Source organism: Spiribacter vilamensis (assembly GCF_004217415.1).
Lineage (GTDB): Bacteria > Pseudomonadota > Gammaproteobacteria > Nitrococcales > Nitrococcaceae > Spiribacter > Spiribacter vilamensis.
In genome coordinates this window covers 1,526,702-1,983,512 of sequence record NZ_SHLI01000001.1, presented here as the reverse complement: position 1 = coordinate 1,983,512, position 456,811 = coordinate 1,526,702, and the positions used below count along the sequence as shown (strand labels likewise).

Here is a 456,811-nt window from a genome sequence, read left to right as displayed (position 1 = left end):
GATGACCATCCTGCCATTCGACGACGAGGCCGAGGTCATCCGCCGCGCCAACGACACACCCTACGGCCTCGCCGGCGGCGTGTTCACCAACGATCTGCGGCGTGCCCACCGGGTCGCCGCGGCGGTGAAGGCGGGGGTCATCTGGGTTAACCACTACAACCTGACCCCCATCGAGATGCCGTTCGGCGGCATGCGCCAGTCGGGGATCGGCCGCGAGAACAGCCGCCACGCCCTCGATCACTACAGCCAGCTGAAAAGCGTGTTCGTCGCCACCACCGGCGTCGATGCCCCCTACTGAGAACGGAAACCGCGTATGCAGACCGAAACCTTCGACTACATCATCATCGGTGCCGGATCGGCCGGCGCCGTGCTCGCCAGCCGCCTTACGGAGGATCCCGACTGCCGGGTCCTGCTGCTCGAGGCCGGACCCATGGATTACAGCCTGTGGATCCACATGCCATCGGCCTTCGACAAGCCCATGGGCAGCAAGCGCTACAACTGGGGCTATGCCACCGAGCCCGAACCGAGCATGGACAACCGCCGCATGGACTGCCCGCGCGGCCATGTCCTCGGGGGCTCGTCGTCCATCAACGGCATGGCCTACGTGCGCGGCAACGCGCTGGACTACGAGGGCTGGGCCGATGATTTCGGTCTCGAGGAATGGCGCTACTCGAAGGTACTGCCCTACTTCCGCCGCGCCGAGGCGTTCGACCAGGGCGGTAACGCCTATCACGGCGGCGACGGACCACTGCACGTCACCACCGGGGCCATGCGCAACCCGCTCTACCGGGCCTTCGTGGATGCCGGCGTGGCGGCGGGCTACCCCGAGACCGAGGACATGAACGGCTACCAGCAGGAAGGCTTCGGACCCATGTTCATGACCACGCACAATGGTGTGCGCTGGTCGACGGCCAACGCCTATCTGCGCCCCGCCATGCGGCGCGCCAACCTGACCGTGCGCACCCGGGCACTGACCGAGATCCTGTTGCTGGACGGTGATCGCGCCACCGGCGTGCGCTACCGCTATCGCGGCGAGACGCGCGAGGCCCGCACCGATCAGGAGGTCCTGCTCTGCGCGGGGGCGATCAATTCACCGCAGATCCTGATGCGCTCGGGGATCGGTCCCGCCACGACGCTGCAGGAGCTGGGCCTCGACGTCCGGCAGGATCTGCCTGGCGTGGGCGACAACCTCCAGGACCACCTCGAGGTCTACGTGCAGTATGCCTGTCGCGAGCCGATCACCCTGTTCAGTGCCCTCAAGCCCTGGAACCAGGCGCGGATCGGCATACAGTGGCTGACCACGCGCGGCGGACTGGGCGCCACCAACCATTTCGAATCGGGCGGCTTCATCCGCAGCGAGGCGGGCATCCCCTACCCCAACCTGCAGTACCACTTCATGCCCATCGCGCTCAGCTATGACGGGAGCGTCTCCGCCGACTGCCACGGCTTCCAGGCCCATGTCGGCCCCATGCGCCCGGAAAGCCGCGGCCGTGTCACCCTGGACAGCGCCGATCCGACCGCCGCTCCGCGGATCGTGTTCAACTACATGGCCACCGAGCGGGATCGCCGCGAGATGCGCGATGCCGTTCGCCTCACCCGCGAGGTGATCGAGCAGTCGCCCATGGACCGGTTCCGCGACCGGCCGCTGTCGCCCGGTCCCGAGGTACAGAGCGATGCGGATATCGATGCCTGGGTCCGCGCCCATGGCGAGAGCGCCTATCACCCCAGCGGCACCTGCCGCATGGGCAAAAGCGATGACGCCGAGGCGGTGGTTGACGGTGACGGCCGGGTGCATGGGGTTGCCGCCCTGCGGGTGATCGACGCATCGATCATGCCGCGGATCACCACCGGCAATCTGAACGCGCCCACGATCATGATCGCCGAGAAGCTCGCCGACCGTATCCGCGGCCGGGACAGCGAGTACGACCCCCAGCCCTGGTACGAGGCGGCGAACTGGCAGACGCACCAGCGCTGACTGCGACGTCCCCGAGTGGTCGGCCATGCCTGTCGGCCACATCGGGTAGTCCACTCAGTCACAACGGTCCGGTCTTCCTGCGTTACAATGTTGCTGTGCAACATGATCGCAGCAGGAGTATCACCCGATGACTGTCCGTAACCTCGACGCCCTCTTCAAGCCCCGCTCCATTGCCATTGTCGGCGCCAGCCGACGGCCCGGGTCCGTGGGTGCGGTGCTGGCACGCAACCTGTTCAACGGGGGCTTCGACGGGCCGATCATGCCGGTCAATCCCAAGCACCAGTCCATCGAGGGCGTGCTCAGCTACAAGGACATTGCCGATCTGCCCGTGACGCCGGACCTGGCGGTGGTCTGCACGCCGCCCAAGACGGTGCCGGACGTGGTCCGCCAGCTCGCCGAGCGCGGAACCCGTGGCGTCGTGGTGATCACCGCGGGCTTTGGCGAGGGCGATGACGCCGAGGGCATGGAACTGCGACAGCAGGCGCTGGATGCGGCGCGGCCATACCTGACGCGCATTATCGGCCCCAACTGCCTGGGCATCCTGGTGCCCGGCTTCGGCCTCAACGCGAGCTTCGCCCACCTGGCACCGCCCAAGGGGCGGCTCGCCTTCGTCACCCAGTCCGGCGCCATTGTCACCTCCGTGCTCGACTGGGCGGAGCGCCGCGGGATCGGCTTTTCGCACATGATCTCGCTCGGCGACATGGCCGATGTCGACTTTGGCGATACCATCGACTACCTCGCGAACGATCCCGACACCAAGGCCATCCTGCTCTACGCGGAGGCCATTACCGATGCCCGCAAGTTCATGTCGGCGGCCCGGGCGGCGGCGCGCATGAAACCCGTGATCGTGGTTAAGTCGGGCCGTCACGCGGCGAGCGCCCAGGCCGCGGCCTCGCACACCGGTGCCCTCGCGGGTTCGGACAAGGTCTACGATGCCGCCTTCCGGCGTGCCGGCATGCTGCGGGTGGACACCCTCGGCGAGTTGTTCGCGGCGGTGGAGACACTCGCCACCACCGGCACCCCGAATGGCGACCGGCTTGCGATCCTCACCAACGGTGGCGGGATCGGCGTGCTCGCCACCGATGCCCTGATCGGTCACGGCGGCGAACTGGCAACCCTGTCGGACGAGACGGTACAAGCCCTCAACGAGATACTGCCGCCGACCTGGTCGCACGGCAACCCAGTGGACATCATCGGCGACGCCCCCGGCAAGCGCTATGCCGATGCCCTGTCGATCATGGCGGACAGCGATGCGGCCGATGCCGTCCTCGTGCTGAACTGCCCCACCGCCATCTCCGACAGCATCGACGCCGCCGAGGCCGTCATCGCCGAGCAGGACCGGCAACAGACACGCCGGAGCCGCCGGGACAAGCAGCCAAAACTGCTCACCTGCTGGGTCGGTGAGCATACCGCGCAGCATGCCCGGCGGCGTTTCTCGGAGGCGGCGATTCCCAGCTACAACACCCCCGAGGCGGCCGTGCGCGCGTTCATGCACATGGTCGAGTACCGGCGTAACCAGGATCAGCTGCTGCAGACGCCACCCTCGGTGCCGGAGCTGTTCACACCGGATTACGAGACCGCCAATCGCCTGGTTGAACAGGCGGCCGCGGAAGACCGCGAGATACTGAGTGAGCCGGAGGCCAAGCAGCTGCTCGCCGCGTTCGGCATCGAGATCGTCTCCACCGAGGTCGCCGAGTCGCCGGCAGCGGCGGCGGCCGCCGCCGATCGACTGGGTTATCCGGCGGCGATCAAGATCCTCTCCAGGGACATCACGCACAAGAGCGATGTCGGTGGCGTGGCGCTCGATCTCGACGATGCCGACGCGGTTCACCGCGCCGCGGAGGCCATGCAGCGCCGGGTCGCGGAGACCTATCCCAACGCCGATCTACAGGGTTTCAGCGTCCAGCCCATGGTCAAGCGGGCCGGGGCCTGGGAGCTGATCGCCGGGTTTACCGAGGATGCCCAGTTCGGGCCGGTGGTGCTGTTCGGTCAGGGGGGCACCGCCGTCGAGGTGATCCAGGACCAGTCCCTCGCCCTGCCGCCGCTCAACATGAAGCTCGCCAGCGACATGATCACCCGCACCCGGGTCTATCGCCAGCTCCAGGGCTATCGCGACCGCAAGCCCGCGGATATGGAGGCAATCGCCCTGACCCTGACCCGCATCGCGCAGATCGCCGCGGACATCTCGCGGATCAAGGAACTCGACATCAATCCGCTGCTGGCCTCCGCGGATGGCGTCGTGGCCCTTGATGCACGGATCCGGATCGGCGAGAACGGCACCGGGACCCGGCGGCTGGCCATCCGGCCCTATCCGCGCAAGCTGGAGAAAACGGTGGTCGCCGATGATGGCGTCGAGTACCTGCTCCGGCCGATCGTTCCCGAGGACGAGCCGGCACTGCACCGCGCCTTCGCCCATCTCACCCCGGAGCAGATCCGGCTGCGGTTTTTCGCGCCGATGAAGCAGATGAGCCACATGGCCGCGGCCCGGTTCACGCAGATCGACTACAACCGCGAGATGGCGCTGATCATCACCGACTCCGACAAGGTGCCGGGCGAAGCGGAGCTCTACGGCGCGGTGCACATCCACGCCGATCCGGACGACGAGAAGGCGGAGTACTCCATCATCGTGCGCCATGACCTGACCCGCCAGGGCCTCGGCCGGCTGTTGATGGAGCATGTCATCGACTATGCCCGCGATCGCGGCATTGGCGAGATCGAGGGCGATGTCCTGCGCGAGAACCAGGCCATGCTCACGCTCTGCAAAAACCTGGGCTTCAGTCAGCACACCGATGCCGACGATCGCGACATCATGCGGGTCACCCTGCCGCTTCAATCCGGCGCCGTTAGCGGTACTTCATGATCTCCATGAGCTCATCGACGATGACGTCGGCATCACCGCGCTCGCGGGCGCTGGTGACGTGATGGTGGAGGTGGCTGCGCAGGACTGTATCGCCCACCTTCTCCAGCGCGCCGTCGACCGCCTTCAGCTGCCGTAGCACGTCCACGCAGTAGACATCCTCGCGCTCGAGCATGCGCACGATTCCCTCCACGTGGCCACGGATCGAGGCCAGTCGCTGGCGGGCCGCATCGCGGACCGCCGGGTCCAGGGCAAGATGGCAGTCTTCGGTGGAGTCGCTCATAATCCGGTCTCCGTTACCGCTGGCGATGGCTGGAACCGCCGCAGGCGCAGTGAATTGGTCAGTACGAACAGGCTCGACAGGCTCATCGCCGCGGCCGCCGCCATGGGGTTGAGCAGCCAGCCGGTCAGCGGGAACAACAGCCCCGCCGCCACCGGGATCAGCAGCACGTTGTAGCCATAGGCCCAGATAAAGTTGCCCTTGATCGTGCGATGGGTCCGGCGCGCCAGCGCCACCGCGTTGAGCAGGCCATTGAGGTCGGCACGCATCAGCACCACATCGCCGGCCTCGATGGCCACGTCGGTGCCGGTACCGATGGCCATGCCCACATCCGCCCGGGCCAGGGCGGGGGCATCGTTGATGCCATCACCAACAAACGCCACTCGACGGCCCTCGCCCTGCAGGCGCTCGACCTCGCGGGCCTTGCCATCCGGGAGCACCCCGGCCATCACCTCGTCGATGCCCAGCTGTTTCGCCAGCGCATTGGCGGTCGCGGCCTCGTCACCGGTCACCATGGCCACGCGCAGGCCCTGACCGCGGAGTGCCGCGATCACGGCCCGGCTCTCCGGGCGCGGCGGATCGGCAACCGCCGCCACACCCAGCAGCTGGCCGTCGACGGCAGCAAAGATCGGCGTTTTCGCCGCCTGCATCAACTGCGCCGCCTCGGCCTGCACGGGGCCGGTCGCAACACCCAGCCACTCCATGTAATGGGCGGCACCGATGTGGACGTAACGCCCATCGACCATGGCGTGAACACCATACCCGGTGACCGCCTCGAAGTCGGTGGCCGTCGGCACGGCAAGCCCGCGTGACTCGGCGGCCGCGACCAGGGCCTGCCCCAGCGGATGCTCGCTGTGGGCCTCCACCGCGGCCATCAGCGCCAGTGCCTCGTCCTCGCCACCGGTCGGCACCACGAGGTCGGTGAGCTGCGGGCTGCCCAGGGTGAGGGTACCGGTCTTGTCCAGCACGATGGTGTCGGCCTGGGCCAGCGACTCCAGGGCGGCGCCGCGGCGCAGCAACAGGCCGTTTTCGGCCCCCTTGCCGGTCGCGACCATCACCGCCGTGGGCGTCGCGAGCCCCATCGCGCAGGGGCAGGCGATCAGCAGGACACTCACCGTGGCGACGAAGGCGTAGGAGAGCACCGGCTCAGGCCCGACCGTCAGCCAGATAGCAGCGGTCAGCAGGGCAATGACGAGCACCACCGGGACGAACACGCCGGCGATGCGATCCGCCATCTGCTGGATCGGCGGTTTCTCGGCCTGCGCCTTCTCGACCATGCCGATGATCTGCGCGAGGACCGTATCACCGCCCACCTCGGTCACGCTGGCGGTCAGCGAGCCCTGGCCGTTGACCGTCCCGGCCACGAGCCGATCCCCCGCCGCCTTGGCTACCGGGACCGGCTCGCCGGTGATCATCGACTCGTCCACCCGGGACTGGCCCTCGGTGATGGTGGCGTCCACCGGAATGCGCTCGCCCGGACGGACCATCACCGTCTCGCCCCACTCGACGCGGTCGATATCGACCTCGACGGCGCCCCCGTCACGGAGGACACGGGCGGTACGGGCCTGCATGCCGAGCAGGCGCTTGATGGCCATCGAGGTCCGGCCGCGGGCGATCTGCTCGAGATAGCGGCCGAGCAGGATCAGGGTGACGATTACACCGGCCGCCTCGAAGTAGCTACCCGCCGTGCCCGCCGGGAAGATCCCCGGCACGAACAGTGCCAGCAACGAATAGCCGTAGGCGGAACCCGCCCCGATCATCACGAGGCTGCTCATCGCCGGCGCACGATGGCGCATTTCCTTTACGCCCTTGCGAAAGAAATCCAGCCCGGCCCAGAACACGATGGGGGTGGCGAGCAGCCACTCCACGGCGATCCAGGCACGCTCCGGCAGCCACTGCCCGAACCAGGCGGCGCCGCCGGGTACATGTCGGCCCATGGCGATCACCACCAGGGGCAGCGCGAACGCCGCGGCGATGCCCACCCGCCGGCGCAGCTTCGCCTGTTCACGAGTGGCGGCATCATTACCGTCGTCCGCGGCAGCGGCGCCGTCATCCACCGTCTCGGCACCATAGCCCGCCGCCTCCACGGCGGCGATCATGTCACTCGCCGACACCGCGCCCGGCAGATAGTCCACCTGCGCGGTACTCATGCTCAGGTTGGCGGTGGCCTCGCGAACCCCCGGCAGGGCGTTGAGGGCGTTTTCGATATTGCGGATACAGCCCCCGCAGGTCACCCCGCTGAGTGCCAGTGTGAGCTCCTCATGTCGCGGCGGATAACCGGCATCATCGAGCTGGCTGCCGATCTGCGTCAGCCCCGCCGCCGGATCACTGCCCTCATCGAAGGTCACCTGTGCCTTCGCCGTCGACAGGTTGACGCTCGCGGTCTGCACCCCGGTCACCGACTGGATGGCCCGCTCGGCCCGGTTAACACAGGCCCCGCAGTTCAGCCCGGTCACTTCGAAATCGAATGCCTGTGCGGTCATGGGAACCTCGGTTGATCAGCTTGAATAACTCGAGAGTACCCCTCCCCCTAGGGGGGCGGTCAAATCGATAAGCCGGGCGCATCCCATAGCACTAACCAAAAAAAAGGGGCCCGAAGGCCCCTTTTACGTCATCCGACTCGGTGTCGAGCGGACTTACATACTCTCACGCCAGCTGGCGACGAGGTCGTCGTAGGGCACGGTCTCGCCCTGCGGCTTCTCGTTGTCCAGCGGGGGCTTCGGCGCACCCGGCTGGTCGAACCAGTACTCGGCGCTCCGCTCCTCGTTCAGGCGCGGTCCGCAGCGATCCTGCACACCGGCCCGCTCGAGGCGCTCCATGACCCGATCCTGCTCGGAAGCGAGGTTGTCCATGGCGCCCTGCGGCGTCGTCTCACCCGTTACCGCCGCGGCTACGTTGGACCACCACAGCTGCGCCAGGCGCGGATAGTCGGGCACGTTCGTCCCCGTATCCGTCCAGAGCTCACGCTCGGGGCTGCGATAGAACTCGACGAGACCGCCGAGCTCCGGCGCCCGCTCCGTCATCGACTCATGCATGATGTCCGAATCGCGGATCGGCGTCAGACCCTCGTGGGTCTTTTTCAGCGACACGACCTTGGAGGTCACGAACTGGGCATACAGCCATGCGGCCTTGCGGCGCTCGGGGTCGGCATGCTCGAAGAACGTCCAGGAACCGATGTCCTGGTAACCGACCTTCATGCCCTCTTCCCAGTACGGGCCATGGGGCGAAGGTGCCATGCGCCACTTCGGCGTACCGTCCTCGTTCACCACCGGCAGGCCGTCCTCGACCATGGAGGCGGTAAAGGCGGTGTACCAGAAGATCTGCTGCGCGATCTGACCCTGCGCCGGGACGGGACCCGCTTCGGAGAAGGTCATGCCGGACGCGGACGGCGGTGCATAGTCACCCAGCCAGTCGATGTACTTGGTCAATGCATAGACGGCGGCCGGGCCGTTGACGGCACCACCGCGGGTCACGTCGGAGCCCACCGGGTGGCAGTCCTCGACACGAATGCCCCACTCGTCGACCGGCAGGCCGTTGGGCAGTCCCTTGTCACCGGCACCTGCCATGGACAGCCAGGCGTCAGTGAAGCGCCAGCCGAGGGACGGATCCTTCTTGCCGTAGTCCATGTGACCATAGACCTCGCGGCCATCCAGCTCGTCGACGTTCTCGGTAAAGAACTCGGCGATGTCCTCGTAGGCCGACCAGTTCACCGGCACACCCAGCTCGTAGCCGTAGATGTCCTCGAACTGCGCCTGGAGATCCTCGCGCTGGAACCAGTCATAGCGGAACCAGTAGACGTTGGCGAACTGCTGGTCCGGCAGCTGGTACATCTTGCCATCGGGGGCAGTGACCGCATCGAGACCGATGAAATCATCGAGGTCGAGATAGGGCGACGTCACGTCGCTGCCCTCACCCTCCATGTAATCCGACAGCGGGATGACCTGGCCGTACCGATAGTGCGTACCGATCAGATCGGCGTCATTGATATAGCCATCGTAGATGCTCTCGCCGGACTGCATTTCGGTCTGCAGCGCCTCGATCACGTCACCCTCACCGATCAGGTTGTGGTTCAAGTTGATGCCCGTAATCTCGGAAAAGGCCTCGGCCAGAACGTTCGACTCGTACTCATGGGTGGCGATGGTCTCCGAGACCACGTCGACGTCCATGCCCCGGAAGGGTTCCGCCGCGTCGATGAACCACTCGAGCTGCTCGAGCTGCTCCTCGCGGGTCAGTGTCGACGGCTGGAACTCGTCAAGGTACTGCTCGGCGACGGCCATCTGCTCATCGGTGGCCGCCTGGGCACTGCCCAGACCGCCGACACCGAGGGCAGCAGCTACCGCCAGCGCAGTCAAAGGCCGCATGGCGTTTTTCTGCTCTGTCATGCTTTTCTCCTCCTGGAAGGGATTGATTCCCCTGTTACTCAAGGACATTGGCACAGGACTATCCCGTGCTTGTCCGCTTCGTGCGCCACGCCCCTGTCGGGGCGGTGGCGCTTTAGCCCCAGCGTAGCATCACCGCTGCATAAACAACCGAGATGCCTGAGGCGAACAAAAGGCTCGCGTCCGAAAACGCCAGCCAGATGAGATGGATAAAGGCGGAACCCAGCAGGCTCATGAACAGCCGGTCGCCGCGGGTGGTCGGCACGGGCAGAAAGCCCCGCCGCTCATAAGTCGGCATCACGAACTGCAGCACGCCAAACACCACCAGCATCAACGCGATAGCGATGAAGAAAATGGCGACCGGCTGTGTCCAGGCCATCCACGCCAGACTGAAACCCGATTCTTCGCTCATCATATCGTTGTCACTCCAAATCTAGACGCGGCCGAGCGCGAATCCACGCGCGATGTGCTTGCGTACGAACCAGATCACCAGCGCACCCGGCACCAGCGTCAGAATACCGGCGGTCGCCAGCAGGCCCCAGTCCAGGCCCGAGGCGCTCACCGTTCGCGTCATGGTGACGGCGATCGGCTTGGCCTCGGTGGCGGTCAGGGTCCGGGCGAACAGCAGCTCGACCCACGAGAACATGAAGCAGAAGAATGCGGTCACGCCGACACCGGAGCGGATGAGTGGCAGGAAGATCGTGATGAAGAACCGCGGCCAGCTATAGCCGTCGAGGTAGGCGGTCTCGTCGATTTCCTTCGGGACGCCGGACATGAACCCCTCGAGGATCCAGACCGCCAGCGGCACCGTGAACAGCGTATGCGCCAGCGCCACGGCGATGGGCGTGTCATAAAGCCCAACGCTCTGGTAGAGCTCGAAGAACGGCAGCAGGAACACCGCCGGCGGTGCCATGATGTTGGTCAGCAGCCAGAAGAACAGGTGCTTGTCACCCAGGAAATTGTAGCGGCTGAACGCATAGGCGGCGGGCAGCGCCACTGTCAGCGAGATAACCACGTTCATCGCCACGTAGAGCGTGGAGTTGATGTACCCCGAATACCAGCTCGGATCGGTGAAGATCTTGACGTAGTTCGCCACCGTCAGATTGTCGGGCCAGAGGTTGAAGGTCGACAGGATCTCCTGGTTGGTCTTCAGCGACATCATCAGCAGCCAGTAGATCGGCAGCATCAGGAAGACCAGCCAGGCGGCCAGGAAGATATAGCGTCGTTTCGAACCCACGGCTCAGCCCTCCCGGTCCATGTTGAGGATGGTCAGATAGAACACGTAGCTGAACAGCAGAATGATCAGGAAGTAGACCAGGGAGAACGCTGCCGCCGGTCCCAGGTCGAACTGACCCACCGCCATCGTGGCGAGGCTCTGACTCAGGAACGTGGTGGAGTTACCCGGTCCGCCCCCCGTCAACACGAACGGCTCGGCGTAGATCCGGAAGCTGAAGATGAAGCGCAGCAGCACCGCGATCAGGAGCACGCCCTTGAGCTTCGGCAACTCGATGAAGCGGAATACCGCCCAGCGCGATGCCCCGTCGATGCGCGCCGCCTGGTAGAACGCGTCCGGGATCGCTTGCAGGCCTGCATAGCAGAGCAGGATCACCAGCGACGTCCAGTGCCAGACGTCCATGACCAGCACCGTCAGCCAGGCGTCCAGCGAATCGCCGGTATAGTTATAGTCGAAGCCGATGCTGTTGAGCAGCACGCCGGCGAAGCCGACGTCGGGCCGGGCAAACACCTGCCAGATCGTACCCACCACGTTCCACGGCACCAGCAGCGGGAGCGCCAGGAGCACCAGCGACACCGACACCCAGGGTCCCTTTTTGGGCATGCAGAGCGCCAGGCCCACGCCCAGCGGGATCTGGATGAGCAGCACCGCGGTCGAGAATATGAATTGCCGGACCAGCGCCCCCTGCAGCGCCGGGTCTCGCAGCACCTCGGTAAACCAGTCGGTCCCCACGAAGAAACGGGAATTCGGGCCGAAGATGTCCTGCAGCGAGTAGTTGACGACGGTCATGAGCGGCATGATGGCGCTGAACGCGACCACCAGCACCACTGGCAGGACCATCAGCCATGCCCATTGGTATTCACGCTTTTCCACGTTTCCTCCCCTTAGCCGACGAGCCTGTCGTCGGAATACAGCAGCACGTTATCGACGGGGAACACCACCCGCAGACCGTCGCTATCGATTTTTGTGGTTTCATCCAGCCGCACATGGACTTCATGGCCGCCGAAATGCCCGGTCACCAGCTCGTAGTCACCCAGGTCCTCGATCTTGTCGACCTTGACCCGGTGCCCGGTCTCGTCCGCGCCGGCGGGCCGGATGAGCCCCGGCCGGATGCCGAGCTGCAGTCGACCGCCGGCGTTGCGAGCCGCCTCGGCCATGGCCGGATCAACCTGGACGCGTTCTTCGCCCACGAGGGCTTCGTTGCCATCCACTTCGCAGTCGAAGAAGTTCATGCCGGGGCTGCCGATGAAATAGCCCACGAAGGTGTGCTCGGGACGCTCGAAGAGCGCCTGGGGTGTCCCCACCTGCAACACCTGGCCGGCGAGCATGACCACCACCTTGTCGGCGAAGGTCAGCGCCTCGGTCTGGTCATGGGTGACATAGACCAGGGTAAGGTTGAGCTGCTCGTGGATTTCCCGCAGCTTGCGTCGCAGCTGCCATTTCAGATGCGGGTCGATCACGGTCAGCGGCTCGTCGAAAAGCACCGCGCCGACGTCTTCGCGCACCAGGCCGCGCCCGAGCGAGATCTTCTGCTTGGCATCGGCGGTGAGGTTGTTGGCGCGCCGCTTGAGCACGTCCTCCAGCCCCAGCATCCCGGCGATATGGTTCACCCGACCGTGGATATAGGTCTCGTCCATGCCGCGATTGCGCAGCGGGAAGGCGAGGTTATCGTAGACGGTCATCGTGTCGTAGATCACCGGAAACTGGAAAACCTGGCCGATATTGCGGCGCTCGGGGGAGAGAGTCGTCACATCCTGCTCGCCGAACATGACCTTGCCCTCGGAGGGCTGGACCAGTCCGGAGATGATGTTCAGCAGCGTTGTCTTGCCGCAGCCGGAGGGGCCGAGGAGCGCGTAGGCGCCGCCGTCCTCCCAGACATGCTGCATGGGCTGCAGGGCGTACTCCCCCCCGGGTGCGTACTGATGCGCCAGGTTATTGAGTTCTATTCGCGCCATTGTTTTTATCCGCGTTACTGCTTTGGCGCGGCCACCAACTGGTCCGCGCTGTCGAATACATAGGCCCGGTTGAGGTCGGCGTGGATATCGAAACTCTCGCCGGGATGAACCGTGTGCACTCCCCGCTCATCCACGACCCAGTCGTGGCCGTTGACCTCGAGATGGATATAGGTCACCGAGCCGGCCACCTCGGCCACCTCGACCGTTCCGTGGATCACCACCCGATCATCGGCGGGTGTCACGAACAGATGGTGCGGGCGAATGCCCATGGTGTATTCGGCGGGGGCCAGGTCGGTCATATGCACGGGCAGCGGCTGATCGAACAGCCCCTCGACCTTGATCCGGCCATCGTCGATTCGCACCGGCATGAGGTTCATCGGCGGGTCAGCAAACACCTGGGTGACGGTGGTAGTGGCCGGATGCCGGTAGCACTGCGCAGTCGGACCATGCTGGATAATCCGCCCTTCATGGAGCACGGTGGTCTTGCCGCCGAGCACCAGCGCCTCTTCCGGCTCGGTGGTCGCATAGACCACCACCGTGTCGCGGTCGGCAAAGAGATTGCGCAACTCCGAACGCAGCCCCTCGCGAAGCTTGTAATCGAGGTTGACCAGCGGCTCGTCGAGCAGTACCAGCTTGGCGTCGCGCACCAGCGCCCGCGCCATGGCGCAGCGCTGCTGCTGCCCCCCGGACAGCTCGGAGGGCAGCCGGTCGATGAGATGATCGATACCCAGCCGCTCGGCCTCGGTCCGCACGCGCCGCTCGATTTCCTGGTCGGAGAGCTTGGCCAGCTTCAGCGGCGAGGCGATGTTGTCGTAGACCGTCAGTGACGGATAGTTGATGAACTGCTGGTAGACCATGCCCACGGAGCGCTTGCGCACCGGCACCCGGGTCATGTTCTGGCCATCCTCCATGACGCGGCCGGTATTCGGACGATCGAGCCCCGCCATGATCCGCATCATTGTTGTTTTGCCGGCCTCGGTGAGGCCGAGCAGTACGTTGAATTCGCCGCGCTGGAAAGTGAGGTTCACATCCTGCAGATGCGCCTCGTTGCCAACGGTGCGATTAACCCCCTCCAGGACGAGACTCATTACGCGGTTGCCCTCTTTTTCTCTTGTCCCGTATACCAGGCGTTCACCCGCTCGCGCTGCTCGGCATCCAGCATCAGGCCCAGCTTGCTGCGCCGCCAGATGGCATCGTCGGCGGTCATCGCCCACTCATGCTCCGCCAGGTAGCGGAGCTCGGCTTCATAACAATCGGATCCGAAATGCTCGCCCAGGTCGTCGAGCGACCGGGCGCCCCCCAGCATGGTCTCGATCCGCGTGCCGTAGTTGCGCACCAGCCGCCAGGCCATCGCCTCCGGCAGCCAGGGCCGCTCGCGGCGCAGCTGCGCCAGATAGCTCTCGAAGTCGCCGTCGGGAATGTCGCCGCCCGGCAGCGCCTCGTTACCCGTCCAGTCGGCAATACTAGCACCGAGCAGCGGCGCGATCTGATCGACCGCCTGGCGGGCGAGGGTGCGATAGGTGGTGATCTTGCCGCCGAACACGGACAGCAGCGGTGCCGCCTTGTCGTCGAGATCGAGGCTGTAGTCACGGCTGACCGCGGAGACGTCGGACTCGTCCGATTCGTCGTACAGCGCCCGAACCCCAGAGTAGGTCCAAACCACGTCCTTCGGGGTGGTTTCCTGCTCGAAATAGCGATTCACGGCGTCGCAGAGATACTGGATCTCGTCGTGGCTCGCAGTGGCCTCGGCCGGATTGCCCTCGTAGGCGACATCGGTGGTCCCGATCAGGGTGAAATCCTGCTCGTAGGGGATGGCGAAGATGACGCGGCCGTCGGTGTTCTGAAAGAGGTAGGAGTCTTCGTGATCGAACATCTTCGGCACGACGATGTGGCTGCCCTTGACCAGGTGCACATCCTTCTTGTTATCGACCTCGGTCGCACTGCCCAGGAACTTCGCCACCCAGGGTCCGGCGGCGTTCACAACCGAACGCGAACGAACATTGTGAACATTACCGCTCACCGTGTCGGTGAGCTGCACGCTCCACTCGTCATTACCGCGCTCGGCACCGGTGCAGCGGGTCCGCGGCATCACCTTGCCGCCGCGCTGCTCGACATCCATGCAGTTCAGCACCACGAGCCGGGAGTCCTGCACCCAGCAGTCCGAGTACATGAAGCCTTTCTTGAGGCCGTCCTTCAGCGGCGCGCCGGCGTAATGCGTCTGCAGGTCGAGGCCCTTGGAGCCGGGCAACTTCTTGCGGCCGCCAAGGTTGTCGTAGAGGAACAGGCCCATGCGGATCATCCACGCGGGCCGAAGCTCTTTCACATGCGGCATGACGAAGTTGAGCGGCCAGATAATGTGCGGGGCGATGCCCATCAGCACTTCGCGCTCCTTGAGCGCTTTGCGGACCAGCTTGAATTCGTACTGTTCAAGGTAGCGGAGCCCGCCGTGGACAAGCTTGGTGCTGGCGGAAGATGTGTAGTTGGCGAGATCGCCCTGCTCGACGAGCAGCGTGCGCAGTCCGCGACCTGCTGCGTCGCGGGCGATGCCTGCCCCGTTGATGCCGCCGCCGACGACCACCAGGTCGTAGCGATCAGTCTGCTGATCTACAGAAGCCACAGGCCCCTCTCCTCCATTTCCAATGTCGGCGGCTATACTGCCGCCTTCTAATGTTCGCTTTCAAACATACCACCGCGTCCGGAGGCGTCAAGTGCGCCGGCTGCATGACTATCGGCGTTGGTCACAACCAGCCGGCCACCGTTCTCCGCCATGGCGCGGCGCACAAAAGCGGGCGGTTCGGCATCGGTGTAGAGCTCGTTAATGGCGCTGATGTCCGCCACACGCACCATCGCGTTGCGGCCGAACTTGCTGTGATCGGCACCGAGCAGCGTCGAGCGTGCATTACGCAGGATGGCCTGTATGACCCGGACCTCGTGGTAATCGAAATCGAGCAGGGTGCCATCGGCCTCGATCCCGGAAATGCCCAGAACCGCATAGTCGACCTTGAACTGATTGACGAAATCGATCGTCGCCTCGCCGGTGATGCCGCGATCTCGCTGACGAACCACGCCACCGGCCACGATGACCTCGCAGCCGGGGCTGTCGGCCAGAACGGTGGCGACGTTGAGATTGTTGGTAATGACCCGCAGCCCCTCGTGCTCGCGCAGCGCCATCGCCACCGCCTCGGTGGTCGTGCCGAGGGTAATGAACACCGAGGCCTTATCGGGGATGCGCGCGGCCATCGCCTTGCCGATCCGCGCCTTGGCTTCGGGCAGGAGGATGCGTCGCGCCTGGTAGTTCACGTTCTCGACGCTGGAGGGCAGGCCGGCGCCGCCATGGTAGCGTCGCAGCAGCCCCGCACCGCACAGGGCATTGATATCGCGCCGAATGGTCTGGCTGGTCACGGCGAAATGCTGCGCCAGCGCCTCCACCGAGACAAACCCCTGTGCCTGGACCAGATCGAGCATCGCCTGCTGGCGACGATTAAGCCCGGTCGGCCGATCCTGCGACTCGAACACGCCACTCCTCCTGCGTTCGGTTGTGAGCACCGAACTTGACATTTTTCGTTTGGCTTCGATCATACCGACATACAACAAGGGCGCAATCACACCGGAGGAGAGCAGCAGCATGGCGGATAACAAAGGCATCCTGGCCATCGATCAGGGGACGACGAGCTCCCGGGCGATCGTCTTCGATCTCGAAGGCAACATCGTCGCCACCGCGCAGGAGGAGTTCCCCCAGCATTACCCCCACAGCGGCTGGGTGGAGCACGAGCCCCAGGACCTCTTCCACACCACGGTCGACACCGCCCGGCGTGCCATCAAGGCCGCCAAGGCGGCCGGTGTCCACGCCCGCACCATCGGCATCACCAACCAGCGCGAGACCACCATTGTCTGGGACCGGCGCACCGGCGAACCCGTCCACAACGCCATCGTCTGGCAGGATCGTCGCACCGCGGAGCGCTGCGCCGCGCTCAAGTCCGCCGGCCACGAGGCGATGGTGGCCGAGCGCACCGGTCTGCTGCTCGACCCGTATTTCGCCGCCACCAAGATCGCCTGGATCCTCGACAATGTCCGCGGCACCCGCGAGCGGGCCCGGAAGGGCGAACTCGCCTTCGGCACCGTCGACACCTGGTTGCTGTGGAAGCTCACCGGCGGACGCAGCCATGCCACCGACGCCACCAACGCCAGCCGCACCCTGCTGTTCAACATCCATCGCCAGGCCTGGGATGACGATCTGCTGAAGCTCTTCAACATCCCGGCCGGGATCCTCCCCGAGGTCCTCGACAGTGCCGACGATTTCGGCACGACCGAGGCGGACATCCTCGGTACCGAGCTGCCCATCGAGGGCATCGCCGGCGACCAGCACGCCGCCGTTGTCGGCCAGTGCTGCTTCCGACCCGGCATGATCAAGAGCACTTACGGCACCGGCTGTTTCGCGCTGATGAACACCGGCGATCAGGCGGTGCCCTCCAAAAACCGCATGCTCACCACCACGGCCTACCGCATCAATGGCCAACCGACTTACGCGCTGGAGGGAGCGATCTTCATCGCCGGCGCGGCCATCCAGTGGCTGCGCGACGAGCTGGGGATCATCGCCCACGCCTCGCAGAGTGAGGGGCTTGCCAACGATGCCGACGCCGAAGGCCTCTACATGGTCCCGGCGTTCACCGGCCTCGGCGCCCCGTGGTGGGACCCCAACGCCCGCGGGGCGATCTTCGGGCTGACGCGCAACACGGGCGTGGCCGAATTCGTCCACGCGGCGCTGGATTCGGTCTGCCTGCAGACCGGTGACCTGCTCGAGGCCATGGCCGATGACTCCCGGACCCAGCAGGCAACGCTACGGGTCGATGGCGGCATGGTGGCCAACAGCTGGCTGTTGCAGCGGCTCGCCGATCTGACCGGGCTCGACGTCGAGCGGCCCCGGATTATCGAGACCACCGCCCTGGGCGCGGCCTACCTGGCCGGACTGCAGCACGGGCTCTACGAATCGCTGGAGAGCCTCGAATCGCAATGGTCGCTGGATGCCCGCTTCAAGCCGACGATCACCCATCAGTCGCGGGAGCATATCGTCGAGGGCTGGCACGACGCCGTCCGCCGGACCCTGACCAACGGGCACTGAAAACGCTATGATCGCAGTGACACACGAATTCCCCGGAGGCTGAATGCAGTACCTGCACACGATGGTTCGAATCAGTGATATCGATGAATCCCTCAAGTTCTACTGCGGTTTGCTGGGCATGGAGGAGATCAACCGCCACGACAGCGAGAAGGGCCGGTTCACGCTGATCTTCCTGGCCGCGCCGGCGGACGGCGACCGGGCCCGGTCGAGCGATCGCGCACCGATGCTCGAGCTGACCTACAACTGGGACCCGGAGACCTATAACGGCGGCCGCAACTTCGGGCACCTGGCCTATCGCGTCGACGATATCTACGGCCTCTGCCAGCACCTGATGGACAACGGCGTCACCATCAACCGCCCCCCGCGGGACGGCCACATGGCCTTCGTCAAGTCGCCGGACGGTATCTCCGTCGAGCTGCTGCAATCCGGCGATCCGCTCCCCGCACAGGAACCCTGGGCGTCGATGGCCAACACGGGGAGCTGGTAATGGCCGCCGGTGGCGACCGGCCCATGGATAACCGGCGTCGCGACCGATGGGGACTGGCCGGCTGGACACTGCTGGTGGTGATCGCCGCCATGGGCGGTGTCCTCAGCCCGCCCGGCGACTGGTACGCGGCGCTCGAGAAGCCGCCGCTGACCCCGCCGGATCTGCTCTTCCCGATTGCCTGGACGGCGCTCTACGTCCTGATGATCGCCGCGGCCTGGCAGGTGTGGCGGCGTATCGGCCTGGTCGCCGGACTGGCGGTGCTCGTGCCCTTCATCGCCCAGCTCGGCGCCAACGGCCTGTGGAGTATTCTGTTTTTCCAGTGGCACCGCCCCGATCTGGCGCTGGTGGACCTGGTGGTGCTGTGGGCGCTCATCGCGCTGACCATGCTGCGGTTCCGACGCGTCCATCCGCCGGCCGCGTGGCTGCTCGCTCCTTACCTGGTCTGGGTGAGCTATGCCGGCTACCTGAACATCGCCATTATCCTGCTCAACGGGCCGGCGCCGCCGGCCTGATCAGCCCCGCTCGATCCGCTCCCGCCACTCGGCCTCGGTAAACTCGACCCCTTCCCGCTCCCAGGGCGGGACCGGGGTGAACACCTCGACGAGAAAGTCCACGAACGCCCGGACCTTGCGCGACAGGTGACGGCGATGGGGGTAGAGCAGGAAGTACGCCGAGCGCTCGTGGGGATACTGAGGCAGCACCGGCACCAGGTCGCCACGCCGGATCGCCGGCATCACCAGCCAGGTGGACAGCCGCGCCAGCCCGACACCTGCCAGGGCGGCCTCGTAGAGCGCGTCGGCGGTATTGGCCCGGAAGTTGCCTTTGACATGGAGTGTGCGATGCCCCTGCGCCGGATCCTCGAACGCCCAGTCGTTGAACTGGGAGACCTCGTAGAGCGTGAGGCAGTTGTGCGAGAGGAGCTCCTCGGGGGTCGCGGGGGCCCCGTGACGGGCGATGTAATCCGGTGAGGCACAGATGATCCGCCGATTGACGCACAGCCGCCGGGCGACGAGCGAGGGATCGTCCATCTGCTCGCGCCACTGGATGGCGACATCGATCCCCTCCTCGATCAGATCCACCTGGCGGTCGGTGAGCTCGAACTCGATATTGAGCTCGGGATAACGCTCGAGGAATTCCTGGATCCGCGGCAGCACCTCGACCCGGCCGAATGCCACCGTCGCCGCCACGCGCAGCGTGCCACGGGGGTTTTCATTGAGCGCGGTGACCGCCTCCTCGGCCTCCTGGATCTCCTGGATGATCCGCGAGCAGCGCTCGTAATAGGCCGATCCGACCTCGGTCAGGCTCACGCGCCGGGTCGTTCGGTTGAAAAGACGCACCCCGAGCCGATCCTCGAGCCGGCGGATCTGTTTACTGACCGCCGAAGGCGTGAGATCGAGATCGCGGGCGGCCGAGGAGAAGCTCCCGCGGTCCACCGCCCGGACGAACATCTGCATTTCCGCCGCCTGATCCATGCGCTCACCTACCCGTTGCTGTCTCCATGATATGCCATTGCCATCGGCTTCGCGTCCATCAGGCGGGGAGGAGCGCCCGCAGGCCCCAGAGCGCGATCATGCCGATAATCATCGTCGGCAGGATCGACCGCGTTCGCCAGGCCACCCAGCCGGCCAGCGCACCGGCCAGCAGCCGGGCCGCGTCCACCGTCCCGTCCGCCTGCCACTGGACAAGCCCGGGCAATACCAGGGCGGCAAAAACCGCCGGCGGGACGTAGTTGAGGCCACGGCGTACCAGATCGGGCATCTGCAGGCCGTGACCGAACACCAGAAACGCCCCGCGCCAGGCGAATGTGCCCGCACCGATCACCACGGTAATGCCCCAGAGCGGATCAATCACGCCGCCACTCCTCCACGATGACACCCGCGGCGATCCCGACCAGCGAGGCCAGGATCAGCCCCAGCCCGGCGGGCAGATCACGGCCCAGCACCGACAGCGACCCGGCCACCAGCGCCGCGATGACGCCGGGGCGGCTGTTGATCGACATCATCAGCAGCGACAGAAAGATCAGCGGGACAATGAACCCCAGCTCCCAGGACGGCGGCATCGCGGTGCCGGCCCAGTAGCCGAACGCGGTCGCCAGCTGCCAGACGCCCCAGAGGGGCAGCGCCACGCCGAGGTAGAACCAGTGACTGTAGCGCTCACCGCCCTCGCTCATCACCCGCGAAATGGTCAGGGCATAAGCCTGGTCGGTGAGGATATAGGCCATCAACGAGCGCCAGCCCAGGGTCAGGTGATGGAAATGCGGTGCCAGGTGGGCGCTGTACATGAGCATGCGCAGGTTGATGATCAGCGCCGTAATCACCACCAGCGGCACCGCGGCACCGGCATCGATGAGCTGGATGCTCGCGATCTGCGAGGCACCGGCGAAGACGATCAGCGACATCCCCATCGTCAACGCCGCGCCAAGCCCGGCGTCGAGCCCCGCCACCCCGGCGGTCATACCGAATGGCACAATCGCGGCGACCATGGGCCCGACGGCCTTCAGGCCATCGGCAAACGCCTGTCGGCGGGCGGATTCCACGGGACGGACGGGTCAGGCGTCCGGCGGCGTCGTCGCCGCGAACGACATCCGCCCGAGGAGCTGATCGAGCCAGTCGCCCACCGCTGGCTGCCGATCACGCCACGGGACCTCCGCGCCGAAGCGGAACCGCACCCAGTCGAGGGCCAGTGCCGCGGCCAGGTCACCGAGGTCCGGGTCCTGCGCCGAGGCACCCGGATCGACGTCATCGGCCACGCTGTCGGTGGCACGCCGGAGCGCCTCGAAGCGCCGCCGGGCGAGCGGCGTATCGGGGTCGCCATAGCGACGCTCGGTGATCACGCCGACCCCGGCATCGACACAGCCGAGGGCCTGTCCGAGCCGCGCATGCACTCGTTCGACGGCATCGCGCGGCATCAGCCGCGGTTCCGGATAGCGCCGCTCCAGGAAAAGCACGATGACGCCGGCCTCGGTCAGCACCTGGCCGCTCGGCATGACCAGCGTCGGCACCCGGCAGTTGGTGTTGACCGCAAGCAGTTCCGCCGGCGACGCCCACGGATCGACGAAGCGATAATCGACGCGATCCTGGAGATGCTTTTCGATCAGCGTGACCCGTACCAGGCGCGCATAAGGCGACGTTGGCGATGTGAAAAGCTTCATGCCCCTGTTCCCCCCGTTTTCCGGCGCGTCAGCGCCTGGTGCATATTATGCCCGAGCATCAGCAGACAGGGCGTGAGCACCAGCGTGAGCACCGTCGCAAAGCCAAGGCCGCCGGCGATGGTCGCCGAAAGCTGCGCCCACCACTGGGTGGAGGGTGCATTGAACTCGACGCTTCGGCCCAGCAGATCAACATTCAGCTTGAGCACCATGGGCATTAGCCCCAGCACCGTGGTTACCGACGTAAGCAGCACCGGGCGCAGGCGCTGGGCGGCGGTCCGCAGAATCGCCTCGGCGATCGGCTGGCCCTCGGCACGCAGGCCGTTATAGGTGTCGATCAGCACGATGTTGTTATTCACCACGATGCCCGCCAGCGCGATCATGCCAACCCCGCCCATGACAATGCTGAACGGTCGCTGCGTGATCATGAGCCCGAGCAGCACGCCGCCGGTGGACAGCACGATGGCGGAGAGCACCAGCAATGTCTGCCAGACGCTGTTGAACTGCGTCAGCAGGATAATACACATCAGGGCAATCGCCACCCCGAAGGCCAGGGTCAGGAACGACTGCGCTTCGCGCTGATCCTCGTCCTCACCCTTGAACTGGACGCTCACGCCCTCGGGCAGGGGATCGTCGGCGATCGATTCCCGCAACGCCTGCACCCGCTCGTCCACCAGCCGACCGGACTCGACATCGGCGTTGATGGTCAGCACCCGCTCGCCGTTGACCCGCTCCAGCGTCCCGGTCTTCGGCGACGGCTCGAAGGCGACGAAATGACTCACCGGCACCTGCCCGTGACGGGTCGGGACCCGCAGTTGGCCCAGGCGATCGAGACTGCGATCCGCCAGCGGATAGCGCACCCGGATATCCACCTCGTCATCGGCGCTATCCGGCCGGTAATCGGCGATCAGCACGCCGGTCGTGACAAGCTGGACGGCATTGCCCACGCCCTGGACATCGGCGTCGTAACGGGCCGCCTTTTCCCGGTCCACCTGCAGCGCCCACTCGATGCCCGGCAGTGGCCGGTTGTCCTCGACATCGGCGAAGCCGCCCAGCCGGTCCATCCGTGAGCGCAGGACCTCGACCCCCGTTGCCAGGCGATCCGGCTGCCCGGAGACCCGGAGCTCGACCGGTTTGGCCTGTCCCGGTCCCTGGCTCTGCTCGGCAATCTGGATCCGGATGCCGGGGATATCCGCCAGAGCGGCACGGATATCCTCGATGATCACCGCCGCCTGCCGACGCTGCGTCCAGTCGACGAAATCGAGCTGCACCACGCCGATGGCATCCCGGGCCAGCGACTGCCCACCAGTGCGGGTCGGATCGGCGAAGGTCCGGGCATAGGCGAAATCAACTTCGTCGAAGCCCTCGAGGCGGGATTCCACCGCCCGGACCAGCGTGTCTTTCTCGTGAATGGACAGATCACCCCGTGCCTGGACCTGGACCCGGGCGTAATCGGGCTCGGTGGAGGGGAAGAACTCCACCCCTGCCCCGAAGCGGGCATAGAGCATGTAGGTCGCCACCACCGTGGCCACGACCACCACCAGCACCGTGCCGGGCATCCGCAGCGCGCCGCGCAGCAGCCGTACATAGCCACCACTGAATCCATCAAGGGTCTCCAGGTCGCCATCCTCGGCGATGCGCACGCGGCGATGGTGGCTGCCGCGGGCACGCTCCCGACGGCCGAAACGACCGCCCAGCACCGGTATGAACACCAGCGCCATGGCGAGCGAGGCCGTCAGCGTGACGATCACCGTGATCGGCAGGTACTTCATGAACTGGCCGACCACGCCGCCCCAGAACAGCAGCGGCACGAAGACCGATAGCGTGGTGATGGTGGCCGCGATGATCGGCCAGCTCATGCGCCAGGCGCCATAGCGATAGGCCTCGAGGGCCGACTCGCCGTCCGTGAGGCGACGCTCGGCGAGTTCAACCACCACGATGGCGGCGTCGACAAGCATGCCCACCACCAGGATAAGACTGAACAGCACGACGATATTCATCGTGTAGCCCATCGCGTGGATGGCGAGAATCCCGGCCAGGAACGAGCCCGGAATGGCGAGCCCCACCAGCAGCGCCGGACGCCAGCCCATGGCCGCTACCACCACGATCATGACCAGCACCACCGCGGTCAGAACGTTGTTCTGCAGGTCCCGAAGCATGGTCCGGATGTCCTCGGAGCGGTCCTGGAGATAGGTCACATCGAGGGAGGCCGGCCACTCCGCACGGCTGGCCTCCACGATCCGGCGGACCTGGTTGTTGACCTCGATGATGTTGGCGCCGACGCGCTTGGAGATCTCCAGCGTCACCGCCGGCTCGCCATTGACCCGGGCGAACTCGCTGGCGTCCTTGAACGTACGGCGTACGTCGGCGACATCACCGAAGGTGACCACCCGGTCGTCGACAACCTTCACCGGCAGACCGAGGACATCGTTCATGTCTTCGATAACGCCGGGGACCTTGACCGACAAGCGCCCCGCACCGGTATCCAGCGCCCCGGCGGCGATCAGGCGATTGTTGCGGTCAACCCGATTGAACAGATCGGCGTAGGAGATATCGTAGGTCTGCATGACCCGGTCATCGACGATGACCTCGAGCAGCTCCTCGCGATTACCGCCGATATCCGCCTCGAGCACGCCGGGCAGGGCTTCGGCCTCATCCTGCAACCGCCTCGCGGTGTCGATCAGCGTGCGCTCCGGCACAGCACCTGACAGGGCCACGGTGAGCACCGGGAAGAGCGCCACGTTGACCTCGTTCACCCGTGGCTCTTCGGCGCCCCGGGGCAGTTCCGAGCGGGCGATATCCACCCCCTCGCGCACATCATCCAGCGCCTGGTCGGCATCGAATCCGGCGTCGAACTCGAGCAACACCGAGGCGAAACCCTCGGTGGCAGTGCCCTTGATCTCGTTCAGGCCCTCAATGCTCGAGAGCTCGCGCTCCATGGGCCGGACGAGCAGGCGCTCGGCGTCCTCCGGCGAGATTCCCTCGTAGCCCATGGAGACATAGATCACCGGGATATTGACGTCGGGCTCCGCCTCCTTGGGGATGTTCTGATAGGCCACAGATCCCATAATGAGGATCAGCACCAGCACCAGCGTCACGGAACGGCTGCGGCTGAAAACGGCGTCGATCAGCGCACGCACGGGGTCAACCGTCGCTGACGGAGGCGTCGACCGGCACCGGATTCACCGTGTCGCCCGCGCGGACAAAGCCCTGTCCCACCGTGATCAGCCGAACCGGGTCGGCCAGTCCGGTGACCCACACGCCATCACGCTGAGTGCGAACGATGTCCACCGGCTCAAAGACCACACGATTGTCCGCATCCACCGTCTTGACACCGACCTCGCCGGATTCCGCCAGCGCCAGCCAGGCGGGACTCAGGAAGTGGGCCCGGGCGGGGTCGAGGGGAATGCGGATGGTGGCGCTGACACCCACCGGCAGTGCATCGGGATTGGCGGCCGCCACCTCGACGCGAAACGTCCGCGATCCCGGCTCCGCCGCACCGCCGATATTGCGCACCGTGCCGGTCAGTGTGTCGCCGGTGGCAAGACTCACGCGCGCCTCGCGGCCGGTCTCGATACGGCGGATCTCCTGCTGGGCGACGTGGGCGGTGGCGATGAGCGGATCGATGTCGAGTATCCGCGCCACACGCTCGCCGGCGGCGAGGTAGTCTCCCTTGTCCACGGAGAGGGTCTCAACCCGACCGGCTATGGGCGCGGTAATGGTCGTGTTGGCGATCTCTTCTTCGATGGTCGCGAGCTGCGCCCGGGCCGCTTCCAGCGCGGCGCGGGCCTCGCGCAAGGCGATCTCCGACTGGAAACCGTCGCCGGAAAGACGTCGGGCGGCGCTGAAATCCGCCTCGCGCTGGCTCACCCGGGCCCGGGCCTCGGCACGGCGCGCCTCGCGATCCCCCATCGCGATCCGCAGGATCGGATCCCCCGCCGCCACGGCATCGCCCTCAGCGGCCTGCACCGCCACCACCTGGCCCGATGTCTCGGCGCGCAACTCGATATCGCGCTCGGCCTCGGTTTCGCCCTGGCTCTCCAGGAATCGCTCCACCGACTCCGCCTCGAGCGTGGTCACCTCGACATCCATGACGACCGGTTGGGCGGGTGACTGGTCCTCCCCTGGCCGGGCATCATCGCTATCCAGCCGGCCACTCAGCATCCACGCCACCAGCACCAGCGCCACGGACAGGGCGATGAGATAGGATTTAAGGTTCACGCCTCGTCAGTCCCACCGTCGGGCGCGTCCAGATGGTGCCCGAATTTCGCCGCCTTGGTCTCGAGATAGGCGTGGTTGTGATGATTGCGCCCGGCCAGCAGCGACAGGCGCTCCACCACGCGCACGCCGGTGGCCTCCAGGCCGTCGACCTTGGCCGGATTATTGGTCATCAGGCGCACCCGCGAGACCCCGAGCGATCCCAGCATCGAGGCGGCCACGCCGTAGTCACGACCGTCGGCGGCGAACCCCAGCGCCTCGTTGGCCTCGACGGTGTCGGCGCCTTCCTCGTCCTGCAGCCCGTAGGCGCGGATCTTGTTGAGCAGGCCGATGCCGCGCCCTTCCTGGCGCAGGTAGACGATGATCCCCTCGCCGGTCTCGCCAATCCGCTTCATGGCCGCCTCAAGCTGGGGGCCGCAGTCGCAGCGCTGGCTGAACAGGGCATCCCCGGTCAGGCACTCCGAGTGCACCCGCACCAGCGGGGCATCGGCGGCGGCCGGATCACCCATGACCAGGGCGACATGCTCGCCGCCGTTATCGGCCTCGAAGCCGTGAATGCGGAAGGTCCCCCAGCGCGTGGGCAGCCGGGCCTGGCCGGTCTCGCGGGCGATGGACGGATTATCGAGGGGCGAATCGGTCATGGAATAACTCGGCTGAATCAGATGCCGCGGCCGTGCGGAGCGGTCAGTTCGAGGACCGGGCCGGCGGGGATCACGCCGGTCGGATTGATCATCGGGTGACTGGTGTAATAGTGACGCTTGATGTGATCGATGCTCACCGTTTCGGCGATGCCGGGCTGTTGATAGAGATCACGCAGATAGCCGCCGAGGTTGGGATAGTCGGCGATCCGGCGCAGGTTGCACTTGAAATGGCCGACATAGACCGGATCGAAGCGCACCAGCGTGGTAAAAAGCCGCCAGTCGGCCTCGGTAATGGCGTCACCGGTGAGATAGCGATGATCGCCGAGCCGTGCCTCCAGCTCGTCGAGCGCGGTGAAGAGCTCGCCGACGGCCTCCTCGTAGGCGGCCTGGGCAGTGGCGAAACCGGCCTTGTAAACGCCGTTGTTGACGGCGTGATAGATCCGCTCGTTCAACGCATCGATGCTCGCCGCGCGATCGGCAGGGTAGAGATCGAGCCGGGTGTCGACACCCGGCAGATCATCGAACGCAACATTGAACATGCGCACCAGGTCGGCCGACTCGTTGCTCACCAGCGTACCGCGGACCTTGTCCCACAGCGCGGGGACCGTCACCCGGCCGGTGTAGTGGGGATCGGCGCGCTGGTAGACCGCATGCAGGTAGTCGAGCCCGAACAGGTCGTCCGCCGTGGCACCGGGGTAGCTGGCATCGAAATGCCAGCCGCCACTGCCCATGTAGGGGTGCACCACCGAGACGCCGATATGCGCCTCGAGCCCCTTCAGGCGCCGGACGATCAGCGCCCGGTGCGCCCAGGGACAGGCCAGCGAGACGTAGAGGTGATAGCGCCCGGAGACCGGCGGGTGATCGCCATCGGGGGTGATCCAGTTCCGGAACACGGTCTCCGGACGCTCGAAGCGCCCGCCGGTGGACTCGGTGTCATACCACTGGTCGTGCCAGACCCCGTCGATTAGCAATCCCATCTGCCGTTCTCACTGCGTTGTTCAAAGAAACCCGTCGGAGCCGGTGTCCGGCCCCAGCGCCTTGCCGGCGGCCCGCGCCATGCCGCGGAGCACCGCCCATTCCGCCTGTACGCCGCGCAGATTGCGCTGCCAGGCCTCGCGCGCCGCCTCCCGAACCGGCGCCGGCCGGCCGTGGCGCTCGGCGCAGCGCGCCGCGTAGAGCGCCAGCGCCCGGTCAACACAGTTCAAGAGCGAGTACGCCGCGGCCGTCTCCGCCAGCGCCTGTCGCAGCCGATCGCGGGCCGCGCCGGTCAGCGTCGCCCAGTCGAGCAGCGCCCGGGCAAAGGCCGCCTGATCGGTATCCGCGGCCAACAACGCGCCATTATCACCGTTCACCACCTCCCGTGCACCCGCGGCATCCAGCGCCACCACGGGCACCCCGGCGGTCATGGCCTCGGCGAGCACCAGGCCCTGGGTTTCAGTAAACGACGCGAAGGCGAATACATCCATGGCGGCGTAGGCATCCGCCAGCGCGGGCAGCGCCAGCGCGCCGGGACGGACCAGTCGATCGGCCAGACCCGCCTCGGCAAAGGCGGTGTCGATGGCCTCGCCCGCCGGGCCGTCGCCCACCACCAGGCAGACCACGGCGGGATCCTGCCGCGCCGCCGCCACCAGCGCCCCGGCGAGATAGCCGAGGTTCTTCTCCTCGGCCAGCCGGCCGACATGTCCCATCACCCGCGCCCCGGCATCAATCCCCAGCCACTGCCGGGCGGCGGCACCGTCACCGCCACCGAAGGCCGCCCGATCGATCCCCGTGGGGACGACGGCCGTCGGCGAGACCACGCCGCGCTCGTGGAGGAGCTCGGCGATGCTCTCGCTGGGGGCGAAGACCTGGTCGGCGCTGTTGGCATAGCTGGTGGACAGCGCCACCACGAAGCGCTTGAGCGCCGTGGAATCTCCCGGCACATAGTGGGTGTAGGCCTCGTAGAGGGTGTGGTGGGTAAAGACCAGCGGGCACCCGCGTCGGGCGGCCACGCGCAGGGCGGTGGAGCCGATCAGGAACGGGTGATGGGCATGGATGACATCGGGCTCGAAGGCGTCCAGCGCCTCATCGAGCTGCCCCGGGACCGGCAGCACCACCGAGAAATCGCTGCCGTTGAAGTTCTGGATCGCCGGGATGCGCACCACGTCGGGCTCATCCGCCGGCATGTCCGGAAAGACCGGGGCCACGACCAGTACCCGGTGACCGCGGTCGCGCAGGCCCTCGGTCATGGCCGACACGGATCGCGCCACCCCGCCGACATGCGGGGTGTAGGTGTTGGTCATCATAACGATGTTCACGCGTCGGCCTCCGGCAGCACGGCCTCGCCGGTCTCGAGCGCGCAGTCCACCGTCGGCTGGCCCGGCACCGCGAGCCGGATCCACGCCGGCCCGGCGCCATCCCCCTCGATCGTCCAGCGGACCCGGTGTCCGCCCCCGTCCATCGGCTCGAATCGCACGCTCACCGCACCGAATATCGTGGGCGTGGGACCGAAGCCGAAGCCGGTCCGCGCCGCCAGCCAGCGCGGCTGGACACCGGCGCCGAGCACCAGCCCGTCGCCCTCCTCGCGGCAGAAGGCATTGCGCATCATCGACACCCACTCGGCCGCCGCCCAGACGTGCTGGCCGTCGCCCATGCAGCCGCCGCCGGTGCGCGGGTGGATGGCCTCCGGCCACTGGCCGGTGGGACTGGCGAGGTGCGCCACCGCGTCGATCAGTGCCAGGCCGTCGTCGTCTCCCGCCCGCAGCAGCACCTGCGCCAGGTGCAGGGTGAGATAGGCATTGACGCCGGAGTGGATCATTTCCTGGAAAAAGCCGCCGTTCACCCGATGCGCACCGAGCAGGTAGCGCACCGTCCCCAGCAGCCGCTTGTCATCGGCGGCCATCGTCTGCAGCGGGAAGCCCGCGGCGATGGAACCGATCGCCCCGGCATCCATCCGCCGCCGGGGCGAGGCCGGCATCATGGCGCCGCCGAGGCGCGACCGGTCGGCGGCATACGCGCGCTCGAGACTGCCGCCGAGATCATCGGCCTCGCGATCGATCCACTCGGCGAGGGTCGCCTCACCCTCGGCTCGCATCAGCGCTGTCGCGGCCCGCAGCCCGCCGAAGGCCCACTGATCGTCCCAGTAGTAATAGTCATTGGGGCCGAGGTGCTCGGCGCTAAAGCCGGCCGGCAACAGCCCCGCCTCGGGCCGGTCGCTGTGCGTCGGCAGGCGCTTGCGCGCCACCCACTGGACACCGCGACGGATCACCCGCTGCCACTCGTCGCGATCGGCGCCGGGCGGCCATTCGCCGGTCAGCGCGTAATGCCGGGCGATAATCCACAGCGCCTGACCGTTGGAGTCCCACTCGCCCTCCTGGCTATGGAAATAGCCCGTGGCGCGGGTCTGACGGCTCGGGAACCGCGCCAGCGCGCGACGTCCCCGCTCGATCAGCCCGGCGTTGAACAGCCCGTGGATAATGAACGCGGCATCCCGGAACCAGAAGCGCTTGTAGGTATAGGGCCCCGGGTAGATGTCCTCCACCGAGTGCATCAGCAGCGTGCGAAGGGCCTGGTCGTAGAGGCGCTGATAGGCGCTGTCGGGCACATCCAGCTGCGCCGCCGGTGCCAGTGCCTCCGCCCACGAGGCCGCCGGGGGCGTCTCGCTCGGCGCCGGCAGCGGCACGGACAGCGTCACGGTGCGGGATTCACCCGGGGCCAGGTCGAACTGCGCCGCCGCGGTAATCAACCCGGTGTCACAGTCGGTGCGCCGGGCGGCCACCGCCTCGCCCGGCGCGGCCAGTCGATTGGCGACATCGCCGGTCTCGTAATCGGACTGGTCGATGCGATCGGGCCGGGTATCGAAATCCAGCGCCGCGGGGTGGGCGACATGCTGCTCGTCGTACATCCGCCAGTGCCAGGCCGGTGCGCCGTCGCCCGCGCCTTCGCCGGGCATCTGGTCGAGCCGGTGGATAAAACTGATGCCCTCGGGATTGTAGGGCCGCAGGGCCACGGCGAGGCGGCCGCCATCGGGGGCGCTGGCGGTGTAGCGGCACTCGAGCCGATGGCCGTCGCCGATGCCGATCACCCGGGCGCGACCGGTCAGCCGAAGACCCTCGGACTCGGCGTCGGTCACCACGCAGAGATCGTCGTCCGCCAGCTCGAGGCGCTGATCGACCGTCGCCAGGCGCGAGGGGATGAGCGAAGTGCCGTCGCTGCCCCGCACCCAGGCATCCACCGAGCCACTGTCGGTGAGCGGTGTCACCAGTCCGCGCGGATCGACGATCGGCAGGGCCGCGCAGTCGGGCCGGCCCACCGCGGTCCAGTTGCGATGGGTGAGGTTGACGTGGGTGATGCTGAACGCCCGCGGCAGAAACGCCGGACTCTCCGGATCGAACTGCTGCTCGATCCAGTAGGGCCAGATCCAGTCGAGGTTGTGCTGGATAACGCGGGTGTTGATCAGGCCCCGGGCATGGAAGATCATGCCGGCGCGCAGCAGCTCGATGGGCTCGGCCACCTCCGAGGGCTGGCCGAACCGACGCAGCCGCGCCATCACCGCGAGCGGGTCCATAAAGCCCTGGGAACGGGCCGCCCGACGCACCACCCAGCGCCAGGGCAGCCAGCGCATCATTGCCATCCATCGCATCGTTGCGTGCCCCTTCGGTCGAAATCCTGAAACAACTGTGTAAAAGTTCTGTCCGACCTGCGGTGCGTAACCCCAACCTTTCAGTCGAACGGAGATCGCTGATGAATCCCGATCTGGACCATCATTTCGAACAAATCATCACTGGCCTGGGTGAAGACACCCGCCGTGGTGGCCTCGAGAAAACGCCCTACCGCGCCGCCCGGGCCATGGAATACCTCACCCAGGGATATCATCAGTCCCTCGAAGAACTGGTCAACGGCGCGATGTTCGAATCCGACAACGACGAAATGGTCATTGTCCGAGACGTGGAATTCTACTCCCTGTGTGAACACCACGTCCTGCCCTTCTTCGGCCATGCCCAGGTGGGCTACATCCCCAATGGCCGGGTCATCGGCCTGTCGAAGATCGCCCGCATCGTCGATATGTACGCGCGCCGCCTGCAGATCCAGGAGAACCTCGCCCGCGAGGTGGCCGAGGCCATACAGCACGTCACCGACGCCAGGGGTGTCGCCGTGCAGATGGATGCCCGGCACATGTGCATGATGATGCGCGGCGTCAGCAAGCAGAACGCCGAGATGAGCTCGTCGGTCATGCTCGGCACATTCCGCGAGTCGGTCTCGTCGCGCAACGAATTCCTCCAGCTCATCCGCCGGCGGCCGGCATGAGCGGGACCGGCACGCAGCGCCCGCTGTCGCGTATCCGCGTCAAGGATCTGCGACTGCGCACGTTCGTCGGCTTCAACGACGAGGAGCAGCGTAAGCGCCAGGACGTGGTCGTCAACATCCACATCGACTATGACGCCCTGTCCGCCGCCCGCGGTGACGCGGTGGACGAGGCGCTGGATTACAAGACCATCACCAAGCAGGTCATCGCCCATGTCGAGGACAACCGGTTTCTGCTGCTCGAGAAACTGGTCAACGACCTGGTGGAGCTGGTCATGGCCCATGGCGCCGTACAGCACACCGAGGTCGAGGTCGACAAGCCCCACGCCCTGCGCTTTGCCGACTCGGTCTCGCTGACCATGGCCGCAAGCCGCGGGTAGCGGCCGGACCGGCTCTCCGCCGCCATGACACTCACCACCTGGCTGTCACTGACCGCGGTTTGTCTGCTCGGGGCCATGTCGCCCGGCCCCAGCCTGGCGCTGGTGATGCGCAACACCGTCAACCACGGCCGGGCCGCCGGGCTCGTCACCGCGATCAGCCACGGCGTTGGCGTCGGGATCTACGCCCTGGCGACGGCGCTGGGGCTGGCCGCGATCATTGCCGCGCAGCAGGCACTCTTCACCACGATCACGCTGGCGGGGGCGGGCTATCTGCTGTGGCTGGGTGCCAGTGCGATGCGCGCGGCGTCGCCAGATGGGCTCGAAACGCCTTCGGACCCCGCCGAGTCGGCCGAACCCGCCGCCGGTAATGAGGGGCATGGCAGCCGGGCGGCGATCCGCGACGGGCTCGCCATGGCGCTGCTCAACCCCAAGATCGCGGTGTTCTTCCTGGCGCTGTTCAGCCAGTTCGTTTCCGCCGATGCCGATGCCGGGACGGTGGCGATCCTCGCCGGGACCGCGGCCACGGTGGACGCCGCCTGGTATGCACTGGTCGCCACCGGCCTCGCAGCGAGCGGCGGTGCCGCCTGGCTGCGGCGCCGGCGGGTCTGGATCGAACGCCTGACCGGCGCGGTGCTGGTGTTCCTCGCCCTCAGCACCGCCGCCACCGTCATCGGCTAGGCACGCCCGCGCGGTTCAGTGCGAGAGCAGCACCGGCAGCGTCATCTCGCTGAGGATCCGCCGGGTCGTGCCGCCCATCACCATCTCGCGAAAGCGCGAACGGCCGTAGGCCCCCATCACCAGCAGATCGGCATCGGCATCCGCCGCCGCCGAGAGCAGCGCGTCCGCCACCGGGATGTCGACACTGCCCTGGTGGGTCGCGGTGACGCGGATGTCATGACGGGCCAGGTGGGCCGCGATGTCCGCCCCCGGCAGATCGCCATGGGGACCGGTCAGCCCGCGCGGACCGGTGCCGATCACGGCGATCTGCACCTCGTCGGCGCGGCGCAGCAGGGGCAGGGCATCGCTGACGGCCCGGGCCGACTCCCGGCCGCCGTCCCAGGCGATGATTACCCGGTGGCCGATGGCCCGGCGCTTCCACGCGTAGGGGATCGCCAGCACCGGCCGGCCGGCGAGCACCGCCGCCTGTCCGGGCAGATCCGAGGGCACCAGGTCGGCGGGGCGGTCGGGATCGATCTGGCCGACCATCAACAGATCGGAATAGCGGGCCTGCTGGGCGATGACATCCAGCGTGCTGCGATCGACGCGCAGATCCTCCACCGATCGCCACTCGGTGCGAAGCGCATAGTGCGATACGCCCTCGTTGAACACGGTCTCGAGCCCGGCATTGTGGATCTGCCAGGCATCGCGATAGCGGTCCAGCGCCTCCGGGGGCAGATACTCGGCATGCGCGGCCAGCGGCTCGGCCACGGCCAGCCCGGTGAGATGCGCGCCGTGGGCGGTCGCCAGATCGGCCGCGGCGGCGACGTGATCGGCCTCGTGGCCGTCCTTGTGCAGATAAAGCAGGATTGAGCGAATCATGACCCCTCTCCCTCAATAACGGTCACTGATACAGTAACAACTTTATCGTCACGGGACTGTCCGACAGCGAAACCCGCTGCCACGCGCTTCCCGATTGCCAGGAACGGAACTCGACCCATGAAAGTATTCATTCGCCTTCTGATCGCCCTGCTCCTGCTGGGCGGGATCTTCGGCGGTATTTTCGGCTATAAGTATTTCGTACAGATGCAGGCCGGTGGCCCCGGTGGTGGCCCCCGCCCCGCCAACATCACCGCCACCGCGGTCGCGTCGGAGCAGTGGCAGGGCAAGCGCGAGAGCGTCGGCAGCCTCACCGCCGTGGATCGCGTAGCGGTCAGCACCGAGGTCGCCGGGACCATCGACACGCTCGATTTCGACTCCGGCGACCAGGTCGAGATCGGGGATCGGCTCGCCGGGCTCGATACCGATGTCGATCAGGCGGAGCTCCGCGGGCTCGAGGCCGAGGCGGAGCTCGCCCGGATCGAGTTCAACCGCGCCCAGGACCTGCTGCCCCAGCGCGCCATCTCGCAGTCGCAGTTCGACGAGGCACGGGCCCGGCTCGACAGCGCCAATGCCGCGGTCAACACCCAGCAGGCGCGACTCGACCAGAAGACCATCCGCGCCCCGTTCACCGGCGTCCTCGGCCTGCGCCAGGTCAGCGTCGGTCAGTACCTGGCGCCGGGCAGCGATATCGTCGAGCTCCAGCGGCTCGATCCGATCTATGCCGATTTCACCCTGCCGGAGCGGTTTCTGACCGACGTCGAGCGGGGCCAGACCATCGAAATGCGCACCAGCGCACTCGACGAGGTCTTCCGCGGCGAGATCACCGCCATCGACAGCGCCATTACCGAGAACACCCGGTCGGTATCGCTTCGCGCGACTCTGGACAACCCCGACGGCCGGCTGCGGCCCGGCATGTTCGCGCGGGTCACCGTGCTCGAGCCGCTCGAGCGATCCGTGCTGACGATCCCGCGCACCGCGGTGAGCTTCAATACCTACGGCGATTTCGTGCTGCGCATTAACGAGACCGACAATGGCCTGGTCTCCGAGCGGGTGCAGATCGAGACCGGCGAGGTCCGGGACGGCCGCATCGAGGTCACCGACGGCCTCGCCGAGGGTGAGCGTTTGGTCGCCGCCGGCCTGGTCAAGGTGCGGCCCGGCCAGCCGGTGACGATCGATGAGACCGTGGGCCTGGATCCGGCCGAGGTGAGCGGCCGATGAAATTCACCGACATCTTCATCAACCGGCCGGTCCTCGCGACGGTGGTGAGCCTGCTGATCCTGCTGGCCGGCCTGCGCTCGCTGGATCTGCTGGAGGTCCGCCAGTATCCCTCCACCGAGAACACGGTGGTGACGGTGACCACCGCCTTCCCCGGCGCCGACAGCGAACTGGTGCAGGGCTTTATCACCCAGCCGCTGCAGCAGGCCATCGCCGAGGCCAACGGCATCGACTACATCACCTCCGAGAGCCGGCAGGGCCAGTCCACCATTGAAGTGAACATGGCGCTCAACTACGACGCCAATGCCGCCGTCTCGGAGATCCAGGCCAAGGTGGCGAGCCAGCGCAACGTCCTGCCAGCGGACGCCCAGGACCCGGTGATCGAGTCGAGCACCGGCGATCAGACGGCGCTGATGTACCTCGCCATCTACAGCGAGTCGGTGAAAATCCCCGAGATCACCGACTTCGTGAATCGCGTCATCCAGCCCCAGGTCCAGGCGCTCGAGGGCGTGGCGAAGGCGCGCGTGTTCGGTCGCTCGCCGGCGATGCGAATCTGGCTCGATCCGGAGCGGATGGCGGCGCTGAACGTCACGGCCAGCGAGGTCCGCGAGGTCCTGCAGGCCAACAACTACCAGGCCGGCATCGGCAACACCAAGGGCCCGTATACGCGCATCAACCTCTCGGTGGACACCGATATCAGCGATCCGCGTGCCTTCGACCGGCTCGTCGTCCGCGAGCAGGACGGCACGGTGGTGCGGATCGAGGACGTCGCCGCGACCGACTTCGGCTCCGAGACCTATTCCTCGGCGGCCTGGTACAAGGGCCAGCCCGGCGTGTTCATCGCCGTCGAGCAGGCCCCCGGTTCCAACCCGCTGGATGTCGCCGGTGCCGTCCGCAGCGAAATGCCCAACCTGCGCGATCAGCTCCCGCAGGGCATCCAGCTGGCACTGCCCTACGACGCCAGCGAGTTCATCCAGAGCTCCATCGACGAGGTCTTCAAGACCATCGCAGAGGCGGTGCTGATCGTGCTGCTGGTGATCTTCCTGACCATTGGCTCGATCCGCGCGGCGATCGTGCCCTCGCTCGCCGTGCCGCTGTCGCTGGTGGGGGCCGCGACCATCATGATCGCCCTCGGCTACTCGCTGAACCTGCTCACGCTGCTATCGCTGGTGCTGGCCATCGGCCTCGTGGTGGACGACGCCATCATCGTGGTGGAGAACATCCACCGGCATATCGAGGAGGGCTATTCCAACTTCGATGCGGCCATCACGGGGGCCCGCGAACTGGCGGTGCCCATTATCGCGATGACCACCACGCTGCTCGCCGTCTACGCGCCCATCGGCTTCATGGGCGGCCTGGTGGGCACGCTGTTCACCGAGTTCGCCTTCACGCTGGCCGGTGCGGTGCTGATCTCGGGCATCGTGGCGCTGACGTTCTCGCCGATGATCTCCGCCGCCGTGCTCAAGCCGGGCGGCCAGTCGGGCCGGTTCGAGGCCTTCGTCGAGCGGGCCTTCAACGGCCTGTCCGCGGCCTATAAGCGCAGCCTGCACAGCCTGCTCGATACCAAGAGCGTGCTGATCGTCTTCGGCGTGATCGTGCTCGGCTCGAACTACTTCATGTTCACCATGAGCCAGAACGAGCTCGCCCCCACCGAGGACCAGGGCATCCTGTTCTTCCAGGGTACGGCACCGCGCACGGCGACCTACGATTACCTCGCCGAGTTCGCGGAGCGCTACCAGACCCAGGCCGAGAGCATCCCCGAGTACAGCGAGACGTTCATGATCCTCGGTGGCCTGTCACCGGATACCGTGTTCGGCGGCGTCAAGGTCGTCCCCACCAGCGAGCGGGAGCGCGGCCAGGACGCCATCCAGCAGGAGGTCACCGCCAAGTTCACCCCCAACCCGGGACTCGATACCGCGGTATTCCCGCTGCCCAGCCTGCCCGGGTCCGGGGGCGGTCTGCCGGTCCAGTTCGTGCTCAACACCTCGGCCAGCTACGAGGCGCTCGACAGCGTGGCCGACGACCTCATCGGCCAGGCCATGGGCAGCGGCAATTTCCTGTTCCTGAAAAAGTCCGTCGAGTTCGACCGCCCCCTGACCACGGTCCGGGTCGATCGCGACAAGGCGGCGGACATGGGCATCAGCATGGCCAACCTCGGCAGCAGCCTGTCGGGGATGCTGGGCGGGGGCTACGTCAACCGCTTCAACCTCGATGGCCGCAGCTACAAGGTCATTCCCCAGGTCGACCGGCCGTTCCGCGCCACCGCGGAGAAGCTCAAGGACTATTACATCGAGACGCCCGAGGGCGAGTCCGTCCCGCTGTCGAGCCTGGTGACGCTGGAGGAGTCCGTGGTGCCGAGCTCGCGCAACCAGTTCCAGCAGCTCAACTCCGTCACCCTGGAGGGCATTCCGGCGCCGGGCGTGCCCCTGGGCGACGCGCTGGGATACCTGGAGACCACCGCCGATCAGGTTCTGCCGGCCAACTACAACATCGACTACACCGGCCAGTCGCGGCAGTTCGCCGGCCAGGGCGGCGCACTGGTGCTGACCTTCTTCCTGTCGATCGTGGTGATCTACTTGGTGCTCGCCGCGCAGTTCGAGAGCTGGCGTGATCCGGCGATCATCCTCGTCTCGGTGCCGCTGAGTATCGCCGGGGCGCTCGCGTTCATCACCCTCGGCTTCGCGACGGTGAACATCTACACCCAGGTGGGGCTGATCACGCTGATCGGCGTGGTGGCCAAGAACGGCATCCTGATCGTGGAGTTCGCCAACAACCTGCAGATCCACAAGGGACTGGGCAAGCGCGCCGCCGTCGAGGAGGCGTCCGCCATCCGGCTGCGGCCGATCATCATGACCTCGCTGGCGCTGATCATGGCCATGGTGCCGCTGCTCATCGCCACCGGGCCGGGCGCGGTCAGCCGCTTCCATATCGGTCTGACCATCGCGACGGGGCTTGGCATCGGCACGGTCTTTACCCTGTTCGTGCTGCCGGCGTTCTATCTGCTGCTGGCGCGGGACCATAACGCCGGCCGGTCCGACGAGGTGACGGCATAATGGCGGATGCAGCGGTAACGGCCCGCGGGCTGACGCGGATCTATGGCGACACGACGGTGGTGGACGGGATCGACCTGACCGTCGAGGCGGGCGAGTGCTTCGCCCTGCTGGGGCCGAACGGCGCCGGCAAGACCACGACGCTGCGCATGCTGCTGGGGCTGACGCCGCCGAGCAGCGGCGAGATCACCGTCCTCGGCGAGCCCATTCCGCGCCGGGCCCGGGCGATGCGCGAGCGGGCCGGGATCGTGCCGCAGTTCGACAACCTCGACCCGGATTTCAGCGTGCGCGAGAACCTGATCACCTACGGCGCCTACTACGGGGCGCGGCGGAAACAGGTGGAGGCGCGCATGGACTCGCTACTCGCCTTCGCCGAGCTCACCGATCGTGCCGATGACCCGATCACGGGCCTGTCCGGCGGCATGAAGCGGCGCCTGACCCTGGCCCGGGCGCTGGTGAACGATCCCGAGCTGCTGGCGCTCGATGAGCCCAGTACGGGGCTCGATCCCCAGGCCCGTCAGCACATCTGGGAGCGTATGCACACGCTGCGCCGCCAGGGCCGGACATTGCTGCTGACCACACATTACATGGAGGAGGCCGAGCGCCTCTGCGACCGGGCGGCGATCATCGATCACGGCCGGATCGTTGCCTGCGACAGCCCCGCGGCCCTGATCGCCGCGCATATCGAGCCCCACGTGGTGGAGTTGCGCGGCGACCTGGCCATGCGCTGGATGGGCCGGTTGAACGATGCGGGGGATATCGATCCCGATGTCAGGGCGGATGTCGAGAGTCACGTTGGCGGGCCGCTGGCGCCGCTGGCCGACGCCGGCTTCCGCATCGAGCCGGTGGGCGAGACGGTGCTGATCTACGGCCAGGATCGCGAGGCGCTGATCCGGCAGGTGGAGGCCCTGGTCGGTCCGGGCTACCTGTACCGGCCGGCGAGCCTCGAGGATGTCTTTTTGCGCCTGACCGGACGGGAGCTGCGCGACTGATGACGGCAAGTGTTTCCGATCACCTGAAAACCGCGCCGCAGCTCAGCCTGCGGTTCATCGCCGTGTGGCTGCGCAACCTGCGGGTCTGGCGCAAGCTCATGCTGCCCTCGCTGCTCGGCAACTTCGGCGAGCCGGTGCTGTACCTGCTCGCACTCGGGTACGGCCTCGGCCAGTTCGTGGGCGAGGTCGAGGGCATGCGCTACATGGTGTTCCTGGCGAGTGGCATCGTCTGCTCGGCGGCGATGACCGGCGCCACGTTCGAGGCCCTGTATTCGGCCTTCACGCGGCTTACCCAGCAGCAGACCTGGGCGGCCATGCTCGCCGCGCCCATGAACGTCGACGACGTGGTGCTGGGCGAGATCGCCTGGGCGGCCACCAAGGCGCTCATCAACGCCAGTGCCATCGTGCTGGTGGCGGCGGTGCTGGGGCTGGTCGCCGGCCCCGAGGCGTTGCTGGTGCTGCCGGTGATTCTGCTGGCGGGGTTCGCGTTCGCCGGCCTCGCCATGATCGTCACCGCGATCTCGCCGAGCTACGACTTCTTCCTGTACTACTTCACGCTGGTGATGACGCCGATGCTGCTGCTCTCGGGCGTGTTTTTCCCGCTCTCCGGGCTACCGGATGCGGTGGGCATCGGCGCCCAGTTCCTGCCGCTCGCGCACGTGGTGATGCTGGTCCGACCGCTGATGACCGGCACCGCCGTCGACGCGCCGGTGCTGCATCTGGCGGTGATCCTCGTCTATGCCGTCGGCACCTACTGGATCAGCGCCGCCCTGGCGAGGAAGCGACTGATCCGTTAGGGGGTGTTCTGGTATCAGACGCGGACGATGGCGTTTACCGGGGCGTCGATCATATGCTCGCGGGCGTTGAGGAAACTCAGCTCGATAACGAAGCTGTAGCCGAGCATTTCCGCGCCGAGCCGCCGCAGCAGATCGCCGGTGGCGCGGGCGGTCCCGCCGGTCGCGAGCAGGTCGTCGACGATCAGCGTGCGGGCGCCCTGGCTCAGGGCGTCGCGGTGGACTTCCAGCGCGTCGGTGCCGTATTCGAGCTTGTACTCACAGGCATAGACGTCGGAAGGCAGTTTGCCCGGCTTGCGCACGGGAATGAAGCCGGCACCGATGTGGTAGGCCAGCGCCGCGCCAAAGATGAAGCCGCGCGATTCGGTGCCGACGATGTAATCCGGCATCGGGCCCTCGATGCTGTCCGCAAGCAGATCTACCGCGGTCCGGAAGCCGGCGGCGTCCCCCAGCAGCGGGGTGATGTCCTTGAAGATAATCCCCGGCTTGGGGAAGTCGGGAATGTCCCGGATCAGGCCCTCGACTTGGGCCACGGCGGCGTCTCGATCCTCGTTCATCATGGCGGTCACGGATAGCGTCTCCTCAGTTTTCCTGCCGTCGCATGATATCAAGCATCGGTGGCCGGGTCGCTGAATGCATCCGCGGCCAGCCAGCCGCCATTGGCGGCTTCGCGATCGAGGCGATCCATGATGGCGATACGCTTGTCCTCGGGGTAATCCCGCCACTCGACAATTTCGGTTTCGGTACGTCCACAGCCGATGCAACGGCCGTCCTCGACCTCGCAGATGCTGATGCAGGGTGATGATGCGCTCATGCTTGCTCCACTAGATGTTGTGGGGAGGTTTTACCAGAAACGCAAGTTAAAGGACAACTTGGGGCGATGCGGGACGGAAAGGGTGGCACCGGCGGGACGCTGGTCGCGGGTCGCGGGGGGCCTCGCCGGGCAGAGCGCTGTCAGCTCTGTCCTACCCCTCGCACACTGCGGATACACATTGATGGATGTGTATAGAGGATGTGCAAGGGGTCGGGAAGAGGAAACAACACCGGCACTGGCCGCGAAGAGCCCCGCCAGGCAGAGCGCCGTCAGCTCTGTCCTACCCTGCGCACACTGCGGATACACATTGATGGATATGTATAGAGGATGTGCAAGGGGTCGGGAAGAGGCAACAACACCGGCACTGGCCGCGAAGAGCCCCGCCAGGCAGAGCGCTGTCAGCTCTGTCCTACCCTTCGCACACTGCGGATACATATTGATGGATGTGTATAGAGGATGTGCAAGGGGTCGGGAAGAGGAAACAACACCGGCACTGGCCGCGAAAAGCCCCGCCAGGCAGAGCGCTGTCAGCTCTGTCCTACCCTGCGCACACTGCGGATACACATTGATGGATGTGTATAGAGGATGTGCAAGGGGTCGGGAAGAGGCAACAACATTGGCGCTGGTCGCGAAAAGCCTCACCAGACAAAGCGCTGTCAGCGTTTTCCAACTCCTCACACACTGCGAATACACACCGGTGGATGTGTATAAGGGGTGTGCAAGGAGTCGGGAAGAGGCAACGACACGGGCACTGGCCGCAAAAAAACCCCACCAGGCAAATCGGTCTCGTCGCCACGCCGTCCGTGATACCGTTCTTGGCTATGAACGACGACGAAATCGATATCCCCCACTTTCGCCAGCGGCTGCACGAACTGCGGGCCGAGATCGAGGGACAGACCCAATCCCGCGATGACGCGCGGGCAACCGTGGAGCTTGACCAGACCCGGGTCGGGCGGCTCTCGCGAATGGATGCGCTCCAGCAGCAGGCCATGGCGCAGGCCACCAACCAGCGCGCCCAGCTCACGCTCACGCGCATCACCTCGGCGCTAAAGCGCTGCGACGATGGCAGCTACGGCGAATGCCTGCGCTGCGGCGAACTGATCAATCCGCGACGGCTCGAGGTCGACCCGGCCGCCACGCTCTGCATCGACTGCGCCGAGCAATAACGCACGATCAAGCCCCGCCAGGCACCCGATGGGCCGTCACTGGCACGGCCCCAGCCCCGACACCGACACCGACACCGACACCGACCCGGACTCTCGGCAATACCGCTTAGCTCAGGAACAGCGCATACGCCGGGTTATCCGACTCGTTCCGATACGGATAACCGAGCTTGTCCAGGCTCTCCTCGAACTTCGCCCGCTGATCCGGCGGCACCTGAATGCCCACCAGCACCCGACCGTAATCCGCACCATGGTTGCGGTAGTGGAACAACGAGATATTCCAGCGCCGACCCAACCGCTTGAGGAAATTCAGCAGCGCACCGGGACGCTCGGGGAAGCGCACCTGGTAGAGCACCTCGTGATCCACGTTATGCCCGCGGCCGCCCACCATGTGGCGGACATGCACCTTCGACATCTCGTCATCGGTGAGATCAAGCACCGGATAGCCCTTCGCCGAGAGCGCCTCGACCACCTCGTCACGCTCCGCCAGGCCGTCATTCAGACCGATCCCGGCGAACACATGCGCCTCGTCGGCATGGGCGAACCGGTAGTTGAACTCGGTGATCGCCCGGTTACCGATGGTCTCGCAGAACTCGCGGAAACTCCCTGGCCGCTCCGGGATGGTCACTGCCAGCACCGCCTCGCGATGCTCGCCCAGCTCCGCCCGCTCGGCAACATGGCCCAGGCGGGAGAAATTCATGTTGGCGCCGCAGTTGATACCGATCAGCGTCTCGCCGGTGGCGCCGGTCCGCTCGACATACTTCTTGATCCCCGCCACCGCCAGCGCGCCGGCGGGCTCCATTACCGTGCGGGTGTCCTCGAAGATATCCTTGATGCCGGCACAGATCTCGTCCGTGCTCACCAGCATGCACTCGTCCACCAGCTCGCGAGCGATCCGGAACGGCTCCTCACCGATCTGGCGAACGGCGACCCCATCAGCAAAGATCCCCACCTCGTCCAGCGTCACCCGCTCGCCGGCGGCCATGGCCCGCTCCAGCGTCGGCGCGTCCTCGGGCTCGACGGCGATGATGCGGATATCCGGGCGCAGCTGCTTGATGTACGCCGCGATGCCGGCGATCAGTCCACCGCCGCCGACCGGGACGAACACCGCGTCGATGGGACGCGGGTGCTGGCTGAGGATCTCCATACCCACCGTGCCCTGCCCGGCGATCACATCCGGATCGTCATAGGGCGGGATAAAGGTAAGCCCGCGTTCCTCGATGAGCTTGGCGGCATGCGCCTTCGCGGCGTCGTAGTTATCGCCGTGGAGCACCACCCGACCGCCGAAGTTGCGCACCGCATCCACCTTGATGCTCGGTGTCGTCCGCGGCATCACGATGGTTGCCTTGATGCCCAGCTTGCGCGCCGAGATCGCCACGCCCTGGGCGTGGTTGCCGGCGGACGAGCAGATCACGCCCTTGTCGCGCTGCGCCTGGGTGAGATTCGCGATCTTGTTGTACGCCCCGCGGATCTTGAACGAGAACACCGGCTGCATGTCCTCGCGCTTTAACAGGATCTCGTTATCGAGGCGGCGCGAGAGGTTAGTGGCACGGGTCAGCGGCGTCTGGTCAGCGACATCGTAGACGCTCGCTGTCAGAATGCGTTGTAGATAGGATTGCATGCCCAACCGGGAATTTGCCCCAAAGGGCATTAGTGTACAGGAGACACCCATTCATGAGCGCCCAGGCCCAGAAACAGGCCGCCGCCGAGGCGGCCATCGCCAAAATCCAGTCCGGCAGCGTCATCGGCGTCGGCAGTGGTTCCACCGTTGATTGCTTCGTCGATGCGCTCGCCGCCTCCGATGTCGAGATCGAGGCCGCCGTCCCCGCCTCGGAGGCCACCGCCGAACGCCTCCGACATCACGGCATTGAGGTCCGCGATGCCAACGGCGCCGGCGAGCTGGCGGTCTACGTGGATGGCGCCGACGAGATCACCCGCCACCTGCAGATGATCAAGGGCGGTGGCGGCGCACTGACCCGCGAGAAGGTCATCGCCGCCATCGCGCGCCGCTTTGTCTGCATCGTCGACGAGAGCAAGTGGGTGACCGCACTCGGCGACTTCCCGCTGCCCGTGGAGGTCATTCCCATGGCGCGGTCCTACGTCGGCCGCGAGCTCCTCAAGCTGGGCGGCCGGCCCGAGCTTCGCGAGCACTTCACCACGGATAACGGCAACGTCATCCTCGATGTCCGCAGCCTCGACTGCTCCGAGCCCATCGCCCTGGAGCGCCGGCTGAACAATATCGCCGGCGTGGTCACCAACGGGTTGTTCGCGGTGCGGCCCGCCGATGAGCTGCTGGTGGGCACGGATACGGGCGTGCAGCGGTTCACCGCCGCCTGAACCAGACGGTGACGCACGAGGGCTGAGCATCCATGCAAAAAGGCCTGGTCACCATCGGCATCGTGATCCTGGTCATCGGCCTGCTCTGGCCGGTGATCAGCAAGCTAGGCCTGGGCCGACTGCCGGGCGACATCCTCATTCGCCGGGAAGGCTTTACCTTCTACTTCCCGCTCGCCACCTCAATCATCGTCAGCGTCGTCGTCTCGCTGATCATCTGGTGGTTCCGCAAATAAGCTACCGCCCGCGCATCCACGCCCACAGTCGCCCGAGATACTCGTGCCAGGCGGCTTCGGTGGTGCGCAGGTCATCGGCGCTGGGTGCGAGGTCGGTGGGCAGGTCAAAGTAGCGCGGATGGGCACGATGCGCCGTGGGGGCGGGCAACGGATCCAGCCCCTCGCCGCGGAAATAGCGGATTGCCCGGGGCAGATGGCTCGCCGAGCTGACGACAACGGGCGCATCCAGTCCCGGCCGCTCACCCGCCGCTGCCACGTCCCGGGCATAGGCAGCGGCCTCCTCCTCGGTATTACGGGCCTCGGACAGCCGACGGATGCGGTCCGCCGGCACGCCCAAGTCGATCGCGAGATCGGCGGCGATGGCCGCCTGTGACCGACCCCGCGACAACGCCCCACTGGTAACCAGTAGTGCTTCCGGATGCTCCCGCCACAGCCGGATCCCCTCGATCAGGCGCTGCAGCGACGTCGCGGACACCTGCGCGGTGAGTGGCAACGCGGGATCATCCACGGCGCCACCGCCGAGCACCACGATCGCCCCCGGCTCCTGGTCGAGCGTCGCCACGGGCGGGTACTGACGCTCGAGCGGCGCGATCAGCGTGTTGGCCACCGGCCAGAGACTGATGGCCCCCAGCCCGAGCGTCGCGAGTGCGATCACCGTTAGCCCGCTGCGCCGACAACGCGTCACCGCCGTCAGCAAAAGCCCCAGCAGCAGGGCGGCGATGATCAGGCTAAGAGGCTTTAACAGCGCGCCGGCGAGTTTGGTGAGAAAGAACATGCGGCTCAGCCTCGATCATGCACTTGGTAAGGCACGCGGACATCCGGCAACTCCGCCGGGAAAGCCCTCTGGTCGCGGGTGACCAGCAAGGCATATTCACGCCGGGCAGTCGCCCAAATGATGGCACTGGACAGTTTGATCCCGTGCTCACGCCGAATGGCCACGGTCGTCTCCATCACGGCCTCATCCACCGCCACCACTCGAAATTGCCTGAGAAAGGCGCGCAGCGTGTCCTCTTCGGCCGGTTTGGCGCCAGCCATGACCTCCATCCAGGTGATGGCACTGATCAATGCCACATCATGGCGGGCGATTTCGTCGCGCGCCCCATCGACCCCCGATAAATAGTCAATTAGGACATTGGTATCGAAAAGCGCCTTCACCGCTCATCCCACTCCGCGCGCATCTCCCGCTGATAAGCGAGGCCGCCGGTGTTGGCCTGCGGACGATCGCGCCATAGTCCAAAAGCGGCATCATCGCCGATTGCCGGCTGATGGGCGTCGACATAGGCGGCAACGGCGCGACGAATGAGCTCGGCACGAGACGCCTGCTCACGCTCACCGAGCTCGCGCAAGGCCACGATTTGAGCATCCGGCAAATCAATGATGGTGCGCATGCTTCGCCTCCTGGTGGCCATTCGTCTTCTGATGACGTCATATGATATCAAGCAGTTGCTAATTGTGCGAAATGCGGAGCTTCAGTGACAGGCTGCTCCAGCCCGCCCTTTCTCCGCCGCTACAACAACTGTTCGATCGCGCGTTTGAGCTTAGCCGAGCCCGGTCGGGTCATTGCACCGAACGCCTCGACCACCTCGCCCTCGGGGCTCACCAGGTACTTGTTGAAGTTCCAGCGCGGCGCACGGGACTGGCGGGCGAGCTCGGCAAAGATGGGATGGGCGTTGCCGCCGCGCACCGGCACCGTCGCCATCATGTCGAAGCTGACTCCGAAGTTGACGAAACAGGTCTCCGCGGCGGCCGCCTCGTCGTCGGCCTCCTGGTTGAAGGAATCGGACGAGAATCCGATAACCTTCAGGCCGCGATCGGCATAGGCCTGATGCAGCGTCTCCAGTCCCTCGAACTGCCCGGTGAAACCGCAATGACTGGCGGTATTGACCAGCAGCACCGCCGGGGCGTCGGCGGCGAGCGCCTTGATGTTGACCGTCTCGCTCGAGTGCAGGCGTCGCATGTCGTGGTCGAGCCAGTCATTGGCGGAGGCGGTAGCGGCCATCGCGGACCCTCCCAGAATCAGTGTTATCAACAGGGCGGCAAGGGTGACGGGTTTCATGGTGAAGTCCTTGGTACGGGTGCCTTGTTTAATAGTGATACCGCAGCTGTGCGATCACCAGCGTGCCATCGACAATCTTGTAGACCATGCGGTGTTCGTAATCGATTCGCCTCGACCAGTAGCCTGCAAGCCCGTGTCGCAGCGGCTCGGGTTTTGCCGGCCCATCAAAGGGCTCTCGCAGCGTCGCCTTGATTAGCTGATCGACCCGCTTCAGCGTCCGACGGTCCGTTTTCTGCCAGAACAGGTAGTCGTCCCGGGCGTTGCTTGAAAAACAAACACTCATTCAGCGAGCGGATGCTCTTCACCACCCCACGCTTCGAGCTCAGCGACCGATTCGAGCAGCCGCCGGGCATTGGCGGGCGAGCGCAATAGCCACGCCGTTTCCTGCAGTGATTCGTAGTCTTCCAGCGACATCATGACCACCGACGATGAACGACCCCGCGTGATCGTCACGGGCGCGTGGTCCTCGCATACCTGCTCCATCGTGCCCGCCAGGTTCGCCCGTGCTTTTGTATAACTGATGGCGTCCATATTCCCTCCTGGTCTGTACGCGATAATGTACTTGAGGGTTCAGTCCCTGGCGATCGATGCGGTGTTGAAAACGGGGCGGCAAGGTTGACGGGTTTTACAGTAAGGGCTTTTTGCTTTTGCTAGATCAATCTAGTAAAAATAATAGATAGAGCTAGTAAAATACCAAGCCATGAAAACAGATTTCCAACGCGCCTTTGTTCCCTTCCTCGACAAGCGGCTCGACGAAGAGGCACCGCTCATACAGGTGCTCGTCGGGCCAAGACAGGTTGGGAAGACAACCGGCGTCAAGCAACTGATCGCGCAACGCGACTCGCCGACCCACTATGCGAGCGCCGACGATGTACTCACCAGCGACCGTACCTGGCTGCTCGAACAGTGGCAGCAGGCGCTGTTGCTAGGACAACGGGCCATCCTCGTCATCGATGAAATCCAGAAGGTGCCCAACTGGCCGGAGACGATCAAAGGTCTCTGGGACCGCCAGGCGAGTCGGTCCCCGGATGATCGTCTGCGCGTCATCCTGCTCGGGTCGAGCGCGCTGCAGATCCAGGACGGCGTGACCGAGAGCCTGGCGGGCCGCTTCGAGTTGACCCGGATTCATCACTGGGGCTTTCACGAACTCCAGCAGGCATTCGACTACGATCTTGATCGTTACCTGGCATTCGGCGGTTATCCGGGCGCCGTCGCCCTCGAGCATGATCCCGATCGCTGGTATGCGTACCTGAAGGAGTCGATTGTCGAGACGGTGATTGGCCGCGATATCCTCCAGTTCCATCGGATAGGCAAGCCTGCCCTGTTCCGCCAGGCCTTCGAGATCCTGTGTCACTACCCCGCGCAGGAGATCAGTTACACCAAACTGCTCGGACAGCTCCAGGACCAGGGTAATACCGATCTGATCAAGCACTACATCGCGCTCTACGAGAGCGCTTTCATGCTCAACGCCCTCGAGAAATACTCTGCCAAGGCCTGGCGCCGACGCGGCTCCAGCCCGAAAATCCTGCCAGGCTGCCCGGCGTTGTACCGGATGAATGCGGGCCAGCCCGCCATCGACAACGCCGAGGAGCGCGGACGCGTATTCGAACTGGCGGTTGGTGCCGAGCTTGCTCGCCTGCCCGGCAAGCTTTTCTACTGGCGTGAAGGCAATGCGGAGGTGGACTTTATCTACCAGCATCGAGGCAAGCTGTACGCGATCGAAGTCAAGTCAGGGCCGCGGAAATCCCGGAAAGGGCTGGATGCGTTTTGCGCGCAGGTTCCCAACGCCACCCCGATCATCGTCACGCCTGAGCACTTCGCCCAGTTCTCGGCCGATCCGGCAGACTATCTAAGCCGTCTCGAACATTAATCGCGAAGTTCGCGATCCGCGTAGTTGGCCTCGATCCACTCGCGGTAGGCGCCGCTCTGGACGCGCTGCACCCACTCGGGATGGTCGATGTACCACTGAATGGTCTCGCGCAGCCCGGCCTCGAAGCTATGCGCCGGCCGCCAGCCGAGCTCGTGCTGAATGCGGCGGCTGTCGATGGCGTAGCGGCGATCATGGCCCGGGCGGTCGGTGACGAACCGGATCAGGTCGCGATAGCCGTTCCCGCCGCCACCGGGACCATTCGGGCGCAGCGCCGCCAGGGCATCGCAAAGGGCTTCGACGACCTGCAGGTTGGTGCGCTCGGCATCGCCGCCGATCGCGTAGGTACCGCCGATCTCACCGCGCTGCAAAACGGCCCAGAGCGCCTCGGCGTGGTCATCGACATGCAGCCAGTCGCGGATCTGGCCGCCATCGCCGTAGACCGGCAGGGGCTTGCCGGCCAAGGCGTTCAGGATCATCAGCGGGATCAGCTTTTCGGGGAACTGGTAGGGACCGTAGTTGTTCGAGCAGTTGGTGATCACCACGGGCAGACCGTAGGTGCGATGCCAGGCGCGCACCAGGTGGTCGCTGGCGGCCTTGCTGGCGGCATAGGGTGAGCTGGGCGCGTAGGGCGTCGACTCGTTGAACGCGGGGGCGTCCAGCGGCAGGTCGCCGAACACCTCGTCGGTGGAGATGTGATGGAAGCGAAAGCGCTCGCGCGCGCTGAGCCCACTCGAGTCGGGCCGGTCGTCGAGGCCTTCCCAGAAGTCGCGGGCCACGTCGAGCAGGACCTGCGTGCCCACCACGTTGGTGTCAACGAACACCCCCGGACCCAGGATCGAGCGGTCGACATGGCTTTCGGCGGCGAGGTGCATCACGGCATCGGGGCGGTGGTCGCGGAAGACCCGCTCAAGCGCGTCTCGATCACGGATATCGACCCGCTCGAAGCGATACCCCGGATCGTCGTCCAGCCCGGGGAGGGATTCCGGGTTGCCGGCATAGGTCAGGGCATCGACGTTGACGATCTCGGCGCGCTGTCCGGCGCGCAGTTGCCGGATCAGCGCCGAACCAATAAAGCCGGCACCGCCGGTCACAAGTATTTTCATCGCTGAAACTCTAGCAAAACGGGCGACACACAATCACACCGAGCTTTCAGTGTTTTCAGTAGCGCTCGGTCTTTCGCGCCCGACGCATCAACAAACCCGCATCCTCATCGGCCACCGGCATTTGATCAGTCAACGCACGCAGCCTTGCCGCATCAATAGGAGTTCTCTTTTGGGTGTCGGTCATCATGCTTTCGATAATACCCTTGTTCCGGAAAAGTTACGCACCCCTGAAAGGATCGATCATGGACAACGCCTGCCGGACCGACATTGAGCAGGGCATCGCCAATGCATTGGGATCGACGCCCGTCGCCCTGCAATGGACGCCGATCGGCGGCGGCGATATCAATGCCGCCTATCGACTGGAGGGTGGCGCGGCGGCGTGGTTCGTCAAGCTCAACCGGGTCGATCGGCTGGCCATGTTCGAGGCGGAGGCCGAGGGATTGCAGGCGATGGCGGCGGCGGACGGCCCGCGGGTGCCCTCGCCGCTCACCTGGGGCGTTGCCGGTGAGCGCAGTTACCTGGTGATGGAGTGGATCGAGCTGCAGTCACGCGGCGACGCCGCGGCGCTGGGGGCGCAGCTGGCGGGGCTGCACGGCACGACCGCCGAGCGCCACGGCTGGCATCGCGACAACACCATCGGCGCCACCGATCAGCTCAACCCGCCGGATCACGACTGGGTACGCTTCTACCGCGATCAGCGGCTGCGATTCCAGCTTGCCCTGGCGCGGCGGAACGGCCTGGGCGATCGGCTACAAAGCCGCGGCGAGGCGCTGGCCGATCGGATGGCAGGGTTTTTCGAGGGTTACACCCCGGTCCCGTCGCTACTGCACGGCGATCTGTGGGGTGGCAACGTCGCGTTCGACGGGCGTGGCCAGCCGGTGCTCTACGACCCGGCGGTGTACTTCGGCGACCGGGAGAGCGACATCGCCATGTCCGAGCTCTTCGGACGACTCCCGACGGCGGCCTACGACGCCTACAATGCCGCCTATCCGCTGGATGCCGGCTATCCCGTGCGCCGCGATCTCTACCAGCTCTATCACGTACTCAACCACGCCAACCTCTTTGGCGGGCCGTATGCGCGGGAAGCGGAGTCGCTGATCGATCGGTTGCTGGCGCAGGTTTGAGTGGCGCGGGCCGGGCACGGGCCGGGCGCGAGTCGAGCGCGAGTCGGGTGCGGTGGCAAGCGTGGAGAATGTGATGGGTGTTCGGAAGCGCGTGCACACGGGCAATACGTATCGACCAATACACATTCGCCGTGTGCAAAGGGTCGCGAACCCCTAACAAAAGTCAGCCCTGAAAATCCGTCATATGCAGCCGGCACAGTTCCGGATCGGCATGAACCAATTCCTTGTACCGATGCGCCGCCTGGCGTAGTTCGCCTCGCGGCTCGCATTGATGCGCGTCGCTCGCTCTGTCACTTCATAAGCTCCTCTTGTGTACCCGCAGCCATAACAGCACCTCTAATGTGATCGACATGCCTGCCCGTAGAGCAGATAAATCACGGTTCATCGCCATCCAACCACGGGTTGATCAACGCAACGCCAGTCGGCTCGAAGTCAACCACATTACGCGTCACGACGCTCATACCGTGCACGAGCGCCGTTGCCGCAATCAGCGCGTCGCACTCGCTGCGTCGATCAGGCACATGCAACCGGGCGCGGCGAAGAGCGACGGCAGTGTCCACGGGTAATACCCGGTCGGCGAATTCGGGTAGCACATGCGACTCGAGCCAGATCCGTAACATCGAGCCCTGCGCCTCATCACGGCGCTCGGCCGCTGTTACTCCGAGCTCAATCTCCATCAGAGTGATCGCCGAGAGGTACAAGGTAGTTGCGTCGACGCTCGCCGCCCATGCGGCGACGTTCGGATCCGCTTTGCCGGCTCGGACCTTGCGCAGCTCCGACACCACGTTGGTGTCGAGGATAACCATCACGACAGATCAGCAGTCCGGGGTTCAAGGTTGATGCGCGGCGGGTCGAACTCGATGTCGGCGACTCCCGGCATGGCGAGCGCATCCGCGATATTGCGTTTACCGCCCGTCAATCGCTGGTATTCCTCCATACTCAACAGCACATGCGCCGGCTTACCGCGGTCGGTGATAAAAACCGGACCGAGTTCCGCGGCTTTTTTCGCGCGACTCACATCCTAGTCCAGTTCACGACTTGAGAGCCTTGTTATCTTCATGCTTCAGACCTTCCGATATCGCCCCGTAGCTAAATCGTAGCAACATTTCCACAAATGACCTATCGGTTAACAAACACTCGCCGTGTGCCCGAGGTTACAAACGATCGAGGCCATCTCACACGCACCAGAGCACATGAAGTAGCCGATCATATGGGCGAAAAATTGATTATGTCGCGCATATGAAGTACTTTCGCTGTACATGCGTAGCCGGAGAACGAGATGAATACGCTTAGCGCCTTAACGCAGGACCGGCGTAACGATATGGCCGGCGCCGGGCTGAGGACATATATCAATATCGCAAAAGCCTGGAATCTTTCCGGGGCCGATGCGGCACGACTGCTCGGTACCTACCCGAGCACGTATCGCCGGTGGCGCAAGAACGACAAACCGAACATGGATGCCAGCCAGCTCGAGCGCCTCAGTCTCATCCTCGGGATCTACAAGGCGTTGCAGATCCTCCTCCCTCGTCAAGATGCGGCAGACAGCTGGGTGAATCGCACGAACCAGCATCCGTTATTTGCTGGCGAACCCCCGATCCAGCGAATGAAAGGCGGCCAGGTCAGCGACCTGTTCGTCGTGCGCAGTTACCTTGACGCTGAGCGGGGCGGCTAGCTGGTGCGGCTGGAGGATGCGCCGCAGCGGCATGAACACTGGACGCCGGCCTATCGCGTGGTCTCCTCGCGGTTCCCGCCGGTCACGCTTTTCGACCGGGTGACCGACCCCGCGGATCTTGAGGCCGTGCAGGATCTCGAGGGGCTAACGAACCCTCGGCTACGCGACGAGATCGGCGACATCACGCTTGTGCCACAGAGCGAGCGTGTCGTCGGACACGGGAGTACGCCAATTATGGCGGCGTTCACGCACCGGCCGGCCGATGGATCGCGATTCACGGACGGGTCATTCGGCGTTTACTACTGCGCCACGTCCACCGCCACGGCGATCCGTGAGACGGTCTACCACCGCGAGCGCTTCATGAGACGGTCCGACGAACCGCCGCAGATGCTCGAGATGCGTCTGTACGAGGCGGAACTCATCGCTGATCTGATTGATATCGAGGGCGCACCGGATGTTGCGGCGCTGTGCGACCCCCACAGCTATACGGCCGCCCAGGCCTTCGGTCTCGAGGCCCGTCAGAGCGGCGAGGATGGAATCCGTTACCCGAGCGTGCGGGATCCCGAGGGCGTCTGTGCGGCAGTATTCCGTCCCCGGTGTCTCGTCCCGCCGGCGATCCAGACGCAGCACTACGGCTATCATTGGGACGGCCAGACGATCACCGATGTCATCAAGTTATCCGAAAGCGGTGTTCAACCGCACCCAGGCGACGGATAGGCCCTTAGACCAGCGACAGACTCAGCCGACGCGGTTCGCATCCAATCACGAACCCGCAGCTCGAGGGAGAGTTCGTGTTCGTCCATGGCATCGAGAAAAACGGACGGAAATGCCATCTGAACATGATCGCTCGTAGGCGGTAATTGAAAGTAACGCACGAACAGTCCGCCATCGCCTCTTTTCGTTACGATTGCACTTCGTCCGTCACTTCCGGTTCCGTTTCCGTATTAGCGCCCTCGCCATCCGGACGAGTGTTATCAACGTCTACGCTAGCGGGTAAGCGTTCGCCGAGGCGGGCAAGGTTGTTAAGCGAAACAAGGTGAGCATAGATCCACCCCATGTAGCCCTCTCGCACGAGCTCACCGACCTTGCCATCGGCGAGGGTACGAAGCCGCTCTTCATCCACTACGCGGAAACCTCGCAGGGAGAAGCGTTCCCCGTTGCGGGTGGTGATCTCAAGGTCTCGCTGAATAAGCAGATCAAGCGCGTTCAAACGCTCAACAAGCGCTGTTGTCTGCAGCATTTCAGCGCGGTATTGCTGCAAAAAGTCGATAATACGGTTGAGGAATACGGTGTATTTACCGTTTTCCTCAAACAGAGCCTCGCCTTCGTTACTATTGAAAGCGGGATAACTCTCGTCGAAGCAGACGGTAAAGTTGTCACCCTCGTCACCTTTAGCGAGCACAAACGGATAACGACGCACAAACGCCGGCACATAGGTGTTGGCAGCCCAGTCGCCATTCTTGCCACTGAACAGATTCTCATTCTCCCGCAGCCCGAGCAGCGCCACAGGGCCACCGTCCGTGTCACCAGCGAAGATCAGCGGATAATCGCGACTCGCCTGAAAGAACTCAGTTGCGGCCACCGGCACGTAATGGGTTTTGGCGGCAAAGGCGGTATCGCCATCCGCCGAATTAAGGCGTAGACGACGATGTTTGTCTTTATTCAGGGGGATAATCTGGTTGTACAACAGCATGAAGACCTCTTGGTATTTTAATTGCTTGTCATCCACCACTCCAGTTCGCGGAGATAGTGGCCTGGATTAGATAGGCGTCCTGATCGGCCTCGACATCGCGTAGCGGAACGCCTATCGCGACTTCAGCGCTCAACCAGGACGGGCCTTGCCAGCCCATGCCAACCCCAAGACTAAATGCAGACTCGCTGTCAGGGCTGGTGTCGTTGATATAGCCGTAGTCGAAGAATGCGAGCGGAACCAGTCGTTGGAGACCCTGGTAACGGGCCTCTATATTCGCGTAGTAACCCCGGGCGCCAGCGAGTGCACCCTGCGAATAGCCGCGCACACTGCTAGGCCCACCTGCCTGAAACAGCAGCGGCGAGGGCACCGCGTCATCGCGACTCCACTGCCAGGAACCACGTAGCGTTAGCAGGATGTCTTCGGTGGTTATAGCGTTGAAGCTGCCTGCACCTTCGAGAAACCAGTAGTTACGCCCGGTACCCAATACGTCTTCGATCTGCGCGTACTCAAAGCCTTGGCGAAACGTCCACTGTTTGTCTGGCAAGAAGCCAGTGAAACGTAATCCGGCGCTAATGCGGTCAGTCGTGAACTCGCTCAGCGACTGCCCCACTATCGTGGTTTCGGAATCACTGCGGCTCGCGCTCAAGGTGAAATCGCGCCATAAAGAATCGGTTCGCAACAAAGGCTGATCGAACTTCACCTGCGAGGTGCTGGATTCGCCTTCGACACTCAGATCGCTGAAAGGCCCCTCGATGATCTCTATACTCCCCTGGGTCTGTCGGACTTCCAGTCGTCCGGCGCGGCGGTTGACTGGGAATTGATAAGCGATCGAGGCGTTACGAGCACCTCCAGAGCTAAGAGCCAAGAGCGTGAGGCGATCGCCAAAACCGAACGGGCTGAACATCCCTAAATTGACACCGACACGCTGATCGCCCGTGCTCCCCGAGCCATGGTTATCAGCGAATACTGAAGCTGTGTAACGGGGAGGCTCCTGCACCTGCAGGCGAATATCAGTCTCTCCCGGCTCTTCACCTGCCCTCAACGATGCGCCGGCGCGGAGCTCTTCAGTGCGGTTGAGTCGGGTGATGGACTCACGTAAGGCGATCACGTCGAGGACCTCCCCACCCTCCAACGAAGTAATACGGCTGCGCACGTACTCCCCGCTGACGTGCTGCTGGCCAGATATCTCCACCTCACCGACTCGACCCTCTACGAGTTGGACGCGAAGAACACCGTCCTGGATACGCTGAGGCGGAATAATGGCACGGGCGGTAACGATTCCCTCGGTGGCATAGAGGTCGTTTACTCTCCCAATCATCCGATTGAGAGCGGCGAAACTCACCCGCCGATCAACATATGTACTGGCGATGCGCTGTAAGCGCTCCTCGGAGAGAAAATAGGAATCATTGAATTCGATGGCATTCAGCACGAAAAAATCGTTCGTCTCCGGCAGCTTGCCATCGCCGCTTGGATCGGCCCCGTCGATTACCGGACCATCCTCCAGGCGCTCACGCTCAAGCCGCTGTTCATCGCGTCGATTCAGCTCTTGTTGCAGGCCTTCCTGGAGAAAACCAGCATCAGGCGGAGAGGGATTCTGTTGAGCGAAAACCGGTGCAGCAACACCGATTACAACAGCCAGGATCCCAAGCGAGGTAACCAGAGAGGTCCGTAGATGCCTCCATTGCACGGGAAGATCCATTAATTCCCGCCCACAACCTGCCCCGCGTCGGAGAAGTCGAGATCGATCGACGAGGTATCCGCTGTCTCGCCAGCACCACTCCGGCGTAGACCGTTGTTATCCGAAACAGTCCTCAAATCGCCCATATTCAGAGCGGTCGTGTTCGGGTCTTCAGCCTGAACCGCATCCGCCGTAGCCACCGTGGGCACCATGCCAGTAGAGATCACCTCGTCGGTTATCACAGCGCCTAGCATGCGACTGATATCGCGATTGGCATCGCTCTCGACGCTGCGGCCATCCACGTTACGGTTAACGGCACGGTTATCGCTAAGATTGGGCGAAGTAACCGCAAATCCGGGACGGAAGTAGTTCACGTAAGCATCCGTGAAGGCCCAGGAGTCAGAGACCACGAGGCGGAAATCGTTGCCCGGCTCGTAGAGTTGCACATCGACCGGCTGGATCCGCGGCGAGACGTTATTCATCATCAAAGCCATTTCGGCCGTCTCAATCTCGAGGGTTTCGCCGATTCGGCCTCGATCGAACTGAAGGTATCTACTAGCGGTATCAACGCTTGCGCGCTTGGCACGGAACTGGTCGCCTACCAGTCTCGCGTCACTGTTGATGCCCAGGTCGACGTCCCGAGCCAGCGTATTGTTAGGCCCGACCACGTTGAAAACCATGATGTCGGCACCGCTCTGATTGATATCGGCGAATATGTCACGGCCCGTAAACCGAATCTCGGCCTCGACATCGATGAGAATCGCTCCGTCATCGTTGTTCAGGAGGTCTTCTCCAGCACGCAGGTCTGCGGTGTTTGCCCTCACCTCGTCCACACGCACATCTGCGCCGACAAGGGTGCGTGAAGAATTCGATAGACCGGCAAACAGTGTGAGAGCGTCGCCTGCGGTGATTTCTGTACCATTGATGTCATCGGTGGCACGCGCATCGATGCTGTCGCCGGCATTCAGGGCCGTAAAGTCCAACGCGCCGCGGGTTTCGATGAGCTGATTGCCGACGGCGACCACGTTGACCACATGGATGTCATCAAGCGCATCCAGACCGACGTCGCTGGCCACGTTGATGTCTTCCAGATCAAGCGTCCCAGTCGCGGCAAGGTAACTGTCACCACCCGCCGTCACGTTGCGCCCGGCAAGAGAACCCCCAGCATCAAGAGATATGCCCTCGCCTGCGGTGATATTCCCGCCGAAGGTCATCATGCCGCCGGACACGGCATTGACGCGGCCACCCGCCTCAATATCCTCCTCGATGGTGATGGACTCATCAGCTTCGAGCGTGACAATACCGCCTGCTTTCACAGAGGTCAGATCAATAACGCCCCCCGAGAAGAGTTCAGCGTTATTGCCCGCGACAATCCGCTCCAGGTCGAGATCGTCACCGGTCCGCACGAAGATGTTTCGGCCGGCTTTCATGGAGAGCTCGCCACCGAAGTCGGTGGATTCCAGCAGCAGGGAACCACCAGCCGCCACAGTGATATCTCGCTTGGAAACGGCGCGCTGACCAGTAACGTCTTCAACGGCCTGGAGCTCGACGTCGCGAGTCCGAGCCTCTACACGGTCAAACACCACATCTTGCCCCAGAAGGACGACATCGACTTCCGCTTCCGCGGATCCACCACGAACATTCCAACCCGAGAATACGTGCACGCTATCCGTCATGCTGACGAGTTGATCGAATCCGATGGTGGCCCCGTTGTGGTCCGCCCAGGTATCCGGATCCCGCGACTGTGTATTCGTCGGATCAACAGTGGTGTCGATCCGTAGACGACCCCGGACCTTGCCATCCCCCACAGAAGCGCCATTGGCGAGCACATCGAGGCTGCCCTGCAGCGCTCGAACCCGTTCCATCGCGGCGTGATTGTCGGCGATCACAGTGACGTCGGCGGTGGTGCTGCTGACGGTACCCAGATCTGTGTCTACACCGGCATCAATAGCGACCGCTTTGTCGAAGGTCAGCGCGCCGCGGGTGACCGCGGCATTTGCATCAACGACATCGGCGGTCACCGTGCCGGCCACACCCATAGCCAACTCGCCATTCCCAGTGAGCTTCCTGTAGGTAATATCGCCGGTGGCGGTCGTCTCGAGCTCCATCTGACCGTTGGTGTGCACGCTGCCGTAGAGCTGATCGCTCGTGGTGGTAGCGATAAGATCGTGACCTACCGTGCCCTGCTCGAGACTGAGTGACCATGCGTTCAGATTCGCACCTGCCGCGGCATCGAGCCGCTCTATGCCGGCATGATTGCCGGCGGTCATACTGACGCCCTCGCTGGCGCTGCTAACGGAGCCCAGCAACATATCTACGCCGGTGTTGATGTCGATGGCTTTGTCGAAGTTTAGGGTGCCGCGGGTAACCGGAGCATTTGCATCGACAACATTGGCAGTAATCGCACCGGCCACGTCCATAGCCAACTCACCATTCCCAGTGAGCTTCGTGTAGAGCACATCGCCGGTGCCAGTGGTCTCAAGCTCCATCCGGCCATCGGTGTGAACGCTGCCGTAGAGCTGATTACCCGAGGTAATAGCGGTAAGATCGCCGCCTACCAAGCCGTTCTCGAGACTGAGTGTCTGTGCGGTCAGAGTGGCGTTAGCGCCCGCATCAAGATCCTCTATCGCTACATTATCGGCGTCAGTCACGACCACGTTCGAATCAGTGCTAGTGACATCACCAAGCAGGATGTCTTCCCCGGCTTCGAGGGTGATAGCTTTATCGAACTCAAGAAGGCCGCGAGTAACCTCATCATTCGGCTTCACCACGTTCGCGCGGACCGAGCCTGCGACCTCCATGCTCAGCACGTCATCGCCAGTGAGCTGGTTATAGGCCACGGTACCGGTATCGGTGGTCTCGAGCTCCATCTGACCGTTGGTGTGAACGCTGCCGTAGACCTGATCAGCCGCGGTTGTAGCAGTAAGATCGCCGCCTACTGTGCCCTCCTCAACACTAAGTGACCGTGCGTCCAAAGTGGTATCAGCCGCCGCATCGAGAAGTTCTATGCCGGCACGATCGCCGGCGGTCACGATCACATTTTCTTCATCACTGCGGATGGTGCCGAGATTGGTATCGAGACCGACGTCAATAGCGATGGATTCACCAAAGGCCAGGGTGCCGCGGGTAACCGGGGCAGTTGCATCAACAACATCGGCAGTGAGCGTGCCGGCCACGTCCGTAGCCAACTCACCATTCCCAGTGAGCTCAGTATAGGTCACATCGCCGGTGCCGGTGGTCTCAAGCTCCATCTGACCGTTGGTATGCACGCTGCCGTATACCTGATCGCTCGTAGTAGTGGCGATAAGATCGTCACCTACCATGCCCTGCTCGAGACTGAGTGACCGTGCGTTCAGACTCGCACCAGCCGCGGCATTGAGGCGCTCTATGCCGGCATGCTTGCCGGCGGTCAACCTGACATCCTCACTGGCGCTACTAATAGCGCCCAACAACATATCTACGCCGGTATTGATATCGATGGCTCTGTCGAAGGCTAGAGTGCCGCGGGTAACACCGGCCTGAGCATCAATGAGCTCGGCCGTGACCTTTCCGTTAGCATCCATGGACAACCGGCTATCGCCAGTGAGCCGGGTATAGGTCACGTCCCCGTCACTGGTGGTCGTGAGATCCATGTCGCCTTCGGTTTGCACCATTCCATAGACCTGATCACCGGTTGTGGTGGCGATAAGATTGCCACCTACCAGGCCGTTCTCAAGACTAAGTGTCTGAGCGTTCAGAGTAGCGTTAGCGCCCGCATCAAGATCCTCTATCGCTACATTATCGGCGTCAGTCACGACCACGTTCGAATCAGCGCTAATAACATCGCCGAGTAGCATGTCTTCGCCGGCGTCGAGGGTGATGGCTTTGTCGAAGGCCAGAGTGCCCCGGGTAACCGGGGCAGTTGCATCAACAACATCGGCAGTGACCGTGCCGGCCACGTCCATAGCCAACCCACCATTCCCGGTGAGCTGGGTATAGGTCACGTCCCCGCCACCGGTGGTCCTGAGATCGATGTCGCCTTCGGTGTGCACAGTCCCATAGACCTGGTCACCGGTGGTGGCAGCGATAAGATCGCCGCCTACCAAGCCGTTCTCAAGACTGAGTGACCGTGCGTTCAGAGTGGCAGTGTCAGTGATATCAAGTCGGTTTAGATCGAGAGTGGCGGCCGAATTCAGATAACCGCCCCCTTGCGTGGACGTTACAACCCCCAGGTCTGCATCACCGCCCGCATTCATGTTGATATCGCCGGTAGCGATGATGCCATCAAGTCGAATACCAGCACCGGCATCCGTGAGGTCAACCGCGCCATTATTGGCCCTCACATCACCACCCTCGCCGGCGCGGAGCAGTTGCAGGTAGATAGCGCCGTCGTCAGCACCGGCATCAATGCGCTCAGCGTCCACCCGCACGGCTTGATCGGCAGCGCCGATACCCTTCTCTGCCCCCAGGACAACGGTAGCGTTGTCAGAGCGCAAACGGCTGTTGTTGGCCGCGGCGTGAATGTTGCCTCCAGCGGTCGCCGTGATAGCCGGATCAGTGACATCGTCACGCGAGCCAATTACGTCGGCGATCACCATATCGCCGGTTGTCACCAGACTCACCGCACGGCTGGCGTCGATGACAGCGCCACGGTCCATGAGCAGGAAAGAACTCAGGAGGTTGATGTTTCCATCTTCGGCCTTTAAGGCACCGTCATTGCCAAAACTCACTTCACCATTAGCAGTGACATTGATGTCATTCGAAACATTCGTGGCGGCCGTGAAGCGAATGCCACCGAGATCGGAATCGGCGCTCAGAGCACCACCGACGGTTAGCTCCCCAAACCGAATGCCGCCACTGGTCGCCTTCAAACTGACGTCGCCTGTAACACCCCCGGTTAGCGTACCGTTGTCGCCCATCTGCAACCGAAGTGCTCGACCGCCACCGTCTGCGTCGCCCTTAACGACGAAATCCAGAGAGCCGGTGTTGATATCGAATTCATCCAGCCCGCCAGCCGCATTATCCACAGCATTCACGCCATGATCGCTAATAAGACGAGTCAGGCCGCCGGCATTAATCTGTCCAATGCTCAAGCCTTCGTCCGACGTATCTTCAAGCAGGACATCGCCACCTGCCGAGGCGAGCCTCACGGCGCCGTGGCGAGCGTCTACGCCCAGGGCACCATTCTGCGCACCAGCGATTCGACCGGAGCCAGCGGAAAGGAAAATATCTCTACCGGCGCGTACCGTGGCTTCGTCGCTATTACCCAGCAGACTGCTATTCGTTAGCAGGCGCACATCTCTTTCATGCGATCGGACTTCATGAATGGGCAAATCGCCATCGGCACCAATGTAGACATTACCCTGTGCCATCGCATCGAAAGATTCCAGTACATTGACCTGCAGGAGGTCGCGACGACTCACGTCCAGCGCCTCAATGGCGCCCCCTGCGTCGAGGACTTCCTTCACATCGCCAGGCCCGGCAGTAATCAGTAATGCCCGTTCGTCGTCATTGAGATTACCGCCAAGCGCAATCCGGCGGCTCTCGATGTTCTGGCCGATTTCATTTCCGGCCGTCAGGCTCACGCTGCGTCCGTTGATATTGGGATCATCGCGCAGGGTTACCTCGGGCGCAGACACCAGTGCCGAGGCATTGATCGCGTTGCGCAACCGCTGTTCCGACCAGCCGTCAGCACCCGCCGTGAGATGGTCACGCTCGGCCTCCGTGGCGGTATAGCCCCAACCGCTCTCGAAGTCATTGGTCAGCAGAGTATCGGCATCCACGCCGTCTGCATCACCCAGCCGAGCAGTGATGTCCTGAATGCGGAAAGCCGCATAGGCATCCACCCCGGCGTCGGTAATACCTACTCCCGCCACTTCCGATGCGCGCTGCTCGATGGTGGCCTGCTGAGCCTGCGTATAGGCGACGCGGCCGTTCTCGACTGCCATCTGCTGGGTCAGCCAGAAGTCACCGGCACGCTGACGAAGAACGGCCCTGCCTGCCTCATCGAGCGTCAGGTTATCCAGATCAGTGGCATCGCCAGCGAGCTGGACGAGCTGGAAGTACTCGTTGTACCAGCGCTCCACCCTGGTCTCATACGCCTGCACGGTCCGATCGGCCGATGCCTGTGCGCCGTCGCCGAACAGGCCAATGGACTCCCACAACGCCTCAAGTTCGTCGCTGTCTACACTGGCAGCCAGCTCCTCGGTAGAGGCGTTATAAATGCCATCGGCCTCCAGAGTGACATCGCCGCCGGCATTGATCCGACCGATGAAAAGATCACCATCAGGAGCGGACACGTGAACATCATCGGCCGCGGAGACATCCAGGTGACCGCGCTCGCCCGGCGTTGCCGTGGTTGTGGCGCCATCGAGCTGTACCGCCAGTCGCTGATCGGCATCACCAACCCTGCCGCTGGTGCTTTCCAGCGAAATTGACCGGCCGCGGACAACCGGACCGGTGCCCGCACCATCGATGGCGACGATCGCCCCCGCCGCACTGAGGTCGACATCGCGCCCCTGTCCGGCATGGAGCCGTTTCAGCTCGACATCGGCGCCCTGCAGATCAGCGCGGATATCACCGCTTTGCGACGCCATTTCCACAATGCCGCCGCCCTCCAGCGTGGCATTGATACCGCGCGCTTCGGAGCCAATATCGCTATCGGCCAGGAGTGTGAGGTCACGAGTACGAATGGACGCCTGCTCCGCCCGGGTGATGCCACCGCCAACCTCCAGCCGGGTTTCGCCGCTGATGTTGCGCAGGCTGCCGGCCAGGCGCACATCGCCCGCGGATTCGATCCGAATGTTGCCCGCATCGTTACCCGAGAACTGGATATCGATCGGGTTATCGGCGCTGACGCTGCTGGTGGAGGTAAGCGTCCCGCCACGAATGACTCGGTACTGCCAGTTAAGGGCATCACCATCACTGTCCTCGCCCTGACCGTAGTCACGTCCATGGCTGACATTGAGGTTTTTACGGCTTATTCCGCTACCAGTCACCCTCTGTTCGAATCTGGGCGTATTGCTACTGTTGCCGGTAGTCACGCGCTCGGAGATAACCGACCACGGGTTGTCCTGCTCCGTGTTGCCGTTGCTGTCCACGAATCGCCAGTTGGTGACCCCGTAATCCCACCAGCTATCCCCGCTGATAACACTCCGCTCAACCCGGGCCCTGCGTTTCCATTCATAGCGCATGCCGTTTTCCGGGTTGTAGCCCCAGTGATCGTCCCGAGAGCCAGTCGTAACAAGGTTTGCGCTGTCCCACTCGCCACCCGTTCCATACCCGCGACGCACCTCCACATCGCCACCAAGCTCGTAGCGATACCAGGTCGTCTGGTTCCTTTGCCGATCCTCGATACGGATGTTGGCGACCTGATCATCGCCTGTATCGATATTGTTGATCACCAGATTCGCATCTGAATCATTGCGGACGTCCACATCGAGGTAGCCGTTATTCACCTCGATGGCTCCGTGGGTGCTGGTGCTCATAATCCGGCCCTTGAGGACCACGTTGGCACCGCTCGGCCGCGAGACGTTGTAGAGGGTGATCTCGTCGTCAGCAGCGTCGTACTGCGCGAGCATCGGCCTGCGACCATCCGGGCCGGAGACGCTCTCCAGTTCTGCATCCAGATTATTCTTATCGAGAATACGCCCCCCGGCGAAGACAGCCGTTTCGTTGGGGTTCAGGCCGCGCAGGGTCGCAACATTATCCTCGGTGAGGTGGATCCCGAGCTGATCCCGCCGCTCACCACTGACAATGCGGCCGTTGACGTCAATGTATTCAGCCTCGACAAAAATGGAGCCGCCCGCCGCGATTGGGTCGGCGTTGGCATTGGCAACATCGCCACTTCTACTGCTGTAAGTCGGGCGACTGTTGACGCGCCGCACACGCAGGTAACTCCCCCCGTCATGCAGCATCTGGTAATGCCCGTCGCTGAAATGGTTTGTGGTGGCCTCTTCCTCGCTGTACTCGTTCGGGTTGTAGTCGTTGCTGAGGTTGAAGAAGTGAACGGAACGGCCGGCGCCATAGGTGCCATTCTGACTGCGCAGCTCTGAATTATCGCCGCTGATGTTGTATTGAGTACTCGCCAACAGGTAGACGGCATACCTCTCCCCGCTCGGCAGGTATTCCTCGGACCGCCAGATCGCCGCGGGCGAGCCCTGCGACTGCCACGTCCCGCCGAGCTCAGAGATGATGAATGAGCCCTGCGGAACGTTGGCGCTGATCTCCCGGGCCGTTACATCCGCTCCCTGGATGTAGTCACCCGACACGTTGGTGATATCCACCCGTCCCAGGGGATTGGAGATAGCCCCGGTAACAACGATGTCAGGCGAAGCGTCGCCCGCTCCTGGCGCGGAGGCATCAAACGTGTTCTCCAGCACCACTTGCGGCTCCACCCCGGCATCGATAGCGTTGACGTCGAGGCCACTAAGACCATCCAGGTTGCCCCGCCCCGTAGCGCGGACATCACCTCCGGTACGGTCAGCGATCTCAATGCCCTCGATAACGATGCTCTGCTCCGAGGCGTTGCTAACACGAACCTCGGGTCCGCCACGCGCAGTGAGATCAGCGCTCCCGTCGATGCCGATCTGGTCGCCGTGGACAATCACGCTGCCGGCCGCCGCGAAAATGGGCATGATCTGGAGCCCGTCGGTCTCCTCGTCACTGGCGAGCTTCGAGCCTTCTTCCGATTCGATGATATCCGAGGGCACAAACCGGTAATCACGGAATATCAAGCCGTCATCACTCGCGCTGACATCGCCGCTTGCACTGATGTCGAGGCTGCGCTTCGCAAGGAATCCCGCCTCCACATTGCCGGAGAGGGTGACGCTGGTATCACCGTTAACATCGGTACTGGAATTGCCGCTAACAATGCTTAGCGCATCCAGGTAGGGGTTGTGGGCGCGGCCTGAAGCGGTCACCCGGCGCGCGCCATCGTAGGCTGCCAGTCGCACGTCACGGGCGCTGGTCAGGTCGCTGCCCTGACCGATGTTGACAGCGCCGCTATGTTTAAGCCGGGCCAACGCGTTGGCGCTGGTGTCAAGCGGCAGCGCATTGTAGTTATAGACGTTGGTTCGGGAGTTGAGCTCGAAGCGGCTGTCCTGCCGACCCTGCGGGCTCTCGCCGGTGGTCAGGTTAATGACCCCGAAGGAACTCATGCTGGTGTCACGGCCGAGAGCGATCGCCTCGTCCACCATCATGTAAACGTTGCTCGTACCACCGACGATACTTACGCCGCCGTAGGTCTTCGCCTGCGAGCGCATGCGTGTCAGATACCGACCCCACGCGGCCGCCTCGATACGATCGTCTGCGTGCCATGTGGTGCCGTCGCCAACCGTGACGTCCGTTGCCATCTGGCCGACCAGCACGGTTTCCGCCGACGCACCGCTGATACCGCCGCCGGTATCAAGCAGGACATCATCCCGGATGGTGACGGCGTTGTGGGCATTCAGCTCTACCTGGCCGCTACCATCCTCGCCGCCCGCCTCGGCCAGCACTGCAACGCCGTCACCAACCCGCACTCGGGTGTTACTGCTGCCAAGACCGTCACTGCCGGTAATCGCGAGCCCGTGGGACACGGCGGAACCTGCGGCCACGCCCCCGGAGCCCGCCTGCACACTATTGCCGTCGCCGATTTGCTGGATAACGTTGTGCGCATCCATGGTCAGGTTATTGGCTTGAATCTGAACGCCATCCCCGAGCCCGGATTCCACCGAGCTGCCCAGACGCGTGGTTGCGGCTGCTCCGCTCATACCGGCCACGGCCGCCTGGAAGGCATCTACGGAGGCGGCAAAGCGATCTTCATGTTTGGCTAAAACCCGCACATCACCGGCATCAAGCCGCGGCTGCTGACCGCCCTGACCGCTACCGAGTGTGGCCCGGGTGGTTGTACCTGTCGTAATCTCGCTGGTAGCGGCCTGGGCAGAGGCGACACCCCCACTGCCCGCCAGCACATCCGTGACGTTCACGTCCTGACCATCGGCACGCACGGTGACATCGCCCGTACGGTCTGCGTTTGTCCAGGCGTTCCGGCCCAGCTCGGCAACAGTTGCACCACCGGATTGCGCATAGGCCAGGTTGGCGCCAGCCGCAACGATACCGGCGCTAACTCCGGTGACCCCGACTTCCTGAGCACTTGACCGCGTAGCGTCTACGGTGACGTCGCCGTCCGGGAGCAACACGCCGTCGCCTATGCTTGCCGTCACGTCGGCATTGGTATTAACCGTTGCTACCGTGGCATTCGCGCCCGCAATAATGCCGCCACCAGCGGCAATGGACTCGGCGCGTACGTTGGGACTGTCGCCGCGGCTGTCGCGCTGGGCACCCAGGCGCGCCGTGACATCGAGATCACCGTAGGTGGTGATATCGGCGCTGTCACCGATTTCACTGATGACGTCGGCGCCAAGTGTCGCCGAGGCCACCGAAACACCGATACCCACGCCACCCGCGACGGCTATCCCTTCGGCTTTCGTCGACACCTCGGTATCAGATACCGCATCCACGGCAATAGTATCGTCGGCGGTAACATCACTGCCTGCGCCAATGCGTGCGTTGACCGTGCCTTGATCCTCGGCAACGACACCCACACCGACACCCGAACCAACGATACCGCCGGCGGCGGCGAGACCGTCTACACCCACTCCGCCGCCACTGAGCGCATCAATATTGACTGCGCGTGCCTGCAACATCGAACCACCGCCGACGGCAGAAATAACATCGGTGTTACGACCGCCATAGCCGACTACGACGCCTGCCGCACCGAGGCCACCAATCGTCACACCGTCCGCTTCCACGGACAGACTGGAAAGGTCACGGGCGCCAAGATCAATCGCATCCGCAGCGGTGATATCACCGTTAATCTGGGCGGCGACCTGGTTATTCAGCTGGGCAACGGCAACGGCGGCACCCAGGCCGAGGCCGACGGCCCCCTGACCGGTCAGGACTTCCTGCTCGACACTGTCATTTTCGTTCTCGAACGAGCCGGTGGCGGCGTCAACAGCCACCGCATCGCCGGCGTTCACCGTCGACTGGCCGTCGATACTCGCACCAACGTTGGCATAGGAGAAAAGCATGCCGGCGGCGCCGCCAACCGCCGCCGTATTGGCGACAGCGACGGCGCCGGTGAACTGCGCCGTGTGCAGGCGCTCGTCGGCCTTTACGGCCACATCACCGAAGGTATCGACACGACTGCTGCGAATACGGGCGGTGGTTTTGTGGCCGCCGCCATTATCAAGGTCAGCGCTGGAGCTCTGATTGGTCTGGCCATTCAGTCCCTGTTGCTCGGACTCATCAAGGATGGGGTCACCCTGGCCCGCCACGTCGCCGAAAAGATCAACGCGTTCGGTATCACCGGTTTCCGAATCGGTGATATCAAACTGGAAACGATGACTGGCATCTTTCTCGTCGCTGTCGTCGCTGGCGAGGGTATCGGCGGAGAGAACATCGTCGAACAGACTCAGGGTGCCGTCATCCCCGTAATCGAGATCTTCGCCGGGGTCATAGGTGTTCCCGTCCTCGTCGACATAGACCGTATTACCGCTACCCAGGACCGCTAACGCCAGGCCGCCGGTCAGCGCCGTATCGCCAACGGCGCCCGCGGCGGCGATCTGCCGTGCGCGTACCCCGCGCCGGGCCGCCACGCCGACATCGCCGTTCGCAATAACATCAGAATCGGCGAGTTCAGCGCTGAGATTACTCTGCATCACCAGCACATTGACTGAACCGGCGCCCGCAATGAGGCCGGCCGAGGCGGACCCAGCGATGGTGCTTGCGCCGACGGTTTCAGAGGCGTCGATCGCGAGCGATCCGATGCGGCTGTCCTGATCACCGAGATTCGCCCCCTGAACCCGCGCACGGGTGGCGTTATTGACGACATTCAGCGCGGCCGCACCCGAGATGGCACCGGCGCCCGCACCAGCGCCAAGAACATTGTTGAACAGCGTGGTATCCGTCTCGGCGTTAACGCGCACATCACCGCCGTTCGTATCGATGTCGGTACTGCCGTTGCCGTCACCCTCGATAAAGGCGTCCACAGCGCCATCCACCAGGCTGAACGTGAACGAGCCACTTAACCCAACGGCGCCGATGGAGATGGCCCCGGAGTGTAGATTGACGGCGCGGTCATTGCGGGCATCCACGTTGATGGCGTTAACGTCTGCGGTGACATTGCGAACGCCGGCACTCGTCTCGCCGAGCAGGGTCACGGCGGCAAAGGTCCCTCCCGCACCGACACCACCCAGCGCGGCTGCCAGCGAAACGCTGGTTCCCTCCTGCGTGGCATTGGCAAAGATATCCAGATTATTGGCGTTGCCTATATTCGCGTTATAAAGACCGGCCTGGGTGTCACGGGAGATGACCGATGCGGCAAGCACGCCCGCCCCGGCGAAGGTCGAGGCAGCACCGGAAAGCGCGTAGTCCACGGTGAGGCTATGGCTGGAGGCACCGACACTAACGTCTTGCGCCGCACGATTACCGGCGTCGTTATCGTTGATCGTCGCCCCGTCCACGACTGCGCTTGTACGGCCATCCACCACGTTTGTGCCCGCCAGCACAGCACCGGCGAAGCCGGCAATACCAAAGGTAGAGATATCGGGAATGGCCGCGGCCAGCGCCGATGACACGGTACCGACCTGCTGTGTGGAGCTCGCGTGTACCGCCAGACCGGTCACTTCCTCAGTCTCTTCGGCGAGGTCAGCCGCCGGATTGAACTCGAGATCTCCGAGTCCAGCGAAAGCCGACGCCTCGTCATCGCTGCCGGTGAAAAAGCCGTCGGGGTTATCGGCCAGCTCCTCGTCATCGCCAGGACCGATCTGCGGATCGCCCTCGAGGTTGCCCGCGCTAACCTCGAGCGTGTCATTGGGATCGAGGGCCAGGGCGTTAACCCGCGTAGTGCCGCCATCGATTCCGGCATGCGTGCGGCTGTTGACGAGGTTGACGATCGCGCCGGCACTACCCGCCCCGCCCTGAGTGGCAAAAGAAGCAGCACCAGCCGCAACGCGCACAATGTCATTGCTGGTGGCAGTCACACCGACATTGTTGCGGGCTTCTACATCGGGATCGCCGGCAGCGTCATGACCATGGCGGCCGATCCGCGCGGTGGTCTCGGTGCGCATGATATTGACCGCCGCCGAGCCGGCCAGGGCGGCACGATTGGCACCCGAGGCACCCAGCGCCACGGTCTGAATGGCCGCGTTGCTCTGAGCGTCCACCAGCATATTAGTGCTTCGGTAGTTCGCACTGTCGCCGCCCTCGACGAAGGCGTCAACGCTATTACCCAGATAGTTAACGGCACCGGTACCGCCAACGGCGGCGGTCTCCGCTACCTGCACCTGACCGGCAACCGAGTCGATACTGCCGTTCTCCTGCGCCTGCACGGTGATATTGCGCGTGGTCGCCCAGTCGGAAACGTCGGTGTTGATGTGCGAAGCGCGCAGACCGGCACTTAGCTGCGATTCGAGCACGTTGACCGTCAGCGCACCGCCCACAGCTGCTGTGCCGGCGGCACCGCCACTGGTTGCGAGGGTCTGAATGCTGCCATTGTTCGCGGTTAGCACGTCCAGATCACCGCTCAGCGTCAGGTCACTACCGGTCACCAGGGCCTGGCGTCGGTTGAGCATGACATTGACGCTTGATGCCCCGCCGACGGCCGCCGTACCGGCGAAGCTGGCGTTACCCGACGCCGTGCGGATAGCCATGTCACCCGTATTGCTCAGTTTCACCGAGGCTGCAGAGACCGCGGCATCTTGGAGGATGACATCCTCGGCCCCGTCGATAGTGGACAGTGCGAGCGATCCGGTGACGGCGGCCGTACCTGCACCGGCAGCAGAGGCGGCAATGGAGTCGATCGTGGCCGTCCCGCCCGAGGCAAGGCTGACGCTCCCGGCGATGTCCAGGGATCCACCGTGCACCAGCGCTTCCCGCACGCCAGAGAGGGTATTGGTAACGTTCGCGCCACCGACGGCCGCCGTCCCCGCACCACCCACATTGCCGGAGATACTGCGAATAATGCGCTTGCCATCGTTGGCGCGCACCGACAGATCGCCCGCCGTGGAGGTGATGTCGCTATTACCAGTGATGCTGGCGGTTTCGCTCCCCACCACCGTGTTGATGGTCGCTGACCCCAACACGGCCGCAGTACCGGCACCACCGCCGGCGCCCGAACCGGTATTAATCTCGGTGTCGGCACCGGCGAGGACATTGATGTCGTTATTCGCCATCACCGTGACGCCATCCAGGCCGGCCTGGCGATCCGTCGCAAATGTGTTGACCGTCAGTGCGCCACCCACCGCTGCGGTGCCCGCCCCCTGGGCATTACCGGCGGCGGAGATGATTCGGAGGCTGTCACCAGCGGCGGTGACATCAACCCCTCCGGCGGTAATCGTGCCGCCTTGAATACGAGATCGACTGTGGCCGGCGATCGTTGCGGTAACCAGCGAACCGCCAACCGCTACCGTACCCGCGCCGCCGCCACCGACCGCCATATTGATGATGTCGGCATCGTAGACAGAGCCCACCTGCGCACTGTTGGCCACGGTAATGTCGCTGTCACGCACCAGGGCATCGCGCTGAGATTCAATGGTGCTGATGGTGAATGATCCGCCGATGGCCGCCTTACCGGCGCCACCGAACTGGCCCGAGCCGGCAAAGATTTCGCCAGCATTGAGTGCGTCATCCCCCGTTTCCACCGTCAGGCTGCTAGCGTTCAGCGTGCTATCGACGAGCTCGGCGCGGGTGCGATCGACGTGGGTGTTGAGGTTGAGCGAGCCGCCGAGGGAAACCTTGCCCGCGCCCTCGCCACTGATGGAAGCAGACAGAATCCGACTCTGGCGCGCACCACGCACGGCGGCGCCGCCGGTCAGCATGACGTCGGCATTATCAACTCGAGCGATCGTCTGCGACGCTAGCGCGTCGCTAACCTGATCTTCGTCACCGAGCCCCCCGGTATGATTGATCGCCGCCGCGGCGCCCCCCGCCGCCTTGGCGGAGCCGGAGATGTTGCCTGCGAAGGAGAGGATGTTGGCGCTGCTCACACCACTGACGCGCAGGTTGTCGGCCCCGAGCGTGCCACCCTCAAGCGCCGCCTCGGTACGTCCGGCAATGACGTTGCCGCTAAGCGAACCCATACCGGCATAGTCACCGCTGGTCACCGCGGCGCCGATGCTGACGCCCAGGATAGCGCCGGTGTCGCGAGCATCGACGCTCACATCACCACCGGCGTCCACGTCGGCCTGATCGATGCGCGCTGTGTACTCGTTGGAGATCGTATTCAGGGCGATTGAGGCGCCGACATTATCGGAGCGACCGGCCTGAAGCGTGCCAGCTATCCCGACAATGGCACTGCCACTGCTGGCGACGTCAGCCGCGTTTTGAGGTAATTCGTACTCGTAATCGGGCTTGAAATTATCATCGCTAGGGTCGGCATCGCCGCCATCCGGAATGGCTACATCAAGCCCGTTGAGGGCAAAGTCGACGTCATCCTCATCAGGACTGGCGTTAAGATCGTTGAGGTGCGCCAACCCCTCCTCAACATCTTCATCCAGATCGGCCGCCGTGACACGCACCTCGCCGGTGGTAATCACCGAGCTGTCACGTCCGTCACTGCTCTCGATGGAAGCGTCCACGGTATTGTTGATGAGATTAAAGACCAGCGTGCCGGCGAGGCTGACCGAATCCTCCTGATCCGAGAATGCACCCACCGCGCCAGCGCCAAGAATGCGATTACGCGTGAGCGCACGCACACCCAGTGCACCCATATCAACGTCCACACCCGCGACGGTCGCGTCCGTGGTGTTACCGATATTCGACAAAGTGAACGCCGCACCCACGCCGGCAGAGCCACCGGAGACCAATGAACCACCACCCGTGGCAATGCGCGTGCGGTCGTAGGCGAGCACGCTCATGGCAGCGTCGTTGCCATCGACATCACCCGCCTGAGCAATATCACTGTCGCGCACCGACGCCTCAGTACTGTTAGCGGTCCAGTTGACGGAGGCGGAGCCAGCGGCAGAAAAGCTCGTATCCGAGGTGTCTCCCCCAGAGAGGTTCATCGCCAGTCCCAGACCAAGGGCGACCTGATCGCCTGCACTCATGGACTCGACACGGGTATCGCCGGCGTCCTGGAGCATCACGTCATCAAGGGTCGCGACCGTCTCGTTCTGCAGGATGTTCAGTGACACTGCGCCGGCAAGCGCGGTCTGGAACGAGGAATCGTCACCACCAGCCTTGATCACCGATCCGGCGCCGGCTGTCCCCAGCATAAGCGTGTCGTTGACCGCCTGGATATCGGTGGCTACGGCCACGTCCTCGTCTCGCGCCGCAATCGTGCCGCCTTCAACGCTGGCACGAGTTTCCTGACGGGTGAGATTGACACCCACGCTGCCGGACGCGGCGATATCAGGGCTTGAGCCCTTGCTCTGATTACCGGCCGTACTGGAGGTGTCCGTCGAACCGGCCGACGCGCTGCCGTTGATTTCGTTGCCCTCCGCAGGGGTTTCCCTGTTGGCGTCCTGCTTGCCACGGATTTCGTCGGTAGCGGCGTTCAAAAGCGGGATGTTTTCTGCCAGATCGCCCGCCTTGTCACGAACCTGGCCAACACGAGACGTGATAGCGCCCTTGCCCTGTTGCATGAGGCTGGCGTTGTCGCTTCCACCGCCGCCACTGGCATCGTTATTGCTGCTGTCATCATCGCTATCCACCGCGGCGGCACCCGCCACGGCAAAGACGCCGGCCTGACCGGCGGTGATGGCCTCGACGGTGAGCTCATTCACGCGCAAATAACCACCCGCAGGCGCACCCGCGACGGTCAGACTGTCCGGATCTGCGAGGAACGGGCTGTCACGACGGTTATCGCCAACGTATGCCAGACTTTGCGTGGCGATGTCGTTAACGGCCACACCGGCACCGATACCGATGTTCTCGCTCACCGCTACCGCGCCAGCAGCGGTCCAGACAGAGATCGTCTCGTCAGCATCAATGGTCAGCCGATCGGCCGTGACGTCGGCGGACGCAGCCATCGACGCTCGAGTGCCCGTATCCATTCGCGAGATAGCAAAGGTGCCATTGAGCGCGGCCTGGTCGGCCTTGCCGGCGCTCGGGGCGAGCGAGACGATCTGGTGGAACGCCTCGGCCTCAACGCTGATAGCCTCTGCCTCGATAAGAGCCCCATCACCGATACCGGCAATGGTATCGCCGGTGTACTGGGTCCAGTTGAAGGCACCGCCGAGAGCCGTGCCGTCCTCATCATCGGTATCTCCGGTGCCGAAGAAATCCAGCCAGCCGAAATTCCCGGCGACATTGATACTGATAACGCGCTTGCGTGCATCCACGGCGAGTGGCCCGGACCAGCTCCATTGCTGATCCTCACCAAGGTCGGTCGTCCAGGTTGCATCGGCTGCCGCGACCTTGATGTCGGCGCCATCACCGATCCAGGCAGTGCTGGTCTGATCGGCATTGAATACGTTCACTGACCCGGCAAGCCCGACCTTCTCAGCACTACCCGTGCTGTTCGCCGTGCTATTGAATAGATGTCCGGCCAGATCGCGGGATTCGTTGAGGTCCTTGAACCACGAAAAGACATCAGTGACATCCCAGAAACTGTCCATCGAGGTGAATACGTTCTCCGCATCAACAACGTTCTGCAGCTCATCACTGAGGTTGAGGGGGATATCGACCTCGCTCCCCACTCCGAGACGTTCCGCGCGGATAAAGCCGTTGTCGCCAACCGTTGCGGTGGCGCCGTGGTGGTGATCGGCCCAGTTCACCGCGGCACTGGTCGTAACACTCGCATTGCCGTCCTCGGTAGCAGCCGCCACAGCGCTCTGCGCGCTGTTACGAATGCCGCTGTCGGAGACGCGTGCCAGCACGGTAACGTCGCCATCGGCGCGGATTTCGGTGCCATTGGCGATACTGGCGTGGCTGTCCTGGCTGGTGTCAGCGATCGAAAGCGCCCCGCTCAGACGGAACTTATCGGCAATCTGGCTGGCGACGCTCTCCGTATCCTGTCTGTTCTGTTCGGGTTCTCCCGTGTTGCTGGAAGTGGTGATGCTGTCACCAAGACCGGGAATCTTCGACGCCAGCGTCGTACCGAGGGAAGCGGCCTGATCGGTCACCGCCTCCTTGGCGTTATCAGAGACCTTTTCCTTGATTTTGTCCCAGGTGCCGGGCTGGTCCTTGATCGTGCCGCTAGCCGTCGTGGTGTTGGCAGTCGTTTCGGTGTTCGCCAGCACACTGATATCGCGGACACCCGTCAGACCGGTGCCAAGGCTCGCGTTCGCCTCGGTATTCACCAGAGAAAGCGCGAAACTCACACCCGCGACGCCCTCATCACCATCCACCTCGACTTTGGAGGTGGTGGTAAACGCATTCTGATTGTCGGCCTCTACCGCCACGTCCCGGGCGGTAATACTCGCGCCGCTTTCGATCACCGCTTCCGTGGTGACATCGGCATAACTGACAGCGATGCCCGCCACAGCGGCGTTTTGATCGCCATCTTCGGGCTTGGGCTCCGCCGCATTGAGCAGGCTATTCTCACTTGCCGCACGCACGGCGACATCGCCGCTAGCGTCGATACTGGCACCGTCACGAACAATAACGCTGGTCTCGCCAAGCTGGACAGCCGCAGCGATGCCAAGGCCGAGCTGCTCCACGGCGCTCCCGGTACGGGGCCGATTGATGGTACGCGTTGCGTTGGCATCTACATCCACATCACCGCTGGCCGTCACATCGGCGCCCTGCACCAGTTCAACGCGGGCGTCGCCATCGGTCACGGCGGCGGAGCCGAACAACTCAATGGCGCCATCCAGCAAAAGCTCTCCGGGACGCTGGGTAGCCAGATCCTCCATGAAAGCGGTGACCCCACTGAATCGTTCAGCCACCGTGCTGTCGGCAAGCTCATCAGGTCCGCTCTCCAGATCGGCGACAACGTTGGTCTCGGCAACCAGCCGAACATCGTCACCCGTGATCGCACCGCCCACGGTGACGTCGCTGCTGCCGCCGGCAACACCCACGGCCAAATGGTGGGAGGTGCGGGCGCTTACCACGATATCGCCATCTGCGTGCACGCTACCGGTATCAGCGATATTGACGCTGGTGTCCGCACCAAGCTCATGGCGGGCACCGATAACGATGTCGCCACCGTCAGCCGATGCGAAATCCGCGGCCTCAAGGCCATCCGTGTTAACGCTCGCTTCAAAAAGCGCCGCCTGTGCGCCTGGAGTAGCCGCGTGCATTTCGCCGGAGACCTCGATATTCACGCCCTCAAGGTGAATATCGGCACTGGTGTTAATCCGTCCTCCCACCAGAACACTTGCCGTGGGGTTCTGCGGAGCCTGACCGTCGAGCAGACGCTGAACCGCATTCGCGTTGATCGCGTGATTACCCGGATCGATCAGGTCATCCATGAATGATGCGGTTGGCGTGGTCAGCAACAGGCTGCCCACATTCAAGGTGCCGGAGGCGCCAACAACAATGCCGTGAGGGTCGGCGAAAACAACGTGACCACCCACCGCTCCCTCGATCAGGCTATTGACCGTGCCATCGATAACCGCCTTTGAATCGTGCACCAGGTTGACGAGATTGCTGGTGCCGTTGGGTAAATGCAGATCGACGGTGTCGCCGGTAACGACTCGGAAGTGCTTAAAGGAATTGAATGCGCTGTTGCCCTGGGTCGTATTCGTCGTAACCGACGTCCGACCGGCATCGGTGGTAACTGTTGTGGCGGTACGCCCATCAATCTCGAGGTTGGTCTGGAGCTGTTCGGCCGTTGCTCGAGTGGCATAACCGCATGCACTCATGGCCGCGAGTATGGCAATGGTCGGCCGATCAAGGGGAAAGCCAGTCACATCAGTATGACTTGCCGTTCCGGCAAGCCGTGTCGTCTTCTGCATTGGGCGTCCTGTATTGGAGGCTCCGCCGACATTGGCGGTACTCCGAGTGTTATCTCCAGAGTTGACGCTATACCGCGGGGGTGGGCTGTCCAAGCGACAGGAGTTAACGCAGTGTTAACAGCGAGTCACATTTCAATCGGCCATTAGTGGCGGTTGATGCGATAGCCAACGCCGTGGACAGTCTGGATGCGAAAGGGGCGGGCGGGGTCGTCTTCCGTTTTACGCCGCAGGCGTCGTACCAGCGTATCGACCGTGCGCTCACTGATATCTTCGATGTCACGATTGCTGATAACGCTCAGCAGCGCGTCACGGCCGACCGGTTCACCGTCAGCATCCAGCAATGCAGCCAGGAGACTGAACTCGCCCGTGGTCAACTGTACTGGCTGGCCGCCGGCGTCAATAAGGCTTCGGCGGATCAGATCCAGACGATATCCGGCGAACTCGAACACCGAGCTTCCCTGATGCGCCTCGGGGGTATAGCGGCGCCTGAGCACACTGCGCACTCGCGCCAGCAGCTCTCGCAGATCAACCGGCTTGATGAGGTAGTCATCGCCGCCAAGCTCCAGTGCCGCAACCCGATCGAACTGGCTATTGCGCACAGTCACGAAAATGATGCCCGCACTGCAGCGCTCCCGTGTCTCAAGCGCCAGCGTCAAGCCGTCCACATCCGGCAGGCCGATATCCAGCAAAACGAGAGCCGGTGCGGCGTTCGCAAGCAGTTCCCGGTACGCCTCCCCACTTTCCGCCCGCAATACCCCATAACCCTCGCGCTCCAGATAGGTGGCGATCAACTCACGGTTCTCACGCGCATCGTCAACCACAATCACTGTTTCCCCGTGGTGCAAAAAGGCCCCTCTTTTCTTAACTGGATGGTTCGGATAACCGCCGATCGAGTGCTATCAGTTCGGCATTAACAGTGGTGACAAGCTCGGAAGCCAAATTGATTGATTCGCTGTCGTCGTGATGGTTCACGACGCTCGCCTGTGCTTCAATCTTATGCAACGCGTAATTGGCGGCGCTTCCCTGGATCCGGTGCGCGATCTCCCGACAGCGGGCAGCATCGCTCCTCGTCACTGCCGTTTCGAGTTCCGCACGCATGTCGCAGAGACTGTCCCGGAGTATGTCGAGGAGACGCGCCAGCGTAGCGGTGCCGACGCGATCCGCCAGTTCGCTCCAGCGGTCATCAACCGCTCCAGGTGACCGTTCGGTGACACTGACACCCGCTAGCAGCCGATAAAAGGCATCCAGTTCCAACGGTTTGGTTAGCACAGCGCTACCACCGGCTTGCAGAAACGCACTGCGTCGTTCGGCCGTGTCATCTGCGGTGAAGGCTACCACGGGTATTTTGCGACCTTGTCGCCGCACTGCAAGCTGCTCCATGACGCTCACACCGTCCATGCCCGGCAAGCGCAGATCCAGCAGGATCATATCGAACTCGTTGCCGGCAGCGATCAACTCCAGTGTCTCGGCCGCCGTCGCCACGGCGGTAACTTTCTGCCCCTCGGCCTGAAGGATCTCCTGTACCGCGGCGCGGTTAGCTGGTTCGTCCTCCACCAGCAAGACCCGGACTCCAAGAGTACGAGGTACTGACGGTATTTCGGCAGTATTGCACGGCTTAGCGGCGTCGAGGGGCAGATCAAGGAAAATCCGCGATCCGCTTCCCGGTGCGGATTCCGCCTGTACCTGTCCACCCAGCAGGCGCGTCAGACGACCCACAATATAGAGCCCGAGACCGGCTCCGGGCACATCGGTTGAATGATAGAACGCATCAAATATCCGCTCGGTTTCATCCTCCGCCATGCCTCGGCCCGGATCCGTCGCGACGAGTCGGTACCACCCGTCCCCTGTTCGCTCCATTGTCAGGGCAATCTCGCCAGCGTCCGTAAACTTGATCGCGTTATCGAGGAGATTCAGGAGAATCTGACGCAGTTTGGGCGCATCGCCGAGCAACTCATCGGGCACGCTCTCACATACACGTCCGGTTATGGCTAACTGCGAGGACTCGACGCGTGGCTGCACGAGCTCGACGACATGCGCCAGCAACTCTCGCGGCGAGAAGGGCTCCTGGCGCACAAGCTGTCGACCCGCTTCAACGCCGGACATCGCGACGATGTCCTCCAGCAGAGTGACCGTCTCGTGCCCGGTGCGCCGGGCGAGGGCGAGACGGGGCTCGGCCGCCGTCGGCATCTCGGGCTCGCGCTGCAGCAAATCGAGCTGGCCAAGCATACCGTGCAACGGCGTGCGGATTTCGTGGCTGAGAACCGCCAGTAGCCGGCCTTTTTCAACAGCGTCGTGCCGGGCCTCATCACGTGCTCGCTCAAGCGACTGCCGCGCCTCCACGAGGGCCTGTATGTCGCTCTGTGCCGCCACAAGACGGATGGGCTCCCCGTTACGATCCCGAACCAGGCAGGCTCTGACCAGTATCCACAGCCATTCACCACTGCGCTGACGCACGCGCAGCTCTCTCGCGACGACCCGGCCCGGGCTGCGGAAGACTTCATTCAGAGCTCCCCTAGCCGTGCCTCGATCCTCGGGGTGTGCGAGATCGATGATGTCGTTGACACTATCGATGTGCGATCGGCGCATGCGTCGCGGATCGTAACCGAGCGAGTACCAGTAGCGCGCCGAACCCTGGAATCGGCGTCTGATCAAGTCCCACTCCCAGGTGCCAACCGCACCGCCCTGCGGTCCGGTTTCGGAAAGACGACGCGCAGTGACATCGATGAACGTACACACCCAGCCACCATCATTGCGGCGATGGGCGCTCACCTCGACAACTTCGCCCCCGGGCAATGTCACCCGTTGCGCATGGGCACCGGCGAAGCCGTCGAACGGAATGACGCCGTTCAAAGAGGCAACCGATCCCAGACTGTCCCTTAAACCTGCGATCAGGACGTCGCGGCGACGGCTGTTCAACACGGCGTCTTCCACACGGAAGAGGGCCGCGAACGCGGTATTCCACGCCTGCGGATCGCCATGACTCGTTGTTGCAAGTACGGCAGGCGCCATGCTTTCGAGCGCACCATCAAGCAACGCGGATTTCTGGTGCAGCGCTGCCGTGCGGTCTGTTACCTGGGTTTCCAGCGAGTGGGTGAGGTGTCGTAGCGAGTCCGATAGCCGACGGTTTTCCTCCATCGTGTCGAATACCCGGCCGCCGACAGCAACGCCATGCATGGCGAGGAATCCCAGCGTGCCCGGCACGATCAGATTGCTTGATTCGAGCAGTCGGACAGCAACCAGGGCGTCGTTGACCGCGGTAGCACTTAACAGCGCGGCGCCGGCAAGGACCAGCCGCGCACCCGGTCGTCTGTTACGGACAGCGCGCAGAAGCGACAACGCTAGAAAAAGCACCGTCGCGATGACAAATACCGCAGTCGGGTCACGTAGCGAAGTAAACACGCTAGGCGGCATTAAGACGGTGGCACCAAGCAGCGTAGACACCCCTACAATGCCCCATCTTACGGGCCGCCAAAGATCGTCCGGAAACAGGCTGCCGAGCAACAGTGCATAAGCACCCGGCAGCAGGAATGCCGGCAGGTAATCTGCACGGATGATCATTCCCGGTGTCAGCCACGGCAGCTCGTAGAGCACACCGCTTACCGCGGCAAATCGCGTGGCGGCAATCAGCAGCAGCGCGACAAACAGCGCGCCTGGTAGTGAAATCTGTCGCCATGCACCAAGGGCCAGGAGGTAAACAGCGAGGCCGCCCATCCCGCCAATGCCAAGCAGGCTCCAGGTATCGTCGATCCGCGCCTTACTCTCCATGGCACGTTGATCGCCGATATAGACCGATCGATCAATACCACCTTCGAAGTGAAAGTGATTGGAGAGCTGAATACGCAGTTCCGCCGTGCCGCGGTCGGGAAGGGGCACGAGCATCCCGCTGAGGTCCGCTTGCTCGGAGGCGCTGTCCGTCCCCGGCCTGCCTCGCTCAGCCACCTTCTCGCCATCGAGGAACACCTGTGATGCGGACTTGATGTTGTTGATTCGGAGTGCGAGCGGCGTATCCGTTCGGGGTAATAATAGCCGTGCGCGGAGCGTCGCATTCCCCTCGCCATCGCGGCGAACGCCGGCAATCACACGACCATTCCATACGCCCGGCATGACATAAGGCTCAACCTCATCACGGTCCGCCCAGGCAATCAGCCAGTCGCCATCCAGTGCAATTGGGGTATCGGAGGGCTGCCAGTGGCGTAAATCCAGAACGCCCGGCGCCGGATTCGCCAGGTCCGCGGCCGCAGGCATGCTTAGCAGCCCCACAAGGATGGCAAGCAGCTCGACAGCCCACACTCGGATCCTGCGCTGTCGCCATCCAGCCATGTCGAGTGCATCCCTTCTTGCCGCATTATCGACAATGCAGCCTATTCGAATTGAGGAGGATCACAAGGTCTTGCGTGCGTGTGCACGCGGTTGCAAACAACTGACATCGGTCGAAACGGCCGACATCATCCCTCGTAGTGCCCACCGAGCGCGTAGATGTAGATCGCGGTCTCGTCAAAGCGGTAGATAATGCGATCCCGGGCGGAAAGCCGCCGCGACCAGAGGCCCGAAAGGCTGTGTCGCAGTGGCTCCGGCTTTCCCGTACCGATGGCGGGGTCATCACACCGAATGAGTTCGCGAATCACCCGGCGTGTTGCCTCATGAAGCTTACGATCGCGCCGGCGAATCTCCTCGTAGGCGTCCCGGGTTCGACCCTCGAAAACCACCGCCCTCATTCAGCGTTAATTTCCTCAAACTCGTCGGCCGTCGGGCGGTAGCCCCCGCGCTCGCCGTGTGTCCTGATCGACTCGGCGATCTGCTCCATCAAACGACTGTTTTGCAAGACGTAGAGCGTCTCCTGCTCCCGCTCCCAGTCCTCCGCGCTCATGACCACGAAGTCCTCGCCGGAACGGCGGGTAACCCGCAGCGGTTCGTGCTCGCTCAGGCAGCGCTCGACAAAGGCCTTCAGATTGTCGCGAAACTGATTCACGCTCACGGTCGCCATCGCATTACCTCGAGTTGTACGGTACTCCAGTACAGAATAGAAAGTATAAGCGAGCGGAGCAAGGCGCTATTCCAGAGAGCACCGATCGGGATGTCAGATGTAGCAGGTCTTCGCCAGGCCGTGCACACGGGCAATACGTATCGATCAATACACACTCACCGTGTGCAAGGGTCCGCCAACAACTAACAGAAGGCGCGGACGACCAATACGCTAATCGCCGGTAAACGGATTACGAGCAGAAACATCAGAGCTGGATATCCCGGGGCTCCCCCCCCCGGCGCGTCACCCACTGCGCTTCGCCGGCCCTGGCGGCCCCCACCACCGCCAAAAACAAAAGGGGCCGGCAACCGAAGCCGCCAGCCCTTACACGGTCATCCGCGTTGCGCGCAGACGTTACAACCGCCCATCCACCTCATCGGCACCAAAGGCGTACTTCACGTCGTACAGATAACCATCCGGTTTCAACCAGCCCCGAATCCCGGCCGGGCCGGCCTCGAGAAACGGCCGGTGGGCGACGGCGAGGATGGCGGCATCGAAGGCCTGGCCGCCCTCGCCCTCCAGCGCCTCCGCGCCCAGCAGCGCCACCCCGAACTCATCCCGCGCCTCCTCGGCATCCACCACCGGGTCGTGGACCTCGACGGTGGCGCCGTAGTCCTGCAGCTCATGGACGATATCGATGACGCGGGTGTTGCGCAGGTCGGGGGTGTTTTCCTTGAACGCCAGGCCCAGCACCAGCACGCGGGCCTGGGGGATGCAGGTACCGCGCTTGATCAGGCCCTTCACCACCTCGTGGGCGACATGCGCGCCCATGCCGTCGTTGAGCCGCCGGCCAGCGAGGATCATCTCGGGGTGGTGCCCCACCGCCTGAGCCTTGTGGGTGAGGTAGTAGGGATCGACGCCAATACAGTGCCCGCCGACCAGGCCGGGGCGGAACGGCAGGAAATTCCACTTGGTCCCGGCCGCTTCCAGAACGGCCTGGGTATCGAGCTCGAGCCGGTTGAACAGCAGCGCCAGCTCGTTGACCAGCGCGATATTGACGTCGCGCTGGGTGTTCTCGATGACCTTCGCCGCCTCGGCGACGGCGATGCTTGGCGCCTTGTGGGTGCCGGCGGTGATGACCCGGGCGTAGAGCCCGTCCACGAACTCCGCCACCTCGGCGGTCGAGCCGCTGGTGACCTTGACGATATCGGTGACGCGATGGGCTTTGTCCCCGGGGTTGATGCGCTCGGGGCTGTAGCCGGCGAAAAAGCCCTCGCCATAGGTCAGGCCCGAGGCCCGCTCGATCACCGGAATGCAGTCTTCCTCCGTGGCGCCGGGGTAGACCGTGGACTCGAAGATCACCACGGCACCGGGCTTAATCGCCTGGCCGACGGTCTCGCTCGCCTTGAGCAGGGGCCCCAGGTCGGGCCGGCGGTAGGCGTCGATGGGCGTGGGCACGGTGACGATCAGGACATCGCAGTCGGCGAGGGCCGATGGGTCACTGGCATAGCGGATGCCGTGGGTGGCGGCCGTCGCCAGCTCGGCCGCGCTCAGCTCATCGGTGCGATCGTGCCCGGCCTCGAGCTCGGCGATGCGGCGGGTGTCGATATCGAAGCCGGTGACGGCGTAGGCCTCGGCGAAGGCCGCCGCCAGGGGCAGGCCGACGTAGCCAAGGCCGATGACGGCGATGCGAGGGTCGGTGGGCAAGTTCATATCAGTAGTGGATTCCGTTGAATGGATTCAGTGGGTGGATCGTGGCGGATCGGGGACGACGCGCAGTTCCGGCACCGCCGCCGGGCCATCGTCAGTCTCGACAAGCGCAGTGCTCGCCTCGCCCCCCGGCCGCTCGAACCCCGCCACGCACTGCGTCAGGATCTGTTCCGCCCGCGGGGCATCCTGCGCGCGACTGGCGTCATCCAGCTCGTCGAGGCGCGCCATCATCGCCGGGAACGCCAGAAACTCTTCGCGGGCCTGCTGGATCATCGGGTGATGGGTGCCCGCGCAGTTCTCGCCGAGCAGCAGTTCCTCGTAGAGCTTCTCGCCGGGGCGCAGGCCGATGTACTCGATGGCGATATCGCCGTCGGGGTTGCGGTGATCGCGCACGCTGTAGCCGCTCAGCTGGATCAGGCGGCGGGCCAGGTCCGTAATCCGCACCGGCTCGCCCATATCCAGCACGAACACCTCGCCGCCCTCGGCCATGGAACCGGCCTGAATGACGAGGCTCGCCGCCTCGGGGATCGTCATGAAATACCGCGTCACCTCCGAATGGGTCACCGTCACCGGCCCGCCGGCGCGGATCTGCTGGCGGAACAGCGGCACCACCGACCCCGAGGAATTAAGCACATTGCCAAAGCGCACCATCGAAAACGTCGTCTGGCCGTTGGCGGGCGGCAGCCGGTTGGCCAGCGCCTGCGCATCCGCCGCGGCGAGGGCCTGGAGCAGGAGTTCGGCGAGGCGCTTGGTCGCGCCCATGACGTTGGTAGGGCGAACGGCCTTGTCGGTGGAGACCAGCACGAAGTGCTCGACGCCGGTGGCACGGGCGGCCAGCGCGGCCCGCCAGGTGCCGAAGCTGTTGTTGCGCAGGCCTTCGAGGGGATTGGCTTCGACGAGCGGGACATGCTTGTAAGCGGCGGCGTGGTAGACGGTGTGCACCGCGTAGTCCCGCATCACGGCTTCGAGGCGACTCTGATGACTCACCGACCCCATGCAGGCGATGAGCTCTACGTCTGCGTTCTCGTTCGCCGCCAGCAGGCCCCGGAGTTCGCGTTCGATGTGATAGAGCGCGGGTTCCGAGCGCTCGAAGAGGATGAGTCGGCGGGGCTGGAGGGCGATGATCTGGCGGCAGAGTTCGGCGCCGATGGAGCCGCCAGCGCCCGTCACCATCACGGATCGATCGGTGATGCAGCGGCGCAACAGGCGGTCATCCGGTGTGACGGGGTCTCGGCCGAGGATGTCCTCGATATCCACCTCGCGGATGTCCTCGATGCGGGCGGTGCCGCCCACCAGTGCCCCCATGGCGGGGATGGAGCGCACATGCACGGGTTGGTTTTCGAGGGACTCGACGATGGCCCGGCGCCGGGCGCGGGTGGCCGAGGGCATGGCCAGCAGGACGTGCTTGAGGTGCTCGTCGCGGATCAGTTCGGGGAGTGTTTCGGGCGAGCAGACCTCGACCCCCTGGATGACGGTGCCAATCAGGCCGTGATTGTCATCAAGAAAGGCGACCGGCTCGTACTCGCGGGTGGAGAGCAGGGACAGGGCCAGTTGCCGGCCGGCGGCGCCGGCGCCGTATATCGCCACCGGCTCACGCGGGGAATATTGCTTGATATAGGCCTGGTAGCGGGCGCGCACCAGGAACCGCGATCCGCCGATAAGCAGCAGGCCTATCAGCCAATAGATGGTGATGGTGGTGCGCGGTATCGCCTGGGGGCCCAGCGCCAGGTACATGCCGACAAACACCAGCGTCGAGGCGGTCACTCCGCGGATGACGGCCCACACCTCCACCGGTCCCATGAATCGAACCATGGCGTTATAGAGCCCGACCAGATAGAAGATCGGTAGACTAACGGCGGGCAGTAGCAGGGCCAAATACCAGTGCCCCGTAAACTGACTGGAGAGCCCGTCCCCTAACCGCAAAGCGAACGCCGCCCAAACCACAATGGCCATCAGCAGGAAGTCCGCCACCAGCATGATGGCCTGCTTGTACGGGCGTTTCAGGCCTACAAGCTTTGAGAACATCCTGTAAGAAGCCATTAAGCCCTCCTGGCAATGACCGGGTTAGGAACTAAGAGGTCGTTGCCTGCTGCATGACGGAGGTTACCACTTTGGCGATGCGGTTCATGTCTTAGCCAGCAGGCTTTTAATCTGGTAGCCCGGCACGGTAGCGAAGACAGCCCAGCAAAAGTGGCGTCCATGCCAGCAGCAGCAGCACGATCCCCCACTCCGGCAGATAAGCAGCAGTGAACGCCAGCGGTGTCAGCCAGAGGAGATTAATCACACCAATGGCAATCGTCACCGGGAGGTGGCGATTGTAATATCGCGATGCATGCTGGTACGCATGGCTGCGGTGCGCTTCGTAGAATTTCTCACCCCGCACCGCCCGCCGAACCAGCGTGATGGTCGCATCGACGATGAACACGCCCAGCAGAATCAGCCACGCCCAGATCGAGAGCCCCGCATCCGCCCAGGTCAGTACGGCCAGCGCGGCAAGCATGAAACCAATGAATCCGCTCCCGGCATCGCCCATGAAGATTTTCGCCGGCGGCCAGTTCCAGGCCAGAAAACCGAGCGTCGCCGAAGCCATCAACGCCGCTACTGAGGCCCACTCCAATGCACCCAACCACCACAGCATCGCGGCGGCGGGACCCGCCACGGTGATTGCCTCGACTCCAGCAATCCCGTCGATGCCGTCCATGAAGTTGTAGAGGTTCAGCATCCAGCCGATGAATAAAACCAGAACAACCGCACCGAACCAACCCCACTCCCAACTCACTCCGGGCAGCGCCAGCGGCGGCGCGCCTCTGGCCAATACGACAACCCAGGCGGCGGCTACCAGGTGCACCAGCAGGCGCCAACGGGCCGGGACATCCCTGTGATCATCGAGCCAGCCAATCCCTGCAACCACCGCTCCTCCAAGGCCCAAAGCGAGCAATGCTGTTATCGGCATCGCGGCCGACAAACCCAACCCAACCAGGCCGACCAGAGATACGACCACGATGGCCACGCCACCACCTCGGGGCGTCGGTACCTCGTGGGAGCTGCGGTCGTTGGGGATGTCCATCAGGTCTGTGCGTAGGGCGTAGCGGCGCAATATACCCGTCAACAAAAACGCGACCATCAGAGCCGCTGAAAGCGAAAACATTACTGTCATGAGAGCCTGAATCTATGCACTCACCCTGTCGAGTTGCGGAAAGCCCAGCCTACGTCTCGAAAAGCGTCGGCCAATGGACGCGGAGTTTGCCAACCAAGACGCTGGCGAGCGTGGGCCGCGTCAACACGCAAATCGCCGTATAGCTTATCGTACAGTCGGCCCTGCCCCACCAACCGGGCGGCACCACGAAGAAATGAGTTCGGGAGCCTAATGCAACGCATATGGCGACCAGCTCCCTCCCCAATCCACTCAATAACTTCCCGTGTAGACGGCCAATCACACTCCGCAGCCGCAAACGTTTCACCGGCGGCTTCCGGTCGCTCCGCACAGCGGATCAGCAGATCGACAAGATGATCAAGCTCGACGAATGACCGGGCATTGTCCACACGCGGCACCGGTACCGGCAGACCACGCCGGACGAGTCTCGCAAGTCGGTTGAGGTTGCCAGGGGCAGCTGGGCCGACAACAAGGGCAGGTCTGACGACCGCCACTTCCAGGTTGGTATCATCTTCAACCCGTCGGAGTCTTTGCTCCGCCTCCCACTTTGAAACCGCATAGGGTTCAAGCGGATCAATCACCGACGATTCGGAAACAGGCGCCCCATCGGCCAGCGAGCTGCCGTGGACACCAATGGAACTGGCAAACACGAACCTCTGGATACCAACCCGTGCGGCAAGCGCAGCGAGGCGTTCGGTCGCCTCGGCATTCGCCCGCTGAAACACAGGCACCGTGTCACTACCCCGCTCATTCAGCACATGCGCCCGACCAGCAAGATGAATAATTGCATCCACTGTACCTAGCGACTCACGTGGCGGTGTGGATTCGCAAAGGTCACACTGAACCCACTCAACACGATCGCCATGACTTGCTCTGTGCTGACGGGTCCGGGCAATAGCCGTCACATAATCACCCCGTGACACCAGCTTCTGAACCACGGCCTTGCCCACGAAGCCACTGGCGCCAGTCACGCAGAAGTGCACACACCCGTCCTCTGCCCGGCGCAATCAACCTGTCTCGTCAGGCCCCACGCACAACTCAAGGGTTCGTTACCTCTTCAACAACATCCAGGTATTTTGCAGCTAACTTGCCGTATTCATGATTCTCTAACACCCAATCGTAACCACGCTCGCCTTTTTCCTTTAATAGTTCGGATGATGCAAAAATAAAATCTCGAATAGATTCTTCGAGTCTTGAAGGATCTTCAGCTTCCACACTCCAGCCGCACTGTGACTCAGCTACCGGATCATTACTCGCCGTTACAGCATGAATAATCGGAAGCTTAGCAAGCATGTAGTCATAGATCTTGTTTGCGCTTATCCCGTACTCGTAGAGCTTCTTCCGATGCCATACGATCACGCCTGCATCTACTAGGGAGAATATCGTCCAGATTTGAGCCTTCGGAACCTGGGGGGACCACAACACCTGCACGCCGATATTCTCCCCCAGCTCCTTCAAGCGTTCTTTCTCAGTACCGTCCCCAACCATGACTAATACTAAGCTTTCTTTCGTCTCATCATCCAATTTTTCCAAAGCAGCAAAGATATACTCGCACGCATTTGGTTTGCCGATTCCTCCAGCGTAAGCGAGCATTCGCTTACCACTGGCTTTTGCCTCATGCAAACTGGCTAAAAACTTTTCATCGATTTCTGCAGGCTCTTCTATTTCCTCTAACGAAACTCCGTTGGGAATATAGTACCATCGTGCCGCATCTCCGCCTCTCTCTTCACAATGAGCCCGCGTATTCGGTAAAAGGGAGACAATCGCATCAGCTCGCTTATACCATCGCCGTTCGAGCCATCCCAAATAAACCGCCATGGGATTGACTCGTTTCATTCCGACCAACTGGTGTAGCGATAACGGCCATAAATCCCGTACTTCAGCAATTTGCGGAACCGCCAGGTCTTTACACAGCCGATTCACAGCCGGAACCGCAAACAAATGAGGCGACGAGTATATTATGACCGATGGATGCGGAATCATTTCATTGCATCGCAAATCCAGCAAGGACCGTCCAAACTGAAGCATGTTACGCAATCGAGACAAGCCGTTGCCTGTGTAAGGAGGAACCTGCATAAAGTGGTAACTCACGCCATCAACTGTCATGTCGGTTCTCACGGATTCACTTGAATCCATCAGATGATGGTTCTCAGCGGCAATAACGTGGACATCCCACCCGTAATCCAGCCATTTCTTTCCGAGGTGATATCCACGATGGTATCGACCAACCCCGGGCCCACCAGCGTAATGCTGGATATACCAAATCACTTTCCGTCTAGCGCTCATTAACGATACCCTTTCGGAGTTTGGTTATCGCTCTGGTGGCTCGAAGAGAAGCCAGAAAGGACCACCCTAAATCCGATCGAAAAATTAAAAATCGTATAGCGATAAAATTCTAATTAATTATCTAGAGTACACCTGTGCCGTCCAACCTACCCATGGCACTCCCTATCCCTCTGCACCTGTCCAACCGTACAACGTACAGACTCAGCAACATCAGCATTTCCCGTCGGTCCTCGCTCGTTCAATCCGATCTCTACCAGCTCTACTCATCTTATCTCGTACCGCCCGGTTACGCGGGGGACTCAGTGAACATGCACTCCGTATTGCACCGGGACACGGCCAGCTCCAAACTGCGTCGCCGAGGTTTAGCACAACCATATAAAGATAGCCGATTGAACCGAAGAGTTGAATATACTGGAATTCAAGCCTTCCCAAAAAAGTGCAACACTAATTAGCACCTACCGAAACAGAATCATCAGCTTCCCCTGCGCAACGGCCATCAGCCCTATGAGTCAACGTAGTTGTCGCCTCAACGCAACTAGCAGGTGACAACCATGAAGCACTACTCGACAGAGCGTAAGGAATCGGTCCTGCGCAAGCTCGCACCCCCGATGAATCGAACAGTCCCCGAAGTCGCACAGGTAGAAGGGATCTCCATGGCGACCTTGTACAATTGGCGCAAACAGGCCCGCGAGGGAGGACAGGTTTTGCCATCACGAGGATCGACTCCGGAGGGCTGGAGCAGCGAGGAGAAATTCCGCGTCGTGCTCGAGACCGCGCCGATGAGCGAGGCGGAGTTCAGCGCCTACTGCCGTGAATAGGGGCTCTATCCCGAGCAGGTCGAGGCCTGGCGGGAGAGCTGCATGCACGCCAACGCCAATGCCGCCGAACAGTACAAGCGCTCACGCCAGGAACACAAGGCCGAGCAAAAGCGCATGAAGCAGCTCCAGCGCGAGCTCAGGCGTAAGGACAGGGCCCTGGCAGAAACGGCAGCGTTGCTGACGTTATCAAAAAAAGCCGGGGCGATCTGGGGCCGCAACGACGAGGACGAATGACCAGCCTCCCAGATCGCCAAAACACCGTCGCCCTGGTCGAACAGGCCCAGCGTGACGGTGCTCGGCTGGCCAGGGCCTGCGACATCGTGGGCGTGAGCGTAAGGACCTATCAGCGTTGGAGCACGCCGCAGGGGACGTGCGCCGATGCCCGTCCCGATGCCAGGCGCCCAGTGCCGCATAATAAACTCTCTGAAGTAGAGCGTGCTGTGATCATCACTCTGTGCAACCAGCCCCATTACCGCAGCCGACCACCGGCGTACATCGTTGCCGATCAGGCCGACGAGGGCTGCTATATCGCCTCGGAATCGACGTTCTACCGCGTGCTGCGCGACCACGACCAGAACCATCACCGTGGCCGCGACAAGGCGCCTGAAGGCCGACGGGCGCCCACAACCCACCGGGCGGATGCACCCAACCAGCTTTGGTCCTGGGACGTGTCATGGCTCCCCGGGCCGATCTGCGGTGCCTGGTGGTACCTGTACCTGATCGTCGATGTGTTCAGCCGCAAGATCGTCGGCCATGAGGTCTATGCGGCCGAGACTGGGGAGCTTGCCAGCGAACTCGTCGAAAAAGCCCACTGGCGTGAGCATCTGGCTTTGAGAGACAAGCCGCTGATCCTGCACTCCGATAACGGCAGTCCCATGAAGGCGGCGACCTTCCTGCAAAAGCTCTATGACCTCGGGATCACGCCGTCGCGCAGCCGGCCTCGCGTGAGCAACGACAACGCCTACTCCGAGGCGCTGTTCCGAACGCTGAAGTACCGCCCCGGGTTCCCGGCCAAGGGCTTCGCGAACCTCGAGCAGGCGCGCGAATGGGTGCTCGGCTTTGTCCACTGGTACAACACCGAGCATCGCCACAGCGCGCTCAACTACGTCACACCCGACCAGCGCCACAGCGGCGAGGCAACGTCGATCCTGGCCAATCGCCGGGCAACGTACGAGCAGGCGCGTAACGCTCACCCTGAACGCTGGCCCGGTGCCATCCGCAACTTCGGGCTACCCGACGCCGTGGATCTAAACCCGGAGAAAGCGTCTCACTGTTAAAGAACTCGTGATCTTTTTTAGCGACATCTACCTTGAAAGACAGCGTCAGTCCTCCGATGATACCGGACCGACACTGAAAGCTGCCGCTCCCATCTTGATCGCAACGTTTTTGGTTTCCTTCTACGGTTTAGAAGGCACATCGGGAAACTTAGCTGCCACTACATAACGCATTCAGATTGGAGCCTTCCACCTGTAAGTCATATAGCAGTGGAAGCAGAGACAGCCAAATTGAAGACCACAACATATAGAAAATAAGCATACGTGTCTTACGTTTTCGTTCCAGACATGCTATTCTTTAGTTCACATCAAGAATAGATTGAGTTTTTTCCCAATCTCTTCCGCACTTAGCATATACAAAATCAATCGAACTTTGATCAAGATCGATTGATCTTCCCTGGTTGACTTTACGATATGCAGAAGAAACACCGATCTTCTTGGATGCATTTATCAACCAGGGCGCGCTATATTTCACTGACGAGAAAATTTTTCTACGTAATTTTTCTAGACAATAGAAACGAGGGTTAACACCGGCGCTTACAACGTTTTCGGCGTCACCAACAATCACATCACTTGAAACCCCTAAGAATCGCCATAACTTCGACAGAACCTCAGAGGTTTTTTTTTCGCAGGCAGCTTGAGAAACCACATAGACCGAGCTTGCCCCGAATGCAGAACGATAAGAAGCCAGCCCTTCGAAGTAAAAAGAATTTGAAATAACTTTTGGATGCTTATCTACGATCTGTTTGAGTTTGCTTTCATCTATCACCCCTTCCATAGGTGGTAAGTCTCCATCCCTGATTAGGTGCTTAATATGACTAAGCACCCTCCCCGCCGGCTCCCTGACTACCGCTATGATCTTGACCTCACCCAGAGCTTCCCTGATTTTGGCCGCACTTTCTGGGAAGTAAATGTAGTTTGATGCAAACTCTCCGCGGCATTGGTAACCTCCGGCATTATCAAAAAAACTCAAATACCAAGCGATCCCTTTCTTCTCGTGATCTACAAAATAGCGCAGCTCCTTAGGTGAGCTCATAAAGACATTAGGATGTGAACGTAGACATTCTGACAACCAAGTACTCGCGCATTTTTGCCCGCCTATTCCGACAAAATTGGGCTTTACAGTCATAATATTCACATCCGATATCGAATATATTTACGGACTCTGTCAAAAGCCCACATCAAGTTCCTTGATAAACGATACCAATAGCCTGCCTTTCCCCGTCCTTCTTGCGCTTGTAAGTAATCCAACAACTCGCCACAAGGAACAAACCAACCTCCCCTCGAAGACAAGTCATCAATCCTGCGTTTAAACTCTGGATCTAAACGGCCGCAATCGTCGACGAACCCACTTGCAAAGTGCGTGTAAATGATGCATGCACCGCCTTCGTTTTCTAACCTGTCCAGGTTACCTGGAACTAAAAGATCGTTAAATAGATTAACATTATGCCCATCCGATGAGCTAAACCAGAAGTTTACATAAGGCTTGCTTGGGTCGCCCCAAGGCATTCGGGGATCACAGGCTAGCGTGTTTATTTGGCAAAAGGTTAGATTGCGTACATATTTTAACTTCTTTTTCGCAACGTCTCCCCAAAAAAGTTTAGATGTTGGATTATCTCCACCTGCGGGAACCGGAGATCTCTTCTTTAGCCAATACGCAACTCTATATAACGCGCTAATAGGCCAGACGAAACGCCGATCCCACCAATATAAGTTGTCAGGATTTGAAACATGGTTACAATGGATTTTTGGAGCAGTACCGATTTTTTGCTCAAATTCCTTCAAGCCACGAATAATCTCATCTCTCGTGAAAGCTCCATCACCCACATTGTGAAGCCCAATCTCAAACCCTTGACTTTGGAGGTTCTTCACCCATTTCAGGTAATCAGTTTCTTGCAGGGACTGGCCTCCATAATCACCTCTGGGAGGGAAACACCAAACTGATTTTGTAGTAAATATACTCTTTTCGTATAAATAATCGTATACAGGCTTAGTGTTAGTGACAGTAGAGTTGTCAGTGTCGTCAAAAATCGTAAAGGCAAACTTGGCGCCCGCAGGCCAATTGATACTCCTACTCATCTAATACTCCTCAGACAGGGTGGAAGTTATGTGGGTAGAAGTTTCCCCTTCACCGTAAATATTACGCTTATCTCGATTCTCTTTTCTTCCTATGTCACGCTCCACAACATTCCGAAGGAGCAGGGCAATATCAGCACTCCCCGGCGGCGCCAGCTCGTTCCAGCCCATCTCGACCAGCTCTACCCACTCCGTCTCGTCCCGCAACGTCACGCACGGCACCCCATGGAAATAAGCCTCTTTCTGTACGCCGCCGGAGTCAGTGGCGATGACCGCGGCATTGCTCTCCAAGGCCACCATGTCGAGATAGCCGACCGGCTCGATGAGTCGGATATGCTGGGGCTCGAACCCTTCCCGAGCCATGGCAGCGCGGGTCCGCGGATGCAGGGGTAGAACCACCGGCCGTTCCTGCGCGGCGGCTTCCAGTCCCGTCATGATAGCGCCCAGGCGTTCCGGATCGTCGGTGTTCTCAGCCCGATGAATAGTGGCCAGGACGTATTCCCCTTTGTTCAGGCCATGCTCGTTCAGGATGGCGCTGCGCTCGGCCGCCCGCTCGGCGTAGAAGAGCGCGGCATCGAACATGACGTCCCCCACTTGGGCGATGCGGCTTTCGGACACGCCCTCCCGGCGCAGGTTATCGCTCGCGGTGTCCGTGGGAGTGAACAGGATATCCGCGAGCTGATCCGTGAGGATCCGGTTCAGCTCCTCTGGCATGCGCCGGTTGAACGATCGCAGCCCGGCCTCGACATGGGCCACCGGGATATGCAGCTTGGCCGCAGCGAGGGCTCCAGCCAGGGTGGAGTTGGTATCGCCGTAGACCAGCACCCAGTCCGGGGCTTCCTTCTCGAGGAGTTCCTCCAGCCGCTCCAGCATGCGCCCGGTCATGGCGCCGTGACCGCCACCACTCACGCCCAGGTGATAATCCGGGGCCGGAATGCCCAGCTCGTCGAAGAAGACATCCGACATGTTGGCGTCGAAGTGCTGACCTGTATGGACCAGGACTTCGGCAAGGCCCTCTTTTGCGTGGATAGCGCGGGAGACAGAGGCAGCCTTGATGAATTGCGGGCGGGCACCTATAACAGTCAATATCCGTTGCATCCTACCTCTCGTACCCCTCAATGGTGGCCTTGTAGACCCCTTGCATCGTTTCAATGCAGGCGGGCCAGCTATAATTTTGATTAACGTGCGTTTGGGCAGCGGCCCCCATACGGGTACGTAGTTCCGGATACTGCACCAACCGCAAAATTGCCTCTGCTGCGGCGCCAGGATCTTCTCGCGGGACCACGAACCCTGTTTTCCCTTCCAGCGTCACCTCGGGCAGTCCTCCGGCATCAGACACCACTACGGGAAGGCCGGCAGCGCCTGCTTCAATGATCGCTACGCCAAAGCTCTCCATCCGGCTTAGGGCCACATAGACATCCAATTTTTCCAGCTCTTGTGGTACCTCCCCATGCGGTACCCGCCCCACAAATGTCGTTGCCGCAGCGATCCCAAGGCCCTTTGCAAGGACCTGAAGTTCCTCGGCCTGAGGACCGTCACCCACAAGACGAAGCCGTAAACGGTCAGCCAGGGCGCTGCCTTCCGACTGCAGCCGTTCCCGCACCGCTGCAAAGGCCCGTAGCAACGTATCGATGCCGTATTTCGGCGCCATGGACTTGACCGTCCCCACAATCACCTCTTGGCCTTCCCCACTTTCGTCACCTTTCCTCGGGGAAACACTCAGAAACGCCTCCCTATCCACACCAAACGGCGTGATCGCGATCTCGCCAAGATCGCGTGCCAGAAAACGGGTCCGCTCGGCCATGCAATGGCTAGTAGACGCAACAGCATCCGCTGCGCGGAGATTTTGCCGAACCAGCCAGCGATGCAACGGGGTTTTGTCCGGAAAGTCGTAAACGTCACTTCCCCATACGGACAATAACCAAGGACGATAGCCAACTAGACGGGCAGTCGTCCCGTAACCACTCGCATAGTGGGCATTAACAAGGTCCGGCTGGATCTCGCGAAGGAGCCTTCTTACTCCCGGGACCATCGTGCAATAACCCGGTACACCCCGAGCAGGGAATTCGTGAACGTGCACGGACGCGCCAACCGGCTCAAGCAATGGATGCTGCGTAATGAGATGCACCTCAACACCGGCTTCGTCCAGGCCGTTCGCCCAGCGAATGGTGTGAATGGATGACCCGCCTGCAAGGAGAGCGACTTTCATCCTGCCAACTCATCAATGACCTGTCGCGCTCGCACTTGCCAGGTATGGTCCTCTGCAATGGAACTAGCCCTCCGCGCCACTTTCTCAATTCTTTCAGGCTGGGTTAGCAGATTTTCTAACAGGTTTTGCAAAGCGTTATCTTCGTAGGGAATCGTCCATCCAACAGCATTCTCCTCGACGAATCGACCGGCGAGCGTGCCTTGAGAGGCGATTATGGGTTTCCGGTGGCCAAGGTATTCATACAACTTAACGGGCGCGGCAAATTCCCGATACTCTTGTGGACGCACGAAGAGAACCGCCAGATCGGCCGCTCGCAGATAGCCCTCCATCGCCTCACCGGATTCGTGAATTATCTGGATATTTGCAGGTAAAGGAGGGTATTCGTTGCCCACTGCTTGCCACTCGGCCTCGCGCGTACACACGGTCAATTCGACCCCAGCGATCCGAGAAACAACCTCGAAGAGCACGTGCATCTGGTAGTGGCTCGACATGCCGCCAACGTAGAATAGCCGCAAGGGACCTTCGCCAGACAACCGCTCCGAAACGTCTAATTCGTTCGAACTTGAAATACTACCGTGGCCCGGCGGTAGCGCCGTAAACCGATCCGGGTTTACAAGGGGAACATACTTCCCCATCTCTACTGAAGGTAAGTAAAGCCGAGCCACCGTTTTCTGATAAGCGTATAGATCGACCCAGTAAAAGGCTCTTGCCATCAGAATTTTGAGGGCGTTAACCCCCTCACCATAGTTATCAAACCGCCAGTATATATCACGGTAAAACAAGCCTATTGGAATGCCATGACGCCTGCAGAAGGAAAGAAACGCGAAATCCATGAACGGCCGCAGCGGCAGGTGGTGGCGATCCGTGAGTGCCGTCGGCATGGTTGAGCTTTCCGAATACACCAGGTCATACTGAGTGCCCGCCCTAACGTTTTTTTTAATTTCCTTGATTGTACGGCTTCGCTCCGTGCTGTAACCGGTCACCAAATCAACCTGATAGCCAGAATCGCGGAATGCTTTAAGCATGCAGAGGGGGCGGATTCCGCTGGCTGACTTCGCCTGCTCGTTCAGTGGAAGTGGATGATGGAACAATATTCTCATAAATTACGCATCATTCTGCGTTTGTGGCCAAACTGATTCCCCGTAATCCTTGACACCCATGGCATAACAAACACTCAAAACCCTCCGAACAGATTCAGTGTCCAAGTCTTTTCGCCATCTGCCTATCTTGCTTTCCAAATCATCAAGCGTTGACCACGCGTGAGTGGTAGAACTTGGTCGCCCCAGTATCTGTTCCAGATTTTCAGGTGGCTTTGTCCAACCCCATGACTCAAAGGCTGGAGCCAAGGCCTCAGAACCCTTCAAAACCACATCTTCGTAGAAGACGATATTGACCCGGGAACTATTAGCCTTCGCGGCAACAACATCAGCTGCCCAGGTCATTGCCAGCCTCTCCTCCAAGGGAGCTTTGCTATCCACTACATCCGATAAATGTGGGTATTTCAAAACAAGATTATCATCAATATGTGGATGATCTTCCCAAGATCCCATATGCATCTGTGACGAAATTACTGCACAGGGGTGCCGTATTATAATAAGAGGCTTAGGTAACTCAAACTTCTCAGAAATTAATGCAACAACTCCATTCCCTCGAACAAATTTTATGATTAAGCGTCCGTTCGTGAACAAATGAAAAATATTTGAAGGTTTTTCACGAAGCCTTAGCAGATGACTGTTAGCCTGTTGTGCATTTACTAACGTATGAAAGAAATTTTTTTGATCAGAAGTTACGGAATTGTCGTCCAGAAAAGGGCGTTTCGAGAATCCCAAGTTTAGTTTTGAGATATTTCCTCCTTGCAAAGGCTCCCACAAACTTCTATATCTTCCAATAGCATTCCCTATGCTTTCAGCTATCCACGTCGTCCCCCCCCGTGGAGAACCACTTATTAGCAAAGCATTCTCATTCCTATACGGGTAAATTCGATTACCTATGCAAGACGCCATTTGCAAGAGAGGGGCCGTCGTTCGTTTTAATATTGTCATTCGTTGGCGTTCTCCGCTCGGCAGACTTGCTTGGGACTCTAACAAATTAATTTATTTCAGAAGTATGCTTTTGCTCGCGATTCCACGATATCTAAAGAATACGGCTTGAAAAATTACCTTGTACACATACACGTATTGCGTCAGACACTGTTCGAAAATATTCACAAAACCCAAAACAACAAGGAAAAAAGAGCTTAAATTTGTAAAATGGCTTTAGTGCTCATTAGTTGTCGGGTACCGGATGATTCTATAGCCCCAAGGAGCTATCTTTTGTCGGTGGCACGAGAGGTGCTGACCACACTGGCACAGGTGCGAATGAATGAACATCCGGCTGCACGCGAACGCGACGACAACACCGAAGACCCGGGCCTACATCCAGGCCTCGTCCAAGGGCATCCAGGAGCTGGCAAACGAGCTTCGGATCTCGGTGAACACGGTTCACCATTGGCGCGGCCGTGACGATGTCCATGATCGCTCGCACACGCGAAAGAACCTGCTCGCGAGCCTCTCTGAAGCCCAGGAGGCGATTGTGGTTGAGCTGCGACGGACGCTGCGGCGCCCGCTTGATGATCTGCTGGCGGTGACGCGCGAGTTCATCCACCCCGCGCTCAGTCGCTCGGCGCTGGATCGCTGTCTGCGTCGCAACGGCGTCGCTCGACTGGCCGATCTCGCGCCCGCCGAGCCCTGCGAGGCGGTGAAGGCAAAGCCGTTCAAGGCCTACGAGCCCGGCTACATTCATATCGACTACAAGTACCTCCCGCAGATGCCCGATGAGTCCGGGCGCCGGTATCTATTCGTGGCCATCGATCGCGCCACGCGTTGGGTGTACGTGGAGATTAAAGCGCACAAGGATGCCCGGTCGGCCACGGCATTTCTCAAGGCTGTCCGCGCCCGGGCGCCGTTCCGGATCCGCAAGCTGCTTACGGACAACGACAAGGCCTTCACCGATCGGCTCCATCACAAGCGCCGGCAGCCAACCCAGCGGCATGTCTTTGACCGGCTGTGCGAGCGCGAGGGCATCGAGCATCGCCTCTCACCGGTGCGCCATCCGCAGACCAACGGCATGGTCGAGCGATTCAACGGCCGAATCAGCGAAGTGCTCGCCACCCACCGCTTTGACTCCCGAGACGATCTGGGGACCACGATCAAGCGCTACAGCCATCTGTATAACCACCACATACCGCAGAAAGCGCTGGGGCAACGAACGCCCATTCAGGCGATGAAGGACTGGCAACAGAGCCACCCTCAGCTATTCACGAGACAAGTTAGAAATCATGCGGGACCTGACACTTAGATCGCATCATGTAAGCTGTAAGCGATAAAACTTTTAGTAATAGGTAACGGTTTTTCCAGCGAATCAAAGGAAAGCTGCGCGAATCTCAGGCACCGACCATGCCGGCCAACCACTGCATCGCCGATGCAAGCGGCTCTCGATACAGCCAGACCATCACTGCCACAGCAGTCACAAGCGGCAACAGACTGAGCCAATAGAAGCCCCGAAGCCAACGGCGGAGACGCTGTTCATCGCCGTCGAGACGCGTGTTCATCCGTTCGACTTCTTCGCGCAGCTCGTCGGGAAAGCCATCGCGCTAGCCTCTAATTGCATCCAGCGTCAGCGCTTTTGCATGAGTGACCCGTTCCAGCTGGGCCTGCTGACTGCGAACAGCCCCGGCCAGCAGGAAAGAGCCAACGCCAACCCCGACAAGCAGCAGCAGCCGCTCAGCCAGCCCTGGCGTTTTCACCAGAGCAACCACCGCGATCATGGAAATGGGAACGTTTAGTATCTTGCCAGCGATATTTGTTATGACCGCGGAGAGCCGCGCGGCGATATCCAGCTCGGCGTTGGAGACCTCCCGCCGCGCCTTGTGGAAGTCAAAGCCGCTGAGGTAGGTAACCAGATCCTGCTGGTAGGCCCGCGTGAAGACGTCCCAGTCCCGAACCAGCCGCCCGAATGCGCGCTCTGGCGGGCATCCCCAAGGTTGCGCAGTGTGAGTGTGCCCTGCTCGTGGTCGTAACGGACCTGAGCAGCCGGGTCTGTTCCCAGTGCACCGCGCTCCAGGGCCAGCTTCCAGGACGGGCTCTCGCCGGTGATGGGTGTATGGCGCTTCAGTGTCGGCCCATGAACGGGAAACTCCGGTGGGACCTGGACCTCCTCGCTATTAAGGCGCGTGACGAACCGCTCCACGATCTCGTCGGCTGAGTCCGCCATCGCCGTGGGAATATGCTGCTGGACGAGGTGCGCCACCTCCGAAACCCTTACCGGCCCCTGGTCATCACGCTTGTCGTGCAGATAGTCCAAAAGCCTCTGCTCGAAGGCATCCCGGTTCGGCGTGAGTTGTGGTGTCTCCCGAAAGAGCTTCTTACTCCCCCGTAGCAGGTTGTCTGTGGAGCGGCTCGCCGCCGTGCCTGCCGTGCAGCCCAGCGCCGATACGAAGTAGCCTGCCGTTTCCCTGGCCGTACGGAGGCTGACAAAGCTGAGGTAGCGGATCTCCTGGCGCTCGTCCGCCTCGGCCGCCTGGTAGTCGGCGAACTTGGCGAAATTGATCCGCGCCCCTTGGTGAACCCGGTCGAGGTCGAGGGCCATCAGCTCCTCCGGCTGGGGCGCCTCGGTCAGAGTCAGCCCGGGCCGCGCCTTGACCATTGCCACCAGGAATTGACGTCCTCCCGAGCCCTTGTAGTCGGCGAAGACCATGTAGCCGCCACTAGCCGAGGACAGCTGGCTGGCCTGCTGATACAGGCGGTCCATGGCGGCACGGGAGAGTGCAAGGAACTCGTCTGCATCCGGTATCGCCTGTTCGGCGTAATGCTGGAAGGCGTCGGGGAAGGTGCCGCGCCCAGAGCCTTCGTCGAAAACACCATACTGCGCAGTGTTGTAGCGCGTTCCGTAGACGGCGAGCAGGCTGTCGATTAGCTTCTGGACGTACTCATTGCCTCGGTCGAGCACCGCATCCCGCATCTGAGATGGCTGGATCGGTTGGTGCTGCTCCTTGACCAGGCGATGGACAACAACGTTGTGGCTTGTGACTGGCATTCGTTCCCTGTCAGGCGATCAGGCGACGAGCCGTCGATAGAAGCGTTTGTCCGCCGCTGAATCCAGGTGCGAGTTATGCCAGAGCAGCGAAAAGTCTCCCCCAAACTGGTAGCAGATCTCTCGATACCGCTCCATCAGCGCCAAAGCCTCGTTGCTATAACCCAGCGCCATGTACCGATCGGCAATCACCGAGCACTCCATGACGATCAAGGGCCGCTCCCGTAGCCGGAGCCCACGCCTTTCCTCCAGGTCGTAGAGTGGATATTCGCGGCAGGTACCACAGCGAAAGCCCGGGCGGTCGGCATAGCTCAGAGTGCTGTCGTAGTCGAGGCTGTTCTCGTCCCACAGGCGCGCCGTGGTCGGTGTCTCCCAGCGTAGGAAGTGCTGACGTCCCCCGATCTGCGCCTGCTCGATACCTTCATCGGCCATCACTCGGCGAAGCGTCTCGACCGACTGGGCCATGGCCTCCGGATGCCGATAGGTGTTGTACCCCGGGTGCAGGCCGATCTCGTGGCCCCGCGCATGGATCTCCCGAAACAGCGAGCGTATGCGCGGGTCGTCGAGGCTGACCGGCTTGTCGAACCGGGGATCAGTCTTCTCGGCGATGAAGTAGAAGCCAACCGACCGGCCCACCTGCTCGTTCACATCCATGATGAACTCAAGACCGTTGCGGTGCGGGTCCAGGCGGTGATCGCCCCTCCGCGCGAGCCAGGAACCGACCACCGTCCGCGCTGCACCGCCCGGCGAGCCTCGCTTCAACAGATCGCCGCCAGCCCGGCGGACCATCCTCCGCACCGACCCATCGAAGCAGAAAGGACTATCCACATCGCAGGTGACCCGGGTACGGGGCTCCCGTTTCGAGCGCCCTAGGTCGGGCCAGAGAGTGCGCATCGCCTCCCAAAGGATCTCCACGTACTCATCGACGATGGGTCGCTCCAGGAACCCCTCCTGATAAGCCAGCGAAGCCCACGCCGGGAAACGGTCGTGCTCGTCCGGGTCCTGCACCACCAGCTCTTCATAGCGGCTCAGCATGAAGAAAGCGGAACCGAAAATGTCGATGGGAAGCCGTAGGTTGTTCTGGGATCGCTGGATGCCGGGCTGAGCCTCCCCGTAGATGACCGGGACAATTTGCTCCACAACCGTCACCGCCTCTCCCAGCTGCCTCACATCCCATCGCGGAAGGGGCCGAGACGGCAGGGAGCCGATCGTCAGCCAGGCCTCCTCCGAAGTGTTGAGGAGAGTATCGGGGAGAAGCAGCTCCCCTTGCTGGCCCGCGACGGTAATTCGGACATCCCGCCGCTCCGCGGACTTTCGGGTCCAGAACTGCCCCAGGAACTCCCCCAACAGGACGTTTAGGATGTAGTCCCGCTCGGGGACATGGGTATCCGGGGTCTCGACGATCAGCATCAGCAACCCTTGCGAAGTAGATTTCGGCCGCACTCGGCCAGGCGCAGGATCCGGGAATCCGTTCGCTGGACGCGGAAGTACGGGGTCTGGGCCGCCCCAAAGGCGCGAAAGAAGCGCTCCACTGGTTCCAGCATGGAGCCCTCAAAGTCATAACGGCCAACGTGCTCAGCCGCCTTTTGAATAGCGGACCAGACACACAAACTCCCGGCCCCGCTTTGCCGAAGCTCCGGATCGTAGCCATTCAGAAGCTGGTAGGCCCTGTTGCCTTCCCAGACGATATAGGTCCCGGCATGCAGCTGACCCTCGCCGTCTTCCCCAAGCACAATAGCCCTTTTACCCTGTTCTGAAGCAACCCGATCAACGCGATACAGGAACTCTTCTGCAAACGGGAGCTGTTTTCCCTGACGATCAAAGGTCTTTCGAAGAACCGGAAACAGTTCGCCAATATCGTCCGCAAAACGGACCTGAACTCCAAACCGATTGGATGCTTTTCGAATATTCCCCCGTATATCCTTCTGTACACCCTGCCAAAGTGCATCGGGATCAGAAATATCTGGAAGAACATAAGTATAACGCGTCGTTTGCTCGAAACCCTTCCAGTAAAACGGTAACCAGTTCGTCCGCGCCCAATCCCAGTTCTGTCTATAAAGGGCAAATTCCGGCAGCCCATCCGCAAGAGCGCCGAGAACATCCTTCTCCATCGCCAAAGCCTTGGCGTACTTGGCCTCGCTGGTTCGCATCCATGGTCCAAGGGTCTGGGTCAACGGAGGTTGGGTAAAAAATGTCATACCCCAGCGAGAGTTGCAAAAGTACGGAAGGGCCCCGACCACCTCCTCGCCCCGCAACGCGAGGACCACGCTCCATTGCTCCGGGCCAACTACCGCATCCAGCCACCATGCTTGGGAAAACAGTGGAATCGTTGGCTGCTCCTCACAAAGAACACGGTACCGATCTGTCGACTCCACGATACTGATATTCACCAAAACTCCAATATTTTTTGCTATGCCGCTAATCAAGAAGCCAAACCCAAATTTAAAGATTGGAATACATCAAGGGAGCGACGCACACCAATCTCTATTCTAGAAGTAGCGTTTAACTAGTGAAACAACACTTCTAATTTCTTCACTACTCATTCTTTGGTGTATCGGAACATCCATCCAACACGTAGTTACTTCTTCTGCATTTGGGCATGATTGGTGAGTTGCACCTTCTATCAACTTTGGCCAGTTAAAGTTGCCTGCCCGAACCCCTTGCAATTTCAATTCGCTAGATATCATAGCCAATTTTTCTGAGCTGGGAACAAACATCTTTTGTTTAAGCCAAGCTGGGTGAACAACAGAACTCCCAACTGACCAAGTTGGTTGAGGACAAAGAGACGCGAAAAGGCACGCGTTATTATTGCGGATTGAACGAACGTCCGAATAACTCTCAAGGCACAAGGACCCAAGCTCGGCCTGAATGCGACCAAATGAATTTTGATTTTTAGAAACTGGCAGTCGGGTCATTTTATTTAAAAGCCGCGAGAAATCACGGGAGACCTTGTTTTTGCCCTGTGGAATGGACGAGCGTCTCGCCTCCATAGTTTTGACAAACTTATCAAGCGAGGAAATCTCGACGTCAAGGTCTGGAGGAACATGCTCATCAACTAGAAAGTCTTCACAACGAAACCTGCCTAGAGAATTTACCACACCTAAACCACCCCAACCGAGGGAGATCGGCTTATCATAGTTGAAACTAAATATCGCTGCATCACCCCAAGTTCCAACTTGATGCTCCCCTACATAGCCTCCTAGGGTATGGGCACAATCCTCAATTAATATTATTTCTCTTTCTCTGCAGAAGTCACGAATTTCCCTTAAATCGACCGGTACACCATAATAGTGTGTAACGATGATAACCCCAATTTCCGGTGTGACAGCCTCTTCGACGGCTTGCCAATCAAAAGATCCCGGCTCAGGGGAAAAGTCATACGTCTTAAGTGTGCAACCGGATTCCTCCACTGCATCCTGTACCCGTCTGCAGTTGAAGGCCGGAGCCATAACTCCAGTTGTATTATCTTTTCTCGTGACCAGCAGCGTTTCTAACGCCGAATGTCCACTAGGGAAACAACGGGCAATGCTTTCCGGCGTGCCAAGGAATCCCAAAAATTCTTCTAAAAACCGCACGATTGATTTTTCGTTAGCGTTTTTCTGCGCTCTACGGATCGTATCCCATGACCAAAATTCTTCCACGGTATCAATGTTTTTCGGCATATTTTTTGACCTCGGCATAGAGCTCCGCATCTATCGTTATGGAATTGCGACGAGGAAAGGGCTTTGGCGGCGGATTGAGCCTCTCAATTTGACACTCATTATCTTTAAAGAACTGTTCGAGCCTATCCATCTCTTTCGCTGGGTCGTCACAAAGATCTTCGTACTTGAGAAAAAAGCACTTCGACGGCTTTACATCACTCAAGCTTAGATCTTGATTAATCGTCGCGTAAATTCGTCTTACTTGCTCTACAACTTGCTCTGGAGCAGGTAGCTTCTCAAGCTGTTCGATTGAAGGTGGTTCCATTGACCACCACTTGCCATAATCCTTATGAACCTTTTGCCTAACGTCTAGTAAAGAATGCGCATTATCAATTTCATCCCGATGGACAACTATATAAAGAGATTCCGGTATAAACTTTTCAATGGGCTGGATTCGCAACGCCGCGTGTGGATTTTTAAACACAACAGGACGCTCGAATGCATCTATTAATGATTTAACCGACCTCCGAAAACGATGCATTTTACGTTTATTTGCGCCTTTTAAATCTACGTACCTAGGATGGCGTCGAAAGAATCTATACCACCATTGGCCGCACTCCGCAGGTTCGTACGCCGAATTTGTTCGCCCGTGAATCGAATGAAAACCTGACCGTGGCCGTTCGGCCGTAGGGTGGAAAAATTTCTCCGCTATCGCTGGGGCACCGAAATACTTACAGTGCTGATTGCTTATATACCCAACGTCAAAAACATCAGTTATGACCTGCATAGCTAAAGTGGTACCAGATCTTGGAGCGCCGAGAAAAAATACTGGCGGAAATAAAAGAGAATCTTGATACTTCCAAAAAAGAACACTTTCCAGCGGCGAGAGAACCCCCCGCCCAAATAATTGCAACGTCTTGGTTTTGGCTTTTTTAAAAACCCGCATTTTCCACCTTCTACTCCATCAAGAATCACAACCCCGTGCTTCAATCATCTTACGCTTACCCTATTTATAATAGGACACTGCGTTCCGCTTAAAATTTCTTAATATTCGACGAAAAGAGAGTGGATATCGATCGTCTTCTCGATCTCGTAATAGAGATGCTGTTCCCAACAGCTCTTTATCATTCCATAACAACTCCGCATATCCCCGAGTCGAACTTTGTGTTTTATTGGACTCTTGCATAGGAAATTCTAGACCGTTCGTCTGAACAAATTCTGACCACCTTGCCCAACATACCGCTCGCCGTTCGTTGTATTTATCGAAATCAGCATTAAGGACAGCAGAGCGGGCCCCATCGTTGCTAATTGTATCGCTAGAGGTAACAGGCATACAAAAGTAATCAACAATCTCTCTCGATCTTATGTCCCACGGAACAAGAACGGTTGGCACTCCTTGCGTTAAGCCACAGATTGCCCCATGCAACCTTCCTGATAACAAAGCCGTCTGCGCCCCAAGCGCCTCATACCATTTATCGTATTTCTCAGGAAAATAGGAATTTTTTGAGATGGCGGCTCTTAATTTTTCGCGAATCTCTCTTTTTGAACCCCCTATGTTGCGATGAATGTTATTTGTTATTCGTTGTCCGTTACCGCCCAGAAATAACTCCTCATCTATGGAATCCTGACCAATCAAAAAATGATCGCTTAACTCGTTTATAAGATTTGCCGCGATCTTCCAATGAAAAGGAACTGCGATGTCGGTTGCCCCTTCGATTCTTGGTGTTTGTATTTCGCTTGAAAAACGCGAATACATTGTTGGGCAACCGACAGGAACCACGTTGTTAAAGCCTTGGCGATGTAAGTACAGCGCAGACGCTGCTCCCCTCACTCCTATCCACTGATTATCTGCTGAACATAAATCAAGAAGGTCAATTAGACTTTTATGAATTTTTTGTGCGCCCGTCGCACCGGCGTCAAGACCGCCGGATAAAAACACTGTTTTTAGATCTAATTGTTTCAGAAAGCCCACTAATTTGCTGACATCGCGAGAAGGACCGAGATGACTGGCTAGTGAAACAACGCATACGTCATACTTATTTTGAAGTTCTGAGATATCGACATCCAACATGAAGTCAATATATTCCGCGTTAAACATGGACACAATTGAACGTGTTATAAATGATGCGCCCATGTTTGTAGAACGCATAGCTGCCCGGTGAGCAGTCACAGCTGTAGACACAGGCGATGAGTAATAATCCGGCGTTAAGCCTACTACTAAAACGTTCATTGGTAGCGCTGACCTCTGATTTAACGAAACAGCATCTTGATCTTGCCCGGTAACAGTGGACACTCGATTACGCCACTGTCCGGGCCTCGAATGCCTCAGGGCTGAGGCATCCAAGGGCAGAATGGCGACGGGTTCGGTTTGATCTTGCCCAGCAACAGTGGACACTCGATTAAGTCGCTATCGATGCCTCGAACACATCGGGGCTGATGTATCCGAGGGCAGAGTAGCGACGGGTTCGGTCGCACTCGATTTCGATGGTTTCGAAAAGCCGTCGGCGTAGTGCTTCCGTATGCATCAGCGGCTCTCCATGGATGCTTTCGATCTTCAGGCTATGGAAGAAGCTCTCCACCACGGCATTGTCGTAGCAGTTGCCCCGCCCGCTCATGCTGGCAAGCAGCCCGTAACGGCGGATTAGATTCCGATGCTGCCAGCCACAGTAAACACTGCCTCGGTCCGTGTGCATGATCACGCCGCGAGGCTCTCCACGTCGGGCGATCGCCGCCTGAAGCGCCGTACAGGCCAGGTCAGCGTCGATCCGAGTGCTGGTCGACCAGCCAATGACCTTGCGGGTGCAAAGATCCAGCACGACGGCCAGGTACAGCCAGCCCTGCGTGGTGCGCAGCTACGTAATATCGCCCGCCCACTTCTCGTCCGGACGCTCTGCACTGAAGTTCTGGTCAAGTCGATTGGGCGCGACGCCGAGGCAGTGGTTCGAGTCTGTTGTGCGTTGGAAGCGCTTAGCCGCTTTGGCCCGCAGGCCCTGCCGCCGCATACTCTCCGCCACCGTCTTACGGTTCATGGCCATGCCCTCAGCCTCCAGTTCCCTGGCAAGGCGAGGTGATCCATAGCGGCGCTTCTTGGCCTCGAAGATCTCGACCACTTTCGCATCCCGTCTAACCCTGGCCTCTTCCCGCTGCGAGCCTTGTTCGACCCGACGCAGTCACGCGTAATAGCCACTGCGTGAAACGCTCAGGACCGTGCACTGACGGGCAATGCTGTGGATTGATCGGTGCTGATGGATGGCGGCGTACTTCAGTCCAGCTTCTTCGCAAAGTACGCCGCTGTTTTTCCCAGGATCTCGACCTCTTCGGTCTTCTCGGCGAGCTGCCGTTTTAGCCGGGCGTTCTCCTCGCGGAGCTGGCGCTCGCAGTCACTGACGGACTTCTCATGTGCGGCCTTCGCCCGCCGCTGATAGATCTGTGTGGCGTGCAGGCCGAGCTCACTGGCTGCGGCTGCAACATGGATTCGCTCGGCGAGCGACAGGGCCTCGGCATGATACTCTGCGCCGTAGCGGGCCTTCTTGCGCTTGGGCATGTCGTTGGCTGCTGTTGCCATGGTTCACCTCCAGTCTACAAGTTACTGAGGTGTCCACTGCAGGTGGGAAAGATCATCTCGCAAGAAAGGGGTTTAAATGTTCAACTTACCTTTGCAGGCCTCAAGTTAGAGACCTTGATAGTCACCTAGTTGTTTAACCACAATAGCAGGAACACCAGCAAGCAGCTGGTTACCTTCAGGAAAGGATTTTGTAACGACAGCTCCAGCGGCCACCACTGTGTGCTCTCCCAAGAAAACCCCAGGCAAAATGACGCATTTAGTCGCCAGCCAAGAATTTTTCCCAATGAGAATTGGTTTTTCCGGCACATATACATGATAATCACTCACGTCATGATTCATTGATATGATTGCTACAAAGGGACCAATCCAAACATTCGAGCCAAAAACAATTCCGTTTCTACCGTCGATATGACATCCAGCAGAGAGACCAGGGGTTCTTGTTCCTCTTACAATGTTCTGCGGTTTCGTTACTTTTGAGGTTGGATGTACAGGCCAAGGCACATCTCCATTAATACGGAGAATCTTCTGCAAGAACCAATGCTTTATAACAATATACGCGGAGTGCTCATTCCCTTCTTTTAAATATTTAGGCCAAAGAACAAAAATAATTTTACCGAGGGCCTGATTAAAAAGTGCAAATTTCATTCGGCCACTCCGTTGTAACTGAACGCGGGTTTTAGCGTTTGGCAAAGATTTTCAGCAAGGGAACTGCAGACATGAGAAATGAAAGACAAAAGAGGAAAAACTTTATGTATTTTTCATAAGCAGTCTCTGATAGCAAATTAACGGAAAAGATGACAGGTGACGCGCATAGTGCTGCATATGGAAGATTACTAAAAATTGGATGCCACAGTTCCCGTATTCGTTCTTCAGAAATTTTTAGTATTTTTCCAAGCCGGAAACAATATACAGCTGATCTGCCTGTCGCCATAATTGCTACCAATACTATCAAATCTTCAAACCACAACCCCCCGATTATAATAGAAATAACCGTAGTCACCAAGAAGGCCAACTGAAACAACAAAGCAGAACCGTGACGGTCAAGGATAAGAAACACCTTTCCTAGGGGCGTAGTAACAACTTGGAAGAAGACCCAAAGTATCATCCAGCTTGCTAGTTCACCTGATTTTGCCCAATCTTCTCCGAATATCAACCGAAACGCTTCCGGCGCCGAAAAGAAAAGGACCGCTGCTATTGGCAAACTTGCGGCGACCATTTTTGAATAAATGTCTACCACCAAGAAACCTAGACTTTCTCTTTTATTGGCTTCTATGGCTTCACCATAGAAGACATCGCCCATTGATTTGCTAATAACCCCCACAGGCAGTGAAAGGACACGGTTTGTAAGTGCGTAGAAACCTGCAGCTCCAGGACCCAAGATAACGGCAATCAACAAAGGAGGAAGCTGTGATCCTCCAGAGCTACAAAGCCCACTCCAAGTAGATATCAAAGGGAAGGATCGGTGATTTTTAGTAGACCCGGCAAGCTTAGAAAAGGTGACTTCTAAAAACTGGCCTCGGTGTTTATTTATTACGGTAGTGCTTAAGCTGAATATACCCGCCGCTTGCCCCACGATCCTTCCAATCAATAGCGCGATTGGCCCGAGCGCATACCCCCCGATCTGGACTACGACCATGCCCACGCTCTGGGTAAGCTTCGTTTGAGCGAGTACTCCAAAGGCCTTATTACGAATAGCCCAATAGTTGAAAACCTGATAGATCCCCATTAGCAGCAGACCCAGGGGCAGCAGCCAGATGTAATCCGCCAGAAGCGGGGTATTCAGGGCGTCGGCAATCGGCTGCCGGAAGGGTATAGCGATGACCGCGGTTAGCAGGGCCATACCCAGCACCACGACCAGGCTGAGCGCGGTGACGTTGGCCGCTTCCTCGTCGGTCTCCGGTAGTGGGATCGCGAGCTGGTAGCGCAGGCTGGCAATGACACCGAGGATTCCCAGCAGGGAGGCAAAAACGGCCAGTACGCCAAAGTCTTCCGGGCTGTAGAGCCGCGTGAGGATTGGCGAGGCGGCGACGACGATAATCTGCCCTGCCGCGGTACCTCCGGCCAGAATGCTGACGCTGCGGGCGAAGCGATTCCTGGGCAGCAGGCGCCGCGCCGTTTTTTTCAACTTCTCAGCGGCCATGCGCAACAATTGCATCAAAACAAAAGAGCTGAATGGTTTCAGAGTCGAGAGGCTCAGCAGTGCTGCAGCGGTTCAGTGAGACGGGCAGGACTCCCGATGTATTGAATGAGGTCCCTATGCAGGATCCAGCCGAGCGGTGGCTGGGATCACGCATCTTTCGGGCTCATGAATTGCACGACTTTTTTCCGCATTACTACTGGGAAGGAAGGCAGCCAGCCTCTACCAGCTTCATCTGGCCCCCTTCCAGCCGGTAGAGATCATTTAGGTGGGGGCAACGGTATTCGCCCTCGCCCTCAACGGGTAGCGGGATCCGTTCCCCATACCGGCTCATCCAGCCGAGCTGTTTGGCGGGCACGCCGCCCATGAGGGCGAAGTCGGGCACATCTTTGGTCACCACCGCCCCGGCGGCGATGAAGGCGTGCTCATGGAGGGTGATGCCGCAGACGATGGTGGCGTTAGCGCCGATGGTCACGCCCCACTTCACGTGGGTGGGCCGGTATTCGTCCTTGCGCGGGACGGCGGCACGGGGGTTGTAGACGTTGGTGAAGACCATGCTCGGACCGCAGAAAACATCGTCTTCAAGGATGACATCGTCATAGACCGAGACGTTGTTTTGCACTTTGACATTGTTGCCGATGACCACGCGGTTGCCGACGAAGCAGTTCTGACCGAAGGAGCAGTTCTCCCCGATGCGCGCACCCCCGCAGACGTGAACCCAGTGCCAAACTCGGGAGTCAGCACCGATGGTGGCGCCCTCGTCGACGATGGCGGTCTCGTGAACCTTGTAGTCGGCCATGAGGGTGTCTAGTACTCCAGCGGCAGGGCGATCTGACGGCCGTCTCGGGCAGACAAGTAAGTGGCAATGAGGACCTCCAGGGACTTCAGGCCCTCGCGGCCGTCGGTGTCCGGCTCGGCCTCGCCACGCAGAGTAGCGATCACGTTCTCGTAATAGGCCGGGTGGCCGAAGCCGTAGACCGAGGTGGTCTCATAGCTCGCCTCGTGGATGTTGTCGTCCTCGGGCCGATGATCTTCGAACTGCCAGTTCTGAATCTCATTCACGGCGACACCCCCCACACGCACCGTGCCCTTCTCGCCCAGAATCGTGATGGAGCCCTCAAGATTCTTCGGGTAGGTGAGCATCGTCACGGCCATGCTGCCCAGCGCACCATTCCGCCAGCGCACGTTCAACACCCCGGAATCCTCGACTTCAATATCCCGCGCCAGTGTTCCGGTATACGCCTGCACACTCTCGATCGGCCCGATCAACCAGTCCAAAAGGTCCACGTAGTGGCTGGCCTGGTTCATGAACGCGCCGCCATCGAACTCCCAGGTCCCGCGCCAGCGGGCCGAGTCGTAATACTCCTGCGGGCGGGTCCAGAAGACGTTGAGGTTGACCATGTAGATACGGCCGAAGCGCCTCTGCTCCACGGCCTGCTTCAAGAGCTGCAACGTCGCGTTACGCCGGTTCTGCTTGACCACGAACAGACCCACGCCCGCATCGTCGCATGCCCTCACCATCCGCTGACCATCCGCCCAGCGCGTCGCCATGGGCTTTTCCGTGATCACGTGCTTACCGGCCCTTGCAGCAGCGATGGTCTGCGGCGAATGCATGCCACTCGGCGTGCAGAGGATTACCGCATCGATGTCCGCCGACTGCAGCAGGGCCGGATAACTGGCATAACCCTGGGCACCCGTGCGCGCCTCGGCGGCCTTGAGCGTCTCCGGGTGACTATCGCAGACGGCGACCAGCTCCAGATTGTCCTGATGCTTTTCCAGCGCCTCGAAATGCTTGTTGGCGATCCGGCCGCAGCCGACGATCGCGACACGGATACGTCGGCCGGTAATGGGGTTGGCTTGTTCGCGATACATAGGTTTCCAGAGGGGTGAGCTCAGTCGGCACGGGCGACGAGCGTGGACGTAATATGGTCGATCTGCGACGCCGTCAGTGCCGGACTCATCGGCAGGCTCAGGCAATGATCGGCGACGTGCTCACTGACCGGGAAGTCGCCGGCCTGATAGCCAAGGTCGGCGAACACCGGCTGCCGATGCATCGGGACCGCATAGTAATTGACCGAGGGAATGCCCTCGGCCTTAAGGCGCTCCTTCAGCGCCTCCCGGTCATCCGACAACACCGTGTACTGCGCCCAGACCGAGGTATTGGAATTGGCGACCTGTGGCGCCTTGATACTCGAGCCGCTCAGCGCTCGAGCGTAGTGGCTTGCCACCGTCTGCCGCTGATCAATCTCCTGATCAAAGACCTCGAGCTTCGCCAGCAGGACCGCAGCCTGCAGTGTATCGAGACGGGCGTTGATGCCAAGGATCGGGTGGTGGTGCTTTTTCGCCTGCCCGTGATTGCGGATCTGCTTCATACGCTGGGCGAGATCGGGATTGTCGGTGAACAGAGCACCACCGTCGCCGTAACAACCGAGCGGCTTGCTCGGGAAAAACGAGGTGCAACCGATCGTCCCCAGCCCACCGGCACGCTTGCCGTGGTGGGTGCTGCCCAGGCTCTGCGCGGCATCCTCTACCACCAGAAGCCCATGACGATCCGCGATGGCATTCACCGCAGCCATATCCGCGGGCTGACCATAGATCCCCACCGGCATAATCGCCCGTGTGCGTTCGGTGATCGCCGCCTCCAGCTGCGTCGGGTCCATGTTCCAGGTATCCGGCTGGATATCCACGAACACGGGCCTGGCCCCCACCAGAGCAATCGTCTCGGCGGATGAAATCCAGGTATAGGGCACCGTAATAACTTCATCGCCCGGCCCCACCCCGAGCGCCATCAAGGCGATCTGGAGCGCGTCCGTTCCCGACGCGACGCCATAGCAGTGGGTAACGCCAACGAAATCGGCAAGCTGCTCTTCCAGCTCCGTCACTTCCGGGCCGAGGATGTACTGGCCATGCGCCAGCACCCGATCCATGCGCTCACGGATCTGGGGCTCGAGGGCCGAAAACTGGGATTTGAGGTCGATGAAAGGGATGGTGGGGTGTGTCATAGGCTTTGGGTTGTGGTTTTGTTGGATAATCGCCGCAGGATATCGGTGCTTTTAGTTTTCCGGGCGGGTTGCCTGCGCCGCTTTAGCTAGCAGGATTTTGAGATAACCGAGCGATGCTGAGGCTTTTTCCTGTCCAATCTCGCTGCGTATCTGTTGGATGCGTATCCGATGATAGGCGCGTTCCACGAGCTCACTCACCCGGCTAATGGTTGCGAACTTACTACGGTCGGTAACTCTCGGGTGTTTGTCCATAGACCATCCCGCAGAGAAAATTCTGGCCAGTGGTAGGCCCGCCGTTGCGAGCGCGGCAAACCCCTCAGTTTCAGTCTGCATCAGGAGCGAATGGGCTAGGAGCGGTTCGCGGTCCACCACTTCGCTAGCTTCGCCGACCAGTTCCGCGTTGAGCATGAGCTCGCGATGAATCGTCTCTTGGATGCGTTGTTTACCTAGATCGTTGGCGGCATCCGCTTGGTAACTCTCGTAGAAGAACCTGGCGAGTTCGATGCCTGCGCTAATCATTCCCTGCACCCCTCCTCATTGGCGCTTTTGTCATTGAGGTATTGAGGCAAAGTAAATTTTTCGCGACCGATGCTAACTGCTTACCACGTATAAGCGCCGTTCGCGCAATCGATTACCTACTCCGCACCGCCACTTGGCACTGCCCCAACCCGCGCCCGCAACTCAGCGATCTCCGCCTGAAGCGCCTGGTACTCCGCCTCCTTGCGGCGCAAGAAGGTAAACGTGATACGCGTCTTCTCCTCGATGCCCTGCGGCGTGAGGAGATAGACGTATCGGAGCTTGCGCGGGCTGTGCTGGAAGTTCGACAGCTTCACCAGCCCCTTGTCGATCAGCGCCCGCAGGCAGTAGTGCGTCTTCCCCAGACTCACCCCCAGCTCCCGCGACAACGCCCGCTGACTCAACGTCGGATCCCGCTCCAACGCCTCCAACGCCCGCAACGCCAAACCCTCATCCAGCGACGCCGTGTTCGAAATACCAGACATTAATGATTACTACGCAGAGATACGGTGTCGCGCGGGACTGGTGGATTCCCGCCGCCGACTTCACGAACACGGAGGATGGGGTGTGCTATGGGATTGGCTGCCTTTAGCCGCCGACCTCAAGAACACGACGACGAGCTGTAGCGCGGGATTGGTGGGTTCCGGCCGCCGACTTCGGGAACGCGGAGGCGGTTGGAACCCACCAATCCCGCGCCCCTACAGTAATTTAGACACGCTACCGCCGATACCGACCCCGCCCTCTTTAGCGAATCAGCGCCCAAATCCAATTTCCGCGAAGTGTGATGGACCCCACAACATCCAGTCAATCAGAAGGCCTCGTCTCCCTCACGCCCTCGCCACCATCGACTCCGACACCGTCATCTTCTGCGGCTGTTTCATGATCTCCATGAGCAGCATGATGCGCTCGTCATCGCGCCGGCGGTAGAACAGGCCCTCCAGCCCGGCGAACGGCCCCTCCAGGATGCGCACCCGGTCGCCCGGCTTGTAATCCGACGGCGGCGTGGGGATGCAGCCCACCTCGTCGACGTTCCGCTGCAGGCACTCCACCACGTGATTCGGCACCGGCGGGGCGTGGCCGCCCCAGCGCACCATGCCCGCCACCCCGCGGGTTGAGCGGATCGGTGCCCAGTTCTCAGCGATGTCATCCAGATGGATGAACAGATAACGCGGGAACAGCGATTCGATCAGCGTCGCCATACCGCCGGGGCGCTTGCGTCGCACCCGATGCTTCGGGCGGAACACCTCGAAATCCTGCAGACCCAGGTGCAGCTCGGCGCGCTCGTCCTCGCGCGGCTTGCAGTAGATGGCATACCAGTGCTTCAACGTCACCCTCCGATGCGTTCAATCCGTGAACAAGTATGCGACATAAAGTGCCGGGATGGGGTAGCGCATGGCAACCCCTCCACGTGGAGGGGGCCTCCGTCGAACTGGCTCCCGGCGCCGTCACCCGGTATCGTCTGCAGCCATGAAGGTACTTGTCACCGGCGCCGCCGGATTCATCGGCTATCACACCTGCGAACAGCTCCTTGCCCGCGGCGATACCGTGGTGGGGCTGGATAACGTCAACGACTACTACGACGTCAGCCTCAAGGAGGCGCGCCTGGCCCGGCTGATGACCCGCGAGGGCGACGGCCCCGGCCGGTTCCGCTTCCACCGCATGGACCTGGCCGATGCCGACGCCATGCGGGCCCTGTTCGCCGACGAGGGCTTCGACCGAGTGATCAGCCTGGCCGCCCAGGCCGGGGTGCGCTATTCCCTCGACAACCCCCAGGCCTATGTCGACAGCAACGTCACCGGCTTTCTGAATGTGCTCGAGGGCTGTCGCTACAACGACGTCCAGCACCTGGTCTACGCCTCCACCAGCTCGGTGTACGGCGCCAATACCCACATGCCCTTTACCGAGCACGAGCCGGCCGACCATCCGCTCGCCATCTACGGCGCCACCAAGCGCGCCAACGAGCTGATGGCCCACAGCTACGCCCACCTGTTCGGCCTGCCCTGCACGGGGCTGCGGTTCTTCACGGTCTACGGGCCCTGGGGCCGGCCGGACATGGCGCTGTTCCTGTTTACCCGCAAGATCCTCGCCGGCGAGCCCATCCAGGTGTTCAACCACGGCCACCACCAGCGCGACTTCACCTTCGTCGAGGACATCGCCGAGGGCGTGATCCGCGCCTGCGACGACGTCGCCGCCGGCAACCCGGACTGGCGCAGCGACGCCCCCGATCCCGCCACCAGCCAGGCGCCCTGGCGGCTGTTCAACATCGGCAACAACCAGCCGGTCCAGCTGCTCGACTATATCCGCGTGCTCGAGGAATGCCTGGGCAAAAAGGCCGAGATGGAGATGCTGCCGCTACAGGCCGGCGACGTACCCGACACCTGGGCCAGCGCCGACGACCTCAAACAGGCCGTCGGCTACCAGCCCTCAACACCGGTGGAAGAGGGCGTGCGCCGCTTTGTGGAGTGGTATCGGGACTACTATCAGGTCTGATCGGCGTCCGGCTGCTCGCGGTACTGGCGGGCATTGAACAGGAATTCGCGGATGAACGCCGCGAACACGCCCAGCATCAGGCCGAGGACGGCGCCGAGAGCGAGCAACAGGCTGGTACTCGCACCAATGCCGCTCTCCGATACGGCAGGCTCGCGCTCAATCCGCGGGCCGGCCATCTGTGAAGACGCCATCCGCAGCGCCGATAGCTCGTCGTCGAGATCCCAGCGGTAGGCCTCGGAACGGTAATTGATGGCCGTCGTGATCAGGTCGTGCATCACCTGGGTACCGGCGGCTTCGCCTTCCTCACCGGTCAGCCCCAGCGCCTCATCCATCGCACCGCGATTGCCTGCGGGCATTCGGCTGTTGATGGCGGCCTCCCGCCGCTCGAGGGAGTCGATCCGATCCTCCAGCCAACGCGACTGTGCCTGCCACTGGGAGCGGTAGTCCGAGACGCTCACATCCAGGATCCGTGTCATGAGGGTCTGCGTGTCCTCAGTGACACTGTCGGGGGCCTCGGCGGTGAGGCGGATCAGTCCGGCGCGGCTGTCCGCGACTCCGGCGTTCACGGCCGGCAATCCGGCCATCGTCGCCGAGTTCTCCTCCCGAACCCGGGGAATCAACACCTCGTTGAGTCGGGTCACCACCGAACCCGCCGCTTCCAGCGGGGCCACGGCGTCCGAGGGATCGATGGAGGTCGTCGGATTATCCGGTAGGTTCGGGATCCGGCCGACATCCATCACCGCGGTCAGCCGGTGAACAGGCTCCTTGAGCAGGCCATAGCCCGCGGTAATCCCGAAGGCCAGGATGAACACGACGATGATCGTCCTGCGGCGTCGGACAAGCACATCCCAGAGTTCGAACAGGCTGATCTCGTCATCGGCCGGCACGGGGGCCCTATAGTCATTCATTGGTCAACTTCCTTTCCAGATCCTGCCCGATCCGCTCCAACTGCCCATCCGCCTCCTGGCTTTCCCCCGCCAGATCGGCACTCGCCGGCGCCCCCAGGTACTCGAGGTAAATCTTGAGCTTGGGCTCGGTGCCGCTCGGGCGAATGCTCACGTGATAGGTCCCCTCGCGGCCCGCCAGGTCTAGCTGGACCAGGTCCGTCGCCGGCAGCGGGATGGGTTCGGCATCGCTACCATCCGGGGCGTGACGTTGGGCGGTCTGGTAGTCGTGGATGCGCGTGACGGCCAGTCCGGCGACCTCGATGGGCGGTGTCTGCCTCAGGGCCTGCAGCCGCTCGTTCATGCGATCACGGGCGTCATCGCCGCTGAGCTTGATGCTGACCTGCCGGTTCACCGACAGGCCGTGGCGCTGGTAGATCGCCTGCAGCTGCGCATACAGCGTCGTCCCGGCGGTCTTGGCCGCGCGCGCCATCTCGGTGACCACCACGGCCGTGGCGATGCCATCCTTGTCGCGCACCCGGCGCGTCGGGCAAAAGCCGATGGCGTCCTCGTAGGCGAACAGGAAATGATCGCCCTCGGTCTCGCGCTCCAGCGCCCGGTTCCACAGCCACTTGAACCCGGTCAGGGTCTGCTCGCAGTCCACGCCATAATAATCCGCCACGCGGCCCAGCAGCCGCGAACTGACCACCGTGTTCATCACGAACGGCCGGCTATGCGCCGGCTGATCGTTGTCCTCGCCACCGTTCACGGCCTGGTCCATCAGCGCATCGGCAATCAGCACCCCGGTCTGATCCCCCATCAGCACCTGCCACTCGCCCTGCTCGTCGGCGAGCGCCACCGCCAGCCGATCGCCATCGGGGTCGGTGGCCAGGGCCAGGTCCGCACCCACCTCCGCGGCACGAGCGGTCAGGCGATCCAGCGCGCCGGGCTCCTCGGGGTTGGGGAAGCGCACGGTGGGGAAATCCCCGTCCGGTGCCGCCTGCTCGTCGACCTCCACGAGCTCAATCCCGCCCTGCTGGGCCAGGACGTCCCGAACCAGATCACCGGCGACGCCGTGCATGGCGCTGTAGGCCACCCGCAGCGGGGTCTCCGTCGACGACGGCCGGGCAATGGCCGCACGGTAGGTCGATCGCAGCTCATCGCCGTGCATCCGCCAGTAAGGGCAGCGATCACTCGCAGCGGCCGCCTCGGCATCCAGCTGCGGGATCTCGACCCCAGCGGGCAGGGCCCCCAGGGCCTGGGCGATGCGCTCGTCGGTGGGCGGGACGATCTGTACCGCCCGCGCGCCATAGACCTTGTAGCCCAGGTACTCCGGCGGGTTGTGGCTGGCCGTCAGCACCAGCCCCGCCGTCGCATTCAGCTCCAGCGCGGCGAAGGCCACCAGCGGCGTCGGCGCATAGGTATCGAACACGTGCACGCCCAGCCCGGCGCCGGCGATGGTCTGCGCCGCCGTCTCCGCCAGCTCGGCGGAGCCATGCCGGGCGTCATACCCGATCACCACGCCGCGCTCGGCGGCATCCGGCACCTCGGCGCGCAGCAGGTCCGCCAGCACCGCCGTCACCCGCTGGATGAGGCGATGGTTCATGTGCGCCGGGCCGGGGCCCTTCAGGCCGCGCAGGCCGGCGGTCCCGAACCCCAGCGGCGGCTCGAAGCAGTCGCGCACGTCGCCCTGCTCGATCCGCGCATCCAGCTCGGCCCGCGTCGCCGGATCGGGATCGGCATCCCGCCAGGCCCGGGCCCGCGTGAGCAGGTCGCCGCTATTCCCCCCCTCCGTGGTCATGGCTTGCTCCCTCTTACGCGTCGTCGTCGATCAGTTCGGCGTAGCCGTCGGCATCCAGCAGCTCACCCAGCGAGGCGTCGTCCACCATGCGCATCGTAAAGAGCCAGCCCTCGCCGTAGGGATCGGTGTTGACCTGCTCCGGATCATCGGCCACGTCGTCGTGGGTGGCGATGATCTCGCCGTCCACCGGCGCGTGGATATCCGAGGCGGTCTTCACCGACTCCACCACGGCGCAGGCGGCCCCGGCCTCGACGGCGCCCTCCTCGCCGGGCAGCTGGACGAAGACCAGGTCACCGAGCTCGGCCTGGGCGTGATCGGTGATGCCGACGGTGATGACACCGTCACCGTCGTCGCGCACCCATTCGTGGGTGGTGGCATACCGCAGATCGGCGGGAATCTCGCTCATGATGTTGCCTCCTGGTCCTGGCACAGCGGCGGGACATTGCCGGCCGCCCCCGTCCCCTGTTTCATTAAAAGCCGCCGTGCCGGCGGGATCAGGTCCAGCGCCGTCAGGCCGATGTTACGGATCGCCGCCAGCGCCAGCGAATCATTGCTGAATAGACGCACCAGGCCGTCGGTGAAGGCGTAGGTGCGCCGGTAATCGCCCTCGCGGGACTGGGCATAGGCGGATAGCAGATCCGCGTCACCCGGATCGGTGGCCCCGCCAAGCGCCTCGGCGAGCGCCGCGACATCGCGCAGCGCCAGGTTGAGCCCCTGGCCGCCCACCGGGTGCAGCGCATGGGCGGCATTGCCCAGCACCACGGCCCGGTCGGTCGCGAATTCCGTCGCCGTTACCGCCGCCAGCGGGTAGAGCGACCGCTTGCCCACCGCCTCCAGCTTGCCCAGTCGCCAGCCAAACGTCGCCTGCAACCGCGCCAGGAAGGTGGCATCGGAGGTCTCCCAGGCCATCCATTCGGCGGTCTCGGTGGGCAGCGGCCAGACGATGGACACACGCCCCCCCGCCGCCGGCAGCACGGCGAGCGGCCCCTCGGGGGTGAAGCGCTCGTAGGCCATGCCTTTGTGCGGCCGCTCGGCGCGGACGTTGGCGATGACCGCGCTCTGGCCGTAGTCGCGCTCGCGGGTGTCGATACCGAGCGCCGCGCGGGTGGTGGAGTGCACGCCGTCCGCCACCACCAGTAGCCGCGTGGTGAGCGTCGTCTCGCCGCTATCGGTGGCGATGCGCACCTTGCGGCCAATCAGTCGCGCGGCGTCATCGTTGTCATCGGCGGCGTACTGCGCGTGGCTATCGATAATGCGCGCCGGGCAGAACAGTGTCGCCGCCGCCTCCATCGCCGGTCGCAACGCCTGGCCCAGCACCCGGTTGGGCGCCACGTGGCCCAGCGCCGGCAGGCCCTCGGCCTCGGCGGTGAGGCGGGTAAAGCCGCCATGGCCGCGATCGGAGACGTGGATCTGCTCGATCGGCTCCACCCCCGGCTCGATGGCGGGCCAGAGCCCGAGGTTGGTGAAGAACCGTCGCGAGGTGGGCGCCAGCGCGGTGTGGCGCTCGTCAAAGCTCGGCTGCTGGTCGGACCGGGCCTCCACCGGCTCCACCACCGCCACCGTCAGGCCGCTGTCTCGCAGCGCGACGGCCAGGCTCGCGCCGACGAGCCCACCGCCGGCAATCACCACATCGAATCGATGATCCTCACTCGCGTTGTCAGACGCCATGGCGCTCAAGCCTCCTCCGGGTTCAGGCCATCGCCGCTTCGATGGCATCGACGGTCTTGGGCACCGCCTCGGTCAGGTTCTCGTGACCGTCATGGGTCACCACGCAGTCGTCCTCGATGCGAATGCCAATGCCCTGCCAGCGCTCGTCCACCGGGCTGCCCGGCGGGATATAGAGCCCCGGCTCCACCGTTACCACCATGCCCGGCTGCAGCAGGCGCCAGTCACCATCGACCTTATAAGGCCCGACGTCGTGGACGTCCATCCCCAGCCAGTGCCCGGTGCGATGCATGAAATAGCGCCGGTAGTCGCCGGACTCGATCAGGTCATCGACGCCGCCCTCGAGCAGCCCCAGATCCACCATGCCCGTCACCAGCACGCGGGTGGCGGCCTCGTGGGCGGCGTTGAAGCTCTCGCCCGGCGCGACCCGTTCGAGGGCCGCGTGCTGGGCGGCGAGCACCACCTCGTAGATGGCCTGCTGATCGGCACTGAAGCGCCCGTTCACCGGGACGGTCCGAGTGATGTCGGCGGCATAGCCCGCCCGCTCGATCCCGGCATCCACCAGGATCAGATCGCCGTCGCGCAACTCGGCCTGGTTGGCGATGTAATGCAGCACGCAGGCATTGGCCCCGCCGCCGGCGATGATCGGGTAGGCCGGCTCGCCGTTGTGACGGCGGAATTCGTAGAGCAGTTCCGCCTCGACCTCGTACTCCCGCATGCCCGGGCGCAGGTTGGCCATCAACCGGCGATGCGCGGCGGCGGAGATCCGAGCCGCGGCGCCCATCTGCTCGATCTCGGCGGGGGATTTGACCAGGCGCTCGGCATGCAGCAGCGGCTCGATGGCCGCATAGGCCTGGGGCGCACGCGCACCCCAACGCGAGCGGGCGTCGTTGACCCAGGCGATGAGGCGCTGGTCGAACGTGTCGTCGGCGCCCAGCGCGCAGTAGAGCGATAACCGGTCGGCCAGCAGCCCGGGCATGACCTCGTCGAGCTCGTCGATGGGGTAGGCGGCATCGGCGCCGTACTCCGACTGCGCGGCATCCTGACCGATGGTGCGGCCCTGCCAGGTCTCGCGCAGCGGATCCCGCTCACGCGAGAACAGGATGAACGCGCCCTCGGCCCGGCCCGGCGCCAGCACGGCGACGGCGTCGGGCTCGATAAAGCCGGTCAGGTAGCGGAAGTCGCTGTCCTGGCGGAACGGGTAGTCGACGTCGCGATTGCGCGGGTGCTCGCCGGCCCCGGCGATCACGGCGATGGCGTCATCGCCCATCCGCTCCATCAGGGCATCGCGGCGACGGGCGTATTCAATGGTGTCCATGGCGGCTGTATCCCGGGTCAATGCAGTACATCGGGGTCGGCGCGATCCCCGGCCTCCACCGGCTGGGCCGAGGAGGGCAGCGCCGTGTGCTCGCGCACCAGCAGGGTCGCCGCGCGCAGGTATTCCACCAGCTCGGTATAGGCGATCTCGTTGTCCTCGTCGAACTCGGCGTCCGCGTCGATGCGCGCGATCTCGGTGAGGTCGTTGATCACCTCGTTGGCCTCGCGCGGCAGCTTCGCCGGGTCGTGGCTGCCCGCCACGCCGATCCCGAACAGGAAGCCCTCGCACCAGTGACCCAGCGCCGCGGCGCGCTCGCCGATGGGGGCATCGTCATCGGGCAGCAGCGGCTCGAACTCGAGGCTGTCGTTCTCGAGCCGGTCGCGGGTGTCCTGGTAGAGCGCGCTCAGCGTCTCGAGCACCTCGCGGGCCGGCTCGCCCTTGGGCGACAGGCCATCCAGCACCTGGGCAATCCACTGCGCCGTGTCGGGCGTCTCGGGACTGCAGAAAAGCCCGCAGAGCATGCCCTGCGCCTCGGCGGCGGAAATCTCGGCCTCGACGCCCGCCAGCGCCGCGACCACATCGGTATAGCGTTCGGATTCATTCATGGGCATTAGTCTAGCATTGCTGCTAGACTCAGCGGCAGTTGAAGGGGATGGGACAAGTGGTTGATTCCGTTAACGAACAGGCGGACCGGCTCGAACGGCGCGTGGAGCGGTTGATCCAGCTCTGCGAGCAGCTGCGTGACGAGAATCGCGTGCTGCTGCGCACCCAGGAATCCCTCAACGCCGAGCGCGCCGCCCTGCTCGAGAAAAACGAGACCGCCCGCGCCCGCATCGAGGCGATGATCGGCCGGCTGAAGGCCCTGGAGCAGGACGGATGAGCGAGCCGGTCAAGGTCAATATTCTCGACCGCGATTTCATGGTGGCCGCGCCGCCGGGCCAGCAGGCCGAGCTGCGCGAGTCGGCCCGCCAGCTCGATGCGCGCATGCGCGAAGTCCGCGACGGTGGACGGGTGGTGGGCACCGACCGCATCGCCATCGTCACCGCGCTCAACCTGATGCACGAGCTGCTCGAGGCGCAGGCACAGTCCCACGACGACGGATCGCTGGGGGAGCGCCTGCAGGCCCTCGATACCCGCATCCATGACTACCTCGACCAGGTCGACATCCCCGCCGAGTTGCGTCGACGCTAGACGCGCCCGCTTCCTCAAGGCAAACTGTAAATGGGTCCCTGTGGTGTTCGACACCGGGCTTATGCATTCTTGACCCTACAATCATGCGCCTTAGGGAAGGGGCTGTAATGCCGTTGGTGTGCAGGTCCGCCGCGTGCGGAAAGCCTAAGACGTCATTCGACCTTCCCGACCTGAACCAAAGGGTTCAAGGGCGACGCCCGAACGGCATGATGGGGACCCACTCAGACACCAAGACGGATCTGCGCCGCGAGCTGCGAGCCCGGCGGCGCCGGATCCGTGGCCGGGCGGCCCGCAAGGCCGCCGAAACGGCCGCCCATCGTGTCACCCGGCTGCCACCGTGGCGCCGAGCCCGACACGTCGCGCTCTACCTCGCCACCGATGGCGAAATCGATACCACGCCGCTCCTCCACGCCGCCTGGCGGGCGGGTAAGCGTGTCTACCTGCCGGTCATCCAGTCCTCGCAGCGACTGGTGTTTCGTCGTTATGGCCCGACCACCCCGCTCGTCACCGGCCGATACGGCATCCGCATGCCGGCCCGTCCCGACGCCCCCGTGTGCCCGGTCGCGGCGCTGGATGTGCTGATCATGCCGCTGGTGGGCTTCGATGCCGCCGGCCATCGGCTGGGCCGGGGCGGCGGGTTCTATGACCGGACCCTCGCGGGACGGGGTCGGGGCCGGCGGCCGCTGCGCGTGGGCCTGGCCCATGCCGGCCAGCAGCACCCTGCCATCCCCCACGATCCCTGGGACGAGCGCCTGGACCGGGTGGTCACGGATCACACAATCCATCTCTGTTAGACTGGTCGGTCAACCGATCACAAGCCTTTGGTGGATAGCGTAATGGCCTACTGGCTCATGAAATCCGAACCGGATGTCTATGGCATCGATCATCTCGCCGCCGAACCCGACGGCACCGAGCACTGGGACGGTATCCGCAACTACCAGGTCCGCAACCTGTTCCGCGATCGGTTCCAGCCTGGCGACCAGGCGTTTTTCTACCACTCCAACACCAAGGTGCCGGGGATCGTGGGCGTTATGGAGGTGGTCAGCGAGGCCTATCCCGACCACACCGCCTTCGATCCCGACGCGAAGTACTTCGACCCGAAGAGCGATCCGGACAACCCGCGCTGGCTGATGGTGGATGTGCGCTACATCCGCCACCTCGATCGCCTGATCTCGCTCACCGAGCTCAAGGCCGAGCCAGCACTCGCCGACATGCGGCTGGTCCAGCGCGGCAACCGGCTCTCGGTCATGCCGGTGAGCGAGGCGGAGTGGCAACATATCCTCGACATGGAAAAGCAGGATGGCAACAACAACCGATAACAACCCGGCGTCGGCCGGCATGCTCCGTACGATCATCGACGCACTGCCCCTGACGGCGACACTCGCCGCCATCGCGGTAACCTGGCTGACCTGGCCCGATACGGCCGCAAGCGATGGTGACGTCCCGCCGCTGCAGCCGGTGAAGGTCAGCAGCGCCGAGGCCCTGCAAGGCGTGTTCACCGACGCCGGTTATGCCTGGCCCGCCGACCAGGTCCCGCCGGTGAGCGTGCAGTCATTCCCCAATGACCTGGCCGAGACCCGCACCGAGGTCAAGAAATCGCTGTTCTTTCGGACCCTGCTGCCGCTGGTGCTGGCCGAGAACGCCCGCATCGAGGCCCAGCGCGAGGAGTTGATGGCGGCGATCGCCGGCGATCTGCCGGAAGACCGCCAGACCGAGGTCCTCGCGCAGCTGTCCCGCGAGTACGGGGTCAAGACCGATCCCGAGGCCGATGCCACTGCGCAGACGCTGCGGGCTCGCGTGGACGCCGTTCCGCCGGCACTGGCGCTGGCGCAGGCGGCCAAGGAGAGCGGCTGGGGCACGTCGCGTTTCGCGCTTGAGGGCAACAACCTGTTCGGCGAGTGGACCTGGGACGCGAGCCAGGGCATGACGCCGCGCAACCGTAACGCCGATGCCGATCATTTCGTGCGCCGGTTCGAGACCCTGCGCATCTCGGTGCGTAGCTACCTGAACAACCTCAACCGCCACGACGCCTACGAGCGCTTTCGCTCGCTGCGCACCCGGGCCCGGCAGGCCGGCCGGGACATGACCCCGGCGCAGATGGCCGGCGGGCTCGAGCGATACTCCGAGCGGGGCATGGCCTATGTCGACGAGGTGCGCGCCATGATCACCACCAACCGGCTCGACCGGGTCATGGCCAACGTTCGGCTGACCGAGCTGCCCGAGCGCGTCGCGCAGCGCTAACCGGGCGCCTTGACCAGCACCTTGGAACCGCGCGCCAGGTTGTAGAACGCCTGCCGCTCGGCGGGTAGTGATGCCACATCCGCCGGGACGAAGCCCTGCTCGCGGAACCAGTGGGCGGTGCGCGTGGTGAGCACGAACAGCGATTCGAGGCCCGCCGCGGCGGCGTCGCGCTCCAGCCGCTCGAGGAGCTGGCGGCCGCGGTGACCGTCGCGATAGTCGGGATGCACCACCAGGCAGGCGATCTCCGCCGCGGCCGTGTCCTCAATGCGATGCAGGGCGGCGCAGGCCACCACGGTCCCCTCGCGCTCCATCACCGTGAAGTCACCGATCTCGGTCTCGAGCCGCTCGCGGGTGCGGCGCACCAGCGTGCCGTCGTCCTCGAGCGGCGCGATCAGCGCCAGGATGCCGCTGACATCCTCTACCGAGGCCGGCCGCAGGCGCTCGAAGGCCCGCGGCGTAATCAGTGTGCCGACGCCATCACGGGTGAAGAGCTCGCCGAGGATGGCGCCGTCGCGTTGCCGCGGCAGCAGGTGCACCCGGGCCACCCCGCCCCGACAGGCGGTGATGGCGCGGGTGACCTGGGCGCGGAGGGGCTCGGCATCGCCGGCGGCCGACTCGAAGCGGTCACGGGCCTCTTCCACCGTCAGCTCGCCCAGCGGCGTGCCCGCCGCGGTCACCAGACCCTCACCCTCGTGGAGGAACAACAGCTTGTCGGCCTGCAGCCCGCGCGCCGCGGCCACGGCGACGTCTTCGGCGTAGAGGTTGAACTGCTCACCGGTGGGCGAGACACCCAGCGGGCTCAGGAGCACCAGAGCGCCGTCGTCGAGGCGCTGGCGGATGGCGGCGGTATCGATGCGCCGGACCTCGCCGGTCTGCCGGTAGTCGACGCCATCGCGGACACCGAGCGGTCGGGCGGTGACGAAATTGCCGCTCGCCACCTGCAAACGCAGTCCCGCCATCGGCGAGTTGGCGAGCCCCATGGAGAACAGTGCCTCGATGGCGAGCCGGACACTGCCCACGGCATCCACCACGCAGCCGAGGGCCTCGGCATCGGTCACCCGCAGCCCGTTCACGTAGCGGATCGCCGCACCGCGGGCGTTGAGGCGCTCCTCGACCTGCGGCCGGGCGCCCGGCACCAGCACCAGACGGATCCCCAGGCCGTTCAACAGCGCCAGGTCGTGCACCAGTGCCGCGGCGGTGCCGTCGCTCAGTGCCTCGCCGCCGACGCTCACCACGAACGTCCGCCCGCGGTGGGCGTGGATGAACGGCGAGCTGTGGCGGAACCAGTCCACCAGGGCGTTGAGGCGATCGGTCATGGTCGGCCGCGCCCTACAGCTCGCTCCAGCTACTGCTGCGCCGCCGCCAGCGAATGCGGGTCAGGGTAATGCCGAACAGCATCCCGAACACGATCACCCCGGCCCCGGCGATAAACCAGTCCCGGTTCTCGCGATCGGCCATGCGATCGGCCTCGCGGGAGAGGTCCTGGACCTGGCGCTCGAGATCGAGCACTTCCTTTTTCAGCGACTGGTTCTCGTCGGCGAGCTCGAGCCCCTCCTCGGCCTGCTGCAGCCGTTGGGTCATGCGCTGGTTGTCGGCGCGCAGCTGCTCGTTCTCCTCGCTAACCGTTTCCAGCCGGGATTCGAGCTCGTCCAACTCCTCGGTCAGCGCCTGGTTCTCGTCGCGCAGTTCGGTCAGCTGGCTGGTGGCCTCCTCGAGCTGCGCGGCGGCACCGGGCTCGGACTGCAGGTAGATACTGCGCACCCAGCCCTCGGTATCGCCGGCGCGCACCCGGGTCCAGGTCTCGCCGCGCTGCAGGACCTCGAGCCGGGCGCCCGAGGGCAGCACGCGGAGGATCCGGTAGTCATTGCCCTGACCACTGCGCATAGTGATCTCGAGCTCGTCGGTGACGTAGGCCGTTGTCTGCGCGACCGCCCCGCCCGCCGTCGCAAGCATGATCACCAGCGTCATCAATCCGATCCTGCCCATCGCACGCGCCCACTGCTGCACGGTATCTCCCTGACTCTGCCATTGCGCCATATCTGTCGAAGCAGTCTAGCGAACGCTCCGCCGGGTGGACACCCGGCATTTCCTAATCGCCTGATTTAGCGAGTACTATCCACGCCCGGGACAAGAGAGGGAGATGGTCAGATGGATCTGGACGATCCGGCAATCCAGGCATTCACCGATCGGCTGGTCAGCCCGCTGTGGGTGTTCGATATCGAGCGCCGCGCCATGGCCTGGGCCAATCCGGCGGCCATTAAACTGTGGGGCGCGGATTCCCTGGCATCACTCCGCGCCCGGGATTTCGGTGCCACCATGACCGAGGCGGTGCGCCAGCAACTGGAAGATTACCTGCGCCGCCTCGAGGCGGGCGAGACCATCGTCGATTCGTGGTCATTCTTCCCGCACGGGAACCCCGTCACGGTGCACTGCGCCTGCCAGCCCTTTCATCTCGAAGACGGGCGACTCGCCATGCTGGTGGAGGGTACGCGGCTGGACGTGCTGGATTCGCCGACACAGCGCGCCCTGCAGGCGTTGCGCCACTCATCGATGCTCGTCTCGGTCTACGACGAATCGCTGAGTGTCATCAGCCGCAACCCGGCCGCCGCCGCCCGGCTCGGCGATCACCCGACGCTTGGCGACGAGTTCGCCGATCAGGCCGGTTTCCAGGCCCTGCACGAGGCCATCGGGGAAAACGGTGAGGCCGTTATCGAGGCCCGCCTCAACACCGCCGACGGCAGCGCGTGGTTCCGCGAGGAAGCCCGGCGGATGCCGGATCCGGAGACCGGGGCGTGGCTGGTCGTGATCGGGGCCATGGACATCTCCGATCGTCTCGCCTCGGAGGAGAAACTGAAGACCGAACGCGAACGCCTGCGGACCCTGCTGACCAGCCTCGAGGGTGGGGTACTGATGGAGGACGAGCACGAGGCGATCGTCCTGACCAACCCGGCTCTTTGCAGCCTGTTCCACCTCTGCGACTCGCCCGGTGAGATGGAGGGTTGCGGTACCGAACGGACGAAGGCGGCCATCGCCGCGCTTTGCACCGACCCGCGCGGGTTCCTCGAGCGCACTAGGGAGGCCATCGCCAATCGCGTTCCCGTTCACGGCGAGCTGCACGAACTGACCGATGGCAGACGGATTGAGCGCGACTTCATGCCGATTTTCCTCGAGGGGTCATACCAGGGCCATCTCTGGCAGTACCGGGATGTCACGCAGCGCAAGGCCTACGAGCAGCGCCTGCGCGATCTGGCCAATACGGATCCGGTCACGGAGCTGCCGAACCGGCGTCATATCTTCGATCGACTGGAGGAGGAACTGGCGCGGACGGATCGCATCGGCAACGCCACGACCGCGCTGCTGATCGATATCGACTACTTCAAGGAGATCAACGACTCGCACGGCCATGACGCCGGCGACGAGGCCCTCGTCCACTTCGCCGAGGCCCTGCGCCAAACGCTGCGCACCACCGATATCGCCGGGCGGATCGGCGGCGATGAGTTCCTTGTCCTGCTGCCCGATACGGATGTCGAGGCGGCCGGGAAGGTCGCCGAGCGCATCCAGGAAACCGTCGGTGGGCTGCATCTCGCGGGCTCGGAAGCGCCCCGGGGCCTGTCGCTGAGCATTGGGCTGGCGCCCCTGGGCGGCGAGCGCGATGACAGCCAGAAACTGCTGCTAAGGGCAGACGCGGCGCTGTACGAGGCCAAATCGCGGGGCCGCGGCATGGTCATCCACTGTGCGGATCCGGGTATGAGAGACAGCTGACGGACTCGGTTGCTTCGGTCACAATAGCGCCCATGCTGCAGTATCCCGCCATCGATCCGATCGCCCTGTCCCTTGGCCCCCTCGACATCCACTGGTATGGCGTCATGTATGCCATCGGCTTCGGCCTCGCCTGGTGGCTGGGGCGACTGCGGGCCCGGCGCGCCGACACCCCGGTCAGCCCCGCGCAGATGGACGATGTGCTCCTCTTTGGCGCCATCGGCGTCGTGGTCGGCGGTCGGGTCGGCTACGCGCTTTTCTACAGTGGCGGCGACCTGCTGGCCGATCCGCTCTCGCTGCTGCGGGTGTGGGAGGGCGGCATGGCCTTCCACGGGGGCCTGCTCGGCGTGATCGTGATGATGGCCTGGTACGCGCGCCGCCAGCGTATCGGCGCGCTGGCGCTGGGCGACTTTGTCGCGCCCCTGATCCCCCCGGGGCTGGCCGCCGGGCGGCTCGGCAACTTCATCAACGGCGAGCTCTGGGGCGCGCCCACGCAATGGCCCTGGGGAATGGTCTACCCGCCGCTGGGCACGGAACCCCGCCATCCCTCGCAGCTCTACGAGCTGGCGCTGGAGGGGCTGGCGCTGTTCGCGCTGGTCTGGGGGTTCTCCCGCCATCCGCGGCCGACGGGTGCCATCACGGGGGTGTTCCTCACCGGCTACGGGCTCGCCCGGTTCGCGGTGGAGTTCGTGCGTCTGCCGGATGCGCATATCGGCTATCTGATGGGCGGCTGGCTGACCATGGGCCAGCTGCTGTCGCTCCCCATGGTCGCGGCCGGCCTGGCGTTGCTCGCCTGGGCCTATCGCCACCGCCTGTCCCCCGCCTCGAACTAGCCCACTACGGAGTCACCCGCCGCCATGCAGCAGTATCTCGACCTCCTCCGCCACGTCCGCGATCACGGCGTCGAAAAGGCCGATCGCACCGGCACCGGCACACGCTCGGTATTCGGCTGGCAGATGCGCTATGACCTCGCCGCCGGCTTCCCGATGGTAACCACCAAGAAGCTGCATCTGCGCGCCATCATCCACGAGCTGTTGTGGTTCCTCGCCGGCGAGCAGAACATCCGTTACCTCAAGGACAACAATGTTCGCATCTGGGACGAATGGGCCGATGAAAACGGCGATCTGGGGCCGATCTACGGCGTTCAGTGGCGATCGTGGCCGACGCCGGAGGGCGGGCACATCGACCAGATCGCCCGGGTGGTGGCGCAGATCCGCGACAACCCCGATTCGCGCCGCCACATCGTCAGCGCCTGGAACCCGGCGGAGGTCGATCGCATGGGGCTGCCGCCCTGCCATGTGCTGTTCCAGTTCTATGTCGCCGAGGGGCGGCTTTCCTGCCAGCTCTACCAGCGCAGCGCCGATCTGTTCCTGGGTGTGCCGTTCAACATCGCCTCGTACGCGCTGCTCACCCACATGGTCGCGCAGGTCACCGGCCTCGAACCGGGCACATTCATCCACACGCTGGGCGATGCCCATCTGTATCTCAATCACCTCGAGCAGGCCGACACGCAGCTGGCCCGCGATCCGCTGCCGCTGCCGACCCTCGCGCTCAACCCGGATATCGACAACCTGTTCGACTTCCGCTTCGATGACATCCAGGTGAACGGCTACACGTCGCACCCGCGCATCACCGCCCCCATCGCCGTCTAGGAGCCGCCCCCATGCAGATAACCTTCGTCGTCGCCATGACCGACAACCGCGTAATCGGACAGGACAACGACCTGCCCTGGCGCCTGCCGGACGACATGCGGCATTTCGTGGCGCTCACCCGGGACAAGCCCATCGTCATGGGGCGCCGCAACTACCAGTCCATCGGCCGGCCGCTGCCGCGGCGCCAGAACATCGTCATGACCCGCAACCCGGACTGGTCGGCGCCGGGGGTCGACGTGGTGCATTCAATGGAGGCGGCCATCGCGGCGGCCGGGGATGTGGCGGAACTGATGGTGATCGGCGGTGCGGCCATCTACGAGGCGTTTCTACCGCGCGCCGATCGCATCGAGCTGACCCGGGTGCGGGCCGAGCTGGCGGGGGATACCTGGTTTCCGGTGTTCGAGGGCCCGGACTGGCAGCGCACCGCCATCACCCACCATCCGGCGGACGCCGAGCACGCCTACCCGATGGATTTCGAGACCTGGGAGCGCCAGCCCGACAGCTAGCGCTTCATCGCCTGGAAGAACTCGTTGTTGGTCTTCGTATCCTTGAGCTTGTCGAGGAGGAATTCCGCGGCGGCGAGCTCGTCCATGGGGTGGAGGAGCTTGCGCAGGATCCAGACCTTCTGCAGCTCGTCGGGCGAGAGCAGCAGCTCCTCGCGACGGGTGCCGGAACGGTTGATGTTGATCGCCGGGTAGATCCGCTTCTCGGCGATGCGCCGGTCGAGGTGGACCTCCATGTTGCCGGTGCCCTTGAACTCCTCGTAGATCACGTCGTCCATGCGCGAGCCGGTCTCGACCAGCGAGGTGGCGATGATGCTCAGGCTGCCACCCTCCTCGATATTGCGGGCGGCGCCGAAGAAGCGCTTCGGCCGGTGCAGGGCATTGGCGTCGACACCGCCGGTGAGGACCTTGCCGGAGCTCGGCACCACGGTGTTGTAGGCCCGCGCCAGCCGGGTGATGGAATCGAGCATGATAACGACGTCGCGCTTGTGCTCCACCAGCCGCTTGGCCTTCTCGATCACCATCTCGGCGACCTGCACATGACGGCTCGCCGGCTCGTCGAAGGTCGACGACACCACCTCGCCACGCACCGTGCGCTCCATCTCCGTAACCTCCTCGGGCCGCTCGTCGATGAGCAGCACGATGACGTAGGTCTCGGGGTTGTTGGAGGTGATGGACTGGGCGATGTTCTGCAGCAGCATCGTCTTGCCCGCCTTCGGTGGCGAGACGATGAGCGCCCGCTGGCCCTTGCCGATGGGCGCGCTCAAATCGATCACCCGGGCGGTGAGATCCTCGGTGGAGCCATTGCCCCGCTCGAGCGTCATCCGCTCCTTGGGGAAAAGCGGTGTGAGGTTCTCGAACAGGACCTTGTACTTGGCCGACTCGGGCTTTTCGAAGTTGATCTCGTCGACCTTGAGCAGCGCGAAGTAACGCTCGCCGTCCTTGGGCGGCCGGATCTTGCCGGAGATGGTGTCGCCGGTGCGCAGGCTGAAGCGCCGGATCTGGCTGGGCGAGACGTAGATATCGTCGGGCCCGGCCATGTACGAGCTGGTCGCCGAGCGCAGGAAGCCGAAGCCGTCCTGGAGGATCTCCAGCACGCCGTCGCCCCAGATGTCCTCGCCCTTTTTGGCGTGCGCCTTGAGCAGGGCGAAGATAACGTCCTGCTTGCGCGAGCGCGCCATGTTTTCGATGCCGAGTTCCTGCGCCAGCTCGACGAGTTCGGCGGCGCGCTTATGCTTGAGTTCGGTGAGATTCATTAGTGTTCAAAGGGCCGCCCGACGGACGGCCGCTGCCTTGGTAGGAGAGGAGGGGACGCACCCCGGAGGTGTCCCGCGGGTTAAAGGTTGCTGTCGATGAATGCGGAGAGCTGCGCCTTGGACAACGCGCCCACCTTGGTCGCCTCGACACCGCCATTCTTGAACAGCATCAACGTCGGGATCCCGCGGATACCGTACTTGGGCGGCGTCTCCGGGTTCTCGTCGATATTGAGCTTGGCGATCCGGAGCTGGCCTTCATAGCTGCCCGCGATTTCCTCGAGGATCGGGCCGATCATCTTGCAGGGGCCGCACCACTCGGCCCAGTAATCCACCAGGACGGGCTGACCGGCATTCACGACTTCGGATTCAAAATTGGCATCGGACACGTGGACGATATTGTCGCTCACGAAGCATTCCTCCAAACGGGTATCGGTAACTGATCAAGACTGGACCAATCGGACGGAGCCGCCCGGCAAATCAACGGAAATTTCAAGGGGACGGTGCCTGAATGGCTGTTAAGCGGAGGCTAGCCCCCTGATTCTGCCCTGTCAACTTTCCCCGCCGGCCATGTATATTCGACCCCATGGATAATAACGATTTGTTCGAGCTTGCCGAAAACGCCGTTGTCATCGCCCGGGCCGCCGGCCGATCGATCCTCGAAATCTACGCCGCCGGTTACGAGGTCGAATCGAAGGCCGATGACTCGCCCCTCACCACCGCGGACAATGCCGCCCACCGGCTGATTGCCGATCGGCTGCAGGCGCTCACTCCCGACATCCCGGTCCTCTCCGAAGAAGGCGGCCTGCCCGACTACGCCGAGCGCCAGGGCTGGACGACCTACTGGCTGGTGGATCCGCTGGACGGGACCCGCGAGTTCGTCAAGCGCAACGGCGAGTTCACGGTCAACATCGCCCTCGTCGAGGCCGGGCAACCGGTGATCGGCGTCGTCCACGCCCCGGTGCTCGACTGCACCTGGGAGGCGGTGCATCGCCCCGGCGACGGCGCGGACAGCGAGGTGGCCCTGGGCCGGGCGCGGCGCCATGACTCGACGGGGACCCGCGACATCCAGACACGTCGCGCCCCGAGCACCGACCTGACCCTGGTGGTGAGCCGCTCGCACCGCCATCCCCAGGTCGAGACCCTGCTCCAGCGGCTGCCCGCCTACCAGACCCGTTCCATGGGCAGTTCGATGAAGTTCTGCCTGGTCGCCGAGGGCGAGGCCGACTGCTACCCCCGCTTCGGGCCCACCTCGGAGTGGGACAGCGCCGCGGCCCAGTGCATCGTCGAGGCCGCCGGCGGCGCGGTCATCCGGCCCGACGGCGAGGCGCTGCGGTATAACACCAAGGAGTCGACGTTGAACCCGAATTTCGTTGTCGTCGGCGATCCGGCTTGGCCTTGGCGGGAGGCGTTGGAGGGATTACCGGTGGAAGAACGCTAAAGCACAGCACCGGTTTCGTGCTCTTTCCCGGGCTCATACTTCGCCGCTGCTCAGAAATCGCCCGGGAAAGAGCACGAAACCGGTACACCTGGGCTCTGGCGGTTAATCAACCGATCCACACGCAGAATTTCCTCTAATCCCCCCTGGCTCACGCGGGGTCTTGTACGTGCATTTCGATGTGGAGGCCGGCGGCTACGGCCATGTTCACGAGGGTGTAGAGGCCGAACAGGTGGACCTTGCCGCGCATCAGGTCGGACACCCGGGGTTGGGTAACGCCGAGCTGCACGGCGGCTTCGCCCTGGGTCCAACCCTGCCGACTAATATGCTGCTCGAGGGCCATCATCAGACTCGAACGAAGCTTCATCTTCTCCGCTTCAGCAGCCGTATCCTCGATGGCGTCCCATACGCTGTCGAACGCCTCATCACTCATCTTTCACCTCGCCCAGCAAGGCCCCGTAGCTGGCGGATAGCCGAAGCAACCACCCCCACGAGCCATGGCTTGTCGCTGCCGTCCCCTCGTACCGGGCGATTTCTGAGCGCCAGCGAAGTATGAGCCCGGTACGAGGGGACGGCAGCGGCACAGCACCTCTCGTCAGCCTTCTCGTAATAACCGCATCGGCGATACCCGGTAATACCGCCTTGCCCCCAGCGATCCCGCCACCCAGACGGTCACCAGCCCCACCAGCGCACCGGCGACCAGCGTCAACGGCCGGAACGGGTAGTCGAGGTTAAACAGCACCTCCGCCACCACCACGCCGGCCGCGGTGGCGGCGAGCCCGGCGATGCCGCCGGCGACCAGGCCCACCAGCCAGAACTCGAGCCGGGCCATGCGCCGGATGCGTTTGCCGCTCGCGCCCAGCGCCCGCAGCAGGGCACTCTCGAAGCGACGCTGCTCGCCGGTGATCTGCAGCGCCGCCAGCAGCACCAGCACCCCGGCGGCCAGGGTCAGTAGCGCCATGAGCTCGACCACGCTCGCGCCCTGGTCGATGATCGTGCGCACGATGCGCAGGACACTGCTCACATCGATGGGTGTCACGCTCGGATACTCGCGCACCAGGTCGTTCAGCACCGCACTGTCCTCGGACGGCAGGTAGAAGCTGGTCAGCCAGGTCTGGGGCAGATCGTCGAAGGTCCCGGGCGAGGCGAGCACGAAGAAGTTGACGTTAAAGCTCTCCCAGCGCACCTCGCGCAGGCTGGTGACCTCGGCGGTGACCTGGCGGCCACCGGAGGTAAAGGTCAGCTGGTCGCCCAGTTCAACGCCGATCTGCTCGGCGAAGTCGGTCTCCACCGAGAGCTGCGGCGGCGGGTCCTCCGTGGCGCCCCACCAGTCGCCGGCGATGATGCGGTTGTCCGACTGCAGATCTCTCGTCCACGAGAGGTTGAACTCGCGCCGGGCGAGGCGGCGGGCCTCGGCGCTGTCGTAGTCCTCGGCCTCGACAGAGTCCTCGTTAAGCGACGTCAGCCGCGCCCGCACCATGGGATAGAAGCGGGTATCGATATCGGCCCCGGCGAGGGTCGAGCGCACGCCGTCGAGCTCATCCGGCTGGATGTTGATGAGGAACTGGTTGGGCGCATCCGGCGGGATCTCGCTCTCCCAGGCATTGAGCAGGTCGTTACGCACCACCGCCAGCAGGAACAGGCTCATCAGCCCGAGGCCCACGGCGACGATCTGGATCGTGGCCGTTACCGGCCGGCGCGTGAACCCCGTCAGCCACAGCAGCCGGCTGTTGCCGCCGCGCCGCGCCCAGGCCCGGGCGCCATAGACCACCGCCGCCGCCACCGCGGCGAGCAGCACCAGCGTCGCCGCCACCGCACCGAAGACACTCAGCGTGACGCGTAGATCCCCCGCCTGCCAGGCCATCAGCCCGAAGATCGCCAGCGCGGCGACAAATAGCGGCATGCCGGCTCGCAGCAGTCCACTGCCGAGATCCTGGCGCAGAACCCGCATGGGCGGGGCATCACGCAGCCGCGCGAGGGTGGGCAGGGCAAAGCCGATGAGCGCGGCGGCTGCCGTCAGCCAGCCGGTGGCGAGCGGCTGCCAGCCGGCGGGCGGCAGACGGGTGTCGATCAGTTCCGCGACCAGCGCGAGCATGCCGAGGTGCAGGAGATAACCCAGCCCTGCACCGATCGCCCCGGCGAACAGCCCCAGCCACAGCAGCTTGCCCACCATCAGGCCCAGCACCTGTCGGCGCGTGGCACCAATGGCGCGCATCACGGCGACGCCGGTGATCTGGCGCTCGGCATAGTGGCGGACCGTCAGGAGCACCGCGACACCGGCGACGATCACCGTCAGCAGGGCGGCCAGACCGAGGAAGCGCTTCGCCTGGCCGATGATCTCCGAGGCGCCACGGCCCTGCTCGCTGGGGCGTTCGATCTCGACGGCGTTGCCCTGCTCGGCCGCCAGCCGGTCGGTAAAGCCCTTTACGGTCGCCGCCTCACCGGCGAGGAGCAGCTTGTGACGGACCCGACTGCCCTCGCCGAGGAGCTCGGTGGCGGCCAGGTCGGACTGGTTGAACATCACCCGGGGCGCCAGTCCGCCGAAGCCCTGGCCCCGATCGGGCTCGAAGCTGAGGATGGCGGTAATCTCGAGAACGCGCTCACCGACACGGAGCGTCTCGCCCATCTCCAGGTCGAGCAGGCCCAGCAGCCGCGATTCGATCCAGGCCGTGCCCGGCTCGGGGATACCCGGCGGCTCGACCTCCGCCGCACCGGGCTCGGGCCGGGTGCGCAGGCTGCCGCGCAGCGGATAGCCCTCGGTGACCGCCTTCGCCGACACCAGCCGGCTCTCGTCACCGCTCAGCACCACGGTGGGGAAGACCGCCGTGCGAGCGGTGGCGAGGCCAAGGGATTCGGCGTCGGCCTGCCAGGCATCGGGGATGGGCGAGGGATACTCCACCGCGCGGTCGGCCGCGAGCAGGTCGGCCGCCCGGGCCTCGGTGGCACCGGCGACCCGGTCGGCGAGCCAGGACACGCCGGTCACCGCGGCCACGGCGATGATCAGGGCGAGCGCGAGCAGGCGCAGCTCACCGCCCCGCCAGTCGCGGTAGAGCAACCGCAGCGAGAGCATCAGCCGGCCTCCTGCGCCAGCGCGCCATCGCGCAGGTAGCGCACCCGGTCGCAGCGCCCGGCAATGGCATGGTCGTGCGTAACCAGGATTAGCGTGGTGCCCGAATCACGGTTGAGGGCGAAGAGCAGGTCGATGATCTGCTCGCCGGTGTGGTGATCGAGATTGCCGGTGGGCTCGTCGGCGAACAGGATCCGCGGCCGGCTCACGAAGGCGCGGGCGATGGCGACACGCTGTTGCTCGCCGCCAGAGAGCTGGGCGGGGTAGTGGGCGGTGCGATCCTTCAGCCCCACCCGCTCGAGGGCGGCGGCCGCCTGGGCGCGGGCATCACTGTCCCCGGCGAGCTCCGCCGGCAGCATCACGTTCTCCAGCGCGGTCAGACCGGGCAGGAGGTGGAAGGCCTGGAACACGAACCCGACCCGGCCGCTGCGCAGCGCCGCGCGCTCGTCCTCGTCCATGGTGGTGAGGTCATGACCATCGAGACTGACCCGGCCGCCACTGGGCAGGTCCAGGCCCGCCAGCAGCCCCAGCAGCGTCGACTTGCCCGAGCCCGAGGTCCCGAGAATCGCCAGGGAGTCGCCGGCATCAATGCTAAGATCGAGGTTTTCGAACAGGCTGATCCGGCCCTCCGGGGCCTCGAAGCGCATAGCGAGGGCGCTGGCTTCGAGCACCGGCGAACCTTGAGGGGATGATTCCATGGTATCGGGCATGCGAGTGCGGCTCCTGAGTAGCAATTGGTTACGGGTAATCACCCTGCTGATCATCGGTTCGATGACCGCCACCGCGGCCGCCGAGCCGCGAATACTGGTCCTCGGCGACAGCCTGTCGGCCGCCTACAACATGCCGACCGAATCGGGATGGGTGGCCCGCCTGTCGACCGATCTGGGCGCGCAGGTCGAGGTGGTCAACGCCGCCATCAGCGGTGCGACCACCGCCAGCGGTCGGGCACGACTCCCCGATGCCCTCGACACCCACCGGCCCGACATCGTCATCATCGCGCTCGGTGGTAACGATGGCCTGCGCGGCATCTCGCTCGACACCATGCGCGACAACCTCGTCGCGATGATCGGGCAGGCCCGCGACGCCGATGCCCGGGTGATCCTCGCCGGCGTCCGCCTGCCCTCGAATTATGGCAGCGCCTTCATCGAACGGTTCCGTGATGTCTACCGCGAGGTGGCGGAGCGCACCGGCGTCACCCTCATCCCCAAGCTGCTCGAGGGCGTCGCCGACGACCCGTCGCTGATGCAGTCCGATGGCATCCACCCCAACGAACAGGCACAGCCCATTATCCTCGAGACGGTGCGTGCCGCCCTTGATCCGATGCTCGGATCGGACCACGCAGCGCTGCCGGCAGACTGACCGTCATGGTCAGCGGGAGGTGGTCGGAGAGCGGGGCATCCAGCACCTCCACCGTCTCTACCGCCAGGCTCGGGGTGACGAGGATATGGTCGATATTGCGAGCCGGGCGCCAGCTCGGGTAGGTGGGCACCTCGTTGATCGGCTCGCGCAGGTCGGTCTCGGCGCAGAGATACCGCAGCTCCGGGCTGGCCGAGTGGCAGTTGAGATCGCCCATCACGATGACGTGCGGCTCGTCGGCAATGCACTCGGCGATGTAGGCGAGCTGCGAGAGCCGGGCACGCTGGCTGAGCGCCAGGTGCAGCAACACCACCACCAGGTCACCCGTCGGCGTCGAGAACCGCACCAGTAGCGCCCCGCGCCCGGGAATCCGCCCCGGCAGGCGGTGCTCGGTAACCGCCGTGGCGGGCATCCGGCAGAGCAGGCCGTTGCTGTGCTGGGCGAGGCGCCCGAGTGGCCGGTTGGTCTGGATATAGCGATGCGGGAAGACCGCGGTCTTCGCCAGGAAGGCCGTCTGGTCGACGAAGCCGCTGCGCAGACTGCCGGCGTCAAGCTCCTGAAGGCCGACCAGGTCGAACTCGCGGATGGTATCGGCGATGCGTCGCAGGTTGGGGACGCGGCCCCGGTCCGGCAGCACATGCCGCCACCCGCGGGTGAAATACTGGTGATAGTAGCGGGTCTCGATACCGGCCTGGATGTTGAAGCTCATCAGCCGCAGCCGCGCCGGTAATCGCGGCCCGGAAGAGAGGAGCGGGCCGTTGTCGGTAACGGGCGCCGACCCGCGGGCGTCGGCGTCCGTGGGCAGGTCAGTCACCGCTCAGCCGTCACCCAGCTCATCGGCCACCAGCGAATCGGCCACATCCAGCATGCCCCGCTGGCCGCCGGCCTCGCGCACATCCACCAGGTACCGGCCGGCGACACCAACGGACGGCGTCCCGCGGACCCCGTAGGCCTGGGCGAGGCGCTCGGCGCGGTTGAGGCTGGAGCTGACCGCGAACGAATTCAGCGCATCCATCACCTCGGCCTCGGTGACATCCGCCACGCTCGCGTAGAAGGCGGCGACGTCGTCGTGGCTCTGGAACCGACGGCCCTCGTCATGAATGGCATCGAACAGCGCGCGGTGGGTCTGATCGAGGATCCCCAGTGCATCGGCGGCGTAATAGGCCCGCGCCAGCACCGCCCAGCTGTCGCGTCCAAAGGTGATCGGCGTATGGATCACCTCGACCCGGTCGGCATTGTCCGCGGTCCAGTTGCTCAGCACCGGCTCGAAGTCGCTGCAGTGCGGGCAGCCGTAGGAGAAAAACTCCCGGACCTGCACCCGCCCCTCGTCGGTATCGGTGGACTGGGGTGTATCGAGCGTGCGGTACCCCTCCTGGGCCAGGGCGCCGGTGGCACCCAGCCCGATCACCAGGGAGAACAACGCCAGCGCGGCGCCGGTAAGGAAGCGGGGGAATCGTGTCGTTGGCATATTAAAGCTCACCGTAAGAGTGCAGGCCCGAGAGGAACATGTTCACGCCCAGGAAGGCGAAGGTGGTCACGAAAAGCCCGACCACTGCCCACCAGGCCATGGGTGCACCACGCAGGCCCTTGGTATAGCGCAAATGAAGCCAGGCCGCGTAGTTGAGCCAGACGATCAGCGCCCAGGTCTCCTTCGGGTCCCACGACCAGTAGGCCCCCCACGCCTCGGCCGCCCACAGGGCGCCGAGAATGGTGGCGACGGTGAAGAACGCGAAGCCCAGCGCAATCGTGCGATAACTGACATCGTCGATCTGTTTGAGCGTGGGCAGGCGCTCGGCCCAGCGGCTGCCGTCGGGGACGCGGGCGCGGATCAGGTAGGCCACCCCCAGCATCGCGGCGATCGCGAAACAGCCATAGCCGATGAAGTTGGCGGGCACGTGGATCTTCATCCAGTAGCTCTTCAGCGCCGGGACCAGCGGCTCGATCTGCGAGGCGCCGCGCTCGAAGTGGTACCACAGCAGAAAGCCCACCGAGGCGGCGATCACCAGCAGCACGAAAAAGCCCATGGAATAGGTCTGCTGGGCCTTTTCGTAGTAGAGATAGATCAGCGCGGTAATCACCGCAAACAGCACGAAGACCTCGTAGAGGTTGCTGACCGGGATGTAGCCGATACCGCCGGCAAAGAGGTGGGTCTCGTGCCAGCGCACCAGCAGGCCGATCAGCCCGGCGCCGGCGCCGAACCAGGTCAGCGTCGAGGCGACCCGGCCGGTGAAGGCGTGTCCGGTCACCAGCGAGAGGCCGTAGACGAGCGTTGCGGCCGGGAACAGCGCGCTCATCCACATGATCGCCGACTGGCTGGAGAGCAGGTACCGCAGGAAGAAGTCGGTCTGTGCGGCCTCCAGCGCCGGGTAGCGCATAACCGCGAACAGGCTCAGTACGCAGACCGCGCCCATGTAGATCCGCGAGGCATGCCAGTGCCAGCCGATGCCGACCATCGCGGCGGCGGTGAACAGCGTGATCACCACCTCGTAGCCGTTCATGACGTCGCCCAGGACCTGGAAGGCCCCGGCGGTGGCAAACGCCACCAGGGCCGCCCAGGCCCAGTCGCCCAGCGTCAGCCGTTGCCAGAGCGACGGCCGGCGCATCTGTCGAATCATTTCCTCGCGGGTCGCAACCATTTACCTAACCTCGGTCCGTTTTGCGTGGGTCGAACTGCGAGTCGACCGCCTCCACCATTGTCCCGAATTCCGCCGCGAAGGCCTCGGGCTGGCGCTGGTTGGCGCCGGCCATCAGCAGGTCGGCACCGCCGTCCTCGCGGGGAGTGATCAGCGCCCATACCCGCCGGTGGGATATATAAAAGAGCAGGAACACCCCCAGTGTAAGCATGGCCGAGCCGGCATACACGACATTCTTGCCCGGCGCGCGGGTGATCTGAAGCCCCGTCGCCTGGCGATGATCGAAGTGATCGATGCTGAAGATGACCGGCGATCCGTAATCGGCCACCGTCGAGACGGCGTTCATCGCGTCCTCGAAGAACGCGCGCTGATCGGCATCGGTCTGCACCATCGACAGCTGCACGCCCTCGCGGGCGGCGAGCACCTCGCGATAGATCTCGAACATCGTGCGCTGCAGGACCGAGCGCGAGAACTCGAGCAGCATCTCCGGGCGATTCGAGCCGGCGACCCGGTTTTCGAGCTGGCGATTCACCGCCCCGAAGCCGCCATCGAGCAGGGTGGCGATCATGTCATCGGCGGTGCCGGCCACCCGCTCACCGAGATCGGGATTGGCGACCCCCATCCGCCCCAGCAGACCGTCGGCGGCGCGCTGGGCGGCCTGCTCGACGCGGTTCGGGTCATCGAGCGCGGCATGAAAGTCGAGGAACGTCTCCATCGAGGCGTTTTCATCCGCCGGGACATGCAGGTAGCGAAACGGCTCGCCGGGGCCGTTGCGGATGCCGTGCAGGTAGTACCAGCGATCGTCGATTTCCACCGGCGCCATGTAAGTCTGGAATTCCCGCGCCTGGCCGGCCTCGTCGCGCAGGGTGTAGTTAAACGACGGCCCGACGTTGCGGAATTCGTCGCGGGCCCCGGTACGCTCCACGGCGCGCGGATCGGCATTGACGTTGAAGAGCTGGAAATCATCGATTTCCATGGTGCGCTCCATGCCGCCGAGCTGCAGGCGCAGGTTCTCGAACACCCGGCCGTTGACCGGCATCGATGCACCGGAGCCGTCGAGCAGGTGGCCGGTCAGCTCCAGCGCCGTCCCGCCATCGGAGAAGGAGGCCTGGTAGAGCGTGTGGCCGCGATGGGTCAGCGGCTCGTTGACCGAAATCGTCTCGCGGATCGGCTCGTCGAGCTCGGGGTCGTGGATCACCAGGTCGCTTTCGTAGCTGCTGGGCATGCCGTTGGGGTAGTGATCGATACGGAAGTCCTCGAGGTAGACCTCGAAGGGCAGTTCCTGGACCACGTAACCGTCACGCACCTGCAGGAAGGCGACGTTCGTATTGGTGTCTTCGGGAATGGTGACATTGCCCCGGAACGAGCCGCTGTCCGGCCCCAGCCAGCTCTCCCCCGGCACCTGCGACACCGGCAGATCGCGGGTCTCCACGGCCAGGTTGCCGGTCATCTCGCGGATCTTCAGGCCGATGTTGCCGTCGATCAGCGCGCCTACGGCGATGACTACGACCGCAAGGTGGGTCAGCACGTAGCCCGCCCGGGTAGCGGTCCCCTTCATGCCGGCGAGGATCACCGTATCGCCCCGGACCTCGCGGCGGGTGCGATAGCCGTAGCCCTGGAACGCCGAGTCGGCCACCATCTCCGCCGAGTCGGCATCGGCATCGACCTGCCAGCGCCGGTGGCTGGAGAGCGCCAGCAATGACTGCTCGCGGACATGGGTGCGATAGCGGGTCACCTCGCGCCAGACCCCGGGGATATGGCGACTGACGCACACCCCGGTGGAAACGATCAGGAAACCGAGGATGCCCAGAAACCACCAGGCCGAGTAGACGTCGTAGAGGTTCAGTGCCTTGAAGACCTGGAACCAGAACGGCCCGAACTGGATGAGGTAGTCGTTATAGGGATCGTTCTGCGGCAGGACGGTTCCGATGACCGACGCGATGCTCACCACCACCAGGAGGGTGATGGCGAGGTTCATCGAGCCCAGGAACTCCAGCCATACCGGGCTCGACCGACGCCGTTCGCGCCGCTTCGAGCCGGCCGGGCTGCCTGTCACTGCCGCAGCATTCTCCGCCATGGAATGTCCACCTCTGCTCGTGGATTACTCGGCGGCGATATCCGTCGGGTAGAGTCCGCGTACGTAGTTGGCCACCGCCTGGATCTCTTCATCGGTGAGCTTCGAGGCGATGTCATTCATCAGCCCGGCCTGGCCATAGCCGGACCGCTCGCCGGAGCGATAGAGGCCCAGCTGCTCGGTGGTATAGTCGACCTTCTGGCCGCTGAGCCGGGGATAACCGCTGCCGGGCACGCCCATGCCCCCGGGGCCGTGGCAGCTCACGCAGGCCGGCACCCCCTTCTCGGCGATGCCGCCCATGTAGATGCTCCGCCCCGTGCTGAGCAGCTCCTCCGGCGTTTCACCCAGCTCGGCATCCAGGTCGGAGAAGTACACCGCCAGATCGGCCATGGTCTGCTTGTCGAGCCCTGCGGCCTGGCCCAGCATGATGGCATTGTCGCGCTCACCGGACTTGTAGAACTGTAAATGATCGTAGATGTAATCCGCGTGTTGACCGGCCAGGTTGGGGTAATTGGGCACGATACTATTGCCCTGCTGCCCGTGGCATGCCGCACAGGTCGCCGAGGCCGCCTTGCCGCGCTGCGGGTCGGCGTTTTCGAGCTGGGCCTGGGCCGCGCCGCTCACCAGCAGCAGCGCCGTAAACGCGGTTAGCAACTTGACGATCATAATGTCCGATAGTTATTGGGTAGACTAGCGTTATACCAACGCCCCCGACGGGGGGTCAATTTAAATGATTCAAAGCTGAAAAATGACATTAGACTACCGCCGGGCGCAATTCCTCCTCTCCGCCGTCGAACCCGCGCAATTGCCCGCGGACCGCGGCGACGAGGTGGCGTTCGCCGGCCGCTCCAATGCCGGCAAATCCAGCGCCCTCAACGCCATCACCGACCAGAAGCAGCTCGCCCGGGTCAGCAAGACGCCGGGCCGTACGCAGCAGATCAACGTCTTTCCCCTGGCCGAGGATGCCGCCACGGCGCGGCTCATCGATCTGCCCGGTTTCGGCTATGCCAAGGCCCCGGCGTCGGTGCGCGAGCACTGGCAGCGGATCCTGCCGCAGTACCTCGAAAACCGCCAGAGTCTGCGCGGCCTGATCCTGATCATGGACATCCGCCATCCGCTGGGCCCGCTGGATTCGCAGATGCTGACCTGGTGCGAGGCCGCGGGACTGCCCGTGCATGTATTGCTCAGCAAGGCCGACAAGCTCGGTCGTGGTCGCGCGGGGAATACGCTGCAATCGGTGCGTCGGGATGCCCGGGCGATCTGTCCGGCGGCCACCGCCCAGCTCTTTTCATCGCAGACTCGGCAAGGGGTGGATGATGCCCGCCGGCAGCTCGACGACTGGCTGCAGACATAAAAAACCCCGGCATCCAGGGGGGTATGGATACCGGGGACGATTGATCCGACCGTGGGGGGGGTACGGCCGGATCGCTCTGGCCCGCACCCAAGGGAGGGAGTGGCGGACCGCGTCGGGCACTGACGCACCTTTAATGACAGCGCCGCCTTCAGCGAAGTTCAGTGGGCGGTATCCCAATCGTCACCGATGCCGACTTCCACCTCCAGAGGGACGTCCAGGTCGGCGGCCGCCGCCATGAAACCGCGGATCCGCTCGCCAATCGCGGCCTCGTCGCCGGCCGGCACCTCGAGCACCAGTTCGTCGTGGACCTGCATGACCAGCGTCGCATCCGGCTGCTCCCGGCCGATCCAGTCGTCCACGGCGATCATCGCCCGCTTGATGATATCCGCCGCAGTCCCCTGCATCGGGGCATTGATGGCGGTGCGCTCGGCGTACTGGCGGCGCTGGTTGTTGCGGCTGTTGATCTCGGGCAGGTAGAGCCGGCGGCCATACACCGTTTCCACGTAGCCCTGCTGGTGGGCGGTCTCCCGCGTCCGGTCCATGAACGCCTGCACGCCGGGATAGCGCTCGAAGTAGCGATCGACATAGGCCTGTGCCTCGCCGCGCTCGATGCCCAGCTGGCGGGCGAGCCCCCACGCCGACATACCGTAGATGAGACCGAAATTGATGGCCTTGGCGGCACGGCGCTGATCGCCACTGACCGCCGCCGCCTCGCCGCCGAACACCTCGGCCGCGGTCGCCGCGTGGATGTCCTGTCCCTCGGCGAACGCCCGGCGCAGCCCGTCGTCCCCGGACAGGTGCGCCATGATGCGCAGCTCCACCTGGGAGTAATCCGCCGCCATCAGTCGATAGCCCGGCGTGGGCACAAAGGCGCGCCGGATGCGCCGGCCCTCGGGCGTGCGGATGGGGATGTTCTGCAAATTGGGATCCGACGACGACAGGCGCCCGGTGGCGGCCACCGCCTGGTGATAGGAGGTATGCACGCGCCCGGTGTGCGGGTTGATCAGGGTCGGCAGCTTCTCGGTATAGGTGGAGCGCAGCTTGGAGACGCCCCGGTAATCGAGGATCAGACGCGGCAGGTCATGCCCCTGCGCGGCCAGCTCCTCGAGCACCGACTCGGCGGTGGACGGGGCCCCCTTGGGCGTTTTCGCCAGTACCGGCAGCCCCTGGCGCTCGTAGAGGATCTCCTGGATCTGCTTGGGCGAGCCCAGGTTGAATGGCCCGCCGGCGGCGGTATGCGCCTGCGACTCGAGCTGCTGCATGGTCTCGGCGAGCTCGCGGCTCTGGGTCGCCAGCAGGCCGGCATCAACGCGCACCCCGGTGCGCTCGATCCGCGAGAGCACCGGCAGCAGGGGCAGCTCGATGGACTCGTACACCGACATCGGCCCGGGCCGCTCGGCGAGCGACGGCCACAGCGACTCGTGCAGCCGCAGTGTGATGTCGGCGTCTTCAGCGGCGTAATCCACCGCCTGGTCGAGGGCCACCTGGTCGAAGGTGATCTGTTTCGCCCCCTTGCCGGCCACGGCCTCGTAACCGATAGGGCGGTAGTTGAGGTATTTCTGCGCGAGCGAGTCCATGTCGTGGCGGGCCGCCGTGGCGTCCAGGCAGTACGACTCGAGCATGGTGTCGTGGACCACGCCGCGCAGGGTGATGCCGTGGTTGGCCAGTACGCTCATGTCGTACTTGAGGTTCTGCCCCAGCTTGCCGGCGGCGGGATCCTCGAGCAGCGGCTTCAGCCGCGCCAGGGTGGCATCGCGATCGAGCTGCCGGGGCTGATCCGGGCCGGTATGCGCGAGCGGCAGATAGGCGGCCTCTCCTGCGGTGACGGCGAACGAGACGCCGACCACCCGGGCGCGCATGTAATCGAGGCTGTCGGTCTCGAGGTCGAGGGCGAAAAAAGGCGCGGCAGCGAGCCGCTCGAGCCACGCCTCGAGATCGGCCTCGGTCTGGATGCAGTGATAGCTGGCCTGCGGATCGGCGGCGTCGTGATACGCGGTCGCGGCGGCCGGCTCAGCGGTCTCGCCGGCATCGGCCTCGATCTCACGCAGCCAGGTGTTAAAGCCGAGCCCCCGGTAGCGCCGGGCCAGTTCGTCGCGGTCGGGGCTGTCGAGGCGGATCGCCAGCGGCGCCAGGGGCAGATCGACGTCGCACTGGATGGTCGCCAGCTGGCGCGACAGATCGAGCTCGTCGAGATGCGCGCGCAGGCTCTCGCCGACCTTGCCGCCGATGGCACCGGCGTTCTCGCGGATGCCATCGATGGAACCGTACTGGCCGAGCCACTTGGCGGCGGTCTTGGGACCGACCTTGGGCACGCCGGGGATATTGTCCGAGGTATCCCCCACCAGGGCCAGGTAATCGATGATCTGCTCGGGGGGCACACCGAATTTCCCGATCACACCGTCGCGATCAAGCGTCGTGTTGGACATGGTGTTGAGCAGCGTGACCCCGCCGTTGACGAGCTGCGCCATGTCCTTGTCGCCGGTCGAGATCAGCAGCGTGAGCCCGTCCGCCCGACCGCGCACGGCGAGGGTGCCGATGACGTCATCCGCCTCGACACCCCCCACCTCGATCAGCGGCAGGCCCATGGCGCGGACCACCGCCTTGAGCGGCTCGAGCTGGGCGGCGAGATCGTCGGGCATGGGCGGGCGGTTGGCCTTGTACTCGGCGAACAGCTCGTCGCGGAAGGTCTTGCCCGGGGCGTCGAAGACCACGCCCATGTGCACGGGCCGGTAGTCCTCGATCAGTCGCCGGAGCATGCTGAGCACACCGTAGATCGCGCCGGTGGGCTCGCCCGACGTGTTCGTGAGCGGCGGCAGGGCGTGATAGGCCCGGTAGAGATAGGACGAACCGTCCACCAGCAACAGGCGCTTGTCGGGATCACTCATAGCGGTCTCAGATCCGTTCCAGGTTGGCGTAGGCGGCGACCAGCCATTTGGTGCCCGCATCGTTGAAGTTGACCTGGACACGGGCGTTGGGGCCGTTGCCCTCGCAGTCGAGCACGACACCCTCGCCGAAGCGGCTGTGCTGGACGCGCTCGCCGAGCCCGAACGCGGCCTCGGTGGCGGTGGCGGCCTCTTCCCCGAGGCCGCTCCCGGCGGCGTTCGGGCCGGTGACCGAGAACCGCGCCCGGACCTCGTCCACCAGCGCCGGGGGCAGTTCGCGGATGAACCGCGAGGCGATGGCGAAATCGTCCCGGCCATGCAGGCGGCGGCGCTCGGCATAGGTAATCAGCAGCCGCTGCCGGGCGCGGGTGATGCCCACGTAGGCAAGGCGGCGCTCCTCCTCGAGCCGGCCCGGCTCCTCCACCGACATGCGGTGCGGAAACAGCCCTTCCTCGAGCCCGGCGAGGAAGACCACCGGGAACTCCAGTCCCTTCGCCGAGTGCAGGGTCATCAGCTGCACGCAGTCCTCCCAGGCGCCGGCCTGTCCCTCGCCCGCCTCCAGCGCGGCGTGGGCGAGGAAGGCGGTGAGCGGCTCCATCTCCGCCTCGACGCTGGTGTCCTGCTCGAAGTTGCCGGCCGCGGTAATCAGCTCGTCGAGGTTCTCGAGCCGGTCCTGGGCCCGGTCCGAGCTGTCCTTGCCCAGATGGGCGCGCAGCCCGGTTCGCGTCAGCATCGTCTCGATCCGCTCGGGCAGGGCCACCTCGGCGGTCTCCGCCGCCAGGCCGTCGATCAGGTCGAGGAACGCCCGCAGCGCATTGCCGGCACGCGCCGGCAGGCCGCCGCCGTGGGTGACCAGTCCGCGCGCCGCGGCCCAGAGACTGATGTCCTGGTCACGCGCGGCGATGCGCAGGGTCTCGACGGTGCGGTTGCCGATGCCGCGGGTGGGAGTGTTGATGACGCGCTCCAGCGCGGCGCTGTCGTCGCGGTTTGCGATCAGGCGCAGATAGGCCAGGGCGTCCTTGATCTCGGCACGCTCGAAGAACCGCAAACCGCCGTAGACCCGGTACGGCACGCGCCGGGCCATCAGCGCCTCCTCGAAAGTCCGTGACTGGGCGTTGGAGCGGTACAGGATGGCGATATCGCTGCGCGCCAGGCCCTGCTCGTCGACCATGGCCATCAGCCGTTCCACCACGAAGCGCGCCTCGTCCTGCTCGTTGAACGCGGCATAGAGGGCGATGGGCTCGCCCGCCTCGCCCTCGGTCCAGAGCTTTTTGCCCAGGCGATCGCTGTTGCGGGCGATCAGCGTATTGGCGGCATCGAGGATGGTGCGGGTGGAGCGGTAGTTCTGCTCGAGCCGCAGCACCCGGGTGTTGGTGTAATCCTTGCGGAAGCGCTCCAGGTTCTCCACCCGGGCGCCGCGCCAGCCATAGATCGACTGGTCGTCATCGCCGACGATGAACACATCCGACTCCGGCCCGGCGAGGAGCTTGAGCCATTCGTACTGGATGCCGTTGGTGTCCTGGAACTCGTCCACCAGGACGTGGCGGAAGCGGCGCCGGTAGTGACCGAGCAGCTCGAGGTGGTTCTGGAGCATCTCCACCGTGCGCAGCATCAGCTCGGCGAAATCGACCACGCCGGCGCTGCGGCAGGCCTGCTCGTAGGCGGCGTAGACCCGGGCCATCTGCCCGGTGTACGGATCGGCGCTGTCGAGGTCCTCGGCGCGCTCGCCGGCATCCTTGCGGGCGTTGATGAAGCCCTGCAGCTGGCGCACCGGCCAGCGATTCTCGTCGAGCTCGAGATCGCGCATGACCCGTTTCACGAGCCGCCGCTGATCCTCGCTGTCGAGGATCTGGAAGCCCTGTGGCAGACCCGCCTCCTGCCAGTGCAGGCGCAGCAGGCGGTGGCTGAGGCCGTGGAATGTCCCCACCCACAGGCCCGAGCGGCTGATCCCGAGGCGCTCCTCGATGCGCCCGCGCATCTCGGCGGCGGCCTTGTTGGTGAACGTCACCGCCAGCAGGTTCCAGGGCGTGGCGCCCTCCACCCGGACCAGCCATGCGGCCCGGTGGGTGAGGACACGGGTCTTGCCACTGCCGGCACCGGCGAGTACCAGGGCATGACCCAGCGGCGCGGTCACGGCCTCGCGCTGGGCGGGATTAAGCGGGTCGATCAGATCGGAGACTTCCATTCCTGCGAGTATATCAGCGCGCCCCGGAACTAGGTGGCGGGCAGTGCCCTCACCGGCGGCAAATCGCGGATGAGCTCGGCAAGCGCACTGATCACCGGCTCGCGGGCACAGCCGCGACGGCGATAGATCGCCAGCTCGCGCACCGGCGGTGGGCCGGCGAATGGCCGCACGACAAGCCCCTCGGTCTGGGTGCCGGCGGCCTGCACGGCCAGGGTCGGCATCAGGGTGACGCCGGCGCCGGTGGCCACCATCTGGCGCAGGGTCTCGAGGCTGGTGGCCCGGAAGTCCTGCTCCTGGCGGGCACCCACCCGCGAGCAGAAATCGAGGGCCTGGTCGCGCATGCAGTGACCCTCTTCGAGCAGCAGCATGGACGTGCCGTCAAGGTCGTGCCGGCCGATACTGGACTGCGCCGCCAGCGGATGGTCGATTGGCAGTGCCACCTCGAACGGCTCCTGGAAAAGCGACCGGGCGACCAGCCCCTCGTCGGGCACCGGCACCCCCATGATGGCGGCATCCAGCGTACCTTCCTGCAGCCGCTCGACCAGCCCGCGGGTGCGCTCCTCGTGGAGCAGCATCCGCAGTTTCGGGTACTGCGCCTGCAGGACCGGGAAGAGATGCGGGATCAGGTACGGCCCCAGCGTCGGGATGATGCCGATGCGCAGATCACCGCTCATGGGGTCGCCGGCGGCCCGGGCGACGCTGACCAGGTCATCGACCTCGTTGAGCACCTGGCGGGCACGCTCGGTGATCATCTGCCCGACGGGGGTCACCAGGACCCGCTTGCTGGTGCGCTCGACCAGCTGCACCCCGAGATAGCCCTCGAGCTTCTTGATCTGGGTGCTGAGCGTCGGCTGGCTGACATAGCAGGCCGCCGACGCCCGACCGAAGTGCTGATGGTCGGCGACGGCGACCAGGTAGCGCAGATCGCGGAAGTTGACATGGTTCATAGCTCCGCGAGTCTAGCGCATCAGCTTCCCTCGAGGCAGGACACCAGGCGCTCGCCGAGTTGATTGATCAGGGTGGCGTAGAACTCGTCACCGACGGCGATATCACTGCCGAGCGGGTCGAGCACGCCGGTGCGGGCATCGGTCCCGCCCAGAACGGTCTCGACAAGCTGCGGGTTGAACTGCGGCTCGGCGAACACGCACTGCACATCGTGGCGATCGACGACGGTGCGGATCTCGGCAATATGCGCCGGGCTCGGATCGCTGGCATCACTGAGCGAGATCGCGCCCACGGTATTCATGCCGAAGCGCCGCTCGAAGTACTGGTAAGCGTCGTGGAAGACCACGAAGGGGACGTCCGAGACCGGTTCCACCGCCGCACGGATGTCCCCCATCATGTCATTGATGTCAGCGCGGACCGCCTCGGCATTCTCGCGGTACTGATCCGCGTTGGCGGGATCCTCCGCCGCGAGGGTCTCGGCGATCAGGCCCGCCCAGTGACGGGCATTGGCCGGATCCAGCCAGGCATGCGGGTCGATACGGCCGTCGTTATGTCCCTCTTCGCCATGGTCACCGTGGTCGTCGTGGCCATCATCGCTGTGCGACTCGTGCCCGTGGTCGTCATGCCCGCCGGCCTCGGCCAGCACACGGTCACGGAAGGCGTAGCGCTCGGTGCCCTCCGTGTGCAGCAGTGCCACCTGCCGGGCATCGCCCGCGAGATTGTCCAGGGCTCCGGTCAGCCAGGGCGTCAGCTCATCGCCGACCCAGAAGACCACGTCGGCCGATTCCAGCGCACCGGCCTCGGACGGGCGCAGGGAATAGTTGTGCGGCGAGGCGCCCGGCTGGATCACCAGCGACGGTTCACCGACGCCATCCATCACCCGGCTGACCAGTGAGTGGACGGGGGCGATATCGGTGGCGACCTGGGGGGCAGCGGACACCGGCGCGGCCAGGGCGGTTACCATCAGCCCCAGGGCCAGCGCCGTGCGGCGCGTCCGGTCGGATCGATACAAATGATTCACGGGATGACTCCTCAACAGGCGTAAATGTAATGCTATACTATAACGATAATATCAAGCCTTTTCGAACAACCACGGCTATGGCAACTTCCTCGTCCATCATGACGCACCCACAGACCCCGCTGATCGAGGCGCAGGCCCTCAACGTCCGTATCGGTGGCAATCACATCCTCGAGGACATCACCCTGCGCCTGCGTGCCGGCGAGATCGTCACCGTGGTCGGGCCCAACGGCTCGGGGAAGTCGACCCTGCTGCGAGCGCTGATCGGCGCCCTTGCCATCGATAGCGGCCATATCCGGCGCGCCGACGACCTACGCCTGGGCTATGTCCCGCAGCGGCTGCATATCGACCCGACGCTGCCGCTGAGCGTGCGGCGGTTCCTCAACCTGCCACGCCGTCATGACCGGGCGACCATCGACCAGGCGCTCGCGCAGGCCGGCATCCCCGGCCGCGCCGATACGGCGCTGGCCTCGCTGTCCGGCGGCCAGTTCCAGCGTGCGCTGATGGCGCGGGCCCTGATCGACGAGCCCAATCTGCTCATGCTCGATGAGGCCTCGCAGGGGCTCGATCAGACCGGCACGGCGGACTTCTACCGCCAGCTCGAGCAACTCCGCGACCGCCTGGGCTGCGGCATCCTGCTGGTCAGTCACGACCTCCACGTCGTCATGCGCGCCGCCGACCGGGTGATCTGCCTCAACCACCACATCTGCTGCCAGGGGCGTCCCGAGGCGGTGACGGCCGCGCCTGAGTACCGTGCCCTGTTCGGCACCGACGACGAGGAGGCGCTCGCCATCTTCCGCCACAATCCCGATCACCACCCCCATGCCCCGGCGACGGAGCATGACCATGCTGGATGACTTCATGGTGCGGGCGACCCTCGCCGGCCTGGGCGTGGTCCTGGCCGCGGCACCGCTGGGGTGTTTCGTGGTCTGGCGGCGGATGGCCTTCTTCGGCGCGGCAACCGCCCATGCCGCCGTGCTCGGCGTTGCCTTGTCGCTGGCGCTGTCGATGTCGGTATTCGCCGGGGTGCTGGCGGTGTCACTGCTGATGGCGGTGACGGTCAGCCTGCTCACCGACCGCGGTTATGCCATGGATACACTGCTGGGGGTCATGGCGCATTCATCGCTGGCCTTCGGGCTGGTCGCGGTGTCGTTCCTGAGCGACGTGCGCATCGATCTGATGGCCTACCTGTTCGGCGACATCCTCGCCGTCGGTCGCACCGACCTGGCCATTATCTGGACCGGCTCGCTGCTGGTGCTGGGACTGACGCTGTGGCGCTGGCAATCGCTGTTGCTGGCCACCGTGAGCACCGAGATGGCCCATGCCGAGGGCATCGATCCGAGTCGCGAGCGGCTGATCCTGACCGTCGCGCTGGCCATCGTGGTGGCGGTAGCGATCAAGGTGGTGGGCGTACTGCTGATCGCGGCCCTGCTGATCATCCCCGCCGCCAGTGCCCGGCCGTTCAGTCACACGCCCGAGCGCATGGCGCTGATCGCGGCGGTGGTCGGGACGGTCTCGGTGCTCGGCGGCATGTGGGGATCATGGAACCTCGATACGCCCACCGGGCCGAGCATCGTCTGCGTCGCCGCGATCCTGTTCGCGCTCCTCAATACCCTGGCCCGTGGCCTGTCCCGCCGCCACGCCGGTATTTGACACACCCCCCCGTGGCTGGGAGCGTAAAGTAGTAAATCCCAACCACTACGGAGCACGCTGGAATGGACAGTCCCGAAATCGATGAACCCCTCGGCAACGCGCTTTTCAAGGCGACCGCCGATCACTCGCTGAACGCCATCACGATCACCGAGGCCGCCGAGGACGGCAGCGCCGGGCCGATTATCTACGTCAACCCGGCGTTTACCGAGATCACCGGCTATACCGCCGACGAGGTCGTCGGCCGGACCCCGGGGATGCTGCAGGGGCCGAAGACCGAGTCCGCCGTCCTCCAGCGCCTCGGCGAACAGATCCGCCGTGGCGAAGTGTTCCACGGCGAGACCGTCAACTACCGCAAGGATGGCAGCGAGTTCATCCTCGAGTGGAAGGTCGTCCCGGTCCGCCAGGACGGACGGGTCACCCACCATGTCGCCGTCCAGTACGACGTCACCGGCCGAATCTAAGCAACAGGAGTTAATCGCATGGAAGTCCTCTACACCACCACCGGTACCGCCAACGGCGGCCGCGACGGGCACGCCGCTATCAGCGACGGCTCACTCGACGTCAAGCTCACCGCGCCGAAGGAACTCGGCGGCCCCGGCGGCGACGGCACCAATCCGGAACAGCTGTTCGCCTGTGGCTATTCGGCCTGCTTCCTCGGCGCCATGCAGTTCGCCGGCGGCCAGGCGGGCATCAAGGTGCCGTCCGAGACACAGGTCACCGCCAAGGTGTCGCTGGGCAAGCGTGACGATGGCGAGGGCTTTGCCATCGGCGTCGACCTGTCCGTTGATCTGCCGGGCGTCGAGCGCGCCGACGCCGAAAGGCTCGTCGAGGCCGCCCACGTGGTCTGCCCCTATTCCTATGCCACTCGGGGCAATATCGACGTCACCACGACGCTCGCCTGAGCGGGACGCCCTCAGAGCATCTTCTCACCGGTATCGCGGCCCGGCGTCACGCCGGTGGTCATCCAGGCCTCGCCGGCATCGAGGGACGCCTTCTCGAGTTGCCAGCGAAAGCGATGGAAACCGCCATCACGGGCCACGACCCGCACCCGGTAGACGGCACGGTTAGGCCCCTCGCCCAGGGCCTCCACTTCGGCACGGGAGTGGTTGATCAACACGCCGTAACCCCGTCCCTTGATCATCCGCTTGAACCGCGGCAGGGGGCCGGTCACGGCGCGGTTATCGGGGTGGGCAAACGCCCAGACCTGCTCGATTCCGGCGTCGGGGACGGGGTCATCATTGTCGCTGAGTGCCCGTAGCTGGATGTCCACGACCTCCCGGGCGGTCAGATCCGGACCGGGGACGGCGGGCTCGCTGGCAGCGGCGGGGGTGGCGAGGATGCAGCTGGCCATCAGGCCGGCAAACAATCGAAAATAAGGCATGGCGATTAATCCCTCGGTTAATGGTCACACTGGTGTGACAACGCGGTTCCGGAATTCTTCGACATCGGGTTACAGTGCAGACATCAAGGCTGGCGAATAAGCGCCGGGGAGAATCATGGTCAAAACCAGCGCAACCGCGATGATCCGCCGACCCAGTCCCGTGGTGTTTTCGTTCGTCGTCGACGACTTTGTCCAAAACTATCCGCGCTGGTCGCCCGAGGTGAAAAGCCTCAAACCGTTGTCCGAGGGCCCGCTGGTCAAGGGCTGGCGCGGCCGACAGATGCGGGTCGATCAGGGTCGTCGCACCACGACGGATTTCGAGGTCGTCGCCCTTGAGCCCAATGAGCACATCGGCTTCCAGGGTGTGAAAGACCCCTACTACATCGATTTCTGGTTCACCGCCGAGGGTGATGACGTGACCCGGCTCACCTTCCGCTTCGAGCTCGGGCAACTGGGCCTCGCCTTCCGGCCCTTCGAGAAACTCATCACGCACGCCGTCCAGACCGGCGTAGATCGTGTCGCCCGCAACCTCAAACAACTGGTGGAATCGGAGACGCCCGATACCGCTCGTGCCCCCTCAGGAGAGCAGTGATGGAATTCACACCGGAGAAAGACCCGGGGATCATCCCCAACGTCCTCACCCAGATCCTCGATACCTGCGTGAACGGCATCACGCTGTCCGATCCCGATCAGCCGGACAATCCGATCGTGTTCGCCAACAAGGTGTTCGAGGACATCACCGGCTACGGGCAGGACGAGATCATCGGCCGCAACTGCCGGTTCCTGCATGGCGATGACCGCGACCAGCCCGGTCTGGAGACGATCCGCGAGGCCATGAAGACGCATTCGCGGGTCGAGGTGGTGCTGCGCAACTACCGCAAGAACGGCGAGCTGTTCCACAACCAGCTGACCGTCCAGCCGCTGCTCGACGAGAACGGTCAGCTGCTCTACTACCTCGGCGTCCAGTACGACATCACCCCCATCGTCTCGGCCCGCGAGGAGGCCGACCGGATGGCCGATCTGTTCAAAAAGGGGGATAACACCCCCGCCGAGTGAATCCGGCGGATCAGCCGCCGGGGTGCAGCAGGAACAACGCCGCGGCAGTGGCGATCATGATCGCCGCGTAGGGCAGGTTCCAGCGCAATAGCTGCAGGGCCCGCAGGTCATAGGCGCCCTGCAGCGCCAGGCTCAGGGCGGACAGCGGGCTCACCGCCACACCGATTCCCCAGGCGGCCAGGAAACAGCTCGCCAGCAGGCTGGGATCGGGGTCGAGCGGCGCCACGACCGCCGCCGCCGCGGCGACTCCGATCACCGGATGCACCCCGACGATGGACAACGCCACCAGGCCGGTCAGCAACAACCCCGCCTCCAGTGCGCCGAAACGGTCAAACGGCAGCGAAAAGCCGGTCACCGCCACCAGGCTCATCAGGCCGGCCGCCATGACCCCCGCCGACAGGAACAGGACCAGCTCACCACGCATCGCCGGCAGGCCCGTGCGGACATGCTCGGCCAGCACCCGGGCCGGCTGGCGATGGGTTACCGCCAGCGCTGCCGCCGTCACCGTCGGTGCGAGCAGGGCGATCAGCCCCAGCACCGACAACGACGGCCGCCAGCTGTGCGCCAGCAGGATCGCGAGGCCCAGCAGGCCGGGCAGCCAGAGGCTGCTGAAGTTGATCGGGTAGCCACTGAAGGCATCGACATCCAGCGCGCTCACGTCGCGGAACGTCAGCAAAAGCGCCGCCAGCGCCAGCGGTATCCCGAAGAGGAGGAGCAGCGGCAGCCGGGCGCCCGGCGCGTAGGTCAGCGCCGCGGCCATGGCGGCGAAAAAGGGCGACCAGAAGGCGGCGCTGCCGAACCCGCGCACCAGTGTGATGGCCTGCTGGCGCGTCAGGGTATGACCGTCGCTCATGCGCCTCGCCATGATGAACACGGTGGGCAGGTTCACCACCGATCCGAACAGGTGCACACCGGCGAGTGTGGTAACGAGGCTGCGCCGACCCTGCGGGACATCGGCCGACTCGGCGGTAGGCGGCACCGCAATCAGGCGCAGGAAACTCACCGCGGCGAGCATGGCGATCAGCAGCGCATTGCCGGCGATCGCCGTGCGCCAGTCCACCGCGCCATCGGCCACCCCGCCAACGGCGAGCCCCAGGCCGCCGACGCCAAGGAGCACCGTGCTCTGGATGCGGATACGCCGGGGGACGCCCGGCCAGAGGATTATGCCCGCCAGCCAGGCGGGTATCCCCGCCGCCAGCAGCGGCAGCCAGCCGGTCAGGCTGGCGATGGCGCTGATGGCGACACAGGCCCCTAGCAGCAACCCCGCGAGCGTTGTCACTCGACGGTGACGGACTTCGCGAGGTTACGCGGCTTGTCGACATCGGTCCCCTTGAGGACGGCGACGTGGTAGGCAAGCAGCTGAAACGGAATGGTGTAGAGCAGCGGGGCGACGACCTCGTCCACCGATGGCAGGGCGATCACCTGGCAATCCGCCGAGGCGGCCGGCGCCGCCGCGGGGTCGGCAAACACGTACAGCCGCCCGCCCCGGGCGCGCACCTCCTGGAGGTTGGACTTGAGCTTTTCCACCAGCTCGTTGTTGGGTGCGGCGGTAACCACCGGCATATCGGCATCCACCAGGGCCAGGGGCCCGTGTTTGAGCTCGCCCGCGGGGTAGGCCTCGGCGTGGATGTAGGAGATTTCCTTGAGCTTGAGCGCGCCCTCCATCGCAATCGGGTACTGTGTCCCGCGGCCCAGGAACAGCGTGTGATGCTTGTCAATGAAGGCCTCGGCGAGCGTTTCGATGCGTGACTCGAGGCCCAGCACCGTCTCGATCTGGCGCGGGATCTGGCGCAGCGCCCGGATCAGGCGCGCTTCCTCGTCGCGCGCCAGGCCATGGGCCCGGCCGGCGGCGATGACCGTGAGCAACAGCGCGGCGAGCTGGGTGGTAAAGGCCTTGGTGGAGGCAACGCCGATCTCCGGCCCCGCCCGGGTCATCATGACCAGGTCGGATTCGCGGACCAGCGAACTCTCGGGGACGTTGCAGATCGCCAGGGTCGCGAGGTATCCGAGGGTCTTCGCCTCGCGCAGCGCGGCGAGGGTATCGGCGGTCTCCCCGGACTGGGACAGGGTGACAAACACAGTCCCCGGCGATACCACGTGGCGGCGGTAGCGGAATTCGCTTGCCACCTCGACATCGCAGGGCAGCCCGGCGATGGACTCGAACCAGTAACGGGCGACCAGGCCGGCGTGATAGCTGGTCCCGCAGGCGACGATCTGGATCCGCCGGGCATCGCCGAGCAGTTGCGTCGCCGCCGGGCCGAGGGCCTCGGGCAGGATGCGATCATCGGCCACCCGCCCCTCGAGTGTCTCGGCAACGGCATTCGGTTGCTCGTGGATCTCCTTGGCCATGAAGTGCCGGAACGCCCCGCGCTCGACGGCATCGGCGGTGAGATCGGAGGTCCGGATCGGGCGCTCGACGGGGTGGCCGTCGGCGTCGAACACCCGTACCGCTTCGCGGGTGAGCTCGGCGACGTCGCCTTCCTCGAGATCGATGAAGCGCCGGGTCACCGGCAGCAGGGCGGCGACATCGGAGGCGATGAAGTGCTCGCCGATGCCCACGCCGATCACCAGCGGGCTGCCCCGCCGCGCCACGATCAGGCGATGCGGATCACGTCGGGCGATCACCCCCAGCGCATAGGCGCCGGTGAGTTCGGCAATGACTCCCTGCGTGGCGGCGAGCAGGTCATCTCCACCGTCGAGTCGCTCGTGGACGGCATTCACCACCGCCTCGGTATCGGTCTGCGATTCGAAGGTGTAACCGGCCGCGGTCAGGCGCTCGCGCAGGGCCTCATGGTTCTCGATGATGCCGTTGTGGACGATCGCCACTTCATCGCGGGCGACATGGGGATGGGCATTCGCCTCGGTGGGGGCGCCATGGGTGGCCCAGCGGGTATGCGCGATGCCCACCCCACCGCTGTGGGGCCGGGCCGCCTGCGCGGCCGCCAGGACCTCGACCTTGCCGACGGCGCGGTGCCGGTGCAGCTCGCCGGCTGCATCAAGGAGTGCCAGCCCGGCGGAGTCGTAGCCCCGGTATTCGAGCCGCCGCAGACCCTCGAGCAGAATGGGGGCGACATCCCTTTCCGCGATCGCTCCGACGATTCCACACATCCGGTTTCCCCCTTATCGAATTATCCGTCGCGCCGGGCGCCCCAGCCAGCGATCTGGCGGACGTGACCCCGATCCACGGCGAGGCTGTCGGCGGCGACATCGTCCCGCAGTATCGTGCCGGCGCCGATCGTGGCGCCCGACGCAATGTGTACCGGTGCGACCAGCGCGCTGTTGGAGCCGATGAAGACCCCGTCATCGACCTGCGTGACATGCTTGTCGCGGCCGTCGTAGTTGCAGGTAATGGTCCCGGCACCGACGTTCACGTCGGCACCGATTCGTGCATCCCCGACGTAGGACAGGTGATTGATCTTGCTGCCCGCACCGATCCGCGCCTGCTTGACCTCGACGAAATTGCCGACGCGGGCCGACGCCGCCAGTATGGTTCCCGGTCGCAGGCGTGCGAAAGGCCCGATCCGGCAGTCGCTGCCGATCTCCGCCGCCTCGATGTCGCAGTGCGCGAGTACCTCGGTGCCCGAGGCGACGCTGCAATCCTGCAGCCGGGTGAAAGGCCCGATCCGGACACCGTCGCCGAGGGTGACCTCACCTTCGATAATGGCGTCGACATCGATGAAGCAGTCCTCGCCCACGGTGAGAGTGCCGCGCAGATCAAAGCGCGCCGGATCGGCAAGGCCGAGGCCGTGATCGCGCATCAGGGTCCGCGCCTGGCGCTGCTGGCAGGCCCGTTCCACTGTCGCCAGCTGCTCGCGGTCGTTAACGCCCTGTACCTCGCGCGGGTCGGCGCAGGCGATCGGCTGCACGGCCCGGCCCTCGTCGTGCGCCATCGCGATACAGTCGGTGAGGTAGTACTCGCCCTGGGCGTTACCGGTGTCGAGCGTGTCGAGCCACCGCCGCAGAGGCCCGGCGGGCAGGCAGAGCACGCCGGTGTTGACCTCGCTAAGCCGCTGCTGCTCGGCCGTGGCATCCTTCTGCTCGACGATGCCACTGACTGTGCCGTCGGCATCGCGCAGGATCCGGCCGTAGCCGGTGGGGTCGTCGAGCACGACCGTCAGCAACGACACGCCCGATCCGGCCTCGGCCACCAGCGCCTGCAGCGTCTGCGGACGCGTCAGCGGTACATCGGCACAGAGCACCAGCACCTGGTGGGTGTCGGGGATATGCGGCAGTGCCTGCTGTACGGCATGGCCGGTGCCGAGGCGCTGCGCCTGGTAGACCCAGTGCAGATCGGGATCGGGGAACGCCGCCTGCACCGCCTCGCCGCCATGGCCGTGAATGACGTGGATGGACCGGGGCTGGAGCTGACGGGCCGTCTCGAGGACGTGATCGAGCATGGGACGACCCGCGACGGGCTGGAGCACCTTGGGCCGCCGGGAGCGCATGCGCTTGCCCTCGCCGGCGGCGAGGACAACGATGCTGAGTGGTGGACTGGACATGGGACTCCTTCCCGCCCCCCGGAGGGCCGTCCAGCCGGGGATCAGGTCCGGTTGGCGGCCTTGCGGATTTTCTGGACGGTTCGTAGCTGGGCGGCGGCCTCGACCAGTTCGGCCTGGGCGCGGGCGTAATCCATCTCGCTGCTGCGATTGGCGAGGGCATCTTCGGCCCGCTTGCGCGCCTGCTCCGCGGCGGCCTCGTCAATATCCCGGGCGCGTGTCGCGGCGTCGGCGAGCACCGTCACCACGTCCGGCTGGACCTCCATGGTACCGCCGGAGACGTAGAAGAACTGGTCTTCCCCGGATTCATCGCGCACCGTGACCTCGCCCGGCTTCAGCTGCACGAGCAGCGGGACGTGGCGCGGGTAGATGCCGACCTCGCCACCGACGGCCCGTGCCGAGACGAAAGAGGCCGTGCCGGAGTGAACCGACTCCTCGGCGCTCACGATGTCGATATGCATGGTAGTCGCCATAGCGGCCTTCCTTACAGGTTGCGGGCCTTCTCGACGGCCTCGTCGATCGTGCCGACCATGTAGAACGCCTGCTCCGGCAGATCGTCATGCTCGCCGTCGACGATGGCACGGAAGCCACGAATGGTCTCCTTGAGCGACACGTATTTGCCGGGCGCGCCCGTGAAGACCTCGGCCACGAAGAAGGGCTGCGACAGGAACCGCTGGAGTTTCCGGGCCCGCGTCACGCTCTGCTTGTCCTCTTCGGAGAGCTCGTCCATGCCGAGGATGGCGATGATGTCCTGCAGCTCCTTGTAGCGCTGCAGTACCTGCTGGACGTCCTGCGCCGTATCGTAGTGCTCCTGGCCGACCACCTGCGGGTCGAGCTGCCGCGAGGTGGAGTCGAGCGGGTCGACGGCCGGGTAGATACCCAGCTCGGCGATCGAGCGGGCCAGCACGATGGTGGCGTCGAGATGCGCGAAGGTGGTTGCGGGCGACGGGTCGGTGAGGTCGTCCGCCGGCACGTAGACCGCCTGGATCGACGTGATCGAGCCCTTCTGGGTGGAGGTGATGCGCTCCTGCAGGACGCCCATCTCCTCGGCCAGGGTCGGCTGATAACCCACCGCCGACGGCATGCGGCCGAGCAGGGCGGAGACCTCGACACCAGCGAGGGTGTAGCGGTAGATGTTGTCGATGAACATCAGCACGTCGCGGCCTTCGTCACGGAAGAACTCCGCCATGGTCAGGCCGGTCAGCGCGACACGCAGGCGGTTGCCCGGCGGCTCGTTCATCTGCCCGTAGACCAGTGCCACCTTGTCGAGGACGTCGGAGTCCTTCATCTCGTGGTAGAAGTCGTTACCCTCGCGGGTCCGCTCACCGACACCGGCGAACACCGAGTAACCGGCATGCTCGGTGGCGATATTGCGAATCAGCTCCATCATGTTGACGGTCTTGCCGACACCGGCACCCCCGAACAGGCCGACCTTGCCGCCCTTGGCGAACGGGCAGAGCAGGTCGATGACCTTGATGCCGGTCTCGAGCAGCTCGGTGGATCCGGCCTGCTCGGCGTAGGACGGAGCCTTGCGGTGGATCGGCCAGCGCTGCTCCGCGCCGACGTCACCGACCTCGTCGACGGGCTCACCAAGCACATTCATGATGCGCCCGAGCGTCTTCTCGCCCACCGGTACGGAGATCGGTTCCCCCGAGTTGGTCACCTCGACACCGCGCTGGAGGCCGTCGGTAGTGCCCATGGCGATGGCCCGAACGACGCCGTCGCCGGTCTGCTGCTGCACCTCGAGGACCAGGTTGTTGGCCTTGATATCGAGTGCGTCATAGATCTTCGGGACGGAGTCGCGGGGGAACTCAATGTCCACCACGGCACCGATGATCTGGACGACCTTTCCTGAACTCATAGGGCGGTTCCTCTTCGCGAAAGCATTGTATTCAGTTGTGGATAGCCGTTCACGCTAGACGGCTTCGGCGCCGGCCACGATCTCGGAGAGCTCCGTGGTAATCGCCGCCTGACGCGCCTTGTTATAGGCGAGATTCAGGTCGTCGATCAGTTTGCCGGCGTTATCGGAAGCGGACTTCATGGCCACCATGCGTGCGGCCTGTTCACAGGCGATGTTCTCGACCACGGCCTGGAAAACCAGGGACTCGATATACCGCTCGAGGAGCTGATCCAGCGCCTCGGCCGGGGACGGCTCGTAGAGATAGTCCCAGCTGTGGGCGGAGCGGGTGCTGTCGTCGTCCTCGGTTATCGGCAGCGGCAGGATCTGCTCCATCACCGGCTTCTGCGTCATCGTATTGACGAAACGGTTGTAGCAGAGGACGACCCGATCGAGGCTTCCCTCCGCGTACTGATCCATCATTACCTTGACCGTGCCGATGATATCGGCCAGCGCCGGCTTGTCGCCGAGCTGCGAGACCTCGGCAATGATCGTCGGCGGCAGGCGGCTGAAGAACTGGATCCCCTTCGAACCGACGGTGCACAGGCGGACCTCGCGACCGGCGGCCTCCTGCTCTCGCAGATCCTTGATCATCGTACGGAACAGGTTGTTGTTGAGTCCGCCGCAGAGCCCGCGGTCGCTGGATATAACGATATATCCGACCCGATCCTCGGTTTCAGGCACCGTCAGGAAAGGATGCCGGTACTCCGGATTGGCCCGCGCCAGGTGCCGGATGACCTGGCGCATCTTGTCGGCATAGGGAAGCGCGGCCTGCATGCGCTGTTGCGCCCCACGCATCTTCGAGGCCGCGACCATCTCCATGGCCGTGGTGATCTTCTGCGTGTTGCCGACACTCTTGATCTGAGTGCGTATTTCTTTCGCGCCGGACATGGCGTTCCTGCCTTAAAGTGCCTTACCAGGTACCCGTTGCCTTGAAATCATCGAGAACCGCCGTGAGCTGGTCCTTGATTTCATCGGTGTAGTCCCCGGTGTCGTTGATCTTCTGCATGAGCTCGACCGCGTTGTTCGCCACATGCTGATGCAGAGTGGCCTCGAAGTCACTGACTTTCTTGTTGTCGAGATCGTCGAGATAACCCTCGTTGAGGGCGAACAGCGACAGCGCCATAAAGGCCACCGACAGCGGGGCGTACTGACCCTGCTTGAGGATTTCCATCGCGCGCTCACCGCGCTCGAGCTGCTTGCGCGTGTACTCGTCGAGGTCGGAGGCGAACTGCGCGAACGCCGCGAGCTCGCGATACTGCGCGAGGGCGAGACGGATACCGCCACCGAGCTTCTTGACGATCTTGGTCTGCGCCGAACCGCCAACGCGGGACACCGACAGACCGGCGTTGATCGCCGGCCGGATACCGGCGTTAAACAGGTCGGTCTCCAGGTAGATCTGGCCGTCGGTGATGGAAATCACGTTGGTCGGCACGAATGCCGAGACGTCGCCGGCCTGAGTCTCGATGATCGGGAGCGCGGTTAGCGACCCGGTCTTGCCCTTGACCTCGCCGTTGGTGCGCCGCTCGACGTCGGCCTCGTTGATCCGCGCCGCCCGCTCGAGGAGCCGCGAATGGAGGTAGAAGACGTCGCCGGGGAAGGCCTCGCGACCCGGCGGCCGGCGCAGCAGCAGCGACACCTGGCGATACGCCACGGCCTGCTTGGAGAGATCATCGAAGACGATCAGCGCGTCTTCACCCCGGTCGCGGAAGAATTCGCCCATGGTGCAGCCCGCGTAGGGCGCAATGAACTGCAGCGCTGCCGACTCGGCTGCCGATGCGGCGACGATGATGGTGTTGTCGAGCGCACCATGCTCTTCGAGCTTGCGGACCACGTTGGCAATCGAGGACGCCTTCTGGCCCACCGCCACGTAGATGCACTTAATGCCGGTATTCTTCTGGTTGATGATGGCGTCGACCGCCACCGCCGTCTTGCCGGTCTGGCGGTCGCCGATGATCAGCTCCCGCTGGCCGCGTCCCACCGGCACCATCGAGTCGATGGCCTTGAGCCCTGTCTGAACCGGCTGGTCAACCGACTGGCGATCGATCACACCCGGTGCGACCTTCTCGACGGGCGCGGTCTGATCGAAGGTGATGGCGCCCTTGCCGTCGATCGGCTCACCGAGCGTATTGACGACACGCCCGAGCAGCCCCTCGCCGATGGGCACCTCGAGGATGCGTCCCGTCGTGCGAACGGTGTCGCCTTCGTTGAGGTGCGAGTAATCACCCAGTACAACCGCGCCGACCGAGTCGCGCTCGAGGTTGAGCGCCATGCCGTAGGTCTCGCCGGGCAGTTCCAGCATCTCGCCCTGCATGACATCGCTGATGCCGTGGATACGGATGATGCCATCGCTGACACTGACCACCGTCCCCTCGTTACGCGCCTCGGCGACGGACTCGAAGCCCTCGATGCGCTGTTTGATCAGGTCACTGATTTCCGTGGAATTGAGTTGCATCTAATCTGTCCTCTTAGCGACTGAGGGCGCTGGTAAGCCGGTTGAGCCGACCGCGCACCGAGCCATCGATAACCAGGTCGCCGGCGCGGATGACCGCACCGCCGATGAGCGATTCGTCGACCTGCGTCTGCAGGCTCACCGTGCGCGCCAGGCGTTGTGAAAGCGCTTCCGCGAGCCGGTCGCGCGCCGCATCGTCAATCGGATGGGCGCTGATCAGCTCGGCATCCAGCGTCTTCTCGTACTCGGCCCGAAGGCGGTCGTACTGGCGACTGATCTCGGGCAGCACGCCGATGCGATTACGCTCGACCAGCAACCGCACGAAATTGCGCTGCCGGGTATCGAGTGCATCACCGCATACGTCCAGAATGAGACCGGCCTTGCGATCATCGTCGACACGCGGGTGGCCAAGCACCGCGGCGACGCGGCTGTCCTCGACAACCGCCGCCGCCATCGCCAGCCCTTCGCCCCAGCCCGCCAGTGCCCCGGCGGCCTGAGCAAGCTGGAATGCTGCGTCGGCATAGGGACGGGCAACCGTGGTTTTCTGCGCCATATCCCTTTGCCTCAGACCTGCTCAGCCAGCTCGTCGAGCATCTGCTGATGTGCCTTCGGGTCGACCTCGCGCTCGAGGATGCGGCTGGCACCCGCGATGGCGAGATCCGAGACATCCCGACGGAGCGCGGCCCGCGCCTGGCTGACCTCCTGCTCGATGCGGGCATCGGCAGCGGCCTTCTCACGCTCGGCGACCGCCCGGGCCTCCTCGCGCGCCTCCTCGATGATGGACGCACTCTGACGGTTGGCCCGCTCGATGATCTCGCCCGCCTGTGTCTTGGCCTCGCGGATGTGCTCTGCACCCCGCTCCTTGGCGAGTTCCAGCTCCTGCTGGCCGCGCTCGGCGGAAGCCAGACCGTCCGCGATCCGCTTCTCGCGCTCGCTCATGGCCTGTTTGATGGGCGGCCAGACGAACTTCATGGTGAACAGGATGAACACCACGAAGGTGATCATCTGTCCGAACAGCGTTGCGTTAATACCCACGGTCTACTCTCCGATGGCTGCCGGTGAATGGCAGGTTGTCGTCTCGTCCGATGGGTTCAGTTCAGCGCGCCGAGCAGCGGGTTGGCGAACATCAGCAGGGCAGCGAATGCCACGCCGATGATCGAGACGGCGTCGAGCAGACCGGCCACGATGAACATGCGGACCTGCAGAACGCCGGCCACCTCGGGCTGCCGGGCGATGCCCTCGAGAAACTTCCCGCCGAGCAGACCGAAGCCGATGCTCGTGCCGACGGCGGCGAAGGCGAAGATGAGTCCAATAGTGATGGCGGTAAATGCCTGGACCTGGGCGATTGCTTCCATGGTTCCTCCAATACAGGGGTCGTTTAAGGGTTAAAAGCGTTTGAATGGGTGGCCTGCGGCCGACCCCTCAGTGATCCTCGTAAGCGAGACTCAGGTACACGATCGTGAGCACCATGAAGATGAATGCCTGCAGCGGGATCACCAGAATATGGAAAATCGCCCAGGCAACACCCGGCACCCACTGCGCCCAGACGGGCAGCAGCGCGATAAGGATGAAGATGATTTCGGCGGCGTAGAGATTGCCGAACAGTCGCATCCCGAGCGACACCGGCTTGGCGATCATCTCGACGAGATTCAGCAACAGGTTCGGGATCCAGAGGGCCGGATGCGCACCGAAGGGGTGGCAGACCATGTCCTTGCCGAAGCCCTTCGACCCCTTGCCCTTGATGCCGTAGATGATGATCAGCGCCAGTACGGTCAGTGACAGACCGAAGGTCGCATTCATGTCGGCGGAGGGCAGGATTCGCACATACTCGACACCGAATAGGCCGAGGATCTCGGGGAACAGATCCACGGGGATGAGATCCATCAGGTTCCAGAGGAGCACCCAGATGAAAATAGTCAGCGCCAGCGGCGCGACAAAGTCTTTCGGGCCGTGGAAGCTGTCTCTTACCTGTTGATCGATGAATTCGATACAACCCTCGATCGCGTTCTGTATCCCACTCGGGCTTTCAGCACTGGCTTTGCGCGCCACACTGTAGAAAAGGCCAAGCCAGATAAGGCCCAGCACCCAGGAGACGATGAGCGTATCGATGTTTAACGTCCAGAACCCTTCGCCCACCGTGAGATGCTCGAGGTGGTGGGTGACGTATTCCGTGGCCGAACCGCTTGCCATAATCGTTTCTGTCCCGTTGCGTCCACGTTCAGTCGATGTCGCCCAGTAACACCAGGCCGTAGGCGACCAGTGTCAGGGCCAGCGTTGTCACCAGCGCAGCCGCTTCGTCCCGAAAGGCGTAGACGGCGGTGACGATGAGTACCGATCCGAGCAGCAGCTTCATCATCTGGGCGCGGTAGAACGTCCCGAGGATTACCTTCGGGTCAGTCTCCGCGGCGCTTCTCAGACGCCAGCGTGCGGCGACGTAAAACGTCATGAACGCGCTGATGCCTGCTCCCGATACGGCCGCGAGCCCGGCTCCGATCCCACTGGACAGTGTCCAGATCGCCGCAGCGGCAAGCCCGATGGCCATCTGTATCCGGATGACCCGCAGCGCGACGCGTCTCAGCGACATATCGCCGTCGCAACGCCCTGCGAAAGTCGTTGGAGTATAGAGAAGTCACCCATTCGCTTCAACGGATGTGCTCGAGAATGCCGTCGAGCTCGTCGAGACTGTTATAGCGTATCACCAGCCGCCCCTTGCCCTGCTGGCCCGCCTCGATGCGCACACTGGCGCCCAGCCGATCGGCGAGATCGTCCTGCAACCGGCGGATATTGGGGTCGGGGCGGGGCGGGTCCACGGATTCCCCGGACTCGCCGGCGAGCAGCTGCCGAACCAGTGCCTCGGTCTGGCGCACGGTCAGGCCACGACTTACTACGCGCGCCGCCGCTTCGGCCTGGGCCGCGGGATCGAGCGCCAGCAGCGCCCGGGCATGCCCCATCTCCAGCGCCCCGTCGCCGATGTACGCCTTGACCTCGGCGGTCAGCTCGAGCAGGCGCAGCAGGTTCGATACCCCGACCCGTGAGCGCCCCACCGCCTCGGCGATCGCCTGGTGCGTCATCCCGAACTCCCCGGTCAGCCGCTGCAGGGCGTTGGCCTCCTCGAGCGGGTTGAGGTCTTCACGCTGTATGTTCTCGATGAGCGCGACCGCCACCGCCATTTCGTCGGAGATATCGCGGATGATTGACGGGATCGTCTCCAGCTCTGCCAGCTGCGCGGCGCGCCAGCGGCGTTCACCGGCGATGATCTCGTAGCGGTCGGTCTCCGGAATGGCACGCACGACGATCGGCTGGACCACCCCCTGGGTGCGAATCGACTGGGCCAGCGCCTGGAGGGCGGCCGGGTCGAATTCGCGGCGCGGCTGGTAGCGCCCGCCCTCGAGCTGATCGAGCGGCAGCTCGCGAAGATCGTCGGCGACGGCGCTGTCCGCTGCAGCGCCCGCCTCGCCAAGCAGGGCATCCAGCCCGCGACCCAGCCCCTTGCGTCGATTGGTCATCGCAATCCTCCTGCATCGGCACCCGCGGCCCGCTGGCGCCGCAGCAACTCGGCGGCGAGAGCGAGATAGGCGACCGCGCCGCGCGACGACCGATCATACTGCAATACCGGCAGGCCGTGGCTCGGGGCCTCGGCGAGACGAACGTTACGCGGGATCTGGGTGCGATAGACCTGCCCCGGGAAGTGCGCGAGCAGCTGGGCCCCCACCTGGTTGGAGAGATTATTGCGGCCATCGAACATGGTGCGCACCAGTCCCTCGATCTCGAGCGCCGGATTAACCGTCTGCTGGATCCGGTGGATGGTGTTGAGCAACGCGCTCAGCCCTTCGAGGGCGTAGTACTCGCACTGGATGGGAATGAGGACGTGATCGGCCGCCACGAAGGCATTGAGGGTGAGCAGGTTCAGCGATGGCGGGCAGTCGATAAGGATGTGGTCATAGTCATCGCGACAGGTCGCAATCGCCGTCTGGAGGCGCTTTTCGCGACCCTCGCCCGCGGCCATCAAACCGACCTCGGCCGCCGTGAGGTCGCCGTTGGCCGGCAGCAGATCGAACCCGCCGCGAACCTCCCGGCAGCGCACGCTGCGCGCCGATGCCTCGCCCATCAGGAGCTCGTAGTTGCTGGCCTCGAGCGTGTCCTTGTCGACCCCGGAGCCGACAGTGGCATTGCCCTGCGGGTCCATGTCGACGAGCAGCACCCGTCGGCCATTGCTGACGAGCGACGCGGCGAGATTGACGCAGGTGGTGGTCTTGCCGACACCGCCTTTCTGGTTGGCGATGGCCAGTGTCTGATTCATGCAGTCATCCTGTGGCGGCTACCGATCGTTCCATGATGAGCAAATGTCGCGACGCATCAAGCCCGGGCACCTCGAGGGATTGCCGACGACAGGATACGCCGGCGGTTTCGAGCCCTGGCAATGGCTCGGTTCCGGGTCGTCCCTTCATGGCGATCACCTGGCCGGCATCGTCAACCAGCCGCGAGGCGAGGGCCCAGAACCCCGCGGCATCGGTAAAGGCGCGGCAGATGGCGGCGGCGCAGGGTTCGTCCACGACGACATCCTCGACCCGCACCGGAGCAATGGTGACGTTCTCAAGCGCCAGCGTCAGACAGACCTGGCGCAGGAACCGCACCTTCTTGCCGCTCGGTTCAACCAGGGTCACCGGGCGCTGCGGCTGGGCAATCGCGATCGGCAGGCCGGGCAGTCCGGCGCCGGTGCCGATATCCACCAGGCGCCCGTCGGGCAGCCAGGGCACCACGGCGAGGCTGTCGAGCAGATGGCGCGGGATCATGGCCTGTGGATCGCGCACCGCCGAGAGGTTGTAAACCCGATTCCAGCGCGCCAGCAGATCGCGGTAGGCGATCAGGTCGGGCACGACCGCCGGGTCCAGATCCCATTGCTCGAGGCCGTCCCGCAACCGGGCCGCGTCACGATCGCCGCGGGTCGTCATTCAGGCACTCCGGCGGGACCGGTCGCGACGCAGATGGACCAGCAGGAGCGAAACCGCCGCCGGTGTCACCCCGGGAATCCGGCCCGCCTGCCCGAGGGTGGATGGCTGGTGGCGCTGGAGCTTTTCGCAGACCTCGGTGGAAAGGCCCGCGACCTGGTGGTAATCGATATCTCCCGGCAGGGGTTGATCCTCGTAGCGGGCCTGGCGTGCGACCTGGTCGGACTGGCGCTTGAGATAGCCCTCGTAGCGGGCCCCGATCAGGACCTGCTGGCGGACGACGGGATCGTCCGGCCCGTCGCCGGCGCCGGGCAGTGCAAGGAGCGTCTCGTAGTCCATTTCCGGGCGTTTGAGCAGCGTCATCAGGGTCTGCTCGCGCCACAGCGGCTTGCCGAGCAGCGCGGCGCCTCCGTCGTTCCCCAGTTTCGCCGGGCGGATCCAGGTATGTTCGAGGCGGTGACGCTCGGCGTCGATCGCCGCGCGGTAGGCCTCGAAGCGGGACCAGGCCGCGTCGCTGATCAGCTTGTAGTCACGGGCCACCGGCATGAGCCGGAGATCGGCATTGTCTTCGCGCAGGTGGAGGCGGTATTCCGCCCGCGAGGTAAACATCCGGTAGGGTTCGGTAGTACCCCGAGTGGTGAGATCGTCTACCAGCACACCGATATAGGCCTCGTGGCGCTGCGGGATCCACAGCGCCCGATCGCCGGCGCGGGCGGCGGCGTTGATGCCGGCGAGCAGCCCCTGCGCCGCCGCCTCCTCGTAGCCGGTGGTGCCATTGATCTGGCCGGCCAGGAACAGGTGAGGGAGCTGCAGGCTCTCGAGGCTCGGGTGCAGGTCGCGCGGATCGAGGTAGTCGTACTCGATGGCATAGCCGGGGCGGGTGACGTGGGCATGCTCGAGTCCGCGGATGCTCCGCACCATGGCGATCTGGACATCGAACGGCAGGCTCGTGGAGATGCCGTTGGGATAGACCTCGCGGGTATCCAGGCCCTCGGGCTCGAGGAAGATCTGATGGGCATCACGATCGGCGAACCGCACCACCTTGTCCTCAATCGAGGGGCAATAGCGCGGGCCGACACCATCAATCTCGCCACTGTACATGGGCGAGCGGTGCAGCGCACCGCGGATGATCGCATGGCTGTCGGCATTGGTGTGGGTGATGTGGCAGGGCACCTGGCGCGGATGCTCGTCGCCGCGGCTCCAGCGCGAGAAGAAGGCCGGATGCTCGTCACCGGGCTGTGTATCGAGACTGGCGAAATCGATGCTGGCGGCATCGATCCGTGGCGGCGTTCCGGTCTTGAGCCGCCCGACCCGCAGCGGCAGGGCGCGCAGTCGCTCGGCCAGCGCAATGGACGGACCATCACCGGCCCGGCCGCCGCTACGGTTGTGATCACCGATATGGATCCGACCACCCAGGAACGTCCCTACGGTAAGCACAACGGCGGCCGCGCGGAATTCGAGCCCCATGCCGGTGACAACGCCGCGCACCTCGCCGCGTTCCACGATCAGATCGTGGACACTGTCCTGGAACAGCGCGAGGTCGGCTGCCTCGTCGAGGATGCCGCGAACCGCCTGGCGGTAGAGGCCTCGATCCGCCTGCGCCCGGGTTGCCCGTACCGCGGGGCCCTTGCGCTGATTGAGCGTTCGGAACTGGATGCCGGCGCGATCCGCGGCCCGGCCCATGACCCCGCCCATGGCGTCGATCTCGCGGACCAGGTGCCCCTTGCCGATCCCGCCGATCGCCGGGTTGCAGCTCATCTGGCCGATGGTATCGAGGCTCTGGGTGAGCAGCAGCGTGCGTGCCCCCGTCCGCGCGGCGGCATAGGCGGCCTCGGTCCCGGCGTGACCGCCGCCCACCACGATGACGTCATGCGCTTTTCCGCTATCCATGCCCTGATCCTACCGCTATTTACCGATACAGAATGTCGAAAAGATCCGTCCCAGCAGATCCTCCGGCGTGACCGCGCCGGTAATCTCGCCGAGCGCCCGCTGTGCCTCGCCCAGCGACTCCGCGACCAGCTCCTCCCCCGCGCCGGCATGGGCGGCCTCGAGGGCCTCGTCGATGGCCGCGGCACCGGCATCGAGCGACTGGAGGTGGCGCCGACGGGCGATGAATACCGCCTCGGTGTCGTCTTCGCCGAGACTGGCACGCAGATGCTCGCGCAGCGCCGCCATCCCGTCCCCGGTCAGCGCGGAAACGGCGAACCCGTCGTTCGCGACACCCGGCGTCCGGCCGCTGAGATCGATTTTGTTGACGACCGTGGTCACAGGCACCGACGCAGGGAGCTCCGCCTGCAGATCCGTTATTTCGGAATCGTCCGCTGCCAGCGCCGGCGCCGTGTCGTCCGTCACCAGCAGGATACGATCGGCCTCGCGCATTGCCTGACGGGCCCTTCGGACCCCTTCCTGCTCGACCACGTCACCCCCCTGGCGCAGGCCGGCCGTATCCAGCACCCGCAGCGGCAGGCCGTCGATATGCAGGTAGGTATCGAGCACGTCGCGGGTGGTGCCTGCGAGCGCCGTCACGATCGCCGCGTCGCGCCCCGCCAGCGCGTTGAGCAGGCTCGACTTGCCGGCGTTGGGACGACCGGCGATCACGACCGTCAGTCCCTCCTGGAGTCGCTGGCCTCGACCGGCGGCCCGACGGGTCTCGGCAACCTCCGCGGCGATCGCCTCGATCCGCTGCACCACGCCGTCCAGCGCGAGGCCCTCCAGCGGCTCATCAGCGAAGTCGATCCCCGCTTCCAGGTGGACACGCAGGTCGGTAAGACGCCGCACCAGCCGCTCGACGGTCTGCGCGAACTCACCCTGCAGCGAGCGCACTGCCGCTCGGGCGGCGGATTCACTGCCGGCCTCGATGAGATCGGCGATGGCCTCGGCCCGGGTGAGGTCGATCCGGCCATTGCTGTAGGCGCGTTGACTGAACTCGCCCGGTGACGCCAGCTCGGCGCCCAGTCCCAGGAGGCGCTGGAGCAACCGATCCATGACGACGGGACCACCATGGCCGTGGAGCTCGGCGACATCCTCGCCGGTAAACGAGTGGGGTCCGGGGAACCAGAGCACCAGCCCCTCGTCGATCGCCACGCCATCATCGCCGGCAAAGCGGCGGAAGCTGGCCCGGCGGGCCGACGGCAGCGGGCCGACGACCGTCTCGATCAGGCTAGCGGTGGTCGGCCCGGACACCCGGATGACGCCGATGCCACCGCGACCGGGTGGCGTCGCCACCGCGCAGATCGTGGTGTCAGGCATTCGCCTTCTTGTCGCCCGCCTCGATCTTTCGGGTAATGAACCACTGCTGGGCGATGGACAGGCTGTTGTTGGTCACCCAGTAGAGCACCAGCCCGGCGGGGAAGAACATGAAGAAAATCGTGAACACGAACGGCAATCCCATCATGATCTTCTGCTGAATCGGATCCATGGGCGCCGGATTCAGCTTTTGCTGGAGGAACATCGATCCGCCCATCAGCAAAGGCAGGACGTAGAACGGATCACGCACCGACAGATCCTGGATCCACATGATCCAGGGCGCCTGGCGCAGCTCGACGCTCTCCAGCAGCACCCAGTAGAGGGCGATGAATACGGGGATCTGGATCAGGATCGGCAGACAGCCACCGAGCGGGTTAACTTTCTCTTTCTTGTAGAGCTGCATGAGCTCCTGGTTCATCTGCTGACGATCCTCGGAGTAGCGCTCGCGCAGCTTCTGCATTTCCGGCTGGAGCTTGCGCATCCGCGCCATCGACTTGTAGCTGGTCTCGGAGAGCTTGTAGAAGACCAGCTTGATGCCCAGCGTCAGCAGGATGATGGACCAGCCCCAGTTGCCCACGACGTCGTGAATCCAGCTCAGGGCGATGAACAGCGGCTTGGAGATAATCGTCAGCCAGCCATAGTCGACCGTCAGTTCCAGACCCGCGGCGACTGCGTCAAGGCGATCCTGCTCCTTGGGACCGACGAACAGGCGGTTCTCGAAGGTGGCGGTCTCACCAGAGGCCGCCGTCTGCCACGGGGAGCTCTGGCCGAGCACGTACTCGCCATCATCGAAGCGAGTGTAATAGCGCATTTCCTGGTCCCGCGGCGGGACCCAGGCGGCGAGGAAGTAATGCTGGATCATCGCCAGCCAGCCATCGCCAATATCCCGCGAGAGATTTTCGTCTTCCATATCGCCGAAGTCGATTTTTTCGTACTTCTCGGCGGGGCTGTAAATCACGCCACCGGTATAGCTCGCGGCGCCCAGGAAGCCGGGACCCTCGGTCTCCGCCGAACGCAGCAGCTGGCTGTACTGATAGGCGCGCCATGGCGAATCGGCGCTGTTTTCGACCTCGTGGACCATTCGCACGACATAGCTGTCGCGCTCGAAGATGTACCGGCGGGTCACGGTCACACCGTCTCCACTGCGCCAGCGGATCGGGACCTCGAGCGTATCCTGGCCGGCTTCGAGTACGTAACGATCGGCGCTCGCCTCCCACCGGGCCCGGTGATCGGGCGCCTCGCCGCCATCGCTCACCAGGCCTGTCTGGGCCATGAAGAGTGGGCTGGACGGACTGAGAAGCGTGAACGGCGACGAATCATCCTCGGAAACCGAATGTTTCAGCAACTGCGCCTGGCTGATGTTGCCGCCCTGCAACGGGATGCTGATCGACAGCGTATCGGTTTCGACGTGGATGACATCCTCGCCGCTCGTTGCCACATTTGCCGTCTCGCCGCCCGGACCGCGATCCGGTGCCGTCTCCGAATCATCCTGCGATGAAGAGGACGGCGGCGCTTCCGCTGCAGGTTCCGCCGAGCCACTGGTTGTCTGGGTGGATTCGGCCTGTTGCGGTGCCGGCTCGGTCCCGTAGTCGCGTTGCCAGGTGGTCCAGATCAGCAGGAGCACCAGGGCAAGCGCCCCGACCAGGAATAGGCGTTGGTTGTCCATCATGAGTGACGACTCGTGGTTTCACTGCCCGGAACCGGATCGATGCCGCCGGGGTGGAGAGGATTGCAGCGCAGAACGCGCCGGATCGCGTAATAGCCGCCGCGCAGGGCACCGTGGCGTTCGACCGCCTCGATCGCGTAGCACGAGCAGGTAGGGTGAAATCGGCAACAGGGCCCGAACAGCGGACTGATGCAATAGCGGTAGGCGCGAAGGAGGCCGATCAGGATGATTCGCATGAATCGGATATCCGTTGCCAGAGCTTGTCGAGTGATCGAATCAGCACCGAATTATCGCACTGCCGGGCAACCGGGCGGACCATTACCACCACATCCACAATCGGTAGATCCGCGATATGGTGCCGGAAACGCTCACGGATAAGCCGCTTGAGCCGGTTGCGATCCACCGCTCGGGGAGCGGCGCGTTTGGAAACCGCGAGCCCGAGCCTCGGCCGCCCTGCACCCCCCTGGCCGACCAGGATGGTGAATTGGCGATCGCCATGGCGGCGGGCATCGGCGAAAACGCCGCGGAATTCCCGTGACTGCGTCAGTCGCGCAGCGCGGGGGAACCGCCGACAACTCGCCGCTGCCTCGGCCAAGATCAGGGCGTCAGCCGGGCGCGTCCTTTCGCGCGACGACGCGCGATCACCTTGCGACCGTTCCGGGTCGCCATCCGGGCACGGAAGCCGTGATTGCGTTTGCGCTTGATCACGCTGGGTTGAAACGTCCGCTTCATGACGGTGCCGCCTTATTTGAATGGTTGGTCGATAAACAGCCGCAAAAGGTACTGCGGCGATCTGCCCGGTGTCAATTATGCCATTCCGGTCCGGTCGGGTCTCGCTGGTACACGAACAGGCCAGACGATAGACTCGACGCCGTCTGTCCACGATCTTGAGGAAGCCCATTCTTGTCCGAATCACTCTGGAAGGTCTGCCTGCAACGGCTGGAGAAAGAACTCCCCGATCAGCAGCTGAACACCTGGATCCGCCCCCTCCAGGCCGAGGAGCAGGGCAACCAGTTGCGACTGTTCGCCCCCAACCGATTCGTCCTCGACTGGGTGAAAGAGCATTTCTCACCCCGCATCGAGGAGCTGCTGGCAAGCCAGTTCCCGGATGCGCCGCCGCAGTTGATCATGGAGATCGGCGTCCAGCCATCCGCCCCCCGGGCCGCGGCATCGGAAGAGCGCGAATCGCGGGCCCGGACCAGCGCGCCGGCATCAACGCCGCACAACGCCAATCTCAACCGCGATTTCACCTTCGATACGTTCGTCGAGGGCAAATCGAACCAGCTCGCCCGCGCCGCGAGCCTACAGGTGGTCGATAACCCGGGACAGGCCTATAACCCGTTATTTATCTACGGCGGCGTCGGCCTCGGTAAAACGCACCTGATGCACGCTATCGGCAACGCGCTGGTAAGCGCTCGCCCGGATGCCCGGGTCTTGTATCTCCACTCCGAGCGCTTCGTCGCAGACATGATCAAGGCGCTGCAGCACAACGCGATCAACGAGTTCAAGCGCCACTACCGGGGCGTGGATGCACTACTCATCGACGATATCCAGTTCTTTGCCGGCAAGGAGCGCTCCCAGGAGGAGTTCTTCCATACCTTCAATGCGCTTCTCGAGGGGCACCAGCAGGTCGTCATGAGCTGCGACCGCTACCCCAAGGAGATCAACGGTCTCGAGGAGCGGCTGAAATCGCGTTTCGGCTGGGGGCTGACCATTGCCATCGACCCACCCGAGCTCGAGACCCGGGTCGCGATCCTGCTCAGCAAAGCGGATCAGGCCGGCATCGACATGCCGCCCGAAGTCGCATTCTTCATCGCCAAGCGTATCCGTTCGAATATCCGCGAGTTGGAGGGCGCGCTGCGTCGGGTGACGGCGAACGCCCATTTCACGGGATCGGCAATCACCGTCGACTTCGCGAAATCGGCCCTGCGGGACCTGCTCGCGCTACAGGACAAGCTCGTTACCACCGAGAACATCCAGAAGACCGTCGCCGAGTACTACAAGGTCCGTGTCTCCGATCTGCTCTCCAAGCGGCGGAGTCGATCCATCGCCCGGCCGAGACAGATGGCGATGGCGCTTGCAAAAGAACTGACGAGTCACAGCCTGCCGGAAATCGGTGATGCTTTCGGAGGCCGGGATCACACCACGGTGTTGCATGCCTGTCGCAAGGTCCAGGAGCTCAGAGAGTCGGATGCCCGGTTCGATGAGGACTATCACAACCTGTCGAGAACCTTGTCATCATGATGTGGATAACCTGTGTGCAAAAATAAGACCGGATTCCGTCCACAGGTTATCCAACAGTCATCCCCGCTCCAGCAGCATTCATAAACAGGATGTTAGGCAAAAGAAACGGTTTAAAATCAGCGACCTAATCCGCTTATCCAGCGATTGGCGCGTTCCTTGTCACTACAACAATCTTTAATACACACTCTTGTAATAAGAGAAGAACGAGACAGACCATGGAATTCCAGACTGAACGGGAAACCCTCCTCCGACCGCTGCAATCGATCATCGGTGTTGTCGAGCGACGACAGACACTACCGATCCTCGCCAACGTGCTGATCGAGAAAACCGAGGATCGACTCTGCCTGACAGCCACTGATCTTGAAGTAGAGTTGAAAACCGAATCGACGCTCGAAGGTGGGGAACCGGGGCAGATAACCGTGCCGGCACGCAAGTTGATGGACATCGTCCGCAATCTGCCGGACGACGCGACACTGCATCTCAGGCAGGAACAGGATCGAATTGTCGTCAAGGCAGGCCCGAGCCGATTCTCCCTCGCGACATTACCGGCCGATGATTTCCCGACCGCGGACGACATCCAGCCCTCGCATCGCTTCGCGCTGCCGCAGTCGCAGCTCCGGTGGCTAATCGAGAAAACCCATTTCGCGATGGCGCTGCAGGATGTCCGCTACTACCTCAATGGTCTGCTGATCGAGCTTGGAGGTCAGCATCTGCGGGCGGTGGCAACGGATGGGCATCGGCTTGCGTTATCCGCGGTATCATCCAGCGATGAACTGGGCGAAGACGCACAGGTGATCGTTCCCCGCAAGGGTGTCCAGGAGATGCTGCGACTACTCGATGATGACAACGAGCCCGTCGAGATCGACCTGGGGGCAGGGCATGTGCAGGTCACTTTGGCCGGGATCCGGTTTACGTCGAAGCTGATTGATGGACGTTTCCCGGATTATCAGCGGGTTATTCCCGAAGAAGAGGGCAGTTTTGCGGTCGTTGATCGGGAAACTCTGCGCAAGGCGCTTGTACGGGCCTCCATCCTCGCGAATGAAAAGTATCGGGGCGTGCGTTTCGGGTTCGAGGCCGATCAGCTGCGAATCCAGTCGAACAATCCCGAGCAGGAAGAGGCCGAGGAGCAGGTACCGGCAACCTACAACGGCGAGGCGATGGAGATCGGTTTTAACGCCAGCTACATGCTCGATGCGCTGGCGGCGATCGATGAGAAAACGGTTCAGCTACATGTCCGCGATGCCAACAGCAGCGCATTGATCCTGGGCGAGACGATGCGCGACGCCCGCTACGTCGTCATGCCGATGCGCCTCTAGGGATGGAGGAGTCAGCGGATGCGGATGGCCTGGTCCACTTTCGCTGGCAATCCGTCCGACACCTCGAGGCCGGATCGATCGACCCCCACCCGCGCCTCAACATCTTCCAGGGGGCGAATGCCGCCGGCAAAACCAGCCTCCTGGAAGCGGTTCATTTCCTCGCCCGTTCGCGCAGCTTCATTACGCATCGCACCGCTCGATTGATCCGTAGTGGTGAGTCCGAGGCACTGGTCAGCGGCCGGATCCGGGCCCAGGGGGGCATTCACCGGCTGGGCGTGCAGCACGGGCACGGGGAGACACGGGTTCGGCTTGATGGGCGAGACGTCACTATCCTGTCGGAGTCGGCGTGGCTGCTGCCACTGCAGGTGCTCAACACGGAGGCCCAACGCCTGCTGACGGACGGGCCGGTGGTACGGCGTGCCTTTCTGAATTGGGGAGTGTTCCACGTGGAACCTACCTATCGGGATGACTGGCGTCGCTACCAACGGGCGCTCCGACAGCGGAACGCGGCACTCAAGTCCGGCCAGCGACGCCTCGCCTCTGCCTGGGAGCCGGATATGGTCGAGGCGGCCGAGTCGGTGGATGCCCATCGACGCCGGTTTCTGGCGGCGGTGATACCCAACGCGCTGACAATCGCGGGGGAGTGGCTGCCAGACCTGGCACTGGATTGGCGGTATCGATCGGGGTGGCGCGCCGGCGAGGCGTTCGGAACAGTGCTTGCCGAGGCTCGCGACCAGGAGATCACACAGGGCTTCAGCCTGCATGGCCCGCACCGTGCCGACTGGCGAATCATCGCCAATGGTGTCGAGGCAACGGGTTTTCTGAGTCGTGGCCAGCAAAAACTCCTGGTTGCGGCGATCAAGCTCGCGCTAATCGAACACTGGTCGGCCGCGTCTACTCAACGACCGGTTGTTCTGGTCGATGATCTGCCTGCGGAACTCGATGGTGGTCATCGGGCGGAGCTGGTGCATCGACTGGAGATCGGTGGTGCCCAGGTATTCCTGACGGCGATCGAGGGTGATCTGCTTCCAGTGATTGGCGCGGCCCGATGGTTCCACGTGGAACATGGCCGAATCACAACGACGGACGGTTAACGCCAGCCCGCGTCTTCCTTGCCGATATCGGTTATAATTGGTGCCTTGTACGAAAAGGTCATCCGATGAGCGCAAACAGCGAATACGACTCTTCCCAAATCAAGGTACTCCGTGGGCTGGACGCCGTCCGCAAGCGCCCCGGGATGTATATCGGCGATACCGATGACGGCACCGGCCTCCATCACATGGTCTTCGAGGTGGTGGACAATGCCGTGGACGAGGCCCTGGGCGGGTTCTGTACCGAGATCGAGGTCATCATCCATGGCGATCAATCGGTGTCGGTGCAGGACAATGGCCGTGGTATCCCCGTTGATATGCATCCGGAGGAAGGCCGCTCCGCCGCCGAGGTCATTATGACCGTCCTCCATGCCGGCGGGAAATTTGATAACAACTCCTACAAGGTCTCCGGCGGGCTCCATGGTGTGGGCGTGTCCGTGGTGAACGCCCTTTCCGACCACCTGCGTCTGGTCGTCAACAAGGGCGGCAAGCTCTACATGCAGGAGTATCAGGAGGGCGAGCCGGTAGCGCCGCTCAAGCTCGCAGGCGAGACCGAGGAGACGGGGACACGGATTACATTCCACCCGAGCGCCCAGGTCTTCACGCAGATCGAGTTCAACTACGACATCCTCGCGAAGCGGTTTCGGGAACTGTCGTTCCTCAACCCCGGCGTGCGGATCGTCCTCAAGGATGAGAAGAGCGAGCGGGAGGATGCATTCGAGTACGCCGGCGGTATCCGCGCCTTCGTCGAGCACCTGAACAAGAACAAGACACCGTTGCATCCATCGGTCTTTTTCCTCAGCACGAAGCGCGATGACATCCTCGTGGAAGTGGCGATGCAGTGGAGTGATTCCTACCAGGAAGCAATCTTCTGTTTCACCAACAACATCCCCCAGAAGGATGGCGGCAGCCACATGGCGGGGTTTCGGGGTGCATTGACCCGGACCCTCAACCATTACATGGACACCGAGGGCTATAGCAAAAAGCTCAAGGTCACGCCCAGCGGTGATGACATCCGCGAGGGCCTGACCGCCGTCGTCTCGGTGAAAGTGCCCGATCCCAAGTTCTCCTCGCAGACCAAGGAAAAACTGGTCTCCTCCGAGGTGAAGGGCGCGGTCGAGTCGACGCTCTCGGAGGCGTTGCACGCCTTCCTCTACGAGCATCCCAACGACGCGAAGGCCATTGTCGAAAAGGTGGTGGACGCCTCCCGGGCACGTGATGCCGCTCGCAAGGCGCGGGAGATGACGCGCCGCAAGGGCGCACTCGATGTTGCCGGCCTGCCCGGCAAGCTGGCGGATTGCCAGGAAAAGGACCCGAGCCGCTCCGAACTCTACCTGGTGGAGGGGGACTCTGCCGGTGGTTCGGCCAAGCAGGGTCGCGACCGTCGCACCCAGGCCATCCTTCCGCTCAAGGGCAAGATCCTCAATGTCGAGAAGGCGCGCTTCGACAAGATGCTCTCCTCCGCCGAGGTCGGCACACTGATTACCGCACTCGGCTGCGGGATCGGGCGCGAGGAGTTCGATCCGGAAAAGCTCCGCTACCATCGCATCATCATCATGACGGATGCGGACGTCGACGGCTCGCATATCCGGACCCTGCTACTGACGTTTTTCTATCGTCAGATGTCGACCCTGGTCGAGCGCGGTCACATCTACATCGCTCAGCCGCCGCTCTACAAGGTCCGGCGCGGCAAGCAGGAGCACTACGTCAAGGACGAGCGCGAGCTGACCAACTACCTGCTCCAGCTCTCCCTGTCCGGCGCCAGCCTGCTACCGGAAGTCGATGCACCGGTAATCGGCCCCGAGGCGCTGGAGAAGCTCATCCGTCAGTACCTCGACACCATGGAGATGATCGACCACCTTGGGCGTCGGGTGGATCCGGTTATCCTGCGGGCCATGGTGGATCGGCCCCCGCTCAACGAGGATAACCTCGGTGACGGCGAGGCCCTCCAGGCCTGGTTCGAGGCGCTTGGTGAGCAGATCAACAAGGGTCAGCCGACCGGCACCGAATACCGTATCCGTGTTCAGATCGGGCCCGATGGCGGTTTCCAGGACGCCGTGATCACCAAGCGAATGCACGGCATTCTGTATCCCCATTCGTTCCCGGCCTCGTTTTTCCTGTCGCGGGAGTACGAGAGCATCCGTCGCCTGGCCGAGTCGCTGGAGACCCTGATCGGCGAAGGGGCGGAGATCCGGCGTGGCGAGCGCAAGCAGTCCGTGTCCGACTTCCGCAGTGCGGTCGAATGGCTGATGGATGAGGGTAAGCGCGGCCTGTCGGTGCAGCGCTACAAGGGGCTCGGTGAAATGAATCCCGATCAGCTCTGGGAAACCACGATGGATCCCGAGACCCGCCGGCTGCTACAGGTGAAGATCGAGGATGTGGTGGGTGCCGATGACATCTTCACCACGCTGATGGGCGATCATGTCGAGCCGCGTCGCGCGTTTATCGAGAAGAACGCCCTGCAGGTCAGCAATCTCGATATCTAGGATCGGTCAGTCGCTCCATCGTTGACTCGATCCATGCCTCGACATCGCGATTGACCGCCGCCGGTGTCCGGTCGGTGGTCGGGATCGCGGGACCGATCTCGAGCGTGATGGTGCCGGGGATCAGTCGCGCGCCACGCCGGGGCCAGTGCTCACCGGCGTTGTGCGCAACGGGCGTGACGTCGACCCCCGCCTGGCAGGCCAGCAAGGCACCGCCCTGCTGATAGCGGCCCCGCTGGCCCGGGTCCACGCGCGTCCCCTCCGGAAAAATGACCACCCAGTGCCCCTGCGCGAGTCGTTTTTTACCCTGCCGGATCACCTGGCGCAGTGCCTCGCGCCCGGCGCTGCGATCGATGGCGATCGGATCAAGCCGGGCAAGTCCCCACCCGAACACCGGGATCTTGAGCAGTTCGCGCTTTAAAACCCAGCTCTGCGGATAGAAAAAGGGCAGTAGATTGAGGGTCTCCCAGGCGCTCTGGTGCTTCGCCAGCATGACGCCCGGTTCATTGGGGAGATTCTCCAGGCCTCTGACTTGCAACCGGATACCACCGATCGTTCGGAGCATGAACGAGACGATGTGGCACCAGCGGGTAATCCACCAGTAACGCCAGCGCAGCGGGAGCGGAAAGCTGGGAATACTCAGTGTGGCCCAGATCACGACGGTCACGACGAGGCCTGCCCGAAACAGAATGCCTCGCACCAGACTGCCGCGCGGCGCCCCCCGGTCCGGTTCGACCCGGCTCATGCGAGCAGCGCGTCCACGGCGGCGGCCAGGTCGTCGTAGACCGGGATATTATCGGACTGCCGCGATTCGGTATGACGGCCATTTCCGGTCCGGACCAGCCAGGCCGGGACGCCGGCACGCAACGCCGCATCGATGTCCCGTCGGCTGTCGCCGATCATGATGGCATCCGCGGGCTGGCAGCCGAGTTGCCGCAGGGCCTCATTGATCAGGCCCGGTGCCGGTTTGCGGCAGCCGCAACCGGCCTCCGGGCCATGCGGGCAGAAGAAAATCCCCGCCAGTGCTCCACCGATTCCGGCGACGGCCGTGCGCATGTGGTGATGGATGGCTGCAAGTCCCTCGTTCGAGAGCATGCCCCGGGCGATTGCCGACTGGTTGGTACAGACTGCGACCGGAATGCCGGCGGCTGTCAGACGCCCGATCGCCTCGAGGCTACCCGCGATTGGCCGCCACGCCTCGACACTGAGGATATAACTGTCCGCATCTTCGTTGATGACGCCATCCCGGTCGAGGAGCACGCAGCCGGGGCGCATGATTCAGCCCGAGTCCGGGAGCGCCGATACATCGGCGATTGCCAGGAACATGTGCTGGAGGCGTTGCAGGAGCGCCAGGCGGTTCGCCTGCACGGCCGGATCATCACTCATGACCATGACCCCGTCGAAGAACCGATCCACCGGCTCACGCAGCTCTGCGAGGCGTGCAAGGGCTTCGCTGTAGGCGCCCTCCGCAATCAGTGCCTCCACCGCCGGAGCGCGCTCCTCCATGGCCGTGTAAAGCGCCCGTTCCGCCGGCTCCGTCAGGCGTTCGGCATCCACTTCCGCCGGCGGCGTGCAGTCGGCCTTGCGGAGGATGTTGCGAATGCGCTTGTTGGCGCCGGCGAGACTGCCCGCAGCCGGTAGCCGGGCAAAATCGTGACAGGCACGCAGCCGTCGATCGAAGTCCAGTGGCTCGATGGCATCGAGTGGGCGGACCGAGCGCACCGCCTCGAAAAGCTCGGCGCCGTAGCCCGCCTCGTGGTAGAGCCCGCGCAGGCGCTCCAGGCAGAACTCGACGAGTGGCTTGACCTGGGCCTCGGCATCGAGCCCGGCCGGCTGCCTTGCCGCGGCATCGTGGAGGAGGGCTGTCAGATCGACCGGATGCTGCCCCTCGATGAGGCTGCGCAGCAGACCGACCGCGGCCCGACGCAGCGCGAACGGATCCTTGGCACCGGTAGGGGCCTTGCCGATGGCGAAAATCCCGGTGAGCGTATCGGCGCGCTCGGCAACGGCCAATAGCCGGCCGAGCGGCGACGCGGCAATGGCATCGGCGGCGAATCGTGGCTGATAGACCTCGTCGAGGGCGACAGCGACGGCCGGGGCCTCGCCATCCTCGGTGGCGTAATAGCGGCCCATGATCCCCTGCAGCTCGGGGAATTCGTCGACCATCTCGGTGACCAGGTCGACCTTCGCCAGTTGTGCGGCGCGCCGCGCCTGCCCGGCATCGGTCTCGAAGCGATCGGCGTAGCGCGCGGCCAGGTCGGCGACGCGCTCCGACTTGTCCGCGAGGCTGCCGAGCTGTTTCTGGAACACTACCTGCCCGAGGGCCGATCGGCGCGATTCCAGGGTCCGCGCCCGATCCTGGTCCCAGAAGAAAGCGGCATCGGCCAGCCGGGGCCGTATCACCCGCTCATTACCGGCAATGACCCGGGCCGGGTCGCGGCTCTCGATGTTGGCGACGGTAATGAACCGGGGCAGCAGATGGCCATTGGCATCACGGACCGGGAAATAGCGCTGGTGGCCCTCCATGCTCGAGATCAGCGCCTCCGGCGGTACCCGCAGGAACGCCTCGTCAAAACTCCCCGACAGGACGACTGGCCATTCGACAAGGGCGTTGACCTCGTCGAGCAGTTCGGCGTCGATAACCGCATGGCCTCCAATGGCCTCGCCCTCGGCACGGACGCCCTCGAGGATGTGATTACGCCGCTCGGCGCGATCGACGAGCACATGCGCACCACGCATCGCCGCCGTGTAGTCATCGGCGTGCTTCAGTGCCACCGGCGCCGGGTGGTGGAAACGATGCCCGCGGCTCTCATGGCCGCTATTGACTCCGAAAACCGTCACCGGCACCACCGCCTCATCGAGCATGAGTACCACCCAGTGGACCGGTCGCACGAACTCACTGGACTGATCCCCCCAGCGCATCCGCTTGGGGATCGGTAGATGACTCAGCGCATGCTCGATGATGCCGGGCAGCAGCTCGCGGGTATCGCGACCGGTCTCGGTGCCGCGATGCACGAGCCATGCACCTTCGTCCGTCTCCAGGGTCTGCAGATCGTCCACCGTGACGCCGCAGGAGCGGGCAAATCCCTCGGCGGCACGGGTTGGTGCGCCGTTGTCATCGAAAGCGACGGACCGGGCCGGGCCGCGACGCTCGAAGTCGCGATCCGGCTGACGTCGCGCCACCGCCTCGATCTGGACGGCGAGGCGACGCGGTGCGCCTAGCGCCCTGACTGCCGCGTGCTCGACACCGGCCCGCTCGAGCCCCCCCGCGATGGCGGTGGCAAGACGGTCGCTGAGATCGTCCAGGGCGCCGGGTGGCAGCTCCTCCATGCCCAGTTCGAATAGCAGCGTTGCGGTTTCGTCACTCATGCCGCACCCCGCGCGGCCGGGGTTGTGGCGTTAAGCGGGAAGCCCAGCGCCTCGCGCGAGTCGTAGTAGGCACGGGCCGATGCCCGCGCCATGGTGCGAACCCGCAGGATATAGCCCTGCCGCTCGGTCACGGAGATGGCGTGCCGGGCATCCAGCAGGTTGAAGGCGTGCGAGGCCTTCATGGTCATTTCGTAGGCGGGCAGCGCCAGCCCCTGGTCCACGAGCCGCAGGGCCTCGCGCTCGCAGGTATCGAACCACCCGAACAGGCTGTCGACATCGGCCTCCTCGAAGTTGTACCGGGACTGCTCCCGCTCGTTCTGCAGGTAGACATCGCCATAGGTCACCGGCCCGTCAACGCCCTCGGTCCAGACCAGGTCGAAGACGCTCTCGACCTCCTGGAGATACATGGCGATCCGCTCGAGGCCGTAGGTAATCTCGCCCATGACCGGTCGGCAGTCGAGTCCACCCGCCTGCTGGAAATAGGTGAACTGGGTGATTTCCATGCCATTCAGCCAGACTTCCCAGCCCAGTCCCCATGCACCGAGGGTGGGCGACTCCCAGTTGTCTTCAACGAAGCGGATGTCGTGGACCAGTGGGTCGATACCCAGGGCCTCGAGTGATCCCAGGTACTGCTCCTGGATATCCGCCGGCGACGGCTTCAACGCGACCTGGAACTGGTAATAGTGCTGCAGTCGATTGGGGTTTTCGCCGTAGCGGCCGTCGGTGGGTCGCCTTGATGGCTGTACATAGGCGGCGCGCCACGGCTCCGGGCCAATCGAGCGCAGGAAGGTGGCGGGGTGGAAGGTACCCGCCCCAACTTCCATGTCGAGGGGCTGCATCAGCACACAGCCGCGATCGGCCCAGTATTTCTGGAGCGCGAGAATCAGCGCTTGAAAGGTCATGGGGGCTCTCCAGCGAAACGGCGAAAGGCCTGAAGTATAGCCCGCGCACGGCGCCCCTGTCAGGCCGCGCTTCGCCGCCTGGCGCACGGGTTTGGTGCGCTTGATCACGTAAAAGCGTTACGATGGTGCATGCACCCCGATGATGCCTGGTATGGGTTCAGTCGGGGCCCGATTTGGTGCGCCCCGATGGATTGGCACGGAAAATGCTTCACTCCGGGGGACTTTTTAACGGACATGACTGGAGGCCAAACGATGGCTCAAACCGCCGACGACGTTCTTGCAATGATCAAGGACAACGAGGTCCGCTTCGTGGACCTGCGTTTCACCGACCCCAAGGGCAAACAGCAGCACGTCACACTCCCCGCCCAGGCCGTGGACGCGGACCTTTTCGCCGAGGGGAAGATGTTCGACGGCTCATCGATCGATGGCTGGAAGGGCATCAACGAGTCGGACATGATCCTGCTGCCCGATCCGGAAACGGCGATGCTCGATCCGTTCTTCGACGACATGACCCTCAACCTGGTCTGCCAGATCATCGAGCCGAACACCATGCAGGGTTACGGCCGTGATCCGCGATCCATCGCCCAGCGTGCCGAGGCCTATCTGCAGTCGACCGGGATCGGCGATGTCGCCTACTTCGGCCCCGAAAACGAGTTCTTCGTGTTCGACGATGTCCGCTACGGCACCAACATGAGCGGCTCGTTCTACAAGATCGATTCCGAGGAAGCGGACTGGAATACCGAGAAGGTCTATCCCGACGGCAATATGGGCCATCGCCCGGGCGTCAAGGGCGGTTACTTCCCGGTCCCGCCGGTGGATAGCCTCCACGACATGCGCTCGGCGATGCTCGAGTGCCTGACGGACCTGGGCATGACCACCGAGGTGCATCACCACGAGGTCGCCACCGCCGGGCAGTGCGAACTCGGGGTGGGCTTCAACACCCTGGTCAAAAAGGCCGACGAGGTGCAGACGCTGAAGTACGTGGTACATAACGTCGCCGCGGCCTACGGCAAGACCGCCACGTTCATGCCCAAGCCGGTTGTCGGTGACAACGGCAGCGGCATGCACGTCCATCAGTCGATCGGCAAGACTGGCGACATGCTGTTTGCCGGTGACCAGTACGGGGGTCTCTCGGAGACGGCGCTCTACTACATCGGCGGGCTGATCAAGCATGCCCGGGCGATCAACGCCTTCGCCAACGCGTCGACCAACAGCTACAAGCGGCTGGTCCCGGGTTTCGAGGCGCCGGTCCTGCTGGCCTATTCGGCGCGTAACCGGTCCGCTTCCGTGCGTATCCCCTGGGTGGCCAACCCCAAGGCCCGGCGCATCGAGCTGCGCTTCCCGGACAGCACCGCCAATCCGTACCTGTGCTTTGCCGCGATGCTGATGGCCGGTCTCGACGGCATCCAGAACAAGATCCACCCCGGCGATGCCATGGACAAGGACCTCTACGACCTGCCGCCGGAGGAAGAGGCGGATATTCCCAAGGTGGCCTTCTCGCTGGAGGAGGCGCTGGACGCCCTCGATGCCGACCGCGATTTCCTCAAGGTGGGGGGTGTATTCAGCGATGACGCCATCGACGGGTATATAGATATCAAGCGCGAGGACGTTCAGCAGCTGCGGATGACCACCCATCCGATCGAGTTCAACCTCTACTACAGCGTCTGATCCGCTCGCGGTGCGAGGATGTTCGACCAGAGACCCCCGCACCTGCGGGGGTCTTTTTCTTTAATCGAGGGTAATGATGACCAGTGCGGCGACAATCGATGCCGGCGAGATCCTCGATAACCTGACCCGTGCCGTGGTGGTGATCGATACCGAGCGGCGGATCGTTCGCATGAACGCAGCGGCGGAATCGCTTCTGCATATCAGTAGTCGACAGGCGCTGGGTGAGCGGTTCACGCATCTCGTCCCGGCCCTGGCCGTTCTCGAGGAACCGGTGGAACAGGCCTTTGCCCAGGCGGCGGGCTATACCGAGCGCGAGATGCGCCTCACCCTCGGGCTCGATCGCACCATTACCGTGGACTGCGCAATCACGCCCCTGGAGCAGACGGCAACGCTGCTGCTCGAGTTCGAGCAGCTCGATCGCCACCTGCGCATCTCCCGCGAGCACCGGCTGATCGCGCAGAACCAGGCGATTCGCGAGCTTATCCGCGGCCTGGCGCACGAGATCAAGAACCCGCTGGGTGGCCTGCGCGGGGCGGCACAGCTGCTGGAGTCGGAACTCGATGACGATGACCAGCGCGAGTATACCCGGATCATCATCAGCGAGGCCGACCGGCTGCGGACGCTGGTCAATGGCTTGCTCGGGCCCGATTCGCGGATCGAGCACACGCCCACCAACCTCCACGAGGTCCTCGAGCATGTCCGCAGCCTGGCCGTGGTGGAGGCCCCCGAGGGGGTCAGGATCGAGCGCGACTACGATCCGAGTATTCCGGTCATCGAGGCGGCGAGTGATCAGCTGATCCAGGCCCTGCTCAACCTGGTACGCAACGCCCTGCAGGCGGTCGGTGACCGCGGGCGAATCACGCTGCAGACCCGTACACAGCGGCGTTTCACGATCGGCGATCGTCAGCACCGGCTGGTGGCACGGGTCGATGTGATTGATAACGGACCGGGCATTACCCCGGCGATGCAGGATCAGATTTTCTACCCGATGGTGACGGGACGCGCGGAGGGCAGCGGCATTGGCCTGCCGATTGCCCAGAACCTGGTGAATCAGCATGGCGGGTTGATCGAGTGCACCAGCGAGCCCGGGCACACGGTCTTCACCGTCTGGTTACCGCTGGAGGATGCCTGATGGCTGACGCAATCAATGTATGGATTATCGACGACGACCGCTCGATGCGCTGGGTTCTGAAAAAGGCGCTGGAGCGGGACGGCCTGCAGGCGGTGGAATTCGAGTCCGGCGAGGCGGCACTGGCGGCGATGGCGGACGGGTCTCCCGATGTGCTGATCACCGATATCCGCATGCCGCGGCTCGACGGGCTGACGCTGATGAAGCGGATCCACGAGTTCGATACCGAGTTGCCCGTTATCGTTATGACCGCGCACTCCGATCTCGACGCGGCCGTGTCGGCCTACGAGGGCGGGGCGTTCGAATACCTGCCCAAACCCTTTGATGTCGAGGAGGCGATCGATCTGGTTCGGCGGGCCGCCGCGGTGGTTCGCAGCAGTGCCCCGGCGGTCGACCCGGGCGGGGAAATGCCGGAGATCATCGGCGAAGCGCCGGCGATGCAGGAGGTTTTCCGTGCCATCGGTCGCCTGTCGCGCTCCAATATCACCGTGCTGATCAACGGTGAATCGGGGACCGGCAAGGAGTTGGTGGCGGGTTCGTTGCACCGCCACAGCCCACGGGCGGAGAACCCGTTCATCGCCCTCAACATGGCGGCCATCCCGCGCGATCTGATGGAATCCGAGCTCTTCGGTCACGAAAAGGGGGCGTTCACCGGCGCGCACCAGATTCGGCGCGGCCGCTTCGAGCAGGCCAACGGCGGCACACTCTTCCTCGACGAAATCGGTGATATGCCGGCCGAGCTGCAGACCCGGCTGTTGCGAGTGCTTGCCGACGGCGAATTCTATCGCGTGGGGGCGCATACGCCGATGCGGGTGGATGTACGCATCATCGCCGCCACGCATCAGAACCTGGATCAGCTGGTCGCGGACGGGCGCTTCCGCGAGGACCTGTTCCATCGGCTCAATGTCATTCGCATCCACTGCCCCGCCCTGCGCGAGCGCCAGGCGGACATCCCGTCACTGGCCGATCACTTCCTGCGCCGCGCCGCCCGCGAGCTCAATGTCGAACCCAAGCAGCTCGCCCCGGAGGTGGAACGGCGGCTGCAGGCGCTGCCCTGGCCCGGTAATGTCCGCGAGCTGGAGAACACCTGCCGCTGGCTGACGGTCATGGCCAGTGGTCGCACGGTACAGCTCGAGGATCTGCCGCCGGAGCTCGCCGGCGTGGATGACACCACCCCCGTCAGTGGCCCTGCGGACTGGGAGAGCGCACTGGCGCGCTGGGCCGATCAGCAGGCGGAGAGCCAGAGTGATGGCGCGCTCGCCGCGGCCCATGGGCGCCTGGAGCGGGTCCTGATCGAAGCGGCGCTGCGGCGCACCGGCGGCCGACGCCAGGATGCCGCTCGCCTGCTCGGCTGGGGGCGCAACACCCTGACACGCAAGATCCGGGATCTACAGATGCGGGTATAATCGACGCTCATGCTGCCCCATGTCGTCCTCCATCGCCCCGAGATCCCGCCCAACGCCGGCAACGTCATCCGGCTCTGCGCCAATAGCGGTGCGCGGTTGCACCTGATCCGGCCGCTCGGGTTCGCGCTCGATGACCGGCGGATGCGCCGGGCGGGGCTGGATTACCACGAGTTCGCTTCGATGCGGGTGCATGACGATTACGCGGCCTTCCTCGACGCCGTGGCACCCGGCCGAGTCTGGGCACTGACCACTGGTGGCCGGGTCCGTTTCGATCGACCGGATTACCAGCCCGACGACGCGTTGCTGTTCGGCAGCGAGACCGCCGGACTGCCGGAGGCGGTGATGGCGCAGATCCCCGCAGCACGGCGGCTGCGACTGCCCATGCAACCCGGCAATCGCAGTCTCAATCTATCCAACAGTGTCGCCGTCACGGTCTACGAGGCCTGGCGCCAGGTCGACTTCGCGGGCAGCGTCGCCATCGACTGAGTCAGTCCGGACGGTCGTCGAATTCCGCACCCGGGCGGCGCTCCATCAACGCCTCCGCGGCGCTCAGCGGCGATTGCCCGGTGGTGATGATCGACTCGACCGCCGCGCAGATCGGCATTTGCACGCCCAGCCGCCGCGCGAGTTCGCCCACCTCGACGGCGGTGCGGATGCCTTCCACGACCGCGCCGATCCCGGCCGTCGCGGTGTCGATGGACTCCCCGCGGCCCAGCGCGAGCCCCATGCGCCGGTTTCGTGACTGGTCATCGGTGCAGGTAAGCATCAGATCGCCGAGCCCGGCGAGGCCCGTGAGGGTCCGGTCGTCGGCGCCGAGCGCGGCCCCCAGCCGTCGAACCTCGGCGAGCCCCCGGGTGACCAGTCCGCTGCGGGCGTTGGCCCCGAACCCGAGCCCGTCGGCGATACCGGTGGCGATCGCGAGGATATTCTTGACCGCGCCGCCGAGGCCGACACCGATCAGGTCATCGCTCGGGTACACCCGGAAGCGTTCGTCGTGGAAGTCGGAACAGAGGCGGGCACCGACCGCGCGATCGCGGCAGGCGAGCACGATGGCGGTGGGGAGGCCGCGGGCGACCTCCCCGGCGAAGCTGGGCCCGGACAGTGCCGCGAGCGGATGATCCGGCAGGGTGGCCGCTGCCACGTCGTGGAGGAGTCCGCCGCCGGCGTTGTCGAGTCCCTTGGTCGCCCAGATCACCGGCGTCCCGGCGGCGATGACCGGCGCCAGGGCCTGCAGCGTTGCGGCAAAGGCATGACTCGGTACCGCGACCAGGACGGTCGTGGCGGTGGCGACGCTGGTGGCCAGGTCGCTTTCCGGTCGGATCGCCGCCGGGAGCGGGATATCGGTCAGATGACGGGGATTGTAGCCGGTGGCCGACATGGCACGGGCCATGTCGGGATCATGGGCCCAGAGGCGGACGTCGCGGCCACTGCGCGCCAGCACCAGGGCGAGCGCCGTGCCCCACGAGCCGGCGCCCAGCACGGCATACTCCGCCATTCCCTCAGCCCGGGTTATCGGTTTCCTGGTCGTCGGCCGACTCGGCGCTGGCCGCTTCCCGCTGGCGCTGACGGGCGTAGAGGGCGTCGAAGTTGACCGGCGAGAGGGTCATGGGCGGGAACCCGGCCTTGCCGGTCAGGTCGCTCACCGCCTCGCGGGCATAGGGGAAGAGCACGCCCGGGCAATACGCCCCGAGCAGCTGGTCGGTGGCGTTGCTCTCGAAGCCGGCGACGGTGAACAGCCCCGCCTGGTGGACCTCGCAGAGATAGGCGGTGCGCTCTTCCACGGTGGCGGTGACGGTCACCGTGAGTACGACCTCGTAGAGGCCCTCGCCCACGGTGTTGCGCCGCGTATTCAGCTCGACCCTGGCCTCGGGCTTCCACGACTGGGTGAAGACCTCGGGGGCGCCGGGGGTCTCTACCGAGCTGTCCTTGAGATAGATCTTCTGGATGGTGAACTGCTGCGGATTGGTCGCCTCGCCGGCGCCCTGTTCACTGGCGCCGCGGGCGTCTCCGTTCGTTGTCTCGGCCATTTCGTCTCCCTGGAGTCGGTGTGGGGAATGGGGTAGCGGTCAGCCGCGACCTTCCGTGGGAAGACTCGCCTCGCGCCACGCGTCGATGCCGCCACGCAGCTGACTGACGTCCGCCCAGCCCTGTGCCTCAAGGGCCTGGATGGCCTTGAGGGTGCGCTGGCCGTTATCGCAGTAGACGATGATCTTGCGGTCACGGAAGCGTTTCAGTCGGTCCTGACGCTTATCGATATGGGCCATCGGCAGGTTGATGGCCCCGGGCAGATGGCTGCCCTGGAAGGCATTCTCGTCGCGAATGTCGACGAATACCGCGGCATCGCGGTTGTACAGCCGCGTCGCCTCGGTGGCATCGACCGCCTGGCGGCTACGCCGGTAACTGAGGTACTCATTGGCTACCAGGGCGGCCAGTATGACGAGCAGCGATGCGATGAGCAGCGGATGGTTGGTGCTGAATTCTATGACTCTATCCATGACCCGGCGCTGTTAGGATGCGAATTGAGCTGCAGAGTATACCAGTCGAGACGCCACGCCGATGACCCGATGCCTTCTGACCGTGTGTCTGTTGTTGCCGATCGCTACCGCGCTGGCCCAGACCGACGAGCTCGAATCGCGCGAGGCGCGGCTCGAGACCCTGCGCGAGCAGATCGGCGAGCTCCAGGACCGCCTCGCCGAGGATCGCGAACGCGCCGGCGGCCTGGAGGCGGAACTGGCGGAACTCGAGCAGCGGATCGGCCGCGAGCGCCAGGCGCTCAGCGAGCTCGATGCGCAGATCCGTAGCCGCGAGCAGCGGATTGCCGAACTGGAATCGGCGATTGCCACCCAGTCGCGTCGTAGCGAGGCGCATCGCGAGCGGCTTGCGGAGAGCCTGCGGGCCACTCACCGGCAGGGCGAGTCGACCGCGCTACGGCTGGTGCTGAACGCCGAGGATCCCGCGCGTCTGCAGCGGCTGCTGGTCTACCAGCAGGTGCTGGCCGGGGCACGGAGCGAGCAGGTTCGCCAGGCCGAGTCGGCCATTCGTCGACTTCGCGACCAGCGCGCCGAGCGCGAGGCGGCGCTTGATGCACAGCAGGCCGATCGCGACGAACGCGAGACGCGCCTGAGTAAACTCGAGGCCGATCTTTCCGAGCGCGATGCCCTGCTGGCCGAGATTCGCGGGCGGATCCGCGACCGCGACACCCGGCTCGAAGCCCGCCGCGACGAGGCGGAGACCCTGAACGGGCTGATCGAGGATCTGCGCGAGCAGTTGGCGTCCACCGGCCCGGCACCGGGGCGGGACGCGGAGATGGCGACCGGCGCGCTGGCCTGGCCGCATGAAGGGCCGCTCCTCGCGCAGTATGGCGGTCAGCGCGCGGGTGATCTGGAGTGGACGGGGCTTTTGATCGGTGGCGAGTCCGGCGACCCGGTCAGACCCGTCGCGCCCGGGCAGGTGGTGTTTGCCGACTGGTTGCGCGGGTCGGGTTTGCTGCTCATTATTGACCACGGTGCGGGTTATCTCAGTCTCTACGGCCGCAACGAGTCGCTCTACGTCGATGTCGGCGATCGGGTGGCGGCCACCGATGTCATCGCCACCGTGGGTCGTAGCGGCGGTCGCGCCGAGCCGGCGCTTTATTTCGAACTGCGCGCCGATGGCGAGCCAGTCGACCCGCTGGTCTGGCTGCGGTCGCGCGACAATCAGGGGTGAGGGTGGAATGATGCGGATACCCGGACTGCTACAGGCGCTGACGGTCGGGGTGCTGATGGCGCTGCTGCTCGCCAGTATCCAGACCGTGACGGCGCAGTCATCGGCCGACGACGATCTGCCGCTGGAAGAGCTGCAGCGTTTCACCGAGGTCTACGAGCGTATCCAGCGTGATTACGTGGAGTCGGTGGACGACGAGCAACTGATCCGGAATGCCATTCGCGGCATGCTCTCCGGGCTCGACCCGCATTCGGCCTATCTCGATCAGTCGGCCTACGAGCGGCTCCAGGAGGGCACCCGTGGCGAGTTCGGTGGCCTGGGGCTGGAGGTCGGTACCGAGGACGGACTGATCAAGGTCATCGCCCCCATTGACGGCACACCGGCGGAGGCCGCGGATATCCGACCCGGCGATCTGATCATTCGCATCGACGGTCAGTCGGTGAAGGGCCTGGATCTGCAGGCGGCCGTGGAGCGCATGCGCGGCGAGACCGGCACATCGGTGACCCTGAGTATTCTGCGCGACGGCGCCGAGGCCCCGATCGAGGTCACCCTCGAGCGGGCGGTGATCCAAGTGGACAGCGTGCGCGCCCGGTTGCTCGACGATGCCTTCGGCTACGTACGCATCAGCCAGTTCCAGTCGCGAACCGGCGAGGATGTCCTCGAGGCGGTGGATCGGCTCAGCCGCGAAGCCGACCCGCTCGACGGGCTGGTGCTGGATCTTCGCAACAACCCCGGCGGTGTGCTCGATGCCGCCGTCGCCGTGGCCGATGCCTTCGTCAGCCGCGGTCAGATCGTCTCCACGAACGGTCGTATAGCGCGCTCCCGCGGTGCGTTCACGGCGACGCCGAACGATGCCCTGAACGGCGCGCCGCTCGTGGTGCTCGTGAACGCCGGCTCGGCCTCGGCGGCGGAGATTGTCGCCGGGGCCCTGCAGGACCATCAGCGTGCGGTGATCATGGGCGAGCCCACCTTCGGCAAGGGCTCGGTGCAGACCATCCTGCCGCTGCGCGATGGCGACGCGGTCAAGCTGACCACCGCCCGGTACTACACGCCGGATGGCCGTTCGATCCAGGCGGAGGGCATCCAGCCGGATGTCGAAGTGGCCAACCTGCGGGTCAGTGACGCCGAAGGGGATCCGGCCCGGTTGCGCGAGTCGAACCTGCCGCGCCATCTGCGCGGCGAGACCGATGAGGGTGAGTTACCGGCGGATGCGCCGGCGTCGCCACTGGCGACCCGGGATTATGCCCTCGCCGAGGCGTTGAATCTGCTCAAGGGGCTGACGATCCTCGGTAACTAATCCTTGCGTGGCCAGGCGGCCACCCAGATTACGACTCCGAGGCTGCCCACGACCCAGCTCACCAGCGGTGCCTCGCCGAGCATGACGGGACTGCGGCCGTCGAGCGCGGCGACGATAAACGCCGAGACGACCAGCGCTGCGCCGACACCGGTGGCAAAGCCGCGCCGGCCGCCCTGGCGGATTTCCCGACGCATGGCGGCAAGCTGATGTTGCTGCTCGACGAGTTGCTCGCGGGTGCGGCCGACCTCGCCGAGGGCCTCGTCGATGCGACGGGGCAGGGTCGGTAGCGTCTCGGCCAGGTGCGGGAGCTCCTGACGGGCCTTCTTCAGAAAGGCGCCGGGCCCTACCTGGTCCCGCATCCAGCGCTCGAGGTAGGGCTTGCCCGTATCCCAGAGATCGAGCTCCGGGTAGAGCTGGCGGCCCAGTCCCTCGATCGCCAGTAACGTCTTCTGAAGCAGGACCAGCTGGGGCTGGATTTCCATGTCGAACCGACGTCCGGTCTGGAACAGCCGCATGAGCAGGGCACCCAGCGAGATCTCCCCCAGCGGCCGCTCGAAAATCGGCTCGCAGACCGTGCGCATGGCGCTTTCGAACTCATCGATGCGGGTATCCGCCGGCACCCAGCCCGATTCCACGTGCAGTTCGGCCACGCGGCGATAGTCGCGGTTGAAGAACGCCATGAAGTTATCGGCGAGGTAGCGGTGATCGACCGGGTTGAGTGAGCCCATGATGCCGAAATCCACCGCCACGTAGCGCGGATTGGCGGGATCGCGGACATCCACGAAGACGTTACCGGGGTGCATGTCGGCGTGGAAGAAGCTGTCCCGGAATACCTGCGTGAAAAAGATCTCGGTGCCGCGTTCGGCGAGCACCTTCATGTCGACGCCGGCGCGGTGGAGCCCCTCGATGTCGCTGATCTGCAGGCCGTAGATACGCTCCATGACCATGACCCGTCGGTGAGTGCCGGACCAGTGGACCTCGGGGACATAGAGCAGATCGGAGTCGCGGAAATTGCGCTTGAGCTGCGTGGCGTTCGCCGCCTCGCGCATCAGGTCGAGTTCATCGTGCAGGGTGGTGTCGAACTCGCGGATCACCTCCACCGGCCGCAGGCGAAAGCCCTCGGACCAGTAGCGCTGGGCGAGTCGTGCGAACAGGTAGAGCACGCCGAGATCGCGGGCAATGGCCTGCTCGATGCCGGGCCGTACCACCTTGACCACGACATCCTCGCCGCCGTGCAGGCGGGCCGCATGCACCTGGGCAATGGACGCCGAGGCCATCGGCTCGGTATCGAAATGGGCGAACCAGGAATCCACCGGCTGCTGGTACTCCGCCTCGATGATGGCGCGCGCCTCCTCGCCCGGGAATGGCGGTACGCTGTCCTGGAGGCGGGCCAGCTCGGCGGCGATATCCGGTGGCAGGAGGTCACGCCGGGTGGAGATGATCTGGCCGAACTTGACGAAAATCGGACCGAGATCCTCCAGCGCCGTGCGGATACGCTCGCCACGGGGGCGCTGATGGCGCTCGAACCAGGCCCAGGGCATGAAGAGCCGCAGGAAGCGGAACGGCCGGAACCAGCGGGTGGCGAACAGTACCTCGTCGAGGCCATGGCGCAGCAGCACGAGGTTGATCTGTGCCAGGCGCAGCAGCAGCCGTGCGCGTCGGATCATGATCGCCCCCCGCGCCGCTCGAGCCGTCGCAGCCGAGCCTCCAGACGATCCACGTCTTCGCGGACATGATCGACATCCGCAAGGAAATGCCGCACCTCGATGGCGGTGGGCAGCCAGCGGCGCTCCTCGGTGGCAAGCTCCACCGCGTTGCGCAGCAGGGTATCGGCACTGCGCTGGCCCCAGCGACCGCCCTCGCGCAGGCCCGTGGCGACCTGTGCGGCGCCGGCTTCGCCGACCAGCTGTGCCAGTTGCGCCTCGAGATCGACATCGAGCTCACTGAACAGCGTCCGCACCTCCTGGATGGTGCCGATATCACCCCTGAAGGAGACATCGCGGCTGCGCCGACCGCGTGACAGGATCAATCCGGTCAGGCCGGCGAGGGACGCCTCGAGCACGACATCGCAGTCATTCATGTCGGTCCCGTCGCTGATCAGTGTCAGCCCCTCGTCGCTGAACGCCACCCGCAGTGCCACCGCCGGTTCGGTCAGTCGTAGTCCCAGTTCGCGGCCGTTCAGCGGCGCCAGGCGCTCGGGGGTGGCCGGATCCAGGTGCAGGATCCGGTTGATGCCCGACTCGATCAGTCCCAGCGGCAGCCACTCAGTAGACATGGCCGTGGTGGAGCGCAACCACCCCTCCGCTCAGGTTGATGTAGTCGACATCCTCGAAGCCCGCGGTTTCCATCATCGCTTTCAGTGTCTCCTGGTCGGGATGCTGGCGGATCGACTCCGCAAGGTAGCGATAGCTGTCGGCATCCTGCGCGACCAGGTGCCCCATCAGCGGCAGCATGCGGAACGAGTAGAGGTCATAGACCGGTTGCAGGGCGCGCAGGTAGAGCGATGAAAACTCGAGGACAACGACCTGGCCGCCGGGTCGAAGGGCCGCGCGCATGGCCTGCAGCGCCGCCGGGATCCGGGTGACGTTGCGCAGGCCGAATCCGATGCTGATGCGATCGAAGCACCGCGACGGGAACGGCAGCTGTTCGGCATCGGCAATGACGTAGTCGAGGTTGCCCGTGACGCCCTCGTTGAGCAGCCGGTCGCGGCCGGTCTCGAGCATGGCCGGGTTGATATCGGAGACGATGACCTGGCCGGTGGAACCGACCTGCGCCGCCATGCCCTCGGCGAGGTCGCCGGTCCCCGCGGCCAGGTCGAGTACCCGCTGACCCGGCCGGGCGTTGATCAGCCGCAGGGCCTGACGTTTCCAGAGCCGGTGCAGTCCTGCCGACATCAGGTCGTTCATGACGTCATAGCGACTGGCAACCGAGCTGAAGACCTCGCCGACCCGGCGGGCCTTGTCCTCGATCGGCACGCTCTGATAACCGAAATGCGTTTCGTCCTGCCGGGTTGGATCAGGTTCGTTCATGCGCTGTCTCCGGGGTCGCGCCGTGCGCCGGCGGCGGCCAGTGAATCGAGATAGTCCTGCCAGTAGTCCTCGGCGTTCTCGCCCAGGTCGTAGAGCAGGTCCCAGGAATAGAGCCCGGTGCTGTGGCCGTCGTCAAAGTGGATGCGCAGCGCATACTGGCCCACCGGCTCGATGCGCTCGATGCCCACCGCCGCCTTGCCCACCTGGAGGATGGCCTGGCCCGGGCCGTGGCCGCGCACCTCGGCGGAGGGCGAGTGGACCCGCAGGTATTCCGCGCCCAGATCGAAGTGGCGGCCGTCGTCAAAGCTCACCGCCAGGGTGCGGGACTGGCGATGCAGACGAATCTGCGTGGGCACACGGCCGGTATCGCGGCGCTCGGGGCGTTTCATGGCGACCTCAGAGGATATAGCGGCTCAGATCTTCGTTGCCGGCAAGATCCGCGAGCTGGGCGTCCACGTAGTCGGCGTCGATGGTCACGGTCTCGCCGCTGTGATCCGCCGCGCTGTACGAGATCGTCTCCAGCAGGCGCTCCATGATGGTGTGCAGACGCCGCGCGCCGATATTCTCGGTGTGGGCGTTGACCTGCCAGGCCATCCGGGCAAGGCGATCGACGCCATCCGTCGTGAACACCAGTTCCACCCCCTCGGTGCGCAGCAGCGCCTGGTACTGGCGTACCAGCGAGGCGTCGGGGTCGGTGAGAATGGACACGAAGTCCTCCACCGCCAGCGATGAAAGCTCGACACGGATGGGCAGGCGGCCCTGCAGCTCGGGGATCAGGTCCGAGGGCTTCGCGACATGGAAGGCGCCGGAGGCGATGAACAGGATGTGGTCGGTGTTCACCATGCCCGAGCGCGTCGAGACGGTGCTGCCCTCGATCAGCGGCAGCAGGTCGCGCTGGACGCCCTCGCGCGAGACCTCGCCGCTCCCGCTCTGCTCGGTCTGCCGGGCCACCTTGTCGATCTCGTCGATGAATACGATGCCGCTCTGCTCGACCGAATCGATGGCCTTCTGCTTGATCTCCTCTTCGTTGACCAGTTTGGCCGCCTCTTCCTCGCGCAGCACCCGCCATGCCTCGGCGACGGTCAGCCGCTGGCGCTCGCTACGCTGATTGCCGAGGTTCTGGAACATCCCCTGGAGCTGGCTGGTGAGCTGCTCCATGCCGGGCGGCGCCATGATGTCCATGCCCGACTGCTGACCGCGGAGTTCGATCTCGATCTCGCGATCGTCGAGGTCGCCCTCGCGCAGCTTCTTGCGCATCTTCTGGCGCGTGCTGTCCTGGCCGCGGTCCTCGTTCTCGCTGCCCCGGGCCTGTGGCAACAGGGCGTCGAGGATGCGGTCTTCGGCGGCATCATCGGCACGCCCGGACTGGCGCTGCATCTCCTGCTCGCGGATCATCCGCAGCGCATTGTCGGTGAGATCGCGGATGATCGATTCGACGTCGCGGCCGACATAGCCCACCTCGGTAAACTTCGAGGCCTCGATCTTGATGAACGGGGCATTCGCCAGTTTTGCCAGGCGCCGCGCGATCTCGGTCTTGCCGACACCGGTGGGGCCGATCATGAGGATGTTCTTGGGCGTGATCTCGGGGCGCAGCGCCTCATCCACCTGCAGCCGCCGCCAGCGGTTGCGCAGGGCATTGGCCACCGCGCGCTTGGCGTCGCTCTGTCCAACGATGTGCTTGTCCAGTTCCTGGACGATTTCGCGGGGCGTCATTTCGCTCATCAGGCCTTCCCGTCACCGAGGGTTTCGATGGTCAGCGTGTGATTGGTGTAGATACAGATATCGGCCGCGATATCCAGCGATCGCTGGACAACCGATGCCGCATCCAGGTCCGTCTCGGCGACCAGCGCCTGGGCGGCGGCCTGGGCATAGCCCGACCCGGAGCCGATCGCCATCAGCTCGCGCTCGGGCTCGACCACGTCGCCGTTGCCCGAGATCATCAGCAGGGTTTCGGCGTCGGCCACCATGAGCAACGCCTCGAGGCGGCGCAGGGCACGGTCCGAGCGCCAGTCCTTGGCCATTTCCACCGCGGCGCGGGTCAGGCGTCCGCCGTGGCGCTCGAGCTGACCCTCGAATCGCTCGAACAGCGTGAAGGCATCGGCCGTACCGCCGGCAAACCCGGCCAGCACCTGATCGTGGTAAAGGCGTCGGACTTTGCGGGCATTGCCTTTCATGACCGTGTCGCCAAGGGTGACCTGGCCGTCACCGCCGACGGCCACCTGCCCGTCACGACGGACCGCCAGAATGGTGGTTCCATCAAACTGCTGCAAGACTGCTCTCCGGACGTTGCTGGATAGTGGTTGCCTGACCGCCAATGTTAACGCAGCCGGACGCCTCGGGGTTACCTTCGGCGCGCCCTCGGATGAGCCCGGTCATAGACCTCGGCCAGGTGCTGGAAGTCGAGGTGGGTGTAGATCTGGGTTGTCCCGATGTCGGCATGGCCGAGCAGCTCCTGGACGGCGCGCAGATCGCCACTGGACTCGAGCAGGTGGGTGGCAAACGCGTGCCGCAGCATGTGCGGGTGGACCGGTCGATCCAGGCCCTGCAGGCGTGCCAGCTGGTTGAGGCGGGTCTGAATGGCCCGGTGCGACAGGCGCTGACCCCGGCGGCTCACGAACAGCGCGGTCTCCTCCGCGGCGGCCACGGTATCGCGGACCGCGACCCAGTCACCGACCGCCTCGCGCGCCTTGCGGCCCACCGGGACGATGCGCGTGCGGGCCCCCTTGCCGACGACGCGAAGCTCGCGTGGTGCCCGACCGGTGTCATCGAGATTGAGTGCCGCTGCCTCGGCGAGTCGCAGCCCGGCGCCATAGATGAGCTCGAAAATCGCGCGGTCACGGCGCCGCAGCGGATCGGCCTGGTCGGTGGCCCGCGCCGGCGGATCAAGGAGCTGCGCGGCGCCGTCGACATCCAGGGTGGCCGGCAGCGTCTGCTTCGCGCGTGGCGCCTGGATGTCCGCGGTGGGGTCGGTATCGAGGCGGGCCTCGCGCTGCAGGAAGCGATACAGGCCGCGGGCCGCGGACAGCTGGCGCTGCAACGAGCGGGGTGATAGCCCGCGGCGATGGCACTGGCTGATCCAGGCCCGGATGTGATCGCTGCGCACGCGTGCCCAGTCATCGATATCGATGGTGGCCAGATATTGCCCCAGGCCGGAGAGATCGCGTGCGTAGTGTTGCCGTGTCAGCGACGCCAGCCGTCTTTCATCGCGCAGGTGGACAAGATAGCGATCAAGATCGGTCCAGAGGGGTGGGCGCGGGGGCATGGTTACGGACCGGCGCAGGACCGGCGCAGGACCCGCGCCGCCAGGGCGCCCAGCTGGCCGAGGAAGATCGTGCCCTGTTCATCGTGGTAGCGATCGGCATCGCGACTGCCGATGGCGATGAACCCGCGCACCGGAGGTTCGTCCATCGGGATCACCGCGACTGACCCCAGGCCCTCCGCCTGGTCGCCAAAGATGAGTGTCCGGTGCTCGGCATCCAGTTCGCCGAGGACCGGCTGATCGCCGGCGAGGGCGCTTTCGAGCTGCTGCGCCCGGGGATCGTCGGGCGCGAGGACCGGCGCACCGGCAGCGCTCAGCCACTCACCAATAAGGATGACCTCGACCACGTCTGCCCGGAAGTCGTGCCGCAGCCCGTCACGGATCGCGACCAGCACGCTGTCGAGATCGTCGGCGGCGAGCAGCTCGAGGGTGAAGCGATGGATCTGCTCGACCAGCCGATCATTGTCGCGCGCCACCTGGAGGAGCTGATCCAGGCGCTCCGCGAGGGCATGGTTCTCTTCGCGCAGGATCGATACCTGGTATTCGATCAGCGAGGTTACGCCGCCGGTCGGGTGGGGGACCTCTAACCGGCTGACGAGATCCGGGTGCCGCTGCAGCAGATCGGGATGCGCCTGCAGGTAGTCCAGTACCGCCTGTTCGTCGATCGGATGCGCCGACATCGCTGATTCGCCTGTCTGACCGCTCATGTCGCTCCCGTTGCCAGTCTGCCCTCGAACACGGTGTCGGCCGGGCCAGTCATCCAGACCGGCTGGCCTTCACCCTGCCAGTGTAGCACCAGCTCGCCACCGGTCAGGCTCAGGGTGACAGTGGGGTCGAACCAGTCGTTGAGGATGCCGGCCACCGCCGCCGCGCAGGCACCGGTTCCGCAGGCCGGGGTCTCGCCGACACCGCGCTCGTAGACGCGGAGATGACCGCGGGAGCGGCTATCCACCGCGAGAAAGCCGGCATTGACGCGGTTCGGAAAGCGCGGGTGGGACTCGAGTGCGGGGCCCAGTGTTGCCACCGGTGCGGTCTCGACATCGTCGACGCGCAGAATCACGTGGGGGTTGCCCATCGATACGGCGGCAACGTCGTGATTCACACCGGCCGCGGTCAGTTCGTACTGTATCCGGCGCTCGGCGGCCTCGAAGGGGATGGCCGACGGCTCGAGGATCGGCGCTCCCATGTCGACGCGAACCCGGCCGTCGTCCATCAGTTCGACCCGGGTCAGGCCGGCATCGGTCTCGAGGCTGACGTGGCCTCCTCGATGCAATCCCTGGTCGCGCAGGAAACGGGCCAGGCAGCGGACGCCGTTGCCACAGTGCTCGACCTCGTGGCCGTCGGCGTTCCAGATCCGGTAGCGGAAGTCGGCGTCGGGCCGGCGCGCGGCTTCGGCCACCAGGACCTGGTCGCAACCGACGCCGTAGCGTCGATCGGCGATCCGCCGGATCCATGCCGGGGTCGGGTCCAGGGACTGGTTGATCGCGTCGAAGACGACGAAGTCGTTGCCCAGGCCCTGCATCTTGGTGAACGCGAGGCTCACGGCGTATCCAGGAGGTGCTCCCCCTGCCAGAGCGCTTCGAGGGTTTCGCGTTCACGGATCAGGTGGGCACGGTCGCCGTCCACCAGCACCTCGGCGGGACGCGGCCGGGCGTTGTACTGCGACGCCATGACAAAGCCGTAGGCGCCGGTGGCGTGGATCGCCAGCAGGGTGCCGGGCAGCAGGGCCAGGGAGCGCTCGCGGCCCAGGGTGTCGGCGCTCTCGCAGACCGGTCCCACTACATCGTAGAGCCGCGCCTCGGCGTCCACCGGCTCGGCGGTCTCGATGCCCTGCCAGGCGTTATAGAGCGCCGGGCGCAGCAAATCGGTCATTGCCGCGTCGACGACAGCGAAATCGCGGTGCCCGGGCTTGAGGTATTCGACCCGGGTGAGCAGAAGCCCCGCCTCGCCTACGAGGGCGCGACCCGGCTCCATGAGCAGCTTCTGTCGGCGACCGGCGAGCAGCGGGCCGAGCCGCTCGGCCAGTGCCGCCGGTGAGGGCGGGGTCTCGTCCTCGTAGCGGATCCCCAGACCGCCGCCGATATCGAGATGCTCGAGATGAATGCCGGCGGCCTCGAGCCGGTCGACCAGGGCGAGGCTGCGCGACAGGGCGTCCGCGAGCGGATCCAGCTCGGTGAGCTGGGAGCCGATATGGAAGTCCATCCCCGAAACGGCGACACCCGGCATCGCCGCCGCCCGGTGGTAGAGGGCCTCGGCGGCATGGATATCGATGCCGAATTTGTTCTCCTTGAGCCCGGTGGAGATGTAGGGATGGGTGCGGGCGTCGACATCCGGGTTGACCCGCAGCGACACCGGCGCCGTGCGGCCGGTGCGTGCGGCCACGGCACTGATGCGCTCGAGCTCGGCCTCGGATTCGATGTTGAACGCCAGGATACCGGCAGCCAGCCCCTGCTCGATCTCTTCCTCGCTCTTTCCGACCCCGGAGAACACGACCTTGCCCGGATCGCCGCCGGCCCGCAGGACCCGGGCGAGCTCGCCGCCGGAGACGATATCGAAACCGCTGCCCAGCCGTGCAAGGAGCTGGAGGATCGCGAGGCTGCCGTTGGCCTTCACCGCATAGCAGATCTGGTGATCGAACGCCGCAAAGGCCTGGTCATAGGCCCGCCAGGCCGACTCGATGGCGGCACGCGAGTAGACATAGAGCGGCGTCCCGAAACGCTCGGCGAGGACCGGCGCCGGACAATCCTCGATGGTCAGGGTGCCGTTGTTGTGCCTGATCACGACATGCCCTCCTCACTGTCCGCGGCGTCCCGGTCGTCGGGTAGGTAGAGATCGCCCTTGACGCCGCAGCCGGTGACCAGGATTAGCGTGATCAGTGCCAGAAAGGGCAGGATACGTGGGGTCATGCAGACTCGGTGTTTCATGTGGAACATCAGTATAAACAGAGGAAAGAGACGATGGTCGAGCAGGAACAACTCGAGACCGTGGAAACCGGCGGCCAGGACGCCCGATACAGCGTCATCTGGCTGCACGGGCTGGGCGCCAGCGGTCATGATTTCGAGCCTATCGTCCCGCAGCTGGGGCTGCCCGTGCCGGAGGCGGTGCGATTCGTGTTTCCGCATGCCCCGGTGCAGCCGGTGACGCTCAACGGCGGCATGGCCATGCCCTCGTGGTACGACATTTACGGCCTGGCCCCGGGCACGCCGCAGGATGAACAGGGGCTCGATCGGGCGGCGGGCTGGATCGAGGCGCTGATCGAGCGCGAGGAACGCCGCGGCGTTCCGCCCGGGCGGCTGGTGCTGGCCGGGTTCTCGCAGGGCGGTGCGCTGGCCCTCCATGCCGGACTGCGCTATGCGTCGGGGCTGGCCGGCATTATGGGGCTGTCCACCTATCTGCCACTGGCCGACCACCTCGCCCAGGCCCATGCCGCCGCCAACCGCCGCACGCCGATCTTCCTCGCTCATGGTCACCACGACCCGGTGCTCGCCTATCAGCTGGGCACCGGCTCCCGCGACGCCCTGGAGGGCCTCGGTTATCCCGTGGAGTGGCACGACTACCCGATGGCGCACCAGGTGTGCATGCAGGAGATCGTCGACATCGGCGCGTGGCTGGGTCGCGTACTGGACCGCTAGTCGCCGGCGCCGGTGCCGAGCCGGTCCCTTGCCGCGACCACCTGGCGCCGTACCTGGGCCGGCGCCGTCCCGCCGGTGTGGTCGCGTGCCGCCAGCGAGCCGTCGAGGGTCAGCACCTCGAAGACATCCTCGCCGATGGTGGCCGAAAAGCCCTGCAGCTCCGCCAGTGACATCTCGGCGAGGTCCCGCCCCTCGGTCACGCCGAAGGCGACGGCCTTGCCGACAATTTCGTGGGCGTCCCGGAAGGCCACGCCCCGACGGACCAGGTAGTCGGCCAGGTCGGTGGCCGTCGCGAATCCCTCGCGGGCGGCGGCCCGCGTGCGATCGCGATTGACCGTCAGCGCCGGCACCATGTCGGCGAACGCCCGTAGGCTGTCTCGCAGCGCATCGGCGGCGTCGAACAGCGGTTCCTTGTCTTCCTGGTTGTCGCGGTTGTAGGCGAGTGGCTGTCCCTTCATCAGCGTCAGCAGCGCATGCAGGGCGCCATGGACGCGGGCGCTCTTGCCGCGGACCAGTTCGGCCACATCCGGGTTCTTTTTCTGCGGCATGATCGAGCTGCCGGTACAGAACCGGTCGGGCAGATCGATAAAGCCGGTGAGCGGCGACGCCCAGATCACCAGCTCCTCGGCCATCCGCGAGAGATGCGTCATGGTGAGCGCCGCGGCGGAGACGAACTCGATGGCGAAATCCCGATCCGAGACGGCATCGAGGGAGTTGCGGGTAGGGGCGTCGAAGCCCAGCGCCGCACAGGTCTGATCGCGGTCGATGGGGAAGGTCGTGCCGGCCAGCGCCGCCGATCCCAGCGGCATCTGATTGACTCGCCCGCGGGCGTCCCGCAGCCGGGCCTCGTCACGTACCAGCATCTCGTACCAGGCCAGCATGTGGTGGCCGAAACTCACCGGCTGGGCCACCTGCAGATGGGTGAAGCCGGGCATGACCGTGTCCGCCTCGCGCTCGGCAAGATCCACGAGTCCGCGCTGAAAGCGGCGCAACAGGGTGATGTTGGTGTCGATGACCGTGCGTAGCCACAGGCGGATGTCGGTGGCAATCTGGTCGTTGCGCGAGCGCCCGGTGTGCAGGCGCTTGCCGGCCTCGCCGATGCGCTCGGTCAGTCGCGCCTCGATGTTCATGTGGACATCCTCGAGGGCGGGATCCCAGGGGAAGCCGCCGGCCTCGATCTCCGCCTCGATGGCGTCCAGCCCGGTATCGATGGCCGCCGCGTCGTCGGCGCTGATCACGCCGCAGTCGGCAAGCATCCGGGCGTGGGCCCGGGAGCCGCGGATGTCCTCCCGGTAGAGGCGCCGGTCGTAGTGTTCGGAGGCGCTGAAGGCCGCGACGAAGGCATCGGTGGCCTCGGTGAACCGGCCGCTCCAGAGGCCCTTGGCGTCAGACTCGCTCATGCCGTGCATCCCTTTCGTGTGAACGTCGCATTATAGCAGCCGACCGGTCCTCCGCGCCGGATGCCCGGTCTGTGAACCGGTTGGCGGTGGGCGTCGTCGCGTTTTTGCATGCTCGATCCTCCATTCGATGATCCCAGGGGAGGGACAGCAATGATGAAGATCGTGATTGCCTGCGAGCAGCCTGCGCTGCGACAACGACTGGCGGCGCTGGCGGCAACCAGCGCCGGATGCTGCGTGGCGGCCGTCCTCGAGACGCCTGCCGAGGCGCCGGCCAGCCATGGTCGCGATCCGGTGGACGTGGTGGTGCTGGGTGTCCGCGACGAGGCCCACCTGGCCGTCGCCGTGGACCTGGCCAATATGACGCCGGCACCGGCGATTCTGCTGGCGGGTGAACTCGCCGACCCGATCATCCCGCGACTCGAGGAGAGCGGCGTGGACTATGTCGTCGATACCGCGCAGCCGACCCGCTTCGCGACGGCCCTGCAGGCGGCGCGCCCGCTGGGAGTGAGTCAGATCGCGCGGCTCCAGGCCCCCGGTGCCGGTGATGAGCGCCGCCATATTCTCTGCCGCCGGCGCAACGGCCTGAGCCTGATCCCGGTGGATGACGTGCGCTGTTTCGTGGCCGATCACAAGTACGTCACCGTCCAGCACGATGCCGGCGAGGATCTGATCGAGGAGTCGTTGTGTCGCCTCGAGGCCGAGTTCGGTCCACGCTTCCTGCGTGTCCATCGCAGTGCGCTGGTCGCCCGCGACGCGCTCCGCGGGCTGGAGAAGGATCTCGATGGCCAGACCCGGGCCCTGGTGGATGGCAGCGACGATCCGTTGCCGGTCAGTCGACGCCGCCTGCCCACCGTCCGGCGCTGGATGAGGACAGCCGCGACGCCGGGTTGAGGTTTTGCCTGTCGGCCGTCAGGCGGTATCGTTGCAGACCATTGCAACTGGCCGTCACGGTCGTTTTCAGGCACCGGCACCCATGTCCATCACGCACCTCCGCATTGCTACCCGTCGCAGTCCGCTCGCCGTCTGGCAGGCCGAGCATGTCGCCGACCGCCTGCGGGCGCGATATCCGGATCTGGCCGTCGAGCTGGTTCGCCTCTCGACGCGCGGGGACGAGATCACCGATCGCCCGCTCATGGCGGTGGGCGGCAAGGCCCTGTTCGTCAAGGCGCTCGAGGAGGGAATGCTGGCGGGCAAGGCGGATATCGCCGTGCACTCCATGAAGGATGTGCCGGCGGTGGTGCCGGACGAATTCCGCCTGCCGGTGATCCTGGCCCGGGAGGATCCCTTCGATGCGCTGGTGTCACGCCGCTACGCGGCGATTGCCGAACTGCCCGCCGGTGGCCGGGTGGGCACCGCCAGTCTGCGTCGTGAATGCCAGATCCGGGCGCGGCGTCCGGATCTCGTCGTGGAGTCGCTGCGCGGCAATGTGCAGACCCGTCTGGGCAAACTCGATGCGGGGCACTTCGATGCCATTGTGCTGGCGGCATCAGGGTTGCAGCGGCTGGGCATGGCCGGGCAGATCACGCAGGTCATGGCACCGGAGGAGAGCCTCCCGGCGGTGGGCCAGGGAGCGCTGGGGATCGAGTGCCGGGCCGACGATCCCGACGTGGCGGCACTGATTCGGGGGCTTGATGATCCGGACACCCACGATCGGGTGGCGGCGGAGCGGGCCGTCAATGCCCGCCTCGAAGGCAGCTGCCATGTGCCGCTGGCCGCCTATGCAATGCTCGAGGGCGAAACGCTCTGGCTTCGCGGCCTGGTGGCGAACCGCGACGGCCGTCGGGTGCTGACCGCCGAGGGGCGTGCGGCACGGTCGGAGGGACCGGCGTTGGGGCATGCCGTCGCCGAAGATCTGCTCGGCCAGGGGGCCGGCGAGATCCTCGCCGCTATCGAGTGACGGAACGCGACGCCCTCGCCGGTCGACGGATCCTGGTGACCCGCCCTGCCGGCCAGGCGGAGGGGCTGATCCATCGCCTCGAGGCCGCGGGTGCGGCGGTGCTGCATCGACCCACCCTGCGCATTGTCGCCGTGCCCCCCGCCATCGACGCGTTTCCCGCCCATCCCGACTGGCTGGTCTTTACCAGTCCCAATGCTGTCCGCTACGGGGTGGACTGGTTGCCGGCGTCGATGTGGCGGAGCGCTCGCACTGCCGCGGTCGGCCCGGGTACCGCGGCGGCGATCGAACAGCGAGGTCGGAGCGTGGACGTGGCGCCGAGTGTCGGCGGAGGTGCGGACGATCTCCTGGCGGAAACCGCCTTCGATCCGGGCGAGGCGACGAGCGTACTGATCGTTCGCGGTGAAAACGGCCGCCAGCGGCTATCCGCGGCGCTCCGGGCGCGTGGCGCCGACGTGCATGAAAGTATTGTCTACCGTCGTATTCATGCCGCGAGTCAACTCGATATCCCTCGGGAGTGGCAGGCGCAGCCGCTTGACTGCACAATTATCACCAGCGTGAGTGGCCTGTCCTGCCTACTCGGCATGGCGGGAGCATCCGCGCTAGAGTGGTTGGCGGAGAGCAGGCTGGTCACTGTCAGCGAGCGTGTCGCGACGGCCGCGACCAGCGCCGGATTCGACAGGCCGGTCGTTGCCAGCGGTGCAGACGATTCGGCCATTACACGCGCGGTGTGTGCCGCGCTGCAGAGAGAGATCTGATGAGCAAGACAGACAAGGATACCGATAACGCCCTCGAGGCCGCCTCACCGGGCAAAAAGGGCGGCGGCACCGGCGGTGGCAAGGGTGACGGCGAGGCGGCTGCGACGCCACCGGCCGGCCGCACGTCAGGACATGTAGCGCTGGTCATCGCCATCCTGGTCCTGCTGCTGAGTGCCGGCGGAGGCGCTTATCTCTACTGGCAGATGCAGCAACTCACCGAGGCCCAGTCCGGCCTGGCGACGCAGCGCGAGCTCGAGGCACTGAGTAGTGATCAGCAGGAGACTGCCGGCGAGCTCAACGGCCGTATCACCAACCTCAACGAGCAGCTCGAGTCGCGCCTGCAGTCGCTGGCCAAGCTCGAGAATCGCGTGGCGGACCAGGCCAGCGCCCGCAATGAACTGGCCGATCGTGTCGATCAGCTCTACCGGCGCATGAATTCCGAGACCGACGACTGGCGGATCGCCGAGGCCGGCTACCTGGCGCGGATGGCGGTGCACCGGCTGCAGTTCAACGGTGATATCCCCGGCGCCCTCGAGGCCCTCGAGGCCGCCGATATCCTGCTCTCCGGGCTGGGCGGTGTCGGCATCGACCGGCGTGAGGCGATTGGCCGGGCCGTCGATCAGCTGCTGGCCGTCGACCAGGTCGACCTCGTGAGCGTCAATCGCGGTCTTGATCGCGTGGCCGATCAGCTCGGTACATTGCCACTGGCGGCGGGCGTCAAGCGTTTCCAGACCGCCGATGGCGACGTGGCGACCGGTGACGAGCCGACCTCCGGTGGCTGGCGCCAGCGCCTGGACCGGGCCGGCGACCGCCTGATGGCCGGCCTGGGCGAGCTGGTCACGGTCAGCCGGGATCGCCAGGTCGAGCCGCTGCCGGAACCGGAGTCCCGCTTTCTTCTCCAGCAGAATCTGCGCCTGCAGATCGAGTCGGCCCGACTGGCGGCACTGCGGGGCGAGCCGGAGACCTATGCCAATGCCCTCGAGCGGGTGGATGGCTGGGTCGATGCCTATTTCGACTCCAGTGCCGATAGCGTCACCGCCGTCAGGGACCGGCTGGCCGGGCTGATGGATGAGACGGTTCGAGTCGAGCGTCCGCCGATTGGCGAGACACTGGCGCCCGTGCTCAATGATGGTGGCCGGTCATGATCCGGCGGCTCATCGGCTTTATCGTCCTGCTGCTGGCGAGTGTGCTGGCGGCGCAGTGGTTCGCCAACGAGGGCGGCTTTCTGATGGTCCGCGTCGGCGAGTGGACCATCCAGACGAGCCTGTTCGTGGCGGTGCTCGCATTTATCGCCCTGTGGGCGCTGGTGACCCTGGCCTTCGGGTTGCTGCGTCGGACTGCGCAGGCGCCGGGACAGGTCCGTGACCGGCTGGCAGGTCGGCGGACGCGCAAGGCGCAGCGCGAGCTGATCGACGGCCTCATCGAACTCGCCGAGGGCCGCTACGCCCAGGCGGAGCGCCACCTGGAGGGAACCAGTCGGATCTCGGATCAGCCGCTGATGCATCACCTGCTGGCGGCGATTGCCGCGCAGCGCCGGGGTGAATGGCAGCGTCGCGACGATCTGCTTGCCGAGGCGGATGCCGCCAACCCCCGGGCACGGCTGGCGGTGGGCCTGCTGCAGGCGCAGTTGCAGGTGGATGCCGAGCAGTGGGAACAGGCGCTTGCCACCCTGGGCTGGCTGCGGGAAAAGGCCCCGCGCAATCATCGGGTGCTGATGCTGCAGGCACGCGCCATGCAGGCGGTGGACGACTACGCCGGGCTGCTCGATCTGTTGCCGGACCTGCGCCGCGAGCAGTCGCTGCCGAGCGCGGAGCTGACCGCGATCGAGCAGCGCGCCCTGGATGAGCGCATCGGCGAACTCGGCACGTCGGCGAACGCCGACAGCCTGGGCCGCATCTGGAAGTCACTGCCCAAGGCCCGGCAGCGCGATCCGGCACTGCAGGCGCGTTACGCGCGGGCGCTGATCGCCGCCGACTGCCCGGTCACCGCGGAGCGGCAGCTGCGTGGCTGGCTGCGCCAGCGCTGGGAGCCCGCGCTGGTGGCGGTGTACGGCGAGCTACCGCTGGAGCCCGAGCGCATCTACAACCGCCTGACGTCGTGGCTCAACCAGCGACCGGAGGATCCGGCGCTACTCTATGCGGCGGCCCGGCAGGCGGCGCGCTGCGAGCGCTGGGGACCGGCCCGGAACCACCTCGAGGCCGCGGTGGCCCGGGGTAATGACCCGGCGATGGCGCGCATGCTCGCCGAGCTCTATGAACGCCTGGGTGAGCATGACCGCGCTCGCAAGACCTATCGCCAGGCCCTGGGCCTCGATCCGATCGGCAACAGCCTGCCGCGAATGGACGCCGGCGCCGACTAGGCGCGGAGGATGATCGACCCGCTGCTCTGACGCGACGCCAGTCGTTCATGCGCACCGGCGGCCTCGGCGAGCGGCCACTCGCTGTCAATGCGGACCCGTATGGAACCGTCCGCCACCCTGGCGAAGAGCGCCCTGGCGGCGGATTGCAGCTCCTCTGCCGTGCCGATGTAGTCGAATAGCGACGGCCGGGTCAGGAACAGCGACCCGCCGGCGGCCAGCTGACCGACGGCAATGGCTGGCGGTATCCCCGATGACTGGCCAAAGCTCACCAGCAGCCCGCGCTTTGCCACGCATCCCAGCGATGTGGCGAGCGTGTCGGCACCCACGGAATCATAGGCTACCCGCACGCCGGCACCCCCGGTAATCGCACGGACCCGCTCCGCGACATCCTCGTCGCGGTAGAGAATCGGGTGATCACAGCCGTTGGCCCGGGCCAGTTCGGCCTTTTCCGGGCTGCCGACGGTGCCGATCACCGTGGCGCCGAGGTGATGGGCCCACTGGCAGAGTAATAGCCCGACCCCGCCGGCCGCGGCATGAATCAGCACCCGATCCCCCGACTGCACGGCACAGACGCGCTGCAGGAGCATATGCGCCGTCAGCCCCTTGAGCATCATTGCCGCGGCCTGCTCGCTGCTGACCGCGTTCGGCAGTGCGACGACGCGGTCGGCGGCGATGATCCGCTCGCTGGCATAGGCACCGGGCGGTCCGCCCACGTACGCGACTCGCTGCCCCGGGCTCAGCCCGGTGACGCCGTCGCCCACAGCCACGACCTCGCCGGCGCCCTCGAGCCCCGGCGTGAACGGCATGCTGGCGGGCGGGTAGAGACCGGTCCGGAAGTAGATATCGATGTAATTGACACCGATATGGGTTTGCCGGATGTGGACCTGTCCGGACGCCGGTTCACCGGTCGGCACAGTGGCGAGCTGGAGCTGCTCGGGCCCGCCGAAGCGATGGATGCGAATCGCCTCGGTCATGATGCGCTCCCGTCCTTCTCGGCAACCATGCCTGCCTCGACGCCGGCGAGGGCGGTGAGATTGACCACGCCGCGTACCGTCACCGATGGCGTGAGGATGTGCGCCGGCTTGGCCATTCCCAGTACCACCGGTCCGATGGAGACCGCATCGGTGACGGTCTTGAGCAGGTTGAAGGCGATGTTGGCGGCGTCGAGCGTCGGCATGATGAGCAGATTCGCCTCGCCGTCGAGGCGCGAGTTGGGAAAGATCCGTCGCCGTATTTCCTCGTTCAGCGCGGCGTCGCCATGCATCTCGCCTTCCACTTCCAGCGAGGGGTCACGGTTTTCGACCTGCCGCAGCGCCTCGCGCATCTTCACCGCCTCGGCATCGCCGGAGGTGCCGAAGTTGCTGTGCGAGAGCATCGCGACCTTGGGCACAATGCCGAAGCGGCGGATCTCGTCGGCCGCCAGCGTGGTCATCTCCGCGAGCTGCTCGGCGGTGGGATGGTGATTGACATAGGTGTCGCAGAGGAAAAGCGTGCCCTTCGGCGTGATGATGGCGTTCATGGCGGCGAGGTTACTCACCCCCTCGCGCCTGCCGATCACCTCGGTGACATAGTCGAGCTGGCGGTGATATTTCCCCACTGCGCCGGAGAGCATGGCATCGGCCTCGCCGCGGTGGACCATCAGCGAGGCGATCACGGTATTGCGGGTGCGCACGATCTGCCGGGCCCGGTCCGGGGTGACGCCGCGACGCTCCATGAGCGAGTGATAGAGCTGCCAGTAGGCCTTGAAGCGGGGATCGTCCTCGGGATCCACCAGCTCGAAGTCCTCGTCGATGACCAGGCGCAGTCCGAGGCGCTTGATGCGCATCTTCACCACCCGACGTCGGCCGATGACGATGGGCTGAGCGAGCCGATCGTCCACGACCAGCTGAACCGCCTGCAGGATGCGCTCATCCTCGCCATCGCCGTAGGCAACGCGCCGCGGATTCTGGCTGGCGCGCTCGAAGATGGGCTTCATCAGCAGTCCGGACTGGAACACGTAGGTGGAAAGCCGGCGCCGGTAGGCGGCGAAGTCGGTGATCGGGCGTGTCGCGACACCACTGTCCATGGCGGCCCTCGCCACTTCCGGGGCGATGCGGATGATCAGGCGCGGATCGAAGGGCTTGGGGATGAGGTATTCCCGACCGAACGACAGGGGCTTGCCGCCGTAAGCGGCGCGGACCACATCCGATGACTCCATGGTGGCGAGGTCGGCAATGGCGCGTACACAGGCCTTTTTCATTTCGTCGTTGATGGTGGTGGCGCCAACGTCCAGCGCGCCGCGGAAGATGAACGGGAAGCACAGGACGTTGTTGACCTGGTTGGGGTAGTCGGAGCGACCGGTGGAGATAATCGCATCCGATCGGGCGGCGAGCACGTCCTCGGGCCAGATCTCCGGCGTGGGGTTGGCGAGGGCCATGATCATCGGCTTGTCGGCCATGCGCTTGACCATGTCCGCGGTCAGCACGCCCGGGACCGAGAGGCCCAGGAAGATGTCCGCGCCGTCGATGACCTCGTCCAGGGTGCGGGCGCTGGTGTCGGCGGCGTACAGGCCCTTGCGCTCGTCCATGTCCTCCGTGCGGCCCTGGTAGATCACGCCCTGGCGGTCGGTGACGACGATGTTGGCGGGATCAAGCCCCATCGACACGAGCAGATCCAGGCAGGCGACCGCGGCGGCACCGGCCCCGGAGGTAACCAGCTTGATGTCTTCGAAGCGCTTGCCGACCAGCCGCAGGCCGTTGTAGATCGCGGCGGCGGCGGTGATGGCGGTGCCGTGCTGGTCGTCGTGGAAGACCGGGATACTCATGCGCTCGCGCAGTTTCTCCTCGACCTCGAAGCATTCCGGTGCCTTGATATCCTCGAGGTTGATCGCGCCGAAGGTCGGCTCCAGCCGGGCGATGGTATCCACCAGTTTGCCGGGATCGTTCTCCGCGATTTCGATATCGAAGACGTCGATGCCGGCAAACTTCTTGAATAGGACGCCCTTGCCCTCCATGACCGGTTTCGACGCCAGCGGACCGATGGCGCCCAGACCGAGTACCGCCGTGCCGTTGGTGATGACCCCGACCAGGTTGCCACGCGCGGTCACGTTGGCCGCCTCCTGCTCGTTATCGACGATCAGTTCGCAGGCGGCCGCGACCCCCGGGCTGTAGGCAAGGGCCAGATCGCGCTGGTTGGCCAGCGGCTTGGTGGGCGTGACCGTGATCTTTCCCGGGGTCGGGTTGCGGTGGTAATCGAGCGCGTTCTGCTTGAAGTCCTCAGCCATGGTGGTCCCTCTGGGTGGTCAGGGGTGGTCGTCTTCGGCCACAAAATCTTTCAGATCGTCGGTGAATCGCTGCGGGGCCTCCGCATGCAGCCAGTGCCCGACGCCGTCGTAGCGGATGATCCCGGCGGCCGGGAAATGCCGGGCGATCGCCGCGCGGCCCGCGGCGGCGACATAGTCCGACGCGCCCCCGTGGAGGCAGCGGACCGGCCGGTCCGCGAGGCTGCCGAGGCCCTCGGGCCAGCCCTGGATCACTGGCAGCTGGTCGGCGAGGATATCCAGCGGGATACGCCAGGCCCACTGGTTGTCCCGCCGCTGCAGGTTGGTCAGCAGGAACTGCCGGATCATCGGGTGACTGATCGTGGTTGCCAGTTCGCGATCGACCGCATCGCGACCCGGCGCCGCCGCGAGGTCGATGGCCTGCATCGCCCGAATAATGCCGCCGTGCTCGACTTCGTGGTTGTAGGCCATCGGCGCGATATCCACCACCATCAGTCGACGTAGCCGCGATGGCGCCGTCAGTGCCAGCGTCATGGCGACCTTGCCGCCCATGCTGTGACCCATGATATCCGCCCGGTCGATGCCTTTGCGATCGAGCAGGGCGACGATATCCGCGGCCATCCGCCGGTAGTCCATATCGGCGCAGTGCGGCGACTGGCCGTGATTGCGCAGGTCGGGGCGCAGCACGCGATGGCTGGCCTCGAACGGCCGGGCAATGCCGCGCCAGTTGTTCCCCGACCCGTAGAGTCCATGCAGCATGACAAGGGCGGGCCCTTCGCCACTGTCGGCGCTGGCGAGTTCCACGGAGTCGGTCATTGCCTCGACCCCTGGGCGTCGGCGGCCACCTGGCGGAGCGCCTGCAGCGCCACCCCGAACATTGCCGCATCGGGCTTGGCGCTGGCGCTGATCTGATCGGTGATCTGGCGCAGGTAGTCGACCCGATTGCCCTGTGCCGCCAGGCAGGTCTCGACCCGTTTGTCCGCGGGCTCGGCCGCGGTGTGGCGGAGGATGGCCTCGGTAATCCGGCGATGCTCCTCGTGGAGGGATTCCATCAGCCCGATGCGGTAACGCGCCTGCCAGTCGTCGAGGGCACGGAATCGGTCGATCGCTGCCCGCAGTTCGTTGAGTGCGAGGTGATCAGCGGCCTGGAAATGGACGCCGGCGGCATCGGTCAGGCCGGCACCGGTGAGCGTTGCCGCGGCGCTGATATCAAGCCCGGGATACAGCTTCGGCACCCGGCTCATGCGCTCGGCCAGCGCCTCCGGTACCCCGGCTTCGACGTGCTCCTCGCGCTCGGCGGCAAGGCGTTCGGCGGCCGCGTCGGTGAGCAGTGCGGGCAGGGCCTCATCGAGCGTTCCGATGGCTTGCTGCATGGCGCGGGTGGTCACCGCGTCGCCGTTGTGACCCGACTGATGGCGCAGCAGCCAGCGGGTCGCCTGCTCCTGGAGCGCTCGGATGGTGTGCAGGAGTGATTGCTGATGATGAGTCGCCACGCGGTTGTCGAGCCGGTCGACCTCGTACCAGAGCCCGCGCAGGCCATAGATATCCCGCGCGGCCAGATAGGCCCGGACCGCCTCGGTGATATCGGCGCCGGTGGCCTCGGTCATGCGCAACAGGAAGGTGGCTCCCATGCGGTTGAGGACGTGATTGGCCAGGTGGTTGGCAATGATCTCGCGCCGCAGGGGATGCTGATCGATGCGGTTGGCAAAGCGTTCCCGCAGAGGCGCGGGGAAGTAGCCGACCAGCTCGTGGAGATTCTCTTCGCCCTCCACCAGCGGTGATTCGAGGAGCTGCTCGAAAGCGCGGATCTTGGTGTACGAGAGCAGGATCGCGAGCTCGGGACGGGTCAGTCCCAGGCCCTGCTTCTCGCGCTCGGCGAGGGTCTCGTCGTCGGGGAGCTGTTCCACCACCCGGTCGAGGCGACCCTCGCGCTCGAGTCGACGCATGCAGCGCCCCTGCTCGGAAAGGCGCTCCGCCGCCCGGTCGAGCATCAGGCTGATGCCCTGGGTCTGGCGGTAGTTGTTGGCGAGGACATGCTCGGCAACCGCATCGGTCATTTCGCCGAGCAGACGATTGCGCTGCTTGACCGTCAGGTCGCCATCATCGACCACGGCGTTCATGAGGATCTTGATATTCACCTCGTGGTCGGAGCAATCGACGCCGCCGGAATTGTCGATGGCGTCGTTGTTGATCTGGCCACCGGCGAGAGCGAAGGCCACCCGTCCGAGCGGGGTGACGCCCAGGTTGCCGCCCTCACCGACGACCTGGCAGCGAAGGTCCTCGGCATCCACGCGCAGGCTGTCGTTGGCCTTGTCTCCAACCTCGGCATGGCTCTCGGAACGCGCCTTGATGTAGGTACCGATCCCGCCGTTCCAGAGCAGGTCCACCGGGGCCCGGAGGATCGCGGCGATGAGCTCGGTGGGCGTCAGGCGTTCGCGGTCGAGACCCAGCGCCTCGCGGGCCGCCGCCGGGAGGGTGATGGACTTGGCGCTGCGGGGCCAGACACCGCCCCCCGTGGAGATCACCGATTTGTCGTAGTCCGCCCAGCTCGACGGGCCCTGCCCGAACAGCCGCTCGCGCTCGATATAGCTGCGTTCCGGGTCGGGATCCGGATCGATGAAGACATGGCGATGATCGAAGGCGGCGATCAGCCGCGTGGTAGGGGACTGGAGCATACCGTTGCCGAACACGTCACCGGACATGTCGCCGACGCCGACCGCGGTGAAGGGCTGGGTCTGGATATCCCGACCGCGCTCGCGGAAATGCCGCTGGACGGCGACCCAGGCGCCCCGTGCGGTGATCCCCATGACCTTGTGGTCGTAACCGGTGGAGCCGCCCGAGGCGAACCCGTCATGCAGCCAGAACCCGTATTCCTCGGCGATGGCATTGGCATCGTCGGAGAAACTCGCGGTGCCCTTGTCGGCAGCCACCACCAGGTAGGGGTCGTCGTCGTCATGGCGGATCACGCGATCCGGCGGCTGGATGGCGTCGTCGACGATATTGTCGGTGACGTCGAGCAGTCCGCGGATGAACAGCCGATAACAGGCCAGCACCTCCGCCTGCTGAGCGCCTCGCTCGCGGGGCAGGCGCTTGCAGACAAACCCGCCCTTGGCCCCGACCGGCACGATCAGGGCGTTCTTGACCATCTGCGCCTTCATCAGGCCGAGGATCTCGGTGCGATAGTCTTCGCGACGCTCCGACCAGCGCAGTCCGCCACGGGCGACCTTCCCACCGCGCAGGTGGACGCCCTCCACCCGGGGCGAGCTGACAAAGATCTCGAATGCCGGCACCGGCTTGGGGACACCCGGGATGCGGTCCGGCCGGAGCTTGATGGCCACGGTCTCCGGGACCTGGTCCTCGTCATCGCGCTGGAAGAAATTGGTGCGCAGCGTGGCGCGCATCGCGTCCAGCAGACGGCGCAGGATGCGATCGTCGTCGAGGCTCTCGACGGCATCGAGCTGCCGGGTGAGATCCTCGGCGATCCGGTCGGCGCGTTCGGTGTCCGCGCTGTCGGGATCGAAACGCGCCCGGAACAGGTCGATGAGTCCGCTCGCGATCGCGGGATGATCCGCCAGCGTGTACTCCATGTAGGGCTGGCTGTAGGCGGTCCCGGCCTGGCGTAGATACTGGGCATAGGCCCGCAACACGACGATGTCACGCCATGCCAGGCCGGCGAGCAGGATAAGCCGGTTGAATCCGTCGTCGTCGGTCCGGTGCCGCCATATCGCGGCAAACCCGGACTGGAACGCATCACGCAGGCGTCCGGTATCGAGGGTCAGATCGGGGTCGTGGCTCAGGCCGAAGTCGTGGATCCAGCATTGCTCGCCCTCATCGGGGCGGATGCCATAGGGGCGCTCGTCGATGACCCGCACCCCCATGTTCTCGAGCACCGGCAGGACATCGGAGAGGCTGATCGGGTGTCCGGCGTGATAGAGCTTCAGGCGCAGACTGCCCACGGGCGCCTCGAGCGGGCGATAGAGACTGATCACCAGGCCGTTGTTCGTGGCCAGGGTTTCCAGCCGCTCGATGTCCTGGGTTGCGCTGCCAGGGCCGGTATCCTCCCGGTAGGCGGCGCTGAAGGCATCGCGGTAGCGGTGATGGAGCTCGGTGCCGCGGGCCTCGCCGCAGTGCTCGAGCAGGGTCTGTGCCAGGTCGTCGGACCACGATCGGGTGGTCGCCGCGAGCCGGGCCTCGAGGGCCTCGGTGTCGACCGCCCGGGACTCGGTATCGCGGAAATGGACGATGAAGTGGATGCGCGCCAGCACCGCTTCCGAGAGCTGCACCGTGAATTCGGAGTGGGCGCCGTTGAATGCCTCGATGAGGATTTTCTCCATGCGCTGCCGGGTTGTCGTGTCGTAGCGGTCCCGTGGCGCGTAGACGAGGCAGGAGACGAATCGCCCGAAGCGGTCATGGCGCAGGAACAACCGCACCCGCTGGCGCTCCTGGAGCTGGAGGATGCCGAGGGCGGTCTCGTAGAGCGTCTGCGAGTCGATCTCGAAGAGCTCGTCGCGGGGATAGGTCTCGAGAATATGCACCAGCGCCTTGCCGGCGTGGCTGTTGCTGCGCAGGCCGGCGCGCTCGAGTACCGCCGCCACCTTGCGCCGCAGTAGCGGGATCTTGCGCGGATTGCGGCTGTAGGCCCCCGAGGTGTAGAGGCCGAGGAAGCGGTGTTCGCCGATGACCTCGCCCCGGGCGTTAAAGCGCTTCACGCCGATGGTGTCCATATAGCCGTGCCGATGGACGGTCGACCGGTGGCTGGACTTGGTGAGGATCAGCGGATCGGGGTCACTGGCCTGTTCACGCAGCGCCGGGGGCAGCGCCTCGAAGCTCTGCGACAGTCGATGCGCGTTGCGCTCCGCCCGCAGCAGTCCCAAGCCCGTGTCCCTGACCGCCTGTAGTCGCATGGTCCCGTCGACGCGACGCAGGTCATAGCGGCGATAGCCGAGGAAGGTGAAATGCTCATCGAGCATCCACTCGAGAAACGCGTCCACCTCGGCCAGGTAGTCATCATCGGTGTCGGGCGCCTGGCGTTTGAGGGAGCGCCGGGCCTGCTGGGCCTGGCGGTGCATGGACTGCCAGTCGGTCACCGCCACTTCGACATCGCGCAGCGTATCGCGCACGACATCCTCCAGTGACTGGAGCTGCTCCGGGGTGGCCTGGCGGTCGACCTCGATGTGGATCCAGGCCTCGGTATCGCCATCGCTCGCGGACTGGTCACTGACCCCCGTGGCGCGACGGTCGGTGTCACGCGTGACCTCGAGCACGGGATGGGTGATGAGATGGATCATCAGCCCCTGCTCGTTCATCGCCATGGAGAGTGAGTCGATGAGGAATGGCTGATCGTCGGCGACGATCTGCACGATGCTGTGGGTCGACTCCCAGCCGTCCTGTTCCGGATCGGGGTTGTAGACGCGCAATGCGATTTCGCCGTCAGGCCGCCGGTCACCGAGGCGCCAGTGGGAAACGGCGGCCCCGTAGAGCGTGGCCGGCTGGCGCGAGGTCAGGTCCTCGGTGGCGGTACTCGCGTAATAGCAGTCGAGGAATCGGCGGATGACCGCGCGCTCGCTATCCGGCCAGCGCTGGTCGGCCAGCTGCTCGAGGGCCTCGATCTGCCGCTCGCGGGCGGTTTCGGCATTATCGTTCATCGGGTCGTTCTCTCCTCCAGTCGCAGGGCGACCCCCGCCATGTTGTAACCTACGCCGGAACCCACCAGCGTGACCAGATCCCCGGCGCCGGCGAGCCGATGCTCGATGATGTGATCGAGGGCAATGGGGATGCAGGCCGAGCCCGTGTAACCGTAGCGATCCATGAGCTTCGGGGCGCGTTCCGGGGCCAGGTCCAGCGTGGCACAGGCATTATCGATGCTGGCGGCATTGATCTGGGTGAATACCGCCTGGTTCACGGTCGCCAGCGGGAAATCTCCCTGGGTGGCCAGGCGTCGCATGATCCGCGGCCAGCCCTGCTCGTTGATCGAGGGGGGATAGCGCCGCTTTACGCGCACCCGGGTGCGGCCGGCGGCCACGGCGTCGTGACTGGCCGGCTCCGCGGTCCCGCCAGCGGCGATGCCCCAGTCATCGGCGTATCGGCCGTCGGCCAGGAAGGCGCTGGTGACCAGGCCGGGGCCGTCGGTCGGCATCATCAGGGCGGCGCCGGCGCCATCGCCGTAGAAAAAGATCATCGGATCATCCGGGTCGGCGAGGCGCTGCATCATGTAGGCGCCGATCACCATGACGCGTCGCAGCGACCGATTGGTGGCGATCAGCCCGGTGGCGGTGGCGAGTGCGGTTGGAAACGATGCACAGGCACAGCCGATATCCAGTGTTCCCGCCCCCGTGGCGCCGAGTTTGGCCTGGACGATCACGCTGGTCGCCGGGGTGATCCGATCGGGGGTGTCGGTGCCGAGGATAATGAGATCGAGATCGCCGGCCCGACAACCGGCGCGATCCAGTGCCTTTCGAGCGGCCGCTACCGCCAGGTCCGAGGTCGCCTGGTCCGGTGCCGCCCGGTAGCGCTGACGAATGCCGGAGCCGGCCTCGAGCCGGGCGATGATGTCGGCATGACCGCTGGTGGCAAGTTGGCTCCGCAGCTCGTCGTTGCTCACAAGGCGCTCGGGTAGATAGCGCCCGGTGGCAACGACGGCGGCGGACCGAGCCATCGACGGTCAGCGTTTCTTCTTGGGTATGTAGAGGTCCGTCAGCGTACCGGCCGCCGCCTCGGCCGCCATGCCCACCGTCTCGGAGATGGTGGGATGCGGGTGGATCGTGAGGCCGATATCGTGCATGTCGGCACCCATCTCGATCGCGAGTCCGACCTCCGCGATCAGGTCACCGGCGTTGGGGCCGACAATGCCGGCACCGACGACGCGCTCCGTGCCACGCTCGAAGATCAGCTTGGTGATGCCCTCGTCGCGGCCGAGCGACAGCGAGCGGCCATTGGCGGCCCAGGGGAAGCTGCCGATCTCGACATCCATGCCCTCGGCTTTGGCCTGCTCCTGGGTAACACCGACCCAGGCAACCTCCGGGTCGGTGTAGGCCACCGACGGGATAACCCGGGCATCGAAGGCGCTCTTCTCGCCGGCCGCGACCTCGGCGGCCACCTTGCCTTCGTGAACCGCCTTGTGTGCCAGCATCGGCTGGCCGATCAGATCACCGATGGCGAAGATATGATCGACGCGGGTACGCATCTGGTCATCGGCGGGGATGCAGCCGTTACCCATCAGCTCGAGGCTGGTGGCCTCGAGATTGAGCCGATCGGTGTTCGGCCGCCGGCCCACGGAGACCAGCACCCGGTCGAAGCGATCCTCGGAGGGGGCCTTGTCGCCCTCGAGCTCGACGCTCACGCCGTCATCGTCCGGTTTCAGCGCGGTGACCTTCGTATTGAGGTAGATGTTGGCGTAGCGCTTGTCGATGATCTTCTTGAACGGCTTGACGATGTCCGCGTCGGCCCCCGTCATTATCCGGTCCGCCAGCTCGACGACGGTGATCTCGCTGCCAAGCGCGTGATAGACCGAGGCCATTTCCAGACCGATGATGCCGCCGCCCACCACGAGCATGCGTTTCGGTACCTCCTCGAGCTTGAGCGCGTCGGTGGAGTCCATGATGCGCGGATGATCGAGATCGAAACCGGGCGGGGCGATCGGCCGCGAGCCCGCGGCGATAATGACATTGCGATAGCTGATCGAGCGCTCGCCATCGGCGGTGTCGACCTTGACGTGGTAATCGTCGACGAACTGTGCAGGGCCGTGCACCGTTTCGACATTGCGCTGTTTGGCCAGACCCACCAGGCCGCCGGTCAGCTTGCCGACCACGCTGGATTTCCACGATTCGAGCTTTTTCAGATCGATTTTCGGCTCGCCGAACTCGATACCGTTGTCAGCGAAGAAGGCGGCGTCGTCGATCACCTTGGCCGCATGCAGCAGCGCCTTCGACGGGATGCAGCCCACGTTCAGGCAGACACCGCCGAGACTGGGATAACGCTCGACCAGGATCGTCTTCAGCCCCAGGTCCGCGGCCCGGAAGGCGGCGCTGTAGCCGCCGGGTCCCGCGCCCACGACGAGGAGATCGCAGTCGGGTGAATCGGGCGCGGCCTGGTTGGCGCTGGCGGATGCAGCGGCTGCCGGTGCCGGTTCGGCGGTGCCGGTTGTCGACGCCGGCTCGGCGGGTGCCTCGCCGGTGGCGGGCTCTTCGCCGCCACTGTCGGCGGCCGCTTCGGCCGGGATGGCCATGGCGATCAGGTCGCCCTCGGCCACCTTGTCACCGACACTGACCAGCACGGAATCGATCCGCCCGTCGAACGGGGCCGGCACCTCCATGGTGGCCTTGTCGCTCTCGAGGGTGATCAGTGAGCCCTCGGCCTCGACGGTGTCACCGGGGGCAATAAGCACCTCGATGATTTCCACCGCATCGAAGTCGCCGATATCCGGGACGCGAACTTCCTTGGCTTCTGACATGAATCGCGATCCTCTCGGTTCTAGAGGATGAGCCGGCGCAGATCGCCGAGCACACCCGCGAGGTAATTGGTAAAGCGCGCGGCGGAGGCCCCGTCGATCACCCGGTGATCGTAGGAGAGGCTCAGCGGCAGCATGAGCCGCGGCATGAACTGGCTGCCATCCCAGACCGGTTTGGTGGCGGTCTTGGAGACACCGAGGATGGCGACCTCCGGGGCGTTGACGATGGGCGTGAACGCCGTGCCCCCGATGCCGCCGAGGCTGGAGATGCTGAACGTGCCACCCTGCATGTCGCCGGCGCCGAGTTTCCCGTCCCGGGCCTTGCCGGAGAGCTCGGCGAGATCACCGGCGATGTCGTAGATGCCCTTGCGGTCGGCATCCTTGATAACCGGTACCACGAGGCCCTGGGGGGTATCCACCGCGACACCGATATTGATGTAGTGCTTGCGGATGAGGGCGGCCCCGTCGGGGCGCAGCGAGCTGTTGAAATCGGGGAACTCGCGCAGTGCCCGCGCCGATGCCTTGACCATGAAGGCGAGCGGCGTGAGCTTGACTCCCGCCTTCTCCGCCTCGGCCTTCTCGGCCTTGCGGAAGGCGTCGAGCTCGGTGAGGTCGGCCTCGTCGAACTGGGTGACATGCGGGATGTTGAGCCAGCTGCGGTGCAGATGCGGACCGGACAGGCGCTTGATACGCGGCAGGTCGATCTCCTCGACCTCGCCGAATTTACTGAAATCCACCGCGGGAATCGGCGGGATACCCGTGCCCTCGGCCGCGGGTGCGGTGGCCGGTGCCGGCGCGGCGGTCGCACCCCCCTCGAGCACCGACTTGACATAGGCCTGGACGTCTTCACGGCTGATCCGACCCTTGCGACCGCTCCCCGTGACCTGGTCGAGCGGGACACCGAGCTCGCGGGCGAACCGCCGCACCGACGGGCCGGCATGCGCCAGTCGCTGGGTCTCGGCGGAAAGGGGCGCCGATGCGGCCGGTGCCGGTTCCGGCGCCGGCGTCGGCTTCTCCGCCGCTGCAGGCGCGGGCTCGGCCGCCGCGGCCAGCCCGGCCGACGGCGCCTCGGCGGGGGCCTCGGCGGGTGCCTCGGCGGCTGGTGCCGCCGGCTCGCCGGCGCCGCCGCCAGCGGCCTCGTCGGCCACCTCGACCTTGGCGACCGGCGTGCCCTCCGCGACCTTGTCACCTGCCTTGATGAGCATCTCGGTGACGGTGCCAGCCACCGGGCAGGGCACCTCCATGGTTGCCTTGTCGCTCTCCAGGGTGATGATCGAGTCTTCCGCGGCGACGCTGTCGCCGGGCCCTACCAGTACCTCAATGACGTCCACCGCATCGAAGTCGCCGATGTCGGGGACGGTGATTTCCTTGACCTCTGCCACGCAATTTCCTCCTGCGCCGTGCTTCGCCGCTAGACCGTGACCGGATTAGGGGCGTCGGTGTCGATGTTGTACCGGGCGATCGCCTTGCTGACCTGGTCGGGCTTGATCGTGCCCTCGTCCGCCAGTGCCTTGAGGGCCGCCACGGTCACGTAGTAGCGATCCACCTCGAAGAAGCGTCGCAGGTTCTCGCGGGTGTCGGACCGACCATAGCCATCCGTTCCCAGCACCACGTAGTGGCGGTCGATGTAGGGCCGGATCTGGTCGGCAAAGGCCCGCATGTAGTCGGTGGAGGCGATGGCCGGTCCTTCGTGCTCCGCCAGGCACTGCTGCACGTAGGGGACGCGGGGCGTGTCCTCGGGATGCAGCATGTTGTAGCGCTCGCAGTCGATGCCGTCACGGCGAAGCTCCGTGAACGAGGTGCAGCTCCAGACGTCGCTCTCGACCCCCCAGTCCTGCCTGAGCAGATCCGCCGCCGCGATCACTTCGATGAGGATGCTGCCGGAGCCCATCAGCTGTACGCGACGCTCGCCGGCCTCACCCTGCCGGAACCGGTACATACCCCGGGTGATGCCGTCCTCGGCACCCTCCGGCATCGCCGGCTGGTGGTAGTTCTCGTTCATCATCGTGATGTAGTAGAAGACCGATTCCTGCTCCTCGTACATCCGCTTCATGCCGTCCTGGATGATGACCGCCATCTCGTAGGCAAAGGTCGGATCGAACGAGCGGCAGTTGGGCAGCGCCGCGGTCATCAGGTGGCTGTGGCCATCCTCGTGCTGCAGGCCCTCGCCGTTCAGCGTCGTGCGACCGGCGGTGCCGCCCATGAGAAAGCCCTTGGCCTGCATGTCGCCGGCGGCGTACCAGAGATCGCCGACCCGCTGGTAGCCGAACATGGAGTAGTAGGCGAAGAACGGGATCATCTCGATGCCGTGATTGGCGTAGGCCGTGGCCGCGGCGATCCAGCTGGACATGGCGCCCGCCTCGTTGATGCCCTCCTGCAGGATCTGGCCTTTCTGATCCTCGCGGTAATACATCAGCTGATCGGCATCCTGCGGCTCGTAGAGCTGGCCCTTCGAGGCGTAGATGCCGAGCTGGCGGAACAGGCCTTCCATACCGAAGGTCCGCGCCTCGTCGGGCACGATCGGCACCAGGCGCGAGGCGAGGCTCTTGTCGCGGGCGATGATCGACAGCGCGCGGACGTAGGCCATGGTCGTGGACATCTCGCGCTCGCCGCTGTCTTTGAGCAGCACGTCGAAGGCGGAGAGGTCGGGGATTTTCACCGGCTCGGCGGTAATGCGCCGCTCCGGCAGGTAGCCACCCAGCGCCTGGCGGCGCTCATGCAGGTATTTCATCTCCGGCGAATCTTCGGCCGGCTTGTAGAACGGCGCCTCGGCGACCTGTTCATCCGGTACCGGGATATGGAAGCGGTCGCGGAAGTCCTTGAGGGCGTTTTCCGCCATCTTCTTCTGCTGATGGGTGATGTTCTGGCCTTCGCCGGCCTCGCCCATGCCGTAGCCCTTCACCGTCTTGGCGAGGATGACCGTGGGCTGGCCCTCGTGCTCGGTGGCCGCCTTGTAGGCGTTGTAGACCTTGGTGGAGTCGTGGCCGCCGCGCTTGAGCTGCCAGATGTCCTCGTCGGACATATTCGCCACCATGGCCTTGAGCTCGGGGTATTCACCGAAGAAATGCTCGCGGGTGTAGGCGCCGCCCTTGGCCTTGAAATTCTGGTACTCGCCATCCACGGCCTCGTCCATGCGCCGCCGCAGAAAGCCCTGGGTGTCCTTCGCGAGCAGCGGATCCCAGGCGGACCCCCAGAGCACCTTGAGGACATTCCAGCCGGCGCCGCGGAATTCGCCCTCCAGCTCCTGGATGATCTTGCCGTTGCCACGCACCGGCCCGTCGAGGCGCTGGAGGTTGCAGTTGATCACGAAGATCAGGTTGTCGAGGCCCTCGCGGGCGGCCACGCCGATCGCCCCCAGGCTCTCCGGCTCGTCCATCTCGCCGTCGCCGCAGAACACCCAGACCTTGCGATCCGAGGTGTCGACGATGCCGCGATTGTGGAGATACTTGAGGAAGCGGGCCTGGTAGACACCCATGATGGGACCCAGTCCCATGGACACCGTGGGGAGCTGCCAGAAATCGGGCATCAGCCAGGGGTGCGGATAGGAGGAGAGGGGCTTGCCCGATTTGGCCAGATCGGCACGGAAGTTGTGCAGATCATCGTCGTCGAGACGGCCTTCAAGATAGGCACGGGCGTAGATCCCCGGGGCGGAGTGGCCCTGCATGAACACCAGGTCGCCGCCGAAATCCTCGCTCGGGGCCCGCCAGAAATGGTTGAAGCCGACCTCGTAGAGCGTGGCGGAAGAGGCGAATGACGCGATATGGCCACCGATTCCTTCGCGGTCGCGGTTGGCCTGAACCACCATGGCCATGGCGTTCCAGCGAATGATCGAGCGGATTCGCGATTCCAGTGCCTGATCGCCCGGGAAAGGCTTTTCGTGCTGGGTCGGGATGGTGTTCTGGTACGCGGTGGTTGCCTTGAAGGGCAGCTGACCACCGCTGCGTCGGGCCTTGTCCACGAGCTGTTCGAGCAGGAACTGCGCCCGTTCCGGGCCCTCGTACTCGAGGACCGACTCGATCGCCTCGAGCCACTCCTGCGTCTCCTGCGGATCCTGGTCGCCCGGCGTCGGTATGGGCGTCATTTTTGCTGCCATCTCTGACCTCGTTCGGTTTCTTCTGAATCACAGCCTAGCCGTCCGGTTTTCGTGTGACCAGACCCCTGAGCGCTGTAGGTTATTGTTGCGCTGCGCAAAAAAGCGCGCCGCCCTGTGAGATCAAGCTACCCCACATAGTCCGTGTTGTCGCCCTGCCATTTTGGACTGACAGGCACAGGCCGTGTGAGGATTCGTGACCGGGTCGCTATTCGGGTGACGACTGCCTGTCCGGCTCGATCCAGGCCTGTGGAACCAGGTATCGATGCGTCAGCTCGGCCTCGGGGGTGCCTTCACCGGCGCGATAGTCGTACTCCCAGCGTGCCAGCGGCGGCATGGACATGAGGATGGACTCGGTCCGGCCGCCGGACTGGATGCCGAACTTCGTACCGCGGTCGTAGAGCAGGTTGAACTCGACATAGCGGCCGCGGCGATAGAGCTGGAAGTCGCGCTCGCGTTCGGTGTAGGGGATCTCCCGGCGGGCCTCGACGATGGGCCGGTAGGCCTCCATATAGCCGTCGCCCACCGAGCGCATGAGCCCGAAGGCCGATTCGAACCCGCCACGGTTGAAGTCGTCGAAGAACAGGCCGCCGATGCCGCGGGTTTCGCCGCGATGGGGGAGGTAGAAGTAGTCATCGCACCAGGTCTTGAAGCGCGGGTAGAGGTCGTCGCCCCAGGGCGCGACTGCATCGTGGGCGACCCGGTGCCAGTGGCGGCAGTCCTCGTCGAAGGGGTAGAACGGCGTCAGATCGAACCCGCCGCCGAACCACCACACCGGTTCGGCGTCTTCCGCCCCGGCGAGGAAAAAGCGCACGTTGGCGTGCGAGGTGGGGATGTAGGGATTGCGGGGATGGACCACCAGCGAGACGCCCAGTGCCTGGAAGGCGCGCCCGGCCAATTCCGGGTGGCGCTCGCTTGCCGTTGCCGGCAGCCCGTCGCCGAACACGTGCGAAAAATTGACGCCGGCCTGCTCGAAGACATGGCCGTTGCTGAGCACGCGGGTGCGCCCCCCGCCGCCGGCATCCCGGTCCCAGGCGTCTTCCCTGAATCCGTTGCCGTCGAGGTGGCTGAGACCGTCGCAGATCCGGTCCTGGAGGTCGAGCAGGTAACGCCGTACGGCAGTTGCGTCGATGGCTGGCATAGCACTCCGAAGGTTGTCGGTTTGACAGGGGGCGCGGTAATGCGACGATAGCAACGACGCCATACCGGAAGGATTACGATGACCGAACGGGTAGACGCCGCCGCCATTGCCCTCAATGATCTTCTCGATGATACCGCGTCCGCGGATGCCGGTGCAGTCGTGGTCTTCGGCGGCACGGTCCGGCGCCATCATGCCGGTCAGTCGGTCACTGATATCGAGTACTCGGCCTATGCGCCCCTCGCCGAACGTGCCCTGGCAGCGGTGGAGTCCGAGGCGTTATCGCGTTACGACATCATTAGTTGCGCGATCCGGCATCGCACCGGTCGGCTCGCGGTGGGTGAGCTGAGCGTGGTGGTGGTGGTGCGTGCCGCGCATCGCGCCGAGGCATTCGATGCGGCGCGGTTTGCCATCGATCGGCTCAAGGCAACCGCCCCGGTATGGAAGCGCGAGACCTATGCCGATGGCTCGCAGGTCTTTCAGCAGGGCGAGATGCTGCCGGGAGCCGGCGACTAGGCCGGCGCCGCGGCGCGGAGGATGCGTCCGGTTTCCGCCTCGCGGATCTCGGAGGGACCGCGCTGACCGCCAAGCGGGCCCGGCAGGAACCAGTCGAGCCGGTCGCCAAACACCTTCTTTACCTGCCAGGGACGCCGACACGCCGGCTTGCCGCTGTGATTGGCGCTGGTGGAGACAAGCGCCGAACCGATACCGCGACACAGGTCAATCACCGGTGGATGTCGGCTAACGCGCACGGCGATGGTGGATCGGCCGCCGGTCAGCAGTCCGGGCAGATCGTCGGCGGCTTGCATGACCCAGGTGACGGGGCCGGGCCAGGTGGCAAGCATGGTGTCGCGGATTGGCGCCTGTTTCGGCCATTGCACCAGGCCGTCCAGCTGCGTGGTATCCGCGGCGATCACGATCAGGCCCTTGCCGGCACCGCGGCCCTTGAGTCGGATAAGGCGCTCAATGGCGGCGGTATCGAGCGGGTCGCAGCCGAGCCCCCAGACACCTTCGGTGGGGTAGGCGCCAACACCCCCGGCAAGGATGGAATCCCGGATCTGGCGCAGCGCCGGGCGGGTCGCACGCATGTCAGCGGTTCGAGGACGATTTCTTGCGGGTGGTCTTCGCCTTGCCGGTTCCGGTGCCGGTCTTCTTGCTCGCGGCCTTGCCCTTGCCCTTGGGCTCCGGCGCCTCGTCGACCAGGGCCTGGCATTCTTCCTGCGTAAGGGATTCCGCCTCGCGGTCCTTGGGGACTTTGACACGCTTGCGGCCGTCGGTGACGTAGGGCCCGAACCGGCCCTTCATGACCGTCAACGCCCCGTCATCGAAGCTCTGAATGGTGCGTTTGGCGATGTTCTCCTTTTTCTCCTCGACCAGTTCGAGGGCCCGATCGCGATCGATCGTATACGGGTCGTCGTCCTTTTTGAGGGATGCGAACTGGTCGCCGAAACGCACGTACGGACCAAAGCGGCCGATGTTGGCGCTGAGCGGCAGCCCGTCCGGCGTGGTACCCAGGTCCCGGGGCAGCGTGAACAGCGCCAGTGCCTCGTCCAGCGTAATCGTATCGATGCTCTGTCCCGGCCGAAGACTGGCGAATTTCGGTTTCTCTTCATCCTCGCGCGTACCGAGCTGGGCGAAGGGCCCGTAGCGACCCAGCCGGGCCGATACCGGGCGGCCGCTCTGGGGATCGGTGCCGAGTTCGCGCGCCTTCATGACCTCGCTGCGCGAGACCTGCTGTTTTTCCTCGATACGCTCCTGGAAGGGATCCCAGAACTGGCGCAGCACTGGCACCCACTCGGTCTCGCCGCGGGAGACGGCGTCGAGCTGGTCCTCCATCCGGGCGGTAAACTCGTAATCGACGTAGCGATCGAAGTGCTCGGTGAGGAATTTGGTGACCACTCGCCCGGTGTCCGTGGGTTTGAACCGCCGGTTCTCCTGGGTCACGTAATTCCGCGCCTCAAGCGTGGCGAGGATCGAGGCATAGGTCGACGGCCGGCCAATGCCGTACTCCTCGAGCGCGCGCACCAGGCTCGCCTCGGAGTACCGCGGCGGGGGCTCGGTGAAATGCTGTTCCGGCCGCAGCGCGGTCAGCGGAATCCGCTCGCCCTCGCTGAGCGGCGGCAGAATGCGTTCATTGGCATCGCCACTCCGGTCGTCCGCGCCCTCCTGGTAGACGGCCATGAAGCCGGGATCGCGGATCGTCGAGCCGGTGGCCCGGAAGCTCGCGACGTCACCGGCGGCGAGATCCACCGAGACGGTATCGATGGTGGCGTGAATCATCTGGCAGGCGACGGTGCGCTTCCAGATCAGATCGTAGAGCCGGTACTGATCATTGGAGAGCTGGCCCTTGATCGACTCCGGCGCCCGGTTGGCGTCCGTCGGGCGGATGCCCTCGTGCGCCTCCTGGGCATTCTTGGCCCGGGTCCGGTACTGGTTGGGTTTGGCCGGGAGTTTATCCTTGCCGAAGCGCTTTTCGATGACCTCGCGCAGGCCGTGGATGGCCTCCTGGGAGAGGTTGACCGAGTCGGTTCGCATGTAGGTGATCAGCCCGGCCGTGCCATTGCCGGTATCGATCCCCTCGTAGAGCTGCTGGGCGATGCGCATGGTCTGCTGGGCGGAGAACCGCAGCTTGCGTGACGCCTCCTGCTGGAGTGTGGAGGTAATGAAGGGTGCCGCGGGATTGCGCCGGCGCTGCTTTTTCTCGACCCGGGTGACGAGCAGCTCGCCCTGGCTCGATGCCGGCAGCGACTCGCCGAGCGGTTGCGAGGTGTCGGCCCCGCTTGCCTCGAGGATCCGCTTCGAGGCGTTATCGGCCGTCTCCGCGTTATCGATCGTGAACTGCTCGACCTTGCCGCCGTCGAGCTGCTGGAGGCGACCGACGAACGGCGTCTCCGCCTGCAGCAGATCGGCCTCGACGCTCCAGTACTCCTGCGGAACGAAGGCCTCGATCTCCTTCTCGCGCTCGACGATCATCCGCAACGCCGGTGACTGGACGCGGCCGGCGGACAGGCCACTGGTGATCTTTCGCCAGAGCAGCGGTGAGAGATTGAATCCCACCAGGTAATCGAGCGCGCGACGGGCCTGCTGCGCATCGACAAGATCGCCGGACAGGCCGCGTGGATGCTCGATGGCCTCGCGGATCGCGTCACGCGTGATTTCGTAGAACACCACCCGGTGCACGGGCTTGTCGCCGATAACGCCGCGCTCGCGCAGGAGTTCGAGCAGATGCCAGGAGATCGCCTCACCTTCCCGGTCCGGGTCGGTCGCCAGGTAGATCGCATCCGCCTTGCGGGTCGCCTTGGCGATGGCGTCCACCTGTTTGGCGTTGCGCTCGACCACACTGTATTGCATGGCGAAATCCTGATCCGGATCGACCGCCCCTTCCTTGGCAATCAGGTCACGGACATGGCCGTAGGACGCCATGACCTCGAAATCCTTGCCGAGGTACTTATTGATGGTGCCGGCCTTGGCGGGCGACTCGACGATAACCAGAGAATGCGACATGAATGCTTAGTGTTTTGTGGGATGGGGAGGTTCAAAGAGGAGGCTTTCCATCGAAGCGCATGCCTCTTCCTGACCGGGCTGGCTGAACAGCACCATGAGCACGACCCATTTCAGCTGGTCGATATCGATCAGATCTTCATCCAGATCCATCAACCGATCGATAACCAGTTCGCGAGCGCCGGGGGTGAGGATCTCTGCCTGTTCGAGAAACAGCATGAATCCGCGACATTCGATGTCTAGTCGTGCCATCTCCGCACTGGTGTAGATCCGCATCGCCGATGGCCCGTGCGCGGAGACCGGCAGGTCACGGGTCTCCGCGAGCGCATCGATCCAGGCAAGCGCTTTGAGGATCTGCGGATCCGAAAACCCGGCATCGCGAAGGTCGGCCTCGATCTGTGCGCGGTTGGGATCGATGTCGACGGTGTCCTGAAAGTAGTTCTCGAACAGGTACATCAGGATCTCGAAGACGTTTTCTTTCATCCGCCCGCTCGATTGCTGGTTCGCATGTAGTAACCGCCGCTGCAGGGCGCGATATCGCCCGAAAGCTCGAGCTTCAGGAGAATGGATGAAAGGATATCGGGCGTCAATGAAGCCCGCCGGAGCAGGGTATCGAAGGCCACGGGGTCGTGGCCCATGGCCTCGAGAACGGCGATTTCCTGGGGATCGAGCGCGGTCCAGTCCGATGCCGGGTGGCCGGTTTCGGTGTTGTCCTCGTTATTCGATGCCGGCACTCGGGGCGTGAAATCCTCGACGGCCCGGGCGATTTCCTCGATCACCTGGTCGGCGGACTCGACCAGGCGTGCACCGGCGCGGATCAGGGCATGGCAGCCCTTGACCACGGGGTTGTGAATCGAACCGGGCACGGCCATCGCCTCGCGATCCGCCTCGATTGCCCGGTAGGCGGTGCCCAGTGCACCACTGTTACGGCCCGCCTCGATCACCACGGTCCCCACCGAGAGCGCGGCGATGAGCCGATTGCGGCGCGGAAAAAGGCCGCGGGTGACCGGTGTCCCCACCGGCATCTCGGTAACGATGGCGCCGCAGTGCCCGATGGCGTGGGCGAGCCCGCGATTCTCGCGCGGATAAACCCGGTCCGGGCCGGTTGCCATGACGGCGACGGTTGGACCGTTCACCGCGAGGGCGCCCTCATGGGCCGCGGTATCGATACCCAGGGCAAGCCCGCTGGTGATGGTGAGGCCGGCTGCGGACAGGTGGGCGGCGAACTCCTCGGCCGTTCGGCGTCCGTTCTCGGAGGCGTGGCGGGCACCGACAATGGCGATCTGCGGCGCCAGCAGGGCCTCGGCGTCACCGCGCAGGAACAGTACCGGTGGCGGGTCGGCGATTCGGGCGAGCGGCGGCGGATAGCGCGGATCATTAAGCGTGATGATGTGACAGTCCGCTGCCTCGGCCCAGCGTTGATCGGCAGCGACCCCGTCCTCGACCGCCGCCCGGCCACGCGGCGCGGTGACGGCGACGCGCGGCAGCCCGCGTGCGGCCCGGTCGGCCTCGGTGGCGTCCAGGTAGCTGGCCGGGTCGCCGTAGGCCTCGAGGATCCGGTTGCCGGTCAGCGCTCCGATGCCCTTGAGCCGGACCATGCAGAGCCAGCTCTCGAGCGGGGTATCAGTCATGGTCGGCGGTCCTGTCCGGATCGATGGCCAGCAGGTAATCCCCCGGGCGAACCTCGCGGCGGGATTGCTCGATTCGCAGCAGTGCCGGTGTCCCCGGGCTGACCAGCCGGGCCTTGCCGAGCGTGATGCTGCTGCGACCGAGGCGCTGGCCGCGATCGCCGGTCAGCACCGGGCCCGGGCGCAGCAGGTAGTAGCGGGTTGCAGAGCGACCCTCGAGGCCGGCGGCATAGATCCGGTCGCCGACCGCACTGAGTTGCCGGCCTTCCTCGCCCATCACGATGCGCGGCAGGTGCTGGCTGACCGGGAACAGCGCCGGCGGCGAGGCGATGACGGGCAGTGACATCAGCATCAGTCCGAGGGCGGCGAGCACGGACCGGTTAATCCACGCGATCATGGTCTCTCCTTGTCGTGTCGGGATTGGCTGGTCGCGAGTGGCGGCGGTTCGATACACTGAATGCCTGACCCGGCATTGTCCCGGGATCACACCGTCACCGCTTTTAACGGATAGTCTCATGGCGATACGCGAAATCCTCCAGTACCCCGATGAAAGGCTCCGCCGGCGGGCCAGGCCGGTCGAGGGCATCGACGACCGGATTCGTGCGCTTGTCGACGACATGTTCGAGACTATGTACGACGCGCCGGGAATCGGCCTGGCGGCCACGCAGATCGATGTCCACGAGCGCGTTGTCGTCGTCGACGTCAGTGAGGAAGGCAACGACCCCATGGTGTTCATCAACCCCGAGATCGTCCAGCGCGGTGAGACGCGGGACATCGCCGAGGAGGGCTGTCTGTCCATTGCGGGGTATACCGACAATGTCGAGCGGGTGGATGCCGTGACCGTCCGTGCCCTGGATCTTGACGGTGCAGAGTTCGAGATCGAGGCCGAGGGCATGATGGCGCGCTGTCTCCAGCATGAGATCGATCACATAGACGGGCGTTTGTTCATCGATCACCTCTCCGAGCTCAAGCGCAAGCGGTTGCGCCGGCGCTATGAAAAGGCGGCGCGGCAGCGTGGCGATCAGTCCGCCCGGACGGGGTCGGTCTGATCGCGGCGGGCGGTGCCGCATCGCCGCGGGTCGTCTATGCCGGCACGCCGGCATTCGCGGTGCCGGCCCTCGACGCATTGATGGCGGCGGGTTACACCGTCGTCGCCGTCTATACGCAGCCCGATCGTCCGGCGGGACGAGGCCGCCAGCCGCGCCCCTCGGCGGTGAAAGCCGCGGCCCGGCATCACGGGTTGACCGTCGAACAGCCCGAGCGGCTCGGCGAGGCTGCGGCGCAGGAGCGACTCGCGGCCTATCACCCCGATGTCATGGTGGTCGCGGCGTATGGACTGATTCTCCCGCGGGCGGTGCTGGCGATTCCGGCTCGGGGGTGCCTGAACCTCCATGCCTCGCTGCTGCCCCGATGGCGGGGCGCGGCGCCGATCCAGCGGGCGATCGAGGCCGGTGACACCGAAACCGGCGTCTGCCTGATGGAGATGGAACCGGGGCTCGACACCGGCCCGGTGGTCGCCGTCCGTTCCACCCCGATCGGATCCGAGGATACCGGTGCCACGATCCATGACCGCCTCGCCGGGCTCGGCGCCGGGCTGCTTGTCGACACGCTCGGTGACTGGCTGGCCGGGGAGTGTCCGGCAACCCCGCAGGCCTCCACCGGCATGACCCACGCCGGCAAAATCAGTGCCGACGAGGCCCGCATCGACTGGCAGCGCTCGGCCGTGGAGATCGAACGCCGGATCCGCGCCTTCGACCCCTGGCCGGTCGTTCGCTGTCAGCGCGGTGAGGAGCGCCTCAAGGTCTGGCAGGCCGGGACCGTTTCGGACGGCGCGGCCTCCGCGGCGCCGGGGACCGTGGTTGCGGTGGGTGATCATGGCATTGACGTGCAGACCGGTGACGGGCTGCTTCGATTGCAACGCGTTCAGGCGCCCGGCGGGCGTGCCCAGCCGGTCGCCGATTTCCTCCGTGGACACCCCGTGTATGCCGGCGAAATCCTCCACTGATCCCCGCGCGGCCGCGGTCGAGGTGCTGCTGGCCGTGCTCGGCCGTGGCCGATCGCTGGATCGCGCCCTCGCCGAGCATGCGCCGATGGACGCTGACGGCCGCGATGTCGGTCTGTGCCGGGCGATTGCCTACGGGGTATTGCGCCATCATCGGCGGCTCGGGGCGATTCGTGACCGCTTTCTGCGCACCCGCCTGCGCGACCGCGACCAGGATATGGCGTTGCTGCTGGAGATCGGGTTCTTCCAGTTGGTGGCGATGGATGTGCCCGCCCACGCAGCGGTCTCGGAAACGGTCGCCGTCGCGCGCCAGCGTGGCAAGCCCTGGGCCGCGAAGCTGATCAATGCCGTTCTGCGACGTTTTCAGCGCGATGGCGATGGCTGCCTGGCGGCGGTGGATGCGGATCCCGCTCAACGGGACTCCGTCCCGGACTGGCTGCTCAATCGGCTGCGGGCCGACTGGCCGGCGCAGTGGCCGGAGCTGCTGGCGGCCCAGAACGACCGTGCGCCGATGACCCTTCGGGTCAATCAGCGACGTGTCTCGTTGACGGACTACCAGCACCGACTCGCGGCGGCGGGCATCGCCGCCGCGCCGCTGCCCGGATTCGACGCCGCGCTGGTGTTGCAGACCCCGGTGAACGTGGAGGCGTTGCCGGGGTTTGACGCGGGCGACTGCTCGGTCCAGGACGCCGTTGCCCAGCTGGCGGCGCCCCTGCTCGACGCGGCGGACCACCACCGGGTGCTCGACGCCTGTGCCGCCCCCGGGGGCAAGTCGGCGCACTTGCTGGAGCGCTCACGGCCTTCGTTGCTGGCACTCGACAGTGACGCCGCGCGGTTGCAGCGGGTGTCCGAAACCCTGGATCGGCTGGGCCTCGAGGGCGAGTGCCGGGCGGCGGATGCCACGCTTGCGGATCAGTGGTGGGATGGTCGGCCATTCGATCGCATTTTGATCGACGCCCCCTGCTCCGGGACCGGGGTTATCCGTCGTCATCCGGATATCAAGTGGCTGCGGCGCGACGCCGATATCGCACGCCTCGCCGATGAGCAGCGTCGCCTGCTGGAGGCGCTCTGGCCGTTGCTCGCGGTGGGTGGCCGGCTGGTGTACTGCACCTGCTCGATCATTCGTGCCGAAAACGAGTCGGTCGTCGCGGCTTTCGTCGGCGATCATGCCGATGATGTGCGCGCAATACCGCCGGGCCTGTCGGTGGGGCAATCGACGGGTTACGGACAGCAGATCCTGACCGGTGAGGCGGGTGTCGATGGCTTTTACTATGCCTGCCTGGAAAAGCGCTAGGCGCCGCACCGCGACACTGGTCGCGGTGTTCTGGCTCGCGGCGGTCAGCGCGGCCGTCGACGCGGCCGAGTTCGGCATTGCCACGTTCGAGAGTCGATTCGACGATCGGCTGCTCGTGGCGGATGCCCGTATCGACTACTCGCTGAGCGGCACGGCGATCGAGGCGCTCGAGAGTGGTGTCGATCTGGTCATCGTTCAGCGCCTGGTGCTCGAGCAACCGCGCTGGTGGTGGCGCGACGTTCAGGTGGTCGATCAGCATCGGCGCTACCGGCTGGCCTACCACGCCATCAGTCGCCGCTATGTGCTGAATCGCCTCGCGAGTGGTGACAGCCGCAGCTTTCGCTCCCTCGATGCGTTGCTGATGCAACTCGGAGAGGTCGAGGCATGGCCCGTGATCAGGCGTGACCGTCTCGAGCCGGAACGCGACTACCGGCTCAACCTCGAGACCCGGCTGGACGTCGATGCCCTGCCGCGGCTGCTCCGGACCGTTGCCTGGACCGATACCGACTGGCAGCTGCGCAGTGGCACGCAGACGCTCGAGGTGCGTCCGTGACCCGGCTGCCGCGTCAGGCCATCATTCGTATCCTGCTCAGCGTGCTGCTGGTGGCATCACTCTATCTGCTCAGTGCGGCCACCGAGAATTCGGCACGCTTCGGCCAGCTCTACCTCTGGCTGCTGCTGATCAACGGCGTGGTCCTGGTCGTGCTTCTAGGGCTGATTATCAACAACCTGCAGCGGCTGGTGCGCTCGTTTCGGGCGCGGGAGACCGGCAGTCGGCTGACGCTGCGGCTGATGGCGCTGTTCGTGGTGCTGGCGGTTGTCCCCGGGCTGGTGGTGTACGGGTTCTCGATGCAGTTCCTGCAGCGGGGCGTGGACAGCTGGTTCGATGTGCGCATCGAGAATGCCCTTGAGGATGCCCTGACCCTTTCCCAGGCCTCGCTGGATCAGCGCATGCGCGACATGCAGCAGCGGCTCGAGGAGGCCGCGCAGGAGCTGGCCGATGTGAGCTCGGCCATGGCACCGGTCGCGCTCGGTGACCTTCGCGGGCGCACCCGCGCCTCCGAACTCACGCTGATCGGTGAGAACGGCCGCATCATCGCAGCGAGCAGCGTCGATACCGACAGTATTCTTCCCCATCGACCCGAGGAGAGCATCCTCCTGCAGCTGCGCCAGGGTCGGCCCTACGTCGGACTCGACCCGATCGAGAACGCCGGGTTGCACATCCGTGCACTGGTGCCGGCCCCCGGGCCGGAAGGCCCCGGCGAGACACGGATTCTGCAGGGGCTTTTCCAGGTATCGCCTCGGATCAATGACCTGGCGGCAGAGGTGGAGACGGCCTTCAGTGAATACCGCGAGCTCGCCTATCTGCGCGGGCCGCTGAAGGACAGCTTCAGCCTGACCCTGTCGCTGGTGCTGCTGTTGTCGCTGCTGTTCGCGGTCTGGTCCGCGTTCTACCTGGCCCGTCGGCTGGTCGCCCCGGTCAGCCGGCTGGCCGAGGGTACCCGCGCAATGGCGGCGGGCGAGTACGGCACCCAGCTGCCGCCAGCCGGTAACGACGAGCTCGGCTTCCTGGTGCGCTCGTTCAATGACATGAGCCGACGGGTGGCCAATGTCCGCGATGCGGCCCGGCAGAGCCAGGCGCTGGTGGAATCACAGCGGACCTATCTGGAGACGGTGCTGGGCCGGTTGTCCTCGGGGGTGCTGGCACTCTCACCCGATGGCACGCTGCGCACCTGCAACCAGGCGGCGATGGACATCCTGTCGCTGCCGCTGGACGAGGGCGTGGGTCAGCCGCTCTCGGCACTGGTCGAGCGCTTTCCGGATCTCGGCCCGTTCGTCGATCATGTCGATGCCCACCGTCGGGCCTCCGACGCCGAGTGGCGAGCCGAGCTCAGCCTGGATACGCCCGAGGGCCGGCGGTCATTGATCTGCAGCGGCGCGATGTTGCCGGGCGAGGGCGACGAGGGCGGCGAAGTGATCGTGTTCGACGACGTCACCACGCTCATCCAGGCCCAGCGCGATGCCGCCTGGGGCGAGGTGGCGCGCCGGCTGGCCCACGAGATTCGCAACCCCCTGACCCCCATCCAGCTCTCCGCCGAACGCTTGCAGCACAAGGTCGCCCATCGCCTCAGTGGCGATGAGGCGGCGCTTCTGCAGCGCTCCACCGAGACCATCATCCACCAGGTGGAAGCGATGAAGGAGATGGTGCAGGCGTTTTCCGAATACGCCCGGCCCCCGGTGCTGCGGCCGCGGACCGTGGACTTCAACGCCCTGGTGCAGGAGGTGGTCGACCTCTATCGCGGGCAGTCCGCCGAGGCCTTCATCGATGTCGATCTGGATGACGGGCTACCCGGGCTGCAGGCCGATCCGGGGCGTCTGCGCCAGCTGCTCAACAATCTTATCCGGAATGCGCTCGAGGCGGACGATGCCGGCAACTGCCGCATCATCGTGTCTACCCGTCGGGGCAGTGGGCGCCACGCGCATGGTGTCGAACTCGACGTTCAGGATAATGGACCGGGATTCGCCGATACCATGCTCGATCAGCTCTTCGAGCCCTACGTCAGTACCAAGCCTCGGGGTTCGGGGCTGGGGCTCGCGATCGTTAAAAAGATCGTCGAGGAGCACAATGGCACGATCACTGCCCGGAATACCGATGGTGGCGCCCGTATCTCGGTGCGGCTGCCCGGTGTTGTTGCTGGCAACGCCCGATGGGAGAACGCTTGATGACGAAGGCCTATGTGCTGGTTGTTGATGATGAGCCCGATATCCGCGAGCTGGTGCGCGAGATCCTCGAGGACGAGGGTTACGAGGTAGCGACCGCCGAGAGCGCCAGCGCGGCCCGGGCGCTGCTGCAGGAACGCCCGCCGGGTCTGGTGCTGCTGGATATCTGGATGCCCGGCGACGATGGCATTTCGCTGCTAAAGGAGTGGGCACAGGGCGGGACCTGCCCCTTCCCGGTGGTCATGATCTCCGGTCACGGCACGGTGGAAACGGCGGTGGAGGCGACCCGCCATGGCGCGCTCGACTTCGTCGAGAAGCCGTTGTCCATGGGCAAGCTGCTGGCGACGGTGGAGCAGGCGCTGACGGCCCCGGCCACCGCGCCGGCGGCGGCACCGGCATCGGTGATTGAACCGGTGGGCCGCAGTGCGGCGATGCGCGGTCTGCGCGAGCAGGCCGAACGCCTCGCCGCCACTGACAGCTGGGTGCTGATCAACGGCGAGCCGGGTAGCGGCCGAAAGTGCCTCGCACGATACATCCATGGTCTGAGCGGACGCCGCGCCGGTCCGCTGGTCGAGCTCTTCGGTCAGGAGCAGGACGGGCGGGTGGTCTCGGGTCGGCTGGAGGCGGCTGCCGGCGGAACGCTCATCCTCGACGGCGCGGCGGATCTGGACGCCGAGGCGCAGGCGCGGCTTGCCTCGGCGATCGAGGCGGGTGTCGATGTGCGCATGATCGCGGTGACGCGCTACGACCTGGTCGCCGAGGCCCGGGCGGGCCGTTTCCGGCAGGATCTTGCCTACGCCCTCAGTGGCATCCCGCTGACGGTTCCGCCGCTGCGCGAGCATGTCGAGGATATCCCCGAGCTGGTGGCCTTTCACGTCGACCGCCTGGTCGAGGCCGAACAGCTCGGCTACCGGCGTTTTACCGTGGCGGCCCAGAACCGGCTGCGCAACCATCACTGGCATGGCAACGTGCACGAACTGCACAACCTGGTCCGGCGTCTGCTGGTGCTGGGCGATGGCATCGATATCGAGGTGGACGAAGTCGAAGAGGCGCTCGCCCATCGTCCGCCGGATCGCCTCGCCGGTGACTGGCCGCAGGCGCTGGACCTGCCGTTGCGCGAGGCCCGCGAGCATTTCGAGCGGACCTACCTGCAAAGACAACTGCAACGCGCGGACGGCAGTGTTGCGCAGCTGGCGCGACTCGCCGGCATGGAGCGCACGCATCTCTACCGAAAGCTGCGCGCGCTGGGTATCGATCCGCGTGATAGCGGTGAAACCGGCGGAGGTCGGCCATGAAGATCATTATCCTGGGGGCCGGCCAGGTCGGCGGCACGGTGGCGGCCAACCTGACCAGCGAAGACAACGACATCACGGTGATCGATCGAGAGCCGCAGATCCTGCAGGCCCTCCAGGATCGCCTCGATCTGCGCACGGTGGTGGGCAATGCCACCTACCCCGAGGTGCTGGAGCGGGCCGGCGCCGATGATGCCGACATGGTTATTGCCGTCACCGACTCCGACGAGGCCAACATGGTGGCCTGCCAGATATCGGCCACCCTGTTCCGGACCCCGAGCAAGATCGCCCGGGTACGGGCAGTCGAATACCTCTCGCACCCGCAGATCTTCGGTCCCGGTGCGCTGCCCATCGATGTCCTGATCAGTCCGGAGCAGCTCGTCACCCAGTACGTGCGGCGGCTGATCGAGCACCCGGGGGCGGTGCAGGTCATGGACTTCGCCGATGGCAAGGTCCGGCTGGTGGGGGTGCGCGCCTACTACGGCGGTCCGCTGGTGGGCCAGGAGCTCCGTACCCTGCGGGAGCACGTCCCGGGGGTTCAGACCCGCGTTGCCGCCATCTATCGCCGTGGCAGCGCGATCATTCCCGAGGGCGAGACGGTGATCGAGGCCGGCGACGAGGTCTTCTTCGTCGCCGCGCGCAAGAATATCCGTGCGGTCATGAGCGAGCTGCGCCGCCTCGACAAGCCGGTCCGGCGCATCATGCTCGCGGGCGGCGGCAACATCGGCATGCGTCTCGCCAAGTCGCTGGAAATGAATTACCAGGTGAAGATCATCGAGCAGGATCCGCAGCGCTGCCGCGCGATCGCCGATGAGCTCAAGAAGACCATCGTGCTGCGTGGCGATGCCGCCGACGAGGATCTGCTGCTCGAGGAGAACATCGAGAACACCGATGTGTTCTGTGCGCTGACCAATGACGACGAGGCGAACATCCTCTCGGCCATGCTCGCCAAGCGCCGGGGTGCGCGGACGGTCATGGCGCTCATCAACCGCGCCGCCTACGTCGACCTGATTCAGTCGAGCGACGATATCGATGTCGCGATATCCCCGCAGCAGGCAACGATCGGCAGCCTTCTGGCGCATATCCGCCGGGGCGACGTGGCCACGGTGCACAGTCTGCGCCGCGGTGCCGCCGAGGCCATCGAGGCCATCGCCCATGGCGATTCCGGCAGCTCCGAGATCGTCGGCCGGCGTATCGATCAGATCCGTCTGCCCCGGGGGACGACCATTGGCGCGATCGTCCGCGGCGAGGAGGTGGTCATGGCCCATCACAACACGGTCATCGAGCCCGAGGACCACGTTATTCTGTTCCTGGTCGACAAGAGCCGCCTGAGCGACGTGGAGAAGCTCTTCTCGGTCGGCGTTACCTTCCTCTAGGGAGCCCCTATGCATCCCGATGCCGTCCAGCGCGTGCTGGGAGTCCTGCTGATGGTCTTCAGCGTGACCATGATACCGCCGGCACTGGTGGCGGTGGTCGCCGCCGATGGCGTGGCCGCGGCGTTTCTCCTGACATTCGCGCTGCTGGTGGTCCTGGGGGGATTGCTGTGGCTGCCGGTCCGCCAGTCACGCCGCGAGCTGCGCATCCGGGACGGCTTTTTCGTGGTGGCGATGTTCTGGGTCGTGCTCGGTGCCGCCGGCTCGCTGCCGCTGGTGCTCCAGGGCGCGGTGCCGCTCGGGTTCGTCGATGCCCTGTTCGAGAGTGTCTCCGGTCTGACCACCACCGGCGCCACGGCCCTGACCGGTATTGATCAGCTGCCGCTGTCGATCCAGTACTACCGCCAGCAGCTCCAGTGGCTGGGCGGTATGGGCATCATCGTGCTCGCGGTGGCGATCCTGCCCATGCTCGGCATTGGTGGCATGCAGCTCTACCGGGCCGAATTGCCCGGACCGGTGAAGGACGCGAAGCTCACGCCGCGCATCGCCGAGACGGCGAAGGCGCTCTGGTACATCTACCTGGGGCTGACGGTGACCTGCGCGCTGGCCTACTGGGCCGCCGGCATGGGTGCCTTCGATGCCGTCATGCACGCCTTTACCACCATCGCCACCGGCGGTTTTTCCACTCACGACGCGAGCATCGGTTATTTCGACAGTGCGCTGATCGAGATGATCGCGGTGGTGTTCATGATCATCTCGGCACTCAATTACTCGCTGCATTTCATGGCCTGGCGACGTCGCAGTACCGAACCCTGGCGCAGTGACCCCGAGCTGGTGACCTTCCTCACGGTGCTCGCCGTCGTGACCGTGCTGGTGCTCGGCGGGCTGCTGATCTACCAGGCGGCGCACAGCCTGCTGCTGGACGAGACCTGGCATCACGCCATCTTCCAGGTGGTCTCGTTCGCCACGACGACCGGCTACACCACCGCCTCGTACTACGTCTGGCCGGCCTTCCTGCCGGTGTTGCTGCTGTTCGTGGCGGTGGTGGGTGGCTGTGCCAATTCGACCTCGGGCGGCCTGAAGGTGGTGCGCATCCTACTGCTCTGGCGCCAGGGCGGGCGCGAGATCCTGCGGCTGATCCATCCGCAGGCCCAGATCCCGGTCAAGGTGGGTGATCGGCCGGTCAACGAGCGTGTGATCGATGCCGTCTGGGGGTTCTTCGCCGCCTACGTGCTGCTGTTCGTGCTGCTCCTGCTGGTCATGCTTGCCATGGGGCTCGACCAGGTGACGGCGTTCTCGGCGGTGGCCTCGGGGCTGGCCAACCTGGGTCCGGCGCTGGGGGATGTCGCCGCCAATTTCTCCAGCGTCGGTGATGGACCCAAGCTGGTGATGTGCGTGGCGATGCTCATGGGGCGGCTGGAGATATTTACCCTGCTGGTGCTTTTTACACCGGCCTTCTGGCGGCGTTGACGGCTGGCTTGCTAGCCTCTCGGGTATGGATATCGAGGCGCTTAAAAAGATGATCGACGGCGGCCGGGACGGGGCGATGCCCCGCCTGACCCTGGGTGAGGCACTGGCGCGCGAGGGCGATACCGAGGGCGCCCAGGAACACCTGCGCCGGGCAATCGAGTTCGATCCCGACTACTCCGCCGCCTGGCGGGCGCTGGGGCGCCTGCAGTTGAAAGCCGGCGATCGCGCGACGGCGACCGAGACGTTTCGTGCCGGCCTGGATGCCGCCCGTCGGCGGGGGGACATGCAGATCGTGCGCGAGCTCGAGGTTCGTCTCAAACGCCTGGACGGCCCTTGATCGGCCTCCTCCAGCGGGTCAGCCATGCCGAGGTGCGGGTTGGCGGCGAGTCCATCGGGGGCATCGGCGCGGGCCTGCTCGTGATGGTGGGCGTCGAGCGCGGTGACACGAATGCGAGCGGTGAGCGCCTGCTCGAGCGGCTGCTGGGCTATCGCGTGTTCGCCGATGATGCCGGGCTCATGAACCGAAGCCTGTCGCAGACCGGGGGCGGGATGCTGCTGGTGCCGCAGTTCACGCTGGTGGCCGATACCCGCAAGGGCACCCGTCCGGGCTTCTCGGCCGCGGCCGATGCCGACGCTGCGGCCAGCGCCTTCCGTGCACTGGTGGATACCGCCGGGCAGCGTCACCCCGATGTGGCCGCGGGGCGGTTCGGCGCCGACATGCAGGTCAGCCTTTGCAATGACGGCCCGGTGACGTTCTGGCTGAGCGCCCCGCCTCACTCAAAGTGACGCGGGTGGCGTGATATCCTCCACGCCGTCACAGTCAGGGCACCCAAGGCATGAGCGAACGCAAGGCAACTATCAAGCGGGACACGCTCGAGACCCGGATCCAGCTCAGCCTGGATCTGGATGGGTCCGGTGCGGGGACGCGTCGCACGGGCGTCGGGTTTTTCGATCACATGCTCGATCAGATCGCCCGTCACGGCCTGTTTGATCTGGATGTCGCCGCGACCGGTGATTTGCACATCGACGCCCATCACACGGTCGAGGACGTGGGTATCGCCCTGGGGCAGGCATTCGCCGCCGCCCTGGGGGAGAAGCGCGGGCTCGTTCGCTACGGGCATGCCTTCTGCCCCCTCGACGAGGCGCTCTCGCGCGTGGTGGTGGATCTGTCCGGGCGTCCGGGGCTCTACTTTCGGGCGAGCTTCCCGACGGCGCGGATCGGCGAGTTCGATACCGAGCTGGTGCGGGAGTTCTGGCAGGGGTTTGCCAGCCAGGCCGCGGTCACGCTGCACATGGACGCCCTGTACGGGGAGAATGCCCACCACATCGCTGAGACCCTGTTCAAGGCCGCGGGCCGGGCACTGCGCACGGCCTGCAGTACCGATCCGCGACTCGGCAATGAGCTGCCCTCCACCAAGGGCGCGCTATGATCGCGGTTATCGACTACGGCATGGGGAACCTGCGTTCCGTGGAACGGGCGCTTACCCATGTCGGTGCAACTTCGGTCCGGGTCACCGACGACCCGGCGGTCATCGATGCCGCCGATCGGGTGGTGTTTCCGGGTCAGGGCGCGGTGCGCGACTGCATGAGTGCCCTGCACCGCTACGAGTTGGTCGATGTGCTGGGGCGCGTGATGCAGGATCGCCCGTTTCTCGGGATCTGCATGGGCATGCAGGCGCTGATGACCCGCAGCGACGAGAACGAAGGGGTCGAGGCGCTGGGTTACTTCGCCGGGACAGTGCGCCACTTCCGGGTCCTTACCGCCCACGATCCGCGGCTGAAGATCCCGCACATGGGCTGGAACCGCCTGACGCAGACCCGGTCCCACCCGTTGTTCGCCGGTATCGAGCCGGGGACGCGGTTCTATTTCGTGCACAGCTACTATGTCGAACCGGCGGACGCGTCGATCGTCCAGGGTGAGAGCGACTACGGTGCGGTGTTTGCCGCGGCCATCGGTGCCGCCAACGTCTTCGCCACGCAGTTTCACCCCGAGAAGAGCCAGGCGCCCGGATTGCGGCTGCTCAAGAATTTCCTTGCCTGGGATGGAGAACCATGCAACTGATACCCGCCATTGATCTGAAGAATGGCAAATGCGTCCGGCTGCGCCAGGGGCGCATGGTGGACGAGACGGTGTTCTCGGATGACCCGCTCGCTGTCGCGGCCGGCTGGGTGGAGGCCGGTGCGCGGCGTCTGCACCTGGTCGACCTCGATGGGGCGCTGGCGGGCTTTCCCGTGAACGCCGATCTGATCGGCCGGATTGCCGAGTCCCACCCCGATGTCGAGGTACAGGTCGGGGGTGGCCTGCGCAGCTTCGAGGTTATCCAGACTTACCTCGACGTCGGTGTGAACTACGTCATCATCGGCACCCAGGCCGTGCGCACGCCATCCTTCGTCGACGAGGCCTGCCTCGAGTTCCCGGGCCGGATCATGGTCGGGCTCGACGCCCGCGAGGGCCGGGTAGCCACCGATGGCTGGGAGAGTGTCTCGGATATCGCCGCGAGTGACCTTGCACGGCGGTTCGAGGATGCCGGCGTCAACGCCATTGTCTTTACCGATATCGGTCGCGACGGAATGATGCGCGGGACCAATGTCGAGGCAACGGCCGATCTTGCCCGCTCCATCGACATCCCGGTGATCGCCTCCGGCGGTGTCACGGACCTCGACGATGTGCGCGCCCTCTGCCGGGTCGCCGACTCCGGTATCAGTGGTGCCATTGTCGGCCGGGCGCTCTATGAGGGCCGAATCGATCTGGCCGAGGCCCAGCGGCTCGCCGACGAATCCGCTGCGGGGCGCTGAGTATGGGGGTCGCCCGCCGAATTATCCCCTGTCTCGATATCAATGCCGGCCGGGTGGTGAAGGGTGTCCAGTTCGTCGACATCCGTGATGCGGGTGATCCGGTGGAGATCGCCCGCCGTTACGACCGGGCCGGCGCCGATGAGTTGACGTTCCTCGATATCACCGCCAGCCACGAGGAGCGCGATACGCTGGTTCACACCGTCGAGGCGGTGGCCTCGGAGGTGTTCATCCCGCTCACCGTCGGCGGGGGTATTCGCTCGGTGGCCGATGTGCGCCGGATGCTCAATGCCGGGGCCGACAAGGTCTCCATCAATACCGCCGCGATCCGCGACCCGTCCCTGGTCAGCGACGCCGCGGCCCGGTTCGGCTCGCAGTGCATCGTGGTGGCGGTGGACGCCAAGCGCAGCGGTGGTACCGAGGCCGACCCGCGCTGGGAGGTATTCACCCATGGTGGCCGTCACCCCACGGGGCTCGACGCCGTGGAGTGGGCCCGGCGCATGGCCGATGCGGGGGCGGGCGAGCTGCTGGTGACCAGCATGGATCGCGACGGTACGCGCATCGGCTTCGACAACGCCCTCAACCGCACGATCTCCGAGCAGGCGGGCGTGCCACTGATCGCCTCGGGCGGGGTCGGCAACCTGCAACACCTGGTCGACGGGGTGATCGAAGGGCAGGCGGATGCCGTGCTTGCGGCAAGCATTTTCCATTTCGGTGAATACACCATTGCCGAGGCGAAGGCCTACATGGCCGATGCCGGTATCGAGGTACGCTAATGGGCTGGCTGGATGAAATCACGTGGAACGCCGATGGACTGATCCCCGTCATCGCGCAGGATGCGATGGATGGTCGTGTGCTCATGATGGCCTGGATGAGCCGCGGGACACTGGAGACCACGCGGGACATCGGTGAGGCGGTGTACTGGTCGCGGTCGCGGCAGCGGCCCTGGCACAAGGGCGAGTCTTCCGGCAACGTTCAGCGCGTGCGCGATATCGCGCTCGACTGCGATGGTGACACCCTGTTGCTGCAGGTCGAACAGGCCGGCGATGTGGCCTGCCACACGGGGCGGCGGAGCTGCTTCTACCGGACGCTCGACGGGGATGGCTGGCAGGTGACCGACGCCGTACGACGCAATCCGTCGGAGATGTATGGGGGAACGAACGATGAGTAACGATATACTTCGGCGGCTCGACGGTGTGCTGGCGGAGCGGCGGCAGGCCGATCCGGCGGACTCCTACGTGGCGGGGCTGCATGCCGGCGGCATCGATCGCATTCTTCGCAAGCTGGGCGAGGAGTGCACGGAGACGGTTGTCGCATCGAAGAACGGCGAGTGCGACGCCATTGTTTCTGAAACCGCGGATCTGTGGTTCCATAGCCTTGTCATGCTCTCGCACCACGGGCTCGATTCCGGGTCGGTGCTTGCCGAGCTTGAGCGCCGCTTCGGGCTCTCGGGGGTCGCTGAAAAGGCGGCGCGGGGCAAATAAGGGCAATAGTGCCGACTGGCACGCGCTGGAGGTAATTCGATATGGGTCCTGGTGGAATCAGTCCCTGGTCTCTTTTGTTGATACTGGTCATTGTGCTGCTGCTGTTCGGCACCAAGAAGCTGCGTAACGTCGGCACCGATCTCGGCGGAGCGCTCAAGGGGTTCAAGAGCGCCATGAGCGACGGCGAGAAGGCGGCGAAGGACGCGCAGGAGGGCGAGGAGAGCCGCGAGGGCCTCGAGGCCGACGACGATACCTCGAGTGCTTCGTCCTCGACCGCCCGGCGCGAGCAGGTAAAGGACAAGGATCAGTCCGGCGGCAACACCTGAGCGCTGGAGGAACGCGTCCATGCTGGATGTCAGCTTCTGGGAGCTGCTGATCATCGGGGCGATCGCCCTTGTGGTCGTCGGCCCCGAGCGCCTGCCCCGCCTTATGCGAACAATGGGGCTCTGGGCCGGACGGGCGCGGGCGTCGTTCCAGTCGATTCGTGACGAGGTGGAGCGCGAGGTCAACGTCGACAGCGTTCGGGAGACCCGTCGTGCCATCGATCGCGAGGCCAGCGAGGCCAGGCGCAGCGTCACCGATGCGGTGGGCCAGGTTGAAAAACCGGCGGACGCGACGGACAAGGCAGAGGCATCGACGCCCGGAGATGACGGGGATAAACCCCGGTGAGTGATCCGGCAAGCAATTCAAACCCGAGTGACGAAGATCGTCCGCTGCTGACCCATCTGCTCGAGCTGCGCACGCGTCTGCTCTACTCGGGTGGCTGCGTCCTGATCCTGTTCCTGGCGGTCTATCCGTTTCGTGAACCGCTCTATACCGCGCTCGCGAATCCGCTGATGGCCGTCCTGCCCGAGGGCACTTCGATGATCGCCACCCAGGTGGCGACGCCGTTCCTGATCCCGCTCAAGGTCGCCCTCGCCGGTTCGTTCTTCCTCAGTATTCCGTTCCTGCTCTACCAGCTGTGGGCGTTCGTGGCGCCCGGGCTCTACCGCCACGAGAAACGCCTGATCTGGCCGCTGGTTCTCTCCAGTGTCGTGCTCTTCTACCTGGGAATGGCCTTCGCCTATTTCGTGGTGTTCCCGCTGGTGTTCCAGTTCTTTGCCTCGGCGACGCCGGACGGGGTCGCGATGATGACGGATATCGGCGAATACCTGTCCTTCATCATGACGCTGTTTTTCGCCTTCGGCGCTTCCTTCGAGGTCCCGGTCGCCACCATCCTGCTGGTGCGCAGCGGCGCGACGACGCGCCAGGCGCTGGCGGCCAAGCGGCCATTCGTGATTGTCGGTGCCTTCACCATCGGAATGCTGCTGACGCCGCCGGATATCATTTCGCAGATCCTGCTGGCGGTGCCGGTGTGGTTACTCTTCGAGCTGGGGATCTTCTTCTCCCGCTGGTTCGAGTCGACGCCCCGCGATCGCCCTCCGTCCAGTGTGGACGACGGCTAGCCAGCGACGTCCCGCCGGGCATTTTGCTGACCTCGGGGTCAGAATTGGTGGTGGTCGCGGAGAGTGCCGTTATGCAGTGGCCCTGCAGGCCGTCGTAACTCCCCATTGCCGTTGCGTTTAATAGGGCTCCGGGTTATTTTGAACTCACGCCACAAAACGGCTTTCCCACCGCAGATGCCAGGTAAACTCCAATGAGTGGTACCTTCGAACAATCGCTTAGTCACTCCTACCTCAACGGTGCCAACGCCACCTTCATCGAGGCACTGTACGAGAAATATCTCTACGATCCCGACACGGTCGAACCGCGCTGGCGAGAATACTTCCGCGACCTGGAGGCGCTGGATCCGAGATCCGGACGCGATGTCCCGCACACACCCATCCGGGAGGCCTTCGAGGAAATCGGCCGGAGCAGCCGACGGGGGCGTGCGCAGATCGCCAGCGACGGCATGGACGCCATGGCCGCGCAGAAGCAGGCGGCGGTGCTGCGCCTGATCAATGCCTACCGGGTGCGCGGCCACCAGCATGCGGATACCGACCCGCTGCACTTGCGTGAACGCCCGCAGGTGCCCGACCTGGACCCCGCGTTCCACGGCCTGACCGATGCCGATCTCGATACCGCGTTCAACACCGGCTCCCTTGCCGCGCCCGATCGCCTGACCCTGCGCGAGATCATTGACCTGGTGCAGCGGGTCTATGCCGACAAGATCGGCTCCGAGTACATGCATATCACCGATACCGCGCAGAAGCGCTGGATCCAGGAGCGCCTCGAGAAACCACTGGCTCGCCCGCAGCTGAGTAACGACGAGAAAAAGGCATTGCTCAGCCGCCTGACGGCCGCCGAAGGCATCGAGAAGTACCTCAACAGCAAGTATGTCGGCCAGAAGCGGTTTTCCCTCGAGGGCGGCGAGGCCACGATCCCGATCCTCGACGAGCTCGTGCAGCGTGGCGGGCGTGACGGTGTCGAGGAAATGGTCCTCGGCATGGCGCACCGCGGGCGCCTGAACGTGCTCATCAACATCATGGGCAAGTCCCCGACGGAGCTGTTCGCGGAGTTCGAGGGCGACCACGCGCCCGAACACGCCAGCGCCGGCGACGTGAAGTATCACATGGGCTATTCGTCGGACATCGATACGCCCGGCGGTCCGCTGCACCTCGCGCTCGCCTTCAACCCCTCGCATCTGGAGATCGTCAATCCGGTGGTCGAGGGGTCGGCCCGGGCGCGCATGCACCGCCATAACGACGAGGATGGCCGATCGGTGCTGCCGGTGCTTATCCACGGCGATGCGGCCATGGCCGGGCAGGGCGTCGTCATGGAGACCCTGCAGCTCTCCCAGGCGCGGGGCTTCTACACCGGCGGCACGGTCCACCTGGTGATCAACAACCAGATCGGGTTTACCACCTCCAACCCGCTGGACACCCGCTCGACGTTCTACTGCACCGAAGTGGCGAAGATGGTGCAGGCGCCGATCTTCCACGTGAACGGTGACGATCCCGAGGCCGTGCTGTTCGTGACGCAGCTGGCGATGGACTACCGGCGCGAATTCCATGCCGACGTGGTCATTGATCTCGTCTGCTATCGGCGCCACGGCCATAACGAGGCGGACGAGCCGTCGGCAACCCAGCCGATGATGTATCGGAAGATCAAGGCGCGTCCGTCGGTACGCAAGCTCTACGCCGACCAGCTCACCGAGGAAGGCGTCATCGACCAGGATGGCGCGCGGGTCATGGAGCGGGAATACCGCGATGCGCTCGACGCCGCCGAGGTCGTGGCGCCCGGTGCCCTCGAGGAACAGGACAACGAGTTCACCGTGGACTGGTCGCCCTACTTCGATGCCACCTGGGACGAGCCGGTGGACACCACCCTGTCGGTGGATCGGATCCGTGCGCTCCAGGAAAAGCTGCAGTGGCTCCCGGAGGGCTTCGAGCTCAATCCCCGCGTCGCCTCGGTCATGGAGAGTCGGCGCAAGATGGCGGCGGGTGCGCTGGCGATGGACTGGGGTTTCGCCGAGACCATGGCCTACGCCGGACTGCTCGAGCAGGGGCATTCGGTGCGCCTGACCGGACAGGACTCCGGGCGGGGCACGTTCTTCCACCGCAACTCGGTGCTCCACAACGCCGTGGACGGGTCGACGCATACGCCGCTCAAGACGATCCCCGAGGACCGCGACGATTTCACGGTGATCGACTCGCTGCTCTCCGAGGAGGCCGTGCTCGGCTTCGAGTACGGTTATGCGACGGCCGATCCGCAGACGATGGTGATCTGGGAGGCCCAGTTCGGCGACTTCAGCAACGGCGCGCAGGTGCTGATCGATCAGTTCATCGCCTCCGGCGAGACCAAGTGGGGTCGGCTCTGCGGTCTGACGCTGTATCTGCCGCATGGCTACGAGGGTCAGGGGCCCGAGCACTCCTCGGCGCGTATCGAGCGGTTTCTGCAGCTCTGCGCCGAGCAGAATATCCAGGTCTGCATCCCGTCCACGCCGGCCCAGTTCTTCCACATGATCCGTCGACAGATGCTTCGCCACTGGCGCAAGCCGCTGGTGGTAATGACGCCCAAGAGTCTGCTGCGGCACAAGCTCTCCACCTCGGTGCTCGATGACCTCTCGGGCGGTCACTTCCGGGTGGTGATCGATGATACCGAGGGGGTCCGGCCGGGCAATGTCCAGCGGGTCGTGCTCTGCAGCGGCAAGGTCTATTACGACCTGCTCGAGGAGCGCCGCCGTCAGGAGCGCAGCGATGTGGCCCTGATCCGCATCGAGCAGCTCTACCCGTTTCCCGAGGCGCAGCTCTCGGCGCTTCTCAAGCGGCGTTACAAGACGGTCAAGTCGGTGGTCTGGTGCCAGGAGGAGCCGAAAAACCAGGGCGCCTGGTACCAGGTCTACCACCACCTCACCCAGTGCATCACCCGCGAGCAGAAACTCACCTATGCCGGTCGCGAGCCACTGGCGTCACCGGCGGTGGGTTATGCCAAGGTGCACTACGAACAGCAGCGCCGCCTGGTGGCGGACGCGCTCGGCAAGATTCACGGATAAAAAAAGAGCGAGGAGTCGATGAGCACCGAAGTCAAAGTACCGGCACTGCCGGAATCGGTGAGTGAGGCCACGGTCGTTACGTGGCACAAACAACCGGGGGAGGCGGTCGAGCGTGACGAGAATCTCGTCGACCTGGAAACCGACAAGGTCGTCCTGGAGGTACCGGCTCCCGAAGACGGTGTGCTCGGCGAGATCCTCAAGCCCGAGGGCGAGACGGTGACGGCCGGCGAGGTCGTCGCGGTGCTCGGAGAGGCCGCCGCCGGCGGTGCGGCCGCCCAGCCGGTGGCCGAGTCGACTCCCGCGCCGGCGAACGAAGCCCCTGCCGACGCCCCCGCCGCGTCCGGGGAAGGCGAAATGCGGTCGCTGAGCCCCGCGGTTCGCACGCTGGTCGATGAAAACGACCTCGACGCCCGACAGATCACCCCCACGGGCCGGAACGGACGTATCCTCAAGGAGGATGTGCTGCGCCACATGCAGCAGGGTGGAGACGCATCGGCGGCGCCCGCGCCGACCCCGGCACCGGCCCCGGCCCCGGCCCCGCAGTCAGGTCCGGCGCCCGAGCCCGAGCCTGCATCGGCGCCCAGCACCCCCGCCGCGCCGACGCCCGCACCGGCCGCCGCTGTACCGACCGGCGATCGCGAGGAGCGCCGGGTGCCGATGACCCGGCTGCGCCAGCGCATCGCGCAGCGGCTGGTCGAGGCGCAGCAGACCGCCGCCATGCTGACCACCTTCAACGAGGTCAACATGCAGCCGGTGATGGATCTTCGCGCCCGTCACAAGGACAGCTTCCTGAAGACCCATGACACCAAGCTCGGTTTCATGTCGTTCTTCGTCAAGGCGGCGGTCGAGGCGCTCAAGCGCTTTCCCAATGTCAACGCCTCCATCGACGGCAATGACATCCTCTACCACGGTTACTACGATGTCGGTATCGCCGTTTCCACCGAGCGTGGCTTGATGGTGCCGGTGCTGCGTGACGCGGATCAGCTGTCGTTCGCCGAGATCGAGATCGCGATTGCCGACTTCGGCCAGCGCGCGCAGGCCGGCAAGATCGGTATCGAGGAACTCACCGGCGGGACCTTCACCATCACCAACGGCGGCATCTTCGGTTCGCTGGTCTCGACGCCCATCCTCAATCCGCCGCAGAGCGGGATCATGGGCATGCACAAGATCCAGGAGCGCCCGGTGGCCGAAAACGGCCAGGTGGTCGTACGACCGATGATGTACCTGGCGCACTCCTACGATCATCGCATTGTCGATGGCAAGGATGCGGTCCAGTTCCTCGTCACCATCAAGGACATGCTTGAAGACCCCGCGCGCCTTCTGCTCGAGGTCTGATACCAACGAATCCGGGAGTCATCATGGCGAACTCATACGACGTCATCGTTATCGGGGCCGGTCCGGCCGGCTATGTAGGGGCGATTCGCTGCGCGCAGCTGGGCATGCGGGTGGCGGTCATCGACGAGTACCGGCGCAAGGACGGTGAGCCGTCCCTCGGCGGCACCTGCCTGAACGTCGGGTGTATCCCCTCTAAGGCGCTGCTCGATTCGTCCGAGCACTTCCATCGCGTCCAGTCCGGGCTGAGCCAGCACGGCATCAAGGTGGAGGGCGCGAGCCTCGACGTCCCGCAGATGCTCAAGCGCAAGGATAAGGTGGTATCGGATCTGACCGGCGGCATCAAGCAGCTGTTCAAGGCCAACGACATCGAGTGGCTGCAGGGGCACGGCAAACTGCTCGCCGATCGCCAGGTCGCATTCACGCCGCACAAGGGCAAGGAAAAGACCCTCACGGCCGATAGCGTGATCCTCGCCACCGGCTCCCGTCCCATCGAGATCGGAGCGGCCCCCCTGTCCGGTGACCGTATCGTCAACTCCACCGGGGCGCAGGAGTTCCAGGAAGTGCCCAAACGGCTGGGTGTCATTGGCGCCGGTGTGATCGGTCTGGAGATGGGCAGTGTCTGGAACCGCCTCGGCTCCAAGGTGGTGATGCTCGAGGCGCAGGATTCCTTCCTGACGCCCGTTGACCAGCAGGTCGCCCGCGAGGCGCTGAAGCTGTTCGCCAAACAGGGCCTGGAAATCCGGATGGGCTGCCGTGTCACCGAGACCCGGGATGGCAAGAACATCAGCGTCCACTACGAGGACAAGGACGGGAAACAGACCCTCCAGGTCGATCGACTGGTCGTGTCTGTGGGGCGGCGCCCCAATACCGATGGGCTGGCGTCGGATGACGCCGACCTGCTGACCGATGAGCGTGGGTTCGTTCACGTCAATGACGAGTGCGAGACGAATATCCCCGGTGTCTATGCCGTCGGAGACGTCGTACGCGGCCCCATGCTGGCGCACAAGGGCTCCGAAGAGGGCGTCATGGTGGCGGAGCGCATCGCGGGCCATGCCGGCCACGTCAACTACGACACCATCCCCTGGGTGATTTACACCGACCCGGAGATCGCCTGGGTGGGACGCACCGAGGCGCAGCTCAAGGCCGCGGGTATTCCCCATCGCAGCGGGACGTTCGGGTTCGGTGCCACGGGACGGGCGCGGGCCATGGATCAGTCCGACGGTATGGTCAAGGTCATCGCCCACGCCGAGACGGACCGCATCCTGGGTGTCCACATGGTGGGGCCGCAGGCCAGTGAGCTGATCGCCGAGGCCACGCTTGCGATGGAGTACGAGGCCAGCGCCGAGGATCTGGCGCGTACCATCCATGCCCATCCGACCCTGTCCGAGGCGGTGCACGAGGCGGCGCTCGCCGTGGACAAGCGCGCCATCCACAAGGCGAACTAGCGCGGCGCTGTTCTTTGCATCCATCCATGGACGTCTGGAGGCGGTAACGGCATCCTTACGCCATGAATATCTGGATCGGGAAAATCCTCGGCGCCGTGTTCGGGGGACTCGCCGGCGGCTGGATCGGTGCGCTGATCGGCCTCGTCATTGGCAACTTCTTTGACCGGGGCCTCGCCCGCAAGGCCGCAGGAGGCCTGGGCGGTGTCTTCGGCGGCGGGGGATCGGGCCATCGCCAGATGGTCCACGCCGCTTTCTTTCGCAGTGTGTTCGTGGTCATGGGCCATGTCTGCAAGGCCGACGGGCGGGTCAGCGAGGCCGAGATCCGCGTCGCCAACCAGGTTATGGCGCGCATGGATCTCAACCCGACGCAGCGCGAGGAGGCGATCAGCTACTTCAGCGCCGGACGTGACGGCGAGGCCGATCTGGACCAGACGCTGGAAGAGTTCCGCCGCTACTGCCGGGGCCATGTCCAGCTGGTCCGCGTCTTCCTCGAGATCCAGATCCAGGCGGCCCTTGCCGACGGTAAGTTCGACGATGCCGAGCGCGACATGCTGCGTCGCATCGCCCTGGGGCTGGGTCTCTCGGAGGAGGATTTCGCCCGGCTCGAGACCATGATGGGCGGACAGGCCGCCAACCAGTCAGGGACCGAGTCGGAGCTCGAGAACGCCTACGACACCCTGGGGGTCTCTTCGGATGCCAGCGACGCGGAGGTCAAAAAGGCCTGGCGCAAGCTCATGAGCGAGCACCACCCCGACAAGCTCGTCGCCAAGGGATTGCCGGAGGAAATGATGCGGATCGCCAAGGAGCGCGCCCAGGATATCCAGAAGGCCTATGACACCATCAAGACGGCCCGGGGCATGCGCTGAACCGAGTCTGCTACTGCGAGGTCTGAGGGTTGATGATCGCTGTACGCAACACCGCTACGTTCTGGGGCGCCGGTGCTCAACTGCTGCACTGGCTCATGGCGGCCGGGATCGCCACCTCGATGGTGCTCGGGTGGATCATGGTGAACATGCCGGCGGGTGCCGCACAGTTCCAGCTCTACTCGCTGCACAAGAGCCTGGGCATTACGCTCCTGGCACTGGTGGTGCTGCGACTGGTCTGGCGCTGGATCAACATCACGCCGCCGCTGCCGGATACGTTGCCGCGTCATGAGAAATGGCTCGCGAAGGCCGGGCATCGCTCGCTGTACGCGCTGATGCTGCTCATGCCGCTCTCGGGCTACGTCATCAACTCCGCTGCCAATTTCCCGCTCAATGTCTTCGGGCTGGTCCAGATCCCCAATCTGACCCCGGCTAGCGAGTCACTGGGGGGGCTAGCGAGCACCCTGCATCTGACCTTTTTCTGGGGCTTCGTGGTCGTGCTTACTGCCCATATCGGCGGTGCACTGCGACACCACTTCGTCCTTCGCGACAACATTCTCCGACGCATGCTGCCCGTGCGCCATGGTTCGGAGAAGAGGGATTAACCATGACTCAGCGCTTTGTTCGCATGACGAACCGGCTGATCGCCGCCGGGCTGACAGCCACCGTGATGATCGGCGCCCCCGCCCCCGCCCTGGCCGCTACCCAGTGGACGGTGGTCGATGAGGACAGCCGGCTCGGCTTCGAGGCGACCCAGCAGGGCGGGGAGTTCGAGGGCCGATTCGAGTCCTTCGACGCGGATCTGCGTTTCTCCGCCGACGATCTCCCGGGCAGCCGGTTCGACGTACGCATCCGGACCGGCAGTGTCGAGACCGGAAGCTCCCAGCGCGACTCGGCCCTGCCGGGTGAAGACTGGTTCAACGTCGATGCATTCCCCGAAGCGACCTATGTCGCCGACGAGATAACCTCGACCGCGGAGGGCTACGAGGCGGCCGGCACGCTCACCATTCGCGAGAACACCCATCCGGTAACGCTGCCGTTTACCTGGGAGACCGATGGCAATCGGGCGTTCATGGACGGCTCGGTGGTCATCGACCGGACCCGCTTCGGCGTTGGCCAGGGTGACTGGAGCGATCCATCGGTATCGGACCACGAGGTGCGCGTGGTTGTCGATCTCACCTTGTCAAAGGCCCAGTAACCAGGCGACCAGCGGCGCCAGCAGCGCGGTCAGGGTGGCGTTGAGCCCCATCCCCAGTCCCGCGTAGGCGCCTGTCGGCTGGCCGTGCTGAAACGCCCGGGCGGTGGCGATGCCATGCCCGGCTACGCCCATCGCGAATCCTTTTACTGTCCCGTCGCGCTCGCCTATCAGCCGTAGCAAAGGGATGCCCGCCACTGCGACGGTAATCCCGGTCATGATGACGAAAACGGCCGTCAGCGAGGCCTCGCCCCCGAGTTTCTCCGCGACGCCGATGGCGATCGGTGTCGTCGCCGACTTGGGCATCAGCGAGAGCAACGTGGTCGGCCCCAGTCCCAGCGCATAGCCGATGGCAACGGCGCTGCCGATGGCGGTGACCGAGCCCACGCCCAGCGCCACCACGATCGGCAGCCACTGGCGCTGGAGTCGCGGCAGCTGCTCGTAGAGGGGAATGGCCAGCAGCACGGTCACGGGTCCGAGCAGGAAGTGGACGAACTGCGCCCCCTCGAAGTAGGTGTCGTAGCTCGTGTCGGTTGCCAGCAACAGCAGCACGGTCGCCACGACCGCGATCAGGACCGGGTTGAGCAGCGGAAACCGGCGGCTGGTGGCGAACAGCCACTGCGCCAGTGCATAGGTCGTGACGGTTACCGTCAGCCAGAGCAGGGGTTGCTCCTCGAGATAGGCCCAGACCTGGAAAAACCCCTCCACTAAGAACCCTCCATGTCTCGCCGCCGGAGCAGAAGGCGGAGTGTTACCGCGGTTGCCAGAAGGCTGATCAGGGTGCTCGCAACCACCGTTATGGATACCGCCAGCCACCGGTCCGCGAGCAGACCCAGGTAGCTGATCACCCCCACCCCGGCCGGGATGAACAGCAGCGAGAGATGACCGATCAGGGTCTCGGCGAGGCGCGAGAGCGGTTCGGGCGGTCCGCCGCGCAGTGCCAGAACACCGACCAGCAGGAGCATCCCGATGACGGGGCCCGGGACGGGGGCGCCGGTCAGCCGGACCATTACCTCGCCGACGAGCTGCAGTGAGAGCACCAGAGCAATCATGCCGGCCATCAGCGTCGCCCCCCGAGCAGGACATCGCGCGCCTCGTTGAGGCGTGCCGCCAGGTAGTCGGTGCCACCACGATCCGGGTGCAGCCGCTGCATCAGTCGTCGATGCGCGGCGAGTACCTCCTCGCGGTCGGCGTCGGCTTCGACGCCCAGCAGCTCGCCGGCCTCCTCGCGGGTCATGCGGCCGTTACGCGAAGCGGGTCGCTGACCGTCGGTGTCGGTTTCGTCCCCCTGTTTGCCGCGGCGACGCCCGGTGAGCCGTGCCACCAGTGGCAGAAAGCGGAGCAGTGGCGCGAGGCGCCAGATCACCGGCAGGGCGGCACTGATGGCCGCGAAAATCCAGTTGAGCCGGCCGCTGATGGCCAGCACGATGGCGACGACGGCGATTGCGCCGAGGATGAAGATCGGTGCCCGCGCGCGCAGCCATTGCCGGAATCGGGGCGAGAGCAGGAACGCCAGCGCGAGGATGATCAGTAGCAGGCTGAACAGGCGCATCATCGGCCCGTATCTCCCGCCGGGTCATGTCCGGCCGCGCGATTCTCGGCCTCGATGGCCTCGCAGCGCGTTCGCCAGCGCTCCAGCCGCTGGTCGTAGAGATCGAAGACACAGGGATCACAGCCGCTACCGCAACACTCGTCCAGATCGGGCTCGCGCGGCGGTGGCGGGAGCGGTTTGGGCTTGGACATCATTCCCCTATCCGGTGACGAAGGCATGGGCGTGGCGCAGCAAAACGGCGATGACGGCGGCGATGGGAAGCGCGAGGAGCACCCCCGCGAAGCCGAACAACTGGCCACCGGCGAGCACCGCGAAGATCACGACAACCGGATGCAGACCGATCCGGTCGCCGACGAACAGCGGCGTGAACACTACCGACTCCAGCATCTGCCCGGCGCCGTAGACGCCCCATACCAGTAGTAACGGGAGCAGCCAGTCGTTGAACTGGAACAGCGTCGCGATTGTTGCCGCGGCGATACCGACGATAAAGCCGAGATAGGGTACAACGGCGGCCAGCCCCGAGAGCAGCCCGATCAACAGGCCCAGCTGGATACCGACGAGCCACAGCCCCAGCGCGTAGAAAAGGCCGAGCAGGATCATCACCAGCAGCTGACCGCGCAGAAACGCGCCCACCACCTCGTCGCATTCCCGGGCGAGCCCTGCCACCGTGTCGCGCCAGGCATCGGGCACCAGTGCAAGGCTGGCGGCGAGGACATTGTTCCAGTCCCGAAGCAGGTAGAACGCCACCACCGGCACCAGGGCGAGGCTCGCCAGTGCCCCCGCCAGCGCGAAGCCCGATGCGGTGACGCGCTGGAGGATACCGGCGGCGACGTTGCCGGTGGACTGCCAGTGGGCGGACAGGGTGTCGCGAATGACGTCGAGATCAAGCAGCGAGGCATCGACGCCGAGTGCCGCTTCGAGCCAGGGCAATGCCCGGGTCTGGGCCCATTCGAGCATTGCCGGTAGCTGGGACTGCAGCGTCCCGATCTGACGGCCCACCAGCGGAATGAGCATCAGCGTCACCGCCACGGCGAGCGCCGTGAGCGCGAGAAAGACCAGGCTGACCGACACGGTCCGGTTGAGGCCGATTCGCTGGAGCCGACTGGCCAGCGGATTACCGAGGTAGGCGAGCAGTGCGCCCGCCAGGAACGGGGTGAGGATCGGCTGCAGCCAGTAGACGAGAAAGCCGGTCAGCACCAGCAGGGCGAGACCGAGCGCACTCCGGTAGATCCGCATCGCATCATTCATGCAGCGAGGATAGCGAACCGCGGCCGCCAACGCAGCCACAGGATACAACCAGCGGCAAATCACGGTATGGTGTGGCCGATGTGTGAAGATCCAACCGGGGGAATGGTGTGCGCAATCCGAATCGCGTCCTGATCTGGATCGTTATCTTTCTGGCGGCGGTGGCCGCCGTCAGCGGCCTGCTGCTCGAGCCGCTGACCGATGCCTTCATGGCGAACCCCGTGTTCAACGGGATGATCCTCGGCGTCCTTTTCATCGGCCTGGTGATCAACTGCCGGCAGGTCCTCGTCCTCAAGCCCGAGGTGGACTGGGTGGACCGGTTCCGTCATGCCGAGGAGGGCGATGCGCCCTCGCTGCCGACCAGCCGGCTGCTGGGCTCCATGGCCCGTATGCTCACCGGCCGGCGGGGCGATCGGTTCAGCCTCTCCGCGACGTCCATGCGCACGGTGCTCGACGGGATCCGGACGCGGCTCGACGAGTCGCGCGATGTCTCCCGCTACCTGATCGGTCTGCTGGTGTTCCTGGGACTGCTGGGGACGTTCTGGGGGCTGCTCGACACGCTCCGCGCGGTGGGGGGCGTTATCACCAACCTGCGCATCGATGGCGCCGATGCCGGTCAGATCTTCACCGAACTCCGCGATGGCCTGCAGGCGCCGCTTACCGGCATGGGCACGGCGTTCAGCTCGTCGCTGTTCGGTCTTGCCAGTTCGCTGGTGCTCGGGTTCGTCGATCTGCAGGCGTCGCATGCCCAGAACCGCTTCTATAACGATCTCGAGGAGTGGCTGTCCGGGCAGACACGGCTGTCGAGCGGTGCCATGGGGGGCGATGCCGACGGCTCGGTGCCGGCCTACATCCAGGCGCTGCTGGAGAACACCGCCGACAGCCTCGACAAGCTCCAGCGGATCATGGCGCGGGGCGACGAGGAGCGCCGCACGGTCGATGCCCGTATCATCGAGCTGACCGAGGAGGTGTCGCGGCTTGCCGATCAGTCGCACAGCGAACAGCGCGGGCTCATCGGCCTCACCCGGACCCAGTCCGAACTTCAGGGCGTGCTCGGCCGGCTCGCCGATGTCAGCGAGGCCCGCAGCAGCGAGGAGAGCGAACAGACCGAGCAGCTCCGAGCTATGGCCCAAGGGCTGCATGACATGCGCCAGGAGATGGTCACCGACCGCGAACGACTCCTGAGCGAGCTGCGCGACGAGGTTCGGCTGCTCACCCGCACCGTCTCCCACCTCAACGACAACGCCCGGGGCTGATCGCCGGATGCGCGGGGGTGATCGCCGTAACCGCTCGTCGGTCAATATCTGGCCGGGGTTCGTCGACGCGCTGGCGGCGGTGCTGCTCGCCTTCGTCTTCGTGCTGCTGCTGTTCGTGGTCTCCCAGCTCTACCTGAGTACTCAGCTCACCGACCGCAACCAGGCGCTGGAGTCACTGCGCGCCGAGCTCTCCGAGATGGCCGATACCCTGTCCATGGAGCGCGACCAGCGGGCCCGGCTGGAAGAGCAGGTCTCCGGGCTCTACGAGGAACTGCATGCGACACTCTCGCAACGTGACGAGGCGCGTGAGGCCCTCGAACTGACCCGTGAAGAGCTGGAAGCCGCCCGCGAGCAGGTCCGTATCGGCGAGTCCGACCTCGAGGCGAGCCTGATGGAGATCGCCTCGCTGCAGCAGGACATCTCCGCCCTGCGGGCGGTACGTGACGATCTGGAATCGCGGGTGGGCGAGCTCGAGGCCAGCCTCGATGAGACCGAGGAAGAGATGGGCGCGATCCGTGACCGCAACCGCGAGCTCCAGGCCCGGCTTGCCGATGCACAGGAGCGCACGCGACTCGCCCAGGAGAAGATCGAGACGCGGGATCTGCGGATCCGGGACCTCGTGGCGGAGATCGAGGATCGGCAGGACGCCATCGAACAGGAGCAGCAGCTGACCGCCGATGCCGAGGCGCGGGTCGAATCGCTGCGCCAGCAGGTACAGGCGCTCCGTGACCAGATCAGCAGCCTGGCCGAGTCGCTGCAGATCGAGGAGGAGACCGTGGCCGAGCAGCAGGCCCGTATCGACACCCTGGTAGAGCGCCTCAACGTCGCCCTGGCAGAGGAGGTGGAGGAGCTCTCCGACTACCGCTCCGAGTTCTTCGGGCGGCTGCGCGAGGTGCTGGGCGATATTGAGGAGATCGAGATCGTCGGCGACCGGTTCCGGTTCCAGTCCGAGCTCTTCTTCGAGACCGCCTCCGCCGACATCGGCGCCGATGGCGAGGCGCGGCTCGAGCAGGTGGCGCTGATACTGCGGCGGATCGCCGACCGGATTCCTCCGGAGATCGACTGGGTGCTACAGGTCGAGGGGCATACCGACCGGCGGCCGATCAGCACGGCGGAATTCCCCTCCAACTGGGAGCTCTCGACGGCGCGCGCCCAGTCCATCCTGTACTTCCTGATCGACCAGGGGGTCCCGCCGGATCGTCTCGCGGCGGTGGGATATGGCGAGTATCAGCCCCTGGCCGAGGGGGACGATCCGGAGGATCTGGCACGCAACCGGCGCATCGAGCTGCGGCTCAGCAACCGCTAGTCGCGCAGTCCCGACGGCAGATCCGCGGCGTCGAAGAAATCGGGGCGCATCATCTCCAGGAAGCGCCGGGCCTGTGGCGACAGGAACCGCCCGCGCCGCGACATGGCGCCGTAGGTGCGCCTGGGGAAGACCTCGGGCAGCGAGCGGACGGCGATGTCCGGAGTGGCCTCGGTCAGGCAGACATTGCTGACGATGGCGATCCCGAATCCCAGCCCGACATAGCGCTTCACGGCCTCCCAGCTACCGACCTCGAGGCGGACCTGGTAGCGCACCGCATGCTGCTGGAAAACCAGGTCGATCAACCGCCAGGTGGTCATCTCCCGCGGCGGTGTGATGTAGTCCTGCCCCGCCAGGTCCCGCATGGTGATCACATCGCGCCGCGCCAGCGGATGGTCGGGAGGGGTGATCAACGACAGGCCGTAGGCGTAGATCGCCTGGTAGCGCAGCTCGTCGGGCATATCGAGGATCGCGCCCACGGCGAAGTCGACCTGGTCCTGGCGCAGTGCCTCCATGAGCTCGCCGACCGAGAGGTGGTGCAGCCGCACCTGGACGTGGGGGTGCTCGGCCATGAACGGCTCGAGGATGGGCGGCAGCAGATAGAGCGTCGATGACTCCCCCGCGCCGATATCCAGCCGGCCGCTGTCGAGCGGCCGATTGCCCTCGCCGAAGCGCTCCGCGAGCCCGTCGATCGCCTCGACCAGCCGATAGGCCTCGGCGTAGAGCGCCTCGCCATCGGGGGTGAGGCGGATGCGTGGTCCCCGGCGCTCGAGCAGGGTGATGTCGAGCTCTCGCTCGAGCGCCTGTATCTGCAACGACACCGAGGGCTGGGTGACCGACAGGCGTTCGGCCGCCCGGGAGATGCTGCCCGCCTCGGCGGTAAAGCAGAACGCCCGGAGCTGGCGGAGCCGGTCCTGCCGGTAGTGGGACGGGGTGTCGGCCGGTATCGGCATGTCGACTCCGATTATTAGCTTATCCAATGATATGTATTGTCTACATTACCTTGTGAAATGATGCAATGCCGCATATTCTCGGGTGACCGATCAAGGTCAAGAGGAGGCGAGAGCGATGAATACAATGAAAACGGCAGCGGAAATCGAGAAAGACTGGCAGGAGAACCCGCGCTGGGCCGAAGTCAAACGGCCCTATCCGGCATCCGAGGTGGTGCGTCTGCGCGGGACCGTGCCGGTGGAGTACACGCTGGCCAACATGGGCGCCGAGAAGCTCTGGCGCTATCTGCATGATGGCGAGATGGACTATGTGAACGCCCTCGGTGCGCTTACCGGCAACCAGGCGATGCAGCAGGTCAAGGCGGGTCTCAAGGCCATCTACCTCTCCGGCTGGCAGGTCGCCGCCGACGCCAACCTGGGCGCCACCATGTATCCCGACCAGTCGCTCTACCCGGCGGACTCGGTGCCGTCGGTGGTGGATCGCATCAACAACACCCTGCTGCGTGCCGACGAGATCCATCACGCCGAGGGCGATGACGGCATCGACTGGATGCAGCCCATCGTCGCCGACGCCGAGGCCGGTTTCGGTGGTGTGCTGAATGCCTTCGAGCTGATGAAGGGCATGATCCGGGCCGGCGCCTCGGGCGTTCATTTCGAGGATCAGCTCGCGTCGGTGAAGAAATGCGGCCACATGGGCGGCAAGGTGCTCGTGCCCACGCAGGAAGCCGTGCAGAAGCTGGTCGCTGCGCGCCTCGCGGCGGACACGATGGGTGCCTCGACCCTGGTGGTTGCCCGTACCGACGCGCTGGCCGCGGACCTGATCACCTCGGATATCGACCCCTACGATGCGCCGTACATCACCGGCGAGCGTACCGCCGAGGGCTTCTTCCGCACCCACGCCGGCGAAGAGCAGGCCATCAGCCGCGGGCTGGCGTATGCGCCCTACGCCGATCTGATCTGGTGCGAGACCGGCACGCCGGACCTGGCGTTCGCCAAGCGCTTCGCGGAGGCGATCAAGAAAGAACACCCGAACACGATGCTCGCCTACAACTGCTCGCCGTCATTCAACTGGCGCGGCAAGCTGGACGAGAAGACCATTGCGAGCTTCCAGAACGAGCTCGCCGCGATGGGGTACAAGTTCCAGTTCATCACGCTGGCCGGTTTCCACAGCCTCAACTACTCGATGTTCGAGCTGGCGCGTGGCTACAAGGAGCGGCAGATGGCGGCCTATTCCGAGCTGCAGCAGGCCGAGTTCGCCGCCGAGCCGCACGGCTACACCGCGACGCGGCATCAGCGCGAGGTGGGTGCCGGTTATTTCGACCAGGTCACACAGACGATCCAGGGCGGCGTGTCATCAGTGACGGCCATGACCGGATCGACCGAGGAAGACCAGTTCGGCGATCAGTAACCGGGTTGATCCCCAACCACTGACGTGATGTTACGGGGGCTTCGGCCCCCGTTTTTTTAGATTGACCGCTGGTTGACCCGCGCCGACAGGGCGTCTGCGCTCTCGATGCGCTCGGAGTAGCGATCCACCAGGTAGTCGCGACGATCGCGGGTCATGCGCGTGAATTTCACGAGCTCTTCCATCACGTCGACGATGCGGTTGTAGTAGGGCGATGGCTTCATGCGATTGTCGTCGTCGAACTCCATGAACGCCTTCGGCACCGAGGACTGGTTGGGGATGGTGATAAGCCGCATCCAGCGTCCCAGCAGGCGCAACTGATTGACGGCGTTGAAGCTCTGCGAACCGCCGCAGACCTGCATGACGGCCAGCGTCTTGCCCTGTGTCGGTCGCACGGCCCCCAGGCTGAGCGGGATCCAGTCGATCTGCGCCTTCATGATGCCGGTCATCGCGCCATGCCGCTCCGGGGAGCTCCACACGAAACCGTCGGCCCAGGTGGCGAGCTCGCGCAGCTCCTGCACCTTCTCGTGATCGGCGTCGGCATCGTCGGGCAGGGGCAGGCCGGACGGGTGGAACAGGCGCGTCTCGGCCCCCAGTCGCCGCAGGATCCGGGCCCCCTCTTCGGCGGTCAGCCGGCTGAACGACCGATCGCGCAGCGATCCGTACAGCAGGAGTATCCGCGGCGGGCGATTGGCTGGCGCGGCGAACAGTTGCGAGTCGTCATTCGGCTGGAACGCTGTCTCGTCGAGGTTGGGTGTCGTGTCGTCAGTCATACCGGTGTCGCTTTGATTACTCCTCGCAGTAGCCACGGTGACGGATGATGGCGTTGCGCAGCTCCGCGAGGTCGTCGGCGAACGGTCGCTCGCCTGCCAGCGTCGCAAGTGTCTGGCGCAGCCATTCGGGGAGGTCGCGGCGCAGTGCGTAGTGCACCCACTGGCCACTGCGCCGGGTTTCTACCAGGCCGACGTCCCGCAGGTGGCCGAGATGTCGGGACATCTTGGGCTGGCTTACGCCCGTTGCCTCGGTGAGCTCACACACGCAGAGCTCGGGGCGCTGCTGCAAGAGCAACGCGGCCCGCAGGCGGGTCTCCTCGCCGAGGAGCCGAAAGATCCGGGTCGGGTCCAGGGTCCGTTCAGTCGGTTGCGCGATCGCTTCCATTGTTTCCCTCCGCGATATCATCGCCGATTGCGTCGAGCTCGCGCTTGAGCCTCATCCGATCCAGCGACTGCATGGGCAGGTTGGCGAATAGCCCGATGCGCCGACGTAACGCTGTCACCGTGTCATGAAAGGCGCGCAGGCGTTCCTCGTCGGTGCCCTCGGCGGCGGCCGGATCGGGCACCCCCCAGTGCGCCGTCATCGGCTGACCGGGCCAGATGGGGCAGGGCTCTGCGGCCGCCCGGTCGCAGACGGTGAAGATGAAGTCCATGGTCGGGCCGTCGTCGGTGGCGAAGACGTCCCAGTTCTTGCTGTAGAGGCCCTCGGTGGGCAGATCCATGCCCTCGAGCACCCTCAGGGCCAGCGGATTGACCGTCCCGGTGGCCATGCTCCCGGCGCTGTAGGCGGTAAAGCGGTCGTCAGTCATATGATTGAGGAGCGACTCGGCAATGATGCTCCGCGCGGAGTTGCCGGTGCACAGGAAAAGAACGTTGTAGTGCGGCATAAGGCGACGTGCTCCGAAACAATGGAGCCACAGTATATATGCCTATCCGGATATGCAATATTTCAGAGGGATGACAGGGTTTGCAACCGGAGGATGTGGCTTGCTTTGGGGTTGATTTGATTCCAAAAAAAACCCCGCCGGAGCGGGGTTTTAGTGGCTGTTACCGCTTCAGATTAGAAGTTGTAACGGGCACCGACGGAGACGCCATCCCGACCATCCGTGTCGCTGTCACGCGCACTCACGTTGAGGTCCAGACCGCCACCAAGGTCGGCCATCAGCATCGCGTTCACTTCGTTGTCGTCGTCGGTATTGTCGGTGACACTGTATCCAACGGTCGCGGTGAAGATGTCGCTCAGCGGAACAACTGCTGCGGCGTGCACGGGATTATTACCTTCAGCGTCGTCAAGGTAGGTCGCCCGGAATGAGGCGATACCCACGTCAACGGAACCACCCAGCGCGATCTGGTCATCATTGTTGTCAATATCGTTGTCGGAATATGCAACACCAAGATCCAAGGCGCCAAGATTAACCGAGCCCGCGAGCTGCGTGCGATTCAGGCCACCGTTACCGTCGTCGGCGGTGTCAGCATAAGCTGCGACAGAAAAGTTCTGAACATCAATGCTGTACTGGATCGAGGCGTCTTGGCCGAACCGATTAACGTTGGCGTAGAGGCCGCCTCCGCCTGTTGCCGGGCCGACGCCACGATACAGGTCGGTGTAAGCACCTACATACTTGTAGAGAAGGTCGTCATCAATACCGAAGGACAACTGACCAAAGTCACCTTCAAAACCAGTGTAGGCATAATCAATGCTATTGCCATACGACTCGTCAGGCGCATTAAATGCACTATTATCATTTTCAAGAAGCGCGATGCGTGCGTAGTAAAAAGTGCTCAATCCGGCGATCGCGTCGTCGGAGCCGCCAGAAATCGCCAGCTTTGAACTTGCGTTGCTGCCGCTAACTTGTGAGTCCTCAACGTCGTTGAAGCGAATATCCACACGGCCGGAGAAGTTCGGGCCGTCGGTCTGTGCGGCGGCAAGGCCGCTGGTGCCGAGAGCGGCTGCGGTCAGCAGCGCGATGGTTGTCTTATTCATCATAGACTCCTTGAAAGTCATTATTTACAACACTGTCTGGGCAACGCACTGCCGAATGCAGCCGACTACCCGCAGATTTCTGGTAGGAGAATCGTCCTGTTGCTAATCGGCAACGGGTAATTCCCCTGAACACGACTCGAGTATATCGAGCTGTGGTTGGAGTGCAACCATTTTGTGGAAATTTTTCGGTAAATTTTTGACGCTAAGTGCGGCGCGGGGCGAGAAATTGGTCTCGAAGGGACGAGTTAAGCTTCGAGGTGTGTGCGAAAAACAACACTGTGGCTCGGGTGTGGTCCTCTGACAACGAGGGGATGTGCCGGCGGTGAATGGTGGGCCCACCAGGATTCGAACCTGGAACCAAAGGATTATGAGTCCTCTGCTCTGACCATTGAGCTATGGGCCCGCAACCGGCGGGGAGTTACTGCTCGTCAAGGAAGCCGCGAAGATTGTCCGACCGGGTCGGATGACGCAGCTTGCGCAGGGCCTTGGCCTCGATCTGGCGGATGCGCTCGCGGGTTACATCGAACTGCTTGCCGACCTCCTCGAGGGTGTGGTCGGTGTTCATGTCGATACCAAAGCGCATGCGCAGGACCTTCGCCTCTCGTGGTGTCAGTCCGCCGAGTATCTCGCGCACCGACTCCCTCAGCCCCTCGCGGGTGGCCGAGTCCACCGGTGACATGACCGATGTGTCCTCGATGAAGTCACCCAGGTGCGAGTCCTCGTCATCACCGATGGGCGTCTCCATGGAGATCGGCTCCTTGGCGATCTTGAGCACTTTGCGGACCTTGTCCTCGGGCATCTCCATGCGCTCGGCGAGCTCTTCGGGATAGGGTTCGCGCCCCATCTCCTGGAGCATCTGCCGGGAGACGCGGTTGAGCTTGTTGATGGTCTCGATCATGTGGACCGGGATGCGGATGGTTCGCGCCTGGTCGGCGATCGACCGGGTGATGGCCTGCCGGATCCACCAGGTCGCATAGGTCGAGAACTTGTAACCGCGCCGGTATTCGAACTTGTCCACCGCCTTCATGAGGCCGATGTTGCCCTCCTGGATCAGGTCCAGGAACTGCAGGCCGCGGTTGGTGTACTTCTTGGCGATGGAGATGACGAGCCGCAGGTTGGCCTCGACCATTTCCTTCTTCGCCCGCCGGGCGCGTGCCTCGCCGATCGACATCCGCCGGTTGATCTCCTTGATCTCGGCCGGCGGCAGGCCGGTGAGCTCGCGGATACGGATCAGCTCCGACTGCTGTTCGATCAGGGCGTCGCGGCACTCCTCCATCGTCTTGCTGTACTTCTTGCGCTGGGCGGCGACCTTGTCGACCCAGCCGGTGTCGGTCTCGTGGCCGGGGAAGCTGGCGATGAAGTCCTTGCGCGGCATGCCGCCCTGCTTGGTGGCGACCCGCATGACCTCGCGCTCGCCGGCGCGTACGCCCTCGACCGCCTTGCGCAGGTTGCCGGCGAGGCCATCGATCACCTTGGGGACGAACTTGATGGCGAGGAACAGGCCGGTCATCTCGTCGCGGATCTCGCCGACGCGCGGGCCGTCCGGTCCGGACTGCTCGAGGATCTCGACCAGCTCGGCGTGGAGGACCTCGATCCGATCGAAGATCTCTGCGGCACGCTCGGGGTCGGGGCCGGTCTCGGCGACCGGGAGTTCCTCATCCTCGCTGGCCTCGGCCTCCCGGGCCTCGGCCTCGCGCGCCGCCTCGTCGGCCTGGACCTGGTGCCGCGCGACCACCTCGGGGACGTTATCGACGAGCTCGGTGATGTCACGGAAACCGGCCACCACCTCGGCAAGGCGCAACTCGCCGTTCTGGATGCCCCGGTGCAGGGCCACCATGGTGCGCGATGACTCCGGATACCCGGACAGGGCCCGCAGGACCTGGTCGAGCCCGTCCTCGATGCGCTTGGCAAGCTCGATCTCGCCCTCGCGGGTGAGCAGCCCGACGGTGCCCATCTCGCGCATGTACATGCGTACCGGGTCCGTGGTGCGGCCGAATTCGGCGTCCACTGCCGCGAGCGCCGCGGCGGCCTCCTCGGCCTCGTCCTCGTCGGTGGACACGGCGCTGTCGCTGAGCATGAGCGTGTCGGCATCCGGGGCGGTCTCATGGACCGGGATCCCCATGTCGCTGATCATGCTGATGATGTCTTCGATCTGATCCGGCTCGACGATATCGTCGGGCAGATGATCGTTGACCTCGGCATAAGTGAGGTAACCCTGCTCCTTGCCACGGGCAATGAGTTCTCTAATCTGGGACTGCTGATCCTGGCTTGCCATAGACTACCGATGCTGGAGTTGTGTCGGAGGGACGCAATTATTGCGCAACAGAGTACATTAGCATTGATTGGCTAATCTACAAGGTTGCGACTAATCACTGCCCCGTCTGTTTGATTCGTATCCACTCAGACCATTCATCGGTCGTGAGGGTGCCGGCCTGGAGGCGCTCGTTGAGATGCTGCAGGCGCCTTTCCGTCGTGATCCGGCGGATCTGCTCCATTGCATCCGCGAACTCCGCCTCGAGTCCGGCCGCGGGTACGAGATGATCCCAGGTGGCGAGTTTCCAGAGCGCGCTCTCGTGCTCGCTGTCCCGGAATCTCTCGAGTATCGCTCCAGAGTTGAGATGGGGCTCATTGCGGGCGAGTTCAACCATTTGCACCAGTAATGGCAGTCCCGGGAGGTCATCGAGCCCGCGCAGCGACTCGACCTCGTCGACAAGGCGGGCCAGCGCAGGCGATTGCAGTAACAGCGCGATGGCGAGCCGAACCGGGGTGCGGCGCACGCCGGACTTGTCGGACCCGGTGGGCTCGCGGCGCCGCGCCTGCTGATCGCGGTTGAGCGTCTCGCGGCCGTCGACCACGCCCTCCAGGTAGTCGGTGTCCAGTCGCGCCAGGCCGGCGAGGCGTTCGCAGAGCATATGCCGATAGACATCCGGCGGCAGGCGCTGGAGGAGCGGCAGGGCCTTCTCAACGAAGCGCGCGCGTCCGTCCATGCTCTGCATGTCGGTATCGGCCTCGAGCCGTTCGATCAGGTAGTCGGATAGCGAGGTCGCCTGCTGCAGCCGCGACTCGAACCCCGAGCGCCCGAGGCTGCGGACCAGGCTGTCCGGGTCTTCGCCCTCCGGCAGGAACAGGAAGCGGATCTGGCGGCCCTGGCGCATGGTCGGCAGGGCATTCTCCAGGGCACGCCATGCGGCCTGTCGCCCGGCATTGTCGCCATCGAAGCAGAAGATAATGTCCGACGATGTCTTGAGCAGGCGCTCGATCTGGCGGGTCGAGGTCGCCGTCCCCAGTGTCGCCACTGCGCGGGGCAGGCCGTTCTGGGCGAGTGCCACCACGTCCATGTAGCCCTCCACCACGACGATGTCCGCCGGATGGCGGTCGGCCTGTAGCACCTCGTAGAGCCCGTAGAGGGACTCGCCCTTGTGGAAGACCGGCGTCTCCGGGGAGTTGAGATACTTCGGCTCGCCGTCATCGAGCACCCGGCCACCAAAGCCGATGGTGCGCCCGCGGCGATCGCGGATCGGGAACATGATGCGATCCCGGAAGCGGTCGTACACCCGCCCGCCGTCGCGCTCGATCACCAGGCCGACGCGCTGCAGGTCATCCGAGACACCCAGTCGGCCGATCAGGTTGTCCCATCCCGGTGGCGCGAAGCCAATCCCGAAGCGCTGGGCGATCTCGCCACTCAGGCCGCGCTGGCGCAGGTAATCGATCGCCCGCTGGCGCTGGGGATGTTGCCGAAGCCAGTGATGGTAGGCGCGGTCCGCGCGCTCGAGCAGGGCATAGAGCGGCGCGTGATTCTGCTGAGGGCCCGAATCCTGGGTGTTCTCGGGCATCTCCATGCCGGCCATCTGGGCGAGCTGGGCCACCGCCTCGCGAAAGTCGAGGCGGTCATACTCCATGAGAAAGCGGATCGCGCTGCCATGGGCGCCGCAGCCGAAACAGTGATAGAACTGCTTGTCGGTGCTGACCGTGAAGGAGGGGGTCTTCTCACCATGAAACGGGCAGAGGCCGTGCTGGTTGCTGCCGGAGCGTTTTAGCTGGACGCGCTCACCGACGACATCGACGATGTCGACGCGGGCAAGCAATTCATCAATGAAGGAATCCGGGATTCTGCCGGCCATGATTGCCTCTCTGCGGCAAAGCGCCGGGCTCCGCTCGGTGGGTCAGCCGAGCTGCTGTTTGACGCGTGCGCTGACGGCGCTCATGTCGGCGCGGCCCTGCATCTGCGGCTTGAGCCGTGCCATGACCCGACCCATCTCGCGGACCGACTCGGCTCCCGTTTCGCGGATGGCCGCGGCGATCTGCTCGTCGATCTCGGCCTCGGTAAGGGCCTTGGGCAGAAACTCGCCGATGATCGCGATCTCCGCCTTCTCCGCCGACACCAGATCATCACGACCCGCCGCCTCGTACTGCTCGACGGACTCGCGACGCTGCTTGCCCATCTTGTCCAGGATCGCGAGGACATCGGCATCTTCGAGGGAGCGACGCTCGTCGACTTCCTTTTGCTTGATCGCGGCGCTGATCATTCGCAGCGTCGCCAGCCGGGGCTTGTCGCCCGCCCGCATTGCCGCTTTGACGGCATCGCCGAGCTGCGCCTGGAGGTTACTCACGAGGCATTCCCCTGCCTAGTAGAGGCGCTGGCCGCGCTGGTTTTCACGCTGCACGCGCTTGGCGTGGCGCTTCACCGCAGCCGCCTGCTTGCGCTTGCGCTCCTGGGTGGGCTTTTCATAGCTCTCGCGACGGCGCACTTCCGACAGCACACCGGCCTTCTCGCAGGACCGCTTGAAGCGGCGCAGGGCCACCTCGAAGGGCTCGTTCTCGCGAACCTTAACGTTCGGCATAACGCTCCAACCTTACCGTATTGATGTGAACGACGTAGAATTGCGGAAATTCCAACTAGTCCGATAGTTTAAGCCGGGAAATAATCGATTGCAAAAGCCCCGCATCCACTGCCTGCCATGATCACGCTTGGTATCGAGACCTCCTGTGATGAAACCGGGATCGCGCTCTACGCCGATGATGCCGGGCTCATCGCCCATCGCCTCCACAGCCAGGTCGCCACCCATGCCCGCTATGGCGGTGTCGTGCCTGAACTGGCATCGCGGGACCATATCCGTCGGGTGCTGCCGCTGATCCGGGACTGTCTGAGCGAGGCCGGATTAACGACGGAAGCGATCGGCGGCATTGCCTATACCCGGGGCCCGGGCCTCGCCGGTGCACTGCTGGTGGGGTCGGCAATCGCGGAAAGCCTGGGCTGGGCGCTCGACTGCCCGGTTCTCGGAGTCCACCACATGGAGGCGCATCTCCTCGCGCCCATGCTCGAACCCGATCCCCCCGCGTTTCCTTTTCTCGCGCTGCTGGTCTCCGGCGGCCATACGCTGCTGGTGCAGGTGGCGGGCATCGGGCGCTACCGGATCCTCGGCGAGTCGCTGGATGACGCCGCCGGCGAGGCCTTCGACAAGACCGCGAAGCTGCTGGGTCTGCCCTATCCCGGTGGTCCGCAGCTGGAGGCGCTGGCCCGCGAAGGCGAGGCCGGATCACTGCGCTTCCCGCGCCCGATGACCGACCGCCCCGGTCTCGATTTCAGCTTCAGCGGCCTGAAAACCGCGGTGCTCAACAGCGTTCGCGAGGGCCCTGACGACGACGCCCGCCGCGCCGCCGTTGCCCGGGCGTTTCAGGATGCAGTGGTCGATACCTTCGCGATCAAGGTGCGTCGCGCGCTGCGCTCAACGGGCGTTCGGCATCTCGTGATTGCCGGCGGGGTGGGTGCGAACCAGGCCCTCCGCCACGGGCTGGAGTCGGTCGCCGCTGCCGAGGGCGCGGCGGTGGCCTGCCCGCGGCTCGCGTTCTGCACCGATAACGGCGCCATGATTGCCTATGCCGGGCATTGCCGGCTGATGGCCGGCGAGCGGGACGCCCCCGGAATCGACGTTCGGCCGCGATGGCCACTGGACGAGTTATTGCCGCCGGGGGACGCCTAGCGCCGACCGATGCGGGGTTCCGTGCCACCGGCAATGCGGCGGATGTTGCCGCGATGCCGCCAGCCGGTGAGCAGGGCCATGCCTACGGCGACGCCGGCAAGCGCCGGCGACTGATCGATCAGCAGGAACCAGGCCGGAGCCAGTGCAAAGCTGACCAGCGCCGCCAGTGACGACAGGCGGGTCAGTGCGGCGACCACCAGCCAGGTCAGCACGACAGCAGCGCCGGGGAGCCAGGACCAGGCGAGGAAGATGCCCAGCCCGGTCGCGATGCCCTTGCCACCGCGAAACGCGAAGAACACCGGAAACAGATGGCCCAGGAACGCCGCGCCACCGATGGCGGCGATGGTGGTCGCCGACAGGCCGAGGGCATGGCCGGCAAGCACGGGTACAACGCCCTTTAGCGCATCGCCTGCGAGTGTTGCGGCACCGGCGCCGCGCCCGCCGAGCCGCAGGACATTGGTTGCGCCGGGGTTGCCGCTGCCGTCGTGGCGCGGGTCGGGCATCCCCAGCAGCCGGGCGACCAGCACGCCGGTGGATAGAGAGCCGGCCAGATAGCCGATAACAATGAGTGCGATGTCCGTCATGGCGGTATTCCATCCGCTGGCCGAGGCGGGGTCAAGCGGGCCTTGTGCTGGTCGCGGCGACATGAAATGCTCCGGCAGCAATGGATACCGTGTTTCTCCAAGCCCTGACCTTGCGTTCCGTGATCGGGGTCCGGCCCTGGGAGCGGTCTTTCGCCCAGCGGCTCGAGCTGGATCTGAGTCTCTCCGTGGACACCCGGAACGCCGCCGCGCGGGATGCGATCGACGCGGCCGTGGATTACGCGGCGCTTAGCGAGCGTCTGACGCAGCGGGCGGCGGACGCCGACTGCCAGCTCATCGAGACGCTGGCCGAACGTCTGGCAATGGCGGTCCTGGAGGACACCCGCATCGAGTCTGTCGAGTTGACCCTGCGCAAACCGGGTGCCGTCCCGGCGGCCCGGAGTGTCGGTGTCAGAATTATCCGAAGCCAATCAGAGGTCCCATGAATCGCGCCTATCTCAGCATCGGCAGCAACATCGAACCCGAGCGCCATGTGCGCGCCGCCATTACCGCACTCCACGAGCGGTTCGGCGAGCTGACTGTCTCTCCGGTCTATCAGACGACCGCCGTTGGATTCGACGGTGATGACTTCTACAACCTGGTGGTCGGGCTCGACACCGATATCGCAGCCGACCAGCTGGCGGCGGCCTGTCGGGAAATCGAAACCGAGCAGGGCCGGCAGCGGACCGATCGTCGCTACAACGCCCGGACGCTTGATATCGACCTGCTCACACTGGGGTACATGATCCGCGACGACGTGCCCATCCTGCCGCGGGAGGAGATCCTCAAATACGCCTTCGTCCTCAAACCGCTGGTGGATATCGCGCCCGATGAGCGCCACCCCCTGGACGGGCGACGCTATGCCGACATCTGGGCGTCGTTCGAGGATGATTACGGGGTCGTTCCCACCGGGATTGATCTCTCCGTCGAAAGCGGGGGCTGACCATGGCCCGGCGAGACGGGCCCGAGGCGCCGCCCGAGCCGGACGCCACTGCCGCCCGCTACAGCGCCGAGCTGCGGGAGCGGATCGATGCGGCCATCGCCATGGCGGGTGGGCGTATGGATTTCGCCGAGTACATGGCGATGGCCCTGTACTCGCCGGGCCTGGGGTATTACAGCGCGGGGCAGACCCGGTTCGGGGCGGGTGGTGATTTCACCACGGCGCCACTGATGTCACCGCTTTTCTCGTGGACGCTGGCGCGCGAGGTGCAGCGCGGCCTCGATGCCGTGGGCGGTGATACGGTGCTGGAGTTTGGTGCCGGCACGGGGCGGATGGCGGCCGATATCCTCGAGGCGCTGGCGGCGGCGGATGCCCTGCCGGCGCGCTATCTCATCGTCGAGGTCAGTGCCGATCTGCGTGCCGAGCAGGCACGAACGTTCGATGCCCTTGATCCGGATCTGCGCGCCCGTGTGGCATGGCTCGACCGTCTGCCGGCGACGCCGATTCGTGGCGTCGTCCTCGCCAACGAGGTGATGGACGCCCTGCCGGTCCGGCGTTTCCGGCGCACCGAAACCGGCGTGGAGGCCCTTGCCGTGGGCCACGACGAATCCGGCGCGCTGAGCTGGAAGCCGCAGGTCGCGGACGATGAACTGAGCGGTGCGGTGACGGCCATCGAGGCGGCGATCGGTGATCGTCTGCCCGCGGGGTATTGCTCGGAGTGGTGCCCGTCGCTGGCGCCCTGGATTGCCGAGCTGGGCGAGCTGATCGAGGCCGGCATTGCGCTGCTCATCGACTACGGTTACCCCCGTGCGGAGTACTATCACCCCCAGCGGGCCACCGGCACCTTGCTGTGCCACTACCGCCATCGCGCCCATGACGATCCGTTCTTCTGGCCCGGGCTGCAGGATATTACCGCCTCGGTGGACTTTACCGCGGCCGCCCGGGCCGGGATGGACGCGGGGCTGGATCTGCTCGGCTTTGCGACCCAGGGCAATTTCCTGGCCGGGGCGGGGCTGCCCGAGGTCCTGCAGACGCAGGCCGGCGATGACCCCAATCGCGCCGCCGAGCTTGCCCAGAGCGCCAAGCCACTGATCTTTCCCGACGAGATGGGCGAGCGGTTCAAGGTCCTGGGGCTCGGGCGCGGTACGGAGACCACCCTGCCGGGCTTTGCATTTGCCGACCATCGTGCGCGCTTGTCAATTCACGTCGATTAATTTAGTACTAAAAAAGGTCACACGGAATGTGAGTAACGGGAGAGAGGAATGGAGTCCCCCGGCCGCTATCGCTACCGGCCCGCGAACACGCTTTATGCCGCCAGCCACGACTGGTTCTCGCCCTATCTGTCGCGTCCGGTTCGCGAGCTGCTCGACGCCGGTCCCCACGCTCGGTCGCTGTTACGCTCACCCCGCAACGTCGATGTCTGTATCCTCTTCACCGATATCCGTGGTTTTACCGATCTGTCGCGCACCATCGGATCGGACAGGCTGTTTCGTACGGTCGATGCCTGCATCGGCCGCCAGATCCGGATCATCGAGCACTATGACGGATACGTCGACAACTTTACCGGGGACGGACTGATGGCGGTCTTCGAAGGTCCTGACATGACGGACAGCGCCTGTCGTTGTGCGCTGGAGGTGGTCAGCCGGGCACTGCCGGCCGTGCGCTACGGCGAGGCCGCCCTGGCGCCCATCGGGGCCGGATTGCACCGCGGTGATGTGGCAATGGGTACGCTCGGCTGCGAAAGCCGGCTGACCCATACGGCGATCGGCGATACGGTCAATCGAGCCGCGCGACTGACCGGCTTTGCACGGGGGCGGGACGTGGTCATCAGCGAGCGGATACGACGCGGCCTCAGCGCGGAAACGGCCGCGCGGTTTGCGCCCGTGCAGGCCGACCGCCGACGCACCGATATCGATGCGATCGCGCCGATCTATCGCTCGAGGTGCGGCTGAGTGGACCTGCTCCAGGTGTTCTGGCTGGGGATTATCCAGGGGTTGACCGAATTCCTGCCGATCTCGAGCTCCGCGCACCTGATCCTGGTGCCGCGTCTGCTTGGCTGGCCCGATCAGGGGCTGGCGTTTGATGTGGCCGTTCACGTCGGGACCCTGCTGGCGGTCATGCTGTACTTCCGCCGACAGATTCTTCCCCTGGTCGGTGATACGGCCCGCTCGGCCTGGCAGTGCCGGGCCGTGGGCGAGAGTCAGCTGGGCTGGGCCCTGGTGATCGGGACGCTGCCGCTGGTCGTCGGGGCGCTGGTACTGGCCGACGCCGCCGAGGGCCTGCTGCGCGATCCACGGATTATTGCCGCGGCCACCATCGGTTTCGGGTTGCTGCTCTGGGCCGTGGTGCACCGAGCCGGTGATCGTGACGAGCGCAGTATCGGGCCGGGAGCGGCGCTTTTCATTGGCGCCGCCCAGGTCCTGGCCATCATTCCCGGGACCTCGCGCTCGGGTATCACCATGACCGCCGGGCTGTGGCTGGGTCTGGACACAACGGCCGCTGCGCGGTTCTCGTTTCTGCTCTCGATACCGGCCATCGGCCTGGCGGGTGCCTGGAAGGCGCTGCAGCTGGCCGGCGCCGATACCGCCGTCGACTGGGGCGTGTTCGGCTTCGGTGCGCTGGTCTCCGCGGTGGCCGCCTACCTGTGCATCAAGGCCTTCCTGGCGCTGGTTTCGCGGGTAGGGATGACACCGTTCGTGATCTATCGGCTGGTGCTGGGCGTGGTGCTGCTGGTGATGTTCTCGGGTTAATCGCCGGCCTGGAGTTCGGCGATTGCCGCGACGCGCGCCTCGCGGATGGCGTCACCGATGGCCGCCCCCTTGAGGCCTTGCTCCACAAAGCGCGAGGCGTCGATGCGGCGGCATCGCACCAGCGCCTCGCGCACCTGTTCGGCCTGTGGATAGGGGCGCTCCTCCAGCCCCAGCCGACCGCGATAGTCGGCCTCGCAGGCGAGCAGGAAGGCATCCACGCGGGTCGGTCGCCGAAACAGATCCAGCCCCTCGAGCATCGCCAGCACCTCCGCCGGGTCGAGTTCACGAACACGGTGGCAGTCCAGGTGGTAGCGGGTGACCCCCCGCGCGAGGTCCCGGCATCCGGACGGAACGCGCAGTCGCTCGCAGAATGTCTCCACAAGCGGGACGCCGCGGGCCTCGTGGCCACGATGGCCGGGAAGGTGGTCGGCCGGCGTAATGCCCTTGCCGAGGTCGTGGACCAGTGCCGAGAACCGGGTCGGCAGATCGGCCTCGAGCCGCGCGGACTGCTGCAGCACCAGCAGGATATGCTCGCCGGTGTCGATCTCGGGGTGATGACGGGGCGGCTGGGGTATGCCGAACAGGCAATCCACTTCCGGCATCAACCGGGCCAGTGCCCCGCAGTCACGCAGGATCCGGATGAAGACCTCCGGTGCCGGCGCCATCAGTGCCCGGGCCGTTTCCTGCCAGACCCGCTCGGGCACCAGGGCATCCACCTCGCCACTCGCGACCATCTCCCGGCACAGCTCCATGGTCTCCGCCGCCACCTCGAAGCCGAGGGGGGCAAAGCGCGCGGCAAACCGGGCCAGTCGCAGAATGCGGACCGGGTCCTCGCGGAACGCCGTCGAGACATGCCGAAGCTGGCGTGCCTCGAGATCGTCACGGCCCCGGAACGGGTCGATCAGGGTCCCGTCCGGCGCCTGCGCCATGGCGTTGACGGTAAGGTCACGGCGGGCCAGATCGGCCTCGAGGCCCACGTCGGGACTGGCATGGAAGGTAAACCCGTGATACCCCGGCCCGGTCTTCCGTTCGGTGCGTGCCAGGGCGTATTCCTCGTGGGTCTCGGGGTGCAGGAATACCGGGAACTCGCGCCCGACCGGCCGGAAGCCGCGCTCGGTCATCGCCTCGGGGGTCGCGCCGACCACGACCCAGTCGCGCTCGTGGACCTCGCGGCCCAGCAGGCGGTCGCGAATCGCGCCGCCTACCTCGTAGATCTCGAGGCCCGCCGTGGTCACTCGGAATGACGCCCCGCGTCGCGCCGCCACTCGTCGTAGCGATCGCGCGCCTTGCGCCCGCCGAGGTAGCCCGGTGCCACCGCTTCGAGGGCGGTCGGATGCACGCCCAGATCGGGCAGGCCGTTGTGGCTGCAGACGTTGTCGACCTGGCTCGAGAGGTAGTTGTCATAGGTATAGGGCTTGCCGGGGAAGCGCTGCAGGATCCGTCCCTGCAGCCGCGAGAGACCGTCCGGCAGCCCGATGACCGCCCGCTTGAGTCCCAGCAGTTTCGCCACGTAGCGGACCAGTGCCTCGAGGGTGTAGACGTTCGGGCCGCCCAGTTCATAGGTCTGGCCGAAGGTGCGTCGATCGGTGAGCGAATGCTCGAATGCCGCGGCCACGTCGTCCACGTACACGGGCTGGAACTTCGCGTCGGGCGTGGGCAGCGGCATCACCGGCGTGAGCTTCAGCATCCCGGCAAAGGTGTTGAGAAAGCCGTCGGCGGCGCCGAACACCACCGAGGGCTTGAAGACCGTGACTGTCAGGTCATCCCCGTGGGCGTCGAGGGCCAGGCGCTCGCCTTCGCCCTTGGTCTGCTGGTAGCGACTGGGTCCGTCGACTGCCGCGCCCAGCGCGCTCATGTGCAGGAGCCGGCGGACGCCCGCGGTCCGGCAGGCCTCGAGCAGCTTTGCCACCAGATCGACGTGGACCGTTTCGAAGCCGCGTCCCGGTTTGCTCGACTCGTTGAGGATCGCCACCAGGTTGATGACGGCATCCACCCCCTCGAGGTGATGCGCGAGCTGTTCAGGGTCGTGGATGTTCGCCTCCACCAGCTCGAGGTTGGGGATCGGCAGCAGATGGCGATTGCGCTCGCGGCGGCGCGTCAACACCTTGATGTGGATCGGCGTATTGGCGAGGCGGTTGGCGATCTGGCGACCGATGAACCCGGTGCCGCCCAGTATGCAGACAGTCTGGATGCGCATGATGACCGCGCTCTCCCTGTTTGGCTTGTTGATATCCCCATTGTAGAGCAAATGCCTTACCCTCGGTTTTCAGTCGTGTTGACGAGGTCATGTTGCTTTCGTTGCTCATCTACGTAGCCGCCGGTGCGGTGGTGGGGTTTGTCTCCGGGCTGTTCGGTATCGGCGGCGGGGTGATCGTCGTGCCGATGCTGCTGCCGATCTTCCAGGCCCAGGGCCTGGGTATGGATGTGGCCATGCATATGGCGGTGGGCAGCTCCCTCGCCACGATCGTCGTCACCGGGCTCTCGTCGGCGCGCGCGCACTGGCGGCTCGGCAACCTCGTGGTCTCGGCGCTGCCGTGGCTGGTGGCGGGGCTGGTGACCGGGGCCCTGGTCGGGGCGCAGCTGGCGGCGGCCCTGTCCGGGGATATCCTGCGGATCATCTTTGCGCTGTTCGTACTGGCGCTCGCCGTGCGGATGATCTTCGCTCTCGAGCCACCCCCGGGTCGGGTCATCCCCCCGCCCGGTGTGGTGAGTGGCGTCGGGTTCGTGATCGGCGCGCTCTCGAGCCTGGTGGGGATCGGCGGCGGCACGCTCCTCGTGCCCTTCCTGATCTGGTCGGGCGTGACCATGCGCCAGGCCGTCGGGACCTCGGCGGCGGCCGGCGTGAGCATCGCGCTTGCGGGCAGTATCGGCTTTATCGTCGCGGGGACGGGTGAGGATCAGCTGCCCGCGCTGAGTACGGGCTACATTTACTGGCCGGCGGTCGGCGGGATTACCGTGGCCAGCGTTTTCCTCGCGCCGCTGGGCGCGCGGGTTGCGAGCCGCGTGCCCGCCGTCTGGCTGCGCCGGGCCTTCGCCGCTTTCCTGGTGATCGTCGGCTTCCGGCTGCTCCTCTCGGGGTAATCGCTCAGGAGATACCCAGCTTCTTTTCGAGGTAGTGGATATTCGTGCCACCTTCCTCGAAGCCGCGATCCATGAGCAGATCCTCGTGCAGTGCGGTGTTGTCGGTAATGCCCTCGATCACCAGCTCGCTCAGCGCCGTCCGCATGCGGGCGATGGCGCTCTTGCGGTCGGCACCCCAGGTAATCACTTTGCCGATCATCGAGTCATAGTGGGGCGGGACCCGATAGCCGCTGTAGACATGCGAATCGACTCGCACGCCCGGACCGCCCGGCGGGTGGTAGAGCGTGATCTGGCCGGGTGAGGGCACGAACCGGACCGGGTCCTCGGCGTTGATCCGGCACTCGATGGCATGACCGCGAAACTCGATATCCGATTGCTCGAACGAGAGGGCGTCACCGCCGGCGATCAGGATCTGCTCGGCCACCAGATCGCGGCCGGTCACCATCTCGGTGACGGGGTGCTCGACCTGGATGCGGGTATTCATCTCGATGAAGAAAAACTCGCCATCCTGGTAGAGGAACTCGAAAGTGCCGGCGCCGCGGTATTCCAGCCGCCGGCAGGCCTCGGCACAGCGCTCACCGATGAAGGCGCGCTCCTCGGCGGTGATCCCGGGGGCGGGGCTCTCCTCAATCACCTTCTGATGCCGGCGCTGCATGGAACAGTCGCGCTCGCCGAGATGGACGGCGTTGCCGAACTCGTCGGCCATGACCTGGACCTCGACGTGGCGGGGATTATCCAGGTACTTCTCCATGTAGACGCTGCTGCTACCGAAGGCGTTGGCCGCCTCGGTGCGGGTCATGGAGATGGAGTGCAGCAGCGCGCCCTCGCTGTGGACCACCCGCATGCCCCGGCCACCTCCGCCGGCCGCCGCCTTGATCATGACCGGAAAGCCGATCGACCGGGCGAGGCGCATGTTTTCGGCGTCGTCGTCGCCCAGTTCGCCGTCGGAGCCGGGGACGCAGGGGACACCGGCGGCCTTCATCGACTCGATCGCCGAGACCTTGTCGCCCATCAGGCGGATCGTCTCGGCCCGCGGGCCGATGAACCGGAACCCGGACTGCTCGACGCGCTCGGCGAAATCGGCGTTCTCCGAGAGAAAGCCGTAGCCGGGGTGGATGGCGACCGTGTCGGTCAGCTCCGCCGCACTGATGATCGCGGGGATATTCAGATAGCTCTCGGCGGAGCTGGGGCCGCCGATGCAGACCGACTCGTCGGCGAGGCGGACGTGCTTGAGATCGCGGTCGGCGGTGGAATGCACCGCCACCGTGCCGATGCCGAGCGCCCGGCAGGCGCGCAGGATGCGCAGGGCGATTTCGCCGCGATTGGCGATGAGTACCTTGTCGATCATCCCGTCACCCTACTCGATAATGAACAGCGGCTGGTCGAACTCCACCGGCTGTCCGTTTTCGACCAGGACGCTGCGCACGACGCCGGCGTAGTCCGATTCGATCTGGTTGAGCATCTTCATCGCCTCGATAATGCAGAGCGTATCGCCGACCTCGACGCTCCGTCCCTCGTCGGTAAACGAATCGGCGTCCGGTGACGAGGCGCGGTAGAAGGTGCCCACCATGGGCGAACGGATGGTGTGACCGGTCGGCTCCGCGGCACTGGCAGGCTCGCGTGCCGGCGGCTCCGCGGCGGCGGCCGGCTGTGACGCTGGCGCGGGTGCCGGGGCGGGCGCGGCCGCGACCTGGGTAACGCCGCGGTTGATGCGCAGGCTTTCCTCACCCTCGTGAATCTCGATCTCGTTAACGCCGGATTCGTCCAGCAGCTCGATCAGGCGTTTTATCTTGCGAATATCCATGGCGGTTCAGTTCCGTTGGGTGGTTTCAAGCAGGGCGCTGAGGGCGAACTCGTAACCGATCGGCCCCAGCCCCGCGATCACGCCGCTGGCAATATCCGACAGGTAGGAGTGCTGACGGAAGGGCTCGCGGGCGTGAATGTTGGACAGATGTACCTCGATGAAGGGAGTGCCCACCGCCAGCAGGGCGTCGCGCAGGGCGACGCTGGTGTGCGTGAATGCGGCGGGATTGATGATGATCCCGTCCACGCCGGCCGCCGGCGCCGCCTGGATCCGGTCGACCAGGGCATGCTCGGCATTGGACTGGAAGCACTCGATATCGATGCCGGCGGTCGCGGCGCGCTTCGCGAGGCGTTCGTTGATGGCATCGAGACCCGACGAACCATAGATCGATGGCTCGCGTACGCCGAGCATGTTGAGATTCGGACCGTGGAGAACCAGTAATCGCGTCATTACAGGCACTCATCCCTCAAGACAAACCCTGATTCTGGCCCAGTCACCGTTTTTTGTCCATTGTCGGCGCTGATCGCCGCGGGATCGGTGCAGATCAGCCCTGTCTGTTGACGAGTTTACTCAGCAGTGGCCGCAGATCCGGTTCATGGATCTCGCCGCTGAAGCGCTCCACGATAACGCCATCGCGATCGATCACCACGGTATAGGGCAGCGTGCCGCGGGGGTTGCCATAGTCGGCCGCCACGTCGATCGCGCCCTCCATGCCGTAGAAACTCGGGTAATTCATGTCGACGGTGTCCAGGAAATCCCGAATCGCCCCCGGGTCATCAATGGCAACGCCCAGAAAGCGCACGCCGTTGTCCCGGTAGTCGCTCTGCAGGCGCGAGAACAGCGGGATCTCCCGGCGACAGGGTGCACACCAGGTCGCCCAGAAGTTGAGTACGACAACCTGCCCGTCCCACTCGCCGATACTGCGCGGGCCATCCGTGAGTGTCTCGAGCGTGAAATCGGGGCGGAGTGTCTCCGCGGAGGACGAGTCCTGTAGCCAGAGGACCGCCAGGATGCCGCCGCCGGCACCGATCACGGCGGCAAAGAGGACCGTCAGTGCGATGCGAACGCCGCCACTCACGAGGCCGCCTCGCCAAGCCCCTGGCGCGCGCGGTCAATGAACGGCTCCGGGCGCAGGAACCCGACCACGCGTTCGTCCCGCCGCTCGTCGCCGCCCGGGCCGTAGAAGATCACTGCTGGCGGCAGATAGACGTCCAGCCGGCTCATCAGGGACCGGTGTTCGGGGGTCATGTCGGTAACGTCGGCCCGCAGCAACACGGCATTGGCCACGGCCTCCTGCACCGACGGATCGGTGAAGGTGCGCTCCTCGAGCTGGACGCAATAGACGCACCAGTCGGCATAGATATCAACCATCACGGGTCGGCCCGCGGCCCGGGCGTCGGCAAGCGCCGTATCGAGATCGGCCACGGTGTCGATATCGCGGAATGCCATCGCCCGGCTTTCGCTGGTCTCGTCGCCCGACAGCGACAGGTCACCCAGCGGGCGCAGGACATCGCCGCCACCGGCGGAGGCGCCAACCAGGCTGACGGCACCCCAGATCAGTGCCGCCAGTCCGAGCGTTCGGGCGGCGCGTTGGTGATTGCCGCTGCCGGTATCGGGGCGGTCCATGCCGCCCAGCCAGACGCCGCAGCCGATCAGTAGCAACCCCCAGAGCGCCAGGGTGATGGTGCCCGGCAGGAAGCGCTCCAGCGTCCACAGTGCCACCGCCAGGAAGCCCACCCCGAACAGGGCGCGGACGCCATTCATCCACGGGCCGCTCCGGGGCAGCCAGCGACCGGCCGCCGTGCCGATGAGCAGCAGCGGCAGGCCCATGCCATTGGCAAGCGTGAACAGCGCGAGCCCGCCCAGCCAGGCATCCCCCGTGCTGCCGATGAATACCAGGGCGGCGATCAGCGCCGGCCCCGAGCAGGCGCCAACGATCAGCGTCGAGAGTACGCCCATCAGCGCGACGCCGATCGCCGTTCCGCCTTTCTGTCGATTGGAGAGCAGCGTCAGGCGCGTCTGCACGGCGCCGGGCAGCCGCAGCTCGAAGGCGCCGAACATCCCCAGCGCGAGGATGACGAACACCGCGGCGAAACTCCCCAGCACCCAGGGTGACTGCAGGTCCGCCTGCACCGCGGAGCCGGTCATACCGGCCGCGACACCGGCAAGCGCGTAGGTAATGGCGGTGGATTCGATATAGACCAGCGACAGAAGCAGCGCACGCAGGCTGCCACTGCGGTGGGGGTCACCGGCAATCAGCCCGGAGAGGATGGGGATCATCGGGTAGAGACAGGCGGTGAAGGCCAGCAAGAGCCCGGCGGCGAAGAAACCGGCGAGGATGGCCGGCAGGCTCGCATTCTGTAACAGGCCCTCGAGACGTCCGGCCTCGCCGCCACCGGCGCCTGCGCCCGCGCTGGCGGCAGGCGTGTCCGATGCGGATGGATCCGTGGGCCGTGCCGAAGCCGACCCATCCGTTTCGCTGGCCTCGAGGCGTGCCCCCTGCGCATTGATGGAGTAGTCCAGCGAGGCATCGTCGGCGCTGCCCGTCACCCGGTAGGGCGGATAGCAGACGCCGGCCTCGGAGCAGCCCTGGAAGGTGATGGCGATGGGTGTCGATGCATCGAGCCCGTTTTCGCTGCCGATCGGCAGATCGACGGGCCGTTTATAGATCGGCTGACGGCCGAAGAATTCGTCGACGTGGGTCTGGGCCTCGGGGAAGTCCAGCGTCAGCGCCGAGCCATTGCTGTCGTCGCCCGCGCGCCGGATCGTGACGCTGTCGCGATAGAGATAGTAACCATCGGCGATGTCGATGCGGATCGACGGCCCCTCGGCGCCGTCCGATTCGAAGTCGATGGCGAAGGCCTCCGCCACTGGCAGCGTGGCGGTATCCGATCCGTTACCCCCGAACAGGTCGCTGAGGCTGGATTGGGCGGCCGCCGGTGCGAGTGCAATGATCAGCCACAGGCCGATCCCTGTCATCACTCGCTTAATCGGTCCTCGGGTCATGCAAACCCCTTGGTTGATGATTGCCATATCAGCCCTTGAATCCTAGCACTGCTGCCTCCACCTCACCGAAAGGTCTTGACGGGACGTCTTTCGTCTCTATCATTAGCACTCATCAACGCCGAGTGCTAACAAGGCATCTTGGGACCAACAACAATCAACCCTAGGGAGATCAATCAATGAATCTTCGCCCGCTACACGATCGCGTGGTCGTAAAACGTCTGGAAGAAGAGCGCACCACCCCCGGGGGCATCGTCATCCCCGATACCGCGGCCGAGAAGCCGATTCGCGGTGAGGTGGTTGCCGTTGGCAGCGGCAAGCGCCTCGACAACGGTGAGGTTCGCAGCCTTGACGTCAACGTCGGCGACAAGGTGCTGTTCGGCAAATTCTCCGGAACCGAAGTCAAGGTCGGTGAGGAAGACGTCCTCGTCATGCGTGAAGACGACGTCATGGCAGTGATCGAGGGCTGAACGCCTGATCATCGCCACCCATCACGACAGCAACAGAATCAAGAGGAAATAAAGAATGGCAGCTAAAGACGTACGTTTTGGTGATGATGCCCGCCACCGCATGGTCGCAGGCGTTAACACGCTGGCGAGTGCGGTCAAGGCGACCCTCGGCCCGCGCGGCCGCAACGTTGTGCTCGAGAAATCCTTCGGTGCACCGACGGTGACGAAGGACGGTGTGTCCGTCGCCAAGGAGATCGAGCTCAAGGACAAGTTCGAGAACATGGGCGCGCAGATGGTCAAGGAAGTCTCCTCGCAGACCTCCGACGCCGCCGGCGACGGCACCACCACCGCAACCGTGCTCGCCCAGGCGATCGTTCACGAGGGCATGAAGGCGGTCGCCGCCGGCATGAACCCGATGGATCTCAAGCGGGGCCTCGATCAGGGCGTTGAAGCCGCGGTCAAGGAGCTCCACAGCCTGTCCAAGCCTTGCGAGACCGACACCGCGATCGCGCAGGTCGGTGCAATCTCCGCCAACTCCGATAAGGAAGTCGGCAAGATTATCGCCGACGCCATGAAGAAGGTGGGCAAGGAAGGCGTGATCACGGTCGAAGAGGGCAGCGGCCTGGACAATGAGCTCGACGTCGTCGAGGGCATGCAGTTCGACCGTGGCTACCTCAGCCCCTACTTCATCAACAATCAGCAGAGCATGGCCGCCGAGCTCGAGGATCCCTACATCCTCATCTGCGACAAGAAGATCTCCAACATCCGCGAGCTTCTGCCGCTGCTGGAGAGCGTCGCCAAGTCGAGCCGTCCGCTGCTGATCATTGCCGAGGACATCGAGGGCGAGGCGCTGGCCACGCTGGTGGTCAACAGCATGCGCGGCATCGTCAAGGTCGCCGCCGTGAAGGCGCCCGGCTTCGGTGATCGCCGCAAGGCCATGCTGCAGGACATCGCCGTACTGACCGGCGGCACGGTCATCTCCGAAGAGGTCGGTCTGACCCTCGAGAAGGCGACCCTCGAAGACCTGGGTACCGCGAAGAAGATCAACGTCTCGAAGGAAGAGAGCACCGTTGTCAATGGCGGGGGCCGCGCTGACGAGATCAAGGCGCGCGTCGATCAGATCCGTGCCCAGATCGAGGATTCCAGCAGCGACTACGATCGCGAGAAGCTCCAGGAGCGGGTTGCCAAGCTCGCCGGCGGCGTCGCCGTGATCAAGGTCGGTGCCGGCTCCGAGATGGAGATGAAGGAGAAGAAGGCCCGCGTCGAGGACGCGCTGCACGCGACCCGTGCCGCCGTGGAAGAGGGCATCGTGCCCGGTGGCGGCGTTGCGCTGCTGCGCTCGCTCAAGGGTCTCAAGGACCTGACCGGCGACAACCACGACCAGGACGTGGGCGTGGGCATCGTTCGCCGGGCCCTGCAGGAGCCGCTGCGCCAGATCGTTTACAACTGCGGCGAGGACTCCTCGGTCGTTGTGAACAACGTGCAGGCCGGTGAGGGCAACTATGGCTACAACGCCCAGACCGAGCAGTACGGCGACATGGTCGAGATGGGTATCCTCGATCCGACCAAGGTCACGCGGACGGCCCTGCAGAACGCCGCTTCAGTCGCCGGACTGATGATCACCACGGAGTGCATGATCGCCGACCATCCGGACGAGAAGGATGACGGCGGCGGCGCCGGCATGGGTGGCATGGACGGCATGGGCGGCATGGGCGGCATGATGTAATCATCCCCCGGCAGTCCGCCGGCCCGCCCGTCGGGCCGGTTTGCCAGCAAGGCCCCGCTTCGGCGGGGCTTTTTTGTGGGCGGTTGTTACGTGCCTGTCCCGAACCCTGGAAATTGTGGCGGTCCCTTTTGGTGTTTAAGCTGCCTGAATGGAAATGGAAACCGCGCCGCAACCTCTCAGAAACACACTGGCAGCGCTGCCCGAGGCACTAGCGACACCCGTCGCCACCGCGCTGGAGAGACTCCCGGACGATGTAACCCTGCCCGGCGACGATGCCGTGCTCGCCGACCTCCCCCGGGTCTGGGCCATGAGTGATTTCGCGGCCCGGGTCTGTGTGCGTGATATGGGCATCCTGGTTGATCTTTGCGACAGCGGTGACCTGAATCGCGCTTACCCGGAAGGCGGTTTCCGGGAGCGTCTTCGGCAACGCCTCGATGGCGTTGATGACGAGGCTGCATTCCACTCCGTCCTGAGACGCTTTCGGGCCCGCGAGATGCTGCGCATCGCCTGGCGGGATCTGACCGCGCGGGCGGACCTCGACGAGGTGCTCGCGGATCTCTCCGCGATCGCCGATACCCTGATCGACGAGGCTCTGGCCTGGCTCTATCCGCGGCTTTGCCAGCAGATCGGCACCCCCCGGGACGATGCCGGCAACGCCCAGCAGATGATCGTGCTGGGGATGGGCAAGCTCGGCGGAAAGGAGCTCAACTTCTCGTCGGATATCGATCTGATCTTTGCCTTTCCCGAGCCGGGATTCACCGATGCTGCCAAGCCGAGGGCCAACGAGCAGTTCTTCCTGCGCCTCGGCCGCTCACTGATCGCCGCCCTCGATCAACAAACGCCCGACGGGCAGTGCTTCCGGGTCGACATGCGGCTGCGCCCGTATGGCGACAGCGGCCCGCTCGCCATGAGCATCCCGGCGATGGAGCTCTACTTCGTCGACCAGGGGCGCGAGTGGGAGCGCTACGCGCTGATCAAGGCCCGCGTGGTGGCCGGCGACCAGGCTTCGGGACAGGCACTTCTCGATATGCTCTCGCCCTTCGTCTATCGCCGTTACCTCGATTTCGGGGCGCTCGAGTCGCTGCGCTCGATGAAAGCGATGATCACCCGCGAGGTCCGTCGCCGCCGGCTCTCTGACAACGTCAAACTCGGACGCGGCGGGATCCGCGAAATCGAGTTCATTGCCCAGGCGTTCCAGCTGATCCGCGGCGGACAGGAGGCGGCCTTACGCCAGCGCAGCCTGCAGCCGATCCTCGGCTATCTCTGCGAGCAGGCGCTGATCCCCGAGCATGCCCAGCGCGATCTCACCGAGGCCTATCGCTATCTGCGCCGGATCGAAAACCGAATTCAGGCGATGTACGACCGCCAGGCCCATGATCTGCCCACCAACGATCTCGACCGCGAGCGGCTGGTGCTCGCCATGGGCGCGGCGGACTGGAGCGAGCTCCACCACGAACTGGATAACTGGCGCCTGCGTGTTCAGGGGCATTTCGACCAGGTGTTCGTCGCCCCGCAGCAGGAGGACGAGGCGGAAGTCACCGACGAACCGGATTTCGCCGATATCTGGCACGACGCGGTGGATGAGGTGACCGGTCGCGAGATCCTCTCGTTCGCCGATTTCACGGATCCCGCTGCGGCACTGACCCTGATCCAGCGTTTCCGCGACGGGGCGCGGGTGCGTGCCCTCTCGGAGCAGGGCCGAAAGCGCCTCGACCGGCTCATGCCGATGCTGATGGCGGCCGTCCATGGCTGCGAATCGCCGGATGCGGCGCTGGCCCGGCTGCTGACGCTGCTCGACGGGATCGTTCGCCGGACCGCCTACCTGGCCCTACTCAACGAACACCCCATGGCCATCTCCCAGCTGGTTCGCCTGGTGGGCAGCAGTCCCTGGATCGCCCGCTATCTCTCGGCGCACCCCATGCTGCTCGATGAGCTGCTCGATCCGCGCACGCTCTACGCGCCCCTGAGCCGCGAGGCGCTGGCGGCGGACTGCGACAGTCGCATGGCGAGTGCCGACGGCGATGATCTCGAACGGCAGATGGAGATCCTCCGGCAGTTCAAACAGACCCAGGTGCTTCGGGTCGCCGCGGCGGACCTCGCCGGCGCGATCCCCGTCATGCTGGTCAGTGACTACCTGACGGATATTGCCGAGGTGATCCTCCAGCGGGTGCTGCACCTGGCCTGGCGCCAGGTGAGTCAACGCTATGGCGAGCCGCTGCGCAGCGATGGCGAGGTCGCCGACTTCGGTGTGATTGCCTACGGCAAACTCGGTTCGCTGGAACTCGGTTATGGCTCCGACCTGGATGTGGTCTTCCTCCACGACCCGGTGCCGGCGCGGTCGGTGACCACCGGCGAGAAGGCCGTGGAACCGGCGGTGTTCTTCTCGCGACTCGCCCAGCGCTTCATCCACATCCTCAACACCCCGACACCGGGCGGCATTCTCTACGAGGTCGACACCCGGTTACGGCCCAGTGGCCAGTCGGGCCTGCTGACCATCAGCTTCGACGCCTTCGTCGAATACCAGCGCGGACGGGCCTGGACGTGGGAGCACCAGGCGCTGGTGCGGGCACGCATGGTGACCGGCGGCGAGTCCCTGCGGGAGGGCTTCAGCCAGCTGCGGCGGGAGGTTCTCACCCGACCGCGTCGACGTGATGAACTGCGCGAAGAGGTCCGGCGGATGCGCGAGCGCATGCGGCGTGAACTGGGCTCGAGCCGTGCCGGTGAGTTCAACATCAAACAGGACCGGGGCGGTATCGCGGATATTGAATTCATGGTTCAATACGGCACGTTGGCCGGGGTGCAACAGTATCCCGGCATACTGCGTTATACCGACAACATCCGCCTGCTCGACGAGCTCGAACGGGCGGGCGAGTTAACCACCGAACAAGCCCGAGTCCTGGCCGACGCCTATCGTCAATATCGCGGCATGGTCCATCGATTAACCCTCCAGGAGCAGTCCGCGCGGGTATCCGAGGCGGCCGTCGAAGGTCCCCGTGCAGCGGTCATCGACGTCTGGAACACGGTCATGGAGCCAGGATCGGACACGAACGCTGAGGAGAGCGGCTGATGAGCATGGCCGAGCAGGATGGCTGGATCTGGATGGACGGCGAGCTGGTGCCCTGGCGCGATGCCCAGGTGCATGTGCTCACACACACGCTCCACTACGGTATGGGCGTGTTCGAGGGGATCCGGGCCTACAACACACAACAGGGGCCGGCGATCTTCCGGTTGCCGGAGCATATCCGCCGGCTGTTCGACTCGGCGAAGATCCTCGGGATGACTATCCCCTGGACGCCGGAGACGGTGCGCGACGCCTGTGTCAACGCCGTGCGTGAGAACGGCCTCGACAGTGGCTATATCCGGCCCATGGCCTTTCTCGGGGCCGAGAGCATGGGGCTGCGGGCCGACAACCTCCAGACGCATCTGATCGTTGCCGCATGGAGCTGGGGCTCGTACATGGGCGAGGAGAACATGGAGCGGGGCATTCGGGTCCGCACCTCCTCGTTCACTCGTCACCACGTCAACATCGCGATGTGTCGCGCCAAGGCGAACGGGCAGTACATCAACTCCATGATGGCGCTCCAGGAAGCGGTGGCCTGCGGTTACGACGAGGCCATGATGCTCGACCCGGAAGGGTTCGTGGCCGAGGGCACCGGCGAGAACCTATTCATGGTGCGGGATGGCGTCATCCATACCCCGGAGCTCCACTCGGCGCTCGCCGGCGTGACGCGGGATGCCATCATGACGATCGCCCGCGAGGCAGGTTACGAGGTCCGCGAGCGCCGGATCACCCGTGACGAGGTCTACGTCTGTGACGAGGCCTTCTTTACCGGAACCGCCGCCGAGGTGACACCGATCCGTGAGCTGGATAACCGGATGATCGGTGAAGGCCGGCGCGGCCCGATTACCACCGACGTCCAGAGCCGCTTCTTCGCCGCCGTCGAGGGCCGTTCGGAGATCCACGGCGACTGGCTGACCCGCGTCGTCTGAACGCCGGCGCGGAACCGAATCGAGGAGACTGACGTGCCCGATCCACAGACGCATGATCGAAAAGACCTGATCCGACCCAATAGCGAGAACCGCTACGAGATCACGGTGGACGACCTCCCGCTCTCCTGCCCGATGCCTGGGATGTATCTCTGGAACAGCCACCCCCGGGTCTATCTGCCGGTGCACAAGACGGGACACGCGAAGTGCCACTATTGCGGGGCGGAGTTCTTCATTCGTGACTTCGATCCGGATGATCCGGCACTGGCCGAACACCATCGCCGGGAGTGACTGACTCGGCCCCTCCTTCCGACGCCGGCAGCGCTCCCCTGCACGGGCGGGCGAAGGCGATTGATATCGCCCTCCGAGTCCTCTCCCGGCTGTCCCTGTCTGCCCTGCATCGCCTCGGCAGCGCGGTCGGATGGCTGACCGAGCGCCTGAGGCGTGAGGAGTGGCGCGTCGCACGCGTCAATGCCGATATCTGCTTTCCGGACTGGTCCGAAGTCGAGCGCGAGCACCTGGCACGGGCAGCGCTGCGCGAGAACGCCAAAGGACTCATCGAACTCGCTGCGATTTGGCACTGGCCGGTGCCCCGGTTGCTGGGGCTGATCCGGGAAGTGGAAGGCGCTGATGTCGTCGACGAGCTACTCGCCGAGGGACGCGGGCTGCTGGTTATTGCCCCCCACCACGGTTCGTGGGAGATGCTGCAGATGTGGCTCGCCCAGCGGGTTCGTCTCAATTCGCTGTACCGCCCGCCGCGCTGGAAAGAGCTGGAGGTGCTGCTCAATCGCGGGCGTTCACGCAGCGGTGCGATGTTGTGGCCGGCGCGGCCCTCGGGCATCCGGGCATTGTTCAAAGCGCTTAAAGCGGGTGAGGCGGTGGGTGTGCTGCCCGACCAGTCGCCGCCGAGTGAGGGCGTGTTTGCGCCATTCTTTGGCCGTGACGCCAAAACCATGACGTTGTTTGGCAAGCTGGCCGGGCGAACCGGGGTGCCGGTGGTGATCGGCTGGGCGGAGCGGCTGGAGCGGGGGACGGGGTATCGTCTGCACTGGCGGCAGGTGACGGAGCCGGTGGGGGATGTGGATCCGGCGGTTGCCGCGGCGGCGCTCAATCGGGAGATTGAAGGGGTTGTGAGGGAAAAGCCGGAGCAGTATCTGTGGACCTACACCCGTTTCGAAAAAAGAGAATCCGGACGCCCGAATCCCTACAAAAAGCAAAAGGCTTGAAATGATCGTTCTGCATGATCCTGGTATTATTTTTCTTAAGTCTCGAAAGACTGCTGGCAGTTCCCTCGAGATTGCGTTATCGGCGTTTGCTCAGAGTGGTGATGTGATAACGCCTATTGACCCGAAAGAAGGAGATGACCAGGTAAGAGAAAAGCTCGGTTATCCAGGACCCATGAATTATGAGAAGTCGACGGCTGAAGTCTTTGTTCGTCCAACAATTCGAGATCTGCGGTACGCATTAAGAGGGAAAGAAGTAGTTAGGTATCATCATCATTGCTCAGCATCGAGAGCCAGATTACATCTGGGTAAAAAACGCTGGGAGCAAATGACCAAGGTCTCTATCGTGAGAAATCCTTGGGACTATATGGTGTCCTCTTACTACTGGGGTAACCGCGATCAAGGCGAACTTCCTGCTTTCCAGTCCTGGTGCCTGGAAAAAAAGCGTCTCATGAATCGTAATCACAGGCAGTACTTTATTGGCAATCGATGCGTAATCGATCGCTTCATTCGCTATGAAAACTTCCGCGAGGATCTTCTATCCCTGGAAGAAGAGTTCAGTGGTCTTTCCGGTCTGGCGGATAATTTTTCCGGGATGACTGCGAAAAAAGGTATTCGCCCCAAATCAGGTCCTAGCGTCGCTGAGCTTTTCAGTAAAGCACCGAAAGCCGACCGGTTAGTGCGTCGTAAATGTCAGTTCGAAATCGACACGTTCGGGTATGAAGGCCCGGTTCTGGAGAAGGTATGATAGTTGTAACCGGAGGTGCAGGGTTCATTGGGAGCAACCTCGTTCATGGCCTCAATGCCCACGATCGCGATGATATCGTCGTTGTCGATAACCTGGAGCGCGGCGAGAAGTTCTTCAATATTCGCGATGCGAATATCGACCAATACCTGGATCAAGACGAATTTCTGGACTGGTTGGTAGAAAATGGTGACGATGGCGTAGATGCCATTTTCCACCTTGGTGCTTCATCCGACACGACCGAATGGAACGGTCGATACATGATGGAGAACAATTACGCGTTTTCCAAAGGCGCGCTGGATATCGCGATTGCGTACCAGATTCCATTTATTTACGCATCCTCGGCAGCCGTTTACGGCATGGGTACGGATTTCAAAGAGCGGATCGGCAAAGAGCGGCCCCTCAATGTCTACGGCTATACCAAGGCGTTATTCGATCGATATGTCGAGCGGCAAATGCAAGCAACGGATTCGCAAATCGCCGGGCTGCGGTATTTCAATGTATACGGTCCCGGAGAAACCCATAAGGGACGTATGGCGAGCATCGCCTATCATCACTACAGACAGCTCCACGCCGGAGCAACAGTCAAGCTTTTCGGCGAGTACGACGGCTATAGTGCCGGCGAACAAAAGCGTGATTTTGTCTATGTTGACGACGTCGTGAGCGTCAATCTCTGGTTGCTGGACCATCCGCAAGTCAGTGGCGTGTTCAACTGTGGTACCGGGGCTGCAGAGAGCTTCAATGAGGTGGCGAACGCGGTAACGCGGCATTTCGGTTATGGGGGGATTGAATACATACCTTTTCCGGACGACCTCCGCGGGGCCTATCAGAGCTACACGGAGGCCGATCTGAATGCACTCCGCGCAGCTGGGTATACCGGTACATTCCGATCCGTGTCTGATGGCGTTGCAGATTACATGAAGTGGCTGGATGCGAATGCGCCAGCGAGCCGTCAAGGTGGCTGAAGCAACGCCCCGTGTTTTGCATATCAACGTTGCCCGCGGGTGGCGAGGTGGTGAACAGCAGACCTGGCTTCTAATGCGGGAGCTTGCGGCAAGAGGGTACCGACAAGGGCTCTGTGCATATCCCGATGAACCGTTGGCAAAAGCCGCTCTGGATCTTGAAGGGGTGGTCACGTTCTCTCCTCGCCAGTGCCTGCGTCGGCCATGGACCATCGGGAACTGGGGTATCTCCCATGTCCACGACGGACGAGGGATTTACTGGGCCTGGTGGCTGAAAAAGCTGCGTGGGATCAGATATGTTGTGACGCGGCGAATGCAGCAGGCCCCCAAGGACCGGTTTCTCACGCGTCTCGCGTATCACCAGGCGGACGCCCTCGTTGCCATATCCTCGGCAGCACGAGACGGGCTGCAGTCATTCTGTCCGGGACATGAGGTCTTCCTGATACCTTCCGCCCATTCCGGCCTGACGCCGACTCGTAGCGCCACACCGGCGATACGAGACCACCTGATGACGGACCCCGCCAATATCCTGATCGGCAATGCGGGTGCGTTGAGGGATTCTGACAAGGGGCAGACGATCCTTATCCAGGCTGGGGAGCAGCTACGCGCCGCGGGGTACCCTGTAGAGTTGGTCTTCTTCGGAGAGGGAGAGGATCGGGCGGTCCTTGAGCGCGCAGCGCAGGGCCTGAAGTGGATCCACTTTCCGGGTCATGTCACTCCTATTGAGGATTACCTTGGAGCACTGGACGTATTTGCGTTTCCGTCCCGTCACGAGGGCCTGGGCTCCGTGCTGCTAGAGGCAATGACGGCTGAAGTGCCAATTGTTGCCTCGCAGGTTGGAGGTATACCCGATATTGTTACCGATTCTGTTTCGGGGCTCCTCGTTGAGCCTGAAACCGCTGATGCCCTCGCCACTGCCATTTCGAAGGTGATTGATACGCCGGATCTCGCGTTAAAGTTCAGTACTGAGGGAAGGCGTGTCGCAGAGTCGATGGGCCCTGAAAGAATGGTGGAAAAATATATCTGTGTTTATGATAGTTTAGTAGCTAGTGCTAGAGAGTAACAGACCGAAGTGCATCTTATCTGACTAACAATACAAATAGTCAATTCCTGTGTTTTCATTATTTACTTTAATCCTTTCGCCTCGGTGGTACGAATTTTATAGAAAGGTGATGCCGATACATCAGATGGAGCAATAAGGTTCTTCGTTAAAATCGGGACTTGTACTGACCCTGAAGATGACTGAATACATAGATTCAGAATATTAGTGTGTGATAGCTCCTCGAGAACCAAGATCACAAAGACGCTAAATGGTTTACGTCCTTTCGCAAATCGCACGAACAACTCAACGTCGGCTGACGTACGCTTTTCTGCTTAGACCGACTTTTCTTCATTATTTTGGGAGGTAGACAAAACCTGCTTGCCGTCTGCGGAATTTTTTACGACACGCAGGCCCTAAAAACCGGAGAGCCACCAAAAAATAAATGTCGCGATATAGCAGGAAAAAGCAATCGGTCTAAGTGCTGCGAGCGGATCAGCATAGAAGTTGCACCCGTATAATAAGCGGAAAGGCTTTTGTAAAAGTTTCTCGGAGTGGGCGGTTTTCCTTGAGGGTTTATGAAAAAGTCTACGGCCTACAAAATGTCTCTCTTGGTTAGCTGATTGACTGCAGTAACTCGTTAAATTCTACGGAGGCGATGCTGTTTAATTTCTTGACCTTAGTTTTCTTGCGGCAATCGGTCACGGGCTAACAGACCGACCAGTACTGCGATCATGAACGCATAAAACATGATGCCAATATTCCGGTTGAATGTTACCTGTGCGATACCGACAGACATAAAGCTGCACACCAGTACGATGCCAGAAACTGATAAAGCAAGCATGTGTGTGTTCACAACCTTTGCTCTTCCTGCGCGTAGTGTCGTTTGTATGAAAAAAACCAACGGTGTGAAATATACCGCGAGGAGGATAAGTCCACCGGCTAAGCCTTTCTTAGCGAGGACGTTGAACCAGTCATTATGAGCGTGGGTAAAACGTGCTGTATGTTCTTGAATGGCACCATTGGTTTCCAGTTCATGCATTTTCGAATAATACCCAAGCTCACCCCAACCAATGTATGGTCGCTCTATGAAAAGGAGGCCCGCACCTTTCCACATCTCTAGTCGGAAGCCGACGCTACCACCAACAAAATCCCCGTTAACGTAGGCCTCTAGTTGGCTGCCGGCATCTTCTAGGCGATTTACGATATTACTTGTGGGTAAAATATAGACTAGAAGGATTACAAACAGGCCTAACATTGACGTTAGGCGTAATATGTATTTCGCCTGGAGTATTCGCGTAAGCACTAGCGAATAAACGATCGTCGCAGGTATCAGCGCAATCCAAGCCCCACGGCTACCGGATAACATTGCTGCTGTAAATCCGAAAAAAGATCCGATTACAAGCAGACCCGAGATGAAGAATCTCTTTTTGCCGGAACAAGAAGTGCTGGTGCTCCAGATGAGTCCACTCAAACACATTAACGCCATAGTGATTGCAATCAGGCCAAATTTATTTGTCGGTGCGAATCCGCTTGCTCGTGATGCTCCATTAACGGTCCATTGCCAGAGTGCTACGCTTCCCGCATTGATACTCCCAAGGCCAAGGCCCATCCAGAGCCATGCCGAGTCGATTCGTGTGCGTGCAATAACGCTAAGGCATAGGGCTGCTATTAGGAACCGAATCGGCCGATCGAAGTCACTTACGCCTTCGCCACGTAATGCGGCATCGCCGATCCAGAAAACAGCGTACAGAACGAGAGATAGTATAATAAGACTGACCGGTGTCGAGAGCGCGAAGCCAGACTGGTATTTTTCCGAGTCAAAAACCCGAATTGCGATGGCGCTCAATAATATGATGATAATACCGTACGAATAGCCCGATGGGAGGGCAAGTGAAAGGGTCGGTAATAGAAAGATTCCAAACGCGAGGCTGTTGTCCGTCGCGGAATGGGCAAAACCACCCGCATTGATATTCAACTTACGCATGACGAAAGGTATTATATTATTTCTTTGCAACAAAGGATTTATTTTCTTTTGCCAAAAATTTTGGTGAATTTTATGAATCTTGCTCGAGGCAATGAATTATACCTATCGAGATCTGCCTGTCCATATACCCGGGTCTGCAATAATCACGTTTCCGTCCGCTAGCGCTTGACTGTTTGAATCAAAGTGATGTGGCGCAGGGTTCGCCACGGAAAGTGATGATTGGATTATCGGGTATAGTCCGACAACACCAAGGCTCGACCGATGTCGGTGTCGGTGTCGGTGTCGAAGCGGGTGGTCGGTAGCAGTGTGCGCTGTAGCCTCATTATAATTGATTTATTACCCGGCTGGCAGCGCGGCGTGAAGGTCGCGGGGCTATGGCTACGGTCTATGCGGATTTTGAGGTGCCGCCAACTTAGCACCATCGACCGCGCGGAGTTGTATCTGTTCGCTGGCGCTCACTCGGGCAAGTCCGAATCGCGGAGCCATTCGCGCAAACGTGGCGTCGTTTGGCGGTGTTTGTAGATCATCGCACCCCCTGTGTTGAGCCCCTGAGGTTTCCGCTACGAACCTTTCACCGAGGACCTCAAGAGCAGCTAACGCGTGATATAGAGCTCCCCTAAGCATGTATAGTCTTGTAACTTGTAACAATAGCCATGAACTATCTCGTCGGCCTCCGCTTGAACCCTCTGCTGTTATTGTTCCTAGAGGGCCCAGATGTAGCACACGAGCACTATGGCCGCCGAGCCCGGTTACCTGCACGAACCGAAAAGGTGGAGATTCCGCTGGAATATTGATCGCGTTAGAGGATGTCTGCGCCCTCAGTGATAAAGGCCTTGCTAGCTATTGGTTGACTGTTAGACGCCCAGGTCAGAAATGAGAGTTTTGCCTTGCTAAAAGACAAATTGAGAAAAAACCGTCACAAACTTACGTTCTATCTTAAAGGGATAAGCGAGATAGGCCTGCCAAGAAGTTACTATATTAACCAGAGGAAGCGCTGGTTTAAGTGTCTGGAAGCGCACCGATCAGAGGGTGATATTGAAGATATCCAGAGACGAGTTAACTATTACAACCAGTGGCAGAAGACAGCGCGTTTAGCCTCCGGAGCAGAACGGGCGGGTGATTTCACCAAAGGGAAAAGTTGGGCTTATTACATCGATATGAAAAGATATTTGATGGCCTTCGATCCATCAGTCCGACTTTTCTATCAGCCGGGTGATGTCACGAGGGTAACAGACCAGCTCACGTTTCTTAAAAGCCGCCCGATCCGTCATGATAATCACACCTCGGTTTTGCTCAAATTGAATCGCGTAAGACACTATTTTTTCGTTAATGACCAACAGCCGTTCGAGCATAAAAAGAATCTGCTTGTCTGGCGCGGTGGTTGCCATCAGCAACATCGCAAAGAATTCGTCAAGCGCTTTTGCGATCATCCCTTGTGTGACGTGGGGGACAGTCGTCAAGAGTCTAGCGACGAGGTATGCAATAAAGGATTTTTGGGTATTTCGCAGCAGCTCGGTTACAAGTTCATTTTAAGTATCGAAGGTAATGATGTCGCTACCAACTTGAAATGGATCATGGCTTCTAATTCATTATGCTTTATGACTAAGCCAAAATTTGAAACCTGGTTTATGGAAGGTGCTTTGGTGGCAGGATTTCATTACGTTCAGGTCTCTGACGATTACAGCGATCTTGACAGTAAGGTGCAGTATTACATAGATCATCCGGAACAGGCTAAAGCAATTGTTCGCAACGCCAATAACTACGTCAAGCCCTTTCTAAATGAACCTAGAGAGCACCTTATCGGGCTATTGGTAATGCAGAAATATTTTGAGAAAACCGAACAAACGACGCCTTTAGGGTTGAGGCTATGGGAATAGCCGCATGCGAGCTATAAACGCTCGTTTGATTGGCAGGGTGTCTAGGGCTCCACTGCTAGAGCGGTATATTGATACCGGGTGTAGGATGTTCTGTTAAGTACTGAGTCTTGCCGCAGCGTTAAGTGCTGAATTAGTGGGATCGATAGATACGCCTCGCAAGCAATAGTAGCTCCACTATTGCGATCAATATAATGCTGTAACCCAAAAGCTCGATGACTTCTTCGGCCATGTCTTTCACGTCACGCATGTAACCTTCCTGCATCACGGCTCGCCAGAAAACCTGGCGTCCGAACAGGCGAGAAAAGGCATAGGTAACGAGTATGCCCGCAGTAAATAACCCTAATGAGAGTGTGTTGCTGTAGCGGGCGAATTCGGCCAGAAATCGGCGTCGCTGGATCACTACCCATGTAATAGAGGGGATAACGATCAGCGAGACTAATATTTTCCAGGTGTGTGTTGCGACATAATGATCGAGAAACGCGTCTTGTTCGCGCACCAGTGAGGCGGCAACGAAAGCTAAGAGCAGTAAGGTCAAATTGGGCCAAATCTGCAAAACTTGGCGAATGTATACGAGTAGTAAGCATGAAGTAATAAGAACACAGGTTTGCGTTAACTCGGTAAAGCCAAGCTCTGAGAAACGCACCTCTGGCAAATACTGCGCCTCCCAATAAGCCCCTTGTGCAATTGCTCCTATGACGAGGACATAGATTATGGCGCGAAAAAAAAGCGTGCGAAAAGTAATTGCCCAGGTGGCATCTAAGTGAGTGTTCATGTCATCCTCGATTGGTGAAACGTCGGACGAAGTCGTTAAGACAGCGCTAACGAAATAGCAAAAAGTATGTTTATTTGAATATCGGCTATATCTTTCGTTCGCAGGGAGCGAGACCACGCCGGATTTCATCGATATCTGCTCGTTGCCAGTGACCGGGGCACGCGCTCAGTCGATGCCGGAACGAAGACCCCTAAAAACGCTCAGACGGTTACACCTCTGCTAAAGGCGCTCCGCGCCAGAGCCGCCGTCCTTGTCCGTGAGTTACTCAGAGACACCGATAAAGTGTCTCTTCCCGTCTTCATTGGACACATCAGCCTATGGACGATCAAATTTTCTATGCTTGAGCGGTGTCAACAGTATCTGTCGCCGCTTATCGGCGTTTCGAACTTTGCAGATGATTGGCATGACTGAGCGAATCATCGCCGCACGACCGAAGTGTTGGTGAGCCATCGCTTCGATCCCGTTCGGGTCTGGAAACTGCAATTATGTGCTACTGCCATTTGTACAGTCATCATGTGCCGCAGAAAGCACTGGTACGGAGAATACCCATTCAGGCGATCTGGCCCAGTTGCTGGTCGATCATGTGGGTTACATGGTCCGGTGTGATGCCCCGCAGGCAGTTAAGGTGCCCGAGCGGGCAGTGTCGCTGGAAGCAGGGGCTGCACTCGAGGCCGCGGTAGATGATCTCCGCGCGATCGCTAAGTGGCGGAGTATATTGAGGATCTGACGAACCGTACAGGGCGATGACCGGCGCGGATGTCGCGGCGGCGATGTGCATGAGCCCGGAATCGTTGGTGACGACGACCGAGCTGGCTGCGAGCAGATCAATCGCCTGGCTCAGCGTGGTTTGGCCAGCCAGGTCGAGTACGCCGGGCGCTGCAGCGGCGATATCCCGGGTCAGCTCACTATCCTTGTCAGAACCCAGCAACACCACCTGGCAGCCGCGCTCCAGGTATCTGTTCGCCAGTGCCGCAAACGACGCCGCCGGCCAGCGCTTGGCGGGACCGTACTCGGCGCCGGGGCAGAGGGTGAGGATTGTGCCTGTCCCGAACTTATCAGCGATTCCCAAAGTTTCGAGGGTTGCCTGCTGCTGATCGCGGGAAGTGGTGAGTGCGGGTGGCTGGATGGTGGGCTGGTTTGTGCCTGTCCCAAACTCCGACCCATTCGGATCACCCAGCGCGACGAAACGATCGACCGTTCGGTAGGTGCTCTGCCGGTCGAGCGGTCTGATGTCGTTAAGCAGCCCGTAGCGATGCTCGCCGAGGTAGCCCGTGCGTTTTGGGATGCGCGCGAGCCACGGGACAAGGGCGGCTTTCGCCGATCGTGGCAATACGATCGCCTGGGAGTGGCCGAGTCGTTTTAGTGCCTGTCCCAAACTCCAGCGCCGACTCAGTCCGAACTCGCCATGCGGTACCGGTAAAGTGAACGTGTGGCGAACCTCCGGCATTCTCTCGAGAAGTGCCTGTCCCCAAGGGGGTGCTACGACATCGACCGGCCGGTCGGGTGCCTGCTCTCGAAGCGCTTTGAAAAGGCTCTGCGCCATCACCATGTCGCCCACCCAGCCGGGTCCGACGACCAGGACGGCGTCCTCGGGCTGGTTAGTCACGGTGCTGCTCCATAACGGTTGCGGGGTTTCTGCAGCGCATCGCCGTAGGCCGGCCGCTCACCCGGAGGCGGGTGCTTGAACCGGCGGTGGAGCCAGAGGTACTGCTCGGGGTGGGCGCGAATCCCGCGCTCGATCACCGCGTTCATCCACTGGGCATCGGTACGATCGTTGCCGGTGGGGAATCCCTCCATCGCCGGCTCCAGCCATATCTCATAGCCGTTGCCATCGGCGTTGATGTTGAAAAAAAGCGGTACGACCTTCGCGCTGCTCATTCGACTGAGACGCATCAATCCGGTGGTGGTGGGTGTCTGGACACCCATAAAGGACACGAACTCGCTGTTGCGGACGCCGTAATCCTGGTCTCCCGCATACCACACCGGCGTTCCCTGTCTGAGAACCCGCACGATTTTGCGGAGGTCTGTCCTTGGCAGCACATCCGCCAGTGTCCGCGACCGGCTCCGCAGCATTGTCCGGTCCATCAGCGGTTTTTTGCGCATCGGCTTGTAGATCGCAGCCATCCGGATCCGGGGCCCGATCAGTCTCGCGGCAAGCTCGATACACAAAAAATGCCCTGACAACAGAATGACCGGCGATCCGCCGGATTGCGCGGCCTCAAGGTTTTCCAGCCCGTGGACGTCGCAGGGAATATGATCCACGCGTGCTCCCCCGAACCAGGCAAGCGCGGTTTCCGCGATCCCTCGCCCGGTGTAGCGCAGGTTGGCGCGAGTGATGTGCTCACGTTGTGCCTGTCCCAACTCCGGGAAGCAGAGCTCGAGGTTTCTCTGCGCGACCCGGCGTCGCTGGGTCGGGAGGCGGTTGAAGAGGCGACCGATGGTCTCGCCGATAAACAGGGCAATACGCGGCGGCAGTTTGCCGAGCATCCAGAGCAGTGCCAGCGAGAGGCGCTGCCCGATGCGATGACGCGTGCCCGTCGATGGTGTGCTGGAGTCGGACACGTTAGCGCCTGCCCTGATTGAGCGCTGGCGGGTGATCGATCTTGGTGCCTGCTAGAATCTGAATCATTATTCGCACAATTTACCGTTTTGAGGGTCTTGATGCAGCTGGAATTGCCGGATTTTGGTAGCGCCCGAGTACTCGTGGTCGGTGATGTCATGCTCGATCGCTACTGGCATGGACCCACCAGCCGGATCTCGCCGGAGGCGCCGGTGCCGGTGCTGCGGGTGGATGGCGAAGACATGCGCCCCGGTGGTGCCGCGAACGTTGCGATGAACCTCGGCGCGCTGGGCGCCCAAGTGCGTGTTATCGGGCTGATCGGTGACGATGATCACGGCCGGCTCCTCGAGTCTCGCCTGCGGGAGGGGGGCGTTGAGCCACTGCTACAGCGTGTCGACACCCATCCGACCATCTGCAAGCTGCGGGTCCTCAGTCAGCGTCAGCAGCTAATGCGGCTCGATTTCGAGCGGCCGTTCACCGCCACGGAAACGAACGGCCTGACGGACGTGTTCGCGCAGGCGCTCGCAGAGACCGATGTCGTCATCATCTCCGACTACGCCAAGGGAACCCTCTCGCATGTCGAGGCACTGATCGGCAAGGCAAGAGAAGTGCCTGTCCCGATCCTCGTCGACCCCAAGGGCACGGACTGGCATGGATACGCAGGCGCAACACTGCTGACCCCGAATGTTGGCGAGTTCAAGCGCTACCAGGAAAAGCAGGGGGCGAGCGGAGTTGATCGGGATCAGGAGGTTTGGGACAGGCACGGTCTCGAGGAAGTTGTTCCCGCAGCCCTCGATGAACTCTCCCTCGACGGAATGCTGGTGACGCGGGGCGAGGCGGGTATGAGCCTGCTACGCCGTGGAGCAGAGCCTTTCCATTTGCCGGCCCATGCGCGGGAGGTTTTCGATGTCACGGGGGCGGGTGACACCGTTATCGCACTGCTGGCGGCGTCGCTGGCGGCGGGCGTCGATTTGCGGCAGGCCACGGCACTGGCGAATCTCGCGGCGTCGCTGGTCGTTGCCAAGGTGGGTACGGCGTCAGTCACCGTGCCCGAGCTGGAGGCCGCCACCGGTCAGTCACCGGGTGACTACCAGGTCACCGATCCGCAGTCACTGGTCAGGCTTCTGGAACCGCTCCGCCAGCGGGGCGAGCGCATTGTGATGACAAACGGCTGTTTCGATTTGCTCCATGCCGGCCACGTCCATTATTTGCGACAGGCACGTTCGCTGGGCGATCGCCTGATCGTCGCGATCAATGACGATGAATCCGTGAGACGTCTCAAGGGGGCCGGCCGCCCGGTGATGTCACTCGCCCAGCGCATGGCGGTTGTCGCTGCGCTGGGATCCGTGGATTGGGTGATTGCTTTTTCGGAAGATACGCCGGCGGCGCTAATCGAAGCGATACTGCCGGACGTGCTGGTCAAGGGCGGGGACTATCAGCCACAGGCTATTGCCGGTTACGACGCCGTCACGGCGGCAGGCGGGGAGGTCAAAGTCCTCGACTTCATCGAGGGAGAGTCCACCAGCGCGATCATCGACCGGATTCAGGGACCCTCCTTGTAGGCCTCGATCAGAGCGGGCCAGCCAGTAGCTGCAGCCGATGCCAGGGTGGGCTCGCGGCTGAAAGAGCGTCGCAGCCGCGCCAGGCTCCGTGCCTTCATCGCGGTGTTTGCCCGTAGATGACCCCGATCCCAGTCGATCAGCCAGGCCTTCAAACGGTCATCGATAAGGATGTTACGGACATTGAGATCCGCATGATGAACGCCTGCGTCGTGGAAACACCGGATCACTCGACCGACTTCGCGCCAGATTGCGTCGGGCATACCGCCGCTGGCCAGGTCGGCCAAAGGTCGGGCACCCGCGATCTGTTCCGTGACGATATCCGCGGTGTAGCTCAGTCCCAGCCTTTGGATATGCCCACCGTACGGGACAGGCACGGAAAGCCCGAGCTCACGGAGGCGAGCGGTGACTGCAAGTTCCCGCCAAGGTCGGCAGCGGGAGAGGCCGGCCCAGATGAATCGATCATTACTGAGATGGCGGGGTAGCCCGCCCCGACGATAGTGGCGAAGCACGAGGCGCTGATCGTTGAAGCGAAGGAAATAGGCCTCGGCACGGCCCCGGGCCTGACTCTCGATGGCTCCCCGCGCTTCGAGTGACTCCGCATCGAACAGGTACGCCGGCAGGTCATCAGGTGCTGCGGAGGCCGGACTGATAAAGTAATCGCGTTCCTGTTGTCGGAAGTTGATATGGGCCATCACCGCACCTATCCCCGTGAATCCTCACCGACGGCGTTGAGGTTATCACTCAGCGCGGAAGCGACGGGACAAAGCAATGGGACAGGCACGTTGTAATGCCCGCCGACAAGCGATTGAGCCGATGAATCTGACCACGTATCGCATGCTGTCACGCTGTCTCTCGCCCGCCTACCGGTTTTATCTGTGGCGACTCCGGCGCAGGAACCCGGCGTATAAAGGGGGGCTGCACCAGCGCTGGGGCGACTATCGTGATCAACCGCCGGCCCCGGGAGCGATCTGGGTCCACGCTGCATCGGTCGGCGAAGCGCGCGCTGCGCAGAGCTTTATCGACCGGTTGCTTGAAGATGGCTGGCCGCTTTTCATCACCACGAATACGCCAACCGGACTGGAAACGATCCGCAGTCGCTACGGAGCGAGCGTGCAAAGCGGCTATCCACCCGTTGATGTGCCGACGGCGGTCGACCGCTTTGTCGGCGCCCTGTCACCCCGGGCGGCGATTTTCATCGAGCTCGAGATCTGGCCCAACCGGTTCGCGGCGTTGGCGGCACGCGGTATCCCGGTCGCCTTGATCAACGCCAGGCTGAGCCCCGCGAGCCTGGCGCGTTACGCGCGTTTTGGCGCGCTGATACGCCAGTCGCTTCAAGGTATAGCCTGCCTTTGCGCGCAAACCGAGGAAGACGCTGGGCGTTTTCACAATATGGGTGTCCCGAACCGGAAGATCCATGTCACCGGCAATCTCAAATTCGACCAGGCGATTGACCACAGACAGGTTGTGGCGGGTCAAAGGTTACGAGCGCGGATCGGGCCTGAACGTTTCGTCTGGGTAGCGGCGAGTCTCAGGCAGGGAGAGGCGGACCAGGTCCGCGAGGCACACGAGGCACTGCTTGCGGCTTTTCCCGACGCGATGCTCATCGTCGTGCCTCGGCATCCGGAACGGTTTCGGTGGCCGGCTGGTGAGGGGGCCGAGGTTTGGGACAGGCACGTTATCAAGGCGTCGCAGCTCGGCAAGGACGACGATCGGTATCAGACCGCTCACGTACTGCTGGCAGATACCGTCGGGGAAATGATCAAGTATCTGTCGGCGGGGGATGTCGCGTTTGTTGGTGGAAGCCTGGTGCCCGTTGGCGGTCATAATCCGCTCGAGCCCGCTGCCCTCGGTAAGCCCGTACTAATGGGGCCTCATGTCACGAATTTCCAGCAAGTGGACCGGCTTCTCGAGGACCAGGGCGCACGGATAAGGGTGCACGGTGCGAACGAACTCGCCGATTCACTGCAGCGCCTGGTTCGGGACAGGCACTTTCTTGATGCGACCGGCCGAAGCGCGGAGGCCGTCATCCAGGCGCACCGCGGCGCGAGCGCTCGGACGCGGCAGATTCTTAACGAGACGCTTCTGGCCGCTAACGATGGGTCAAGTCTGTCCGAGTAGTGCGTTGACCCGCTCGAGATCCGCTTCGGTCAGCGTCCCGGCGGCCTGCTGCAGTCTCAGGGTATTGAGCAGGTAAGCGTGCCGCGCCTGCTCGTAATCGCGTTCCGCATTGAACAGTTCCCGCTGAGCGTTAAGCACGTCGACAATCGTCCGGGTGCCCACCTCAAAGCCGGCCTCGGTGGCCTCAACGGCCGCCCGGGTTGATACCCGTGCCTGGTCAAGCGCCCGCACCCGCTCAAGAGCTGTCAGAACGCCTCGGTAGGCGTTGGCCGCGTTACGGGCGACTGTGCGGCGGGTTTGTTCCAGCGCTCCGCGCGCTTCGGTGTAACGGGCCTGTGCCTCGCGAATGCCGGAGGATACTTCACCCCCCTGATACAGTGGAAGGTTCAGCTCTACGCCGGCGCTCAACTGATTCGCTTCGGTTTCGGGGCCAGGCTTTCCGTACTCACGTGAGCGGTTGTATCCGGCGACCAGATCGGCTGTTGGCAGGCGTCCACCGCGTTGTATATCCACCCCTTCCATCGCGGCCTCGGCTGCGAACCGTGCGGCGGCGAGCTGTCGGTTTTCTTCTTCTGCCCGCGCTCTCCAGGCGGCGGACTCTGCAGGCTCTGGCGGCGTCAGCGAGACGCCGCTTTTAACGGGATTGAGCTCCGCGGGTGCCCGGTTCGTCAGTTCCCTGAGTTCCTCGCGCCGGCTGGCAAGATCGTCTTTCGCCTGTAGCCGTTCGGCACGTGCCAGATCCGCCTGGGCGCGTGCTTCCTCAACGTCGGTTCGAGCAATGACGCCGACCTCGAAGCGCTGCTCGGCCTGATCGAGCTGACGCTGAATGGCCTCGAGATTGGCCTCGGCGGCATCCAGAGCTTCGCGTGCGTCGAGAACGGCGAAATACCGTTCAGCCACTCGCAGGATGAGTTCCTGCTCCGCGAACGCGAACTCGGCCTGAGCCTGACTGACCTGCGCATCTGCCTGATCCACCGCCTGGCTCTGTGAATAGCGATAGAGTGGCTGATTGAGTGAGATCCCGTAGGTCAGTTCACGGTACTGATCGTTCAGATTGCGGTTGTCTATCGCATCGAATGTTGAATTCAGCGAGACATCCGGCCGCAGCCCGGCCTTCGCCTGGGGCAGCAGCTCCTCTCTGGCATTAAGGTCGGCCACGTCCTGCTGGAACTGGGGATCGCTACTGCGCGCCTGTTCGTAGATGCTGGAAAGACCTTCGGCGCTAACGAGGTTTGGGACAGCCACCATAAGGGCGGCGACGAACAGGGCAGCGGCCGTGGGTCTTTTTTCCGGGTAAAGCATGAGTAGATCCTGTCTGATCAGTATTGCGGGAGATCGGGGTCGACGGAACGGCACCAGGCATCGATTCCGCCGCTCAAATTGAAGACTCGCTGGTGTCCGTTTTGCTCGAGCCAGTTTACTACCTGAGCGCTTCGCATGCCGTGATGGCATATCACCACTGTATCTCTATCCTGCGGTAGCTCGTTTAAAAACTCGGGACTGAGCCGGCTCATGGGTGCGAAAACACTGCCCTCGAGATGATTAATGGCAGTCTCCCAGTCTTCGCGGACGTCGAGCAGTGTGAGACGTGCCTGTCCCGTACTTAACTGCTCGTACAATTCCGTGGGTGTGACGGTTAGCAAGGCGTCGATCCGATGAGAGGTAGTCGTCAGACCGCGAAGCTGCGGGTGACGGGCGCGCCAACCAGTGCGGGTGCACTCGTATCAAACAGGCTCTCGCATGCCCACTGATCATCCGATACTCGTGTAATCAAAACGGCCTCCATGATTGGTGGCTGTCCCACTATTAAAAACAATCGCCCGCCTTCTGCGAGACTGCGGTGAAACCCCTGATGGAGTTCGGGTAGAGACCCCGTGACGGCAATTACGTCATAGCGCTGCCCATCATCCCAGCCCGCTGCGGCATCTGCGGTCTCAAGACGGGTGTTGTCGATCCCCGCCTGCTTGAGGTTGGACGATGCGAGCTCGGTGAAATCGGCATAAATGTCGACGCTGGTGACATTCGCGGCCATCTCACCCAGGCAGGCCGTCAGAAAGCCCGTACCGGTGCCAATCTCCAGTACCCGCTCGTTGGGTTGCGGATCGAGTGCCTGTAGCAGGCGCGCTTCGACTTTCGGTTCCAGCATGACCTGGTCATATCCGAGGGGCAGCTGCATATCGGCATAAGCGAGGTTCGCGAATGCCGTCGGCACGAACTCATGGCGCGGCAGCTTCTGCATGACCTCGAGAACTCGTTCGTTGAGCACGTCCCAGGTCCGTAACTGCTGCTCCACCATGTTTTCCTGCGCTGTGGCGAGGTTCACGTCGGTCATCAAGCTAAACCCATAATTAAGGTAGTCGAATTCAGTTCTGCATGGAGGTCGGTGCGCGAGCTGCGCGTTGTTTGCGGGACAGCCCCGATAATGTGCCTGTCCCGAACTACACTGTCATGTCGAAGGTTAAGGGGTTTAGTAGAGCGCGACAAGCACGACTCCTACCCCCTCATATGGGGGATACCACCAGGGTTAAAGGGTGTGGATACTGAAAGTCGACCAGCCGCTGACCCGTCGGATTTGGCAGCAGGGACGCTGATATGTCCTCGGATCGGCGGCTGGTCACCTATTTACCTTGGATAACTCCCCTTTAGTCTCCCTGTCATGTTTGTGCCTGTCCCGTAGTCTCGGTGAGGCGACTTTTACCGCACGACATCCTCTCGGCTGCGCAGCGTTTGCCGATGGATTCCTCCGCCTGTCGAATATCTGCTACCGCCCGATCCCTAAGCCTCTGATCCGGCTGGCGAAAGTTTTCCTGTCAGGTAATACTCAAACCGTGGTCAGTCGGCGGCAACGCGGTTGAGGAAAGGATGCCAAACCGCGCGGCCGGCGACTGCTCCACTCTTTTGCTACTCAACACCACCACACGAACAGTCCGGTCAGGGAGCTATTTCGGATGGGACAGCCACGCCGCAACCAAATCGCCCTTGATGTGACGCCTTACTACCATCTGGTCTCGCGCTGCGTGCGGCGACAATTCCTGTGCGGCGATGACCCACTGACCGGCAAGGATTACTCCTATCGACGCGAGTGGATTCGCCGGCGGCTCGGTCGGCTTGTCGATGCCTTCGCCGTTGATCTGTGCGCCTATGCGGTTATGTCGAATCACTACCACCTGGTCGTTCGGATCGATGAGTCAGCAGCAAGGTCGTGGTCGCCCGCCGAGGTGCTGCGTCGCTGGCTATCCGTGTTCAAGGGGCCTGCCTGGATGCATGAAATCATCAACGCCGATCACTCGACTGCTTTTCATCCCGGAGTGCACCGCATGATCGAGGCGTACCGCTCGCGGCTGATGAGCCTATCCTGGTTCATGCGGTGCCTGAACGAGCCGATTGCCCGACGCGCCAATCGCGAGGATGGGGTGACCGGCCACTTCTGGCAGGGCCGTTACCGTTGTCAGGCCCTGGCGGATGAGGGTGCCGTGCTTGCCGCCATGGCCTACGTTGATCTCAACCCGGTGAGGGCGGGGATGGCAGACCGTCCGGAAGCCGCTTCGGAATGCTCGGCGCTACAACGATTCAGTGCTGCCCGATCAAGACTTGGCCCCGAATCAAAGAACCCCGCAATCATGTCGTTCGATAACGGCGATCGGGATGCGGTGGATGACAAGCTGCCCGGCCCCGAGCTTGAGTATCTGCAACTCCTCGACTGGACCGGGCGATTCATGTCGCGACCAGACTCGGCGGTCATAGCGGCTGATTTACCGCCAATCGTAGCGCGGCTTGGTCTGGCCGCGTCCGGAGTGATTGAATTTGTCACTGGCCGACGGCGATACAGCCAGTCGATGCTCGGGCGTCCCGACCACTCGGCGGGGCTCGCGCGCCAGCTCGGGCGCCACTATGTCAGGGGCTATCGCAGCGCCGCGAGACTGTTTACGGCTGCCGACCGTGGATTCAATCCGACAGGAGGTTAGCTCTTGGATTAAAGTCCAGTGTCGCTTGCATCGATTCGAACATCGACTTCGCTGCTTCCCCATCTACCGGCGGATTCACGATCAAAAGGCTAACGTACTGGTCGCCGGTTTTCTTCCCCGGCAATCCGCGCCCCTTTAATCGTAAACGCTTCTGACTCTGGCTCTCGGCCGGGATATTCAAATCCACCCTGCCGCCGAGCGTTGGTACTGCAACCGTGGCGCCGAGCGCGGCTTCCCAGGGGGAAATCGGGAGCGTGAGATAGACATCTTTCCCATCGAGCTGAAAGTGCCTGTGCGGCCTGATCATGATTCTGATTAGAAGGTCACCGCTGTCGCTGCCATCCGGTGACGGTTCGCCCTGTCCCTTGAGCCGAATTTTTTGCCCGTCAGTTACGCCGGCGGGGATTTTTACCTTCAATTCGCGTTGTGCCTGTCCCGCTGTGCTCAGGGTAAGTGTCTTCGTTGAGCCGGCGTAGACGTCCTCAAGGTCAATGGTCAGCTCGGCATTGGTGTCGCGACCACGCGAGGAGGCATAGTGCCTGTCCCATCCCGAAGTCTTCGCGCCACCTCCGAAAAGGCTCTCGAAGAAGTCGCTGAAGTCGCCGAAGTTCTCCTCGGTGCCAGCTCCGGAAGTTCGCCGTGAGCCGTAGCGTTGGCCGCTTGGCGGTGGTGTAAAGTCCTGACCAGCTTGATAGTTTTCCCCGAGCTGATCGTAAAGTCTGCGTTTTTCCGGGTCTTTCAAGACCTCGTACGCCTCGGAGATGCGCTTGAATTGGGCTTCCGCGTCAGGCTCTTTGCTTACATCCGGGTGATACCGGCGGGCAAGCCGGCGGTATGCCTTCTTTATCTCTTCAGCCGACGCGTCCTGGCTGATGCCAAGCGTCTTGTAGTAGTCCTGATACTCCATTTCCTTTTTGTGCCTGTCCCAAACTTTCTTATGAGTAGACTTTGTGCTTTCCCGGAGTAAATTCAAGGAGTAAGGGTCGCTGACGTTGCAGTAGCCGATCGATGCTGGTATAAAACACGGCTCAGTGAGCGCAATTGCGCATCGGCTCTGTAACGGATTTCGGGAGGGCCAAATGGCCAAAGTCTGTCAGGTCACCGGCAAGCGCCCGATGACCGGAAACAACGTCTCACACGCCAACAACAAGACGCGCCGTCGGTTCCTGCCCAATCTGCGCTACCACCGCTTCTGGCTCGAAAGCGAGAGCCGCTGGGTGAGGCTGCGGATTTCCAGCAAGGGAATGCGGCTTATTGATAAGCTCGGCATTGAGCAGGTCGTTTCCGACCTGCGTAGCCGCGGCGAGAAGGTCTGAGGTAAATCATGCGCGATAAGATCAAACTTGTGTCGTCCGCCGGGACAGGGCACTTCTACACGACCGACAAGAACCGCCGGAACACGCCGCACAAGCTCGAGTTCCGGAAGTTCGACCCTGTAGTCCGCAAGCACGTGGTCTACAAGGAAGCGAAAATCAAATAAAAGCGTCTGAAACCGCCGATTCCAGGGCCCGCCGCGTGCGGGCCTTTTTGTGTCGGCATCCCGGATGGACCGAGACCTGATGCCTGAGCTGCCGGAAGTTGAAACGACGCGAAGGGGGTTGGCGCCTCATTGTGTTGGCGCGGTCATTACCCATGTAGCGGTTCGTGAGACGAGGCTGCGCTGGCCCGTGCCCGCGTCCCTTGCAGAGCGTTTGACGGGAGCGCGCCTGCAGCACCTTGATCGTCGCGGCAAGTATCTGATCATGCGGTTTGACTCGGGACGATCACTCATTCTTCACCTGGGCATGTCTGGCTACATCCGTGTCGTGTCGCCAACCGCCACCCCTCGAAAACATGATCATATCGATTTGATGTTCGATAACGATCGATGCCTGCGTTTCCATGATCCCCGACGATTCGGGAGCGTCCATCTGACCGAGGGACCCGCTGAATCCCATTCGCTGTTGAGCTCACTCGGACCGGAGCCGCTCGGCGAGGCGTTTGATGGCGGCTATTTGCACGCGAGGGCAGGCAACCGCCGGTTAGCCGTTAAGTCATTCATCATGGATAGCCAGGTCGTTGTCGGTGTCGGCAACATTTACGCGACCGAGGCCCTGTATCGGGCCGGTATCCACCCAGGGCGTGGAGCGGGGCGGATTTCTCGACAACGGTTCGATCGGCTCGCTGCCACCATTCAGGACGTCCTAAGCGAAGCCATCGACGCGGGTGGCACGACCCTACGCGATTTCGCCCGTAGCGATGGCCAGCCGGGTTACTTTCAGCAGGCACTGCATGCGTACGGGCACGGAGGTAAGCCGTGCGCTCGGTGCGGGAGAACCATGCGCTCGGTACGCCTTGCCCAGCGCGCGACGGTCTACTGTCCCGGCTGTCAGCGCTGAGTCATCCGGCTAGTCAGCCGGCTCGGAAAGTGCCTGTCCCAAAAATCGCTCCATCGCTGCCCAGGATTGCAGATCCGCGGAGGCGTTGTATCGATCCGACGCTCCCCAATCGGTGAATGCATGACGTGCGCCGCCGTAAATCTCCATGGTGTAGGTGGCTCCATCCTCGTCCAGCCTGGAGGTGAGGTTGGCGACCTCGCTCATCGGCGCTACCTGGTCACTGCTCCCGTGAAGGATGAGCAGTGGCCCATCCACCTGTTCATAGTTCTGCTCTTCCGGTGTGCCCAGCCCACCGTGGAAAGACACAAAGCCATCAAGCGCTGCCCCTGAGCGCGCCAGTTCGAGCAATGCAGCGCCACCAAAGCAATAGCCAATGGCGACGGCGTTATCAGTGTCCATTACCTGCTGCGTGCCGGCAGCCTCGAGCCCCGCTTGCATGAGCGCGCGCATCCGCGCCCGATCGGCGTAGAGGGCATTCGTCAGTTCACGCCGACGCTCAACCCGCTCGGGACGGATGCCGGTGCCGTAGAGGTCGATCGCAAAGGCAGCGTAACCGCTGCGCGCGAGCATCTCTGCGCGTGTTTTTTCGTAATCGCCCAGACCATCCCAGTCGTGGATAATGATCACTGTTGGCTGTTCATCGCCCAGTGCATCGTTATAGGCGGCATAACCCTCGAAGGCCTCGCCGTCGTGGCTGTAACGGATCGAATCGGTCACGATCTCCGCCTTTGCCGCCACAGACAGGACGGCCAGGATCACTGCGGTTGCCGTCATTCCACGCAAGATTCGCATTGCTTTACCCTGGATCATTTTTGAAGTTGGCGGCGGCAGTATCGTGCCTGTCCCAAACCTAGCCTGTTTTGTGCCTGTCCCGAACCTACGAACCTACTCCAGCTCCGCCAGCAGTCGATCCGTGAATTCGACGGTGCCCGCGGTACCGCCGAGGTCGCGGGTCAGGACTTTGCCCTCGCCGGTAACGGTCTCGAGGGCGCCCATCAGATCCCGGGCCGCGTCGTACTCCTTGAGGTCCTCAAGCATCATGACGACGGTCCAGATCATTGCGATGGGGTTGGCGATATCTTGACCGGCGATATCCGGCGCCGAGCCGTGCACCGGCTCGAACATGGAGGGTATTGCCGGATCGGGGTTGATATTTGCCGAGGGCGCGACGCCGATGCCGCCCGCGGTTGCCGGCCCGAGATCGGAGAGGATATCGCCGAACAGATTCGTTCCGACGATTACGTCGAACCAGTCCGGGTGGGTGACCAGATTCGCGGCAAGGATGTCCACGTGGTACTGCTCGACCGCGACATCGGGATAGCGCGGCGCCATCGCTGCGACCTGTTCGTCCCAGAAGGGCATGCTGTGTTTGATGCCGTTGGACTTGGTCGCATACGCGAGCGTCTGTCGCGGCCGTGACTGTGCCGTTCGGAAGGCATAGTCCAGGATCCGTTCACTACCCTTGCGCGTGATGACATTTGCCTGGATTGCCATGGCCTCGGGAAGCCCGTCATAGAGCCGACCGCCGATATCGGAGTATTCGCCCTCGTTGTTCTCGCGGATCACGAGGTAGTTGAGATCTTCGGGCCCGCGGTCGCGCAGGGCAGACGTCAGACCACGGAGGAGCCGGACGGGCCGTAGATTGACGTACTGCCCGAATTCCCGGCGAATCGGCAGTAGCAGGCCCCACAGCGAGACGTGATCGGGGACGCCCGGATAACCAACCGCACCCAGCAGAATCGCGTCATGCGGGCGCAGCTGATCAATGCCGTCGTCCGGCATCATCGCGCCGTGTCGGGCGTAGTACTCGCAGGAGTAGGGAAAGTCGGTGAGCTCGAAATCAAGGCCCGGACGGCGCGCCAGGGCGTCGAGGCAGCGAACGGCGCTGGGCATGACCTCTTTGCCGATGCCGTCTCCGGGGATCAATGCAATGCGGTGCGTCATACGAGTCCCTTTGTTGTTCAGATCGCCTCGGAAAGGCCGCCCGCACGCAGGACCAGGCAACGGTCAACGCCTGGCAGCGCCTCCGATCCGTGCCCCAGAACGATCGCGGTGCGCTCGGCCAGCCACTCCGAGAGGGTGGCCGAGACCGCCCGGGCGGTGTCTTCGTCGAGACCGGTGAGCGGTTCATCGAGAATCACGATTGCAGGATTGCGCATGAAAAGTCGCGCGAGCGCAAGACGTCGTGCCTGTCCCGCTGATAACTCCATTCCCGATTCGCCGACCCAGGTATGGAGCCCGTTGTCGGTGGATGCGACAAAGTCAGCCAGTTCGACACGCTTGAGTGCCGCCCACATTGTCGGCTCATCCGCATCGCGACTGGCAATCCGGAGGTTGCCGGCAAACGTGCCGCTGAAAAGGTCGGTCTGCTGGGTGAGGTAGGCCAGGTCTGCGTAGAGCGAGTCGACGCTGAAGTCGCCGATGTTGGTGCCGTCGATCCGGATCGTGCCGCTATCAGCCTTGATTTGCCCCGCCACCATGGCGGCGATGCTGGATTTTCCGCATCCCGACATCCCGATGATACCGACGGTCTCTGCCGGCCGGATATCGAGACTCAAGCGATCAAGGACCCTCGCCCCCGCGCCCCGGATCAGCGATACCGAATCAATACTGACCCGCGGTGCAGCGGGGAGGCCGCTCGTGCGTAGCGCCGGCTCTGTGCTGTAGCCAGACTCCTCGATTGTGCCTGTCCCGTAGTGCAGTCGTTCGGCGGAGGCCCGAGCCCGGGCGAGCTGGAGGCCGGCGGCCGGCAGCACGCCCAGGGGCTCGAGGAGGGCGAGCACGGCCAGCGGCATCATGACAGCGACGGGGCCGCTGATCTGATCGGTCTGGACGAGGTGCAACGCGACGAGCAGGACACCGATGGCGGTTAATTGCACACCGCTGTTGAGAAATGCCTCGCCATACGCCATCCGCTTCGCGAGCCGTTCGTCCCGGTGACGGGCCTGTTCATCGGCATCCATAACCGCCTGTCGGTGATAGTCGAGACTGCCGAAGGCGGTCAGCTCTGAGAGCCCGGTGACGTGATCCATGGCGGTTGCCCGCAGTGCCGCCGACGACTCTGCCGCATCGCGGGTAAGGCGCTGACCGGTCCGCCACGACACCAGCAGTGACCCGCCCGCCATGGTGGTCAGCACCAAAATAACGATTCCGCCGAGCCAGGGTGCGCCGATCGCGAGCAGGGCGCCGACGATAAAGATGGCGAGGAGCGCGACTAGCGGAGGAGAGAGACCGCGAAGGTACAGCCCGTCGAGGCGATCGATATCGGTGGTCAGTCGATTCAGGAGCTCGCCACTGCGAAGACGCGCCATCTCGGCGGGGTTGAGGTGGCTGAGCATGGTAAAGACGCGGCCACGCAGGTCCCGCAGGAGTCGCAGTACCGTGTCGTGATTGAAGATGCGCTCGAAGTACCGGGCGGCGGTCCGGGACACCGCGAACGCCCGAATACCTCCCCCGGGCACGTAGACGTCGAGTGTGGCGGCGACGCCGGCGGCAAGTAGCGCACCGGTGACGGCCGTAGCCGTGATGAACCACCCCGACAGGGCGAGAAGGCCGATCCCGGAGGCGCTGGTCGCGAGCATGAGCAGCGCGCCCAGCATGAGCCGTCCACGATAACGGGTGAGCATCTGTAGATAGGGTTTAAGCTCATTCATCGGCGATCATCTCGAGCCTCTGCTCACTGATGCGGTACCGTCGATCGGCCACGGTGCGGAGCGCTGCATCATGACTGCTGATCACGATGGCCCGACCCTCGCTTGCCAGCGCGTTGATAGCCTGTAGAACGTAGGCCTCGGTCGTCGCGTCCAGGGCGTTGGTGGGCTCATCGAGCAGGATCATCGGCGCCGGTGATACCAGTGCCCTGGCAAGGGCGACGCGCTGTGCCTGTCCGCCTGAAAGCGAAAGACCGCGTTCACCAACGACGGTGTCGAGCCCCTGTTCCAGTCGTTCCGTGAATTCCATAACGCCGGCCTGTCGGGCTGCCTCGAGGATCATCGGATCATCGGCCTCGGGATTGCCGAAGCGGATATTGGCGCGAATGCTCGCATTGGCGAGGAAAGGCGGTGAACCGAGCCAGCCGATCCGCGGATCCGGGAAGCGGCGATCGATCTCGCCCGAGGCGGGCGGAAGGAGGCCCGCGATGGCCAGGAGGAGGGAGGTCTTCCCTGTCCCCGATGGGCCTTCAATGAGAACCCGCTCGCCGGCATCCACGTTGAAGGACTCTGCGTAGAGGACCGTCCCCCGCCCGACCCGGTCGACGCGCAGGCCGGATATCTGCAACGTGCCTGTCCCGAAGTTTTCACCCTCGAGCAACGTGCCTGTCCCGAACCCTTCTTCCGCCGTCGGCCGTGATTCGAGTTCGTTAAGCAGTTCGGCGGCGCCGAGTGCGGTGGCGCGGTCGTGGTAGTGCTGGGCGAGTGTCCGCAGCGGCTGGAAGAATTCCGGCGCAAGCAGGAGGATGAACAGGCCGCTGAAGAGCGTGAGCTGTGGCGACGGGCCATACTCGATGTACCCGAGCAGTCCGAAGCCGATATAGATGGCGACCACCGCGATCGCAACCGAGGCGAAAAACTCTAGGACGGCGGAGGACAGGAACGCGACGCGCAGGACGCGCATGCTTCGTTGCCGATACTCGTCCGATCCGGAAACGATGCCATCGGCGGCATCTTGCGTTCGTCCGAAAAGCCGCAGCGTGGTCAGACCGCGAACGCGATCCAGGAACTGTCCGGAGAGGCGCCCCAGCGCCAGGAATTGATCCCGGTTGAGCCGTTCCGCGCCCATGCCCACCAGCGCCATGAAAAGCGGGATGAGCGGTGCGGAGAGCAACAGAAAGCTGGCGGCGATCCAGTCCTGGGAATAGGCCGCGACCGCAATGGAAAGCGGCACGATCACGGCGATGGTCATCTGCGGAACGTAGCGGGCGAAATATCCGTCGAGTGCATCCACCTGATCGGTCAGCTGACTGCTCAGCTCACCGCTGCTCACGTCGGCCAGGCCTGCTGGCCCCAGAGACTCGACATGATGGATGAGTCGTCGGCGAACGGTAGCCCGGACCGTTGCTGCGGCCGAGATGCCCGCGGCTGATCGGAGTGATGCAAAGACCGGACGCAGCGCCACAACGCCGATCAGGCCCAAGGCCGGGAGCATGAAATCGGCCAGCGGCCGCTCATTCATGATGACTTGCTGGATCAGCCAGGCGATGAAACCCGCCTGGGCAATAATCAATCCACCTTCAATGGTGCCGCACAGCGCGGCCAGCCGGAGTGGCCCGACAACTTCACGGCGTTGCCGGGCCAGCCATGCCTTCGGCGTCATTCCCTAGTGATAACCGTCGCCGACCCGCACTTTGCCGCGGAAAACCCAATAGGTCCACGCGGTGTAGGCCAGAACGACAGGGATCACGAAAAGCACACCAACCAACAGGAACGCCTGCGACTCGGGCGCCGAAGCGGCGTCATACAGCGTGTAATCCGGGGGCACGACATACGGCCACTTGCTGGCGAGCAACCCCAGATAGGTAAAGATGAAAAGCCCCATCGTGGCGACGAACGGTACTCCCTCGTCACGCCGACGCACGGCTCGCATGACAAGGTAGGCACAGCCCATTGCCCCGGCCGGCAGTAGCCAGATCACGAACAGGTTGCTGAACCAGCGATCGCGTACGAATTCGTCGACCAGTGGCGTCCAGAAACTGATGATCAGGAACACACCCAGCAGCCCCGCCAGAAGCCTCGGTGCCATTCGATAGGCCCAGTCCTGCACCGCCCCCTCGGTTTTCATGATCAGCCAGGTGCTGCCAAGCAGCGCGTAGCCAACGAGAAGCCCCACGCCGGTAACCAGTGTAAAAGGCGTCAACCAGTCGAAAGCACCGCCCGTGTAGACCATGTTCTCGGTCTGATAGCCCTGTATGTAGGAACCGACAACGATCCCCTGGGCCAGAGCGGCCACTCCGGATCCTATGCAGAACGCCGCGCTCCAGTAGCCCTTCCTCTCGCGACTTGCCTTGAAGCGGAATTCAAAGGCCACGCCACGGAAGATCAGGCCGGCAAGCAGGACGAAAACACCCAGGTACAGGGCCGGCAGGAGTACCGAGTAGACCAGCGGGAAGGCGCCCAGCAGGCCGGCACCGCCCAGCACCAGCCAGGTCTCGTTACCGTCCCAGAAGGGCGCGACGGAATTCATCATGACATCCCGTGACTCCTCGTCCGGGGCGAAGGGATAGAGAATCCCTACGCCCAGATCGAAGCCGTCCATGAGGACGTACATGATGACGCCGAAGGCGATAATCGCCGCCCAGATCATCGTGAAGTCAATCATGTCCAGTCTCCCTTCAGCGGAGCGGCAGGCGTTGCATTACCGATCGGACCACCACCGGAAAGCGGACGCTTGGGATGGGCGCCGGCCTCGTCATTGTCGGGGACCGAATCTTCCATACCGCCCTTGACGACCCGCCACAGGTAGTAGCCACCCGCGCTGTAGATCACGGCATAGACCGCCATGTAACCGATCAGGCTGGTAAGGGCCATCCACCCGGTCAGCGATGGTGTGATGCCCTCGCTGAAGCTGACCATGCCGTAGACCAGCCAGGGCGCGCGTCCGGATTCCGTGGTGAACCAGCCCGCGACAACGGCGATGAACGGAGCGGCGATCATCAACGGCATCAGGCGATGGAAAATCCCCGGCTCGTAGAGCTGCCGGCGAAGCCGCAGGACCAGCCCCCAGAGCCCGACACCGATCATCAGGAAGCCGATGCCCACCATCGCCCGGAAGGTCCAGAAGACGATGGACGCAGGCGGCTGCTCGGCCGGCGAGGCCTCATTTATACCCGGTACCACGCCATCCGCATGATGGGTGAGGACGATGCTTGCCAGGTTGGGAATTCCGACCTCGAACAGGTTGCCCTGCGCGTCCTTGCTCGGCAGCGCGAACAGAAGAAGCGGCGCACCGGCCTGGGTCTCCCAGTTACCTTCCATCGCCGCAAGCTTGGTCGGCTGGTACTCCATCGTGTTCAGGCCATGGAAATCACCGATAACGGCCTGCGCCGGCGCGAGAAACAGGATCATCCAGAGACACATCGACAAGGCCTTCTTGTTCGCCTCGACCATGTGACCCTTCAGCAGATACCAGGCGCTGACACCGGCGACCACGAAACTGCCGGTCAGGAAGCTGGCGACCACCATGTGCGTGAACCGATACGGGAGCGACGGATTGAAGATCGCCTCCATCCAGCTCGTGACGTGGAACATACCATCGCGAACCTCGAACCCGGCCGGCGTATGCATCCAGCTGTTGGCGGAAAGGATCCAGAATGCCGAAATGAAGGTGCCGAGCGCGACCATGCATGCTGCGAACAGGTGGGTGCCCCGTGGAACCTTGTCCCGCCCGAACAGCAGCACTCCGAGGAACGCGGCTTCCAGGAAGAACGCGGTCACGACCTCGTAACTCAGAATGGGTCCGAGGAAATTGGCCGTCGCCTGCGAAAAGTTACTCCAGTTGGTACCGAACTGGAACGACATGACGATGCCCGAGACCACGCCCATACCGAACGCAACGGCAAACACCTTGGTCCAGAACCGGGACAGCTGCGCCCAGGCCGGGTTGCCGGTCTTGAAGTGCAGACTTTCCAGCAGTGCGACGTAGGACGCCAGCCCGATGGTGAACACCGGGAAGATAGCGTGGAACGATATGATGAAGGCGAACTGGATTCGCGATATCAGTACCGGATCAAATTCCATGACATTTGCCTCTGTCTTTTGCAACCAGGGCGCAACACATGCGCCTTGTCTCTACCCTGTGCCGGCACCGCCGGCCCCGGCTTCAAGCGGTATTTTCGTCCGCTTTCACCTGGCAGATTCGATTGAGCGCCGGAAGATCGGTGATAGTGATCAGCCCGCGCTCGAGTTTAACGAGCCCGCGACGTTCGAACTCTTTCAGGAGCCGACTAACAACCTCGCGAGCGGATCCTAATTCTACCGCAAGATCCTGGTGCGTGGCGGATAATCGACCGTTCACTTGACGCTCGACAAGTCGTTGGGCAAGTCGCTCATCCAGGCGCCGGAAAGCAACCTCTTCAATCACCAGCATCAGCGACTGCAACCGCTGGCCGTAACTCTCGAGTATCGCCCGCCGAAAGCACACCGCGTCATCCATCAGTCGCTCGGTGAGTGCTCCCGGTATCATCAGCACCTCGCTGTCTTTTTCAACAACCGCCTCGGATTGATGATGGCTATGCGTGAGCAGGCAGCTGAAAGACAACGCACATATTTCACCCGATTGGATCCGGTAGAGGACGATTTCGTTCCCGGACGCCCCGATCATCTGGACGCGGATCTCGCCGCTGAGTACCAGCGGCAGGCCCTGGCACGGGTTGCCGGCCGCGAAGACCGGCGTACCAGCGGGCATCTGCAGACGCTTCCCGCCTTCGGCTACGCGTTGCCATGTGGTTTCATCGAGCGCTTTGAGCAACGCATTGCCTGTCACTGCGGGCTCTTCGACTTCTTTCACTGCACTAATCCACTCGCGTTGTGTGACTTCATCACTGAACGGTCATCGCCAGGAGGCGCCTACTGCAAATGCCATTAAACCTGAACCAGACTTGTACCGTAAGGAGAAAAGAGATGCTCAATAAAAACATCGGATCCGTCGATCGCGCCCTGCGCGCCGTGGTGGGGCTGGCGCTGATCGCGCTGGCAGTCTTCAGCCAGGGCATGGCCTGGGGCTGGATCGGCGTGGTGCCACTCGCCACCGCCGTATTCAGTAGCTGCCCGGCCTACAGCCTGATTGGCGTCAACACTTGCGGCAGCAAGAACTGATCTACCACCACGATACAACAGGGTTACCTATCATGAAGACAATGCATCAGTTTCTCGCCGCCCTTGTCCTGACCCTGTTCTCCGCCGTTGCGATGGCGCAGAACGGTCCCGACATGCTCACTATCCTGACCAGTGATGAGGACGAGACACAGGCAATGGCCCTGATCCTCACCATGCAGGCCCAGAAGAACGGGGCAAACCCGCAGATCCTGCTTTGCGACGATGCGGGCGATCTCGCCGTGACCTCGGAGGTGGGCGAGTCGGAGACCCTGCGCGGACCCGACGCGAGCCCGGCGCAGATGATCCAGGGGCTGATCAACAACGGTGTCCAGGTAGACGTCTGCGCTATTTACCTGCCCAACCGCGAGTTCACCGAGGCCGATCTGATTGAGGGCGTGGGCGTCGCTCAGCCACCGGCGATTGGCGCGCTTGTGGCGGATCCGGATGTCCGTCGTTTCACATTCTGATGACCGGAGGAGTGAAAATGCGAGTACCCGAGTTGATTCCCGTGGCCCTTCTCGGGGTGGCCATCGCGCTGCCCGGAGCCGCGGTCGCGCAGACGACGGAGCCCGTGACGGTCCCCGGACCGGTTGTCGACGCGGACTGGGCGCTGGATCACGAAGGGGGAATCACCCTGATCAACGTCTCGCGTCGTCCATCCAATTATGACGCCACCGGGTTCGTCGATGGTGCGCCGTTTGTCGGGATGTCGGAATTCATGACCGAGCGTCCGGGCATGAAGGGCACGATTCGGTATCTGGCGCCGTCACCGGAGCGCTTCGAGACCGTCATGCAGGGCCTGGGTGTGGATGATGGCGATGCGATCGTCATCGCACCGGCGGGCGACAAGGTCTACGGCGATGCCACGGCCGCCACGCGCCTTTACTGGCAACTGAAGTATCTGGGGCATGACAACGTCGCGCTCCTCGATGGCGGTGCGGCCGCCTGGGATGCCGCGGGCGGACAGGTGTCGGATTCGCCCGGGTCGTCGGCGGGTGGCACTTATACCGCGGGCTCGCCGAGGGACGCCCTGTTTTCGTCCACTGAGGACGTCGAGGCCGTGATTGACGGCGAGCAGTCGGCCCAGCTAGTGGATAATCGTCCGCTGGCGCAGTTCACGGGCCAGATGAGCAAGGATTACGTGGACGGTAGCGGCTACCTGCCGGGAGCCCGTCCCGTACCGTTTACGCTCTTTGTCGAGTCTCGGGATGGCGTCATCTACTGGCGCTCTCCGGAATCGGCGCGCGAAATCGTCTCGGCGATGCTACCGGGCGTGGATGGTCCGATGATCAGTTACTGCAACTCGGGGCACGTATCGTCGCTTGCCTGGTTCGGTATGTCCGAGATCGCCGATCTGCCGGATGTCTCGCTCTATGACGGTTCGCTGCATGAGTGGACGCTGGACGGTGATCGCTCGCTCGTGATCGGCGAATAAGCCATGAAGTTCGGGGCCGGCTTCGTGCCTGTCCCGAACTTTAACTTTGTGCCTGTCCCGAACCTCTCTATTCCCCCAAAGCCAGCTGCGCGGCGATCAGCCACATGAGGACGCCGATAGTTGCCTCGAGCAGGCGCCAGGCCAGCGGGCGGGCGAGCAGGCGTTGCAACCCTCGCGCGCCGTAGCCAAGCGCAAAGAAGAACAGGAAAGACCCCGCGATCGCGCCACCGGCGAATGCACCCCGCGCGCCCTCGTACTGCGACGAGACCGTTCCCAGCATCACCACCGTGTCCAGGTAGACGTGCGGATTGAGCCACGTGATCGCGAGACAGGTGAGCAGCGTCGTCCCCAGTGAATTCGCTCGATCGCTACCGGCATATGTGCCGGCAGCGTCCGGTTGCAGGCCGCCACGGGTGCGCAGGGCGGCTAGCAGGCTCCGCCCGCCGTAGAGGAAGAGGAAAAGCGCGCCGGCCGTCCGCATCGCCGGCTCGAGCCATGGCAGCCACTCGGTGACTCGGCCGAAGCTGGTAACGCCCACGGTGATGAGGATCGCGTCGGAGACCGCGCAGGTCAGGCACACCGCAAGGACGTGCCGGCCGAGGAGACCCTGCTTAAGGACGAAGGCGTTCTGGGCACCGATCGCGACGATGAGCCCGAGGCCCACCGCGAGACCGGTGAGAAAGACAATGGTCAGTGATCGCCGCTCATCGCCTGGTCACTGCCCATTGCCTGCGCACGCTCGAGCGTGGCCTGCGGATCACGGCGACTGCGCTTGACGGTCGGATCGGCCTCCGGCCAGCCCTGCACATGATCGACCACCAGGTCGGTCAGCATGTCGACATGATCCTCGCGGGCGTTCAGCGCGCGGATGTAGCGCAGATGCTCACCGCCGTTATCCTCGAAGATCTCGGCGTTCTCGCCCTCGATTTCCTCGAGTGTCTCGAGGCAGTCGGCGGAGAAGCCGGGGCAGATCACGTCGAGGGTCTTCATGCCGGATTCCGCGAGCGCCTTGACGGTCTCGTCGGTGTAGGGCTTCAGCCAGACCTCGCGACCGAACAGTGACTGGAACGTCACCTGCCACTCATCGTCGGCCAGTCCCAGGCGCTCCGCGACCAGGCGGGCGGTTTTCTGGCACTGGCAGTGATAGTTGTCGCCGTTGAGCAGGTAACGCCGCGGCATCCCGTGGAAGGAAAAGAGCATTTTCTCGGGCTTGCCATTCGCCTCGCGGTGCTCGCGGATGCTGTTCGCGAGGGCCTCGATGTAGCCGGGATCATCGTGGTACTGCCCGACCAGCCGCAGCTCGGGGATCTTGCGCCACTTCTTGAGTTCGTCAAAGACGGCGTCGTAGGTCGAGCCGACGGTGGTTGCCGAGTACTGCGGATAGAGCGGCAGCACCACGATGCGCTCCGCCCCTTCGTCCCTAAGCTCCTGGAGTTTCTCGCGGATGGACGGGTTGCCATAGCGCATCGCAAGCTTGACCGAGACCGGGCCGGGAAGGCGCTCCTGAAGCCGCTCTTCGATCGCCGCGGTCTGTTTCTTGCCGATGGTCAGCAACGGCGAACCGCCTTCCTCCCAGACCTCGGCATAGGCAGCAGCGGACTTCTTCGGCCGGGTGCGGAGGATGACCCCGTGCAGCAGCAGCCACCAGAGCACCCGGTTGATCTCGACGACGCGCGGGTCACCCAGAAACTCCGCCAGATAGCGTCGGAGTGCCGGCGTTGTCGGCGCATCGGGTGTGCCCAGGTTGGTCACGAGGATGCCCAGCCGCGGGACATCATCATGACGGGCGTTGGGCTTGGAACTGAACATCGGCATGTCGGTAAGACCTTGCAATTGAGATTGAGTAGGAATGATAGGCCGGAACGAGCGGCGGGGAAAATGCAATAGTCCGGCCGGATTGATAGCCGCCGCCTATCTCGTTGGGTCGCCGCCCGCCATCCCGCGCGTCGGCAGGCTCCGCGTCAGCTGATCCACCAGCACGGCGGTCTGCTCCTGGCGCCGGGTGGACAGGGCATTGCCAATGACATCGCCGCCCACGGCGCCGCCCACGCCACCGACAATGGCACCGGTACCGCTGTCACTGCCGACTTCTGCGCCAATGATGCCGCCGCCGATTGCGCCGAGTATCTGGCCTGCCCGGCGGCTCATGTTCGCGCCGGAACGCGCACTGCCGGAGGCCGACCAGAGGATGGTGCCGTCGTTCACATCCACCATCTGGGCGCTCATGCTCATGTCATCGCCGAACTCGGGGACGTTGACCAGTATGACGCTGTCGACGTTGAGGATCTGGCCCGCTCGTGCGGCGCCGGAGGCTGTCGTTACGTCGGAGCGCGAGAAATCCTGCTCGGTGAGCACCGCCTTGATCTGGCTGCGCTCGATCGGGCTATAGCCCCGCCCCAGCAGTGCCTGGTTGAACATGCTGGCGACCTGATCACGGGCCGCCTGGCCCCCGATCCCGTCCACCGAGATGACGGCGGTGCGCTCCACCGTGTTGAAGTCGTAGCTGCGATTGTATTCCCCGCTGCCGCTCACGGAGGCGCAGCCCGCGATCAGCAGCGCGATCGCCACTAAAATCCCGAGAGTCGATAAACGCCGTGTACTCGGCATGGGTTTGCTCCATCGTTACGTTCCACACGGTGTGACCATGGCATCGCATGATCATTCATGGCACCGAGTCTAGCGTATTCAGGCGCTTGTCGACGTCGAAGCCGTGTCTGCCTCGGGGTGATGCGTCAGCGCCGACCATTGCCCGTCGATGGTATAACGCCAGGCGAGCCGGCCGTGGTTGTCCATCGCCAGCAGGTGGAGCCAGCGATTGTCGAACAGTGATTGCACCGACGGATGCCGCGCAAGCGTGTCGCTGATCGCCTCTTTCGGTGCCTGGATGGCAACGGTCAGGCGCAACGGGTCGTGGCGTTGACGCTCGCCATCGTGGACCGACTGCCACGGTAATCCCGTCCGCAGCATGCCCCCGTTGCCCTCGAGCACGCCGATGCCACCGACGATGTTGTGAATCAGCTTGTTGCCGGCGCCGAACAGCTCCGGGGCGACGGCGGAGCCGTAGTACTGGAGACTGATCCAGCTGGCGACGATCACCGGCGCGGTCAGGATCAGCTCGAGGACCGGATAGTCCTGGCCGGCATCCGGCCGCCAGTCGTAGTCATGGAGGAACGCCCGTCCGCCCAGATCGACGCCCCGGGTAGCGGTCCGGGGGGCGGCAATCAGGATCTGACAGCCGGCCAGTCCCCACTCGGGCCGGACCTCGGACCAGTCCCGGGCGCGCCGCTCGATGGCGCGGGTGCTGTCGGCCCGCGGCAGCGATCGGCCGCGCTCGGTGCGGGCGAGCTCGCCGGCACCGGCCATCCAGGTCTGCACGCGTTTCAGCCGATTTCCGTCCACCGGCCTGTCGACATCCTGGTCGTAGAGCCGGACCCGGTCGCGGGTCGTGTCATGGAGCCCGGCCATGAAACAGGTGTCGTCGGGGATGTCGATACCCCGATTCGTGAGCCCGGCCCGAACGGTCGAATCATTGAGTAACGAGGCCAGCAGCCGTGCGTTGACGTCACCCGCATAACCCCCACAGGCGCCGCACTGCAGGGCACTGCCATGGGGATTGTTCGTGACGCTCGCGTGATGGGCCATGAGAAGGACAAGGGGCGCGAACCCCTCGGTCAGCGACATCGCCCGCAGGATTGTCTCGGCGGTATCGACACGCTCGTCGGCATCCGGCACTGGCGTGAAATGCGGTGTCGGCTCGCCGGGTAGGGTTTTCTCGGCAAGTCCCAGGGATTCCCGGATCAGCCGCGTGATGTAGACCGGTCCCATGGCCTCGACAAACGCGAAGGACGACACCGCCGCCAGCTTGAACCGCCCCCAGGCCCGCTTGGCACGCGCGGTATGGCGTTTCGCCGCATCCGCCGGATCCTGGTCGCCGCCCCCCGCACGCGAGTGAAGGCCGGGAGCGAGCAGTGCCGGCAGCCGTGACTCCTGCACGTCGGAGGCGAAGCCCTGGTGCGAGACCGGGAGACCGAAAAAGCCGGCGAATCCGAAGGTTTGCGTCGAGGGAGCGACCTTTTCCAGTGCCCGCCGAAAGACCTCCGAGCGGACATCGATGCAGAACGCCGCCTGCAGGGCCGGACGCTCCGCGGATTGCGCCATGGCCGATTCGGTCTCATGCCCGGCGGTGCCCACTACCGCGGCAAGCTGGCGCTGACCGGCGCGCTCGGCCGCCTCCTGGAGGATTTCGTCGACCACATCGTCCGGCGTCACGGTGACGGGCTGTGCATAGCGCGCTTTCGCCTCCGCCCAGGCCGGGCCGAGGGCATCGCCGTAATGGGTGAACAGCGCCTCGTCCCAGAGTAGCCGGATCGCCAGCAGTTCGACGAGGGTGGAATCGGTACCGCCCTCGAGCTCCGCCTGCCACTGCTGATAGCGGGCATACTGCGCCCACCCACCCAGCGTAAGCAGCAGTGTGTGCCAGTAGGCGGGCAGCATTTCGGGACTCAGTCCGAGCCGGTCGATGGCGCGTTGCAGGTAGGTGCCGGGGCGATCCGGCGCGTCGGCGACAAAGCGGGCAAATCCTTTGAGACCGAGAATTTCCGGCGTCAGGTCGTGAACGGCGTGGCTGCGAAAGGCGGTCCAGGTGTCACCGCGCCGGGGCGCCGCCCACAGGGCCTGGCCCTGGTCGAAGTAGCCGGCCGCCCAGTGGCCGAAACGCTCCTCGACAATCTCCGGCCAGTCCGTCCCGGAGATCGATTTTGCCAGCTCGGCAAGGGTGGGCGCGGGGTCAGCCGCGGGGCGAGGTGCCCGCGCCGCCGCCATCAGCTGCTCGCAGTTGGCGGGCCGGTCCGCGTGCGGTGACGCCATCAGTGCCGCCGCCAGATCGGCCCGGGTGATCGTCCCGCTGTCTACCTGCCGGCAGCGAAAGGCACGCGGGGCGATCGCGTCGACACCGCCCACCCGGCGCAGCTGGGCATGGGTGAATGCGAGTGTCTGATCCGCCTGGCCGAGAAACGGATTGACTGCCACCGAGGCGGACAGCGGCCAGAGCGGCGGGATCTGGCGACCGACCTCATCGGCGAGGCTCATCGGATCAGCGGACATGGGGGTCTCCGTAGTGGCCGAGCAGCCGCTCGACGAGGACGTGGATATACAGGCCGTTGGCGAGGTGCACGCGCAATCCGCCCATGGCCGGGTGATAGGCCCACAGCGGGAAGAGCGCCTGGGCGAGCGCGACCAGTCCGAAGCTGGCAACGGTCAGGATCAGCAGGGCCCATTCCAGGGGGCCGGGCGCGGGCGCCACCGGCAACGCGCGGGCGGTGAACGCGTCGGCGCCCACCTGGAGCGTGAAATAGCTGATCGAGGCGCCAACCGAGTACAGGGCGGTACGCCGGGTCAGCGTCCGCGGTGCGGCATCCGCGAGCCCCTGGGCGATCAGATACGCCACACCGAAGATCAGCATGGCGCCAAGGGCGATGGCCTGGGGGGGCTTTTCGTCCAGGCCGAATGCAAACCCGATGATCCCGTAGATCAGCAGCGCGATGAGGAATGCACGGCCGACCGCCCCCGGACTCGGCGTCGCCACGGGCCCGGGGCGACGGATGTTGGCGACACCCTCAATGGCGGCACCGGAGAACAGGAACGCATGCGCCTTGTAGAGGGAATGCGCGACGATGTGCAAAAGCGCCAGCGGGAACAGCGCCAGTCCGCACTGCATGATCATGAAGCCCATCTGGGCGATGGTTGACCAGGCGAGCGAGGTCTTAACCGCCGACTGGGTCAGCATGACCATGGCGCCGAACAGGGCCGTGAAACCACCTACCACGACCAGTAAGGCGAGGACTGCGGGGCTGAGCAGAGCCACGTCGGCCAGACGGATCAAAAGAAATCCGCCGGCATTGACCACACCGGCATGGAGCAGGGCCGAGACCGGCGTCGGGGCCTCCATCACGGTGGTGAGCCAGCCATGGGTGGGAAACTGGGCCGACTTGAGCAGTGCGGTGATAGCCAGCAGGGCTACGGCTGTCTGAGTGACGGCCGTGCCGGTCACGGATCGAGCGCTCTCGAGGACAGACGCGATGTCCGTGCTGCCGAATTGCCAGATCAGCAGCCCGAGTGCGCCCAGCAGGGCGAGATCACCGACCCGCACGAACACCAGCCGGTTACGGGCGGCCCTGACCGCCCGGGGGCGCTCGGCATAAAAGCACAGGAGTTGCTGGAGACAGCGACCGGTGACGATCCAGGCGAGCGCGAGCTGGACCAGGTTGCCCGATTGCACCAGGAGCAGAACGGCGGCCAGTGCCGCCAGCAGCCAGCCCATGAAGACGCCTTGCCGGGCCTCGCCGTCGAGGTAGACCCGGGCATAGCGCACTACCACCCAGCCGATGAAACCCACCAGCAGGATCATCGGGACACTGACGCTATCGACACGGGCACTGAAGCCGATACCGCCGGCGCCGACCAGGAGACTGGTGCCCGGTCCGTCGAGTGCGAACACGATCGCCGTGGCGATGGCGACAGCGAGGCCGGTGAGGGTCGCGGCCTCGGCGGCGATCAGCAGTCGTCGCGGCCGCTGACCAGGTGCCCGGATGGCCAGCACGGCGGCCAGTGCCAGTATCGCGGCACTCACTAATGGTAGAAAATAAAGACTCATTGATTCCCCCGGTGATCAGGCTCGCGACATCCTAATGAAGTCATTCATCGGTTAAAAATACTGATATCCGCGCTTATTGTTCGATAAAATAGAACGATATGGCGCAGCTCAACTATCATCATCTGCAGTATTTCCAGGTGGTCGCCCACGAGGGCCACCTCACACGGGCGGCTCGGCGACTGCGCATCTCCCAGTCGGCGCTGTCATCACAGATCCGTCAGCTCGAGGAGCGCCTCGGTCAACCGCTGTTCGATCGGCGCGGGCGCGCCCTGCACCTGACCGAGGCCGGGCGGATCGCGCTCGATCATGCGGATACGATTTTCGCCACGGGGGATGAACTGCTCGCTACCCTCCAGCAGACGGGGCGTACCCGGCAGGCGCTGCGGGTCGGGGCGCTCGCCACGCTGTCGCGGAATTTCCAGCTCGCCTTTCTGCGCCCGGTGCTCGATCGCACCGATGTCGAGGTAGTGCTTCGCGCCGGCGGTGCCGGCGAGCTCTTTGACGCGCTGAGTACGCTGCAGCTGGATGTCGTCCTGACCAACGCCCCGCCGCGGCTGGATGCGCTGCACCCGTTTATTACCCATCGCCTCGCCGAACAGCCGGTCAGCCTGATCGGCGTGCCGGCGCGCGTGGGTGGCGAGCAGCCGCTGGCGAGTCGGCTGGCAACGGCGCCACTCCTCCTGCCGACCCGCTCCAGTGGCCTGCGCACCGCCTTTGAAGCCGTACTCTCGCAGTACGATATCCGGCCCCAGATTGCCGCGGAAATCGATGACATGGCCATGCTCCGGCTCCTGACCCGGGAGGGGATCGGGCTCGCGGTCATTCCGCCGATCGTGGTGCGCGATGAGCTCGACAGCGGGGAGTTGCTCGAGGCCGATCGCCTGCCGGCCATGAGTGAGACGTTCTACGCGGTGACCACCGAGCGCCGATTCCCCAATCCGCTGCTACGCGAGGTGCTGCCGGGATGACGATGCTGGTGTGGACCGGCGCGGTGCTGCTGGTCCTCGCGGCACTCGCGTGGGCGGCGACGCGGTGGTTGCGACACAGCCTGGCGGCGCCGCGGCGACCCGTCGAGGGCAGTCCGGCGGATCACGGGGTCAGCGGCATCGCGGTGAGTTTCCCCACCCGGCGGGGCCGGTGGCTGTCGGGCTGGTTGCTGGACGGCGACCCGCGCATCGGGCGGGTGGTCATTTGCCACGGCTGGGGCGTCAACCGACTGTTCATGCTCTCGCTGGCACGGCCGCTGCAACGGGCCGGCTGGCAGGTCCTGCTGTTCGATGTGCGCAACCACGGCAATAGCGATGCCGACGATTTCTCGTCCATGCCGCGCTTTGCCGAGGATATCGTTGCCGCGGTGGCGTGGCTGCGTCGCAATGATGACGGCGACGAGGGTCCACTGATCATTGCCGGGCACTCTGTCGGCGCCGCCGCTACTCTGCTGGCGGCGGCGTGGCGGGACGACGTCGATGGTGTGATCAGCCTGTCCGGGTTCGTGCATCCCGAGCGGATGATGAAGCGCTGGCTCGCCGCCCGCCATGTCCCGTTCATCCCCTTTGGCTGGCTGGTGCTGCGCTACGTGGAAGCCGTCATCGGCCACCGCTTTGCCACCATTGCGCCGGTGTCGGTCATCGGCCGGATCCGCGTGCCCGTGCTCATCGCCCATGGACGTCGTGACCGGGTGATCCCGCCGGTGGACGCCGAGGCGCTCGCCCGGGCCGGCGATCCGGGGACAACCACGCTGGTGTGGCTGGAGGGTGATCACGACCTCAGTGACGAACTGGCTGAGCAGTGGCCGCGGCTCGTCGCCTTCCTCGACGCCGTGGCGGACGGCATTGCAAGCCGCAAAGACCGCGGGCACGATTAGCGCGGTATGGATACCGTGACCGATCAGATTTGCCGCAGCGTCCGTCTACGCATTCTCCAGGGAGGTTTCGACGGCGGCGACTTCCTCACGGAACAGGCCATCGCCGACGAGCTGGGCGCATCGACGCTCTGCGTGCACGAGGCACTGGCACGGCTTGCGGGCGATGGCTGGGTCGAGATCATTCCCTATCGCGGAGCCCGGGTAATCGAGTGGACCCGCGAGGACAGCCACGAGATCTTCGAGCTCCGGGCGTTGCTCGAGGCCTACGCCGCGCGGCGTGCCGCGGTCCGTATCCGCGCCACCCAGCTGGCGCGCCTGCGCACCGTTGTCGATCAGGAATTAACGCTGGTGCAACGTCCCGAGCCCCCACACGACGTGCTCAGCGACCTCAACCTCGAGTTCCACCAGACCATCCTCGCCGCGGCCGGCAGCCGGCGGCTGCAACGCTCGCTGGAAACCGTTCTGCACGGGGCGACTTCGGCGCGCAGCACCTATGGACTGACCCGATCGGTGATGGAGAATGCGCTCGATGAGCATGCCCGGATCGTCGATGCGCTGGCCAATGGCGATGGCGAGCGTGCCGGCGACCTCATGCAGGTACATATCCTCTCCGTGGCCCGCGGTCAGCCCGAGCAACCGACCTGACGAACCGGTACCCGGTCACGGTTTCCCGCCCAGGCATCAACTAATTTAGTAGTCGAATTTGATTGCGACTTGCTGGTGGCGTGGCTAGCGTCCGGTGGGTCTGGGGAAACAGGGGGTTGCCATGGACCGGCAGACGGTGCTCACCGATGCGCACCTGACCGAGCAGCTGAGGGAGGCGATTGCGCCTGCGCTTCCCTACGGCGCATCACTGATTCCGCTGGATATCCTGGTCGCGGTGACCCGGGCGCATCATCGTCAGCGGCCGCTGAGTGTCAAACAGTTGCTGGCGATACTGCCGTATTCCGTGACCGGGATCCGCTACAACCTCGCGCAGCTCGTTGCCGATGGCTGGCTGATCAAGTCCCGCCAGGGCGAGGATCGACGCCTGGTCCGGCTGTTGCCCACCGAGCGGGTGACGGATGCCTTTGCCGAGGTGCGTGATTCATTTCAGTCCCGACTGCGTTCCCATCTCGAATAGCACGACCCGCACGCAGGAGAGGCTTGCCTCCGGCCGTCGGGGCGCTCAGCATGACCGAATTGATGGATTCGGGTCACTGTGGAGGAGATGGACATGGCCAATCGGGTACTCAGACTCGCCCCCGGCGGCGGCTTCGATAACGTCGGCATCGAGCATGTGGATGATCCGCCCGCGCCCGGCAGTGGCGAGATCACCGTGCGGCTGCGCGCCAGCTCGCTGAATTTCCACGACTACGGCGTGGTAAAAGGCCCGTTGGCGCCCCGCAACGAGGCGCGCATCCCCCTGTCCGATGGCGCCGGCGACGTCGTTGCGGTGGGGGCAGGTGTCAGCGACTTTGCCGTTGGCGACGCCGTCGTCAGCACCTTTTTCCCCGACTGGATCGACGGGCCGGCCGTCCACGAGGGATTCGGCAGGACGCCGGGGGACGGCATTGACGGCTATGCGCGTGATGCCGTGACCCGCGCCGCGAACGCCTTCACGCGCATCCCGGCCGGATGGAGTCATGCCGAGGCGGCGACGCTGACCACGGCGGGCGTGACGGCCTGGCGGGCACTGTTCGTCAATGGCAATCTCAAGCCCGGTCAGACCGTACTGACCCTGGGCACTGGCGGTGTGTCGATCTTTGCGATCCAGATGGCGGTGGCGGCTGGCGCACGGGTGATTGCCACCTCGTCGAGCGATGAAAAACTCGCTCGTCTGCAGGCGATGGGGGCCGAGGCCGTGGTCAATTACCGCCAGACCCCGGAGTGGGGGGCGGCGGTTCGCGACCTCACCGATGGGCGGGGCGTCGATCATGTGATCGAGGTCGGCGGCCCCGGCACACTGCAGCAGTCGATGAAGGCCGCGGCCGTCGGCGGCCATATCGCACTCATCGGTGTGCTAACGGGTGTCAACGGCGATTTCCCGCTGATCCAGGCGCTTGTCCGGCAGCAGCGACTGCAGGCGGTGCTGGTGGGCAGCCGGCGCGATCAGCAGGATCTGGTCGAGGCGATGGAGGCCACCGGGATCCGTCCGGTCATTGATCGACATTTCCCTCTCGAGGAGTTGGTAGCGGCCTTCCAGCACGAGGAAAGCGGCGCCCACTTCGGCAAGATCTGCATCGACATCTAGGCCCGGCAGCCGCGGCTTGACCGATGTGCGGACGCTTTGATCTGCATGCCCGTCCCGATACGGTCGCCCGCTCGATCGGGGCGACGGCCACCGAGCCGGGCCTCGCCTCGGCGCAGGGATATAACATCACGCCGGGCCGGTCGATCCTCACGGTGTATGCGGGCCCGGCGCCGGATACCCCGGCGCTCGGCCTTGCCGGGTGGGGCTTTCGTCCGCAATGGGCGGGCGATGATGCCCCGGCACCGATCAATGCCCGGGCGGAAACGGTGGCAACGTCGCGCTATTTCCGTGACGCGTTTGCCCGCCGCCGTTGCCTGATCCCTGCCAATGGCTGGTTCGAGTGGCAACAGACCTCCACCGGCAAGCAGCCCTGGTACGTAACCGCCACGGATACGCCACTGATCTTCTACGCCGGCCTCTGGGCCGACTCGGATCAGGCGCCGGGTCGCTGCTGCGCGATTATCACCGAGCCGGCCCGAGGGGTTGCCGAGACGATTCACCCCCGCATGCCGCTGGTGCTCGCGCCGGAGGCCGCAGCGACCTGGCTCGACCCGTCACTGACCACTCGAAAGGCGATCCGGCGGGCGGTTCATCGGCTCGATCCGGACAGGCTCTCCGCCTGGCCGGTATCGACCCGTGTCAATCGACCCGGCGAGGATGATGCGACGCTTCTCGACCCCGTCGAGGGGTGATGCTCAGCGCACCAGCCCCTGCTCGCGGGCCATGGCATAGGCCGCCTTCGGACCGGTCCACAGCGATGGCAGCAGAACCAGTGACACCGGGATAGCAGTGACCACGATGAACTGCTGGAGCGCCGAGATCTGGCCGGCCCCCATATAGAGCAGAATCGCGGCCATTACCGCCAGCGTGATGCCCCAGAACGCCCGCACCGCCGTGTTCGGCCGGTCATGACCGGTCGCCACCATGGAGATGGTGTAGCTCATGGAGTCACCGGTGGTCGCCACGAAGATCGTGGTGAGCACGAGAATGGCGGCGGCCATCACCGAGCCGAGGGGCAGGGCCTCGGCCACGGTCAGGGTGGCGACGTCGAACTGGAAGTTGGTCAGCGCCTCGGCGAGGTCGATATCGCCGTTCAACTGGTAGAAGATCCCCGAGCCGCCGAGCAGCGTGAACCAGATCGTGGTGGCGATGGGCGCGGCGACGCAGACCGCGAGGATCATCTCGCGCACGGTCCGGCCCCGCGAGATGCGGGCCACGAATAGCGCCATCAGCGGCCCGTAGCCGATAAACCAGGCAAAGAAGAACACCGTCCACCACTTCATCCACCACTCGGGTGCGGTCTGGCTGGTCATTGTGGCCATGGACAGGAAGTTGCCCAGATAGGCGCCCATTCCCTGGGTATAGGCATCAATGAGGAACAGCGTTGGCCCGAACAGCAGGATAACGGCGCCGATGGCCAGTGCCAGGTAGACGTTGAGGCGGCTCAGCAGCTGGATGCCGCGATGGATACCGCTGATCGCCGAGGAGACATAGATAATGCCCAGCACCACGAGCACCGCGAGCTGGGTGCCGTAGCCACCGGGCAGGCCGAAGAGCACGGTGCCGCCGTAGGCGACCTGGGTGGCGAGAAAGCCGATCGGGCCGACCGTCCCCGCCACCACGGCGACGACGCAGACGGCATCGACGATACCGCCGAAGGCACCGTGCATGACCCGGTCGCCAAACACCGGGTAGAGCAGGGTACGGGGCTGCAGGGGCTGGCCATTCACATAGTGCGCATGCGCCAGCACCAGGCTGGTGAGCCCGCCGAGCACGGCCCAGGCGAGAAAGCCCCAGTGCATGAACGACTGTGCAAGCGCGCCGCGTATGGCCTCGACCGTACCGGTCTCGGCATCAAAAGCGGGTGGGGTCTGGGCAATAAAGTGGTAGACCGGCTCACCCGCGGCAAAGAACACACCCCCTCCGGCGAGGAGGGTGCACATGATGATGGCCAGCCAGCGGAAGGAACTCATCTCGGGTTTCTCGAGATCGCCCATCACGGCCCCGCCGGCGGGCGAGATCGCCACGCCGATGGCGATGACGAACGTCAGCAGCAGCAGTAGCTGGAAATACGAGCCGAGGTATTTCGCTGTCCAGGCAAACCCGCTGCCCACGAGCCCACTGACAAGATCGACATCAAAGATGGAGAGAGCGATGAATAGCAGGATGAAGCCGGCACTGAGGCCAAGGACCCATGGGTCGCCCAGTGTCGATCGTTGTGTGCCTGTCCCGTACTGGTTTGCTGCGTTCACCATTTTTGATGCCCCCCATCATAAAAGCGCATTATTCTGGGGGGCGTACCTGGGGAAGTAAAGTTTGGCGGCGCTCAGGCCATTACTGCACCTTGGCGAGTAACTGGGCGTTACCGCCGGAGGCGGTGACATCGACACAGACATGGCGCTCGTGATTGACGTGCGCCCGATCCGGGCAACCGGTGATCACCGGCAGGATCTCGCCGTCGCGTCGGGCGAGGGCGCTGGCCAGCGCCCGCCCGGCGTCCGCATCACCCCACCAGATCACGCCGGCGAAACCGTTCAGCGTCCCGAGCGCCTCGGGATTCAGCTGCCCGGTAACCTCGATACCGACGCCACCCAGTGCCTCCACCTGGCGCCGCTGCTCGGCGGCGGCCGCGGCACCGGGGCCGAGGCACAGCAGTGGCGCCCGGGGGACATGGTAGAGCCGATTGGACTCGCCAGTGGGGCCGGGCATGTCCGTGCCCTCGGCCGGCATGGCCGCGGTGGGTGTCGCATCCAGCAGCTGCTGGACCGTGTCCGGGTCGGCCGTCGCGCTCGGCGGCTCTGTCGCCGTCTGCGGGGCAGTAGCCTGCGCGAACCGCTTGACGTAATCGGGGCCGCCCGCCTTGGGGCCGGTCCCTGACAGTCCCTCGCCCCCGAAGGGCTGACTGCCGACGATCGCGCCGATCTGGTTACGGTTGACGTAGAGATTGCCGGCATGGACCCGGTCAACGATGTGCTGGACCCGATCCTCGATCCGGGTGTGGACGCCGAAGGTCAGGCCGTAGCCGCGGGCGTTGATGGCCTCGATCACCCCGTCCAGGGCATCGGCACGGTACGTGGCGACATGCAGGACCGGACCGAATATCTCGCGCTCGAGGGCGTCGATGCCGTCAACACGGATCACCGCCGGTCCGACGAAATACCCGGTATTCGGCGCCTCGACCTGCTTGATGAGGCGGCCTTCCTGCTTCGCCGTATCGACATGCCGCTGGATGTCGGCGGCGGCGTCGGCGTCAATAACCGGACCCACGTCGGTCGACAGCTGCCAGGGGTTGCCCAGCCGCAGCTCGTCCATCGCCCCGAGCAGCATGCGCATGAAGTCATCATGCACATCCTCCTGAATGTAGAGGCAGCGCAGGGCCGAGCAGCGCTGACCGGCGGACTGGAACGCGCTGGCGATGACATCGCGCACCGCCTGCTCGTGGAGGGCGGTCGAGTCGACGATCATGGCGTTCAGACCACCGGTCTCGGCGATCAGCGGTGCGCCGGGGTCGAGATGCCCGCGCATGTTGCGATGGATCGCCCTTGCCGTATCGGTGCCACCGGTAAAGGCGACGCCGTCAATACGCTCATCCCCCGTCAGCGCCGCTCCCACCGTGGCGCCGTCGCCAGGCAGGAACTGCAGGGCCGAGGCCGGTACCCCCGCCTCGTGCATCAGGGCGATGCCCTTGGCAGCCGTCAACGGTGACTGTTCCGCGGGCTTGGCGAGCACCGCATTGCCCGCCGCCAGGGCGCCAGCGATCTGCCCGGTGAAGATGGCGAGCGGGAAATTCCAGGGCGAAATACAGGCGAAACGGCCACGCGGTGTCGGCTCGAGCGACCGGCACTGGCGGGCGTAGTAGTACAGGAAGTCGATGGCCTCACGCAGCTCACCGACCGCGTCAAGCATGTTCTTGCCCGCCTCGCGGGCGACAATGGCAAGGATCTCGCCAAAGTCCCGCTCGTAGAGCTCCGCCGCCCGCTCGAGGACGCCGGCACGCTCCCGGGCGGACGCCGTCCAGGGAAGCGCGGCGCCGATCGCCTGCTCGACTTCCGCCGCCGTGGCATCGCGGACGTGGCCGACAAGATCATCCGGATCGGCGGGGTTGGGCATGTCATGCCCGCCATGGGTATCAGTGCCGGCATCGGACCGGGTGCCGTCGCCGAGGACCGGCGCTGCCTGGAAGCGCCGGTCACGGAACGGACGCCTGGCCCCCTCGATGCAGTCGAGATCGGCCAGGTCGCCGAGATCGAAGCCCCGGGCGTTGCGGCGGCTCGGCAGGAAGATCTCCGGACCGTTGGCTAGCTTTGGATTGATCGGATGGACGACGTCGTCGAGCGCCTCGAAGGGACAGGCAACCACGGTCTCCGGCGGCACGTTCTCGTCGACGATCTGATTGACGAACGAGGAGTTGGCCCCGTTTTCAAGCAGGCGCCGGACCAGGTAGGCAAGGAGGTCGCGGTGCTCGCCTACCGGCGCATAGATCCGGCAACGCGTGCCATGACGGTGTCTGACGATATCGTGCAACCGCTCGCCCATGCCATGCAGTCGCTGGAACTCGAATGCCTCCGTCGGTACCTGCATTTCCTCGGCCATCGCCAGTACGGCCGCCACTGAATGGGCATTGTGGGTGGCGAACTGCGGATAGAGGCGATCGGTCATGCCCAGAAGCTGGCGGGATACGGCCAGGTAGCTGACATCGCTGCCCGCCTTGCGGGTAAAGACCGGGAATCCGTCCAGGCCCAGTGCCTGGGCGCGCTTGATCTCGGTGTCCCAGTACGCGCCCTTGACCAGCCGCAGCGTCATCTGGCGGTCAAGGCGCTGTGCCAGCTGATAGAGCCAGTCGACGGTGTCCGCCGCGCGCTGCCCGTAGGCCTGGATCACCATGCCAAAGCCATCCCAGTTGGCGGTGGCGGGATCCTGGAGCACGGCCTCGGCGACCTCGAGGGACAGGTTCAGTCGATCCGATTCCTCGGCATCGATGTTGAAGCCCAGTCCCTTCTCCGCCGCGAGCCGGGCAAGGGCGGTCACTCGCGGTACCAGTTCGTCCAGAACCCGGTCGCGCTGCGCGAGTTCGTAGCGCGGATGCAGCGCCGAGAGCTTCACCGAGATCCCCGGGTTGTCACGACCACTACTGTACTGGGCAGCGTTGCTGATGCGGATGATCGCGTCGCGGTAGGACTCGTAATACGTCTTCGCGTCTTCCGCCGTGCGCGCCGCCTCGCCGAGCATGTCGTAGGAGTAGGTAAAGCCCTTTTTCTCCTGCCCGCGGGCGCGCTTGAGCGCCGCCTCGATCGACTCGCCGAGCACGAACTGCCGACCCATTTCGCGCATGGCCCGCCCGACGGCGGTGCGAATGACCGGCTCGCCGAGGCGCTTGACGGCACCCCGCAGGTTACGGGTCACGCCCTGGCTCGGGTTGTCGAGGATGCGCCCGGTCAGCATGAGTGCCCAGGTCGAGGCATTCACCAGGCTGGAGCTGGAATGCCCCATATGCTGACCCCAGTCAGAGGGACGGATCTTGTCTTCGATGAGGGCATCGATGCTGGGGGCGTCCGGGACGCGGAGCAGGGCTTCGGCCAGGCACATGAGGGCGATGCCCTCGTCGGTCGACAGGCCGTACTCGGCAAGGAAGACCTCCATCAGCCCCGGGCGGGCGCTCTGGCGGATCTCCCGGACCAGGTCGGCGGCGCTGGCGACGATAGCCTGGCGCTGCTCGGGTGCAAGGTCGGCCCGGTCGACAAGCCGTTGCAGCGTCGTGATCTCCGAGCGACGCATGCCATGGGTCAGGGCCGCCGGAAGCTCGACGGGACGATCGGTCTCGAGTGCACTGATTCTTGTGTCCATGGAAGTCACAATAACCGAGAAGAAATGGTAGTTTGTCCTTAAAACAACAGATGCACTAGTCAATTGATCTTTTTTAAGGGGTAATAAAGTGACAGACGAACCTGCCAGGACGGCGGCGCTCGATCGCCTGGACCAGACAATCCTGCGCGTGCTGTCGGTCAACGGCCGGATCAGCGTGGCCGAGCTGGCACGGCGCATCGGCCGCTCCAAGACTCCGACCCAGGCGCGGTTGCAGCGGCTGGAGAAAAACCGTGTGATCCGGGGCTATCGGGCCATCCTCGATCCGATCGGGATCGGTGCGGCCCATGTGGCGTTTGTCGAAGTGCGCCTGTCAGATACGCGCGAATCCGCGCTGAAGGATTTCAACGAGGCCGCTCGGGGCGTTCCGGAGATCGAGGAATGCCACCTGATCGCGGGAGGGTTCGACTATCTGCTCAAGGTGCGCACACCGGATATCTCGAGCTATCGCCGGGTGCTTGCGGACTCGATCTCCAGCCTGCCCCATGTCGCCTCCACCAGTACCTACGTCGCGATGGAGGCGGTCAAGGAACTCGGCCCCTGAAAACCCTCAGGCGAGCAGCAGGTCGTAGGCGATCTTGAGCGCGAATCCCAGAAACGCCATACCGGCGAGCCGCTCGATCCAGTGCTGATGGTCCTCGAGCCGAACCAGCAGGCCCGTGGAGGCGGTGACCAGGCTGATCGTCGAGAACCAGGCCATGGCGCAGGTCCCGACGATGGCGATGACTGCGGCGATGATGATCGGCGGTGTCTCGGGTTTGAAGGCGCTACCGAAGATGCTGGCGAAAAAGACGATGGCCTTGGGGTTGGTCAGATTGACGAGTAGTCCCAGAAGGAGCGGGTTCCGGGGGCCACCCGGGGCATTCACCGGCTCTGCCTCGATATGCCGGACGGGCGATCGCGTCAGCAGAAGACGGAGGCCGAGATAGCCCAGAAAGAGCGCACCACCGGTGCGGATGACCACCTCGAACCAGTCGAAGCGACTGGTGAGCGTCGACAGCCCGATGGCGCTGAGCGCCGCGTAGAACGTAATGCCGATGCTCACCCCCAGGGCGGTCAGCACGCCCGCGCGGGTGCCACGGCCGATGGTATTGCGCACCACCGCCACGAAATCCGGACCCGGCAGCATCAGCGCCGGCGAGAAAACGGCGAACACGCCGAGAATCGGGAAAAGGGACTGCATCATTCGCTCACCAGGCCGTCACCGCGTGTGATACCGGAATAATGGTCGACGATGCTGCAAGGTGGTCCACGGGCAGGAAGAGGAAATACCAAAAAGGGGTTGGTGGCCAGGGAGAGAATCGAACTCCCGACACGACGATTTTCAGTCGTCTGCTCTACCGACTGAGCTACCTGGCCATCGGAGATGAGTATTCAAACCGATGCGCCGGGACGGGTCAAGGTCGAGCGCCTATAATCGCGCTCATGACACGACGTATCCTCCTCCTCTCCGCCTACCAGGCCGACAGCCACGCCTGGTGGACGGGCTGGCTTCAACAGGCCTTTCCCGAAATCGAGTGGCGACTGCTGACGCTGCCCGGGCGGCATTTCAAGTGGCGCATCCGCGGCAACCCGCTGTCCTGGCTCGATCAAATCGAGGCGGCCAGCGAGGGCGTCGACCGGGTCATCGCCACCTCCATGGTGGACCTGGCGACGCTGCGCGGCCTCTACCCGCCCCTCGCCGGGCTGCCGACCGATTACTACTTCCACGAAAATCAGTTTGCCTATCCCGTCGGGCCGGACCAGCGGCCATCACTGGAGCCACAGATCGTCCAGCTCTACGGCGCGCTGGCGGCGGATCGCTTGCTGTTCAACTCCGAATGGAATCGCACCAGCTTTCTGGAGGGCGTCGGGACATTGCTCCGCCGCATGCCCGACGCGGTGCCATCGAGGATCGTCGAGCGCCTCGCGCCGCGTGCCCACGTCGTGCCTGTCCCGATAACGCCGGTCGAATCGGCGCCGAGTAGTGCTGCCGATCATGGTCAACGCGTCGACCGCGATCCACGCCTGATCCTCTGGAATCACCGCTGGGAGTACGACAAGGCGCCGGAGGTGTTCGCCGAGGCGTTGCTGGCACTGGCCGATCGCGGCGTAGAGTTCCGCCTGGCATTGCTGGGGGGCCGTCCGGCCCGGACGCCGGCGGCACTGGCGCGGATCGAAGAGGCACTGAGCGATCGCATCGTCGCCAATGGCCGCGTCCCGCGAGCCGACTACGATGCGTTACTGCGACGCGCCGGGATCGTGCTGAGCACCGCCATCCACGAGTTCGAGGGGCTGGGCATGCTCGAGGCCACGGCGGCCGGTGCTACGCCGCTGGTGCCTGATGCCCTGGTCTATCCCGAGCAGTACCCGGCGGTGCATCGCTATCCCGCCGGCGATGCCGGCGCCCTGGCGGCACGGCTTGCCGACTGGCTCGCCCACAGTCCGCCCGCCGCGCCGGATGTCAGCGCCTGGACGGCAACCGCCCTGCGGCCTCGCTGGGCGGCGATGCTGGACGGCGCGTAACCCGCCTCATCGACGGTTCACTCGTCGGGCTGATAGTCCGGCGGCGGTGCCGAGCCGGGGCCGAAGAAGAACTTCTCCATCTCCTGCTCGAGGAATTGCCGGGCCTTCGGGTCCATGGGCGATAGGCGGTACTCATTGATGAGCATGGTCTGGTGGCCGACCCACATCTTCCAGCCCTCCTGACTGACGTTCTCCAGGATCCGCTGGCCGAGTTCGCCGGGATAGGGTTGGCGCTTGAGTCGCTGGCCTTCGCGACCGAGTTTGATGCAGTGGATGGTGTCATCGCTCATGTCGGGGACTCCTCTTGATGGAGTAGGCGTTGCACCGGGGCCGGCAGCCCGGGTGCGCTGTCTGCGTGCGGGTTATACCAGAGCCGGTCGGCGTCCTCGATGCCGTGATCGGACAGCAGCCGTGCGCGGACCGGCTGAATGGTCAGGCTGAAATGCGTGAACTCGTGGCGCAGCGGCGGCAGTGCGTCATCCACCAGCTCGATCTCCAGTCGGCGCTCATCCCGCGCCCAGTCCTCGGTCGGGGGTGTCGCCTCGGGCAGCGACCAGAGCCCGGCCCAGATCCCGGTAGGTGGTCGGCGCTCGAGCAGAATCCCCTGGGGGCCGTGGATGATCATCATGGTGGTGGTTCGCAGCGGTTTCTCGCGCTTCGGCTTGCGACCGGGATAGGCGCCCGGGTTGCCCTGCGCGAACGCCTGGCAGCCCGACTGCAGCGGGCAGTGCGGACACCGGGGCTGCCGGGTACAGACCGTGGCGCCCAGGTCCATCATCGCCTGGTTGAAGTCACCCGTTCGCTGCGCGGGGGTTACCGCCTCGCTGCGCGCCCAGAGCGCCTTCTCGTTGGCGCTGCGGCCGGGCCAGCCGGGGATGGCGAAGTAGCGCGCCAGTACCCGTTTGACGTTGCCATCGAGGATGGCATGAGGCGCATCGCGCGACAGCGACAGGATGGCGGCGGCGGTGGACCGGCCGATGCCCGGCAGATCGGCCACGGCGTCCCGCATGTCGGGAAACTCCCCGCCGTACTCCGCCACCAGGCGCCGGGCACAGTCATGCAGGTTGCGGGCCCGGGCGTAGTAGCCCAGCCCCGCCCAGTGGGCGAGGACCTCGTCGCGATCCGCCGCCGCCAGGGTCTCCACGTCGGGGAAACGGGCCATGAACCGCTCGAAATAGGGGATGACCGTCGCGACCTGGGTCTGCTGGAGCATCACCTCCGAGATCCACACGCGATAGGGCGTCGCCGGGTGCTGCCAGGGCAGGTCATGCCGCCCGTGCTGGTCGAACCACGCGAGCACCGCCCCGGCGAACCCCTCGGGCGCCATCAGTTGAACAGGCCCTCCAGCCGGTCACGGACCTTGTCGACCTCCTCTTCCACCCGCTCGCGGATCTGCGTGCCCTGGCTCTCCTGGATCACCCGGGCGATATCGAGACGGATTTTCGGATCCGCCCAGTTACCCTCGATCCGCAGCGGAATGGACACGCCGCGCAGCTCTTCCGGCGGCTGGCCACCCTGTCCCTGCAGGCTGCCGACCACATCGACGTTCAGCGAGAGTGCCAGGGTCTGCTCGACCAGGTCGGTCTGGCCGTCGCCGCGGATGCGCAGCACCGGCGAGTCCATGGCGATGTCGTCGGTGCGGGCAATACCGTCACGGACCGTTACGCTGCCGGTTAGGCTGGTGAAGTCGGTGCTCGGGTTCTCGTCTTCGGGGGGTGGTGTCTCGCCCTGGACCCGTGCCAGGGCGGCACGGATCAGCCGGGCGATGTTCACGCCCTGGAAGGCGCCATCGCGGATGCTGAAGTCGCCGTCGGCGTTGAGGGTGGCGAGCGGCGCGTCACCGGCCGACAGCGCCATGTCGCCACTGGCGTTGATGCCCGCCGTGCCCGTGAGGCGCTCGAAGCCGGTCAGGGCGGTCAGCAGGGGACCCATCGCCACGCCGTTCAGGCCCTCGTTGAAGGCGAGCGGCATCCGGCTACTTTGGGTACCGAGGCGGATATCGCCGCCGTAGTCACCCTCGTAGAAGCGGGCGGACAGGGGATAGACGCGCCAGCCCCCGTCGGTGGGTGCGATATCGGCGCTTAGCTCGGTGATGGTCAGGTCGTTGGCGCGCAGGTCGGTGTCGCGTAGCGACAGGCTGCCGTCGCGACGAAACACCAGGTCGCCGTCGATGCGGGTGTCCCACTGCTCGCCGTTACGCTTAACCATCGCCTCGAGGCTGATGGGGGCGGTCCGGCCGAGGGCGATGGCGCCCAGGTCGAGGTTGAGCGGATCGATGGTCAGGCTGTCACCGGTGGTGGCGTCGGTATAGCGCACCCGCCCGCCGGACAGATCGATGCCGCCCAGGCTCAGCCCGGCCAGCCAGTCGGGCAGGGCGCCGCCGCCGCTCGCGCCGGCGTCCACGGTCTCGGCCTGGCCCCCGGCGCCGGCGAACGCCCAGTTGGCATCGCCCGCCTCGTTGCGGATCAGGTTGATAACGGGCCGGTCGATGCGCAGGGTCTCGAGCTCGATTTCGCCGGAGAGCAGCGGCATGACGGCCATGCCGGCACTGACACCCTCGGCGGTGACCAGCGGCTCATCGCCGAAGCCGCCACCGCTGCCCAGCCGGATGCCGCCCAGGTCGATGGCGAGCCGCGGGAAAAGGCTCCAGCCGATCTCGTCGTCAATGGCGAACGACCGGCCCAGCTGGTCCTCGACCGCGGTGGTGATCCGGTCGCGGTAGTCGTTGGGGTCGAAGAGCAGGGCGACGGCCGCCACGGCGATAACGATCAGCCCGACGAGGCCGCCGAGCACGATGAATAGCATTCTCATGGAATGGTTCTCTTGTTGGTATGCTTGTTCGGAATCATAACGCCGAAAGGGAAAAATGGGCGATCGGACGATGCGCGGGCCGCGAAAGGGACGGTGCCAGACACTGCGGCAGTGGCTGCTCGCCATGGCGCTACTGACGGCGGCCGTGCCGGCGGGCGCGGCGCCGCTGCATGTCGCCGTCGCCTCGAACTTCCTCACGCCGCTGGAGACCCTGGCCGACGCCTTCGCCGAGCAGGGTGGGGGTGAGCTGCTGATCAGTGCCGGGGCCACCGGCCAGCTCTACACACAGATTACCAACGGCGCCCCCTATGACGTCTTCCTGGCGGCGGATCAGGCCCGTCCCCAACGCCTGGTGGACGAGGGGCTGGCCCGCGCCGATCGGCATATCACCTATGCCCGCGGCCAGCTGGTGCTCTGGGCCCGGCCCGGCATCGCGCTGCCGGCAAAGGGCCTGGCCGGGCTACGGCCCGAATTGGTGACCCGTCTCGCCATCGCCAATCCAGCGCTGGCGCCGTATGGCCGCGCCGCGCGGGAGGCGCTGGAGGCGACCGGTCAGTGGGCGGCACTGGAAGATCGCATCGTCCAGGGGCAGAACGTCGGCCAGGCGTTCCAGTATCTCGCCACTGGCAATGTCAGCCATGCGCTGGTGGCGGCGTCCTACACCCGGCACGACAACCGCCCGGCGGGCGCACACCAGGTGGTTGATACGGACTGGCATGCCCCGGTTCGCCAGGATGCAGTCATTCTCGAGCGGACCGATTCGCCCGACCAGGCGCTGGCGTTTCTCGCGTTTATGCAGGGTCCGGCCGCCACGGGTATCCTGCAGGATTTCGGTTATCAGCCTATGGATGAATCCCAATGAATCTCACCCCGGTGTGGATCAGTCTGCAGCTCGCGAGCGTCACCGTTGCGGTGCTGCTGGTGCTGGGAACGCCGCTCGCCTGGTGGCTGGCGATGGGCCGCAGCCGCTGGCGGGTGCCGGTGGATGCCCTGGTCGCCCTGCCGCTGGTGCTGCCGCCCACCGTGCTGGGCTTTTACATGCTCATCCTGCTCGGGCCCGACGGGCCGGTCGGGGGGCCGTGGCTGGCGGTGACCGGCAACACGCTGACCTTCAGCTTTACGGGGCTGGTGATTACCTCGGTGCTCTATTCGCTGCCGTTCGTGGTCCAGCCGCTGCGCGATGCTTTCAGCAGCGTCGGCGGGCGACCGCTGGAGACCGCCGCCATGCTCGGTGCAAGCCCGCGGGATGCATTCCTGACGATCGCCTGCCCGCTGGCGAGGCGGGGGTTCGTGACGGCGGGGGTGCTCGGCTTTGCCCATACCCTGGGGGAATTCGGCGCGATCCTGATGGTGGGCGGCAGTATTCCCGGCGAGACGCGGGCGGTCGCCATCGCGATCTTCGAGCATGTCGAGACCCTCGAATACGGTGCGGCCCATGCGCTGTCCGCCGGGTTGCTGGTGTTCTCGTTCGTCGCGCTGCTGGGGATTTACACCCTCAACGGACGCCGGGTGGGGGTGAGCGTATGACCGCCGCCGCGCTCGAATTCGATGTAACGCTGGATCGACCCGGCTTCAGCCTCGCCGCCGAGGGCCGGCTGGAACCCGGCGTGACAGCGCTCTTCGGCCATTCCGGCTGCGGCAAGACCAGTCTGCTGCGCTGCCTCGCCGGGCTGGAGCGCGGTTGCCGGGGCACCATCCGCCATGGCGAGCAGCCCTGGCAGAGCCGTGCGGTCGCATTGCCGCCGCATCGGCGTGCGGTGGGGCTGGTATTCCAGGACGCCCGGCTTTTCCCGCACCTGAGTGTCCGGGGCAACCTCGACTATGCCGAGCGGCGGCGGCGCGAGGATGGACCCGGCCGCGCCGAGGTCATCGACGGGCTGGGGCTGCGTAAACTGCTTGACCAGGCGCCGTCGGCGCTCTCCGGCGGCGAGGCACAGCGCGTGGCGCTGGGTCGGGCGCTGCTCGCCGGCCCGCGTCTTCTGCTGCTCGACGAGCCACTGACCGGCCTCGATAGCGCCCGCCAGCGCGAGATCATGCCGCTGCTGCGAACCATCCCCGAGCGGTTCGGGATCCCGGTTCTGTATGTCACCCACGCCCGTCACGAGGTGCTGGCGCTGGCGGACCGGATAATGCTGATGCGCGAAGGCGGCGTGCTGACCCACGCATCGGTCAGCAGCGTGTTCTCGTCGCCGGACTACTGGGCGCTGCTCGGCCAGCCCGAGCCGGTGGTGATCTGGCCGGGCCGGGTCGTCGCCCGCGATAACGACTGGGGTCTGACGGTGTTGGCCACCGATGCCGGCCGACTGCGGATCAGTGAGATCAGTGCCGATCCCGGCGACCCGGTGGCACTGCGGGTGGCGGCCCGCGACGTCGTGCTGACCCTGGAACCCCCCACCGCGACGAGTATGCTCAATAGCCTGCCGGTACGGGTGGAGTCGCTGCAGACCGTCCGCGAGGGCGTGGTGCGCGTGCAGCTGGGCGTCGGTCACAAGGCCTCGCTGTGGACCGAAGTGACGCGGCAGTCGGTGGCGGCGCTGCGACTGGAGACGGGCCGGCGCATCCATGCATTGATCAGGCCTGAAGTGCTTGGCCTTGATCATTGATAAAGGCTAATGACGCGGGGGTTTACGCCCCGCGGGCTGGGCGTCAGACTTCGCGATTTCGCAGTGCACCAAACCAGGCGGAGGCGCATCCATGGCAGGCACGTCGGAGCAGAACTGCCGGGTTGAATACCGCGGGCGGGAAATCGTGATCAGTGGCCCGGCGCGCGAGGCCCATGCCCAGGCACAACGGATCATCCGCCGCTTCGCCTGTAGTGCCGTGCCCTACCGGATGGCGCACGCCGAATCCGACCAGGTGATCCTCAAACCGGCCTGATTAGCCGGCCTGTTCCGCCAGGCGCGCCGGCAACTCGAACCCGTCCCGCAGCGGGTCGTCTCTCTCCACCTCGAACTCGCCGGCGCCGCTCCGGTATCCCGTCCCGGTGACCGTGACGATCAATCGTCCGTCCTCCCGTACCTCGCGGATCGCGCCGTCGAAGGCAATGCCGCTCAGTCCCGAGACTGCGCAGGTCTCGCCCGCTGCAATGCCGTTGTCCTGATGGGCGAGCGCCAGCCGGCCGGCAATGCCCGAGCCCGTGGCGCTGCGATCGACCTGGCCGCCGCCGAAAACGCAGAGATTACGGGTCTCGCCATTGGCCGAGGGGGCCTGGCCGTCGGTGAGCAGGCAGCCGTACAGGAACCCCAGATCGGGCGTATCTGGATGGTCGATCACGAGCTGCTCGCGGCCGGCGACGATGATCGCCCGGGCCGCCGCAATCAATGTCTCGTACGCGCTTGTGTAGAGATCGAGCCCCAGCCGGCTGGCGGGCAGGACGGCGTAGTAGGCGCCGCCGTAGGCGATATCGACATCGATGCGGCCGTGGTCTGGTAAGGAGAGTGCCTGTCCCGTTGCGCCGGCGAACACCGGTACGCTGTCAAAGCTCACCGCGCCGATCGGGCCATCGGCGGGCGTTGTCACGCGCACCGCGACCGGGCCGCAGGGGCATTGCAGATGAAAGTGGGTGACCGGCGGGGTCGGGGTCACGCGACCGGTCTCGAGCACCCAGCGGCCAAGGGCGATCGTGGCGTGGCCGCACATGGTGCTGTAGCCCTCGTTGTGCATGAACAGAACCGCCAGCGCACAGTCCGGGTGGTCGGGCTCGGTGGGCCAGACGCCATACATGTCGGCATGACCGCGGGGCTCGAGCATGAGATGCCGGCGGACGGCATCGTGCCGCTCCATGGCATCGCGGCGCTTGTCGAGCAGTGTTTCGCCGGCGAGCGTCGGCGCCCCGCCGGTAATGATGCGCACCGGCTCGCCGGCGGCATGCAGGTCGGTATAGCGGTAACGCCGGGTCTCGGCGGTCAATGCGCCGCTCCGGGTTGGTCGACACCATCCACGCGACGAGGCAGCCCGAGGGGATTGTCGTCCCGCAGGGTCGGCGGCAGCGCTGCGGGCGGCATGTCCTGCAGGGCTACCGGGCGCAGGAATCGCTCGATCGCGCGGGTCCCTACCGAGGTGGTGCGGCTGTCCGTGGTCGACGGGTAGGGGCCGCCATGGACCATCGCCTCGCCCACCTCGACACCGGTGGGAAAGCCATTGAACAGGACCCGGCCCGCACGCTGCTCGAGCCGGGTGATCAACGCCGCCTGGTCGTCGAGCTCGCTGTCGCGGGCATGGATACCTGCGGTGAGCTGCCCGACCAGCCCCTCGGCGACGGTCTCGAAGCCGGTGGCGTCATCCAGCGTGACCACCAGCACCGCCGGGCCGAACACCTCGTCGGCGAGGTCCGGCTGCGCGTTGAGTATCTCGGCAGCGGTGATAAAGGCCGTGGCCCGGGCCCGATGCTCGGCACTGTCGCCGGCCGCGAGCCGCTCCACGCCCTCGGCCGCCGCGAGCCGTTCACAGCCCGCCTCGAAGGCGGCGAGGATACCGCTATGCAGCATGATCGCCGGCGCCATCGCCTCGACCGCCTGGATCAGCTGTTCGCGAAAGGTCTCGAAGCCCTCGCCCCGGCGCACGAAGACCAGGCCGGGCTTTGTGCAGAACTGCCCGCAGCCCAGCGCCACCGAGCCGGCCAGTCCCCGGGCGATGGCCTCGGGCCGGTCGGCGAGGGCGCCGGGCAGGACGAATAGCGGGTTCACGCTCCCCATCTCGGCATGCACCGGGATGGGTCGGTCACGTTCGGCGGCGATGCGCTGCAGGGCCAGTCCACCGCGCTGCGAGCCGGTAAAGCCCACGGCCTCGATGGCCGGATGGCGGACCAGTGCCGCCCCCAGGTCATGCCCGGCGCCCTGCAGCATCGAGAACACGCCCGCCGGCAGATCGCTGTCGGCAACGGCCGCCTCCACCGCCTCGGCGGCGAGCGCCGAGGTGCCGGGATGCGCCGGATGCGCCTTCACCACCACCGGGCAGCCCGCCGCCAGGGCGGAGGCGGTGTCGCCGCCGCAGACCGAGAACGCCAGCGGGAAATTGCTGGCGCCGAACACCGCGACCGGACCCAGCGGGATGTTGCGCTGGCGCAGATCGGGTTTGGGGGCCGGTTGCCGGTCGGGATCGCCGTGATCGATGCGCACCCCCAGGAAGCCGCCCTCGCGCACGACCCGGGCGAACATCCGCAGCTGACCCGTGGTTCGAGCGAGCTCGCCGCGAATGCGCGGCTCGGGCAGGCCGGTCTCGGCGCCGGCACGCTCGACAAACGCATCGGCACGGGCCTCGAGTCCTTCGGCAATGGCCTCGAGGAGGCCGGCCCGCGTCGCAAGCGGGGCGTCGGCGAAGCGATCGGCCGCCGCTGCCGCGGCCTGGCAGGCCGCATCGATTTCCTCCGGCGTTGCCTCGACGAACGCTGGCGCGAGTCGCTCGCCGCTGGCGGCGTCCTCGGCCTGGAAGGTCGCGTGGCCGGCTGCACGGCGTGCACCGGCGATGAATTGATCGGTGGTCAGAGTCATATGCGGTTACCGGCTGGACGAAGTGGGTTGTGTCGGCATGGCGGCGACCAGGACCCGACCGGCGGCCAGGTCCCAGAGCGACTGGCCGACGCTCTTGAAGATAACGGGGCCGTCGCCGGGCGGTCGGGTGTTGTCGAGGACCACCGCCTCCAGCGTGGTCGCCCGATCCCAGTCGAAATGCCCCGAGGCACGGGCCTTGATCAGGTCGCCCGCCTCGTCCCGGGCGCCTTCGGCGCTGTCGATGACGATCCGGCCCTGCGCGATCAGCTCAGGCGGGATCTCGGCCATGTGGGCGCGGAATGCCCCCACGGCGGCCACGAAGGTGTCGGCAGGCAGTGACGCCGGCAGGATGGGCGCGGTGGCGGTCGTGGCGGCCACGATCAGGCGTACCTGCTCGAGGACCGTTGCCGGGTCATCGATCACCGTGACGTCCATCCCGGCCCGGTTCATCTCCGTGGCGAGGGCCTCGGCCCGTGACCGGGTGCGCGAGGTTAGATAGGCCCGGCGCACGCCGAGCCCGTCCCGGAATGCCTCGAGATGCGTCCGCGCCTGTGTGCCGGCGCCATAGACGAGGACCGGAGTATCAGTGCGCGGGGCCAGGTGCTGCGCGGCGAGCAATGAGACCGCGGCGGTGCGCCGGGCCGATACCGCACCGCCATCCACCAGCAGCCGGCGCTCGCCGGTGGCGGCATCCAGCACCACCATCTCGCCCTGGATGGTGGGTCGCTGGTGGCGGCCGTTATGCGGATGGACCGTGACCAGCTTGGTGATCGCAATCTGCGAGTCGGTGGCCGGCATCAGCAGGAGCGTGCCGCCCTCGGCCAGCGACATGGCGCCACGGGGCGGGCATTCGGTGTCGCCCGCCCGGGCGCTGGCGAGGATGTCGGCACAGGCGTCGGCCACGGCCTGGTAGTCGAGTCGCGCGAGTGTCTGTTCGCGATCGAGGAACTGCATGGTCAGTTCACCGAAAAGCCGTGGGCGAAGGGATCGCGATCATCGATGAAGATCGTGTTGTAGCCGGTGACCCGGGCCCAGCCGCTGATCCGCGGCCGGATGCCGGCGTGTGGACCAACGGTCTCGGTGGCGATCACCTCGCCGGTGAAGAGGCTGCCGATCACGCTCTCGTGCACGAACCGATCCCCCACCGCCAGTCGGCCGCGTCCATTGAGCTGGGCCATCCGGGCCGAGGTGCCGGTACCACACGGCGACCGGTCGATGGCGCGGTCGCCGTAGAACACCGCGTTGCGGGCATCGGCGCCCGGGTCATGGGCGGGCCCGGTCCACATAACGTGCGATACGCCGTGAATGGTCGGGTCGTCGGGGTGGACGGGATCGACGATCGCGTTCAGGCGCCGGCGCACCTCCGGGGACAGGCGCAGGATGTCGTCGATGCGCAGGCTGTCGAGGCCGTCGAATCCGGGCTGGGGGTCGAAGATGGCGTAGAAGTTGCCCCCGTAGGCGATATCGCAGCGCAACAGGCCCAGTCCGGGGACCTCTACCTCGACGTCGGTGGCCTCGAGCCAGGCCGGGACGTTGCGCAGGCTCACCGATTCGACGAATCGCCCCCGCTGGTCATAGGTCACGTCCACCCGGCCCGCCGGGGTCTCGAGCGCCAGCGCGCCGGGTATCGCGGGGTCGACCAGCCCCTCCTCGATGGCGGTGGTAACCGTGCCGATGGTGCCGTGGCCGCACATCGGCAGGCAGCCCGAGGTCTCGATGAACAGGACCCCGAGCTCGCAGTCGGGCCGGGTGGGCGCGTAGAGGATCGAGCCCGACATCATGTCGTGACCGCGGGGCTCGAACATCAGCCCCTGGCGGATCCAGTCGTGATGGGCGAGGAAGTCCTGCCGGTAGTCACTGAGGCTCTCGCCGCGCAGGCGCGGACCGCCTCCGGCGACGACCCGGACCGGATTGCCGCAGGTATGCCCGTCGATGCAGAAAAACGTATGCCGTGCCATGGATCAGACCGACGGCCGGGCGGCGAGGGCCTTTTCGATGATGGCGCTTACCCGGTCGCGCTCGTCACCGACGAGGGGTAGACGCGGGGGGCGGACCGTTTCGCTGCCCCGGCCGGCGATCTGCTCCGCGAGCTTGATCATCTGTACGAGCTTGGGGTGGGTGTCCATGTGCAGCGAGTCCATCATCCAGCGATAGATGCGCACCGCGGGCTCGAGGCGTCCCGCCTGCAGATGGTCGTAGATCGCCACGCTCTCGCGCGGGTAGACGTTCGCGAAGCCGGATACCCACCCGATCGCGCCGACCGTCATGCACTCCAGCGCCACGTCATCGACGCCGGCCATGATCGCGAGGGCCTCGGGGGCGAGATTGATGAGGTCGTTGATCCGGCGCGGATCCTCGGAAGACTCCTTGACCGCGACGATATTCGGTGTCGCCGAGAGCTCGATCAGTGTCTCCGGGTCGATGTCGATGCCGTAGGAGGCGGGATTGTTGTAGATCATCGCGGGCAGCGAGCAGGCCTCGGCGACGCTGCGGATATGGGTGACGAGCTCGCGACGGTCCGCCTTGTAGACCATCGCCGGCAGGATCATGATGCCGTTCGCGCCGATGGCCTCGACATCGCGGACGAACCGGCAGGCGGTATCGGTGGTGTACTCGGCCACGCCGGTAATGACCGGGACGCGACCGTCACTTGCCCGGCAGGCGGCACGAATGACCTCGAGCTTCTCGTCGGCGGATAGCGAGGTGTTCTCGCCGCAGGTGCCGAGCATGACCAGCCCGTGCACGCCATCGCGGACGAGGTTGTCGACAACCCGCTCGGTCGCCTCGATGTCGAGCCGGTGATCGGGATGGAACTGCGTGGTGACAGCCGGATAGATGCCGCGCCAGTCAGGGGTCATGGGCCTTTCCTCCTCAGGTAAGTGACCGTGCTTCTTGCTGGCCATCGTATATTGTATAAAGTTATCGAGCGGGATAGGGATGGTCAATGCTATGAATCTGCACAGTGGCGGTGAACGGCAGACCGTGGCCGGCATGCTCGTCAGCGAGATGCGCGCGCGGATTCTCAACCTGGAATTCCCCGAGGGCGTGGCGCTGCGCCAGGACAGCCTTGCCGCCGAGTTCGGGGTAAGCCGCATCCCCTTGCGCGAGGCGCTGTTGCAGCTCGAGGGCGAGGGGCTCGTCACGCAGACGGCCCACAAGGGCTACGCCGTGAGTGTCCTGTCGCTCGAAGAGATCCGCGAGATCTTCGATCTGCGCGCGCTCATCGAGGTGGACTTGCTCCAGCGGGCGCTGCCGCATATCACCTCGGCGGTGATCGCCGAGGCACGCCAGGTGCTCGCGCAGTTCGACGAGAGCCTGGCCGCCCCGTCCGCCGAGCGCCAGTGGGGGCATTTCAACTGGCGGCTCCATGCGACCCTGTGTGCGCCGGCCGGGCGGCATCGCAGCCTCGACATCCTGCGCAAGCTCCACCGCAATGCCGATCGCTATCTGCGCCTGCAACTCAATCTCTCCGAGCACAACAACGCCCGGGCGCGGGAGGAGCACCAGCGGCTCGTCGCACTCTGTGAGCAGCGCGACAACGCCGAGGCCAGCCGACTGCTCAACGAACACATCCTTGCCGCCCGCGACGATCTGCTCGAGTTCCTCTCGGCGCGCCGGGCCCATGACTGAGAAAGAGCCCCCTCCATGAAAATCACCGCGATCAATATCTATCAGATCGATCTGCCTCTCAGCGAGGGGCGCTACGCCTGGTCGGGCGGCAACAGCGTCGAGGTCTTCGACTCGACGGTCGTCGAGATCGAGACCGATGCGGGGCTCACCGGTGTCGGCGAGGTCTGCCCGCTCGGCCCCGCCTATCTGCCGGCCTATGCCGAGGGGGCGCGGACCGGCCTGCAGATGCTCGCGCCGCAGCTGATCGGGCTTGATCCGACCCGGCCGATGCAGATCAGCCACCACCTCGATCGCGCGCTGCGTGGCCACAACTACGTTAAATCGCCGATCGATGTCGCCTGCTGGGATCTCCTCGGCAAGGCGACGGGGCAGCCGGTCTGTCACCTGCTGGGCGGGCGCTATGGCGAGTCGATCGGACTCTATCGCGCCATTTCCCAGCAAAGCCCCGAGCAGATGGCCGAGCGCTGCCGCCAGTACCAGGACGAAGGCTACACGCGGTTCCAGCTCAAGGTCGGCGGCGATCCGGATACGGACATCGACCGCATTCATGCCTGTGCGGCGGTGATGCGCCGCGGCGACACGCTGGTAGCCGATGCCAACACGGGCTGGACCCGGCATGCGGCGATGCGGGTGGCGGCGGCGATCGCCGATCTCGACGTCACCATCGAACAGCCCTGTGCCGACTACGCAAGCTGCCTGCAGATACGCCGGGCGACCCGGCGTCCGTTTGTCCTCGATGAGTCCGTCGACGGCATGGCCTGGTTATTGCAGGGGATTAGCGACGGAGCAATGGATGTCGTCAACATCAAGATCGCGAAAGTGGGCGGACTCACCCGGGCGCATCGCATGCGCGATGTCTGCGCGGAGTCGGGGATCGCCATGACCCTCGAGGACACCTGGGGCGGGGATGTCGCGACGGCGGCCATCGCCCACCTCGCGCATTCCACGCCCGAGGCGTCGCGCTTCTCGGTTACCGACTTCAACAGCTACGTCACCCGGCCCTTTGCCACCGGGGCGCCGCAGCGCGTCGACGGCCGAATAGCCGCATCCACTGCACCAGGACTGGGCGTGGCGCTCGATCATGCAGTACTCGGTGCGCCGGTATGGCGCAGCGCAATGTAACTAGTACTTGCGTGGCGGACCCCGATCGTCTAAACCTTGAAACCGTATAAAATCTCTGGAGGCTAACCTGATGAAAACCACAATCACTGCAATTGCCACGACCGTCGCCCTGGGCGTGGGTCTGGGCGGGGTCGCACAGGCCCAGGACGATTCCATCCTGATCGGGGTTCAGGTCCCCACCACGGGCTCCGAGGCCACCTACGGTCAGGACATGTTCAATGCCGCCGAGCTCGCCGCCGAGGAGATCAACGCCAGCGGCGGGCTGCTCGGCCGCGAGATCGAGCTGATCAATGGCGACTCGGCCTGCGATCCGCAGCAGTCGGTGAACGCCGCCGGCAACCTCGTTTCGCGCGGCGTCGTGGGCATCGTTGGGGGGTACTGCTCCGGCGCCACGCTGCCAACGCTCAAGACCTACGGTGACGAGGGCCTGCCGTTCGTCATCACCGCCTCCAACTCCACCCAGCTCATTCCGGCCAACCCGGGCAACGCCTTCATGATCAACTCCACCGGGGCGGATCAGTCGAAAAAGGCCGCCGAATTTTTCGAGTCGCAGGACATCAAGCGCCTGGCAGTCATCGACCAGGGCGATTCCTACTCCCAGGACCTGGCGGATCTGACCGTCGAGCGCTGGGAGGCGATGGGCCACGAGGTGGCGACCCGCGAGACCGTCAACAAGGGTGAGCAGGACTTCTCGGCGGTGGTCAGCAATGTCCGCTCCAGTGACGCCGAGGCGGTGTTCTGGACAGCCTATTACGCCGATGGCGGCCTGATGATCCGCCAGCTCCGCCAGGGCGGCTACCGCGGCATGATCGCCGTGGGTGATGGTTCCAACTCGCCGCAGCTCTTCGATATCGCCGGTGGTGCCGCGGAGGGCGTGTTTGCCTTCTCCAACCCGACTGCCGAGTTCCTGCCCGAAGCGGCGGATTTCATCGATAACTACCAGGCCGAGTACGGCCAGAGCCCGGGTCCCTACGCACCGCTCAACTATGACGGGCTGAAGCTCATGGCCTGGGCAATGGACAAGGCCGGGACCACGGATCCGGCCGCGGTGGTCGAGGCGCTCGAGTCCACCGATGGCCAGTCCTGGCTGACCGGACCCATTCGTTTTACCGATGACAACACGCTCGCCCGCAGCAACTTCATCATTCTCCAGGGCGAGGATGACGCCTGGACGTTCTACGCGAACTAACACGGCGTCACGGGGCGCGGGTATCGCGGAGTACCCGCGCCTTTTCATTCAAGTTCGGTCAACGGGAGGCTTGGCATGCCGGCCTTTGAGACATTCCTCCAGTCCATTGTAAATGGCCTGGTGCTGGGGTCTTTCTACGCGCTCATTGCGCTTGGCTACACCATGATTTTCGGTGTTATCAAGCTTCTCAATTTCGCCCATGGCGATGTCTACATGATTGGCGCCTTTGTCGGTTTTGGCGTCCTCTCTCTGATCTCGGGGGTGGTCGGGGCCGGCTGGTTCGGTCTCGCCATCGCCATTCTGGTTTCCATGGTCGCGGTCGGCTGCCTTGGAGTGATCATCCAGCGGGTCGCCTACCAGCCCATGCTCTCGGCACCGCGGCTGTCGATCCTCATTACGGCGCTGGCGGTCTCGCTGGTGCTCCAGAACAGTGCACTCAGCCTGACCGATGGCAAGTACACCGCCTTTCGCACCGATCTCGGCTTCGGCGGGTTCGAACTCGGGCGGCTTTTCATCAGCCACCAGGCCATTGTCCTCGTCGCCATTGCGGCGCTGCTCATGATCGCACTGGAGTTTTTCGTCAGTCGCACGATGTACGGCCGTGCCATGCGGGCGGTGTCCATCGACAAGGACATGTGCCGGCTGATGGGCATCAATGTCACCCGGGTCGTGGCGATCACCTTCCTGATCGGCTCGGGGCTGGCGGCGGCGGCCGGCACCATGGCCGGCGCCTACTACGGCAGCATCTGGTATTTCATGGGCTTTCTGATCGGCCTGAAGGCGTTTACCGCCGCCGTCATCGGCGGCATCGGCAGTATCACCGGTGCCATGCTCGGCGGGCTGATCCTGGGGCTGCTCGAATCCTTCGGCACGCAAATATCGTGGATTGGCAGCGAGTGGAAGGACGTTTTCACCTTCGCCATCCTCATCCTTGTGCTGGTCTTCAAACCCACCGGCCTGCTGGGCAAATCTGAAGTGGAGCGGATGTAGTGATAAGTACTGCCAAGCTTGCTGCTGCCGGCGTCGTCGACCGCCTCTACGCCACCTTCGATAGCCCGCGCCGGCAAATGTGGCTGATGGTCGCCATTGTCGTCGTCATGGCGTTGCTGCCACTGGTGATGGGCCGTTACACGACCACCATCATGACCAACGCACTGCTCTACGTGGTGCTCGCCCTCGGGCTGAACATCGTGGTCGGCTATGCCGGCCTGCTGGATCTGGGGTATGCCGCGTTCTTCGCGGTCGGGGCATACAGCGTCGGCATCCTGACGGTGCAGTTCGACTGGAACTTCTGGCTGGCGATCCCGCCGGCGCTGCTCGCGGCCTGCATGGCCGGGGTGATCATCGGCGGGCCTACGCTGCGTCTGCGCAGCGATTACCTGGCGATCGTGACCTTGGGGTTCGGCGAGATCGTGCGCTTCAGCGCCCGGAATCTCGAGATCACCGGCCGGGCGAGTGGTCTGTCGAACATCCCCGAGCCGAGCTTCTTCGGCTATGTCATCGACAGCTACGTCGACTTCTACTACGTCTTTCTGCTGCTCGCGGTGATGGCGGTGGTAGCGAGTCACCGGCTCTATCACTCGCGGCTCGGCCGGGCCTGGCTGTACGTCCGCCACGACGAGGATGCGGCCGAGGCGATGGGCATCAACCGGGTCCGGGTCAAGCTGGCCGCGTACGTCACCGGGTCGGTGTTCGGGGCCATCGGCGGGATCTTCTTCTCGGTCAACCTCGGCGCGATCTCGCCGGAGAGCTTCAGCTTCGAGCAGTCGGTGCTGATCCTCATGGCGGTGATCCTGGGCGGGATGGGCAAGATCCCCGGCGTTATTCTCGGGGCGTTCATCATCATCCTCGGCCCGGAACTGCTGCGCGAGCTCGGTGAGCTGCGGTTGTTGCTGTTCGCCGTCATCATGCTGCTCATCATGCTCCTGCGACCCAGCGGGATCTGGCCGGAACGGCGCAACTAACCGGGGGTTCACGGATGCTGCTCAATCTCGAACAAGTCAGTCTGCGCTTCGCCGGCAACACGGTGCTCGACAAGGTCGATTTCGGTGTCGAGGCCAATTCGCTGGCGAGCCTGATTGGCCCCAACGGGGCGGGCAAGACCTCGCTTTTCAATTCCATCACCGGGTTCTACCGGCCCCAGGAGGGGCGGATCGAGTTCGATGGCGAGCGCGTGCTGCGGCGCAAGCCGCACAAGGTGACCCAGCTCGGCATCGCCCGGACCTTCCAGAATGTCCGGCTGTTCCGGGAGATGTCGGTGATGGAAAACGTCATGTCGGGGATGCACTGCCGCACCCGGGCGGGCGCCTTCGGGGCCGTGTTGCGCACGCCGGGCCAGCGCGCCGAGGAGCGGTACATCGCCGAGGTGGCGCACGACTGCATGCGCTTCGTGGGGGTGGACGAGTATGCCGACCGGCTGGCCACCAACCTGGCGTATGGCTATCAGCGCCTGGTGGAGATCGCCCGGGCGCTGGCAACGCAGCCACGGCTGATCCTGCTCGACGAGCCGGCGGCCGGCCTCAATGCCACCGAGAAGGGCGCGCTGATCGAGCTGATCCGGCGTATTCGCGACGAGCGCGGCATCGCCGTCCTGCTCATCGAGCACGACATGGGTTTGGTCATGCAGGTCTCGGAGCGGATCAACGTCCTCGACTACGGCCGGATCATTGCCAATGGCAACGCCGAGGAGATCAAGAACAATCCACGGGTCATTGAGGCCTACCTGGGACAGGAAGACGAGGAGATGGTGCTGTGACTGAGCCGGTCCTTCGGGTGGAGCAGATCGAGTCGTTCTACGGCAAGATCCAGGCGCTGCGTAGCATCGATATCGAGGTGGCCCCCGGGCAGATCATCGCGGTCCTCGGCAGCAATGGCGCCGGCAAGACCACTACGCTCAAGACCATCTCGGGCCTGGTACGCGCGCAGTCCGGGCGCATCCACTTCGACGGCGAGGACATTACCCGCCTGCCGCCCCACGAGATCGCTCGCAGGGGCGTGGTGCACGTGCCGGAGGGCCGGCATATCCTCAAGGGACTGAGCGTGCAGGAGAACCTCGAGCTGGGCAGCTTTACCGTCACCGACCCGGAGGTCCGGCGCGAGCGGCTGGCGGATGTCTTCGAGCGCTTCCCCATCCTCTCCGAGCGGCGCAACCAGGATGGCTCGCTGCTCTCCGGCGGCGAGCAGCAGATGCTGGCCCTGGGACGGGCGCTGATGCACGGGCCGCGGGTGCTGCTGCTCGACGAACCGTCGATGGGCCTCGCGCCCAAGCTGGTCACCCAGACCATGCGCATCGTCAAGCAGCTCAACGAGGCGGGCACCACCATCTTGCTGGTGGAGCAGAACGTGCGCCTGGCGCTCAAGATCGCGCATTACGCCTACGTCCTCGAGAACGGCGAGATCTACAACCAGGGCGAGGCCTCGGCGCTCGCGGAGGACGACAGCATCGTCCAGGCATACCTGGGGGCCTGATGTCGATTGCGATCGTGGGGACCGGCCCGGCGGGCGCCGCCGCGGCCCGCGGGCTCGTGGCGCGCGGCGCTTCGGTGACGCTGTTCGACGAACAGCCCCGCAGTGGCGGCAATATCCACCGCGTGGGCGCCACCTCCGAACCCACCGCGCTGGAGACTTTCGCGCGGACGTCCGCTCACGTCGAGCTGCGCACCGCCACGCGGGTTCTCTCCACCGAGGCCGGTGGGCGGGTCTGGTTCGATGGCGGGGACGGCGCCGAGTCCGAGGACTTCGACGCCATCGTCCTCGCCTGTGGGGCCTATGATGTGCACGATCCGGTTCCCGGCCTGCCGGCCGCCGGCGTGAGCAGCGCCGGGGCACTGCAGGCGCTGGTGAAGGGGCAGGGGATCGTGCCGTCGGGATCGGTGGTGATCGCCGGCAGCGGGCCGTTCCTATCCGTTGTCGCCGCGGGCCTGGTCCGTACCGGCGTGGCGGTCACCCATGTCCTCGATCGGCTGCGGTGGAGTGACTACCTGCGACTCGCCCCCTGGGGGGTCGGTCTTCCCGGCAACAGCGTCGAGTTCCTGCAGACGCGGCAACGGCTCTGGCGGTCGGGCGTCAACGTCCGTCACGGTGTGGGCGTCTCGGACGTCGCGGAGGGCCGGGTGATCACCGATACGAACGAGCTCATCCCCTTTGATCACCTCGGCCTGAGTGAGCGCTTCGTCCCGCAGACCCAGCTCGCGAGGACCGCCGGCTGCCGGCTCGAGCATGATCCGGTGGGCGGCTACTGGGCGGTCGTCACCGACGCCGTGGGCCGGACCAGCCAACCGGGGATCTACGTGATCGGCGAAGGCCAGGGTATTCGTGGCTGGCGCCACGCCGAGCTCAGCGGTGAGCGGGTCGCCCCGGCGATCATGGCGGATCAGCGCGGTGAGTCGTCACCGCGGCCGGCCGGATCCGGGCGTCGGCGGTTCCTGATCGGATTTGCCCGCGGGCTGGAGCGTCGTCAGCGGGCCCGAGCTACGGAGCGACTGCGCCCGGATGCGGTGATCTGCCCCTGCGAGGGGACCCGGGTGGAGGCGGTCGACGAGGCCGTCGCGCTAGGGCTCGCCGATCTGTCGTCGGTCAAAGTCGTGACCCGCTGTGGCATGGGGCCCTGCCAGGGCCGCTACTGCGAGCCCCAGGTTACCGACCGGATTTGCGCCGCGGGGGCCACGCCGCGGGAAGCACTCAACCAGCGCGCGTTCTCGCGGCCGGTCTCCGTCGCCGAGGTCATCGATGACGCGGGTTGATGCGCTGGTGGTGGGCAGCGGGATTATCGGCAGCTTCGTCGCGCTGGCCCTGCAGGAGCGCGGGCTGCAGGTGATGGTGGTGGACCGGGGCGGCCTGGCGCCGGGGACGTCGCGGAGCAGTGATGGCAACCTGCTTTGCTCGGACAAGTCGCCCGGGCTGATGCTCGATCTCTCCGATCGCAGCCTAGCCGCCTGGCACCGGTTCACCGAGCGCTACGGCAACGACTGCGAGTTCGATCCCAAGGGCGCCACCGTGGTCGCGCGCTCCGACGCGGAGGCGGCGGGGCTGCAGGCCCTGGTCGCCGAGCAGCAGGCCTGCGGGATCGACTGCCGCTTTCTCGACAGTGGCTGGCTGGCGCTGGAACCGCATCTGGGCCCGGATACCGTAGCGGTGGGGTACTGGCCGGGCGACGCCCAGGTGCAGCCCATGCTCGCCTGCTACCAGATCGCGCGCCATCTCCGGAGCAAGGGGGCGATGTACCGGTTCTACGAGGCCATCGAGTGCATGGAGCCACGGGATGAGGGTGTGACCGTGACCCTCTCCGGCGGCGAGCGGATCGAGGCCGGGCATGTCTGCCTGTGTACCGGCGTGTGGACCAACGAAGTGCTGGAACCGCTGGGCCTGTCCGTACCGGTCCAACCGCGTAAGGGGCATATCGCCGTGCTCGAGCGGGGCGATGTCCAGGTCAACTCCAAGATCGCCGATTTCGGCTACCAGGCGGCGGCCGAGAGTACCGATGTCGATGAAACCCGGGTCCAGACCGCGGCGATCATCGAGGCGACCCGCAGCGGTACTATCCTCTGCGGGAGCTCGCGGGAGTTTGCCGGGTTCGATATGGGGGTGGATATGGAGATCGTCCAGCGGCTGCTCGCCGACTGTGTGCGCATCGTCCCCGATCTGCAGCGGTTGCGGGTGATCCGTGGCTACGCCGGGCTGCGACCATTCTCGCCCGATGGCTATCCGCTGATCGGGCCGGTGCCGGGGGCGGAGCGGCTGATCGTCGCCACCGGCCACGAGGGCGCCGGGCACGGGCTGGCGGCAGTGACCGGGGATCTGGTCGCGGCCTGTGTCGCCGACGGCGACACCCATCCCTACGCGGGGCAACTGCACCCGGGGCGGTTCCAGTGACCGAGCCACGTTTTCGCCCGCTCCTCGAGCCCGCCGACTGGATCGGCGTTCGGCTGAATGGCGAACCCCTCGAAGTGCCGCGTGGCATGAGCGTGCTCGCCGGCCTGCTGATCCGCGCCGATGATGCGTCGTCACCGGGGTGGTTCTGCGCTATTGGCCAGTGTCAGCGCTGCCGGGTGCGGATTAACGGTCGCGAGGCGGTTGCCTGCCAGACCTCGCCAGCCGAGGGGGATGTCATCGAGACGCGGGATAGCTGGAGCGGCTGACCGGGATCGAACCGGCATCACTGCCTTGGGAGGGCAGCGCTCTACCATTGAGCTACAGCCGCGATATCTTCCCCAGTATGCGGATTTGATCAATTTCGACAAGCCCCCGCTGTGCCGCTCGCCGAGTGCTCTGCGGTATAATCACGATATGGATGCAAAAACCCCCGAGATCACTATCTTCGTCAATGGCGAGCCCACCCGCGTCGCCAGCGACTGCACCGTCGAGCAGCTCAAGGCGTCGCTGGATGTCGGTCAACGGCGCATCGCCATTGAATTGAACGAGGACGTCGTGCCGCGTAGCGAGCATGCCAGCCGACAGCTTCGCGACCACGACCGTATCGAGATCATCCGCGCCATCGGCGGCGGCTGAGCGACAGAGAGGACACCATGACCCAGCAGGACAGGCTGACCGTTGCCGGTCAGAGCTACGCGTCGCGTTTGCTGATCGGCACCGGCAAATACCGCGACATGGCCCAGGCGGGCGAGGCGATCCGCGCCAGTGGTGCGGAGATCGTGACCGTGGCCATCCGGCGGACCAATATCGGCCAGAACGCCGATGAAGAGAATCTGCTCGATGTCGTGCCCCCGGAGGAGTTCACGATCCTGCCGAACACGGCCGGCTGCTATACCGCCGACGATGCGGTGCGGGTCTGCCGGCTCGCGCGCGAGCTGCTCGATGGCCATGACCTGGTCAAGCTCGAGGTGCTGGGCGACCCCAGGACCCTCTACCCGGATGTGCCCGCCACACTCGATGCCGCGGAGAAGCTCGTCGCCGACGGGTTCAAGGTGATGGTCTACACCAGTGATGATCCCATCGTCGCGAAGCGGCTCGAGGACATGGGCTGCGTCGCAGTCATGCCGCTGGCCTCGCCGATCGGCTCCGGGCTGGGGATCCAGAACCGCTACAACCTGCTGACTATCCTCGAAAACGCCACCGTGCCCATCATCGTCGATGCCGGCGTGGGCACGGCCTCGGACGCGGCCGTGGCCATGGAACTGGGGGCCGATGGGGTGCTGCTCAACACCGCCGTGGCCGCGGCGCAGGATCCGGTCCTCATGGCCTCGGCCATGCGCAAGGGCATCGAGGCGGGGCGCGAGGCCTACCTGGCCGGGCGCATGCCGATGCGCCGCTTCGCCTCCGCGAGCTCGCCGCTGGAGGGCACCTTCTGGCAGGGCGGTCAGTGAGCGGGTGAGCGATCATCCGCACCGACCCATCCGCAGCTTTGTCCGGCGTGAGGGACGGCTTACCGCCGGTCAGCAGCGGGCGCTCGACGACCTGTATCCACGCTATGGCATTGACTGGCCGGGCGGCCCGATCGATGTCGCGACGCGGTTCGAGCGATCGGCGCCGCTGGTGCTCGACATCGGCTTCGGAGACGGCGAGGCGCTGGCGGAAATGGCCGCGGCCCATCCCGGGCGCAACTATCTGGGCGTCGAGGTCTATCGCACCGGCACGGGCCGTCTGCTGCGCCGCATCGAGTCGGAGGGGCTGGACAACCTGAGGGTGCTGCTGGCGGACGCCAGTGAGCTGCTTCGCGACGGACTGGCGTCGGAATCGCTCGCGGGCGTGCAACTGTTCTTCCCCGATCCGTGGACCAAGAAACGCCATCACAAGCGTCGCATCGTCCAGTCCGAATGGCTGGCCCGGGTGGCCGATCGGCTCCAGCCGGGCGGCTTCCTGCATATGGCGACCGACTGGGCGGATTACGCCGAGTGGATGCGCACACTCGCCGAGGCGGAGCCCCGTCTCGAGAACCTCCATGGTGGCTACGCGCCGGACGCCGGCGACCGGCCCGAGACCCGGTTCGAGCGCCGCGGCCTGCGCAAGGGCCATGCGGTGTTCGACCTGGTCCTGCGCCGGATCTGAGATCTGCTAACGACATGTTGACAATGCCACCCTCTGTCACACAACATGTAGTTGTCTTGGTGCTTGATCATAACGGATCAAGTTAAAAGGGAAGCCGGTGAAATGCCGGCGCTGCCCCCGCAACTGTAAGCGGCGAGCGACGCTGAAAACGCCACTGGGAGCGCCCCGGGAAGGCCAGCCGAGCGGTGACCCGCAAGCCAGGAGACCTGCCAGGACAACCGATAACGACCGAAGGCGGTGGGCCTTGGGGAGTGCAGTTGCAAGGCTTGCCGGCATCCACCGGCCAATCGCTATCTGCGCGTCCCCTGAACGTGCCCGCCGCAAGCACGAGAGGGACACTCGATGGACATCACCGTTTACTCCAAACCCGCCTGCGTACAGTGCACGGCAACCATCCGTGCCCTGCAAAAGCACGGGCTGGATTACCAGGTCGTCGATCTCACCGAAGATGCCGCCGCCATGAGCCACGTCACCGAGCTCGGTTACCGGCAGGCGCCGGTCGTTGTCGCCGGCGACAGCCACTGGGCAGGGTTTCGGCCCGATCTCATCGGCCAGCTCGCCTGAATACGATGACACGGGTGATCTACTTCTCGGCGCGGTCCGGCAATACCGCACGGTTCGTTGATGCGCTGGGTTTCCCGGCGGCCCGCCTGCCGTCCACCTCGGCGCAGGCCATGCCCCGGCCGACCGAACCGTACGTGCTGGTCTGCCCGACCTATGCCGACGGCGAGGGTCGCGGCGCCGTGCCCAAGCCGGTGATCCGTTTCCTCAACGATCCCGACAACCGCCGACTGCTGGATGGCGTGGTTGCCGGCGGCAACCGTAATTTCGGCGCCACATTCGCGCTTGCCGGCGAGGTGATCTCGCGCAAATGCCAGGTCCCCGTGCTCTACCGCTTCGAACTGGCGGGAACCTCGACGGACGTTACCCGGGTTCAGACCGGGCTCAAACAAAGATGGGAAGAACAATGCTTGACCACGTAAACGATTCCGCTTCGGCAGTGGCTGATACGCAGAATAGCGCCACCACGGCGACCGACCAGCGCTCGGACAATGCGACGACGCTGGACTTCCACTCGCTCAACGCGATGCTGAACCTCTACGACAACGAGGGTCAGATCCGATTCGAGGCCGACCGGATGGCGGCGCGGCAGTACTTCCTGCAGCACGTCAACCAGAACACCGTGTTCTTCCACTCGCTGGACGAGAAGCTCGATTACCTGCTCAAAGAGGGGTTCTACGAGCCCGACGTGCTCGCCCCGTATTCGCGCGATTTCCTGCACCGGATCTGGGACGCGGCCTATGCCCGCAAATTCCGTTTTCCGACGTTTCTCGGGGCTTTCAAGTACTACACCTCGTACACGCTCAAGACCCGTGACGGCCAGCGCTATCTCGAGCGCTACGAGGACCGGGTGGTCATGGTCGCTCTGGCGCTCGCCCGCGGCGACGAGTCACTGGCGATGCGGTTCATGGACGAGATCATCGATGGCCGCTACCAGCCGGCGACGCCGACCTTTCTCAACGCCGGCAAGAAATCGCGCGGCGAGCTGATCTCCTGCTTCCTGCTGCGGGTCGAGGACAACATGGAGTCCATCGGCCGGGCGATCAATTCATCGCTGCAGCTCTCCAAGCGCGGCGGTGGCGTTGCGCTCATGCTCACCAACGTCCGCGAGAACGGCGCTCCGATCAAGCACATCCAGAACCAGTCCTCCGGCGTGATCCCGGTGATGAAACTGCTCGAGGACAGCTTCTCCTACGCCAACCAGCTGGGAGCCCGGCAGGGGGCCGGTGCGGTCTACCTGAACGCCCATCACCCGGACATCCTTCGCTTTCTCGACACCAAGCGCGAGAACGCCGACGAAAAGATCCGCATCAAGACCCTTTCGCTGGGCGTGGTGATCCCGGACATCACCTTCGAGCTGGCCAAGCAGAACGAGGACATGTACCTGTTCTCGCCCTACGATGTGGCCAATGTCTACGGCAAGCCCTTCTCGGATATCTCCGTGACGGAGAAGTACGAGGAGATGGTCAACGACCGGCGCATCAGCAAAAAGAAGATCAACGCCCGCGCGTTCTTCCAGACCCTGGCGGAAATCCAGTTCGAAAGCGGTTATCCCTACATTATGTTCGAGGACACGGTGAACCGGGCCAACCCGATTGCCGGTCGCATCGCGATGTCCAACCTCTGCTCCGAGATCCTCCAGGTCAACGAGGCCTCGGAATTCGATGACGACCTGGGGTACCGCCACCTCGGCACCGATATCTCCTGCAACCTCGGCTCGCTGAACATCGCGAAGACCATGGATGGTCCCGACTTCGGCGCCACCGTCGATACCGCGATCCGGGCGCTGACCGCCGTCTCCGAGACCTCGTCCATCGACAGTGTCCCCTCCATTCGCCGGGGCAATGACGAGGCCCACGCCGTGGGCCTGGGGCAGATGAACCTGCACGGCTTCCTGGCGCGGGAGCACATCCACTACGGGTCGGAAGAGGGTATCGATTTCACCCGCTGCTACTTCGCGGCGGTGGCCTACCACGCCATCCGCGCCTCCAACGCGCTGGCACGCGAGAAGGGCGAGACGTTCGCCGGGTTCGAGCAGTCGACCTATGCCGACGGGTCGTTCTTCGAGAAATACGTGACCCGCGACTGGTTTCCGGAGACGGACACCGTCAACGCGCTTTTCGAGCGCTTCGGCGTCTCGCTCCCCACCCGCGAGCAGTGGGCGGCGCTACGCGACGACGTGATGCGTGACGGGCTCTACAACCGCAATCTGCAGGCGGTGCCGCCGACCGGGTCGATCAGCTATATCAACAATTCGACCTCGTCGATCCACCCGATCGTCTCGCGCATCGAGATCCGCAAGGAAGGCAAGATCGGCCGGGTCTACTACCCCGCGCCGTACATGACCAACGACAATCTCGAGTACTACCGGGACGCCTACGAGATCGGCCCGGAGGCGTTGATCGATACCTACGCGGCGGCGACTGAACACGTCGACCAGGGACTGTCCCTGACGCTCTTCTTCCCCGCCGAAGCCACGACCCGTGACATCAACCGCGCCCAGATCATGGCCTGGAAGCGCGGTATCAAGACGGTCTATTACGTTCGCCTTCGCCAGACGGCCCTTGAGGGGACCGAGGTGGAAGGCTGTGTTTCCTGCACCCTTTGAGGATTGAAATGGCAGCTAATATCGAAACCGCATTCGAGGACCGGCCAGCGGCCAACGCGCCGGCATCGGACACATCGCTCCTGCGCGTACCCAACGCGATCAACTGGAACCGGCTGATCGACGACAAGGACCTGGAGGTCTGGAACCGGCTGACGGTCAACTTCTGGTTGCCGGAAAAGGTCCCGCTCTCCAATGATGTGTCGAGCTGGCAGACGCTGACGCCGGAAGAGCGCGAGCTCACGATCCGGGTGTTCACCGGCCTGACCCTGCTCGACACGATCCAGAACACCGTGGGCGCGCCGGCGATGATGCCGGATGCGCAGACACCGCACGAGGAAGCGGTGCTGACGAACATCTCGTTCATGGAAGCGGTCCATGCCCGGTCGTACTCGTCCATCTTCTCGACGCTGTGCTCGACCCACGACGTGGACGAGGCGTTCCGCTGGTCCGAAAACAACCCGCATCTGCAGGCCAAGGCGCGGCTGATCCTCGACAAGTACGAGGTCGGCAACGACCCGCTCAAGCGCAAGATCGCCAGCGTGTTCCTGGAGAGCTTCCTCTTCTATTCGGGCTTCTACCTGCCGATGTACTGGTCAAGCCGGGCCAAGCTGACCAATACCGCGGACCTGATCCGCCTGATCATCCGTGACGAGGCCATCCACGGCTACTACATCGGCTACAAGTTCCAGTGCGCCGCGCAGCAGCGCTCGGCGGCGGAGCAGGCCGAGCTGAAGGACTTTGCGTACTCACTGATGCTCGATCTCTATGACGTCGAGACGCGTTATACCCACGAGCTCTACGACGGCATGGGGCTGGCGGAGGACGTGAAGGCATTCCTCCACTACAACGCCAACAAGGCATTGCAGAACCTCGGCTACGAGGCGCTGTTCCCGGACACCGCCTGCGAAGTGGATCCCGCCATCCTGGCCGCACTCAGCCCAGACAGCGAGAACCACGACTTCTTCTCCGGTTCGGGCTCGTCGTATGTCATCGGCACCGCCGAGGCGACCGAGGACGAGGACTGGGACTTCTGAGCAAGCCGCTATTAACGAAAACCCCGGTTAGTGTTAATAGCAGATCGAAGGGGACCGAGTTGTCCCCTTCGATGATGTCGTCGGGGCCAGCGACCACATTAAGAGTGTCCGCAGTTGTACAGACCTCAACGAGTGCGTGTTAGGCGTTGATCTTTGACGGGCAGCAAGTGGTATCCACTGATCGCCTTGAAGCCCGGATCCCTTCACTGCAGACTCTTTACCACTCTGGTTTCGGTGCCACGGCATCGGATTAAAAGGGAATGCGGTGAAAGACTGCAGCTGCCCCCGCAACTGTGAGCGGAGAGCGAAGCCCTGGTATGCCACTGTCGCTGCGGTGATGGGAAGGCGGGGCCGAGCGTTGACCCGTGAGCCAGGAGACCTGCCAGAGCGATCACCCATTTCCGGTGCGGGGCGCGCCAGGGAAGCGGCACTACCGCAGCGGTGACAGTCGCCGGTCTGCGGTGGGCTGTCCGATGAGGGCCTTCGCAGACCTCGTGTGTCTGTCGGCGGGAGTCTTCCTGCCCGAAAACCAAGGGCCTCGATCACATGGATAAAGCCATCCCCATCACCGCGCTGGCGTTCGCCGCGAGTGTGTCGATGACTGCGTACGCGCAAACCAGCGAAACCACCCGACTCGACCCCATCATCGTCTCCGGCGGCATCTCGCCGGTCACCGCGGATGAATACGGCCGCTCCAACACCATCCTAACCCGCCGCGACATCGAGGAACGTGGCTATGCCACCGTCCAGCAGGCGCTTGAAGGGCAGCCGGGGATTTCCATCAACGGCACCAGCCCGAATGACCGGCAGGTGCGGATTCGGGGAGGGGAGGCCAACCAGACCCTGATCCTTGTCGACGGCGTGCGTGTGGATGCCGGTGTGACGAACGGCTATAACCTGCGCTCTCTGAATCTTGGCAGTGTCGATCGGATTGAGGTTCTACGCGGGCCACAGTCGGTCCCATTCGGTACCGGTGCCTCGAGCGGTGTGATCAATATCGTGACCCGCGAGGCCGGCCAGGGCACTGTTTTCGGTGCTGAGGCAGAGGTGGGTGAGGGACATCGGGAGAGTGCCTATGTCACTCATGGTGATGGCCGGAAGACATTCTCTTTCACCGCCTCGAAGCTCTATGACGAGGGATATGACTTCAGTGGCGAAGGGGGCGAAAAGGACTCCACCCGCTGGGAAACGGTGACATCGAAGGGCGAATACGACCTCACCGATTCTTTGACAGTAGGGTTTAATACCCGAATTGCTTCCGGCAATTACGATTATGACGACACCGACAGTGGAGCTAAGAGCGCGTCTGGCTACGTTGTTGATGATCCGTCCAAGGGGGACGAAGTACTGGAGCGTTTCGGGAGTCTCTATCTTGAAAAGGCGATGCTGGGTCAAGCGCTAGTCCATCGAATTCGACTGGACAGGACCAGCAACCAGAGTTCGTCCGTAACGGATAAGCAGACCGAGCTGCTTAATTACCGACTGCAATACGGACTGGATGAACGGGCAGTCGATCAGAGTGATCACCTGCTGAGCATGCTGGTGGAACGCAAGACGGACTCGGAGGATGCGTCATCGAATGAGCGTGAAAACGAGTCGGTTGCGCTGGAGTACAACGGGTTTCTCAGCCCGGATCTTGGGCTGCAGGCAGGGGCAAGGTTCGATGAAAGCGATCAGTTCGATGACGCTCTATCCTGGAATGCGGCTCTTTCCTATGACGCTACTGCTCGTCTGCGCTTCCATGGCTCGGTCGGTCGTGCAGTCGTCTACCCTACTTTCCTTCAAGTCTACGGTGGCACTTTTCTGATTGGTGGAGTCCCAGCGCGTTATGTGGGCAACGAAAATCTCGAGGCAGAGACCAATACGGGCTTCGATGTGGGCTTTGAATATACAGTTGGTGAGCGCAGCAACATTGGATTGATTTACTTTAACGATGCGCTAGAGAACGAAATCACCACGAACAGCAATCTTGAATACGTAAATAGCGAGGGTGACAGTGACCGACGGGGCGTAGAACTAACTGGTCGACTCGGGCTTACTGATGAGTTTTCACTGCGTGGTAGTTACATCTATACAGAATCTCGAAACGATGATGACCAAACAGAGGCCCGTCGTCCTGAAAACGAAATCAACTTAGGTGTGCGCTATGGCCCCTCGGAGATTCCTCTCACTCTGGATGCCGATTTGCGGTATGTGGACAATCTTTTAGACGTTGAAGGCTTTGGTAGTTTTGAGCCTAAAGAGCTTCCGTCCTTTACAACGGTCAATTTCGCGGCCGAATACTCCCTGACCGACAACGTCGACCTCACCGCCCGCATCACCAACGCCTTCGACGAGGACTATCAGGAGGTCTGGGGCTATGCCACCCGCGGTCGGGCCGGCTTCGTGGGTGTTCGCACCACATGGTAGGTCAACGGCTTAGGCGCTGGCTGGGCGGGATGCTGATCCCGACTGCCATTGCGATGTCGATGCCGGCCCTGGCGGCTGACGACGCACCTCAACGTGTCGTCTCCATGAACCTGTGCACCGACCAGCTCGCCATGCTGGTGGCCGGGCCGGATCAGCTGGTCTCGGTATTGGCGCTGGCGCAGGATCCGGCGAACTCCGCCATGGCCGACGAGGCGCAGCGGTATCCCGCCAACCATGGCCGGGCCGAGGAGATCCATCTCCTGCAGCCCGATCAGGTCATCGCCGGTCGCTTCAGTGCCGGGGCGACGGTGGCCATGCTGCGGCGGCTCGAGATCCCCGTGGCCGTATTCGAGCCGGCCACCTCGCTGGATGATGTCCGCGACAACCTGCGGCGGATGGGCGAAGTGCTGGGCCGGCCGGATCGGGCGGATGCCCTGATTCGGGCCTTCGACCAACGGCTGACCGCCCTCCGGGCCGCCGGTCGCGAAAGGCCGGCGACCGATGTTGCGCTCTACTTTCCCAATGGCTACACCCGCGGTGATGGCACGTTGATCGGCGCGATCGTCGAGGCGGCCGGCTTCGACAACATCGCCAGCGACCTGGGTGTTGAACGGGGCGGGCATCTGCCGCTGGAGCAACTGGTCCTGGCCTCGCCGGAGCGGATCATTACCGGATCCCGCGGGCCGGGTTATTCCCGGGCCGAGGCGGTGATGCGGCATCCGGTCCTCGACGAGATCGCCCCGGCCGGCGTGCAGCGCGGGCTGGGTAATGCCGACTGGGTCTGCGGGATTCCGCAGGTGCTCGATGCCATCGAGCGCATGGCAGAGCTATGACCCGCTTGCTGACGGTGTTGTCGATCCTGCTGGTGGGACTGGTCATCGGCTCGCTGGTGGTGGGGCCGGCGCCCATCGGGCCACTCACCAGTCTCGAGGCCCTGTTGACCGGCGGTGAGACACCGCTGGCGCTGGTTATGCGCGAAATCCGGCTGCCCCGGGTGTTGCTCGCGATCATGGTCGGCGCCAGCCTCGGGCTTTCGGGGGCGGCGATGCAGGGCTATCTGCGCAACCCACTCGCTGAGCCGGGACTGCTGGGGATTTCGGGCAGTGCGGCCCTGGGGGCGGTGCTGGCCATTCAGACCGGGCTGGCGGCGGGGTTTCCGCTGGCGCTACCGCTGGCGGCACTCGTCGGGGCATTGATCGGGGTGTTGCTGATTACCCTGCTGGCAGGCCGACAGGGCGGGACGCTGAGCCTGATCCTCGCCGGGATCGCCATTTCGGCCCTCGCCAGCGCGATGGTGTCGCTGGTGCTCAACCTCTCCCCCAATCCCTTCGCCACCAGCGAAATCGTCTTCTGGATGATGGGCTCGCTCGCCGATCGGTCCATGGAGCATGTCCTGCTGGCGCTGCCCTTTGTGCTGCTGGGGGCGGTGCTGTTGCTCACCCTCGGTCGGCCGCTGGATGCCATCACCCTGGGCGAGGACGCCGCCGAGGCGATGGGCATGCGGGTGCGCCGGGTACGCTGGCGACTGATCATCGGCTCGGCGCTGGTGGTGGGGGCGAGTACTGCGGTGGCTGGCACCATCGGCTTCGTGGGGCTGGTCGTCCCGCATCTGATCCGGCCCTGGGTGGGGGCAATGCCCGGACGGCTGCTGCTGAGCAGTGCGCTTGGCGGTGCCGCCATGGTGTTGCTGGCCGATATCGGGGTGCGAGTGATTCTGCCCGAATCCGATCTCAAGCTCGGTGTCGTAACGGCACTGATCGGCGCGCCGCTGTTCCTGCACCTGATCTACCAGACACGGCGGGAGTTGGCATGACGCGGGTGACGTTCCGGGACTTCTCGGTGGCACTGGCCGGCACGCCGGTCATCGGCGACATCAATCTGTCCATCGAGCCCGGCGAGCTGGTGGGCCTGATCGGCCCCAATGGCGCGGGCAAGACGACGCTGATGCGGGCCGCCCTGGGGCTGATCCCCGCGTCGGGACACTGCTCGCTGGCCGGTCTTGATGATCGCACCCGTGCCCGCACCGTGGCGTGGATGCCGCAGGATCGCAGTGTCGCCTGGCCGATCAGCGTCGAGGCGCTGGTGATGCTGGGGCGGATGCCGCACCGGGCGCCGGGTCAGCGGCCCGGCAGGTCGGACCTGGAACAGGTGGCCAAGGCGATCCGCGAGGTCGGGCTCGCGGGGTTCGAGCACCGCGCGGTGACACGGCTGTCGGCGGGTGAGCGTACCCGCGCCCTGATCGCCCGGTCCCTGGCCCAGCAGACGCCGATGATCATGGCCGACGAGCCCATCGCCGGGCTCGATCCGGCGCACCAGATCACGACGATGGAGACGTTCGCGGGTATCGCCGCCAGTGGCCGCTCCGTGCTGGTCTCGCTCCACGACCTGGGGCTGGCGGCTCGCCACTGCACGCGTTTAATCCTGGTCGGTGAACGGCGCATCGTTGCCGACGGCGCGCCCGCCGCCGTGCTCACCGCCGACAACCTGGCCCGGATCTTTCACATCGAGGCCTTCCTGCAAGCCACCGATCACGGGCCGGTGTTTCAGTCGCTGCGGGTCCTCGGCCCGTAGCTCTTCGAGACGAACGGGACTTCCGTTGTCCCGCGGCGCTGGTTGATTACCAGGATCATCGCAAAGAACAGGTTGCAGAGGATGTTGCAGAACCGCGGCAGCACCTCCGGCACCTCGATGCCGGCCTCCTCGATGCGCACCATCTGCCGGATCGCCTTCTTGGCCCCGGAGCGCGCGAGGTTGAGGAACGGGACAGGCACATCGCCGCGCGGCAGCACGAACCCGTCGGCCCGGCCGGCGGCCTCGTTCCGGTAGCGGGCAAGCCGGGATTTCGCCCAGTCGAGATCCGCCTCGTCGACGGCGAGCCGGCCGCGGATCGATCCGTTGAGGTGAAAGGCCAGCGGCTGGAGGGTGTCGAGATCGGCACGCAGATCGCTCATCTCTGCCGGCAGGGTGGAGGCGACGGCGCCGATGTTCCCGCACAGCTCGTCGGTAATGACCTCGAAGTCGCAGAGCGGGGATATCTCGTGGATGAACGGGTAGCAGACCTCGTCCAGATTGGTGCTTCTTTGCATGGGTCATTCCCCGGTCTTCGGTTATGCTTTGCGCCATGACATTGAGCATCATGACCGCCAACCTCAATGGTATCCGTGCCGCGCAGCGAAAGGGCTTTTTCGAATGGCTCGAGGAGCGTCGGCCGGATGTCCTGTGCATCCAGGAGACCAAGGCCCAGCGCGCCCAGCTCGAGGGTGGGCCGTATTTCCCGGCTGGCTATCACGCCGCTTTCGCCGATGCCGAGCGCAAGGGCTACAGCGGTGTCGCGGTCTACAGCCTGCGCGAGCCGGATAGTTACCACGAGGGACTGGGTCTGCCCGAGATCGATCGCGAAGGCCGCTGGCTGGAGGCGCGGTTCGGTAATCTCAGCGTGGTGTCGTTCTACATGCCCTCGGGCAGTTCCGGCGAGCACCGCCAGGGTATCAAGGACGCGTTCATGGAGCCGTTACTCGAGCGCCTCGGGGCGATGGCGGCGGATGGCCGCGAATACGTGATCGGTGGCGACTGGAACATCGCCCACACCTGGCGCGACCTTCGCAACTGGCGATCCAACCGGAAGAATTCGGGTTTCCTGCCGCATGAGCGGGAATGGATGGACCGCCTGCTCGGTGAGGCCGGCTTTGTCGATGCCTTCCGCCAGGTCAATGACGCCGACGATGAGTACACCTGGTGGTCATTCCGTGGCCAGGCCTGGGCGAACAACACCGGATGGCGGATCGATTACCAGATCACCACGCCGGGAATCGGCGCCCGCGTGCGTGACTCCCATATCCACCGCGCCGACCGGTTTTCCGACCACGCGCCGTTGACTATCGAGTACGACTGGCCGGACTAGTCCTCGGCGTCGAGGCGCTTGAGATAGTCGACGATATCGGCGGACTCATAGAGCCACTCGACTCGTCCATCCGGATATTCGAGCCGCAGACACGGGACCATGCCCTTGCCACCGCCATCGATGAGCTCCTGGCGACGGTCGGGCTCACGCAGGATGTTGCGCGACTCGACCTCCAGATCCAGGTCCCGCGTGGAACGGCGGACCGACTGGCAGAAGCCGCAGAGGTCGTGCTCGTAGAGGGCGAGATGTGTCGGTTTTTCCATACTGATCCTCACTGAATCGGTTCGAGAGTGTCGAGATAGCGCTCCGCGTCCAGCGCGGCCATGCAGCCGCTTCCCGCGGAGGTGATCGCCTGACGGTAGACATGGTCCATGACGTCGCCCGAGGCAAACACCCCCGGTAGGCTGGTCGCCGTCGCGTTCCCGTCTAGACCGCTCTGTACGCGGATATATCCACCGCTCATGTCCAGCTGCCCCTGGAACAGCTCGGTATTGGGCCGGTGGCCGATGGCGATGAAAACGCCGGTGAGCGCGACATCCTCGGTCTGACCGTCCACCGTGCTCTTGAGCCTGGCCCCGGTGACGCCGGTCTCATCCCCCAGCACCTCGTTGAGGGTACTGTTCCAGCGAATGCTGATATTCCCCGACTCGACGCGCTTCTGAACCTTGTCCTGCAGGATCTTCTCGCCGCGGAACCGGTCACGGCGATGGACGATGGTGACATGGCGGGCGATGTTCGAGAGATAGATCGCTTCCTCCAGCGCGGTGTTGCCGCCGCCGATGACGGCGACATCCTGATTGCGATAGAAGAAACCGTCACAGGTGGCGCAGGCGGAGACCCCCTTGCCCATGAACCGGCTCTCGGACTCCAGACCCAGGTACATCGCCGACGCGCCGGTCGAGATGACCAGCGCATCGGCGGTGTATTCGCCGCTGTCGCCGATCAGCCGGACCGGACGCTCGCCGAGTTCGGCGGTATGAATATGGTCAAAGACGATGTCCGTGCCGAAGCGCTCGGCATGCTGGCGCATCCGCTCCATGAGGTCCGGACCCTGCAGGCCGGAGACATCGCCGGGCCAGTTGTCGACATCGGTGGTGGTGGTCAGCTGACCCCCCATTTCCATGCCGGTGACAAGGACCGGTTCGAGATTGGCACGGGCGGCGTAGACAGCGGCGGTATAGCCGGCCGGCCCCGAGCCGAGGATCAGCAAGCGGCAATGGCGCGCTTCGGACATGACGGGCTCCTAGACAATAAAACACTATTTTCCATCGCTCGGTGTGACAGCGTCTACCGTGCCGCGTGCCGATTCGCGCTTCATGATGACAATGATCAGTCCCACCGCCGGCAGGCCCATGAGCGCGGAGATGACAAAGAAGGTCGGGTAGTTGATGGCATCCACCACAATCCCGCCAAACCCGCTCAGGAACTTGCCGGGCAGCGTCATCAGGGAACTGAACAGCGCGTACTGCGTGGCGGTGTAGCTCGTGTTGGTCAGGCTCGACAGCCAGGCGATGAACACCGACCCGGCGATGCCGCCGGAGAGGTTATCGGCGCTGATGGTAAGCACCAGCGCAAAGGTCGCACCGCCCTGGCCGGCCATCCAGGCGAACAGAAGATTGGTGATCGCCGCGAGGAAAGCGCCCCCCAGCAGCGGCCGCAGGATGCCGAATCGCGCCGTCAGCAACCCGCCCAGCAGCGCCCCCGTAATGGTCATCCCCAGTCCCCAGGCGCCGCTGACGTTGGCGATGACCGCCTTGCTGTAGCCGAGGTCGATATAGAGCGGGTTGGCCATGCTTGCCATGGCGATATCGGTAATCCGAAAGCTCGCCACCAGCGCCAGCATCACCAGGGCGAAGCGCCCGAAGCGACTGAAGAACTCGCGTACCGGGGCCACCACGGCGCTCAGCAGCCAGGCAATGGACTCCCGCAGCCATCCCGGCATCTCCGGATGCCGGGCAACGAATGCCCGGGCGTGCTCATCATCGCCGCGCCGGCGTCGATCGCTCTCGCTAACGGGTTCCGGGCGCCAGAGGACGGTGATCATGCCAATGCCCATCAACGCCGCCATCGTCAGATACGCCACCCGCCAGCTGACCAGATCGGCCAGGTAGAGCGCGCCGGTGTAGGAGGCGAGGATGGCGACGCGGTAACCGAGCTGATAGGCGGCGGCGAGCGCGCCCTGGAAGCGGTCGATATCGCACTCGATACGAAAGGCGTCGATGGCGACATCCTGTGTCGCCGAGGAAAACGCCACCAGCAGGGCGAGTAGTGCTACCGGCAGGAGTCCCGTTGCCGGATCGGCGAAGGCCATCCCCGCCAGTCCCGTGGCAATACCCACCTGTCCCAGCAGGATCCAGGCCCGTCGACGCCCGAGGTATCGGGTCAGCCCGGGCAGGGGGACGCGGTCGATGACTGGTGACCAGATAAACTTGATCGAGTAGGTGATGCCCACCCAGCTGAAAAAGCCGATGGCGCTGCGACTGACATCCATCTCCCGCAACCAGGCACTGAGCGTGGCGAACACGAGCATGAACGGCAGCCCCGCCGAGAAACCGAGAAACAGCATCGCGAGGACGCTCGGCCGGCGATAGACCCTGACGGCCTCGCGCCACCGTGCGGCTTTGGTTGTTTGCTCCATGGCGGCATCGTCGGCGAACGCGCCGGACGGGGCAAGCTTTCTTGATCGCCTCTGGCGCTTTGGTCAGAATGCCGCGATCAAGGGGGAACTGCAGCTATGAGTGAAAACCGCAGCGACGCGCCATTGCGCGAGGATATCCGCCAGCTGGGCGGGCTGCTGGGCAGCACGATCCACGAGCAGTCGGGCGATCGCGTCTACGAAACCGTGGAGGAGATCCGCGGGCTCGCAAAGAGCGCGCGGGCCGGTGACGAGGCGGCCGCCCGGGCGCTGGAAAAGCGGCTCGCCGAACTGCCCGACGAGCTCATCGTGCCGGTGGTGCGGGCGTTTTCGCAGTTCCTCAACCTGGCGAATATCGCCGAGCAGCATCATCGCATCCGCCGCAGCCGGGCCTGGGTGCGGGATACCCAGACCGGTCCCCTGCGCGGCTCGCTGGAGGAATTCTTCAAGCGCATGGAGGCCTCCGGCTATAACGACTCCCTGCACGAGACGGTGACGGGTCTCGACATCGAGCTGGTCCTGACCGCACATCCCACCGAGGTGATGCGCCGCTCGCTGCTGCAGAAGTACAACCACATCGCCGAGTTGCTGGGGCATGGGGATCGGCTCGATCCCACGCCGGAGGAGATCGAGGAGGTCCACCAGGCCCTCAAGCGTGAAATCACCGCCGCCTGGCAGACCGACGAGATCCGCCGCCGGCGGCCGGCGCCGCAGGACGAGGCGCGCTGGGGGATGGCGGTGATCGAGCAGACCCTCTGGGATGTGGTGCCGCATTTCCTGCGCCGCCTCGACCGCATGCTCCAGCGCCAGACCGGCAAGCCGCTGGCGCTGGAAGCCGCGCCGATTCATTTCGGCTCCTGGATGGGGGGCGATCGTGACGGCAACCCCCGCGTCACCGCCACCGTTACCCGCGAGGTCTGCCTGCTCAATCGCTGGAAGGCGGTCGAGCTCTACGAGCGCGAGGTCAATGCACTGGTCGAGGACCTGTCGCTGCAGTGCGCGAGCGATGAGCTGCGCGCCTGGGTGGGAGATGCCTGGGAGCCCTACCGGACCGCGCTCAAGGCGGTACGCGACCGATTGCTGGCGACCCGCCACTGGCTCGAGGCGCAGCTCGCCGGTCGGCGGCCGGCGGACGGGCTGATCTACTGGCGTACCGACGAGCTCCGCGAACCGCTGATGATCTGCTACCGGTCGCTGCACGAGCAGGGCGCCGGCATTATCGCCGAGGGACGGCTCAAGGACCTGCTGCGCCGGCTCGCGGTCTTCGGGCTGACGCTGATGCGGGTCGATATCCGCCAGGAATCCAGCCGTCACACCGATGCCATGAATGCGCTTACCGAGGCGCTGGGGATTGGCAGCTATGCCGTCTGGGACGAGCAGGAGCGCCAGCGCTTTCTGATCCGCGAGCTCGGCAGCCGCCGCCCCCTGATCCCGCGTGGCTTCGAGGCCGATGAAGAGGTCACGGAGGTGCTCGACACCTGCCGTGTCATCGCCGAGATGGGCTCGGCCTCACTGGGTGCCTATGTCATCTCCATGGCGTCGAAGCCCTCGGACATCCTTGCCGTCAAGCTGCTCCAGAAAGAGGCGGGCGTCAGCTCGCCGCTGCGCGTGGTGCCGCTGTTCGAGACGCTGACCGATCTCCAGGGGGCGCAGACCTGTCTCGATCAGCTGATTGCCATTGACTGGTATCGCGAGCATATCGACGGGGTGCAGGAGGTGATGATCGGCTATTCCGACTCCGGCAAGGATGCGAGCCATCTCACCGCCGCCTGGGCGCTCTACCAGACCCAGGAACAGCTCGTCGAAAGCGCTCGTCGCCACGGCATCAAGCTCAAGCTCTTCCACGGGCGGGGCGGCTCCATTGGCCGTGGCGGTGGCCCGACCCACGCGGCGATCCTCTCGCAGCCCCCGGGATCGGTGGACGGCCGTTTGCGGGTCACGGAGCAGGGCGAGGTGATCCAGGCCAAGTTCGGCCTGCCCGGCATTGCCGAGCGCAACCTCGAGCTCTACATCACGGCGGTTGCCGAGGCGACGCTTGTGCCGCCGAACCCGCCCGAGAGCGGCTGGCGCGAGATCATGGATCGGCTCGCGGAGCGCTCCTGCGAGGTCTACCGCGGCATGGTGCGCGAGACTCCGGAGTTCATCGAGTACTTCCGCCACGCCACGCCGGAGCACGAGATCAGCCACCTGGCCATCGGCAGTCGCCCGGCGCGGCGCAAGCCGACCCAGGGCGTCGAGAGCCTGCGTGCCATTCCCTGGATCTTTGCCTGGACGCAGACCCGGCTGCTGCTGCCGGCGTGGCTGGGGGCGGGCAGTGCACTGGCGGAAAGCCTGGACGCCGGTCACCGCGAGACCCTGCATCATATGTACGAGGCGTGGCCGTTCTTCCGGGCGTTCATCGACATGCTGGAGATGGTGCTCGCGAAGAGCGATCCGGCGGTCAGTGCCTGGTACGACGCCCGACTCGTGCCGGAGACCCTGCACGGGCTGGGCGAGGGGCTGCGCGAGCGGCATGCCGAGACGCGCTACACCGTGCTCGAGGTCAGTCAGCACGACAATCCGCTGGATGATGCCCCGGTAGTGCAGCGCTCGGTGGGCCTGCGCAACCCCTATGTCGATCCGCTCAACCTGCTGCAGGTGGAGCTGCTCGATCGGGTACGGCACGGGCATCAGGAGGATCTGCGCGAGGCGTTGATGATTTGCATTAACGGCATTGCCGCCGGCATGCGTAACACGGGCTAGCGATCGTGCAGTCGTATCAGCAGGCACTTATCGATTTCGCCCTCGACCGGCAGGTGCTTCGGTTCGGGGCGTTCACGCTCAAATCCGGTCGGCAGAGCCCGTATTTCTTCAACACCGGGCTGTTCAGCTCCGGCGAGGCGCTGCGACGCCTGGGATCGGCCTATGCGCGGCGGATCGTCGACGCCGCGCTCCCCTTCGATATGGTGTTTGGTCCGGCCTACAAGGGCATTCCGCTCGTCTCGGCCCTGTCCGTGGCACTCGCGGCGGACCACGGAATGGATTGCCCGTGGGCTTTCAACCGCAAGGAGGAAAAGGATCACGGTGAAGGCGGGTCAGTGGTTGGCGCGCCCCTCGCGGGGCGGGTGCTGATTGTCGATGATGTCATCTCGGCCGGTACCTCGGTGGCCGAGAGCGTGGCGCTAATCGAATCCGCCGGTGCCACTGTCGCCGGGGTGCTGGTGGCGCTGGATCGCCAGGAGCGCGGCCAGCACGACCAATCCGCCACCCGGGAGGTGGCCGAGCGGCACGGTGTACCGGTCACCGCCATCCTCACCCTGGATACCCTGATGGAATACCTCGAACGCCGCGACGACCGCCCCGATGACCTCGCCGCGATGCGTGACTACCGCGCCCGCTACGGCGCCTGACCGTGGATTAGCGTGCCGACGCCGCTGTCGGTGAGCAGCTCCAGCAGCACCGCGTGCTGGACCCTGCCGTCGATGATCGTCGCGGCCCCCACCCCATCGTTGACGGCCTCCAGGGCGCAGTCGACCTTGGGCAGCATCCCGCCCTGGATCGTCCCGTCGCTGATCAGCTGACGGACGCGCTCGGCATCCAGCCCGGTCAGGAGTTGACCGTTGCCGTCCAGGATCCCCGCGGTATTGGTCATGAGGATCAGTTTCTCCGCCCGCAGGGTGCGGGCGAGATGGCCGGCGACCAGGTCGGCGTTGATGTTGTAGGAGGTACCATCCTCGTCCACGCCGATCGGCGCGACCACCGGAATGAAGTCGGCGCCGTCGAGCAGCGTCATCAGCGCCGGATCGATGCCGGTGACCTCGCCGACGTGGCCGATATCGATGATCTCCGGCGCCTGTTCCGCGGGGCCGCCGGTGCCGGTGAGGGTCAGCCGCCGGGCCTTGATGAGCCCGCCATCCTTGCCGCTCAGGCCCACGGCACGGCCGCCGTGGGTATTGATCAGGTTGACGATATCCTTGTTGATCAGCCCGCCGAGGACCATCTCGACGACATCCATGGTCTCGGCGTCGGTAACGCGCATGCCCTGGATGAACTCGGTCTGTTTGCCGATTTGCGACAGTACGCTGCCGATCTGCGGCCCGCCGCCATGCACGATGACCGGGTTGATACCCACCAGCTTCATGAGCACGACATCCCGCGCGAAGCTTCGCTTGAGATCGTCGTCGGTCATGGCGTTGCCGCCGTATTTGACGACAACAGTCTGGCCGTGAAAACGGCGGATGTAGGGCAGGGCCTCGGTGAGGACGTGGGCGACCTGGCTGGGGGGCGTCGTCTCGGTGTTCATGGGGTGTAATGGTCCCGCCCCGGGGGGCGGGACGCAAGCGCCGGGTGCGGGATTAACCCTCGGCGCTGGTGGCCCGCGGGTAGTCGGGAATATCAGGCATCGGCGTATCCTCCGAGCTGATTGGCAGCTCGGGGTAGACCACCTCGGGCTGATCGCCCGTAAGCGAGCGCAGGAAGGCCGTGACGTTCACCACGTCTTCCTCTGTCAGCAGGCTGTTGAGCTGGGCATCGTTCATGATCGACACCGCCTCCTGCAGGCTCCAGACATTGCCCGAGTGGAAGTAGGGCGCCGTGAGCTCGACGTTACGCAGTGACGGGGAGCGGAACACGTATTCGTCCGCGGCCGTCTTCGTGACCTGGGCCCGACCCGTGTCCCCCTCGGGCATCACGTCGGCGCCCGGGCGGTTGACCACGCCGAAGGGATAGTAGCCCTGGCCGCCGACGTTGACGCCGTTATGGCAGGCGACACAGCCCTTGTTGACGAAGGCGTCGAGCCCGGCGATCTGCTGATCCGTCAGCGCGCTCTTGTCGCCCTTGAGGTACTGGTCAAAGGGCGCATCCGGCGTAATGAGCGTGGCCTGGTAGACCTCGAGGGCCTTGGCCGTGTTGTCAAAGCTGACTGCCTGCTCCGAATCGGGGAAGGCGTCCTCGAATGCGTCCACGTAGGCATCGATGCTCTGCAGCGTCGCCTCGAGATTGTCCGGCGTGTTGTTCATCTCGACACCGGCCTGGATCGGACCCTTGGCCTGTTGGGTCATATCCTCGGCGCGGCCGTCCCAGAACTGGGCGACGTTGAACACCGCGTTGAAGATCGTGGGCGAGTTACGCGGGCCCCGCTGCCAGTTATGGCCAACGGAACTGGGGATGTTGTCATCGCCGCCCATGCCGACGTTATGGCAGGTGTTGCAGCTGATCGTCTGGCTTGCGGACAGGCGCGGATCGAAGAATAGCAGCTTGCCCAGCTCGACCTTCTCGGGTGTCATCTCGTTGCGCTCGGCGATGTGACCGGCGGCACTGTCCGGGATCGGATCGAAGAACATCTGGGCGCGCTCCTGGAGCGCATCGTTGGCGACCGCGGCGCCGCTGGCGAGGCCCAGCGCAACCGCGATGGGGATGGAATGTGTGGCCTTCATGGGTTCGCTCCTGAGCTCGACTGTATAACCCGAGCGTAGGCGGAGTTCCGTTACGTGAATAGCCGAACCGGACAGGCCTCTTGATCTGAATCAAACGATAATGCCGGTGGCCTCCGCCGACGTCCGAATCAGTGCCTCGAAGCGCTCGCGGATACGCATGAGTGCAGCGTCGTCAGTGCCCTCGAAGCGCATGACCAGGCATGGCTGGGTGTTCGAGGCCCGGACCAGTCCCCAGCCATCGTCAAAGTCGACCCGCAGCCCGTCGATGGTGGTGATTGCCGCGTCCTCGAACGCCTGGGCGCGCTCCATGAGGGCCGTCATCAGGCGGTGCGGCTCGCCTTCCTGCAGATCCATGCGGATTTCCGGGGTGGTCACCGGCTCCGGGAGCTCGGCGAAGATCGCGCTTGTGGGGCGCGGGTCGGCGGCGAGGATTTCGAGCAGTCGCGCCGCGGCATAGATGCCGTCGTCGAAGCCATACCAGCGGTCGTTGAAGAACAGGTGACCGCTCATCTCGCCGGCGAGTGGCGCGCCGGTCTCGCGGAGCTTTTCCTTGATCAGCGAATGGCCGGTCTTCCACATGATCGCCTCACCGCCGGCGCGCTCGATGACCTCGGCCAGCCGGCCGCTGCACTTGACGTCGAAGACGATGCCTTCGCCCGGGCGGTCGGCGAGAATAGCGGCGGCATAAAGCATCATCTGTCGATCCGCCCAGATGATATGGCCGGTCTCGTCGACAACGCCGAGCCGGTCGCCATCGCCATCGAGGGCGAGCCCGACATCGGCTTCGTGCTCGGCCACGGCCCGGATCAGATCGTCGAGGTTCTCGGGAACGGTGGGGTCGGGGTGATGGTTGGGGAAGCGTCCGTCGACGTCACAGAAAAGCGGGATGACCCGTGCCCCGATCGCCTCCAGCACGGCCGGTGCCACCGCGCCGGGGATACCGTTGCCGCAGTCGACCACCACGTTGAGCGGTCGCTGCAACTGGATCTCGCCACTGATGCGGCGCTTATAGTCGGCGACGACCGATGCCCGGCGCTCATGGCCGTTGCCCTGCGCCAGCTCGCCATGCTCGATCCGCCGTCCCAGCGCCTGTATGCCCTCGCCCCAGAGGGGACGGCCATCGATGATGGTCTTCAGGCCATTGTATTCCGGCGGATTGTGGCTGCCGGTGACGACAACACCCGCCTGGGTGCCGAGCCAGTGGGTCGCGAAATACATGACCGGCGTTGGCACCTGGCCGATGTCGATGACCTCGCGGCCCGCCGAGACCAGGCCGGCCCGCAGTGACGCGGCCAGTCGCGGGCTCGACTCGCGGCCGTCATAACCGACGACCACCGCGGTCTGCCCGGCATCGGCCGCCGCCGAGCCGATCGCCTGGCCCAGTGCCCGGACGGTCGTCTCGGTGAGTTCCTGGTCGACGCGCCCGCGGATATCGTAGGCGCGCAGGATGGAGGCATCGATCGTCATGGTGGGTTGTCCCTTTTATTGCTGTCCGGTGTGACCGAAGCCGCGATCACCGCGCTCGCTGCCGGTGAACGCCTCAACCGTGGTGAAGCGCGGGCGGCTGATCGGCACGAAGACCAGTTGCGCGATACGGTCGCCCGGTTCGATCGTGAAGGCCGTCTGGCTGCGGTTCCAGCAGGAGATGAAGACCTCGCCCTGGTAATCCGAGTCGATCAGCCCGACGCCGTTGCCGAGGACGATACCGTGCTTATGGCCGAGCCCCGATCGCGGCAGAATGACGGCGGCATGCCCGGTGTCGGCGATATGGATCGCCATGCCGGACGGGATGAGCTGGCTGTCATCGGGTTGCAGGACGGTGGTGGCCCGGACGCAGGCGCGCAGGTCGATGCCCGCGGCGCCGTCGGTGGCATAGTCGGGCAGCGGAAAATCGCTTCCCAGTCGATCATCCAGAATGCGCAGTTCAACGCGCTGCATGGAAACGCTCCCCGATCAGTGCAAGGAGCGCCTCGCCGAGGCGCTCCTTGGTCATGGGCCCGAGGGTCTTCCGGCCCGTCGGCCAGATGACCTCGAGTGTATTCTCGCCAACCTCGAAGCCAAGCCCCGCGCCCACCTGGTTGGCCGCGATCATGTCGAGGTCCTTGGCGGTGAGCTTATCCCGGGCATGGTCGATGACATCGTGGGTCTCCGCGGCGAACCCGACCGTGAATGGCCCGTCCGCCATCGCTGCCACCTCGCGGACGATATCCGGATTGGGGACCAGCTCGAGCGCGGGTGGCGCGTCGGCCTTGCGGACCTTGTGATCGGCAGGCGCCGCGACCCGGTAGTCGGCCACGGCGGCGGCGGCGATGAACAGATCACTGTCGGCGGCGTGGTGCAGGGCGGCGGCATGCATCTCGACGGCCGTTTCCACATCGATGCGGGTCACGCCCGGAGGCGTCGCCAGGGCCGTGGGTCCGGCCACCAGTATGACACGCGCGCCGGCGGCGGCCGCCGCGGCGGCGATGGCGAACCCCATGCGGCCACTGCTGCGGTTGGCGATAAAGCGCACGGCATCGATGGGCTCGCGCGTCGGGCCGGCGGTGATCACGACCGCTCGGCCCGCCAGGTCACCCGGCACCGTCAGTGCGGTGACGATATCCGCGGGCTCCATGAGCCGTCCGGGACCGGACTCGCCCTCCGCGAGGGGACCGTCCATCGGTCCCAGCAGATCCACACCGCGGCGGCGCAGCGTCTCGGTGTTGGCGACGGTGGCGGCGGCCTGCCACATGACGTGGTTCATGGCCGGGCAAACCGTGATCGGGGCCCGGGTCGCGAGGCACAGCGTTGTCAGCAGATCCCCCGCCAGTCCGTGGGCCAGGCGCGCCATGGCGTCGGCGCTGGCGGGGGCGATGATGACCCGGTCGGCCCAGCGGGCGAGCTCGAGGTGCCCCATCCCGGCCTCGGCCTCGGGATCGAGCAGGTCGGTATGCACCGGCTGGTGAGAGACGGCCTGGAAGGTCAGTGGCGTGACGAAGGCCTGGGCCCCGGCGGTCAGCACCACCCGTACCTCGGCGCCGGCCTGGCGCAGTCGCCGGACCAGGTCGGGGGCCTTGTAGGCGGCGATGCCGCCGGTCACTCCCAGCAGGATGTGTTGACCGGAGAGGTTCATGGCGGAACGCGTTCACAGCTTGGATGGATGACGGAAAACTACACTGTTGCCGGTTCTATGAAAACGCCACGAAGAGGTGAGCATGGCGATTTCCGACTGGCCGGCGGCGGAACGGCCCCGCGAGAAACTGATCGAGCGCGGGGCATCGGCACTGTCCGATGCCGAGTTGCTGGCGATTTTCCTGCGCACCGGGGTGCGCGGACGCACGGCGGTCGACCTCGCCCGCCACCTGTTAACCGCTTTCGGTGGCCTGCGGCCGCTGCTCGAGGCGGATGCGGAGACGTTCGCCGGTCATCACGGCCTGGGACCGGCAAAATACGTACAGCTGCAGGCCGTGCTGGAGATGGGCCGCCGCCACCTGCAGGCACAGCTGGCCCGCGGTGAGCCCTTGACCGGGCCGGAGGATACGCGGCAGTACCTGATCGCACGCCTGCGACATCTGCCGCACGAGATCTTTGCCTGCCTGTTTCTGGACAACCGCCACCAGGTGATCGGCTTCGAGGAGCTGTTCCGCGGCACCATCGACGCGGCCAGTGTCTATCCGCGGGAGGTGGTCAGTCGTGCCCTGCGGCTCAACGCGGCGGCGGTGATCCTGGCCCACAACCATCCATCCGGTGTCACCGAGCCGAGCATGGCCGACGAGCGGATGACGGAGCGGCTACGTGACGCCCTGGCGACCGTCGATATCCGCGTACTGGATCATTTCGTGGTGGGCGAGGGACGCCCGGTCAGCTTCGCTGAGCGCGGGCTCATCTGACGGCGCCGGATCAGGCCTCGAGGGCGTGCTCGCCGAGGCCCTCACGGAGCTTTTTGAGTGCGTTCTTCTCGAGCTGGCGGATCCGCTCGGCCGAGACGCCGTATTCCGCGGCGAGGGTGTGGAGCGTGTCCTTGTGCTCGTTCAGCCAGCGCCGCCGCAGGATATCCTCGCTGCGCGGATCGAGCGCATCCAGCGCGGTCGTCAGCGCGTGGCCCTGCCAGTCTTCCCAGTCCTCGCTCTCGATCGCCTGTGCGGGATCCATCGACTGATCAGTCAGGTAGGCGGCGGGCGCGCGTGCCACCGTTTCTTCGTCATCGGCCTCGGGCACGGGGTCGAAGCCGACGTCCTGGCCCGATAGCCGGGACTCCATCTCGAGGACGGTTTCGGGTTTGACGCCCAGATCGGCCGCGACGGCGTTGACCTCGGCGCGGTTGAACCAGCCCAGGCGCTTCTTGGAGCCACGGAGGTTGAAGAACAGCTTACGCTGCGCCTTGGTCGTAGCCACCTTGACCATCCGCCAGTTGCGCAGGATGTACTCGTGGATCTCGGCGCGGATCCAGTGCACCGCGAAGGAAACCAGCCGGACACCGACTTCGGGATCGAAGCGCTTGACGGCCTTCATGAGGCCGATGTTGCCTTCCTGGATGATATCCGCGAGCGGCAGGCCGTAGCCGGTGTAGCCGCGGGCGATATGCACGACGAAGCGCAGATGCGAGAGCACGAGCCAGCGCGCCGCCTCGAGATCGTCATTGTCCCGGTAGCGACAGGCCAGCGAATGCTCCTCATCGGCACCCAGGGCGGGGATCGCGTTGACCGCCTGGATATAGTGATTTTCGCTGCCTGCGCGTAGCGGCAGTTTATTGTAGTCGGTGCTGACCAGTGCGGCGCCTGCGTCCATCACAACCCTCCCGAGTCGATTCTCTGTGCATTATAACACTGTCGCTTGGAAGACAGGCGTGCGACGTGAGTTCCATCACGGCGGCTCGATAGCGGAGAGGCGGCGTCCCGCGGCGAGCCAGGCGCCGGCCAGCCCCAGCAGCCCGCCACTCCCGACCAGGGTCAGCGTGCCGGCGAACCCCGCGCCGGCCGGCCGGAAGTCGCTGCCGTAGAGCGTCGCGAGTCGATCGACCGGCGGGACAAGATACATCACCACACCGGCGAGGATGGCGCTGGCGATGAAACCGCCGGCCAGCCCGTACCAGAGTCCCGTGTAGAGGAACGGGCGGCGGATGAACCCGTCGGTCCCGCCGATCAGCTTCGTGATCTCGATCTCCCGCCGGTTGTTCTCGATGTCCAGGCGGATGGTGTTGAACAGCACCAGCACCACCGTGAGTCCCAGCAGCAGTGCGATCAGCGCGGTCGTGCGATTACCCAGTTCAACGATGGCACCGAGGCGTTCCAGCCATTCCCGGTCGAGTCGAACGGTATCGACCGAGGGCAGCTCGCGGATCCGCGTCACCAGCTCATCGATGGCCGCGTTGCCGCCGCCCGTCGCGAGCTCGGCGACCACCACGGGGGGCAGGGGGTTGTCCTCGAGCAGCGCGATCGCATCGCTCATCCCGCTGCTGTCGCGGTACTCCGCGAGCGCCTCCTCCGGCGTGATCAGCCGAACGGCCCCGATGCCCTCGAGCCGATCGATCTGCCCGGCGGTCTCGGTCTGTTGCCTGGACTCGGTGGACGAGTCGAGGAAAACGGAGGCGCGGGGCGCCCCGCCCCAGTCCTGCATGACCGATTCGAGGTTATCCATTGCCACGAGGAACGCGGCGGGTAGTGCCAGCGCGATCCCGATTGCCGCGCCGGTCATCAGGCTTCCGGCCGGTTTCAGGCGCATGCGCCCGAGCGAGCTGATCGCCGCCCGGGCATGCTGCCCTGACCAGCGCCTGATGACCGCGCTCAGTTGCATGCGGCACGTCCCTCGCTGAGGTGGATGCGACGGTGTCCGAGGGCATCGATCAGGGGGCGGTCATGGCTGGCGATCACGGTTGTCACGCCGACATGGTTGAACTGCTCGAACAGATGCATGATTTCGCGCGACAGGTCGGGGTCGAGATTGCCGGTGGGCTCGTCGGCCAGCAGGATCGGCGGCCGCGACACGATCGCACGGGCGATGCCGATCCGCTGCTGCTCGCCGCCGGAGAGCGTGACGGGATAGGCCTGGCGGCGGTCGAGCAGGCCCACCTTGTCGAGGGCGGCGTGGACCCGGCGCCGAATGTCGGTGTGGGGGCGGCCCTCGATGACCAGCGGCAGCGCGACGTTGTCGAACAGGGTCCGGTCATAGAGCAGCCGATGATCCTGGAATGTCATGCCGATACGGCGGCGCAGATAGGGGATCCGTCGGCGCGCAAGACCGGAGAGATCGACGTCGTCGATGACGACGCGACCGCGACTGGGGCGTTCGAGTCGGGGGATGAGCCTCAGCAGAGTGCTCTTTCCCGCGCCACTGGCGCCGGTGATGAAGACCAGCTCGCCGCGCTCGATGTGGAGATCCAGTCCACGCAGCGGCTCGTTACCGCCCGGGTAGCGCTTGCCAACCCTCTCGAAGCGGATCATGCCTCATCGGACCCCGCGATCGCCTCGTCGAGGAGGGCGTCCACGAAGGCCTCGGCATCGAACGGGCGGAGGTCGTCGACGCCCTCGCCGATACCGATGAAGCGTACGGGGATGCCGAAGCGCTGTGCCATCGCGAAGATCACGCCGCCCTTGGCGGTGCCGTCGAGCTTGGTGAGGGCGAGGCCGGTAACGTCGACGGCTTCACGGAACTGTTCGGCCTGCGCCAGTGCGTTCTGTCCGGTGCCGGCATCCAGCACCAGCAGGACCTCGTGTGGCGCTGTCTCGTCCTGTTTCCCCAGTACGCGCCGGATCTTGCGCAGTTCATCCATCAGGTTGCTCTGGGTGTGCAGGCGGCCGGCGGTATCGGCGATGAGGACGTCGGCACCCCGCGCGATGGCTGCCTGGTGAGCGTCGTAGACGACCGATGCGGCATCCGATCCGGTGGGCTGGCTGATAACCGGTGTCCCGGTGCGCTCGCCCCAGGCCTGGAGTTGTTCCACCGCGGCGGCACGGAAGGTGTCGCCGGCGGCGAGCACGACGCGCCGGCCCTCGTTGCGATACTGCTCGGCGAGCTTGCCGATGGTGGTCGTCTTGCCCGCCCCGTTAATGCCGACGGTCAGGATCACCATCGGTTTCTTGTCGCGATTGACTTCCAGCGGCTGCGCGACCGGCTCGAGGATTGCCATCATGTTCTCGCGAAGGGCCTGGTGCAGCGCGCTGATATCGTCGAGCTTGTTGCGTTTGAGCCGGTCGGTGAGATCGCCAATGATGCGATTGGTCGCCTCCATGCCCACGTCGGCGGTGAGTAGGAGCGTCTCCAGTTCCTCGAGCAGGTCCGCGTCTATGTATTTGCGGCCCATGAACACCAGCCCGATCCCGCTGCCGGTGCGCTTGAGGCCATTGCGCAGTCTCCCGATCAGCCCCGGGCGCGGCTTCTCCCGGGTAGCGGGGGCCTTGTCCTTCGATTCGGGGGGTGTGGTGTTTTTCTTGCGACGGAAAGGCAGCATGGAACTCTCGGGGTGCGGGCGTGAACGAATTAGGGAGTATTCTAACACCGCACCGCTTGGTCGATGTGTCGCAACCAGAGGCTTCCACAATAATGCGAAACGCGATTTTCGCCCTGATACCCGCCCTGATGGCGGCGCCGGCTGCGGCGCAGTCAAATACGGGCATCACCGAGTTCACGCTCGATAACGGGATGCAGATCCTGGTTCGCGAGGACCACCGTGCACCGGTGGTTGTCTCCCAGGTCTGGTACCGCATCGGGTCATCCTACGAGAAGGCCGGCGAGACCGGCCTGTCGCATCTGTTCGAGCACATGATGTTCAAGGGGACAGAGAAGTACGCGGAGGGCGAGTTCTCGGAGATCATCTCCCGCGAGGGCGGGCGCCTGAACGCCTTTACCGGGCGCGATTTCAGTGCCTATTTCGAGGTCATGGCCGCCGATCGCCTCCCCATCGCGCTGGAGCTCGAGGCGGACCGGATGGCGAACCTGCAGATCAACGCCGAGGCGCTCGAGACGGAACGTGAGGTTGTGCTCGAGGAGCGCCGGCTGCGCACGGATGATCGGCCCGAGGGGCGCTTCGGCGAGCGTTATGCCGCCATTGCCCATCCGGGCACCGGCTATGCCCACCCAATCATCGGCTGGGCGGACGATGTAGCCGCCTTCGACGTCGAGGATCTGGAGGGCTGGTATCAGCAGTGGTACACACCGACCAACGCCACGCTGGTGGTGGCGGGCGATGTCCAGCCCGATGAAGTCCATTCCCTCGCCAGGGAATACTTCGGAGACATCGAGGCCCGCGAGGTCCCGACGGTGCATGATGCCGACAATCTACAGCCGCCGGGCGAGCGGCGCCTGATCCATCGCGATCCGCAGGCGCGGGTGACCCAGCTGCGGATGGGCTACGAGGTGCCGTCGTTCCCGACCGCCGAGTCGAACCAGGATCCCTATGCGCTGCTGATGCTCGCCACCATCCTTGATGGCGGCGAGGGGGCCCGCCTCGCCGAGGAGCTCGTGCGTGGTTCCGGCGTCGCCGCGGCGGCAGGTGCCAGCTACAACCCGATGGTACGGCTGGACAGCCAGTTCTCGTTGTTCGGCGTGCCCGCCGATGGCGATGTCGATGCGGTCGAGACGGCGCTGCGTGACCAGATCCAGCGCCTGCAGGACGAGCCCGTTTCCACCGAGGAGCTGGAGCGGGCGCGCAGCCAGATGCTTGCCGATCACCTGTTCGAGATGGATTCGGTGTTCTACCAGGCGATGCAGCTGGGCATGCTCGAGACCACCGGTTCCGGCTGGGCGAGACTGAACAGTTTCGAGGAGAACGTCCGTGACCTGACCGCCGAGGATCTCCAGTCGGCCGCCCGGCAGTACCTGCGCCCCGAGATGCTGGCAGTGGGCGTCATGCAGCCGACCGATCAGGAGGATGAGGGATGAGGCGCTGGATTGTCGCTTTTGGCCTGATCCTTTTCAGTAGCGCAGGGGGCGCAATGCAAGCCGAGATTCAGGAATGGAAAACCGACGCCGGGGCGGACGTGCTGTTCGTCGAGCGTCACGAGCTGCCGATCGTCGATATCCGCATGACCTTCGACGCTGGCAGTGCCCGGGATGGTGAGCGGGCCGGCCTGGCACGCATGACCAGCAACCTGTTGCTGGAGGGCACGCCGGAGCGCTCGGCGGGCGAGATCGCCCGCGGATTCGAGCGCTATGGTGCCCGGGTGAGCACCGGCAGTGGACGCGATACGGCGGAGGTCAGCGCCCGGGCACTGAGCGAGGCGGAGCGCCTTGATCCGGTGATCGACGACCTGGCCGCGGCGGTCGCCAATGCCGACTTCCCGGCGGACGCCGTCGACCGGGTGCGTCGCCAGATGACGCTCAGCCTCCAGCAGGCCGAGTCCTCGGCATCGGCGCAGGCCGAAAAGGCATTCATGCGGGGCATCTACGGGGAGCATCCCTACGCCACGCCGCCGGGCGGCACGCTGGAGTCGGTCGAGGGACTGACCCGACAGGCGGTCATCGATTTTCACCGCCGCCATTACACCGCCACCAACGCTACGATCACCATTGTTGGTGATCTCACGCCGGATCGTGCCGAGGCGATCGCGCGTTCGCTGAGCACCACGCTGCCCGCAGGCGAGGCGCTCCCAGCCCTGCCCGAGGTGACGATGCCTGAATCCGCGCAGACGGTTCGTGTGCCGATGGAGGCCGAGCAGACCCACGTCATCATCGGCCAGCCGTCGGTGCGCAAGGGCAGTGACGCCTACTACCCGCTCTACCTGGGCAACCACATCCTCGGCGGTGGCGGGCTGACCTCGATTCTCGCGGAGCGGATGCGCGAGGAGCGCGGGCTTTCGTACAGCAGTTCCTCGCAGCTGACCTCCGGGGCGCGACGGGGCCGATTCCAGATGGCGACACAGGTGCGTAACGATGCACTGGGGGAGGCGCTTTCCGTTATGCGCGACAGCCTGGATGAAATGCGCACCGAGGGACCGTCAGACCAGCGACTGAGCGACTCCAGGCGTAACATCACCGGCAGTTTCCCGCTCCAGCTCGACAGCAACCGGGATCTGCTCGGTTATGTCGCCACCATCGGCTTCCACGATCTGTCACGCGACTACCTCCAGGAGTTCGTCGATCGCATCGATGGCCTGGAGGGCGACGATGTCCAGTCGGCGATGCAGATGACGATCGACCCTGCCCGTCATGTCACGGTGCTGGTCGGCCCGGAGGCGACGATCAACGCCGTCGAGTAACGGGCGCTGCGTGAGTGGACAGCTGCGGATTATCGGCGGCGACTGGCGGGGCCGACGCCTGCGTGTCGGTGCCGCGCCCGGCCTGCGTCCCACTGCCGACCGTAATCGCGAGACGCTTTTCAACTGGCTGCAGTCGGATGTCGCCGGCGCCCGGATTCTCGACCTGTTTGCCGGTACCGGCGCGCTGGGGCTCGAGGCCCTGTCCCGCGGCGCCGTCGCCGCGACGTTTGTCGAGCGCTCACGGCCAGTCGCCCGGGCCCTCAGTGATCTGATCGATCGGCTGGAGGCGAGCGACCGCGCGCGGGTCGTGACCGCGGATGCGCGGCGGTATCTACGCGCCGATCCGGCTACCTTCGATCTCGTCTTCCTCGATCCGCCTTTCGATAGCCACCTCCTTGCCGACAGCCTTGAACGACTGCGGCAGGGCGGGTGGTTGTCGGCCGACGCGCAGGTCTATATCGAATCGCGGGATCGTCGCCGCCCGCCGCTCGATCCCGCGGTCTGGGAATGCGAGCGCGAGAAAACCGCCGGTGACGTGTGGTTTGCGCTGCTCAGGCCGTCGCGCTGAGGTCGGATCATCCGCCCGGGGCTGGTATGTTCAGTCGACAGGCAATACGATGCCGCGCTCCAGTAGAGGAGGCGTTATGTCCGTCGTCGCGGTCTATCCCGGTACATTCGATCCACTCACCAACGGCCATAGTGACTTGGTCGAGCGGGCTTCGCGGTTCTTCGATCACCTGATTGTCGCCGTCGCCGGCAGTCCCGGGCCCAGCAAGCAACCCGCGTTCACTCTCGACGAGCGCGTCGAACTCGCCCGTCATGTGCTCCAGCCCTATCGTCGCGTCGAGGTGATGGCCTTCGATACCCTGCTGGTCGATTTCGTCGAGGCACAGGGGGCGCGGGTGATCCTGCGCGGATTGCGCGCGGTCTCGGATTTCGAGCACGAGTTCCAGCTCGCCAGCATGAACCGGCAGCTGGTGCCGAAAGTCGAGACCGTTTTCCTGACGCCCGCCGAACAGTATGCCTATATCTCCTCGAGCCTGGTGCGCGAGGTGGCCGCCCTCGGCGGTGATGTCAGCCGGTTCGTCCATCCCAGTGTCCAGGAGGCGCTCAGTCGTCGTTACGCGACCGGCTAGCACGGAAATTTACGATTGCGCGGCACGCGCCCCTGCCGTATTGTCCGTCGGAGGTGCTTGATTATCGTTATAATCAACGCTTGGCAGCCCGATGGTCGGGCCGTCTAAAGGAAGGCAGTGGCCTTCTGCGATGTTTGACATGTCGGTTTTGTAAACCGACGGACCTTGATGAGACAGATAGATGAAATCGATTTACGTGGGCAACCTGCCCTTCTCCGCCTCCGAGGATGAAGTCCGTGACCTTTTCGCCAATTACGGCGAGGTCAAAGAGGTTCGGATGATCTCCGATCGGGAAACCGGTCGTCCTCGCGGCTTCGGCTTCGTGCGCATGGACCCTGCCCAGGCGGACGCCGCCATCGAGGCACTCAATGGCACGGACATGGGCGGACGGACGCTGCGCATCAACGAGGCGCAGGATCGTAAGCCCGGCGGTGGAGGCGGCCCGCGCCGCAACTGGTAACCGCAGGCCTTAACTGCCAGGGCCCGATGCCGTCCGCGGTATCGGGCCTTTTTTATGGCTAACTGTCCGGTCTGCGGGATGACCACCGGTATCCGGTCGGGTCACAATGAACCATGGACTCAACAACCGCCGAGCGTCGTTACCGGGCCTTTCTCGCCGCCGCCCAGCTCCGATTCCCCTGGCAGTTCCGCACCCGGGGGCAGTCCGATGACCAGGAGGGTGTGCAGGTCGATGTGCCGCCGGGCTGGTACGGCGTGCTGGAGCGGCTGTTCCACGACGTCGAGGCGGTCATGCCGGCCGCCGAGCGCGAGGGTTTTCGCTGGCGTCGGCTTTGTGCCCGGCATGCAATGCTGGAAGTCGCCTTCGACGGCCTGCGCGATCCGGTCTCGCCAAGGGTGGTGGAGGCCCGGGAGCGGGCCGCGGTGACCTGCGATGTCTGCGGCCACCCCGGCGCCCGTCGCGAGGTTGCCGGTCGCTACGCGGTCAGCTGCACTCGCCACTTTATCCAGCGGCTCCTGCAATGCCATCCCGAGGGCGAATCGGGGGCCCGCCTGTGGTGGGGGACGCCGCAACCGGTGCTCGGCGGACGCAGTCCCGCCGCGTATATGGAGGCCGACCCACCGACGGAGACCCTGATCGAGCAGGCGTTGCGCCTCGCCATGCCCCCCGTGCCCAGGCTGGATGCACCGAATCGTGAGCGGTTGCAGGCGGCCTGGCCGGTGCTCGACGAGGCACTGGGCGAGCGGCTGCGGAGCCTGCGGGTGGCCGCGTTCGATCCCCGGTCCGGGCGGGGCGGGACCCTGATTGCGATGCTGGCCGGTGACGCCGATCCGTCGGCGCAGGCCGCTGCGGTAACACGACTGGCCCGGAACGGGTTCAGCGACCTGCGGCTCAGGCTGGTCGGTCAGTCCGACCTGGCATCGCCCGCGGCGGCGGCGGATCCCTGGGCCTGCATGCTCGCGCTGGAGGCGTCGATAGATATCCCCCGGGCAACGCCGGATCAATCCGTTCTGGTGCGATAGACGTCGAAGCGCGTGCTGCGACCGGGCAGGTGATAGTCCGGCGGCTGGTCGGCGAGGGGTCGGGCATGGCGGTGGCGTTTGACGACCACCCGGTCGAGCGCCGTCGCGCGTGCCTGCCGCAGCAGCGCCGACTCATCCGTCGCCGGCATCGACAGGGCCTGCAGTAACGCCAGCTCCTTGCCCGCGGCGGCACGGCGCTGGCCGCTGTACATCGGGTCAAGGTAGACCACCGCCGGGGGATTGTCCCTGAAATCCTGCGCCAGCCATTCAACGGCATCGGCATGGTGGGGATCCATGCGGGCGGTGCGATCCGCCGCACCGCCCGCGGTGGCACGTTGCAGACCATCCACCAGCAGCGCGTGGACCACGGCGGAGCGCTCCAGCAACGTGACCGACGCGCCGGCGGTGGCCAGCACAAAGGCATCCCGCCCGAGCCCCGCGGTGGCATCCACGATCCACGGGCAATGATCACCGCGAATGCCGCAGGCCCGGGCGATGGCCTCACGACGCTGCCCCGGGCGGGCGTTGCGATAGCCCTGTGCTCCGCGGGTAAAGTCGGCGCGCATGCACATCGGTGGGCGGCCTGCCCGACACAGCGCGAGTCCGTCGGTATCCAGCCAGAGATAGAGGCCGGCCGCGGGTGCTGTCTCGAAGAGCTCGGTGCCGAGGCTGCGCGCGAATGACCGGGCCGCGGCGCGATCTGTGTGCGGGGCGGCCACCAGCGGTGGCGAGGGCGTTTGTGGCGGTTTATCGCAGTGCCGTATGATCGAAGTCACCAATTTATTTCCCGGAGCACAGACTCATTATGAGTGACAACAACGATACCGAAACCGGCCAGGTGGACCCCAACGAGCTTACCCGCTCGCTGGCAGAGGTCGCCGGCCGTAGCCAGCAGCTCGTCAAGGACTTTGTTGCCCGCCAACAGGTCGGAGATCAGATCTCCATGGATGACGCGCTCCACATGAGCAAGTTGTTCCGGGATCTCCATACCCGGCTGATGGCGGATCCGGTCCAGCTCATGCAGTGGCAGATGGGGTTCTGGCAGGACTACATGGCGCTGGTGCAGAACCAGTCGCTGCGCATGATGGGCGTTGACAGCGAACCGGTCCGCTCGCCTGCCAAGGGCGACAAGCGTTTCCAGCACGATGCCTGGGACGACAATCCGTTCTTCGACTTCGTCAAGCAGACCTACCTGCTGACCGCGGATTACCTGAACCACTCCGTGAACAATGTCGAGGGCCTCGACGAAAATACCCAGAAGAAGATCGATTTCCACACCCGCCAGTTCATCAGCGCGGCATCGCCGTCGAACTTCCTCGCCACCAATCCGGAGGTGCTCGAGCGCACCGTCGATACGCAGGGACAGAACCTGGTCGACGGGCTCAACAACCTGCTCGAGGATCTCGAGCGCGGTAACGGCAAGCTGAAAATCCGCCAGACCGACCCGGATGCCTTCGAGGTCGGTCGGGATCTGGCGATCACGCCCGGTAAGGTCGTCTACGAAAACGAACTGATGCAGCTTATCCAGTATTCACCGGCCACCGAAGAGGTGGCGCGGCGTCCGCTGCTGTTCGTGCCGCCGTGGATCAACAAGTACTACATCCTCGATCTGCGTCCGAAGAACTCGCTGGTCAAATGGCTGCTGGAGCAGGGCTACACGGTGTTCGTCATCTCCTGGCGCAATCCCGACGCCTCGCTGGCCAACAAGCAGTTCGAGGACTACATGAAGCTCGGCCCGCTGGCCGCGCTGGACGCGGTGGAGCAGGCCATCGGCGAGCGCGACGTCAATATCGTCGGTTATTGCCTGGGCGGGACGCTGCTTGCGGCGACGCTGGCGTGGATGAAGAGCCGCGGCGAGGAGGGCGTCCACAGCGCGACCTTCCTGACCACGCTGCTCGATTTCGAGAGCCCCGGCGAGCTCGGCGTGTTCATCGACGAGGAGCAGGTCAGCTCGCTGGAAAAACAGATGGACGAGCAGGGCTATCTCGGCGGTAACCAGATGGCGTCGACGATGTCGAGCCTGCGCTCCAACGACCTCGTCTGGTCGTTTTTCGTCAACAACTATCTCATGGGCAAGGATCCGTTCCCGTTCGACCTGCTCTACTGGAACCAGGATTCCACCAACATGCCGGCGCGGATGCACGCCTTCTACCTGCGCCAGATGTATCTGGAGAACAATCTCCGTGAACCCGGTGGCATTACGCTCGATGGCACCCCGATCGATCTGGGCAAGGTCGATGTCCCGTCCTACTTCGTCTCCGCCAAGGAAGACCATATCGCGCCGTGGCTCGCCTGTTACGCCGGTTCGCGGCTGCTGGGCGGGCAGACCCGGTTCGTGCTGGGCGGCTCCGGTCACATCGCCGGTGTCATCAATCCGCCCGAAAAGCAGAAGTACGGTTACTGGCTGAATGGCCGCAACCCGAAGGATCCGGAGGCCTGGTTCAATGGCGCCAAGCACCACGAGGGCTCTTGGTGGCTGGACTGGATCACGTGGCTGGCGCCGAAGCGGGGCGGCGAGGTACCGGCGCGGACGCCGGGCGACGGCAATCTCAAGCCGATCGAGGACGCACCGGGTCGCTACGTGAAGGAGACGGGCGATGGTGGATGACGCCCCACGGGTCGGCATTATCATGGGCAGTCGCTCCGACTGGGAGACGATGGCCCATGCCGATAACCTGCTCAGGGAATTCGGCGTCGCCCATGAATGCCGGATCGTCTCGGCCCATCGCACCCCGGCGCGTATGAACGAGTATGCCGGATCGGCGCGTGGGCGTGGCCTGCGGGCCATTATTGCCGGGGCGGGCGGCGCCGCGCACCTGCCCGGCATGGTGGCCGCCCAGACCACGGTTCCGGTGCTGGGTGTGCCGGTGCAGAGCCGCGCCCTGAAAGGGCTCGACTCGCTGTTGTCGATCGCCCAGATGCCCGGTGGCGTGCCGGTGGCGACGTTCGCCATCGGTGAGTCGGGGGCACGCAACGCGGCGTTGTTCGCGGTTGCCATGCTGGCGTCGGACGATGCCGACCTGGCCGACCGGCTCGATGCCTACCGCGAGGCCCAGGCCCGTCGGGTCATCGAGGACGAACTGCCTTGAGCCGACCGATCCTGCCGGGCGCGACCATCGGTATTCTCGGGAGCGGTCAGCTGGGGCGCATGCTGGCCCAGTCGGCCCGTCGCATGGGGTATCGCGTTCACACGCTGTCACCGGCCGCCGATTCGCCCACCGGCCAGATCGCCGATCGCGAGGTGGTCGCCGCCTATGACGACCTGGAGGCCATCGCGCGGTTTGCCCGCGACGTCGACGTGGTGACCTTCGAGTTCGAGAACATCGCGGCCGAGTCGGCGGCGGTGGCGGCTCGCCACGTCCCGGTGCGCCCGAAGGGCGATGTCCTGCACCTCACCCAGAACCGTTACCGCGAAAAGCATGCGCTGACCGCGGCGGGACTGCCCACGGCCCGCTACGAGGCCGTGGATTCGCTTGAGCAGTTGCATGATGCGATCGCCCGGCTGGGCATGCCCTGCATCCTCAAGACCGCCGGCTTTGGCTACGACGGCAAGGGGCAGGCCCGCATCACGGCGGACAGCGACCCTGCGGACGCATGGCAGGCGATCGGTGCCGGAGCGGCGATCCTCGAGGCCGTGGTGGATTTCGAGGCCGAACTCTCGGTGGTGGCCGCCCGCGGCCCCGATGGCGCGCAGGTCGACTTCGGCCTGATCGAGAATCGTCATGTCGATCACATCCTCGATGTCTCCATCGCGGACATGCCGCTGACGCCGGGGCAAACGGCCAGGGCACGCGAGATCGCGGCGACGGTCATGCGCGAGTTCGACGTGGTGGGGGTGCTCTGCATCGAGATGTTCCTGACCCGTGACGGTGAGCTCCTGATCAACGAGCTTGCCCCCCGTCCGCACAACTCCGGGCACCTGACCATCGAGGCCTGTGCCAGCAGCCAGTTCGATCAACAGTTGCGGGCCGTATGCGGGCTGCCGCTGGGTGACACGACACGCCATGCCCCCACCGCCATGGCCAACCTGCTCGGTGACCTCTGGAACGGCGGCGAGCCCGACTGGGCAGCGGCGCTGGCGGACCCGGCGGTCAACCTGCATCTCTACGGCAAGGCCGAGGCGCGCCCCGGCCGCAAGATGGGGCATCTCACCGCCTCTGCCGCCTCGCGTGACGAGGCCGTCCGGCGGGTAACGCAGGCCCGCTCGGCACTGCTTCGTCCCCGAAACACCTAATCCCTCAGTACGGAAAAACAGCCAACGATGTGGTTTCGCAATCTCTGCGTCTATCAAATAGCCGACGCCTTCAGTATTGACGCCGACCATCTGGAGAGCCGGCTCGGTGCCGGTCAGTTCCAGCCCGTGGGTCCCCACGATCCGGAGGCCCGCGGCTGGGTGCCGCCGCTGGAGAATGGTGGAGAGACGCTTGTCCATGCGGCCGGGCAGCGGCTGATGGTCTGCCTGCAGACCGAGACCCGGGTGCTGCCGCCGGCGGTCATCCGCGAGAACGTCGAGTCCCGGGTGGCCGAGCGCGAGGATGCGATGGCGAGGCCGCTGGGCCGGCGGGAGAAGGCGCGGATCAAGGAGGAGGTCACCATCGACCTGCTGCCGCGGGCCTTTACCCGCAGCAAGCGGGCCTATGCCTATCTCGATCTGACGGGGCGCTGGCTGGTCGTCGACGCCGCGACCTGGCGCGAGGCCGAACTGCTGACCGACGATCTGCGGGCGATGCTGGGGAGCCTGCCCATCCGGCCGCTACAGACCGAGAGCGCGCCGCACCAGGTGATGACGGACTGGCTGGCCCATGACCAGTTCCCGTCCGATCTGGAGCTCGGCGAGGAGGCCGTGTTCGAGGATCCGCGCAGCGAGGGAGCCGAGGTCCGTTGCAAGCGCCAGGACCTGCGCAGTGCCGAGATCCGTGGGCATATCAAGGCGGGCAAACGGGTGCGTCGGCTGGCGCTGACCTGGGATGACCGCATCAATGCCGTGCTCGACTCGGATCTGTCGATCAAGCGGCTGAAGTTCATGGACGGCGTCCAGAGCGATGTCGATGATCGGGAGGCGGAATCGGCGCAGGAGCGCTTTGATGCCGATTTCGTGATCATGGCGGAAGAGCTGGGCCGATTCCTGCCCCGACTGGTCGCCTGGTTCGACTGAACGGCGCCGCGAACCCGTATTCCGGACAAAAAAAAGCCGACGATGTCGTCGGCCAAGAGGAGGAGAGTCGGTTCAGGGCCTTTGCCCTGACAACGAATAGAATCATAGTCGTTGACTGGCTCTGCCGGAATAGCCCCGTCAGATGACCACCTGTGACTCTGGCGCACAAATCGCGGGGAACGGCCCGGCGCTTTGATTGTCGCTATCGCGGACCGAGGCCGGCCATTAGCGACTCGGTGTTGGTTGCGAGGCTCGCGTAATGGTAGCCGCCTTCCTGAATGGCAACGGTGGGCAGGCCGAGACTCGCAACCCGCTCTCCCAGCGTCTGGATGTCGCTCGACCGGACGCCGATCTTCGCCTGCGGGTCCTCGTAGTAGATATCGAAGCCGTTGGAGAATACCAGTGCGTCGGGGGCGAACAGCCGGATGGCGGTGAGCGCCTCGTCAAGGCGGCCGGAGAACGCCTTTGCGTCCGAACCGTGGGGCAGCGGCAGATTGATGTTGTAACCATAACCCTCACCGTCGCCGCGTTCGTCCTCGAAGCCCGTGACCACCGGGTAGAAATTGGTGGGATCGCCATGGATCGAGATGTAGAGGACATCCGCACGGTGATAGAAGATCTCCTGGATGCCCTGTCCGTGGTGGACGTCGGTATCGAGCACGGCGACCCGCGGGAAATGCTCGCGCAACGTCTCCGCCGCGATCGCCGCGTTGTTGAGGTAGCAGAAACCGCCGGCCGCATCGACCCGCGCATGATGGCCCGGTGGTCGGCAGAGCGCGAATGCCATCGGATCGCCGCCGATCACGTCACGGGCGGCGCAGACTGCCCCCTGGGCCGACCAGTACGCCGCCTCCCAGGTGTGCTCGCCCACCGGGCAGCTGCCGTCCGCGAGGTAGCGTGCCGCCTCGGCGAGGATGCCGCGCAGCGGGTTGGGCGAGCGCACGAACACGTTTGACAAGACCTCGTCGCCCCAGTCCTCGGGCATACTGGTCCAGCGCCGGTGGCAGGATTCCAGAAAGCGGAGATAACCGAGATCGTGGACGCGGCTGATGGACTGGATGCCGTGATCTTCCACCGATTCCATCGAGGCGCCCGCGCGCTCCAGCCCGTCGATGATATGACCCGTTCGCTCCGGGATCTCCTGCGGGGTGCGCATCTGGCCGCGGGTGAAGTAGGTTTTCGGATGGTGCAGATCCTGACGCGGATCGAAATAGGCTTTCACGGCGGCGACTCCCTGGCTTGCGGTAGAAAAACGATACCGCCGGGAGGATAGCAGGGTGGTCAGGGGAGAAGAATGGTGCGCCCGGCAGGACTCGAACCTGCGACCTTCGGCTTCGGAGGCCGACGCTCTATCCAGCTGAGCTACAGGCGCAATATCAATACTGTAGCAATCGCAGGCGCTTCGGCATAGCCCCGGTATGCCCTGCCGGGCAATGCCGCTATACTTCCACGCAGAGTGAAAAACTGAGGATTATCAAGTGAGCGCCGAGCAGGATAGTGAATTCTTCCGTAGTTTTGCCAAGGTTATCGCCACCCTGGTGGGCGTCACGGTTTTGCTCATCGTGATTGCGAATTCGCTGTTTGGCGACGAAGACCCCGCGCGCGAAGCGCTGGCGAGGGAGCGCGCGACCGAGAATCTGTCGCCGTCTTTTGCAGTCAGGCTGAGCGGCGAACCGGCACCGGTGCTCGCCTCTGCCGAAGCGTCGGGTGGGTCCGCGGAGTCAGGCGGTGTCACCGAGGTGCGCAGTGGCGAGCAGGTCACCCAGGCGGTCTGTATTGCCTGTCACCAGGGTAACTTCCTGAATGCCCCGGCGGTGGGCGATGCCGGTGCCTGGGGGGAGCGAATCGACAAGGGTTGGGAGACCCTCGTCGGAAATGTGACCGATGGCTACGGCAATATGCCGGCCCAGGGCGGGGCCGCCTCGGAGGAGGAAATCCGCGCCGCCATCGAATGGATGGTGGAGTCCGAAACCGGCCTGGACGTCCCCGAGTCCTAGGCCAGCCTGGCCGAGGATCGCTCGCCACCGAGCAGCACATGCTCGGCGTGCTCCAGCGCCTCGGGCGCGCCGTAGACGACGAGGACATCACCCTCGCGCAGAACGGTGTCGGTCGAAGGCTGGGGGCCACGGATCCCGCCCCGCCGAACGGCATTGATTGTCACCCCGATCGAGTCCAGATCGAGGTCGCTCAGTGGGCTGCCAACCGCACTGGCATTGCCGCTGAGCGTGATGGCGTGGAGTTGCTCCCGGAAACGTCCGTTTTTTTCCAGGTCGATGCGCTCGGCGCCGTGGAAATACCCCTTGAGCAGTCGATAGCGATCCCCCCGCACCTCGCGGATATGCCGAAAGACACGGGCCATGGGGATCTCCAGCAGTGCCAGCACATGCGAGGAGAGCATCAGGCTTGCCTCCAGTATCTCCGGGACGACAACGGTGGCCCCTGCGTCCTCGAAGCGCTCGATCCACCGGTCGTCCCGTGTCCGCACGATGATCGGGATGTCCGGTCGTTCCGAGCGGGTATGCTCGAGCACTTTGAGACTGCTCGCCGGATTATCGAAGCTGAGGACGATCATCCGTGCGCGCTCGAGTCCGGCGGCGTGGAGAATCTCGCGGCGCTCGGAGTCGCCGTAGCTGACCGGATCGCCGGCATTGCGCGCCTCTTCCACGCGTTGCGGATCCAGGTCGAGGGCGACGAAGGGCAGCGCCTCCTGGTCGAGGAAACGGCCGATGTTCTGACCGGTTCGTCCGTAGCCGCAGAGGATGACGTGATTGGATAGGGGCCGGGCGACACGCGAAATCTCGGCATCCATTTCCGCCGGGTCGGTATCACCGGCGGCGGGGCGCAGGACGGCCTGTACCAGCCGGTCGTTGTAGCGGATCAGCAGCGGTGCAGCGACCATGCTGAGGACAATCGCGGCCAGCACGAGCTGGGTCGTGGCCGATGTCATGAGCCCGGCGCTGATGGCGAGGGCGATCAGCGCGAAGCCGAATTCACCGCCATTGGCGAGTATCAGCGCCGTTCGGCCCGCGTCATGGGGCCCGTCAACGCTGCGGGTGATGGCATAGACCAGCAGGAGCTTCACGGCCATCATGCCGACGGCGATCAGCAGTACCCAGTGGATACCGCTGAGCAAAACCGGGACGTTGATCACCATGCCCACGGTGATGAAGAAAAACCCCAGCAACACGTCGCGGAATGGCCGGATATCGGCATCGATCTGGTGGCGGTATTCGGTTTCGCCCAGCATGATGCCGGCGAGAAAAGCGCCGAGGGCAAGTGACAGGCCGGCCAGGTGGGTCACCCAGGCGCCCGCCACGGCGATCAGCAGGACGGTGAGAGTGAACAGCTCGTTGGAGCGCGCCCGTGCCACCTCGTGGAAGATCGGCCGCAGCGCCTTGCGTCCGACCCAGACCATGGCGCCGAACACGACAACGCCCTTGACCAGCGCGAGCCCCATCTCGACCGGCAGCGAGGTATCACCGTTACCGGCGAGGATGGGGATTGCGATGAGCAGCGGCACAACGGCCAGGTCCTGGAACAGCAGGACGCCCACCGCCCGCCGGCCGTGCCGGGTATGCACCTCGACCTGCTCGGTCAGCTGCTTGGTGACGATGGCGGTGGATGACAGGGCCAGTGCACCGCCCAGTACCAGGCCAGCTTCCGGCGAACCGCTGATCCACCAGGCCATGCCGCCGAACAGCACCAGGCAGACCAGTACCTGGCTGGCCCCCAGCACGCCGACGGCCCAGCGCATCGCATGCAGCTGCGGGAACGAGAATTCGAGTCCGATCGTGAACAGCAGGAACACCACGCCGAACTCGGCGATCAGGTGCATGCTGTCGGTCTCCGGGATCAGACCCAGCGCGGACGGCCCCAGCGCCATACCGACGACGAGATACGCGATGATCGGCGGCAGCGACAGACGACGAAAGAGTGCGACGGCCACCACCGAGGTGGCCAGCAGGAGGATGATGCTTTGCAGGCCGTCCATGCGTTCTGACTGATTCCCGGGCTATCGATAGCGATCGAGCGTGAGGCCGGCGAGATCGATCGCCGGGGTGCGGCCATCGATCATATCAGCAACGACCCGGCCGGCGCCGGCCGCGAATGTCCAGCCCAGATGCCCGGCCCCGGTGTTCAGATACAGCCCGCCTACCCCGCTCTGGCCGAGGATCGGTGGCCCGTCCACGGTCATCGGGCGCAGACAGGCCCACTGCTCGGCGCTACCCGCATCGACCTGTTCCGCGAGGGCGGGGAAGTTCGCCAGTCCCTGCTCGAGCACGGTGCGCACACGCTGTGGCCGAATCGTCTTGTCGTAACCGGTGAATTCCGCCGTGCCGGCGATGCGGAGCTGGTCACCCAGGCGCGTGATGACGATCTTGCGGCCATCATCGATGATCGGTAACACCGGTGCGGCCTCCAGGCCCCCCACCGGCAGTGTGGCGGAGTAGCCCTTCACTGGCCGGATCGGCAGACGGACCCCCGCCTGGCGTGCCAGATGCGGTGCCTCGGCCCCCGTCGCCAGCACGAATGCATCGGCCTCGATCGTGCCCCGGTCGGTATCAATGGCCTGCAGTCGGCCGCCCTCGACCCGGAGATGCTGTACGGACTCCCCCAGGCGGAGTGTCAGACCGCGATCAACCGCCGCCTCGCCGAGTCGCTGGCAGAAAAGCCGGGCGTCACCGCTGGCATCGTCCGGGTAGAAGAACCCGCCCGCAAGGTCGCCTTCGATATCGGCAAGCGCCGGCTCGCGGTGGCTGATGGCGGCGGGCGTCAGGGCCTCGTGGCGTACTCCGGACTCGGCCATCAGCGCGCTGCCCGCGTGCGCGGTCTGCATCTCCGCTTCGCTGCGGAAGATTTTCAGGATGCCGGCATGCCGCTGGGTGTATTCGAGGGGCAGCCGATCCTCGAGCTCGCGCATCAGCTCCAGACTGTAGACCGCGAGGCGGGCGTTCACCGCGGTGTTACGGGCGTGATGGTGGGGGCGGCTATAGCGCAGAAAGCCCAGTCCCCAGCCGACCAGGCTCGGGAGTGCCGTTGGACGGAGCAACAGGGGAGAGTTCTCGCGGCCGATCCAGCGCAGCAGCTGGCCGAGGGCCTGGGGTGTGTTCCAGGGCTCGGTATGACTGGCGTGGAGCATGGCGCCGTTGGCGTGGCTCGCCTCCGCGGCGAGCTCGGGCGCACGGTCTACCAGCGTGACGGTATGCCCGCCGTCCAGCAGATACCACGCGGTGGTGACGCCCACCAGGCCGCCGCCGATCACGGTGATATGCACAAAACCTCCTTACGATGTCCGGGGGTGTCCGGATCGGACCCGCTCCCGATAGGACAACGCCTCGGAGACATGATATTCCCGGATCGCGGTCGTACCTTCCAGATCGGCGATGGTCCGGGCGATCCGCCAGCATCGGTGCCACCCCCGTGCGGACATGACGAACCGCTGGGCCGCGTGTTTCATGAGCGCCTGACCGGCCGGATCCAGTCGCGCATTGCGACGCATGACACTCACGGGGAGGTGAGTCGCGGCGCAACCGTCCCGCTCGATCTGGCGCTCGCGGGCGGCCTGGACCCGGGTGGCTACCGTCGCCGTGGGCTCGCTCTCCTCGGCCTCGTCGAGCTCGGCGGCGGTCAGCCGGGGGACGTTGACCTGCAGATCGATCCGATCGAGCAGGGGCCCGCTGATCCGATTGCTGTAGTGGCGAACCTGTTGCGGCGTACAGCGGCAGTCATGGTCGGCTTCGCCGTAATAACCGCAGGGGCAGGGGTTCATGGCTGCAACGAGCTGGAAGCGGGCGGGAAAGCGGATCTGGGCGCCGGATCGGGAAATGCTGATCTCGGCGGTCTCGAGCGGTTCGCGCAGCGCCTCGAGCGCCTCGCGCGGGAATTCCGGGAGCTCGTCGAGGAACAGGACGCCGTGATGCGCCAGCGAGATCTCGCCGGGTCGCGGGCGAGCACCACCGCCGGTCAATGCGCGCGGCGAGGCACTGTGGTGGGGGCTTCGAAACGGCCGCTGCCCCCAGTCGCGGGGGTCGAATCGTCCCCTGGCAATCGAGTGGAGCGACGCCGATTCCATGGCCTCGGCATCGGTCATCAGTGGCAGCAGGCCGGGCAGCCGGGCGGCCATCAGGCTCTTGCCGCTCCCCGGGGGGCCCGACAGCAGCAGACTGTGACCGCCCGCCGCGGCGATTTCGAGGGCCCGGCGGGCGTGGGACTGGCTGATGACGTCGCGCAGATCGGGCTGCTGGCACGGATTGAGCGGAGGATCCGGCCGGGCCGCTGGCAGTGGACGTTCGGCCGTAAGATGGCGACAGACGTCGACCAGATGATTACCGCCATAAACCTCGCCTCCCGCCAGCGCGGCCTCCGCACCATTGGTTCCCGCCACGACCAGCGACTCACCGTCCGCCGCGCAGCGCAGGGCCACCGGAAGCGTGCCGCTGACCGGCCTGAGACCGCCGGACAGGGCGAGCTCGGCGCAGAACACGGTGTTGTCCAGGCGCTCCCGGGGCAGCTGGCCGGAGGCCACCAGTATGCCCAGCGCAATCGCCAGATCGAAGCGGGCACCGTCCTTGGGCAGGTCGGCCGGCGCAAGGTTGACCGTGATGCGCCGTCGCGGAAAGTCGAAACCGCTGGTGGTCAGTGCCCCGCGGACACGGTCCCTCGCCTCGCGTACCGCCGTGTTGGGCAGCCCGACGATGGACAGCGAGGGGAGACCGCCGCCGAGGTGGACCTCGACGTCGACGCGCGGCGCATCGATCCCGACAGCAGCCCGGGCCTGAACGAGTGCCAGTGACATGACAACGCACCTCCCTGTGCGAAGTGGATTGCCGGAAGCGGCGGTGTCTACTCGCCGGCGTCGTCTGGCGTCGACTGCTCGGTCACCGCTGTATTGCCTTCGAGCGCAGCGACCCGTGCCTCCATGGCCTCGAGCCGCTCGCGGGTGCGGGCGAGCACCTTCGCCTGGGCGTCGAATTCCTCGCGGGTGACCAGCTCCATGCGGTTGAAAGTGCTCTGCAGCGCGACCCGGGCGTTCTTCTCGACCTCCGCCTGGATATCCCGCAATCCGCTGGGCAGATTCTCGGAGAAACGCTTCGCCATCTCATCGAACTGTTTCGGATCGAGCATTGTTCGGTCTCCGTTGCCTTCGTTTGAGATCAGTTTAAGCGGTTGACGGGGAATTCCCAATCCATTGAAAGGGTTGATTCTGGTGCATCCGATGAATGGCGAATGCACGTATTTGGTGCAATGAACCGTCAAGGGGCATTCAGTCCCCGGCGGGCAACGGCGATTGTCTCTTTGGCATGGTCCCTGCATAGGTGTTGGTGCGTTTATATCGTTCACGGGCACCGGGGCTATCCGGTCCCGACAGGGGAGTACAGGCATGAAGCTGATTACTGCGATTATCAAGCCCTTCAAGCTCGACGACGTCCGCGAGTCACTCTCGGAAATCGGCGTGCAGGGCATCACTGTTACCGAGGTCAAGGGATTCGGCCGTCAGAAGGGGCATACCGAGCTCTATCGGGGCGCCGAGTATGTCGTCGATTTCCTGCCCAAGATGAAAGTCGAGGTCGCACTCGCCGATGACCTCGTGGAGCGGGCCATGGAGGCCATCAGTAAGGCGGCCAATACCGGCAAGATCGGCGACGGCAAGATCTTCGTCACGGCGATCGAGCAGGCGGTGCGCATCCGCACCGGCGAAACCGACAAAGACGCACTCTAAGGATCACTGGGAGTCTGAAATATGTCTGCAGAATTCAACGAACTGGCGTACGCGCTGGATACCTTCTATTTCCTGGTCTCGGGAATACTGGTCATGTTCATGGCCGCCGGCTTCACGATGCTGGAGTCGGGCCTGGTGCGCTCGAAGAACACGACCGAGATCCTCACCAAGAACGTGGCGCTCTACTCGATCGCTTGCATCATGTACATGCTGATGGGCTACAACATCATGTACGGCAGCGGCGTGAGCTCCATTATTCCGTCTTTCGGCGGCATCCTGGGCACGGCGGACAACGCGGCCGCGGACATCGCCGGCGGCAGTGATGCCTACTACTCGAACATCTCCGACTTCTTCTTCCAGGTCGTCTTCGTCGCAACCGCCATGTCGATCATCTCGGGGGCCGTGGCCGAGCGAATGAAGCTCTGGGCGTTCCTGCTGTTCACGGTCATCCTCACCGGTGCCCTCTACCCGATCCAGGGCTTCTGGAGCTGGGGCGGTGGCTTCCTGGCCGAGCTCGGCTATTCCGATTATGCCGGCTCCGGGATCGTGCATATGTTCGGTGCAGCCGCGGCGCTGGCCGGCGTGATGGTGCTTGGTCCGCGCAAGGGCAAATACGGTCCGAACGGCGAAGTCCGGCCGATCACCGGTGCCAATATGCCGCTCGCGACGCTGGGCGTGCTCATCCTCTGGTTCGGCTGGTTCGGCTTTAACGGTGGCTCCGAGCTCAAGCTCTCGGACGTCGGCTCGGCCAACGCCGTCGCGCTGGTCTACGCCAACACCAACCTGGCGGCAGCCGGTGGTGCCGTGGCCGCGCTGATTACCGCCCGTCTCATGTTCGGCAAGGCCGACCTGACCATGGCGCTGAACGGCGGCCTGGCCGGGCTGGTGTCCATCACTGCCGGACCGAACGTGCCGAGCCTCCTGGGTGCGACCCTGATCGGCGTGGTCGGTGGCATCATCGTGGTGTTCTCCATCGTCGGGCTCGACAAGCTCAAGCTGGATGATCCGGTCGGTGCCATTTCGGCCCACGGCACTGCCGGCATCTGGGGTGTTCTGGCCGTGCCGCTGTGGAATGACGGCGCGAGCTTCGGCCCGCAGATCATCGGCCTGGTCACGATCTTCGTCTGGGCCTTCGGCGCGAGCTACATCCTCTGGAGTATCCTCAAGGCGGTGATCGGCATCCGTGTCACCGAGGAAGAGGAGCAGACCGGGCTCGATATCACCGAGTGCGGTGTCGAGGCCTACCCGGAGTTCAACCGCTAACGCCAGCGTTAACGGTTCGATTCCACGCTCAGCGGGCGCCTTCGGGCGCCCGCTTTTTTGTGGGGTCGCGGAATGCGCTGCGTTAGACTTCGGGCCTGGACGCTGTCTGATTTATCAAAGGAGAGGAACATGAAAGTAGGTGTTGCCGGACTCGGCGCCATGGGTCGCGGGATGGCCAGAAACCTCGCCGCCGCCGGTTTGCTCGTCGGCGTCTGGAATCGGACCCGGGCCAATGGCGAGCCGCTTGCCGATGAGTTGCAGGTGCCGCTGGCCGAGGATGCAACCGCGCTCGCCCGGCAATGTGATGTCGTGATTACCTGCGTGAGCGCCGACCAGGATGTTCTCGAGGTGGTGGGTGCGCTGGCGGACGGCGTGAGCGAGGGCGATATCGTCATCGACACCTCGACTATCGGTGTGGATACGGCGGAGGCCGCCGCCGAGCTGCTGCGCGTGCAGGGCGCGGCATTCCTCGATGCGCCGGTGACCGGTGGCTCCGAGGGCGCCGAGGCCGGCACCCTCCAGGTCATGGTCGGCGGGGATCCCGATGTGCTTGAGCGTGTCCGTCCGGCGCTGGCGGCGATCGGCAGCGATGCGACCCATTTCGGGCCGGTGGGTTACGGACAGCGCGCCAAGGCCGTCAATCAGGTCATGGTGGCGGGCATTGTGCAGGCGATCAGCGAGTCGCTGTCATTCGCCGAGGCGAGTGGTCTCGACACCGAGCGTCTGTTACCGGTGCTTACCGGCGGCGCGGCCGGCAGTCGCCTGCTCGAGCGCCGCGGCAGCCGGATACTGGCGGGGGACTTCGAGCCCGGATTCCGCGTCGCCCTGCATCACAAGGACCTGAACCTGTGCCGCGATCTACTCCGGAAGCTCGACGTCAATCTGCCGCTGGTGGAGATGACGCTCAAGCACTACGATCGCCTGCTCGAGCAGGGTTACGGCGACGAGGACACCTCGGCGCTGTTCCGGCTCAAGCGCGAGATGTTCCAGTCCGGTAACCGCAAGAGCCTGTAGCGGCGGCGGTTCTAACCGCCCGCCTGAAGGAGAATCGACTCGATCTCCTGGTCGGCCATGCGGGTGCGGACACCGTTGACCTGCTCGAGGTCGTTGAAGGGGCCGATGCGGACCCGGTGCCAGGTCTCGCCGCCCGAGAGCTCGACGACCTGGATCCGGGCCTGGATCCCGAGGAGGGCGAGGCTCGCCTTCAGCGAGTCGGCATCCTCCGCCTGGCGAAAGCTGCCGGCCTGGAGTAGATAGCGCTTGTCCTCATCGGATGGTGGCGCCGAATCGCTGTCGGTGGATGATTCCGGCGGTGGATCCGCCTCCGGCAACGCCTGCGTGCCGTTATCTCTCGGCGCCTGTTCCTCGGCTACCTCCACTTCCTGCTCGTTGAGCAGGCGATAGAACTCGAACCGCGGCTGATCGGATTCGCTGGCCGTCTCCTCGTCGCTGGCGGGCGTCTCGTCCCCGCCGGTCGTGTCGGGCCGGCGATGCTCGAGATGGACGACCAGCGCCACCATCAGGCCGATGGCGAGGCCGGTTACACCCCAGGCAACGGGCATCCGGCCGCTTTTCGCGGCAGCGCCCGATTTTTTCTTCCGGCTCGCCTGGCCACTGGTGCTGCGGGCCGGCTTTCGTGTCGTGTTGCGTCCCGTGGCCATGCCTACATGCGTTCCGGAGACGATACGCCAAGCAGTCCGAGGCCGTTGCGAACGACCTGCCGGACCGCCTGGATGAGGGTCAGCCGCGCGTTGCGCAGCTCGGCGTCGTCGACGAGGAACGTATGGGCGTTGTAATAGGTGTGGAATGCACCCGCCAGATCACGCAGATAGGCGGCGAGCTGATGGGGCTCGTGGCTGCCGGCGGCGGATTCCAGGACCTCGGTGTAGCGGCCCAGCGAATCGATCAGCGACTGTTCGTGCCCGGCCGTCAGCCGTGCCAGCGCGGCGAGGCCATTGTCCGGATCATGCCGCAGGCCGCGCTCCTCCATCTGTCGCAAAACGCTGCAGACCCGGGCATGGGCATACTGGATGTAGTACACCGGGTTGTCGTTGGACTCCGATTTGGCGAGCTCGAGATCGAAGTCGAGATGCTGCTCGGGGCGGCGCATGACGTAGAAGAACCGTGCCGCATCGTTGCCTACTTCCTCGCGCAGTTCCCGCAGGGTCACGAATTCGCCGGAGCGCGTCGACATCGGCAGCCGTTCCGACCCGCGGTAGAGGATGGCGAACTGCACAAGGCGGAACGTGAGCTTCTCGGCGGGATGGCCGAAGGCGGCGAGGCTCGCCCTTACCCGTGCCATGTAGCCGTGATGATCGGCGCCGAACACGTCGATGGCATGACTGAAACCGCGATCGAACTTGTTCAGATGGTAGGCGATATCGGAGGCAAAATAGGTGGTCTGGCCATCCGCCCGCCGGACCACGCGATCCTTGTCGTCGCCGTAATCGGTGGACCGGAACCACAGCGCACCGTCCGCCTCGTAGAGTGTGTCCGCCTGCCGCAGACGCGTCAGCGCCTGCTCGACCGCACCGGCACTGACCAGTGACCGTTCGCTGAACCAGCGATCGTAGCGAACACCGAAGGCGGCGAGGTCCTCGTCGATATCGGCGGTGATGGTGGTGACAGCGGCTTCCAGCACTTCCTGGTACCGGGTCTCGCCCAGACAGGCGCGGGCCCGTTCGATCAGTGCGTCGATATGGGCCTCTTTATCGCCGCCGGCATGCGCATCCGCCGGCAGGCCGGTGGCCAGCTCGGTGGCGGTGATCCGGTAGCGCTCGCCGCCGCTCGCCTCGAGGTCGCGGGCGATGTCGTGGATGTAGTCGCCGCGATAGCCGTTGGCGGGGAACTCGACCGCCTCGCCACGATGCGCCAGGTAGCGGACCAGCACGCTCACCGCGAGGATGTTCATCTGGCGTCCCGCATCGTTGATGTAGTACTCGCGGTGGACGTCGTGGCCGGTCGCCTCGAGGACATCGGCCAGCGCCGCTCCGAACGCCGCCCCCCGGCCATGGCCGACATGCAGGGGGCCGGTGGGGTTGGCGGAGACGAACTCCACGATGACGCGTTCGCCGCGGCCGTGGTTGCTGCGTCCGTACTCGTCTCCCTCGCGGTGGATGCGGGCAATCACCGCGTTGGCCGCATCCTGCGTGAGGAAGAAATTGATGAACCCGGGACCGGCCACCTCGACACGGTCGACATGCGGATGGACGGGCAGGTGGGCTACCAGCTTGGCCGCCAGGTCCCGCGGATTTTGCCGGGCCGGTTTGGCGAGTCGCATGGCGACATTGCTCGCGTAGTCACCGTGACCGCTGCCACGACCGCGCTCGAGCTGGATGTCCAGCGCTTCCGGCAGGGCGAGGGATTCGGCATCGGCCAACGATTGCAGCGCCTGGCGCAGCAGATCGATCAGTTCTTCTTTCATCGGTGAATTCAGTATCCGGCTGGCAAACGAGCGTCCATTATCCGGCCTCGGTCACAGTCTTCAAGCGCTACAGTGCCTCGACCGGGTCGACGTCGACCGACCAGCGGACCTGGCGTGCCTGGGGGAGGCGCGTGAGTGCCGGTAGCCAGCGGCCGAGGAATGCCTGCAGGCTGCTCCGCGAATCGGCCAGCAGCATGAGCTGGGCGCGATGACGACCGGCGCGGCGCTCCATCGGTGCCGGATAGGGGCCGAGGCGTTCGATGTCGGCATCGACGGGGGCCTGCTGCATGGCTGCCTGCAGGAAGGTGATGGGGGCATCATGCGCGGTCGCCTCGGCACGGATCAGCACCATGGCCCGCGCCGGTGGCAGGCCGGCCGCCTCGCGTTCCGCGAGTGCGGTGCGCGCAAAGGCGGCATAGCCGCCGTGTAGTAGCTGCTGGAGCAGTGGGTGCTCGGGGTGGTGGGTCTGGATAATCACCTCGCCGGGTCGATCGGCGCGACCGGCTCGGCCCGCCACCTGGATTACCTGCTGGGCGAGGCGTTCCGGGGCCCGGAAATCGGCCCCGAACAGGCCTTGATCGGCGTCGATGATCGCCACCAGCGTCACGGCGGGCAGGTGATGCCCCTTGGCGAGCATCTGCGTGCCCAGTATCAACCGGGTCTCACCCTCCCGCGCGCGGCGCATGGCCTCCTCGAAACTGCCGCGTCGACGGGTGCTGTCGCGATCGATCCGCACCGGCGGGGTGTCCGGGAAGGCCTCTGTCAGTGCCGCTTCAATCCGCTCGGTGCCCAGGCCCAGGGCACGGAGATCGACGCTGCCACAGCCCGGGCAATGCCGGGGGATAGGCAGTTCGCGGTCGCAGTGGTGGCAGTGCAGGCGTTGACGGCCGCGGTGATAGGTATAGCGTGCGTCACAGCGGTCGCATTCGGCAAGCCAGCCACATTCATGGCAGATCAGGGTCGGGGCAAAACCTCGTCGGTTGAGGAACAGCAGGGCCTGGCCGCCCGCGTCCAGGTGGCCGCGTACGCGATCGATCAAGGGCTGCGAGAGGCCATCCCGGGTGGGTGCACCGCGCATGTCGAGCAGCTGCAGCGAGGGCGGACGCGCGCCGCCGGCGCGCTGCCGGAGGGGGTAGCAGGCATAGCGGCCCGCCAGAGTGTTGGCGAGGCTCTCCAGGGACGGCGTGGCCGAGCCCAGCACTACGGGGATGTCCAGGCGGTAGCCGCGCAGCACGGCCAGGTCCCGTGCGGAGTACCGGAAGCCCTCCTGCTGTTTGAGCGAGGCGTCATGCTCTTCGTCGATCACGATCAGCCCGGGATAGCGGAGCGGCACGAATACCGCCGAGCGCGTCCCGATAACGACGTCGGCCTCACCCGCCCGGGCGGCCAGCCAGGCATTGAGCCGCTCGCCATCCGCGAGCCCGGAATGGAGGATGGCGATTCGCCCGGAGAGCCGGCGCTGGAAACGGTTGACGAGCTGCGGGGTGAGGCCGATTTCAGGGACGATCACCAGGGTCTGACGACCCAGCGCGATGGTGCGCTCGATCGCATCGAGATAGACCTCGGTCTTGCCGCTGCCCGTGACCCCGTCAATGAGGATTGCCTGGTGCCCCGCGGCGGGCCGGATCGCTGCGGCTCCTGCCTGCTGCTCGTCGTTGAGGGTCGCGCCGCTTTCATCCGCAAGCCCCTGGAGCAGCCCGTAATCGGGTGCGGTAACGGTCTCGGCAAGGCCCTGTTCGACCAGTCGCCTGAGCGCGGCACGGGCATCACCGCTAAAGCCTGCGAGCTCGATCGCGGTCAGGGTCCCGCCTCGCTGTAGTGCCTCGAGGAGCGCCGACTGGCGGGGCGCGCGCCGGCGAAGCCGCTCGAGCTGAGCGGCCTGCCCGGATTCGGTGATCCGCCAGCCGGTCTCGACGCCGGGTGTCGCGGCCTGGCCCCGGCGCAGTCGCGCGGGGAGGGCAGCCAGGTAGGCCTCGCCGAGGGGGTGGTGATAGTAGCGCGCCGCCCATTCGATGAGGGCGCTGGTGGCCGAGTCGAGAAGCGGGGCGGAGTCGAGGACCTCGGTGACGGCGCGGAGGCGATCATCGGCGAGATCGCTCGCCGCGGGCAGGGCGGTGACCATGCCCACCGTGTTGCGTCGACCCAGCGGAACGCGAACCCGCCCCCCGACCACCGGTGCGGGACCGCTGGCCGGGGGACGGTAATCAAGGGCATCGGTGAAAGGCCCCGCCACGGCGACACGAATGACTTCGGTCATGCGTGGCGGCAGGCCGCTAGCGCATCTGGATACCACCGCCGGGCATGCCACCACCCCCGCCGGGGGCACCACCACCGCCCATCTGATCCGGCGTCATGATCTGTGACGCCTGTTCGCGCTGCATTTCCTTGAGCTGCTCCATGGCCTGCTCGAGGGCGACCTGGGCCGCCGCCGGGAAGGCCTTCGCGGCCTCCTCGAGACTGCCCGCATCGAGCTCGAAGTTGAGCGGCAGCGCACCGACCGGCGTCATGACCTGGGTGTTGCCCAGGTACAGGACGGGCCGGCTGTCATCCGGCCGCCCGTCGCGGGTAACGGGGCTGAGCCGCTGGATGCTGCCGACCTGGCGGTCGGTGAAGTTCTCTTCCTGGTAGAGCCCGTCGGTGTTGACCGTGAGCTGATCCAGGGTCTCCTGGGTTTCCGGATCCGTCATATTGACTCCCGTTTGTTCTTACAGGCCCTTGACGGCCTGGACCATGCCGCCGGCGACCTTCTGGCCATCGCCGAACACCATGCGTGTGTTTTCGCCGAAGAACAGATGGTTCTCGACGCCCGAGAAGCCGGCGCCACCGCCGCGCTTGATCACCATCACGTTTTCGGCCTCGTCGACATTGAGGATGGGCATGCCGTAGATCGGGCTGGACGGATCGTCCCGCGCCGCGGGGTTGACCACGTCGTTGGCGCCGATGACCACCGCCACGTCGGTGGTGGCGAATTCCTCGTTGATCTCCTCCATGTCGAAGATCATGTCATAGGGGACACCGGCCTCGGCCAGGAGCACGTTCATGTGACCCGGCATGCGACCCGCCACCGGGTGGATGGCGAATTTCACCTCTACCCCGCGGGCCTGCAGCAGCTCGACGAACTCCCAGATCTTGTGCTGCGCCTGGGCAACGGCCATGCCGTAGCCGGGCACGATGATGACGCGCTCGGCGTAGGCCATCAGGATGCCGGCGTCTTCGGCGGAGATATCCTTCATCTCGCCGCCGGGGCCCTCGCTGGTGGCGGCCTTGGGGCTACCCCATCCGGCGAACAGGACGTTGCTGATCGGCCGGTTCATGGCCTTCGCCATGAGCTGCGTGAGCAATGTGCCGGCGGCGCCCACCACCGTACCGGCGATGATCATGGCCGGGTTGCCGATGGCATAGCCCTCGAAACCCACCGCCAGACCGGTCAGGGCGTTGAACAGCGAGATGATCACCGGCATGTCGGCGCCACCGATGGGCACGGCGACGAACAGGCCGAACAGCAGCCCGAGCGCGAAGAACGCCGCGACGACGATAACGCTGTCGGTAAAGAACGTGAGAATGCCGAACCCGACCGCCAGTGCGAACACGATGATGTTCACGATCTGCTGACCGGGCACCAGCTGGTTGCGCTTCATCCGGCCGTCGAGCTTTGCCCAGGCGATGAGCGAGCCCGAAAAGGCCACGGTACCGATGAATGCACCGAGGATCGCCAGAATAGCCACGTCGGCACCGAGTGCCGCCGCGATGCCAACGCTGCCGGCGCCTTCCGCACGCAGCGCCGCTTCGGCGGCCTGAACGCTGATGCCGGCATCCATCGAGAGCGCCTCGGCGCGGATCTGCAGGTCATTGGGCAGGGTGCGCAGTGCCCGCAGCATCTCGACGCCGGCAATGGCCGCGGCGGCGCCGCCACCCATGCCGTTGTAGAGCGCCACCATCTGCGGCATCTCGGTCATCCCGACACGGCGCCCCGACCACCAGGCGAGTCCGCCGGCGGCGGCAATGGCGATCACGATCAGGACGTAGTTGGTAAGCCCCTGCACCGCCGGATGCAGGAAGGTCACGAGCGTCGCCAGGACCATGCCGACCCCGGCCCACATGATTCCCTTGCGGGCGGTCTTCGGCGAGCTCATGGCCTTGAGCCCGAGGATGAACAGAACCGCCGCGAGGAGGTAGGTTAACTGGACAACGAAGTTCATTCCTGGGCCCCCTTCTTCTGCTCATCCTTGCTCTTGAACATATCGAGCATCCGCTCCGTGACGACGTAGCCGCCCACGGCGTTGCCCGCGGCGAGCAGGACCGCGATAAAGCCGATGATCTGCTCGGGCAGCGTCTCGGCATGACCGAGCACCACCATGGCGCCGACAACCACGATCCCGTGGACGAAGTTGGAGCCCGACATCAGCGGCGTATGCAGGATAACCGGCACCCGGCTGATGACCTCGAAGCCGGCAAAGCCTGCCAGCATGAATATGTAGATTGCGACAAAGCCTTCGATCGCCATTACTTGTCTCCTTCCATGCGCTCGCGGGTCGGCGCATGCCGGGTCTCGCCGTTGTGGGTCAGACAGCTGTCGGCCACCACCTGGTCGTCCCAGTCGAGGTGGATCTCGCCGTCCTTGATGATCAGGCCGAGCATATTGACCAGGTTGCGGGCATACATCTCGCTGGCGTGGGTGGCCGCCATGCTGGGTATGTGCTTCGGCCCGGCGATAGTCACGCCGTGGTGGACCACATCCTTGCCGGCCTCGGTCAGCTCGCAGTTGCCGCCGGTCTCGGCGGCCATGTCGACGATGACGGCACCGGCCTTCATCCGCTCCACGGTCGCCTTGTCGATGATCCTTGGTGCCGGACGGCCCGGAATCGCCGCCGTCGTCACCACCGCATCGGCCTGAGCGATGTGCTGGGCGAGCACCTCGGCCTGCCGGGTCTTTTCGTCCTCGGTCAGCTCGCGGGCGTAACCGCCTTCGCCCTCGGCGCTGACACCGGTGTCGATGAACTTGCCGCCGACCGATTCGACCTGTTCGCGTGTGGCGGAACGGACATCATAGGCCTCGACAATGGCCCCGAGCCGTTTCGCCGTCGCGATGGCCTGCAGCCCCGCCACCCCGGCACCGATGACCACGACCTTGGCCGGACGGACCGTGCCCGCCGCCGTGGTCAGCATCGGGAAGAGCTTGGGCGAGAGGTGGGATGCCAGCAGCGCGCACTTGTAACCGGCGATGTTGGCCTGGGAGGAGAGGGCATCAATGCCCTGCGCCCGGGTGATGCGCGGCACGAGCTCGAGCGCAAAGCTGGTAACGCTGCGCTTGTTGAGGTTGCGGATCCGGTTGTCGCCCTCGTGGGGCGTCATGAACCCGATCAGGATGCTCGCCTCGGGCAGCTTGCCGGCCTCCTCGACGCTGGGCGGCTGGACGCGCAGGACAACGTCTGCGTCCTTGTAGAGCGCGGCCTGATCGTCGGCCCAGCTGACCCCTTCATAGAGGCTGTCGGGAAAGCCCGCGGACTCTCCGGCACCCCGCTGCATGCGTACCTCGACGCCAAGCTTGCTGAACTGCTTGAGCACGCTGGGTACGACGGCGACACGTTTTTCTCCGTTGGCCGTTTCCCTGGGGACGGCGATGGTGATGCTCATCGAGTTAACTCCTGTCCTTTTGGCGGTCGCTTTCGACCGTCGGATTCCGGATTCTACAACATCTGGGCCGGTAAACACCCCCACGCGCATCGGGTCATCCGGAACCGTCGAGGGCATTACGCCGTCTTACTTGCAGATCGGCGTAAACCGCTGGATGATCGGGAATTGCCATTCCTGTGCGGCGATACGCGTGAAAAGGGGATCCGGGCATGACGAGTCTGCAGCAGCCTATCCTGCGAACCGATATATCCGGCATGCCGCTGGAGTGGATGACCTATCAGGATGCGGTTCGCCTGTATCACCTCGAGCAGGTCGCCTATACCTGCGGCCACACGCTCTATCGCATCCACGGCGGCTACAACGCCCGCACCGGGCTTCGCAGCCTGGTCGACGTCAATTCCATCATCGCCACTACCGGTGCGATGCAGGGGAATCTCAAGGACAACCCGGCCTACCGTCCGCCGCTGAACAACGCCACACTGTTCCGCCGGGACGATCATCTCTGCCTCTACTGCGGCGAGCGGCGCCCGGTGCGCGAGCTCTCGCGCGACCACATCAAGCCCATCAGCCGCGGCGGTATTGATACCTGGTCGAACGTGGTTACCGCCTGCAAGCGCTGCAACAACCTCAAGGGCAATCGCACCCCGGAACAGGCCGGCATGCAGCTGCTCGCCGTGCCCTTCGCCCCCACGCACGCCGAGTACGTGTACCTGCAGGGGCGCCGGATCCTTGCCGATCAGATGGCTTTTCTGCGTGCCCATTTCCCCCGCCGCAGCCCACTGCGGGAGCGGCTCGAATCGATGAGCGCGTAGCGCGTTACGGTGCCGGTTCCGCCTCCATGTCATCGAAAAAGTCCGAGTAGGCGTCGTCCTCGACGGACACCTCCCCGTCATTGATCTGATCGCGCCGATACTGCCCGTAGGCCGACCGGCTGAACACATAGGGATCGACCGCGGCGTCGTCACGGAATCGGGCGGCACCGGCGAGGCGGGCCCGCGTGTTGACCACATTGAGGGCGGTCAGCGCCCCGAAGGTCAGGCTGTCCAGGGTCACGTAGGTGAGGACATTGGTGTAGTAGGCCACCGGATACTGCGTGACATCGCGGGCGTTGGAGGGACCGAACAACGGCAGCACCAGGTACGGACCGCTATCCACCTCCCAGACTCCCAGCGTCTGGCCGAAGTCCTCGGCGCGACCGTCGAGACCCAGCCAGGCCGACGCCGGATCGAACAGCCCGAGCAGTCCGACGGTGCTGTTGACCACGAAGCGCACGGTCTCGCGGCCGGCGTCCACGGCCTTGCCCTGGAGCAGATCGTTGAGGACATACCCCGGGGCCTCGAGGTTGGTGAAGAAGTTGTCGACGCTGGTGCGCACGCCGTCGCTGGTCACCCGCGTCCAGCCCTTGCTGGCGGGCTCGAGGGCGTACGTGTCGAGCCCTTCGTTGAAGTCGTAGACCCCGCGGTTAAAGCCCTCGACGGGGTCGCCCGCGGATGAACCGCCGCCGGTGGCACAGCCACTCAGGACAAGCGCGAGCAGCAGCAGGATAAAGGCACGCCCGAGAGGGCTGTGCGACTGGCGGTCGGCGGATAGGTTGATCATCAGTTCCCCGGCGCTGCTTCAAAGGAGTCGTAGAATAGCCGGTCGGCGGGCAGACCGGCGGCAGTGAAAGCGGCCTTCGCCGCATTGATCATCGGCGGTGGTCCGCTCATGTAGACGTCAAAGCCGCTCAGGTCCGGATGATCCCGCACCACCTGCTCGTGTACGAACCCCTTGGCGCCCTTCCATTCGTCGTCCGTGGCCGGATCGGAGAGGACCGGGGTGTAGGCGATGTTCGAGTGCTCCTCCGCCCATGCCTGCGGGAGCGAGTCGAGGTACAGGTCGGGGCGGGCCCTTGCCCCCCAGTAGATATGCATCGGGCGTTTAACACCCGTATGCAGCGCCTGCTCGACAATGCCCTTGACCGGCGAGAAGCCGGTGCCGCCGCCCATCAGGATCATCGGCCGGTCGCTGTCATCGCGCAGGAAGAAATTGCCCAGCGGGCCCTCGAAGCGCAGCAGCGCCCCTTCCTTCATGTCGTTGAAGACGTAACCGGAGAACAGACCACCCGGCAGATGGCGGATATGCAATTCGAGCAGGGCATCATCATGCGGCGTGTTGGCCAGGGAGAAACTCCGGCGCTGGCCGCCGCGCAGCAGGAAGTCGATGTACTGCCCCGGCAGGAACGTCAGGCGCTTGTCGCGGGGCAGCCTGAGGAACACGCGGCGCACGTCCGGCGCGCAGTCCTCGATCCGCTCCACACGGGCTGGCAGGCGCTGCGGGCGGATATCACCGGCGTCGCGGACCTCGCCGACCCGGATCACCAGATCGCTCGCCGGCCGCGCCTGGCAGAACAGGGCCTTGCCCGCCTCATCCTGTTCGCTGTCGATGGCGGGCGGCAGGCCGTCGGGATAGGTGATATGCCCCTCGACCACGTCCCCCATGCAGGTCCCGCAGGTGCCGCCGCGGCAGCTGTAGGGCAGCATGAGGCCCGCACGCATCGCGGCGTCGATCACGCGCTCACCGTCATCGACGTCAAAGGCATGGTCGGTGTTGGCTATGCGTACCTGGTAACTCATTAATCGTCTCCGCTAGTGGATCGTTATCGTACCGCTTCGAGACACTGCGATGTGCCCTGCGTTCATGCGAAGCGGGCGACAACCGGCGCGTGATCGGAGGGTCGCTCCCAGGTGCGCGGATCGCGCTCGATGCTGGCCGACTGCAGGCCGGCCGTCACCGCGGGACTGGTCAGAATCAGATCGATGCGCAGACCGCGGTTGCGCTTGAAATTGTTCATCCGGTAGTCCCACCAGGAGAACGCCATTTCAGGTTGTTCGAAGGCGCGGAAACTGTCCGTAAAGCCGAGATCCAGCAGCCGCTTCAGCGCCTCACGCTCCGGCGCCGAGCAGAGGATCTGGTCCCGCCAGGCCTCGGGATCGTGGACATCGGCATCAGTCGGGGCGATGTTGAAGTCGCCCACCACGACCACCCGCTCGTGGCGTTGGCACTCGGCGGCGAGCCAGGCGTGAAGCCTCTCCAGCCAGTCGAGTTTGTAGTGGTATTTGTCATCGTCAACGGTCTTGCCGTTGGGGACATAGAGGTTGATGAAGCGCACGCCATTGACGGTGACGCCCAGCACCCGGCGCTGCGGATCCTCGATCCCGGGCAGGTCGATGATGACATCGCTCATCGCCGAGCGTGCCAGAACGGCAACGCCGTTATAGGTCTTCTGCCCGGTGAAGACCACCTCGTAGCCGGCCTCGCGAATGGCCTGTGCTGGAAACTTCTCGTCGGTGAGCTTTGTTTCCTGCAGTCCGAGCACGTCCGGCTGCGCCGATTCGAGCCAGTCGAGCACGTGGGGCAGGCGGACATTCAGGGAGTTGACGTTCCAGGAGGCAATTTTCACGGACGGTGGCTCCGGTAGGGTTTCGGGGTGACGGGGGGATTGTAACGGCTCCCGGTCGCCTGCATCAGCAGGACGGCGAAGCGCCCTTGCGGATCCGTCCAGTGATTGTTGACCGACCAGCCGGCCTCGGCGGCGAGTGTGGTGAAGGCGCCGAGGCTGTACTTATGCGAGGTCTCGGTGTGCAGGCTCTCGCCGGCGGCCAGCTCGAAACGCTCGCCCCCGACGTGGACGGTGGTCGTGCGCTCGCAGACAAGGTGCATCTCGATACGGGGTGGCGTTTCGAAATACCGCGCCTCGTGCCGGAAGCCCTCCGGGTCGAAATCGGCGTTGAGTTCACGATTGATGCGTACCAGCAGGTTGCGGTTGAACGCCGCCGTCACGCCTTCCGGATCGTCATAGGCCGGGATCAGGATGTCGGCGGATTTATCGAGGTCGATGCCGATCAGGAACATCGAATCCGGTCCCAGCAGCCCGTGGCAGTGCTGTAACAGGCCGCGGGCATCTTCGGCATCGAGGTTACCGATGGTGGAGCCGGGGAAAAAACCGAGCCGCGACGCGTGCGCCGGCAGCTCCCCGGGCAGGTCGAAGTCGGCGGTGAAGTCGGCGACCCGGGGATGAACCGGCAGCCCGGGGAATCGGGCCCGCAGTGATTCGGCGGCGTCGGCGAGGTAATCGGCGGAGATATCCAGCGGCACGTAACCGGCCGGCTCGTGGAGTGCGTCGATCAGCGGCACGGTCTTGCGGCTCGATCCGCTGCCCAGCTCCACCAGCAGGCTGTTGGCGGGGATCGCCGCCGCGATCTCGGGCAGATGGGCGTCGAGGATGCCGATTTCCGTGCGCGTCGGGTAATAGCTCGGTAGCCGGGTAATGGCCTCGAAGAGCTCCGACCCATGCGCGTCATACAGCCAGGCCGAGGGGATGCGGTGGCCCGGATCGCGCAGGGCGGCCAGGACATCATTCTGCAGTGTGTCGGTCATGGGGTGAGGCTGCCTTTCAGGGAGTGGGTGGCGTGGAAGCAGTTGGTGTCGTGCGCAGCTGGAGGTGCCGGCGGATCCGTCGAGCCACGGCGTCCACCGCGATGTTGAGCAGTGCCGTGACGAGAATCAGCACCATGGCCCGATCAAAGCGCAGCTCCTGGATGGCGCTGTCGACATAGAAGCCGAGCGTGGTGATGCCGAGGATCCCGAGGATCGCCGTCTCGCGCATGATGATCTCCCAGCGGTAGAACAGGAATGCGAGAAACGGGCGGTACAGCCTTGGCACTACCTCGTGGGTATAGCGATCGACGCCCCGGGCGGCGTCCGGACGGAGTTTGATCTCATTGCTCTGACGGCCGATCAGGTGACCGATGATCGCGCCGTTGTGGATCGCCAGCGCCGCCACCGCCGGTAGCATCGACGGTCCCCAGAGCTGGAGCAGGATATAGGCCAGCAGATACTCCGGGGTCGATCGGCCGATGATCAGCAGTGCATGCCCGCCCCAGCGTGTGAAGCGTCCGGCGAAAAGGCGCGAGATCAACGGGAAGCTCGCGAGGGCGAGCACGCCGGTCGCCACCAGCGCGATCTGGGTCAGCACCAGTGTCGCCCCGATCCCCGGCAGGGCCTGATTGACGAGCAGCTCCCACAGCCACGGTCCCAGCCCGCTGAGCCCCTCGCCGCTGCGCAGCGGTGCCGGCACGATGTCTTCGGTGAAAAACCGCGCGGCATTGCCCCAGATAATGGGTAGTCCGTTGCCGAGAAACCAGGGCGCCGCCAGGAGATAAAAGGGCACCAGTCGTGGCCGGACCCACAGGCGCAGACTGGCGATCAGCCCGAGGAAGATGAGCAGAAGCATCCCCACCTCGCCGTACAGCCCCTCGCCATAGGCGCTCTCGAGATAGAAGCCGAGGGTCGGCATGCCGACAAAACCGAGGATGGCGCTCGAGCGCATGCCGCACTCGAGCCGATAGCTCGTGTACGTCATCAGATGCGGCCAGACATCCGGCACCCGCGCGTACCAGAAGGTCGAGACCAGGCCGCTGCCCGCCGGGAGGGCGCGCGCCGGCCGTTCGTCCCCCTCCTCGAGGATCTCGCTGTAGACCCGGGCGAAAACGGCTGCATAGGGCAGCGCGATCGCCAGTACACCGGTAAGCGGGTGGAGGCCGAAGAACTGCAGGAAGATCAGTGCCCAGAACAGCTCGTGAATGCCCCGGACAAACGCACAGGCGCCGCGAACGAATCGACTGTGGAAGATCAGGGCGAGGCCCATGCCCAGGACGGCCGCCAGTCCCACCCCGGTGAAGGCGAAGGTGACCGTGCGCAGCAGTGCCGTTGCCGCGGTGTCCAGCGTACTGAAATCCGGCTGCACCAGCCCGCCGGCGAACCGACCGAGCTCGGCCCAGGGCGAGATCGATCGGATCTCGAAATCCGCCATGGCCACGCAGACAAGCGCGATGGCGACCAGCCACAGGCTCGTGCGCACGATGGGTGACGACAGTGCCGAGCCCCCGGCGGGGCCGAACTCAGTAGAGTGCATCCAGCGCCTCGTCTTCGACCTCGTCCGCGGGCCCGTCCAGGGCGATCAGACCGTCACGGATCCCGATCAGGCGATCGGCGTAGCGACGCGCGAGCGGCAGGTCATGCATGGCGATCACGGCCGTCTGGTACTGCTCGGTGAGCGCCTCCATGACCCGCTCGGTGCGCGGGCCGTCCAGGGCGGAAACCGGCTCGTCGGCGAGCAGGACGCTTCCGGACTGGAACAGCGCACGGGCCACGGCGACGCGTTGCCGCTGACCGCCGGAGAGCTCACCGGTTCGAGCCCAGAGCGTTGCGGTCATGTCGAGGCGCTCGAGTATCGCGGTTATCGCCGCCACCTCGCGCCGGAACGGGCGGACCAGGTTGGCCAGGTTATAGGCGGTCGAGTGGTGTCCGAGGCGCCCCATGTAGACGTTGTGATAGACGCTCAGGGTATCCACCAGCCCCAGATCCTGGGGCATCAGGGCGATATCCGATCGCTCGCGGTCGTGGAGGAGGGCAAGCAGCGTGGATTTGCCCGCGCCACTCCGCCCCACGAGCGCTACCCGCTCGCCGGCGGCAATGTCGAGGTCGAGCGGGCCGAGGACCGGCGCCCCGCCGTAGTCGGCCCGGGCACCGCGGAGTGCGAGCTGGCCCATCAGTCGATCAGACCGATGGCCTGCGCTGTCTCTCTCAGCCCCGCATAGTCCTCGTTGGAGACCGGGACAAAGCCACTGCGCGGGAAGCGCTCGAGTAGATCGGGATCATCCATGGCCAGCAGGGCCTCCCGGACCTGGTCCACGAAGCCGTCGCCGAATCGCTCGCTGACGTCGCCGCGGATGCTCCACTGATAGTTGAGATAACCGGGCGTCTCCCAGATCACCTCGACGGCGTCGGTGTCGATGTTGCCGGCGGCAAGCTCCCGCTCCCAGACCGAGTAGTTCAGTGCTCCGACTTCGTAACTGCCGCTTTCCACCAGGCGCAGGGTGCGGCTGTGGTTGCCGCTGTAGCCGACCCGCTCGAAGATCTCGTCCGGCGCCTCACCGAACCGATCACGGAGATGGAATTCGGGCATCAGCCGCCCGGAGGTCGAGCTCTTCGAGCCGAACGTGAAGGTTCGGCCGCGCAGCGCCTCGTCCAGGTTCTCGGCCGGCGTCAGTCCGGTGCTTTCGTGGGCGATGAAATAGGACTGGAAGCCCTGATCCTCCTCACCGCGGGCGAGGGCCTGCGATCCCGGGACACGGGCCCGGGCCTGAACGCCCGAGAGGCCGCCGAACCAGGCAAGCTGGACCTGGTTGTTGCGAAAGGCACTGACCGCGGCGGCATAGGATTTGACCGGCACGTAGCGAACATCGACGTCGAGTTCTTTCTCGAGATAGTCCCCGACGGCATTGAAGCGCGCCTCGAGCTTGCTCTCATCCTGATCGGGGATGGCCGTGAACGTGAAGACCTGGGCCTGGACCGGGATGGCCGCGAACAGGGCGAGCAGGGCGAGCGTTGTTGTGAGTCGCATGGGAAATTCCTTTTATCAGGGGGTCAGCGTGCGCAGGTCCGGAAGCCGGCAATGATGTCTTGACGCTCCGGGGGGAAGAAATTGCGGGTGTTGTTGTTGAGGTGCCGTCGCCGGGTGGCCCAGCTGCCGCCGCGCAGGACATAGCGGCCGTCCTTGAACCACGGCTCGGAGTAGTCGGCATACAGATCGGCGCTGAAGCCGGGATAGGGACCGAAGGGCGAGGCCGTCCACTCCCAGACATTGCCCAGCATCTGGCGGCAGCCGAAGGCGCTGTCCCCGCTGGCGAGCGCCGCCACATCGACACCGCCGAGGCGATAGCCGTCGGTGTTGGCATGGTGGCCGTCACCGGCGGCATCACCCCAGGGATGGAGGCGCTTGCCAGGGGCAAGGCCCTCGTCGCCGGGAGCGCGACTGGCAGCGACCTCCCACTCCGTCTCGGTCGGCAGCCGGCGACCGGCCCAGCGGCAATAGGCCTCGGCCTCATGCCAGCTGACATGGGCGACCGGGGCGTGGGGCTGCAGCGGTCGCCATTCGTCGAAACGCCGGACCTCCCAGCCGTCGGCGGACGCCCGCCAGTAGACCGGCGCCTCGAGCCCTTCCGATTCGCGCCAGCGCCAGCCCTGATCGGACCAGAATGCCGGATCCCGATAGCCGCCGGCCTCGACAAAGCGGGCGAATGCCGACTCGGTGACCGGCGCCCGGGCGATGCGAAAGGGCGCGACCGTCACGGAGTGGGCCTGTTTCTCGTTGTCGAAACGGAACGGCACGCTCTCATCGGCGCCGAGCACATGCGTCCCGCCGGGGATGGCGACATCGCCCTCCAGCGCTCCGTTGTCGACGGCGGGCAGGTGCGACGGTGGCTCGATGACGGGGGCAGGATCCGCCAGGGTCTGGCGGGTGTAGGTAAACGCCTCGCCGTGCATGTCCTCGTGAAAGACCGCGAGCTGCCAGACATAGCTGGTGGCTGCGTCGGCCATGCCCTCGGGCAGGCGATCGACCATCTCCGCACGGACCTGGCGCAGGTAGGCGAGGGTGTCGTCCAGCGTTGGCAGTGCCAGGTCCCAGCGGTCGTCGTGGGCGACGCCCATCGAGTCGTACAGCCGCTCGGCATCGGCGATCTGGTAGTCGGGGAGTCCGTGATGCTGGTGGAGGAAGAAGTGGTCGTAGAAAAAACCGACGTGACCGATCTCCCACTGCGGCGGGTTGACGATGCTAAGCTTCGGCCCGAGTCGGCGTTCGGCGGGCAGATCACCGGTGAGTTCCAGGGTGCGCTGCCGGGCGTCATCCAGTAGGGCGATCAGGGTTTCGGAGGCGACAGGATGAGTGGGTGGCGTCTGGATCATCGGGTTCTCCTTGTCGGCAGGACCTTATGAAAATCGGACTGGTGACCCCGGCGGCCCCGCGGTCCCGGGCGGGTAACCGGGCGACCGCGACGCGCTGGGCGCGGCTGTTGCGAACGGCCGGGCACCGGGTACGCGTCATCGAGCAGTGGCAGGCCGGAGACGGCGGTGTCGACGTCATGGTGGCGCTCCACGCCTGGCGCAGCGCGCCGAGCATCGCCGCCTTTGCCGAACACCATCCCGAACGCCCGCTGATCGTCGTGCTGACCGGTACCGATATCTACCGTTTCCAGCATAGTGATCCGGCGATCACCGGCGCCAGCCTCGACCGGGCGCATGCGCTCATCGGGCTGCACGACCATGTCGGCCGGGACATCCCCGCTCGCTTTCACGCCATCCTGCACACGGTCCGCCAGTCGGCGGCACCCCTCCCGGCGAGTTACCGCGGCCCGGTCAGCCGTCACTTCGACCTGTGTGTGGTCGGTCACCTGCGTGACGAGAAAGATAGCCTGCGTGCGGCGTATGCCGCCCGCGACCTGCCCGCCGAATCGCGCATCCGCATCCGCCAGGCCGGCCGTGCACACACGTCGGACTGGGCCCGGGCCGCGACGGCCGAGATGGCGACCAACCCGCGCTACGCCTGGTATGGCGAGGTGGGCCAGGGCGCGATCCGGCGGCTCTACGCCCGCAGTCGCGCCCTGGTCATGAGCTCGGTCATGGAGGGCGGCGCGAATGTCGTCTCCGAGGCCTGCGTGGCCGGCCTGCCGATCCTCGCCAGTCGCATTCCAGGCAATACCGGACTGCTCGGCGATGACTACCCCGGACTCTACACGGCCAGGGATACCGCCGCGCTGAGCCGATTGATGCGTCGTGTCGAGCATGAGCCCGATTATCTCGCCCTGCTCGCGGCGCACTGCCGGGCGCTCGCGCCGCGCTTTACACCCGAGGCGGAACGCACGGCCCTGGTGCGGGTGATCGAGACCGTCACGGATTGAGCTGGATCGGCTCAAGGGCGTCACCCTGTGCATCGACATGCCCGATAATCGACGTATCGGCGTAGCCGAGGGCCTTGAGCTCACTGACACAGGCATCCGCCTGATCGGCGGGGATGCTTGCCAGCAGACCGCCGGCCGTCTGCGGGTCGAAGACCAGCGGATAGCGTGGGTGGTCGACGACGGCCCCGGCATTGCGAATGGCCCGCCGCAGACGGACATTCGCGGGCTGCAGTGAGCTGAGGATGCCGGCGGCCACGGTCTCCTCAGCGCCCTCGAGGACCGGCAGTGCGGAGAGCTCGAGGGTGGCATCCACTTCCGAGGGTCGCGTCATCTCCACCAGGTGGCCCAGCAGCCCGAACCCGGTCAGATCGGTACAGGCGGTGGCGCCACGTCGGTGGAGGCATTCGGCGGCCTGGCGGTTGGAGTGGCGCATGGACTGCAACGCCCCGTCGATCCACCGACCGCGGGTGCCGAGGCGGGCGTGGGCGGCGAACAGCGTGCCCGTGCCGATCGGCTTGGTAAGGACGAGCACGTCGCCCGCCTGCATGCCGCCCTTGCGCATGATCCGGTCGGGGTCGTCATCGATGAGTCCGTTGATCGCGAATCCGAGGGCGAGCTCGCGCCCCTCGCCGGTATGCCCGCCGACGAGCGCGCAGCCCGCGTCGTTGAGGATGTCGAGGGCACCGGCCATCAGCTGATAGACCGTATCCTCGACCTTGGACTCGAGGCCCTGCGGAACGGTGGCGATCGCGGTGGCGGTCTGCGCCTCGGCGCCCATGGCGAAGATGTCCCCCAGCGCGTGATTGGCGGCCACCTGGCCGAAGACGTAGGGGTCGTCGATGAACGCCCGGAAGAAGTCCACGGTATGCACCATGGCCTTGCCCGGGGGAACGCGCACGACGGCGGCATCATCCGGGGCATGGAGACCGATCAGCACGTCCTCGCGGGCGATCGGCTGCAGGGCGCCCAGGGCACGCGACAGGGTCGAGGCCCCGACCTTGGCACCGCAGCCGCCGCAGCGCATCGCGACCGCCGAGATCGCCTGGCGGGCCTCCTCGCCCTCCAGCGGCACGCGCGAGCGCGGCCCCGACGGGCCCGTCTCTTCCATCGCCGGCAGATCGTTGAAGCGCGCCATGAACCGGCGATCGATCCAGTCCTTGTAGCGCCAGAGCGCGCGGCCTTCGGCGCCGAACGGGCCCCGGGAGGCCACCGCGTACCGGTCACCGGTACTGATCAGGGCAAGCCAGTGGCGTTGCGGGCGATAGGGGATCGGTTCGCGGTCTTCCAGCGACAGCCGCAGGTTGCGGGCCAGCGGTGGTCCCTGGCGAACGGCGAAGACGCCCGCCTTCTCCCGCGGGTGGTTGACCATGCTGGCGACGTCACCGGCGGCGAAGATGGCCGGATCGGTGACGGTCTGCAGGGTGTCGGTGACCTGGATGAAGCCGCTGTCGTCCAGCGCCAGGCCGGTATCCTGCAGCCACGTGGCACCGCCGGCCCGGGTCACCCAGACCACCTCGTCGGCCGGGTGATGCCGGCCATCGATGGTGCTCAGTCCGGTGGCATCCACACCGGTGACCTCGGCATTGCAGTGGACGGCGATGCCGCGTTCGGCGAGGACCCGCGTGAAGCGCCGGCGAACGTTGGGGGCATGGGTGGGGAGCACCGTCCCGCCACGCGTGAACAGCGTGAAGGTGAGCAGGTCCGGGTTCTGCCCCAGCGCCTGCAGCTCGTTGCGCAGTCGATGGTGCATGGCGAGCAGCAGCTCGACCCCGCCGGCGCCACCGCCTACCAACGCGATATGCATGGGTTCGGGGTTCGTCCGCACCCGCTCGAGCAGTGCGAGCCAGCGGTCGTTGAAGCGGTGGATCGGCTTGACCGCCACCGCATGATCCGCCGCGCCACCCGCATCGGAGACCCGCGGTGTCGAGCCGATGTTGATGGATAGACGGTCGTAGGGGACGGCGGGGCGGTCGCTGCAGATGACCCGCTGCCCTTCACGGTCCACGCCCGTGGCCTCGGTGCCGAAGAACCGGGCACCGGCGAACTCGGCCAGGCGGCGCAGATCGATGTGGACGTCATCGTAGCTGTAATGCCCCGCCACGTAGCCCGGCAGCATGCCCGAGTAGGGCGTGTGGGTGTCGCGGCAGATCAGCGTCAGACGGATGCCGGGTGCCGGCTTCATGCCGAAGCGTCGAAGCACGCCGACATGGCTGTGGCCACCACCGATCAGGACGATGTCGCGGCGGACGGGTTGTATGGAATCCTGCATTGTTTTCTCGCTCAGGCGGCCAGGCCACTGGCCTTCAGAAGGGGCTCGATGCTCGGTTCGCGGCCGCGGAAGTCGCTGAACAGCGTGGCCGCGTCCTCGGACCCGCCGCGCTCGAGGATGCTCTCGAGAAACGATCGGCCGGTGACCGGGTTGAAGATCCCTTCCTCGGTGAAACGCGCGAACGCGTCGGCGGAGAGCACCTCGGCCCATTTGTAGCTGTAATACCCGGCCGCGTAACCGCCGGCGAAGATATGCGCGAAGCTGTTGGGGAAGCGGTTGAACGCCGGGGGCCGAACGACCGCGACCTGGTCGCGGACCTCGCCGAGCAGTTCGAAAACCCGCTCGCCACGGTGGCGGTCATGCTCGACGTGCAGGCGCAGGTCGAACAGCGAGAATTCCAGCTGGCGGACCATCTGCATGGCCGCCTGGAAGTTGCGAGCCGCGGTCATGCGCTCGAACAGCGCCTCGGGAATGGGCTCGCCGGTCTCGTGGTGGCGCGCGAACAGATCCAGCGCCTCCCGCTCCCAGCACCAGTTCTCGAGGAACTGGCTCGGAAGCTCGACGGCATCCCAGGCCACGCCGTTGATCCCGGCAACGCTCGCCGCGTCCACCCGGGTCAGCATGTGATGGAGGCCGTGACCGAATTCGTGGAACAGGGTCTCCACCTCGCCATGGGTGATCAGTGCCGGCTGGTCGCCGACCGGCGGGGTGAAGTTGCAGGTGAGGAACGCCACCGGTGTCTGCGCCTCGCCGCCGTGGCGCATGCGACCGCGGGCCGGCGCCATCCAGGCCCCGCCGCGTTTGTGCGAGCGCGCGTAGAGATCGGTGTAGAACTGGCCGCGCAGGATGCCGTCGGCATCGAAGATCTCGTAGAAGCGCACGTCGTCGTGCCAGGTGTCGACATCATCGCGCTCGGCGATACGGATGCCGAACAGTCGCTCGACAACCGCAAACAGGCCGGCCATGACCCGATCGGCCTGGAACCAGGGGCGCAGATCCTCCGGCGAGAGCTCGAACCGTGCCTCCCGCAGGCGCTCGCTGTAATAGCCGACGTCCCAGGCCTGCAGGGTCTCCAGCCCGTCACGCTCGCGGGCAAAGGCCACGAGCGTCGCGTATTCCTGCTCGGCCACCGGGTGGGCGCGCCGGGCCAGATCCTCGAGGAACTCAACCACCTGGTCCGCGGAGTCGGCCATCTTGGGGGCCAGCGAGAGCTCGGCGTAATCGCTGAAGCCCAGCAACCCGGCCTGCTCCTGGCGCAGGTCGAGGATCTCCGCCATCACCGGGTGGTTGTCCCACTGACCGGCCCGCGGACCGGTATCCGAGGCGCGCGTGGTGAAGGCCTCGTAGACGCGATAGCGCAGGTCGCGGTTGCTGGCGTGGGCAAGCACCGCCTGGACAATGGGCATGTCGAGGCTGACCCGCCAGCCCTCGACGCCGGCCTGCTCGGCTTTCTGCTTCATGACGCCCAGTGCCGATGCGGGAATGCCGTCGAGGTCTTCGGCCGCGTCCGTGTCCCAGGTCCAGGCATCGCTGGCATCCAGCAGGTTTTCCTGGAATCGCGATGACAGCTCGGCGAGCCGCGCCGATATCTCGGCATAGCGGCTCTTCGCCGTGTCTTCGAGGGCAACGCCGGAGAGTTCGAAATCGCGCAGCGCGTTGTCCACGGTCTGGCGCTGGTCGGCCGTCATCCGTGCGCCGGCGTCGCTGTCGCGCAGCGTCCGGAACGCCTGGTAGAGCGCGGTGTTCTGGCCCATCTCGGTCTGGTAGGCGGACAGGGCCGGCAGGCACGCATTGTACGCCTCGCGTAGCGCCTCGCTGTTCATCACGGCGTTGAGGTGCGAGACCGGCGACCAGACCTTCTCCAGCCGATCCTCGAGCCGCTCGAGAGGGGCGACGAGGCTGTCCCAGTCGTGCGGTCCGGCATGTTCGGTCAGCTCGGCGATCGCCGCCCGGTTGTCGGCGATGACCTGGTCGACGGCGGGCTTGATGTGGTCGGGACGGATCTCCGAGAAACGCGGTAGGCCGTCGGTTTCCAGCAGCGGATTGGTCATGATGCTCCAGTGATCGGACAGGTTGTTGATCGGGGCTGACCCGGCAGGATAGCCCGCGTGCACCTCTGTTTCGAGCCCGACGGGGCCGATCAGTTCGGTATGGATTGATCGGCGTGAATGTCATCGTCGCGCGGGTCTGCGAAAATGGGGGTCTTAATGAAATGCACAGCAGGAGTCGACCATGACCGACAGCGACCACGCCTATGATCTGATCTGTATCGGTGGCGGCAGCGGCGGCATTGCCACCGCCCGCCGTGCCGCCGCGCATGGCGCACGCTGCGCCGTTATCGAGGCATCGCGCCTGGGCGGGACCTGCGTGAACGTGGGCTGCGTCCCCAAGAAGGTCATGTGGCAGGCCGCCCATACCCGCGACGTCATGGAGCGTGCCGGTGATTACGGCTTCAGCGGCGTCGCCCCGGCGCTCGACTGGGGAGCGCTTGTCGGCGCGCGGGATGCCTACATCGAGCGCCTCAACGGCATCTACGACCGTAATCTCGGCAACTCCGGCGTTGATCTGATCACCGGGCATGCGCATTTCATCGACCCGCATACCGTGGTGGTGGACGGTCAGCACTACCGGGCCGAGCGCTTCGTGATCGCGACCGGCGGCACCCCGGGCCGACCGGGGATTCCCGGCGGTGATCTGGGTATCGATTCCGATGGCTTCTTCGAGATGGCCGACCGCCCGGAGAAAGTGGCGGTGGTGGGGGCCGGTTACATCGCCGTCGAGCTGGCCGGCGTCCTGCACCAGCTGGGTAGCGACGTGCAGCTGGTGGTCCGGCGCGAAAAGCCCCTGCGCGGCTTCGATACGGCGATCCAGGATGCCTACGTCGAGGCCATCGACGCCCACGGTCCGACCCTCGTCAACCACTTCACGCCCGCCGGCCTCGAGGCGGCATGGGGTGGCTACACCCTGCACAGTGCCGACGGCCGCTCGCTGGAGGGGCTCGACCAGGTGATCTGGGCCGTCGGGCGGCTGCCCAATACCGACGAGCTGGGTCTCGAGGCCGCCGGCGTGGAGATCAATGAATCCGGAACGATTCCCGTCGATGCCTGGCAGGCCAGTAACCAGCCGCATATCTTCGCCCTCGGCGATGTGACCGAGAACCCCTATCCGCTGACACCGGTGGCCATCGCGGCGGGGCGGCGACTGGCAGATCGGGTCTGGGGCGGAGAGAGCGACCGGCGGCTCGAGTATCGCGATGTCCCCACCGTGGTGTTCACGCATCCGCCCATCGGCAGCGTGGGCCTGACCGAGGCCGATGCGCGTGCCGCCCATGGTGACGCCGTTCGGGTCTACCAGACCCGCTTCGTGCCCATGGATTTCGCCCTGGCCCCCGCGGAGGCGAAGCAGCGCAGCACCATGAAACTGATCTGCGTCGGCGAGGAAGAGCGCGTCGTGGGCGTGCATCTGTTCGGTGTCGGCAGTGACGAGATGCTGCAGGGCTTCGCCGTGGCGGTGAAGATGGGGGCCAGCAAGCACGATCTCGACGAGACCGTAGCCATTCACCCGACCAGCGCCGAAGAACTGGTCACCATGACCTGAGCCGACGGGGAGTAACGCGATGATCGAGACCTACCAGGGCATCCATCCCGGTATCGCGGCCTCGGCCTGGGTCCATGAAAGTGCCGTGGTGATCGGTGACGTCACTCTCCACGACTCCGTCTCGGTCTGGCCGACGGCGGTGCTGCGGGGTGACGTGCACCGCATCGAGATCGGGGCCCGAAGCAATATCCAGGATGGGGCGATTGTGCATGTCGCCCACGAGGGGCCGTACCAGCCCGGTTATCCGGCCATCGTGGGCGAGGCGGTGACCGTGGGCCATCGGGCGATCATCCATGCCTGCACCATCGGTAACCGGGTGCTGGTGGGTATGGGGGCGATGGTGCTGGATGGCGCCGTGGTCGGTGACGAGGCGATCCTCGGCGCCGGGGCGCTGGTGCCACCGGGCAAGCAGCTCGATGGCGGCTACCTCTACCTCGGCAGCCCCGCGCGGGCGGTTCGAGCGCTCAGTGACGACGAGCGCGAGCGGCTCGCGTACTCAGCCGATCATTACGTCCGCCTGATGGGCCGTCACCGCCCCGACGCCGGCTGATCGGGGCCGCCCGGATCGGCCCTTTCCACCGCGAGCAGGCGCTCGACGATGCCGGGTGTAACGGCGCAGGTGGCCAGCGCGACCATGGTCATGCCGCCATACAGGGTCGGTGGTACGACGTCGGTGCCGTAGCGACCGGCCTGATCGATGATCACCATTGAGATTTCCGCTCGCGGCACCATGCTCGTGGCGATCACCAGGACGCTACCGCGGGGCGCGACCAGCCAGGCCGGCAGAGCGGTGCCGATGACCTTGCCGAGCACGGCCGCGACCAGCAGCAGGCCGCCGGCGCCGAGCGCGCCGGTCAGGGCGGCCGGTTCCAGCTTGAGGCCGATGCCGATGAAGAAAAACGGTGAGAGGAAATCGTAGAGCACGATATAGGCGCGGTCTCGATGGATGCGCCGCGGTGCCTTGCTGAACATGAGGCCGGCGAACAGGGCACCGATCGCCAGCGAGAAGCCGAGCATCCCTGCGAGCGCCGCGATCAGGCTACCCATTGCGACCACGATCATCATTCGGGCCGGCGCGCGTTCGTGTTGTAAGAGCGCTCGCGTCAGCGGGGGTTCCAGCCAGCGGGCAAAGGCGTAGCAGCCGGCCGTGAATGCCGCCAGGCTCATGACCAGCCCGGCGCTTGTCGTCAGTACGCCGGTCCAGGCGATGCCGCTGCCGGCGGTCAACGTCGGGATGATGCCGAGCAGCAGCGCCATGAGAACCACACCGGAGATGTCATCGAGTTCGGCGACATCGAGCACCAGGGAGCCCTGTTCGCTACCCAGGGCGCCTGCGGCCTGCCAGGGCGGCAGGGCGACACCGATGCTGGTGGCGGTCAGGGCCACGCCCGCGACCAGGGACGGCACGAGGTCGAATCCTGCCCAGCGGGCCGCGTAGTAGCCGGCCAGACCGGAGACGATCACGCTGAATAGCCAGATTACGCTGGCGCCGGGCAGTTTGCTGAGCAGGCGTTGCGGATTGCTGCCGAGGCCTACCCGGAACAACAGGGCGACCAGCCCTAGCGCGGCGAGCAGATCGAAGGCACCGCGCACGGCCGGATCCAGAATGGGAATCACGTCGTGGCCCAGTCGCAGCCCCAGCCCGATCAGGATGTAGCCGACCAGAGCGGGAAGCCGGAGCCGAGCGAAGACGTGCCGCACGAGTATGGCCAGCAGCGTCGCGCCGCCGACCAGCATGACCATCACCGAATCCGGTGTCGCGCTCGCCTCGACCACTGGCGCGACTCAGGGTCGGGTGTCGTTGCGCAGTGCCTCGATCACCGGTGCCGTACTCGGCCGGATCCGGCGCCACAGTTCGAACGCAGCGGCGGCCTGTTCCACCAGCATGCCGAGACCGTCGCGGGTCCGGAATGCGCCGTTTTCCTCCGCCCAGCGCAGGAAGGGCGTGGGTTCCGCGCCGTAGAGCATGTCGAAGGCCGTCGCCCCGTCGGCGACGATACTCGACGGGAGTGTCGGGACATCCCCCTCGAGTCCGCTGGACGTGGCATTGATGACCACCTCGAAGCGCTCACCCGCCAGGTCGTCGAGGCCACAGCTCTCGACGGTGCCGACATCGGCAAAGGCCCGGGCGAGCGTATGGGCGCGCTCAGCGGTGCGGTTGGCGACGACGAGGCTGGCGGGATTCTCGTCGAGCAGTGGACCGAGTACACCACCGGCGGCGCCGCCGGCACCGATCATCAGGATCCGCTTGCCGGCGAGGCCCACGCCCAGGTTATTGCGCAGGTCGTTGATCAGCCCCTCGCCATCCGTGTTGTCGGCATAGATGCCGTCACCGAAGATCAAGGTATTCGCGGCGCCGGCCCGCTCGGCGCGATCACTGCGCTGATCCGCCAGCGACCAGGCCTCTTCCTTGAACGGCACGGTGACATTTGCGCCATGGGCGCCCTCGGCGCGGAACGCCTCGATGGCGCCCGCGAATCCGTCGAGGGGCGGTTCGCGCCGCGTGTACTCGAGCTGTTGCGCCGTCTCGTGGGCAAACAGCTCGTGGATGCGGGGCGAGAGTGAATGGCCGACGGGATGACCGAAAACGGCATAGAAATCCATGGTGTCCTCCGGTAAGCGGGGGCTCAGCGCTCGGCCAGCCAGCCGGCAACGTCCCGCGCGAAATAGGTGAGGATGGCATTCGCACCGGCCCGTTTGAAACCGAGCAGTGCCTCCATGACGCAGGCCTCGCGGTTCAGCCAGCCGTTGTCGAAGGCGGCATTGAGCATGGCGTATTCGCCGCTGACCTGGTAGGCGAAGGTTGGCACGTCGAAGCGCTCGCGCACGCGGCGGATGACGTCCAGATAGGGCATCCCGGGCTTGATCATCACCATGTCGGCGCCCTCCGAGAGATCCAGCTCGACCTCGTGGAGCGCTTCGCCGCCGTTGCCGGGATCCATCTGGTAGGTGCGCTTGTCACCGCCGCCGAGGTTGCCGGCGGAGCCTACTGCGTCGCGGAACGGCCCGTAGAACGCCGAGGCATATTTGGCGGCGTAGGCGAGGATGCGGGTCTCGGTATGGCCGTTCGACTCCAATGCCTGGCGGATAGCGCCGACCCGGCCGTCCATCATGTCCGAAGGCGCGACGATATCGGCGCCCGCCCCCGCATGCGAGAGCGCCTGGCTGGCCAGGGCGTCGAGCGTGATGTCGTTGGCGACATAGCCATCGGCATCGAGGAGGCCGTCCTGTCCGTGGATGGTGAACGGATCGAGGGCGACATCGGTGATGACCGCGATATCGGGCACCCGGTCCTTGACGGCGCGGACAGCCCGCTGGGCGAGTCCGTCCGGGTTCCAGGCCTCGGCCGCATCGGCGCTCTTGGCGTCGGCGGGTGTGACGGGAAAAAGGGCAATGGCGGGGATCCCCAGCGCCGCGAGATGCGCCGCCTCGGTCTGGAGTCGATCGATGGTGAGCCGCTCGACACCGGGCATCGAGGGGACGGGCTCGCTGCGGTCATGTCCCTCGATGACGAACAATGGCTGGATCAGATCGTCCACCGACAGCCGGTTTTCCCGCACCAGTCGCCGGGTGGCGTCGTCCCGGCGCAGGCGACGTGGACGGGTGGCGGGATAGCCTGGGCGGCTGTCCGGTTCATGACGCATCGTTCAGTCCCTCCAGTGATCGCGCGGGGTGGGTTGGGGCGGATGCTCCGGGAGGCGAGCGAGCGCCCAGTCGAGCACCTGCCGAACCCGTGGTGCGGTGATTCGATAGGCCGTTCGCCGGTCCACCCAGCGCCATTCGTGGTGCTCGGGCGTGCCCAGTTCCGGTGCAATGCCGAGGACCACCTCGCGGGTCGGGGTCTCCGCCAGGTAATAGCGCGCGACCTTGCCGCGGGCATACGGGCCGGTCTCGGTGAAGTCCTCGCCCCAGTTAAAGCGTAGATGGGTGATGCCGGTCTCCTCGGCGACCTCGCGGCGCGCGGCCTCGAGCGGCGTCTCGCCGGTCTCGGTGCGGCCCTTGGGGAAGTCCCAGTACTGGTAGGCCCGCAGGAGCAGGAATCGCCAGGCGGCATTCTCGGCACGAACCAGGATAATGCCGGCGGAGAGGATCCGGGGATTCTGCCTAGTCATGCCATGCCGGGCTCAGCGATCGGACGGCATCGACCATCGCTTCGACGTGCTCCGGCGGTATCTGCGGGTGCACGCCATGCCCGAGGTTGAAGATATGGCCGCTGCCGGGGCCGAACTCCCGCAGGACGCGCTCGACTTCGCGGCGGATGACCTCGGGTCGGGCGTAGAGGATGCTCGGGTCGAGGTTGCCCTGCAGCGCCACCCGGTCGCCCACCCGTTGTCGGGCCTCGTCCATGGACAGCGTCCAGTCGATGCCCAGCGCGTCGGCGCCACTGTCCGCGACGGTCTCGAGCCAGATGCCACCGCCCTTGGTGAAGAAGATGACCGGCACGCGCCGGCCCTCCCGGTTGCGGATCAGACCGTCGATGATCTGCCGGGCGTAGCGCAGCGAGAATCGCGGGTAGGCATCGTGGGCCAGCGATCCGCCCCAGGTATCGAAGATCATGACCGCCTGGGCGCCGGCCTCGATCTGGGCGTTGAGATAGGCGGTGACGGCGCGCGCGGTCTTGTCGAGCAGCCGCTCCATGACCTCGGGCTGGTCGTAGGCGAGTGCCTTGATATGCCGGAAGTCCTTGCTGCTGCCGCCCTCGACCATGTAGGTCGCGAGCGTCCACGGGCTGCCGGCGAAACCGATCAGCGGGACGCTGCCCTGCAGCTCGCGACGTACCCGGCTGATCGCGTCGGTGACGTAACGCAGCTCGCTGTCCACGTCCGGGATCGGCAGGCGATCGACGCTGGCCGCATCGCGGACCGTCCGCTCGAACCGTGGCCCCTCGCCGGGCTCGAAATAAAGGCCGAGTCCCATGGCGTCGGGCACGGTCAGGATGTCGGAGAACAGGATCGCCGCATCCAGGTTGAATCGCCGCAGCGGCTGGAGCGTGACCTCGCAGGCCAGCTCCGGATTGCGGCAGAGGTTCATGAAGCTGCCGGCTTCCTCGCGGATGCGCCGATATTCCGGCAGGTAGCGCCCGGCCTGGCGCATGATCCAGACCGGCGTCCGGTCCACGGGCTCGCGAGCAAGCGCGCGAAGCAGGCGGTCGTTGTGGAGCTCACTCATCGACGACAATCGCTCTACACGCCCATGTAGGCGAGGATCCCCTTGGCGGCCTCGCGGCCCTCGTAGACCGCCGTGACCACCAGGTCCGAGCCGCGCACCATATCGCCACCGGCAAATACATTGGGGTTATCGGTCTGGAACGGATGCTTGCCTCCTTTCTTGACGCGGACCCGCTCCCGCTCGTCCACGCCGATGCCGTGATCGTCGAACCACTCGGGCGGATTGGGGCGGAAGCCGAAGGCCATGATAACCCGGTCGGCGGGGATGATCTCCTCGCTGCCGGGCACCGTCTCCGGGCGTCGACGACCGCGCTCGTCGGGCGCGCCCAGGCGCGTCGCCACGACCTTGACGCCCTCGACCTTGCCGTCGCCGACGATCTCCACCGGCTGGCGGTTGAACTGGAAATCCACGCCTTCCTCGCGGGCGTTGTAGACCTCCCGGCGGGACCCCGGCATGTTCTCCTCGTCACGCCGATAGGCGCAGGTGACGCTGGTCGCGCCCTGCCGCAGGGCGGTGCGGTTGCAGTCCATGGCGGTATCACCACCACCCAGCACCACGACCCGCTGGTCGGCCATGTCGATGAATTCCTCGGGGCTTTTCTCGAAGCCCATGAGGCGGTTCACGTTGGAGACCAGGTACGGGAGCGACTCGTAGACGCCGGGCATGTCCTCGCCCGGGAAGCCGCCGCGCATGTAGGTGTAGGTCCCCATGCCCAGGAAGACGGCATCGTATTCCCGCTCCAGCTCTTCGTAGGTGATATCCGTGCCGACGTTGACGCCGAGGCGGAACTCCACGCCCATGTACTCCATGATCTCGCGGCGCTTGGCGATCACTTCCTTTTCGAGCTTGAACGACGGGATGCCGAAGGTCAGCAGCCCGCCGATCTCGGGATAGCGATCGAAGACCACCGCCTCGACGCCGTTGCGCACCAGGATGTCGGCGGCGCCGAGGCCGGCCGGCCCGGCCCCGATCACGGCGACGCGCCGACCGGTCGCCACAATCCCCGTCATGTCGGGACGCCAGCCCTGCTTGAACGCCTCGTCGGTGATGTACTTTTCCACCGAACCGATAGTGACGGCGCCGAATCCGTCATTCAGCGTGCAGGCCCCCTCGCAGAGCCGGTCCTGCGGGCAGACCCGGCCGCAGACCTCGGGCAGCGTATTGGTCTTGTGTGACAGCTCGGCCGCCTCGAAGAGGTTGCCCTCGGCGATCAGCTTGAGCCAGTTGGGGATGTAATTGTGGACCGGGCATTTCCATTCACAGTACGGGTTGCCGCACTCCACGCAGCGGTCCGCCTGGGCGGCCGCGTGCTCGGTGCTGAAATCTCCGTAGATCTCCGTGAACTTCTGGACCCGTGCCCGGGCCGGCTCTTTTTCCGTGTCCTTGCGCGGGACATCGATAAACTGGAAGTAGTTACCCATAGCGTTCTCAGGCTGCCTGTCGCAGCGTGCTCAGCACTTCGTTTATGTCGGCGGCCCGCGGCTTGACCAGCCAGAAACAGCCGACGTAATCACGGAAATTGTCCAGGATCTCCTGGCCCCAGGGCGACCCGGTCTCGTCGATGTACTCGGCGATGGTATCGCGCAGGAATTCCCGGTGCGCGGTCATCGGCTCGGTCTGGACACGCCGGATGTCGATCAGCTCGTGGTTGTAGCGGTCGACGAACTGATTGTCCATATCAAGCACGAAGGCGATCCCGCCGGTCATGCCCGCACCGAAGTTGAGACCGGTGGACCCGAGCACGCAGACGACGCCGTCGGTCATGTACTCGCAGCCATGGTCTCCCACTCCCTCCACGACGGCATGCGCGCCCGAGTTCCGGACCGCGAAACGCTCACCCGCGAGTCCGGCCGCGAACAGCTTGCCGCCGGTAGCGCCGTAGAGGCAGGTGTTGCCGATGATGGTGGTGTCCTGGCTCGCGAAACCGCTCACCTTCGGCGGACGGATCACCAGCTTGCCACCGGCCATGCCTTTGCCCACGTAGTCGTTGGCGTCGCCGTCGAGATACATGTTGAGGCCGCCCGCATTCCACACGCCGAAGCTCTGCCCGGCGCTGCCGGACAGATGCAGCCGGATCGGCGAACCGGTCATGCCCAGGTTGCCGTGACGGACTGCGATCTCTCCGGAAAGACGGGCGCCGATGGAGCGGTTGTCGTTGCGGACCGCGTACTCGAAGTCGCCCCCCGATGCCGACTCGATGGCCGGCAGGGTGTCGGCTACCATCCGCTCGGCCAGCTCGCCCCGATCGAAGGGCACGTTGCTGGGCGTGATGCAGTGCGTCGGCTTGCTCGGATCGAGCCCACCATCGGAGAGGATGGCGGAGAGGTCGAGCTTTGCCTGGCGGTCCGTCTCGGGCTCGCGCTGCTCGAGCAGATCGACCCGGCCGATGAGTTCCTCGAGCGAACGCACGCCGAGGCGCGCCATCCACTCGCGGGTCTCCATGGCGACGAACGTGAAATAGTTCGCGACCCGCTCCGGGGTGCCGATGAAGTGCTTGGTGCGCAGTACCTTCTCCTGCGTCGCCACGCCCGTCGGGCAGTTGTTGAGGTGACAGACACGCAGGTACTTGCAGCCCATCGCGATCATCGGTGCGGTCCCGAAGCCGAAGCTCTCGGCGCCGAGGATGGCGGCCTTGATGACATCCAGCCCGGTCTTCATGCCGCCGTCGGTCTGCAGCCGGATCTTGCCGCGCAGATCATTGGCACGCAGCGTCTGGTGGGTCTCGGTCAGGCCCAGCTCCCAGGGCACGCCTGCATACTTCACCGAGGTCAGCGGACTGGCGCCGGTGCCGCCGTCATAACCGGCGATGGTGATCAGGTCGGCATAGGCCTTGGCGACGCCGGCGGCAACGGTGCCGACGCCGGGGGCCGCCACCAGCTTCACCGAGACCAGCGCCTCGGGATTGACCTGCTTGAGGTCGTAGATCAGCTGGGCGAGATCCTCGATCGAGTAGATGTCGTGATGCGGCGGTGGCGAAATGAGCGCCACGCCCGGCTTGGAGTAGCGCAGCCGGGCGATCATCTCGTTGACCTTGTGCCCCGGCAGCTGGCCGCCTTCACCGGGTTTCGCGCCCTGCGCCACCTTGATCTGCAACACCTCGGCATTGCGCAGGTAATGCGGCGTGACACCGAAGCGCCCGGAGGCGACCTGCTTGATCTTCGACATGCGCTCGTTGCCGAAGCGATGCGCATCCTCACCACCCTCGCCGGAGTTGGAACGCCCGCCGAGCCGGTTCATGGCGATGGACAGTGCCTCGTGGGCCTCCGGCGATATGGCGCCCAGCGACATCCCGGCGGAGTCGAAGCGCCGGATGATGTTCTCGAGCGGCTCCACCTCCTCGAGCGGGATGGCGGTCTGGTCACGCACCTGCAAAAGATCGCGCAGCGCTGCCACCGGGCGGGTGTTTACCGTCTCGGCATAGGCCTGGTAGCGATCGTAATCGCCGGTGTAGGCGGCTTCCTGCAGGGCGGCCACCACGTCCGGGTTGTAGGCATGGTACTCGCCGCCATGGACATACTTGAGCAGCCCGCCCTGGGCGAGCGGCACACTGGCCCGCCAGGCCTGTTCGTGGAGGCTGCGCTGGTCGCTCTCGAGGTCGGCGAAATCGGCGCCCTGAATGCGCGATGTCGTGCCGGTGAAGCACAGGTCGACCACGCTGTCGCCGAGGCCGACGATCTCGAAGAGCTGGGCGCCGCGATAGCTGGTAATCGTCGAGATGCCCATCTTCGAGAGGATCTTGTACAGCCCCTTGTTCAGGCCCTTGCGATAGTTACGCAGCAGATCCGGGAGCTCCGCGCCCTTGATCTCGCCGGTGCGCAGCTGGTCCTGCACCACCTCGAAGGCGAGATAGGGGTAGACGGCGGTGGCGCCGTAACCGATCAGCACGGCGCACTCGTGGCTGTTCAGCGCCGTGCCGGTCTCCACCACCAGGTTGGTGTCGCAGCGCAGGCCGGTACGCACCAGGTGATGATGCACGGCGCCGATGGCCAGCAGGGCATGCACCGGAATGCGCTCGCGCGCCAGTTCGCGATCGGAGAGGATGAGCAGCGTGGCGCCGTTGCGCACCGCCTCGGCCGCCTCGTCACGAATCGCGTGAATGGCGCTCTCCAGCGAGCTGTCGGTCGGGTAGCTCAGATCGATGTAATGGACGAGGTCATCCGCCTCGTGCTCACCGATCAGCCCGCGGTACTTGCCATCGGAGAGGATCGGCGAATCCAGCACAAGGCGACGGGCATGATCCTCGTTTTCCTCGAACAGGTTTTTCTCCGGGCCGAATACGGTCTCGAGCGACATCACGATCTGCTCGCGCAGCGGATCGATCGCCGGGTTCGTGACCTGGGCGAATTGCTGCCGGAAGTTGTCGTAGAGCGGCCGCACCTGCTTCGAGAGCACCGGCATCGGGGTGTCGTCACCCATTGAGCCGATCGCCTCCTGGCCTCCCTGTGCCAGTGCACGGGTAACGATGTCGCGCTCCTCGAAGGTCACGCCGAACTGCTTCTGGTAGGTGTCCAGCCGGTCACCGACCACGGACTCGCGGGGCTCACCGGGATTGTCGAGGGACGGGACATCGCGGGAGTGCCGGGCGAGCCAGCGCTTGTAGGGCGCCCGGTTCTTGAGCCGCTCGTCGATGGTCTCCGGGAGCAGCAGTTCGCCGGTCTCGGTATCCGCTGCCAGCATTTCGCCGGGCTTGAGACGGCCTTTTTCCACCACGCGGGCGGGGTCGTAGTCCCAGACGCCAACCTCCGAGGCCAGGGTGATGTGCCGGTCGTCGGTGATCACCCAGCGCGCCGGGCGCAGGCCATTGCGGTCAAGGGCGCAGGCGGCGTGGCGCCCGTCGGTCAGCACGATCCCGGCCGGTCCGTCCCATGGCTCGATATGCTGGGAGTGGAACTCGTAGAACGCGCGCAGATCGGCGTCCATGGTCTCCACGTTCTGCCAGGCCGGCGGCATGAGCAGGCGCAGCGCCCGGAAGATGTCCATTCCGCCGGTAATCAGCACATCGAGCATGTTGTCGAGGCTCGAGGAGTCCGAGCCGGTCGGATTGACCAGCGGCTGGATCGCCTCGATATCCGGCAGCAGGGGAGTGCTGAAGCGATAGGCGCGCGCCAGCGCCCAGTTACGGTTGCCCTGGATGGTGTTGATCTCGCCGTTGTGGGCGAGATAGCGGAACGGCTGGGCGAGCCGCCACTGGGGCAGGGTGTTGGTGGAGAAGCGCTGGTGGAAGACCGCCAGCGACGTCTCCAGTGCCGGATCCTGAAGGTCCTTGTAGAACACCGGCAGATTCTCCGGCATCACCAGTCCCTTGTAGGAGAGGACGCGCGTCGAGAGGCTGGGGATATAGAAGGCATTGTCGATGCCGTCAAGGGCCTTCTCCGCCCGCCGCCGGGCCATGAACAGCCGACGCTCGAACGCCGACTCTTCCATGTCCTCGGGGGTGTTCACGAACACCTGCGCGATGTCCGGCAGGGTTCTCATCGCCTGCTCACCACAGGCGCTCGTGTCCACCGGTACCTCCCGCCAACCGGCGGCCGGGACCTCGTAGTGGGCGAGCGCATGCTCGAGCACCGAGCGTGCATGGCGGTTGGTTTCCGCGTCCCGGGACAAAAACACGCAGCCGGTGGCGAAGCGGTCGTTCAATTCGATGCCCTGGCTGGCTGCCGCCTGGCGCATGAAGGCCACCGGCGGTTTGATCAGCAGACCACAGCCATCGCCACTCATGCCATCGGCGGCTACCGCACCGCGGTGGGTAAGCCGGGCCAGTGCGGATATGGCCGTCTCCAGCAACCAGTGGCTGGGCTGACCGTCCATGTGGGCGATCATGCCGAAGCCGCAGTTGTCTCGCTCGAACTCTGGCCGATACAGCGTCGGACCATTAAAGGGTAGTTGCTCCACGCGAACTGCCTCTCTGTTATTGACTGGGGTTGGCGTTCACATCCGTGCGGACCCTGTCGGGACGGGATGTGGTTAACGCCTCCGGTGCCGCCAGCGGTTGATGTCCTCAACCGGTTGAACAACGTTTATGTCAGCGGGCAAATGGTTGGACAATATAGCGCGGGCGCCGTTTTACGGCAATTAGGTGAGTTTCCTCGGATCGGTGAGTCGCTCGTATTCCTCGAGGGCGAAACGATCCGTCATACCGGCGATGTAGTCGGCAATCACGCGGGCCTGGCCGCGTTCACCCCCCGGCGAGGACTGCTCCACCGGAGTGGTCCGGAACGCCGGCGGCAGCAGCCGGGCGTCGCCCATGAAGCGCCGGAACAGGGTGCGAACGACCTCATCCGCCTTGGTGGTCATACGGTGGACGCGGTAGTGCCGATAGAGGTTTTCCATCAGGTGGTCCTTGAGCGCGCGGTGTCGCGCGTACATGTCCGGGCTGAATCCGATCAGCGGTTGTTGCCGCGCACGCACGGCGGCCGGGCTGTCCGGTCCCGCCGCTTCGATGCGTTCGCGACTGGTCGTCAGGAGGTCGTTGACCTGCCCGGCGATGAGTTCGCGGACGATCCGGTAGACCTGCCGACGACCACCAAGCCGTGGGTGGTCGGTCTCGACATGACGGTACAGCGTGTCGATCCATTCCACGCCGCGCAGTGCATCGAGATCCAGCAGCCCGGCCCGCAGGCCATCATCGACGTCGTGGCTGTTGTAGGCGATTTCATCGGCGATGTTGGTGAGCTGCGCCTCCAGGGCCGGCTGCGTGCCATCGATGAATCGCTGTCCGACGGCACCGAGCCGCTCGGCATTGGCCAGCGGACAACGCTTGACCAGCCCCTCCCGCGTCTCGAACGTCAGATTGAGGCCATCGTGATCCGGATAGCGTGCCTCGAGCTGGTCGACCACGCGCAGTGACTGCAGGTTGTGCTCGAATCCGCCGTAATCGGTCATACAATCGTTGAGTGCCGCCTGTCCGGCGTGGCCGAACGGGGTGTGGCCGAGATCATGCGCGAGCGCGATGGCCTCGGTCAGATCCTCGTTAAGACCCAGTGCCCGGGCGATGGTCCGTGCGATCTGCGCCACCTCCAGGCTGTGCGTGAGCCGGGTGCGGAACAGATCCCCCTCGTGGTTCACGAACACCTGGGTCTTGTACTCCAGGCGCCGAAACGCCGAACTGTGGATAATCCGATCGCGGTCACGCTGGAAGGCGTTGCGCAGGTCCGGCCGCGAGTCCGCATGGAGGCGGCCGCGGCTCATGGACGGGCGGCAGGCATAGGGCGCGAGGCCCGGCGGGTCCTGGATCGGATCACTCATGACCGGCGGACTCCAGTGTTGCATCGAGTGCGTCCGGATCGTAATCGGCGGTGACCGTCGCGTCACCGAGGTCCCGCAGGAGCACCAGGCGCAGCTCGCCGTGGCGGTTTTTCTTGTCGCGGGCCATGAATTCGCGAAACCGTGCCGCGCCGATATCGTCCGGCGCCCGCACCGGCAGGCCCGCACGCCGGATCAGGTCGATGGCGCGGTCACGCTGCGCGGGGCTGATCCAGCCGAGGCGGGTCGACATGCGTGCCGCCATGCACATGCCCGCGGCGATCGCCTCGCCATGCAGCCAGTCACCGTAGCCGCGGGCGCCCTCGATGGCATGACCGAAGGTGTGGCCGAGGTTGAGCAGCGCGCGCTGGCCGGATTCACGCTCGTCGGCGGTGACGATCGCCGCCTTGTTGCGGCAGCAGCGTTCGATGATGAACGCCATGGCCTCCGGGTCACGCGCCATGGCGGCATCGATATGCGCCTCGAGCCATTCGAGGAAGCCGTGATCGCCGAGCAGGGCATACTTGATGACTTCCGCCATACCGGCGCGCAGTTCCCGGACGGGGAGCGTGTCGAGGACGGCCAGGTCGGCGATTACCGCGCGCGGCTGATGGAAGGCGCCGATCATGTTCTTGCCGCGCGGATGGTTGACGCCGGTCTTGCCGCCCACCGATGAGTCGACCATTGCCAGCAGCGTGGTTGGCACCTGCACGAAATCGACGCCGCGCTGGTAGGTGGCGGCGACGAAACCCGCGAGATCGCCGATAACGCCCCCGCCGAGGGCGATGATCCGGCAGTCGCGGCTAAAGCCGTTGACCAGCATGGTGTCGAACACGGGCAGCATTGATTCGAGCCGTTTCTCGCCTTCGCCGTCCGGCAGGCAGGCACTCGCGAATCGCCGGGTACCGAATGCCGATGCCAGCCGATCGAGATAAAGCGGCGCTACGGTGTCGTTACTCACCACCATAACCTCGTGAGCGGGAATATGCTCGCGTAACAGCTCGCCGTCATCGAGCAGGCCACGGCCGATGATGATCGGGTAGCTGCGCTCGCCGAGCGCAACGTCCACGCGGCGGGGTTCATCCTTCATGCGAGAGCTCCGTTTTCAGCAGTCGCCGGGCCAGCCGTTCGGCGATCCGCTCGGGCGGACCCTCCTCGGTATCAATGCTGATGTCGGCCAGCGATTCGTAAAGGGGGGCGCGTTCTTCGAAGATCCCGCGGAGCCGGCCGGCCGGATCTTCGCCGCGCAACAGCGGGCGGTCGCTGTGGCGGATCCGGGCAAGCTGCGCCGGCACGCCGGCACGCAGGTAGACAACCTGGCCGCGCTCCGCCAGGTGGCGGCGGTTTTCGGGATCGAGGATGGCACCGCCGCCGGTGGCGAGGAGGATACCGGGCTGTCGGGTCAGCGTGTCGAGCAGACCGGCCTCCCGGCGCCGGAAGCCGGCCTCGCCCTCAATGTCGAAAATGCGCGGGATGTCCACCCCGGTCCGCGCCTCGATGGCGGCATCCAGATCCACGAACGACAGGTGTAGCCGTGCCGCGAGGCGTCGGCCGATCGTGCTCTTGCCGGCGCCCATGGGGCCGATGAGGAATACGCGGTCTTTTCTCGTCATTATCGGGATTCTACCGTTTTTGCCCCGATCGTCGGGGCATCGAGAATGCGGGGCGTGACGAAGATCAGCAACTCACTGCGGTCGTTGACAGTGGAGCGGCGCTGGAACAGTGGGCCGACCACCGGTAGTTCCGAGAGCACGGGGATCCGGCTGACCCCCTCGCGGCGGGTCTGCTCGAATACGCCGCCCAGCACCACGGTTTCGCCGTCCGCGACGAGGACATGCGTGCGCACCGCCTGGGTGTTGATGGCCGGGCCTTCCGGCGTCTCCTCGCCACGGCTGTCCTGGTTGATGGCAAGCGCCAGCTGCACCTGGCCGTCAGGAGTGATCTGCGGCGTGACCACCAGCCCCAGTACCGCCTCGCGGAAGGCGATGCTGGTGGCGCCACTGGAGGTGGCCTGCTCGAAGGGGATCTGGACACCCTGCTTGATCTCGGCCTCCTGGTGGCTGGCGGTGACCACACGCGGGCTGGAGATGATTTCGCCCTCGTTTTCGCTCTCCATCGCCGAGAGCTCGAGCTCGAGCAGATAGCTGCCGATCTTGCCGATGGCAACACCCGCGCCCCCGGCGGCGTTGCCAACGGGCAGATCCACCATGAGGCCATCCTCGCCGAGGGTGCCACCGCTGTTGATGGTGGTGTCGCCGGTCCGGTTGGTGCGCTCGGCATTGAAACGCACCCCGATCTCATTGCTGAAGTCATCACTGGCGATCACGATGCGCGCCTCGATGAGGACCTGGCGGACTGGCACATCGAGCCTCCTGATCAGTCCCCGCGCCCGCTCGATGGCCGGCTCGTCGCCGCTGATGATAAGCGTGTTGGTGCGTTGATCGACACGCACCCGGGCATCTTCCAGCAGGCCGGCAAGGTCTTTGGCGCTGGCGTATTTCACCGGCAGGAAAACGGTTCGTGTCGGGGCGGCTTTCCGATTCGGGGTAGTGGTCGGTGTGGCAGGGTCGGTGGCGGGTGACCGGCCGTTGATGGCGTCGACCTGTTGCCTGACCTCCGGGAGGGTGACGTCTTCCACATCCAGGCGGACGGCCTCGCGGGCCGCGACCGGGCCGGTTACCAGTCCCATCAGCACGGCCACCATTGCCAGGTAGTGTATGCCCGTAGCCTGCATCCGCTAGTCTCCTCTCCCGTCGGTGTTCGAATGCCGGCGGACGATATGCCGCCGGTCGCTGCCGTCCGAGACCGCCGATTCGACCGTAATGGCGCGTGGCCGGATCCGGGTCAGGCGCCCCAGTCCGGGCACTGGATCGCCAGTGCGCCGCCGGTGGAGCTGGCCGTCGGCGTCGCGGATCAGCGCCCACTGTGCGTCGCCCCGTGTGATCCGTCCCAGGTACGCGATATCGCGCCGCTCGACCCGCGTGACGCGGGTGGCCGGGTGGAAGGGATCGCGGCGCAGCGAGGGCGCTACGGTGTGGGCCTCGACCGCTCCGGCCGTCAGGATCCATCCGCTGTCCCCGTTTCCGGCCGTGGTCGCGATATTGTCCGTCGGACCGGGTTGCCAGTAGCCCCGGAGGTGGAGCCCCAGCGTGAGCCATCGCCGGCCATCGCCGTTCTTCGCTCGATCCAGCTCGAGGCCGGTCAGGGCGACGGCCCGGGTCGTCTCATCGATCCGCGCGAGAAGGCGCATGAGCGCGTCCCATGGGCCTTCCATGCGGACGGTGATGTCCCGGTGGCGATATCGCGGCGACTCGCCGGTCCCGCCGGGCGCAATGTCGACGAGGCGAATGGCGCTGTCGGCGGTGAGTGCGGTGATACGGCCGATCAGTCCGGACTCATCGGGCCGGTCCGGCAAACGCATCGGGTGTTGCCTGATCGCATTACGCATGGCGCCGAGCCGCTCGCGTTGATCGGCAAGCCCGGCCGACGTGCGCCGGTGGGCCTCGAGTCGCTGATCCAGTGCGTGTACGCGCGCACCCACGGCGTCGCGCTCGGCAAGTACCGGTCGCAGCGTGACGAACCAGCCCGCGATCAGGCCGAGAAGCAGCGCCAGTGTCGCCCGTTTCAGTGCTCTAGCGATCATGGTCGGGGGACGCAGTGGGGTTGCGCTCGAGTACCAGGCGAAACCGCTGGCCAGGGGCCGATTCCGAGGGGCGATTGGCGAGACGCTGGATGCGGAACCCGGTAAATCCCGGTGTTGCGCGGAGTGCATCGATCAGGCGCGGGATGGCGCGGGACTTCGGGCTGAGACCCTCGATCACAAGCCTGTCGGAGCCGTGTTCGAGATGGACGAGGGCAATCGATGGTGGCAGCGCGCTCACCACCGTGGTGAGTGCATCGACAGCCCGGGTTCGCCGCTGTCGAAGTCGGTCCATTGCCGACTGTCGCGCATCGAGGCGGTCGATCTGCCGGTCCATGCGGCGGGCACGGTCGACATTCGGCGCGAGCGCGGCGACGCGGTCGCGCAGTTCGGTCTGGCGGCTGTTCAGGTGGGCGTTGTCGTTACCGATCGGTGCCGCGGTCGCGACCATGATCGTCAGGCCGGCGAGCCCTGCCAACCCCGTGATCAGCCACAGGCACCGGCGCTCGCGCCGCGCGCGCCTCTCGCGCCAGGGCAGCAGATTAACGCCAATGGGCATTCGGGTCTCCGGCATGGAGGGCGAGACCGATGGCGGTCAGGAGCCGGGGCATCGAGCCGGCCAGCGTGTCCGTGTCCACGGCCTCGTCGGTCTCAAGTGCGTGCAATGGATCGATGCGCTGGCAACGGCTCGCCAGTCGCCGGCCCAGTGCATCGGCCAGCGACGAGGTGATGGCTCCGCCGGTCAGACCCAGCACGTCCGGCGCGCGAGCGTCCGAGCTGCCGTGGTGCATGGCCAGTGCCTGCTCGATGCCCCGCAGGCGATCGTCGTCATCGGGCCTGCCGCCGAGGGCGTGATCCTGGCGGTAATGGATGCGCTGGCGATCGAATACCGTCAGGTGAAGTCGTGTGCCGATATCCAGCAGGGCGATCGGGGGGTCGTCCGGCCCCGTATGCAGCCGGGGATCGGCGAGGGCGGCGCGGGCAATGGCGTGGGAATCGAGATCGACGAGCCGGCATTGCAGGCCAGCGGCCTTCAGCTGCCTCTGGCGCCGCGTAAGCGCCTCGGCCCGGGCGGCAACCACGCGGACCGGCTGCTTGCCACTGTCGGGATCGACGGCGAGGCGGCGGAAGTCGCAGACCAGTTCGTGACGGGGCTGTTTCAGCGATGCCTCGATGTCGAGGCTGACCCGGGTGTGGAGGGCTCTATCATCGAGACCCGCCGGGACTTCGAGCATGCGGGTGATGGCCTCTTCGTCGGGCAGGGCGGTCGCCGCTACACGCGCACCCGGCGCCGCCGCATTGACGGCGTGCCTGATACCGGCGGTGAGCGCCTTGCCGGGTATACCGGGATCGGCAGAGGTGGCAGTCGCTGCGACCGGCTCGATGCCGAAACCGCTGATGATCACCCTTTCGGCGCATCGCTTCAGGCCGACGGCCTTGATCGCCGTGGTGCCGATATCGAGACCCACGATCGGATGACGGCGGTTGCGGACACTGCCGGTGATATACTTCGAGCTAATCGATTTACTGTGCGCGAAGGGGTTCATGTCGGTCATCGTTCGGCGCTCACTGAAGATATTCGCGGGGCTGGCCTCGCTCGGGTTCCTGGCGATCGGTGCGCTGGTGGTCGCCTACATCGTTCTCGCTCCGGGACTGCCCAGTGTCGAATCGGTGCGCAACGTCGAGCTGCAGGTCCCGATGCGGGTCTATACCACCGAGGGCGAGCTCATCGAGGAATTCGGCGATGTGCGTCGCACGCCTGTTGAACTCGACGAGATTCCCCGGTCCATGGTCGAGGCCTTCATCGCGGCCGAGGATCAGCGTTTCTATCAACACCCGGGTGTCGATTATGAAGGGATCGCCCGCGCGGTCTGGTACCTGGTTCGCACTGGCGAGAAAGGACCGGGCGGCAGCACCATCACGATGCAGCTGGCCCGCAATCTGTTCCTCAGCTCCGAGCAGACGTATCTGCGCAAGCTCCGCGAGATCCTCCTGGCGCTGCGTATCGAACAGGAGCTGGATAAGGAAAAGATCCTCGAGCTGTATCTCAACCGGATCTATCTCGGGCAGCGGGCCTATGGCGTTGCCGCGGCCGCGCGGACGTATTACGGGCGACCGCTCGACGAACTGACGCTTGCCGAGCAGGCCACCATCGCGGGTCTGCCCAAGGCGCCCTCGGCATCCAATCCGCTGGCAAACCCCGACGAATCACTGCGCCGCCGCGGTTACGTGCTCGGCCGCATGCTCGACACGGAAGTCATCGATTCGGACCGCTACGAGCAGGCCATGGCGGCGCCGATAACGGCGAATTACCATCGTCGCCGGAATAGCGTGGACGCCCCGTATATTGCGGAGATGGCGCGCGCGTGGATGGTTGAGCGCTATGGCCGGGAAGCCGCTTACACCCGGGGCTATACAGTGCACACGACGATTTCCGGTGAGCGTCAGCGCGAGGCGCGTGCCGCGCTGAGGAACGGGCTGCATGCCTACGACGAGCGTCATGGCTACCGCGGGCCACTGGCCCGGCTCGACCGGACCGTCCTGGAAGGATCCCGCGAGTCGCTCCGCGAGCGCCTGTCCGGCTTTTCGCGCCCCGGCGATCTGCAGGTGGCGGTGGTCAGCGCGCTCGACGGGCAAGCCGCGACACTGCTGACCCGCGCGGACGAGCGGGTGGAGGTGCCCTGGGCGGGGCTGGAGTGGGCCCGTCCCCAGCTCGGCCGCGACTCGATGGGTCCCGCTCCGGACCAGGCGGCTGATGTGCTGTCGGTGGGCGATGTCGTGCATCTGCGGGAGACCGACAACGGATGGCGGCTTGCCCAGCTGCCGGAGCCGCAGAGCGGGCTGGTGTCGCTGGCCCCGACCGACGGGCGTATCCGGGCGCTGGTCGGTGGTTACGATTTCTCGTTCAGCAAGTTCAATCGCGTGACCCAGGCGTCGCGGCAGCCCGGCTCCGCGTTCAAGCCGTTGATCTATTCGGCGGCGCTGGCCAACGGTCTCACGCCGGCGACGCTGGTGAACGACGCGCCGGTGGTGTTTACGGACACCGCCCTCGAGGACGTCTGGCGGCCGGAGAATTACAGCGGTCGGGTGTTCGGTCCGACCCGGCTGCGCGAGGCACTGACGTATTCGCGCAACCTGGTGTCGATCCGTGTCCTGCGGCGTGTCGGCACCGAGCCCACCATCGATCATATCGAGCGGTTCGGTCTGCCCGGTGACCGGCTGCCACGCAACCTGTCGCTGGCCCTGGGCGCCGCCGGAGTGACACCGCTCGAGCTGGCGCGGGCCTATGCCGTGTTTGCCAATGGCGGCAAGCGGGTCGAGCCGCATTTCATCGATCGGGTGGTCGGTAACCAGGGCGAGACGGCCTACGAGGCGTCGGCGCCGGTCGAACGAGCAATCAGTGCCGAGAACGCCTGGCTGATGCGATCGATGCTGCAGGACGTGGTCCGGGAGGGCACGGCGCGTGCCGCCCGCGAGCTTGGCCGGGACGACATCGCGGGTAAGACCGGCACCACCAATGACCAGCAGGATGCCTGGTTCTCGGGGTTCAACGGCGACCTGGTGACAACGGTCTGGGTCGGGTTCGACGAACGCGGCACTCTGGGTCGCTACGAAACCGGGGGACGCGCGGCTTTGCCGATCTGGATGGACTTCATGGGCGAGGCGCTGGCGGACCGACCGCCGACCCAGTGGCCGCGCCCGGATGACCTGGTGACGGTGAAGATCGATCCCGAGACCGGCAAACGGGTGCCCGGTGACGCGGCGGACGCGGTGTTCGAGACATTCCGCACCGCCAACCTGCCGGAACCGCCGTCCGCAGCGTCGGATAATGGTGGATCGGGTGATGACGACGCCACTGACCAGCCTCTTTTCTGATCCGGAGTGGAAAACAATGGCGAGGGGAAAAGCGAACCGCGACGCCCGCATGCGTGAGCGACTGATCCAGGAATCGGCCCGGATCATGGCGGTCGAGGGCATCGGCGATTTCTCGATTGCCAAGCGCAAGGCGGCGCTGCAGCTGAATGCACCGCGAACCACCAATCTGCCCCAGAACCGCGAAATCCAGGCGGCGCTGCAGGACTACCAGCGGCTGTTCGGTGGTGAGGCGCAGCTCTCGGCGCTGCAGTCGCTGCGCGAAGCGGCGCTGGAGGCGATGGGGTTTTTCGCCGCATTCCGTCCGCGGCTGGTTGGTTCGGTGCTCGACGGCACGGCGCGGCCGGACAGTGCGGTAGATCTGCACTGCTTTGCCGATACCGCCGAGGATGTCGTTTTTTTCCTCATGGATCACGACATCCCCTTCGACACACTCGAGAAGCGGTTCCGTTTCGAGGAAGACTACGAATCGATCCCCGTTCACCACTTCGCGGCGGGGGAGACCGCCGTTACGGTCGCCGTCTTCTCCGGTCGGGGTAATAACCAGCCGCCCAGAAGCTCGATCGACGGGCGTCCGATGCAGCGGGCGGGTCGGCGCGAGGTCGAGGCGCTGGTCGCAGGGGGCGCCAGCGCCGACGAATAGACCTTAGCCGCGGCGGTGGAGGGGCACGTAATCGCGCCGGGCGGCACCGGTATAGAGCTGCCGCGGCCGTCCGATGCGCTGCTCCGGATCGGAGAGCATTTCCATCCACTGCGCGATCCAGCCCGGCGTGCGACCGATCGCAAACAGCACGGTGAAGAACTCCTTGGGAATGCCCAGCGCGCGGTAGATGATGCCCGAGTAGAAATCCACGTTGGGATAGAGCTTGCGCTCGACGAAGTAATCATCCGCCAGGGCGATCTCCTCGAGCCGGATCGCGAGCTCGAGCTGCGGGTCGTTACCCACGCCCAGTTCATCGAGGACCTCGTGACAGGTCTTGCGGATGATCGTCGCCCGCGGGTCGTAGTTCTTGTAGACCCGGTGTCCGAAGCCCATCAGCCGGAACGGATCGTTCTTGTCCTTGGCCTTGTCGATGTACTTCGGCACCTGATCGACCGTACCGATCTCGCTCAGCATGTTGAGAACCGCCTCGTTGGCACCGCCGTGAGCGGGACCCCAGAGTGCCGCGCACCCGGAGGAAATGGCCGCAAACGGGTTGGCCCCGGTGCTGCCGGCAAGCCGCACGGTCGATGTGCTGGCATTCTGCTCGTGATCGGCATGCAGGATCAGGAGCTGATCGAGTGCGCGCTCGGCCACCGGGTTGATCTCGAAATCCTCGCTGGGCCGCGCGAAAAGCATGTTGAGGAGGTTGCCGGTGTAGGACAGGCGATTGAGCGGATGGACAAACGGCTCGCCGACCATGTGCTTGAACGCCGCCCCGGCAATCGTCGGCATCTTCGCGATAATACGGTGGGCGGAGAGCAGGCGGTTCTCGGGGTCGGTAATGTCGATGGTGTCGTGGTAGAAGGCCGACAGTGAACCAACGACGCCGGTGAGCATGGCCATCGGATGGGCGTTGTAGTGGAAGCCGTTGAAAAAGATCCGCAGGCTTTCGTTGACCATCGTGTGGCGCGTGATCGCCCGGTCGAAGTCTTCGAGTTCGGTCTTGTTCGGCAGTTCGCCGTGAATCAGCAGCCGGGCCACCTCGAGGAACGAGGCATGCTCGGCCAGCTGTTCGATGGGATAGCCCCGATAGAGCAGGATGCCCTGCTCGCCGTCGATGTAGGTGATATCGCTCTGACAGCTGCCACTCGTGCTGTAACCCGGATCATAGGTGAAATAGCCGAGCTCGTTGTGCAGCGAGCGGATGTCGATGACATCGGAGCCGTGCGTGCCCTGGCGCACTGGCATGTCCGCTTTCTTGCCAGTCTCGTTATCGGTGATCGTGACGGTCTTGTCGGCCATCGGGACGCCTCCTGTTATCCGGCGCTCACGCGTCAGCTCTTGCTACCCTTCGCCATTCCGCCATAGCGACGGCGGAACTGGTCGACTCGGCCGCCACTCGACAGCACGCGCTGCTTGCCGGTGTAGAACGGATGACTGGCGCTGGAAATTTCAACCTTGACCAGGGGGTATTCATTGCCGTCTTCCCACTGAATCGTCTCGTTGGTCTTGACCGTCGAGCGCGTCAGGAAGGAGTAATCGGCGGAAATGTCCTGGAATACCACCTGGCGGTATCCGGGATGGATGTCTTTCTTCATGCCCTATCTCGATAAGCTGGTTATTGAATTCGCGTATGTTAGGCGGTCACCGCCGGCGGTACAAGGGACACACTCGACCCTCGTTTGCCCCGGCGGTAGGATACCGATACCGAATCGGCCGCATCACAGGGACTGCCTCCATGCTCTACATCGGGCTTAAACACCTGCATACCACCGTGGCGACGCTGACAGTGCTGCTGTTCATTCTGCGCGGCGGCTGGATGGCGATGGGGTCTTCAATGCTCCAGCGCAAGTGGGTAAAGATACTGCCTCACGTTATTGATACCACGTTGCTGGTTACCTCTTTCGCGGTTGCCTGGGTCGGCTGGCGCTACCCGGTCGTCCTGCACGACTGGATCACCGCAAAGATCCTTGCACTGGTTGTCTATATCGTTCTCGGCATCATCGCGCTCAAGCGCGGTCGCACGGCGACCATCCGGGTTGCCGCCTTTTTCGCTGCGCTGGCGGTGTACGGCTATATCCTCCTGGTGGCGTTCTACAAAACGCCGCTGCCGATCTGATCAGTCGTCATCGCGACGGACCGTCAGCTGCGGTCCGTCGGCAGTGACGGTCAGCCGACACTCGATGGGGCGGCAACAGACCACGCAGTCTTCGATGTAGTCCTGGTCTCCCGCGGAGTAGTCGACAACGGTCGTGAAGGCCTCGCCGCAATAGGGGCACTCGATCGTGACGTTCTCTATCATCCCGCATTCACCCGGTTGGCCGGTGTTTCCGCTTCGAGGAAAACATCCAGCAGATCGTTGAGGAAACGCTGCCCGAGCGGCGTGACCTGTAGCCGTGTCGGGTCGTCGATCAGCAGCCCGCGGCGCCGCGCTTCGGTCAGCCCCGGTTCGAAGGCCGATGCCGGCAGGCCGGTACGGGCCATCGCGGCCCGCAGGTCGGTACCGTCGGTCAGCCGCAGGGCGTTCATCAGGTACTCCAGCGGACGTTCATCGGCCGTGATGGCCCGATCTTCCACGGTCGCTGTCTCGGTGCCCGCCTGCTCCTGGTAGAGCCGCGGCAGATGCTGCTTGCGATAGCGCCGGATGCCGCCGTCGGCATGACTGAGCTTGCCATGGCCGCCGGCCCCGATTGCCAGGTAGTCACCGAAGCGCCAGTAGTTGAGATTGTGTCGGCATTCATCGCCGGGTGTCGCCCAGGCCGAGACCTCGTAGCGTCGCAGCCCCGCGGCATGGATCCGTTCGGCGCAGGCGGCTTCGATATCCGCGAGCTGATCGTCGTCGGGCAGGGCCGGCGGCCTCGCATGGAATGCCGTCCCGGGTTCCAGCGTCAGCTGGTAGTGCGAGAGGTGCTCGATGCCGAGTGCCATGACCTGTTCGACGTCGGCGAGCGCCTCGGCGGGTGATTGCCCGGGCAGCCCGTGCATCAGATCGACATTGATCCGCTCGAACCCGGCGCGCCGGGCGGTAGCGATGGCACGGGTCGCCTCGTCGCCACCATGAATGCGCCCGAGCCGCTGCAGGCGCTGGTCGTTGAAGCTCTGAACGCCGATCGACAGTCGATTGACGCCCGCGACGAGAAAGCCCTCGAAGCGGCCGGATTCGAGCGTCCCGGGGTTCGCCTCGAGCGTGATCTCGGCATCGCGTGCAATATTGAGTCGCTGACGCAGGCCATCCAGTAGTGTCTGTATGGCGTCGGCGCTGAACAGGCTGGGCGTGCCGCCGCCGATGAACAGTGTCTCCACCGCGCGGCCGCCGGCCGCGATTGCCTCGCGGTCGGCATCCCGCAACAGGGCATCGGTGTACGCCTGCTCCGGCAGCTCCCCGCGCAGTGCGTGCGAGTTGAAATCGCAGTACGGGCATTTCTGCACGCACCAGGGCAGGTGGATGTAGAGCCCCAGTGGCGGTGGGGTCAGAGTCGCTGCCATTCCTGCTCCAGTCGGCGCCGAAGCGCACTGAGTGCCTGGCCGCGATGGCTCAGCATATTCTTGGTGTCTGGCGGCAGTTCGGCGGCGGTGCAGTCGGCCTCGGGCAGATAGAAATGCGGATCATAGCCGAAACCGCTGTCGCCCCGGGGCGCCTCGACCAGCTGACCAGTCCACATCCCCTCG

At 64.7% G+C, this 456,811-nt stretch carries 423 protein-coding genes, 4 tRNA genes, 1 other RNA gene, 2 pseudogenes and 2 riboswitches (2 of these 432 cut by a window edge); of the genes and pseudogenes, 171 read left to right on the top strand and 259 right to left on the bottom strand.

The genetic code is table 11. From position 1 onward, the window contains the following. The 3 genes from betB to EV698_RS09795 all read left to right on the top strand — a co-directional run. A protein-coding gene (gene betB, locus EV698_RS09805) for a betaine-aldehyde dehydrogenase (protein ID WP_130503882.1) crosses the window boundary here: on the top strand, positions 1 to 298 show its 3' portion. It extends 1,169 nt beyond the left edge of the window; only the last 298 of its 1,467 coding nucleotides appear in the window; its start codon lies beyond the left edge, outside the window; it ends in the stop codon at positions 296 to 298. 15 nt (positions 299 to 313) lie between these two features. Then, the gene (betA, locus tag EV698_RS09800) at positions 314 to 1,975 is read left to right on the top strand and encodes a choline dehydrogenase (protein WP_130503881.1); all 1,662 of its coding nucleotides are present in this window, start codon (positions 314 to 316) and stop codon (positions 1,973 to 1,975) included. Positions 1,976 to 2,102: 127 nt separating this feature from the next. Beyond that, positions 2,103 to 4,835, top strand: a complete 2,733-nt coding sequence (locus EV698_RS09795) for a bifunctional acetate--CoA ligase family protein/GNAT family N-acetyltransferase (RefSeq protein WP_130503880.1) — start codon at positions 2,103 to 2,105, stop codon at positions 4,833 to 4,835. On the opposite strand, the gene EV698_RS09790 is transcribed toward EV698_RS09795, so the two are convergent. The 10 genes from EV698_RS09790 to EV698_RS09745 form a co-directional block, all read right to left on the bottom strand. Continuing rightward, positions 4,819 to 5,115, bottom strand: coding sequence for a metal-sensitive transcriptional regulator (locus tag EV698_RS09790; protein ID WP_130503879.1), 297 nt, complete (start codon positions 5,113 to 5,115; stop codon positions 4,819 to 4,821). The two genes, EV698_RS09795 and EV698_RS09790, sit on opposite strands and share 17 nt — an antisense overlap. Then, a complete protein-coding gene (locus tag EV698_RS09785) occupies positions 5,112 to 7,595 on the bottom strand; it encodes a heavy metal translocating P-type ATPase (RefSeq protein ID WP_130503878.1) in 2,484 nt (827 codons plus the stop codon). Before EV698_RS09785 ends, EV698_RS09790 begins: the two co-directional genes overlap by 4 nt. Positions 7,596 to 7,748: 153 nt before the next feature. After that, a complete protein-coding gene (locus EV698_RS09780) occupies positions 7,749 to 9,494 on the bottom strand; it encodes an ABC transporter substrate-binding protein (RefSeq protein WP_130503877.1) in 1,746 nt (581 codons plus the stop codon). Positions 9,495 to 9,606: 112 nt separating this feature from the next. Beyond that, a complete protein-coding gene (locus tag EV698_RS09775) occupies positions 9,607 to 9,906 on the bottom strand; it encodes a DUF2160 domain-containing protein (protein ID WP_239016263.1) in 300 nt (99 codons plus the stop codon). An 18-nt stretch (positions 9,907 to 9,924) separates the two neighbouring features. Next, positions 9,925 to 10,728: a carbohydrate ABC transporter permease gene (locus EV698_RS09770; protein ID WP_130503876.1), complete on the bottom strand. Its 804-nt coding sequence runs from the start codon at positions 10,726 to 10,728 to the stop codon at positions 9,925 to 9,927. Between the two features lie 3 nt (positions 10,729 to 10,731). Continuing rightward, on the bottom strand, positions 10,732 to 11,598 hold the full coding sequence (locus EV698_RS09765; protein WP_207220522.1) for a carbohydrate ABC transporter permease: 867 nt from the start codon (positions 11,596 to 11,598) through the stop codon (positions 10,732 to 10,734). A gap of 11 nt (positions 11,599 to 11,609) precedes the next feature. Further along, positions 11,610 to 12,680, bottom strand: a complete 1,071-nt coding sequence (locus EV698_RS09760; protein ID WP_130503875.1) for an ABC transporter ATP-binding protein — start codon at positions 12,678 to 12,680, stop codon at positions 11,610 to 11,612. Positions 12,681 to 12,694: 14 nt separating this feature from the next. Next, on the bottom strand, positions 12,695 to 13,768 hold the full coding sequence (locus EV698_RS09755) for an ABC transporter ATP-binding protein (protein WP_130503874.1): 1,074 nt from the start codon (positions 13,766 to 13,768) through the stop codon (positions 12,695 to 12,697). Beyond that, positions 13,768 to 15,297, bottom strand: coding sequence for a glycerol-3-phosphate dehydrogenase (gene glpD / locus EV698_RS09750; RefSeq protein WP_130503873.1), 1,530 nt, complete (start codon positions 15,295 to 15,297; stop codon positions 13,768 to 13,770). Before glpD ends, EV698_RS09755 begins: the two co-directional genes overlap by 1 nt. A 47-nt stretch (positions 15,298 to 15,344) precedes the next feature. Continuing rightward, positions 15,345 to 16,196, bottom strand: coding sequence for a DeoR/GlpR family DNA-binding transcription regulator (locus EV698_RS09745; RefSeq protein WP_476749580.1), 852 nt, complete (start codon positions 16,194 to 16,196; stop codon positions 15,345 to 15,347). 109 nt (positions 16,197 to 16,305) lie between these two features. Here EV698_RS09745 and glpK point away from each other — a divergent pair, with 109 nt between their 5' ends. From glpK to EV698_RS09730, 3 genes are read left to right on the top strand one after another with little or no spacing between them, the layout of a single operon-like run. After that, positions 16,306 to 17,799 (top strand): glycerol kinase GlpK, encoded by a 1,494-nt coding sequence (gene glpK / locus EV698_RS09740; protein WP_130503871.1) that lies wholly within the window; start codon positions 16,306 to 16,308, stop codon positions 17,797 to 17,799. A 43-nt stretch (positions 17,800 to 17,842) separates the two neighbouring features. Next, positions 17,843 to 18,286 (top strand): VOC family protein, encoded by a 444-nt coding sequence (locus tag EV698_RS09735; protein ID WP_130503870.1) that lies wholly within the window; start codon positions 17,843 to 17,845, stop codon positions 18,284 to 18,286. Continuing rightward, a complete protein-coding gene (locus EV698_RS09730; RefSeq protein WP_239016262.1) occupies positions 18,286 to 18,798 on the top strand; it encodes a TspO/MBR family protein in 513 nt (170 codons plus the stop codon). Before EV698_RS09735 ends, EV698_RS09730 begins: the two co-directional genes overlap by 1 nt. On the opposite strand, the gene EV698_RS09725 is transcribed toward EV698_RS09730, so the two are convergent. From EV698_RS09725 to EV698_RS09680, 10 genes are read right to left on the bottom strand one after another with little or no spacing between them, the layout of a single operon-like run. Continuing rightward, positions 18,799 to 19,758 (bottom strand): LysR family transcriptional regulator, encoded by a 960-nt coding sequence (locus EV698_RS09725; protein ID WP_130503869.1) that lies wholly within the window; start codon positions 19,756 to 19,758, stop codon positions 18,799 to 18,801. Positions 19,759 to 19,816: 58 nt separating this feature from the next. Further along, positions 19,817 to 20,137, bottom strand: coding sequence for an AzlD domain-containing protein (locus EV698_RS09720; RefSeq protein ID WP_165385773.1), 321 nt, complete (start codon positions 20,135 to 20,137; stop codon positions 19,817 to 19,819). Next, a complete protein-coding gene (locus tag EV698_RS09715) occupies positions 20,130 to 20,822 on the bottom strand; it encodes an AzlC family ABC transporter permease (protein ID WP_239016261.1) in 693 nt (230 codons plus the stop codon). Before EV698_RS09715 ends, EV698_RS09720 begins: the two co-directional genes overlap by 8 nt. A gap of 12 nt (positions 20,823 to 20,834) precedes the next feature. Beyond that, entirely contained in the window at positions 20,835 to 21,437 is a 603-nt protein-coding gene (locus EV698_RS09710) for a glutathione S-transferase family protein (RefSeq protein WP_130503867.1), read from the bottom strand. Then, positions 21,434 to 24,574 (bottom strand): efflux RND transporter permease subunit, encoded by a 3,141-nt coding sequence (locus EV698_RS09705; protein ID WP_130503866.1) that lies wholly within the window; start codon positions 24,572 to 24,574, stop codon positions 21,434 to 21,436. The genes EV698_RS09710 and EV698_RS09705 overlap by 4 nt, the downstream gene beginning before the upstream one ends. 4 nt (positions 24,575 to 24,578) lie before the next feature. After that, the gene (locus EV698_RS09700) at positions 24,579 to 25,655 is read right to left on the bottom strand and encodes an efflux RND transporter periplasmic adaptor subunit (RefSeq protein ID WP_130503865.1); all 1,077 of its coding nucleotides are present in this window, start codon (positions 25,653 to 25,655) and stop codon (positions 24,579 to 24,581) included. Beyond that, on the bottom strand, positions 25,652 to 26,293 hold the full coding sequence (gene ribA, locus EV698_RS09695; RefSeq protein ID WP_130503864.1) for a GTP cyclohydrolase II: 642 nt from the start codon (positions 26,291 to 26,293) through the stop codon (positions 25,652 to 25,654). Before ribA ends, EV698_RS09700 begins: the two co-directional genes overlap by 4 nt. Before the next feature lie 17 nt (positions 26,294 to 26,310). Then, positions 26,311 to 27,270: a glutathione S-transferase family protein gene (locus EV698_RS09690; RefSeq protein WP_130503863.1), complete on the bottom strand. Its 960-nt coding sequence runs from the start codon at positions 27,268 to 27,270 to the stop codon at positions 26,311 to 26,313. 21 nt (positions 27,271 to 27,291) lie between these two features. Beyond that, positions 27,292 to 28,590 carry a glycosyltransferase gene (locus EV698_RS09685; RefSeq protein ID WP_130503862.1) on the bottom strand — a complete coding sequence of 433 codons (1,299 nt, stop codon included), beginning with the start codon at positions 28,588 to 28,590 and terminating at the stop codon, positions 27,292 to 27,294. Beyond that, complete coding sequence (locus tag EV698_RS09680; protein ID WP_130503861.1) at positions 28,587 to 30,914, bottom strand: glycoside hydrolase family 15 protein; 2,328 nt, start codon at positions 30,912 to 30,914, stop codon at positions 28,587 to 28,589. The genes EV698_RS09685 and EV698_RS09680 overlap by 4 nt, the downstream gene beginning before the upstream one ends. Before the next feature lie 101 nt (positions 30,915 to 31,015). Here EV698_RS09680 and folE point away from each other — a divergent pair, with 101 nt between their 5' ends. From folE to EV698_RS09665, 3 genes are read left to right on the top strand one after another with little or no spacing between them, the layout of a single operon-like run. Beyond that, positions 31,016 to 31,579 (top strand): GTP cyclohydrolase I FolE, encoded by a 564-nt coding sequence (gene folE / locus EV698_RS09675; protein WP_130503860.1) that lies wholly within the window; start codon positions 31,016 to 31,018, stop codon positions 31,577 to 31,579. After that, complete coding sequence (gene folX, locus EV698_RS09670) at positions 31,576 to 31,956, top strand: dihydroneopterin triphosphate 2'-epimerase (protein ID WP_130503859.1); 381 nt, start codon at positions 31,576 to 31,578, stop codon at positions 31,954 to 31,956. Before folE ends, folX begins: the two co-directional genes overlap by 4 nt. Positions 31,957 to 31,980: 24 nt before the next feature. After that, positions 31,981 to 32,634 (top strand): LysE family translocator, encoded by a 654-nt coding sequence (locus tag EV698_RS09665; RefSeq protein ID WP_165385772.1) that lies wholly within the window; start codon positions 31,981 to 31,983, stop codon positions 32,632 to 32,634. A gap of 15 nt (positions 32,635 to 32,649) precedes the next feature. Here EV698_RS09665 and EV698_RS09660 read toward each other — a convergent pair whose 3' ends face one another. After that, positions 32,650 to 33,495, bottom strand: a complete 846-nt coding sequence (locus EV698_RS09660; RefSeq protein WP_130503858.1) for a universal stress protein — start codon at positions 33,493 to 33,495, stop codon at positions 32,650 to 32,652. A 117-nt stretch (positions 33,496 to 33,612) separates the two neighbouring features. Here EV698_RS09660 and EV698_RS09655 point away from each other — a divergent pair, with 117 nt between their 5' ends. Genes EV698_RS09655 through EV698_RS09640 form a run of 4 tightly spaced genes read left to right on the top strand, consistent with a single transcriptional unit; the run spans position 33,613 to position 39,549 of the window. Further along, positions 33,613 to 34,713 (top strand): efflux RND transporter periplasmic adaptor subunit, encoded by a 1,101-nt coding sequence (locus tag EV698_RS09655; protein ID WP_130503857.1) that lies wholly within the window; start codon positions 33,613 to 33,615, stop codon positions 34,711 to 34,713. Beyond that, a complete protein-coding gene (locus EV698_RS09650; RefSeq protein WP_130503856.1) occupies positions 34,710 to 37,763 on the top strand; it encodes an efflux RND transporter permease subunit in 3,054 nt (1,017 codons plus the stop codon). The genes EV698_RS09655 and EV698_RS09650 overlap by 4 nt, the downstream gene beginning before the upstream one ends. Beyond that, positions 37,763 to 38,752, top strand: coding sequence for an ATP-binding cassette domain-containing protein (locus EV698_RS09645; RefSeq protein ID WP_130503855.1), 990 nt, complete (start codon positions 37,763 to 37,765; stop codon positions 38,750 to 38,752). Before EV698_RS09650 ends, EV698_RS09645 begins: the two co-directional genes overlap by 1 nt. Then, on the top strand, positions 38,752 to 39,549 hold the full coding sequence (locus EV698_RS09640) for an ABC transporter permease (protein WP_130503854.1): 798 nt from the start codon (positions 38,752 to 38,754) through the stop codon (positions 39,547 to 39,549). The genes EV698_RS09645 and EV698_RS09640 overlap by 1 nt, the downstream gene beginning before the upstream one ends. Positions 39,550 to 39,563: 14 nt before the next feature. On the opposite strand, the gene EV698_RS09635 is transcribed toward EV698_RS09640, so the two are convergent. Together EV698_RS09635 and EV698_RS09630 are read right to left on the bottom strand one after the other, a co-directional pair. Continuing rightward, on the bottom strand, positions 39,564 to 40,106 hold the full coding sequence (locus EV698_RS09635; RefSeq protein WP_207220551.1) for an adenine phosphoribosyltransferase: 543 nt from the start codon (positions 40,104 to 40,106) through the stop codon (positions 39,564 to 39,566). A gap of 47 nt (positions 40,107 to 40,153) precedes the next feature. Next, the gene (locus EV698_RS09630) at positions 40,154 to 40,360 is read right to left on the bottom strand and encodes a DUF1289 domain-containing protein (RefSeq protein WP_130503853.1); all 207 of its coding nucleotides are present in this window, start codon (positions 40,358 to 40,360) and stop codon (positions 40,154 to 40,156) included. An 821-nt stretch (positions 40,361 to 41,181) separates the two neighbouring features. Between EV698_RS09630 and EV698_RS09625 the strand changes: the two genes are divergently transcribed. Beyond that, positions 41,182 to 41,526, top strand: coding sequence for a TraR/DksA family transcriptional regulator (locus EV698_RS09625; protein WP_130503852.1), 345 nt, complete (start codon positions 41,182 to 41,184; stop codon positions 41,524 to 41,526). Positions 41,527 to 41,632: 106 nt separating this feature from the next. Here EV698_RS09625 and ilvA read toward each other — a convergent pair whose 3' ends face one another. After that, on the bottom strand, positions 41,633 to 43,144 hold the full coding sequence (gene ilvA, locus EV698_RS09620; protein ID WP_130503851.1) for a threonine ammonia-lyase, biosynthetic: 1,512 nt from the start codon (positions 43,142 to 43,144) through the stop codon (positions 41,633 to 41,635). A 53-nt stretch (positions 43,145 to 43,197) separates the two neighbouring features. Here ilvA and rpiA point away from each other — a divergent pair, with 53 nt between their 5' ends. Together rpiA and EV698_RS09610 are read left to right on the top strand one after the other, a co-directional pair. Continuing rightward, the gene (gene rpiA / locus EV698_RS09615) at positions 43,198 to 43,860 is read left to right on the top strand and encodes a ribose-5-phosphate isomerase RpiA (RefSeq protein ID WP_130503850.1); all 663 of its coding nucleotides are present in this window, start codon (positions 43,198 to 43,200) and stop codon (positions 43,858 to 43,860) included. A gap of 32 nt (positions 43,861 to 43,892) precedes the next feature. Continuing rightward, on the top strand, positions 43,893 to 44,093 hold the full coding sequence (locus EV698_RS09610; RefSeq protein ID WP_130503849.1) for a DUF2905 domain-containing protein: 201 nt from the start codon (positions 43,893 to 43,895) through the stop codon (positions 44,091 to 44,093). Between the two features lies 1 nt (position 44,094). Here the strand turns inward: EV698_RS09610 and EV698_RS09605 are convergent, their stop codons facing one another. The 6 genes from EV698_RS09605 to EV698_RS09580 form a co-directional block, all read right to left on the bottom strand. Then, positions 44,095 to 44,868 carry an ElyC/SanA/YdcF family protein gene (locus EV698_RS09605; RefSeq protein WP_130503848.1) on the bottom strand — a complete coding sequence of 258 codons (774 nt, stop codon included), beginning with the start codon at positions 44,866 to 44,868 and terminating at the stop codon, positions 44,095 to 44,097. A 5-nt stretch (positions 44,869 to 44,873) separates the two neighbouring features. Next, positions 44,874 to 45,248: a type II toxin-antitoxin system VapC family toxin gene (locus tag EV698_RS09600; protein ID WP_130503847.1), complete on the bottom strand. Its 375-nt coding sequence runs from the start codon at positions 45,246 to 45,248 to the stop codon at positions 44,874 to 44,876. Next, the gene (locus tag EV698_RS09595; RefSeq protein WP_130503846.1) at positions 45,245 to 45,481 is read right to left on the bottom strand and encodes a ribbon-helix-helix domain-containing protein; all 237 of its coding nucleotides are present in this window, start codon (positions 45,479 to 45,481) and stop codon (positions 45,245 to 45,247) included. Before EV698_RS09595 ends, EV698_RS09600 begins: the two co-directional genes overlap by 4 nt. Before the next feature lie 119 nt (positions 45,482 to 45,600). Beyond that, positions 45,601 to 46,149, bottom strand: a complete 549-nt coding sequence (locus EV698_RS09590; RefSeq protein WP_130503845.1) for a glutathione peroxidase — start codon at positions 46,147 to 46,149, stop codon at positions 45,601 to 45,603. A 28-nt stretch (positions 46,150 to 46,177) separates the two neighbouring features. Continuing rightward, positions 46,178 to 46,432: a Txe/YoeB family addiction module toxin gene (locus EV698_RS09585; protein WP_130503844.1), complete on the bottom strand. Its 255-nt coding sequence runs from the start codon at positions 46,430 to 46,432 to the stop codon at positions 46,178 to 46,180. Next, positions 46,429 to 46,680: a type II toxin-antitoxin system Phd/YefM family antitoxin gene (locus tag EV698_RS09580; RefSeq protein WP_130503843.1), complete on the bottom strand. Its 252-nt coding sequence runs from the start codon at positions 46,678 to 46,680 to the stop codon at positions 46,429 to 46,431. Before EV698_RS09580 ends, EV698_RS09585 begins: the two co-directional genes overlap by 4 nt. A gap of 169 nt (positions 46,681 to 46,849) precedes the next feature. Here EV698_RS09580 and EV698_RS09575 point away from each other — a divergent pair, with 169 nt between their 5' ends. Next, positions 46,850 to 48,019 (top strand): ATP-binding protein, encoded by a 1,170-nt coding sequence (locus EV698_RS09575; protein WP_130503842.1) that lies wholly within the window; start codon positions 46,850 to 46,852, stop codon positions 48,017 to 48,019. Here the strand turns inward: EV698_RS09575 and rfbB are convergent. Together rfbB and EV698_RS10455 are read right to left on the bottom strand one after the other, a co-directional pair. Further along, on the bottom strand, positions 48,016 to 49,122 hold the full coding sequence (rfbB, locus tag EV698_RS09570) for a dTDP-glucose 4,6-dehydratase (protein ID WP_130503841.1): 1,107 nt from the start codon (positions 49,120 to 49,122) through the stop codon (positions 48,016 to 48,018). The genes EV698_RS09575 and rfbB overlap by 4 nt on opposite strands. A 55-nt stretch (positions 49,123 to 49,177) precedes the next feature. Next, a complete protein-coding gene (locus tag EV698_RS10455; protein WP_275395076.1) occupies positions 49,178 to 49,309 on the bottom strand; it encodes a hypothetical protein in 132 nt (43 codons plus the stop codon). Positions 49,310 to 49,364: 55 nt separating this feature from the next. On the opposite strand from EV698_RS10455, the gene EV698_RS09565 reads away from it, so the two are divergent. Further along, positions 49,365 to 50,246, top strand: coding sequence for a fructosamine kinase family protein (locus EV698_RS09565; RefSeq protein WP_130503840.1), 882 nt, complete (start codon positions 49,365 to 49,367; stop codon positions 50,244 to 50,246). 374 nt (positions 50,247 to 50,620) lie between these two features. On the opposite strand, the gene EV698_RS09560 is transcribed toward EV698_RS09565, so the two are convergent. Then, positions 50,621 to 51,052 (bottom strand): type II toxin-antitoxin system VapC family toxin, encoded by a 432-nt coding sequence (locus EV698_RS09560; protein ID WP_130504086.1) that lies wholly within the window; start codon positions 51,050 to 51,052, stop codon positions 50,621 to 50,623. After that, positions 51,052 to 51,264, bottom strand: coding sequence for a type II toxin-antitoxin system prevent-host-death family antitoxin (locus tag EV698_RS09555; RefSeq protein ID WP_239016260.1), 213 nt, complete (start codon positions 51,262 to 51,264; stop codon positions 51,052 to 51,054). Before EV698_RS09555 ends, EV698_RS09560 begins: the two co-directional genes overlap by 1 nt. A 261-nt stretch (positions 51,265 to 51,525) precedes the next feature. Here EV698_RS09555 and EV698_RS09550 point away from each other — a divergent pair, with 261 nt between their 5' ends. Continuing rightward, entirely contained in the window at positions 51,526 to 51,918 is a 393-nt protein-coding gene (locus EV698_RS09550) for an antitoxin Xre-like helix-turn-helix domain-containing protein (RefSeq protein ID WP_130503839.1), read from the top strand. A 3-nt stretch (positions 51,919 to 51,921) separates the two neighbouring features. Next, positions 51,922 to 52,635 carry an RES family NAD+ phosphorylase gene (locus tag EV698_RS09545; RefSeq protein WP_239016259.1) on the top strand — a complete coding sequence of 238 codons (714 nt, stop codon included), beginning with the start codon at positions 51,922 to 51,924 and terminating at the stop codon, positions 52,633 to 52,635. A 184-nt stretch (positions 52,636 to 52,819) separates the two neighbouring features. Here the strand turns inward: EV698_RS09545 and EV698_RS09540 are convergent, their stop codons facing one another. The 12 genes from EV698_RS09540 to EV698_RS09485 form a co-directional block, all read right to left on the bottom strand. Beyond that, positions 52,820 to 53,647, bottom strand: a complete 828-nt coding sequence (locus EV698_RS09540; RefSeq protein ID WP_239016258.1) for a SapC family protein — start codon at positions 53,645 to 53,647, stop codon at positions 52,820 to 52,822. Further along, complete coding sequence (locus tag EV698_RS09535) at positions 53,640 to 55,310, bottom strand: ShlB/FhaC/HecB family hemolysin secretion/activation protein (protein WP_130503838.1); 1,671 nt, start codon at positions 55,308 to 55,310, stop codon at positions 53,640 to 53,642. Before EV698_RS09535 ends, EV698_RS09540 begins: the two co-directional genes overlap by 8 nt. Then, complete coding sequence (locus EV698_RS09530; protein WP_130503837.1) at positions 55,310 to 75,151, bottom strand: leukotoxin LktA family filamentous adhesin; 19,842 nt, start codon at positions 75,149 to 75,151, stop codon at positions 55,310 to 55,312. The genes EV698_RS09535 and EV698_RS09530 overlap by 1 nt, the downstream gene beginning before the upstream one ends. A 143-nt stretch (positions 75,152 to 75,294) precedes the next feature. Beyond that, entirely contained in the window at positions 75,295 to 75,972 is a 678-nt protein-coding gene (locus EV698_RS09525; RefSeq protein WP_207220521.1) for a response regulator transcription factor, read from the bottom strand. A 40-nt stretch (positions 75,973 to 76,012) separates the two neighbouring features. Continuing rightward, the gene (locus EV698_RS09520; RefSeq protein WP_165385771.1) at positions 76,013 to 79,441 is read right to left on the bottom strand and encodes an ATP-binding protein; all 3,429 of its coding nucleotides are present in this window, start codon (positions 79,439 to 79,441) and stop codon (positions 76,013 to 76,015) included. A gap of 155 nt (positions 79,442 to 79,596) precedes the next feature. Next, a complete protein-coding gene (locus EV698_RS09515; RefSeq protein ID WP_130503834.1) occupies positions 79,597 to 79,866 on the bottom strand; it encodes a Txe/YoeB family addiction module toxin in 270 nt (89 codons plus the stop codon). Next, on the bottom strand, positions 79,863 to 80,135 hold the full coding sequence (locus EV698_RS09510) for a type II toxin-antitoxin system Phd/YefM family antitoxin (protein ID WP_130503833.1): 273 nt from the start codon (positions 80,133 to 80,135) through the stop codon (positions 79,863 to 79,865). The genes EV698_RS09515 and EV698_RS09510 overlap by 4 nt, the downstream gene beginning before the upstream one ends. A gap of 393 nt (positions 80,136 to 80,528) precedes the next feature. Further along, the gene (locus tag EV698_RS09505; protein ID WP_130503832.1) at positions 80,529 to 81,827 is read right to left on the bottom strand and encodes a nucleotide sugar dehydrogenase; all 1,299 of its coding nucleotides are present in this window, start codon (positions 81,825 to 81,827) and stop codon (positions 80,529 to 80,531) included. 27 nt (positions 81,828 to 81,854) lie between these two features. Further along, complete coding sequence (locus tag EV698_RS09500; RefSeq protein WP_239016257.1) at positions 81,855 to 83,864, bottom strand: polysaccharide biosynthesis protein; 2,010 nt, start codon at positions 83,862 to 83,864, stop codon at positions 81,855 to 81,857. A 106-nt stretch (positions 83,865 to 83,970) separates the two neighbouring features. Continuing rightward, on the bottom strand, positions 83,971 to 84,981 hold the full coding sequence (locus EV698_RS09495) for an MraY family glycosyltransferase (protein WP_130503831.1): 1,011 nt from the start codon (positions 84,979 to 84,981) through the stop codon (positions 83,971 to 83,973). A 20-nt stretch (positions 84,982 to 85,001) separates the two neighbouring features. Continuing rightward, positions 85,002 to 85,949, bottom strand: coding sequence for an NAD-dependent epimerase/dehydratase family protein (locus EV698_RS09490; RefSeq protein WP_165385770.1), 948 nt, complete (start codon positions 85,947 to 85,949; stop codon positions 85,002 to 85,004). 67 nt (positions 85,950 to 86,016) lie between these two features. Further along, positions 86,017 to 87,264 (bottom strand): glycosyltransferase family 4 protein, encoded by a 1,248-nt coding sequence (locus tag EV698_RS09485; protein WP_130503829.1) that lies wholly within the window; start codon positions 87,262 to 87,264, stop codon positions 86,017 to 86,019. A gap of 551 nt (positions 87,265 to 87,815) precedes the next feature. Between EV698_RS09485 and EV698_RS09480 the strand changes: the two are divergent. After that, positions 87,816 to 89,359, top strand: a pseudogene (locus EV698_RS09480) (IS3 family transposase). 295 nt (positions 89,360 to 89,654) lie between these two features. Here the strand turns inward: EV698_RS09480 and EV698_RS09475 are convergent. Genes EV698_RS09475 through EV698_RS09450 form a run of 6 tightly spaced genes read right to left on the bottom strand, consistent with a single transcriptional unit; the run spans position 89,655 to position 95,683 of the window. Beyond that, positions 89,655 to 90,485, bottom strand: coding sequence for a hypothetical protein (locus tag EV698_RS09475; protein ID WP_130503828.1), 831 nt, complete (start codon positions 90,483 to 90,485; stop codon positions 89,655 to 89,657). A gap of 5 nt (positions 90,486 to 90,490) precedes the next feature. Then, positions 90,491 to 91,435 carry a hypothetical protein gene (locus tag EV698_RS09470; protein WP_130503827.1) on the bottom strand — a complete coding sequence of 315 codons (945 nt, stop codon included), beginning with the start codon at positions 91,433 to 91,435 and terminating at the stop codon, positions 90,491 to 90,493. Beyond that, positions 91,436 to 92,518: a non-hydrolyzing UDP-N-acetylglucosamine 2-epimerase gene (gene wecB / locus EV698_RS09465; protein WP_275395077.1), complete on the bottom strand. Its 1,083-nt coding sequence runs from the start codon at positions 92,516 to 92,518 to the stop codon at positions 91,436 to 91,438. Positions 92,519 to 92,531: 13 nt separating this feature from the next. After that, positions 92,532 to 93,641 carry a glycosyltransferase gene (locus tag EV698_RS09460; RefSeq protein ID WP_130503825.1) on the bottom strand — a complete coding sequence of 370 codons (1,110 nt, stop codon included), beginning with the start codon at positions 93,639 to 93,641 and terminating at the stop codon, positions 92,532 to 92,534. Then, complete coding sequence (locus EV698_RS09455; RefSeq protein WP_130503824.1) at positions 93,638 to 94,741, bottom strand: glycosyltransferase; 1,104 nt, start codon at positions 94,739 to 94,741, stop codon at positions 93,638 to 93,640. Before EV698_RS09455 ends, EV698_RS09460 begins: the two co-directional genes overlap by 4 nt. 3 nt (positions 94,742 to 94,744) lie before the next feature. After that, positions 94,745 to 95,683 carry a hypothetical protein gene (locus EV698_RS09450; protein ID WP_130503823.1) on the bottom strand — a complete coding sequence of 313 codons (939 nt, stop codon included), beginning with the start codon at positions 95,681 to 95,683 and terminating at the stop codon, positions 94,745 to 94,747. A 319-nt stretch (positions 95,684 to 96,002) separates the two neighbouring features. On the opposite strand from EV698_RS09450, the gene EV698_RS09445 reads away from it, so the two are divergent. Continuing rightward, the gene (locus EV698_RS09445) at positions 96,003 to 96,977 is read left to right on the top strand and encodes an IS481 family transposase (RefSeq protein ID WP_130503822.1); all 975 of its coding nucleotides are present in this window, start codon (positions 96,003 to 96,005) and stop codon (positions 96,975 to 96,977) included. An 85-nt stretch (positions 96,978 to 97,062) separates the two neighbouring features. Here EV698_RS09445 and EV698_RS10335 read toward each other — a convergent pair whose 3' ends face one another. From EV698_RS10335 to rfaH, 17 genes and pseudogenes are all read right to left on the bottom strand, one after another. After that, positions 97,063 to 97,230 carry a hypothetical protein gene (locus EV698_RS10335; RefSeq protein ID WP_165385769.1) on the bottom strand — a complete coding sequence of 56 codons (168 nt, stop codon included), beginning with the start codon at positions 97,228 to 97,230 and terminating at the stop codon, positions 97,063 to 97,065. 42 nt (positions 97,231 to 97,272) lie between these two features. Next, positions 97,273 to 97,425, bottom strand: coding sequence for a hypothetical protein (locus EV698_RS10330; protein WP_165385768.1), 153 nt, complete (start codon positions 97,423 to 97,425; stop codon positions 97,273 to 97,275). A 59-nt stretch (positions 97,426 to 97,484) separates the two neighbouring features. Further along, a complete protein-coding gene (locus EV698_RS09440; RefSeq protein WP_130503821.1) occupies positions 97,485 to 98,714 on the bottom strand; it encodes a nucleoid-associated protein in 1,230 nt (409 codons plus the stop codon). 18 nt (positions 98,715 to 98,732) lie between these two features. Continuing rightward, the gene (locus tag EV698_RS09435) at positions 98,733 to 100,121 is read right to left on the bottom strand and encodes a polysaccharide deacetylase family protein (protein WP_239016256.1); all 1,389 of its coding nucleotides are present in this window, start codon (positions 100,119 to 100,121) and stop codon (positions 98,733 to 98,735) included. After that, positions 100,121 to 101,101, bottom strand: a complete 981-nt coding sequence (locus EV698_RS09430) for a GNAT family N-acetyltransferase (protein ID WP_239016255.1) — start codon at positions 101,099 to 101,101, stop codon at positions 100,121 to 100,123. The genes EV698_RS09435 and EV698_RS09430 overlap by 1 nt, the downstream gene beginning before the upstream one ends. A gap of 99 nt (positions 101,102 to 101,200) precedes the next feature. Beyond that, positions 101,201 to 102,373: a DegT/DnrJ/EryC1/StrS family aminotransferase gene (locus EV698_RS09425; RefSeq protein WP_165385767.1), complete on the bottom strand. Its 1,173-nt coding sequence runs from the start codon at positions 102,371 to 102,373 to the stop codon at positions 101,201 to 101,203. Then, on the bottom strand, positions 102,357 to 103,298 hold the full coding sequence (locus tag EV698_RS09420) for a sulfotransferase (RefSeq protein WP_130503819.1): 942 nt from the start codon (positions 103,296 to 103,298) through the stop codon (positions 102,357 to 102,359). The genes EV698_RS09425 and EV698_RS09420 overlap by 17 nt, the downstream gene beginning before the upstream one ends. Before the next feature lie 60 nt (positions 103,299 to 103,358). After that, entirely contained in the window at positions 103,359 to 104,645 is a 1,287-nt protein-coding gene (locus EV698_RS09415; protein ID WP_130503818.1) for a polysaccharide pyruvyl transferase family protein, read from the bottom strand. Positions 104,646 to 104,751: 106 nt separating this feature from the next. Beyond that, a pseudogene (locus EV698_RS09410) lies at positions 104,752 to 105,917 on the bottom strand (IS3 family transposase). 105 nt (positions 105,918 to 106,022) lie between these two features. Then, positions 106,023 to 106,562, bottom strand: coding sequence for an acyltransferase (locus EV698_RS09405; protein WP_130503817.1), 540 nt, complete (start codon positions 106,560 to 106,562; stop codon positions 106,023 to 106,025). Positions 106,563 to 106,593: 31 nt separating this feature from the next. Then, positions 106,594 to 108,057: a lipopolysaccharide biosynthesis protein gene (locus EV698_RS09400; protein ID WP_165385766.1), complete on the bottom strand. Its 1,464-nt coding sequence runs from the start codon at positions 108,055 to 108,057 to the stop codon at positions 106,594 to 106,596. A 193-nt stretch (positions 108,058 to 108,250) separates the two neighbouring features. After that, positions 108,251 to 108,853, bottom strand: a complete 603-nt coding sequence (locus tag EV698_RS09395; protein ID WP_130503815.1) for an acyltransferase — start codon at positions 108,851 to 108,853, stop codon at positions 108,251 to 108,253. Positions 108,854 to 108,861: 8 nt separating this feature from the next. Then, positions 108,862 to 109,926 (bottom strand): Gfo/Idh/MocA family protein, encoded by a 1,065-nt coding sequence (locus tag EV698_RS09390; protein WP_130503814.1) that lies wholly within the window; start codon positions 109,924 to 109,926, stop codon positions 108,862 to 108,864. A gap of 20 nt (positions 109,927 to 109,946) precedes the next feature. Then, complete coding sequence (locus EV698_RS09385) at positions 109,947 to 111,056, bottom strand: DegT/DnrJ/EryC1/StrS family aminotransferase (RefSeq protein WP_130503813.1); 1,110 nt, start codon at positions 111,054 to 111,056, stop codon at positions 109,947 to 109,949. 51 nt (positions 111,057 to 111,107) lie between these two features. Next, positions 111,108 to 111,575, bottom strand: a complete 468-nt coding sequence (locus EV698_RS09380; protein WP_130503812.1) for a hypothetical protein — start codon at positions 111,573 to 111,575, stop codon at positions 111,108 to 111,110. Positions 111,576 to 111,691: 116 nt separating this feature from the next. Beyond that, entirely contained in the window at positions 111,692 to 112,057 is a 366-nt protein-coding gene (locus tag EV698_RS09375) for a MarR family EPS-associated transcriptional regulator (protein WP_130503811.1), read from the bottom strand. 342 nt (positions 112,058 to 112,399) lie between these two features. Then, positions 112,400 to 112,903, bottom strand: a complete 504-nt coding sequence (gene rfaH / locus EV698_RS09370; RefSeq protein WP_420853041.1) for a transcription/translation regulatory transformer protein RfaH — start codon at positions 112,901 to 112,903, stop codon at positions 112,400 to 112,402. Positions 112,904 to 113,039: 136 nt separating this feature from the next. Between rfaH and EV698_RS09365 the strand changes: the two genes are divergently transcribed. Then, on the top strand, positions 113,040 to 114,062 hold the full coding sequence (locus tag EV698_RS09365; RefSeq protein WP_130503809.1) for an NAD-dependent epimerase: 1,023 nt from the start codon (positions 113,040 to 113,042) through the stop codon (positions 114,060 to 114,062). Here the strand turns inward: EV698_RS09365 and EV698_RS09360 are convergent. The 6 genes from EV698_RS09360 to EV698_RS09335 are packed head-to-tail and all read right to left on the bottom strand — an operon-like array spanning position 114,053 to position 120,335. Continuing rightward, the gene (locus tag EV698_RS09360) at positions 114,053 to 114,970 is read right to left on the bottom strand and encodes a Wzz/FepE/Etk N-terminal domain-containing protein (protein ID WP_130503808.1); all 918 of its coding nucleotides are present in this window, start codon (positions 114,968 to 114,970) and stop codon (positions 114,053 to 114,055) included. The two genes, EV698_RS09365 and EV698_RS09360, sit on opposite strands and share 10 nt — an antisense overlap. Next, positions 114,963 to 116,747, bottom strand: a complete 1,785-nt coding sequence (locus EV698_RS09355; RefSeq protein WP_130503807.1) for a phospho-sugar mutase — start codon at positions 116,745 to 116,747, stop codon at positions 114,963 to 114,965. Before EV698_RS09355 ends, EV698_RS09360 begins: the two co-directional genes overlap by 8 nt. 13 nt (positions 116,748 to 116,760) lie before the next feature. Further along, positions 116,761 to 117,153 (bottom strand): glycine cleavage system protein GcvH, encoded by a 393-nt coding sequence (gcvH, locus tag EV698_RS09350; RefSeq protein WP_130503806.1) that lies wholly within the window; start codon positions 117,151 to 117,153, stop codon positions 116,761 to 116,763. Next, positions 117,150 to 118,415 carry a 2-octaprenyl-6-methoxyphenyl hydroxylase gene (gene ubiH / locus EV698_RS09345; RefSeq protein WP_130503805.1) on the bottom strand — a complete coding sequence of 422 codons (1,266 nt, stop codon included), beginning with the start codon at positions 118,413 to 118,415 and terminating at the stop codon, positions 117,150 to 117,152. The genes gcvH and ubiH overlap by 4 nt, the downstream gene beginning before the upstream one ends. 22 nt (positions 118,416 to 118,437) lie before the next feature. After that, positions 118,438 to 119,730 carry an aminopeptidase P N-terminal domain-containing protein gene (locus EV698_RS09340; protein ID WP_130503804.1) on the bottom strand — a complete coding sequence of 431 codons (1,293 nt, stop codon included), beginning with the start codon at positions 119,728 to 119,730 and terminating at the stop codon, positions 118,438 to 118,440. 17 nt (positions 119,731 to 119,747) lie between these two features. Continuing rightward, positions 119,748 to 120,335, bottom strand: a complete 588-nt coding sequence (locus EV698_RS09335) for a UPF0149 family protein (protein ID WP_239016254.1) — start codon at positions 120,333 to 120,335, stop codon at positions 119,748 to 119,750. 56 nt (positions 120,336 to 120,391) lie between these two features. Here EV698_RS09335 and EV698_RS09330 point away from each other — a divergent pair, with 56 nt between their 5' ends. The 6 genes from EV698_RS09330 (at position 120,392) to EV698_RS09305 (ending at position 123,162) form a co-directional block, all read left to right on the top strand. Further along, positions 120,392 to 120,610: a TIGR02449 family protein gene (locus tag EV698_RS09330; protein WP_239016253.1), complete on the top strand. Its 219-nt coding sequence runs from the start codon at positions 120,392 to 120,394 to the stop codon at positions 120,608 to 120,610. Further along, complete coding sequence (locus EV698_RS09325; RefSeq protein ID WP_130503801.1) at positions 120,607 to 120,921, top strand: cell division protein ZapA; 315 nt, start codon at positions 120,607 to 120,609, stop codon at positions 120,919 to 120,921. Before EV698_RS09330 ends, EV698_RS09325 begins: the two co-directional genes overlap by 4 nt. A gap of 32 nt (positions 120,922 to 120,953) precedes the next feature. Further along, positions 120,954 to 121,141: non-coding RNA, 6S RNA (ssrS, locus tag EV698_RS09320), on the top strand. Continuing rightward, positions 121,128 to 121,715, top strand: a complete 588-nt coding sequence (locus EV698_RS09315) for a 5-formyltetrahydrofolate cyclo-ligase (RefSeq protein WP_130503800.1) — start codon at positions 121,128 to 121,130, stop codon at positions 121,713 to 121,715. The genes ssrS and EV698_RS09315 overlap by 14 nt, the downstream gene beginning before the upstream one ends. Positions 121,716 to 121,757: 42 nt before the next feature. Beyond that, a complete protein-coding gene (locus tag EV698_RS09310; RefSeq protein WP_130503799.1) occupies positions 121,758 to 122,240 on the top strand; it encodes an EVE domain-containing protein in 483 nt (160 codons plus the stop codon). Beyond that, positions 122,221 to 123,162, top strand: coding sequence for a glucosaminidase domain-containing protein (locus EV698_RS09305; protein WP_130503798.1), 942 nt, complete (start codon positions 122,221 to 122,223; stop codon positions 123,160 to 123,162). The genes EV698_RS09310 and EV698_RS09305 overlap by 20 nt, the downstream gene beginning before the upstream one ends. Here the strand turns inward: EV698_RS09305 and argA are convergent. Continuing rightward, entirely contained in the window at positions 123,159 to 124,478 is a 1,320-nt protein-coding gene (argA, locus tag EV698_RS09300; RefSeq protein WP_130503797.1) for an amino-acid N-acetyltransferase, read from the bottom strand. The genes EV698_RS09305 and argA overlap by 4 nt on opposite strands. Before the next feature lie 13 nt (positions 124,479 to 124,491). Further along, positions 124,492 to 125,130 (bottom strand): TIGR04211 family SH3 domain-containing protein, encoded by a 639-nt coding sequence (locus tag EV698_RS09295; protein WP_165385765.1) that lies wholly within the window; start codon positions 125,128 to 125,130, stop codon positions 124,492 to 124,494. A gap of 180 nt (positions 125,131 to 125,310) precedes the next feature. Between EV698_RS09295 and EV698_RS09290 the strand changes: the two genes are divergently transcribed. Genes EV698_RS09290 through EV698_RS09275 form a run of 4 tightly spaced genes read left to right on the top strand, consistent with a single transcriptional unit; the run spans position 125,311 to position 129,079 of the window. Further along, on the top strand, positions 125,311 to 126,924 hold the full coding sequence (locus EV698_RS09290) for a sensor domain-containing diguanylate cyclase (RefSeq protein WP_130503795.1): 1,614 nt from the start codon (positions 125,311 to 125,313) through the stop codon (positions 126,922 to 126,924). Between the two features lie 32 nt (positions 126,925 to 126,956). After that, the gene (gene lgt, locus EV698_RS09285; RefSeq protein WP_130503794.1) at positions 126,957 to 127,754 is read left to right on the top strand and encodes a prolipoprotein diacylglyceryl transferase; all 798 of its coding nucleotides are present in this window, start codon (positions 126,957 to 126,959) and stop codon (positions 127,752 to 127,754) included. Positions 127,755 to 127,778: 24 nt separating this feature from the next. After that, a complete protein-coding gene (locus EV698_RS09280; protein WP_130503793.1) occupies positions 127,779 to 128,573 on the top strand; it encodes a thymidylate synthase in 795 nt (264 codons plus the stop codon). Positions 128,574 to 128,584: 11 nt separating this feature from the next. Further along, on the top strand, positions 128,585 to 129,079 hold the full coding sequence (locus tag EV698_RS09275; protein ID WP_130503792.1) for a dihydrofolate reductase: 495 nt from the start codon (positions 128,585 to 128,587) through the stop codon (positions 129,077 to 129,079). Here EV698_RS09275 and rho read toward each other — a convergent pair. Beyond that, positions 129,076 to 130,332 (bottom strand): transcription termination factor Rho, encoded by a 1,257-nt coding sequence (gene rho, locus EV698_RS09270; protein WP_130503791.1) that lies wholly within the window; start codon positions 130,330 to 130,332, stop codon positions 129,076 to 129,078. The genes EV698_RS09275 and rho overlap by 4 nt on opposite strands. An 80-nt stretch (positions 130,333 to 130,412) precedes the next feature. Next, positions 130,413 to 130,739 (bottom strand): thioredoxin TrxA, encoded by a 327-nt coding sequence (trxA, locus tag EV698_RS09265; RefSeq protein WP_130503790.1) that lies wholly within the window; start codon positions 130,737 to 130,739, stop codon positions 130,413 to 130,415. A gap of 176 nt (positions 130,740 to 130,915) precedes the next feature. Between trxA and cysQ the strand changes: the two genes are divergently transcribed. Beyond that, a complete protein-coding gene (gene cysQ / locus EV698_RS09260) occupies positions 130,916 to 131,770 on the top strand; it encodes a 3'(2'),5'-bisphosphate nucleotidase CysQ (protein WP_130503789.1) in 855 nt (284 codons plus the stop codon). Between the two features lie 148 nt (positions 131,771 to 131,918). Here cysQ and EV698_RS09255 read toward each other — a convergent pair whose 3' ends face one another. The 3 genes from EV698_RS09255 to EV698_RS09245 all read right to left on the bottom strand — a co-directional run bounded on the left by EV698_RS09255 (position 131,919) and on the right by EV698_RS09245 (position 135,544). Next, positions 131,919 to 132,200, bottom strand: a complete 282-nt coding sequence (locus EV698_RS09255; RefSeq protein WP_130503788.1) for a helix-turn-helix domain-containing protein — start codon at positions 132,198 to 132,200, stop codon at positions 131,919 to 131,921. Between the two features lie 162 nt (positions 132,201 to 132,362). Continuing rightward, on the bottom strand, positions 132,363 to 134,837 hold the full coding sequence (locus EV698_RS09250) for an ABC transporter permease (protein WP_130503787.1): 2,475 nt from the start codon (positions 134,835 to 134,837) through the stop codon (positions 132,363 to 132,365). Further along, on the bottom strand, positions 134,837 to 135,544 hold the full coding sequence (locus tag EV698_RS09245) for an ABC transporter ATP-binding protein (protein ID WP_239016252.1): 708 nt from the start codon (positions 135,542 to 135,544) through the stop codon (positions 134,837 to 134,839). The genes EV698_RS09250 and EV698_RS09245 overlap by 1 nt, the downstream gene beginning before the upstream one ends. Between EV698_RS09245 and EV698_RS09240 the strand changes: the two genes are divergently transcribed. Then, a complete protein-coding gene (locus EV698_RS09240) occupies positions 135,543 to 136,193 on the top strand; it encodes an arylesterase (RefSeq protein WP_130503786.1) in 651 nt (216 codons plus the stop codon). The genes EV698_RS09245 and EV698_RS09240 overlap by 2 nt on opposite strands. On the opposite strand, the gene EV698_RS09235 is transcribed toward EV698_RS09240, so the two are convergent. Genes EV698_RS09235 through EV698_RS09215 form a run of 5 tightly spaced genes read right to left on the bottom strand, consistent with a single transcriptional unit; the run spans position 136,120 to position 141,563 of the window. Further along, positions 136,120 to 137,004 carry an endonuclease/exonuclease/phosphatase family protein gene (locus tag EV698_RS09235; RefSeq protein ID WP_239016251.1) on the bottom strand — a complete coding sequence of 295 codons (885 nt, stop codon included), beginning with the start codon at positions 137,002 to 137,004 and terminating at the stop codon, positions 136,120 to 136,122. The two genes, EV698_RS09240 and EV698_RS09235, sit on opposite strands and share 74 nt — an antisense overlap. Positions 137,005 to 137,007: 3 nt before the next feature. Further along, the gene (locus tag EV698_RS09230) at positions 137,008 to 137,658 is read right to left on the bottom strand and encodes a thiol:disulfide interchange protein DsbA/DsbL (protein ID WP_130503785.1); all 651 of its coding nucleotides are present in this window, start codon (positions 137,656 to 137,658) and stop codon (positions 137,008 to 137,010) included. 1 nt (position 137,659) lies between these two features. Next, positions 137,660 to 138,826 (bottom strand): c-type cytochrome biogenesis protein CcsB, encoded by a 1,167-nt coding sequence (gene ccsB, locus EV698_RS09225; protein WP_130503784.1) that lies wholly within the window; start codon positions 138,824 to 138,826, stop codon positions 137,660 to 137,662. 4 nt (positions 138,827 to 138,830) lie between these two features. Then, on the bottom strand, positions 138,831 to 140,900 hold the full coding sequence (locus EV698_RS09220) for a cytochrome c biogenesis protein ResB (protein WP_130503783.1): 2,070 nt from the start codon (positions 140,898 to 140,900) through the stop codon (positions 138,831 to 138,833). Between the two features lie 24 nt (positions 140,901 to 140,924). Further along, positions 140,925 to 141,563 carry a c-type cytochrome gene (locus EV698_RS09215; protein WP_130503782.1) on the bottom strand — a complete coding sequence of 213 codons (639 nt, stop codon included), beginning with the start codon at positions 141,561 to 141,563 and terminating at the stop codon, positions 140,925 to 140,927. An 82-nt stretch (positions 141,564 to 141,645) separates the two neighbouring features. On the opposite strand from EV698_RS09215, the gene yihA reads away from it, so the two are divergent. Next, entirely contained in the window at positions 141,646 to 142,251 is a 606-nt protein-coding gene (gene yihA / locus EV698_RS09210; RefSeq protein ID WP_130503781.1) for a ribosome biogenesis GTP-binding protein YihA/YsxC, read from the top strand. Positions 142,252 to 142,409: 158 nt separating this feature from the next. On the opposite strand, the gene polA is transcribed toward yihA, so the two are convergent. Genes polA through EV698_RS09190 form a run of 4 tightly spaced genes read right to left on the bottom strand, consistent with a single transcriptional unit; the run spans position 142,410 to position 149,284 of the window. Then, positions 142,410 to 145,136, bottom strand: a complete 2,727-nt coding sequence (gene polA, locus EV698_RS09205) for a DNA polymerase I (RefSeq protein WP_130503780.1) — start codon at positions 145,134 to 145,136, stop codon at positions 142,410 to 142,412. Between the two features lie 7 nt (positions 145,137 to 145,143). Continuing rightward, on the bottom strand, positions 145,144 to 147,318 hold the full coding sequence (gene uvrD / locus EV698_RS09200) for a DNA helicase II (RefSeq protein WP_130503779.1): 2,175 nt from the start codon (positions 147,316 to 147,318) through the stop codon (positions 145,144 to 145,146). A 29-nt stretch (positions 147,319 to 147,347) separates the two neighbouring features. Continuing rightward, positions 147,348 to 148,265 carry a LysR substrate-binding domain-containing protein gene (locus EV698_RS09195; RefSeq protein ID WP_130503778.1) on the bottom strand — a complete coding sequence of 306 codons (918 nt, stop codon included), beginning with the start codon at positions 148,263 to 148,265 and terminating at the stop codon, positions 147,348 to 147,350. Positions 148,266 to 148,285: 20 nt separating this feature from the next. Continuing rightward, positions 148,286 to 149,284 (bottom strand): zinc ABC transporter substrate-binding protein, encoded by a 999-nt coding sequence (locus EV698_RS09190; RefSeq protein WP_239016250.1) that lies wholly within the window; start codon positions 149,282 to 149,284, stop codon positions 148,286 to 148,288. A 98-nt stretch (positions 149,285 to 149,382) separates the two neighbouring features. Between EV698_RS09190 and EV698_RS09185 the strand changes: the two genes are divergently transcribed. The 4 genes from EV698_RS09185 to EV698_RS09170 all read left to right on the top strand — a co-directional run bounded on the left by EV698_RS09185 (position 149,383) and on the right by EV698_RS09170 (position 151,836). Then, on the top strand, positions 149,383 to 150,138 hold the full coding sequence (locus tag EV698_RS09185; RefSeq protein ID WP_239016249.1) for a metal ABC transporter ATP-binding protein: 756 nt from the start codon (positions 149,383 to 149,385) through the stop codon (positions 150,136 to 150,138). Further along, positions 150,128 to 150,934, top strand: a complete 807-nt coding sequence (locus tag EV698_RS09180; protein WP_130503776.1) for a metal ABC transporter permease — start codon at positions 150,128 to 150,130, stop codon at positions 150,932 to 150,934. Before EV698_RS09185 ends, EV698_RS09180 begins: the two co-directional genes overlap by 11 nt. A gap of 62 nt (positions 150,935 to 150,996) precedes the next feature. Next, on the top strand, positions 150,997 to 151,395 hold the full coding sequence (locus EV698_RS09175; protein WP_130503775.1) for a PAS domain-containing protein: 399 nt from the start codon (positions 150,997 to 150,999) through the stop codon (positions 151,393 to 151,395). Positions 151,396 to 151,413: 18 nt separating this feature from the next. Beyond that, positions 151,414 to 151,836 carry an organic hydroperoxide resistance protein gene (locus tag EV698_RS09170; RefSeq protein ID WP_130503774.1) on the top strand — a complete coding sequence of 141 codons (423 nt, stop codon included), beginning with the start codon at positions 151,414 to 151,416 and terminating at the stop codon, positions 151,834 to 151,836. An 11-nt stretch (positions 151,837 to 151,847) separates the two neighbouring features. Here EV698_RS09170 and EV698_RS09165 read toward each other — a convergent pair whose 3' ends face one another. Beyond that, a complete protein-coding gene (locus EV698_RS09165) occupies positions 151,848 to 152,315 on the bottom strand; it encodes a DUF4864 domain-containing protein (protein WP_130503773.1) in 468 nt (155 codons plus the stop codon). A 115-nt stretch (positions 152,316 to 152,430) separates the two neighbouring features. Between EV698_RS09165 and EV698_RS09160 the strand changes: the two genes are divergently transcribed. Continuing rightward, entirely contained in the window at positions 152,431 to 152,907 is a 477-nt protein-coding gene (locus tag EV698_RS09160; protein WP_130503772.1) for an SRPBCC family protein, read from the top strand. Continuing rightward, positions 152,907 to 153,371: a PAS domain-containing protein gene (locus EV698_RS09155; RefSeq protein ID WP_130503771.1), complete on the top strand. Its 465-nt coding sequence runs from the start codon at positions 152,907 to 152,909 to the stop codon at positions 153,369 to 153,371. Before EV698_RS09160 ends, EV698_RS09155 begins: the two co-directional genes overlap by 1 nt. A 10-nt stretch (positions 153,372 to 153,381) precedes the next feature. Here the strand turns inward: EV698_RS09155 and EV698_RS09150 are convergent, their stop codons facing one another. The 21 genes from EV698_RS09150 to rpmH all read right to left on the bottom strand — a co-directional run bounded on the left by EV698_RS09150 (position 153,382) and on the right by rpmH (position 172,809). Continuing rightward, the gene (locus tag EV698_RS09150; RefSeq protein WP_130503770.1) at positions 153,382 to 154,650 is read right to left on the bottom strand and encodes a hypothetical protein; all 1,269 of its coding nucleotides are present in this window, start codon (positions 154,648 to 154,650) and stop codon (positions 153,382 to 153,384) included. Next, complete coding sequence (glmS, locus tag EV698_RS09145; protein WP_130503769.1) at positions 154,647 to 156,479, bottom strand: glutamine--fructose-6-phosphate transaminase (isomerizing); 1,833 nt, start codon at positions 156,477 to 156,479, stop codon at positions 154,647 to 154,649. Before glmS ends, EV698_RS09150 begins: the two co-directional genes overlap by 4 nt. A gap of 20 nt (positions 156,480 to 156,499) precedes the next feature. Continuing rightward, the gene (gene glmU, locus EV698_RS09140; RefSeq protein ID WP_130503768.1) at positions 156,500 to 157,870 is read right to left on the bottom strand and encodes a bifunctional UDP-N-acetylglucosamine diphosphorylase/glucosamine-1-phosphate N-acetyltransferase GlmU; all 1,371 of its coding nucleotides are present in this window, start codon (positions 157,868 to 157,870) and stop codon (positions 156,500 to 156,502) included. Between the two features lie 41 nt (positions 157,871 to 157,911). After that, the gene (locus tag EV698_RS09135) at positions 157,912 to 158,340 is read right to left on the bottom strand and encodes a F0F1 ATP synthase subunit epsilon (RefSeq protein WP_130503767.1); all 429 of its coding nucleotides are present in this window, start codon (positions 158,338 to 158,340) and stop codon (positions 157,912 to 157,914) included. Between the two features lie 11 nt (positions 158,341 to 158,351). Beyond that, positions 158,352 to 159,728, bottom strand: a complete 1,377-nt coding sequence (atpD, locus tag EV698_RS09130) for a F0F1 ATP synthase subunit beta (RefSeq protein ID WP_130503766.1) — start codon at positions 159,726 to 159,728, stop codon at positions 158,352 to 158,354. Between the two features lie 54 nt (positions 159,729 to 159,782). Then, positions 159,783 to 160,655 (bottom strand): F0F1 ATP synthase subunit gamma, encoded by an 873-nt coding sequence (gene atpG, locus EV698_RS09125; RefSeq protein ID WP_130503765.1) that lies wholly within the window; start codon positions 160,653 to 160,655, stop codon positions 159,783 to 159,785. 22 nt (positions 160,656 to 160,677) lie between these two features. Then, positions 160,678 to 162,219, bottom strand: a complete 1,542-nt coding sequence (gene atpA / locus EV698_RS09120; RefSeq protein ID WP_130503764.1) for a F0F1 ATP synthase subunit alpha — start codon at positions 162,217 to 162,219, stop codon at positions 160,678 to 160,680. Positions 162,220 to 162,232: 13 nt separating this feature from the next. Then, a complete protein-coding gene (locus tag EV698_RS09115) occupies positions 162,233 to 162,769 on the bottom strand; it encodes a F0F1 ATP synthase subunit delta (RefSeq protein WP_130503763.1) in 537 nt (178 codons plus the stop codon). Positions 162,770 to 162,780: 11 nt separating this feature from the next. Further along, complete coding sequence (locus EV698_RS09110) at positions 162,781 to 163,251, bottom strand: F0F1 ATP synthase subunit B (protein ID WP_130503762.1); 471 nt, start codon at positions 163,249 to 163,251, stop codon at positions 162,781 to 162,783. A 56-nt stretch (positions 163,252 to 163,307) separates the two neighbouring features. Then, entirely contained in the window at positions 163,308 to 163,571 is a 264-nt protein-coding gene (gene atpE, locus EV698_RS09105; RefSeq protein ID WP_130503761.1) for a F0F1 ATP synthase subunit C, read from the bottom strand. A 67-nt stretch (positions 163,572 to 163,638) separates the two neighbouring features. Beyond that, positions 163,639 to 164,406 carry a F0F1 ATP synthase subunit A gene (gene atpB / locus EV698_RS09100; protein ID WP_130503760.1) on the bottom strand — a complete coding sequence of 256 codons (768 nt, stop codon included), beginning with the start codon at positions 164,404 to 164,406 and terminating at the stop codon, positions 163,639 to 163,641. Positions 164,407 to 164,434: 28 nt separating this feature from the next. Beyond that, positions 164,435 to 164,800: an ATP synthase subunit I gene (locus tag EV698_RS09095; protein ID WP_130503759.1), complete on the bottom strand. Its 366-nt coding sequence runs from the start codon at positions 164,798 to 164,800 to the stop codon at positions 164,435 to 164,437. Between the two features lie 58 nt (positions 164,801 to 164,858). Further along, positions 164,859 to 165,722 (bottom strand): ParB/RepB/Spo0J family partition protein, encoded by an 864-nt coding sequence (locus EV698_RS09090; RefSeq protein WP_130503758.1) that lies wholly within the window; start codon positions 165,720 to 165,722, stop codon positions 164,859 to 164,861. Then, complete coding sequence (locus EV698_RS09085) at positions 165,719 to 166,516, bottom strand: ParA family protein (protein WP_130503757.1); 798 nt, start codon at positions 166,514 to 166,516, stop codon at positions 165,719 to 165,721. Before EV698_RS09085 ends, EV698_RS09090 begins: the two co-directional genes overlap by 4 nt. A gap of 4 nt (positions 166,517 to 166,520) precedes the next feature. Further along, positions 166,521 to 167,168 carry a 16S rRNA (guanine(527)-N(7))-methyltransferase RsmG gene (gene rsmG / locus EV698_RS09080; protein WP_130503756.1) on the bottom strand — a complete coding sequence of 216 codons (648 nt, stop codon included), beginning with the start codon at positions 167,166 to 167,168 and terminating at the stop codon, positions 166,521 to 166,523. Continuing rightward, complete coding sequence (mnmG, locus tag EV698_RS09075; protein ID WP_130503755.1) at positions 167,169 to 169,055, bottom strand: tRNA uridine-5-carboxymethylaminomethyl(34) synthesis enzyme MnmG; 1,887 nt, start codon at positions 169,053 to 169,055, stop codon at positions 167,169 to 167,171. It abuts the gene before it with no gap. Positions 169,056 to 169,070: 15 nt separating this feature from the next. Beyond that, complete coding sequence (gene mnmE, locus EV698_RS09070) at positions 169,071 to 170,414, bottom strand: tRNA uridine-5-carboxymethylaminomethyl(34) synthesis GTPase MnmE (RefSeq protein ID WP_130503754.1); 1,344 nt, start codon at positions 170,412 to 170,414, stop codon at positions 169,071 to 169,073. Next, a complete protein-coding gene (yidC, locus tag EV698_RS09065) occupies positions 170,407 to 172,080 on the bottom strand; it encodes a membrane protein insertase YidC (protein WP_338062120.1) in 1,674 nt (557 codons plus the stop codon). The genes mnmE and yidC overlap by 8 nt, the downstream gene beginning before the upstream one ends. Beyond that, the gene (gene yidD / locus EV698_RS09060; protein ID WP_130503753.1) at positions 172,077 to 172,313 is read right to left on the bottom strand and encodes a membrane protein insertion efficiency factor YidD; all 237 of its coding nucleotides are present in this window, start codon (positions 172,311 to 172,313) and stop codon (positions 172,077 to 172,079) included. The genes yidC and yidD overlap by 4 nt, the downstream gene beginning before the upstream one ends. Further along, on the bottom strand, positions 172,298 to 172,672 hold the full coding sequence (gene rnpA, locus EV698_RS09055) for a ribonuclease P protein component (protein ID WP_130503752.1): 375 nt from the start codon (positions 172,670 to 172,672) through the stop codon (positions 172,298 to 172,300). The genes yidD and rnpA overlap by 16 nt, the downstream gene beginning before the upstream one ends. Before the next feature lie 2 nt (positions 172,673 to 172,674). Further along, positions 172,675 to 172,809 carry a 50S ribosomal protein L34 gene (gene rpmH / locus EV698_RS09050; RefSeq protein WP_130503751.1) on the bottom strand — a complete coding sequence of 45 codons (135 nt, stop codon included), beginning with the start codon at positions 172,807 to 172,809 and terminating at the stop codon, positions 172,675 to 172,677. A gap of 171 nt (positions 172,810 to 172,980) precedes the next feature. Between rpmH and dnaA the strand changes: the two genes are divergently transcribed. The 4 genes from dnaA to gyrB all read left to right on the top strand — a co-directional run bounded on the left by dnaA (position 172,981) and on the right by gyrB (position 179,214). Next, positions 172,981 to 174,321 (top strand): chromosomal replication initiator protein DnaA, encoded by a 1,341-nt coding sequence (gene dnaA / locus EV698_RS09045; protein WP_130503750.1) that lies wholly within the window; start codon positions 172,981 to 172,983, stop codon positions 174,319 to 174,321. A 215-nt stretch (positions 174,322 to 174,536) separates the two neighbouring features. Continuing rightward, a complete protein-coding gene (dnaN, locus tag EV698_RS09040) occupies positions 174,537 to 175,637 on the top strand; it encodes a DNA polymerase III subunit beta (protein ID WP_130503749.1) in 1,101 nt (366 codons plus the stop codon). A 2-nt stretch (positions 175,638 to 175,639) separates the two neighbouring features. Next, positions 175,640 to 176,731, top strand: a complete 1,092-nt coding sequence (recF, locus tag EV698_RS09035; protein WP_130503748.1) for a DNA replication/repair protein RecF — start codon at positions 175,640 to 175,642, stop codon at positions 176,729 to 176,731. Between the two features lie 65 nt (positions 176,732 to 176,796). Continuing rightward, positions 176,797 to 179,214, top strand: coding sequence for a DNA topoisomerase (ATP-hydrolyzing) subunit B (gene gyrB, locus EV698_RS09030; protein ID WP_130503747.1), 2,418 nt, complete (start codon positions 176,797 to 176,799; stop codon positions 179,212 to 179,214). Here the strand turns inward: gyrB and EV698_RS09025 are convergent. Genes EV698_RS09025 through glyQ form a run of 4 tightly spaced genes read right to left on the bottom strand, consistent with a single transcriptional unit; the run spans position 179,195 to position 183,482 of the window. Beyond that, complete coding sequence (locus EV698_RS09025) at positions 179,195 to 179,956, bottom strand: lysophospholipid acyltransferase family protein (protein ID WP_130503746.1); 762 nt, start codon at positions 179,954 to 179,956, stop codon at positions 179,195 to 179,197. The genes gyrB and EV698_RS09025 overlap by 20 nt on opposite strands. Then, positions 179,953 to 180,486, bottom strand: a complete 534-nt coding sequence (gmhB, locus tag EV698_RS09020) for a D-glycero-beta-D-manno-heptose 1,7-bisphosphate 7-phosphatase (protein WP_130503745.1) — start codon at positions 180,484 to 180,486, stop codon at positions 179,953 to 179,955. The genes EV698_RS09025 and gmhB overlap by 4 nt, the downstream gene beginning before the upstream one ends. Positions 180,487 to 180,489: 3 nt before the next feature. Next, the gene (gene glyS, locus EV698_RS09015; RefSeq protein WP_130503744.1) at positions 180,490 to 182,580 is read right to left on the bottom strand and encodes a glycine--tRNA ligase subunit beta; all 2,091 of its coding nucleotides are present in this window, start codon (positions 182,578 to 182,580) and stop codon (positions 180,490 to 180,492) included. Then, positions 182,577 to 183,482: a glycine--tRNA ligase subunit alpha gene (gene glyQ / locus EV698_RS09010; protein ID WP_130503743.1), complete on the bottom strand. Its 906-nt coding sequence runs from the start codon at positions 183,480 to 183,482 to the stop codon at positions 182,577 to 182,579. The genes glyS and glyQ overlap by 4 nt, the downstream gene beginning before the upstream one ends. A gap of 252 nt (positions 183,483 to 183,734) precedes the next feature. On the opposite strand from glyQ, the gene glnA reads away from it, so the two are divergent. From glnA to EV698_RS08990, 4 genes are all read left to right on the top strand, one after another. After that, positions 183,735 to 185,150, top strand: coding sequence for a glutamate--ammonia ligase (gene glnA, locus EV698_RS09005; protein ID WP_130503742.1), 1,416 nt, complete (start codon positions 183,735 to 183,737; stop codon positions 185,148 to 185,150). A 76-nt stretch (positions 185,151 to 185,226) separates the two neighbouring features. After that, a complete protein-coding gene (glnL, locus tag EV698_RS09000; RefSeq protein WP_130504076.1) occupies positions 185,227 to 186,282 on the top strand; it encodes a nitrogen regulation protein NR(II) in 1,056 nt (351 codons plus the stop codon). Continuing rightward, positions 186,282 to 187,685, top strand: coding sequence for a nitrogen regulation protein NR(I) (ntrC, locus tag EV698_RS08995; protein WP_130503741.1), 1,404 nt, complete (start codon positions 186,282 to 186,284; stop codon positions 187,683 to 187,685). Before glnL ends, ntrC begins: the two co-directional genes overlap by 1 nt. A gap of 9 nt (positions 187,686 to 187,694) precedes the next feature. Then, a complete protein-coding gene (locus tag EV698_RS08990; RefSeq protein ID WP_420853040.1) occupies positions 187,695 to 188,171 on the top strand; it encodes a tRNA (cytidine(34)-2'-O)-methyltransferase in 477 nt (158 codons plus the stop codon). Position 188,172: 1 nt separating this feature from the next. On the opposite strand, the gene EV698_RS08985 is transcribed toward EV698_RS08990, so the two are convergent. The 3 genes from EV698_RS08985 to EV698_RS08975 are packed head-to-tail and all read right to left on the bottom strand — an operon-like array spanning position 188,173 to position 190,180. Next, the gene (locus tag EV698_RS08985; protein ID WP_130503740.1) at positions 188,173 to 189,180 is read right to left on the bottom strand and encodes an NAD(P)H-dependent glycerol-3-phosphate dehydrogenase; all 1,008 of its coding nucleotides are present in this window, start codon (positions 189,178 to 189,180) and stop codon (positions 188,173 to 188,175) included. Positions 189,181 to 189,184: 4 nt separating this feature from the next. Then, on the bottom strand, positions 189,185 to 189,712 hold the full coding sequence (gene secB, locus EV698_RS08980) for a protein-export chaperone SecB (RefSeq protein WP_130503739.1): 528 nt from the start codon (positions 189,710 to 189,712) through the stop codon (positions 189,185 to 189,187). 39 nt (positions 189,713 to 189,751) lie between these two features. Then, the gene (locus tag EV698_RS08975) at positions 189,752 to 190,180 is read right to left on the bottom strand and encodes a rhodanese-like domain-containing protein (RefSeq protein WP_130503738.1); all 429 of its coding nucleotides are present in this window, start codon (positions 190,178 to 190,180) and stop codon (positions 189,752 to 189,754) included. 61 nt (positions 190,181 to 190,241) lie between these two features. On the opposite strand from EV698_RS08975, the gene EV698_RS08970 reads away from it, so the two are divergent. After that, complete coding sequence (locus EV698_RS08970) at positions 190,242 to 191,390, top strand: murein hydrolase activator EnvC family protein (RefSeq protein WP_130503737.1); 1,149 nt, start codon at positions 190,242 to 190,244, stop codon at positions 191,388 to 191,390. A gap of 10 nt (positions 191,391 to 191,400) precedes the next feature. Then, on the top strand, positions 191,401 to 192,684 hold the full coding sequence (locus tag EV698_RS08965) for a S41 family peptidase (protein WP_130504074.1): 1,284 nt from the start codon (positions 191,401 to 191,403) through the stop codon (positions 192,682 to 192,684). Here EV698_RS08965 and ubiB read toward each other — a convergent pair. From ubiB to lptM, 11 genes are all read right to left on the bottom strand, one after another. After that, positions 192,681 to 194,351, bottom strand: a complete 1,671-nt coding sequence (ubiB, locus tag EV698_RS08960; RefSeq protein ID WP_130503736.1) for a ubiquinone biosynthesis regulatory protein kinase UbiB — start codon at positions 194,349 to 194,351, stop codon at positions 192,681 to 192,683. The genes EV698_RS08965 and ubiB overlap by 4 nt on opposite strands. Continuing rightward, positions 194,348 to 194,977: a ubiquinone biosynthesis accessory factor UbiJ gene (locus tag EV698_RS08955; RefSeq protein WP_130503735.1), complete on the bottom strand. Its 630-nt coding sequence runs from the start codon at positions 194,975 to 194,977 to the stop codon at positions 194,348 to 194,350. Before EV698_RS08955 ends, ubiB begins: the two co-directional genes overlap by 4 nt. Further along, positions 194,949 to 195,713 (bottom strand): class I SAM-dependent methyltransferase, encoded by a 765-nt coding sequence (locus EV698_RS08950; protein ID WP_130503734.1) that lies wholly within the window; start codon positions 195,711 to 195,713, stop codon positions 194,949 to 194,951. The genes EV698_RS08955 and EV698_RS08950 overlap by 29 nt, the downstream gene beginning before the upstream one ends. Further along, positions 195,710 to 196,102, bottom strand: a complete 393-nt coding sequence (locus EV698_RS08945) for a gamma-butyrobetaine hydroxylase family protein (protein ID WP_130503733.1) — start codon at positions 196,100 to 196,102, stop codon at positions 195,710 to 195,712. The genes EV698_RS08950 and EV698_RS08945 overlap by 4 nt, the downstream gene beginning before the upstream one ends. 7 nt (positions 196,103 to 196,109) lie before the next feature. Then, entirely contained in the window at positions 196,110 to 197,435 is a 1,326-nt protein-coding gene (hslU, locus tag EV698_RS08940; RefSeq protein ID WP_130503732.1) for an ATP-dependent protease ATPase subunit HslU, read from the bottom strand. After that, positions 197,435 to 197,983, bottom strand: a complete 549-nt coding sequence (gene hslV, locus EV698_RS08935; RefSeq protein WP_130503731.1) for an ATP-dependent protease subunit HslV — start codon at positions 197,981 to 197,983, stop codon at positions 197,435 to 197,437. Before hslV ends, hslU begins: the two co-directional genes overlap by 1 nt. A 71-nt stretch (positions 197,984 to 198,054) precedes the next feature. Continuing rightward, positions 198,055 to 198,975, bottom strand: coding sequence for a tyrosine recombinase XerC (xerC, locus tag EV698_RS08930; RefSeq protein WP_130503730.1), 921 nt, complete (start codon positions 198,973 to 198,975; stop codon positions 198,055 to 198,057). A gap of 2 nt (positions 198,976 to 198,977) precedes the next feature. Next, complete coding sequence (locus EV698_RS08925; protein WP_130503729.1) at positions 198,978 to 199,679, bottom strand: DUF484 family protein; 702 nt, start codon at positions 199,677 to 199,679, stop codon at positions 198,978 to 198,980. Then, the gene (dapF, locus tag EV698_RS08920; RefSeq protein ID WP_130503728.1) at positions 199,676 to 200,515 is read right to left on the bottom strand and encodes a diaminopimelate epimerase; all 840 of its coding nucleotides are present in this window, start codon (positions 200,513 to 200,515) and stop codon (positions 199,676 to 199,678) included. Before dapF ends, EV698_RS08925 begins: the two co-directional genes overlap by 4 nt. Continuing rightward, a complete protein-coding gene (gene lysA / locus EV698_RS08915) occupies positions 200,512 to 201,753 on the bottom strand; it encodes a diaminopimelate decarboxylase (protein WP_130503727.1) in 1,242 nt (413 codons plus the stop codon). Before lysA ends, dapF begins: the two co-directional genes overlap by 4 nt. Further along, the gene (lptM, locus tag EV698_RS10325; RefSeq protein ID WP_165385764.1) at positions 201,750 to 201,878 is read right to left on the bottom strand and encodes an LPS translocon maturation chaperone LptM; all 129 of its coding nucleotides are present in this window, start codon (positions 201,876 to 201,878) and stop codon (positions 201,750 to 201,752) included. Before lptM ends, lysA begins: the two co-directional genes overlap by 4 nt. A gap of 51 nt (positions 201,879 to 201,929) precedes the next feature. On the opposite strand from lptM, the gene EV698_RS08905 reads away from it, so the two are divergent. Further along, positions 201,930 to 202,604, top strand: coding sequence for an alpha/beta hydrolase (locus EV698_RS08905; RefSeq protein WP_130503725.1), 675 nt, complete (start codon positions 201,930 to 201,932; stop codon positions 202,602 to 202,604). Here EV698_RS08905 and argH read toward each other — a convergent pair. Then, positions 202,601 to 204,004, bottom strand: a complete 1,404-nt coding sequence (gene argH, locus EV698_RS08900; RefSeq protein WP_130503724.1) for an argininosuccinate lyase — start codon at positions 204,002 to 204,004, stop codon at positions 202,601 to 202,603. The two genes, EV698_RS08905 and argH, sit on opposite strands and share 4 nt — an antisense overlap. 150 nt (positions 204,005 to 204,154) lie before the next feature. On the opposite strand from argH, the gene EV698_RS08895 reads away from it, so the two are divergent. From EV698_RS08895 to EV698_RS08875, 5 genes are all read left to right on the top strand, one after another. Then, positions 204,155 to 204,895, top strand: a complete 741-nt coding sequence (locus EV698_RS08895) for a LytR/AlgR family response regulator transcription factor (protein WP_165385763.1) — start codon at positions 204,155 to 204,157, stop codon at positions 204,893 to 204,895. An 82-nt stretch (positions 204,896 to 204,977) separates the two neighbouring features. Continuing rightward, positions 204,978 to 205,901, top strand: coding sequence for a hydroxymethylbilane synthase (hemC, locus tag EV698_RS08890; protein ID WP_130503722.1), 924 nt, complete (start codon positions 204,978 to 204,980; stop codon positions 205,899 to 205,901). Beyond that, complete coding sequence (locus EV698_RS08885) at positions 205,898 to 206,656, top strand: uroporphyrinogen-III synthase (protein ID WP_130503721.1); 759 nt, start codon at positions 205,898 to 205,900, stop codon at positions 206,654 to 206,656. The genes hemC and EV698_RS08885 overlap by 4 nt, the downstream gene beginning before the upstream one ends. Beyond that, on the top strand, positions 206,656 to 207,801 hold the full coding sequence (locus EV698_RS08880) for a uroporphyrinogen-III C-methyltransferase (RefSeq protein WP_130503720.1): 1,146 nt from the start codon (positions 206,656 to 206,658) through the stop codon (positions 207,799 to 207,801). Before EV698_RS08885 ends, EV698_RS08880 begins: the two co-directional genes overlap by 1 nt. After that, positions 207,798 to 209,015: a heme biosynthesis HemY N-terminal domain-containing protein gene (locus EV698_RS08875; RefSeq protein ID WP_130503719.1), complete on the top strand. Its 1,218-nt coding sequence runs from the start codon at positions 207,798 to 207,800 to the stop codon at positions 209,013 to 209,015. The genes EV698_RS08880 and EV698_RS08875 overlap by 4 nt, the downstream gene beginning before the upstream one ends. Here EV698_RS08875 and EV698_RS08870 read toward each other — a convergent pair. The 9 genes from EV698_RS08870 to hemF form a co-directional block, all read right to left on the bottom strand. Continuing rightward, on the bottom strand, positions 209,012 to 209,989 hold the full coding sequence (locus tag EV698_RS08870; protein ID WP_130503718.1) for a quinone oxidoreductase family protein: 978 nt from the start codon (positions 209,987 to 209,989) through the stop codon (positions 209,012 to 209,014). The two genes, EV698_RS08875 and EV698_RS08870, sit on opposite strands and share 4 nt — an antisense overlap. Next, positions 209,986 to 212,277, bottom strand: coding sequence for an NADP-dependent malic enzyme (locus EV698_RS08865; protein WP_130503717.1), 2,292 nt, complete (start codon positions 212,275 to 212,277; stop codon positions 209,986 to 209,988). The genes EV698_RS08870 and EV698_RS08865 overlap by 4 nt, the downstream gene beginning before the upstream one ends. Positions 212,278 to 212,295: 18 nt before the next feature. Next, entirely contained in the window at positions 212,296 to 213,090 is a 795-nt protein-coding gene (locus EV698_RS08860) for an alpha/beta fold hydrolase (RefSeq protein WP_130503716.1), read from the bottom strand. Further along, positions 213,087 to 217,919: an NAD-glutamate dehydrogenase gene (locus EV698_RS08855; protein ID WP_130503715.1), complete on the bottom strand. Its 4,833-nt coding sequence runs from the start codon at positions 217,917 to 217,919 to the stop codon at positions 213,087 to 213,089. The genes EV698_RS08860 and EV698_RS08855 overlap by 4 nt, the downstream gene beginning before the upstream one ends. Next, positions 217,916 to 218,929: a 3-oxoacyl-ACP synthase III family protein gene (locus EV698_RS08850; RefSeq protein ID WP_130503714.1), complete on the bottom strand. Its 1,014-nt coding sequence runs from the start codon at positions 218,927 to 218,929 to the stop codon at positions 217,916 to 217,918. Before EV698_RS08850 ends, EV698_RS08855 begins: the two co-directional genes overlap by 4 nt. A 6-nt stretch (positions 218,930 to 218,935) precedes the next feature. Beyond that, positions 218,936 to 220,723: a dihydrolipoyl dehydrogenase gene (gene lpdA, locus EV698_RS08845; protein WP_130503713.1), complete on the bottom strand. Its 1,788-nt coding sequence runs from the start codon at positions 220,721 to 220,723 to the stop codon at positions 218,936 to 218,938. 20 nt (positions 220,724 to 220,743) lie between these two features. Beyond that, positions 220,744 to 222,102: a dihydrolipoyllysine-residue acetyltransferase gene (gene aceF / locus EV698_RS08840; RefSeq protein WP_130503712.1), complete on the bottom strand. Its 1,359-nt coding sequence runs from the start codon at positions 222,100 to 222,102 to the stop codon at positions 220,744 to 220,746. Positions 222,103 to 222,131: 29 nt separating this feature from the next. Continuing rightward, on the bottom strand, positions 222,132 to 224,813 hold the full coding sequence (aceE, locus tag EV698_RS08835; protein WP_239016248.1) for a pyruvate dehydrogenase (acetyl-transferring), homodimeric type: 2,682 nt from the start codon (positions 224,811 to 224,813) through the stop codon (positions 222,132 to 222,134). Between the two features lie 205 nt (positions 224,814 to 225,018). Next, entirely contained in the window at positions 225,019 to 225,951 is a 933-nt protein-coding gene (gene hemF / locus EV698_RS08830) for an oxygen-dependent coproporphyrinogen oxidase (RefSeq protein ID WP_130503711.1), read from the bottom strand. A 78-nt stretch (positions 225,952 to 226,029) separates the two neighbouring features. Between hemF and EV698_RS08825 the strand changes: the two genes are divergently transcribed. Further along, positions 226,030 to 226,464 (top strand): molybdenum cofactor biosynthesis protein MoaE, encoded by a 435-nt coding sequence (locus EV698_RS08825; protein ID WP_130503710.1) that lies wholly within the window; start codon positions 226,030 to 226,032, stop codon positions 226,462 to 226,464. On the opposite strand, the gene tsaC is transcribed toward EV698_RS08825, so the two are convergent. The 5 genes from tsaC to EV698_RS08800 are packed head-to-tail and all read right to left on the bottom strand — an operon-like array spanning position 226,461 to position 231,474. Continuing rightward, the gene (tsaC, locus tag EV698_RS08820; protein ID WP_130503709.1) at positions 226,461 to 227,036 is read right to left on the bottom strand and encodes an L-threonylcarbamoyladenylate synthase type 1 TsaC; all 576 of its coding nucleotides are present in this window, start codon (positions 227,034 to 227,036) and stop codon (positions 226,461 to 226,463) included. The genes EV698_RS08825 and tsaC overlap by 4 nt on opposite strands. A gap of 1 nt (position 227,037) precedes the next feature. Then, positions 227,038 to 229,452 (bottom strand): DNA topoisomerase I, encoded by a 2,415-nt coding sequence (locus tag EV698_RS08815; protein WP_130503708.1) that lies wholly within the window; start codon positions 229,450 to 229,452, stop codon positions 227,038 to 227,040. Between the two features lie 6 nt (positions 229,453 to 229,458). Continuing rightward, positions 229,459 to 229,932, bottom strand: a complete 474-nt coding sequence (locus EV698_RS08810) for a Smg family protein (protein WP_130503707.1) — start codon at positions 229,930 to 229,932, stop codon at positions 229,459 to 229,461. Then, positions 229,929 to 231,080, bottom strand: a complete 1,152-nt coding sequence (dprA, locus tag EV698_RS08805) for a DNA-processing protein DprA (RefSeq protein WP_130503706.1) — start codon at positions 231,078 to 231,080, stop codon at positions 229,929 to 229,931. The genes EV698_RS08810 and dprA overlap by 4 nt, the downstream gene beginning before the upstream one ends. Beyond that, complete coding sequence (locus tag EV698_RS08800) at positions 231,073 to 231,474, bottom strand: hypothetical protein (protein WP_130503705.1); 402 nt, start codon at positions 231,472 to 231,474, stop codon at positions 231,073 to 231,075. Before EV698_RS08800 ends, dprA begins: the two co-directional genes overlap by 8 nt. Before the next feature lie 118 nt (positions 231,475 to 231,592). Here EV698_RS08800 and def point away from each other — a divergent pair, with 118 nt between their 5' ends. The 25 genes from def to EV698_RS08675 all read left to right on the top strand — a co-directional run bounded on the left by def (position 231,593) and on the right by EV698_RS08675 (position 254,821). Then, positions 231,593 to 232,126 carry a peptide deformylase gene (gene def / locus EV698_RS08795; RefSeq protein WP_130503704.1) on the top strand — a complete coding sequence of 178 codons (534 nt, stop codon included), beginning with the start codon at positions 231,593 to 231,595 and terminating at the stop codon, positions 232,124 to 232,126. Beyond that, entirely contained in the window at positions 232,126 to 233,082 is a 957-nt protein-coding gene (gene fmt / locus EV698_RS08790; protein ID WP_130503703.1) for a methionyl-tRNA formyltransferase, read from the top strand. Before def ends, fmt begins: the two co-directional genes overlap by 1 nt. Continuing rightward, complete coding sequence (gene rsmB / locus EV698_RS08785; RefSeq protein ID WP_130503702.1) at positions 233,060 to 234,373, top strand: 16S rRNA (cytosine(967)-C(5))-methyltransferase RsmB; 1,314 nt, start codon at positions 233,060 to 233,062, stop codon at positions 234,371 to 234,373. Before fmt ends, rsmB begins: the two co-directional genes overlap by 23 nt. Continuing rightward, entirely contained in the window at positions 234,339 to 234,926 is a 588-nt protein-coding gene (locus EV698_RS08780) for a DUF4390 domain-containing protein (protein WP_130503701.1), read from the top strand. The genes rsmB and EV698_RS08780 overlap by 35 nt, the downstream gene beginning before the upstream one ends. Beyond that, complete coding sequence (locus tag EV698_RS08775) at positions 234,923 to 237,097, top strand: sensor histidine kinase (protein ID WP_130503700.1); 2,175 nt, start codon at positions 234,923 to 234,925, stop codon at positions 237,095 to 237,097. The genes EV698_RS08780 and EV698_RS08775 overlap by 4 nt, the downstream gene beginning before the upstream one ends. After that, a complete protein-coding gene (locus tag EV698_RS08770; RefSeq protein WP_130503699.1) occupies positions 237,097 to 238,389 on the top strand; it encodes a sigma-54-dependent transcriptional regulator in 1,293 nt (430 codons plus the stop codon). Before EV698_RS08775 ends, EV698_RS08770 begins: the two co-directional genes overlap by 1 nt. After that, complete coding sequence (trkA, locus tag EV698_RS08765; RefSeq protein WP_130503698.1) at positions 238,386 to 239,762, top strand: Trk system potassium transporter TrkA; 1,377 nt, start codon at positions 238,386 to 238,388, stop codon at positions 239,760 to 239,762. The genes EV698_RS08770 and trkA overlap by 4 nt, the downstream gene beginning before the upstream one ends. Positions 239,763 to 239,771: 9 nt before the next feature. Further along, positions 239,772 to 241,229 carry a TrkH family potassium uptake protein gene (locus EV698_RS08760; RefSeq protein WP_130503697.1) on the top strand — a complete coding sequence of 486 codons (1,458 nt, stop codon included), beginning with the start codon at positions 239,772 to 239,774 and terminating at the stop codon, positions 241,227 to 241,229. A 49-nt stretch (positions 241,230 to 241,278) separates the two neighbouring features. Continuing rightward, complete coding sequence (locus EV698_RS08755) at positions 241,279 to 241,566, top strand: tetratricopeptide repeat protein (RefSeq protein ID WP_239016246.1); 288 nt, start codon at positions 241,279 to 241,281, stop codon at positions 241,564 to 241,566. Beyond that, the gene (gene dtd, locus EV698_RS08750) at positions 241,563 to 242,015 is read left to right on the top strand and encodes a D-aminoacyl-tRNA deacylase (protein ID WP_130503695.1); all 453 of its coding nucleotides are present in this window, start codon (positions 241,563 to 241,565) and stop codon (positions 242,013 to 242,015) included. Before EV698_RS08755 ends, dtd begins: the two co-directional genes overlap by 4 nt. 50 nt (positions 242,016 to 242,065) lie before the next feature. Beyond that, positions 242,066 to 242,659 carry an imidazoleglycerol-phosphate dehydratase HisB gene (gene hisB / locus EV698_RS08745; RefSeq protein WP_130503694.1) on the top strand — a complete coding sequence of 198 codons (594 nt, stop codon included), beginning with the start codon at positions 242,066 to 242,068 and terminating at the stop codon, positions 242,657 to 242,659. Further along, positions 242,656 to 243,291 carry an imidazole glycerol phosphate synthase subunit HisH gene (gene hisH, locus EV698_RS08740; RefSeq protein WP_130503693.1) on the top strand — a complete coding sequence of 212 codons (636 nt, stop codon included), beginning with the start codon at positions 242,656 to 242,658 and terminating at the stop codon, positions 243,289 to 243,291. Before hisB ends, hisH begins: the two co-directional genes overlap by 4 nt. Further along, positions 243,282 to 244,025 carry a 1-(5-phosphoribosyl)-5-[(5-phosphoribosylamino)methylideneamino]imidazole-4-carboxamide isomerase gene (gene hisA / locus EV698_RS08735; protein WP_130503692.1) on the top strand — a complete coding sequence of 248 codons (744 nt, stop codon included), beginning with the start codon at positions 243,282 to 243,284 and terminating at the stop codon, positions 244,023 to 244,025. Before hisH ends, hisA begins: the two co-directional genes overlap by 10 nt. Positions 244,026 to 244,027: 2 nt before the next feature. Then, the gene (gene hisF, locus EV698_RS08730) at positions 244,028 to 244,798 is read left to right on the top strand and encodes an imidazole glycerol phosphate synthase subunit HisF (protein ID WP_130503691.1); all 771 of its coding nucleotides are present in this window, start codon (positions 244,028 to 244,030) and stop codon (positions 244,796 to 244,798) included. After that, positions 244,798 to 245,193 carry a phosphoribosyl-AMP cyclohydrolase gene (gene hisI, locus EV698_RS08725; protein WP_130503690.1) on the top strand — a complete coding sequence of 132 codons (396 nt, stop codon included), beginning with the start codon at positions 244,798 to 244,800 and terminating at the stop codon, positions 245,191 to 245,193. The genes hisF and hisI overlap by 1 nt, the downstream gene beginning before the upstream one ends. Beyond that, complete coding sequence (locus EV698_RS08720) at positions 245,186 to 245,506, top strand: phosphoribosyl-ATP diphosphatase (RefSeq protein WP_130503689.1); 321 nt, start codon at positions 245,186 to 245,188, stop codon at positions 245,504 to 245,506. Before hisI ends, EV698_RS08720 begins: the two co-directional genes overlap by 8 nt. Before the next feature lie 41 nt (positions 245,507 to 245,547). Further along, entirely contained in the window at positions 245,548 to 245,832 is a 285-nt protein-coding gene (tatA, locus tag EV698_RS10420) for a twin-arginine translocase TatA/TatE family subunit (RefSeq protein ID WP_130503688.1), read from the top strand. 19 nt (positions 245,833 to 245,851) lie between these two features. After that, entirely contained in the window at positions 245,852 to 246,175 is a 324-nt protein-coding gene (gene tatB, locus EV698_RS08710) for a Sec-independent protein translocase protein TatB (RefSeq protein ID WP_130503687.1), read from the top strand. Next, positions 246,172 to 246,951: a twin-arginine translocase subunit TatC gene (gene tatC / locus EV698_RS08705; protein WP_130503686.1), complete on the top strand. Its 780-nt coding sequence runs from the start codon at positions 246,172 to 246,174 to the stop codon at positions 246,949 to 246,951. Before tatB ends, tatC begins: the two co-directional genes overlap by 4 nt. A gap of 191 nt (positions 246,952 to 247,142) precedes the next feature. Further along, the gene (locus EV698_RS08700) at positions 247,143 to 249,980 is read left to right on the top strand and encodes a 2-oxoglutarate dehydrogenase E1 component (protein WP_130503685.1); all 2,838 of its coding nucleotides are present in this window, start codon (positions 247,143 to 247,145) and stop codon (positions 249,978 to 249,980) included. A gap of 18 nt (positions 249,981 to 249,998) precedes the next feature. Next, entirely contained in the window at positions 249,999 to 251,315 is a 1,317-nt protein-coding gene (gene odhB / locus EV698_RS08695; protein ID WP_130503684.1) for a 2-oxoglutarate dehydrogenase complex dihydrolipoyllysine-residue succinyltransferase, read from the top strand. A 23-nt stretch (positions 251,316 to 251,338) separates the two neighbouring features. Further along, positions 251,339 to 252,760, top strand: a complete 1,422-nt coding sequence (gene lpdA / locus EV698_RS08690; protein ID WP_130503683.1) for a dihydrolipoyl dehydrogenase — start codon at positions 251,339 to 251,341, stop codon at positions 252,758 to 252,760. Between the two features lie 62 nt (positions 252,761 to 252,822). Further along, a complete protein-coding gene (gene djlA, locus EV698_RS08685) occupies positions 252,823 to 253,626 on the top strand; it encodes a co-chaperone DjlA (RefSeq protein ID WP_130503682.1) in 804 nt (267 codons plus the stop codon). A 32-nt stretch (positions 253,627 to 253,658) separates the two neighbouring features. After that, positions 253,659 to 254,228 carry a cytochrome b gene (locus EV698_RS08680; protein WP_130503681.1) on the top strand — a complete coding sequence of 190 codons (570 nt, stop codon included), beginning with the start codon at positions 253,659 to 253,661 and terminating at the stop codon, positions 254,226 to 254,228. A gap of 2 nt (positions 254,229 to 254,230) precedes the next feature. Beyond that, on the top strand, positions 254,231 to 254,821 hold the full coding sequence (locus tag EV698_RS08675) for a YceI family protein (protein WP_130503680.1): 591 nt from the start codon (positions 254,231 to 254,233) through the stop codon (positions 254,819 to 254,821). On the opposite strand, the gene EV698_RS08670 is transcribed toward EV698_RS08675, so the two are convergent. From EV698_RS08670 to EV698_RS08650, 5 genes are read right to left on the bottom strand one after another with little or no spacing between them, the layout of a single operon-like run. Continuing rightward, positions 254,807 to 255,526, bottom strand: a complete 720-nt coding sequence (locus EV698_RS08670; RefSeq protein ID WP_130503679.1) for an LrgB family protein — start codon at positions 255,524 to 255,526, stop codon at positions 254,807 to 254,809. The genes EV698_RS08675 and EV698_RS08670 overlap by 15 nt on opposite strands. Then, the gene (locus EV698_RS08665; RefSeq protein ID WP_130503678.1) at positions 255,526 to 255,879 is read right to left on the bottom strand and encodes a CidA/LrgA family protein; all 354 of its coding nucleotides are present in this window, start codon (positions 255,877 to 255,879) and stop codon (positions 255,526 to 255,528) included. Before EV698_RS08665 ends, EV698_RS08670 begins: the two co-directional genes overlap by 1 nt. Beyond that, entirely contained in the window at positions 255,879 to 256,373 is a 495-nt protein-coding gene (locus EV698_RS08660) for a J domain-containing protein (protein WP_130503677.1), read from the bottom strand. Before EV698_RS08660 ends, EV698_RS08665 begins: the two co-directional genes overlap by 1 nt. Next, complete coding sequence (locus EV698_RS08655; protein WP_239016245.1) at positions 256,370 to 256,561, bottom strand: oxidoreductase-like domain-containing protein; 192 nt, start codon at positions 256,559 to 256,561, stop codon at positions 256,370 to 256,372. The genes EV698_RS08660 and EV698_RS08655 overlap by 4 nt, the downstream gene beginning before the upstream one ends. A 7-nt stretch (positions 256,562 to 256,568) precedes the next feature. After that, positions 256,569 to 257,618, bottom strand: a complete 1,050-nt coding sequence (locus tag EV698_RS08650) for an AI-2E family transporter (RefSeq protein WP_130504072.1) — start codon at positions 257,616 to 257,618, stop codon at positions 256,569 to 256,571. A gap of 107 nt (positions 257,619 to 257,725) precedes the next feature. On the opposite strand from EV698_RS08650, the gene EV698_RS08645 reads away from it, so the two are divergent. Further along, on the top strand, positions 257,726 to 258,871 hold the full coding sequence (locus tag EV698_RS08645; RefSeq protein ID WP_130503675.1) for a flagellar motor protein MotA: 1,146 nt from the start codon (positions 257,726 to 257,728) through the stop codon (positions 258,869 to 258,871). A 7-nt stretch (positions 258,872 to 258,878) separates the two neighbouring features. Further along, positions 258,879 to 260,177: an OmpA family protein gene (locus EV698_RS08640; protein WP_130503674.1), complete on the top strand. Its 1,299-nt coding sequence runs from the start codon at positions 258,879 to 258,881 to the stop codon at positions 260,175 to 260,177. Here EV698_RS08640 and EV698_RS08635 read toward each other — a convergent pair. Then, complete coding sequence (locus EV698_RS08635; protein WP_130503673.1) at positions 260,174 to 261,127, bottom strand: LysR family transcriptional regulator; 954 nt, start codon at positions 261,125 to 261,127, stop codon at positions 260,174 to 260,176. The genes EV698_RS08640 and EV698_RS08635 overlap by 4 nt on opposite strands. Positions 261,128 to 261,242: 115 nt before the next feature. Between EV698_RS08635 and aceA the strand changes: the two genes are divergently transcribed. Then, on the top strand, positions 261,243 to 262,532 hold the full coding sequence (aceA, locus tag EV698_RS08630) for an isocitrate lyase (protein ID WP_130503672.1): 1,290 nt from the start codon (positions 261,243 to 261,245) through the stop codon (positions 262,530 to 262,532). 56 nt (positions 262,533 to 262,588) lie between these two features. Here the strand turns inward: aceA and arsH are convergent, their stop codons facing one another. From arsH to rpsU, 9 genes are all read right to left on the bottom strand, one after another. Then, positions 262,589 to 263,302: an arsenical resistance protein ArsH gene (gene arsH / locus EV698_RS08625; protein WP_130503671.1), complete on the bottom strand. Its 714-nt coding sequence runs from the start codon at positions 263,300 to 263,302 to the stop codon at positions 262,589 to 262,591. A gap of 16 nt (positions 263,303 to 263,318) precedes the next feature. Then, positions 263,319 to 263,687 carry a metalloregulator ArsR/SmtB family transcription factor gene (locus tag EV698_RS08620; protein WP_130503670.1) on the bottom strand — a complete coding sequence of 123 codons (369 nt, stop codon included), beginning with the start codon at positions 263,685 to 263,687 and terminating at the stop codon, positions 263,319 to 263,321. Then, complete coding sequence (locus EV698_RS08615; RefSeq protein ID WP_130503669.1) at positions 263,662 to 264,189, bottom strand: arsenate reductase ArsC; 528 nt, start codon at positions 264,187 to 264,189, stop codon at positions 263,662 to 263,664. The genes EV698_RS08620 and EV698_RS08615 overlap by 26 nt, the downstream gene beginning before the upstream one ends. Before the next feature lie 173 nt (positions 264,190 to 264,362). After that, positions 264,363 to 265,283 (bottom strand): porin, encoded by a 921-nt coding sequence (locus EV698_RS08610; protein WP_165385762.1) that lies wholly within the window; start codon positions 265,281 to 265,283, stop codon positions 264,363 to 264,365. 327 nt (positions 265,284 to 265,610) lie between these two features. Continuing rightward, positions 265,611 to 265,686 (bottom strand) — tRNA-Ile (locus tag EV698_RS08605). Positions 265,687 to 265,701: 15 nt separating this feature from the next. Further along, a complete protein-coding gene (gene rpoD, locus EV698_RS08600) occupies positions 265,702 to 267,558 on the bottom strand; it encodes an RNA polymerase sigma factor RpoD (RefSeq protein ID WP_130503667.1) in 1,857 nt (618 codons plus the stop codon). A 94-nt stretch (positions 267,559 to 267,652) separates the two neighbouring features. Next, positions 267,653 to 269,404 (bottom strand): DNA primase, encoded by a 1,752-nt coding sequence (gene dnaG, locus EV698_RS08595; protein WP_130503666.1) that lies wholly within the window; start codon positions 269,402 to 269,404, stop codon positions 267,653 to 267,655. A 42-nt stretch (positions 269,405 to 269,446) separates the two neighbouring features. Continuing rightward, a complete protein-coding gene (locus EV698_RS08590; protein WP_130503665.1) occupies positions 269,447 to 269,893 on the bottom strand; it encodes a GatB/YqeY domain-containing protein in 447 nt (148 codons plus the stop codon). Between the two features lie 15 nt (positions 269,894 to 269,908). Then, positions 269,909 to 270,124: a 30S ribosomal protein S21 gene (gene rpsU / locus EV698_RS08585; protein ID WP_023364921.1), complete on the bottom strand. Its 216-nt coding sequence runs from the start codon at positions 270,122 to 270,124 to the stop codon at positions 269,909 to 269,911. Between the two features lie 117 nt (positions 270,125 to 270,241). On the opposite strand from rpsU, the gene tsaD reads away from it, so the two are divergent. After that, on the top strand, positions 270,242 to 271,264 hold the full coding sequence (gene tsaD / locus EV698_RS08580; protein ID WP_130503664.1) for a tRNA (adenosine(37)-N6)-threonylcarbamoyltransferase complex transferase subunit TsaD: 1,023 nt from the start codon (positions 270,242 to 270,244) through the stop codon (positions 271,262 to 271,264). On the opposite strand, the gene plsY is transcribed toward tsaD, so the two are convergent. Then, positions 271,261 to 271,848: a glycerol-3-phosphate 1-O-acyltransferase PlsY gene (gene plsY / locus EV698_RS08575; RefSeq protein ID WP_130503663.1), complete on the bottom strand. Its 588-nt coding sequence runs from the start codon at positions 271,846 to 271,848 to the stop codon at positions 271,261 to 271,263. The two genes, tsaD and plsY, sit on opposite strands and share 4 nt — an antisense overlap. 89 nt (positions 271,849 to 271,937) lie before the next feature. Here plsY and folB point away from each other — a divergent pair, with 89 nt between their 5' ends. From folB to EV698_RS08550, 5 genes are read left to right on the top strand one after another with little or no spacing between them, the layout of a single operon-like run. Further along, on the top strand, positions 271,938 to 272,291 hold the full coding sequence (folB, locus tag EV698_RS08570) for a dihydroneopterin aldolase (protein WP_420853034.1): 354 nt from the start codon (positions 271,938 to 271,940) through the stop codon (positions 272,289 to 272,291). Beyond that, the gene (folK, locus tag EV698_RS08565; protein WP_130503661.1) at positions 272,288 to 272,788 is read left to right on the top strand and encodes a 2-amino-4-hydroxy-6-hydroxymethyldihydropteridine diphosphokinase; all 501 of its coding nucleotides are present in this window, start codon (positions 272,288 to 272,290) and stop codon (positions 272,786 to 272,788) included. The genes folB and folK overlap by 4 nt, the downstream gene beginning before the upstream one ends. Positions 272,789 to 272,790: 2 nt before the next feature. Continuing rightward, positions 272,791 to 273,999, top strand: coding sequence for a class I SAM-dependent methyltransferase (locus tag EV698_RS08560; protein ID WP_130503660.1), 1,209 nt, complete (start codon positions 272,791 to 272,793; stop codon positions 273,997 to 273,999). Between the two features lie 48 nt (positions 274,000 to 274,047). Further along, entirely contained in the window at positions 274,048 to 274,737 is a 690-nt protein-coding gene (locus EV698_RS08555) for an adenylate/guanylate cyclase domain-containing protein (RefSeq protein WP_130503659.1), read from the top strand. Further along, entirely contained in the window at positions 274,738 to 275,535 is a 798-nt protein-coding gene (locus EV698_RS08550) for an undecaprenyl-diphosphate phosphatase (protein ID WP_130503658.1), read from the top strand. On the opposite strand, the gene EV698_RS08545 is transcribed toward EV698_RS08550, so the two are convergent. Both EV698_RS08545 and EV698_RS08540 read right to left on the bottom strand, forming a co-directional pair. Further along, positions 275,532 to 276,770, bottom strand: coding sequence for a multifunctional CCA addition/repair protein (locus EV698_RS08545; RefSeq protein WP_130503657.1), 1,239 nt, complete (start codon positions 276,768 to 276,770; stop codon positions 275,532 to 275,534). The genes EV698_RS08550 and EV698_RS08545 overlap by 4 nt on opposite strands. Then, complete coding sequence (locus tag EV698_RS08540; protein WP_130503656.1) at positions 276,767 to 277,732, bottom strand: complex I NDUFA9 subunit family protein; 966 nt, start codon at positions 277,730 to 277,732, stop codon at positions 276,767 to 276,769. Before EV698_RS08540 ends, EV698_RS08545 begins: the two co-directional genes overlap by 4 nt. Positions 277,733 to 277,821: 89 nt before the next feature. Between EV698_RS08540 and EV698_RS08535 the strand changes: the two genes are divergently transcribed. After that, complete coding sequence (locus EV698_RS08535) at positions 277,822 to 278,616, top strand: sulfite exporter TauE/SafE family protein (protein ID WP_239016244.1); 795 nt, start codon at positions 277,822 to 277,824, stop codon at positions 278,614 to 278,616. A gap of 4 nt (positions 278,617 to 278,620) precedes the next feature. On the opposite strand, the gene accC is transcribed toward EV698_RS08535, so the two are convergent. The 5 genes from accC to dsbD all read right to left on the bottom strand — a co-directional run bounded on the left by accC (position 278,621) and on the right by dsbD (position 283,399). Next, entirely contained in the window at positions 278,621 to 279,964 is a 1,344-nt protein-coding gene (gene accC / locus EV698_RS08530; RefSeq protein WP_130503655.1) for an acetyl-CoA carboxylase biotin carboxylase subunit, read from the bottom strand. Between the two features lie 9 nt (positions 279,965 to 279,973). Beyond that, on the bottom strand, positions 279,974 to 280,420 hold the full coding sequence (gene accB, locus EV698_RS08525) for an acetyl-CoA carboxylase biotin carboxyl carrier protein (protein ID WP_130503654.1): 447 nt from the start codon (positions 280,418 to 280,420) through the stop codon (positions 279,974 to 279,976). Positions 280,421 to 280,426: 6 nt separating this feature from the next. Next, positions 280,427 to 280,870, bottom strand: coding sequence for a type II 3-dehydroquinate dehydratase (gene aroQ, locus EV698_RS08520; protein ID WP_130503653.1), 444 nt, complete (start codon positions 280,868 to 280,870; stop codon positions 280,427 to 280,429). Positions 280,871 to 280,964: 94 nt separating this feature from the next. Then, entirely contained in the window at positions 280,965 to 281,498 is a 534-nt protein-coding gene (locus EV698_RS08515; protein ID WP_130503652.1) for a TlpA family protein disulfide reductase, read from the bottom strand. Then, complete coding sequence (gene dsbD, locus EV698_RS08510) at positions 281,495 to 283,399, bottom strand: protein-disulfide reductase DsbD (RefSeq protein ID WP_239016285.1); 1,905 nt, start codon at positions 283,397 to 283,399, stop codon at positions 281,495 to 281,497. The genes EV698_RS08515 and dsbD overlap by 4 nt, the downstream gene beginning before the upstream one ends. A 203-nt stretch (positions 283,400 to 283,602) precedes the next feature. Here dsbD and EV698_RS08505 point away from each other — a divergent pair, with 203 nt between their 5' ends. The 9 genes from EV698_RS08505 (at position 283,603) to EV698_RS10470 (ending at position 293,578) form a co-directional block, all read left to right on the top strand. Beyond that, positions 283,603 to 283,893 (top strand): co-chaperone GroES, encoded by a 291-nt coding sequence (locus EV698_RS08505; protein WP_130503650.1) that lies wholly within the window; start codon positions 283,603 to 283,605, stop codon positions 283,891 to 283,893. Positions 283,894 to 283,948: 55 nt separating this feature from the next. Further along, on the top strand, positions 283,949 to 285,598 hold the full coding sequence (groL, locus tag EV698_RS08500) for a chaperonin GroEL (RefSeq protein ID WP_130503649.1): 1,650 nt from the start codon (positions 283,949 to 283,951) through the stop codon (positions 285,596 to 285,598). A 154-nt stretch (positions 285,599 to 285,752) separates the two neighbouring features. Beyond that, the gene (gene glnE, locus EV698_RS08495; RefSeq protein WP_420853049.1) at positions 285,753 to 288,665 is read left to right on the top strand and encodes a bifunctional [glutamate--ammonia ligase]-adenylyl-L-tyrosine phosphorylase/[glutamate--ammonia-ligase] adenylyltransferase; all 2,913 of its coding nucleotides are present in this window, start codon (positions 285,753 to 285,755) and stop codon (positions 288,663 to 288,665) included. After that, entirely contained in the window at positions 288,665 to 289,588 is a 924-nt protein-coding gene (locus EV698_RS08490) for a branched-chain amino acid transaminase (RefSeq protein WP_130503647.1), read from the top strand. The genes glnE and EV698_RS08490 overlap by 1 nt, the downstream gene beginning before the upstream one ends. A gap of 33 nt (positions 289,589 to 289,621) precedes the next feature. Continuing rightward, positions 289,622 to 289,876, top strand: coding sequence for a zinc-finger domain-containing protein (locus tag EV698_RS08485; protein WP_130503646.1), 255 nt, complete (start codon positions 289,622 to 289,624; stop codon positions 289,874 to 289,876). After that, positions 289,873 to 290,811: a lysophospholipid acyltransferase family protein gene (locus tag EV698_RS08480; protein ID WP_239016243.1), complete on the top strand. Its 939-nt coding sequence runs from the start codon at positions 289,873 to 289,875 to the stop codon at positions 290,809 to 290,811. The genes EV698_RS08485 and EV698_RS08480 overlap by 4 nt, the downstream gene beginning before the upstream one ends. Before the next feature lies 1 nt (position 290,812). Further along, a complete protein-coding gene (locus EV698_RS08475) occupies positions 290,813 to 291,556 on the top strand; it encodes a hypothetical protein (RefSeq protein ID WP_130503645.1) in 744 nt (247 codons plus the stop codon). After that, positions 291,553 to 292,518, top strand: coding sequence for an ADP-glyceromanno-heptose 6-epimerase (gene rfaD, locus EV698_RS08470; protein WP_130503644.1), 966 nt, complete (start codon positions 291,553 to 291,555; stop codon positions 292,516 to 292,518). The genes EV698_RS08475 and rfaD overlap by 4 nt, the downstream gene beginning before the upstream one ends. Then, entirely contained in the window at positions 292,484 to 293,578 is a 1,095-nt protein-coding gene (locus tag EV698_RS10470; RefSeq protein ID WP_130503643.1) for a glycosyltransferase family 4 protein, read from the top strand. The genes rfaD and EV698_RS10470 overlap by 35 nt, the downstream gene beginning before the upstream one ends. A gap of 655 nt (positions 293,579 to 294,233) precedes the next feature. Here the strand turns inward: EV698_RS10470 and EV698_RS08460 are convergent. Then, positions 294,234 to 295,541, bottom strand: a complete 1,308-nt coding sequence (locus tag EV698_RS08460; protein ID WP_130503642.1) for an O-antigen ligase family protein — start codon at positions 295,539 to 295,541, stop codon at positions 294,234 to 294,236. An 887-nt stretch (positions 295,542 to 296,428) separates the two neighbouring features. On the opposite strand from EV698_RS08460, the gene EV698_RS08455 reads away from it, so the two are divergent. After that, on the top strand, positions 296,429 to 297,418 hold the full coding sequence (locus EV698_RS08455; protein ID WP_130503641.1) for a glycosyl transferase family 90: 990 nt from the start codon (positions 296,429 to 296,431) through the stop codon (positions 297,416 to 297,418). Positions 297,419 to 297,548: 130 nt separating this feature from the next. On the opposite strand, the gene EV698_RS08450 is transcribed toward EV698_RS08455, so the two are convergent. From EV698_RS08450 to EV698_RS08440, 3 genes are all read right to left on the bottom strand, one after another. After that, a complete protein-coding gene (locus tag EV698_RS08450; RefSeq protein WP_130503640.1) occupies positions 297,549 to 298,190 on the bottom strand; it encodes a hypothetical protein in 642 nt (213 codons plus the stop codon). Between the two features lie 550 nt (positions 298,191 to 298,740). Then, positions 298,741 to 299,796: a lipopolysaccharide heptosyltransferase II gene (waaF, locus tag EV698_RS08445; protein WP_239016242.1), complete on the bottom strand. Its 1,056-nt coding sequence runs from the start codon at positions 299,794 to 299,796 to the stop codon at positions 298,741 to 298,743. After that, positions 299,793 to 300,752: a lysophospholipid acyltransferase family protein gene (locus tag EV698_RS08440; RefSeq protein WP_239016241.1), complete on the bottom strand. Its 960-nt coding sequence runs from the start codon at positions 300,750 to 300,752 to the stop codon at positions 299,793 to 299,795. Before EV698_RS08440 ends, waaF begins: the two co-directional genes overlap by 4 nt. A 99-nt stretch (positions 300,753 to 300,851) precedes the next feature. Between EV698_RS08440 and hldE the strand changes: the two genes are divergently transcribed. Next, positions 300,852 to 302,312 (top strand): bifunctional D-glycero-beta-D-manno-heptose-7-phosphate kinase/D-glycero-beta-D-manno-heptose 1-phosphate adenylyltransferase HldE, encoded by a 1,461-nt coding sequence (hldE, locus tag EV698_RS08435; RefSeq protein WP_130503639.1) that lies wholly within the window; start codon positions 300,852 to 300,854, stop codon positions 302,310 to 302,312. Here the strand turns inward: hldE and EV698_RS08430 are convergent. Then, positions 302,294 to 303,004: a 3-deoxy-D-manno-octulosonic acid kinase gene (locus tag EV698_RS08430; RefSeq protein ID WP_130503638.1), complete on the bottom strand. Its 711-nt coding sequence runs from the start codon at positions 303,002 to 303,004 to the stop codon at positions 302,294 to 302,296. The two genes, hldE and EV698_RS08430, sit on opposite strands and share 19 nt — an antisense overlap. A gap of 121 nt (positions 303,005 to 303,125) precedes the next feature. Between EV698_RS08430 and EV698_RS08425 the strand changes: the two genes are divergently transcribed. After that, on the top strand, positions 303,126 to 304,430 hold the full coding sequence (locus EV698_RS08425) for a 3-deoxy-D-manno-octulosonic acid transferase (RefSeq protein ID WP_165385760.1): 1,305 nt from the start codon (positions 303,126 to 303,128) through the stop codon (positions 304,428 to 304,430). On the opposite strand, the gene EV698_RS08420 is transcribed toward EV698_RS08425, so the two are convergent. Genes EV698_RS08420 through EV698_RS08410 form a run of 3 tightly spaced genes read right to left on the bottom strand, consistent with a single transcriptional unit; the run spans position 304,413 to position 306,762 of the window. Further along, positions 304,413 to 305,732, bottom strand: coding sequence for a TolC family outer membrane protein (locus EV698_RS08420; RefSeq protein ID WP_130503636.1), 1,320 nt, complete (start codon positions 305,730 to 305,732; stop codon positions 304,413 to 304,415). The two genes, EV698_RS08425 and EV698_RS08420, sit on opposite strands and share 18 nt — an antisense overlap. A 17-nt stretch (positions 305,733 to 305,749) precedes the next feature. Further along, on the bottom strand, positions 305,750 to 306,049 hold the full coding sequence (locus EV698_RS08415; RefSeq protein ID WP_239016284.1) for a rhodanese-like domain-containing protein: 300 nt from the start codon (positions 306,047 to 306,049) through the stop codon (positions 305,750 to 305,752). A 50-nt stretch (positions 306,050 to 306,099) separates the two neighbouring features. Then, complete coding sequence (locus EV698_RS08410; protein WP_130503634.1) at positions 306,100 to 306,762, bottom strand: protein-L-isoaspartate O-methyltransferase family protein; 663 nt, start codon at positions 306,760 to 306,762, stop codon at positions 306,100 to 306,102. A 616-nt stretch (positions 306,763 to 307,378) separates the two neighbouring features. Here EV698_RS08410 and EV698_RS08405 point away from each other — a divergent pair. Next, positions 307,379 to 308,395, top strand: a complete 1,017-nt coding sequence (locus EV698_RS08405) for a transposase (RefSeq protein WP_130503633.1) — start codon at positions 307,379 to 307,381, stop codon at positions 308,393 to 308,395. Here the strand turns inward: EV698_RS08405 and EV698_RS08400 are convergent. Further along, entirely contained in the window at positions 308,376 to 309,302 is a 927-nt protein-coding gene (locus tag EV698_RS08400) for a DnaJ C-terminal domain-containing protein (protein ID WP_130503632.1), read from the bottom strand. The genes EV698_RS08405 and EV698_RS08400 overlap by 20 nt on opposite strands. A gap of 172 nt (positions 309,303 to 309,474) precedes the next feature. On the opposite strand from EV698_RS08400, the gene rpmB reads away from it, so the two are divergent. The 3 genes from rpmB (at position 309,475) to mutM (ending at position 310,773) form a co-directional block, all read left to right on the top strand. Beyond that, positions 309,475 to 309,711, top strand: coding sequence for a 50S ribosomal protein L28 (rpmB, locus tag EV698_RS08395; protein WP_110882317.1), 237 nt, complete (start codon positions 309,475 to 309,477; stop codon positions 309,709 to 309,711). An 8-nt stretch (positions 309,712 to 309,719) separates the two neighbouring features. Then, on the top strand, positions 309,720 to 309,875 hold the full coding sequence (gene rpmG, locus EV698_RS08390) for a 50S ribosomal protein L33 (RefSeq protein WP_130503631.1): 156 nt from the start codon (positions 309,720 to 309,722) through the stop codon (positions 309,873 to 309,875). 79 nt (positions 309,876 to 309,954) lie between these two features. Further along, positions 309,955 to 310,773 (top strand): bifunctional DNA-formamidopyrimidine glycosylase/DNA-(apurinic or apyrimidinic site) lyase, encoded by an 819-nt coding sequence (mutM, locus tag EV698_RS08385; RefSeq protein WP_130503630.1) that lies wholly within the window; start codon positions 309,955 to 309,957, stop codon positions 310,771 to 310,773. A gap of 9 nt (positions 310,774 to 310,782) precedes the next feature. Here mutM and EV698_RS08380 read toward each other — a convergent pair whose 3' ends face one another. The 7 genes from EV698_RS08380 to EV698_RS08350 form a co-directional block, all read right to left on the bottom strand. Next, entirely contained in the window at positions 310,783 to 311,547 is a 765-nt protein-coding gene (locus EV698_RS08380) for a dienelactone hydrolase family protein (RefSeq protein WP_207220519.1), read from the bottom strand. Between the two features lie 111 nt (positions 311,548 to 311,658). Beyond that, complete coding sequence (locus EV698_RS08375; protein ID WP_130503628.1) at positions 311,659 to 312,717, bottom strand: tartrate dehydrogenase; 1,059 nt, start codon at positions 312,715 to 312,717, stop codon at positions 311,659 to 311,661. A gap of 17 nt (positions 312,718 to 312,734) precedes the next feature. Beyond that, a complete protein-coding gene (cydC, locus tag EV698_RS08370) occupies positions 312,735 to 314,426 on the bottom strand; it encodes a thiol reductant ABC exporter subunit CydC (protein ID WP_130503627.1) in 1,692 nt (563 codons plus the stop codon). Continuing rightward, positions 314,419 to 316,086, bottom strand: coding sequence for a thiol reductant ABC exporter subunit CydD (gene cydD, locus EV698_RS08365; protein ID WP_130503626.1), 1,668 nt, complete (start codon positions 316,084 to 316,086; stop codon positions 314,419 to 314,421). The genes cydC and cydD overlap by 8 nt, the downstream gene beginning before the upstream one ends. Before the next feature lie 3 nt (positions 316,087 to 316,089). Next, on the bottom strand, positions 316,090 to 317,088 hold the full coding sequence (gene cydB, locus EV698_RS08360) for a cytochrome d ubiquinol oxidase subunit II (protein ID WP_207220518.1): 999 nt from the start codon (positions 317,086 to 317,088) through the stop codon (positions 316,090 to 316,092). Then, positions 317,085 to 318,506 (bottom strand): cytochrome ubiquinol oxidase subunit I, encoded by a 1,422-nt coding sequence (locus EV698_RS08355; protein WP_130503624.1) that lies wholly within the window; start codon positions 318,504 to 318,506, stop codon positions 317,085 to 317,087. The genes cydB and EV698_RS08355 overlap by 4 nt, the downstream gene beginning before the upstream one ends. A gap of 82 nt (positions 318,507 to 318,588) precedes the next feature. Next, complete coding sequence (locus EV698_RS08350) at positions 318,589 to 319,275, bottom strand: Crp/Fnr family transcriptional regulator (protein ID WP_239016240.1); 687 nt, start codon at positions 319,273 to 319,275, stop codon at positions 318,589 to 318,591. Between the two features lie 113 nt (positions 319,276 to 319,388). Here EV698_RS08350 and EV698_RS08345 point away from each other — a divergent pair, with 113 nt between their 5' ends. From EV698_RS08345 to EV698_RS08335, 3 genes are read left to right on the top strand one after another with little or no spacing between them, the layout of a single operon-like run. After that, positions 319,389 to 319,583: a YgaP family membrane protein gene (locus EV698_RS08345; RefSeq protein WP_130503623.1), complete on the top strand. Its 195-nt coding sequence runs from the start codon at positions 319,389 to 319,391 to the stop codon at positions 319,581 to 319,583. A gap of 32 nt (positions 319,584 to 319,615) precedes the next feature. Further along, the gene (locus tag EV698_RS08340) at positions 319,616 to 320,050 is read left to right on the top strand and encodes a DsrE family protein (RefSeq protein ID WP_207220517.1); all 435 of its coding nucleotides are present in this window, start codon (positions 319,616 to 319,618) and stop codon (positions 320,048 to 320,050) included. A gap of 17 nt (positions 320,051 to 320,067) precedes the next feature. Further along, positions 320,068 to 321,018 carry a sulfurtransferase gene (locus tag EV698_RS08335; RefSeq protein WP_130503622.1) on the top strand — a complete coding sequence of 317 codons (951 nt, stop codon included), beginning with the start codon at positions 320,068 to 320,070 and terminating at the stop codon, positions 321,016 to 321,018. Between the two features lie 67 nt (positions 321,019 to 321,085). Here the strand turns inward: EV698_RS08335 and EV698_RS08330 are convergent, their stop codons facing one another. From EV698_RS08330 to EV698_RS08310, 5 genes are all read right to left on the bottom strand, one after another. After that, positions 321,086 to 321,682, bottom strand: a complete 597-nt coding sequence (locus EV698_RS08330) for a LysE/ArgO family amino acid transporter (protein ID WP_239016239.1) — start codon at positions 321,680 to 321,682, stop codon at positions 321,086 to 321,088. A gap of 26 nt (positions 321,683 to 321,708) precedes the next feature. Beyond that, the gene (gene hemH / locus EV698_RS08325) at positions 321,709 to 322,833 is read right to left on the bottom strand and encodes a ferrochelatase (protein ID WP_207220516.1); all 1,125 of its coding nucleotides are present in this window, start codon (positions 322,831 to 322,833) and stop codon (positions 321,709 to 321,711) included. Between the two features lie 96 nt (positions 322,834 to 322,929). Beyond that, complete coding sequence (locus EV698_RS08320) at positions 322,930 to 323,586, bottom strand: CsgG/HfaB family protein (RefSeq protein WP_165385759.1); 657 nt, start codon at positions 323,584 to 323,586, stop codon at positions 322,930 to 322,932. A gap of 117 nt (positions 323,587 to 323,703) precedes the next feature. Next, positions 323,704 to 326,121 carry a YbcC family protein gene (locus EV698_RS08315; RefSeq protein ID WP_130503619.1) on the bottom strand — a complete coding sequence of 806 codons (2,418 nt, stop codon included), beginning with the start codon at positions 326,119 to 326,121 and terminating at the stop codon, positions 323,704 to 323,706. Then, complete coding sequence (locus tag EV698_RS08310) at positions 326,111 to 327,670, bottom strand: proton-conducting transporter transmembrane domain-containing protein (protein ID WP_130503618.1); 1,560 nt, start codon at positions 327,668 to 327,670, stop codon at positions 326,111 to 326,113. The genes EV698_RS08315 and EV698_RS08310 overlap by 11 nt, the downstream gene beginning before the upstream one ends. A 98-nt stretch (positions 327,671 to 327,768) precedes the next feature. Between EV698_RS08310 and EV698_RS08305 the strand changes: the two genes are divergently transcribed. The 6 genes from EV698_RS08305 (at position 327,769) to EV698_RS08280 (ending at position 332,459) form a co-directional block, all read left to right on the top strand. Further along, positions 327,769 to 328,638: a LysR family transcriptional regulator gene (locus tag EV698_RS08305; protein ID WP_130503617.1), complete on the top strand. Its 870-nt coding sequence runs from the start codon at positions 327,769 to 327,771 to the stop codon at positions 328,636 to 328,638. Beyond that, entirely contained in the window at positions 328,635 to 329,534 is a 900-nt protein-coding gene (locus EV698_RS08300) for an alpha/beta hydrolase (RefSeq protein ID WP_239016238.1), read from the top strand. Before EV698_RS08305 ends, EV698_RS08300 begins: the two co-directional genes overlap by 4 nt. 15 nt (positions 329,535 to 329,549) lie before the next feature. Continuing rightward, on the top strand, positions 329,550 to 330,179 hold the full coding sequence (locus EV698_RS08295) for a GntR family transcriptional regulator (protein ID WP_165385758.1): 630 nt from the start codon (positions 329,550 to 329,552) through the stop codon (positions 330,177 to 330,179). 121 nt (positions 330,180 to 330,300) lie between these two features. Further along, positions 330,301 to 330,657: a helix-turn-helix domain-containing protein gene (locus EV698_RS08290; RefSeq protein WP_130503615.1), complete on the top strand. Its 357-nt coding sequence runs from the start codon at positions 330,301 to 330,303 to the stop codon at positions 330,655 to 330,657. Between the two features lie 93 nt (positions 330,658 to 330,750). After that, positions 330,751 to 331,767, top strand: a complete 1,017-nt coding sequence (locus tag EV698_RS08285) for a zinc-dependent alcohol dehydrogenase family protein (RefSeq protein WP_130503614.1) — start codon at positions 330,751 to 330,753, stop codon at positions 331,765 to 331,767. A 23-nt stretch (positions 331,768 to 331,790) separates the two neighbouring features. Next, the gene (locus EV698_RS08280; protein WP_130503613.1) at positions 331,791 to 332,459 is read left to right on the top strand and encodes an SOS response-associated peptidase; all 669 of its coding nucleotides are present in this window, start codon (positions 331,791 to 331,793) and stop codon (positions 332,457 to 332,459) included. Positions 332,460 to 332,462: 3 nt separating this feature from the next. Here EV698_RS08280 and EV698_RS08275 read toward each other — a convergent pair whose 3' ends face one another. Further along, positions 332,463 to 334,022: a BCCT family transporter gene (locus EV698_RS08275; protein ID WP_130503612.1), complete on the bottom strand. Its 1,560-nt coding sequence runs from the start codon at positions 334,020 to 334,022 to the stop codon at positions 332,463 to 332,465. Positions 334,023 to 334,101: 79 nt separating this feature from the next. Then, on the bottom strand, positions 334,102 to 337,611 hold the full coding sequence (gene putA, locus EV698_RS08270) for a bifunctional proline dehydrogenase/L-glutamate gamma-semialdehyde dehydrogenase PutA (protein WP_130503611.1): 3,510 nt from the start codon (positions 337,609 to 337,611) through the stop codon (positions 334,102 to 334,104). Between the two features lie 88 nt (positions 337,612 to 337,699). Here putA and EV698_RS08265 point away from each other — a divergent pair, with 88 nt between their 5' ends. Then, a complete protein-coding gene (locus EV698_RS08265) occupies positions 337,700 to 338,173 on the top strand; it encodes an Lrp/AsnC ligand binding domain-containing protein (RefSeq protein WP_130503610.1) in 474 nt (157 codons plus the stop codon). Between the two features lie 6 nt (positions 338,174 to 338,179). Here EV698_RS08265 and EV698_RS08260 read toward each other — a convergent pair whose 3' ends face one another. Next, entirely contained in the window at positions 338,180 to 338,815 is a 636-nt protein-coding gene (locus EV698_RS08260; RefSeq protein ID WP_207220515.1) for a LysE family translocator, read from the bottom strand. 97 nt (positions 338,816 to 338,912) lie between these two features. Then, positions 338,913 to 338,988, bottom strand: a tRNA-Phe gene (locus EV698_RS08255). A 66-nt stretch (positions 338,989 to 339,054) separates the two neighbouring features. Between EV698_RS08255 and EV698_RS08250 the strand changes: the two genes are divergently transcribed. Continuing rightward, positions 339,055 to 340,134 (top strand): tRNA-queuosine alpha-mannosyltransferase domain-containing protein, encoded by a 1,080-nt coding sequence (locus EV698_RS08250; protein ID WP_130503609.1) that lies wholly within the window; start codon positions 339,055 to 339,057, stop codon positions 340,132 to 340,134. Between the two features lie 17 nt (positions 340,135 to 340,151). On the opposite strand, the gene EV698_RS08245 is transcribed toward EV698_RS08250, so the two are convergent. The 3 genes from EV698_RS08245 to EV698_RS08235 are packed head-to-tail and all read right to left on the bottom strand — an operon-like array spanning position 340,152 to position 342,945. After that, the gene (locus EV698_RS08245) at positions 340,152 to 340,424 is read right to left on the bottom strand and encodes an oxidative damage protection protein (protein ID WP_130503608.1); all 273 of its coding nucleotides are present in this window, start codon (positions 340,422 to 340,424) and stop codon (positions 340,152 to 340,154) included. Continuing rightward, positions 340,421 to 341,461: an A/G-specific adenine glycosylase gene (gene mutY, locus EV698_RS08240; protein ID WP_130503607.1), complete on the bottom strand. Its 1,041-nt coding sequence runs from the start codon at positions 341,459 to 341,461 to the stop codon at positions 340,421 to 340,423. Before mutY ends, EV698_RS08245 begins: the two co-directional genes overlap by 4 nt. Further along, on the bottom strand, positions 341,461 to 342,945 hold the full coding sequence (locus EV698_RS08235; RefSeq protein ID WP_165385757.1) for an AsmA family protein: 1,485 nt from the start codon (positions 342,943 to 342,945) through the stop codon (positions 341,461 to 341,463). The genes mutY and EV698_RS08235 overlap by 1 nt, the downstream gene beginning before the upstream one ends. Positions 342,946 to 343,000: 55 nt before the next feature. Here EV698_RS08235 and modA point away from each other — a divergent pair, with 55 nt between their 5' ends. The 4 genes from modA to EV698_RS08215 all read left to right on the top strand — a co-directional run bounded on the left by modA (position 343,001) and on the right by EV698_RS08215 (position 345,822). Further along, positions 343,001 to 343,807: a molybdate ABC transporter substrate-binding protein gene (modA, locus tag EV698_RS08230; protein WP_130503605.1), complete on the top strand. Its 807-nt coding sequence runs from the start codon at positions 343,001 to 343,003 to the stop codon at positions 343,805 to 343,807. Beyond that, positions 343,804 to 344,472 carry a molybdate ABC transporter permease subunit gene (gene modB, locus EV698_RS08225; RefSeq protein WP_130503604.1) on the top strand — a complete coding sequence of 223 codons (669 nt, stop codon included), beginning with the start codon at positions 343,804 to 343,806 and terminating at the stop codon, positions 344,470 to 344,472. Before modA ends, modB begins: the two co-directional genes overlap by 4 nt. Further along, on the top strand, positions 344,469 to 345,548 hold the full coding sequence (gene modC / locus EV698_RS08220; RefSeq protein WP_130503603.1) for a molybdenum ABC transporter ATP-binding protein: 1,080 nt from the start codon (positions 344,469 to 344,471) through the stop codon (positions 345,546 to 345,548). The genes modB and modC overlap by 4 nt, the downstream gene beginning before the upstream one ends. Before the next feature lie 91 nt (positions 345,549 to 345,639). Further along, positions 345,640 to 345,822: a hypothetical protein gene (locus EV698_RS08215; RefSeq protein WP_130503602.1), complete on the top strand. Its 183-nt coding sequence runs from the start codon at positions 345,640 to 345,642 to the stop codon at positions 345,820 to 345,822. Here the strand turns inward: EV698_RS08215 and EV698_RS08210 are convergent, their stop codons facing one another. The 5 genes from EV698_RS08210 to EV698_RS08190 are packed head-to-tail and all read right to left on the bottom strand — an operon-like array spanning position 345,823 to position 351,292. Next, on the bottom strand, positions 345,823 to 346,854 hold the full coding sequence (locus EV698_RS08210) for a proline racemase family protein (RefSeq protein WP_207220514.1): 1,032 nt from the start codon (positions 346,852 to 346,854) through the stop codon (positions 345,823 to 345,825). Continuing rightward, the gene (locus EV698_RS08205; protein WP_130503601.1) at positions 346,851 to 348,434 is read right to left on the bottom strand and encodes an aldehyde dehydrogenase (NADP(+)); all 1,584 of its coding nucleotides are present in this window, start codon (positions 348,432 to 348,434) and stop codon (positions 346,851 to 346,853) included. Before EV698_RS08205 ends, EV698_RS08210 begins: the two co-directional genes overlap by 4 nt. Positions 348,435 to 348,440: 6 nt before the next feature. Further along, complete coding sequence (locus EV698_RS08200) at positions 348,441 to 349,388, bottom strand: delta(1)-pyrroline-2-carboxylate reductase family protein (RefSeq protein WP_130503600.1); 948 nt, start codon at positions 349,386 to 349,388, stop codon at positions 348,441 to 348,443. A gap of 2 nt (positions 349,389 to 349,390) precedes the next feature. Continuing rightward, the gene (locus EV698_RS08195) at positions 349,391 to 350,392 is read right to left on the bottom strand and encodes a 4-hydroxyproline epimerase (protein ID WP_130503599.1); all 1,002 of its coding nucleotides are present in this window, start codon (positions 350,390 to 350,392) and stop codon (positions 349,391 to 349,393) included. Positions 350,393 to 350,395: 3 nt separating this feature from the next. Continuing rightward, positions 350,396 to 351,292 carry a dihydrodipicolinate synthase family protein gene (locus tag EV698_RS08190; RefSeq protein WP_130503598.1) on the bottom strand — a complete coding sequence of 299 codons (897 nt, stop codon included), beginning with the start codon at positions 351,290 to 351,292 and terminating at the stop codon, positions 350,396 to 350,398. Between the two features lie 91 nt (positions 351,293 to 351,383). Between EV698_RS08190 and EV698_RS08185 the strand changes: the two genes are divergently transcribed. The 10 genes from EV698_RS08185 to EV698_RS08140 all read left to right on the top strand — a co-directional run bounded on the left by EV698_RS08185 (position 351,384) and on the right by EV698_RS08140 (position 360,512). Continuing rightward, entirely contained in the window at positions 351,384 to 352,064 is a 681-nt protein-coding gene (locus EV698_RS08185) for a GntR family transcriptional regulator (RefSeq protein WP_130503597.1), read from the top strand. A gap of 15 nt (positions 352,065 to 352,079) precedes the next feature. Beyond that, complete coding sequence (locus tag EV698_RS08180; RefSeq protein ID WP_130503596.1) at positions 352,080 to 353,186, top strand: cis-3-hydroxy-L-proline dehydratase; 1,107 nt, start codon at positions 352,080 to 352,082, stop codon at positions 353,184 to 353,186. Between the two features lie 70 nt (positions 353,187 to 353,256). After that, a complete protein-coding gene (locus EV698_RS08175; protein ID WP_130503595.1) occupies positions 353,257 to 354,375 on the top strand; it encodes a branched-chain amino acid ABC transporter substrate-binding protein in 1,119 nt (372 codons plus the stop codon). Between the two features lie 75 nt (positions 354,376 to 354,450). Continuing rightward, a complete protein-coding gene (locus tag EV698_RS08170; protein ID WP_130503594.1) occupies positions 354,451 to 355,365 on the top strand; it encodes a branched-chain amino acid ABC transporter permease in 915 nt (304 codons plus the stop codon). Continuing rightward, a complete protein-coding gene (locus EV698_RS08165; protein WP_239016237.1) occupies positions 355,365 to 356,339 on the top strand; it encodes a branched-chain amino acid ABC transporter permease in 975 nt (324 codons plus the stop codon). Before EV698_RS08170 ends, EV698_RS08165 begins: the two co-directional genes overlap by 1 nt. A 14-nt stretch (positions 356,340 to 356,353) precedes the next feature. Continuing rightward, positions 356,354 to 357,130: an ABC transporter ATP-binding protein gene (locus EV698_RS08160; protein ID WP_130503593.1), complete on the top strand. Its 777-nt coding sequence runs from the start codon at positions 356,354 to 356,356 to the stop codon at positions 357,128 to 357,130. Continuing rightward, positions 357,127 to 357,843, top strand: coding sequence for an ABC transporter ATP-binding protein (locus EV698_RS08155; protein WP_130503592.1), 717 nt, complete (start codon positions 357,127 to 357,129; stop codon positions 357,841 to 357,843). Before EV698_RS08160 ends, EV698_RS08155 begins: the two co-directional genes overlap by 4 nt. Further along, entirely contained in the window at positions 357,843 to 359,117 is a 1,275-nt protein-coding gene (locus tag EV698_RS08150; protein ID WP_130503591.1) for an NAD(P)/FAD-dependent oxidoreductase, read from the top strand. The genes EV698_RS08155 and EV698_RS08150 overlap by 1 nt, the downstream gene beginning before the upstream one ends. Beyond that, entirely contained in the window at positions 359,104 to 360,246 is a 1,143-nt protein-coding gene (locus EV698_RS08145) for an NAD(P)/FAD-dependent oxidoreductase (RefSeq protein ID WP_130503590.1), read from the top strand. Before EV698_RS08150 ends, EV698_RS08145 begins: the two co-directional genes overlap by 14 nt. Continuing rightward, the gene (locus EV698_RS08140; RefSeq protein ID WP_207220513.1) at positions 360,243 to 360,512 is read left to right on the top strand and encodes a 2Fe-2S iron-sulfur cluster-binding protein; all 270 of its coding nucleotides are present in this window, start codon (positions 360,243 to 360,245) and stop codon (positions 360,510 to 360,512) included. Before EV698_RS08145 ends, EV698_RS08140 begins: the two co-directional genes overlap by 4 nt. Here EV698_RS08140 and EV698_RS08135 read toward each other — a convergent pair. Then, positions 360,501 to 360,574, bottom strand: a tRNA-Gly gene (locus EV698_RS08135). The two genes, EV698_RS08140 and EV698_RS08135, sit on opposite strands and share 12 nt — an antisense overlap. Positions 360,575 to 360,660: 86 nt before the next feature. Here EV698_RS08135 and thiS point away from each other — a divergent pair. The 11 genes from thiS (at position 360,661) to EV698_RS08080 (ending at position 371,562) form a co-directional block, all read left to right on the top strand. Continuing rightward, positions 360,661 to 360,882 carry a sulfur carrier protein ThiS gene (gene thiS / locus EV698_RS08130; RefSeq protein WP_130503589.1) on the top strand — a complete coding sequence of 74 codons (222 nt, stop codon included), beginning with the start codon at positions 360,661 to 360,663 and terminating at the stop codon, positions 360,880 to 360,882. Positions 360,883 to 360,899: 17 nt separating this feature from the next. After that, positions 360,900 to 361,697, top strand: a complete 798-nt coding sequence (locus EV698_RS10415; protein ID WP_130503588.1) for a thiazole synthase — start codon at positions 360,900 to 360,902, stop codon at positions 361,695 to 361,697. 4 nt (positions 361,698 to 361,701) lie between these two features. Continuing rightward, positions 361,702 to 362,379: a tRNA (guanosine(46)-N7)-methyltransferase TrmB gene (gene trmB, locus EV698_RS08120; protein WP_239016236.1), complete on the top strand. Its 678-nt coding sequence runs from the start codon at positions 361,702 to 361,704 to the stop codon at positions 362,377 to 362,379. Positions 362,380 to 362,419: 40 nt separating this feature from the next. After that, positions 362,420 to 362,607, top strand: a riboswitch (cobalamin riboswitch). 114 nt (positions 362,608 to 362,721) lie between these two features. Beyond that, complete coding sequence (gene nrdH / locus EV698_RS08115; protein WP_130503586.1) at positions 362,722 to 362,943, top strand: glutaredoxin-like protein NrdH; 222 nt, start codon at positions 362,722 to 362,724, stop codon at positions 362,941 to 362,943. A 5-nt stretch (positions 362,944 to 362,948) separates the two neighbouring features. Then, the gene (gene nrdI, locus EV698_RS08110; RefSeq protein ID WP_130503585.1) at positions 362,949 to 363,362 is read left to right on the top strand and encodes a class Ib ribonucleoside-diphosphate reductase assembly flavoprotein NrdI; all 414 of its coding nucleotides are present in this window, start codon (positions 362,949 to 362,951) and stop codon (positions 363,360 to 363,362) included. Positions 363,363 to 363,379: 17 nt separating this feature from the next. Continuing rightward, the gene (nrdE, locus tag EV698_RS08105; protein ID WP_239016235.1) at positions 363,380 to 365,548 is read left to right on the top strand and encodes a class 1b ribonucleoside-diphosphate reductase subunit alpha; all 2,169 of its coding nucleotides are present in this window, start codon (positions 363,380 to 363,382) and stop codon (positions 365,546 to 365,548) included. An 8-nt stretch (positions 365,549 to 365,556) separates the two neighbouring features. Next, positions 365,557 to 366,582 carry a class 1b ribonucleoside-diphosphate reductase subunit beta gene (nrdF, locus tag EV698_RS08100; RefSeq protein WP_130503583.1) on the top strand — a complete coding sequence of 342 codons (1,026 nt, stop codon included), beginning with the start codon at positions 365,557 to 365,559 and terminating at the stop codon, positions 366,580 to 366,582. Positions 366,583 to 366,791: 209 nt separating this feature from the next. After that, a riboswitch (cobalamin riboswitch) is annotated at positions 366,792 to 366,983 on the top strand. Positions 366,984 to 367,128: 145 nt separating this feature from the next. Continuing rightward, positions 367,129 to 368,991 (top strand): TonB-dependent receptor plug domain-containing protein, encoded by a 1,863-nt coding sequence (locus tag EV698_RS08095; protein ID WP_130503582.1) that lies wholly within the window; start codon positions 367,129 to 367,131, stop codon positions 368,989 to 368,991. Positions 368,992 to 369,020: 29 nt separating this feature from the next. Continuing rightward, entirely contained in the window at positions 369,021 to 369,824 is an 804-nt protein-coding gene (locus EV698_RS08090) for an ABC transporter substrate-binding protein (protein WP_130503581.1), read from the top strand. Further along, the gene (locus tag EV698_RS08085) at positions 369,821 to 370,804 is read left to right on the top strand and encodes a FecCD family ABC transporter permease (protein ID WP_130503580.1); all 984 of its coding nucleotides are present in this window, start codon (positions 369,821 to 369,823) and stop codon (positions 370,802 to 370,804) included. The genes EV698_RS08090 and EV698_RS08085 overlap by 4 nt, the downstream gene beginning before the upstream one ends. After that, a complete protein-coding gene (locus EV698_RS08080; protein ID WP_130503579.1) occupies positions 370,801 to 371,562 on the top strand; it encodes an ABC transporter ATP-binding protein in 762 nt (253 codons plus the stop codon). The genes EV698_RS08085 and EV698_RS08080 overlap by 4 nt, the downstream gene beginning before the upstream one ends. On the opposite strand, the gene EV698_RS08075 is transcribed toward EV698_RS08080, so the two are convergent. Further along, on the bottom strand, positions 371,535 to 372,077 hold the full coding sequence (locus tag EV698_RS08075) for an ATP--cob(I)alamin adenosyltransferase (protein WP_130503578.1): 543 nt from the start codon (positions 372,075 to 372,077) through the stop codon (positions 371,535 to 371,537). The two genes, EV698_RS08080 and EV698_RS08075, sit on opposite strands and share 28 nt — an antisense overlap. 35 nt (positions 372,078 to 372,112) lie before the next feature. Between EV698_RS08075 and EV698_RS08070 the strand changes: the two genes are divergently transcribed. Continuing rightward, on the top strand, positions 372,113 to 372,892 hold the full coding sequence (locus EV698_RS08070) for an exodeoxyribonuclease III (RefSeq protein ID WP_130503577.1): 780 nt from the start codon (positions 372,113 to 372,115) through the stop codon (positions 372,890 to 372,892). On the opposite strand, the gene EV698_RS08065 is transcribed toward EV698_RS08070, so the two are convergent. Genes EV698_RS08065 through EV698_RS08055 form a run of 3 tightly spaced genes read right to left on the bottom strand, consistent with a single transcriptional unit; the run spans position 372,889 to position 375,530 of the window. Continuing rightward, positions 372,889 to 373,155, bottom strand: coding sequence for a glutathione S-transferase N-terminal domain-containing protein (locus EV698_RS08065; protein WP_130503576.1), 267 nt, complete (start codon positions 373,153 to 373,155; stop codon positions 372,889 to 372,891). The two genes, EV698_RS08070 and EV698_RS08065, sit on opposite strands and share 4 nt — an antisense overlap. An 8-nt stretch (positions 373,156 to 373,163) precedes the next feature. Further along, positions 373,164 to 374,126 carry a thioredoxin-disulfide reductase gene (gene trxB / locus EV698_RS08060; RefSeq protein WP_130503575.1) on the bottom strand — a complete coding sequence of 321 codons (963 nt, stop codon included), beginning with the start codon at positions 374,124 to 374,126 and terminating at the stop codon, positions 373,164 to 373,166. 24 nt (positions 374,127 to 374,150) lie between these two features. Then, a complete protein-coding gene (locus EV698_RS08055) occupies positions 374,151 to 375,530 on the bottom strand; it encodes an AmpG family muropeptide MFS transporter (protein WP_130503574.1) in 1,380 nt (459 codons plus the stop codon). A 96-nt stretch (positions 375,531 to 375,626) separates the two neighbouring features. Here EV698_RS08055 and ppc point away from each other — a divergent pair, with 96 nt between their 5' ends. Further along, positions 375,627 to 378,269: a phosphoenolpyruvate carboxylase gene (ppc, locus tag EV698_RS08050; protein WP_130503573.1), complete on the top strand. Its 2,643-nt coding sequence runs from the start codon at positions 375,627 to 375,629 to the stop codon at positions 378,267 to 378,269. 5 nt (positions 378,270 to 378,274) lie between these two features. Then, positions 378,275 to 378,916, top strand: coding sequence for an orotate phosphoribosyltransferase (gene pyrE / locus EV698_RS08045; protein ID WP_130503572.1), 642 nt, complete (start codon positions 378,275 to 378,277; stop codon positions 378,914 to 378,916). Here pyrE and argB read toward each other — a convergent pair. The 5 genes from argB to coaBC all read right to left on the bottom strand — a co-directional run bounded on the left by argB (position 378,904) and on the right by coaBC (position 384,053). Next, the gene (argB, locus tag EV698_RS08040) at positions 378,904 to 379,809 is read right to left on the bottom strand and encodes an acetylglutamate kinase (RefSeq protein ID WP_130503571.1); all 906 of its coding nucleotides are present in this window, start codon (positions 379,807 to 379,809) and stop codon (positions 378,904 to 378,906) included. The two genes, pyrE and argB, sit on opposite strands and share 13 nt — an antisense overlap. A gap of 52 nt (positions 379,810 to 379,861) precedes the next feature. After that, positions 379,862 to 380,941 (bottom strand): cytochrome-c peroxidase, encoded by a 1,080-nt coding sequence (locus tag EV698_RS08035; RefSeq protein WP_130503570.1) that lies wholly within the window; start codon positions 380,939 to 380,941, stop codon positions 379,862 to 379,864. A gap of 90 nt (positions 380,942 to 381,031) precedes the next feature. Beyond that, entirely contained in the window at positions 381,032 to 382,408 is a 1,377-nt protein-coding gene (locus tag EV698_RS08030; protein ID WP_130503569.1) for a phosphomannomutase/phosphoglucomutase, read from the bottom strand. Between the two features lie 15 nt (positions 382,409 to 382,423). After that, positions 382,424 to 382,879, bottom strand: coding sequence for a dUTP diphosphatase (gene dut, locus EV698_RS08025; RefSeq protein ID WP_130503568.1), 456 nt, complete (start codon positions 382,877 to 382,879; stop codon positions 382,424 to 382,426). Beyond that, the gene (gene coaBC, locus EV698_RS08020; RefSeq protein ID WP_130503567.1) at positions 382,866 to 384,053 is read right to left on the bottom strand and encodes a bifunctional phosphopantothenoylcysteine decarboxylase/phosphopantothenate--cysteine ligase CoaBC; all 1,188 of its coding nucleotides are present in this window, start codon (positions 384,051 to 384,053) and stop codon (positions 382,866 to 382,868) included. The genes dut and coaBC overlap by 14 nt, the downstream gene beginning before the upstream one ends. 82 nt (positions 384,054 to 384,135) lie before the next feature. On the opposite strand from coaBC, the gene radC reads away from it, so the two are divergent. Then, positions 384,136 to 384,810, top strand: a complete 675-nt coding sequence (gene radC, locus EV698_RS08015; RefSeq protein WP_130503566.1) for a RadC family protein — start codon at positions 384,136 to 384,138, stop codon at positions 384,808 to 384,810. 10 nt (positions 384,811 to 384,820) lie between these two features. Here radC and rpoH read toward each other — a convergent pair whose 3' ends face one another. The 4 genes from rpoH to ftsY all read right to left on the bottom strand — a co-directional run bounded on the left by rpoH (position 384,821) and on the right by ftsY (position 388,367). Next, complete coding sequence (gene rpoH, locus EV698_RS08010) at positions 384,821 to 385,708, bottom strand: RNA polymerase sigma factor RpoH (RefSeq protein ID WP_130503565.1); 888 nt, start codon at positions 385,706 to 385,708, stop codon at positions 384,821 to 384,823. A gap of 75 nt (positions 385,709 to 385,783) precedes the next feature. Then, on the bottom strand, positions 385,784 to 386,713 hold the full coding sequence (gene ftsX / locus EV698_RS08005; protein WP_130503564.1) for a permease-like cell division protein FtsX: 930 nt from the start codon (positions 386,711 to 386,713) through the stop codon (positions 385,784 to 385,786). Further along, positions 386,704 to 387,360, bottom strand: a complete 657-nt coding sequence (ftsE, locus tag EV698_RS08000) for a cell division ATP-binding protein FtsE (RefSeq protein WP_130503563.1) — start codon at positions 387,358 to 387,360, stop codon at positions 386,704 to 386,706. The genes ftsX and ftsE overlap by 10 nt, the downstream gene beginning before the upstream one ends. Then, entirely contained in the window at positions 387,357 to 388,367 is a 1,011-nt protein-coding gene (gene ftsY / locus EV698_RS07995) for a signal recognition particle-docking protein FtsY (protein ID WP_130503562.1), read from the bottom strand. Before ftsY ends, ftsE begins: the two co-directional genes overlap by 4 nt. Before the next feature lie 92 nt (positions 388,368 to 388,459). Between ftsY and EV698_RS07990 the strand changes: the two genes are divergently transcribed. From EV698_RS07990 to EV698_RS07965, 6 genes are all read left to right on the top strand, one after another. Next, positions 388,460 to 389,797, top strand: coding sequence for a M16 family metallopeptidase (locus tag EV698_RS07990; RefSeq protein ID WP_130503561.1), 1,338 nt, complete (start codon positions 388,460 to 388,462; stop codon positions 389,795 to 389,797). A gap of 53 nt (positions 389,798 to 389,850) precedes the next feature. Next, positions 389,851 to 391,113, top strand: coding sequence for a M16 family metallopeptidase (locus tag EV698_RS07985; RefSeq protein ID WP_239016234.1), 1,263 nt, complete (start codon positions 389,851 to 389,853; stop codon positions 391,111 to 391,113). Positions 391,114 to 391,123: 10 nt separating this feature from the next. Then, entirely contained in the window at positions 391,124 to 391,681 is a 558-nt protein-coding gene (gene rsmD / locus EV698_RS07980) for a 16S rRNA (guanine(966)-N(2))-methyltransferase RsmD (protein ID WP_130503559.1), read from the top strand. 76 nt (positions 391,682 to 391,757) lie between these two features. Further along, complete coding sequence (gene coaD, locus EV698_RS07975) at positions 391,758 to 392,249, top strand: pantetheine-phosphate adenylyltransferase (RefSeq protein WP_130503558.1); 492 nt, start codon at positions 391,758 to 391,760, stop codon at positions 392,247 to 392,249. 181 nt (positions 392,250 to 392,430) lie between these two features. Beyond that, complete coding sequence (locus EV698_RS07970; protein WP_130503557.1) at positions 392,431 to 392,709, top strand: RNA recognition motif domain-containing protein; 279 nt, start codon at positions 392,431 to 392,433, stop codon at positions 392,707 to 392,709. A 113-nt stretch (positions 392,710 to 392,822) separates the two neighbouring features. Continuing rightward, positions 392,823 to 393,731 (top strand): hypothetical protein, encoded by a 909-nt coding sequence (locus tag EV698_RS07965; protein ID WP_130503556.1) that lies wholly within the window; start codon positions 392,823 to 392,825, stop codon positions 393,729 to 393,731. Here the strand turns inward: EV698_RS07965 and EV698_RS07960 are convergent. Continuing rightward, positions 393,710 to 394,507 (bottom strand): class I SAM-dependent methyltransferase, encoded by a 798-nt coding sequence (locus EV698_RS07960; RefSeq protein WP_165385755.1) that lies wholly within the window; start codon positions 394,505 to 394,507, stop codon positions 393,710 to 393,712. The two genes, EV698_RS07965 and EV698_RS07960, sit on opposite strands and share 22 nt — an antisense overlap. 29 nt (positions 394,508 to 394,536) lie before the next feature. Between EV698_RS07960 and EV698_RS07955 the strand changes: the two genes are divergently transcribed. Genes EV698_RS07955 through EV698_RS07940 form a run of 4 tightly spaced genes read left to right on the top strand, consistent with a single transcriptional unit; the run spans position 394,537 to position 398,886 of the window. Next, entirely contained in the window at positions 394,537 to 396,339 is a 1,803-nt protein-coding gene (locus tag EV698_RS07955; RefSeq protein ID WP_130503554.1) for a PHA/PHB synthase family protein, read from the top strand. Then, positions 396,329 to 396,820: a 5-(carboxyamino)imidazole ribonucleotide mutase gene (gene purE, locus EV698_RS07950; protein ID WP_130503553.1), complete on the top strand. Its 492-nt coding sequence runs from the start codon at positions 396,329 to 396,331 to the stop codon at positions 396,818 to 396,820. The genes EV698_RS07955 and purE overlap by 11 nt, the downstream gene beginning before the upstream one ends. Then, complete coding sequence (locus tag EV698_RS07945; protein ID WP_130503552.1) at positions 396,817 to 397,965, top strand: 5-(carboxyamino)imidazole ribonucleotide synthase; 1,149 nt, start codon at positions 396,817 to 396,819, stop codon at positions 397,963 to 397,965. Before purE ends, EV698_RS07945 begins: the two co-directional genes overlap by 4 nt. Before the next feature lie 27 nt (positions 397,966 to 397,992). Beyond that, positions 397,993 to 398,886 (top strand): recombination-associated protein RdgC, encoded by an 894-nt coding sequence (locus EV698_RS07940; RefSeq protein ID WP_130503551.1) that lies wholly within the window; start codon positions 397,993 to 397,995, stop codon positions 398,884 to 398,886. A gap of 202 nt (positions 398,887 to 399,088) precedes the next feature. On the opposite strand, the gene EV698_RS07935 is transcribed toward EV698_RS07940, so the two are convergent. Further along, on the bottom strand, positions 399,089 to 400,108 hold the full coding sequence (locus EV698_RS07935) for a histone deacetylase family protein (protein ID WP_130503550.1): 1,020 nt from the start codon (positions 400,106 to 400,108) through the stop codon (positions 399,089 to 399,091). A 73-nt stretch (positions 400,109 to 400,181) separates the two neighbouring features. After that, positions 400,182 to 400,258: transfer RNA gene (locus EV698_RS07930), tRNA-Arg, on the bottom strand. A gap of 106 nt (positions 400,259 to 400,364) precedes the next feature. On the opposite strand from EV698_RS07930, the gene EV698_RS07925 reads away from it, so the two are divergent. Continuing rightward, a complete protein-coding gene (locus EV698_RS07925; protein WP_130503549.1) occupies positions 400,365 to 400,883 on the top strand; it encodes a c-type cytochrome in 519 nt (172 codons plus the stop codon). On the opposite strand, the gene EV698_RS07920 is transcribed toward EV698_RS07925, so the two are convergent. The 4 genes from EV698_RS07920 to ubiK are packed head-to-tail and all read right to left on the bottom strand — an operon-like array spanning position 400,880 to position 406,011. Beyond that, complete coding sequence (locus tag EV698_RS07920) at positions 400,880 to 402,877, bottom strand: monovalent cation:proton antiporter family protein (protein WP_130503548.1); 1,998 nt, start codon at positions 402,875 to 402,877, stop codon at positions 400,880 to 400,882. The two genes, EV698_RS07925 and EV698_RS07920, sit on opposite strands and share 4 nt — an antisense overlap. A gap of 21 nt (positions 402,878 to 402,898) precedes the next feature. Further along, complete coding sequence (locus EV698_RS07915; protein WP_130503547.1) at positions 402,899 to 404,161, bottom strand: D-amino acid dehydrogenase; 1,263 nt, start codon at positions 404,159 to 404,161, stop codon at positions 402,899 to 402,901. Between the two features lie 9 nt (positions 404,162 to 404,170). Then, entirely contained in the window at positions 404,171 to 405,682 is a 1,512-nt protein-coding gene (locus tag EV698_RS07910; RefSeq protein ID WP_130503546.1) for a YifB family Mg chelatase-like AAA ATPase, read from the bottom strand. A gap of 47 nt (positions 405,683 to 405,729) precedes the next feature. After that, on the bottom strand, positions 405,730 to 406,011 hold the full coding sequence (ubiK, locus tag EV698_RS07905; protein ID WP_130503545.1) for a ubiquinone biosynthesis accessory factor UbiK: 282 nt from the start codon (positions 406,009 to 406,011) through the stop codon (positions 405,730 to 405,732). A 256-nt stretch (positions 406,012 to 406,267) separates the two neighbouring features. Between ubiK and glnK the strand changes: the two genes are divergently transcribed. The 3 genes from glnK to EV698_RS07890 all read left to right on the top strand — a co-directional run bounded on the left by glnK (position 406,268) and on the right by EV698_RS07890 (position 408,883). Then, positions 406,268 to 406,606, top strand: a complete 339-nt coding sequence (glnK, locus tag EV698_RS07900) for a P-II family nitrogen regulator (protein ID WP_130503544.1) — start codon at positions 406,268 to 406,270, stop codon at positions 406,604 to 406,606. A 21-nt stretch (positions 406,607 to 406,627) separates the two neighbouring features. Further along, on the top strand, positions 406,628 to 407,869 hold the full coding sequence (locus EV698_RS07895; RefSeq protein WP_130503543.1) for an ammonium transporter: 1,242 nt from the start codon (positions 406,628 to 406,630) through the stop codon (positions 407,867 to 407,869). A gap of 72 nt (positions 407,870 to 407,941) precedes the next feature. Next, positions 407,942 to 408,883, top strand: a complete 942-nt coding sequence (locus EV698_RS07890) for an NAD(P)-dependent oxidoreductase (protein WP_338062121.1) — start codon at positions 407,942 to 407,944, stop codon at positions 408,881 to 408,883. Positions 408,884 to 408,894: 11 nt separating this feature from the next. On the opposite strand, the gene EV698_RS07885 is transcribed toward EV698_RS07890, so the two are convergent. From EV698_RS07885 to EV698_RS07855, 7 genes are all read right to left on the bottom strand, one after another. Beyond that, positions 408,895 to 409,530, bottom strand: coding sequence for an SPOR domain-containing protein (locus EV698_RS07885; RefSeq protein ID WP_130503541.1), 636 nt, complete (start codon positions 409,528 to 409,530; stop codon positions 408,895 to 408,897). A gap of 2 nt (positions 409,531 to 409,532) precedes the next feature. Beyond that, a complete protein-coding gene (gene argS / locus EV698_RS07880; protein ID WP_130503540.1) occupies positions 409,533 to 411,293 on the bottom strand; it encodes an arginine--tRNA ligase in 1,761 nt (586 codons plus the stop codon). Between the two features lie 67 nt (positions 411,294 to 411,360). After that, on the bottom strand, positions 411,361 to 413,550 hold the full coding sequence (locus EV698_RS07875; RefSeq protein WP_130503539.1) for a primosomal protein N': 2,190 nt from the start codon (positions 413,548 to 413,550) through the stop codon (positions 411,361 to 411,363). A 16-nt stretch (positions 413,551 to 413,566) separates the two neighbouring features. Then, positions 413,567 to 413,980, bottom strand: coding sequence for a hypothetical protein (locus EV698_RS07870; protein ID WP_130503538.1), 414 nt, complete (start codon positions 413,978 to 413,980; stop codon positions 413,567 to 413,569). 18 nt (positions 413,981 to 413,998) lie between these two features. After that, positions 413,999 to 415,492, bottom strand: a complete 1,494-nt coding sequence (locus EV698_RS07865; protein ID WP_130503537.1) for an NAD(P)(+) transhydrogenase (Re/Si-specific) subunit beta — start codon at positions 415,490 to 415,492, stop codon at positions 413,999 to 414,001. Then, positions 415,489 to 415,797, bottom strand: a complete 309-nt coding sequence (locus EV698_RS07860; protein WP_130503536.1) for an NAD(P) transhydrogenase subunit alpha part 2 — start codon at positions 415,795 to 415,797, stop codon at positions 415,489 to 415,491. Before EV698_RS07860 ends, EV698_RS07865 begins: the two co-directional genes overlap by 4 nt. Beyond that, positions 415,797 to 416,927, bottom strand: coding sequence for a Re/Si-specific NAD(P)(+) transhydrogenase subunit alpha (locus EV698_RS07855; protein ID WP_130503535.1), 1,131 nt, complete (start codon positions 416,925 to 416,927; stop codon positions 415,797 to 415,799). The genes EV698_RS07860 and EV698_RS07855 overlap by 1 nt, the downstream gene beginning before the upstream one ends. Before the next feature lie 209 nt (positions 416,928 to 417,136). On the opposite strand from EV698_RS07855, the gene EV698_RS07850 reads away from it, so the two are divergent. Next, positions 417,137 to 417,739 carry an HNH endonuclease gene (locus tag EV698_RS07850; RefSeq protein ID WP_130503534.1) on the top strand — a complete coding sequence of 201 codons (603 nt, stop codon included), beginning with the start codon at positions 417,137 to 417,139 and terminating at the stop codon, positions 417,737 to 417,739. Between the two features lie 4 nt (positions 417,740 to 417,743). Here the strand turns inward: EV698_RS07850 and EV698_RS07845 are convergent, their stop codons facing one another. The 8 genes from EV698_RS07845 to senA all read right to left on the bottom strand — a co-directional run bounded on the left by EV698_RS07845 (position 417,744) and on the right by senA (position 425,717). Further along, positions 417,744 to 418,526 (bottom strand): MlaA family lipoprotein, encoded by a 783-nt coding sequence (locus EV698_RS07845; protein ID WP_130503533.1) that lies wholly within the window; start codon positions 418,524 to 418,526, stop codon positions 417,744 to 417,746. After that, complete coding sequence (locus EV698_RS07840; protein WP_130503532.1) at positions 418,526 to 419,542, bottom strand: CDP-6-deoxy-delta-3,4-glucoseen reductase; 1,017 nt, start codon at positions 419,540 to 419,542, stop codon at positions 418,526 to 418,528. The genes EV698_RS07845 and EV698_RS07840 overlap by 1 nt, the downstream gene beginning before the upstream one ends. Before the next feature lie 62 nt (positions 419,543 to 419,604). After that, the gene (gene xth, locus EV698_RS07835) at positions 419,605 to 420,369 is read right to left on the bottom strand and encodes an exodeoxyribonuclease III (RefSeq protein WP_130503531.1); all 765 of its coding nucleotides are present in this window, start codon (positions 420,367 to 420,369) and stop codon (positions 419,605 to 419,607) included. Beyond that, positions 420,366 to 421,346: an L-histidine N(alpha)-methyltransferase gene (gene egtD, locus EV698_RS07830; RefSeq protein WP_130503530.1), complete on the bottom strand. Its 981-nt coding sequence runs from the start codon at positions 421,344 to 421,346 to the stop codon at positions 420,366 to 420,368. Before egtD ends, xth begins: the two co-directional genes overlap by 4 nt. 16 nt (positions 421,347 to 421,362) lie before the next feature. Continuing rightward, on the bottom strand, positions 421,363 to 422,883 hold the full coding sequence (locus EV698_RS07825; protein ID WP_130503529.1) for a PhnE/PtxC family ABC transporter permease: 1,521 nt from the start codon (positions 422,881 to 422,883) through the stop codon (positions 421,363 to 421,365). Beyond that, entirely contained in the window at positions 422,870 to 423,520 is a 651-nt protein-coding gene (locus EV698_RS07820) for a phosphonate ABC transporter ATP-binding protein (RefSeq protein WP_130503528.1), read from the bottom strand. The genes EV698_RS07825 and EV698_RS07820 overlap by 14 nt, the downstream gene beginning before the upstream one ends. Then, entirely contained in the window at positions 423,520 to 424,374 is an 855-nt protein-coding gene (locus EV698_RS07815; RefSeq protein ID WP_130503527.1) for a putative selenate ABC transporter substrate-binding protein, read from the bottom strand. The genes EV698_RS07820 and EV698_RS07815 overlap by 1 nt, the downstream gene beginning before the upstream one ends. A 23-nt stretch (positions 424,375 to 424,397) precedes the next feature. Continuing rightward, entirely contained in the window at positions 424,398 to 425,717 is a 1,320-nt protein-coding gene (senA, locus tag EV698_RS07810) for a selenoneine synthase SenA (RefSeq protein WP_130503526.1), read from the bottom strand. A gap of 26 nt (positions 425,718 to 425,743) precedes the next feature. Between senA and senB the strand changes: the two genes are divergently transcribed. Further along, on the top strand, positions 425,744 to 426,709 hold the full coding sequence (senB, locus tag EV698_RS07805; RefSeq protein WP_130503525.1) for a selenoneine biosynthesis selenosugar synthase SenB: 966 nt from the start codon (positions 425,744 to 425,746) through the stop codon (positions 426,707 to 426,709). Here senB and selD read toward each other — a convergent pair. Further along, positions 426,699 to 428,978, bottom strand: coding sequence for a selenide, water dikinase SelD (gene selD / locus EV698_RS07800; RefSeq protein ID WP_130503524.1), 2,280 nt, complete (start codon positions 428,976 to 428,978; stop codon positions 426,699 to 426,701). The two genes, senB and selD, sit on opposite strands and share 11 nt — an antisense overlap. A gap of 11 nt (positions 428,979 to 428,989) precedes the next feature. Beyond that, positions 428,990 to 431,029, bottom strand: a complete 2,040-nt coding sequence (prlC, locus tag EV698_RS07795) for an oligopeptidase A (RefSeq protein WP_130503523.1) — start codon at positions 431,027 to 431,029, stop codon at positions 428,990 to 428,992. 181 nt (positions 431,030 to 431,210) lie between these two features. On the opposite strand from prlC, the gene gorA reads away from it, so the two are divergent. Next, a complete protein-coding gene (gorA, locus tag EV698_RS07790) occupies positions 431,211 to 432,575 on the top strand; it encodes a glutathione-disulfide reductase (RefSeq protein ID WP_130503522.1) in 1,365 nt (454 codons plus the stop codon). 19 nt (positions 432,576 to 432,594) lie between these two features. Then, positions 432,595 to 433,125, top strand: coding sequence for a gamma carbonic anhydrase family protein (locus EV698_RS07785; RefSeq protein ID WP_130503521.1), 531 nt, complete (start codon positions 432,595 to 432,597; stop codon positions 433,123 to 433,125). On the opposite strand, the gene EV698_RS07780 is transcribed toward EV698_RS07785, so the two are convergent. The 14 genes from EV698_RS07780 to pilM form a co-directional block, all read right to left on the bottom strand. After that, entirely contained in the window at positions 433,104 to 434,351 is a 1,248-nt protein-coding gene (locus EV698_RS07780) for a cation:proton antiporter (protein ID WP_239016233.1), read from the bottom strand. The two genes, EV698_RS07785 and EV698_RS07780, sit on opposite strands and share 22 nt — an antisense overlap. A gap of 9 nt (positions 434,352 to 434,360) precedes the next feature. Next, a complete protein-coding gene (gene aroE / locus EV698_RS07775) occupies positions 434,361 to 435,179 on the bottom strand; it encodes a shikimate dehydrogenase (RefSeq protein ID WP_130503520.1) in 819 nt (272 codons plus the stop codon). A gap of 23 nt (positions 435,180 to 435,202) precedes the next feature. Then, the gene (gene hemB / locus EV698_RS07770) at positions 435,203 to 436,219 is read right to left on the bottom strand and encodes a porphobilinogen synthase (protein ID WP_130503519.1); all 1,017 of its coding nucleotides are present in this window, start codon (positions 436,217 to 436,219) and stop codon (positions 435,203 to 435,205) included. A gap of 3 nt (positions 436,220 to 436,222) precedes the next feature. Further along, complete coding sequence (locus EV698_RS07765; protein WP_130503518.1) at positions 436,223 to 436,687, bottom strand: NUDIX domain-containing protein; 465 nt, start codon at positions 436,685 to 436,687, stop codon at positions 436,223 to 436,225. Next, positions 436,680 to 437,744: a uroporphyrinogen decarboxylase gene (hemE, locus tag EV698_RS07760; RefSeq protein ID WP_130503517.1), complete on the bottom strand. Its 1,065-nt coding sequence runs from the start codon at positions 437,742 to 437,744 to the stop codon at positions 436,680 to 436,682. Before hemE ends, EV698_RS07765 begins: the two co-directional genes overlap by 8 nt. Positions 437,745 to 437,758: 14 nt before the next feature. After that, positions 437,759 to 439,165, bottom strand: a complete 1,407-nt coding sequence (locus tag EV698_RS07755) for an FAD-dependent oxidoreductase (protein ID WP_130503516.1) — start codon at positions 439,163 to 439,165, stop codon at positions 437,759 to 437,761. Between the two features lie 7 nt (positions 439,166 to 439,172). Continuing rightward, positions 439,173 to 443,636, bottom strand: coding sequence for a glutamate synthase large subunit (gltB, locus tag EV698_RS07750; protein ID WP_130503515.1), 4,464 nt, complete (start codon positions 443,634 to 443,636; stop codon positions 439,173 to 439,175). A gap of 180 nt (positions 443,637 to 443,816) precedes the next feature. Continuing rightward, entirely contained in the window at positions 443,817 to 444,989 is a 1,173-nt protein-coding gene (locus EV698_RS07745) for a deoxyguanosinetriphosphate triphosphohydrolase (protein ID WP_130503514.1), read from the bottom strand. After that, the gene (aroB, locus tag EV698_RS07740) at positions 444,982 to 446,076 is read right to left on the bottom strand and encodes a 3-dehydroquinate synthase (RefSeq protein ID WP_130503513.1); all 1,095 of its coding nucleotides are present in this window, start codon (positions 446,074 to 446,076) and stop codon (positions 444,982 to 444,984) included. Before aroB ends, EV698_RS07745 begins: the two co-directional genes overlap by 8 nt. Then, positions 446,066 to 446,599: a shikimate kinase gene (locus EV698_RS07735; protein ID WP_130503512.1), complete on the bottom strand. Its 534-nt coding sequence runs from the start codon at positions 446,597 to 446,599 to the stop codon at positions 446,066 to 446,068. The genes aroB and EV698_RS07735 overlap by 11 nt, the downstream gene beginning before the upstream one ends. Further along, a complete protein-coding gene (gene pilQ / locus EV698_RS07730) occupies positions 446,599 to 447,720 on the bottom strand; it encodes a type IV pilus secretin PilQ (RefSeq protein WP_130503511.1) in 1,122 nt (373 codons plus the stop codon). The genes EV698_RS07735 and pilQ overlap by 1 nt, the downstream gene beginning before the upstream one ends. A 3-nt stretch (positions 447,721 to 447,723) precedes the next feature. Further along, on the bottom strand, positions 447,724 to 448,629 hold the full coding sequence (gene pilO / locus EV698_RS07725) for a type 4a pilus biogenesis protein PilO (RefSeq protein WP_165385754.1): 906 nt from the start codon (positions 448,627 to 448,629) through the stop codon (positions 447,724 to 447,726). Continuing rightward, positions 448,619 to 449,185, bottom strand: coding sequence for a PilN domain-containing protein (locus EV698_RS10315; protein ID WP_165385753.1), 567 nt, complete (start codon positions 449,183 to 449,185; stop codon positions 448,619 to 448,621). The genes pilO and EV698_RS10315 overlap by 11 nt, the downstream gene beginning before the upstream one ends. Then, positions 449,169 to 450,182: a type IV pilus biogenesis protein PilM gene (pilM, locus tag EV698_RS07720; protein WP_130503509.1), complete on the bottom strand. Its 1,014-nt coding sequence runs from the start codon at positions 450,180 to 450,182 to the stop codon at positions 449,169 to 449,171. Before pilM ends, EV698_RS10315 begins: the two co-directional genes overlap by 17 nt. Between pilM and EV698_RS07715 the strand changes: the two genes are divergently transcribed. Continuing rightward, positions 450,172 to 452,502 (top strand): penicillin-binding protein 1A, encoded by a 2,331-nt coding sequence (locus tag EV698_RS07715; RefSeq protein WP_130503508.1) that lies wholly within the window; start codon positions 450,172 to 450,174, stop codon positions 452,500 to 452,502. The genes pilM and EV698_RS07715 overlap by 11 nt on opposite strands. A 16-nt stretch (positions 452,503 to 452,518) precedes the next feature. Then, on the top strand, positions 452,519 to 453,142 hold the full coding sequence (locus EV698_RS07710; protein WP_130503507.1) for a hypothetical protein: 624 nt from the start codon (positions 452,519 to 452,521) through the stop codon (positions 453,140 to 453,142). A 3-nt stretch (positions 453,143 to 453,145) separates the two neighbouring features. Here EV698_RS07710 and EV698_RS07705 read toward each other — a convergent pair whose 3' ends face one another. Both EV698_RS07705 and EV698_RS07700 read right to left on the bottom strand, forming a co-directional pair. Beyond that, positions 453,146 to 454,444: a citrate synthase gene (locus EV698_RS07705; protein ID WP_130503506.1), complete on the bottom strand. Its 1,299-nt coding sequence runs from the start codon at positions 454,442 to 454,444 to the stop codon at positions 453,146 to 453,148. 32 nt (positions 454,445 to 454,476) lie between these two features. Next, entirely contained in the window at positions 454,477 to 454,740 is a 264-nt protein-coding gene (locus EV698_RS07700; RefSeq protein ID WP_130503505.1) for a type B 50S ribosomal protein L31, read from the bottom strand. A 140-nt stretch (positions 454,741 to 454,880) separates the two neighbouring features. Here EV698_RS07700 and EV698_RS07695 point away from each other — a divergent pair, with 140 nt between their 5' ends. Then, the gene (locus EV698_RS07695) at positions 454,881 to 455,261 is read left to right on the top strand and encodes a SirB2 family protein (protein WP_130503504.1); all 381 of its coding nucleotides are present in this window, start codon (positions 454,881 to 454,883) and stop codon (positions 455,259 to 455,261) included. Here EV698_RS07695 and EV698_RS07690 read toward each other — a convergent pair whose 3' ends face one another. The 3 genes in view from EV698_RS07690 to rdgB are tightly spaced (each overlapping or abutting the next) and all read right to left on the bottom strand, a layout consistent with a single transcriptional unit that may run on beyond the window. After that, a complete protein-coding gene (locus EV698_RS07690) occupies positions 455,262 to 455,444 on the bottom strand; it encodes a CPXCG motif-containing cysteine-rich protein (RefSeq protein WP_130503503.1) in 183 nt (60 codons plus the stop codon). Beyond that, positions 455,441 to 456,628: a radical SAM family heme chaperone HemW gene (gene hemW / locus EV698_RS07685; RefSeq protein WP_130503502.1), complete on the bottom strand. Its 1,188-nt coding sequence runs from the start codon at positions 456,626 to 456,628 to the stop codon at positions 455,441 to 455,443. Before hemW ends, EV698_RS07690 begins: the two co-directional genes overlap by 4 nt. Beyond that, on the bottom strand, positions 456,613 to 456,811 hold the 3' portion of the coding sequence (gene rdgB / locus EV698_RS07680) for an RdgB/HAM1 family non-canonical purine NTP pyrophosphatase (RefSeq protein ID WP_130503501.1). Its footprint extends 416 nt past the window's final position; 199 of the gene's 615 nt are visible here — the last part of the coding sequence; its start codon lies off the right edge, out of view; the stop codon is at positions 456,613 to 456,615. The genes hemW and rdgB overlap by 16 nt, the downstream gene beginning before the upstream one ends.

Excerpts from the sequence above, each read along its gene's own strand:
- EV698_RS09790 (WP_130503879.1), bottom strand. The coding sequence starts at position 5,115 with ATGAGCGACTCCACCGAAGACTGCCATCTTGCCCTGGACCCGGCGGTC.
- EV698_RS07940 (WP_130503551.1), top strand. The coding sequence starts at position 397,993 with ATGTGGTTTCGCAATCTCTGCGTCTATCAAATAGCCGACGCCTTCAGT.
- EV698_RS08945 (WP_130503733.1), bottom strand. The coding sequence starts at position 196,102 with ATGAAACGCCCCGAGCGCCGCGATACCGGCCGTGTGCCCACGCAGATT.
- EV698_RS09650 (WP_130503856.1), top strand. The coding sequence starts at position 34,710 with ATGAAATTCACCGACATCTTCATCAACCGGCCGGTCCTCGCGACGGTG.
- EV698_RS10470 (WP_130503643.1), top strand. The coding sequence starts at position 292,484 with ATGCGAATGCGCCAGCGAGCCGTCAAGGTGGCTGAAGCAACGCCCCGT.
- EV698_RS09325 (WP_130503801.1), top strand. The coding sequence starts at position 120,607 with ATGAGCGAGCCGGTCAAGGTCAATATTCTCGACCGCGATTTCATGGTG.
- cydC (WP_130503627.1), bottom strand. The coding sequence starts at position 314,426 with ATGAATGAGCTTAAACCCTATCTACAGATGCTCACCCGTTATCGTGGA.
- dnaN (WP_130503749.1), top strand. The coding sequence starts at position 174,537 with ATGGAATTCCAGACTGAACGGGAAACCCTCCTCCGACCGCTGCAATCG.
- EV698_RS09580 (WP_130503843.1), bottom strand. The coding sequence starts at position 46,680 with ATGGACGCCATCAGTTATACAAAAGCACGGGCGAACCTGGCGGGCACG.
- EV698_RS07755 (WP_130503516.1), bottom strand. The coding sequence starts at position 439,165 with ATGGGTAACTACTTCCAGTTTATCGATGTCCCGCGCAAGGACACGGAA.
- EV698_RS08700 (WP_130503685.1), top strand. The coding sequence starts at position 247,143 with ATGAGTGGTACCTTCGAACAATCGCTTAGTCACTCCTACCTCAACGGT.
- EV698_RS09115 (WP_130503763.1), bottom strand. The coding sequence starts at position 162,769 with ATGGCGCAGAAAACCACGGTTGCCCGTCCCTATGCCGACGCAGCATTC.
- EV698_RS07700 (WP_130503505.1), bottom strand. The coding sequence starts at position 454,740 with ATGAAGAAAGACATCCATCCCGGATACCGCCAGGTGGTATTCCAGGAC.
- EV698_RS09095 (WP_130503759.1), bottom strand. The coding sequence starts at position 164,800 with ATGTCGCTGAGACGCGTCGCGCTGCGGGTCATCCGGATACAGATGGCC.
- EV698_RS09655 (WP_130503857.1), top strand. The coding sequence starts at position 33,613 with ATGAAAGTATTCATTCGCCTTCTGATCGCCCTGCTCCTGCTGGGCGGG.
- EV698_RS07715 (WP_130503508.1), top strand. The coding sequence starts at position 450,172 with ATGTCGGTCATCGTTCGGCGCTCACTGAAGATATTCGCGGGGCTGGCC.
- EV698_RS07840 (WP_130503532.1), bottom strand. The coding sequence starts at position 419,542 with ATGAGTTACCAGGTACGCATAGCCAACACCGACCATGCCTTTGACGTC.
- EV698_RS08680 (WP_130503681.1), top strand. The coding sequence starts at position 253,659 with ATGATCGCTGTACGCAACACCGCTACGTTCTGGGGCGCCGGTGCTCAA.
- hemH (WP_207220516.1), bottom strand. The coding sequence starts at position 322,833 with ATGCCGATGTTCAGTTCCAAGCCCAACGCCCGTCATGATGATGTCCCG.
- aceA (WP_130503672.1), top strand. The coding sequence starts at position 261,243 with ATGAATACAATGAAAACGGCAGCGGAAATCGAGAAAGACTGGCAGGAG.
- yidD (WP_130503753.1), bottom strand. The coding sequence starts at position 172,313 with ATGCGAATCATCCTGATCGGCCTCCTTCGCGCCTACCGCTATTGCATC.
- EV698_RS07865 (WP_130503537.1), bottom strand. The coding sequence starts at position 415,492 with ATGAACTTCGTTGTCCAGTTAACCTACCTCCTCGCGGCGGTTCTGTTC.
- EV698_RS09725 (WP_130503869.1), bottom strand. The coding sequence starts at position 19,758 with ATGGATCAGGCGGCGGAAATGCAGATGTTCGTCCGGGCGGTGGACCGC.
- EV698_RS09240 (WP_130503786.1), top strand. The coding sequence starts at position 135,543 with ATGCGAGTGCGGCTCCTGAGTAGCAATTGGTTACGGGTAATCACCCTG.
- EV698_RS09170 (WP_130503774.1), top strand. The coding sequence starts at position 151,414 with ATGGAAGTCCTCTACACCACCACCGGTACCGCCAACGGCGGCCGCGAC.
- dprA (WP_130503706.1), bottom strand. The coding sequence starts at position 231,080 with ATGACTGATACCCCGCTCGAGAGCTGGCTCTGCATGGTCCGGCTCAAG.
- EV698_RS09280 (WP_130503793.1), top strand. The coding sequence starts at position 127,779 with ATGCAGCAGTATCTCGACCTCCTCCGCCACGTCCGCGATCACGGCGTC.
- arsH (WP_130503671.1), bottom strand. The coding sequence starts at position 263,302 with ATGACTGACGACACGACACCCAACCTCGACGAGACAGCGTTCCAGCCG.
- modC (WP_130503603.1), top strand. The coding sequence starts at position 344,469 with ATGACCGCCGCCGCGCTCGAATTCGATGTAACGCTGGATCGACCCGGC.
- hslU (WP_130503732.1), bottom strand. The coding sequence starts at position 197,435 with ATGAGCGAAATGACGCCCCGCGAAATCGTCCAGGAACTGGACAAGCAC.
- atpD (WP_130503766.1), bottom strand. The coding sequence starts at position 159,728 with ATGAGTTCAGGAAAGGTCGTCCAGATCATCGGTGCCGTGGTGGACATT.
- EV698_RS09400 (WP_165385766.1), bottom strand. The coding sequence starts at position 108,057 with ATGGCCGCTGAGAAGTTGAAAAAAACGGCGCGGCGCCTGCTGCCCAGG.
- EV698_RS09215 (WP_130503782.1), bottom strand. The coding sequence starts at position 141,563 with ATGATCGTCAAGTTGCTAACCGCGTTTACGGCGCTGCTGCTGGTGAGC.
- EV698_RS08420 (WP_130503636.1), bottom strand. The coding sequence starts at position 305,732 with ATGCTTTACCCGGAAAAAAGACCCACGGCCGCTGCCCTGTTCGTCGCC.
- EV698_RS07970 (WP_130503557.1), top strand. The coding sequence starts at position 392,431 with ATGAAATCGATTTACGTGGGCAACCTGCCCTTCTCCGCCTCCGAGGAT.
- uvrD (WP_130503779.1), bottom strand. The coding sequence starts at position 147,318 with ATGGAAGTCTCCGATCTGATCGACCCGCTTAATCCCGCCCAGCGCGAG.
- EV698_RS09375 (WP_130503811.1), bottom strand. The coding sequence starts at position 112,057 with ATGTCTGGTATTTCGAACACGGCGTCGCTGGATGAGGGTTTGGCGTTG.
- rpiA (WP_130503850.1), top strand. The coding sequence starts at position 43,198 with ATGAGCGCCCAGGCCCAGAAACAGGCCGCCGCCGAGGCGGCCATCGCC.
- EV698_RS09425 (WP_165385767.1), bottom strand. The coding sequence starts at position 102,373 with ATGCCGAAAAACATTGATACCGTGGAAGAATTTTGGTCATGGGATACG.
- EV698_RS09385 (WP_130503813.1), bottom strand. The coding sequence starts at position 111,056 with ATGACACACCCCACCATCCCTTTCATCGACCTCAAATCCCAGTTTTCG.
- EV698_RS09785 (WP_130503878.1), bottom strand. The coding sequence starts at position 7,595 with ATGACCGCACAGGCATTCGATTTCGAAGTGACCGGGCTGAACTGCGGG.
- lpdA (WP_130503683.1), top strand. The coding sequence starts at position 251,339 with ATGGCGAACTCATACGACGTCATCGTTATCGGGGCCGGTCCGGCCGGC.
- EV698_RS10335 (WP_165385769.1), bottom strand. The coding sequence starts at position 97,230 with ATGAACACGCGTCTCGACGGCGATGAACAGCGTCTCCGCCGTTGGCTT.
- EV698_RS09515 (WP_130503834.1), bottom strand. The coding sequence starts at position 79,866 with ATGAGGGCGGTGGTTTTCGAGGGTCGAACCCGGGACGCCTACGAGGAG.
- EV698_RS09275 (WP_130503792.1), top strand. The coding sequence starts at position 128,585 with ATGCAGATAACCTTCGTCGTCGCCATGACCGACAACCGCGTAATCGGA.
- rpmB (WP_110882317.1), top strand. The coding sequence starts at position 309,475 with ATGGCCAAAGTCTGTCAGGTCACCGGCAAGCGCCCGATGACCGGAAAC.
- EV698_RS09470 (WP_130503827.1), bottom strand. The coding sequence starts at position 91,435 with ATGAGTAGGAGTATCAATTGGCCTGCGGGCGCCAAGTTTGCCTTTACG.
- EV698_RS08660 (WP_130503677.1), bottom strand. The coding sequence starts at position 256,373 with ATGATGCGCCTGTTCAGCCTGCTACTGATCATCCTCGCGCTGGCGTTC.
- EV698_RS09710 (WP_130503867.1), bottom strand. The coding sequence starts at position 21,437 with ATGAAGCTTTTCACATCGCCAACGTCGCCTTATGCGCGCCTGGTACGG.
- EV698_RS10315 (WP_165385753.1), bottom strand. The coding sequence starts at position 449,185 with ATGCCCATTGGCGTTAATCTGCTGCCCTGGCGCGAGAGGCGCGCGCGG.
- EV698_RS08285 (WP_130503614.1), top strand. The coding sequence starts at position 330,751 with ATGGCCAATCGGGTACTCAGACTCGCCCCCGGCGGCGGCTTCGATAAC.
- EV698_RS09565 (WP_130503840.1), top strand. The coding sequence starts at position 49,365 with ATGGACAACGCCTGCCGGACCGACATTGAGCAGGGCATCGCCAATGCA.
- lptM (WP_165385764.1), bottom strand. The coding sequence starts at position 201,878 with ATGACCCCACGTATCCTGCCCTTTCTGGCACTGATCACGCTAATCCTG.
- mnmG (WP_130503755.1), bottom strand. The coding sequence starts at position 169,055 with ATGGATAGCGGAAAAGCGCATGACGTCATCGTGGTGGGCGGCGGTCAC.
- EV698_RS07820 (WP_130503528.1), bottom strand. The coding sequence starts at position 423,520 with ATGGGCCAGCTCGCACTCCGCGGTGCCCGGGCCGACTACGGCGGGGCG.
- rsmB (WP_130503702.1), top strand. The coding sequence starts at position 233,060 with ATGCCGGCGAAATCCTCCACTGATCCCCGCGCGGCCGCGGTCGAGGTG.
- EV698_RS08450 (WP_130503640.1), bottom strand. The coding sequence starts at position 298,190 with ATGAACACTCACTTAGATGCCACCTGGGCAATTACTTTTCGCACGCTT.
- EV698_RS08430 (WP_130503638.1), bottom strand. The coding sequence starts at position 303,004 with ATGGCCCATATCAACTTCCGACAACAGGAACGCGATTACTTTATCAGT.
- EV698_RS09455 (WP_130503824.1), bottom strand. The coding sequence starts at position 94,741 with ATGAGAATATTGTTCCATCATCCACTTCCACTGAACGAGCAGGCGAAG.
- EV698_RS08200 (WP_130503600.1), bottom strand. The coding sequence starts at position 349,388 with ATGCAGTTCCTCGATCGCGAACAGACACTCGCGCGACTCGACTACCAG.
- EV698_RS09775 (WP_239016263.1), bottom strand. The coding sequence starts at position 9,906 with ATGATGAGCGAAGAATCGGGTTTCAGTCTGGCGTGGATGGCCTGGACA.
- EV698_RS09165 (WP_130503773.1), bottom strand. The coding sequence starts at position 152,315 with ATGCCTTATTTTCGATTGTTTGCCGGCCTGATGGCCAGCTGCATCCTC.
- EV698_RS08235 (WP_165385757.1), bottom strand. The coding sequence starts at position 342,945 with ATGAGAATGCTATTCATCGTGCTCGGCGGCCTCGTCGGGCTGATCGTT.
- EV698_RS09795 (WP_130503880.1), top strand. The coding sequence starts at position 2,103 with ATGACTGTCCGTAACCTCGACGCCCTCTTCAAGCCCCGCTCCATTGCC.
- mnmE (WP_130503754.1), bottom strand. The coding sequence starts at position 170,414 with ATGCCTGACACCACGATCTGCGCGGTGGCGACGCCACCCGGTCGCGGT.
- EV698_RS09390 (WP_130503814.1), bottom strand. The coding sequence starts at position 109,926 with ATGTATCGCGAACAAGCCAACCCCATTACCGGCCGACGTATCCGTGTC.
- EV698_RS08160 (WP_130503593.1), top strand. The coding sequence starts at position 356,354 with ATGCTGCTCAATCTCGAACAAGTCAGTCTGCGCTTCGCCGGCAACACG.
- EV698_RS07850 (WP_130503534.1), top strand. The coding sequence starts at position 417,137 with ATGACGAGTCTGCAGCAGCCTATCCTGCGAACCGATATATCCGGCATG.
- EV698_RS08905 (WP_130503725.1), top strand. The coding sequence starts at position 201,930 with ATGGTCGAGCAGGAACAACTCGAGACCGTGGAAACCGGCGGCCAGGAC.
- EV698_RS08850 (WP_130503714.1), bottom strand. The coding sequence starts at position 218,929 with ATGGCTCGGTCCGCCGCCGTCGTTGCCACCGGGCGCTATCTACCCGAG.
- EV698_RS08505 (WP_130503650.1), top strand. The coding sequence starts at position 283,603 with ATGAATCTTCGCCCGCTACACGATCGCGTGGTCGTAAAACGTCTGGAA.
- EV698_RS09185 (WP_239016249.1), top strand. The coding sequence starts at position 149,383 with ATGACGCACCCACAGACCCCGCTGATCGAGGCGCAGGCCCTCAACGTC.
- EV698_RS08250 (WP_130503609.1), top strand. The coding sequence starts at position 339,055 with ATGACACGACGTATCCTCCTCCTCTCCGCCTACCAGGCCGACAGCCAC.
- glyQ (WP_130503743.1), bottom strand. The coding sequence starts at position 183,482 with ATGACCTTTCAAGCGCTGATTCTCGCGCTCCAGAAATACTGGGCCGAT.
- hisA (WP_130503692.1), top strand. The coding sequence starts at position 243,282 with ATGCAACTGATACCCGCCATTGATCTGAAGAATGGCAAATGCGTCCGG.
- ilvA (WP_130503851.1), bottom strand. The coding sequence starts at position 43,144 with ATGCAATCCTATCTACAACGCATTCTGACAGCGAGCGTCTACGATGTC.
- folK (WP_130503661.1), top strand. The coding sequence starts at position 272,288 with ATGAATCGCGCCTATCTCAGCATCGGCAGCAACATCGAACCCGAGCGC.
- EV698_RS08815 (WP_130503708.1), bottom strand. The coding sequence starts at position 229,452 with ATGTCGCATTCTCTGGTTATCGTCGAGTCGCCCGCCAAGGCCGGCACC.
- cysQ (WP_130503789.1), top strand. The coding sequence starts at position 130,916 with ATGGATAATAACGATTTGTTCGAGCTTGCCGAAAACGCCGTTGTCATC.
- dnaG (WP_130503666.1), bottom strand. The coding sequence starts at position 269,404 with ATGGCCGGCAGAATCCCGGATTCCTTCATTGATGAATTGCTTGCCCGC.
- glyS (WP_130503744.1), bottom strand. The coding sequence starts at position 182,580 with ATGAGTGACGAAACCGCAACGCTGCTATTCGAACTGGGCATGGAGGAG.
- EV698_RS07895 (WP_130503543.1), top strand. The coding sequence starts at position 406,628 with ATGTCTGCAGAATTCAACGAACTGGCGTACGCGCTGGATACCTTCTAT.
- EV698_RS07785 (WP_130503521.1), top strand. The coding sequence starts at position 432,595 with ATGATCGAGACCTACCAGGGCATCCATCCCGGTATCGCGGCCTCGGCC.
- hemC (WP_130503722.1), top strand. The coding sequence starts at position 204,978 with ATGTCCATCACGCACCTCCGCATTGCTACCCGTCGCAGTCCGCTCGCC.
- EV698_RS08185 (WP_130503597.1), top strand. The coding sequence starts at position 351,384 with ATGAATCTGCACAGTGGCGGTGAACGGCAGACCGTGGCCGGCATGCTC.
- EV698_RS08990 (WP_420853040.1), top strand. The coding sequence starts at position 187,695 with ATGCTGCCCCATGTCGTCCTCCATCGCCCCGAGATCCCGCCCAACGCC.
- EV698_RS08245 (WP_130503608.1), bottom strand. The coding sequence starts at position 340,424 with ATGAGCGATGACACCATCCACTGCATCAAACTCGGTCGCGAAGGCCAG.
- glmS (WP_130503769.1), bottom strand. The coding sequence starts at position 156,479 with ATGTGTGGAATCGTCGGAGCGATCGCGGAAAGGGATGTCGCCCCCATT.
- EV698_RS08535 (WP_239016244.1), top strand. The coding sequence starts at position 277,822 with ATGTTGCTTTCGTTGCTCATCTACGTAGCCGCCGGTGCGGTGGTGGGG.
- EV698_RS08315 (WP_130503619.1), bottom strand. The coding sequence starts at position 326,121 with ATGTCCGCTGATCCGATGAGCCTCGCCGATGAGGTCGGTCGCCAGATC.
- EV698_RS08650 (WP_130504072.1), bottom strand. The coding sequence starts at position 257,618 with ATGAATGATGCGATGCGGATCTACCGGAGTGCGCTCGGTCTCGCCCTG.
- rpmH (WP_130503751.1), bottom strand. The coding sequence starts at position 172,809 with ATGAAGCGGACGTTTCAACCCAGCGTGATCAAGCGCAAACGCAATCAC.
- ntrC (WP_130503741.1), top strand. The coding sequence starts at position 186,282 with ATGGCTGACGCAATCAATGTATGGATTATCGACGACGACCGCTCGATG.
- EV698_RS08560 (WP_130503660.1), top strand. The coding sequence starts at position 272,791 with ATGGCCCGGCGAGACGGGCCCGAGGCGCCGCCCGAGCCGGACGCCACT.
- argB (WP_130503571.1), bottom strand. The coding sequence starts at position 379,809 with ATGAACACCGAGACGACGCCCCCCAGCCAGGTCGCCCACGTCCTCACC.
- trxB (WP_130503575.1), bottom strand. The coding sequence starts at position 374,126 with ATGTCCGAAGCGCGCCATTGCCGCTTGCTGATCCTCGGCTCGGGGCCG.
- selD (WP_130503524.1), bottom strand. The coding sequence starts at position 428,978 with ATGCAGGATTCCATACAACCCGTCCGCCGCGACATCGTCCTGATCGGT.
- EV698_RS08475 (WP_130503645.1), top strand. The coding sequence starts at position 290,813 with ATGATCGTTCTGCATGATCCTGGTATTATTTTTCTTAAGTCTCGAAAG.
- yihA (WP_130503781.1), top strand. The coding sequence starts at position 141,646 with ATGACATTAGACTACCGCCGGGCGCAATTCCTCCTCTCCGCCGTCGAA.
- EV698_RS08800 (WP_130503705.1), bottom strand. The coding sequence starts at position 231,474 with ATGATCGCGTGGATTAACCGGTCCGTGCTCGCCGCCCTCGGACTGATG.
- EV698_RS07920 (WP_130503548.1), bottom strand. The coding sequence starts at position 402,877 with ATGGACGGCCTGCAAAGCATCATCCTCCTGCTGGCCACCTCGGTGGTG.
- EV698_RS09660 (WP_130503858.1), bottom strand. The coding sequence starts at position 33,495 with ATGATTCGCTCAATCCTGCTTTATCTGCACAAGGACGGCCACGAGGCC.
- EV698_RS08275 (WP_130503612.1), bottom strand. The coding sequence starts at position 334,022 with ATGGTGAACGCAGCAAACCAGTACGGGACAGGCACACAACGATCGACA.
- aroQ (WP_130503653.1), bottom strand. The coding sequence starts at position 280,870 with ATGACGCGATTACTGGTTCTCCACGGTCCGAATCTCAACATGCTCGGC.
- EV698_RS09310 (WP_130503799.1), top strand. The coding sequence starts at position 121,758 with ATGGCCTACTGGCTCATGAAATCCGAACCGGATGTCTATGGCATCGAT.
- EV698_RS09500 (WP_239016257.1), bottom strand. The coding sequence starts at position 83,864 with ATGGCTTCTTACAGGATGTTCTCAAAGCTTGTAGGCCTGAAACGCCCG.
- EV698_RS08720 (WP_130503689.1), top strand. The coding sequence starts at position 245,186 with ATGAGTAACGATATACTTCGGCGGCTCGACGGTGTGCTGGCGGAGCGG.
- recF (WP_130503748.1), top strand. The coding sequence starts at position 175,640 with ATGGAGGAGTCAGCGGATGCGGATGGCCTGGTCCACTTTCGCTGGCAA.
- EV698_RS09405 (WP_130503817.1), bottom strand. The coding sequence starts at position 106,562 with ATGAAATTTGCACTTTTTAATCAGGCCCTCGGTAAAATTATTTTTGTT.
- EV698_RS08070 (WP_130503577.1), top strand. The coding sequence starts at position 372,113 with ATGACATTGAGCATCATGACCGCCAACCTCAATGGTATCCGTGCCGCG.
- mutY (WP_130503607.1), bottom strand. The coding sequence starts at position 341,461 with ATGGCGCCCGAGGGGTTCGCCGGGGCGGTGCTCGCGTGGTTCGACCAG.
- EV698_RS09635 (WP_207220551.1), bottom strand. The coding sequence starts at position 40,106 with ATGATGAACGAGGATCGAGACGCCGCCGTGGCCCAAGTCGAGGGCCTG.
- EV698_RS08345 (WP_130503623.1), top strand. The coding sequence starts at position 319,389 with ATGCTCAATAAAAACATCGGATCCGTCGATCGCGCCCTGCGCGCCGTG.
- polA (WP_130503780.1), bottom strand. The coding sequence starts at position 145,136 with ATGAGTGATCCCGACAAGCGCCTGTTGCTGGTGGACGGTTCGTCCTAT.
- xerC (WP_130503730.1), bottom strand. The coding sequence starts at position 198,975 with ATGCCCCCGCGCCCACCCCTCTGGACCGATCTTGATCGCTATCTTGTC.
- aroB (WP_130503513.1), bottom strand. The coding sequence starts at position 446,076 with ATGAAGGATGAACCCCGCCGCGTGGACGTTGCGCTCGGCGAGCGCAGC.
- thiS (WP_130503589.1), top strand. The coding sequence starts at position 360,661 with ATGGATGCAAAAACCCCCGAGATCACTATCTTCGTCAATGGCGAGCCC.
- EV698_RS09645 (WP_130503855.1), top strand. The coding sequence starts at position 37,763 with ATGGCGGATGCAGCGGTAACGGCCCGCGGGCTGACGCGGATCTATGGC.
- nrdH (WP_130503586.1), top strand. The coding sequence starts at position 362,722 with ATGGACATCACCGTTTACTCCAAACCCGCCTGCGTACAGTGCACGGCA.
- radC (WP_130503566.1), top strand. The coding sequence starts at position 384,136 with ATGGCGATTTCCGACTGGCCGGCGGCGGAACGGCCCCGCGAGAAACTG.
- EV698_RS08310 (WP_130503618.1), bottom strand. The coding sequence starts at position 327,670 with ATGAGTCTTTATTTTCTACCATTAGTGAGTGCCGCGATACTGGCACTG.
- EV698_RS08055 (WP_130503574.1), bottom strand. The coding sequence starts at position 375,530 with ATGGAGCAAACAACCAAAGCCGCACGGTGGCGCGAGGCCGTCAGGGTC.
- EV698_RS07855 (WP_130503535.1), bottom strand. The coding sequence starts at position 416,927 with ATGAGCATCACCATCGCCGTCCCCAGGGAAACGGCCAACGGAGAAAAA.
- EV698_RS09625 (WP_130503852.1), top strand. The coding sequence starts at position 41,182 with ATGAACGACGACGAAATCGATATCCCCCACTTTCGCCAGCGGCTGCAC.
- EV698_RS09230 (WP_130503785.1), bottom strand. The coding sequence starts at position 137,658 with ATGCCAACGACACGATTCCCCCGCTTCCTTACCGGCGCCGCGCTGGCG.
- EV698_RS08085 (WP_130503580.1), top strand. The coding sequence starts at position 369,821 with ATGACCCGCTTGCTGACGGTGTTGTCGATCCTGCTGGTGGGACTGGTC.
- dut (WP_130503568.1), bottom strand. The coding sequence starts at position 382,879 with ATGCAGCGCGTTGAACTGCGCATTCTGGATGATCGACTGGGAAGCGAT.
- glnE (WP_420853049.1), top strand. The coding sequence starts at position 285,753 with ATGGAAACCGCGCCGCAACCTCTCAGAAACACACTGGCAGCGCTGCCC.
- EV698_RS08875 (WP_130503719.1), top strand. The coding sequence starts at position 207,798 with ATGATCCGGCGGCTCATCGGCTTTATCGTCCTGCTGCTGGCGAGTGTG.
- ftsX (WP_130503564.1), bottom strand. The coding sequence starts at position 386,713 with ATGCAACTGAGCGCGGTCATCAGGCGCTGGTCAGGGCAGCATGCCCGG.
- argH (WP_130503724.1), bottom strand. The coding sequence starts at position 204,004 with ATGAGCGAGTCTGACGCCAAGGGCCTCTGGAGCGGCCGGTTCACCGAG.
- EV698_RS09605 (WP_130503848.1), bottom strand. The coding sequence starts at position 44,868 with ATGTTCTTTCTCACCAAACTCGCCGGCGCGCTGTTAAAGCCTCTTAGC.
- EV698_RS08095 (WP_130503582.1), top strand. The coding sequence starts at position 367,129 with ATGGATAAAGCCATCCCCATCACCGCGCTGGCGTTCGCCGCGAGTGTG.
- hisI (WP_130503690.1), top strand. The coding sequence starts at position 244,798 with ATGGGCTGGCTGGATGAAATCACGTGGAACGCCGATGGACTGATCCCC.
- EV698_RS09510 (WP_130503833.1), bottom strand. The coding sequence starts at position 80,135 with ATGGCGACCGTGAGCGTGAATCAGTTTCGCGACAATCTGAAGGCCTTT.
- pilM (WP_130503509.1), bottom strand. The coding sequence starts at position 450,182 with ATGACCGACATGAACCCCTTCGCGCACAGTAAATCGATTAGCTCGAAG.
- EV698_RS08675 (WP_130503680.1), top strand. The coding sequence starts at position 254,231 with ATGACTCAGCGCTTTGTTCGCATGACGAACCGGCTGATCGCCGCCGGG.
- folE (WP_130503860.1), top strand. The coding sequence starts at position 31,016 with ATGAATCCCGATCTGGACCATCATTTCGAACAAATCATCACTGGCCTG.
- EV698_RS08190 (WP_130503598.1), bottom strand. The coding sequence starts at position 351,292 with ATGACCCCTGACTGGCGCGGCATCTATCCGGCTGTCACCACGCAGTTC.
- pilO (WP_165385754.1), bottom strand. The coding sequence starts at position 448,629 with ATGATCGCTAGAGCACTGAAACGGGCGACACTGGCGCTGCTTCTCGGC.
- EV698_RS08080 (WP_130503579.1), top strand. The coding sequence starts at position 370,801 with ATGACGCGGGTGACGTTCCGGGACTTCTCGGTGGCACTGGCCGGCACG.
- EV698_RS08780 (WP_130503701.1), top strand. The coding sequence starts at position 234,339 with ATGGCTTTTACTATGCCTGCCTGGAAAAGCGCTAGGCGCCGCACCGCG.
- EV698_RS09690 (WP_130503863.1), bottom strand. The coding sequence starts at position 27,270 with ATGGGATTGCTAATCGACGGGGTCTGGCACGACCAGTGGTATGACACC.
- EV698_RS08490 (WP_130503647.1), top strand. The coding sequence starts at position 288,665 with ATGAGCATGGCCGAGCAGGATGGCTGGATCTGGATGGACGGCGAGCTG.
- EV698_RS08425 (WP_165385760.1), top strand. The coding sequence starts at position 303,126 with ATGAATCTGACCACGTATCGCATGCTGTCACGCTGTCTCTCGCCCGCC.
- lpdA (WP_130503713.1), bottom strand. The coding sequence starts at position 220,723 with ATGTCAGAAGCCAAGGAAGTTCGCGTCCCGGATATCGGCGACTTCGAT.
- secB (WP_130503739.1), bottom strand. The coding sequence starts at position 189,712 with ATGGCCGAGACAACGAACGGAGACGCCCGCGGCGCCAGTGAACAGGGC.
- EV698_RS08355 (WP_130503624.1), bottom strand. The coding sequence starts at position 318,506 with ATGGAATTTGATCCGGTACTGATATCGCGAATCCAGTTCGCCTTCATC.
- ribA (WP_130503864.1), bottom strand. The coding sequence starts at position 26,293 with ATGACCGATTCGCCCCTCGATAATCCGTCCATCGCCCGCGAGACCGGC.
- EV698_RS08195 (WP_130503599.1), bottom strand. The coding sequence starts at position 350,392 with ATGGCACGGCATACGTTTTTCTGCATCGACGGGCATACCTGCGGCAAT.
- EV698_RS09160 (WP_130503772.1), top strand. The coding sequence starts at position 152,431 with ATGGTCAAAACCAGCGCAACCGCGATGATCCGCCGACCCAGTCCCGTG.
- argA (WP_130503797.1), bottom strand. The coding sequence starts at position 124,478 with ATGACCGATCGCCTCAACGCCCTGGTGGACTGGTTCCGCCACAGCTCG.
- EV698_RS08970 (WP_130503737.1), top strand. The coding sequence starts at position 190,242 with ATGACCCGATGCCTTCTGACCGTGTGTCTGTTGTTGCCGATCGCTACC.
- prlC (WP_130503523.1), bottom strand. The coding sequence starts at position 431,029 with ATGACCAATCCGCTGCTGGAAACCGACGGCCTACCGCGTTTCTCGGAG.
- EV698_RS08260 (WP_207220515.1), bottom strand. The coding sequence starts at position 338,815 with ATGATGCAGTCCCTTTTCCCGATTCTCGGCGTGTTCGCCGTTTTCTCG.
- EV698_RS08290 (WP_130503615.1), top strand. The coding sequence starts at position 330,301 with ATGGACCGGCAGACGGTGCTCACCGATGCGCACCTGACCGAGCAGCTG.
- nrdF (WP_130503583.1), top strand. The coding sequence starts at position 365,557 with ATGGCAGCTAATATCGAAACCGCATTCGAGGACCGGCCAGCGGCCAAC.
- EV698_RS09135 (WP_130503767.1), bottom strand. The coding sequence starts at position 158,340 with ATGGCGACTACCATGCATATCGACATCGTGAGCGCCGAGGAGTCGGTT.
- EV698_RS09575 (WP_130503842.1), top strand. The coding sequence starts at position 46,850 with ATGAAAACAGATTTCCAACGCGCCTTTGTTCCCTTCCTCGACAAGCGG.
- cydB (WP_207220518.1), bottom strand. The coding sequence starts at position 317,088 with ATGATTGACTTCACGATGATCTGGGCGGCGATTATCGCCTTCGGCGTC.
- EV698_RS09175 (WP_130503775.1), top strand. The coding sequence starts at position 150,997 with ATGGACAGTCCCGAAATCGATGAACCCCTCGGCAACGCGCTTTTCAAG.
- EV698_RS07690 (WP_130503503.1), bottom strand. The coding sequence starts at position 455,444 with ATGATAGAGAACGTCACGATCGAGTGCCCCTATTGCGGCGAGGCCTTC.
- atpG (WP_130503765.1), bottom strand. The coding sequence starts at position 160,655 with ATGTCCGGCGCGAAAGAAATACGCACTCAGATCAAGAGTGTCGGCAAC.
- EV698_RS09630 (WP_130503853.1), bottom strand. The coding sequence starts at position 40,360 with ATGAGCGCATCATCACCCTGCATCAGCATCTGCGAGGTCGAGGACGGC.
- glnK (WP_130503544.1), top strand. The coding sequence starts at position 406,268 with ATGAAGCTGATTACTGCGATTATCAAGCCCTTCAAGCTCGACGACGTC.
- EV698_RS09610 (WP_130503849.1), top strand. The coding sequence starts at position 43,893 with ATGCAAAAAGGCCTGGTCACCATCGGCATCGTGATCCTGGTCATCGGC.
- aroE (WP_130503520.1), bottom strand. The coding sequence starts at position 435,179 with ATGGATTTCTATGCCGTTTTCGGTCATCCCGTCGGCCATTCACTCTCG.
- modB (WP_130503604.1), top strand. The coding sequence starts at position 343,804 with ATGAATCTCACCCCGGTGTGGATCAGTCTGCAGCTCGCGAGCGTCACC.
- ubiH (WP_130503805.1), bottom strand. The coding sequence starts at position 118,415 with ATGGCGTCTGACAACGCGAGTGAGGATCATCGATTCGATGTGGTGATT.
- EV698_RS09560 (WP_130504086.1), bottom strand. The coding sequence starts at position 51,052 with ATGGTTATCCTCGACACCAACGTGGTGTCGGAGCTGCGCAAGGTCCGA.
- EV698_RS08540 (WP_130503656.1), bottom strand. The coding sequence starts at position 277,732 with ATGCGCATCCAGACTGTCTGCATACTGGGCGGCACCGGGTTCATCGGT.
- EV698_RS09495 (WP_130503831.1), bottom strand. The coding sequence starts at position 84,981 with ATGACAGTAATGTTTTCGCTTTCAGCGGCTCTGATGGTCGCGTTTTTG.
- EV698_RS08635 (WP_130503673.1), bottom strand. The coding sequence starts at position 261,127 with ATGCCGATACCGGCCGACACCCCGTCCCACTACCGGCAGGACCGGCTC.
- rpmG (WP_130503631.1), top strand. The coding sequence starts at position 309,720 with ATGCGCGATAAGATCAAACTTGTGTCGTCCGCCGGGACAGGGCACTTC.
- EV698_RS09460 (WP_130503825.1), bottom strand. The coding sequence starts at position 93,641 with ATGAAAGTCGCTCTCCTTGCAGGCGGGTCATCCATTCACACCATTCGC.
- hisF (WP_130503691.1), top strand. The coding sequence starts at position 244,028 with ATGGGGGTCGCCCGCCGAATTATCCCCTGTCTCGATATCAATGCCGGC.
- EV698_RS07985 (WP_239016234.1), top strand. The coding sequence starts at position 389,851 with ATGCAAGCCGAGATTCAGGAATGGAAAACCGACGCCGGGGCGGACGTG.
- rho (WP_130503791.1), bottom strand. The coding sequence starts at position 130,332 with ATGAATCTCACCGAACTCAAGCATAAGCGCGCCGCCGAACTCGTCGAG.
- hemB (WP_130503519.1), bottom strand. The coding sequence starts at position 436,219 with ATGCGTCATGAACCGGACAGCCGCCCAGGCTATCCCGCCACCCGTCCA.
- EV698_RS07890 (WP_338062121.1), top strand. The coding sequence starts at position 407,942 with ATGCGCTGCGTTAGACTTCGGGCCTGGACGCTGTCTGATTTATCAAAG.
- accB (WP_130503654.1), bottom strand. The coding sequence starts at position 280,420 with ATGGATATTCGCAAGATAAAACGCCTGATCGAGCTGCTGGACGAATCC.
- djlA (WP_130503682.1), top strand. The coding sequence starts at position 252,823 with ATGAATATCTGGATCGGGAAAATCCTCGGCGCCGTGTTCGGGGGACTC.
- EV698_RS09245 (WP_239016252.1), bottom strand. The coding sequence starts at position 135,544 with ATGCCCGATACCATGGAATCATCCCCTCAAGGTTCGCCGGTGCTCGAA.
- ftsY (WP_130503562.1), bottom strand. The coding sequence starts at position 388,367 with ATGCTGCCTTTCCGTCGCAAGAAAAACACCACACCCCCCGAATCGAAG.
- EV698_RS09445 (WP_130503822.1), top strand. The coding sequence starts at position 96,003 with ATGAACATCCGGCTGCACGCGAACGCGACGACAACACCGAAGACCCGG.
- EV698_RS08030 (WP_130503569.1), bottom strand. The coding sequence starts at position 382,408 with ATGACGATCGATGCCTCCATCCTGCGCGCCTACGATATCCGCGGGCGC.
- EV698_RS09355 (WP_130503807.1), bottom strand. The coding sequence starts at position 116,747 with ATGACCACGGAGGGGGGGAATAGCGGCGACCTGCTCACGCGGGCCCGG.
- hldE (WP_130503639.1), top strand. The coding sequence starts at position 300,852 with ATGCAGCTGGAATTGCCGGATTTTGGTAGCGCCCGAGTACTCGTGGTC.
- glnL (WP_130504076.1), top strand. The coding sequence starts at position 185,227 with ATGACCAGTGCGGCGACAATCGATGCCGGCGAGATCCTCGATAACCTG.
- EV698_RS09250 (WP_130503787.1), bottom strand. The coding sequence starts at position 134,837 with ATGCTCTCGCTGCGGTTGCTCTACCGCGACTGGCGGGGCGGTGAGCTG.
- egtD (WP_130503530.1), bottom strand. The coding sequence starts at position 421,346 with ATGACCGACACACTGCAGAATGATGTCCTGGCCGCCCTGCGCGATCCG.
- EV698_RS07825 (WP_130503529.1), bottom strand. The coding sequence starts at position 422,883 with ATGCACTCTACTGAGTTCGGCCCCGCCGGGGGCTCGGCACTGTCGTCA.
- glnA (WP_130503742.1), top strand. The coding sequence starts at position 183,735 with ATGGCTCAAACCGCCGACGACGTTCTTGCAATGATCAAGGACAACGAG.
- EV698_RS07765 (WP_130503518.1), bottom strand. The coding sequence starts at position 436,687 with ATGACTAGGCAGAATCCCCGGATCCTCTCCGCCGGCATTATCCTGGTT.
- EV698_RS09780 (WP_130503877.1), bottom strand. The coding sequence starts at position 9,494 with ATGACAGAGCAGAAAAACGCCATGCGGCCTTTGACTGCGCTGGCGGTA.
- EV698_RS08825 (WP_130503710.1), top strand. The coding sequence starts at position 226,030 with ATGACCGAACGGGTAGACGCCGCCGCCATTGCCCTCAATGATCTTCTC.
- EV698_RS09590 (WP_130503845.1), bottom strand. The coding sequence starts at position 46,149 with ATGAAACCCGTCACCCTTGCCGCCCTGTTGATAACACTGATTCTGGGA.
- EV698_RS08855 (WP_130503715.1), bottom strand. The coding sequence starts at position 217,919 with ATGAACGATAATGCCGAAACCGCCCGCGAGCGGCAGATCGAGGCCCTC.
- mutM (WP_130503630.1), top strand. The coding sequence starts at position 309,955 with ATGCCTGAGCTGCCGGAAGTTGAAACGACGCGAAGGGGGTTGGCGCCT.
- atpB (WP_130503760.1), bottom strand. The coding sequence starts at position 164,406 with ATGGCAAGCGGTTCGGCCACGGAATACGTCACCCACCACCTCGAGCAT.
- EV698_RS09680 (WP_130503861.1), bottom strand. The coding sequence starts at position 30,914 with ATGCGATGGATGGCAATGATGCGCTGGCTGCCCTGGCGCTGGGTGGTG.
- EV698_RS09380 (WP_130503812.1), bottom strand. The coding sequence starts at position 111,575 with ATGATTAGCGCAGGCATCGAACTCGCCAGGTTCTTCTACGAGAGTTAC.
- EV698_RS08300 (WP_239016238.1), top strand. The coding sequence starts at position 328,635 with ATGACGATGCTGGTGTGGACCGGCGCGGTGCTGCTGGTCCTCGCGGCA.
- EV698_RS08975 (WP_130503738.1), bottom strand. The coding sequence starts at position 190,180 with ATGGATAGAGTCATAGAATTCAGCACCAACCATCCGCTGCTCATCGCA.
- EV698_RS08860 (WP_130503716.1), bottom strand. The coding sequence starts at position 213,090 with ATGACCGACTCCGTGGAACTCGCCAGCGCCGACAGTGGCGAAGGGCCC.
- EV698_RS08280 (WP_130503613.1), top strand. The coding sequence starts at position 331,791 with ATGTGCGGACGCTTTGATCTGCATGCCCGTCCCGATACGGTCGCCCGC.
- EV698_RS08965 (WP_130504074.1), top strand. The coding sequence starts at position 191,401 with ATGCGGATACCCGGACTGCTACAGGCGCTGACGGTCGGGGTGCTGATG.
- EV698_RS09090 (WP_130503758.1), bottom strand. The coding sequence starts at position 165,722 with ATGACCAATCGACGCAAGGGGCTGGGTCGCGGGCTGGATGCCCTGCTT.
- odhB (WP_130503684.1), top strand. The coding sequence starts at position 249,999 with ATGAGCACCGAAGTCAAAGTACCGGCACTGCCGGAATCGGTGAGTGAG.
- EV698_RS08075 (WP_130503578.1), bottom strand. The coding sequence starts at position 372,077 with ATGCAAAGAAGCACCAATCTGGACGAGGTCTGCTACCCGTTCATCCAC.
- EV698_RS09640 (WP_130503854.1), top strand. The coding sequence starts at position 38,752 with ATGACGGCAAGTGTTTCCGATCACCTGAAAACCGCGCCGCAGCTCAGC.
- EV698_RS09730 (WP_239016262.1), top strand. The coding sequence starts at position 18,286 with ATGGCCGCCGGTGGCGACCGGCCCATGGATAACCGGCGTCGCGACCGA.
- EV698_RS09340 (WP_130503804.1), bottom strand. The coding sequence starts at position 119,730 with ATGGACACCATTGAATACGCCCGTCGCCGCGATGCCCTGATGGAGCGG.
- EV698_RS08610 (WP_165385762.1), bottom strand. The coding sequence starts at position 265,283 with ATGAATAAGACAACCATCGCGCTGCTGACCGCAGCCGCTCTCGGCACC.
- EV698_RS09475 (WP_130503828.1), bottom strand. The coding sequence starts at position 90,485 with ATGACTGTAAAGCCCAATTTTGTCGGAATAGGCGGGCAAAAATGCGCG.
- EV698_RS09220 (WP_130503783.1), bottom strand. The coding sequence starts at position 140,900 with ATGGCGGAGAATGCTGCGGCAGTGACAGGCAGCCCGGCCGGCTCGAAG.
- EV698_RS08150 (WP_130503591.1), top strand. The coding sequence starts at position 357,843 with ATGTCGATTGCGATCGTGGGGACCGGCCCGGCGGGCGCCGCCGCGGCC.
- EV698_RS08405 (WP_130503633.1), top strand. The coding sequence starts at position 307,379 with ATGGGACAGCCACGCCGCAACCAAATCGCCCTTGATGTGACGCCTTAC.
- def (WP_130503704.1), top strand. The coding sequence starts at position 231,593 with ATGGCGATACGCGAAATCCTCCAGTACCCCGATGAAAGGCTCCGCCGG.
- EV698_RS08895 (WP_165385763.1), top strand. The coding sequence starts at position 204,155 with ATGATGAAGATCGTGATTGCCTGCGAGCAGCCTGCGCTGCGACAACGA.
- EV698_RS07875 (WP_130503539.1), bottom strand. The coding sequence starts at position 413,550 with ATGACCGAAGTCATTCGTGTCGCCGTGGCGGGGCCTTTCACCGATGCC.
- EV698_RS08640 (WP_130503674.1), top strand. The coding sequence starts at position 258,879 with ATGCGCGGGGGTGATCGCCGTAACCGCTCGTCGGTCAATATCTGGCCG.
- rfbB (WP_130503841.1), bottom strand. The coding sequence starts at position 49,122 with ATGAAAATACTTGTGACCGGCGGTGCCGGCTTTATTGGTTCGGCGCTG.
- coaBC (WP_130503567.1), bottom strand. The coding sequence starts at position 384,053 with ATGAACCTCTCCGGTCAACACATCCTGCTGGGAGTGACCGGCGGCATC.
- EV698_RS07815 (WP_130503527.1), bottom strand. The coding sequence starts at position 424,374 with ATGCGACTCACAACAACGCTCGCCCTGCTCGCCCTGTTCGCGGCCATC.
- putA (WP_130503611.1), bottom strand. The coding sequence starts at position 337,611 with ATGGACACAAGAATCAGTGCACTCGAGACCGATCGTCCCGTCGAGCTT.
- hisH (WP_130503693.1), top strand. The coding sequence starts at position 242,656 with ATGATCGCGGTTATCGACTACGGCATGGGGAACCTGCGTTCCGTGGAA.
- EV698_RS07990 (WP_130503561.1), top strand. The coding sequence starts at position 388,460 with ATGCGAAACGCGATTTTCGCCCTGATACCCGCCCTGATGGCGGCGCCG.
- betA (WP_130503881.1), top strand. The coding sequence starts at position 314 with ATGCAGACCGAAACCTTCGACTACATCATCATCGGTGCCGGATCGGCC.
- gmhB (WP_130503745.1), bottom strand. The coding sequence starts at position 180,486 with ATGCGCCCCGGCTGCGTGCTCCTCGACCGGGATGGCGTCATCAACGAA.
- EV698_RS07710 (WP_130503507.1), top strand. The coding sequence starts at position 452,519 with ATGGCGAGGGGAAAAGCGAACCGCGACGCCCGCATGCGTGAGCGACTG.
- EV698_RS08205 (WP_130503601.1), bottom strand. The coding sequence starts at position 348,434 with ATGACTCTGACCACCGATCAATTCATCGCCGGTGCACGCCGTGCAGCC.
- senA (WP_130503526.1), bottom strand. The coding sequence starts at position 425,717 with ATGATCCAGACGCCACCCACTCATCCTGTCGCCTCCGAAACCCTGATC.
- EV698_RS08880 (WP_130503720.1), top strand. The coding sequence starts at position 206,656 with ATGAGCAAGACAGACAAGGATACCGATAACGCCCTCGAGGCCGCCTCA.
- hemW (WP_130503502.1), bottom strand. The coding sequence starts at position 456,628 with ATGGCAGCGACTCTGACCCCACCGCCACTGGGGCTCTACATCCACCTG.
- EV698_RS09550 (WP_130503839.1), top strand. The coding sequence starts at position 51,526 with ATGAATACGCTTAGCGCCTTAACGCAGGACCGGCGTAACGATATGGCC.
- tsaC (WP_130503709.1), bottom strand. The coding sequence starts at position 227,036 with ATGCGTGCGACCCGCCCGGCGCTGCGCCAGATCCGGGATTCCATCCTT.
- EV698_RS08380 (WP_207220519.1), bottom strand. The coding sequence starts at position 311,547 with ATGACGGCAACCGCAGTGATCCTGGCCGTCCTGTCTGTGGCGGCAAAG.
- EV698_RS09195 (WP_130503778.1), bottom strand. The coding sequence starts at position 148,265 with ATGAACCATGTCAACTTCCGCGATCTGCGCTACCTGGTCGCCGTCGCC.
- dsbD (WP_239016285.1), bottom strand. The coding sequence starts at position 283,399 with ATGACAGGGATCGGCCTGTGGCTGATCATTGCACTCGCACCGGCGGCC.
- EV698_RS09760 (WP_130503875.1), bottom strand. The coding sequence starts at position 12,680 with ATGGCGCGAATAGAACTCAATAACCTGGCGCATCAGTACGCACCCGGG.
- EV698_RS07870 (WP_130503538.1), bottom strand. The coding sequence starts at position 413,980 with ATGACGGATCCGGAAACCCAGGAGACCCTGGATCAGCTCACGGTCAAC.
- pilQ (WP_130503511.1), bottom strand. The coding sequence starts at position 447,720 with ATGCAGGCTACGGGCATACACTACCTGGCAATGGTGGCCGTGCTGATG.
- EV698_RS08035 (WP_130503570.1), bottom strand. The coding sequence starts at position 380,941 with ATGAAGGCCACACATTCCATCCCCATCGCGGTTGCGCTGGGCCTCGCC.
- tatB (WP_130503687.1), top strand. The coding sequence starts at position 245,852 with ATGCTGGATGTCAGCTTCTGGGAGCTGCTGATCATCGGGGCGATCGCC.
- EV698_RS08400 (WP_130503632.1), bottom strand. The coding sequence starts at position 309,302 with ATGGAGTATCAGGACTACTACAAGACGCTTGGCATCAGCCAGGACGCG.
- EV698_RS10455 (WP_275395076.1), bottom strand. The coding sequence starts at position 49,309 with ATGATGACCGACACCCAAAAGAGAACTCCTATTGATGCGGCAAGGCTG.
- EV698_RS09180 (WP_130503776.1), top strand. The coding sequence starts at position 150,128 with ATGCTGGATGACTTCATGGTGCGGGCGACCCTCGCCGGCCTGGGCGTG.
- hisB (WP_130503694.1), top strand. The coding sequence starts at position 242,066 with ATGAGCGAACGCAAGGCAACTATCAAGCGGGACACGCTCGAGACCCGG.
- lgt (WP_130503794.1), top strand. The coding sequence starts at position 126,957 with ATGCTGCAGTATCCCGCCATCGATCCGATCGCCCTGTCCCTTGGCCCC.
- EV698_RS08770 (WP_130503699.1), top strand. The coding sequence starts at position 237,097 with ATGACGAAGGCCTATGTGCTGGTTGTTGATGATGAGCCCGATATCCGC.
- EV698_RS09505 (WP_130503832.1), bottom strand. The coding sequence starts at position 81,827 with ATGAACTTGCCCACCGACCCTCGCATCGCCGTCATCGGCCTTGGCTAC.
- EV698_RS09485 (WP_130503829.1), bottom strand. The coding sequence starts at position 87,264 with ATGAGCGCTAGACGGAAAGTGATTTGGTATATCCAGCATTACGCTGGT.
- EV698_RS08985 (WP_130503740.1), bottom strand. The coding sequence starts at position 189,180 with ATGGCGGAGTATGCCGTGCTGGGCGCCGGCTCGTGGGGCACGGCGCTC.
- EV698_RS08460 (WP_130503642.1), bottom strand. The coding sequence starts at position 295,541 with ATGCGTAAGTTGAATATCAATGCGGGTGGTTTTGCCCATTCCGCGACG.
- EV698_RS07955 (WP_130503554.1), top strand. The coding sequence starts at position 394,537 with ATGAGTGACAACAACGATACCGAAACCGGCCAGGTGGACCCCAACGAG.
- EV698_RS07745 (WP_130503514.1), bottom strand. The coding sequence starts at position 444,989 with ATGAGTGATCCGATCCAGGACCCGCCGGGCCTCGCGCCCTATGCCTGC.
- rpsU (WP_023364921.1), bottom strand. The coding sequence starts at position 270,124 with ATGCCGAACGTTAAGGTTCGCGAGAACGAGCCCTTCGAGGTGGCCCTG.
- glpK (WP_130503871.1), top strand. The coding sequence starts at position 16,306 with ATGGCGGATAACAAAGGCATCCTGGCCATCGATCAGGGGACGACGAGC.
- EV698_RS08340 (WP_207220517.1), top strand. The coding sequence starts at position 319,616 with ATGAAGACAATGCATCAGTTTCTCGCCGCCCTTGTCCTGACCCTGTTC.
- EV698_RS09755 (WP_130503874.1), bottom strand. The coding sequence starts at position 13,768 with ATGAGTCTCGTCCTGGAGGGGGTTAATCGCACCGTTGGCAACGAGGCG.
- EV698_RS08170 (WP_130503594.1), top strand. The coding sequence starts at position 354,451 with ATGCCGGCCTTTGAGACATTCCTCCAGTCCATTGTAAATGGCCTGGTG.
- EV698_RS09665 (WP_165385772.1), top strand. The coding sequence starts at position 31,981 with ATGACACTCACCACCTGGCTGTCACTGACCGCGGTTTGTCTGCTCGGG.
- EV698_RS08175 (WP_130503595.1), top strand. The coding sequence starts at position 353,257 with ATGAAAACCACAATCACTGCAATTGCCACGACCGTCGCCCTGGGCGTG.
- EV698_RS08145 (WP_130503590.1), top strand. The coding sequence starts at position 359,104 with ATGACGCGGGTTGATGCGCTGGTGGTGGGCAGCGGGATTATCGGCAGC.
- purE (WP_130503553.1), top strand. The coding sequence starts at position 396,329 with ATGGTGGATGACGCCCCACGGGTCGGCATTATCATGGGCAGTCGCTCC.
- EV698_RS08865 (WP_130503717.1), bottom strand. The coding sequence starts at position 212,277 with ATGGCTGAGGACTTCAAGCAGAACGCGCTCGATTACCACCGCAACCCG.
- aceE (WP_239016248.1), bottom strand. The coding sequence starts at position 224,813 with ATGGCAGCAAAAATGACGCCCATACCGACGCCGGGCGACCAGGATCCG.
- rfaD (WP_130503644.1), top strand. The coding sequence starts at position 291,553 with ATGATAGTTGTAACCGGAGGTGCAGGGTTCATTGGGAGCAACCTCGTT.
- EV698_RS09360 (WP_130503808.1), bottom strand. The coding sequence starts at position 114,970 with ATGAATGACTATAGGGCCCCCGTGCCGGCCGATGACGAGATCAGCCTG.
- cydD (WP_130503626.1), bottom strand. The coding sequence starts at position 316,086 with ATGACGCCGAAGGCATGGCTGGCCCGGCAACGCCGTGAAGTTGTCGGG.
- EV698_RS07695 (WP_130503504.1), top strand. The coding sequence starts at position 454,881 with ATGCTCTACATCGGGCTTAAACACCTGCATACCACCGTGGCGACGCTG.
- EV698_RS08870 (WP_130503718.1), bottom strand. The coding sequence starts at position 209,989 with ATGACCGAGGCGATTCGCATCCATCGCTTCGGCGGGCCCGAGCAGCTC.
- EV698_RS09295 (WP_165385765.1), bottom strand. The coding sequence starts at position 125,130 with ATGACGCTGGTGATCATGCTTGCGACGGCGGGCGGGGCGGTCGCGCAG.
- rpoD (WP_130503667.1), bottom strand. The coding sequence starts at position 267,558 with ATGGCAAGCCAGGATCAGCAGTCCCAGATTAGAGAACTCATTGCCCGT.
- groL (WP_130503649.1), top strand. The coding sequence starts at position 283,949 with ATGGCAGCTAAAGACGTACGTTTTGGTGATGATGCCCGCCACCGCATG.
- EV698_RS09530 (WP_130503837.1), bottom strand. The coding sequence starts at position 75,151 with ATGCAGAAGACGACACGGCTTGCCGGAACGGCAAGTCATACTGATGTG.
- EV698_RS07845 (WP_130503533.1), bottom strand. The coding sequence starts at position 418,526 with ATGATCAACCTATCCGCCGACCGCCAGTCGCACAGCCCTCTCGGGCGT.
- EV698_RS07705 (WP_130503506.1), bottom strand. The coding sequence starts at position 454,444 with ATGGCCGACAAGACCGTCACGATCACCGATAACGAGACTGGCAAGAAA.
- coaD (WP_130503558.1), top strand. The coding sequence starts at position 391,758 with ATGTCCGTCGTCGCGGTCTATCCCGGTACATTCGATCCACTCACCAAC.
- EV698_RS09735 (WP_130503870.1), top strand. The coding sequence starts at position 17,843 with ATGCAGTACCTGCACACGATGGTTCGAATCAGTGATATCGATGAATCC.
- EV698_RS07965 (WP_130503556.1), top strand. The coding sequence starts at position 392,823 with ATGGACTCAACAACCGCCGAGCGTCGTTACCGGGCCTTTCTCGCCGCC.
- ubiB (WP_130503736.1), bottom strand. The coding sequence starts at position 194,351 with ATGATCCGACGCGCACGGCTGCTGCTGCGCCTGGCACAGATCAACCTC.
- yidC (WP_338062120.1), bottom strand. The coding sequence starts at position 172,080 with ATGATGGACAACCAACGCCTATTCCTGGTCGGGGCGCTTGCCCTGGTG.
- EV698_RS09335 (WP_239016254.1), bottom strand. The coding sequence starts at position 120,335 with ATGAATGAATCCGAACGCTATACCGATGTGGTCGCGGCGCTGGCGGGC.
- atpE (WP_130503761.1), bottom strand. The coding sequence starts at position 163,571 with ATGGAAGCAATCGCCCAGGTCCAGGCATTTACCGCCATCACTATTGGA.
- EV698_RS08555 (WP_130503659.1), top strand. The coding sequence starts at position 274,048 with ATGGAGTCCCCCGGCCGCTATCGCTACCGGCCCGCGAACACGCTTTAT.
- EV698_RS09305 (WP_130503798.1), top strand. The coding sequence starts at position 122,221 with ATGGCAACAACAACCGATAACAACCCGGCGTCGGCCGGCATGCTCCGT.
- EV698_RS07910 (WP_130503546.1), bottom strand. The coding sequence starts at position 405,682 with ATGTCACTGGCACTCGTTCAGGCCCGGGCTGCTGTCGGGATCGATGCG.
- EV698_RS09535 (WP_130503838.1), bottom strand. The coding sequence starts at position 55,310 with ATGGATCTTCCCGTGCAATGGAGGCATCTACGGACCTCTCTGGTTACC.
- rsmG (WP_130503756.1), bottom strand. The coding sequence starts at position 167,168 with ATGACGACCCGCGGCGATCGTGACGCGGCCCGGTTGCGGGACGGCCTC.
- EV698_RS08810 (WP_130503707.1), bottom strand. The coding sequence starts at position 229,932 with ATGAAAGAAAACGTCTTCGAGATCCTGATGTACCTGTTCGAGAACTAC.
- trkA (WP_130503698.1), top strand. The coding sequence starts at position 238,386 with ATGAAGATCATTATCCTGGGGGCCGGCCAGGTCGGCGGCACGGTGGCG.
- tatA (WP_130503688.1), top strand. The coding sequence starts at position 245,548 with ATGGGTCCTGGTGGAATCAGTCCCTGGTCTCTTTTGTTGATACTGGTC.
- ppc (WP_130503573.1), top strand. The coding sequence starts at position 375,627 with ATGAGTGAAAACCGCAGCGACGCGCCATTGCGCGAGGATATCCGCCAG.
- EV698_RS09435 (WP_239016256.1), bottom strand. The coding sequence starts at position 100,121 with ATGCTGATCGTCGAGACCCCGGATACCCATGTCCCCGAGCGGGACTAC.
- nrdI (WP_130503585.1), top strand. The coding sequence starts at position 362,949 with ATGACACGGGTGATCTACTTCTCGGCGCGGTCCGGCAATACCGCACGG.
- folX (WP_130503859.1), top strand. The coding sequence starts at position 31,576 with ATGAGCGGGACCGGCACGCAGCGCCCGCTGTCGCGTATCCGCGTCAAG.
- EV698_RS09450 (WP_130503823.1), bottom strand. The coding sequence starts at position 95,683 with ATGACAATATTAAAACGAACGACGGCCCCTCTCTTGCAAATGGCGTCT.
- gorA (WP_130503522.1), top strand. The coding sequence starts at position 431,211 with ATGACCGACAGCGACCACGCCTATGATCTGATCTGTATCGGTGGCGGC.
- EV698_RS09595 (WP_130503846.1), bottom strand. The coding sequence starts at position 45,481 with ATGCGCACCATCATTGATTTGCCGGATGCTCAAATCGTGGCCTTGCGC.
- atpA (WP_130503764.1), bottom strand. The coding sequence starts at position 162,219 with ATGCAACTCAATTCCACGGAAATCAGTGACCTGATCAAACAGCGCATC.
- EV698_RS09155 (WP_130503771.1), top strand. The coding sequence starts at position 152,907 with ATGGAATTCACACCGGAGAAAGACCCGGGGATCATCCCCAACGTCCTC.
- EV698_RS09025 (WP_130503746.1), bottom strand. The coding sequence starts at position 179,956 with ATGAGCCGGGTCGAACCGGACCGGGGGGCGCCGCGCGGCAGTCTGGTG.
- EV698_RS08925 (WP_130503729.1), bottom strand. The coding sequence starts at position 199,679 with ATGAGCGGTCAGACAGGCGAATCAGCGATGTCGGCGCATCCGATCGAC.
- EV698_RS09420 (WP_130503819.1), bottom strand. The coding sequence starts at position 103,298 with ATGCGGGTTTTTAAAAAAGCCAAAACCAAGACGTTGCAATTATTTGGG.
- senB (WP_130503525.1), top strand. The coding sequence starts at position 425,744 with ATGAAAATCGGACTGGTGACCCCGGCGGCCCCGCGGTCCCGGGCGGGT.
- hemE (WP_130503517.1), bottom strand. The coding sequence starts at position 437,744 with ATGAGTGAGCTCCACAACGACCGCCTGCTTCGCGCGCTTGCTCGCGAG.
- EV698_RS08180 (WP_130503596.1), top strand. The coding sequence starts at position 352,080 with ATGAAAATCACCGCGATCAATATCTATCAGATCGATCTGCCTCTCAGC.
- EV698_RS10415 (WP_130503588.1), top strand. The coding sequence starts at position 360,900 with ATGACCCAGCAGGACAGGCTGACCGTTGCCGGTCAGAGCTACGCGTCG.
- EV698_RS09440 (WP_130503821.1), bottom strand. The coding sequence starts at position 98,714 with ATGCCAGTCACAAGCCACAACGTTGTTGTCCATCGCCTGGTCAAGGAG.
- EV698_RS08655 (WP_239016245.1), bottom strand. The coding sequence starts at position 256,561 with ATGTCCAAGCCCAAACCGCTCCCGCCACCGCCGCGCGAGCCCGATCTG.
- EV698_RS08305 (WP_130503617.1), top strand. The coding sequence starts at position 327,769 with ATGGCGCAGCTCAACTATCATCATCTGCAGTATTTCCAGGTGGTCGCC.
- EV698_RS09255 (WP_130503788.1), bottom strand. The coding sequence starts at position 132,200 with ATGAGTGATGAGGCGTTCGACAGCGTATGGGACGCCATCGAGGATACG.
- EV698_RS09290 (WP_130503795.1), top strand. The coding sequence starts at position 125,311 with ATGGATCTGGACGATCCGGCAATCCAGGCATTCACCGATCGGCTGGTC.
- EV698_RS09085 (WP_130503757.1), bottom strand. The coding sequence starts at position 166,516 with ATGAATCAGACACTGGCCATCGCCAACCAGAAAGGCGGTGTCGGCAAG.
- EV698_RS08755 (WP_239016246.1), top strand. The coding sequence starts at position 241,279 with ATGATCGACGGCGGCCGGGACGGGGCGATGCCCCGCCTGACCCTGGGT.
- ubiK (WP_130503545.1), bottom strand. The coding sequence starts at position 406,011 with ATGCTCGATCCGAAACAGTTCGATGAGATGGCGAAGCGTTTCTCCGAG.
- gcvH (WP_130503806.1), bottom strand. The coding sequence starts at position 117,153 with ATGAGCGAGATTCCCGCCGATCTGCGGTATGCCACCACCCACGAATGG.
- argS (WP_130503540.1), bottom strand. The coding sequence starts at position 411,293 with ATGAAAGAAGAACTGATCGATCTGCTGCGCCAGGCGCTGCAATCGTTG.
- EV698_RS08950 (WP_130503734.1), bottom strand. The coding sequence starts at position 195,713 with ATGAACGAACCTGATCCAACCCGGCAGGACGAAACGCATTTCGGTTAT.
- accC (WP_130503655.1), bottom strand. The coding sequence starts at position 279,964 with ATGATCGACAAGGTACTCATCGCCAATCGCGGCGAAATCGCCCTGCGC.
- ccsB (WP_130503784.1), bottom strand. The coding sequence starts at position 138,826 with ATGGTTGCGACCCGCGAGGAAATGATTCGACAGATGCGCCGGCCGTCG.
- EV698_RS08620 (WP_130503670.1), bottom strand. The coding sequence starts at position 263,687 with ATGGAAGCGATCGCGCAACCGACTGAACGGACCCTGGACCCGACCCGG.
- EV698_RS07860 (WP_130503536.1), bottom strand. The coding sequence starts at position 415,797 with ATGGCGATCGAAGGCTTTGTCGCAATCTACATATTCATGCTGGCAGGC.
- EV698_RS08065 (WP_130503576.1), bottom strand. The coding sequence starts at position 373,155 with ATGGAAAAACCGACACATCTCGCCCTCTACGAGCACGACCTCTGCGGC.
- EV698_RS08410 (WP_130503634.1), bottom strand. The coding sequence starts at position 306,762 with ATGACCGACGTGAACCTCGCCACAGCGCAGGAAAACATGGTGGAGCAG.
- EV698_RS08615 (WP_130503669.1), bottom strand. The coding sequence starts at position 264,189 with ATGCCGCACTACAACGTTCTTTTCCTGTGCACCGGCAACTCCGCGCGG.
- modA (WP_130503605.1), top strand. The coding sequence starts at position 343,001 with ATGGGCGATCGGACGATGCGCGGGCCGCGAAAGGGACGGTGCCAGACA.
- EV698_RS07735 (WP_130503512.1), bottom strand. The coding sequence starts at position 446,599 with ATGACGAGAAAAGACCGCGTATTCCTCATCGGCCCCATGGGCGCCGGC.
- EV698_RS09365 (WP_130503809.1), top strand. The coding sequence starts at position 113,040 with ATGAAGGTACTTGTCACCGGCGCCGCCGGATTCATCGGCTATCACACC.
- hemF (WP_130503711.1), bottom strand. The coding sequence starts at position 225,951 with ATGCCAGCCATCGACGCAACTGCCGTACGGCGTTACCTGCTCGACCTC.
- EV698_RS09315 (WP_130503800.1), top strand. The coding sequence starts at position 121,128 with ATGATGGGGACCCACTCAGACACCAAGACGGATCTGCGCCGCGAGCTG.
- EV698_RS09395 (WP_130503815.1), bottom strand. The coding sequence starts at position 108,853 with ATGGCCGACTACAAGGTTCACGAGACCGCCATCGTCGACGAGGGCGCC.
- plsY (WP_130503663.1), bottom strand. The coding sequence starts at position 271,848 with ATGACGGACATCGCACTCATTGTTATCGGCTATCTGGCCGGCTCTCTA.
- glmU (WP_130503768.1), bottom strand. The coding sequence starts at position 157,870 with ATGTCCAGTCCACCACTCAGCATCGTTGTCCTCGCCGCCGGCGAGGGC.
- rpoH (WP_130503565.1), bottom strand. The coding sequence starts at position 385,708 with ATGGACGCAGGCGCCGCACTGGTCAGCACCGACTACAATAAACTGCCG.
- EV698_RS08760 (WP_130503697.1), top strand. The coding sequence starts at position 239,772 with ATGCATCCCGATGCCGTCCAGCGCGTGCTGGGAGTCCTGCTGATGGTC.
- tsaD (WP_130503664.1), top strand. The coding sequence starts at position 270,242 with ATGATCACGCTTGGTATCGAGACCTCCTGTGATGAAACCGGGATCGCG.
- gyrB (WP_130503747.1), top strand. The coding sequence starts at position 176,797 with ATGAGCGCAAACAGCGAATACGACTCTTCCCAAATCAAGGTACTCCGT.
- EV698_RS09585 (WP_130503844.1), bottom strand. The coding sequence starts at position 46,432 with ATGAGTGTTTGTTTTTCAAGCAACGCCCGGGACGACTACCTGTTCTGG.
- EV698_RS08335 (WP_130503622.1), top strand. The coding sequence starts at position 320,068 with ATGCGAGTACCCGAGTTGATTCCCGTGGCCCTTCTCGGGGTGGCCATC.
- EV698_RS08375 (WP_130503628.1), bottom strand. The coding sequence starts at position 312,717 with ATGACGCACCGCATTGCATTGATCCCCGGAGACGGCATCGGCAAAGAG.
- ftsE (WP_130503563.1), bottom strand. The coding sequence starts at position 387,360 with ATGATCCGCTTCGAGAGGGTTGGCAAGCGCTACCCGGGCGGTAACGAG.
- EV698_RS07885 (WP_130503541.1), bottom strand. The coding sequence starts at position 409,530 with ATGGCCACGGGACGCAACACGACACGAAAGCCGGCCCGCAGCACCAGT.
- EV698_RS08090 (WP_130503581.1), top strand. The coding sequence starts at position 369,021 with ATGCTGATCCCGACTGCCATTGCGATGTCGATGCCGGCCCTGGCGGCT.
- EV698_RS08215 (WP_130503602.1), top strand. The coding sequence starts at position 345,640 with ATGGCAGGCACGTCGGAGCAGAACTGCCGGGTTGAATACCGCGGGCGG.
- EV698_RS08665 (WP_130503678.1), bottom strand. The coding sequence starts at position 255,879 with ATGGCCGGCATGATTGCTCTGGTGCTCTCACTGCAGCTCGTCGGCGAG.